This is a genomic window from Pseudomonas sp. MUP55 (assembly GCF_034043515.1).
Classification (GTDB): Bacteria; Pseudomonadota; Gammaproteobacteria; order Pseudomonadales; family Pseudomonadaceae; genus Aquipseudomonas.
The window spans coordinates 5,540,085-5,948,019 of sequence record NZ_CP138214.1; the positions used below are offsets into that span (position 1 = coordinate 5,540,085).

The following is a 407,935-nucleotide window of genomic DNA, read 5'->3' on the forward strand; positions in this document are numbered from 1 at the left end:
CACGATGAGCGCCTGACCACCTTTGAAGCCAAGGGTGAGCGCCGTGACCGTGGCGGACAGAAAGGCAGCTACCGCGACAACCCGGTGGACGCCATCGCCGCCGCCCTGTTGTTGCAGGGCTGGCTGGATGAAAACACCGCTTTATTTGAATCCTGACCCGCCGCGATCCTGTGGGAGCGGGCTTGCCCGCGAAGAACGTTAACGATACCGCGTGAAGGCTGGATGAACGCGGTGCCCATGAGTTTTTCGCGAGCAAGCTCGCTCCTACACACTTAATAAGGAGCCACCATGAGCTTGCCCAATCCCGCCGAACTGATCAGCCAGATGGCGACACGCCTCAAGGCGCACCTGGAACACCGTGGCATCCGCGCACCGCGCTTTATCGGCATCCGCACCGGCGGTGTGTGGGTAGCCCAGGCACTGCTGCAAGAGCTGGGAAGCGATACGCCCCTGGGCACGCTGGATGTGTCCTTCTACCGTGACGATTTCAGCCAGAACGGCCTGCATCCGCAAGTGCGTCCCTCGGAGCTGCCGTTCGAGATCGAGGGCCAGCACCTGGTGCTGATCGACGACGTACTGATGAGCGGGCGCACCATCCGCGCGGCCATGAATGAGCTGTTCGACTACGGTCGCCCGGCCAGTATTACCCTGGTGTGCCTGCTCGACCTGGATGCTGGCGAATTGCCGATCAGCCCGGATGTGGTCGGTGCAACACTGTCTTTGGAAGCCCACCAGCGGGTAAAATTGTCCGGTCCCACGCCGCTCGAACTCGAACTGCAAGACCTTGCCCTTTAAACCGCCTTGTAAAGAGTCCCCGCGATGACGCCTCTAGATGCCAAGCGCCCGCTGCAGCTCAATGCTCAGGGCCAGTTGCAACACTTTCTGTCCCTCGATGGTTTGCCCCGCGAACTGCTCACCGAAATTCTCGACACCGCCGACTCGTTCCTCGAAGTCGGTGGCCGGGCGGTGAAGAAAGTCCCGCTGCTGCGCGGCAAGACCATCTGCAACGTGTTCTTCGAGAACTCCACGCGCACCCGCACCACCTTTGAACTGGCGGCCCAGCGGCTGTCGGCCGACGTGATCACGCTGAACGTGTCCACCTCCTCGGCCAGCAAAGGCGAGACCCTGCTCGACACCCTGCGCAACCTGGAGGCCATGGCCGCCGACATGTTCGTGGTACGCCACGGCGACTCCGGCGCCGCGCATTTCATTGCCGAACATGTTTGCCCGAACGTGGCGATCATCAACGGCGGCGATGGCCGCCACGCCCACCCGACCCAGGGCATGCTCGACATGCTCACCATCCGTCGGCACAAGGGCAGCTTTGAAAACCTCTCGGTGGCCATCGTCGGCGACATCCTGCACTCGCGGGTCGCGCGCTCGAACATGCTGGCCCTCAAGACCCTCGGCTGCCCGGACATTCGCGTGATCGCACCGAAAACCCTGCTGCCCATCGGTATCGAGCAGTACGGCGTGAAAGTCTTCACCGACATGGCCGAAGGCCTCAAGGGTGTCGACGTGGTGATCATGCTGCGCCTGCAACGCGAGCGCATGGCCGGTGGCCTGCTGCCGAGCGAGGGCGAGTTCTATCGCCTGTTCGGCCTGACCACCGCACGCCTGGCCGGCGCCAAGCCGGATGCCATCGTGATGCACCCCGGCCCGATCAACCGCGGGGTGGAAATCGAGTCGGCGGTGGCCGACGGTCCGCAGTCGGTGATTCTCAACCAGGTGACCTACGGCATCGCCATCCGCATGGCCGTGCTGTCCATGGCCATGAGCGGGCAAACCGCGCAACGTCAATTCGAGCAGGAGAACGCCCAGTGAAGCTCAGCATTCTCGGCGCCCGAGTCATCGATCCGGCCAGCGGCCTGGATCACGTTACCGACCTTCACGTGGACGCCGGCAAGATCATCGCCATTGGTGCCGCGCCCGCAGGCTTCAACGCCGTTGAGAGTATCGACGCCAAAGGCCTGATCGCCGCGCCTGGGCTGGTGGACCTCAACGTCGCCTTGCGCGAGCCGGGCTACAGCCGCAAGGGCAACATCACCAGCGAAACCCGCGCCGCCGCCGCCGGTGGCGTGACCAGCCTGTGCTGCCCGCCGAACACCAAGCCGATCCTGGACACCTCGGCGGTCACCGAATTGATCCTGGACCGCGCCCGTGAAGCGGGTAATTGCAAAGTGTTCCCTGTCGGCGCGCTGAGCAAAGGCCTGGACGGCGAGCAACTGGCCGAACTGATCGCCTTGCGCGATGCCGGTTGCGTAGCGTTCAGCAACGGCCTGGAAAGCTTTCGCAGCACCCGTACCTTGTGCCGCGCCCTGGAATACGCGGCCACCTTCGACCTGACGGTGATCTTTCATTCTCAGGACCGCGACCTGGCTGAAGGTGGCTTGGCCCATGAAGGCGCAGTGGCCAGCTTCCTCGGCTTGCCGGGCATCCCGGAAACCGCGGAAACCGTGGCCCTGGCCCGTGACCTGTTGCTGGTGGAACAAAGCGGCGTACGCGCGCACTTCAGCCAGCTGACCAGCGCCCGCGGCGTCGCCCTGATCGCCCAGGCCCAGGCCCGCGGTTTGCCGGTGACGGCAGACGTGGCGCTGTATCAGTTGATCCTGACCGATGAGGCGCTGATCGACTTCTCCAGCCTGTACCACGTGCAACCACCACTGCGCACCCTGGCTGATCGCGAAGGTCTGCGTGCAGCGGTGAAATCGGGCGTGGTCTCGGCGATTTCCAGCCACCACCAGCCCCACGAGCGCGATGCCAAGCTGGCGCCGTTCGGTGCCACCGAGCCAGGCATCAGCAGCGTCGAACTGCTGCTGCCGCTGGCGATGACATTGGTGGAAGATGGCTTGCTGGACCTGCCGACGCTGTTGGCACGCCTGAGCACCGGCCCGGCCGAGGCACTGCGCCTGCCGGCGGGTAAGCTGGCGGTAGGTTCGGCGGCGGACCTGGTGCTGTTTGACCCGGCCAGTTCCACGGTGGCTGGCGAGCACTGGCTGTCCAAGGGCGAGAACTGCCCGTTCATCGGCCACAGCCTGCCGGCTACGGTGCGCTACACGCTGATGGATGGGCGCATCAGCTACCAGGCGTGAAGCCGATCTGAAGCGAACACAAAAAATGTGGGAGGGGGCTTGCCCCCGATTGCGGTGGGACAGTCAGCTCATCTGTAGCTGACCCACTGCTATCGGGGGCAAGCCCCCTCCCACATTTTGATCTTCACCAGACTTAAAGATCAGCGTCCAGCATTACGCTCGGCATTGCGTATCGAAATCTGGCTGTTCAGCGTCCAGAAGTCATACAGCACCCCAATCAGGAACAAGCCACCGGTCAGCAGGTAGATCAGGCCGGTGATCCATTTGCCCTGGTACATCCGGTGCACACCGAACACGCCCAGAAATGCCAACAGGATCCAGGCCACGTTGTATTCGATGGGCCCGGCGGTAAAACGCAGGTCGGCTTCACGGTCCATGGCCGGGATCAGGAACAGGTCAATCAGCCAGCCAATACCCAGCAGGCCAAAGGTGAAAAACCAGATCGTTCCGGTCACCGGTTTGCCGTAATAAAAGCGATGGGCTCCGGTAAAACCGAAAATCCACAGCAGGTAACCGATCACCTTGCTGTGGGTATCTTGATGCGAACCAACCTGTTGATAGGTGTTCATGAAGTACCTCTTTTCACTCGATAGATAAATTTGTTCATTTTTTTTGTGACTTTTTTACGGGCGCCCGACGCACGGTAAATGTTATCTTCCCCGCCTCAAAGCCTTATACCGCCTGGCTTGTGTAGGACAATTGCGGCGAATCGTCGCGTTTTTCCTGAATTTGACCCCCAGGTTCAGTCGACAAACGGCCTGGGAACGTCACAAAAACCTGTTATAAAGTTGCGCGCAAACCCATAAGAGCCACGCCTAATGCGACCATTTTTCAAGACATGGCTAACCATTTGCCTATTAATGCCACTGGCCGCCCACGCCACCAATCGTGAGCAACGTCTTCCAAACGTTAACGGTTTCACCCCTAAAGTTCATAGCACGCCCAGCACCGCAAAATCGGTAAAGCCGACCGTCAGCCGCCCGACTCAACTGAGCAAGGCCCACGGCAAAACGCTTTCCACCCAGCTGGCCGTCAATACCAAGCAAAGCAGCAACGTCCTCAGCCGCGCCGTCAACGTGCTCGGTACTCCTTATCGTTGGGGCGGCAGCAGCCCAAGTAAAGGGTTCGACTGCAGCGGTTTGGTGAAATATGCCTTCAACGACGTCAAGGCAGTGGATTTGCCACGCACGTCCAACGCCATGGCGGCCGGCCACGGCTTGAAAGTTGATCGCAAAGACTTGAAGCCAGGCGACTTGCTGTTCTTCAAGCTCAAGAGCCGCCAGGTCAACCACGTTGCCATTTACCTGGGCAACGACCGCTTTATCCACGCGCCGCGTCGCGGCAAGTCGGTGAGCATCGACACGCTGAAAAAGCCGTTCTGGGACAAGAACTATGTGATCGCCAAGCGGGTGCTGCCAAAAGAGCAGAACAACAACCTGCGGATCGTGCAGCGCTGATTCCAAGCTGAAATGCAGTCAATGTGGGAGGGGGCTTGCCCCCGATGGCAGAGTGTCAGTCAACAGATTTGTTGGCTGATTTACCGCTATCGGGGGCAAGCCCCCTCCCACATTTGGTTTCATTGTTTGCTGAATCTCATATGTCTGCCGGCACCCTCGCCTTCCCCCGCGCCTCCTCTGCGCTGATAAGCCTCTCACTCACCAACGCCTTCAAGCTCATATCCAGCGTCTTCATGCCCAACGCCCCGCCGGTCTGGATGGCCGAGACCATCTGCGCCACCTTGTCTTCGCGGATCAGATTGCGAATGGCCGGCGTCGCCAGCATGATTTCGTGAGCCGCTACGCGTCCGCCGCCGGTCTTCTTCACCAACACCTGAGAGACCACCGCCTGCAGGGACTCCGCCAGCATCGAGCGGACCATGGCCTTTTCCACCGCCGGGAACACGTCCACCAGCCTGTCTACCGTCTTTGCCGCCGAGGTGGTATGCAAGGTGCCAAATACCAGGTGCCCGGTCTCAGCGGCCGTCAGCGCCAGGCGAATGGTTTCCAGGTCACGCAGTTCACCCACCAGAATCACATCCGGGTCTTCGCGTAATGCCGAGCGCAGGGCCACCGAGAAGCTGTGGGTATCGCGATGCACCTGGCGCTGGTTGATCAACGCCAGCTTCGGCCTGTGGATAAATTCGATGGGGTCTTCCAGCGTGAGGATGTGCTGACGACGATGGCGATTCAGATAATCGATCATCGCCGCCAACGTGGTGGACTTGCCAGAGCCGGTGGGGCCCGTCACCAGCACCAGGCCACGCGGCAACTGCGCGATACGCTGGAACACCTCGCCCAGGCCGAGGCTTTCCAGGCTCTGAACGTCCTTGGGAATCGTGCGAAACACCGCGCCTACACCACGCTCCTGCTGGAACACATTGACGCGAAAGCGCGCGACGCCGGGCAGCTCGAAGGCGAAATCCGTTTCAAGAGATGTTTCGAAATCCTTTTGTTGGTATTGGTTGAGCAAAGGGCTCAATAAATCCGCTACCTGGGACCCTGCCAGTACCGGGCTTTCCAGCGGCCAGACCTCGCCGTCGATGCGCAGCATCGGTGCCAGGCCGGCCGACAGATGCAGGTCGGAGGCGCCGCGGCGCACGCTGGCGGTCAGTAATTCAGTGATATCCATAGGGCTTTCCATTTCCAGTAGAATGCCGCGGACTCCATATCCACGGGCGCAACTTGAATGTCGACGATAGCAGACAACATCGGCCTGGTTAGCCAGCGCATCCGCGCCGCCGCCGACGCCGTGCAGCGTGACGCAAGCGGCATCCACCTGCTGGCCGTGAGCAAGACCAAACCGGCGCAAGCCGTGCGCGAAGCCTTTGCCGCCGGCTTGCATGACTTTGGCGAAAACTACCTGCAGGAAGCCCTGGGCAAACAGGCCGAATTAACCGACCTGCCCTTGAGTTGGCACTTCATCGGCCCCATTCAATCGAACAAGACTCGCGCCATTGCCGAGAACTTCGCTTGGGTGCATTCCGTGGACCGCCTGAAAATCGCACAACGCCTGTCCGAACAACGCCCTGCCGACCTGCCGGCGCTGAATATCTGCATCCAGGTCAACGTCAGTGGCGAAGCCAGCAAGTCCGGCTGTACGCCCGCCGACCTGCCGGCCCTGGCCAACGCCATCAGCGCCCTGCCGCGCCTGAAGCTGCGCGGTTTGATGGCGATTCCCGAGCCCACTGAAGATCGCGCGGCGCAGGATGCGGCGTTCGCCACAGTGCGCGAGTTGCAAGCCAGCCTGAACCTGCCACTGGACACACTTTCCATGGGCATGAGCCACGATCTTGAGTCGGCCATCGCTCAAGGCGCCACCTGGGTGCGGATCGGTACCGCACTGTTTGGCGCCCGCGACTACAGCCAGCCGTGAAATGGCTGACGTTCATTTAGCTAAGGACCTGTCATGAAAGACACGCGTATTGCCTTTATCGGCGCCGGTAACATGGCGGCCAGCCTGATCGGCGGCCTGCGGGCCAAGGGCCTGGAAGCCACGCAGATTCGCGCCAGCGACCCTGGCGCCGAAACCCGCGCCCGCGTCAGCGCCGAACACGGCATCGAGACTTTTGCCGACAACGCCGAGGCCATCCAGGGCGTCGACGTGATCGTACTTGCGGTCAAGCCCCAGGCCATGAAGGCGGTGTGCGAGAGCCTGCGCCCGAGCCTGCAGGCCCATCAACTGGTGGTGTCCATCGCCGCCGGCATCACCTGCGCCAGCATGAACAACTGGCTCGGCGCCCAGCCGATCGTGCGCTGCATGCCCAATACCCCGTCCTTGCTGCGCCAGGGCGTGAGCGGTTTGTACGCCACCGCCAAAGTCAGCGCCGCACAGCGTGAGCAGGCTCAGCAATTGTTATCCGCCGTGGGCATCGCCCTGTGGCTGGAGCAAGAGCAGCAACTGGACGCGGTCACCGCCGTGTCCGGCAGCGGCCCGGCGTACTTTTTCCTGTTGATCGAAGCCATGACCGCCGCCGGCGTGAAGCTGGGCCTGCCTGCCGACGTTGCCGAACAACTGGCCGAACAAACCGCCCTGGGTGCCGCGAAGATGGCGGTGTCCAGCGATGTGGATGCGGCCGAGCTGCGCCGTCGCGTGACGTCTCCGGGCGGTACCACCCAAGCGGCCATCGAATCGTTCCAGGCCGGCGGCTTCGAAGCCCTGGTGGAAAAAGCACTGGGTGCTGCGGCACATCGTTCGGCCGAGATGGCCGAACAGCTGGGTAAATAGTCGTCCCTTACCAAGGTAATCAAACATGCTCGGAATCAATGACGCTGCCGTTTTCATCATCCAGACCCTGGGCAGCCTGTACCTGCTGATCGTGCTGATGCGCTTTATCCTGCAACTGGTGCGGGCGAACTTCTACAACCCACTGTGCCAGTTCGTGGTCAAGGCCACCCAACCGCTGCTCAAGCCGCTGCGGCGGGTGATCCCGAGCCTGTTCGGGCTGGACATGTCGTCGTTGGTGCTGGCACTGCTGCTGCAAATGCTGCTGTTTGTGGTGATCCTGATGCTCAACGGCTACCAGGCCTTCACGGTGCTGTTGTTGCCATGGGCGCTGATTGGCATTTTCTCGCTGTTCTTGAAGATCATTTTCTGGTCGATGATCATCAGCGTGATCCTGTCGTGGGTCGCCCCCGGCAGCCGCAGCCCGGGCGCCGAGTTGGTCTACCAGATCACTGAACCGGTGCTGGCGCCGTTCCGTCGCCTGATCCCCAACCTGGGCGGCCTGGATATTTCGCCAATCTTCGCGTTTATCGCGATCCAACTGATCCAGAGCTGGGTGATCCCGCGCCTGGCGTTCTATGCGTTCATGCCCAAGGAGCTGTTCGGCCTGATCTGACAATACGCTGGAAAATGTGGGAGGGGGCTTGCTCCCGATAGCAGTGGATCAGTCAGCTTATTTATAACTGACCCACCGCAATCGGGGGCAAGCCCCCTCCCACATTTTACATCTGTGTATTGAATTGAATGTGCACAGACCATTGCTTGCCGCTCGGTCCCCCGCTCTTTAGACTTACGCCTCATTTAAACGAGAGCAGGGTCGATGCCAACTGCCTTCCCCCCCGATTCCGTTGGACTGGTCGTGCCCCAAGTGGCGCACTTCAGCGAACCGCTGGCCCTGGCCTGCGGCCGTTCGCTGCCTGCCTACGACCTGATCTACGAAACCTACGGCCAACTGAACGCCACCGCGAGCAACGCCGTGCTGATTTGCCACGCCTTGTCCGGCCACCATCACGCGGCAGGCTTCCACAGCGTTGACGAACGCAAGCCCGGCTGGTGGGACAGCTGCATCGGCCCCGGCAAGCCCATCGACACCAATAAATTCTTTGTGGTCAGCCTGAACAACCTCGGCGGCTGCAACGGTTCCACCGGCCCCAGCAGCCTCAACCCGGAAACCGGCAAGCCGTTCGGCGCCGACTTCCCGGTGTTGACCGTGGAAGACTGGGTGCACAGCCAGGCGCGCCTCGCCGACCGGCTGGGCATCGACCAATGGGCGGCGGTGATCGGTGGCAGCCTGGGCGGCATGCAGGCCCTGCAATGGACCATCACCTACCCGGACCGCGTGCGCCACTGCCTGGCCATCGCCTCGGCGCCCAAGTTGTCTGCGCAAAACATTGCCTTCAACGAAGTGGCGCGCCAAGCCATCCTCACCGACCCCGAGTTCCACGGCGGTTCGTTCCAGGAAGCCGGCGTGATCCCCAAGCGTGGCCTGATGCTGGCGCGGATGGTCGGGCACATCACCTACCTGTCCGATGACTCCATGGGCGAAAAATTCGGCCGTGGCCTCAAGAGCGAGAAGCTCAACTACGACTTCCACAGCGTCGAGTTCCAGGTCGAAAGCTACCTGCGTTATCAGGGCGAGGAATTCTCGGGGCGTTTCGACGCCAACACCTACCTGCTGATGACCAAGGCGCTGGACTACTTCGACCCGGCGGCGAACCACGACGACGACCTGGCAAAAACTTTCGAACACGCCACAGCCAAGTTCTGCGTGATGTCGTTCACCACCGACTGGCGTTTCTCCCCGGCGCGCTCGCGTGAGCTGGTGGACGCCCTGATGGCTGCGCGCAAAGACGTCTGCTACCTGGAGATCGATGCACCGCAAGGCCACGATGCCTTCCTGATTCCGATTCCCCGTTATCTGCAGGCGTTCAGTAACTACATGAACCGTATAGCACTGTGAGAACGCCATGAGAGCCGACCTGGAAATCATCCAAGACTGGATCCCCGCCGGCAGCCGCGTGCTCGACCTGGGCTGCGGCGATGGCGAGCTGCTGAGCTGGCTGCGCGACAACAAGCAAGTCACCGGCTACGGCCTGGAAAACGACCCGGACAACATCGCTCAGTGCGTGGCCAAGGGCATCAACGTGATCGAGCAGGACCTGGACAAGGGCCTGGGCAACTTTGCCAGCAACAGCTTCGACATCGTGGTGATGACCCAGGCCCTGCAAGCGGTGCACTACCCGGACCGTATCCTCGACGAAATGCTGCGCGTCGGCCGCCAGTGCATCATCACCTTCCCCAACTTCGGTCACTGGCGCTGCCGCTGGTACCTGGCCACCAAGGGCCGCATGCCGGTGTCGGACTTCCTGCCGTACACCTGGTACAACACGCCGAACATCCACTTCTGCACCTTCGAAGACTTCGAAGCCCTGTGTGGCGAGCGGGAGGCCAAGGTGATCAACCGCCTTGCCGTCGATCAACAGCACCGCCACGGCTGGGCGAGTAAGCTATGGCCCAACCTGTTGGGCGAAATCGGCATCTACCGGGTCAGCAGTCCTGGCCTGATCGACCACAAGATTGCCGTCTAATTATTTTCACGAGGGACGCTCATGAGTCGTTTGGCTATTTTTCTATTGACCGCCTGCCTGGGCGCCGGCGCCGTGGCCGCCGACGCTATCGACGCTAACCGCAAGAAAGACTTCGGCGATATCACCGTCCACTACAACACCTTCACCTCAAGCTTCCTGTCTCCGGAAACCGCCCAGAACGTCGGCGTGGTGCGCAGCAAGGAGAAGGGTTTGATCAATGTGACCGTGATCAAGGGCGTGACCCCCGTCACGGCCCAAGTGACCGGTACCATCAAGGACCTGGGCGGCAAAAGCAAGATCCTGACGTTCAAGCAAATCGAAGAGAAAGGCGGGGTCAGCTACCTCGCGCCCTACTCCGTGACCCAGCGCGAATACAAGACGTTTACCATCAACGTTGAAACCGGCGGCAAGGCCCATGGTTTCCAATTCAACCAAGAACTGTTTCCGGCCGAATGATGAACCTGACTCAACTCGTACTGGCCAGCCATAACGCCGGCAAACTCAAAGAACTGCAGGCCATGCTCGGTGACGCCGTGCAACTGCGCTCGATCGGTGAGTTCAGCCAGGTCGAGCCGGAAGAAACCGGCCTGTCATTCGTCGAGAATGCCATCCTCAAGGCACGCAACGCCGCACGCCTCTCCGGCCTGCCGGCCTTGGCGGATGACTCGGGCCTGGCGGTGGACTACCTCGGTGGCGCACCCGGCATCTATTCGGCGCGCTACGCCGACGGCAAGGGCGATGCGGCCAACAACGCCAAGCTGCTGGACGCGCTCAAGGGCGTACCGGACGCGATGCGCGGTGCGCAGTTCGTCTGCGTGCTGGCGTTGGTGCGTCACGCTGACGACCCGCTGCCGATCCTTTGCGAAGGCTTGTGGCACGGGCGCATCCTGCATGCCGCCAGCGGTGAGCACGGCTTTGGCTACGATCCACTGTTCTGGGTGCCGGAGCGCAACGTCTCCAGCGCCGAACTGAGCCCGGCCGACAAGAACCAGATCAGCCACCGCGCCCGTGCAATGGATTTGCTGCGCCAACGCCTGAGCCTGAAATGACCCACGACACCCAGGCGCTGCCACTGATCCACGGTGGCGCGCAAACCCCTCGGGCGGCGCTGCCTGTGCTGCCGCCCCTGGCGCTGTACATCCATATCCCCTGGTGCGTGCGCAAGTGCCCTTACTGCGACTTCAACTCCCACACCGCCAGCAACGTGTTGCCGGAAGAAGAGTATGTGGACGCATTGCTGGCGGACCTGGACCTGGACCTGCATGCCGTCTATGGCCGCAAGCTGAGCTCGATCTTCTTTGGCGGCGGCACCCCGAGCCTGTTCAGCGCTGCGGCACTGGGGCGCCTGCTCAAAGGCGTGCAAGCGCGCATCCCGTTTGCCGACGATATCGAAATCACCCTGGAAGCCAATCCCGGTACCTTTGAGCAAGAGAAGTTCGTGGCGTATCGCGCGCTGGGGATCAATCGCCTGTCCATCGGCATCCAGAGCTTCCAGCAGGCAAAGCTCGAAGCCCTGGGCCGCATCCACAACGGCGATGAAGCCATACGCGCCGCGGATATGGCGCGTCAGGCCGGGTTCGACAATTTCAACCTGGACCTGATGCACGGCTTGCCCGATCAATCCCTGGACGACGCGCTGGCCGACCTGCGCCAAGCCATCGCACTCAAGCCGACGCACTTGTCCTGGTACCAGCTGACACTGGAACCCAACACCGTGTTCTGGAACCAGCCACCCGCGCTGCCGGAAGACGACACCCTGTGGGACATCCAGGAAGCCGGCCAGGCGCTGCTCGCCGAGCACGGTTACGCGCAATATGAAGTTTCGGCCTATGCCCAACCGGGTCGCCCGGCGCGGCATAACCTCAATTACTGGAGCTTCGGCGACTTCATCGGTATCGGCGCGGGCGCCCACGGCAAGCTCAGCCATCCGGACGGGCGCATCGTACGCACCTGGAAAACCCGCGCACCGAAGGACTACCTCAACCCGGCCAAAAGCTTTCAGGCCGGAGCGAAAGAGCTGACCAATGAAGAGCTGCCGTTCGAGTTCCTGATGAACGCCCTGCGCCTCACTGAAGGCGTTGAGGCCAGGCTCTACACAGAGCGTACCGGCCTTGAGCTGGCGAGCCTCGAAGAAGGCCGCCGCGAGGCAGAACAAAGCGGCTTAATGCAGGTCGAACCGTCACGCCTGGCGGCGACCGACCGCGGGCAACTCTTTCTCAATGACCTGCTGCAGACGTTTTTGAGCTGATCGCTCTTAAGGAAATCGAATGGATTTGGTACTCGACCTGCTCGCCACCGTGTCCCGCTGGAGCCGCAGCAACCTGTCGGAAATCTCCCTGGCCCTGGTCGGCTGTTTGCTGGTGCTGTTCGGCGCCGACATCAAGGGCTGGGTCGAAGCACGCCTGGGCAGCATCGCAGGCGCCCTGCGCGTCCCGTTGATGGCCCTGCTGTGCATGATCGGCAGCGGCGCAGCGCTGATCTACGCCACGCCGTGGATTGTGCGCGGGCTGAGTCAGTTCAATAACTACAGCCTGGCACCGGTGCTGGTGGTGGTGCTGGTGTTGATTGGCGTCGTCGCCGACCGCCGTTGACCTCAAACCCAACACAAAACCAATGTGGGAGGGGGCTTGCCCCCGATAGCAGGGTGTCAAACACCACATGTTTGACTGACCCAGCGCTATCGGGGGCAAGCCCCCTCCCACATTTTTACTGCATTTCAACGCTGCAGGCGGGTTAGGCCAGCTTTTCGAACTTCAAATCCCAGACCCCATGCCCCAACCGCTCGCCGCGGCGTTCGAACTTGGTGATCGGACGCTCTGCCGGGCGTGGCACGCATTTGCCGTCTTCGGCCAGGTTGCGGTAGCCAGGCGCGACATTCATCACTTCCAGCATGTATTCGGCGTACGGTTCCCAGTCGGTGGCCATGTGCAGGATGCCGCCAACCTTGAGCTTGCTGCGCACCAGCTCCGCGAAGGAGGCCTGGACGATGCGGCGCTTGTGGTGACGAGCCTTGTGCCATGGGTCGGGGAAAAACAGCATCAGGCGGTCGAGGCTGTTGTCGGCGATGCAGCGGTTGAGCACTTCAATCGCGTCGCAGTCGTACACCCGCAGGTTGGTCAGGCCCTGGGTCAGCACGCCGTTAAGCAGCGCACCGACACCTGGACGGTGCACTTCCACACCGATGAAATCCTGGTCCGGCGCGGCTGCCGCCATTTCCAGCAGGGAATGCCCCATGCCGAAGCCGATTTCCAGGGAACGCGGGGCCGAACGACCGAACACCTGGTCGTAGTCCACTGGGGCGTCGGCCAGGGGCAACACGAACAGTGGCGTGCCCTGCTCCAGGCCCTTTTGCTGGCCTTCGGTCATGCGACCGGCGCGCATCACGAAGCTCTTGATGCGGCGGTGCTTGGACTCGTCGCCCGCTTCCAGGGTGTTCGGCGTTTCGTTTGATTCAGTCATCAATAGCTCTTACTTGATCAGGCCATCCAGCGGCGAAGAGGCGCTGGCATAGAGTTTTTTCGGCATGCGCCCGGCAAGGTAGGCCAGGCGGCCCGCGACGATCGCGTGTTGCATGGCTTGGGCCATCATGATCGGTTGCTGGGCATGGGCGATGGCCGAATTCATCAGCACCGCGTCGCAGCCCAGTTCCATGGCGATGGTTGCGTCGGAGGCCGTGCCCACGCCCGCATCCACCAGCACCGGGATCTTGGCTTCTTCAAGGATGATCTGCAGGTTGTAGGGGTTGCAGATACCCAGGCCGGAGCCGATCAGACCCGCCAGCGGCATCACCGCGATGCAGCCGATTTCCGCCAGCTGGCGGGCGATGATCGGGTCATCGCTGGTGTAGACCATCACGTCAAAGCCTTCCTTGACCAGGGTCTCGGCGGCCTTGAGGGTTTCAATCACGTTGGGGAACAGGGTTTTCTGGTCGGCCAGCACTTCCAGCTTCACCAGGTTGTGGCCGTCGAGCAGCTCACGGGCCAGGCGGCAGGTGCGCACCGCTTCGATGGCGTCATAGCAGCCGGCGGTGTTCGGCAGGAAGGTGTAGCGGTCCGGCGACAGCACTTCGAGCAGGTTCGGCTCGCCCTCGATCTGACCGAGGTTGGTGCGACGTACAGCGAAGGTCACGATTTCGGCGCCCGAGGCTTCGATGGCCAGACGGGTTTCTTCCATGTCGCGGTACTTGCCGGTGCCGACCAGCAGACGGGACTGGTAGGTACGACCGGCCAGGACGAAAGGCTTGTCGCTACGAACGATGCTCATGGGAAATCCTCGTAATGGGGTGAGGTTCTGCAGAATGCGTTACGGCTGGAGCGGCTAGCCACCGCCGATGGCGTGGACCACTTCGACCTGGTCACCTTCGCTGAGCGTGGTGCTCTGGTGCAGACTGCGCGGGACGATATCCAGGTTGAGTTCCACTGCGACGCGACGCCCGGTGAGGTCCAGGCGGGTCAGCAGGGCCGCGACGGTTTCACCGTCAGGCAATTCAAAGGGGTCGCCGTTCAACTGAATGCGCATGCCGCAGGCCGCCATCGTTTTTAGGGGCCGGCATTCTAACGCGATTGATACCTGAAGGTCAGCTTCAAGCGTCAAGCGGTCAGTTGCAGGCGCCAGGCGAGCAAGCCGAGGAAAAACCAGCCCAACAGGAACGCCAGGCCGCCGAACGGGGTGATGATCCCAAGCTTGCTGATGCCGGTCAGGGTCAACAAATACAGGCTACCGGAGAACAACAATATCCCGACTACAAACGAAATGCCCGCCCAGGTGACCAGTCGTCCGGGAATGTGCGCAGCCAGCAGCGCCACGCCAAACAACGCCAGGGCGTGCACCAGCTGATAAGTCACGCCGGTGTGGAAGATTGTCAGGTATTCGGCGCTCAGGCGGTTCTTCAGGCCGTGGGCGGCGAAGGCGCCTAGGGCAACGCCGGTGAAACCGAAAAAGGCAGCCAGCATCAGAAAGCTACGCAGCATGAGGAACTCCAGTCAGACTCATCGAGCAGGGTCTGTATAATGGCCCGCTCAACGGGTTCGGCCAAGCCATCTCTATGCTGCGTGTCCTCTTCAAACGCTTTCTCAACGTCGTCAAATGGTTCGCCATCGGCAGTGTGCTGCTGGTGTTGCTGTTTCGTGTCGTGCCGCCGCCGTTCACTGCGCTGATGGTTGAGCGCAAGGTCGAATCCTGGATCGACGGCGAGCCTATCGACCTGCAACGCAGCTGGGTGCCGTGGGACGAGATCTCCGATGACCTCAAATTGGCGGTGATGGCCGGTGAAGACCAGCGCTTCCCGCAGCACTGGGGTTTTGACTTTGGTGCGATCCAGGCAGCGATCGTGCATAACGAGCGCGGCGGTTCAATTCGGGGCGCCAGCACGTTGAGCCAGCAAGTGTCCAAGAACCTGTTCCTGTGGGCCGGCCGCAGTTACCTGCGCAAGGGCCTGGAGGCCTGGTTTACCGGGTTGATCGAAGTGTTGTGGCCCAAGCAGCGCATTCTTGAGGTGTACCTCAACAGCGTGGAATGGGATGAGGGTGTGTTCGGGGCAGAGGCGGCGGCGCGGCACCATTTCGGAGTCAGTGCCAAGGGGCTGTCGCGCCAGCAAGCCAGCTACCTGGCGGCCGTGTTGCCCAATCCACGGGTGTGGAGTGCCAGTCATCCGACAGCGTATGTGGCGCGGCGCGCAGCGTGGATTCGCCAGCAGATGAGTCAGTTGGGTGGCGAGGGTTACCTGGTCGAGTTGAACAACTCCCGCAAGGCCCCCTGGTCCGACTGACACAACACGAAAACAAATGTGGGAGGGGGCTTGCTCCCGATAGCAGGGTATCAGTCGACATCTAAGTGACTGTTCCACTGCAATCGGGAGCAAGCCCCCTCCCACATTTTGACCCAGTGCTGCCAGTAGCTTTAGGCAGCGATCGACAACTTCAGCTTGTTCATCGCGCTTTTCTCAAGCTGACGAATCCGCTCGGCCGACACGTTGTACTTCTGCGCCAGGTCGTGCAGCGTGGCTTTTTCTTCTGCCAGCCAGCGCTGGTAGAGAATGTCACGGCTGCGGTCGTCCAGCACTTCCAGCGCTTCGTGCAGGTTGTGGTTGGAGTTGTCGCTCCAGTCCGCATCCTCCAGTTGACGCGCCGGGTCGTACCGGTGGTCTTCCAGGTAGTTGGCCGGCGATTGGAAAGCGCTGTCGTCGTCTGCTTCGGCAGCCGGGTCGAAAGCCATGTCATGGCCGGTCAGGCGGCTTTCCATCTCGCGCACTTCACGGGGCTCCACACCGAGGCTTTCGGCCACGCGGTGGACTTCCTCGTTGTTCAGCCACGCCAGACGTTTCTTCTGGCTGCGCAGGTTGAAGAACAGCTTGCGCTGGGCCTTGGTGGTCGCGACTTTCACGATGCGCCAGTTGCGCAGGATGAACTCGTGAATTTCCGCCTTGATCCAGTGCACAGCGAACGACACCAGGCGCACACCCATTTCCGGGTTGAAGCGCTTGACTGCCTTCATCAGGCCGACGTTGCCTTCCTGAATCAGGTCCGCCTGGGCCAGACCGTAGCCGCTATAGCTACGGGCGATATGTACGACAAAACGCAGGTGGGCGAGCACCATCTGCCGAGCCGCCCCCAAATCCTGCTCATAGTAGAGACTCTCGGCCAGTTCACGCTCCTGCTCGGGCGTCAGCAATGGAATGCTGTTGACCGTGTGCACATAGGCTTCCAGGTTCGCACCCGGGACCAAGGCATAAGCAGGTTGCAAAGAAGTGGTCATACGAAAAAACCTCCGACTCACATAACTCGTGCAGTTCAGCACTGCGAAAATTGACCGGGAACCGTAGGACAAGTTCCCTAAACCACTGATACGGTCAATACAAACGAAACCACATTACCCTGACATTAACTACTTCGGTGCCAGCTCACGTAAATGCCGTGCGACCGCAATCCACGCACCGATATACCCCAACAAGACGGCGCCGAGCAAGAGGCTCAGACCATCCGCGACGGGCACGCCGGCCAGGGCGAAATCGCTGCCGTACAAACCGGCAAGCCCGATAACCGCGTCGTTCAGCCAATCAAGGCCGAACGCCAGCACGCCCCAGGATAAAACCCCGGCACCAAAGCCATAAAGCGCGCCCATGTACAGAAAAGGACGACGCACATAGCTGTCCGTGCCGCCGACCAGTTTAATCACTTCTATCTCGGTGCGACGGTTTTCAATATGAAGACGAATGGTATTACCTATCACCAAAAGTAATGCAGACACCAGCAACACTGTCAAACCGAATACAAACCGGTCGCCCAGCTTGAGGATCGCGGCCAGGCGCTCTACCCAGACTAGATCAAGTTGAGCCTGTTGCACCTTCGGCATCTCTGCGAGTTTTTGTCGCAGGGCTTCCAGGGCCGGCTTGTCCACCTCATTGGGGGTCACCAGCACCACGCCTGGCAGCGGGTTCTGCGGCAGCTCCTTGAGCGCCTCACCCAGGCCGGATTGGTGCTGGAACTCTTCAAGGGCCTGATCGCGGCTGATGTATTCAGCATCCGCCACGCCGGGCAGATTCTTGATGTCGTCGCGCAGCCCTTCGCCGTCCTTGGTGCTGGCGTCAAGGTTGAGGTACAGCGAAATCTGCGCCGCGCGCTGCCAGGAACCGCCCAGGCGCTCCACATTATTGAGCAGCAACGACAAACCCATCGGCAGGCTCAGCGCCACGGCCATCACCAGGCAGGTGAAAAAGCTGCCGATCGGCTGCTTGCCCAGGCGGCGCAGGCTGTCGAGCAGGCTGGCGCGATGGCTTTCGATCCAGGCACGCAACAGCGTGCCGAAGTCCGGGCCGTCGTCTTCGTCGTGCTTTTTCTTTTTCGGTTGCGGGTCGGCCGGTTTCGGCGCCACGCGTTCGGATACTTTAGGGCTGCGTGTTGCACTCATACGCCAGCCTCCCCGTCACCAATCAGACGACCGCGTTGCAGGGTCAGCATGCGATGGCGCATGCGCGCAATCAGCGCCAGGTCGTGACTGGCGATCAACACGCTGGTGCCCAGCCGGTTGATGTCTTCGAACACCCCCATGATCTCGGCCGCCAGACGCGGGTCGAGGTTACCGGTGGGCTCATCCGCCAGCAGCAAGGCCGGGCGGTGGACGATGGCACGAGCGATACCGACGCGCTGTTGCTGGCCGGTGGACAGGTCGCCGGGGTACAGGTCGGTCTTGTCCGACAGCGCCACGCGCTCCAGGGCCGAATCCACCCGCTTGACGATTTCGGCCTTGGACAGCCCGAGAATCTGCAGGGGCAAGGCAATGTTGTTGAACACCGTGCGATCGAACAGCAACTGGTGGTTCTGGAACACCACGCCGATCTGACGGCGCAGGAACGGGATCTGCGCGTTGCTGATGGTGGCCAGGTCCTGGCCCGCCAGCAGCAGCTTGCCGGTGGTCGGGCGTTCCATGGCCAGCAACAGGCGCAACAAGGTGCTTTTACCGGCGCCGGAGTGGCCGGTGACGAACAAGAACTCGCCGCGCCGTACTCGAAAGCTCAGCTCATGCAAGCCCACATGCCCGTTGGCGTAGCGTTTACCGACCTGTTCGAATCGAATCATGAACGCTCCCGCTCGGCAAACAGTGCCTGTACAAAGGGTTCGGCTTCAAAGGTGCGCAGGTCGTCGATGCCTTCACCGACGCCGATATAACGAATCGGCAGCCCGAACTGCTTGGCCAGGGCGAAAATCACACCGCCCTTGGCCGTGCCGTCGAGCTTAGTCAATGCCAGGCCGGTCAGTTGTACCGTCTGGTTGAATTGCTTGGCCTGGCTGATGGCGTTCTGCCCGGTGCTGGCGTCCAGCACCAGCAGCACTTCATGGGGAGCGTCGGCGTCGAGCTTGCCGATCACGCGGCGGACTTTCTTCAGCTCTTCCATCAAATTGTCTTTGGTGTGCAGGCGACCGGCGGTATCGGCGATCAGCACATCGATGTTACGGGCCTTGGCAGCCTGCACGGCGTCGAAGATCACCGAAGCGGAGTCGGCACCGGTGTGCTGGGCGATCACCGGGATCTTGTTGCGCTCGCCCCACACTTGCAGTTGCTCGACGGCAGCGGCACGGAAGGTGTCGCCGGCGGCCAGCATGACTTTCTTGCCTTCGGACTGCAGCTTTTTCGCCAGCTTGCCGATGGTGGTGGTCTTGCCGGCGCCATTGACGCCGACGACCAGGATCACGAACGGTTTTTTCGGGGTGATCACCAGCGGCGCTTCAACGGGCTTGAGCATGGCGGCCAGCTCGGCCTGCAAGGACTTGTACAGCGCGTCGGCGTCGGTCAGCTGCTTGCGGGCGACCTTCTGGGTCAGGCTCTGGATGATCACGGCGGTGGCTTCGACGCCCACGTCTGCGGTGAGCAGGCGGGTTTCGATGTCTTCAAGCAGCTCGTCATCGATGGTTTTCTTGCCCAGGAACAGGCTGGCCATGCCTTCGCCGATACTGGCGCTGGTTTTGCTCAGACCTTGCTTGAGGCGGGCGAAAAAGCCGGTTTTGCTGGTTTCAGCGGCCGGTTCTTCGACGACGACAGGCGCCGCAACCACGGCCGCCACAGGTGCTTCATGGACTGGTGGCGCCTGGACGACGGCCTCGACGGGCTCAATCACAACGGGAATCGGCGGCGTTACGTGCTCAACCTGCACATCCTCAACCAGCGCCACCAGCTCTTCAGCCACCGGCAGTTCCGGCCACGGCTTGTGCTCTGGCTCTGGCTCTGGCTCGACAGCAGGCTGCAGCACCGGCTCGGCCATCGGCAGCACCGTCGGCGCCGGTGTTTCGGCGACCGGTTCGGCTTCTACTATAGGCTCGGGGATGGATTCAGGTTGGACCTGCGGCTGTTCGACGACGGTTTCCTGCGGCTTTTTGCGCAGCCATCCGAACAGGCCTTTTTTCTCGCCAGCCGCAGCTGGGGTCTTCTTGTCGTCGTTGGAACCAAACATGGAGACGGCTATCTCAAGGTAGCGACGCGCCAAGGGGCACATCGGTAAATAAAATTCGATGCGTAACAGACTGTTTTTTAGCCAGCTCGTTCATGCGCAACATTTTGTAAGGCCAAAATAGGGCCTTAACAAGACAGCCACAGTGGCCGTCCCTAGGTCGGATCAGTATCCTAGCACCTCCTCGCCCGCCGACGCTAAGACCAAGCGGGCAGTCCAACAGGTTTAAAAACGAATGAATGCTCTAGCCCGCCGCGCCGCAGGCCTGCTGTTCGGTACAGTTTGTCTGCCTCTTTCAGCCCTGGCTGCCGATCCACAACCCACCCATGAGTTCACGCTGGACAACGGCCTCAAGGTTGTCGTGCGTGAAGATCATCGCGCGCCCGTGGTGGTTTCCCAGGTCTGGTACAAGGTGGGTTCGAGCTACGAAACCCCGGGCCAGACCGGTTTGTCCCATGCCCTGGAACACATGATGTTCAAGGGCAGCGCCAAGGTCGGCCCCGGCGAAGCCTCGTTGATCCTGCGCGACCTGGGCGCCGAAGAAAATGCCTTCACCAGTGACGACTACACCGCGTACTACCAGGTGCTGGCCCGCGATCGCCTGGGCGTGGCCTTTGAGCTTGAAGCCGACCGCATGGCCAACCTGCGCCTGCCGGCCGATGAGTTCAGCCGCGAAATCGAGGTGATCAAGGAAGAGCGCCGCCTGCGCACCGACGACAACCCGATGTCCAAGGCCTACGAGCGCTTCAAGGCCATGGCCTTCCCGGCCAGCGGCTACCACACGCCAACCATCGGCTGGATGGCCGACCTGGAACGCATGAAGGTCGAGGAACTGCGCCACTGGTACCAGGCCTGGTACGTGCCGAACAACGCAACCCTGGTGGTGGTCGGCGATGTCACCCCAGACGAGGTGAAGACCCTGGCCCAGCGCTACTTCGGCCCGATCCCCAAGCGCGACGTACCGCCCGCCAAGGTCCCGATGGAGCTGGCCGAGCCCGGCGAGCGTCTGCTGACCCTGCACGTGCAAACCCAGCTGCCCAGCGTGTTCCTGGGCTTTAACGTGCCCGGCCTGGCCACGGCCGAGGACAAGCGCTCGGTACAGGCCCTGCGCCTGATCTCGGCCTTGCTCGACGGCGGTTACAGCGCGCGCATCTCCGAGCAGTTGGAGCGTGGTGAAGAACTGGTCTCGGCCGCTTCCACCGATTACGACGCCTATACCCGCGGCGACACCCTGTTCATGCTGACTGCCACGCCCAACCAGCAGAAGAAAAAGACCGTCGCCCAAGCCGAAGCCGGCCTGTGGCGCCTGCTGGAAGAGCTCAAAGCCAAGCCGCCAACCGCCGAAGAACTGGAACGCATCCGTGCCCAAGTGATTGCCGGCGTGGTCTACCAGCGTGACTCCATCACCAGCCAGGCCACATCCATCGGCTCGCTGGAAACCGTCGGTCTGCCCTGGAAGCTGATGGACACTGAGCTTGCCGACCTGCAAAGCGTGACCCCGGAAGACATCCAGAAGGCTGCGCGCACCTATTTCACCCGCGAACGTCTGAGCGTCGCCCATGTTTTGCCTGAGGAGACCGCTCATGAGTGACCGCAAAAGCAATCGCCTGATTCTGCCCGGCCTGATCGCCGTGACCCTGATCGCAGCCAGCGCCGTGTACCTGTTGCGCCCAAGCGAGTCGGTCGCCAGCCAGGCCCTGGACAAGGCCCAATCAGCCAGCAAACTGCAATCGTTGGCGGAGCTGGACGGCAAGGCCCCCACCAACCGCAAGCTGGATGTGCAAACCTGGACCACCGCCGAAGGCGCCAAGGTGCTGTTCGTCGAAGCCCATGAGCTGCCGATGTTCGACGTACGCATCCTGTTCGCCGCCGGCAGCAGCCAGGACGGCAACGTACCGGGCCTGGCCTTGATGACCAACGCCATGCTCAACGAAGGCGTGCCGGGCAAGGACGTCAGCCAGATCGCCAGTGGTTTTGAAGGCCTGGGGGCCGATTTTGGCAATGGCGCCTACCGCGATATGGCGCTGGTGTCCCTGCGCAGCCTGAGCGACAGCGACAAACGCGATGCCGCACTTGCACTGTTCGATGACGTGATCGGCAAGCCGACATTCCCGGCCGACTCACTGGCACGCATCAAGAACCAGATCCTGGCCGGCTTCGAATACCAGAAGCAGAACCCCGCCAAGCTGGCGAGCATCGAGTTGTTCAAGCGCCTGTACGGCGACCACCCCTATGCCCACCCAAGCGAAGGCACGCCTGAAAGCGTTCCGGCCATTACCGTGCAACAGATGCAGGCGTTCCACGCCAAGGCTTACGCAGCCGGCAATGCCGTGATCGCGGTGGTGGGCGACCTGACCCGCGCCGAGGCCGAAGCCATGACCGCCAAGGTCTCCGCCGCGCTACCCAAGGGCCCGGCCCTGGCGAAGATTGCCCAGCCAACCGAGCCAAAGGCCGGCCTGAGCCGCATTGAGTTTCCTTCCAAGCAGACTCACCTGCTGTTCGCGCAGTTGGGCATCGATCGTGCCGACCCGGACTACGCGGCACTGTCTCTGGGCAACCAGATTCTGGGCGGTGGCGGCTTCGGTACGCGGCTGATGAGTGAAGTGCGTGAAAAGCGCGGCCTCACCTATGGCGTGTACTCCGGTTTCTCGCCGATGCAGGTGCGTGGCCCGTTCATGATCAACCTGCAGACCCGCGCCGAAATGAGCGGCGGCACGCTGCGCCTGGTCGAGGACGTCGTGGCCGACTACCTCAAGACCGGCCCTACCCAGAAAGAGCTGGATGACGCCAAGCGCGAACTGGCCGGCAGCTTCCCGCTGTCCACCGCCAGCAACGCCGATATCGTCGGGCAACTGGGCGCCATGGGTTTCTATAACCTGCCGCTGAGCTATCTGGAAGATTTCATGAAACAATCCCAGGCCCTGACCGTAGAGCAGGTCAAGGCGGCCATGAACAAACACTTGAGCGCCGACAAAATGGTCATCGTGACCGCCGGCCCGACGATTGCGCAAAAGCCACTACCGCCCCCCACTGATAAACCCGCCGAGCAGCCGCTCGGGGTTCCGGAGCATTAATGGCCAGTTCATCTCGCCCGAAAAAACCTGTCCACAACGTACATAACGGTGTGGGCCAACTGCGCATCATTGGCGGTGAATGGGGCAGCCGCAAGCTGAGCTTCCCCGATGTCGTGGGCCTGCGCCCGACGCCGGATCGCGTGCGCGAAACCTTGTTCAACTGGCTGGCGCCGTACATCGGTGGCGCCAAGGTGCTCGACCCGTTTGCGGGCAGTGGCGCGTTGTTCCTGGAGGCGCTGTCCCGTGGCGCCTCCCAGGCGCAGGCCCTGGACGCGAGTAACGTGGCGGTGTCCAGCCTCAAGGAACACCTGGGCACGCTGCGTTGCACCAACGGCCAGGTGCAGACCGCCGACGCCTTGCGCTACCTGGAAACCCAGGCAGCCAGCGAATACGACGTGGTGTTCCTCGACCCGCCGTTCAACCAGAACCTGCTGCCAACCGTGTGCGCCCTGCTGGAAGAACGCCAATGGCTGGCACCGGATGCGTGGATCTACACTGAAAGCGAGACGGCGCCATCCACCCTCGGCCTGCCGGGGAGCTGGCGCTTGCACCGTGAGCAGAAGTCCGGGCGGGTCTATTACGCGTTGTGGCACCGCACCCTGTAGGAGCGAGCTTGCTCGCGAAGGCGACAGGGGCTACCTGATAGCGCTGCGTTATCGTTAACGTTTTTCGCGAGCAAGCTCGCTCCTACTGGAGCCAGGGAGCGATTATTCATGACTGCACCTGTGGACCGCTTCAAACCCGCCTTTGGCCTGGGCAACCCCCATCTGCAAACGCTGTGGGGGCCGCTATGGCGCCCCACCACTCATATCGAGCGTCAACGCGAACGCCTGTGGCTGGAAGACGGCGATTTTCTGGACCTCGACTGGCATGGTCCCCATGACGCGCAAGCGCCTCTGGTGCTGGTGCTGCATGGGCTGACCGGTTCATCCAACTCGCCCTACGTGGCCGGCCTGCAAAAAGTCCTTGCCGCGCAAGGCTGGGCCAGCGTGGCATTGAACTGGCGCGGTTGTTCGGGCGAGCCGAACCTGTTGGCCCGCAGCTATCACTCAGGGGCCAGCGAAGATCTGGCCGAAACGATTGCCCATCTGCGTGCCAAGCGGCCGTTGGCGCCGCTGTATGCGGTGGGTTATTCACTGGGCGGCAACGTGTTGCTCAAGCACCTGGGGGAAACCGGTGCAGCCTCCGGGCTGCACGGTGCGGCGGCGGTGTCGGTACCGTTTCGCCTGGATCAATGCGCGGACCGGATCGGCCTGGGCTTTTCGCGGATCTATCAGAAGCACTTCATGCGCGAGATGCTGGCCTATATCCGCATCAAGCAGCGCCAATTTTTGCAGGACGGCCGGCAAGACGGGCTCAACACCCTGCAAGCGTTAGGCTCACTGGAGAAGATGCGCACATTCTGGGACTTCGACGGCCGAGTCACCGCGCCGCTGCACGGTTTCCTCAGTGCCGAGGATTACTACCGCCGTGCCTCGAGTCGCTATTACCTGGGCGCGATTCGCACGCCAACCCTGATTATCCAGGCGGCGGATGACCCGTTCGTGTTTGCCCATAGCCTGCCCGAAGCCAGTGAGTTATCAGACTGTACCGAGTTCGAGCTGACGGCCAAGGGCGGGCATGTCGGGTTTGTCGATGGCTCACTGAAGCGCCCCGGCTACTACCTGGAGCGGCGCATCCCCCAGTGGCTACTGGCACAACACGGCTAAAAAAGTGGGAGGGGGCTTGCCCCCGATTGCAGTGGGTCAGCTAAAGATAAGCCGACTGATCCACCGCTATCGGGGGCAAGCCCCCTCCCGCATTTTGATTGGGTTCACAGGCCGATGGCTCAGTCGCCTGTGGCCACTTCCCGCTTGGGATCGGTAATCCACTCACTCCACGAGCCCGCATACAACTTGCCCAGCGGGTACCCCGCCAGGCTCAACGCAAACAGGTTATGGCACGCCGTCACACCCGAACCGCAATACGCCACCAGCTCATCCGGCGACCGCCCTTGCAGTTGCGCCGCAAACCGCTGCTTAAGCTGTTCAGCCGGCAAAAAACGACCATCGCTGCCCAGGTTTTCATTGAACGCCGCGCACTGCGCACCGGGGATATGCCCGGCGATTGGATCGATTGGTTCCACATCGCCGCGAAAGCGCGCCTGGGCGCGAGCGTCGATCAAGGTCATGCCCGGTCCGCCCAGGCGCTTGTGCAACTGCTCGGCGTCCAGCACCAGACGCTCATCCGGCGTACCGGCAAACGTGCCGGGCTCGACCACCGGCGCATCCAGGCTCAACGGAAAACCCGCCGCATGCCAGGCTTTGAGGCCGCCATCCAGAATGAACACGCCGTCGCGTTTGCCGAGCCAGGCCAGCAGCCACCACGCCCGAGCCGCATAGGCCCCGGGACCATCGTCATACAGCACCACATCGGTGTCTGCGCTGATGCCCCACGCCTGCAACTGCTCAACCAGTGCATCCGCTGCCGGCAGCGGGTGACGGCCCGTCGTGCCCTTGATCACCGGGCCGCTGAGATGGCGTTCCAGGTCGGCATATTGCGCCCCTTCGATATGCCCTTCGGCATAGCTGCACAGCCCGTAGTCCGGGTCTTCCAAAGCAAAGCGGCAATCGAGAATCACCAGCCCGGCCGCTTTCTGACGCTCGGCTAATGACTGGGGGGTGATCAGTTGGGCAAGCGGCATGACTGACTCCTGTGAACGTAAAGGGGAAAGGTCTTACTTCACTTCATCCAGTGCCTGGTTCAACGGCACGTAAAACTCTTTGAACAACGCATCCACCGCCGCTTTTGCCTGAGGCGTGACAAACCCCGCCTCCAGCACCAGCACCTGATACACGCCACGCTTTATGGCTTCGGCGCTCAAATGGGTGGAGTTTTCATTGGTGGTGCACAGAAAACGCACCCACGAGGTGAGGATGATCCAGGCATTGAGGGTCAGGGCCTCGGTTTGCACCGGGTCCATGCTGAGAATGCCGGCATCGACAAAGCCCTGGTAAATCGCCCCGCCCTGGGTCAGGCAGCGCTGGGAGAAGCGCCGGTAGCCAGTGGCCAGCTCCGGGTCGCTTTCCAACAAGTGCTCAAGGTCGCGGTGCAGGAAGCGGTAGCGCCACATGCCGGCCAGTACGGCCTGCAGGTAAAAGCGCTTGTCTGCGACGACCATCGCTCGCCCTTGAGGCGGGCGCAGGAAATTGTCCACCAGCGCTTCGTATTCGCGGAACAGCACGGCAATAATCGCCTGCTTGTTGGGGAAGTGGTAGTACAGGTTGCCCGGGGAAATTTCCATGTGGGCGGCAATATGGTTGGTGCTGACACTGCGCTCACCCTGCTGGTTAAAAAGCTCCAGGCTGGTTTGCACAATGCGCTCGCTGGTCTTTACTCGTGGTGCCATAGGGATCAGCTTCCAAACACGGGATGGGTCATCTTACGGCCTATCCGGGCCCGGATAAATCTGGTTGTTACTGCAATGTTATTTGACAATTTAGAGTAATGACTCTAAAAATCCAGGCAGACCTACAACAACCGGGATCGCGCCATGTCTGCCAACGTTGCTTACCTGCAAGAATCCCAGGCGCTGGACCAGCTCCAGGACCTGTTCGAAGCGCAACGTCGCGCCTATGCCGCCAACCCGATGCCGCCGTCCGCGCAACGCCAGCAATGGCTCAAGGCATTGCGTGATCTGCTCAGCGCTGAACGCCAGGCACTGATCAACGCCATCAGTCAGGACTTCAGCCATCGCAGCGCGGACGAGACCCTGTTCGCCGAACTGATGCCCAGCCTGCATGGCATTGATTACGCCAGCAAACACCTCAAAGGCTGGATGAAGCCTTCCCGGCGCGCTGTCGGCATTGCCTTTCAGCCCGCGTCAGCCAAAGTCATTTATCAACCGCTGGGTGTCGTCGGCGTGATCGTGCCGTGGAACTACCCACTGTACCTGGCCATCGGCCCGCTGGTCGGGGCCCTGGCCGCCGGCAACCGAGTGATGCTCAAGCTCAGTGAGTCCACGCCGGCCACCGGTGAACTGCTCAAGGCACTGCTGGCGACGATCTTTCCCGAGGATCTGGTGTGTGTGGTGCTCGGCGAAGCCGACGTCGGCATGGCGTTTTCCAGGTTGCGTTTCGATCATCTGCTGTTCACCGGGGCCACCAGCATCGGCAAGCATGTGATGCGGGCGGCCGCTGAACATCTCACGCCGGTCACCCTGGAGCTGGGCGGCAAATCGCCGGCCATTGTCTCGGTCGACGTGCCGCTCAAGGACGCCGCCGAGCGCATCGCCTTCGGCAAGTCCCTGAACGCCGGGCAAACCTGCGTGGCACCCGACTATGTGCTGGTGCCGGAAGACCGTGTGGCCGGTTTTGTCGAGGCGTACTCCAACGCCATTCGCGGGTTCTATCCGACCTTGGCCGACAACCCGGACTACACCGCCATCATCAACGAGCGCCAACTGGCCAGGCTCAATGCCTACGCCAAGGACGCCACCGACAAGGGCGCCACCCTGATTCCCTTGTACGACCAGGGCCAGGCACGGCGGATGGCCCACAGCCTGCTGCTGAATGTGAACGACGACATGACGGTCATGCAGGATGAGATCTTTGGTCCGCTGTTACCCATCGTGCCCTATCGCGGCATCGACCAGGCGTTTGCCTACATCAACCAGCGCCCTCGCCCACTGGCCCTGTATTACTTCGGTTACAACAAAAGTGAACAGAACCGCGTGCTGCACGAGACCCACTCCGGCGGCGTGTGCCTGAACGACACCCTGTTGCATGTGGCCCAGGACGACATGCCGTTTGGCGGCATTGGCCCCTCCGGCATGGGCCACTACCACGGTCACGAAGGTTTCCTGACCTTCAGCAAGGCCAAGGGGGTGCTGGTCAAACAGCGCCTGAACGCGGCGAAGCTGATCTACCCGCCCTACGGAAAATCCATCCAGACGCTGATCCAGAAGCTGTTTATCCGCTGATAACGCCACCCTTGGGACAATAAGAACAATGAACCCCAGCCTGACTGATCCACCCGCGCTGTCGCGGCGCGGCGTCTTGAAAATCGGCCTGTGCGCCAGCGCCTTCCTGGCGACCGCCGGGCTCGGCGCCAGCCTCAGCGGTTGCTCCAGCAGCACGCCGGCCAACGGCTTTACGCTGTTGCGCAGCAGTGACTTGCCATTCCTGCGCGCAGTTATCCCCGTACTGCTGGAAGGCGCCGCCAGCGCCCAGGCCGTGAGCGCCGGGATTGAAGACACCCTGAAAAAGCTCGACTACAGCCTGCAGCACCTGTCGCCGGAGATGTTCAAGCTTACCCAGCAATTGTTCGATGTGCTCGGCATGGGCATTACCCGAGGCCCATTGACCGGTATCTGGGGCAGCTGGGAAAACGCCAGCAGCGAGCAGATCCGCAACTTCCTGCACCGCTGGGAGAACAGCTACCTGAACCTGCTGCGCATGGGCCAGGGCTCGCTGCTCAAGCTGGTGATCATGGCCTGGTACTTCCGGGCCGAGTCCTGGGCTCATTGCGGCTACCCCGGCCCGCCGAAGATCTGATTTGCATCCCCGACAATAAAAACAAGAGACGAACCTGATGCCCGTACCCGATCTGTTCCGCGATGGCCTGGCCCGTGGCTGGAAAACCCACAACGGCGCCGCCCTCGACAACGACCTGACCCTGGAAGCCGACGTGGCCATCATCGGCAGCGGCGCCGGTGGCGGCACCACGGCAGAAATCCTCAGCGCCGCTGGCTACAAGGTGCTGCTGATCGAAGAAGGCCCGCTCAAGACCAGCAGTGACTTCAAGCTGCTGGAAGACGAAGCCTATGCCAGCCTGTACCAGGAAGGCATCGGGCGCATGAGCAAGGACGGCGCGATTACCATCCTGCAGGGCCGGGCAGTGGGCGGCACCACGCTGATCAACTGGACCTCCAGCTTCCGCACGCCGGACGCCACCCTCGCCCACTGGGCCAGTGAATACGCGGTGAAGGGCCATAGCAGCGCCGAAATGGCGCCGTGGTTCGAGAGCATGGAACAGCGCCTGGGCATCGCGCCATGGGCCCTGCCGCCCAATGCCAACAACGATGTGATCCGCAAAGGCTGCGAAAAGCTCGGCTACAGCTGGCACGTGATCCCGCGCAATGTGCGCGGTTGCTTCAACCTGGGCTATTGCGGCATGGGCTGCCCGGTCAACGCCAAGCAATCGATGCTGGTAACCACCATCCCCTCCACCCTGGAAAAAGGCGGCGAACTGCTCTACCTGGCCCGTGCCGAGCGCCTCAAGTACAGCGGCGACACGATCAGCAGCCTGGAATGCGTGGCCATGGATGAGCGCTGCGTGGCGCCTACCGGGCGCAAGATCACCGTGAAGGCCAGGCATTACGTACTCGCGGGCGGCGGCATCAACAGCCCGGCACTGCTGATGCGCTCGGACGCACCGGACCCGCATTCACGCCTGGGCAAGCGCACCTTCCTGCATTTGGTGAATTTCTCCGCGGGGTTGTTCGACGAGGTCATCAACCCGTTCTACGGGGCGCCGCAGTCGATCTATTCCGACCACTTCCAGTGGCTGGACGGCACCACCGGTAAAATGTCCTACAAGCTCGAAGCGCCGCCCTTGCATCCAGGGCTGGCAAGCACCCTGTTTGGCGGCTACGGCGCGCAGAACGCCCTGGACATGAGCCGATTGCCCCATACCCACGCCATGCTCGCGCTGTTGCGCGACGGTTTTCACCCCGACAGCCCTGGCGGCGCCGTGGAATTGCGCGGTGACGGTACGCCGGTGCTCGACTACCAGGTTTCGCCCTACGCCTGGGACGGCCTGCGCCGGGCCTTTCACAGCATGGCCGAGATCCAGTTCGCGGCGGGCGCCAAATCGGTCAAGCCGCTGCATCACGACGCCCGGTACGTGAACAGCCTGGCAGAGGCACGTAGCGTGATTGACGGTTTGAACCTCGAGTTGCACCGAACCACCCTGGGCAGCGCCCATGTGATGGGCGGTTGCGCGATGGGTGAAGACCCGAAAAACGCGGTGGCCGACAGCCTCGGTCGCCATCACCAACTGCGTAACCTGTCGATCCATGACGGCTCGCTGTTTCCCACCAGCATTGGGGCAAACCCCCAGTTGTCGGTGTATGGATTGACCGCCCAACTGGCGTCAGCCTTGTGCGAACGTCTGAAAACAGCGTGAAAAAGCGTTCGATTCACGGCATCTATCTACATAAGTCGACTTGGCCGACCGGGATGGCTGCGATACCATCCTGTTCCCCAACGGACTCCGCCAGGACGACGCGATGAACCGAGTGTTGTACCCAGGAACCTTCGACCCGATTACCAAAGGCCATGGCGATCTGGTCGAACGCGCCTCTCGCCTGTTCGACCACGTGATCATCGCGGTTGCCGCCAGCCCGAAGAAAAACCCGCTGTTCCCGCTGGAACAACGCGTGGAACTGGCGCGTGAGGTCACCAAGCACCTGCCTAACGTGGAAGTGGTGGGCTTTTCGACACTGCTGGCGCACTTTGCCAAGGAGCAGAACGCCAATGTGTTCCTGCGTGGCCTGCGCGCGGTGTCGGATTTCGAATACGAATTCCAGCTGGCCAACATGAACCGCCAACTGGCGCCGGACGTGGAAAGCCTGTTCCTCACGCCGTCGGAACGTTATTCGTTCATTTCTTCGACGTTGGTCCGAGAAATCGCGGCTTTAGGCGGAGATATCACCAAGTTCGTGCATCCAGCCGTTGCCGACGCACTGACGCTTCGCTTCAAGAAGTAAGACCGCTTGATCGGCGCCCGCTCGCACTGCGGGCGCCAATGCGGCACAATTGCGCGCATTAGTTTCCAGATGCCTTGGCTGACAGCCCTGGCAGGAGTTTTCATGTCCCTGATCATCACCGACGATTGCATCAATTGCGACGTCTGCGAACCCGAGTGCCCGAACGCTGCGATTTCCCAGGGTGAAGAGATCTACGTGATCGACCCCAACCTGTGCACCCAGTGTGTCGGCCACTACGACGAACCCCAGTGTCAGCAGGTGTGCCCGGTGGATTGCATTCCGCTGGATGAAGCCCATCCTGAGACGCAAGCGCAGTTGATGGAGAAGTACCGGAAGATTACCGGGAAAGCCTGAGCTTCTTTAGTGCCTGTAAGGGCCTCATCGGGGGCAAGCCCCCTCCCACATTGAAATGCGTTCCAAGTGTGGGAGGGGGCTTGCCCCCGATGGCGCTATCAGCCATTACACAGCAATCAGCTCTGGCACCTGGGGCAAAACACACTCGCCCGCTGCCCCAGCACCACATTGCGCAACTCGGTCCCGCACACCTTGCACGCCTGGCCCCCACGGCCGTAGACGAACAGTTCCTGCTGGAAATACCCCGGCTGCCCGTCACCACCAATAAAGTCGCGCAACGTGGTACCGCCGCGCTCGATGGCAGCCGCCAGCACGCGCTTGATCTCGACCGACAGCTTCAAATAACGCGCACGGGAGATGCCGCCGGCCGCACGACGCGGATCGATCCCCGCCGCAAACAGCGCTTCCGTCGCATAGATATTGCCCACGCCCACCACCACCGCGTTGTCCATGATGAACGGCTTGACCGCCATCGACCGGCCCCGTGACAGTTGAAACAGCCGCTCGCCATCGAACAGCTCGGTCAACGGCTCCGGCCCCAGGCGAATCAGCAGCTCGTGGTTGTGCGGGTCCTGGCTCCAGAGCATCGCGCCAAAACGCCGAGGGTCGGTGTAGCGCAGGGCAAGACCGGACTCAAGCTCGATATCCACGTGCTCATGCTTGGCCGCCGGCATGCCGACTTCCACCAGGCGCAGGTTGCCCGACATGCCCAGGTGGCTGATCAAGGTGCCCACTTCGGCGTTGATCAACAGGTACTTGGCGCGCCGCTCCACCAGCACGATGCGCTGCCCGGACAGGCGCACATCGAGGTCTTCCGGGATTGGCCAGCGCAGGCGGCGCTCACGCACCACCACACGGCTGACGCGCTGGCCCTCCAGGTGCGGGGCAATCCCGCGCCGGGTGGTTTCGACTTCTGGTAACTCAGGCATGTGTACCTCGGGAAGAAAGGCTCAGTGCGCGCCCAATTCGCGGATCGACAACTTCATGCTTTCGAAGTCGTAGTCCGACAGGCCCACGTAATCCAGCACCAGGTGGCCGATCGCATCCCATTCACGGTCGATGCTCTGGTTGCCCAGCACCCGATAGGACGAACAGATGTGCTCGGCCATTTTGAGGATCGCCAGCAGGTTTTTAAGCACCGGGTTGCGCGACGTCTCATCGCTGAAAATCGCCAGGGCGTTGTGGTGATTGGCGATGGCGTCGGTCACATGCTCCGGCAGGCGCCAGGACTTGGCGGTGTAGTAGCCCACCACCGCATGGTTGGTGTTGAACGCGTTGTTCTCGGTGTCGACCACCCGGCAATCCGCGCCGGCATTGGCGTAGGCCTGCTCCAGGACCGTCATGTAATTCGGGAACCGCTTGAGCATCAGCGGTACGCCACAATCATGGAACAGGCCCAGGGCATAGGCTTCGTCAACTGCCTGGGAGCCGGTGCGCTTGGCCAGGGTGAGGCAGGTCATGGCCACATCCTGGGCGGTGTCCCAAAAGCGGTTGAGCGTGACGATGGTGTCGTCGCTCATCTCGCCCTTGATCGACAACGCATTGATCAGGTTGATCACCGAGCGGCTGCCCAGCAGGTTCACCGCACGCTGGATCGAGGCGATCTTGTTGCTCAGGCCGTAATACGGCGAGTTGACGATTTTCAGCAACGCACCGGACAAGCCCGGGTCCTGGGCGATCAGCCGGGCGATCACCTCCAGGTCCGGGTCGGGCATGTACTGCTCCATCTGCAAATCCACCATGATTTGCGGCTGGGGCGGCACGCTGATGCCTTGCAGGACCTGCTGAATCTGTTCGGCGGAAAGCTCTTGGGACATAAGTACACACTCTGGGCTAGGCGGGAATTCTACCCCTTATGCAGACGTGCCCGACACCCACAAACCGAACTGAAACCGGATCACATATGGGCATTCGGTTAATGCGACACCGTGGCGAGGGAGCTTGCTCCCGCTGGACTGCGCAGCAGTCCCATTGTTTGGGGCCGCTTCGCGGCCCAGCGGGAGCAAGCTCCCTCGCCACGGGTTACTTTCGCCTGCTTCTTAACTGGCTGGCGTCAGGGCTCGCCCCCTCCCACATGTCCGGCGGTGCCGCCAAGTAGTACGCAACACGGTATACTCCCGCTCTTTTTTCCGGAGCGACGTCATGTCCCTGCCAAGCCTGCGTCTCAAAGCCAACGCCGATCGTCGTTTGCGCAACGGCCACCTGTGGGTCTACAGCAACGAAATCGACGTGGCCGCCACCCCACTCCACGGCTTCCAGGCAGGTGACCAGGCTATCCTGGAAGCGGCCGGCGGCAAGACCCTGGGCATCGTGGCCATGAGCCCGAACAACCTGATCTGCGCCCGCCTGCTGTCGCGCGACATCAAGTTGCCGCTGGACAAATCGCTGCTGGTGCACCGCCTCAACGTGGCCCTGTCCCTGCGCGATCGCCTGTTCGACAAGCCCTTCTACCGCCTGGTCTACGGCGATTCCGACCTGCTGCCGGGCCTGGTGGTCGACCGTTTCGGCGACATCCTCGTCGTGCAGATCGCCTCGGCAACCATGGAAGCCCATAAGGAAGACGTGATCGCCGCGCTGACCCAAGTGCTCAAGCCGAGCGGCATCCTGTTCAAGAACGACTCCGCCGCGCGCGACGCCGAAGGCCTCAACCGCTACGTCGAAACCGTATTCGGCCTGGTGCCGGAGTGGGTGGCGCTGGAAGAAAACGGTGTGAAATTCGAAGCCCCGGTGATCCAGGGCCAGAAAACCGGCTGGTTCTACGACCACCGCATGAACCGCGCCCGCCTGGCGCCGTATGCCAAGGGCAAGCGCGTCCTCGACCTGTACAGCTACATCGGCGGCTGGGGCGTACAAGCCGCCGCATTCGGCGCCAGTGAAGTGTTCTGCGTCGACGCCTCCGCCTTCGCCCTCGATGGCGTCGAGCGCAACGCTGCGCTGAACGGCGTCGCCGAGAAAATGACCTGCATCGAAGGCGATGTGTTCGAAGCGCTCAAGGAACTCAAGGCCAGCGAAGAACGCTTCGACGTAATCGTCGCCGACCCACCGGCCTTCATCAAACGCAAGAAAGACATGAAGAACGGCGAAGGCGCCTACCGCCGCCTGAACGAGCAAGCCATGCGCCTGCTCAGCAAGGACGGCATCCTGGTCAGCGCCTCGTGCTCCATGCACCTGCCCGAAGACGACCTGCAAAACATCCTCCTGACCAGCGCCCGCCACTTGGACCGCAACATCCAGATGCTCGAACGCGGCGGCCAGGGCCCGGACCACCCGGTGCACCCGGCGATCGTCGAGACGCGGTATATAAAGAGCATTACGTGCCGGTTGTTGCCCAATAGCTAAGACTGGAACCTCCCCATGTAGGAGCGAGCTTGCTCGCGAAAAACCAGCAGGCGACACGGGCTGCCTGATAGCACTGCGTTATCGTTGACGTTTTTCGCGAGCAAGCTCGCTCCTACAGGGACGACGATCACAACCAAATGGCGTCCCATAGCGGGTATTGGCCAATGTGCTCGACCAAACCTGCACGCAAGGGATTGGCCACGATATAGCGGGCCATTGCCTTCAAGTCCTCTTCCCGACGTAGCGCCCGGTCGAAATAGCCTTTCTGCCAAAGCGTCCCGTAAGAGCATCTCGCACTGTTGATCGCGCGGGCACTTCGCGACTTGGTGATTCGCATCAGTCTGGGCAAGTCGCCATTGTGCAACTCCACCAGCCAGTGGAAATGGTCAGGCATGACCACCCAAGCCAGCGAAGTCGCCTCACCCTCTTCCTGAGCTTTTCTGAATTCGCTGACAAGCAGACGACCAATGCGCCAGTTCTGAAAAATTGACTGCCGTTGATGGGTAACCGCGGTAATCAGGTAGATACGACCCGATTCTGAATAGCGCCCAGTGCGCAGCCGATGAGCATTTTGCTGGGTGGACATTCCTTCGTCCTCTTCTGTGATTGGAAGAGAAACGGTAGGAGCCGAAGCGTCGACTAGCCTGTAAACAATAGTTCTGAATATGTCTTACCCCTGTAGGAGCGAGCTTGCTCGCGAAAAACCAACAGGCGATGCGCGCTGCCTGATAGCGCTGCGTTATCGTTGACGTTTTTCGCGAGCAAGCTCGCTCCTACAGGAAGACGGTGTAGAATCAGCCCTATTCATCGCCAGTCATCCCCGGCGGGTTTATGAGCTCGAGGCCCAAGCAAGCGGCGATCCCGCGACGCGAGTGGCAACTTCCGGACACACGGCCATTTTCTGAGTGCTCCAGTCGTCAATAGAAGCTCACTCCCTTTAGTACTTGATTAGCCGCCCGGAGTGCTCCAATGCCTGATTACCGCTCGAAAACATCCACCCACGGCCGCAACATGGCCGGCGCGCGCGCACTGTGGCGTGCCACGGGGATGAAAGATGACGACTTCAAGAAGCCGATCATCGCGATTGCCAACTCCTTCACCCAGTTCGTACCCGGCCACGTCCACCTCAAGGACCTGGGCCAGCTGGTCGCTCGCGAGATCGAACGCGCTGGCGGCGTGGCAAAGGAATTCAACACCATCGCCGTTGATGACGGCATCGCCATGGGCCATGACGGCATGCTGTATTCCCTGCCGAGCCGCGAGATCATCGCCGACTCCGTGGAATACATGGTCAACGCCCACTGCGCCGACGCTATCGTGTGCATTTCCAACTGCGACAAGATCACCCCCGGCATGCTGATGGCCGCCCTGCGCCTGAACATTCCGGTGATTTTCGTTTCCGGCGGCCCGATGGAAGCCGGCAAGACCAAGCTGGCCTCCCACGGCCTCGACCTGGTCGACGCCATGGTCATCGCCGCCGACTCCAGCGCTTCTGACGAGAAGGTCGCGGAATACGAGCGCAGCGCCTGCCCGACCTGCGGTTCGTGCTCCGGTATGTTCACCGCCAACTCGATGAACTGCCTGGTCGAAGCCCTGGGCCTGGCCTTGCCGGGCAACGGCTCGACGCTGGCCACCCACAGCGACCGCGAGCAGCTGTTCCTGCAGGCCGGCCGCACCATCGTCGAGCTGTGCAAGCGTTACTACGGCGAGAACGATGAGTCGGTGTTGCCGCGCAACATCGCCAACTTCAAGGCGTTCGAGAACGCCATGACCCTGGACATCGCCATGGGCGGTTCCACCAACACCATCCTGCACTTGCTGGCTGCCGCCCAGGAAGCCGAGATCGATTTCGACCTGCGCGACATCGACCGCCTGTCCCGTCACGTGCCGCAACTGTGCAAGGTCGCGCCAAACATCCAGAAGTACCACATGGAAGATGTGCACCGCGCCGGCGGTATCTTCTCGATCCTCGGTTCCCTGGCCCGTGGCGGCCTGCTGCACACCGACCTGCCGACCGTGCACAGCACGTCCATCGCCGAAGGCATCGCCAAGTGGGACATCACCCAGACTGACGACGAAGCCGTGCACACCTTCTTCAAGGCAGGCCCGGCCGGCATCCCGACGCAGACTGCGTTCAGCCAGTCGACCCGTTGGGACACTCTGGACGACGACCGTGAAAACGGCTGCATCCGCAGCGTCGAGCACGCCTATTCGCAAGAAGGCGGCCTGGCCGTGCTGTACGGCAACATCGCCCTCGACGGTTGCGTGGTGAAGACTGCCGGTGTGGACGAGTCCATCCACGTCTTCGAAGGCCGCGCCAAGATCTACGAGAGCCAGGACAGCTCGGTACGCGGCATCCTGGCTGACGAAGTCAAGGAAGGCGACATCGTGATCATCCGCTACGAAGGCCCCAAAGGCGGCCCGGGTATGCAAGAGATGCTCTACCCGACGTCGTACCTCAAATCCAAGGGCCTGGGCAAAGCCTGCGCCTTGCTCACCGACGGCCGTTTCTCCGGCGGCACCTCGGGCCTGTCCATCGGCCACGCTTCGCCGGAAGCCGCTGCCGGTGGCGCGATTGGCCTGGTGCAGGATGGCGACAAGGTGCTGATCGACATCCCGAACCGCTCGATCAACCTGTTGATCAGCGATGAAGAACTGGCCGCGCGCCGGGTCGAGCAGGACAAGAAAGGCTGGAAGCCGGTAGAGAAGCGTCCACGTAAAGTGACGACTGCGCTGAAAGCCTACGCCTTGCTGGCCACCAGCGCCGACAAGGGCGCCGTTCGCAACAAGGCAATGCTCGACGGCCTGTAAGCCCCACGCATAAAAATGCCCCGCACTTGGCGGGGCATTTTTTTGCCCGAGATAACCCCAGGAATAATGAAGATCCAATGTGGGAGGGGGCTTGCCCCCGATATCGGTGTGTCAGCAAAAATGAGCTGACTGAACAACCGCTATCGGGGGCAAGCCCCCTCCCACATTTACCGGCATACACCCGTGATTGATCGTTCCTACGCTCTGCGTGGGAATGCCTCTTGGGACGCTCCGCGTCCCGCCACCGCTGCACGTTTCGGCAATTGCGCACGGGTGACGCAGAGCGTCACGGGCTAGATTCACACGCGGGAGCGTGGGAGCGATCGTATAGATGAGCTGACTGAACAACCGCCATCGGGGGCAAGCCCCCTCCCACATTTTTTAACCGAATTCAGCCTGTTACTGGATTTCATCCGGCTTGACGATCACCCAGTTCTTGTCCGCCGTTACCGGCAAGCCTTCCTTGGCCTGCGCCGCCGCGTGCTTGGCCATCATGCCGTTGAGCTGGGTCATGTATTTGTCTTTGCGGTTGATCCACAGGTGGATGCCGCCCTTGGCCACGTCCACATCGTGAAACAGCATGTAGCCATCGCTGGTCGGGGTGTCACCGCCGACGATCACCGGCTTTTTCCATTCGTCGATGTAGGTGAGGATCGCCGCGTGCTTGCCGGCCATCCAAGTGGCGGGGGTCCAAAGGTAAGGCGTAAGTTCCAGGCCGAGGTTGGCCTTCTCGTCATATTTGCCGGCGGCGATCTGTTTGCGCGCGGTGGTCAGCTCGCCGGTTTTGCGGTCCTTGAGCAACGTACTCACGCCGATGACGTTCTCGGGTTTGACGTTGTAGCCATACTTCGGATCGGCGGCAACCATGCGCACCAGTTCCTCCGAGGCGGCCGTCATCACATACACCTCGATGCCGTTTTCCATCAACTTGTTGTACAGCTCGGCTTGGCCGGTGAAGACTTTTGGTGGCTGCACTTCGGACTGTTTCACCGTGTCGCCTTCAAAATAGCTGACCGGAACGGGTTTGCCCGAAGCCATCAGCTCGTCGACCTGGACCTTGAGCTCCTTGAGGGTGAAACCGGAAAACACCTGGGCCACCCACGGGTAGCACACCATGTCGTCCACTTCGCAGAGGCGATAGTAGTAGCTGAACAGGCTTTCCTTGTGCTCGGCGGTGTCTTTGAACGGCATCAGCTTGAGCGAAGGGTCGAGGCTGTCGCGGGTGATCAGGCCCTTGTTTTCCATGTACGGCAGCAAGGATTCTTCAAGGTCGTAGCGGTAGCTGGTGTTGTCCATGTCGAACACCGCGAAATTGCCCTTGTTGGCGTTCGCGGCGATCATCTCATTCAGTTGCTTGGCGGCCGGCGCCGGCCAGTGTTTCAACTCGGTGGCGGCAAACGCCTGGCTGGCAAGTCCCAGGCACAGAGCGGCGGCAAGCAGTTTCGGCGCGAGCTTCATAAGCGTTTACTTCCTGAGTGAAAGACACCGACGCTAACAAATCTGTGTGACAGTCCCCGCGTTGAGCGCGACGGCCTGCATCCTGATTCCGCCACAGCCATACGCCAGAGCGTCAAACCCTTATTCCAAAAACGACAGTCACCATTCCATATTGGTATTAAATCAATATATTTCAAGCTGTTAGGCTTCCCGGTTCACAGTCGCAGGCTCACGCGATTGGCTGCCTTCTCAACGGAGCTTCAATGAATCTTCCACTGATTCTCAACTTACTGGTGTTCGTGGCCCTGCTGCTGGGCCTGGCACAAACCGGCCGTACCCACTGGAGCCTCGCCAAGAAGGTGTTGTTCGCTTTGGTGCTGGGCGTGGTGTTCGGCGTGGTGCTGCACGCTATCTACGGTGCCGGCCACCCGGTGCTCAAGGCCTCCATCGGCTGGTTCGACCTGGTCGGCAACGGTTATGTGCAGTTGCTGCAAATGATCGTGATCCCGCTGGTGTTCGCCTCGATCCTCAGTGCCGTGGCGCGTCTGCACAATGCCTCGTCCCTGGGCAAGATCAGCTTCCTGACCATCGGCACCCTGCTGTTTACCACCGCGATTGCCGCGCTGATCGGTATCGGCCTGACCAACCTGTTCGGCCTCACCGCCGAAGGCCTGGTGGCCGGCACCCAGGAAATGGCGCGCCTGCAAGTCATCCAGAACGACTACGCGGGCAAGGTCGCCGACCTGAATATCCCACAGTTGCTGCTGTCGTTCGTGCCGGCCAACCCGTTCGCCGACCTGGCTCGGGCCAAACCGACGTCGATCATCAGCGTGGTAATTTTTGCTGCGTTCCTGGGGGTTGCCGCCTTGCAACTGCTCAAGGATGACGTGGAAAAAGGCCAGAAAGTGCTCAACGCCATCGACACCCTGCAAGCCTGGGTGATGCGCCTGGTGCGCCTGGTCATGAAGCTGACCCCGTACGGCGTACTGGCGTTGATGACCAAGGTGGTCGCCAGTTCCAACCTGCAGGACATCATCAAGCTCGGCAGCTTCGTGGTGGTGTCGTACCTGGCACTGGGCCTGATGTTCGTGGTGCACGGCCTGCTGCTGTCGCTGGCCGGCATCAACCCGCTGCGCTTCTTCCGCAAGGTGTGGCCAGTGCTGACATTTGCCTTCACCAGCCGCTCCAGCGCCGCCTCGATTCCTTTGAGCATCGAAGCGCAGACCCGCCGCCTGGGCATCCCGCAGTCCATCGCCGGTTTTGCCGCTTCGTTCGGTGCGACCATCGGCCAGAACGGCTGTGCCGGGCTCTATCCTGCGATGTTGGCGGTGATGGTTGCGCCGACCGTCGGCATCAACCCGCTGGACCCGCTGTGGATCGCGACACTGGTAGCGATTGTGACCCTGAGTTCGGCCGGTGTGGCAGGCGTGGGGGGTGGGGCCACCTTCGCCGCACTGATCGTGCTGCCGGCCATGGGGCTGCCGGTGTCGCTGGTGGCGCTGCTGATTTCCGTGGAGCCGCTGATTGATATGGGCCGCACGGCATTGAACGTGAATGGTTCGATGACGGCGGGGGCGATTACCAGCCAGATCATGGGGCAGACGGATAAAGCGTTGCTCGAGGCCGATGAGCATGGGCAGCTGGTCAGCTGAGCTGCAAGTTATCAGCCTCAAGCTGCAAGAAAGAGCACCGCGCTTTTACTTGCAGCTTGTAGCTTAAAACTAGTAGCTGCTCCTCTCCCAGACTTCAAAGTTGTAAGCCGGTTTATCCCCTTCGGCTGGGTTCTCCACATTCGACACCAACTTCCATTGGTTCGCATCAAACGCCGGAAACCATGCATCCCCTTCCGGGCTCAACGCCACCCGCGTCAGATACAGCCGATCCGCATGCTCTAGCCCCTGCGCATACAACTGCGCGCCGCCGATCAGCATCAGCTCATCGACGCCCTGCTCCAGCGCCCACGCCTCGGCGCGTTCGACCGCAGCCTCCAGTGACGCAAATACTTGCGCACCTTCAAGCACCAGGTCGGTTTGACGGCTGACCACGATGTTCAGGCGCCCCGGCAACGGTCGGCCCAGGGAATCCCAGGTCTTGCGCCCCATGATGATCGGCTTGCCGAGGGTGGTGGCCTTGAAATATTTGAAATCCCCCGGCAAGTGCCAGGGCATGCTGTTGTCGACGCCGATCACACGGTTTTCACCGAGGGCTGCGATCAGGCTTAAAGGGAGAGTCTTTTTCATGGCCACGAGAATACCAGAGCTGCGAGTCAGCGGTTATGCTCCAACCTCACGAACACAACAGGATGGCGCGTGACTGCACTGAACCCGCTGCACACACTTTGGCTGACCGAAACCGTGCGCCTGCGCGAAGAACACGCCGGCCCCCTGGAAGACCTCGAAGCCAATCGCCTGGCCCGTGCGGCCGGTGGCGACCTGCCAACACGCATCGCACAGCGTGCCCTGCACCTGGCCGAACGCGATGGCCTGACCGGCGCCCTCAGCCGCTGGCTGCAAGGCGCGCGCCTGGCCGTGGTGCTGCTGGCGATCGTCGCGGTGGTCAGCGGCGCCGGCCTGGCGTTTGCCGCGCTGGGCAATGGCCTGGCCCCGGTGAATGTGTTCTGGGCCCTGGGCAGTCTGCTCGGTCTGAACCTGATCCTGCTGCTCAGTTGGGCCCTGGGCCTGGTGTTTGCCGGCGAACACGGTGCCAGCCTCGGTCGACTGTGGCTGTGGCTCAGCGAAAAACTCGCGCGCGATGCCAAGGCCGCGCAGCTGGCACCGGCCCTGCTGCTGTTGCTGCAACGCCAGAAACTCAACCGCTGGGCCGTCGGTGTGCTGGTCCACAGCCTGTGGTTGCTGGCGTTGCTCAGCGCCCTGCTGGTTCTGCTGATGCTGCTCGCCACCCGGCGTTACGGCTTTGTGTGGGAAACCACCATCCTCGGTGCGGACACCTTCATCGCTGTCACCCAGGCCCTCGGCACCCTGCCCGCCCTGCTCGGTTTCAGTGTACCGACGGTGGAGATGATCCGCGCCAGCGGCGACTCCGCGCTGAATATCGAAAGCGCCCGCCAGGCCTGGGCTGCGTGGCTGGTGGGGGTGTTGCTGGTGTACGGCCTGCTGCCGCGGCTGATACTCGCGCTGCTGTGCCTGTGGCGCTGGAAACGCGGGCGCGCGGCCTTGCGCCTGGACCTCAACCTGCCCGGCTATGCCCAATTGCGCGAGCGCCTGATGCCGAGCAGCGAACGGTTGGGGGTCAACGATGCGGCGCCGGAACAATTGCACCAGGTGGCTGGCGGCATCAGTGAACTGCAAAGCGACGGCGCACTGCTGGTGGCCATCGAACTGGACGACCAGCGTCCTTGGCCACCCAAACTGCCCGGCACGGTCAAGGATGCCGGCATCCTCGACAGCCGCGAGTCGCGCAACAAACTGCTGGAGCAGCTCACGCGTTTTCCGCCCTCGCGCCTGGCCATTGCCTGCGACCCGCGGCGCTCGCCCGACCGTGGCAGCCTGGCGCTGATCGCCGAGCTGGCGCGCAGTGCGGCGGCGACGCGGGTGTGGCTGCTGCAAGCGCCGCCCGGCCAGGCGCTGGACGCCGAACGCCTGGGCGACTGGCACAGCGCGCTGCAGCAGCTTGAGCTGCCCTTCGCCGACTGTGCACTGTTGAACTGGCTGGAGAGCGGTCATGACTAAGCCCCTCAAGCTCGCCGTGGTCGGCCATACCAATGTGGGCAAGACCTCATTGCTGCGCACCCTGACCCGCGATGTCGGTTTTGGCGAAGTGTCCCATCGCCCCAGCACCACGCGGCATGTCGAAGGGGCGCGTTTGTCGGTGGACGGCGAAGCCTTGCTGGAGCTGTACGACACCCCCGGCCTGGAAGATGCCATCGCCCTGCTCGATTACCTGGAACGCCTGGACCGCCCCGGCGAACGCCTGGATGGCCCGGCACGCCTGACGCGCTTTCTGGAAGGCAGCGAGGCGCGCCAACGCTTCGAGCAGGAAGCCAAGGTGCTGCGCCAACTGCTGGCCTCGGATGCCGGCCTGTACGTGATCGATGCCCGCGAGCCGGTGCTGGCCAAGTACCGCGACGAGCTGCAAGTGCTGGCCAGCTGCGGCAAGCCCTTGCTGCCGGTGCTCAATTTCGTCAGCAGCAGCGACCACCGCGAACCCGACTGGCGCGAGGCCCTGGCTCGCCTCGGCCTGCATGCGCTGGTGCGTTTTGACAGCGTGGCGCCGCCGGAAGATGGCGAACGTCGCTTGTATGAAAGCCTGGCCCTGTTGCTGGAAAACGCGCGGCCGCAGCTGGAGCGGCTGATCCTCGATCAGCAAGCCCAACGCCAGGCCCGCCAGCAGAGCGCTGCGCGTTTGATCGCCGAACTGTTGATCGACTGTGCCGCCTGCCGACGCAGCGTGGTGACCGAGGATGAGCCACAGGCCATCAGCGACTTGCGCAAGGCCGTGCGCCAGCGCGAACAAAAGTGCGTGGAAGCCCTGCTCAGGCTGTTCGGCTTCCGCCCCCAGGACGCCGCCGCCAGCGATTTGCCGCTGCTGGACGGCCGCTGGGGCGACGACCTGTTCAACCCCGAAACCCTCAAGCAACTCGGGGTGCGCGTGGGTGGCGGGATCGCTGCGGGCGCGGCGGCCGGGGCCGGTGTCGACCTGCTGGTCGGCGGCCTGACCCTGGGCGCTGCCGCGCTGGCCGGCGCGATCGCCGGCGGTGCCCTGCAAACCGCGCGCAGCTATGGCAGCCGCCTGATGGGCAAGATCAAAGGTCAGCGCGAACTGACCGTGGACGACAGCGTGCTGCGCCTGCTCGCCCTGCGCCAACGCCAGTTGCTCAAGGCCTTGAACCTGCGCGGGCATGCGGCGATGCACAGCATCAAGGTCGACACGCCCCAGGACAAGACCTGGCGCGAAGGCAAACTGCCAGACGCGCTGAACAAGGCGCGTGCCTATCCGCAATGGTCGTCCCTCAACCCGCACCCCAAGTTGAGCCAAGCCGAGCGCCAGGAGCAAGTCGAGGCGCTGGCTCAGCGCCTGGACGACGCCTGATCGGCCAGTAGCTGCAGGGCCTTGGCCTTGAGCATTTCAAGGTCGAGCAACGACACGTGCAGGTCTTTGGCCTGCTCATCCCAGTGACGCAGGCGCAGGCTGATGTCACAAAGCGGGTGCTGCTCGAAGGCCTGCGCCTCCTGCGCGCTCATCACGCCCCCCTGGTACTCCAGCGTACGTCGGCTGGCCTCGCTCAACCGGGCGTAATAGTCCGGCTGGGCGAAGGTGAGGTAACGCTTGGCCTGCACGTGGTACTCCACCAACGTCGCCATGCGTTCGCCAAAGCCGGCACGACGCAGGTAATCGGCGCCCAGCCGCTCGTGACTGACCACGCCATAACCGCCCATGTTCGCTTCGCCCTGGCCACACAGGTGGCCGATATCGTGGAAAAACGCCGCCAACACCACTTCATCGTAAAAGCCTTCGGCCATCGCCTGCTGCGCGGCCTGGGACATGTGCTCGATCTGCGACACCGGCTCGCCGATGTAATCCGCCGTGCCATGCCGCTCGTACAGGCCGAACACCTCGGCCACCACCCGCTCGCGACTCATGACGCCGGCCCCCATAATGCCGTGATGTTTCCCTCGGCCATCGCCGGCCCCACGCTCATGCCCACGCCGGTGTGCATCAGCGCAATACTCATCCCCGCAGCCACCTGCACAAACGAAAACGGCCCGGGCCCACGTGAGCCATACACGCCCTGCCAACGCTCGACCACCTGGATCTGGCAGCTCAGGGTCTGCTCGGCCAGGTGGATCAGCCAGTCGTCGACCTGCTCGGCATTGAATGGCGAGGCATCGCTGCCGTAGTCGTGGGAGTCGCCGATGATCAAGTCGCCGTGGGGCGTAGGGCTGATCAGCAGGTGAATGCCGTGGGCATGCAGGTGCGGTGCTTCGCGCAGGATCTGCGCCTGTACCGGTGCGGCTTGCGGCAGGTCGGCAAACGCGCCGTAGTGCACGCAACTCAGACCCGTCAGCAACGCGTGTTGCAGGTTCAGCGCCCGTGCGGGCCGCGCACGCAGCATCTGCAGGCGGCAGATCTGCGGGTTGAGCGGGGCAATCGATTCGGCCAGCAGGGTCTGGTAGTCGTGTCCGGAGCAGACGAGGATCTGCTCAGCGCGAAAGCTGCCCGCCGTGCTGTGCAACCGGCCTGGTTCGACGTCGCGCACCAGGGTGGAAAAATGAAACTCCACGCCCAGATCCTGGGCCAGGTAATTGATCAGCGCCGGGATCGCTTCTCGCGAATACAGTTGCTGATCGTCCTTGCCATGCAGCGCGGCACGGTGATGGCGGAACTGGCCGCCGTACAGGTCGTTCAAGGCTGCGCCTTGCAGCAGCTCGACGTTGTAGCCGTGCTCGCGGGCACGCCCGGCGCAGAAGGCTTCGAGCAGGTGCTCTTCGGCTTCGGTACGGGCGAACAGGTAGGAGCCATTGCGCTTGAGCTCAAGGCCGGCGACCTGCGCCCAGTGCCCCCAGATATCGCGGCTTTGCCGTGCCAGGTCGAGCATCGGCCCCGGCGGTTGCCCGGTGACCAGCGCCTGGCCGAAGTTGCGCACCGAGGCGCCCAGCGGGGTGGCGCTGCGCTCGAAGACCTTGACCTTCAGCCCGCGCCTGGCGGCGGCGTAGGCGTGGGAGAGGCCGAGGATGCCCGCGCCGATGATCAGCAGATCGGTGTGGTGTGTCATTTGGTGATGTCCTGTTTTCGAGGCCTTATCGGGGCAAGCCCCCTCCCACATTTGACTGTGTTCGCTATCAAATTGTGGGAGGGGGCTTGCCCCCGATAAGGCCATCAGCACTAACGAAAAGCCTACTGACCCGCCACCTTCTCCGACTTGCCGTCATAGCGCTTGCGCCATTCAGTCAGGATGCTGTCGCGGTTCTTCGACGCCCAGGCAAAGTCGTTCTTGATCAGCCGTTGCTCATAATCGGCGGGCAATTCGGTCTGCGGCTTGGCAATCCCTGGCTGGGCCAGCACTGCGAAGTTGTCCTTGTACAGTTCTATCGCCGCCGGGCTGGCGGAGAAGTCCGCAAGTTTTCTGGCGGCATCAGCGTGGCTTGTGCCCTTGATCACCGCCGTGGCTTCGATGTCCCAGCCCAGGCCTTCCTTGGGCAGGATGATGTCCAGCGGAGCCCCTTGGCGCTTCAACTGTACGGCTGGATATTCAAACGAAATACCAATCGGAAACTCCCCGGACGCCGCCAGCTTGCACGGCTTGGAGCCGGAGTGAACGTACTGCCCGATGTTCTGGTGCAGGTCGTCCATGTACTGCCAGCCCTGTTTCTCGCCAAAGGTTTGCAACCAGGCGCTCACGTCCAGAAAGCCGGTGCCCGAGGACGCCGGGTTGGGCATGACGATCTTGCCTTTGTACTCGGGCTTGGTCAGGTCCTGCCAACTCACCGGTTTGCTCAGGCCCTGTTTCTCGGCTTCGACGGTGTTGAAGCAAATGGTCGCGGCCCACACGTCCATGCCGACCCAGGCCGGTGGGTTGGCGGCGTCGCGGTAGTTCTTGCCGATTTTGTCCAGGTCTTTCGGGGCATAGCTGTCGAGCATGCCTTGTTGATCGAGAATCGCCAGGCTGGAGGCGGCCAGGCCCCACACCACATCGGCCTGCGGGCGGTCTTTTTCGGCCAGCAGCTTGGCGGTGATGATGCCGGTAGAGTCGCGCACCCACTTGATTTCGACGTCCGGGTTGGCCTGCTCGAAGGCCTTTTTGTAGGTTTTCAATTGCTCGGCTTCGAGGGCCGTGTACACAGTCAGTTCGGTTTTGGCGAAGGCATTCAGGCTGAATGCAGTGAGTACGGCAGCGACCAGCGCCAGTGGCTTGAACATCGAATACCTCCTTTGAAGAGTCATTGCCCGGGCGCGGTCTGGCGCCAGGCTTGGGAGCGGCGCAAGGCGCCACGTGAAGCCCACGCCAGCAACAGCGAGACGCTGCCTGAGGTGAACAGAATCAGGGTCGACATGGCCGCCGCGCCGCCCACATTGCCGGCGTCGTCCATGTTCAACACGGCGACGGCGGCGAGGATGGTGTCGGGGCTGTAGAGGAAGATCGCGGCGGAGACGGTGGTCATGGCCGACATGAACAGGTACCGCAGGATGTCCAGCAGCGCGGGCAGGCAGATCGGCACCGTCACTTTCAAATAATGGCGGTAGAGCGGCGCCTTGAGAGACAACGCGGCGGCTTCGAACTCGACGTCCAGCTGGCGCAGCGCGGTGGTGGCGGTCATTTGCGCAGTGGTCAAATAATGCGCAATGGTGCACACCACCAATAGCGCCATGCTGCCGTAGAACACGTGCAGCGGGTTGCCGCTGAGGTTGAAAAAGAACACGTAGCCCAGGCCCAACACCAGGCCCGGTACGGCCATCGGCACAAAACTGAGCAGGCGCAGGGCCAGGTTCAGGCCCTGTTGACCCCTGGTTTTCTCCATCAGGTAGGCGCCGGTGAAGATCAGCACACTGCCAATAAGCGCCGTGCACAGCGCCAGGGTCAGGCTGTTGCGGTAGGCCAGCCAGCCGCCGCCGGCGGTGTCTTCGAACTGGTAGTGGCTCAACGACAGCGACAGGTTGTAGGGCCAGAATTTGACCAGCGAGGAGTACACCGCCATGCCGAACACCAACAGCAGTGCCGCGCAGATCAGCAGCACGACCGCCAGGTAGCAGCCGTCCCTTGAACGCGACGGCAGCGGCTGGAACACCTGGGCGCGACCGCTCATGGCATCACCCTGACGGCGCCGCAACCATGCATCCACGCCAAAGCTGAACAGCGCCGGCAACAGCAGCACCATGCCGATCAAGGCGCCACGGCCGAACTGTTGCTGGCCGACCACCGCCTTGTAGGCCTCCAGGGCCAGCACCTGATAGTCCCCACCGACCACCACGGGCACGCCGAAGTCGGTGATGGTCAGGGTAAACACCAGGCAAAACGCGGCGAACACCGCCTGGCGCGTGGCCGGCCAGGTGATGCTGCGAAACGCCCGGGCGGGGCTGGCGCCCATGCTGGAGGCGGCGTCGAACAAGCGCGCATCCGCCAGCGACAAGGCAGACAGCAGAATCATCAAGGCATGTGGGAAGGTGTAAATCACTTCGCCCAGCACAATGCCCCAGAAGCCGTAGATATTGTCCGAGAGCAGGCCGCGCAACAGCCCCTGGTTGCCGAACAGGTACACCAGCGCGATGCCCGGCAACATCGAAGGTGCCATCAACGGCAGCAGCGACACGCCGCGCCAGATCACCTTGCCCGCAATCAAAGTGCGCTGCAGCGCGTATGCAAACAGGTAGGCCAGCGGTACGACGATGACCGCAACGCTCAAGGAAACTTTCAGGCTGTTGCCCAGCAACCAGTGGAAGTTGGCACTGGTCAGCAGTTCCCGTGCGGCTACCAGGCCGCCGCCCTGCCCGGCTTCGCTGCTGAAGCCGCGCCAGAAAATCGCCAGCAGCGGCAGCAGCACCGCCACGACCAACAGGCCCAGCCAGAGTACTTTGCCGCCGACCACGAACAGGCGGTCGCCCATTTCAGCTCGGGAGGGAGTGCGCGGTAGCGTCAATGCGCTGTCCACCGCCATCTCAGGCAAACACCTGCAAGCTGCGCGGCGGCAAAGCCACCAGAATGTCCTGGGCGCCCAGGCGCGGCATGGCTTCCGGTGCCAGCTCGGCCAGCAGCGGGTGGCCCGGCAACTGTTCCAGCTCGAAACTCATGCGGCAGCGGTTGCCCAGAAAGGTGATCTCGCGGACTTTGGCCGGGAACAGGTTTTCCTCATGCACCGGCGGGTTCACGCTGATCGCTTCCGGGCGGCAGAACAGGCGACCGGAGGTGGCTTGGCCGGCGTCGTCAGCCAGGCGCAGGTTCATGCCGCCGACCTGGGCATGGCTGGCGCTGTTACGGCTGAACGGCAGCCAGTTGCCCTGGCCGACGAACTCGGCCACGAACGGTGTGGCCGGGCGATCATAGATTTCCTGCGGCGTGGCGTACTGCTCCACCTTGCCGTTGTTCATCACCGCGATGCGGTCGGCCATCAACATGGCCTCGTCCTGGTTGTGGGTGACCATCAGCGTGGTGATGCCCAGGCGGCGTTGGAGGTGGCGCAACTCGGTACACAGGTGCTCGCGAACCCGCGCGTCGAGGGCCGACATGGGTTCATCGAGCAGCAATAACGACGGCGCAGGCGCCAGGGCCCGCGCCAGGGCGACACGTTGTTGCTGGCCACCGGAGAGTTGGCCGGGGTATTTCTTTTCGCTGCCGAGCAGGCCCACCAGTTCGAGCATTTGCCCGACGCGCGTGCGCACTTCATCACGACCGCAGCCGGTGAGGCCGTAGCCGATGTTCGCTTCAACGGTCAGGTTGGGAAACAGCGCGTAGGACTGGAACAAAATGCCGTAGTCCCGCGCCTGGGGTGGCAGCGTGGAAACATCGCGCTCACCCAGGTAAAGCTCGCCGCTGTCCTGGCGCTCAAGGCCGGCGATGCAGCGCAGCAAGGTGGTCTTGCCGCAACCGGACGGGCCCAGCAGACACACCAGTTCGCCGGCGGCGACGTCCAGGGACACGTTGTCCAACGCGGTAAAGGCGCCGAAGCGTTTCTGGATACCGCGCACCTTCATCGGCGCGCCGGGCTGGGTCAGGGCTGTGTTCATGCTAGGCACCTCATCGAACGGATGAAGGCCATGCTAGGGAGGGAATGCGTCGCGGATGTGGCAGGAAGGCAAAAGGAGGTGATAGTAGTATTGGTATTTTTTGTAGGAGCGAGCTTGCTCGCGAAGAACTTGAGAACAACGCGGGCTGCCTGATAGCGCTGCGTTATCGTTGGAGTTTTTCGCGAGCAAGCTCGCTCCTACAACGGTGACATTTCCTGAGCCAGGCCAAGGAAAGCCGCCGGCAAGCGTGCGGCTTTTCGCTCCTTGAGGCAGTACAGGTACTCGGGAATCTGCGGCGCGTTCTCCAGGGTCAGCACCCGCAATTGCGGATCATGGGGCACCTCCTGGCGCGCAATGATGCTGATGCCGATATTGCGCAGCACCGCCTCGCGGATCGACTCGCGACTGCCAATCTCCAGCAGCGGCCCATAACTGACGCCCGCGCCCTGCAGCATCTCTTCCGTCAGCCGGCGGGTGGTGGAGCCCGCTTCACGCATCAACAGCGTGTGCCCGGCCAGCGCCGTCAACGGCACATGGTCGAGCTTGGCCAGCGGATGGTTGCGATGCACCGCCAGCACCAAAGGGTCAGTGCCCAGTACGCGGCGGACCAGACGGGCGTCTTCCAGCAATTGCGACGAGGCGGCGACGTCGACGCGGTAGTCGTCCAGCGCTTCGAGCACCTGCTGGGAATTGCCGATTTCCACCGACACCTCCACCTGCGGCAGGCGTTCGCGAAAGGCTTTGACCAGATCCAGAATGTAATAAGGCGCGGTGGCGGCAATCCGCAAGGCGCCCTGGACCTGCCCGTTGTTGCGCAGGAAAAACTCGATATCCGCTTCCTGCTGCAACAGCGCCTTGACCATCGGCAACAGCCGCGCGCCTTCATCGCTGACAGTCAGACGGCGACCGCCACGGTAGAACAGTTCAACGCCGTATTGGCTTTCCAGGTTGCGGATCTGGGTGGTGACCGTAGGCTGGCTCAGGCCGAGTTTCTTCGCCGCCTGGGTAATGCTGCCCAGGCGAGCAACCATGAAAAACGCCTTCAGCTCAGCACTCAGCACGCCACCCTCTCATCGTCTATTTGCGCAACAGGCGCAGGCCATTGAACACCACCAGCAGGCTGACGCCCATGTCGGCGAACACCGCCATCCACATGGTCGCCATGCCAAGGAAGGTGACCGCCAGGAAGATGGCCTTGATCACCAGCGCCAGGGCGATGTTCTGCTTGAGGATACTCGACGTTTGCCTGGAGAGCCGAATGAATGCCGGAATCTTGCGCAGGTCATCGTCCATCAGCGCCACGTCGGCGGTTTCGATGGCGGTGTCGGTGCCTGCCGCGGCCATGGCAAAACCGATTTCGGCGCGAGCCAGGGCCGGGGCGTCATTGATGCCGTCGCCGACCATGCCAACGCGATGGCCTTGGCCGTAGAGCGCCTCAATGGCTTGCAGTTTATCGGTGGGCAGCAAGTCACCCTGGGCCTGGTCGATACCGACCTGAGCGGCAATCGCCTGGGCGGTGTGGGTGTTGTCGCCGGTAAGCATCAGAGTCTTGATGCCCAGGTCGTGCAGTTGCTGGATGGCTTCGCGACTGCTGTCCTTGACGGTGTCGGCCACCGCGAACAGTGCCAGCGGACCCGACTTGTCCAGCAGCAACACCACCGACTTGCCCTGTTTTTCCAGGGCGAAGAGTTTTTCTTCCAGCGCAGGCGAGCACAGCCCGAGGTCTTCCACCAGACGGTGGTTGCCCAGGTGGTAGGTTTCGCCGTTTATTTCACCGCGCACACCACGACCGGCCAACGCCGCGAAGTTATCCACAACGTGGGGCGGCAGGTTTTTATCCGCCGCCGCGTTGGCGATTGCCAGGGAAACCGGGTGGTCGGAGCGGCCCGCCAAACTCGCCGCCAGGGCCGGCGCGCTGTCCTGCACGGTGGCGAACAGAGGCAAGTAGTCGGTTTGCACCGGCTTGCCGTGGGTGATGGTGCCGGTCTTGTCCAGGGCGAGGTAGTCCAGCTTGTAACCGCCCTCCAGGTACACGCCGCCCTTGATCAGAATGCCTTTGCGCGCCGCCGCCGCGAGGCCGCTGACAATGGTCACCGGGGTGGAAATCACCAGGGCGCACGGGCAGGCCACCACCAGCAACACCAGGGCGCGATAGATCCAGTCGAACCAGACCCCCGCCATGAACAACGGCGGTATAAGCGCCACGCCCAGGGCAAACAGAAACACAGCGGGCGTGTAGACCTTGGAGAAGCTGTCGACAAAACGCTGGGTCGGTGCCCGGGCGCCCTGGGCCTGTTCTACCGCATGAATGATCCGCGCCAGGGTGGAATTGTCGGCCGCTGCGGTCACCTTGTATTCCAGGGAACCGGCCTGATTGATCGTACCGGCGAAGACTTTATCGCCCACGGTCTTTTCGATGGGCAGGCTTTCACCGGTGATCGGCGCCTGGTCGATGGTGGATTGCCCGGCGGTGACTTCGCCGTCCAGGCCGATGCGCTCGCCGGGCTTTACCCGCACGATGGCGTCAAGATCAATGCTTTTGACTTCCTGTTCCAACCAGGAGCCATCGGCCTGCCGCACCGTGGCCTGTTCCGGGGTCATTTGCATCAGGCCGCTGATGGCATTGCGCGCCCGGTCCAGGGACTTGGCCTCGATCAGCTCAGCCACGGTAAACAGGAACATCACCATCGCCGCTTCCGGCCATTGGCCAATCAGCACGGCGCCAGTCACCGCGATGCTCATCAGCGCGTTGATGTTCAGGTTCAGGTTTTTCAGGGCAATCCAGCCCTTTTTGTAGGTGGTGAGGCCACCGCTGAGGATCGACACCAGCGCCACCAGGGCAATCACCCAGGTCGGTGCCACGCCGCTGAAATGCAGGACTTCGGCGCCCAACGCACCCACGCCCGACACGGCCAGCGGCCACCAATGCTTCTTGGCGGGGGGCGCGGCGGCAGGGGCGCCTTCTTCGATGGGGTCGGCCTGCATGCCGATGGATTTGATCGCCTCGATGATCGGCGCCGTGCTCGGCAAGTCATGGGTGACGCCGAGGATGCGGTTGATCAGGTTGAATTCCAGCTGCTGCACACCGGCGAGCTTGCCCAGCTTGTTCTGGATCAGCGTCTGTTCGGTGGGGCAATCCATCGCTTCGATGCGAAAGGTGCTCAGGCGCGAACCGGCGGTGGGGGCCTCGCTCAGCTTTACCGTTGCCGGCGCCGGGGTGCCGGAGCAGCAGGCGCCGCCGTGGTCATGCACCGGTTTGAGCTTGTGCTCGCCGTGATCGTGGTCGTGCTTATGCGGGGTGTGGAGGGAATCGCTCATGGTGTCGCGTCCGAAGAAGTGCCTGTTGCCAAGTAAAGACCCTGTAGCCACTATAGGGTCAAGCACCCATTTGGAGATTGCTGCGATGAAGATCGGCGAACTGGCCAAACTGACCGACTGCCCCGTGGAAACCATCCGCTATTACGAGAAGGAAGGCCTGCTGCCACCCCCGGCGCGCACCGATGGCAACTACCGGGTGTACACCCAGGCGCACACCGAGCGGCTGATCTTTATCCGCAACTGCCGCAGCCTGGACATGACCCTGGAAGAAATCCGCAGCCTGCTCAGCCTGCGTGACAGCCCCCAGGACCAATGCGAAAGCGTGAATGCGTTGATCGACGAGCATATCCACCACGTGAAAGCGCGCATCGATGGGCTGCTGGAGTTGCAGGCGCAATTGCTGGACTTGCGCCAGCGCTGTGGCGGTGGGGAGCAGTGCGGGATCTTGCAGCGGCTGGAAGTCAGCGGAAGTGTGCAGGCCAGCGAGGCGCAGCCCTCACACGTAGGCAGAAGCCACGGGCATTAGACTCAAGTAAACGCGGACCCAATGTGGGAGGGGGCTTGCCCCCGATAGCGGTGGATCAGCCAGCATTTCCATGACTGACACACCGTAATCGGGGGGGCAAGCCCCCTCCCACATTTCTTGGCTCAGGGAAGCCTGTCAGATCGCAACGTCGGCCTTGATGCTTGGGTCTGCGTCGTAGCCCACGATTTCGAAGTCTTCGAACTTGTAGTCGTAAATCGACGCCGGCTTGCGCTTGATCACCAGCTCCGGCAGCTTCTTCGGCGTGCGCGCCAGCTGGGTCTGGATCTGTTCCATGTGATTGCTGTAGGCGTGGGTGTCGCCGGTGGTGACGATGATCTCGTGAGGGATCAGGTCGCACTGCTGCGCCAGCATATGGGTGAGCAACGCCAGGGCGGCGGTGTTGTAGGGCAGGCCGAGGAACACATCGGAGCTGCGGATGTATAGCTGCATCGACAGATGGCCATCGTGCACGAAGGCCTGATACAGCAGGTGGCACGGTGGCAAGGCCTGCTTGCCGTTGCGCGCGTTTTCCTGGGGGCTCTTGGTCTCGTCCGGCAGGTATTCGACGTTCCAGCCGTGGAACAGGATGCGGCGGCTGTTGGGGTTGGTCTTCAACGTCTCGACCATGTAGTCGATCTGGTTGATCTTGCCGCCGTCCTTGGTCGGCCAGGCGGTCCACTGTTCGCCGTACACCGGGCCCAGGTCGCCGTCTTCGGTGGCCCATTCATCCCAGATGCGCACGCCATTTTCGTTGAGCCACTTGATGTTGGTGTTGCCGCTCAACATCCAGATCAGCTCGTTGGCGATGCTTTTGAAATGCAGCTTCTTGGTGGTCAGCAGCGGGAAGCCGTCGGCCAGGTTATGCCGATACTGGCGGGCGAACACGGCCTTGGTGCCGGTGCCGGTACGATCGCCCTTGGTCAGGCCATTGGTCACGACGTCGTGCAGGAGTTCGAGGTATTGCTTCATGTGATTACCCGTATCGTTGAAGCCAAGACCTCCTGGTCTTGGCATTCGAATTTAAAGCGTGGCGTTCTTCAGCGGTTGCGGACGGTTATATGCCCACCACAACAGGCCCAGGCCCGCCAGGATCATCGGGATGCTGAGGACCTGCCCCATGGTCAGCCAGCCCCACGCCAGGTAGCCCAACTGCGCATCCGGCACCCGCACGAACTCGACGATGAAGCGGAAGATCCCGTAGAACAGCGCGAACATCCCGGACACCGCCATGGTCGGCCGTGGTTTGCGCGAGAACAGATAAAGGATGAGGAACAATGCCACACCTTCCAGGGCGAACTGGTACAGCTGCGACGGATGGCGCGGCAGCTGCGCCGGGTCGCTGAACGGCGGGAACACCATGGCCCACGGCACGTCGGTGGGCTTGCCCCACAATTCGGCGTTGATGAAGTTACCGATGCGCCCGGCGCCCAGGCCGATGGGCACGAACGGGGCGACGAAGTCCATCAACTGGAAGAACGACTTGCCGTTGCGCCGGCCGAACCACCAGGCGGCGATCATCACGCCGACAAAGCCGCCGTGGAACGCCATGCCGCCCTTCCACACCTCGAAGATCAGCGTCGGGTTGGCGATATACGCCGGCAGATCGTAAAACAGCACATACCCCAGGCGCCCGCCGACGATCACCCCCATCGACATCCAGAACACCATGTCGGAGAGCTTCTCCTTGGTCCAGGTCGGGTCGAAACGGTTCAGGCGCCGGGAAGCCAGCAGCCAGGCACCGCCGATGCCGATCAGGTACATCAACCCGTACCAATGGATTTTCAGCGGACCGATGGCCAGGGCCACCGGGTCGATCTGCGGGTAAGGCAGCATTGCGACTCCTCGTTAAACATTTAGTCATGACGCACCGGACCATGCCGATGCGCGATTAAGCCTGCGTTACAGCTGCGAGATCAAATTAAGAAGTTCACATACACACCAAACAGCCCGGCATGTTAACGGATGGAAGGTGCGCGGCCCAACTTCGTTGCGATGGAACGCCTGCGGTTCTATGGGTAGAGTGAGGAAAACACACAAGGGATCACCCGATGTGCCTGATTGTTTTCGCCTGGCGGCCGGGCCATGCCCAATCGCTGATCGTCGCGGCCAACCGCGATGAGTTCTACGCCCGGCCCAGCCTGCCGCTGGCTCAGTGGCCGGATGCACCGCAGGTCTACGCGGGCCGCGATCAGGAAGCGGGCGGCACCTGGCTTGGGGTGAACGCCGATGGACGCTTTGCCGCGCTGACCAACATCCGCGACCCGCACCAGCCACCGTCACGCAAATCCCGTGGCGAGCTGGTGGCGCGTTTTCTCAGTGGTTCGCTGCCGATTGACGAGTACTTGGCGGACGTTAACGGACGTTCGATTGAATATGCCGGGTTTAACCTGTTAGTGGGCACGCCGGATCAGCTCTGGCATTACAACGCCAATGAGACCGAGCCGACGCGATTGAAGCCGGGGGTCTATGGCTTGTCCAATGCCGGGCTGGATACGCCGTGGCCCAAGTTGGTCAAGGCCAGGACGGCGCTGAGCGAGATGCTGCACGATCCGCAGCCAGAGGCCTTGCTGGGGATTTTGAGCGATGCGCAGACCGCACCGTTCGCTGAACTGCCGGACACTGGCGTCGGCCTGGCGACGGAGAGTTTGCTGTCGAGTGTGTTTATCGCCAGCCCCAGTTACGGAACACGGGCGAGCACGGCGCTGATCGTGAATGCCGACGGCACGCGGCGGATGGTGGAGCGCAGTTTCGGCCCTCAGGGTGGCCGCTTGGGCGAGGTTGAACTCAATCTCTAAACACAACGAAAATCAAATGTGGGAGGGGGCAAGCCCCCGATTTCGGTGTATCAGTACCAGATAATCTGACTGACACACTGCTATCGGGGGCAAGCCCCCTCCCACATTTTTGATCAGTGCATGTTTCTAAAGTTTTTTGGCGGAAGCCGGGTTGATCATCCGCGTCAGCCCCAGGTTCTTCAACGCCAATTGCAGCGAGCTGTGGATAACTTGCGGGTTGTCGATGGTCATCAGTTCGGCCAGCAGATCCTTGGCCATGCTCAATTCAACCTGGCGCAGCATCCACTTCACTTTAGGCAGGTTGGTGGCGTTCATCGACAGGCTGTCAAAGCCCATCGCCATCAACAGCACCGCTGCCGCCGGGTCCCCGGCCATTTCACCGCAGATACTCACCGGCTTGCCCTCGGCATGGGCGTCGCGCACCACGTGCTGCAGCGCTTGCAGCACCGCCGGGTGCAGGTAGTCGTAAAGGTCGGCCACCCGTGGGTTGTTGCGGTCCACGGCCAGCAGGTATTGGGTCAGGTCGTTGGAGCCTACCGACAGGAAGTCCACCTGGCGCGCCAGTTCCTTGGCCTGGTACACCGCCGCCGGGATTTCGATCATCACGCCAATCGGCGGCATCGGCACGTCGGCGCCTTCGTCGCGCACTTCGCCCCAGGCACGGTGGATCAAGTGCAGGGCTTCTTCCAGCTCATGGGTGCCGGAGATCATCGGCAGCAGGATGCGCAGGTTGTTCAGGCCTTCGCTGGCCTTGAGCATGGCGCGGGTCTGCACCAGGAAAATTTCTGGATGGTCGAGGGTGACACGAATGCCGCGCCAGCCGAGGAAGGGGTTGTCTTCCTTGATCGGGAAATACGACAGTGACTTGTCGCCGCCGATATCCAGGCTGCGCATGGTCACCGGCAACGGGTGGAAGGCCTGCAGTTGCTCGCGATAAATCGCCAGCTGCTCCTTCTCACTCGGGAAACGCTGGTTGATCATGAACGGCACTTCGGTGCGGTACAGCCCTACCCCTTCGGCGCCGCGCTGTTGCGCACGGGCCACATCGGCCAGCAGGCCGGTGTTCACCAGCAACGGCACGCGGTGACCATCGAGGGTTACGCACGGCAGTTCGCGCAACGAGTCGAGGCCCAGCGCCAGTTGCTTCTCTTCCTCAACCACTTCGGCGTACTGCTTGCGCAGTAACTCGCTGGGGTTGGTAAAGACTTCGCCGCGATGGCCATCGACAATCATGTCGATGCCGTCCACCTTGGAATACGGCAGGTCCACCAGGCCCATCACCGTCGGAATGCCCATGGCCCGAGCCAGGATCGCCACGTGGGAGTTACCCGAACCCAATACCGAGACCAGGCCCACCAACTTGCCCTCAGGCACTTCGCCGAGCATGGTGGCGGTCAGTTCTTCGCTGATCAGGATGGTGTTGTCGGGGTAGACCAGGTTGGTGCTGCGGTCTTCCTGCAGGTAGGCCAGCAGACGGCGACCGAGGTCACGCACATCCGAGGCACGCTCGCGCAGGTAGGCGTCGTCCATCATCTCGAAACGGTTGACGTGATCGGTGACCACCTGGCGCAGCGCGCCCTGGGCCCACTGGCCGGTCTTGATCACGGTTTTGACTTCGTTACCGAGGGACGCGTCGTCCAGCATCATCTGGTAGACGTCGAACAGCGCACGCTCTTCGGGGCGCAACTGGGTGGCCAGCTTGGTCGACAGGTTGCGCATGTCGGCGCGCACGCCTTCCAGGGCGGTCTTGAACAGTTTGATTTCAGCGTCGATGTCATCGACGCTCTTGTCCGGCACCACATCGAGGTCGGCCGGTGGCAGCATGACCACGGCGGTACCGACGGCGGCACCCGGCGAACCCGGCACGCCGACGAACTTGGCTTCCTGGATGCCCTTGCCCTGGCGGCCCAGGCCGCGAATCGAACCCGTGGCTTCGGCGTGGGCGATAACCCCGGCGAGCTGCGCGCTCATGGTCACCAGGAAGGCTTCTTCGCCTTCGTCGAACTGGCGGCGCTCTTTCTGCTGGATGACCAATACGCCGACGACGCGGCGGTGGTGAATGATCGGTGCGCCGAGAAACGAGGCGTAACGCTCTTCGCCGGTTTCGGCAAAGTAGCGATAACGCGGGTGATCGGCCGCGTTTTCAAGGTTCAGGGGTTCTTCACGCGTCCCCACCAGGCCCACCAGACCTTCATTGGGCGCCATGCTGACCTTGCCGATGGAGCGCTTGTTCAAGCCCTCGGTGGCCATCAGCACAAAACGGTTGGTCTCGGGGTCCAGCAGGTAAACCGAGCAGACCTGGCTGCCCATGGCTTCCTTGACGCGCAACACAATAATCCCCAACGCCGCCTTGAGATCCTTGGCGGAGTTAACTTCCTGGACGATCTTGCGCAGCGTATTGAGCATGGCTCGGGGTCGAACTCCGTCGTCAGTCGCGCGCTAAAAGGCGCGGGGCAAGCTCTTTGAGAGCGCGACGATAAACCTCGCGCTTGAATGTCACCACCTGGCCCAACGGATACCAATAACTGACCCAGCGCCAGCCATCGAACTCCGGTTTACCGGTCAAATCCATCCGCACCCGCTGCTCGTTGGAGATCAGGCGCAGGAGAAACCATTTCTGCTTCTGGCCGATACACAGCGGTTGGCTGTGGGTTCGCACCAGGCGTTGCGGCAAACGATAGCGCAACCAGCCACGGGTACAGGCCAGAATTTGCACATCTTCGCGCTCAAGGCCGACTTCTTCGTTCAACTCACGGTACAAGGCGTCTTCAGGGGTTTCGTCGGGGTTGATCCCACCTTGAGGAAACTGCCAGGCATCTTGGTTGATTCGGCGAGCCCATAGCACCTGTCCGGCATCATTCGTAAGAATGATCCCGACATTAGGACGGAAACCATCGGGGTCGATCACGGCAACAACCTCGCAAACGCATGTCGCCGCATTGTTCCACAAAGCTTCATCCAGCGGCAACGAGGCTTCTTACCTTATGTGCACTCTTGTGAAAAGACCGTATTCTGGACGCCTTTTTACAGACTTTTCAGCGAGTAACTGCAATGCGCCTGGCTTTATTCGACTTGGACAACACCCTCCTCGGCGGTGACAGCGATCACGCCTGGGGCGATTACCTGTGTGAACGCGGGATTCTCGACCCGATCGCCTACAAGGCGCGCAACGACGAGTTCTACCAGGACTACCTGGCCGGCAAGCTGGACAACGCTGCGTACCTGAACTTCAGCCTGGAAATCCTCGGCCGTACCGAGATGGCTCAACTGGAGGAGTGGCACAACGACTTCATGCGCGACTGCATCGACCCGTTAATGCTGCCCCTGGCTGCCCAATTGCTGGCCAAGCACCGCGCCGCCGGCGACAAGCTGGTGATCATCACCGCCACTAACCGTTTCGTCACCGCGCCGATTGCCGCACGCCTGGGCGTCGAAACCCTGATCGCCACCGAATGCGAGATGGAAAATGGCCGCTATACCGGGCGCAGCACCGATGTGCCGTGCTTCCGTGAAGGCAAGGTGACGCGGCTGAAGCGCTGGCTGGAAGAGACTGGGCATAGCCTGGAAGACAGCTACTTTTATAGCGACTCGATGAATGACTTGCCGCTGCTGGAGCAGGTGACTCACCCGGTGGCGGTGGATCCGGACCCGAATCTGCGGGCTGAAGCCGAGAAGCGTGGCTGGCCGGTGATTACGCTGCGCGGCTGATAAAGCTATCGGGGGCAAGCCCCCTCCCACACTTGAATATATTCACGCATCAAAATGTGGGAGGGGGCTTGCCCCCGATGCAGCCGACGCAGACTCAAGCCTTACATAGGCTTGGCCACCATCAGATAGAAAATCGCCATAAACGCCAGAAACGCCGGCCAGCCCAGGCCAAACCACCAGCGCATATAGGTGGCGGCCTTGAGCGGCATCGCCGTGCCTTCGCGCAACGCCTGCTCCGCCATCTTGTGCACACGAATCTGCAACCACACCACCGGCAGCCAGCAGACGCCCGCCAGCACATACAAGCCGAACGTCCATTGCAGCCAACTCTGCTGCAACGACCAACCCGCCAAGTGCATCAAGCCGAGCCCGCTCAGTGGCTGGAAGACTGCCGTGGTGGCGGTAAACACCCAGTCGGCGAAGACCAGGTGCTTGAACGTCACGGCGATCACTTCCACTCTGCCGCTGCGCCAGGCGCGCAAGGCGTAGTAAGCCGAGCCGGCGCCCAGCCCGAACAGGATGGTCGATGAAAGAATATGCAGGGTTTTCAGCAGCAGGTAAGCGCTCATCGGCGAAGCTCATTCCCAGTGGGTTCAGTCCAAAGAAGCCATAACGTAGCCACCATCAGCACCAGGTTCTTGGCGACGGCGGCGTAGGGGTCAAACCAGTAGTGGGGCAGAACGAAGCTGATGACTACGGTGTAGCCGGCCATCAACAACAGTTGCAGTATCAGGGTTTGGCGCCGCCAGCGCCTGACCAGCAGCCCGACACCCAACAGGCCATCGCACAGCGCCCCGCCGATCACCGCCAGCGTCGCCCAGGCGCCGTGCACGCCGGCCTGCGCCAGGATGCGCAAGCCCCATTCGAATCCCGGCCCCAGGCACACCGCCGCGGTGCCCAGCCAAATCAGCACCAGCACCGCCAGCATCAGTGGGCGGATCGAGCGCTGGCTGCTGACGGCCGCTGTGGGCCAGCCCTGCAGACGCGAGGCCAGCGGCGCAGCCGAATAACCGCAGACCGACGCCAGCACGTCGGGGTCGGCCAGGTTGTCACGTTGCGCCAGGGCGATGCTCTGCTTGTTCAGTGCGCGCCAACCCAGGCGCTCACCGACCCAGCCGCTCAGGCTCAGCAAGGGGGCCTGGATATATCGACCCGGCGCCCAGCCCTGGGCCGCGCGCAAGTGATCGATGACCTGGCTCAGCCGCATCGGTTCAGGCCCCACCACGGGAACGACCATCGACTCGACGGGCCACGTGCGCAGCAGCGCCAGCACGGCACCGACCAGGTCATCGATATGCACCGGTTGCAGTTGGGCCTTGAGGTCCAGCAAAGGGATCAGCGGCCAGGGCGAAAGCCCGGCGAGCCAGGTACTGCTGGCGCCGCCCTCACCGACCACCAGGGAAGGTCGCAGCACCACTGCGCTGACGCCCAGGCTCAGCAGATAGTCGTCAGCCGCGCCTTTGCTGGCGAGAAAGGGCACATCGGCCTGCGCTGAAGCGCCAAGGGCGGAAACCTGCAGGACCCGGCCCCCGCGCCGGGCGGCCAGGTCAAACAGCGCGCAAGTGCCTTGGTCCTGCACCCGGCTCAACTCGGCCGCGTCCACGCTCAGCAGGCCAGCTGCATTGATCAGTAAATCAACCGATGGAGGAAAGTCGAACGCTTGCGGGTCTGCCGCCAGCCGGTTCAAATCCAGCGAGCGCCATTCCACGCCCGGCCAGTCCTGACCTCGAGGTTCACGACACGTGGCCACCACTCGGTGCCCCGCCTGCTGCAAAGCCAGCAACAGGTGACGCCCCACAAACCCGGTGGCGCCGACCAGAAGAATGTTCATGAAGCTCCTTTTTAAACGGGTTTAGCTCCCATCAACCCAGCAATCGCGACAAACCCCACCAGGCTGACCACCGCCAGCACCAGGGTGAAATTCACGCTACCGCCCTCGCCCTTGCGCAGCCGATTGAGCCGCGCCACCAGCCAGAACCAGGCCAACGCCGCGACGGTGTAGAGAATACTGGAGCCCAGAATCCAGGTCTGCCCCAGCGGCCAGCCCACCAGGTGCACCATCCACCAACCGGTAAACGGCATGCTCACCAGGCAAACCCCCATCAGCAGCCAAACGAATGCCCACGGGCGTTGCACGGTTACCGCAGGGCCGGTGCTGCGCTTGCGCCAGGCCAGTACCGCCAGGCCGAGGCCGCTGAGCAGCAGCAACACCGTGGCGATGACGTGGATGACTTTGAGGGTGGTCAGCGTTTCCATGATTTCGATTCCTTGAAGGCCGCTCAGTCAGCGTAGTCGCTCAACCGAGGAACAACTGGTAGGCCGGGTTTTCGCTTTCATCCCAATACGGGTAGCCGATCTCGGCCAGCGCAGCCGGAACCAGGTGGCGCTCGTCCGCCGGCACTTGCAGGCCAGCGACCACACGACCGTCGGCTGCACCGTGGTTGCGGTAGTGGAACATCGAGATATTCCAGCGCCCGCCCAGCTTGTTGAGGAAGTTGAACAGTGCCCCCGGCCGCTCCGGGAATTCAAATCGAAACACCAGCTCGTCGCTGACCTTGGCCGCATGCCCACCCACCATATGGCGGATGTGCAACTTGGCCAGTTCGTTTTCGGTCAGGTCCAGCACCGGGAAGCCTTGGTCGGTGAGGCTGGCGATCAACGCACTGCGCGGGTCGTTTTCCGGGTGGGTCTGCACACCGACGAAAATGTGCGCTTCGCTGCCGGTGTGATAGCGGTAGTTGAACTCGGTGATCTGGCGCTTGCCCACCGCCTCGCAGAACGCCTTGAAGCTGCCCGGCTTCTCGGGAATGGTCACGGCGATGATGGCTTCGCGGCCCTCGCCCAGCTCGGCACGTTCGGCCACGTGGCGCAGGCGGTCGAAGTTGACGTTGGCGCCGGAGTCGATGGCCACGAAGGTCTGGCCGCTGACGCCACGGGTCTCGACGTACTTCTTGATCCCGGCCACGCCCAATGCGCCGGCCGGCTCGGTGATCGAGCGCGTGTCGTCGTAGATATCCTTGATCGCCGCACAGATTTCATCGGTGCTGACGGTGATCACTTCGTCCACATAGTCCTTGCAGATCTCGAAGGTGTAATGGCCGATCTGCGCCACCGCCACGCCATCGGCGAAGATGCCGACGGTTGGCAGCACCACGCGCTCACCCGCCGCCATCGCGGCCTGCAGGCAGTTGGAGTCGTCCGGCTCGACGCCGATGATCTTGGTCTCCGGGCGCAGGTATTTCACATACGCTGCAATACCGGCGATCAGCCCGCCGCCGCCCACCGGTACGAAGATCGCGTCCAGGGGCCCAGGGTGCTGGCGCAGAATCTCCATCGCCACAGTGCCCTGCCCGGCAATGGTGTGCGGATCATCGTAGGGGTGAATGTAGACGTAGCCTTTTTCATCGACCAGCTTCAGCGAGTAGGCCAGGGCTTCCGGGAAGGAATCACCGTGCAGCACCACTTTGCCGCCACGCGAACGCACGCCTTCGACCTTGATCTCCGGGGTGGTCTTGGGCATCACGATCGTTGCCTTGACCCCCAGCACCTTGGCCGCCAGGGCCAGGCCCTGGGCATGGTTGCCCGCCGAGGCGGTGACCACGCCACGCGCGCGTTCCTCGGCGCTGAGCTGGGTCAGCTTGTTGTAGGCGCCGCGAATCTTGAACGAGAACACGGGCTGCAAGTCTTCGCGCTTGAGCCAAATCTGGTTGCCCAGCCGCTCGGAAAGCTGGCGGGCAGTCTGCAGGGGTGTCTCTACGGCGATGTCGTAAACGCGCGAGGTGAGGATCTTTTTGACGTAGTGTTCAAGCATCGGCAGGCATCTACTTCAGGGGCTGGGCAGGACCAAGGAGTCTAACCCGGCTTTTGGCCGGGAGACCACACGAATCCCAAGGTTTGTTGGGGTATACTCGCCGCCCTCGATAACTCCCCGCCCGTTCCGGAGCCCGCATGACCCAGGATCAACTCAAACAGGCAGTGGCCCAGGCCGCTGTCGATTTAATCCTTCCCAAACTCGACGACAAGAGCGTCGTCGGCGTCGGCACCGGCTCCACCGCCAACTGCTTCATCGATGCACTGGCCCTGCACAAGGGCGCGTTCGATGGCGCGGTAGCCAGCTCCGAAGCGACCGCCGCACGCCTTAAAGGCCATGGCATTCCGGTGTACGAGCTCAACACCGTGAGCGACCTGGAGTTCTACATCGACGGCGCGGACGAAAGCGACGAGCACCTGAACCTGATCAAGGGCGGCGGCGCAGCCCTGACCCGCGAGAAGATCGTCGCGGCCGTGGCCAAGACCTTCATCTGCATTGCCGACGCCAGCAAGCTGGTGCCCGTGCTCGGTGCGTTCCCGCTGCCGGTGGAAGTGATCCCGATGGCCCGCAGCCACGTGGCCCGCGAGCTGGTGAAACTGGGCGGCGACCCGGTGTACCGCGAAGGCGTGTTGACCGATAACGGCAACATCATCCTGGATGTGTACAACATGCAGATCACCAACCCGGTGGAACTGGAAACCCGGATCAACGCCATCGTCGGCGTGGTCACCAACGGGCTGTTCGCCGCGCGTCCAGCGGACGTGTTGCTGTTGGGCACCTCGGAAGGCGTAAAAACCCTCAAAGCTTAACAACACCGCAATTCAAATGTGGGAGGGGGCTTGCCCCCGATGGCGGAGTGTCAGCCACACATCAGTTGGCTGACCCACTGCTATCGGGGGCAAGCCCCCTCCCACATTGACCGCACTCGACTCTGAATTCGTGTAACAAAAGCGCTACTTTTCGCAGCACTCCTCGCCAAAACCGTGCGCTCTGTCACGGCCCGCCTGGTATCCAATCCGTTACAAATTACAACCAGGCGACCCACGCGTTTAACAATGCGCCAATTCGCAGCCGCCCACGGAATGAGGCGCGCATTGTGCAAAGCGTGTGGGCTTGCACCAACCATCACCTCAAGGAAGACCTTGTGATAAAGCCCCTAGCCTTCGCGATCAGCGTCGCCGGCACTTTGCTGTCCACGCACCTTCAGGCCTACGACTTCGGCCAGCACGCCAATACCACCCTGGAAAAACTGATCAACGACTACCCCGGCCGTTATCGCGGCACCGCCAATTTCGCCGGGGCAGCCGACTGGATGCAGAGCCAGATGGGCACTGCCTACAGCATCAGTCGCCAAAACTTCACCTGGAACAACGGCAGTCGCGCCTCGCAAAACGTGGTGGCCTACGCCGCCGGGACTAAACCGCAGTACGTGGTGATCGGCGCACACTTCGACACCTACTTCGGCCGCCCTGCCCTGCAAGGCCTGGACGACAACGGTTCCGGCGCCAGCGTGCTCACCGAGGTGGCGAAGAACCTGGGCGGGTTGCAACTGGAAAATGGCCTTCAAGTGGTCGGCTTCGGTGCGGAGGAAGAGGGCTTGCGCGGTTCCAAGGCCTTCGTCGACGCCCTGAGCGCAAGCCAGCGCGCCAATATGCTTGCGATGATCAACCTCGACAGCCTGATCACCGGCGACATGATGTATGCCCACGCCGGCCAGAACAGTGCAACCAACCCCAGCCTGGCGGCGTTGCGCGAGCACACCTTCCAGATTGCGCGGGAACTGAATATCCCGCTGTTCACCAACCCCGGCCTGGACCCGCAGTACCCCAAGGGCACCGGTTGCTGCAGCGATGGCGAACCGTTCGAACCGCTGAACATTCCGATCCTGTACATCGAGGCCACCAATTGGGAGCTGGGCGACCTGGACGGTTACACCCAGACCAACAACCCGAAAATCCCCGGCGGCTCGACCTGGCACGACCCGAACGAAGACAACAAAGCCGTGCTCACCGATGCCTTCGGCCAGGCGCGCATCGACCAGCGCCTGCGCGACTATTCGCGCCTGCTCAGCCGCCTGGTGCTGGAGCTGACCAACGCCGACTTGATGGCCTCGACCGCCTCGGGCGGCGCGGTCGCGCGCAACATGCAGGACAACCTGCAGCGCCAGCACCAGGCCAATGTGCGCCTGCACGACCGCCGCTGGCTGACCTTGCAGTCGGCCAGCCGCGACGTGGGCAGCTTCGATGGCGAGATCGGCGTGGATGGCGAATACAACCCGGACAGCGGCTTCGACCGCGCGCCCAGCCCAGAGGCTCGGCAGCTGGGCCTGCATGCGCTGGGCGACTACCAGCTCAGTTCAGCCCTTAACATCGGCGCCAGCCTGAGCTACCGCAACGGCCGCGACGCGTTGGAGCACCGCGGCAAGCTCGACAGCGACACCTGGCAGGCCGCCGCCTACGCCCTGCTCAATGACGGTGGCCCGAGCTGGCTGGCCGGCGACCTGAGCGTCGGCCATACGCGCTTTGATTCCAAACGCAACCTGCTGATCCAGGCCAACGGCGGGCCGGTGCTGCTCGACCAGCAACTGACCGGCAAGACGGACGCCTTGTCCTTGGGCGCACGGGTGCTGGGCGGCTATGACTTCGATTTCGGCGCCCTCCAGAGCGGACCCTTTGCCGGGCTGGATTACAGCCACTACCGCATCGATCAGTTCCACGAAAAGCAAAACCTGCGCACCGCGCTGGACTACGAAGAACAGTCGTTCGATTCCCTGGAAGCCAGCCTGGGCTGGCGCGTGCGTGGTGCGCTCGCCCTGCCTTACGGCCTGAGCCTGATGCCTTACGGAACTATCGCGTGGGTCAAGGAACTGGCCGATGGGCGTCTGGACGACCTGCAACTGACCGCCCGCGCCGATGGCCAGGCCCGCACCGCCAAACTGGGCTCAGTCGACAAAAGTTTTGGCCGCGCGCAGCTCGGCAGCCAACTGGCGATTACCCCGCAACTGGGGGTGTACGCCGAGGTCAACGGTCGGCTCGGCCATGCCCAGGGCAGCCAGACCGGCTATTCGCTGGGCGTGCAGTGGATGTTTTGATCAGGGCTTCTTGAACACGTAGAACAGGTTTGGCTCACTGACGAGGTACAAAGTGCCCTCGTCATCCATGGCGATCCCTTCGGCCTGGGGCACACGTTTTTTCAGGCCATGGCGCCCGTTGAGCAGCGAAAGACTGCTCAACGGGCGACCGTCGATATCCAGTTCCAGCACCAGAAACGACTCATCCGACAGTGCCAGCAAATGGCCGCTGCGCTCGTCGTATTGCAGGCTCGACAGGTCGCGTACAAACAACCCGGCATCGCGCTTGGGGTTGTTGATCACGTGCACCGAGTAGGTTTTTTCCGCTTTGAAATGGGGGAAGCCGTGGACCTCATAAATCACCATCGGGTCGCGTTCCTTGGCGACAAACAGGCGCTTGCCCACCGAGTCATAAGCCAGGCCTTCGAAGCCCTTGTTGCTGCCGATGTGCACGCCCAGGGTCATCTGCTCTGCATCGGCGGCGTCGAGAAACTGCGTGTCGTCGTCCACGTGCACTTTGATCAGCCGCTGTTGGCGCTCGTCGCTGATGACGTAAATGTTATCGCTGATGAACTCAACCGCCTCGGCATCGCCAAAACCCACCAGCGGAATGCGCCGCAGAATCTTGCCTTGCAGGGACAGCTCGACCAGCTCGGCGTTTTTGTTGGTGACGGTAAACAGGCTTTTGCGCACCGGATCGAAAGTCAGGGCCGACACATCGTCGTCCAGCCCCTCGATCACCTGACCTTCCAGGACGACGCGGTAATCGGCCAGGCCTATGCCGCGTTCAGCCGCCGGCTGGTGCCACACCTGCCAGTTGAACCAGGCGCGTTCGAACAGACGGAACTGCTGCGCAACGATCACGGCAGCAACCAGCGCCATGCAAAGCAGGATTAAAAAAGCAGGTTTGGGACGGGCAAGTCGACGCATCGTGGCGGGCTCAGAGAAAAACTGGCGAATAGATATCAAGGTCGCCTGAATTTAAGCTTAAACGCACCGGGCTGTCTGGTGGATACCGTGTTTTTGAGAAAAGTCTGACGTATTACCTGCGTTATTTCTGCTTTTCAAACCGATAGAACAGGTTCGGCTCACTGACGATATACAGCGTACCGCTCTCGTCCATGGTCACGCCTTCGGCACGCGGGATGGTGTCCTTGAGGCCGTTGAAACCGCCCAGCAAGGTCATGAAGCTGACTTGCTCACCCGTCTCATCCAGTTCCAGTAACAAGTGGGAGTCCGCCGACAGCACCAGCATATGCCCGGTACGCGGGTCGATGGCCAGGGCAGACAGGTTGCGCACATCCAGCTCGGTGCTGGCCCGTTTCTGCTTGTTGCCGGTCAGCGCCTGGCTGCCGTCGCTCTTCCAGGTAAACAGGGCCGGCGGGCGCTCTTCGCCCAGCACCAGCTGCTGGTTGCGCTTGTCCCAGGTGATCGCTTCAAAGGCCTTGTTCTGGTCTTTGGACGGGCCCAGGTCATAGCTGGGGAAATCAGCCTTGTTCAACGCGGTGGTGCTGGCGTCGACCTTGACGATGGTCAGGCTGTGTTCGCGCTCATCGACCACGGCCATCAAGCCATTTTCCATCACCGTCAGGCCTTCCGGATTGTTCCAGCCATTGAGCGGCATCTTGCGCAGCACGTCGCCTTGCAGGCTCAACTCCACCAGGAAGGGGTTCTTGCCCATTACAGAAAACAGGGTTTTGGTGTGGGGGTTGTAGGACAGGTCCGAGGCCTCATCCTTTTCCATGCCCGGCAGCAGCTTGGCATCGATGACCGCGTGATAGTCCGGCAGCCACACACTGTCCCGGCGTTCGGCCGGGCTTTCGAAACGCTCCAGCACCCACAACACACCGCGGTCATCCCAGTGCATGGCCCAGGCGATGCCATACAGGATGGCACCGGCCAGAAACACCCAGGAATACCAGCGCATGGTCAAGCGAGAACGAAGCGTAGGTTTGGAAGTGGGCAGAGGCACGGCCATTGAGGGCTTTTTCCGGAAGTCAGCTGTAGGGAATAGCACAGGCCCCAAAGGCCTGCGTGCGAGAAGCTGGAATTATGCGGATAGCGTGTGAAAAAAATGCAAAACCAAAAATGTACACAGAATCCATGTGGGAGGGGGCTTGCCCCGATTGCAGTGTGTCAGCCAGTGTATGTTTAGCTGACTCACCGCTATCGGGGGCAAGCCCCCTCCCACATTTTTTACAGCATGTATGCAGACCGTCAGCGAACAACGCTCTCGAAGCGATTCACGCCCGACAATTCCAGCACCAGCTCATCACCGACATTCAGCGGCCCTACGCCAGCCGGCGTGCCGGTGAGGATCACGTCACCCGCCTGCAGCGAGAAGCAACCGGCCATGTGCTGGATCATCGGCACGATCGGGTTGAGCATCTGCGCGCTGTTGCCGTCCTGACGGACTTCGCCGTTGATGGTCAGGCGAATGCCGATGTCGGTCACGTCCGCGAAGGTGCTGCCGACCACGAAAGGCGCGATCACCGCAGCGCCGTCGAACGACTTGGCGATCTCCCACGGCAGGCCCTTGGCTTTCAACTCGGCCTGTTTTTCGCGCAGGGTCAGGTCCAGGGCCGGCGCGAAGCCGGAGATGGCGTCCAACACTTCTTCACGACTTGGCTTGTTCGACAACGGCTTGCCGATCAACACGGCGATTTCCGCTTCGTAATGCACCGAACCGCGCTCGACAGGAATGCTGAAACCGCCCTCCAGCGGCACCACGCAACTGCCCGGCTTGATGAACAGCAACGGCTCGGTCGGCACCGGGTTGTCCAGTTCCTTGGCGTGTTCGGCGTAGTTACGCCCGATGCACACCACTTTACCCACTGGAAAGTGGATGTTGGTGCCGTCGACATACTTGTGCTGGTAGCTCATGGAACGACTCCTTAAAAAGCGTCCTTAAACAGCGAAGATCTTGCCTGGGTTCATGATCCCGTTCGGGTCGAACACCGCTTTCACGGCCTTCATGTATTCGATTTCAACCGGCGAGCGGCTGTAGGTCAGGTAATCGCGCTTGGTCATGCCCACGCCGTGTTCGGCGGAGATCGAGCCGTTGTATTTGGCCACGGTCTCGAACACCCACTTGTTCACGGTGGCGCACTTGGCGAAGAACTCGTCCTTGCTCAGGGTTTCCGGCTTGAGGATGTTCAGGTGCAGGTTACCGTCGCCAATGTGGCCGAACCAGACGATTTCGAAATCCGGGTAATGCTCGCCGACGATCGCGTCAATCTCGCTCAGGAAGGCCGGCACTTTGGAAACTGTTACCGAAATATCGTTCTTGTACGGGGTCCAGTGGGAAATCGTCTCGGAGATGTACTCGCGCAGCTTCCACAGGTTGTGCAGCTGGGTCTCGCTCTGGCTCATCACGCCGTCCAGCACCCAGCCTTGCTCGACGCAGTGCTCAAAGGTTTCCAGAGCGTGGTTGGCGACTTCCTCGGTGGTGGCTTCGAATTCCAGCAGTGCGTAGAACGGGCAGTCGGTTTCGAACGGCGCCGGTACATCGCCACGTCCGAGGACTTTGGCCAGAGCCTTGTCGGAAAAGAACTCGAAAGCAGTCAGGTCCAGCTTGCTCTGGAAGGCGTGCAGCACCGGCATGATCGAATCGAAGTCGGTGGTGCCGAGCACCATGGCGGTCAGGTTTTTCGGCGCACGGTCCAGGCGCATGGTGGCTTCCACCACAAAGCCCAGGGTGCCTTCGGCGCCGATGAACAGTTGACGCATGTCGTAGCCGGTGGCGTTCTTGATCAGGTCGCGGTTCAGTTCCAGCACATCGCCCTTGCCGGTAACAACCTTCATCCCGGCCACCCAGTTACGGGTCATGCCGTAGCGAATCACCTTGATCCCGCCGGCATTGGTGCCGATATTGCCGCCAATCTGGCTGGAACCGGACGATGCGAAATCCACCGGGTAGTACAACCCGTTTTCTTCGGCGACGTTCTGCAATTGCTTGGTGACCACACCCGGCTGGCACACCGCGGTGCGGTCGGTGAGGTTCACGTCGAGGATCTGGTTCATATAGTCGAACGACACCACCACTTCGCCATTTGCCGCCACCGCCGCCGCCGACAGGCCTGTGCGACCACCGGATGGCACCAGCGCCACCTTGTGTGTATTGGCCCAACGGACGATGGCCTGCACCTGCTCGGTGGTCTTGGGGAAGACGATGGCGGTGGGCGCCGGAGCGAAGTGCTTGGTCCAATCCTTGCCGTAAGTCTCCAGGGAGTCGGCGTCGGTCAGCACTTTGCCGGGCTCAACCAGGGTCTTCAGCTCATCAATCAGGGCAGGATGGGTCATCGACAGAACTCTCGAACAATTCATGGTCATCCTGAGAACGCTTCACGTCGCAGGAATAGGTGTTTAGCGGGGCGCGTATGCTAGCATACCGCCCCCGCAGGACAGAGCCCAAGGGCGTTTCTGCGGTGACGGCTTTCCTGCCGTCCGGGTCAGCTTGCGCTGCTCGACTCCCTGCCAATTTTCTCCGGGATACAGGTTTACGCAGATGAGCAAGACTTCTCTCGATAAGAGCAAGATCAAGTTCCTTCTTCTGGAAGGCGTCCACCCATCGGCTGTCGACGTTCTGAAAGCCGCCGGGTACACCAGCATTGAGTACATCACCAGTTCTCTGCCGGAAGCCCAGCTCAAGGAAAAGATCGCCGACGCGCACTTTATCGGCATTCGCTCCCGCACTCAGCTGACCGAAGAGATCTTCGACCACGCCAAGAAACTCGTGGCGGTCGGCTGTTTCTGCATCGGCACCAACCAGGTCGACCTCAACGCAGCGCGCGAGCGCGGCATCGCGGTGTTCAACGCACCGTACTCCAACACCCGTTCCGTCGCGGAGCTGGTGCTGGCCGAGGCCATCCTGCTGTTGCGCGGTATCCCGGAGAAGAACGCGTCCTGTCACCGTGGCGGCTGGATCAAGAGCGCAGCCAATTCCTTCGAAATCCGTGGCAAGAAGCTGGGTATCGTCGGTTACGGTTCGATCGGCACGCAGCTGTCGGTACTGGCTGAAGGCCTGGGGATGCAGGTGTTCTTCTACGACACCCTGACCAAGCTGCCATTGGGCAACGCCACGCAAGTGGCCAGCCTGACCGAGCTGCTGGGCATGTCCGACATCGTCACCCTGCACGTTCCGGAAACCGCTGAGACCCAATGGATGATCGGCGAGAAGGAAATCCGCGCCATCAAGAAGGGCGGGATCCTGATCAACGCCGCGCGCGGCACCGTGGTCGAGCTGGACGCCCTGGCCGACGCGATCAAGGACAAGCACCTGATCGGCGCCGCCATCGACGTGTTCCCGGTAGAGCCGCGCTCCAACGACGACATCTTCGAAAGCCCGCTGCGCGGCCTGGACAACGTGATCCTCACCCCGCACATCGGCGGCTCCACCGCTGAAGCCCAGGCCAACATTGGCCTGGAAGTGTCGGAAAAGCTGGTCAAGTACAGCGACAACGGTACCTCGGTATCGTCGGTGAACTTCCCGGAAGTGGCCCTGCCGGCTCACCCTGGCAAGCACCGTCTGCTGCACATCCACCAGAACATTCCGGGTGTGATGATGGAGATCAACAAGGTCTTCGCGGAAAACGGCATCAACATCTCCGGTCAGTTCCTGCAGACCAACGAGAAGGTCGGCTACGTGGTGATCGACGTCGACGCCGAGTACTCGGACCTGGCGCAAGAGAAGCTGCAGCACATCAACGGCACTATCCGTAGCCGGGTGTTGTTTTAAGAGCAGTTGTAAGCGGCAAGTTGCAAGCGGCAAGATAAAAGCTGTCACTTGCAGCTTGTAACTTGAAGCTTGCAGCAAAAAAAACGGGAGCCCCGCAAGGGACTCCCGTTTTTTTATTTCACATTAACCGTGATGACTTTCGAGGCTACAGTCGGGTCGAACTGCATGTGCAGCTTGTCGCCAGCCACCAGTTGCAAGGTGTGCTTGCCAGGCGTCAGGGTCAATTCGGTTTCGGTCTGGGCCTTGCCGTAGTGGATGACGGTGTCGGTGGCCGGGATCGGCAGTTTTGCATCCGGCAAGTCTTTCTGGTCGATCAGCAGGTGGTGGTGGCCGGTGCCCGCCGTCTGGTCGGTGGCCGGGGCCAGTTTCAGGCCTTCCATGCCGAATTTCACGGTGAAGGTCTTGTCGACGGTCGCGCCATCTTTAGGCGAGACGATAAATACTTTCGCGCCTTCAGGTGGAGCGCTGCGCGGGATGCCATCGGCGGCTGTGGCCAACATCGAAGCACCCAGCATCAAGGAGGCCAGGGTTGCACGGGACAAAAGGGCTTTCATTCGCTTCTCCAGTTTTTTGTGAAATCTGTAGGGTTCTGACAACTTCGCGACAAATTGCTGTCCAAGGCACTCGACACCATAGCAAAGCAATGCTGAACGGCGTCTCGCCGGTACGAATTCTTTAGGAGTGACCATGCGCTTTTCGCCTGGGCTGTTACTGTTGCTTCCCCTACTAAGCTCGCTGGCTCACGCCGAGCTGATCGATGACGTTAACGATCGCGGTGAGCTGCGCATTGCCCTTGAAGCCAACACCCCGCCCTACAATTTCAAGGAAGGCGAGAAACTCACCGGCTTTGAAGTCGAGCTGGGTGAACTGCTGGCCAAGGAAATGGATGTGCGTTCCTCGTTTATCACCACCGATGACGCCGACCTGCTGCCTGGCGTGGCGACCGGCAAATATGACGTGGCGATTAACCATATCGCTATGACTGCCGAGCTTAAGGATGAGTTCGATGTCAGCGCGGCTTATCACCAGAAGCCTGAGCTGGTGATTCCGTTCCAGAAGGGCAACCCGGCATTCAAGACGAGCCTGGACAGTGCGTTGAAGCGGGTGAAGGATGATGGCCGCTTGAAGGCGTTGGAACAGAAGTGGCTCGAAAAAAGCACACCGCAGTGACCCCATGTGGGAGGGGGCTTGCCCCCATAACAGTGTGTCAGTCAGCTGATTTGTGGCTGACACACCGCTATCGGGGGCAAGCCCCCTCCCACATTTAAAACGGCTCGTTGCCACGTCGGCGGAACCAGCCGGTCAGGGACAGGCGCTCACGCGTGGCCGGCAGGACTTCGTGGGGCACTTCGCCCGAGAGGAACACCACCAGGCTACCGCCGGCGGGCACCACGTCGTGTTCGAGGCCGCCCTTGAGGTACATGCGCAACTGGCCACCGTGTTCGGGCAGCCAGGCGTCGTTCAGATAGATCACGGCCGAGACCATGCGCCGGTCATCGTCGCGAAAACGATCCACATGCCTGAGGTAGAACGCTCCGGGCGGGTACATCGCGAAGTGGCTTTCGAAATCTTCCAGGCCGAGAAACAGGCCACGGTTCATGGCCAGGCGCAGGCTGTCCATCACCGCCATGTAGGTGTCGCAAACGGCGGCATCGCCCTCTTCCAGCCATTGGATGTGGTCGCCGCGAATCCCCTCGCGAATTTCCTGGGCCGGCCCGCGCCCCACCGCTGCCGGTGCCAGTTCACCTTGCGCCGCACGTTTACGGCACTCAGCCGCCAGCTCCAGGGTCAGAGCCTGGGGCAGGAAGGCATTCTGCTGCGACCAGCCTTTTTCGGCCAAGTCGTCGACAATGCGTTGCAGCAGCGGGTGATCGAGGGGTATTTGCATGGCGCGCATAGTATCCATACGCCTGTGAATCCGACAGCGCCGTCGAGCGTCTGAATACACTTTAGTCAGGTGACTGATAGGACTTCTCGACAAATCCTACGCCCGACACGGACAATAGTGGCCGACTGACAGGAGTCCTTATGCGTCGTTTGTTTTTTTCCTTGCTGATGTTCTGCGTTTTGCCCGCCTGGGCAGACGGCCATGATCAGTTGTACAAGGTCGCTGGCTGGGCCGAACAACGTGCGCATTTCAATGACGCCCTCGCCGCCGCTCAACAGCGCTACCGCAACAGCCTGCCGCCGGCGGTGTACCAGGCGCTGGTGGACAACAGCAGCAAACGCTTCGCGGCCCAGGCCATGGACCAGCGTGCCGAGGCCCAACTGCGCAAGCACCTGGCAGACCCGAAACCGGCCCTGGCTTTTTTCCAGTCGCCCCTGGGGCGCAAGATTGTCGCCGCCGAATTGCTCGCCACCCGTCGCGACCAGTTGGCGAAAAACGCTCAGGGCCTGCCGAAACTTCAAGCCGACGCCACCCGCAGCCTGATCATCGGCCACCTGGCCCAGGCCCTGCCCGCACGCGAAGCCGGCGCCGAAGTCAGCCTGGCGATTGCCGGCGTGGCGGCCGACAGCTTGAGCCAGATGATCCCGGGCCTGTTGGGCGGCGGTCAGGCCCAGGGCATGTTGAATGGCCAGCGTGAGCGGCTGATGCAGCAGATCGACAAAGACCTGAATAACACGCTGCTGTACGTCTATCGGGATTTGTCTGACCCGGAGCTGGAAGAATTCGCAACGTTTGCCGAATCGCCCGAGGGTAAGGCGTATTACCAGGCGGCGCTCGCCGCCATCCGCGCAGGGCTGGCTGTAGGCCAAAGCACCTCGAGCCTGGCGCAGTAGAACATGTGGGAGGGGGCTTGCTCCCGATGGCGGTGTGTCAGCTACACATAAGTTGACTGGCACACCGCCATCGGGAGCAAGCCCCCTCCCACATTGGATTGCGTTACTACAGTTGGTCCGTGAGAAAACTGAAATATTCTTCGCGAATCTCCGGAATTTCGTTCGCCAGGTGATGCCGCCCACGCTTGAGCATCAACACCTCGGGCTGATCGAACTTGCTGCGCAGCACCTGCAAGTTATGCTGCCAATCCACCGTCATATCCTCTTCGCCCTGCACGATCACCGGTCGCCGTGAGCTAGCCGGCGCCGCTTCGATGCGCTTGATCCAGCGCGCCAGGGCGCCTACCCAGGCGGTGGGCAACTGGCGCGGTTGCAGCGGGTCGGCTTCGAGAAAAGGTTTGAAGGCCGGGTCGTTGGAGTTGTCGCTGAACCGTCGCGCAATGCCTTTGACGAAAGGGCGCAGCAGGTAATAGCTGAGCTGGGACCAGCCCCAGGCCCGCGGACGTACCAGCGGCGACAGCAGAAAGGTCTTGCCCTGGGCCGGGCTCTGGGCGCCGTGATTGAGCAGGTGGTCCACCACAATGGCCCCGCCCGTGCTTTGCCCGAACAGGTGCCAGGGCTGCGGCAGTTGCAGCGCCTGGGCCTCGACAAACAACGCCTGCACGACATCCTGGTACACCGCAAACTCATCAATGCTGGCGCGCGCGCCGCTGGACAAGCCATGACCCGGCAGGTCGCAGGCGATCACCACAAAGCCTTGGTCCAACGCCCATTCCACTACGTGGCGGTACAGCCCCATATGGTCGTAGAAACCGTGGAACATGAACATCGTTGCCACGGGCACGGGCGGCCACCACACCTGGGCCACCACCTCGAACCCGTCCACCTCCAAGCGCCCCAGACGGCTCACGGCCGGCACCTTGCGTGCGCCCAGGTCGAGGCCGTAGAAACGTTGATAGACCCTCGCCTCGGCTGACAAAGGCTGCGCATCCACCAGCGGCCGCAAGCTCTCGCGCAGATGATCAGGGTCAAAGGTGACGGGCATAAAGGCTTCCAGACTGACGGTGAAGATGAATATCGAGCTGCGATATTCATCTGTCAGGACAAGCATGGCAAGCTACGCGACCCGCGAGGATACATCTGAATGCGACAGCCCTACCGCACCACCTTGTTCGCCAGCCTGGTGCTGATTATCTGCGCCGGCGTGCTGTGGGCCGCGTATGACTGGTTCCAAGGCCGTTACCTGCGGGCCTTCAGCGAGCACACGGCGGTGTTCTCCGGCGACGCGCTGCAACTGCCCGCCGCACTGCGCGGCCCCGGCCCGATTCGCCTGGTGCACTTCTGGGACCCGGCCTGCCCGTGCAATGTCGGCAACCAGCAACACCTGGGCGAGCTGATCGAGCAATACGCGCCGCAAGGTGTGGAGTTCTATGCCCTGCAAAAAGCCGGCAGCCACGGCGTGCTGCCGGACAACCTGGGCCAGATGAAAACCCTCGACGCCCTGCCCGGCGCCGATCAGGTACCGGCAAGCCCCGCCGTGGGCATTTGGGACCGTACCGGCAAGCTGGCGTATTTCGGCCCCTACAGCGAAGGGTTGACCTGCAATGCCAGCAACAGCTTTATCGAGCCCATCCTCAAGGCCCTGCAAGCCGGGCGCGAAGTGAATGCCACCCACACCCTGGCGGTGGGCTGCTATTGTTCGTGGCCTAAGCAACCGTAGTCCGTCCATCTGGTTAAGGAAAGTCGATGAAGCGTGTGTTGCAGGCTCTCGTGGTGCTGGTTGTGTTGGTCGCCCTCGGCGCCGGCTGGTACGTCTACAGCAAACAACCGACCCGCCAGGGCACGGTCACGCTGGCGCACCTGCAGGGCTCGGTCACGGTGCGCTACGACGATCGGGGCGTGCCGCATATCCGTGCCGGCAACGAGGCCGACCTGTACCGCGCCCTGGGCTATGTGCACGCCCAGGACCGGCTGTTCCAGATGGAGATCATGCGCCGCCTGGCCCGTGGCGAACTGGCCGAGGTGCTGGGGCCCAAGCTGCTGGAGACCGATAAGCTGTTTCGCAGCCTGCAGATCCGCGAGCGCGCCTTGAGCTACGTTGAGCACATGGACCCCGAGTCGGCCTCCTCGAAGGCCCTGCAAGCCTATCTGGACGGGATCAACCAGTATCAGGCCAGCCACGCCAGCCCGATGGAGTTCGACGTGCTGGGCATCCCCAGGCGCCCGTTCACCGCCGAGGACTCCATCAGCGTCGCCGGGTATATGGCCTACAGCTTTGCCGCGGCCTTTCGTACCGAACCCCTGCTGACTTACGTACGCGATCAGTTGGGCGGCGACTACCTCAAGGTCTTCGACCTCGACTGGCAACCCAAAGGCGCCCTCAACCTGGCGGCCGGCGACTGGAAGACCCTGGGCGCCCTCGCCAACCTGACTGAGCAAGCCCTGGCTGATAACGGCCTGCCGCAATTCGAAGGCAGCAATGCCTGGGCCATCAGCGGCAACCGCACCCAGAGCGGCAAGCCATTGCTGGCGGGCGACCCGCATATTCGCTTCTCGGTGCCGTCGGTGTGGTACGAAGCGCAGCTCTCGGCGCCTGGCTTTGAGTTGTATGGCTACCACAACGCGCTGGTGCCGGTGGCCTTCCTGGGGCACAACCTGGACTTCGGCTGGAGCCTGACCATGTTCCAGAACGACGACCTGGACCTGATCGCCGAGAAGGTCAACCCGGCCAACCCCAACCAAGTCTGGTATCACGGCCAGTGGGTCGACATGAGCAGCAGCGAGCAGCAGATTCAGGTCAAGGGGCAGGCCCCGGTCACCCTCACCCTGCGCCGCTCGCCCCACGGCCCGATCGTCAATGACGTACTCGGTGAAAACGCCGGCACCACGCCCATCGCCATGTGGTGGGCGTTCCTCGACAGCGAAAACCCGATCCTCGAAGGTTTCTACCAGCTCAACCGGGCCGATTCCCTGGCCAAGGCACGTGCTGCGGCGTCCAGGGTCTCGGCGCCGGGGCTGAACATCGTGTGGGCCAATGCCAAGGGTGATATCGGCTGGTGGGCGGCGGCGCAGTTGCCGATACGCCCGGCCGGCGTCAACCCGGCGTTCATCCTCGACGGCAGCACCGCCCAGGCCGACAAGCTGGGCTTTTACCCTTTCAGCGCCAACCCCCAGGAAGAAAACCCGGCGCGCGGCTACGTGGTATCGGCCAATGCGCAACCCGCCTCGCCCACCGGCATGGAGATCCCCGGTTATTACAACCTGGCCGACCGTGGCCAGCAGTTGAACGCGCAGTTGAGCGACAACAGCATGAAGTGGAACGTGAACAACAGCCAGGCCCTGCAACTGGGCACCACCACCGCCTTTGGCCCGCGCCTGCTGGCGCCGCTGTTGCCAGTGTTGCGTGAGGTGGTCACAGACCCGGCGCAGCTCAAGCTGGTGGAGCAATTGGCAAACTGGAAAGGCGACTACCCGCTGGACTCCACCAGCGCCACGCTGTTCAACCAGTTGCTGTTCAACCTCGCTGACGCGACCTTCCACCCGAAACTGGGCGACGCCCTGTTCAAGACCCTGCTCGGCACCCGCGTGATCGACGCAGCCCTGCCACGCCTGGCGGCCTCGCCGGATTCGCCGTGGTGGAACGGCACGCGAGCGGCCACCGTCAAGCTGGCCTGGGACAACAGCCTGGCGCATCTGAAAGCGACCTTCGGCGATGACCCGTCCCAATGGCAGTGGGGCAAAGCGCACACCCTGACCCACGGCCACCCGCTGGGCATGCAGAAGCCGCTGGACAGGCTATTCAACGTGGGGCCCTTCGCCGCACCGGGCAGCCACGAAGTGCCGAACAACCAGACCGCCATGATCGGCCCGGCTCCCTGGCCGGTGACCTATGGCCCCTCGACCCGTCGCCTGATCGACTTCGCCGACGCGGCGCACGCCCTGACCATCAACCCGGTGGGGCAAAGCGGCGTGCCGTTCGATACGCACTACAGTGACCAGGCGCAAACCTATATCGAAGGCGGCTACGAGCAGGCGCATTTCAGCGAAGAGGAAATCACGGCCAATACCCGTGGCACCTTGAAACTGTTGCCGGCCAGATAGCTATGTTCCACTGGTCAATATGTGGGAGGGGGCTTGCCCCCGATTGCGATGGGTCAGCGACACATGAGTTGACTGACACACTGCTATCGGGGGCAAGCCCCCTCCCACATTCAGTTATCGCTACACGGGCGCTGCAAAATTGAGCCTGAACTGCTGCGGCGTCACGCCCAGCCGACGGTTGAACACACTGCGCATGTGCTGAGCGTCGCGAAACCCGCACTGGTAGGCCACCGTCTTGAGCGGCGCGTGCGTGCTTTCGAGCATGACCCGCGCCGCGTCCACCCGCGCCCTCTCTACAAATTCAGCAGGCGTAACCCGCGCCTCACGGGCAAACACCCGGGAAAAATTGCGCGCGCTCATGTTCGCCGCCCTGGCCAGGTCGGCAATGCCCAGGTCCCCGGTCAGGTTCGCCAGTACATACAACTGCACCTGCGCCACCGCTGAGGTGGTTTCGGCATGGGGCGTGAGAAACGGGCTGAACTGCGACTGCCCGCCCGAGCGCTGGGTGAACACCACCAGGCGCTTGGCCACGCTCAACGCCACTTCCGGGCCGTGGTCCTGGGCCAGCAGGTAGAGCGACAGGTCGATCCCCGCCGTGACCCCGCCCGAGGTGTAGAGGTTGCCGTCCTGCACATACAGACGGTCGGCTTCGACACGGGTCGAGGGGCACAACCGGGCCAGGTCGGCGGCGTCACCCCAATGGGTGGTGACGGTTTTACCGTCGAGCAGACCGGCGCGGGCCAGCATGAAGGCGCCATTGCAGATCGAGCCGAAGCGCTGTGCCCGGGCGGCGGCGGCGCGCAGCCAGTCATCGAACGCCGGGCCGAAATCCTCGAACGGCAACTGCGGGCCGCCGGCGACCAGTAACAGGTCATAGGCATGCAGGGCCTGGCTGTAATGCGTGTGAGCCTGTAACGACAAACCGTTGGAGCACGCCATGCTGCCGTGAGCAAAGCCGATAACCTCCAGTTGATAGTGGTCTTCGGGCGCAAGGAAACGGTTCGCCTCGCAGAACACATCCATAGGCCCGGTCACGTCCAGCGACTGGACGCCGGGGAAGATCAGGATCGCAACGGTTTTGCCCATGAACACACCTTTAACTGGAAAACACAGAACCCTGTGGGAGGGGGCTTGCTCCCGATAGCGGCGGGTCAGTCACCTATGCACTGACTGACACTCCCTCATCGGGAGCAAGCCCCCTCCCACATTTGGATTTTCACAGGTTTGGAGAATGATATCGCCCGCTACACCCTAGCCGATTTTGCCTTGGCACGATGTGTCGGCACATTGGCCGGGATCGCTCTCTCGCCGCGATGGCCCCTTGGCGAGGGTGCGACCAGACTGGATGCTTTCCAGAGGAGAGCCACCATGAGCACCACCATCGCCGGCATCAAGATCCCCGACAGCGCCCTGGCCAGGGCCACCACGGAATATATCCGCGACATTGAGTCTGACCTGCTCTACCACCATTCCCGCCGCGTATTTCTGTTCGGTGCGTTGAGCGGTGAACGCAAGCAGTTGGCGTACAACCCCGAGTTGCTGTACGTCGGCGCGATGTTCCACGACCTGGGCCTGGTGCAGGGCCACCGCAGCGACAACGAACGCTTCGAAGTGGACGGCGCCAACGCGGCGGCGGCCTTTCTCAAGCCGTATGGGCTCAGTGATGACGATATCGAACAGGTGTGGTTGTCCATTGCCCTGCACACCACGCCGGGCGTGCCGCAGCATCTGCGCCCGACCGTGGCGCTGGTGACCGCAGGGGTGGAAATGGACGTGCTGGGCATGGACTACGCCGCCTTCAGCAGCGTGCAGCGCGAGGCGGTGGTGCATGCGCATCCACGGGGCGAGGGGTTCAAGGAATGCATCATCTGCGCCTTCGCCGACGGCTTGCGCCATCGTCCGCAGACCACGTTTGGCAAGTGAAGACCGATGTGCTGGTGGATCAGGAGCCGGGGTTCAAGCCGATGAATTTTGTGGAGGTGATTCGTAAATCGCCCTGGGCTTGAAACCCAATGATCGTTCACACGCTCTGCGTGGGAATGCAGGCCAGGACGCTCCGCGTCCGCTTCTAAAAGCGTGACGCAGAGCGTCACAGGAGGCGTTCCCACGCGGAGCGTGGGAACGATCAGGCCCCCTCCCACATTTGGAGCTCACCCGGCTTCAGACCGGCGCAGGCGCCCGGCGCTTGTCCGGCTGCTGCCAGCCATCGGCAGCGGCTTCTTCGATGGCTTGCTGAATGGCCTTCTTGCGATGCTCCTCGGCCCGACGGCTGAAGAACCACACCAGGAAGGTCACCAGGGACACCGCCAGCAGAATCAGGCTGGCCACCGCGTTGATCTCAGGTTTAACCCCAAGACGCACGGCGGAGAACACTTCCATCGGCAAGGTGGTCGAGCCCGGCCCGGACACGAAGCTGGCCAGTACCAGGTCATCCAGCGACAGCGCGAAGGACATCATGCCGCCCGCCGCCAGGGAGGGCGCGATCATCGGGATGGTGATCAGGAAGAACACCTTCCACGGCCGCGCTCCCAGGTCCATCGCCGCTTCTTCGATCGACAGGTCCAGCTCACGCAAGCGTGCCGACACCACCACCGCCACGTACGCCGCGCAGAAGGTGGTATGGGCGATCCAGATGGTGACAATGCCACGCTCCTGGGGCCAACCGATCATCTGCGCCATGGCCACGAACAGCAGCAACAGCGACAGACCGGTGATCACTTCCGGCATCACCAACGGCGCCGTGACCAGGCCGCCGAACAGGGTGCGTCCCTTGAACTGGCTGATGCGCGTGAGCACGAATGCCGCCAGCGTACCCAGTGCTACTGCGGCCACCGCCGTGTAGCAGGCGATTTCCAGGGAACGCGCCACCGAGCCCATCAACTGGGTGTTGTCCAGCAGACCCACGTACCACTTGATCGACCAACCGCCCCACACCGTCACCAGTTTGGATTCGTTGAACGAGTAGATCACCAGAATCAGCATCGGCAGGTAGATGAACAGCAACCCCACCACCAGCATGAAGCTTGAAAATCTGAAGCGCTTCATATCTTGCCCTCCAACTCTTTGGCTTGGCTGCGGTTGAACAGGATGATCGGCACGATCAGGATCGCCAGCATCACCACGGCCAATGCAGAGGCCACCGGCCAGTCACGGTTGTTGAAGAATTCCTGCCACAGCACCTTGCCGATCATCAGGGTTTCCGGGCCGCCGAGCAGTTCAGGAATCACGAACTCGCCCACCACCGGGATAAACACCAGCATGCAGCCGGCGATGATGCCGTTCTTGGACAGCGGCACGGTGATCTTCCAGAAGCTGTTGAAGGTGCTCGAACCCAGGTCCGATGCCGCTTCCAGCAGGCTCTGATCATGCTTCACCAGGTTGGCGTACAGCGGCAGGATCATGAACGGCAGGTACGAATAGACCACGCCGATATACACCGCGATGTTGGTGTTGAGGATCTGCAGCGGTTCGTTGATCAGCCCCATGGACATCAGGAAGCCGTTGAGCAAGCCGTTGTTGCTGAGGATGCCCATCCACGCATAGACGCGGATCAGGATCGCGGTCCAGGTCGGCATCATGATCAGCAGCACCAGCACCGTCTGCATTTCCTTGCGCGCGGTGGCGATGGCGTAGGCCATCGGGTAGCCGATCACCAGGCACAGCAGCGTGCTGAAAAAGGCCATCTTCAGCGAGCCCAGGTACGCGGCGATGTAGAGCTCATCGCCCGCCAGCAGGCTGTAGTTGGCCAGGTTGAGCACCACTTGCAGCTTCTGCTCAACGTAGGTGTAGATCTCGGTGTAGGGCGGGATCGCCACATCGGCTTCGGCAAAGCTGATTTTCAATACGATGAAAAACGGCAATGCGAAAAACAGGAACAGCCACAGGAAGGGAATCCCGATGACCACCTGCTTGCCACTGGGCACGATGCGATCCAAGCGCCGCTTGAATTTCTTCATGTTCATGAGCGAAGTACCACGCCGCTGTCGTCTTCCCACCATACGTACACCTGGTCACCCCAGGTTGGGCGCTGGCCACGGCGTTCGGCGTTGGCCACGAAGGACTGTACCAGCTTGCCGCTCGGCAGCTCCACGTAGAACACCGAGTGGCCGCCCAGGTAGGCAATGTCGTGCACCTTGCCGCTGGACCAGTTGTGCTCGCAGGTCGGCATTTGCGTGGTGACCAGCAGTTTTTCCGGGCGGATGGCGTAGGTCACCGACTTGTCTTCCACCGCGGTCGCGATGCCGTAGCCCACGTAGATATCGCGGTCCAGGTCCGGACACTTGAGCACGGCGTGGCCTTCGGCGTCGTCCACCACTTGGGTGTCGAAGATGTTGACGTTGCCGATGAACTCGCACACCAGGCGGCTGGTAGGCGTTTCGTAGATGTCGATCGGGCTGCCGATCTGGGCGATCCAGCCCAAGTGCATGATCGCGATGCGCTCGGCCATGGTCATGGCCTCTTCCTGGTCGTGGGTCACCATCACACAGGTCACGCCGACACGTTCGATGATCTCCACCAGCTCCAGCTGCATCTGCGAGCGCAGCTTCTTGTCGAGGGCGCCCATCGGTTCATCGAGCAGCAGCAGTTTCGGACGCTTGGCCAGGGAGCGGGCCAATGCCACACGCTGGCGCTGACCACCGGACAGCTGGTGCGGCTTGCGCTTGGCGTACTGGCTCATCTGCACCAGCTTGAGCATCTCAGCCACGCGGGCGTCGACTTCCGCCTTGGGAATCTTGTCCTGCTGCAGGCCGAAGGCGATGTTCTGCGCCACGGTCATGTGCGGGAACAAGGCGTAGGACTGAAACATCATGTTGATCGGCCGCTCATAGGGCGGCATGTCGGTGATGTCCACCCCATCGAGGTAGATGCGACCTTCAGTCGGGCGTTCGAAGCCTGCGAGCATGCGCAGCAGGGTGGACTTGCCCGAACCCGAACCGCCGAGCAAGGCGAAGATCTCGCCTTTCTTGATTTCCAGGGACACATCGTCCACCGCAATCGTCTCGTCGAACTTCTTCGTGACCCGGTCGATTTTGACCAGCACCTTCTTCGGTGTCTGGTCGCCCTCGAGGGCTTTCTTATAGGCGCCGGAGGCAACTGCCATTTACGAAACTCCCAAAAAAAAAAGAGTGCAGCCCACCCGGTGCAGGCGGACTTTGGATAGTTTGAGCCTTACTTGCCCGTCTTGACCTTGGTCCAGCTACGGGTCATTAAACGTTGCACCTTCGGGGGTAGCTCGAAGTTGACGAAGGTCCGATCGAGAACCGCCTGCGGTGGGTAAACCGCTGCGTCGGTGCGTATCGATTGCTCCATCAGTTTGTCCGCCCCGGGGTTAGGGTTGGCATAACCGACGTAATCACTGACCTGAGCGATCACTTCAGGTTGCAGCAAATAGTTGATGAAGGCGTGCGCCTGCTTGACGTTGGTGGCGTCCTTGGGGATCGCCAGCACGTCAAACCACAGGTTGCCGCCTTCCTTGGGAATCGCGTAGGCGATGTTCACGCCCTTGCCCGCCTCGCTTGCGCGGGCCTTGGCCTGGAACACATCACCGGAGAACCCGGCCGCCACGCAGATATTGCCGTTGGCCAGGTCCGAGATGTACTTGGAGGAATGGAAGTAGGTCACGTAGGGGCGAACCTTGAGCAGCTTTTCCTCGGCCTTCTTGTAGTCGGCCTCGTTGGTGCTGTTAGGGTCCAGGCCCATATAGTTGAGCACCGCCGGCAGCATTTCATCGGCCGAGTCCATGAACGAAACACCGCAGGTGGCGAGCTTCTTCATGTTTTCCGGTTCGAACAGCACCGCCCACGAGTCGATCTTGTCGACGCCCAGCACTTCTTTCACTTTGTCGACGTTGTAACCGATGCCATTGGTGCCCCACAGGTACGGCACAGCGTAGGCATTGCCCGGATCATTTTTCTCCAGGCGCTTGAGCAGTGCCGGGTCGAGGTTGGCGTAGTTGCTCAGCAGCGACTTATCCAGCTTCTGGAACGCCCCGGCTTTGATCTGCTTGCCCAAAAAGTGGTTGGACGGCACTACCACGTCGTAGCCGGTACGCCCGGCGAGCAGCTTGCCTTCCAGGGTTTCGTTGGAATCGAACACGTCATACACGGGCTTGATGCCGGTGGCCTTTTCGAAGTTGGCCAGGGTGTCGGGACCGATGTAGTCCGACCAGTTATAAACATGCACGGTGGATGCGGCCTGCACGCTGACAGTCAGCGTGATACCTGCACCTACCAGCAAGGCTTTGCGAAATAAAGAAATTGGCAAGTGGAGGTCCTCTTAAATAGTTGGGCCCAAAGTTGTTGCCCGGCAACAAAACCGGCGCGCAACTTACCCTCGATAAACCGATCCGGCAAAACTTTCTTCGATCTAATTTGTGGGAGGGGGCTTGCCCCCGATGGCGGTGTGTCAACTTGCACAGGTGTTTCTGACGCAACGCCATCGGGGGCAAGCCCCCTCCCACAGGTTTTAAGGCTTATTTACCGGACTTGATCTTGGTCCAGCTGCGCGTCATTTCACGCTGGGTTGCCGCCGGCAAGTCGGCAATCGCGTAGAGCTTGGCCTGCACTTCGGCCGACGGGTAGATGCCCGGGTCGCTGGTGATGTCTTTGTCGACCAGCGCAGTGGCTTTCTCGTTGCCGTTCGGGAAACGCACACTGTTGGTGATCGATGCCATCACTTCCGGCTTGAGCAGGTAGTTCATGAAGGTGTAGGCGGCCTCGACGTTTTCAGCGTCTTTCGGAATGGCGACCATGTCGAAGAAGCTGCCTGCGCCTTCTTTCGGAATGTCGTAGGCCACTTTGACTTTGCCACCGGCTTCAGCCGCGCGGGACTTGGCCTGCTGGATGTCACCCGAGTAACCCACGGCTACGCAGATGTTGCCGTTGGCCAGGTCAGAGATGTACTTGGACGAGTGGAAGTAGCCAATCGAAGGACGGATTTTCAGGAACAGGTCTTCGGCCTGCTTGAGGTCGGCCTTCTTCTGGGTGTCGGTCGGCAGGCCCAGGTAATGCAGCGCGATCGGCAGCATTTCGGTCGGTGAGTCGAGGAAGCTCACGCCGCAGCTTTTGAGTTTGGCGATGTTTTCAGGCTTGAGCAGCACGTCCCAGGACTCGATCTTGTCCACGCCCAGCGCGGCCTTGACCTTCTCCGGGTTGTAGCCGATGCCAATCGAGCCCCACATGTACGGGAACGCGTGCTTGTTGTCCGGGTCGCTGACCGACACGGCTTTAAGCAGGGATTTGTTCAGGTTGCTGTAGTTAGGCAGCTTGGAGGTGTCCAGCTCCTGGTAGACGCCGGCCTTGATCTGCTTGGCGAGAAAGTTGTTCGACGGCACGACGATGTCGTAGCCGGACTTGCCTGCCAGCAACTTGGCTTCCAGGGTTTCGTTGCTGTCGAACACGTCGTACACCACTTTGATGCCCGACTCTTTTTCAAAGTTGGCGATGGTGTCCGGTGCAATGTAGTCGGACCAGTTGTAGACGTGCAGCACTTTATCGTCGGCCTGGGCCGCGCCCGCCATTGCGCCCATCAGGGACAAGGCGAGGAGGGTCTTGCCAGCGTTCTTCAAACCTAATGCCTTCATTTAGTGATGCTCCGATTTTTCTTTTTTGGGCCGCAAGTTGTAGGTGTTTCGGGCCCAGCCAAAGGGCAACAAAACAGGACGACAGTCTGGCAAGTTCGGGGGCCCGCTTTCAACCGGCCCCCACATTTATCTACACAGTCGCAGCCACCGAAAGCCGCTGCGCACTGAGCCTAGCACTTAGCCCTGCAATGCCGCCAAGGTCAGGTCCAGGCACTGGCGGGCCTTGGACACCAGTTCGTCGATTTCTGCCTGGCTGATCACCAGCGGCGGTGAAATGATCATGGTGTCGCCCACGGCGCGCATGATCAGGCCATTCTCGAAGCAGAACGTGCGGCAGATCATGCCGGCGCCCTTCCCTTCGTAACGCTTGCGCGTGGCCTTGTCCTGCACCAGCTCGATCGCACCGAGCATGCCCACACCGCGTACTTCGCCCACCAGCGGATGGTCCGCCAGTTCCCGCAGACGTTTCTGCAAATACGGTGCCGTTTCGTCGTGTACACGGTTAACGATTTTTTCTTCGCGCAGGATGCGGATGTTTTCCAGGGCCACCGCTGCTGCCACCGGGTGCCCGGAGTAGGTGAAGCCGTGGTTGAAATCGCCGCCTTCGTTGAGCACAGCCACCACATCGTCATGCACGATCAGGCCGCCCATGGGCACGTAGCCCGAGGTCAGGCCCTTGGCGATGGTCATCATGTGTGGTTTGAGGTCGTAGAAGTCGCTGCCGAACCACTCGCCGGTGCGGCCGAAACCGCAGATCACTTCGTCGGCGACAAACAGGATGTCGTACTTGGCGAGGATTTCCTTGATGCGCGGCCAGTAGCTGTCGGGCGGCACGATCACACCGCCAGCGCCCTGGATCGGCTCGGCAATAAAGGCACCGACGTTGTCCACGCCCAGTTCCAGGATCTTCTCTTCCAGCTGGTTGGCGGCCCAGACACCGAATTCTTCGGGGCTCATGTCGCCGCCTTCGCCAAACCAGTAAGGCTGGGCGATGTGGGTGATGCCTGGAATCGGCAAATCGCCCTGCTCATGCATATAGGTCATGCCGCCCAGGCTGGCGCCGGCCACGGTGGAGCCGTGGTAGCCATTCTTGCGGCTGATGATGGTTTTCTTGTTGGGCTGGCCTTTGATCGCCCAGTAGTGGCGGACCATGCGCAACATGGTGTCGTTGCCTTCGGAGCCGGAACCGGTGAAGAACACATGGTTCATGCCAGCGGGTGCGACGTCGGAAATGACTTTGGCCAGTTCGAGTACCGGCGGGTGAGCGGTCTGGAAGAACAGGTTGTAGTACGGCAGTTCTTTCATCTGCCTGGCGGCGGCGTCAGCCAGTTCGTCGCGACCGTAACCGATCGCCACGCACCAAAGGCCAGCCATGCCGTCGAGGATCTTGTTGCCTTCGCTGTCCCACAGGTAAACGCCGTGGGCTTTGGTGATGATCCTTGGGCCTTTCTCTTTCAATTGCTTGAAATCGCTGAACGGCGCCAGGTGGTGATCATTGCTCAAGGCTTGCCATTCACGGGTTTGCGGGTTGTTGCTGGACATACCGATCTCCTAGACTTTTTCAGTGAGGGCGCGCCGTGTGAACGACGCGCCCGGCGCATCAGACGGCGAAGAGCAGGAATTCCCGCTCCCACGAACTGATCACGCGCTTGAAGTTTTCATGCTCGGCCCGCTTGACCGCGACATAGCCTGTGATGAATTTCTGCCCCAGGTATTTCTCGATGGTCTTGCTGTTTTCCATGCGTTCCAGCGCGTCCTCGATGGTCAACGGCAGGCGCAGATTGCGTCGCTCGTAGCCACGGCCCACCACGGGGGCGCTCGGGTTATGGCCTTCGACCATGCCGATGTAGCCACACAGCAGGCTGGCGGCAATCGCCAGGTACGGGTTGGCATCGGCGCCCGGCAAGCGGTTTTCCACGCGGCGGTTCTGCGGGCCGGCATCCGGTACGCGCAGGCCCACGGTGCGGTTTTCTTCGCCCCACTCCACGTTCACCGGCGCCGAGGTGTCGGGCAGGAAGCGGCGGAATGAATTCACGTTGGGGGCGAATAAAGGCAGCAATTCGGGGATGAATTTCTGCAGGCCGCCAATGTGGTTGAGGAACAGCTGGCTCATGGTCCCGTCTTCATTGGAGAAGACGTTCTTGCCGGTGGCGATGTCGATGATGCTCTGGTGCAGGTGCATCGCACTGCCGGGCTCACCGGTCATCGGCTTGGCCATGAAGGTGGCGGCCACGTTGTGCTTGAGCGCGGCCTCACGCATGGTGCGCTTGAACACCAGGATCTGGTCGGCCAGGGACAGTGCATCGCCGTGACGGAAATTGATTTCCATCTGTGCGGTGCCGTCTTCGTGGATCAGCGTGTCGAGGTCCAGCTCCTGCAGTTCGCACCAGTCGTAGACGTCTTCGAACAGTGGGTCGAATTCGTTGGCAGCTTCTATAGAGAAGGACTGGCGACCGGTCTCAGGGCGGCCGGAGCGGCCAATCGGCGGTTGCAGCGGGAAGTCCGGGTCTTCGCAGCGCTTGGTCAGGTAGAACTCCATCTCCGGCGCCACGATGGGCTGCCAGCCGCGGTCGGCGTAGAGCTTGAGGACTTTCTTGAGCACGTTGCGCGGCGACAGCTCGATCGGGTTGCCTTGCTTGTCGTAGGTGTCGTGGATCACTTGGGCGGTCGGCTCGATGGCCCAGGGCACCAGAAACACCGCGTTCTGGTCGGGGCGGCAGATCATGTCGATGTCGGCCGGGTCGAGCAATTCGTAATAGATGTCGTCTTCGACATAGTCGCCGGTTACGGTCTGCAGCAGCACGCTTTCGGGCAGGCGCATGCCTTTTTCGGCGATGAACTTGTTGGTCGGCGAGATCTTGCCCCGGGTGATGCCGGTGAGGTCGCCAATCATGCATTCGACTTCTGTGATCTTGTGGTCTTTCAACCAATCGGTGAGCTGGTCGAGGTTGTTACTCATAAATGCCTCTGGGCTGGGTTTCCTGGCATCCATTAAAAAGCCAGGCGTTGGTTGACGCAGCATCCGCGTCGTTTGTTCACTCAGGGTAGGAGCTTACCTGCCATTTGCCCAAGGGTTGCATTCCTCACGCCAAACTTGTGCAGAATCATGAGCAGCACCCTGCATCGGCGCGGCGCAGCTGCACATTCGAGACAAACGGAGGGGGAAAAAGAAGGGCGGCCCAAGCGTCAAGAATATTGGCCGGTTTGCAGGCATGCACGCTGCAAGGAGAAACGGATGACACAGCCTGACAGAAGCAGGCCAAGACGCCGGATGGCGGCAGGCGAGACATGAAGCACCCCGGTATTATTGCTGTTATGGGTTTGAATCGAGCTTAGCCTTGTTCATTTTTTTACACAACACCCCCGTAAAAAATACAACACGGCCCGCTCAAGCCTGCAGGTCCCAAGACCCTCAAACCCAAAAAACCGCCCCAAAAAGCCCCAAAAAAGGCGCCGTGGCGCTTTTTTAGGGCAAAAAAGGCCTCGCTTGACTTCGGCATGCCGTTCGGGTTGACTGAAACCAGAAAAGATCAATGATTGATATTTTTAACAACAAAGGTGTTGCATCATGTCGGTACCCCCGCGTGCCGTTCAGCTTAACGAAGCGAACGCGTTCCTTAAGGATCATCCTGAGGTTCTGTACGTAGACCTTCTAATTGCGGATATGAATGGTGTGGTGCGCGGCAAGCGCATCGAACGCACCAGCCTCCACAAGGTTTACGAGAAGGGCATTAACCTGCCTGCCTCTTTATTTGCCCTGGATATCAACGGCTCTACGGTGGAAAGCACCGGCCTGGGCCTGGATATCGGTGATGCTGACCGAATCTGCTATCCAATCCCCGACACCCTGTGCAATGAGCCCTGGCAAAAGCGCCCAACCGCGCAATTGCTGATGACCATGCACGAACTGGAAGGTGAGCCGTTCTTCGCCGATCCTCGCGAAGTGCTACGGCAAGTGGTGAGCAAGTTCGACGACCTCGGCCTGACCATCTGCGCTGCCTTCGAGCTTGAGTTCTACCTGATCGACCAGGAGAACGTGAACGGCCGGCCGCAACCGCCCCGCTCGCCGATTTCAGGCAAGCGCCCGCATTCGACACAGGTCTACCTGATCGACGACCTCGACGAATACGTCGACTGCCTCCAGGACATTCTGGAAGGTGCCAAAGAGCAAGGCATCCCGGCCGACGCCATCGTCAAGGAAAGTGCCCCGGCGCAGTTCGAAGTGAACCTGCACCACGTCGCCGACCCGATCAAGGCATGCGATTACGCGGTACTGCTCAAGCGCCTGATCAAGAACATCGCCTACGACCATGAGATGGATACCACCTTCATGGCCAAGCCTTACCCAGGCCAGGCAGGCAACGGTTTGCACGTACACATCTCCATTCTGGACAAGGACGGCAAGAACATCTTTGCCAGCGAGGATCCCGAGCAGAACGCCGCATTGCGTCATGCGATCGGCGGTGTGCTCGAGACCCTGCCCGCCCAAATGGCGTTCCTGTGCCCCAACGTCAACTCCTACCGTCGTTTCGGCGCACAGTTCTACGTGCCGAACTCGCCGTGCTGGGGCCTGGACAACCGCACCGTGGCGATTCGCGTACCGACCGGCTCGTCCGATGCGGTGCGTATCGAACACCGCGTGGCCGGTGCCGACGCCAACCCTTACCTGCTGATGGCTTCGGTCCTGGCGGGTGTGCACCACGGTCTGACCAACAAGATCGAACCGGGTGCGCCAGTGGAAGGCAACAGCTACGAGCAGAACGAACAGAGCCTGCCGAACAACCTGCGCGATGCCCTGCGCGAGTTGGACGACAGCGAGGTGATGGCCAAGTACATCGATCCTAAATACATCGATATCTTCGTCGCCTGTAAGGAAAGTGAGCTGGAGGAGTTCGAACACTCCATCTCCGACCTTGAGTACAACTGGTACCTGCATACCGTTTAAGCGGTTGCTGCAAAAAAGAACGCCGCAGAGCTTATGGCCTGCGGCGTTTTTTATGGCTTTTCCGGTACACCGGGTTGGCCTCATCGGGGGCAAGCCCCCTCCCACATTTGACTGCATTCCAAAGTCGGAACTCGGTCAAGTGTGGGAGGGGGCTTGCCCCCGATGGCGTCTGGGCAGACAACACACCTTCCTGCTCATACAATGCCCGCTGCCCTGTAGGAGACTTCCATGCCACCCCGCCCCGCCGCCCCTCGCAAACCACGTGCCCGCAGCCAGGCCCGGATCGACGCGATCCTGGACGCTGCCCGTGCCTTGCTGGCGACCGAAGGCGTGGCCGGTTTGTCGATTTACAGCGTGGCCGAACGCGCGCAGATTCCGCCATCGTCGGTGTACCATTTTTTCGCCAGCGTGCCGGCGTTGCTGCAAGCCTTGACGGCTGATGTGCACGCGGCCTTTCGTGCGGCCATACAGGCGCCCATCGCGCATGATTCACTCCAGACGTGGCGCGACCTGTCCTGCATCGTCGAGCAGCGCATGCTCAGCATCTACAGCAACGACGCCGCTGCCCGCCAGTTGATCCTGGCCCAGCATGGGCTGACCGAAGTCACCCAGGCGGATCGCCAGCATGACCTGGAACTGGGAGTGCTGATGCTGGAGGTGTTCAACCGCCACTTCGACGTGCCCAGCCTGCCGAACGATGTGGATGTATTTGCCCTGGCACTGGAACTGAGCGACCGCGTGTACGCGCGTTCGGTGCATCAGCATGGGCAGATTACGCCGCGTATGGCGCAGGAAGGGATGCGGGTGTTTGATGCGTATGTGGGGCTTTATTTGCCTGCTTATCTGCCCAGGCGTTGCCTATGATCGTTCCCACGTTCTGCGTGGAAATGCATCTCCGGACGCTCCGCGTCCGGCCTTGAAAGCGTGACGCAGAGCGTCACAAGAGGGCTTTCCCACGCGGAGCGTGGGAACGATCAGTTACCTGGCCGAGCGGTGAGACTTTTGGTGGTTGGGCCGGCCTCATCGGGGGGCAAGCCCCCTCCCACACTTTGAATGTATTCACAGATCCAAAGGTGGGAGGTGGCTTGCCCCCGATGACGGCCTCAAGAGCGACGTCCATTACAACTTGGCAATCGACACCTCAGTCGACTTCACAAAAGCAATCACTTCACTGCCAATCACCAGTTCCAGCTCTTTGACCGAGCGCGTGGTGATCACTGAAGTGACGATGCCCGAGGCGGTCTGCACGTCGATTTCCGACAACACGTCGCCCACCACGATTTCCTTGATGGTGCCTTTGAACTGGTTACGCACGTTGATGGCTTTGATAGTCATACGATTTCTCCTCGAGTCGAAATAGCGGCAAGTGGTCAGCTACAAGCTGCAAGTAAAAGCACGGGCTTTTCGCTTGCAGCTTCAAGCTTGAAGCCTGCCGCTGCTTTATTGTGCCCAACGCAATTGCGTCGGCAGCGGTGAAACAGGTTCGGGTTCCGGCGGTGAGCCGGGCAGCGACAGCACACGGTTGAGCACTTCGGCTTCCAGCGCAGCCAGGCGATGTGAGCCACGAGCGCGGGGGCGTGGCAGGTCGACACTGAGGTCCAGGCCGATTTCGCCGTCTTCGATCAGGATGACGCGATCGGCAATCGCCACGGCTTCACTGACGTCATGGGTGACCAGCAGCACGGTAAAGCCGTGTTTCTGCCAAAGGTTTTCGATCAGTTGCTGCATCTCGATCCGTGTCAGGGCATCCAGCGCACCCAGCGGTTCGTCAAGCAACAGCAGACGCGGCTGGTGAATCAAGGCGCGGGCCAGGGCGACGCGTTGCTTCTGGCCACCGGACAACGCCGCCGGCCACTCATCGGCGCGCTCGGCCAGGCCGACGGCCTCCAAAGCCTCCAAGGCCTTGGGACGCCAGTTGCCCTTGAGGCCCAGGCCGACGTTGTCGATGATCTTTTTCCACGGCAGCAGGCGCGCTTCCTGGAACATCAGCCGCGTGTCTTCGATCGCCTCATGCAGCGGCGCGGAGCCTGCCAGCAGCTCGCCGCCGCTGGCTTTGTCCAGACCCGCCAACAAGCGCAGCAAGGTACTTTTGCCACAGCCGCTGCGGCCGACCACGGCCACGAACTGCCCGGCCGGGATATGCAAATCGATTTCCTTGAGCACTTCGCGAGCGCCGAAGGACTTGCGCAACTTGCGCACCGCCAGGGGGATGCCCTTGAGCAGGCGCGGGGGTTGTTGAGCCGTCATGCCGCACCTCCCTTATTCACTTGATATGCCGGGTGCCAGCGCAGCCACACCCGCTCCAGGCCGCGCGCCGCCAGGTCGGCCAGCTTGCCGAGGATCGCGTACATCACGATGGCCAGCACCACCACGTCGGTTTGCAGGAACTCGCGGGCATTCATCGCCAGGTAACCGATGCCGGAGCTGGCCGAGATGGTTTCCGCCACGATCAGCGTCAACCACATGAAGCCCAGGGCAAAGCGCACGCCCACCAGGATCGACGGCAATGCGCCCGGCAGGATCACTTGCCAGAACAGGCTGAAGCCGGACAACCCGTAGCTGCGCGACATTTCCACCAGTGCCGGGTCGACGTTGCGGATGCCGTGGTAGGTGTTCAGATAAATCGGGAACAACGTGCCCAGGGCCACCAGGAAAATTTTCGCGGTCTCGTCAATCCCGAACCACAGGATCACCAGGGGAATCAGCGCCAGGTGCGGCACGTTGCGGATCATCTGTACCGAGCTGTCCAGCAAACGCTCGCCCCACTTCGACAGGCCGGTGATAAAGCCCAGCGCCAGGCCGATGCTGCCACCGATCACAAAGCCCAGGCCCGCGCGCCAGCCACTGATCGCCAGGTGCGTCCAGATTTCGCCGCTGCGGATCAGGTTGATGCCGGCCTCGATGACCGCGCTGGGCGCCGGCAGAATACGCGTCGACAACCAACCTGCCGTCACCGACAGCTGCCACACCGCCAGCAATAGGATCGGCAGCACCCAGGGCGCCACGCGATGACTGAATTTTTCCAGGTTCATAGCGCCGCCTCAGCTCTGCGATGCAGCTTTGGGAAGAATGTCGTTGGCCACCATCTCGCCGAATGGGCTGACGTAGCCGGCGCCTTTGGGCAGCTCAGGACGTTCGATATCCAGGTGAGGGAACAGCAACTCGGCAACCCGATACGACTCTTCCAGGTGTGGGTAACCCGAGAAGATAAAGGTGTCGATGCCCAGGTCCGCGTATTCCTTGACCCGCGCCGCAACCGTTGGGCCATCGCCCACCAGTGCAGTCCCCGCGCCGCCGCGCACCAGGCCGACCCCGGCCCACAGGTTGGGGCTGACTTCCAGGTTGTCGCGGCTGCCGCCATGCAAGGCCGCCATGCGCTGCTGGCCCACCGAATCGAAGCGCGCCAGGGACGCCTGGGCGCGAGCGATGGTGTCGTCGTCCAGGTGGGAGATGAGTTTATCGGCGGCCTTCCAGGCCTCCTCGTTGGTTTCACGCACGATCACATGCAGGCGAATGCCGAAGCGCAGGGTGCGTCCGAGCTTGGCGGCCTTGGCCCGCACCTGTTCGATTTTTTCCGCCACCGCGGCCGGTGGTTCGCCCCAGGTCAGCACCATTTCCACCTGCTCGGCCGCCAGGTCCTGGGCAGCTTCGGAGGAACCGCCGAAGTACAGCGGCGGGCGCGGCTGCTGGACCGGCGGGTAGAGCAACTTGGCGCCTTTGACGCTGATGTGCTCGCCGTCGTAATCCACGGTCTCGCCTTCGAGCACGCGACGCCAGATGCGGGTGAATTCCACCGACGCCTGATAGCGTTCTTCATGGCTCAGAAACAAGCCGTCGCCGGCCAGTTCTTCCGGGTCACCGCCGGTCACCAGGTTGAACAGCGCGCGGCCACCGGAGAGGCGGTCCAGGGTCGCCGCCTGGCGCGCGGCCACCGTCGGGGAAATGATCCCGGGGCGCAGCGCGACTAGGAATTTCAAACGCTGGGTCACGGGAATCAGCGAGGCGGCCACCAACCAGGAGTCTTCGCAGGAGCGCCCGGTAGGGATCAACACCCCACCGAAGCCCAGACGATCAGCAGCCTGGGCCACTTGTTGCAGGTAACCGTGATCGACGGCGCGAGCGCCTTCGGCGGTGCCAAGGTAATGGCCGTCGCCGTGGGTAGGCAGGAACCAGAAAATATTGAGGCTCATGGAGTTGTCTCCTGAAGAAGTCGGATTACGGCGCTTTGGCAACAGCGGCGGGTGGGGTCCAGATCACGTCCTTGATACTCAAGGGCTTGGGAATCAATTTGAGCTGGTAGAAGCTGTCGGCGATTTTCTGCTGGGCAGCGACCACTTCAGGCGTCAGGAACAGCGCGCCGTAGCCCTGGCGTTTCACCGAGGTCAGGGTGATGTCCGCCGGCAGGCCGAGCAGCGGCGCGACCTGGTCAGTCACTTCCTGCGGGTTGGCCTTGGACCATTCGCCCACGGCGCGCACTTCCTCCACCAGCGCCTTGATCACTTCGGGGTGCTGTTCGGCGTAGGGCTTGGTGGCCAGGTAGAACTGATGGTTGTCGGCGATGCCGGTGCCGTCACGCAGGGTGCGCGCTTGCAGTTGTTTCTCGGCGGCGGCCTGGTACGGGTCCCAGATCACCCAGGCGTCCACACTGCCGCGCTCGAAAGCGGCGCGGGCATCGGCGGGCGGCAGGAACACGGTTTTCACGTCGGTGTAGGCTAGGCCGGCATCTTCCAGCGCACGCACCAGCAGGTAGTGCACGTTGGAGCCTTTGTTCAGCACGATTTTCTTGCCCTTGAGCTCGGCCACCGATTTGATCGTCGAATCCTTCGGCACCAGGATCGCTTCACTGGTCGGCGCGGGCGGCTCATACGCCACGTACAGCAAGTCGGCACCGGCGGCCTGGGCAAACACCGGTGGAGTTTCACCGGTGACGCCAAAATCGATGGAGCCGACGTTCAGGCCCTCCAGCAATTGCGGGCCACCGGGGAATTCAGTCCATTGCACCTGCACGCCCTGGGCAGCCAGGCGTTTTTCCAGGGTGCCCTTGGCCTTGAGCAGCACCAGCGTGCCGTATTTCTGATAACCGATGCGCAGGGTCTCGGCGGCGTGGGCTTGAACGATGGCGCCGAAGGACACAGCCGCAGCAAACAGTGCGACCAGACCGCGACGCAAAATGACAGTGCGCATGGCGCTCTCTCCAAATATGCGATTAGGGTTTTGGCTGCACCTGCTTGGCCGTTGGCGGCTGAGTAAGGTGAGTGTTTCCAGATGTCGGGTAAGGCTTAAATGCTCCAGCGAGCACTCAACAAGCGTTCATTCAATACGTGCGGGTCCAGCGGTTTCGGGCGGCGGGCCATGGCGCTGTAGAACTGCTCCAGGGCTTCGTGCAAACGCTGTTCAAGCACCGGCACCAATTGCGCCTGGGCACTGCCTTCGCCATAGGCGATCTGGCTGTCTTCGGCAAAAATCCCATGCAGTAATTCCTGCGCCTTCAACGCCGACAACACCGGTTTGAGGGCGTAATCCACCGCCAGCATGTGGGCGATGCTACCGCCGGTGGCCATCGGCAAGACCACCTTGTGGGCCAGGGCGCGCTCGGGCAGCAGGTCGAGGACCGTCTTCAAGGCACCGGAGAACGACGCCTTGTACACCGGCGTGGCGATCACCAGGCCATCGGCATTCGCCACTTGCTGCAACAAATCGATGACCTTGGGGCTGTCGAAGCGCGCATGCAGCAGGTCCTCGGCCGGAAAGTCGCGGATCTGGTAACTCACCACTTCCACGCCCTGGGCCTGCAGCCATTGACGGGTTTTCTCCAGCAAGACCCCGGAACGGGAACGCTGACTGGGGCTGCCTCCAAGTGTTACGACCAGCATGCAAGTATTCCTTGAGCAAGTGTCGGCGGTTCGCTGTGTAACGATGACGCCAAGATGGAACAGACCTTAGCAGCAGATTTATATATCTTTAAATCTTATTTATTCATTTGTTTATTCTTTAAATGCATATGCGAATGATGAATCGTCAGACGAAAAAAAAGGCCGTAAAAACGGCCTGAAAACCCCTGCTTGTGTGCTTGAAATGCGCTCAACCTGTGGGAGGGGGCTTGCCCCCGATAGCGGTGGGTCAGAAAAGTATTTGGTACTGACGCACCGCCATCGGGAGCAAGCCCCCTCCCACATGAGTACTGTGTTAACGATTGGGTTGTGGCGTAAGCCGCAGGTATGGCTTCACTGCCCGATAGCCCTTCGGAAAGCGTTTCTTGATCTCGTCCTCATCCTTGAGCGACGGCACGATTACCACTTCATCGCCGTCCTGCCAGTTGGCCGGGGTGGCGACCTTATGGTTGTCGGTCAGTTGCAGCGAGTCGATCACCCGCAGGATTTCATGGAAGTTACGCCCGGTACTGGCCGGGTAGGTGATGGTCAGACGGATCTTCTTGTTCGGGTCGATCACGAACAAGGAGCGCACGGTGAGGGTGTCACTGGCGTTCGGGTGGATCAGGTCGTAGAGGTCCGACACCTTGCGATCGGCATCGGCCAGGATCGGGAAATTGACGACAGTATTCTGGGTTTCGTTGATGTCTTCGATCCACTTGTGGTGCGAGTCCACGGGGTCAACCGACAAGGCGATGGCCTTGACGCCACGCTGGGCGAACTCGTCCTTGAGCTTGGCGGTAAAGCCCAGCTCTGTGGTGCACACCGGGGTGAAGTCCGCCGGATGGGAAAACAGCACACCCCAGCTATCGCCCAGCCATTCGTGGAAACGAATCTTGCCGGCGCTGGAATCCTGTTCGAAGTCGGGGGCGATGTCGCCCAGTCTTAGGCTCATGGTGTGGCTCCTGATGAGTGCTTATGGAGCCCACTGTGCATGGATCGTGGATAATTTAAAAAGAATAAATATCGATTTATCTAGACGATAAAGGAATATTAAAAATCTGTTCATTGGACTTGGGGACGAGCGAGGATCAACATCGTTTTCAAGGTTCGAGAAGGCCTTGAGACGCTGTAAAAAAGAGGGTTCAGGAAGGGCTTGCGGGGGTTGAGCCCGACTTGAAAAGCAACACACCTTGCCCGGCATTGCGCCGGGCAAGGTTTTAAGCAGTTACTTGAACGCGTAGGTGTAGCTGACGATTACACGGTTTTCGTCCTGATCGCGCGCGGCAGCGACATCGTTGCGCCACATTGCGTTTTTCCAGGCAACACCGACGTTTTTGAACACGCCCTCTGGAACAACGTAAGCAACAGTAATGTCACGTTCCCACTCGGACTGGCCGGTGAACTCGGCACGGCTGCCGTTGACGGTGTCGATGTCGGTACCTTTGAGGTACACAACACCAGCGGTCAGGCCAGGCACGCCAACCTTGGCGAAGTCGTAGGAGTAGCGAGCTTGCCAGGTACGTTCGCCAGCACGGGCGAACTTGGCGATTTGCATGTCAGTGGTCAGGTAAGCCGACGAGCCGTCACCCTGGTTCAACCAAGGGAAATCGCTGCTGCCGTTGCTCACCTGGTAACCACCACCGAAGGTGTGACCGGCGACGGTGTAGAGGAACAGACCGCTGTACAGGTTGTTGTCAACCTTGCCACGACCGGAGTTCACACCGCTGTAGTTGCCCGAGGAGAAGTAAGCGGACTCGTGGCCGTTCTTACCGTCATCGGAGCTGTTGAAGTAACGCAGGTCGGATTTCAGTACGCCAGGACCGATGGCCCAGTTATGGGTCAGGCCCAGGAAGTGCTGCTTGTAGAAGTCTTCCAGGTTGCCGTAGTAGTACTGGGCAGTCAGGTCTTTGGTGATCTTGTAGTCACCACCGGCGTAGTAGAACTTGTTGCTGTCACGCCAGTTTGCGCCACGGGAGTTGGCACCAGAGATCGACAGGTTGTCGACGTTGCTGGAGTTACGGCCCTTGGCTTTTTCGATCTGACCGGCAACCAGCGTCAGGTCTTTGTTGAGATCGTTACTGGTGATCTGGCCACCCTGGAAGGTCTGCGGCAGCAGACGACCATCGTTGGTCACGATAACCGGCAGCTTGGGCTGCAAGGTACCCAGCTTCAGTTCAGTCTGGGAGATCTTGGCTTTGGCAGTCAGGCCCAGGCTCGAGTAGTTATCAACGGCTTCGCCATTGGACTTGCTCGGGAACACGGTGCCGCCGTAGGAGCTGGCCGTGGCGCCGTTGGTGCCGCCGCCGGAATCCAGGCGAACACCCAGCAGGCCGATAGCGTCCAGACCGAAACCTACGGTGCCTTGGGTGTAACCGGAGATGAAGCGCAGGTCAAAGCCCTGGCCCCATTCTTCTTGCTTGTTTTGTACACCGGCGCGCTTGTTGGCTGCAGTACCTGCGGCCGAATCGCGGTTGTCGGTGTTGATGTAGAAGTTACGCAGACCCAGCGTTACCTTACTGTCATCGATGAAACCGGCAGCGCCTGCTTGCTGGGCGATTGCGCCCAACGCTACAGCCACAGCCAAGGTGGACTTCTTCATGTACCGCTCCTCTCATTTCTAATTTTTGTATTTCTTTGGTCTTGGGTCTGACGCCCTCGATCCACAGATGCGCGATTAGCGCCAGATAGTGACTACCAAGTCAATCGTAACCTTGTATGTCTACTACCTTCGTCTAACCGCAGTCGATTTGGTCCCTGCAGGGTAATGAGTTTTTCATACACCCAAAAAGAATTGTTTCATTCTTTTTCATACCATTCAGGAATAAGCGCATTCACAAAACCGGCTGGCCTGGTTAGACGAACCGTTCCATAAGCTAATTCCTAAAGGGTATTTATTGCTGCTTTTTTAGATCGATTAGTGTTGACGTTCGGTTGCATACGTCACTCACGATCAAAAAGGCGACGCCATCATGGCCAAACGCACATCCTCCCGTCAATTTGTTACAGTTTTTGTATCGGTATTACTTTCTTTTGGTGTCAACGCAGCCGACCTGACTGTCGGCTACCAGACCGGCATCGACCCCAGCAAAGTCCCCCAGGCCGACGGCCTTTACGAAAAAGCCATCGGCGAGAAAATCGATTGGCGCCGGTTCAACAGTGGCCCGGAAGTGGTCACGGCCATCGCATCCGGCGATGTGCAAATCGGTAACCTCGGCTCCAGCCCGCTCGCGGCGGCCGCTTCACGCAACCTACCGATTGTGGCTTTTATCGTATCGGCACAAATCAACGCTTCTGAAGCCCTGGTGGTGCGTAACGGCAGCGGTATCGAAAAACCCGCCGACCTGATCGGCAAGACCATCGCCACGCCGTTCGTCTCCACCTCTCATTACAGCCTGCTGGGCGCACTCAAGCATTGGGGGCTGGACACCAAGCAAGTCAAAGTCGTGAACCTGCAACCGGCTGAAATCGCAGCCGCGTGGAAACGTGGCGATATCGACGGCGCGTTCGTGTGGTCACCGGCCCTCGGCGAAATCCGCAAGACCGGCAAAACCCTGACAGACGCGGCGCAGGTGGGTCAGTGGGGTGCGCCCACCTTCGAGGTGTGGGTGGCGCGCAAGGATTTCGCGGAAAAACATCCTGACGTAGTGGCCAGGTTTGCCAAGGTGACACTGGACGCTTTTGCCGACTACGCCGCCCATAAGGACAGCTGGACGGTGGATTCAGAACCGGTCCAGAAAATCGCCAAATTGACAGGCGCAAACGCCACCGACATTCCCGAATTGCTGGCTGGCAGTACTTTCCCCGACGCACAGGCGCAACAGAGCGAAGCGCTGCTCAAGGGTGGCACCGCGAAGGCGATTGGGGAGACGGCGAAGTTCCTGAAGGAGCAAGGCAAGGTCGAAACGGTGCTGTCGGACTATTCGGCTTTCGTGACTGACAAATTCATCAAAGACTGAATGCAGTTAAATGTGGGAGGGGGCTTGCCCCCGATTGCGGTTTGTCAGCGACTTGTTAGTTAACTGACCCACTGCTATCGGGGGCAAGCCCCCTCCCACATTTGAATGCGTGTGGATTGGGGACTATAAGGACTTCTCGAAAATCTTCGAGTTGCGCTGATAGTTGTACAGCGACGCCCGCGCCGACGGCAGGCGGTCCACGCTGCTGGGCACAAAGCCGCGCTCACGGAACCAGTGGGCGGTGCGGGTGGTGAGGACGAACAAGGTCTTCAAGCCCTGGGCCCGGGCACGGGTTTGGATACGCTCAAGCAACACATCGCCACGGGCACCATGGCGGTATTCCGGGTTCACCGCCAGACACGCCAACTCACCCGCATCCGAATCGGCGATTTGATACAACGCCGCACAGGCGATGATCATGCCTTCACGTTCCACCACGCTGAACTGCTCGATCTCACGCTCGAGCACTTCGCGGGAGCGACGCACCAGGATGCCCTGCTCTTCCAGCGGGCTGATCAGGTCGAGCAAACCGCCGACGTCTTCAATCGCCGCTTCGCGCACCAGTTCGAATTGCTCCTGGGCGACCAGCGTACCGCCGCCGTCGCGGGTGAACAGTTCGGTGAGCAAGGCGCCGTCTTCGGCGTAGCTCACAATATGGCTGCGCCCTACGCCACCACGGCAGGCTTGGGCCGCGGCATCGAGCAGCTCCGCCTGATAGTTGCTGCCCAGGCGCTGCAGGTGCGCCGGTACTTGTTGCGGACGCAACTCACGCACCAGTCGACCGTTCTCATCGATCAGGCCCAGGTCGGCGCCGAACAGCAGCAATTTGTCGGCACCCAGGTCGATGGCGGCACGGGTGGCGACGTCTTCGCAGGCCAGGTTGAAAATCTCACCGGTGGGCGAATACCCCAATGGCGACAGCAAGACGATGGAGCGCTCGTCCAGCAAACGGTTGATGCCCTTGCGGTCGACCCGGCGTACTTCGCCGGTGTGGTGATAGTCCACGCCTTCGAGCACACCGATTGGCCGCGCGGTCACCAGGTTGCCGCTGGCCACCCGCAGACGCGAGCCCTGCATGGGCGACGAGGCCATGTCCATGGACAGGCGCGCTTCGATGGCGATACGCAAGTGCCCCACCGCATCGATCACACACTCAAGTGTCGCCGCATCGGTAATGCGCAAGCCTTCGTGATAAGCCGGGGTCAGGCCGCGGGCTTCAAGGCGTGCTTCAATTTGCGGACGCGAGCCGTGCACCAGCACCAGCCGCACCCCCAGGCTGTGCAGCAGCACCAGGTCGTGAACGATATTGCCGAAGTTGGGGTGTTCCACACCATCGCCGGGCAGCATGACCACAAAGGTGCAGTCGCGGTGAGCGTTGATGTAGGGCGAAGCGTGACGAAGCCAATTAACGTATTCGGGCATAACACCTGGGCCTGTAATAAAAAGCAGCCAAAAAAGGATCAATCGTGAAAGCGCACAGCGGGCTGATGGTTATCGTCGGAACAGGCTTGGCGACACGCTCACTCTCCTTTGTATGTACGAACAGGCAGGGGTTAATTTATGCAGGTTTCAGGCAGTAATGTTCGATCAGTTCCCGCAATAGACGCACTGTAGGCGCCAAGCGTGACATTTCGAGGTATTCGCCCGGCTGGTGCGCACACGCGATATCGCCAGGGCCGAGCACCAGGGTTTCACAACCAAGGCGCTGAAGATAAGGCGCTTCGGTGCCGAACGCCACTGCTTCGGCACGATGGCCGGTCAAACGTTCCGCCACCCGCACCAACTCGGCGTCTTCGGGTTGCTCGAAGGGCGGTACTTCCGGAAACAGCGGTGCGTAATCGATCTTGACCTTGTGCCGCTCGGCCAGCGGTTCGAGTTTTTGCCGAATGGCGGCGCGCAGCACCTCGGGGTCCATGTCCGGCAAAGGCCGCAGGTCAAACTCCAGGGAGCATTGGCCGCAGATGCGGTTGGGGTTGTCGCCGCCGTGGATGCAGCCAAAATTCAGGGTCGGCTGTGGCACGCTGAATTGCGGGTTGCGGTATTCGCGCTGCCAGGCAAGGCGCAGGCCGCGAAGTTCGCCGATGGCGTCGTGCATGGCTTCCAGGGCGCTATGGCCCAGGCTTGGGTCCGACGAATGGCCGCTGCGGCCAAGGATGTCGATGCGTTCCATCATCACGCCTTTGTGCAGCCGGATCGGCTTGAGCCCGGTGGGTTCACCAATCACCGCCGCCCGGCCCAACGGCCGCCCTGCTTCGGCCAATGCGCGAGCGCCGGACATGGAGCTTTCTTCATCGCAGGTGGCGAGGATGAGCAACGGTTGCTTGAACGGTTGGTCGAGCAGCGGCAGCACCGCTTCTATCGCCAGCGCAAAAAAACCTTTCATGTCGCAACTGCCCAATCCTACCCAGCGGCCGTCGACTTCCGTCAGCTTGAGCGGATCGGTTTTCCACAGCGCCGCGTCGTAGGGCACCGTGTCGCTATGGCCAGCCAGCACCAGGCCACCAGGGCCACTGCCGAAACTTGCCAACAGGTTGAACTTGCCGGGGCTGACCTGCTGGATGTCGATGGTGAAGCCCAGGTCGCCCAGCCAGGTGGCGAGCAGGTCGATCACCGGGCGGTTGGTCTGGTCGAGGGACGCTTGAGTGCAACTGACCGACGGCGCGGCAATCAGCGCGGCGAACTGCTCTTTCATGGACGGTAACGGCATGCGCGGTCTCCAACTTCCCGGATGAACCCCACTATAGAGCCATCTGCACGACACAATAAACCGTTGCGGCGCGTTGCCGGGCTCAGTCCTGTACACTGCACGACCTTGGCAGCCACACTTTTCCCCGGCTGCGCTCCCGATCCTGGATTTTCCGGCCATGCAGAAAGAAACCGAAATCAAGCTACGCGTCAGCCGCGAAACACTCGCCGCGCTGCGTGAGCACCCGCTACTGAAAAAACGCAACAAAAGTGGCTGGGAACGCCGTGAGTTGATGAACCAGTACTTCGACACCCCCGAACGCGACCTGGCCCAGGCCAAGGTGGCCCTGCGCTTGCGCAAGGACGGTGACGACATCATCCAGACCCTCAAGACCCGCGGCCAGAGCGTCGCCGGCTTGTCGGAACGTAACGAATACAACTGGGAACTGCCCAAAGCCAAGCTCGACGTGAAGAAACTCGACGGCGAGTGCTGGCCCGAGCAACTGGCGGAACTGGACAAGAAGACCCTCAAGCCGATCTTTACTACCGACTTCGTGCGCGAACGCGCCGAAATCGCCTGGGGTCGCGGCAAGGCCAAAGTGGTGATCGAAGCCGCCCTGGACCTGGGCCATGTGGTGGTCGGCAAGCAGAAAGAAGAAATCTGCGAGCTGGAACTGGAACTGCGCGAAGGCGAACCGGCCGCTCTGCTGGAACTGGCCGCCGAGCTGGCTGCGACCCTGGCGCTGATGCCGTGCGATATCAGCAAGGCTGAACGTGGCTATCGCCTGCATGACGCCAGCAGCTATTCCTTGAGCCTGCCGGCACCGCAGGTCCACGCCGAAATGCCGTTGGACGATGCCTTCGCCGCGATCATGTGGCACCTGCTGGGCAGCAGCCAGCGCCTGGCCGAACAATATCGTTTCAGTGGCCACTGGCGCCTGCTGCAGGACTGGGTCGAGACCCTTGGCGAGCTGCGCGCCCTGATCGGCAGCCTCGGCCAGGCCGCACCGCGTCAGTCCACGAGCGAATTGCGCAGTGCCCTGGATGCGTTGCTGGAAGACTGGCGTCCGCTGGTCCAGGCCGGTGACGACGATGAAGACATTCGCAAAGCCGCACCTGAACAGTTCGTTGAAGAACTGCAGGACGTGCGCTGGGGCCTGTTCTCCCTGAACACCTCACGCTGGCTGTTGGCCCGCGCCTGGACCGCCGAGCGCAACGTGCGTGGCAACCGTCAGGGTGGCGCGCAGATCACCAACTGGCTGCCGCGCCTGCTGGCCGACGACGCCGTCGCCCTGCAACTGCAGCGCTACCAGCAACAGCCGGAAGACCTGGCCGAGCAACTGCCGCGTATCGAGCGCATCCAGGCCTGGCTGCACCATGCGCGTCACGTGGTCGATATCCCGGAACTGGACCGTCTGTACGGTGAACTGAACAAGTTGGCGCATCTGGCTAACCAGCCGATTACCGATGAGTCGCTGGATGCGCGGATGCATCAGGCGATTGCGGTTTATCAGAATCGTGCCTGGAAGATGCTTCTGCGCCTGTAAGATCGCCATCGGGGACAAGCCCCCTCCCACCTATAACTGCATTCCAAAGTTGGAACTCGGTCAACTGTGGGAGGGGGCTTGCCCCCGATGAGGCCGGACCTGCTAGCGCAACACTGGCAGGCTGGTGGTAGATTTGATCTCAGACAACGCCACAATCGAATTGACCTCCTGAATCCCCGGCACCATCGACAACTTGTCGAAGAAAAACCGCTCGTACGCCTCGATGTCTGACGCAACAATGCGCAACAGAAAGTCCACTGCCCCCATCAGCACATAACACTCCAACACTTCCGGAAAACCCCGAATCGCTTCGGTGAACTCGGTGAAGTTGGACCGCCCGTGGGCGTTGAGTTTGACCTCGGCGAAAATCTGCGTGTTGAGACCGATTTTCTTGCGGTCCAGCAACGTGACTTGGCCACGGATCACACCCTCCTCCTTGAGCCGCTGAATACGCCGCCAGCACGGTGACTGCGAGAGGCCGACCTGCTCGGCAATCTGTGCGCTGGAGAGCGAAGCGTCCTCCTGCAGCAGGGCCAGGATGCGGCGGTCGTATACGTCCAGCTCGCTGTGCATATAAAAACCTCTTTACCCGGATAAGTTGAATTGTATGATTCGATTATTCGCTATATGAGCTGATTTTAGATAAGAAATCTCGGGTCACGAATGTAAAAATTTCTCCAGTCAAATCTGGAGAATCAGCATGCACGCCGTCGAAACCGTTCACTGCGTTGCCCGCGTCGATGCGTGGGCCGTCGATAGCCTTCACTGCGAGATGCAGTATCAGATCATTGCGCAGGCGGAACCGGACGTGCTGTGCCGGGTGCTGAATTACTTCGCGCTGCAATTTCTGACGCCCAAACAAGTCAGCGTGAACAGGGAAGACGACCTGTTTTGCATCGATATCTTGATTGATGGCCTGAGCTGCCACCGCGCCCAGGTGATCGGTGAAAAATTTCGAAACCTGATCAGCGTGTGCTCCGTGGAGTTGTCGCTGGTAGATAGCGTGCGGCCTCAAGCCGTGGCGGCGGCGTCCAGGTAAAAGCCTGCAACACAGGCGCAAGGAGGATTCTCAGAGGCTGGCTAGGCTGGGATAACACCCGACGCTACCAGGAAACCCTCATGTCCGCTGTCCTGCAAGATCGCCCTCTGGAACTGCATCCGTTGCTGCCTGCATTGGTCGAGCAGCAACTGATTACAGCAGAGACGGCGCGACGGTTGTCGTCTGCGCCGAACAGCGCCCAACATCCCCTGGAGCGTATCGCCGCTGAAGGCCCGTGCCTGGAAACCTTGACCCAGTGGCTGGCCCGCCAGGTCGATCAGCCGTATCTACGCATCGATCCGCTGAAGATCGACGTCGCGACGGTGGTGCCGTTGATGTCTCACGCCTTCGCCCAGCGCCATGCCATCCTTGCAGTGGCCGTGGACGCCCGCAGCGTTACGGTGGCCAGTGCCCAGCCCCATGTCACTGGCTGGGAAGCCGGGCTTTCCCAGGTGCTCAAACGCTCGATCAAGCGTGTGGTGGCCAACCCCCAGGCCATCCAGCGCTGTATCAACGAGTTTTATCGGCTGGCCAAGTCAGTCAGCGGTGCGGATCAGAAAATGGCGGCGCCCGGTAATGTCGAACTGCTCAGCCTCGGCGCCGGCGACAAGGAGCCGGACGCCAATGACGCGCATATCGTCAATATCGTCGACTGGCTCTTGCAGTACGCCTTCGGTCAACGGGCCAGCGATATCCATATCGAACCTTGCCGGGAACAGGGCCGTGTGCGCTTTCGCATCGATGGGCTGCTGCATGACGTCTATCAATTTCCGCCGCAGGTCACCACCGCCGTGGTCAGCCGCCTCAAAAGCCTTGGCCGAATGAACGTGGCCGAGAAACGCAAACCCCAGGACGGCCGCATCAAGACCAGAACCCCGGCGGGCGCCGAAGTGGAGTTGCGCCTTTCGACCTTGCCCACCGCCTTTGGCGAGAAGCTGGTCATGCGTATTTTTGATCCTCAGGTGCTGCTCAAGGATTTCGACGAGCTGGGTTTGTCTGGCGACGATCAACAGCGCTGGCAGGCCATGACCCGGCAGGCCAACGGCATCATTCTGGTCACTGGCCCCACCGGCTCGGGCAAGACCAGCACGCTCTATACCACCCTCAAGCAACTGGCAACCCGCGAGGTCAACCTGTGCACGGTGGAAGACCCGATCGAAATGGTCGAGCCGGCCTTCAACCAGATGCAGGTGCAGCACAACATCGACCTGACCTTCGCCAGCGGTATCCGCGCGTTGCTGCGTCAGGACCCGGACATCATCATGATCGGCGAGATTCGTGACCAGGAAACCGCCGAAATGGCGATCCAGGCCGCGCTGACCGGGCACCTGGTGCTGTCGACCCTGCACACCAACGATGCGCCGAGCGCGATCAGCCGCTTGCAGGAGCTGGGTATCGCGCATTATTTGATCAAGGCGACTCTGATTGGCGTCATGGCACAACGCTTGGTGCGCGTGCTGTGTCCCCATTGCAAGCGCGCCGTGGCGCAAGCCTGCGAAGCCGTCGGCTGCGTGGAGTGCCGCGACAGTGGCTATCGAGGCAGAGCCGGGCTCTACGAAATCATGCGCCTGGACGAAACCCTCAAGGCGCTGATCACCCCCGGCGCGGACGTGCAGGCCTTGCGTCATGCGGCCCTTGGGCAAGGCATGCACAGCCTGCGGATGGCCGGCCTGCAAAAGGTGAAGGCCGGGCTGACGACAATGGCCGAAGTACTCAGGGTTACCCCTGGGGATTCAGAAACAAATCCTTTGTCTGTTGAGCACTGAAACCGTTCTTATCCGTGACGAGGCCGTTACAATCAGCCGAACCTCGTATCACTGACATCACCAGATAGGGAATCGCTATGCAGATCGGAACCGTACTGCTTCTTTTCGTGGGGTTGGCCATTGCCATCCTGTTCATGGGCTTCAAAGTAGTGCCCCAGGGCTACCAGTGGACAGTCGAGCGTTTCGGCCGCTATACCAACACCCTCAAGCCCGGTCTCAATATCATCATCCCGGTCATGGACCGCATCGGCCGCAAGATCAACGTGATGGAAAGCGTGCTGGATATCCCCCCTCAGGAAGTGATCACCGCTGACAACGCCACCGTGCAAATCGACGCTGTGTGCTTCTTCCAGGTGGTCAACACTGCCCAGGCCGCGTACGAGGTGAACAACCTCGAGCATGCCATCCGCAACTTGCTGCAAACCAATATCCGTACGGTACTCGGCTCCATGGAGCTGGATGCCATGCTCAGCCAGCGCGACGGTATCAACGAAAAACTGCTGCGCACCGTCGACGAAGCCACGGCGCCGTGGGGCATCAAGATCACCCGTATCGAAATCAAGGACATCAGCCCGCCCGCCGACCTGATGGCGGCCATGTCCGGGCAGATGAAAGCCGAGCGGATCAAGCGTGCCCAGATCCTGGAGGCCGAAGGCCTGCGAGCCTCGGCGATCCTCACCGCCGAAGGCAAGAAGCAGGCGCAGATCCTCGAGGCCGAGGGTAGCCGCCAGGCCGCCTTCCTTGAATCCGAAGCACGTGAGCGTCAGGCCGAGGCTGAAGCCCGCGCAACCCAGGTGGTGTCGCAAGCCATCGCATCGGGCAACGTGCAGGCAGTGAATTACTTCGTCGCGCAGAAATACATCGATGCGTTGGGCAAGCTCGCGTCAGCGAACAACAGCAAAGTGATCCTGATGCCGCTGGAGGCCAGCCAGGTGATTGGTGCCGTGGGCGGTATCGGTGAGATCGTCAAAGCGACTTTCGACAGCAAGAAAGGCTGAGGTCGCCGACATGTGGGATTTCCTTCAGCATCTATCGTTCTGGGACTGGTTGGCGCTGGGCACCGTGTTGTTGATTCTCGAGGTGTTCGGCGCTGGCGGTTACCTGTTGTGGATGGGTATCGCCGCAGCTGCCGTAGGGGTGATCAAGTTTATCGTCCCGCCCCTCGGGCTGGAGTGGCAACTGCTCTTGTTCGCCTTGTTGTCGATACTGACGGCGGTGTATTGGTGGAAACGCCAACGCAGCAGCACCAAGGCCAGCGACCAGCCCGGCCTGAACGAGCGCGGTTCAGAGCTGATCGGGCGCACCTTCGTGGTGCATCAGGCGATTGTGGACGGCCGAGGCAAGGTTAAAGTCGGCGATGGCGTATGGATGGTCACCGGTACCGATGCGCCTGTAGGCGCTCAAGTACGCGTGATTGGCCAGGATGGGGTGGTTTTAAAGGTTGAAACTGTTTAGTCAGTGATGGAACTGGATCAGGTTATCTACAATCAAAACGTACAGATAACCCACCGGAGTCACCCATCATGCGTCTTAAATATGCTGTCGCAACCCTCGCTGTGCTTTCCCTCCCTGTCGGCTCAGCCATGGCCGACAGCTTCTGGCGTAATGTCATCTCGTCGGGTGCCACCACCGGCTCGACGTACCTGACCTTCAAGGACCACAAGCTGGTCGTCGCCGCCCAGGACGATGCAGGCAGCTTCGTTGCCAGCGACGGCGGCATCCGCGGCCCATACCTGGAAGCCGCCATGCAGAAAGTCCGCGCCGACAACCCTGGTCTCCAGGCGACCGACATGGAATTGGCCAACGCGATCCTGGCAAAAAACGCCATTGCTGCCGAGTAAGATCGCTAGGTAAACGCTCAATAAAAAATGCCAGTCAGTGTTGCTGACTGGCATTTTTTTCATGCTGAATTCATTTGTCGACGGACATCACCCTGACAGCTCCTGTTTCCTACAGCCCACGTTAATGATCGAGCGCTAAAACCAGACTATTCCTGTTGGGCAGCCTGACCCGGAGCAACAAGCTATCAGCTCCGTTCATAGCCCACCGGTAAACCAATGATTACGCGAAAACTGTCTTCTGCCCTTCTGCTTGCCACATTCGCGGCACCTTTTGCCCAGGCAGACGGCTGGTATGGTTCGGCAAAACTCAACAGTGCCCGCCAGAACCTGTCCAGCGCGCTGCTGACCAGCCCTCGTGTCACCGACCGAGTCGAAGCCCCCGACAGCAGCAAAACCTTTACCGGCTCATTCGCCGTGGGCTACGCCTTTGCCGATGGCTGGCGCCTGGAAGGTGAATACACCACGCGCAGTAGCGCGACATTTGACTCCTACTGGGCGCCATTCAACGCCAACGTCAACCGCCTTGAGGTCGACAGCCAGCGCTTGATGCTCAACGGTTACAAAAACATCCCGATCAACGAGTGGCTGTCGTTCTACGGTATGGCGGGAGTGGGCATGGCGAAGATTGATGCCGAGGGCTTTCAGAGCAACCCCTCACGCCAGTTCGCCAGCAATACCCAATACAACTTCGCCTACAGCGTAGGCTTGGGACTGGACGCCAAGGTCAGCGAAAAGCTCACGCTGGGCACGGGCTGGCGTTATGTGGACATGGGCAAAGTCGAAACGGGTTACAACACTTTCGCCAACCGGATAAACGCCCGCGACGAGCAACTCAAAGGCCAACTCAAGGAGCAGAATGTGTTTCTCGAAGCCCGCCTGGCCTTCTGACACCGCAGGCAATGCCGCTGACACAGCGGCATTTTTTTGCCCGCAACATGACGTTTCGTTCACGCATGACAGGCTATATTCAGTCACACCGTGCAACCATGCGGTACTGAGTTCTCTTATCTGAAACGGATGCCTTCTTCGTCATGAGCCAACAGCCCTTCCTGCCGTTCTCCAAACCTACCATTGATGAAGCCACCATCTCGGCAGTCGGCGATGTGCTGCGCTCGGGCTGGATCACCAGCGGACCGAAGGTGCAGGCGTTCGAAGCGCAGTTGTCGGAATACTTTGGCGGCCGCCCGGTACGCACCTTCAACTCCGGCACCTGCACCATGGAGATTGCCCTGCGTATCGCCGGTATCGGGCCTGGAGATGAAGTCATCACCACGCCGATTTCCTGGGTTGCCACGGCGAACGTCATCCTCGAAGTGGGCGCCACCCCGGTGTTCGCCGATATCGACCCGGTGACCCGCAACATCGACCTGGCCCAGGTTGAAGCAGCGATTACTCCGCGCACCAAGGCGATCATCCCGGTCTACCTGGCCGGCTTGCCCCTGGACATGCCGATGCTTTATGCACTGGCCAACAAGTACAACCTGCGCATCGTCGAGGATGCCGCCCAGGCCCTGGGGTCCAGCTGGGACGGCGAACGCATCGGCGCTACCGGCGACTTCGTATCGTTCAGCTTCCAGGCCAACAAGAACATCACCTCATCGGAAGGCGGCTGCCTGGTGCTTAACAACGCCGAAGAAGCCCGCCTGGCCGAGAAATACCGCTTGCAGGGCGTTACCCGCAGCGGATTTGATGGCCTGGATGTGGACGTGTTGGGTGGCAAATTCAACATGACCGATATCGCGGCCACCATCGGCCTGGGTCAATTTGCCCACATCGAGAAGATCACTGCCCATCGCAAGAACCTGGCAAGGCACTACTTCGAATGCTTCGGCACTGATTTTGAACAACAGTACGGCGCCCAACTGCCGCCGGCGGACTTCGAGAACAGCAACTGGCACTTGTTCCAACTGGTATTGCCGGAGCGTCTGGACGGCTTGCCGGCCCGCGCCACCTTTATGGAGCAGATGCAGGCCCACGGCGTCGGCATTGGCTATCACTACCCGCCGATCCACCTGCTGAGCCTGTATCGGGCACAGGGGTTCAAGGACGGCATGTTCCCGGTTGCGGAGAAAGTGGGGCGTTTGATCGTGTCGTTGCCGATGTTTACGGCGATGACAGAGGCGGATGTAGAGCGAGCCGTGGCGGCGGTAAAAGCAGTATTGAAAGCAGACTGATCACCTGATGTGGGAGGGGGCTTGCCCCCGATGGCGGAGTGTCAGCCAATGCATCTTTGACTGAACCACCGCTGTCGGGAGCAAGCCCCCCTCCCACATGGGCCTTGCGTTTACTCGCCGATAGCGGCTTTGTAGCCGGCAGCGTCGAGCAGATTTTCCAGATCAGCCGGATTGTTTGGCTTGAGCTTGAAGATCCAGGCGCCGTACGGGTCAGAGTTCAACAGCTCCGGTTCACCGCTCAATGCCTCATTAACTTCGATCACTTCGCCAGCAACCGGCGAGTAGATATCCGAGGCGGCTTTCACCGATTCGACCACACCCGCTTGATCAGCGGCTAAAAGCACTTTGCCGACCTCAGCCAGTTCAACAAACACCACATCGCCCAAGGCTTCCTGTGCATGGTCGGAGATCCCGACAGTCACGGTGCCGTCGGCTTCCAGACGGGCCCACTCGTGACTTTTGGCAAAACGCAGGTCGGCAGGGATATTGCTCATAGTCTGTGTCCTCAAGAAGAAATGTCAGCGGCCTTTGGCCTGCCGGAAAATTTGTTAGATCAAGGTTTTGCCATGGCGCACGAAGGTCGGCTTGACCACTCGGACCGGGTACCACTTGCCGCGGATTTCCACTTCAGCCCGGTCGGCAGTCGCCGTCGGCACGCGCGCCAGTGCAATGGATTTGCTAAGCGTAGGAGAGAAACTACCACTGGTGATCTCCCCTTCGCCAACATTGGCGATACGAACCACCTGGTGAGCGCGCAAAACCCCACGCTCTTCCAGGACCAGACCTACCAGTTTGAACTGCACACCGGCGGCTTTTTCCGCTTCCAGCGCGGCGCGGCCGATGAAATTCCTGGTTGCCGGCTCCCAGGCGATGCTCCAGGCCATGTTGGCGGCCAGGGGGGACACCTGCTGGTGGATGTCCTGGCCATACAGGTTCATGCCGGCTTCCAGGCGCAAGGTATCGCGGGCACCCAGGCCAATGGGGGAAATACCGGCGCCCACCAGGTCGTTGAAAAACCCCGGCGCCTGGTCGGCAGGCAGGACAATTTCCAACCCGTCTTCGCCGGTGTAACCGGTGCGGGCGATAAACCAGTCGCCGTCGGCCTGGCCTTCGAACGGTTCGAGCTGATGAATCAGGGTGCCACGGGACTGGGTCACCAGCTCGGCGATCTTCTGCCGCGCGTGAGGGCCTTGAATGGCGAGCATGGCCAGCTCGGAGCGCTCCTGGAGCTGCACGGAATAGTGGCCCAGTTGCGCCTGCATCCAGGCCATGTCCTGGTCACGGGTGGCGGCGTTGACCACCAGCCGGTAACCGGTTTCGGTACGGTAGACGATCATGTCGTCCACCACCCCGCCCTGCTCATTGAGCATGGCGCTGTACAACGCACGGCCGCAGCCGTGCAGTCGATCGACATCATTGGCCAGCAGGTGCTGGAGCCATTCCTTGGCCTGAAGGCCGCTGACATCGATCACGGTCATATGAGATACATCGAACACCCCGCAGTCGCGTCGCACCTGATGGTGTTCCTCAACCTGCGAGCCGTAATGCAAAGGCATATCCCAACCGCCAAAATCGACCATTTTCGCGCCGAGGGCGAGATGCAGGTCGTACAGAGGCGTACGCTGTCCCATGGGTTTCTCCTTCCGGGCTTGGCGAAGGTGTGCAGAGCCACCGCTAGTGCCGCACGCCTTGAATGACAAGGCCTGCAGACACCTGTGGCAACCCGCCTCGAAAGACGCGGCACACCGAATGCCGCGCATTGTAGCCGCAAGCTGTAGGACTGGCACCTAACCGATTTGTCGTGCGGAGCGTCGGATCAGTCCGATGACCGGCAACAACCCGACCAGCACCAGGGTCAGCGCCGGCAGCGAGGCCCGCGCCCATTCTCCTTCACTGGTCATTTCGAAGATCCGTACCGCCAGGGTGTCCCAGCCAAACGGGCGCATCAGCAAGGTGGCGGGCATTTCCTTGAGCACATCGACGAACACCAGCAGTGCCGCGCTCAGGGTTCCGGGCAGCAACAGCGGCAGATACACCTTGCAAAACAGTCGGGGTCCACTCACGCCCAGACTTCGTGCGGCCTCGGGCAACGATGGGCGAATACGCGCCAGGCTGTTTTCCAGAGGGCCGTAGGCCACCGCCAGAAAGCGCACCAGATACGCCAGCACCAGCGCCGACAGGCTGCCCAGCAGCAACGGTTTGCCCGCGCCGCCCAGCCAGCCCGACAGTGGCACCACCAGCTCACGGTCCAGATAGCTGAAGGCCAACATGATCGACACCGCCAGCACCGAGCCGGGCAAGGCATAACCGACATTGGCCAGGCTGATGCCGGAACGAATCGCCCGCGTCGGGGCCAGGCGGTTGGCGAAAGCCAGCACCAGCGCCACGCTGACCGTTATCAGCGCCGCGATGCCGCCCAGGTACAGGGTGTGCACGATCAGGCCGGTGTAGCGCTCATCCAGATCGAACCGGCCGCGCTGCCAGAACCAGGCCACCAGTTGCAGCATCGGGATTACAAACGCGCAGGCAAACACCACGCCACACCAGGCACTGGCCGCAGCCGCCTTGAGCCCATGCAGGTGATACAACGCCTTGCTTCGCGGGCGCTCGTTGCCGGGCCGGCTCGCTCCGCGGGCGCGCCGCTCGCCATACAGCACCAGCATCACCACCAGCAGCAACAGGCTGGCCAGTTGCGCCGCACTGGACAGGCTGAAAAAGCCGTACCAGGTCTTGTAGATGGCGGTGGTGAATGTGTCGAAATTGAACACCGAGACCGCGCCAAAATCCGCCAGGGTTTCCATCAAGGCCAAGGCGACGCCGGCACCAATCGCCGGGCGAGCCATCGGCAGCGCCACGCGCCAGAACGCTTGCCAGGGCGACTGGCCGAGCACCCGTGCCGCTTCCATCAAACCCTTGCCCTGGGCCAGGAATGCCGAGCGCGCCAGCAGGTAGACATAGGGATAGAACACCAGCACCAATACGATGATCACCCCGCTGGTGGAACGCACACGCGGCAGGCGCAGCCCGTTACCGAACCACTCGCGCAGCAGGGTTTGCACGGGGCCCGCGAAATCCAGCAACCCCACGAACACGAAGGCCAGCACATAGGCCGGAATCGCAAAGGGCAGCATCAGCGCCCAATCCAGCCAGCGGCGCCCCGGGAATTCGCACAGGCTGGTCAGCCAGGCCAGGCTCACGCCCAGCAACGTCACGCCAAGACCGACGCCGAGCACCAACGTCAAGGTGTTACCCAACAAGCGGGGCATCTGGGTGTCCCACAGGTGGGACCAGATCTGCTGGTCGATGCTTTGCCAGGACAGCAACAGCACGCTCAGCGGCAGCAGCACCAGGGCGGCGACGCTGAAGACTGGCAGGTACCAGCGGCGTTGGGCGGGATGGGCCAAGAGCAAATTCCCTGGGAAAGGACTATCTGAAAGCAGACATAAAACACTGTGGGAGGGGGCTCGCCCCCAATGAGGGAGTATCAGTCACTATTGATTAGACTGACACTCCGCCATCGGGGGCAAGCCCCCTCCCACATTTTGATCTGCGGCGATTTACAGGATCAGTTCCAGCCGGCGCGGTCCATCAAGCGGATAGCCTCGGCCTGGCGCTTGCCCGCCACTTCCACCGGCAAGGTATCGGCCACGAATTTACCCCAGCTCGCCACTTCCGCCGACGGCGGTACCGCCGGGTTGGCTGGGAACTCCTGGTTTACATCGGCGAAGATTTTCTGCGCTTCGGGCGTGGTCATCCACTCCACCAAAGCCTTGGCCGCCTCTGGGTGTGGCGCGTGTTTGGTCAAGCCGATGCCCGACAGGTTCACATGCACACCACGGTCGCCCTGGTTCGGCCAGAACAGCTGCACCGCCAGGTCCGGCTTCTGCTTGTGCAGGCGACCGTAGTAGTAGGTGTTGACGATGCCCACATCGCATTGCCCGGCATTGATCGCCTCCAGCACCGCGATATCGTCGGAGAACACATCGGTGGACAGGTTATTCACCCAGCCCTTGACGATTTCTTCAGTCTTGCTCGCCCCATGGGTTTCGATCAGCGTGGCGGTGAGTGACTGGTTGTAGACCTTTTTCGCCGTGCGCAGGCACAGGCGGCCTTCCCACTGTTTGTCGGCCAGGGCTTCGTAGGTGGTCAGGTCGCCCGGTTTTACGCGGTCGGTGGAATAGGCGATGGTGCGCGCACGCAGGCTCAAGCCGGTCCAGGCGTGGGCTGAAGAGCGGTATTGCAGCGGAATGTTCTTGTTGATCACCTCGGAGGTGAACGGTTGCAGGATGCCCATCTGCTCGGCCTGCCAGAGGTTGCCGGCATCGACGGTGAGCAGCAGGTCGGCGGTGGCGTTTTCGCCCTCGGCCTTGATGCGCTGCATCAGCGGGGCTTCCTTGTCGGTGATGAATTTGACCTGCACACCGGTTTTCTGGGTGTAGGCGTCGAACACCGGTTTGATCAGTTCATCGATGCGCGAGGAGTAGACCACCACTTCGTCGGCGGCCTGCACGGTGGTGCTGCCGATCAGGGTGAGTGCCAGGGCAGTCAGGAGGCGCTTGGGTGCCAACATGGGTGCGGTCGCTCATTTGCAAAAAGAGGGCAAATGATAAGGACTCACATTTGGTAACGCTTGGTGGAGGCGTTACCAGATGTTGCACGGTTTGAGGTATGTGTGAGGGCTGGCGACCTCATCGGGGGCAAGCCCCCTCCCACAGGAGACCGCATTTCAATTTACAGTTTGGCGAGGTCCGGAAGGTCGCCGGTCAAGCCCAGGGCCTGACGCACAAACACCGCCTTGGCTTCCGGGATCTGATCGACGATCTTCAGCCCGGCATTGCGCAACCAGCGCAACGGCAGTTGATCGGCCTGGAACAGGCGCTCGAAGCCCTCCATGGCCGCCATCAGCGCCAGGTTATGCGGCATGCGCCGACGCTCGTAGCGGCTCAGCACCTTCACATCCGCCAGACGCTCGCCACGTTCGTTGGCCGCCAGCAGCACTTCGGCCAGCACCGCAGCATCCAGAAACCCCAGATTCACGCCCTGCCCCGCCAAGGGGTGGATGACGTGGGCTGCATCGCCAATCAGCGCAAGGCCCTCGGCCACATAGCGTTTGGCGTGGCGCTGACGCAACGGCACGCAGACGCGCGGGTCGGCGCTGATCACGTTGCCCAGACGCCCTTCAAAGGCACGCTCCAGTTCCCCACAGAAGCGCTCGTCATCCAGCGCCATCAGGCGCTCGGACTCCGCCGGCGTGGTCGACCAGACGATCGAGCACCAATCCTCATGCCCATCCCGCACCAGCGGCAGAAACGCCAGCGGGCCGGTGTCGGTAAAGCGTTGCCACGCCGTGCGCTGGTGCGGCTGGCTGCTGCGCACGCTGGTCACGATGGCGTTGTGCAGGTAATCCCACTCACGGGTGGGGGTGCCGGTCAGGCGGCGCACCGCGGAGTTGGCGCCGTCGGCGGCGACTACCAGCGGCGCGCGCAGCTTGCGGCCGTCGGCCAGGGTCAGCAGCCAGTCGTCACCGGAGCGACGCATCTGTTCCAGGCGCGCATTGGCCAACAGCCCCAGGTCGCAATCATGCAGACGGTCCAGCAAGGCATCCTGGACCACGCGGTTCTCGACGATATGCCCCAATACCTCGGCATGCACGCTGGCCGCCGAGAAGTGGATCTGCCCGGTGCCGCTGCCGTCCCACACTTGCATCTGGCCATACGGGCTGGCGCGACGCTGGACGATGCCGTCCCACACACCAAGGCGTTGCAGAATGCGCTGGCTGGCGGAGGACAACGCACTCACCCGCGGTTCAAAGGCCGCTGCCGGCTCGAACGGCTTGACGCTCAGCGGGCTGCCGTCAAGCAGCAATACCTGCAGGCCACTGCCTTGCAACGCCAGCGCCAGGGCGCTTCCGACCATTCCGGCCCCGACGATCAGCACATCTGCGCGCATGTCCATAGTCAAGCCTGTCTCGCTGGCGGCTTGCGCCGCACGTAAAGGGTTTTGTCGACTCGCGCCACCAGGGTGCCGGAGCCGTCATGAATCTGGACCTTGAGGCGAGGCAAATATTTCTCGCCATCGGCGGTCTGTCGGCGCACCTCGTCGAGCAAGGTGTCGTCGATGGAAAATTCGGCATACACCGGGCCTTTGCCCGGCGAGATGAAGTCGATGCTGGCGGCCTTGTCCCACACAATGTAGTCGCGGCCCAGGTTCTCCATCAGCATCAGCATGTAGAACGGGTCGACCATCGAATACAGGCTGCCGCCGAACTGCGTGCCCACATAATTGCGGTTATACCAGCCCAGGCCCATGCGTACTTTGACGTGACGAAAGTCAGCGCTCATCTGCTGCACGCTGACACCGGCGCCCAGATACGGCGGATAAAGCGTCATCACCCAACGCAACAGCCGCGCCTTGCCCAGCCGCTCGATCAGCCATTTACGCATCGGAGCGCGTGCCCAGGCCCATGGCCTGGCGGGCGAACCAGCGTTTGGCCGGCGGCAGCAGATCCAGGCCGAGCAGGCCCATGTTGCGCCCCAGCGCAACCAACGGTTGCCCGCTGCCAAACAGGCGCGTGACCTGGTCGGAGAAACCCACGGTCAATTGCTGGTCCAGGCGCTGGCGCTCGCGATAGCGTTGCAGCGTTGCCAGGTCTCCGGGCACTTGCGGCCCGGCCAGCAAGGCTTCGGCCAGGGCGCTGGCATCGCGCAGGGACAGGTTGAAGCCCTGCCCGGCAATCGGGTGCAGGCTGTGCGCCGCATTGCCCAGCACCACCAGGTGCGAGCGCACTTGTTCTTCGGCTTCCACCAGGGTCAGCGGATAAAGATGCCGCGCGCCCACTTGTTTCAGGGTGCCCAGGCGATAGCCGAACACCTCCTGCAATTGGCTCAGGAAACTGCGCTCATCGAGGTTGGCCAGACGCTGGGCGTCCATGCCGATGCGGGTCCAGACCAGCGCGCAGCGGTTGTCGGGCAGCGGCAGCAGGGCCATCGGGCCGTCATCGGTAAAACGCTCGAACGCTTCGCCATTGTGGGCTTCGCTCGGGGTGATATTGGCGATCAACGCGCTCTGATTGTAAGGCCGGGTTTTCACGCCGATGCCAAGCTGCTCGCGCAGACCGGAGCGACCGCCATCGGCCAACACCGCCAGGTCGCACTCCAGCACGGTTTCGTCATTGAGGGTCAGGCGATAGCCGCCTTCCAGCGGCTCCATGCGTGTGACCTCCGCCGGGCAGCGCCAGCTCACCACGTCCTTGTCCAGGCCTTGCCACAGGCACTGGCCGAGCCAGGCGTTTTCCACCACGTAACCCAGGGCCGGCACGCCTTCTTCCAGGGCCGACAAGCGCGCGGTGGAGAAACGTCCGCGGTCCGACACATGAATCTGCTTGATCGGCTCGGCGCGCTGGGAAATCGCTTGCCACAGGCCCAGGCGCTGATAAATCTGGCGGGCGCCGAAGGACAACGCTGAAGACCGCGCATCGTAGCTCGGCTGGTAGCTGTCACCCGGAGCGAAGGGCTCGATCAGGGCGATGGTCCACCCGCGCGCCTTGGCCCCGGCCTGCAACGCCAGTGCCAGGCTGGCGCCCACCAGGCCGCCGCCGATGATCGCCAGGTTGACCCGGCTCATCGGGCAGCCGCCATCAGCGCTTCGATCTCGGCCACCGTCTTGGGCACCGCGCCGGTCAGGATTTCACAGCCTTGCTTGGTCACTATCACGTCGTCCTCGATGCGTACGCCAATGCCACGCCACTTCTTCGCTACGTTCTGGTTGTCCGGTGAAATATAGATTCCCGGCTCTACGGTCAAGGCCATGCCGACTTCCAGCACGCGCCATTCACCGCCTACTTTGTACTCGCCCACATCATGCACATCCATGCCGAGCCAGTGACCGGCGCGGTGCATGTAGAAGGCGCGATAGGCTTCACTGGCGATCAGCTCGTCAACGTCGCCTTGCAGCAGCCCCAGCTTGACCAGCCCGGCCGTGATGACCTGCACGGTCGCCTCATGCGCCTGGTTCCAGTGCTTGTTCGGCGCGATCTGCTGGAAGGCAGCTTCCTGGGAGGCCAGCACAATTTCGTAGATCGCCTTTTGCTCGGGCGAGAACTTACCGTTGACCGGCCAGGTACGCGTGATGTCACTGGCGTAGCAGTCGATCTCGCAACCGGCATCGATAAGCACCAGGTCGCCGTCCTTGAGCAACGCGTCATTCTGCTGGTAATGCAGGATGCAGGTATTACGCCCGGCGGCAACGATGGAGCCATAGGCCGGCATTTTCGCGCCGCCCTTGCGGAACTCGTAATCCAGCTCGGCCTCCAGGCTGAACTCATGCAGGCCGGCACGGCTGGCCTGCATCGCCCGCACATGGGCCGCGCAGGAAATTCGCGCCGCCTCGCGCATCACCTTCACTTCCGCCGCCGATTTATACAGGCGCATGTCGTGAAGCAAATGATCCAGGGCAACGAATTCGTTCGGCGGCTGGGCGCCCAGGTGCGCCTTGGAGCGGATCACGTTGATCCACTCCATCAGATGCCGGTCGAACTCGGCATTGCTGCCCATGGCCGAATACACCCGGTCACGGCCTTCGATCAGGCCGGGCAGGATGTCGTCGATATCGGTGATGGGAAACGCATCGTCCGCCCCGAAATCACGAATCGCGCCTTCAGTGCCGGCGCGCAGGCCATCCCACAATTCGCGCTCGGCGTTGCGCTCGCGGCAGAACAGCACGTACTCGCCATGCTGGCGACCGGGCATCAGCACGATCACCGCCTGCGGTTCGGGGAATCCGCTCAGGTACTGGAAGTCGCTGTCCTGGCGGTAGACATGCTCCACGTCGCGATTGCGGATCGCCACGGCGGCGGCGGGCAGGATAGCGATGCTGTTGGGTTCCATCTGCGCCATGAGCGCCTTGCGGCGACGGGTGTATTCCGCTTTGGGGATATGGATCATGGGCAGATGGGTTTCCTCTCTTAGTGCAGCGACGGCTTGGGTGCCGCCGGTTCAGCGGACTTGCGGGTCTCGGTGAACAGCAACAATGGCGCGACGCGCAGGTATTCCATGACTTCCATGTAGTCGCCCTCGCCGTCCTCGGACTCTTCCAGGGCATCTTGCACCTGGGAGATGGCTGCCAGGTCCTGCAGCACTTCCTTGGCATCGGTGCTCAGTTCCAGGCCACCGGCGTTCACGCCGAAACCATGGAGGAAACCCTGGCACCATTGGCCCAGTGCAGCGGCGCGTTCGGCCAGCGGCACATCGTCGGTCGGCAGCAGCAGGACCACGGTGACGTCATCACCGGTCAGCTCGCCCTTGACCATCTCTTGCAGGCCGATCAGCGCATTGCGCACGTTATCTTCAGGTTCCTTTTCGAGCAGCTCGGCCACATCGGCCAGCCAGTTGTCGGCGTCGAAGCCGACACCGGTGCAGCTGCGGCCCAACAGCACGCCGTGCAGTTCGGCAGGCGAGCAAGGATGACCGCTGGTGCTCAGCAGTTTGGAAAAAGCATCGTACGGGGAGTTCTGAATGGGCATGGTGAGCTAGGCGCCAGACGGCGCAATGTCTAGAATGGAGCGCTGTATCCTAGCACCGGCAGACGTACCAAGACTATCGAGGGCGTCAGATCGTTTATCCTGCAGTTGCCATTCATCAGACAAATCCAGTGGAACCCAATGGAAGACACCGACCTGCAAGCGCTGATGGCCAGACTCGAACTGCTAATTGATCGGGTCGAGCAACTTAAGAGTCAAAACGGACTCCTACAAGCTCAGGAAAAGACCTGGCGCGAGGAACGCGCTCACCTCATTGAAAAAAACGAAATCGCCCGGCGTAAGGTCGAATCGATGATTTCGCGCCTGAAGGCCCTGGAGCAAGACTCATGAGTTCAAGCAATAGCGTTACCGTGCAGATCCTAGACAAAGAATATTCGATCATCTGCCCCCAGGAAGAGCGCAGCAACCTGGTGAGCGCTGCCCGCTACCTGGACGGCAAGATGCGCGAGATCCGCAGCAGCGGCAAAGTGATCGGCGCCGACCGCATCGCCGTGATGGCCGCGCTGAACATTACCCACGACCTGCTTCATAAGCAGGAGCGCCCTGATGTGCAGGCCAGCGGTTCGACCCGCGAGCAAGTGCGCGACCTACTCGAACGCGTTGATCTGGCACTCTCCACCGATTCAGAAGCACCCAAGGGCTGATTGCCGAATCTGTTTAAGGTATACTCGCCTCACTCCCTGGCGTGTTTGCCAGTCGGCGATGTCCCGGAGCCGATTCGCACTACCCTGGAAGTTGCACGTTGGGCTGGTGTGCATGTCCGCTAGACGGAAAGCCTTAAAGCCTACTGCTTCTTCCACCTTGAACTTTCGGGTTCAAGGGCTTAGTCGACAGCGGCTCTGCCGGGGAGCCTGAATTCCCAAACTCAATGCCAGTCCCAGGACTGGCATTGTTTTATGAGCCGAAAAGCCATGAACGAACCTGCGCCACTATCACGTCCGCAACTTCGACGCATGTTGCGCAAGGCCCGCCGCGCACTCACCCCCAGCGAGCAGCGCCAGGCCGCTTTGGGGCTATATCGACAACTGGCACAGCACCCGCTGTTTCGCCGGGCCAAACATATTTCTTTATATCTACCGACGGACGGTGAAATCGATCCGCGTCTGCTGCTGCGCGCTGCTCAGCGCCAGGGCAAGGCCACTTACCTGCCCGTACTGAGTGCGTGGCCGCGAACCAAGATGGTGTTCCAGCGCGTGCGGCCTGGGGATAAGTTGCTGCCCAACCGCTTTCGCATTCTTGAGCCACGGCCCAATGCCCAACGCCAACGCAAGGTGTGGGCGCTGGACCTGGTGCTGCTGCCGCTGGTGGGGTTCGATAATGAGGGCGGGCGATTGGGCATGGGTGGCGGATTCTATGACCGCAGCCTGGCCTACCTGGCCCGGCGCAAAAGCTGGCGCAAGCCGACGCTGCTTGGGCTGGCCCATGAGTGTCAGCAAGTGGATCGCTTGGCGCAGGCGAGTTGGGACGTGCCGCTGGCGGGCACTGTCACCGATAAGCATTGGTATGTCGCAGAAGCGCCGCTGGAACCAGCGACGCCTTGAAGTCGTGTTAACGCTTGAATTGCTGTTGCACAGGCGAGAGCTCAACCGGTGCATCGGTCTTGTTCGACCACAGGCTCTGGGCATACCCGGTGGTCACGACGCCCAGACCAAACAAAATAACCAATATCCATAGTAAATCCGGTTTACGTTGCATCGATTGCCCCCCTTCAGGCACCTCGTACACGATGACAACAACGTTCCAAAGTAGTCCGTTGCAGCTGCGCCAAGCTTAAAAGCCGGCATTCTGCGGTAACGTGAACCAACACGCAAACCTTGGCGCCAACCGACTGTCGGTTTGTCACGGCATTGCCCGACAACTTGCCCAATACCCTTTTCAGGAGCCCGAAAATGGCCTACTGGCTGATGAAATCCGAGCCTGACGAACTGTCCATCCATGATCTGGAAAAGCTCGGCAAAGCGCGCTGGGACGGGGTGCGCAATTACCAGGCGCGTAATTTCCTGCGCGCCATGGCGGTGGGCGATGAATTTTTCTTTTACCACTCCAGCTGCCCGGAACCGGGCATTGCCGGCACCGGCACAATCATCGAGGCCGCCTATCCGGACCCGACCGCGCTTGAGCCGGACAGCCACTATTTCGACGCCAAGGCCACCCTTGAGAAAAACCCGTGGAGCGCAATCGACGTCGCGCATGGGCAGACTTTTGCAAAGGTGTTGGGACTGGGCTACCTGAAGCAGCAGACCGCGCTGGCCGAACTGCCCTTGGTGCAAAAAGGCAGCCGGCTCTCGGTGATGCCGGTCACTGCCGAGCAATGGGCGGCGGTCATGGGTTTGTGTTGAGGCGTTACTGGATGATCAGGTTGTTGAACAGCAGGTCTTCCACCACCGGCTTGCCGGTCTCATCGTTCATGACTTGCTGGGTTTGCTTCAACGCTTCCTGACGCAGCTTTTCCTTACCTTCTACGCTGCTCATGGTTTCGTTGGTCTGCTGGGTAAACAGCGCCACCAGTTGGTTGCGAATCAACGCATCGTTGGCTTTGACCGCTGCGGCGGCTTCGGTACCGGTCACGCGCAGGGCGATGTCGGCCTTGAATACCTTGAGCTTGGCCGTGCCATCAAGCCCGTAGTTGCCCACGAACGGCGGGGTAAGGCTGATATAGCTGACTTTCGGCGCCTCGCCCTCTTTGGCTTCTTCGGCCTGGGCTGCCATCGGCAAGGTCAGGGCAAGCATCAACAGGATCCACGCTTTCACAGTTCATTCCTCGAATTCGGTTGCCGGGTAGCATAACGCTAGCAAGGCTGAGCACAAGCTTATGGGGGCTTATCAGGCGCGGGCATGCTCATTGACCCACGGGTGTACCCTCCTACACTTATCGGCCACGACGCCAAAAGGAATAGTCCGATGAAAGCTGTGCTGTGCAAAGCCTTCGGTCCTGCCGAAACTCTGGTGCTGGAAGAGATCGCCAGCCCCACGATCAAGAAGAACGAAGTCCTGCTGGACGTGCACGCGGCCGGGGTGAATTTCCCGGACACCCTGATCATCGAAGGCAAATACCAGTTCAAGCCGCCCTTTCCGTTTTCACCGGGTGGCGAAGCGGCGGGCGTGGTAAGCGAGGTGGGGGAGAAGGTCAGCCACTTGAAAGTCGGCGATCGCGTGATGGCCCTCACCGGCTGGGGCAGCTTTGCCGAGCAGGTCGCGGTGCCGGGCTACAACGTGCTGCCGATCCCGCCCAGCATGGACTTCAACACCGCCGCCGCCTTCAGCATGACCTACGGCACCTCGATGCACGCGCTGAAACAGCGCGCCCACCTGCAACCCGGCGAAACCCTGTTGGTACTCGGCGCCTCCGGTGGCGTGGGCCTGGCCGCCGTGGAAATCGGCAAGGCCATGGGCGCCCGGGTGATCGCCGCCGCCAGCAGCGCCGACAAACTGGCGGTGGCCAAGGCGGCCGGCGCCGATGAGCTGATCAACTACAGCGAAGCCAGCCTCAAGGACGAGGTCAAGCGCCTGACCGACGGCAACGGCGCCGACGTGATCTACGACCCGGTGGGTGGTGACCTGTTCGACCAAGCCATCCGTTCGATCGCCTGGAACGGCCGCCTGCTGGTGGTGGGCTTCGCCAGCGGGCGCATTCCGGAACTGCCGGTGAACCTGGCACTGCTCAAGGGCGCGGCAGTGGTGGGCGTGTTCTGGGGTTCGTTTGCCCAGCGTCAGCCGCAGGACAATGCGGCGAACTTTCAGCAGCTGTTCACTTGGTACGGTGAGGGCAAGCTCAAGCCGTTGGTGTCGCAGGTGTATGCGTTGGAACAGGCCGCCCAGGCAATCAATGACCTGGGGCAGCGCAAGGCGGTGGGCAAGGTGGTCGTCCAGACCCGCTGACCGGTATGAAATGCATTCAAATGTGGGAGGGGGCTTGCTCCCGATGGCGTTGTGTCAGTCACCTGATGTATCAACTGACCCACCGCTATCGGGAGCAAGCCCCCTCCCACAAGTGGATCTCCCGTGTCTGCAGAATCCATTTACGACCACAACTTATCTATTAGCGACATGTTCATAAGAGAACATGCAATTGCTCCGTTTTCCTGTGTTTGCAGATAAGAGGCGATGCTATTTTCGGTAACGAAACTGTAACATTCGCATCCGCAGTCAAAACAAGAAATTTGGAGCTCTTGAATGTTTGCTTTCTTTCGACCTGCCGCACACCAGGCGCCCCTGCCTGAAGAAAAAATAGACAGTACCTACCGACGGCTGCGCTGGCAGATCTTCGCCGGTATTTTCTTCGGTTACGCCGGCTACTACCTGCTGCGCAAAAACTTCTCCCTGGCCATGCCCTACCTGATCGACGAGGGTTACACCCGCGGTGAGCTGGGCCTGGCGATGTCGGCCATCGCGATCGCCTACGGCCTGTCCAAGTTCCTCATGGGCCTGGTGTCCGACCGCTCCAACCCGCGCTACTTCCTGCCCTTCGGCCTGCTGGTTTCAGCCGGGGTCATGTTCATTTTCGGTTTCGCACCCTGGGCAACGTCCAGCGTGACCATGATGTTCATTTTGCTGTTCATCAACGGTTGGGCCCAGGGCATGGGCTGGCCGCCAAGTGGGCGGACCATGGTGCACTGGTGGTCGCAGAAGGAACGCGGCGGCGTAGTGTCGGTATGGAACGTGGCGCATAACGTCGGCGGCGGCCTGATCGGCCCGCTGTTCCTGCTGGGCATGGCCTGGTTCAACGACTGGCATGCGGCCTTTTATGTACCGGCGACCGTGGCGTTGCTGGTGGCGGCGTTTGCCTTCATCACCATGCGTGACACCCCGCAGTCGGTAGGCCTGCCGCCTATCGAGAAGTACAAGAACGACTACCCGGAAGGCTACGACGCCAGCCACGAAGACGAATTCAGCGCCAAGGAAATCTTCGTCAAGTACGTACTGCGCAACAAAATGCTGTGGTACATCGCGTTCGCCAACGTGTTCGTCTACCTGCTGCGCTACGGCGTACTGGACTGGGCGCCGACCTACCTGAAAGAAGCCAAGCATTTCACGGTGGACAAGTCGTCCTGGGCGTATTTCTTTTACGAGTGGGCAGGTATCCCGGGCACGCTGCTGTGCGGCTGGATGTCGGACAAGATCTTCCGTGGCAATCGCGGCCTGACCGGCATCGTGTTCATGGCGCTGGTAACCGTGGCGACCCTGGTTTACTGGCTCAACCCGCCGGGAAATCCAATGGTCGACATGATCGCGCTGTTCTCCATCGGCTTTTTGATCTATGGCCCGGTGATGCTGATCGGCCTGCAGGCGCTGGAACTGGCACCGAAGAAAGCCGCCGGCACGGCTGCGGGCTTCACCGGCCTGTTCGGCTACCTGGGCGGTTCGGTGGCGGCGAGTGCGGCGATGGGCTACACCGTGGACCACTTCGGTTGGGACGGTGGTTTCGTGCTGCTGATCGGCGCGTGCATCCTGGCGATTGCGTTCCTGATCCCAACGCTGTGGCACACCAACAGCGTCAGCTCGGCGCGCTAACCGCCTGAGCAATCCTTTGCACAACGCTTGAGCCGCGCCTCCAGGTTTTTATCTGGCATGGCGTGGCTACGCAGGGCGTTCACGGTCTGCTCGACATAATCGCGAGTGGTGCCGTAACGCCCGCAAGCGCTTTGCAGCACATGATTGAGCACGATATCAGGCAAGTTGCCGGCATAGCTGGGCAAGTGCCGTTCCAGCACAAACCCCAATGCCTGTACCTGACTGCCATCCTCCAGCCGGCAACTGAGCCAGTGCGGTCGATAGGACGGGTACGGCATCTCGCGTTGCCATAACGCATAAAGCGAAGCCTCCAGCTGATCCTCCGGCAAGCGGTAAGCAAACCCGCTGCACGACCCGCCGCGATCCAGCCCGAACACCAGGCCCGGCAACTCCGGCGTACCGCGGTGCTCGTGGGACCACAGGTACAGGCCCCGGTGATAGCCATGGACCCGTGCGCGCACCCGCTCGGTGGAGGAGCATTCAGGACGCCAGATCAGCGAACCATACGCAAATAGCCAGACCGGCCCACCCTTGTGCCGACCCATAGTGGCCTGCATCGAGCTCATCAATTGTTCGTGAGTGAGTTGCGGCCCCAGATCGAGCCGCGGAGGGTAAGCCAACTGCAAAAGATCGGTTTCGATGGCGGTCATGGCGAAAAGCGGTGCGCCTCCTGTGTGTTACCAGTTGTAAGCAACTTTACCGTAATAAAACGCGCCGCTGTAACCGTACGGCGAAAAAGTGCTATAGGCCAGATTGCCGCCGCTGCTGGCGTAGGCATTGACCTTCTCGGGGTATTTGTCGGTGACGTTGTCGCCGCCCAAGGTGAAGGTCCAGTTCTTCAGTTTGTAATCCGCCGACAGGTCCAGCACCCAGGCTGCCTTGAAGGTCTGGTCGTTGACCTTGTCCGCCTGGTAGCTGGTGAACTCACCATAGCGCACCAGGTTGCTGTGCAGCGCCCACTGGCCGAAGGTGAAATCGTTGCCCAGGCTCAGCTTGTGCTGGGGCGTGGTGTCACCGAGCAAACCAATGCGCTCGCGACGGTCCACCCGCACCAGGTTGGCACCCAGACTGTCGAGGACCGCCGGATTGGCCTTCACGTCGGTGACTTTGGTGTGGTTGTAGTTGTAGCCCACGGTGCTGTTCCAGCGAATACCGTTATCGAACTGATAGCGATAGTTGGCCACCAGGTCGACACCGTCGGTGCTGGTGTCGGTGGCATTGGTGAAGTAACGCGCGGTGGTGTAGTTGATATTGCCGACCCCGTTGGCTTGCAGGTAGGCAACCGTCGCCGGGTTGAGCGAGAGGTTGGACGAGAGGCTGATGCGGTCGCGTATGTCGATGCGATACACATCCAGCGTCACCGTCAGGTCGTCGGCAGGCTCCAGCACCAGGCCAAGGCTGTAGTTGCGCGACTTTTCGGCCTTGAGGTCTTCGGCGCCGAGCAGTCGCGCCACCTGGCTGTTGGCAGGGAACGTGCCGGCCTCCTGGATCGTATTGCCGATCAACTGCGACGAGGTATAGGCGAAATTCTGCTGGGCCAGGGACGGCGCGCGAAAGCCGTTGGAAATACTGCCGCGCAACGCCACTTGCGGGGTGAAGTCGTAACGGGCCGACAGCGAACCGCTGAGGTTGGAGCCAAAATCACTGTAGTCCTCATGCCGCACCGCAGCCGAGGCGCTGAGTTTTTCGGTGAAGTTGGTTTCCAGGTCCAGATACTGCGCCCAGTTGTGCCGGGTGCTGGTGCCGGCATCGGCATCGCGAAAGCCACCGAGGCCCGAGCTGCCGGTCTGGTAGTAGGACGCGGGCTCCCCTGCTTCGATTTCATAACCTTGATGCAGGTATTCACCGCCAAACGCCACGGAAACCGGGTATGGCAGCAACCCCAGGTCAAACTCACGGGACAGGTCCAGGCTGACTTGCTTCTGATCGTTGCTCAAGGTGCCATTGTTGAATTTGCGCGGCGTGCTCAGGCCCAGGGACGTATTGATGGTTTCAGTGCCCAGCTCATACTGGTTCTTGCCGTAGTTGGCCGACAAATCGTAATGCCAGTCGTAAGCCAGCAGACCGCGCAAGCCGACCACCAGGGACGTGTCTTCCAGGTTGCCCTTGATCAGCGGCAGGTAGCCGTTGGGGTTGAGCGCCGCAATGTTGTTGGACGCATTGCTCGCTCGATAGAACGCCGCCGTCTCGCCGCGTCGCTTGCTGTAGCCGCCGAAGGTGTAGAACTCGGCCGCATCGTTGAAGGCATATTCAGAGTTGAACTGGAACTTGCCTTCGTTGGTGGCCGGCTCGCCCTGACGGAACACACGCTGACCGTAGGTGGTGGAGCCGACGCTGCCGGGGCGGTAATCATTGCCCGCGCGATTGGTGTAATCGTTGTCGGCGCCTTCGCCCGAGAGGTTGATAAAGCCGTTGTCGCCCAAGGCCAGGCCGGTGTTGCCACTGATATTGCGCTGGATTCCGTCACCCTTCTTGTACTCACCGAACTTGGTGGAGACCGAGCCGCCATGATCGGTGTGCTTGAGAATCACGTTGATCACCCCAGCGATCGCGTCTGAGCCATAACGAGCAGAGGCGCCATCACGCAACACTTCGATGTGGTCGACCGCCGACAGCGGGATTGCATTCAAGTCTGCCGGTGCCGAACCGCGGCCCACCGCTCCGCCGAGATTGACGAAGGCACTGGTGTGACGGCGCTTGCCGTTGACCAGCACCAGCACCTGGTCCGGCGACAGGCCGCGCAACTGCGCCGGGCGCACCAGTTCGGCGCCATCGACCAGGCTTGGCCGGGGAAAGTTGATCGATGGAATCAGGCGCGCCAACACGGCGCCCAACTCGTCGGAGCCGGTGCTGCGCAGGGTTTCGCCGGAGATCACGTCGATAGGCGACAACGAAGCGCTGGCAGTGCGCTCCTGGGCGCGGGTACCGGTGACGATCACCGTGTCGAGCCTGGGCGCTTCGGCGGCAGGCGTTTCGTCTGCCAGGACGGGATTGAAGCCCACAGCGGTCAGCAAATTGGCCGACAAAATCGCTGAGTACAGCGCGTGTTTCTTGTAACTCCCCATACCACTCCCCTTGAATCAGGAATCAGAACTTCACTGCTCTGAATTCGTACGATCGATCCGGCTGGCGGGCGGTGGCGGTCAGTGTGTTGGTGACTGAAAGAAGATCGGTAGTCCGTTGAGATATAGCTTAATGATATTTATCTAACAAATTAAATACCTTTAAAGAATAAGCGAAAGCATAAGCAAGCAAGCTCTGCCGTCAGGATTGAGGGCAACAATCCCGCTACTTTCAGCCCCGGTTCAGCCTGGGAATTCGCCAAACCGTCAAAATGGCGCGTACAGAACGACCACTTAGCCGCCCTTCTAACCGACTATCGAGGTCGCACCCCATGAAGAAATTCCGATTGCCTGGCCTGTTGTTCCTCGCCCAGGCCACCACGGCACTGGCTGGCGAAACGCTGGCTGTCGAGGACGAAAAAGGCTTCTGGTACGCCCAGACCAGCGTCTACACCCGGCACTTCGCGCCTGACCCGGAGCACAACAACAACCAGGACCTGATCGGCCTGGAGCACAACGAAGCCTCGGGTTTTGTGTACGGCGGGGCGACGTTTCGCAATTCGTTCCGCCAGCGTTCGTACTATGCCTATGCAGGTAAGCGCTATGACATGGCCGAGTACCCGGTGTACCTGAAGGTCACGGGCGGGGCGATCCAGGGTTATCGCGGCAAGTATCGCGATAAGATCCCGCTGAACCGTTATGGCGTGGCGCCGGTGATCATCCCCTCGGTAGGCACGCATTACGGGCCGGTGGCGGCGGAAGTGGTGCTGCTGGGGTTCAATGCGGCGATGGTGACGACGGGGTTACGGTTCTGAGCGGGCGCGGGTCAATGCGCGGGGGGTTGCTCACACATGCGTTTCGTCAGTCGACCTATGTGTAAACCGATCCATTGCAATCGCGGGCAAACCCACTCCCACAATTGATCGGCGTTTAACCCTGATGTTTTTGCTCTGCTCAGGGCCGGGGGGCGTAGGCAAATACGTCAGCGCGCATCTGGTGCGCATCCATCCCGGCGTCGACCAATGCGTCCAGCGTGCCGTAGATCATCGCCGGTGAGCCGCTGGCGTAAACATGCACGGCCGTCAGGTCGGCAATGTCTTCGCACACAGCTTCATGCAGTAACCCGCAACGCCCTTCCCAACCGCACAAGTCGCTCACAACCTTGTGCAGGAACAGGTTGGGCAGTTGCTGCCACTGTTCCCAGTGTTCGATCTCGTAGAAGTCTTCCGGACGACGCACGCCCCAATACAGGTGCACAGGGTGCTTGAAACCGGAAGCCCGGCAATGCTCGATCAGGCTGTGCATCTGGGCCATGCCGGTGCCGGCGGCGATCAGTACCAGCGGCCCGTCCGGCAACTCGGCCAGGTGGGTGTCACCGAACGGCAGTTCAATACGCGCCATTTGATTGCGCTGGAGCTGGTCCAGCAGGTTGCGTGCGCTGTCTTCACGGGCCAGCACGTGCAGTTCCAGCTCACGCCCGGAGTGAGGCGCCGACGCCAGGGAAAACGCCGACTTCTCGCCGTTCTCCCGCTCGATCATCAGGTATTGCCCGGCGTGATAACGCACCGCCTTGCCCGCCGGGGCTCGCAGGCGCACGCGCCACACATCGCCACCGACTTCCACGCATTCGCTCAATTGGCACGACAACTTGCGCAACGGCAACTCTCCCGGCGCCAGCACGCCATCCCACAACACAATGCAATCTTCCAGCGGCTCGGCGATACAGGTAAAGAACTCACCGTGATCACGCACCTCACCGGCCTGCTGCACCCGGCCCTCCACCAGCAGCGCCGCGCACACGTGGCATACGCCGTTGCGACAGGCCTGAGGGCACTCGTAGCCGAGGCGACGTGCGCCGTCGAGGATTCGTTCGCCAGGGTCCAGCTCCAGTACAGCGCCGGAAGGTTGCAGGGTTACACGCATCAATCTATTCCCAATTCTTTCCAGATTGCATCGACGCGAGCCGTCACTGCGTCATCCTTGACGATTACCCGGCCCCACTCACGGGTGGTTTCGCCCGGCCATTTGTGCGTGGCATCCAGGCCCATTTTTGACCCGAGGCCCGACACCGGCGAGGCGAAATCGAGGTAGTCGATCGGCGTATTGTCGATCATTACCGTGTCGCGCTTGGGGTCCATACGCGTGGTAATGGCCCAGATCACGTCGTTCCAGTCGCGAGCGTTGATGTCGTCGTCGGTGACAATAACGAACTTGGTGTACATGAATTGTCGTAAAAACGACCACACACCCAGCATTACCCGCTTGGCATGGCCGGGATACGACTTTTTCATGGTGACGATGGCCATGCGGTACGAGCAACCTTCCGGCGGCAGGTAGAAGTCGGTGATTTCCGGGAACTGCTTTTGCAGGATCGGCACGAACACTTCGTTCAGCGCCACGCCGAGGATGGCAGGCTCATCCGGTGGCCGGCCGGTGTAGGTGCTGTGGTAGATCGGTTTGATCCGGTGGGTGATGCGCTCAACGGTGAACACCGGAAAACTGTCGACTTCGTTGTAATAACCGGTGTGGTCGCCGTAAGGCCCTTCATCGGCCATTTCGCCGGGGTGAATCACGCCTTCGAGGATGATTTCGGAGGTGGCTGGCACCTGCAGGTCGTTACCGCGGCATTTCACCAGTTCGGTGCGATTGCCGCGCAGCAGGCCGGCAAAGGCGTATTCGGACAGGCTGTCGGGCACCGGCGTCACGGCGCCCAGGATGGTGGCCGGGTCGGCGCCCAGCGCCACGGAAACCGGGAACGGCTTACCCGGGTGCTTTTCGCACCACTCACGAAAGTCCAGGGCGCCGCCACGGTGGCTCAGCCAGCGCATGATCACTTTATTGCGACCGATCACTTGCTGACGGTAGATGCCCAGGTTCTGGCGATCCTTGTTCGGGCCTTTGGTGACGGTCAGGCCCCAGGTAATCAGCGGGCCGACATCGCCGGGCCAGCAGGTCTGCACCGGGAGCATGGCCAGGTCGACATCATCGCCTTCGATGACCACTTCCTGACACACCGCGTCCTTGACCACCTTGGGCGCCATGGCAATGATCTTGCGAAAGATCGGCAGCTTCGACCAGGCGTCCTTCAAGCCTTTGGGCGGCTCGGGCTCCTTGAGGAAAGCCAGCAGCTTGCCGATCTCGCGCAACTCGCTGACCGACTCGGCGCCCATGCCAAAGGCGACGCGCTCGGGCGTGCCGAACAGGTTGCCGAGCACCGGGATGTCATAGCCGGTCGGGTTCTCGAACAGCAGCGCCGGGCCCTTGTTGCGCAGGGTACGGTCGCAAATCTCAGTCATTTCCAGTACCGGTGAAATCGGCATCTGGATACGTTTCAACTCTCCGCGCTGCTCAAGTTGCTGCACGAAATCCCGAAGATCCTTGAATTTCATTAACCATGCCACCCGTAAAATAGGCGTACATCCTACCTGCTCCGGAGGCGGCTGGCAGCTTAATTGGCGGTCAATCCTCTTGATTGCAACGAACTGAACAACGGCTCCAGGAAGGCCTCGATATGCCGCGCGCCCACGTCGGAAAGGTGATTATCGTCGGTGTACAGCGCCCGGCCATTGAGTTCCACCCGGCACAGCCCGTCGGTGCCACACAGCAAGGGCGCGGGATCCAGCACCCTGACACCGCTGTCGGCAGCCGCAAGCTCGTCGAACAACTGGGTGATAAAGGCCTGGCGCTTCACATGCTCGGCCACGGCGAGCCCTTCGCCGTCCACCGGTCGGTTCATCATCGCCAGGCGACTGAGGCGGTAAGGCACGATGATTTCCTGCAGCGGCACTTCCTTGACCAACCAGACCTTATGCCCGGCAGCGCGCAGCGCCTGGATACGCTCGCGCAGGCCCTGGGCAAAGCGCTGCTCAGCCACCGCGCGCACATACTTGCCGGTGCTCGGATCCTTGAGCGCATGCTCCTTGTCACCGGACATTTGCCCATAGACATACAGACTCCAACGCGCCGCCAGCACCACATCGCTGAATTTCTTCTCGGCCATCGCCTTCTCCACGCGATGGTTGAAATGCGCGCAGCGGGTGATGTTCTCCAGGCCATCCAACGGGATGCAGCCCGCGAAACTGGCTTCAACCAGGCTGATGTCGTGGCGATCAGCGCCTTCCTTGAGTGCGGGAATCAGCGCGGTGGCATGGCTGTCGCCCCATACCAGCGCCGAGACGGACTGGGTTTGCGGACCGAAATGGCAGAACAACCGTTCATCGGGCGTGTCTTTGTCAGCCATGCACGCCAGCAGCTCCGGGCTCCACTTCTTCGCCTGGGCGAAGCGCAGCGCCTGTTCGGACAAACGCGAAGGCACACCGTCGAACTCGCGTATCGCAAGGCCCGTAAAGCCCAGCCCCAGAATGCCGACCATGGCTGCCGCCAGAATCGTCTTGCGGGTGGCCAGCAAGCGTTTTTCCCGGAACGGCGTTTCCACGAAGCGCCATGACAGATAGCCCAGCACCAGCGAAAGCAGCATCAGCCCGCCCAGCTCCAGGGCGCTCAGGCCATCCACCGCCGCGTACTTGGCGTACACGAACACCGGCCAGTGCCAGAGGTACCAGGAATAGGAAATCAGCCCGATGCCGACCATTACCCGCGTGCTCAACAGGCGCGCGACCCAGGTGTGTTGCTGGCCGTCGGCCCAGATCAGGCCGACGACACCCAGCACAGGCAACAGCGCGGTTGCGCCGGGGAACGGTGTTTTCGCGTCGTAACCCAATACGGCGATCAGAATCAGCCCCAGGGAAGCCAGGCTGATCCCTTGCGCCAGGGCAGGAGAGGCGCGCCACTCATATTTGGGCAGCACCGCCAGCATCGCGCCGGCCAGCAATTCCCAAGCCCGCAGGTGCAGGAGGAAAAAGGCTTTCTGCGGCTCATGCTGAACCGCCCAGACACTCATGCCAAACGAGCCCAGCAACACCGCGAACAGCGCCAGGCGCCAATGCTTCAGGCGACTTGAGAGCAACGTGAGCAGCAGCGGGAAAAAGATGTAGAACTGCTCTTCCACCGCCAGTGACCAGGTATGCAGCAGGGGCTTGATGTCCGAAGATGCATCGAAGTAGCCATGCTGGCGCGAGAACAGCAGATTGGAAGTGAAGGTCACCTGATAGTGTGCAGACCGCCCCAGCTCTTCGTAGTCCTTGGGCGCCAACAGAAACCAGCCCACCGCCAATGTCGCCGCAATCATGACAAATAGCGCCGGCAGAATGCGCCGTGCGCGTCGGGCCCAGAAGTCGATGAAACTGAAGCGCCCGGCCTGACGCTCGCGCCAGATAATGGAAGTGATCAGAAAGCCGGAAATGACGAAGAACACATCAACGCCAACGAAACCGCCGGTGATGCCAGGTACGCCGAAGTGAAACAACACGACTGAAAGGACAGCGATGGCACGCAGTCCGTCGATGTCTCTGCGGTAAGCAAGAGTGGTCATAAGAATTGTGGTCAGTCAGTGACGAAAGGAGTGAGCGTAGTCGCGAGTACAATTTTTGTTACTTAACGGACACTTATGCCACAAAACACAATGAATCTCGACGCAAAAAAAATGGCGCCCCATTCGGGGCGCCATTTTTCGGACCTGAAACGCCGTATTACTTGCGTTTCATCGACAGGAAGAACTCGTCGTTGGTCTTGGTGGTTTTCAGCTTGTCGATCAGGAACTCGATGGCGGCTACTTCGTCCATCGGGTGCAGCAGCTTGCGCAGGATCCACATGCGCTGCAGTTCGTCGTCGGCAGTCAGCAACTCTTCGCGGCGGGTGCCGGAGCGGTTGATGTTGATGGCCGGGAACACACGCTTTTCAGCGATACGACGGTCCAGGGGCAATTCCATGTTGCCGGTACCCTTGAACTCTTCGTAGATCACTTCGTCCATCTTCGAGCCGGTTTCAACCAGCGCGGTGGCGATAATGGTCAGCGAGCCGCCTTCTTCGATGTTGCGCGCGGCGCCGAAGAAACGCTTTGGTTTCTCCAGGGCGTGGGCATCGACACCACCGGTCAGTACCTTGCCGGAACTCGGGATCACGGTGTTGTAGGCACGGGCCAGACGGGTGATGGAGTCGAGCAGGATCACCACGTCTTTCTTGTGCTCGACCAGGCGCTTGGCCTTCTCGATCACCATTTCAGCAACCTGCACGTGGCGGGTTGGCGGCTCATCGAACGTCGAGGCAACCACTTCGCCACGCACGGTGCGCTGCATTTCGGTCACTTCTTCCGGACGCTCATCGATCAACAGCACGATCAGGTGAACTTCCGGGTTGTTACGTGCGATGTTCGCTGCAATGTTCTGCAGCATGATCGTTTTACCGGCTTTCGGCGGCGCGACGATCAGGCCGCGCTGGCCTTTACCGATAGGCGCGCACAGGTCGATCACACGACCGGTCAAGTCTTCGGTGGAACCGTTACCGGCTTCCATCTTCATGCGCACGGTCGGGAACAGCGGGGTCAGGTTCTCGAAGAGAATCTTGTTCTTCGCGTTCTCCGGACGATCGAAGTTGATCGTATCGACCTTGAGCAGGGCGAAGTAACGCTCGCCTTCCTTCGGAGGGCGGATCTTGCCAACGATGGTGTCGCCGGTGCGCAAGTTGAAGCGACGGATCTGGCTCGGCGAGACGTAGATATCGTCTGGGCCGGCGAGATAGGAAGCGTCTGCGGAGCGGAGGAAGCCGAAGCCGTCCTGGAGAATCTCCAGCACGCCATCACCGGAGATTTCCTCGCCGCTTTTCGCGTGCTTCTTGAGCAGGGAGAAAATCACGTCCTGCTTGCGCGAACGGGCCATATTTTCTATGCCCATTTCTTCGGCCAGTTGGAGCAGGTCGGTAATCGGCTTTTGCTTGAGTTCAGTCAGATTCATATAGGAATGACGTAATCATTTATGGAGGGGGGAAATTAAGCTTTTGGCTTAATGAGGCCGCGCCGCAGAGAAGGCGACAGGATCGCGTACTAATCGAAAAGGAATGCGTCGGCGACGGCTTGCAGGGGGCAGTGGAGAAACCAGTGCGGGGCCGAATGTACCACCTGAGTTTCGGAGCGTCTAGCCCTGTTTTACCAAAAAGCCCCGAGATTTTCGGGGCTTTTTTGGCGACGCTTAGATGTTGGCGTCGAGGAAAGCTTGCAGCTGGGACTTCGACAGCGCGCCGACTTTAGTGGCTTCGACGTTACCGTTCTTGAACAGCATCAACGTTGGGATACCACGCACGCCGTGCTTGGCCGGGGTTTCCTGGTTTTCGTCGATGTTCAGCTTGGCAATGGTCAATTTGCCTTCGTACGTGGTTGCAATGTCGTCCAGAACCGGAGCGATCATTTTGCAAGGGCCGCACCATTCAGCCCAGTAGTCAACCAGCACTGGGCCCTGGGCCTTAAGTACATCTGCCTCGAAGGACGCGTCGGTGACGTGCTTGATAAGATCGCTGCTCATGGATGTCTCCGGATTGTAAGCAAAAAAAACGTGACCCATCATAGCCGCCCTTCCCCCGTTCAGGAAGCTGCCTCTGATTGAGTCTTGCTATGGTGACGCATGAGTCTGAGTATCGCCTGCTCAAGGCTAGACGGGTGTGACGAAGGCAATGCCCGTGCGCAACGCGGCATTACGTACATGTTCCTGCATGGTTTTCTGCGCTGGCCCACTGGTGCGTCGGGCCAGAGCGCGCAGGATCCTGCGATGTTCCTGCCAGGTTTCCATGGCGCGTTCCGGCCGGATGAACGGTAGCTTCTGGCTTTCCAGGAATACCTCGGCGCTGGCGCTCAGAATGCTCACCATCGCCTGATTGCCACTGGCCAGCAGGATGCGCTGGTGAAACTCGAAGTCCAGCCGGGCGGCGGCGTCAAAGTCACCGGCTTTGAGGACCTTGCGCATCGCCTCCACATTGTCTTGCAGGCTGTCGAGCTCATCAATGCTCAATGTGACCGCCGCCAAACCTGCAGCGAAGCCTTCAAGGGCGTAACGCAGCTGAAAAATGTCCAGCGGCGTGGCCTGCGCCGCAAACGGCCAGGCGAGTTCGGACGGCGGCTGCGGCGCCTGCACGAACACCCCCTTGCCTGGCTGCACACTGACCACACCCAAGGCGCTCAAGGACGACAACGCCTCGCGCAACGAGGTCCGGCTCACCCCCAACTGCAGCGCCAGATCGCGCTGAGAAGGCAATGCATCGCCCGGCCCGAAGCCCTGTTCCTTGATCAGTTTGCGGATGGCCTGCAGGGCCGCTTCCGGTACGGCTTGGGCGATGGAATTCATGGAAAACTCAAGGTTGCAATCAACTGAGCGGCTAGTTGTAAAGCTATTCACGCCCGTCGGCAAGCCGCGCCCCAAAGGGGCTCGCGGGTTTTTACGACGCTCGAAAAGGGTGCGAAAAGCCTCGCAACTGTTCAGACCAGTCAGACCATCTCGCCTCAACGGGTCCGCGCCTTGCAGACCATTCCAAGCGGGCTGGCATGGGCTGTGCACTGAGCAAACTCAGAAAATTCCTTCGCCCTTCTCGGAGAATTGCCATGACCAAGCGCTACAGCGCCCTGCTCACTGCCCTGTTTGCCAGCCTGATGCTGAGCCAGGCACCGGCCCAGGCCAACGGTCTGGACGATATCGTCGCCCGTGGCACCCTCAAGGTTGCCGTGCCCCAGGACTTCCCGCCGTTCGGGTCGGTGGGCCCGGACATGCAACCCCGCGGCCTGGACATCGACACCGCCAGGCTGCTGGCCGACCAGCTCAAGGTCAAGCTGGCGCTGACCCCGGTCAACAGCACCAACCGCATCCCGTTCCTCACCACCGGCAAGGTCGACCTGGTGATCTCAAGCCTGGGCAAGAACCCTGAGCGCGAAAAAGTCATCGACTTCTCCAAGGCCTACGCGCCGTTCTACCTCGCCGTGTTCGGCCCACCTGACGCGGCGATCCACACCATCGACGACCTCAAGGGCAAGACCATCAGCGTGACCCGTGGCGCCATCGAGGACATCGAGCTGACGGCGGTCGCGCCCAAGGAGGCGACCATCAAGCGCTTTGAAGACAACAACTCGACCATCGCCGCCTACCTGGCTGGCCAGGTCGACCTGATCGCCAGCGGCAACGTCGTGATGGTGGCGATCAGCGAGCGCAACCCGAAGCGCGTACCGGCGCTGAAAGTGAAGCTCAAGGACTCGCCGGTCTACGTGGGTGTGAACAAGAACGAACCGGCGTTGCTGGAGAAGGTTAACCAGATACTGGTCGCGGCGAAGGCCGATGGCAGCCTGGAAAAGAACGCCATGCAGTGGCTCAAAGAGCCGCTACCGGCTGATCTGTGACGCGACGGAGCTGACTGATGGCGTATCAATTCGACTTTGTACCGGTATTGGCCAACACCGACCTGCTGTTGCGCGGCGCGCTGTTTACCCTTGAGCTGACCGCTATCGGCGCGATTCTGGGAGTGGCCCTGGGCACCGTCGGCGCGCTAGTGCGGGCGTGGAAGATCCAGCCGTTTGCCTGGTGCTTTGGCGTGTACGTCGAGCTGATCCGCAACACGCCATTTCTGGTGCAGCTGTTCTTCATCTTCTTCGGCCTGCCGTCGCTGGGCTTGAAAATCACGGAGTGGCAAGCCGCCGTGCTGGCAATGGTGATCAACCTGGGTGCCTATTCCACCGAGATCATCCGTGCCGGCATCCAGGCCATACCGCGCGGGCAACTGGAAGCCTCAGCGGCCTTGGCAATGACGCGCTTCGAAGCGTTTCGCCACGTGGTACTGCTGCCGGCACTGGGTAAGGTGTGGCCGGCCCTGAGCAGTCAGATCATCATCGTGATGCTGGGCTCGGCCGTCTGTTCGCAGATCGCCACCGAGGAGCTGAGCTTTGCCGCCAACTTCATTCAGTCGCGCAATTTCCGCGCCTTTGAAACCTATGCCCTGACCACACTCGTGTACCTATGCATGGCGCTGATGATTCGCCAGTTGCTCAACTGGATCGGCCGCCGCTACGTGATGAGGAACAGCCGATGAGTGATTTTTCCTTGTGGGACATCGTGCGCAACCTGCTCAGCGGCCTGCAATGGACGCTGTTGTTGTCGCTGGTGGCGTTTGTCGGCGGCGGTGTGATCGGCCTGCTGGTGATGGCGATGCGTATCAGCCATAAGGCATTCCCGCGCAACATTGCCCGCACCTATATCGAACTGTTTCAGGGCACGCCTTTGCTGATGCAACTGTTCCTGGTGTTTTTCGGTGTTGCATTGCTCGGGGTAGATATTTCGCCCTGGCTGGCGGCGGCCATTGCCCTGACCCTGTTTACCAGCGCCTACCTGGCCGAGATCTGGCGCGGCTGCGTTGATTCCATTGCCCATGGGCAGTGGGAGGCATCGGCCAGCCTGGCGCTCAATCCCCTTGAACAACTGCGCTACGTGATACTGCCCCAAGCGCTGCGCATCGCCGTGGCACCGACCGTGGGGTTTTCGGTGCAGGTGGTCAAATGCACCGCCGTCACCTCGATCATCGGCTTTACCGAGCTGACCAAGACCGGCGGCATGCTCGCCAACGCCACCTTCGAACCCTTCATGGTGTACGGCCTGGTAGCCCTCGGTTACTTCCTGCTCTGCTACCCCTTGTCCCTCAGTGCGCGCTACTTGGAAAGGAGACTGCATGCCTCTGCTTAGAATTTCCGCCCTGCATAAATATTACGGCGATCACCACGTACTCAAGGGCATCGACCTGACCGTTGAAGAAGGCCAGGTGGTGGCGATCATCGGCCGCAGTGGCTCGGGTAAATCTACCTTGCTGCGCACCCTCAATGGCTTGGAATCGATCAACGACGGCGTGATCGAAGTCGACGGCGAATACCTCGACGCCGCCCGCGCCGACCTGCGCAGCCTGCGGCAGAAGGTCGGGATGGTGTTCCAGCAGTTCAACCTGTTCCCGCACCTCACTGTGGGCGAGAACGTCATGCTCGCCCCGCAAGTGGTCCAGAAGGTGCCCAAGGCCAAGGCGGCGCAGTTGGCCAAACAGATGCTGGAGCGGGTCGGCCTGGGGGAAAAATTCGACGCTTTCCCGGACCGGCTGTCCGGCGGCCAGCAGCAGCGTGTCGCCATTGCCCGTGCCCTGGCCATGTCACCCAAGGTGCTGCTGTGCGACGAAATCACCTCGGCCCTGGACCCGGAGCTGGTCAACGAAGTGCTCAGCGTGGTGCGCCAACTGGCCAAGGATGGCATGACGCTGATCATGGTGACCCATGAAATGCGCTTTGCCCGCGAAGTCGGTGACAAGCTGGTGTTCATGCACCAGGGCAAGGTGCATGAAGTGGGCGACCCCAAGGTCGTGTTTGCCAACCCGCAGACGCCCGAACTCGCCAACTTCATCGGTTCTGTGGAACAGCCGGGCTGACCAGTTCAAAACTGCCTTGCCCCTCCCATACCGTCTGGCTGCGTACCTGCAGGGCGTCGGCGGGCAGGTCGACGTCAATGTCGACCTGGGCCGTCAAACGCTGGCCTGTCACCGGCATCCCTGCAGCGCGTGCCGCCAGGATCTGCCCGGGTAGCAGCTGCCCACCCGCGCCACCACTGGGCTGGCTCCCGCCTGCCCACTCGACGACACGCCCATCAAGCCGGGCATGCCTGAGGCTAAGACGTAACCGCCCCTGCTGACCGAAGCGGAACGCTTGCCCATCGGCAGGACCAACAAACCGTAACGCTATCGCCGACGGTTCGACGCACAACACGTTGAGCAGCAGCGTGCGCGTAGCGAGCCTCACCGTAGCGCTTTCGACCAGCGCCTCCCTGCGAATCACACCGTAGTCGATACGCGGCTGACTGACGGACAATCGGCAGTTTTCGGCTCGCGCCCCTTGCGCCAACAGCACCGTACAGCAAAAGGCACAGCCGATACTTTTAAGCCTACCGACCATGGCACACCGCCGCTGTCGTTTCGTAGAACGTGTCATGGTCAGGCTGCCCCTCAGGTGAAATGTTCAGCAGGCAACTGGCAGAGTCCGGTAATGAAACCCTCAGGTCTTGCATGTCGTTCGCGTCGTTGAGAAAGATCATGCCCTCGCCGACTACGCTGGTCAGAAAACGATCGCCCTTGCCGAATACCGCTGCCCCCTGAGGCAATGGCCGACCTTGATCATCGCTGGCGTTGATCAGCATGCGGCGCACTTTCACCACATCGAATGTCACGGCGTTGACAGAACCACGACCTGCGGTGAGCACTCGGGTGCCGTTCTTCAAATCAACGCGTTTTGGCAAGGACCGGGTTTGTACTTCGATATGGCTGTTGGTGTAGGCAGGCAAGCCTGGAAGCACCGCCTGCCCGGTAAAGTCGGTCCACACCGGGCCTTGCGGCTTGTCGATCCTTGCAGAGGCAACGTCTCCCACCGACGCGATACCAAACGTGTCTTGCACCGCGTAAGGCGAGAAGGTAACGCCTCCTTCGTGAGCAACCACGCCACCCTGCAATTGACCGGTATAACGGGTGCCCGACGGGTCGCGACTCACACCTAGACCGACGCGGGTGTAACGCGGCGTGAGGTCTACCTGACCGCGCATCGACTGCTGCTTCGCACTGAGGTCGCGCTCGACGCCGACTTCATAGTTCACATACTCATTGACCCGTTCAGTGAGCGCCGTACCGGTCCGGGACTGCCCCCCACGGCGGCTGACGTAGCTGTTCACGCGACGATCACCGCCCAGGGGCACGCTGACCTGCAACCGCAAGGACAGGTCACCGTCGAGGTTGGTGTCGCGCCGGGTTCTATTCTGCGTGGCATCTCGGCGCGCCTGGGTGCTGCCTATCTGCGAATCGGCAATCAACGCCACATCGGCATAGCGCAACGACTTGTTCCATGACGCGAATACGTGCTCGCTCGACTGCCCATCAAATTGGGCGCTGCGGGAGTAGCTCAGGGAAAACGCCCCCAGGGTCGGGTCGACCCATGTCACACCCGCCGTGTACTGGTTCTTGAAGCGCGACTCCAACACGTCGGTCGGGGTCAAGCGACTGACCTCGGTCACCTCGCGATAACTGCGGGTCTGGCGGGTTGCGCTGAGGCTGAGGTCGATGTTGGCGGACACCGGACTGTTCACCGACACGCTGCTGCGTGCACCGGAAACCCCCTCACGGCTGTCGCGGGAAAGGTTATGGCGAGCGCCCACCGACACGCGCTGGAAGAACACACTGCTCAACGTGCCACCTGCCGACCAGTACTCGTCGGTGCTCAGCAAGCCGAAACCGCCGGATGAGTCTCGGCCCAGGCCCCAGGTCCCGCTGCCCATGGCGACGATGGGCGACGGCCCCTCCCCGTGCGTCTCTTCACGTACCTTGCCAAGGGAAAAATAATACCCGGGCGCCGCCGGCGCGGCCCCGGCGAACGACGCCGCTGGCACCACAAAGCTGCGTCGGGTCCCGCGTACATCGATCACACTGACCTCAAGGTCGCTCGCGCCGTTGATCAGCGGCAGACCGCTCAGCCGGAACGGCCCTTCGGGCACCAGCGTGCTGTGGATCAACACGCCGGACTGACGCACCTCGATCCGCGATTGGCTCTGCGCCAGGCCTTCCACCACGGCATTGTTGCTGCCGGCCGGCAGGCGCGACTGACCGTCGGGCGAAAACTGCACGCCCGATAGCTGGATGCCGCCAAACAGCGGGTTGTTGCTGGAAAGCTGGCCGGCCTGGAAAGTCGATTGCAATGCAGCGATATCACGCTGCGCATAGGCATACAGGTGTTCGTTGCGTGTCACCCCGTTATCGGAAACATGGATTTGGCGACTGCGAACAATCCAATCACCCAGGTTGAAACCCGCTTCGGTGTAGGCCGATACGAACCGGTTGTTACCGTCGCGCGAGTGGCTGTCGAAACCTTGCACGTCATAGTTGAACAATGCCGCTGCGCCACCCCGGGCGAACGCCCCGGACTCCCACTGCGGCTCGCGCAATGACGAGGTGGGCACCACCAACGCCACTTCATCGTTGCTTGGGCGCAGCCGCACCATAGTCGTGGGGAAAGCGCCCAGAAAGTCATGGCATGCCTGGTCGGCAGTGGCGCCTTTGCGCAGGATACCCGCAGGCTTTACCAAGCCGGCTTTTTCCAGCAATGCCGGGGTAAAGCACAATTGCCCATGGGCATCGAACTGCGCATCCACCAGCCCGAGCGGGTTACCGTTGACCTTCAGCCCCACCACCTGGGTGCCCTCGCGAAAGCGCGCCGCGGTGCGAAAATAGTCTGAAACCTTCGGATCAATCCCGTGGGTGCTCAATGCCGCCAGGTCAAAGCCCTCGCCCAGCTCCAATGCAGGGACAACGCCAGGCAGACTCCACAGTGTCGCGACGCCCATGAGCAGCGTTGGCCGCCGGTTCCGAAAGAACGCCCCGGTTCGGTGACTCGACAAATTTGTCATGGGTCGATCAACCCCCGTCGGCATTGATCGGCGCCCGGTAGTTTTCTACCGAAAAGCCGTAGATCGTGGCTGGCTGAATCTCGATGCCAGTCAATCCTTCCAGGGAGCCGTCAACCTTCACCGCCAGGGCTTCGCCCGGCAAAATGTAGCTTCGCGGCAGCGTGGCTGTGGTTCCCTGTGGCAGTAACCGCACCTGCGGGGCCATGCGCACCACATAAGCGCTGTCGTTATGCACCGTCAGACGTTGCCCTGCGCGTTGCCACTTCAGCAGCTCCCAAGGCGTGTGATGGATCGGCAGGCCCTGGGGATGCAGGATCAGCGGCAAATTCTGACGCAAGGTGATACCAATGGTCGCACCGCCCGCAGTTCGCGCCTGGGGGATGCCCTCGAAGGACACGCGCTTGAGTCGCTGCGTCTTCAACGGGGCCTTCAACGTGCTGATAAAACGCACCAGTTGCGTTTCGCCGCCCTCCACTCGCGCAATGGGCGGCGTCACGATCAGGAGCGGTTCCACATCCTCCGGTATATTTTCTATGACTGAATGCAGCAACGCTGGCGCCGCGTCGGTGTTCTTGATGTTTATCGTCGCTTCGCCCTGTTCTTCATTCAGTACTATAACCGTGGTTTCCGGCAACATGCCGTCAGCCACCGCAACACCGGCAAGACACAGAAGTAACACTGGATATAAAAAACGCATACTTTTTATGACTGGAAGACTAAGCATTCCATGTTCCCCACAACCTTGAAATTGACCGTTAAATGCCGAGCGCCCATATAAAACAGCCGACCGGAAATACAAGACTTCTCGATCGGCTGTCGCTATGTCGCTTAGATGTAACTCAACTCAAGTGTTGCGCGCCCATCAAGGGTAACGTCGCGGCTCAGGTCCAGATCCTGGCCTCTATTGATAACAGCGCGCACGGCGATCGTACCGGTCAACTGAGAGATCGAGGCAGGGGTAGCGGCCGTGCCACTGCGCCAGGAATACTGGTTAGGCGATTGTGCGACTTTGCCATCACTGTTCTGCCAGGCGCCGGTGCTGACTCGCATGATCGGAGACAGTGTTGCGGTCGGCGAACGCAGGTCCCTGAGCGTAACGGCGAAGCCACCTGTCTTACGGCCGCCGACAGCCCCCAGCCCATAGTTATGCGCCTCGGTGTAGCCAGCCCCGAGTGCGTTGAGGATGCCCGGCACCTTGCTGCCGGCCTGCAAGTCGACAAATTTGAGCCCGAACTTGCCCGGCGTGGTGCCACAGCTGATGGTGATCGGCGTGGTTTTTTCGGTCAGCGGGTTGAACGCCGTCTGGGACAGTTGGCCCGAAGGGATGTCGCCGTAGTTGATAATGCCACCGCCGCTCATGCTGAGGTTACAGGCAGCGGGCTTGATGACCCCCCTGACGATCAGTTCGGCACTGGTGGCAGCATAAGCGCCAATATTGGCAGCAAGGCAAGCGAGACCCAGGGTTAATCCAACAATTTTTTTCATATTCGACCTGTCACTTGAAAGTTATCAGGTGCTCTCTATGTTCGTCTTGGCGGTTCCATCGCCAAACGGATTATCTTCCTGGATGTCCACAACGACATATAAATAACACCAAGGCAAAATTGCCGAGTGACAGTGTGTCGCCTTGGCGCTTCATTAAAGAATCAGACAACGCTTGGGTTAATGCGAGAACTGTAAAACTTGCTGGTCATTTAAAGCCAATTTAAAAGTAGGTTAAAACGAAATAACCAATGACATAACCAGACGCGCCTTGTAGGGAAAATCAAGACACGGCTTTACAACGAAACGAAGTTAAAACTCCTACAAAAAAAATTACTACTCGTTAATTACCATGAGGCACCATCCTACCTATCTCACAAGTTCTCCCCACAGACAGCCTGAGAAAAATTACCGAAGCACAACGCGTTGGCTCCCGCGGTCGATCGTGGCACGATGGCAAGGTTATCGACCGAGACCCCAAACCATGCCGCAATCCCAAGCCAAGAATCTGTCCCTGATCGCTGCCATCGACCTGGGCTCCAACAGCTTTCACATGGTCGTGGCCAAGGCCCAGAACGGTGAAATCCGCATCCTTGAGCGGCTCGGCGAGAAAGTGCAACTGGCTGCCGGGATCAACGACGAGCGTCAGCTCAACGAAGAATCCATGCAGCGCGGGCTCGACTGCCTCAAACGCTTTGCGCAACTGATCAACGGCATGCCCCCTGGCGCTGTGCGAATAGTGGGCACCAACGCATTGCGTGAAGCGCGTAACCGCAACGAATTCATCCATCGCGCCGAAGAAATCCTCGGGCATCCGGTGGAGGTTATTTCCGGTCGCGAAGAGGCACGCCTGATCTATCTCGGGGTTTCCCATACGCTGGCCGACACCCCGGGCAAACGCCTGGTGGCGGACATCGGCGGTGGCAGCACCGAATTCATCATCGGCCAGCGTTTCGAACCCCTGCTGCGCGAAAGCCTGCAGATGGGCTGCGTCAGCTACACCCAGCGTTATTTCAAGGACGGCAAGATCACGCCGGCGCGCTACGCCCAGGCCTACACGGCGGCGCGGCTGGAGATCATGAGTATCGAACACGCCCTGCACCGCCTGAGCTGGGATGAAGCCATCGGCTCTTCCGGCACTATCCGGGCCATCGGCCTGGCGCTCAAGGCCGGCGGCCACGGCACCGGCGAGGTGAATGCCGAAGGCCTGGCGTGGCTCAAGCGCAAGCTGTTCAAGCTGGGGGATGCCGAAAAAATCGACTTCGACGGCATCAAGCCTGACCGCCGCGCCATCTTCCCAGCCGGCCTGGCCATTCTTGAAGCTATCTTCGATGCCCTCGAGCTGCAACGCATGGACCATTGCGACGGCGCCCTGCGCGAAGGTGTGCTCTACGACCTGCTTGGCCGTCACCACCATGAAGACGTGCGTGAGCGCACCCTCAGTTCGTTGATGGAGCGTTACCACGTAGACCTGGAGCAAGCGGCGCGCGTCGAGCGCAAAGCCCTGCACGCCTTCGACCAGGTGGCCGACGACTGGGACCTGCAAAATGGCGTATGGCGCGAACTGCTGGGCTGGGCCGCCAAGGTGCACGAAGTGGGCCTGGACATCGCCCACTACCATTACCACAAGCATGGCGCCTACCTGATCGAGCACTCGGACCTGGCCGGGTTCTCACGCGAAGATCAGCAGATGCTGGCGTTGCTGGTGCGCGGCCACCGTCGCAATATCCCCAAGGACAAGTTCGCCGAGTTCGGCAAGGACGGCATCAAGCTGATTCGCCTGTGCGCGTTGTTGCGCTTTGCCATCCTGTTCCACCACATCCGCGGCACCCAGGAAATGCCCCAGGTGAAACTGCGCGCCGACGGCGACAGCCTGGAAGTGATGTTCCCCAAAGGCTGGCTGGACGAAAACCAGCTGACCCAGGCGGACTTCGCCCAGGAAGCGGAGTGGCTGACGCGGGTGGGGTTCAGCCTGAACGTGCGCTGACGCCCAGCGCAAAACAAGTGTGGGAGGGGGCTTGCTCCCGATCGCGGTGTGTCAGTCAGTTGATACGTTGACTGAGTTACCGCCATCGGGGGCAAGCCCCCTCCCACATTTTTTGACCGCGCGGACTGTTAGTTCACCGTCAGGATCGGGCTGCCCAGCTTCTCCAGCAGCGTCGCCTGCGCACTGCGCGGGTTCTGGTTGCCGGTTGGGGTGTTGCGCACGTACCGACCGTCCGACTGCAGGCTCCAGCTGTGGGTGTTGTCGGTCAGGTAGCTTTCCAGCTCCTTCTTGACTCGCATGATCAGCTTCTTGCCCTCGACCGGGAAGCAGGTCTCCACACGCTTGTCGAGGTTGCGCTCCATCCAGTCGGCGCTGGAGAGGAACATCTGCTCCTCGCCACCGTTAAGGAAATAGAACACCCGCGTGTGCTCAAGGAACCGGCCGATGATCGAGCGCACATGGATGTTATGCGAGACGCCGACAATGCCCGGGCGCAGGCAGCACATGCCACGTACCACCAGGTCGATGCGCACCCCTGACTGGCTGGCCTTGTACAGCGCGCGGATGATCTTCGGATCGGTCAGCGAGTTGAATTTGGCAATGATGTGGGCCGGCTTGCCATCGAGGGCGAACTGGGTCTCGCGGGCAATCATGTCGAGCATGCCCTTCTTCAGCGTGAACGGCGCGTGCAGCAGCTTCTTCATGCGCAAGGTCTTGCCCATGCCGATGAGCTGGCTGAATAACTTGCCGACGTCTTCGCACAAGGCGTCGTCGGAGGTCAGCAGGCTGTAGTCGGTGTAGAGCTTAGCGTTACCGGCGTGGTAGTTGCCGGTGCCCAGGTGCGCGTAACGCACGATCTCACCGGCTTCGCGGCGCAGGATCAACATCATCTTGGCGTGGGTCTTGAAGCCGACCACGCCGTAGATCACCACCGCACCCGCTGCTTGCAGGCGGCTGGCCAGTTGCAGGTTGGACTCCTCATCGAAACGCGCCCGCAGCTCGATGACCGCGGTGACTTCCTTGCCGTTACGCGCAGCGTCGACCAGGGCATCGACGATTTCCGAGTTGGCGCCGGAACGATACAGCGTCTGGCGCACGGCCAGGACATGCGGGTCCTTCGCGGCCTGGCGCAACAGGTCGACCACCGGGGTGAACGACTCGAAGGGGTGCAACAGCAGAATGTCCTGCTTGCTCACCACGCTGAAGATGTTCTCGCTGTTTTGCAGCAGTTTCGGGATTTGCGGGGTGAACGGCTTGTATTGCAGCTCCGGGTGGCTGTCCAGGCCAGTGATGCTGAACAGACGCGTCAGGTTGACCGGGCCATTGACCTGGTACAACTCGGACTCGGCCAAGTTGAACTGCTTGAGCAGGTAGTCCGACAAGTGTTTCGGGCAGGTGTCGGCCACTTCCAGGCGCACTGCATCGCCGTAGCGCCGCGAGAACAGCTCGCCGCGCAGGGCACGGGCCAGGTCTTCGACGTCTTCGGAGTCCAACGCCAGGTCGGCGTTACGCGTCAGGCGGAACTGGTAACAGCCCTTGACCTTCATGCCCTGGAACAGGTCATCGGCGTGCGCATGGATCATCGACGAAAGGAATACATAGTTATCGCCAGCCCCCCCTACCTCTTCGGGTACCTTGATGATCCTTGGCAACAGGCGCGGCGCCGGGATGATCGCCAGGCCAGAGTCGCGGCCGAAGGCGTCGATGCCTTCGAGCTCCACGATGAAGTTGAGGCTCTTGTTCACCAGCAACGGGAACGGGTGCGTCGGGTCGAGGCCGATCGGGGTGATGATCGGTGAAATCTCGTCACGGAAATAACGGCGCACCCAGGTCTTGATCTTGGTGGTCCAGTGACGGCGACGGATGAAGCGGACCTGATGTTTTTCCAGTTCCGGCAGCAGGATGTCGTTGAGGATGGCGTACTGGCGGTCCACATGGCCGTGTACCAGCTCACTGATGCGCGCCAGGGCCTGGTGCGGTTGCAGGCCATCGGCACCGGCTTGTTCACGGGCGAAGGTGATTTGCTTCTTGAGCCCTGCGACACGGATCTCGAAGAACTCGTCGAGGTTGCTCGAGAAGATCAGCAGAAATTTGAGCCGCTCCAGCAACGGGTAGGACTCATCCAGCGCCTGCTCCAGCACGCGGATGTTGAATTGCAGTTGGGACAGCTCGCGGTGGATGTACAGGCTGCTGTCATCCAGGTTGGTGACCACGGCCACCGGCGCCGGGGCCGGCGCTTCGGCGGCCACCACAGGCGGAGCAGGCTCCAGCTCCGGCGGGGTCTCGGCGATTTGTTCAACCACCGGATGAGCGTCTTTTACGGCAACTTCTTTAAGTCCTTCGGTATTCATCGAGTGTTCCTGTGAGGGCTATTGTTGCTCTCTAAGCAATTGGGCAGCGCGGGCGGCGAAGTAGGTCAGAATGCCATCAGCGCCGGCACGTTTAAAGGCTGTCAGGGATTCGAGGATCACCCCTTCACTCAACCAACCATTCTGGATTGCGGCCATGTGCATGGCGTATTCACCGCTGACCTGATAGACAAAGGTCGGCACTTTGAATTCCTCTTTGACCCGGTAAAGGATGTCCAGGTAAGGCATCCCGGGCTTGACCATCACCATGTCGGCGCCTTCGGCCAGGTCGGCCGCCACTTCGTGCAGGGCTTCATGACTGTTGGCCGGGTCCATCTGGTACGAAGCCTTGTTGGCCTTGCCCAGGTTGAGCGCCGAACCCACTGCATCGCGGAATGGGCCGTAATAGGCGCTGGCGTACTTGGCCGAGTAAGCCATGATTCGCACATTGACATGCCCGGCCAGCTCAAGGGCTTCGCGAATCGCCTGGATGCGACCGTCCATCATGTCCGACGGCGCCACCACCTGGGCACCTGCCGCCGCGTGGGACAAGGCCTGCTTGACCAGCGCATCGACGGTAATGTCGTTCTCGACATAGCCGGCCTGGTCAAGAATGCCATCCTGGCCGTGTGTGGTGAACGGGTCCAGGGCCACGTCGGTGATCACCCCAAGCTCCGGGAAACGCTCGCGCAAGGCCCGGGTGGCGCGCTGGGCGATGCCTTGCGGGTTCCAGGCTTCGGCGGCGTCGAGGGACTTGAGCTCACTGGGCGTTACCGGAAACAGCGCCAGCGCCGGGATTCCCAGTTCAACCCAGTGGGCGGCCTCTTCCAGCAGCAAATCGATGCTCAAGCGCTCCACCCCTGGCATCGATGCCACCGCTTCCCGGCGATTTTCACCGTCCAGCACGAACACCGGCAGGATCAGATCATTCGTTGTCAGCACATTTTCACGTACCAGACGGCGAGAAAAATCATCACGACGGTTACGACGCAGACGAGTGGCGGGGAATAGCCGATTGGCGGGGGTAAAGCTCACGACAGACTCCTGAGCCCGCGTTTACGGGCGAGCGGTGCAGTTATAAGCGGCCATTATGACGAAGGAATGACAGTTGTGCTTATCGATGCGACCTGTAGTCGCATTCATCAGTTATGTAGGAATTGTTCACTTCGTGACACATCTCGATACTTTCATGAATCTTCGTGAAGGCGTAGGCTGCGCGTTCATTTCGCCAGCACCCTAGACCATGCTTCAACAATTTCTGCATGACTTCGGCTACTTTGCCCTCTTCCTCGGCACATTCTTCGAAGGCGAGACGATCCTCGTACTCGCAGGCTTCCTGGCGTTCCGTGGATACATGGATATCAACCTGGTGGTGGTCGTTGCCTTCTTTGGCAGCTACGCCGGCGACCAGCTTTGGTATTACATGGGGCGCAAACACGGCCGCAAGTTGCTGGCACGCAAGCCGCGCTGGCAATTGATGGGCGACAAGGCGCTGGAACATATCCGCAAGCATCCGGATATCTGGGTACTGAGCTTTCGCTTCGTCTACGGTTTGCGCACGGTGATGCCCGTGGCAATCGGCCTGTCCGGCTACCCTCCCCTGCGCTATTTGATCCTTAACGGTATCGGTGCGGCGATATGGGCGGCTGCGCTGGGGGCTGCGGCCTATCATTTCGGCGCGGTCCTGGAAGGTATGCTTGGCAGCGTCAAGAAATACGAGCTGTGGGTGCTGGGTGCCTTGCTGGTGCTGGGTTTTGGCCTGTGGCTGCGGCGCCGCTTCAAGAATGCCCGCATCGCCCGCGAGGCATGTGCGGCCAAGGCTCGGCTCGCTGCCGAACCCGCCCCGGTCGAAACACCTAAGACGCCAAGCGAGTAAACCGGCCTCTGCAGCAGTAAAGGCCGATCACACTGAGCAAGCTGTAGCTCACCAGGGCCAGCCACCCAAGATGGCTGGCGGGCCACAGCCCGACCCACGGGGCCAGCCCTACCAAAGGCACATTCAGCCCCAGGCGCACGCATTCCGCCTTCAGCGCCCACGGGCGATTCTCCAGCGCGACCCCCAGCGTGAACAGCCCCAGCGCCATCGCCCCCCAGCCGAGGATCAGCGCCGCCGTCGGCAGACGCTCGCCGAAGTTCATCAAATAGCTGCCAAACCCTACATAAACCGCAAACTGCAAAGCGACGTAAACCTGTTGGCGCGTACCCAGCGGCACTTCGAATTTGCGGAACTGGGTCAAGTCCGGCTTGGCCATCGGGTACTTGGCTTTCACGTCTGCAGGGCGCCAGCCCGTGCGCATGAACCAGATGCGCAGCTTGTCCCAAAGGCTTTCAGTACGGCGGGCATCGTTCCACAGCTGCGCATAAAACTGCAGGTTCGCCCACAGCGGATTCCAACTGGCCAGCGGGGTGGTCACACCGAAGACCACCGGCTCGTTGTCGTCCTCTTCCTGGAACGTGCCGAATAGCCGATCCCAAAAAATGAACACCCCGCCGTAGTTGCGATCCATGTAGAGGGCGTTCTGTGCGTGGTGGGCCCGATGATTGGAAGGTGTGACGAAAAACCATTCGAACCAGCCGAGCTTGGGCACGTGACGGGTATGCACCCAGAATTGATACAACAGGTTGAGCGACGCCACGCTGATGAACACCACCAATGGCACACCGAGCACGGCCAGCGGCAGGTAGAAGATCCAGCTCAGCAGGAAGCCGGTGCTGGTCTGACGCAACGCAGTGGTGAGGTTGTAGTCCTCGCTCTGGTGGTGCACTGAATGCGCGGCCCAGAGGATATTGCGCTCATGACCCAGACGATGCAGCCAGTAGTAGCAGAAGTCGTAGAACACAAACGCCAATAGCCATGTCCACACGCTCTGGGGCGACAACTCGATCAGCGCCAGGTGCTTGAGGGCGAACGCATAAGTCAGCAGGCCCACACCTTTGGTCAGCAAACCCGTGGTAGTGGACAGCACGCCGGTGCTGAGGCTGTTGATCGCATCAGCCACTCGATAGTTGCGCGCACCGCGCCAACGATCGGCCAGCAGCTCAACCACGATCAAGGCAATGAAAAACGGCACTGCGTAAGGCACGAAGTCCATGGGCTAGTCCGGTCTATTTTTGTTACATCAGATTAGGTGCACTTGCGTGAGATCCCATTGGCAACAGGTTACAAATTAGTAGACATTTAACGCCATGAATCAGGAGAAATGCCCATGAGCAAAAAGATTGCAGTGATCCTTTCCGGCTGTGGCGTGTACGACGGTGCAGAAATCCATGAAAGCGTGATCACCCTGCTGCGCCTGGACCAGCGCGGCGCGCAGGTTGAGTGCTTTGCGCCGGATATTGCGCAGTTGCATGTGATCAACCACCTCACCGGCGAAGAAATGCCCGAATCGCGCAATGTGTTGGTGGAGTCAGCGCGCATCGCCCGCGGCGCGGTGAAGGATATTCGTGAGGCCAACGTTGCAGACTTCGATGCGCTGATCGTGCCGGGCGGGTTTGGCGCGGCGAAGAACCTGTCCAACTTCGCCGTGGAAGGCGCTGGCTGCAGCGTCAACCCACAGGTCCTGGAATTGGCGGAAGCCTTTGCCGCAGCCGGCAAGCCCGTGGGGCTGATCTGCATATCCCCTGCCCTGGCCGCAAAAATCTACGGCCCTGGGGTCACCTGCACCATCGGCAACGATACCGACACCGCAGCGGCCTTGAATAAAATGGGCGCTACCCACCAGGAGTGTACGGTGGAGGAAATCGTCGAGGACAAGGCGCGCAAGTTGGTGAGCACACCGGCGTATATGCTGGGTAAGAACATCAGTGAGGTGGCGTCGGGCATCAACAAGCTCGTGGACCGGGTGTTGGAGCTGACCCACGAGGACGACTAACGTCCTCTTTCTGTAGGAGCGAGCTTGCTGGCGAAAAACCTGAGAACGCCGAGTTCATCCGAAGTGCCCGCGTCATCGCTGACGTTCTTCGCGAGTAAGCTCGCTCCTACATGGGCTTCATCAAACGGGTAAGCAGGCGGTCCAGCGCGTTGGCAAACGCCTGCTTGTCCTTCTCGCTGTGCGGCGGCGGCCCGCCGCCCATCTGGCCTTGCTCGCGCAAGTCGGTGAACAGGTTGCGCACCGCCAGCCGCTCACTCATGTTCGCCGGGCTGAACTCTTTGCCGCGCGGGTCGAGGGCCGTAACGCCCTTCTTGACCAGCCGGTCGGCCAAAGGCACATCGCTGCAGATCACCAGTTCGCCGGGCACGGCGTGCTCCACCAGATAGTCATCCGCCGCATCGGGGCCGCTGGGCACCACGATCAGCTTCACACAGGCAAAGCCGGGCTTGATCTGGCTCTGGCCCGCCACCAGCACCACTTCAAATTGGCGCTTGAGGGCGAATTTAACCACCTGATCCTTGGCGGCCCGAGGGCAGGCGTCCGCGTCGATCCAGACCCGCATGCCTACGCCGCCACTCGCTGCTTCTCGGCCAAGCGACTGCGCCCATACAGCACCACAATCGCCAGGATCGCCACGGCCTGCGCACTCAACGAATACGCATCGGCGTGAATACCCAGCCAGTCGAAGTCAAAGAACGCCACCGGCCGCGTGCCGAAGATGCCCGCCTCTTGCAGCGCCTTGACGCCATGCCCGGCGAAGACCACCGACAGCGCACACAGCAGCGCAGCGTTGATGCCGAAGAACAGCGCCAGCGGCAATTTGGCCGAACCGCGCAGAATCACCCAGGCCAGGCCCACCAGCAGCACCAAGGCGGTGGCACCACCGGCCAGCACTGCGTTGTGCCCGGCCGGCCCGGCTTGCAGCCAGAGGGTTTCGTAGAACAGGATCACTTCGAACAGCTCGCGGTACACCGAGAAGAAGGCCAGCAGCGCAAAACCAAAGCGCCCGCCACCGCCCACCAGGCTGCTCTTGATGTAGTCCTGCCAGGCTGCGGCGTGACGTCGATCGTGCATCCACACACCGAGCCACAGCACCATCACGCTGGCAAACAGCGCCGTGCAGCCTTCAAGCAGTTCACGCTGGGCACCGCTGACGTCAATCACGTACGCCGCCAGCGCCCAGGTGGCCAAGCCCGCCAACAGCGCCAGGCCCCAGCCGGCGTTGACGCTGCGCACTGCCGATTGCTGGCCAGTGTTACGCAGGAAGGCCAGGATAGCGGCCAGTACCAGGATCGCCTCCAGGCCTTCGCGCAGCAGGATCAACAAGCCGGAGATGTAGCTCAACGACCAGCTCAGGCCATCGCCGCCAAGCAACCCGGCGGACTCGCCAAGCTTGCCCTTGGCGGCGTCCAGGCGCTGCTGTACTTGTTCGATCGGCAGGCCGTCCTGCAACGACTGCCGGTAGGCCATCAGCGCCTTCTCGGTGTCTTTGCGCACATTGGCGTCGACGTTATCCAGCGAGCTTTCCACCAGCTCGAAGCCTTCCAGATAAGCGGCTACAGACAGGTCATAGGCTTGTTCGTGGTCGCCGTTGCGGAACGCGGCCAGGCTTTTGTCCAGGGTGGCGGCGGTGTAATCAAGCAACTGCGCCGGGCCACGCTTGACCTGCGGCGGTTGCGCGCGCTGGGCGCGGAAAGTCGCGGCCGCCGCCGGGCCGTCTGCGGCCAGCACTTCGTTGGGCGTCTGGCGTGCCAGGTCAGCCAGGTTGAAGGCGTGTTCGCTTTTGGCAGCAGCAGGGTCAGCCGTGAAACTTGCGATGTAGGTAGCGAGGTCCCAGCGCTGGCGGTCATCCAACTGGTCGGCAAAGGACGGCATGTCAGTGCCTTCGACACCCAGGCCCAGGGTGTTGTAGATCGCATAGAGGCTCAGGCGATCCAGACGCGCGGCATCGCGCAGGTTGGCCGGCGGCGGGGTCATGCCCATGCCCGCAGGGCCATCGCCGCCGCCCGCCGTGCCGTGGCACACGGAGCAGTGCTGGGCATACAGCGGCGCACCGCGCGTGGGATCGGGGGTGATCGCCGGCGCCTGGCTGACTTCATACGCCACCGCCAGCTTGGCGCCCAGCTGACGGGCCTGATGGGCGACGCTTGCGCCGTCTGCATGGGCGGTGACTGCGGCGAGCAACTCAGCGACGCCCTTGATCAACTCGGCGCGCTCGGGCTTTTCCGGCAGCTGCGCAACCAACCCCTGCAACACACCGAGAAATTCCACCTGTTCGCGAAATTCCGATTCGTCCACCACCTTGCCCGCCTCCACTGTGGGTGGGTAGTCGGCACCAATATAGTCCAGCAAATGCAGAGCCTGGGGCGCGCCTTCGGCCGTTGCGGCCAACAGATTAAAGCTGCACGACATCAACGCCGGCAGCATCAGCCAGGCGAGAAAACGCAAGGAGGCAGTCATGAATGAATCTCAAGTGGAAATACGAAGTAACACTATTGTTGAGCTTTAACGGATTTGACTCAAGGTGTTATTTCGTCACGCCACAAAACCAATGTGGGAGGGGGCTTGCTCCCGATAGCAGGGTATCAGTCAGCTCATCTCTAGCTGAACCACCGCTATCGGGAGCAAGCCCCCTCCCACATTTTGATCCGGTTTCGTCAATTACGCCGTGGCGCGGTGCAGGCTGGCGAGGAACCCGGCAGCACCGACGAACAACCCGGCAAACGTGCGGTTGACACGCTTCTGCTGTTTGGGCGAGCGCAACAGGCGCAGGACTTTCGAGGCCAACCCCGTGTAACCGGCCATCACGATCATATCGACGCTGATCATCGTCGCCCCGATGATCAAGTACTGGATCGCCAACGGCGCCTGTGGATTTACGAACTGCGGCAGCACCGCGAGCATGAACACCAACGCCTTGGGGTTGCTGGCGTTGACCAGGAAACCGCGAAACATCATTGCCATCGGCTTGCCGATCGGACGTATTGCGGCTTCATCGGTCATGTCCATAGGCAAGGCGCGCCATTGCTTGACGGCCAGGTATATCAGGTACGCCACACCAAACCATTTGATCGCATAGAACGCGGTTGACGATGCCGCCAGGATCGCACCCAGGCCGCCCGCCACCACCGCAATCTGCATCGCCAGACCCAGTTGCAGGCCAATGGCGTTCCAGTAACCGCGCACAAAACCATACTGCAGCCCGCTGGACATCGAGGCGATGGCGCCGGCACCGGGGGAAAGGGAGATGATCCAACTGGCCAGGAAAAAGGCCAGCCACGTGTCGAGTGCCATTGCACACCTCAGCAAGGAGTTTTTGGTTGTGCCTTAAGCTAACGCCGCGGACCTGAGGCTGGCTATAAATTTTTACAGGATGTGATTTCTAACGGTCGCCAGGGAATACATGCGTACCGGGCCAACGTCGAACCGAACGCTGGAAGAACAGGCTGTTGGGCACTTGCACCATCGCGCTGTCGGTGCCGGCTTCCTGCACCTCGATCAGCGTGGTGTAGAGCAGATTGATCGCCACGACGCGCCCTTTCACACCGGGTTTGTCGACAGTGTCCACCAGCTCCACGATGTCACCCAGGCGAAATGGCCCCACGGTGAAGATCAAAATGGCGCACAACAAATTGGACAAGACGGACCACATGGCGAAGAACGCCACCGCCGCCACCGCCACAAACCCTGACAGCGCCGTCCACAGCACCGTGGCCGATACGCCCAGGCGACCCAACACGAAGATCAGCGCGCTGCCCATGATCAGCCAGCGCAGACCACCGCGCAGCGGCATCAGCAATTGTGGCGGGAACGGATAGCGCTCACCCAGACGGGTCAGCCCTTTGGCGACAAAACGCTGGGCAAGGTAGCCGGCCAGCAGGATCAGCAGGATTTGCACGCCGATCCACACAGGCTCGATCCATTGCGCCGGCAAGGGCAGTTGCAACGCTTCCATCAGGACAGCGCCTCCAGCTCCGCTTGCAGGGTTTCAAGCAGCTCGAGGGCCTCCATCCAGGCTTCCTCCAGTTGCCCTTCACGCACCTTGAGCTTGGCCTGCTCGGCCAGCAAGTCGCGCAGTTCATCCTTGCGCGCCGCCTCATACACGGCGCTGTCGCCCAGGCTGGTTTCGATCTTGGCCAGGCGCTCATGCACCTTGCCCAGCTCGGCCTCCAGCTTGTCGGCTTCGCGCTTGTGCGGCGCCAACTGCTGACGCAGTGCGGCGGCGGCCTGGCGCTGGGCCTTCTTGTCGGTCTTGTCCGGGTTGACCGGCGTGTTGCTGACCGGCGCATTGCGCAGGCGGTAGTCGGTCAGCCAGCGCGCATAGTCGTCCAGGTCGCCGTCGAACTCTTCAACCTTGCCGTCGGCCACCAGCAGGAAGTTATCGGTGGTGCTTTTGAGCAGGTGGCGATCGTGAGACACCACCAGTACCGCGCCACTGAATTCCTGCAGGGCCATGGTCAGCGCCAGGCGCATTTCCAGGTCCAGGTGGTTGGTCGGTTCGTCGAGCAGCAGCAGGTTCGGGCGGTCCCAGGCGATCAGGGCCAGGGCCAGGCGTGCCTTTTCACCACCGGAAAAATTCAGCACCGGCTCATCGATACGTGCGCCACGGAAGTCGAAACCACCGAGAAAATCACGCAGGGTCTGTTCGCGCTCGGTGGGTGCCAGGCGTTGCAGGTGCAGCAGCGGGCTGGCCTTGGAGTCCAGCGAGTCCAGCTGATGCTGGGCGAAGTAGCCCACCACGGTGTTCTCGCCGCGGGTCAGGCGACCGGCCAAGGGTTCCAGTTCACCGGAGAGGTTCTTGATCAGCGTCGACTTGCCCGCGCCGTTAGGACCCAGCAAACCGATCCGCGCGCCGGGTGTGAGCTGCAGCCTCACCTTCTCCAGGATGGTCTTGTCGCCGTAACCCAGGCGGGCGTCCGACAGATCGAGCAAGGGGCTGGAGATCTTCACCGACTCACGGAACACGAAGTCGAACGGCGAATCGACATGGGCCGCTGACAGCTCTTCCATGCGCTCCAGCGCCTTGATCCGGCTCTGGGCCTGACGAGCCTTGGTGGCCTGGGCCTTGAACCGGGCGATGTAGCTTTCCATGTGCGCGCGCTGCGCCTGCTGCTTCTCAAATGCCTGTTGCTGCTGGGCCAGGCGTTCGGCACGGGCGCGCTCGAAGGCGGTGTAACCGCCACGATAGAGCGTGATTTTCTTCTGCTCGACATGGGCGATGTTGTCGACCACGGCGTCGAGGAAATCCCGGTCGTGGGAAATCAGCAACAGGGTGCCCTGATAATTCTTGAGGAAGTCTTCCAGCCACAGAATCGCATCGAGATCCAGGTGGTTGGTCGGTTCGTCGAGCAGCAACAAGTCGGAAGGGCACATCAGCGCCTGCGCCAGGTTCAGGCGCATGCGCCAGCCACCGGAGAAGTCGGCGACCGGGCGGTCCATCTGTTCGTTGGTAAAGCCCAGGCCGGCGAGCATCTTGCGAGCGCGGGCGTCAGCGGTGTAGCCGTCGGCGCTGTCCAGCTCAGAATGCAGGCGGGCTTGGGCGGCGCCGTCCTGGGCTTGTTCAGCGGCGGCGAGGTCGTGCTGTACCTGGCGCAGGCGCAGGTCGCCATCGAGCACGTAGTCGATCGCAATGCGGTCCAGGGTGTCGATCTCCTGGCGCATATGGGCGATGCGCCAGTCGGCCGGCAGCAGGCAGTCGCCCGAATCCGGGGTCAGCTCACCCAGCAACAGGGCGAACAACGTGGATTTGCCGGCGCCATTGGCACCGATCAGGCCGGCTTTGTGACCGGCGTGCAGGGTCAGCTCGGCATCTTCAAGAAGACGTTGCGGGCCACGCTGTAATGTTAGGCTTTGAAGTCGGATCATAATGGCGGCGGAGTCTACCAGCTTCGTTGGCCGCTGGCTTGGGTGTGAATATGTGCGCTGACCTGTGGAGCTTTGCCCTCTCGACTTATGCCCGCCCCGGTGTGGAGGCGGCTTGCCTGCGGTTGCAGGAGCAAGGAGCGGATGTGTGCCTGTTACTGTGTGGCGCGTGGCTGGAGCAACGTGGTGTGGCGCGGTTACCTGAACGCGTTGTGGCGCTGCAACAGCTTGCGCGGCCGTGGCGCATGGACGTGGTTGAACCCTTGCGCGAGATACGCAGGCAATGGCGGGTGATCGCACAGCAGGATGTGCAACTGGCGGCGTTACGCGAACAGCTCAAAACAATGGAGCTGCAAGCCGAGCGAACCTTGCTGACACGCCTGGAAGCGCTGGCTCAGACCTGGCCGACCAACGAGGTAACGGGACAATACGAATGGCTTGAAGGCCTGACGAGCGAAACCGTCGACCTTGACCACGACGCGCTGCAGCAGCTGCGCGTCGTGGTCACCCGCACTTAGGAAGCGCTGGTTGGGGTGACGCTTGGCGCTACCGGTGCAGAAGTGCTGCTGGCCGGTGCGGTTGGAGCGGAGGATGCAGTCGCGGTAGCGACAGGTGCTGCGGGAGTGGCTGGCTTTGCAGGTGCTGGTTTTGCGGCGGCTGGCTTGGCGGCTGGTTTTGCAGCAGCAGGTTTGGCAGCTGGCTTGGCGGCCGGTTTCGCGGCAGCAGGTTTGGCAGCTGGCTTGGCGGCCGGTTTTGCAGCAGCAGTTTTAGCTGCTGGCTTGGCGGCTGGTTTTGCGGCAGCGGTTTTTGCAGCTGGCTTGGCGGCCGGTTTTGCAGCAGCAGTTTTTGCAGCTGGCTTGGCGGCTGGTTTTGCAGCAGCGGTTTTTGCAGCTGGCTTGGCGGCCGGTTTTGCAGCAGCGGTTTTAGCTGCTGGCTTGGCGGCTGGTTTTGCAGCAGCGGTTTTTGCAGCTGGCTTGGCGGCTGGTTTTGCAGCAGCGGTTTTTGCAGCTGACTTGGCGGCTGGTTTTGCGGCTGGTTTTGCGGCAGCGGTTTTTGCAGCTGGCTTGGCGGCTGGTTTTGCAGCAGCCGTTTTAGCTGCTGGCTTGGCGGCTGGTTTCGCAGCAGCCGTTTTTGCAGCTGGCTTGGCGGCTGGTTTTGCAGCGGCCGTTTTAGCAGCTGGCTTGGCGGCGGCTTTAGCCGGCGCCTTCGCTGCAACAGCTTTGCTCGCTGGCTTCTTGGCTGCGACGACTTTTGCCGGAGTACGAGCACCCAGCGCCTTGGCTACGGCTTCCTTCACACGACCAACACCCTGGGCCAGTTTCAGGCTTTCCTGAGCGTCTTTTTTGAGCTGGGAGATGTAGCTGCGGGTTTCAGCCTGGCGGTCCTTGAGAGCGTCCAGCAGGTCCTCAAGTTCTTTGACAGCGTCTTTGGCTTTGGCTTGTGCCTTGGCCTTGCCGGCAGTGGCGGCATCTTGCAATTTGGTACGGGATTTATGCAGCTTTTCTTGCGCTTTGCCGCGTTGTTTTTCGAGTTTGGCGAGCAGTTTTTCTGCATCGGCCAAGGCCTGGGAACAAGCGCTTTCCAGATGTTCGAGCAAGCTGCCCGACAATTGTTGGAGTAAGTGCAACGGGGTATTTACAGGCTTCTGTTTGGCCGACATGGTTTACCTCCTGGCTGACGTGGGTGCGGCTCATACTAGCCCTCTGCTCTTACCGCCGCTAGCGCATGTTGACAGTATCGATTGCGTTGCGTTGCAACGTACGAAAATTCTTATCCATATAACAGAAAACTACCCCACTGCTCAGCCACTCACGCTGGCATAATCCGTCGCACTTTCGGCGGGAGGCCCCCCATGTCGCGTTACCTTTTCCTAGTGCTCGGACTGGCGATTTTCGGCGCCGAGGCGAGCGAACCCTCTCCGCCAAAAACAGCTGGCCAGGATCAGCATGACCTCGCCTACAGCCTGGGCGCCAGCCTCGGTGAGCGCCTGCGTCAGGAAGTCCCGGACCTGCAGATCCAGGCCCTGATCGACGGACTCAAACAAGCCTACCAAGGCAAACCATTGGCGCTCGATAACACACGCATCGAACAGATTCTTGCACAGCACGAAGCACAGAACGCCACCGACACCCAGGCACCGCAGAGTGAAAAAGCGCTCGCCGCCGAACAGCAATTTTTATCCAGGGAAAAAGCGGCAAAGGGAGTACGCGAATTGGCGGACGGTATCCTGCTCACCGAGTTGACGCCGGGCACTGGCAACAAGCCGCTGGCAAATGATGAGGTGCAGGTCAAATACGTAGGGCAATTGCCCGACGGAACCGTTTTCGATAAAAGCACGCAGCCGCAATGGTTTCGCCTGGACAGTGTGATAAGCGGCTGGGCCAGTGCATTGCAACAGATGCCCGTCGGTGCGAAATGGCGCCTGGTGATCCCTTCGGCGCAGGCTTACGGCGCGGACGGCGCAGGCGAATTGATTCCACCCTACACGCCCTTGGTCTTCGAAATCGAATTGCTTGGGACTCGCCACTGATCCCATAAAAAACGGTGCGACATGCGCACCGTTTTTTAATCGTGTTTCAACGCTTCATACCTGAGTTGCAGGCTCTTCTTTATGAGCGTTGTGCAGCACCTCAATCAGGCAATCTTCCAGTTCAAAGCGCTCATGCAACAGTGCGCCCAGCTCCTTGAATTTTTCAGCAACACACTTCCCCGCATCACACAGGTCAGTGAACGCCAGCAGCTTTTCGGTGATGACATCGATGCGCGGGTAAAGGGTCTCCGCCAACTTCAGGCCTCGCTTGTCATCGAAAGCCTCTGCCTCTTTGGTCAGTTGCTCATAGACACCGAAATGACCTGCGGACACGTAGTCCACCAGCACCCCGCAGAAGTCTTGCAGCGGCTCGCGCTTCTCAGCCAGTGCCTCGGGCTTGGCACCGAGAGCATCAAAGGCCCGAACCAGTTCGTGACGTGCTTTCAACCAGCTGTCGATCAGCTTGTGCACCCCACCCCAGCGTTCCTGAGCATTCTGACAACTTTCCAGCATGATGATCTCTCTTCCCTATAGGGGACGCTGCTGCCCTGCGCCTGCGTAACATTTCAAGGTTAAAGCGGCAGCGGGCCAGGCCACGTCTGACAAGCGGTTTCGTTAACGCGTGCGGGCCAGATTATGCCCGCATCACTATGGCTTCAAGGTACGCACGAGAGAAAGTTCATACAAGCGTTTAATCCCGTCCGACAACATGAAGCGTATTTTCCTCGCTTCGCGATAGGTAACGTCGGCCCAGTAACAACCGACAAAGCGGCATGCCCCCCAGAATCAGAACCGCCACGAAAAAAAGCAGGCTCCACTCCGGAAGGCTGAGGTCAAACAACGTCCAATTGATTTCGACGCAATCCACAGTCCCCTTGAAAGCCGACCGCACAGCCTGCCAGAACGACAGGTTTTCAATCATGTATTCAAGGCTGGGCCAGCAGTTCGGTATCTGGTCTGAAGGAGCGTTCTGCAGCAGCACTTGGCGCCCGGCGGTGACCGCGCCAAACAGCGCACACCCCATGCTCGCCAGCCCGTACAGGCACGCGCCGGAGCGGGCAGGGTTGTGTAGGGCGGCGATCAGGTTGATCAGTACAAAGGCGGCGAGAACCAGCCGTTGTACCTGGCACAGAAAACATGGCTGTAACAGTGCGCCATATTCCAGGTAGAAAGACACGCCCAACGTCAGCGCACCGGCCATGAACGCCAGGAAAAACAAGGAGCGTAAGGGGGCCAAAGACATTGTTTATCCGCAACGCAAGAGATAGGTCGCTACGGTAGAGGAAAGGCCCGACCGCTTTCAATACGCCTTGGAGCAGACAATTCCGCGAACGCGCAGGGAGATCCCACCTACACGCTGGGGAAATCGCCCTTCAAGACGTAAGAATTGATGACGGACCCGCTTAAGCCGAGCGTTTACAGAGGGTTGAAGGATTGGGTTGGAGATTCTTCTGAGCCAATCCTTTCGCCCTTTCCTACCTCAAGCTTGCGCGGGGGCTGGCAACGGTGCGGCCAGCAGACGATTGTCGAGTAACCCCAAGCCTTCCTGGAACAGCTGGTTGCTGCGCTCGGTATCACCCAACTGAGCCAGCAAACGGGCCAATTCAGCACAGGCCTCGGGATTGCGCTGCACCCGCAGGCTGCCTTCCAGATAATCCCGTGCCTTGCCCCACAGGCTGTTCTGCAGGCACAGACGACCCAAGGTCAGCAACAGGCTGGCGTCGCCTGGATGATCCTTGAGCCACCCCTCGGCAAACTTCAACTGACGGGCCGGGTCGCTGCCGCGCAGCAGGCCGTAGAGCCGAATAAGATGGCTGTCATAGCTGCGCTTGATCGCGCCGCGCAGTGCTTCCTCGGCCTTGGCATCAGCGCCCAGTCGACGCAGTTGGTCAGCATAAGCCAACACCAGCTGTGGCTCCTGGCGCTGGGCGGAAGTCAGTTGCTCCCAGGCACGCTCAAGGGACCGCAAGCCGGCCTCGCCCTGCTCTTCACGTTGTGCGGCCAGGCCAAGGTTTTCTCCCCACGCCCGGCGCTCCAGCTCAGCCAGCTCACTGGCCGGCAGCACCTTGTCCTTGCGCAGCTCAGGCATCAGGCGAATCACCGATGACCAGTCGCCACGTTGCTGGTGCAGTCGCTGCAGCTGTCGCAGCACCTGGGCATTGTGAGGATGGCGCTCATGCATCGCCTGCAGGGTGACCAGTGCGCCTTCCGTATCGCCACGGTCCATCTGCAACTGCGCGTGGCTCAAGGCAACGGCCAGTTCCGCCTGGGGCTGGCGCGCCAGAGCACGCTCCAGCAAAGCATCCGACTCTTCGTAACGGCCCAGCTCATTGGCCGCGCGTGCCGCGCCAAGGTAGTACAGCAGTGGTTGGCGCTCTGCTTCAGCGGCACGGTGCAGGTGGCGCTCGGCACTGGCCCAGCGGCCTTCGGCGAGGTCCATCTGGCCTTGCTCGATTGCGATCTGCACCCGTCGGCTGCGATTGCGCCGCGACCAGGGGTTGACCACGCCGCCAGAGGCAGTGACCAGACTCAGCAGGACGCGGATCAGGTAGATCCCAAGGCCGATGGCAAACACGGCCACCAATGTGGCCCACAAGCTCGACTCGTAATGCAGCAGATGGGGATAGGTAATCAGCACGTAGCCAGTGTGTTTCGAAATGCCCACGGCCAGTGCCAGGGCAATCGCGATTGCCAGTACCAGGATCACATAGAAACGCTTCATCGGCTCTACTCCTGGGTCGCAGGCTTGGCAGCCGAAGCCTTGGCTTCGTCGGCAGACAAATGACGACGCTCAAGGTACGCCTGCACAGCCGCAAGGCTCGCGGCCAGGTCGGGTGTTACCACCGACACGGCTTTAGGCTCAAGCTCGGCGATACGCGCCAGCATCGCCTTGCTCTGTGGGTTGTCCTGATTGAAGTTATCTTGCAAGACGCTGCGCGCTTCACCCAGCGAACGGCTATACACCGCCGATTCACCATTGAGCGCTGCCCACTGTGCTTGCTCCAGCGCCAGGCTCAAGGCCAGACGCACCTGGTTCAACCCTTGGCCCGCCAGCAGCGGACGAATGTTGTCATCGGGGTTGAAGTCGATACGGAAATAACGCGATATCTGCTCCCACCATTGGCTCAACTGGTTACCCGTGTCGCTGGTAGGGCGTCCCTGGGAAGCCGGCTCCGTGAGTTGATATTCCGGGGCAATGGCCGCCAGTTGCACCACCTGGTCGCGCAACGCTGCCAACTGCAGGTACAACCCGGTGCGGTCCGGCTGTTCGGTGCTGCGCAACGCCGCGAGGCTCTTGGCCAGTTGCTCGCGCGCCGCGAATGCGCCTGGGTCGCTCTGCTCACGAAGAATCTCGTCGGCACCCTGGACGAGCGACTGGGCGCTGTTGATGTCCTGCAAGGCGGATAAACGCAGACTGGCCAGACGAATCAGATGCTCGGCTTCAGCCAGGCGCCAGTCCTTGCGGCTGGCGCCCAGCACGGTTTCCAGACGCTGACTCAGGCGTTGCTGATCGCCCTGCAACTGGGCGACCAGGCGTCGGCGCTCTTCCAGCTCATCGGCGCCTGGCAACTGCGCAAGGCGGGCAGCCAACTGCTGCTGGGCCTGCTTGAGGCCCTGGGATTGGTCATCCAGGGTCTGTACCTGGCCCAGTTGCTGCTGGCTGCTGGCTTGCAGGGCCCGGACCTGCCAGATCCCCCAGCCGCCGGCGGCAACGCCCGCAGCACCCAGCAGCAAAGCGACGACGGCAAGGCCATTGCCACGGCGTGGCGCGGCGACCGGCGTTCCGACCGGCGCATCAAGCGCGGGCTGAGCTTCATCTTTAGGCAAGGCTGTTTCGCTCACGTATCCGTCCTTTGCGTATCAGAGAGTGGGAACGGGATTGCTCCCTAACGCCACTAACAAAGCCGCGGCACTCGCGCCGCGACAATCCACAACTTTTTCTGCGCCCGCGGCTCGCGCCATTTCATAGACGCGCGGGCTGGGCACGAACAACGGCAGCTGTGCCACCTCAGGCCAATCGGAGCCGGCCAAGGCCTGCAAGTGTAGAAAACCTTGCCCACTGCTGACCACCAGGCCGTTCAAGCGTTCCAACTCGATGCGCCGGGCCAGTGCGCCCGTGTCATGGGCCGGCAGCAAACGGCGATACAACTCCAGATAGTCGACACTAACACCAAGCTCGCGCAAACGCTGCGCAAGCAACCCCCGCCCTCCCTCGCCGCGCACGATCAGCACCCTGGCGCCGGGCCGTGCGACAGCCTCGCGCAATGCCGGCAACTCAAGCAATGCCTCGCTGTCGTCACCCGCTGGCGGATAGTGCACGTCCAGGCCATGATCGGCCAGTATCTGTGCCGTGGCGGCGCCGACACTGAACCACGGCATTCGGGGCAAGGGCGCGATCAATTGTTGCAAGGCAAGACGCGCCGCAGGCTTGCTCACCACGATCACCGCGCAATAGCGCTGCAGCGCCGCAAAGGTCGCCTGCTGTTCAGGCGTGACCGGTAACGCTTCAATCTCCAGCAAGGGCAACGTGCTGCTGAAAACACCAGCCTCGGCCAATGTCGCCGCCAAAGCTGTCGATTCCTCGGCAGGCCGTGTCAGCAGCAAGCGCCAATGGCTCACTGCGGGCCGGCCTCGCCGTAGATTTTTTGCAGAATGGCGCCGGCGCCCTTGTCCAACAGTTCCTCGGCGACCTGAATGCCCAAGGCCGTGGCCTCACGTTGCGGGCCGCGCACTTCGGCGGTCAGCAGCGTGCCGCCGTCCGGGTCCCCGACCAGACCACGCAACCACAGGTTTTCACCTTCGAGCACGGCATAGCAGGCGATCGGTACCTGGCAGCCACCGTTGAGGTGTTTGTTCAGGGCGCGCTCGGCCGTGACGCGAACTTCGGTGTCCGCGTGATCAAGCGGCTTGAGCAGTGCGTGAATTTCGCTGTCGGCGGTACGGCATTCAATCCCCACTGCGCCCTGCCCTCCGGCAGGCAAGCTGTCCTCGACACTGATTGCGCTGGTGATGCGATCTTCGAAGCCCAGACGGATCAGGCCGGCAGCCGCGAGGATGATCGCGTCGTATTCGCCCGCATCCAGCTTGGCCAGGCGCGTGTTGACGTTGCCCCGCAGAAAGCGGATCTGCAGGTCGGGGCGACGGGTCAGCAGTTGGGCCTGACGACGCAGGCTGGAGGTTCCCACGATGCTGCCCAGGGGTAATTCATCCAGGGACGCGTAGGTGTTTGAAACGAAGGCATCGCGCGGGTCTTCGCGCTCGCAGATGCAAAAGAGGCCCAAACCTTCAGGGAAGTCCATGGGCACGTCTTTCATCGAATGCACAGCGATGTCGGCTTCATGCTCCAGCAGTGCGGTTTCAAGCTCCTTGACGAACAGACCCTTGCCGCCAATTTTAGACAGCGGCGAGTCCAGCAGCTTGTCGCCGCGACTGACCATGGGCACCAGGGACACCCGCAGACCAGGGTGGGCCTGTTCAAGGCGTGATTTGACGTATTCGGCCTGCCATAAGGCCAGGGCGCTTTTACGGGTGGCGATGCGGATTTCGCGAGAAGACATGGATCAATCCGTACTGAATAGATACGGCAGATAATAACAGCTCAGGCAAATACGCTTTGATTTGTATCAGCAAGTGCGGGGCCTCCCTGGCCGCGTCGCACCGGGATAAGGACTGCAGGACTCGCCACAGCCCCTTGGCTAAAGCTGTTGCATCATCTTGCGCACGCCAGCGACATGGCGCCGACTGACGATCAAGGCATCACCATTGAGCCCCTTCAGAAAGAGCTGAAAGTGCCCCAGAGGCGTGCGTTGCAAGCGCTCGATTCGCTCGCGGGCCACCAGCGCATTGCGATGGATACGCACGAAAAGGTCGCCGAACTCATCTTCAAGGGCTTTGAGCGGCTCATCGAGCAGCACTTCGCCCGCTTCGTGACGCAAGGTCACGTATTTGTGGTCGGCGATAAAGTAGACCACCTGAGCGAGGGGAATCAGTTCGATGCCCTTGCGGGTCCGTGCACTGATATGGCTGCGGGGGCCGTTTCCACTTTGGGCGGCAGGCTGGGTCAAGGCGGCAAGCTGAACGCGGCTGGGTCGCTCGGCCTTCTTCAACGCCTTGAGCAGGCTTTCGGTCGCCACCGGCTTGACGAGGAAACTGACACCGCTGTCTTCCAGCGTCTGTGCAGAAAACTCTTCCTGGGCCGCGCATAACACCACGGCGGGTGGAGACTCGCGCTCACTCAAGCGGGCCGCGACTTGCAGGCCATCGAGGCCCGGCATACGGATATCGAGCAACACCACATCCGGCTTGAGGCTGTCGATCAACGTCAACGCCTCCTCACCGCTGGTGGCACTCGGCTCAAGGACTGTATAACCCTCGAGTTCACTGACCAGACGGCTCAGTCGCTCGCGGGCTTGGGGTTCGTCATCAACGATCAGGACATTCATATTGCGCTGGATTCCTGCGTGAGTCTCGCACAAGGATAACGTAGACAGGTGCGGTGACTTGCGTCACAGCGATCCACGCTAAGACTAGTGCGAGCGGCAAAAAGTGCCCCGAGAGCGGCACCCAAATTTACCCGGACCTGTTCAATAGCGCCCAAAACCTGCTGCCTTAGCGCATCGTTGTAGGGTTTGCTGATACACAATCCGAATACCCCCCTTTTTTAATGGATAGTCTGGGCTCTGACCGCATCACCCGACTTTGGTGCATTCACACACTATCAGTCCAACTGTAGACGCTCGCCGAGACGATATTGCTCAATCGTCAAATATCGTTTCAATAAGTACCTGTTGCCAGTCTCGTCCTGGATGCGGTCGGCGGCAAGGCACTTAGCCATCCTTTGCACAAAAAAATTGCCGCCCACCCACAGCATCGCGTCCGCGGACAACCCTGTTATTATCGCCGGCACACCTTCACGCCTCTTTTAAGCAGATCACGAGCGAATCCATGAGCACCGACAAGACCAACCAGTCCTGGGGCGGCCGCTTCAGTGAACCCGTCGACGCCTTCGTCGCGCGCTTCACCGCCTCCGTCACCTTCGACCAGCGCCTGTACCGCCACGACATCATGGGCTCCATCGCCCATGCCACGATGCTGGCCAAGGTCGGCGTACTGACCGACGCCGAGCGCGACAGCATCATCGATGGCCTGACCACCATCCGTGGCGAAATCGAAGCCGGTACCTTCGACTGGCGCGTCGACCTGGAAGACGTGCACATGAACATCGAGGCTCGCCTCACTGATCGCATCGGTGTAACTGGCAAGAAGCTGCACACCGGTCGCAGCCGTAACGACCAGGTGGCCACCGATATCCGCCTGTGGCTGCGCGATGAAATCGACCTGATCCTGGCTGAAATCACCCGCCTGCAGAAAGGTTTGCTGGAACAGGCCGAGCGTGAATCGGACACCATCATGCCCGGCTTCACCCACCTGCAGACCGCTCAGCCCGTAACCTTCGGCCACCATCTGCTGGCCTGGTTCGAAATGCTCAGCCGCGATTACGAGCGCCTGGTGGACTGTCGCAAGCGCGCCAACCGCATGCCGTTGGGCAGCGCCGCGCTGGCGGGCACCACGTACCCGATCGACCGTGAGTACACCGCGCAGCTGCTGGGTTTCGACGCTGTCGGCGGCAACTCTCTGGACGGCGTGTCGGACCGTGATTTCGCCATCGAATTCTGCGCCGCCGCGAGCATCGCGATGATGCACCTGTCGCGTTTCTCCGAAGAGCTGGTGCTGTGGACCAGCGCGCAGTTCCAGTTCATCGACCTGCCGGACCGGTTCTGCACCGGCAGCTCGATCATGCCGCAAAAGAAGAACCCCGACGTGCCCGAGCTGGTGCGTGGCAAGAGCGGCCGCGTATTCGGCGCATTGATGGGCCTGCTGACCCTGATGAAAGGCCAGCCGCTGGCCTACAACAAGGACAACCAGGAAGACAAGGAGCCGCTGTTCGACGCCGCCGACACCCTGCGCGACTCACTGCGTGCGTTTGCCGACATGATCCCGGCGATCAAGCCCAAGCACGCGATCATGCGTGAAGCAGCCTTGCGGGGTTTCTCCACCGCGACCGACCTGGCCGACTACCTGGTGCGTCGTGGCCTGCCCTTTCGTGACTGCCATGAGATCGTTGGCCATGCCGTGAAATACGGCGTGGACACCGGCAAGGACCTGGCTGAAATGAGCCTGGAAGAACTGCGCCAGTTCAGCGACCAGATCGAGCAGGACGTGTTCGCCGTACTGACCCTGGAAGGCTCGGTGAATGCCCGCAACCACGTCGGCGGCACTGCGCCGGCGCAGGTCAAGGCAGCGGTCGCACGTGGTCAGGCCCTGCTGGCCAGCCGCTGAATAAGATGTGGGAGGGGGCCTGCCCCCCGATGGCAGAGTGTCAGGCAATACATGCGCTGGCTGACTCACCGCTATCGGGGGCAAGCCCCCTCCCACATTGGATTACTTTTTGGCTGCAATCATTGCCATAAAACCCGGCATCGCCGCCAGCCTGTCCGCCTCTACCTTTTGCGCATTGGGCATTGCATTCAAACGCTCCAGCAACGCCTTCGCCTTCGGCAACTCAGCCAACAGGTCCAGCCCAAACAGCTTCTCGCCCACCCCCACGGCCAGGTTCAAGCTGTACATGAAATACAGATCGGCAATCGTGAAGCCCTCCCCCGCCACGTAAGGCGCGAACTTACCGTGCCGACCTAGCGTACCGACGCCAAGCAACAGTTCAGCTCGGGATTTCTCCTTGATCGCCTCCGGCACCGTCATGCCAAAAAAGGCTTCGGCGAAGCACGCCCGCGCGGGCAACTCGATATACAGCTCGATCTCGCGGCACAACGCCAGCACCTGAGCACGTTGAAACGGGTCGGCAGGAAGCAGCGCAGGCCCTTGCTGAGTCTGCTCGATATAATCGAGGATCACGCTGGTTTCGTTGATAAAGCCTTGCTTGACGCCGAGCACCGGCACTTTGCCTCGCGGGCTCACTGCCAGGGTTTCAGGCGTTTGTCCTGCGTAAAAAGGTACCTCTTGGAAAGGCACTCCTTTCTCCATCAGCGCCAGCTTGACCATGTTGTAGTAGTTACTGACAGCAAAACCGTAGAGCTTGAGCATTGCGGGTGCCTCCAGGCCAGGTGTGGGGTTGGCTGCAAGCGTTATAGACGCTCAGGCGTGGCCTGACCAGCAGCATCACTTGTCTGAATGGAGTTAGACTGGCGCCCTTTCCTTGAGGAGCCTGCCATGAGCGAGCCGACCGATATCGACAACGACGAAGAAGAATTCACCGAAAACACGCTGATCGAAGCGATTGAAAACCAGATCGAAAGCGACAACCCGCCAGCGGCCAAGGCGACCTTCAACAAACTGACGCTGGTCGGTTATGAGCGCGACGAGATCCTGAATCTCATGGCCCATGTGCTGGCCTTCGAAATCGATGCAATGCTCGATGAAGACCGAGCCTTTGATACCCAGTGGTATGAAACCGCGCTGCGAGCACTGCCTGAGTTGCCGCCGGAAAAAGAATAACCCTCGGGCGCGCAGCAACACGCTGGACAGTTCGGCAAAGTACGTTCACCTTATGGCCTGCTAGCCTCTAATAAATTTAGAAAGTCTGGAGTCCTTATGTCGTATACCCCTGAGTTGGTTGCCGAACTGGAAATCCTTGTACTCTTCCCCCTGGACAGCACCCAGGAAGGTCTGAAAGTCCATCAGACCGCTGCTCCCACTGCCATCGCCGCCGCCAAGCGCCTCCATGCCAAAGGCCTTATCGACCAACCGGACGGAGGCTACCTGACCAGCCTTGGCCGGGACGCCGCCGAGCAAGCCCAGACCCTGCTGACTATCTTGACCACCGCGTCGACCAAAGAAGCCGCCTGATACCTGATGCCGCCCATGGAGTCCGCCCCGCTGCGGATTCCGAGGGCGTTGCTGCGCCATTCACAAAAATCCAACGCCAACACCATTTCCCGCTAAACCTCCTACGCTACTGCCTGTAAACTCCTACACGGCCGCCCACGTCGGGCCCTGCGAGCCACCGAGTTCGACATGACCCGCACCCATGAAATCCGCCCCGACCTGGACGAAGGCATCGACCGTAAGGTGCTGACCCAGTTGCGCGCGCGTTTCATGGCCCTCAATGAAGGCCGCATGGCCCGGGCCGTCGAAGGGCTGACCCCGCGCCAGCAAAGCGTGCTGACCTTGTTGCCGCTGTTTTTCCATGTGAACCACCCATTGCTGCCAGGCTATGTTTCCAGCGGCACGCCGGCCGGGCTGTCGAATTTCGAACCCGACGCCCAGGCCCTGGCTGAGGCCCAGCGCCTGACACGTTCGTTCTCCTACAAGCCGCGCCACGGCAACCCGCCCCGCCCGATCCACGGTTTGTTCCTGATGGGCAGCCTGGGTACGCTGGCCCAGGCGGATCAAAGCGACATGGACGTATGGGTGTGCCACGCTCCCGACCTGAATGAAAACGAGCTGGTCGAGCTGCGCAAAAAGTGTCAATTGCTGGAAACCTGGGCCCAGACCATGGGAGCCGAGGCACATTTTTTCCTGATCGAACCGACGCGCTTTGTACTCGGCGAACGGGACACACAACTGAGCTCCGACGATTGCGGGACCACTCAGCACTATTTGCTGCTCGACGAGTTCTACCGCACCGCTATCTGGCTGGCCGGACGCACGCCGATCTGGTGGCTGGTGCCGGTGTATGAAGAAAGCCGCTATGCCGAGTTCACCCACACGCTGATTTCCAAACGCTTCATTCGCGCTGACGAAACCCTCGATCTTGGCCATCTGGCACACATTCCCCCGGGGGAATTCATCGGCGCCGGCCTGTGGCAACTGTTCAAAGGCATCGAGTCGCCTTATAAATCGGTGCTCAAGCTGTTGCTGACCGAGGTCTACGCCAGCGAGCACCCCAACGTGCATTGCCTGAGCCTGCGCTTCAAGCGCGCAGTGTTCGCCAATCAGATGGACCTGGATGAGCTGGACCCTTACATCGTGGTCTACCGCCGCATCGAGGAATACCTCAAGGCCCGCAATGAACCGGAGCGCCTGGAACTGGTGCGGCGCAGCCTGTACCTGAAGGTCAACCGCAAGCTCAGCGCCGGCCAACGCACCGCCAGCTGGCAACGCCTGCTGCTCGAACGCCTGGCCCAGGAGTGGGGATGGGACCAGCGCCAACTGGCCCTGCTGGACAGCCGCAGTCAATGGAAGGTGCGCCAGGTCGCCTCCGAGCGCCGTGCCCTGGTCAACGAGCTGAACTACAGCTATCGCTTCCTCACCCAGTTCGCCCGCGCGGAACAAACCGTCAGCCTGATCAACAAGCGTGACCTCAATGTGCTGGGCCGTCGCTTGTACGCAGCCTTTGAACGCAAGGCCGGCAAGGTCGAGTTCATCAACCCCGGTATCGCTCCGGACCTGGCCGAAGACACCCTGACCCTGGTGCACTCACCCAACCGCAAGGAACCTGGCCAGCATCACTGGGGCCTGTATAACGGCAACCTCACAGCCCTGGAATGGGAGCATTTCGCGCCGATCAAACGCAGCCGCGACCTGCTGGAAATGCTCACCTGGTGCCATCGCAACGGTGTGATCGACAGCAGTACGCGCCTGGCGCTGCATCCAGGCGCCAGCGACATGACCGAATTCGAGCTGTTCAACCTGTTGGGCAGCCTGCAACAGACCATCGCCCTGCCCTTGGCCAGCGTGGATGAAGTTCGCTTGTTGCGTTCGGCGGTGCCGGAAGAAGTGCTGTTGCTGGTCAACGTCGGGGTTGATCCACTCAAGCATCACCGCGACCTGAATATCCTGATGACCACCGAACGCACCGACTCCCTGAGTTATGCCGGTGTACGCGAAAACCTGGTGCTGACCCTGGACCAAGTCACGCTCAATAGCTGGAACGAGGTGATGGTCAGCCGCTACGACGGCCCCCACGCGCTGCTCGACTGCCTGCGCGATTACCTCAACCAACTACCCTCGGACCATCTGCCACGGTTGCGGGTGCGCTGCTTCTGTCACAACCGGGCGCAGTTCATTGCCCAGCGCGTGGAAGAGGTATTCGACACCGCACAGAACCTGCTGCTCGGCCAAAGCAATCACCGCTACCTGCTCCAGGTGCAGCAGCACTATCACGTCGTGGAACTGACTCCCGGGCAAGCCACGCATGTGGCGCTGCCGACCCAGGACGCATTGATCGCCTACCTCAGCGAAGAGCTGGCCAGCTACAGCCCGCTGCATCTGGACGCCATGGCGCTGGAAGACCATGACCTGGCACTTGTGCTGCCCATGGGGCTGGCCGACTGCATACAGGTATTCTACCGAGCCAATGAAGGCTTCGCCGAGCTGTATGTGCTCGACGAATTCAATGCGCTCTGGCAGCAACGCCTGCCGTTCCATGATGAACAAAGCCTGTTCGCACCGCTGCAGCGCTTCCTGCTTTCGATCATCTATCGCCGCGAAGCGCTGGCACCGCTGGACACACAACAGCCGTTGGGCGAAGTACAAACCCTGTACTACCAACTCTTGCCATCGGGCAGTGCTCGCGCGCGCGTTGTGGAGCCAAGGCCGGCGCCGCAGAACCCAGCCAACAAGCCGTTTTATGACGTGCAGGCGATTATCGGCAAGGCGGCGCCTGGCAAGGTGAGCATCACGCTGTACTGCAATCAGCGCGAGTTTTCCGAACTGGAGTTTGGCGACCAGCTGTTTGCGGTGGTCGCCAGGGAGATCGTCGGGCAACGTCGGGAGCCCGAGCGTTACCGCTGCTACATTACCGATCTGGATTTGTCGGGCCTGCTGGGCGACGTGCAAAGCCCGAGCAATCTGTACCTGCGCTACAAGACCGAGCTGGAGCTCGCGCTCAATCAAGCGCTGAGCCAGATTTAAAGCGGGAAGGGACCGCCGTCTTTGGGCTGGCCTTCAACACTCAACAGCTCGAGCTTGAGGGTCTTGCCGCCCGGTGCCGGCCAGTCGATGTGCTGGCCCACTTGCAGGCCCAGCAAAGCGCTGCCGACCGGCGCCAAAATCGAGATTTTACCTTCGTCGGCATTCGCATCCTTGGGATAGACCAGGGTCAGGTGATAGTCCTTACCCTTGCCTTGCTCACGGCAATGCACGCTGGAGTTCATGGTCACGACACCTGCGGGCACTTCATCGTGAGCAACCACCTCTTCGGCGCGGTCGAGTTCGGCCTGCAACGCTTCGACGCCAGGATAATCGTCGCCCAAGCGGTCGATCAGTTGTTCCAGACGCTGCACGTCAAGACGGGTGAGAATGATGGACGGTGCGGTGGTCATGATTCAGGCAGACTCCTTTTTCCTGCACAAAAAAGCAAAACCCCGCCAGAAAAAGGCGGGGTTTTCACGGACCTCGATGAGTTGAGGTGTATCCGGACACTACCACAGCGTCACAAATAAACAAGACAGCCTCAGGCGTGGGCCCGGCGCTGCTCGGCCTCGGCGCAGATCACTCGACGCCGCGCATCGTCGGCAGAGCGCCATTCACGGATGTCTTCGACGTGACGGAAGCAGCCGAGGCAGACTTTTTGCTCGTCAAGGCGACACAAACTGATACAAGGTGACGGCACTGCAGGGCTGACATTGCTGAACAGCGGCTTGGCCGGGCGTACGGGTGCAGGCTGGGTCACGGTCAAATCTCGTCAAAATCCAGGTCGGCGCCGGTATATTCGTGGACGAGGCGCGCAAGCATTTCTCCCAGCAACTCTTCACTCTTGTCGCACTGCCATTTGCCGCTTTCTTCGTCGTAGTCGAAGTGAACCCCACCGGAGCGCGCCGCCAACCAGAGCTGACGCAGCGGTTCCTGACGGCTGAAGATCAACTGCTGGCCGCTCTCGAACTTGACCGTCAGCACGCCGGCCGAGTTTTCCAGGTCCACGTCCAGGTCGCTGTCGTCGAAAATATCTTCCAGCTTCTCCTGGGCGGCATCCACCAGGTCGTGAAAACGGGCTTCGGTCAAACTCATTGTGGCAACCTCAAAAGTGTCTGGTTCTGCTCAAGCGCCGCACGATACGGACGCGCCCTGCCGATTGCAAAGGATACCGATTTCATCACAGATGGCGGTACGAAATATCCCCAGCTAGCGTAGCCCGCTTCCCGACTATCTCGGCAAACCCCCGCCGGACGGGTATTCCAGCGCATAGGCAAGCTGCCGGGTGGTCGGTATACTCGGGCGCAATTAATGCATATTCAAGGATTTCGCCATGAAGCGCCTGATCTCTTCCCTTGCTGCGCTCGTCGCGGTCGCTTGCCTCGTTAGTGCCTGTGGTCAAAAAGGCCCGCTGTACCTGCCCGACGACAGCAAAGACCCGAATGAACAGGCGCAGTCGTCGCAAAAGCCATCCAAAGCGCACAAGCACGACACTTACTAAGGGATCCTCATGGACGCTTTTAACTACCGGGACGGCGAGCTGTTCGCGGAAGGCGTGGCGCTGTCCGCAATTGCCGAGCGCTTTGGCACCCCGACCTACGTGTATTCGCGTGCACACATCGAAGCGCAATACCGCTCGTTCACCGACCCGCTGGAAGGCGTGCCGCACCTGGTGTGCTACGCGGTTAAAGCCAACTCCAACCTGGGTGTGCTCAATGTCCTGGCGCGCCTTGGCGCCGGTTTCGACATTGTGTCCCGTGGTGAACTCGAACGTGTATTGGCCGCCGGTGGCCAGGCCGACAAGATCGTGTTCTCCGGCGTCGGCAAGAGCCGCGAAGACATGCGCCGCGCCCTGGAAGTAGGCGTGCACTGCTTCAACATCGAGTCCACCGACGAGCTGGAACGCCTGCAGGTCGTGGCCGCCGAGATGGGCGTTCGCGCGCCGATCTCCCTGCGCGTCAACCCGGACGTCGACGCCGGTACTCACCCGTACATTTCCACCGGTCTCAAAGAGAACAAGTTCGGCATCGCTATCGCCGACGCCGAAGACGTGTACATCCGCGCCGCCCAATTGCCCAACCTGGACGTACTGGGCGTCGATTGCCATATCGGCTCGCAACTGACCACCCTGCCGCCTTTCTTGGATGCGCTCGACCGCCTGCTGGCGCTGATCGACCGCCTCGGCGACTGCGGCATCTACCTGCACCACATCGATCTGGGTGGCGGTGTAGGCGTACGTTATCGCGACGAAGAGCCGCCGTTGATCGCCGACTACATCAAGGCCGTGCGCGAGCGTATCGAAGGTCGCGACCTGACGCTGATGTTCGAGCCGGGCCGCTACATCGTGGCCAATGCCGGTGTGCTGCTGACCCAGGTCGAGTATCTCAAGCACACCGAGCACAAGGACTTCGCCATTGTCGACGCGGCAATGAACGACCTGATCCGCCCGGCGCTGTACCAGGCCTGGATGAACGTCACCGCCGTGGCACCGCGCGACAGCGAAACACGCGCGTATGACATCGTCGGTCCGATTTGTGAGACCGGTGACTTCCTGGCCAAGGATCGTCAATTGGCTCTGGAGGAAGGCGACCTGCTGGCCGTGCATTCGGCCGGTGCCTATGGGTTTGTCATGAGTTCCAACTACAACACTCGCGGCCGTGCGGCCGAGGTGCTGGTGGACGGTGATCAAGCGTTTGAAGTGCGTCGCCGCGAGACGGTAGCCGAGTTGTATGCTGGCGAAAGCCTGCTGCCGGAGTAAGCCATGCTGCTGCGTTTTACCAAGATGCACGGACTGGGCAATGACTTCATGGTCCTCGACCTGGTCAGCCAGCACGCGCACATCCTGCCCAAGCACGCCAAACAATGGGGCGATCGGCATACCGGTGTCGGCTTCGACCAACTGCTGCTGGTGGAAGCGCCGACCAACCCGGAGGTGGACTTCCGTTATCGGATTTTCAATTCCGATGGCTCCGAAGTGGAACAGTGCGGCAACGGCGCCCGCTGCTTTGCGCGCTTTGTGCTGGACAAGCGCTTGACCGCCAAGCGCCAGATTCGCGTCGAGACCAAGGGCGGCGTGATCGAACTGGATGTACGCAGTGACGGCCAGATCAGCGTCAACATGGGCGCGCCACGCCTGGTGCCGGCGGACATTCCGTTCCAGGCGCCGGAGCAGGCCCTCAGTTACGCACTGGATGTCGACGGCAGCACCGTGGATATCGCCGCGGTGTCGATGGGCAACCCCCATGCGGTGCTGCGGGTCAATGACATCAACAACGCGCCGGTGCACGAACTGGGGCCGAAGATCGAACATCACCCGCGCTTTCCAGCGCGGGTCAACGTGGGCTTCCTGCAGGTGATCGACCGCTCCCGCGCGCAATTGCGCGTGTGGGAGCGCGGCGCCGGCGAAACCCAGGCCTGCGGCACCGGTGCTTGCGCCGCTGCCGTGGCCGCGATCAGCCAGGGGTGGATGGATTCGCCACTGCTGATCGACCTGCCCGGTGGGCGCTTGTCCATCGAATGGGCAGGCCCAGGCCATCCGGTGATAATGACCGGGCCGGCCTCGCGTGTATACGAAGGACAGGTCCGTCTATGAGTGAGCCAAGCCAATGACCGATAAGCCTCAAGTACCCGCACACCTCACCCCAAGTGAAAGCCTGGAGGCCGCTGCAGTCGCGGCGTACCTCGAGGCTCATCCGGACTTCTTCGTCGAGCACGATGAATTGCTTCCGGCATTGCGCATCCCTCACCAGCGTGGCGATACCGTGTCGCTGGTGGAACGGCAGATGAAAATCCTGCGTGAGCGCAATATCGAAATGCGCCATCGGCTTTCGCACCTGATGGACGTGGCGCGCGACAACGATCGCCTGTTCGACAAGACCCGTCGCCTGATCCTGACCCTGATGGACGCCGCCAGCCTGGAAGAAACGGTGATGGCAGTGGAAGACAGCCTGCGCCAGGACTTCCAGGTGCCATTTGTCAGCCTGATCCTGTTCAGCGACAACCCGATGCCAGTGGGTCGCTGGGTCAGTGGCAGCGAAGCGCAGACCGCCATCGGTGGCCTGCTGTCGGAAGGCAAGACCATCAGCGGCACCCTGCGCGAGCACGAACTGGACTTCCTGTTTGGTGCCGAACAGCGCAAACAGATCGGCTCGACTGCCGTAGTAGCCCTAAGCCACCAAGGCCTGCACGGCGTGCTGGCCATTGCCAGCCGCGACCCTTCGCACTACAAGAGCTCGGTGGGCACGCTGTTTCTGACCTACATCGCCGAAGTGCTGGGCCGCGTCCTGCCACGCTACACCACTGCCCTGCGCGCGGTGCGCTAGCCATGGAACGGCAACTGGACGCTTACTGCGCTCACCTGCGCAACGAGCGCCAGGTGTCGCCTCATACCCTGGAGGCCTACCGAAGGGACCTGAACAAGGTGCTGGCCTATTGCGAAAAACAGCAGGTTGCCAGCTGGAAGGCGCTGGATATCCAGACTCTGCGCAGCCTGGTCGCTCGGCTGAATCAGCAAGGTCAGTCCTCGCGCAGCCTGTCGCGTCTGCTGTCGGCGGTGCGCGGCCTCTATCACTACCTGAACCGCGAAGGCCTGTGCGATCACGACCCGGCCAACGGCCTGTCACCACCCAAAGGCGAGCGACGCCTGCCCAAGACCCTGGACACCGACCGCGCCCTGCAACTGCTGGACGGTGCGGTCGAGGATGACTTTCTGGCGCATCGCGACCAGGCGATCCTCGAACTGTTCTATTCCTCGGGCCTGCGCCTGTCAGAGCTGACCGGCCTGAACCTCGACCAGCTCGACCTGGCGGACGGACTGGTGCAGGTGCTGGGTAAGGGCAGCAAGACGCGCGTACTGCCGGTCGGCCGCAAAGCCCGTGAAGCCTTGCAATTGTGGTTGCCATTGCGCGCACTGGCCAACCCGCAAGACGACGCCGTATTTATCAGCCAGCAAGGTCGGCGCCTGGGGCCACGAGCCATTCAGTTGCGGGTAAAGGCCGCGGGCGAACGTGAACTGGGGCAAAACCTGCACCCGCATATGCTCCGGCACTCCTTCGCCAGCCATATGCTGGAGTCGTCCCAAGACCTGCGCGCGGTACAGGAACTGCTCGGCCACTCCGATATCAAGACCACGCAAATCTATACCCACCTCGACTTCCAACACCTGGCAACGGTGTACGACAGCGCCCATCCACGGGCCAAACGCATCAAGGGCGACGACTCATGAGCATCAAGCTGATCACCTTCGACCTGGACGACACGCTCTGGGACAACGTACCCGTCATCATCAGCGCCGAAGCGTCAATGCGCGAATGGTTGGCGCTCAACGCCTCCAAGGTGGGCGATTTACCTCTGGAACATTTCGCCAGCCTGCGCCAGCAAGTGCTGCAGCGTCACCCTGAACTCAAACACCGCATCAGCCTCCTGCGCCACCGCGTATTGCTGCAGGCCTTCGAAGAGGCCGGCTACCCACAGCCTGAAGCTTCAGAGATGGCCGACGTGTGTTTTGAGGCGTTCATACATGCGCGGCACCAACTGAGCGTATTCCCCGAAGCCGAGCCGATGCTCAAGGCGCTGCGCCAGCACTTTCTGCTCGGGGTCATCACCAATGGCAATGCCGACGTGCAACGCGTGGGCCTGGCGGACTACTTCCACTTTGCCCTGCGCGCCGAAGATATCGGTATCGCCAAGCCGGATGCGCGCTTGTTCCAGGAGGCATTGCAGCGCGGCGGTGTGGAGGCCGGGGCGGCGGTGCATGTTGGTGATCATCCAGGCGATGACATTGCTGGTGCGCAGCAGGCAGGGCTGCGGGCCGTTTGGTTCAACCCGACGGGCAAGGTGTGGGAGGCAGACAAGCGCCCCGACGCAGAAATTCGCAGCCTGACAGAGCTACCGCCATTGCTCCGCAGCTGGCAGTAACACGCCACAGATCCAATTGTGGGAGGGGGCTTGCCCCCGATAGCGGTGTACCAGTCACCAGATGTACTGACTGACCCATCGCAATCGGGGGCAAGCCCCCTCCCACATTGAATCGCCACAGGCTCATAAATCCGCAGGTATGAAAAAACCCGCAGCGACGGCGGGTTTTTTCTTACAAGCAGTCAGCTGACCTCAGATAGGACGGCTGCCGTACTTGTTGTCAGGCTTCTTCGGTGGGTCAGCAACCACATTGGGCTCGACTTCGACCACTTTGCCGCCCTTGGCGAGGAATTCTTCCATCGCACGGGCCAACGCATCGCGCTCCTTGTTCTTGGCTTCGACGCTGGGCAGCTCGTCTACCGAGACGGCAGCCTTGGCCTTGCCTTTGGCTTTGGGCGCGGCATCATCGCCAGCACTGTCATCAAGGTCTTCAGCAACGTCATCAGCCGCCGCTTCAAGACTCTCTTCAGTGTCGTCTTCGTCACCTACTTCGAGGTCGTCGTTTTCCAGATCATCGTCGCTCATGTTCTACCTCATGACTTGCGAAAAGCAGATTAGTTATAGCCCAGCTTCACCCTCTGTCGAGGTCGCCGGAAAAAATCAACGTCCACTGGATCACCAGTGGCTTATGCCTCTTCACCGTGCAAGGTGGCGAGGACTTTACGAGCACCGCCATGATCACGGTGCTCGCCCAGATAAACACCTTGCCAGGTCCCCATCGCCAAGCGGCCGGCCTTCACCGGCAAACTCAGCTGGCAGCCCAGGAGACTGGCCTTGAAGTGCGCCGGCAGATCATCCGGACCTTCGTCGTTGTGTTCGAACCCTGCATGGCCCTGCGGCACCAGTCTGTTGAAGAAACGCTCGAAGTCACGGCGAACCGCCGGATCGGCATTCTCGTTGACCGTCAACGAGGCCGAGGTGTGCTGCAGCCACAGATGCAACAGGCCCACGCGACAGGCCTTCAATTCAGGCAAGCCGGCAAGCAACTCGTCGGTCACCAGGTGAAAGCCCCGGGGCTTGGCCCGCAGGGTAATCAGGGTCTGTTGCCACATACAGTTCTCCGCCCATCGGCGCGCATTCTAGCGCGCTCTGGAAAAAAACAAAGTGCCGAATACGCCTACATGCCTGTAAGACATTCGCACCCTCAAAAGTGCGGTGTGGATCCCATCACAAAGTCGACGAAAAACCCATACCACTTATAGCCAAAGACAAACGCCAGGCAAAAAAATGCCCGGCAAGCCGGGCATCTTTTTTTTCGCGTACTTACAAGTTGTAGCCGCGCTCGTTGTGTTGCGCCAGGTCGAGGCCGACCGCCTCTTCCTCTTCGGTGACACGCAGGCCCATGACCATGTCCAGCACCTTGAGGATCACGTAGGTGACGATCGCCGTGTAGATCACGGTGAAGCCAACACCTTTGCACTGGATCCATACCTGGGCGGCGATGTCGGTGGTAGCAGCGTTGAAGCCACCCATCGATGGGGCCGCGAACACGCCAGTCAGAATCGCGCCGAGGATACCGCCGATACCGTGCACGCCGAAGGCGTCCAGGGAGTCGTCATAGCCCAGCTTGCGCTTGAGGGTTGTGGCGCAGAAGAAGCACACCACGCCCGCCGCCAGGCCGATGACCAGAGCGCCCATCGGGCCGACGGTGCCAGCAGCCGGAGTGATGGCGACAAGGCCGGCCACCACACCCGAGGCGATGCCCAGGGCGCTCGGCTTACCGTGAGCGATCCACTCGGCGAACATCCAGCCCAGCGCAGCAGCAGCAGTGGCAATCTGGGTAACCAGCATTGCCATGCCGGCCGTACCGTTGGCCGCCGCAGCCGAACCGGCGTTGAAGCCGAACCAACCGATCCACAGCATCGCCGCGCCGATCAAGGTGTAACCCAGGTTATGCGGTGCCATCGGGGTGGTCGGGAAGCCTTTACGCTTGCCGAGTACCAGACACGCCACCAGGCCAGCCACACCGGCGTTGATGTGCACCACGGTGCCACCGGCGAAGTCCAGCACGCCCCAGTCCCACATAAGGCCGCCGTTGCCGCTCCAGACCATGTGCGCAATCGGCGCATAGACCAGGGTGAACCAGATGCCCATGAAAATCAGCATCGCGGAGAATTTCATGCGCTCGGCGAAAGCACCGACGATCAGCGCCGGGGTGATGATGGCGAACGTCATCTGGAAGGTGATGAACACCGCTTCCGGGAACAGCGCCGCAGGCCCGGTGATGCTGGCCGGCGTGACGCCCGCCAGGAACGCCTTGCCCATGCCGCCGAAGAAGGAGTTGAAGTTGACTACGCCCTGCTCCATACCGGTGGTATCGAACGCAATGCTGTAACCGTAGACGACCCAGAGGATGCTGATCAGGCCAGTGATGGCGAAGCACTGCATCATCACCGACAGAATATTCTTGGAACGGACCATGCCGCCATAGAACAGCGCCAGGCCAGGAATAGTCATGAACAGCACCAGTGCGGTGGCGGTCAGCATCCAGGCAGTGTCGCCGGAGTTGAGGACTGGAGCCGCCACTTCATCTGCCGCCATTGCAAGGCTTGGCATTACGATGGACAACAGGGCTCCGAGCCCTGCGAATTTACGCAGAGTCATAGTGTTTTTCTCCTGGGGCGTTGGGGTTTGGCGGCTTAGATTGCGTCGGTATCGGTTTCGCCGGTACGGATGCGAATAGCCTGTTCCAGATTGACCACGAAGATCTTGCCGTCACCGATCTTGCCAGTGTTGGCGGCCTTGGTTATCGCCTCGATAACCCGGTCAAGATCCTTGTCGTCAATGGCGACATCAATCTTCACCTTAGGCAGGAAATCAACCACGTATTCCGCACCGCGATACAGCTCGGTATGACCCTTCTGCCGACCGAAGCCCTTGACCTCAGTAACGGTAATGCCCTGCACGCCGATCTCGGACAGTGACTCGCGTACGTCGTCCAACTTGAACGGCTTGATGATGGCAGTGACTAGCTTCATGAAAACTCTCTCCCGAATTGGTGGACTTGCCCCAGGAAAACAAACCCGTCTCAAGTCTAAGCGCAGTGCCTGGCTTTGTAACGCATCGTCGCCTCGGCATTTACCGTGGCGACGCCAGCGAACACTGGTGACGAAAAACTGTACCCCTGATCCATCGGCGCACTGCATTCGTCACAGCGACTGCATCAGTGCATGGGTCATGTTCGTCTAAGCAGAAACCTTGCCAGCTCCGTAAAAAGCACTGAAATCAGTCCGTTGCCCGCTCACGCCCACCCGCCGGGCGTTCCGGCAGTGGCCAAGCGCATCAAAACAGTGCGCGACCGTCCATCCCGATGCGCGAAAAGCGTGCGCGTCAGGCCATGGAAAGACTATAGAGGCTGCGTGATACACTGCCTGCCAACTGTTTTCCGGAATATTTCCCATGCTCGCGCCCAAAGACTTCCTTGATGCCCTGAGCGGCCAGGCTTCTCGCCTGTTCAGCGGTGACACCCCGCTGCCTCGCAATGAAATCGAAAGCCAGTTCAAGGCCCTGCTGCAAAGCGGCTTCAGCAAGCTCGACTTGGTGAGCCGTGAAGAATTCGACAGCCAGATGGTGGTACTGGCCCGCACGCGTGCGCGGCTTGAGAGCCTGGAGGCGAAAGTCGCAGAACTGGAAGCTCGGATGACGCCAGCCTCTGCTCAATAACCGCGATGAGTGATGGGGGTTACCCCTCAGCGTTAAAAACGGCAGAAGCGCGAAGTCACCTGTGGCGAGGGAGCTTGCTCCCGCTGGACTGCGCAGCAGTCCGATTGTCTGAGCAGTCCGATTGTCTGGGGCCGCTTCGCGACCCAGCGGGAGCAAGCTCCCTCGCCACAGGTACGGTGTTCGCCTTAACTGCCTGGTATTAGAGTTTTCCCCCATAGTGTTGTCTGGATACGTTCTGTAAAACCTCCCCCGCTTTGCTTTTCCCACCCTCGTCTACCCTTGAATAACCCGCAGGAAGCGGCCTCCCATTCAAGGATCGAGCATGTCCCTCGCCATCGTCCACAGCCGCGCCCAGATCGGCGTTGAAGCCCCCGTCGTCACGGTTGAAGTGCATATGGCCAATGGCTTGCCATCCCTGACCCTGGTGGGTTTGCCGGAAACCGCAGTAAAGGAAAGCAAGGACCGCGTTCGCAGCGCCATTCTCAACTCGGCCCTGCAATATCCGGCGCGTCGCATCACGCTCAACCTCGCGCCCGCCGACCTGCCCAAGGACGGCGGGCGTTTTGATCTGGCGATAGCCCTGGGGATCCTCGCGGCCAGCGTGCAGGTGCCCGCATTGATGCTTGATGATGTCGAGTGTCTGGGCGAGTTGGCGCTGTCCGGCGAGGTGCGTGCGGTCAAAGGTGTGTTGCCGGCCGCCCTGGCGGCGCGCAAGGCCGGTCGCACCTTGATAGTGCCCAGGGCGAACGCCGAGGAAGCGTGCCTGGCATCAGGGCTGAAGGTGATTGCTGTGGATCATCTGCTGCAGGTAGTGGCGCATTTGAACGGGCACGTGCCGATCGAGCCCTACACGTCAGACGGCTTGCTGTACTTGAACAAACCTTACCCGGACCTCAGTGAAGTACAGGGCCAACTGGCCGCCAAGCGTGCCTTGCTGATTGCCGCAGCGGGGGCACACAACCTGTTGTTCAGCGGGCCGCCCGGTACCGGCAAAACCTTGCTCGCCAGCCGCCTGCCGGGGTTGCTGCCACCGCTCAGCGAGCAGGAAGCGCTGGAGGTTGCGGCGATTCAATCCGTGGTCAGCCTGGCACCGTTGAGCCATTGGCCGCACCGGCCGTTCCGCCAGCCGCACCACTCGGCCTCAGGCCCGGCGCTGGTCGGCGGAGGATCGAAGCCGCAGCCGGGGGAAATCACCCTGGCTCACCACGGCGTGCTGTTTCTGGACGAGCTGCCAGAGTTCGACCGCAAAGTGCTGGAGGTGCTGCGCGAGCCCCTCGAGTCGGGACATATTGTGATTTCCCGCGCGCGGGACCGGGTGAGTTTTCCGGCGCGCTTCCAACTGGTCGCGGCGATGAACCCCTGCCCTTGCGGTTATATGGGCGACCCCAGCGGCCGTTGCCGTTGCACGCCGGAACAGATTCAACGCTATCGCAACAAGCTCTCGGGGCCACTGCTGGACCGGATCGATCTACACCTGACGGTAGCGCGCGAAGCCACGGCACTGAGCCCGGCCCAACAGACCGGCGACAACACCGCGCAAACCGCAGCCCTGGTGGCCGACGCGCGAGAGCGCCAGCAACAGCGCCAGGGTTGCGCCAACGCGTTCCTCGATCTGCCGGGGCTGCGCGAGTACTGCACGCTGACGAAGGCCGATGAAAGCTGGCTGGAAAACGCATGCGAGCGACTGACGCTGTCGTTGCGGGCGGCTCATCGGCTGCTCAAGGTGGCGCGCACTTTGGCCGACCTCGAACAAACGGAAGACATCGCTCGCCACCATCTGCAAGAAGCCTTGCAGTACCGTCCGGCGGTGATCAATTGAGCCTTTCGCCTTTGTGTTCGGAACGCCCTGGCTCAGCGGAACCGATCCACTTCATGTCGCAAGCCCGCCGCCAAGGTCTCCAGCTCCTTGGCGGTGATTGCCAGGTTCGACACCACTTCACGCTGCTCGCTGTTAGCCAGCGCAATACTCTGCAGGTTGCTGCTGAGCAAGGTCGCGGTGCTGCTCTGCTCTTGTGTGGCGGTAGTGATCGCGGCGAACTGCTGGCCGGCCGAGCGGCTTTGCTCGTCGATGCGCGCCAGCGCCGAAGCCACGTCGGCATTGCGCGACAGGCCTTCCTGCATCAGCACATTGCCGTGTTCCATGGTGCTGATGGCATTGCCGGTTTCCTGCTGGATGCTCTGGATCATGCCGGAAATTTCATCGGTGGCCTGGCGAGTGCGCGAAGCCAGGTTGCGCACTTCGTCGGCAACCACGGCAAAGCCACGGCCCTGCTCACCGGCGCGGGCAGCTTCGATGGCCGCATTCAGCGCCAGCAGGTTGGTCTGTTCCGCAATCGACGTAATCACCCCGACGATGCCGCCGATTTCCTGGGAACGCTGGCCCAGGGTGTTGATCACCGTAGCGGTGCTGTTCAGGGCGGAGGCGATATGCTCCAGGGACGACGACGCGTCTTGCATCGAGGCACGGCCGATGCGGGTCTGCTGGGCATTTTCCTGGGCCAGACGCTCGGTGTTGCCCATGTTGTCGGCGATATTCAGCGAAGTGGCGCTGAATTCTTCCACCGCGCCCGCCATGCTGGTGATCTCGCCGGACTGCTGCTCCATGCCTTCATAGGCACCGCCAGACAAACCCGACAACGCCTGGGCACGGCTGTTGACCTCTTCAGCGGCCTTGCGGATATGCGAAACCATGGTCGACAGCGCTTCGCCCATCTGGTTGAAGCTACGGGCCAGTTGGCCGATTTCGTCATGGCTGGAGACGTTGAGGCGCGCGCTCAGGTCGCCCGCACCCAGCGCTTCTGCCTGGCGTACCAGGTCACTCAACGGCGCGAGCTTGCTGCGCAACAGCCACACCGTGGCGCCCACCGCCAGCAGCATTGCCAGCACGCTGCCGATCACCAGGCGCAGGCCGACGTCCCAGGTCACAGCACGAATTTCAGCCTTGGGCATGCTCGCTACGACCGCCCAGGGGCCACCCTCGAACGGTACCGAGACGCTGTAGAAATCTTCGTTCTTATCGCTCCAGAAACGGCCTTCACCCGGCTTCTTCGCCAAGTCGAGCATCACTGGAATGGCTTGATCCAGGGCTTGTACACCGGCCGGCGGCACCAGCCAATGCTTCTGCTCGTCCAGCAGCGAAAGGGAGCCGGTCTGGCCGATACGGAAGCGCTTGAGGTTATCGAACTGGGCTTTCTGCTCGTCGGTGTAGTCGAAACCGATGAACAACACTGCGATGACTTTGCCGCTGGCGTCACGCACCGGGCTGTACTGCGTCATATAGGAGCGATCGAACAACACGGCCCGACCGATGTAGGCTTGCCCGTTGAACACACGCTGGTAGGCCGGGCCCTGGCGATCAAGCACGGTGCCAATGGCGCGGTTGCCGTCCTGCTTGGTCAGGGACGTGCTGATGCGGATAAAGTCATCGCCGCTGCGCACGAATACCGTGGCCACGCCGCCGGACATGTCCTTGAATTCGTCCACTTCACTGAAGTTGTTGTTCAGCACCTGATTGCCCAGGTAGAGGCTGGGGGTCTGCACACCGGCCACAGCGACTGGCTGGTCTGCACGCACGCTCAAGCCTGCGCCGAAGCGCTTTTCAAACAGCCCGCTCAAACGCTGGGTGCTCTCGCGCAAGGTGCTGTGAAAGGTGTTGAGTTGGTCGGCGAGCAGGCGCGCCTCGCTGGCCAGGTGTTCCTCGCGTGTGGCGAGGTTGGCAGTGTCGAGGGAGCGTAAGGCAAAAACGGTACTGCCGCTGATGACGACAGCCAGAATCACGGCCAATGCGAGGCCTAACTGGGAAGCGATCCGAGCGCGAGGTTGAGACATGACAGCTCCTGAGCCGAGGCCAGGATCATCCTGATCTCTTAGCGCTGCTCGGCGAATTATCTAATGGGAAACGATTGTGCACGAGGGTTCCAACACCTTACTTCGGCGCAGTTCTGCAATACTTGAGCAATTCACAAGGGCATCACGCAAACGATTGCACTGCACACACCAAACCCTTCATTCGAAGCGCTCCACAGCAGGCAAAACCATCGCTTGCACCTCGCCTTGAAGAAATTCCGCCAGGCGCCGCAAGCGCTCGCCACCGGGGCGGGTTTTCGGCCACACCAGGTAGTAACTTTCGCCACTGGCGACGGCGGTTGGCCAAGGCAGGCTCAAGCGTTTCTGAGCGACGTCCTCGGCGACCATCAGCAAGTCGCCCATGGACACGCCATAACCCCGCGCGGCAGCGATCATGCCCAACTCAAGCGTGTCGAACACCTGCCCACCCTTGAGCGAAACCCGCGACGCCAGCCCCATGCGCTCCAGCCAGTAACGCCAGTCGCGACGGTCCGGGGTCGGATGCAGTAGCTCAGCCGTCGCCAACCGCGCCACATCCCAGGGGCCGTCATCCAGCAGGTTGGGCGCCCCCACCGGAATGAGCATTTCGGCAAACAGGTAACTGGCCTCCCAGTCCGCCGGAAAGTGCCCGTTGCTGAGCAACACCGCGCAATCGAACGGCTCCTGGTTGAAGTCCACCTCATCGATGCTCATCCACGCGCTGGTGAGTTGCACCTCATTGCCGGGTTGCAAGGCCCGAAAGCGACTCAACCGTGCCAGCAGCCAGCGCATGGTCAGGGTGGAAGGCGCCTTCATGCGCAGAATGTCATCTTCGGCATTCAGGGTATGGCAGGCACGCTCCAGGGCGGCGAAACCTTCGCGCACGCCGGGTAACAGCAAGCGCGCCGCTTCGGTGAGCTGCAAGGTGCGGCCGCTGCGCTGGAAAAGACGGCAGGCGAAATGCTCTTCGAGGGTACGAATATGCCGGCTGACCGCACTTTGGGTAATCGACAGCTCCTGCGCCGCGCGGGTAAAGGAATGGTGGCGTGAAGCGGCTTCAAATGCGCGCAAGGCGTAAAGCGGAGGAAGACGACGAGACATTCTTAAAGCTCCGACGGTGCTATCAGCAGACCCTACCAGAACAGACCAGGCATGAGTTTTAATCATGCTGATGATCGCATTTATCCTTTTGTGCAATACGCGCAAAGCGCCGAGAATCGACCCTTTCCCCCCTTCTGACTTTTTGAGAGTGATGATCATGCAGCATCCGGCACGTACCGAACTCTGGGCCATTCTGCGGCTGTCGGGGCCGTTGATTGCCTCACAGTTGGCGCACATGCTGATGGTGCTGACCGACACCCTGATGATGGCCCGCCTCAGCCCCGAAGCCCTGGCCGGCGGTGGCCTGGGCGCGGCGAGCTATTCGTTCGTGGCGATTTTCTGCATCGGTGTGATTGCGGCAGTGGGGACCCTGGTGGCTATCCGTCACGGTGCCGGCGATATCGAAGGCGCCACCCGCCTGACCCAGGCCGGGTTGTGGCTCGCCTGGTTGATGGCCCTGGCGGCGGCGCTGCTGCTGTGGAACCTCAAGCCGTTGCTGCTGATATTCGGCCAGACCGAAACAAACGTGCAGGCCGCCGGGCAATTCCTTACTCTCCTGCCCTTCGCCCTGCCCGGCTACCTCAGCTTCATGGCGCTGCGCGGCTTCACCAGCGCCATCGGCAAAGCCACCCCGGTGATGGTGATCAGCCTGTGCGGCACGGTGGTCAACTACCTGCTCAACCATGCGCTGATCGAAGGCATGTTCGGCCTGCCCAAGCTCGGGTTGATGGGCATTGGCCTGGTCACGGCGATCGTGGCTAACGGCATGGCGCTGGCGCTGATGTGGTACATCCGCAGCAACCGGACCTACGCCGCGTATCCATTGAGTACAGGCCTGCTGCGCCTCAATACCCAATATTTGCGCGAGCTGTGGCGCCTGGGCCTGCCGATTGGCGGCACCTACGCGGTAGAGGTCGGGCTATTTGCGTTTGCGGCACTGTGCATGGGCACCATGGGCAGCACGCAGTTGGCCGCGCACCAGATCGCCCTGCAAATCGTCTCGGTGGCGTTCATGGTCCCCGCGGGGATGTCCTACGCAGTCACCATGCGTATCGGCCAGCATTATGGCGCCGGACAGTTATTGAAGGCGCGCCTGGCCGGGCGGGTCGGCATGGGGTTTGGCGCCCTGGTCATGCTGGGATTTGCCGTGGTGTTCTGGCTGTTTTCCGACCCGCTGATCGGGCTGTTCCTGGACCATGACGACCCGGCCTTTCACGAAGTGATCGTACTTGCCGTCAGCCTGCTGGCCGTCGCGGCCTGGTTCGAGCTGTTCGACGGCGTGCAGACCATTGCCATGGGCTGCATCCGGGGCCTCAAGGACGCCAAGACCACGTTCCTGGTAGGGCTCGGTTGCTACTGGCTGATCGGCGCGCCATCGGCCTGGTTGATGGCGTTCACCCTGGGCTGGGGACCGACCGGCGTGTGGTGGGGCCTGGCGCTGGGCCTTGCTTGTGCTGCGGTGAGCCTGACCTGGGCGTTCGAAGCGAAAATGAAACGCATGATCCGGCGAGAGCCGCAAACACACACTGCTTTCGAGGCCGCACAGACGCACTAAGGCCCTACTCGATTACAAATGTGGGAGGGGGCTTGCCCCCGATGGCGGTTGTCAGTCACAGGATGTGTTGACTGATACACCGCTATCGGGAGCGAGCCCCCTCCCACATTTTGGATTGGGTTTACAAGGCTGGCATGTTTAGCTCAACAACGCCTGCTGGCTCTGACCAAACGTCAGATACTCCACCAACTCGGCCAGTGGCAACGGTTTACTGATCAAGTAACCCTGGGCTTGATCGCAACCAAACAGTCTCAAAAGCTCAAGCTGCTCGGCGGTCTCCACGCCTTCGGCCACCACTTCCAGGTTGAGGTTGTGGGCCAGGTTGATCATGGCGTGCACCAGCTTGCGATTCTCTTCGCGCTCTTCCATGCCGCCAACGAAGCTCTTGTCGATCTTCAACAAGGCGATCGGCAGACTGTTGAGGTGCACGAACGATGAGAAACCGGTGCCGAAGTCATCCAGGGAAAAACGCACGCCGAGGCGGCCGAGGGCGTCCATGGTCTGTTTGACCAGGTCGCTGCGACGCATCACGGCGGTTTCGGTCAACTCGAACTCCAGCCATTGCGCTTCCACGCCGCGCTCGGCAATCAGCCGGCTGAGGGTCGAGAGCAATTGGCTGTCCTGAAACTGGCGAAACGACAGGTTGACCGCCATGTGCAAGGCCGGCAGGCCGCGTTCGCGCAGGTCTTGCATGTCGCGCAGGGCCCGGGAAATCACCCAGTAGCCCAACGGCACGATCAGGCCGCTCTGCTCGGCCAAGGGTACGAATTCGCTCGGTGGCAGCAGGCCACGCTCGCCGTGACGCCAGCGCACCAGGGCTTCCAGGCCGACGATATGCCCGTCATCCAGGTCCAGGCGCGGCTGGTAATGCAGCTCCAGCTCATCGCGGCGCAGGGCACGGCGCAATTCGCTTTCCAGGTCGGCCAGGCTGCGCGCGTTGCGGTTGATGCGTTCGTTGAAGATATGAAAGGTACAGCCCTGGGTACTTTTGGCCTGCTGCATGGCGATATGAGCGTGCCACATCAACGGATCGGCCCCGGCCCGCGCGCGGGCATGCGCCACCCCCAGGCTGCAGCCGATCAGCAGGCTTTCGCCGTCCACCCAGTACGGCTCGGCCATCACCTGGGTGATGCGCTCGGCCATCCACTCGGCGCGCTGGGGCGCACGGCGGGTGTCGATCAGCAGCGCGAACTCATCGCTGCCCAGCCGCGCCAGTTGATCACCGGCTTCCAGCTGGCTCTTGAGCCGTGATACCACCTGCAGGATCAAGCGGTCGCCGGCCTGGTGACCGAGGGCATCGTTGGCGTGACGGAAGTTGTCGAGGTCCAGATGCCCGAGGGCCAGGCCGCGGCCTTCGTTATCCGCCAGCCGCGCCGCCAGCAAGGTCTGGAAACCCTGGCGGTTGGCAATACCGGTGAGCGGATCCTGTTCGGCCAAGCGCTGCAACGTAGTCTCCAGCACGCCGCGCTCGCGCACGTGGCGCAGGCAACGGCGCAGGGTATCGGCATCCAGCGCGCAATGGATCAGCCAATCGCTGACACCCAGCGGTGCAACCAGCGGTTCCTGCTCCAGCAGCAATACACACGGCAAGCTGCAACGGCCGGGACCGGGTTGCAGATTGGGCGTGGTCAACAGCACCGCACCGTGGTCGTCGTCGAACAGACGACTCACCGAGTCCCAATTGGGCGCACTGATCAGCACAGCCCCATCGCCCATCGGCGCCAGGCACTCGCGCAACAACGCTGCCCACTCAGGCTCATCGGCCAACAGCAGCAAACGCAAGGGTTCGACAGGCGTAGACAAGCTAGCTCCCTAGACTCTGCAAGAATTCGTTGGCGGCGGGCATTATGACGTGCGGCCTGACAATGACAAATGCATGACAAATGATAGGTGTTATCAAACACGCAAACTGTGAAAAATAGTCGCGATACCCCCCACATCCTGCGGCAAAGTAGCAAAACCGGCAAATTTAGATCGAGTGGTACGTCACACCGTCGTTCTAAGGCAGCAGAATCTTGCCAGCCTGTTAAAATGCCCGCCCTTTTGAACAACGACTCCCCGAACTCTGTATGTCCCGACTCAATCCCCGGCAGCAAGAAGCCGTGAACTACGTCGGCGGCCCTCTATTGGTGCTCGCCGGTGCTGGCTCCGGCAAGACCAGCGTGATTACCCGCAAGATCGCGCACCTGATCCAGAACTGCGGGATCCGCGCCCAGTACATCGTCGCCATGACCTTTACCAACAAGGCGGCGCGGGAAATGAAAGAGCGCGTCGGCACCCTGCTCAAGGGTGGCGAAGGCCGTGGCCTCACTGTGTGTACCTTCCACAACCTTGGGCTGAACATCATCCGCAAGGAACATGTACGGCTGGGCTACAAGCCGGGTTTCTCGATCTTCGACGAGACCGACGTCAAGGCCCTGATGACCGACATCATGCAGAAGGAATACGCGGGCGACGACGGCGTCGACGAGATCAAGAACATGATCGGCGCCTGGAAAAACGACCTGATCCTGCCCGCCGAAGCGCTCGAAGCCGCGCGCAACCCCAAGGAACAGACCGCCGCCATCGTCTACACCCACTACCAGCGCACGCTCAAGGCGTTCAACGCGGTGGACTTCGACGACCTGATCCTGCTGCCGGTCAAACTGTTCCAGGAACACAAGGACATCCTGGAAAAGTGGCAGAACAAGGTGCGCTACCTGCTGGTGGACGAATACCAGGACACCAACGCCAGCCAATACCTGCTGGTGAAGCTGCTGATCGGTACGCGCAACCAATTCACCGTGGTGGGCGACGACGACCAGTCGATCTACGCCTGGCGCGGTGCCCGCCCGGAAAACCTGATGCTGCTCAAGGACGACTACCCGTCCCTGAAAGTGGTGATGCTGGAGCAGAACTACCGCTCCACCAGCCGTATCCTGCGCTGTGCCAACGTGCTGATCTCCAACAACCCCCACGAGTTTGAAAAACAACTGTGGAGCGAGATGGGCCATGGCGACGAAATTCGCGTGATCCGCTGCCGCAACGAAGACGCCGAAGCCGAGCGCGTGGCTGTGGAAATCCTCAGCCTGCACCTGCGCACCGACCGGCCTTACAGCGATTTTGCGATCCTGTATCGCGGCAACTACCAGGCCAAGCTGATCGAGCTGAAACTGCAGCACCACCAGGTGCCGTATCGCCTGTCAGGCGGCAACAGCTTTTTCGGGCGCCAGGAAGTGAAAGACCTGATGGCCTACTTCCGCTTGATCGTAAACCCGGATGACGACAACGCCTTCCTGCGGGTGATCAACGTCCCACGCCGGGAAATCGGTTCGACGACCCTGGAAAAACTCGGCAACTACGCCACCGAACGCAAGATCTCGATGTACGCCGCCACCGACGAAATCGGCCTGGGCGAACACCTGGACACGCGCTTCACCGACCGCCTGTCGCGCTTCAAGCGCTTCATGGACAAGGTGCGCGAACAGTGCGCCGGCGAAGACCCGATCAGCGCGCTGCGCAGCATGGTCATGGACATCGACTATGAAAACTGGCTGCGCACCAACAGTTCCAGCGACAAGGCCGCGGACTACCGCATGGGCAACGTCTGGTTCCTGATCGAAGCTCTGAAGAACACCCTGGAAAAAGACGAAGACGGTGAAATGACCGTCGAGGACGCCATCGGCAAACTGGTGCTGCGCGACATGCTCGAACGCCAGCAGGAAGAGGAAGATGGCGCCGAAGGCGTGCAGATGATGACCCTGCATGCGTCCAAGGGACTGGAGTTTCCCTACGTGTTCATCATGGGCATGGAAGAGGAAATACTCCCGCATCGCTCCAGCATCGAAGCCGACACCATCGAGGAAGAACGGCGCCTGGCCTACGTGGGCATTACCCGTGCGCGTCAGACCCTGGCCTTCACCTTTGCCGCCAAGCGCAAGCAATACGGCGAAATCATCGATTGTGCCCCCAGCCGGTTCCTGGATGAGCTGCCGCCGGATGACCTGGCCTGGGAAGGCAATGACGACACACCGACCGAGGTAAAGGCCGTTCGCGGCAACAGCGCCTTGGCCGATATACGCGCGATGTTAAAGCGCTAGAATCGACTACTTTTTAATCTACTTTCGGCGCCTGCTGCGCCACCAGAGGAAGCTTTCCGTGGAAGCACTGCACAAGAAAATTCGCGAAGAAGGCATCGTGCTTTCCGATCAGGTACTCAAGGTTGACGCCTTTTTGAACCACCAGATCGATCCGGCGCTGATGAAACTGATCGGCGACGAATTCGCCGCGCTGTTCAAAGACTCGGGCATTACCAAGATCGTCACCATCGAGGCCTCCGGCATCGCCCCGGCAATCATGACCGGCCTGAACCTTGGCGTGCCAGTGATCTTCGCACGCAAGCAGCAGTCCCTGACGCTGACCGAAAACCTGCTGTCGGCGACGGTGTACTCCTTCACCAAGAAAACCGAAAGCACCGTGGCGATTTCCCCGCGCCACCTGACCAGCAGCGACCGCGTGCTGGTCATCGATGACTTCCTGGCCAACGGCAAGGCGTCCCAGGCGCTGATTTCGATCATCAAGCAAGCGGGTGCGACCGTGGCCGGCCTGGGCATCGTTATCGAGAAGTCGTTCCAGGGTGGCCGTGCGGAGCTGGATGCGCAGGGTTACCGGGTTGAATCGCTGGCGCGGGTGAAGTCGCTGGCGGGTGGCGTCGTTACCTTTATCTGAACCAACGCAGCTCAAAATGTGGGAGGGGGCTTGCCCCCGATTGCGGTGTATCAGTCACCAACTGGTTGGCTGACCCACAGCTATCGGGGGCAAGCCCCCTCCCACATTTTGTCTTATGTTGACTTTTAGTGTGCGGTGGCCTGTAGGCCGGCCAGTAACAGGCGCTGATACAGGTCATCCTTGAATCCCTGCGGCTTATCCAGCCCCATCCGCCTCAGATGCTCGGGAAACGCTTCCGGCTCCGGTGCATCCAGCGCCGCCTTGCCCAGCTCCAGCATCTCGGTCAGTTTGAATTTGCTTTTGAGCCAGTTCAGCGCGCGTAACAGATCCCGCTCCTGCTCCGTGAAATCACTGCCCAGCGGGTACTCCGGGAACAGGCGCCGATGCTTGGCTTGAATCGCCTGGAGCCGTTGCGGTGTATTGTCGGCAAAACGCGGCGCCAGCTTGAAATCCTTGGGTAACTTGCCAGCCTTTTGTGCCTGTTCGATCAAGTCATCCTGGAAACGGGAGTCGGTGATATTGAGCAACGCCTCGATCACCTTGGCATCGGTCTGACCGCGCAAATCGGCAATTCCGTACTCGGTGATGATGATATCCCGCAGGTGCCGGGGAATGGTGCAATGGCCATACTCCCAGACGATATTCGAACTGACCTCCCCCGCCGACTCGCGCCAGCTGCGCAGGATCAGGATCGAACGCGCGCCCTCCAGCGCATGGCCTTGGGCAACGAAGTTGTACTGCCCGCCCACGCCGCTGAGTACGCGGCCATCTTCCAACTGGTCGGCCACACCGGCACCGAGCAAGCTGACCATGATCGCGCTGTTGATAAACCGCGCATCCTGGCGCTGCAAACGCTTGAGCTCTTCCTGGCCGTACAGCTCGTTGATATAGCTGATGCCGGTCATGTTGAATTCCAGCCGCTTGGCGTGGCTCATCTCCTGCAGGCGCTGGTAGAAACTGCGCGGGCCGAGGAAGAATCCGCCATGGACCGAGATGCCATCGGGCTGCGCGGCATCGTCGAGCAGCCCGGCATTGGCCTGCTGCTGGGTCGCCACGTCCGGGTACACTTTGCGCCGGATGATCCCGGCATCGGCCAGTACCAGCAGGCCGTTGACGAACATTTCGCTGCAACCGTAAAGGCCACGGGCGAACGGCTCAACGCCGCCCTCACGGCTGATCAGGGGCGCCCACTGATACACATCCAGGTCGGTCAGCAGCAATCGATAGGCTTCGTTATCAGCCTGGCGCGCCAGCAACGCGGCAGTCAGCGCATCGCCCATGGAGCCGATGCCGATCTGCAAGGTGCCTCCGTCGCGCACAAGGGTGCTGGCATGCAGGCCGATAAAGTGGTCCTGGAACCCCACCGGCATGTTTGGCGTGGAGAACAACGTGGTGCTGTCTTTCTCATCGAGCAGGTAGTCGAAGGCGTCCATGCCCAACTCGGCATCGCCGGGCATGTAGGGCAAGTCGCTGTGGACCTGGCCGACGATCAGGATGGTCTCACCCGCCGCGCGCCGCTTGGCGATCATTGGCAGCAGGTCGAGGGTGATGTCCGGGTTGCAGCTCAGGCTCAGGCGGTCGGGATGCTCGGCGCTGCTGGCAACCAGTTGCGCTACCAGGTTCAGGCCGGCGGCGTTGATGTCCCGGGCGGCATGGCTGTAGTTACTGCTGACGTAATCCTGCTGGGCCGCGGCGCTGTGGAGCAGGCTGCCGGGCTGCATGAAGAACTGCTGCACGCGGATATTCTTCGGCAGGCTGTCCTTGTGCAGGTCGGCGAGAAAATCCAGCTCGGGGTAGTCGCCAAACACGCGCTCGATAAAGGGTTCGAGAAAGCGCTTCTGCAAACCGTCGCCCAGGGTGGGCCGGCCCAGACTCAGCGCGGTGTAGATCGTCAGCTCCCGCTCAGGCAACTGGGCGATGCGCCGGTACAGCGCATTGACGAACAGGTTGGGCTTGCCCAGCCCCAGCGGCATGCCCATGTGGATATGCGCCGGCAAGCGGGCCAGTACGTCGTCAACTGCTTGCTCGATTGAACACAACTGCACCATCCGACTGCTCCCGAACATTCCATGAATTGGGGTTGGACCGAGCTTGCCGGGTCTTTGCTGCATTGACCAGTGTCGAAAGATAATCCCGGGCACAAAAAAGCCGCTCGTAAGCGGCTTTTTTGGCGAAGATCGGTGGGTTAAAGCCCTGACATTTTCTTGATAGCACCCTTCAGATCGTCATCCGAGCAATCCGCGCAGGTGCCCTTGGGCGGCATGGCGTTGATGCCGGTGATCGCCTTGGCCAGGATACCGTCAAGGCCACCCTGATGATCGGCACGCTCTTTCCACGCGGCGGTATCGCCGATTTTCGGCGCACCCAGCAAGCCTGTGCCGTGGCAAGCATTACAGTGCTTGGTGATGATTTCATCCGGGGTTCTGGCACCGCCGCCGCCCGCTGCGACAGCGACCTCCATGCCTTTGCATTCCTGGCCCTGGACGCAGACCTGGCCCACAGGCTCCAGGCGCTTGGCGATGTCATCATTGGTCGCAGCTTGAGCGCTGACAGCCCATAGGGCCAGTACGGTTGCTGGTGCAGCCAGCATTTTCATAATTAGGTTCACGCGTTCACCCTCAATGGTGGCTATTCACGCCTGCGGCCACGGTTTCGCAGGCGGCGAAAGTATAGCGGTTAGCCCGACCGGCCGAAACAACCCTATTAAATAAAGGGAGATTCGACCTCACGGTGTACAGCTGCGCGAACCCCTGCAACGCTGGCAGGGCGCCTCTTTTCTAGAAGTTCGCGGGTGTGGCTGCGCTGATTAGTCGCGCCGGCACGTCGAACGGATTGCGAAAACGATGGGGCTTACTACTTTCAAAGTAGTAGCTATCGCCAGCCTCAAGCACAAAAGTTTCAAGACCGACCACCAGTTCCAGGCGCCCTTCCACCAGAATCCCGGTTTCTTCGCCTTCATGGGTCAGCATTTCTTCGCCCGTGTCGGCGCCTGGCGGGTAGATTTCGTTGAGAAACGCGATGGCCCGGCTGGGGTGCGCTCGGCCAACCAGCTTCATGGTGACGGCACCGTCGGAAATGTCGATCAGCTCATTGGCTTTATAGACGATCTGCGTCGGTATTTCCTGGAGGATCTCTTCGGAAAAGAACTCGACCATGGACATGGGAATGCCACCCAGCACCTTGCGCAGGGAACTGATCGAGGGGCTGACGCTGTTTTTCTCGATCATCGAAATGGTGCTGTTGGTGACGCCCGCGCGCTTGGCAAGCTCGCGCTGGGAAAGGCCTTTGAGTTTACGGATGGATTGCAGTCGTTCGCCGACGTCCAATGCAGGAGCCTCCTAGGATTCAGGCTTTGTTGTAATTGAGCGTTATCATGGCGACAGCGTTCAGTATTTACAACACTTGGGCCTAAATCCCGAGCGGCGGCATTCGTAGCGGGCGATCAAGCCCCGCAATAGAGCCTTGGCACTCGGCGCAGGTTGCAGAAGATCTGGTAAGGGATGGTCTGCGCTGCGGTCGCGACGTCGCTGGCGAGGATATTCTTGCCCCACAACTCCACCGTGGAACCCAACCCCGCCTGGGGCACATCCGTCAGGTCGACACACAGCATGTCCATGGACACCCGGCCCAGTAACTGGCTGCGCTGGCCGGCGACCAGCACCGGTGTGCCAGTGGGGGCGTGACGCGGGTAGCCATCGGCATACCCCATGGCCACCACGCCGATGCGCATCGGCTTGGGCGTGACGAACCTGGCACCGTAGCCTACTGGCTCACCCGCCGGCAGTTCGCGGACGCAGATGATCCTGGACTCCAGGGTCATCACCGGCTGCAAACGTGCAGCGATGGCCTGGTCTTCACCAAAGGGCGTAGCGCCGTAGAGCATGATGCCTGGGCGCACCCAGTCGCTGGTCACACTCGGCCAACCCAATACGGCCGGTGAATTGCGCAGGCTGACTTCCGCTGCCAAGCCCTGACGAGCCGCTTCGAACACTGCCACTTGTTCGGTGCTGCTCACGCAATCGAGCTCGTCGGCGCGGGCGAAATGGCTCATCAACACGATCTTCGCGACTTTGCCGCTGGCCAGCAGGCGCTTGTAAGCGTCCTGGTAATCCTTGGGATGCAGGCCGACACGGTGCATGCCCGAGTCCAGCTTGAGCCAGATGGTCAACGGCTTGCTCAGCGCGGTCTGCTCGATAGCCTCCAGTTGCCACAGCGAATGCACCACGCACCACAGATCCTGCTCGATGATCAGCGGCAGTTCGTCGGCTTCGAAAAAGCCTTCCAGCAGCAGCACCGGCGCACGTATCCCGGCGGCGCGCAGCTCCAGAGCCTCTTCGATGCACGCCACCGCGAACCCATCGGCCTGGGCTTCCAGCGCCTGGGCAACAGGTACCGCGCCATGGCCGTAGGCATCCGCCTTGATCACGGCCAAGGCTTTGGCCCCGGTGACTTCGCGGGCCAATTGGTAGTTGTGGCGCAGGGCTTGGAGGTCGATCAGGGCACGGGCAGGACGCATGGCGGCAGGCTTCTAGGCGGCAGAGTGAAGAAAAACCGGCGCCGACCAACAACATCGGCGCCGGGAGAGGGATGCTTATTTAAGGCAGCGCGGCCACGACGGACAGCTCTACCAGGATTTGCGGTTCACACAGTTTGGCTTCAACCGTGGCGCGAGCCGGCGCGACGCCCTTGGCAGCCACGTATCCCACACCGCATTCATGCCGGCGAAGTCGGCATCGATGTCTTTCAAATAGATCGTCACCGACAGCAAACGGGTCTTGTCGGTGCCGGCCAGGTCCAGCAAACGCTCGATGTTGACCAGGGTTTCGCGGGTCTGCTGCTCGATGCCGGCACTCATGTCGTCGCCGACCTGGCCTGCCAAATACACGGTACCGCTGTGAACAACGATCTGGCTCATGCGCTCATTGGTGAGCTGGCGCTGGATTGACATGTCGTGCGGACTCCTGGTGATTGCCATAACGGGAAATAGCGAGGCCTTCGGCGCTGATCTGCGGGGTTTTCTTCGCCATCAGGTCGGCCAGCAAGCGACCGGAGCCGCAGGCCATGGTCCAGCCGAGGGTGCCATGGCCGGTATTCAGGAACAGGTTCTTGAATGGGGTGCCGCCGACAATCGGTGTGCCATCGGGTGTGGTCGGGCGCAGACCGGTCCAGAAACTGGCCTGGGCCAGATCGCCGCCTTGAGGATAAAGGTCGTTGACGATCATCTCCAGGGTTTCACGCCGCCGCGGGTTAAGCGACAGGTCAAAACCAGCGATCTCAGCCATGCCGCCGACGCGAATGCGGTTGTCGAAACGGGTGATCGCCACTTTGTAGGTTTCGTCCAGGATGGTCGAGGTCGGCGCCATCGCCGGGTTGGTGATCGGCACGGTCAGCGAGTAGCCCTTGAGGGGGTACACCGGCGCCTTGATCCCCAGCGGCTTGAGCAGCTTGGGCGAATAACTGCCGAGGGCCAGCACATAACGGTCGGCGGTTTCCAACTGGCCGTCGATCCACACGCCGTTGATGCGGTCGCCTGCGTAATCGAGGCGCTGGATGTCCTGTTCGAAACGGAACTCCACGCCCAACTGCTTGCACATCTCCACCAGGCGGGTGGTGAACATTTGGCAGTCGCCGGTCTGGTCGTTGGGCAGGCGCAGGGCGCCGGCAAGAATATCGGTGACGCTGGCCAGGGCCGGTTCAACCCGGGCGATGCCGGCACGGTCCAGCAGTTCGAACGGCACGCCGGACTCCTGCAACACGGCAATGTCCTTGGCCGCGCCATCGAGCTGGGCCTGGGTGCGGAACAGTTGGGTGGTGCCCAGGCTGCGCCCTTCGTAGGCGATCCCGGTTTCAGCGCGCAGTTCGTCCAGGCAGTCACGGCTGTACTCGGACAGGCGGACCATGCGCTCCTTGTTCACCGCATACCGGCTCGCGGTGCAGTTGCGCAGCATCTGCGCCATCCACAGGTACTGGTCGATATCGGCGGTGGCTTTGATCGCCAGCGGCGCATGACGTTGCAGCAGCCATTTGATCGCCTTGAGCGGCACGCCCGGCGCGGCCCATGGCGACGCGTAGCCTGGGGATACCTGGCCGGCGTTGGCGAAACTGGTCTCCATGGCGGCGGCCGGTTGCCGGTCGACCACCACGACGTCAAAGCCGGCCCGAGCCAAATAGTAGGCACTGGTCACGCCAATGACGCCGCTACCCAAGACCAGAACGCGCATTTTTATATCCTCATCGCGGCCAAGCCGCTGACGTGTGTTATTCGAGCAATGATGAGCGCAGTGTAAAAAACAATCGCCAGTGCATTTCACTATATAAATGCCTATATTTGGCGACAATTCTCGGCACAAATGCTTTTTACAGAGGCGTATCCCCTATGCGTACCAACACCCAGACCAAGCGGGAGCTGGACAAGATCGACCGCAATATCCTGCGCATCCTGCAAACCGATGGGCGCATTTCGTTCACTGAGCTGGGAGAGAAGGTCGGGCTGTCGACGACGCCGTGTACCGAGCGGGTGCGCCGCCTGGAGCGCGAAGGGATCATCATGGGCTACAACGCGCGGCTCAACCCCCAGCATTTGAAAGGAAGTTTGCTGGTATTTGTCGAGATCAGCCTGGATTACAAGTCCGGCGACACGTTTGAAGAGTTCCGCCGCGCCGTGCTCAAACTGCCCCACGTGCTGGAATGTCACCTGGTGTCGGGGGACTTCGACTATCTGGTCAAAGCACGGATTTCCGAGATGGCCTCTTACCGAAAATTACTCGGCGACATCCTGCTCAAGTTGCCCCATGTGCGCGAATCCAAGAGCTATATCGTGATGGAAGAAGTGAAGGAAAGCCTGAACCTGCCAATCCCCGATTAACCTGACACAACTCAATCAAATGTGGGGGGGGCAAGCCCGCTCCCACACTGACCCAGTACATCCGCTACACCAGTACTTGTCGGGTACTCGCCATATACGCGTGAATCTGCTTTTCAACCCGAGGGTGTATCAACTCCACCGGCCGCCGACCGTTGGGGCATGGCAGGGTCGTAGTGGTGCCAAACAGCCTGCAGATCAGCGGACGCTCATCGTAAACCGTGCAGCCGTCAGGCCCCAGGTGCACGCAGTTCAGCTCGTCCATGGCGGCTTCCTGCTCGGCAGCCGTCTTGCGTGGCAGGCGCGACATTTCCTCAGGCGAAGTGGTCACCGGCCCACAGCAGTCGTGGCAACCAGGGACACACTCGAACGAAGGAATCTGCCTGCGCAAAGCGCTGACTTTCTGACTGTTGCAACTCATCCAAATCCACACCCAACCGCGACTAGACGCGGATTCTGCCGTAAAACGCCCCGCGCAGACAGCTTCGCCCGACCGCTGTATCCTGCGTCAAATTTTCCAAACAGGGAGCTCCCCATGACCGCCAGCGCCCGCCACACCGCGTCCTACTACGCTGCCAGCAGCGTGCCGCACCCCGATTACCCGGCGTTGACCGGTGAGGTGCGCGCCGATGTCTGCGTGATTGGCGGCGGCTATTCCGGGCTCAACACCGCCCTGGAGCTGGCCGAGCGCGGGTTCAGCGTGGTGCTGCTGGAGGCGCGCAAGATCGGCTGGGGCGCCAGCGGGCGTAACGGCGGGCAGCTGATTCGCGGCGTTGGCCATGGCCTTGACCAGTTCGCCAAGGTGATCGGCACCGACGGCGTGCGCCAGATGAAGCTGATGGGCCTGGAAGCCGTGGAGATCGTGCGCGAACGTGTCGAACGCTTCCAGATCGCCTGCGACCTGACCTGGGGTTACTGCGACCTGGCCAACAAAGCCCGCGACCTTGAGGGCCTCGCCGAAGACGCCGAAGAGCTGCGCAGCCTGGGTTATCGCCATCCAGTCCGCCTGCTGCAAGCCAGCGAGATGGGCAGCGTGATCGGCTCCGACCGCTATGTAGGCGGGATGATCGACATGGGTTCCGGGCATCTGCACCCGCTGAACCTCGCCCTGGGTGAAGCCGGCGCCGCGCAGCAGTTGGGCGTGAAGTTGTTCGAGCAGTCTGAAGTGACGCGCATCGACTACGGCTCGCAGGTCAAGGTGCACACCGCCCAGGGCCAGGTGCTCGCCAACACCCTGGTACTGGCCTGCAACGCGTACATCAACGGCCTCAATCCACACCTGAGCGGCAAGATACTGCCCGCGGGCAGCTACATCATCGCCACCGAACCCCTGAGTGAAGCGCAAGCTGCCAACCTGCTGCCGCAGAACATGGCGGTGTGCGACCAGCGGGTAACGGTGGACTATTTTCGCCTATCCGCCGACCGCCGCCTGTTGTTCGGCGGCGCCTGCCATTATTCCGGGCGCGACCCGAAAGACATCGGCGCCTATATGCGGCCAAAGATGCTGCAGGTGTTCCCGCAGTTGGCCAACGTGAAGATCGGCTACCAATGGGGCGGCATGATCGGCATCGGCGCCAATCGGTTGCCGCAGATCGGACGCCTGGCGGATCACACCAATGTGTATTACGCCCAGGCCTACGCCGGTCATGGCCTGAACGCCACGCACCTGGCCGGCAGGTTGCTGGCCGAAGCCATCAGCGGCCAGCAGCAAGGGCGCTTCGACCTGTTCGCCCAAGTGCCGCACATCACCTTCCCTGGCGGTAAACACCTGCGCTCGCCGCTGCTGGCCCTGGGGATGCTCTGGCACCGCCTCAAGGAGCTGGTCTGATCAATCGCGCCAGAATGGCTTCAAGCCTTCGTGGCGCGCCTGTTCTGCCGTGAGGCCTACGTCGAGCAATTGCTCCCGAGTCAGCGTGAGCAAGGCCTTGCGCGTATGGCGGCGGCGCCGGAACAGGCTCCAGCGGGTTTCGCCAGGCATGGACAACGTCCGCTCCTGGGCGGCTTCCAGTTCCTGGCTGTGTAATGCCAGCCGCACATCGCTCATGCCGTTCATCTTGTTATCCCTCGTTAGCTTGCTGCCTTGAGTGACTAGAATGAACGGCCGCGCAAAACCAATACAGATTCAACCTACCTTTATTAAATCCATACAGATACTGCCTATGAACGGCTGAATCCTGTATTTTCTGCCTATCTGTATTGGTCCCCTGGGAGTGACCGCCGTGACCCTCTACGTCAACCTCGCCGAATTGCTGGGCACCCGCATCGAACAAGGCTTCTATCGCCCCGGCGACCGCCTGCCTTCCGTGCGGGCATTGAGCGTGGAACATGGGGTCAGCCTGAGCACCGTGCAGCAAGCCTATCGGTTGCTGGAAGACAACGGCCTGGCGATGCCCAAGCCCAAGTCCGGCTATTTTGTGCCGGTGGGCCGTGAACTGCCGGCGCTACCCGAGGTGGGTCGCCCCGCCCAGCGGCCGGTGGAAATTTCCCAGTGGGATCAGGTGCTGGAGTTGATTCGCGCGGTGCCGCGCAAGGACGTCATACAGCTGGGCCGTGGCATGCCGGATGTATTGTCGCCCACCATCAAGCCACTGCTGCGCAGCCTGGCCCGTATCAGCCGCCGCCAGGATCTGCCGGGGCTGTATTACGACACCATCCTTGGCTGTATGGAGTTGCGCGAGCAAATTGCGCGACTGTCATTGGATTCCGGTTGCCAACTGGCTGCCGACGACATCGTCATCACCACCGGCTGCCACGAGGCCCTTTCCACCAGCATTCGCGCCATTTGTGAACCCGGCGATATCGTTGCGGTGGACTCGCCAAGTTTCCACGGTGCCATGCAGACCCTCAAGGGTCTGGGCATGAAAGCCCTGGAGATCCCCACCGACCCGATCACCGGCATCAGCCTTGAAGCATTGGAACTGGCGCTGGAGCAGTGGCCGATCAAAGTCATCCAGCTCACCCCGAACTGCAACAACCCATTGGGTTACATCATGCCGGAGGCGCGCAAACGCGCACTGCTGACGTTGGCCCAGCGCTTTGACGTGGCGATCATCGAAGACGATGTGTATGGCGAACTGGCCTACAGCTACCCGCGCCCGCGCACCATCAAATCCTTCGACGAAGACGGCCGGGTGCTGCTGTGCAGCTCGTTCTCCAAGACCCTGGCGCCTGGCCTGCGCATTGGCTGGGTTGCGCCGGGGCGCTACCTGGACCGAGTGCTGCACATGAAATACATCAGCACGGGCTCTACGGCCACGCAGCCGCAGATCGCGATAGCGGAATTTCTCAAGGGCGGCTATTTCGAACCTCATTTGCGCAGGATGCGTACCCAATACCAGCGCAATCGCGACCTGATGCTCGACTGGGTCAGCCGCTACTTCCCTGCCGGCACGCGCGCCAGCCGGCCCCAAGGCAGTTTCATGCTGTGGGTGGAATTGCCGGAAGGCTTCGACACCCTCCAGCTCAACCGTGCACTGATGGAACAAGGCGTACAGGTGGCGGTAGGCAGCATTTTTTCTGCCTCCGGCAAGTACCGTAACTGCCTGCGCATGAACTACGCTGCCAAACCGACGCCGCAGATCGAAGAGGCGGTGCGCAAGGTTGGTGCCGCTGCGCGCAAAATGCTGGAAGAATCGGCGGACTGACCTTTTCCGAGCAATTGCCGTCATATGCCGACAACCGCCCTGACCTGGATGCCGCTTCCTTGATGATTCAACGGCTTTTACCGTTTTTCCTGCTGGGAGCGCTGGCACTGGGTGGTTGCGCGACGGCGCACACACCGCGCGAACCCAGTGACGCGCTGCCGGCGGCACAGTCTTCCTTTGGCCGCTCGATCCAGGCCCAGGCGGCACCGTATCAGGGCCGCTCGGGCTTTCGTTTGCTGCCCAACAGCAGCGAAGCCTTCGTGGCCCGTGCCGAGTTGATCCGCAACGCCCAGACCAGCCTCGACCTTCAGTACTACATCGTGCATGACGGCATCAGCACGCGCATGCTCGTGGATGAACTGCTCAAGGCCGCCGACCGTGGCGTGCGCGTGCGCATTTTGCTCGACGACACCACCAGCGACGGGCTCGACCAGATCATCGCCACCCTCGCCGCTCATCCCAAGATCGACATCCGCCTGTTCAACCCGCTGCACCTGGGGCGCAGCACGGGCGTAACGCGCGCCATGGGCCGCCTGTTCAACCTGTCGCTGCAACACCGGCGCATGCACAACAAGCTGTGGCTGGCCGACAACAGCGTGGCGATCGTGGGTGGCCGCAACCTGGGGGATGAATACTTCGATGCCGAACCTAACCTGAATTTCACCGATATCGACATGCTCAGCGTCGGGCCGGTGGCTGAGCAGTTGGGTCACAGCTTCGATCAGTACTGGAACAGCGCGCTGAGCAAGCCTATCGATGAGTTTGTCTCAAGCATGCCGTCCAAGGTCGACCTCGCGGTGGCGCGTGGGCGCCTTGAGGCCTCGCTGGCTCAATCGCGCCAGCAGAACCACGCCCTGTATAACCGCCTGCGTACCTACCAGACCCAGCCGCGCATGGACATCTGGCGGCGCGAGTTGATCTGGGCCTGGAACCAGGCGTTGTGGGACGCCCCGAGCAAGGTGCTGGCCAAGGCCGACCCGGACCCGCAATTGCTGCTCACCACCCAACTGGCGCCGGAGCTGCAGGGGGTCAGCCATGAGCTGATCATGATTTCGGCGTACTTCGTTCCGGGGCCGCCGGGGCTGGTTTACCTGACGGGCCGCGCCGATGCGGGCGTGTCGGTGAGCCTGTTGACCAATTCCCTCGAGGCCACTGATGTACCGGCCGTGCACGGCGGCTATGCGCCCTATCGCAAGGCGCTGCTGGAGCATGGCGTGAAACTCTATGAGCTGCGTCGCCAACCGGGCGACCCCAGTGCAAACAGCGGCCCGCACCTGTTTCGTCGAGGCAGTTTCCGCGGTTCCGACTCCAGCCTGCACAGCAAGGCGATGATTTTCGATCGGGAAAAGTCGTTTATCGGCTCGTTCAATTTCGATCCACGCTCGGTGCTGTGGAACACCGAAGTCGGCGTGCTGGTGGACAGCCCGGAACTGGCGGAACACGTGCGCAACCTGGCGCTGCAAGGCATGGCGCCAGCGTTGAGCTACGAGGCGAAACTGCAGGACGGGCAGATCGTGTGGGTGACCGAAGATAACGGCCAATTGCACACCCTGACCCAGGAGCCGGGCACTTGGTGGCGCCGGTTCAACGCATGGTTCGCCACCTCGGTGGGCCTGGAACGCATGCTTTGAAAAAACGCAGGGCAGCTCAGACCGGTTGCGCTGCGCCAAACGCACCCTGGCGCAATAGCAACAGCACCAGCCCCAAGGCCCCGGCCGCCATCAGTAGTGGCAGCGCGTGCCCACTGATCCATTGGCTGCCTGCCCCCGCCAGCAACGGGCCAATCAGGCAACCGACACCCCACAGCTGCGCGATGTGAGCGTTGGCGCGCACCAAGGCGTCGTCGCGGTAGCGCTCGCCGATCAGGATCAGCGACAAGGTAAACAACCCGCCCGCGCTGGCGCCGAACAGCACCCATAAAGACCAGATCAGTGGTGTGTGCATCAATAGCGGAATCGCCAGGCTTGAGGCCAGCAACAGCAACGCGCAGCCGAGAAACAAGGTGCGCCGAGGCAGGTAATCCGCCAGTGCGCCGATGGGCAATTGCAGCAGCGCATCACCGACCACCACCGTACTGACCATCGCCAGAGCGATTTCGGCGGTGAAGCCTTGTTGCAGGCAATACACCGGCAGCAACGTCAGGATCATCGCTTCGAACGCAGCGAACAGCGCAACCGCCCAGGCAATGGCCGGCAGGCTCAGGCAGAAACGCCAGAGGTCGGCAAAGGTCACGCTGAACGATTCGGCGCTGGGCGCGCCGGAGCGGCCAAGCAAGGCCAGCGGAGCCACCAGAAGCAGGCCAACGCCCACCCAGAAACCGTAATCGTGGTCGGTGCCGATCACACCCAGCAACAAAGGGCCTGATAGCTGGCTCAGGGCATAAGTGCAGCCGTACAACGCCACCAGTCGGCCACGCCACTGCTCCACCACCAACTGGTTGATCCAGCTTTCCCCCAGGATAAACACGATGGTCAGGATCACCCCAATCATCAGCCGCAGCACCAGCCACACCGGATAACTGGGCAGGATCGCGAGCAAGCCGATGGACAGCGCACCGGCCCATAGACACAGGCGCATCAGGTTGGCGGTACCAAGCCAGGAGGCCATGCGGCTGGAAACCTTGGCGCCCAGCAGCACGCCGAACGCAGGCATCGCAGCCATCACGCCAATGGCGAAACTGCCATAACCCCAGCCTTCCAGACGCAGCGACACCAACGGCATGCTCACACCCAGCGCCAGCCCGACGCTGAGTACCGAGGCCAGCACGGCAAAATAGGTCGCCCAACGCATGTCCACGCTCCTGTGGATAATTTTCAGGGTTGTAAACGAACTGTAGGAGCGAGCTTGCTCGCGAAGAACTCAAAGACACCGCGTTCAACCAGACAGCACGCTTTATCGTTGGCGTTTTTCGCGAGCAAGCTCGCTCCTACAGGGGGCCTGCGGTGTAACGTAACTTAGAGCTTGATCCAGGTCGCTTTCAGCTCGGTGTATTTGTCGAACGCATGCAGCGATTTATCGCGACCGTTACCCGACTGCTTGAAGCCACCGAACGGAGCGGTCATGTCGCCGCCATCGTACTGGTTGACCCACACACTGCCCGCACGCAGGGCCTTGGCTGTCAGGTGTGCCTTGGAGATATCCGCCGTCCACACCGCCGCAGCCAGGCCATATTGGGTGTCGTTGGCTATGGCGATGGCTTCTTCGGCGCTGTCGAAGGTGATCACCGACAGGACCGGCCCGAAGATCTCTTCCTGGGCAATCTTCATGGCGTTGGTCACACCGTCGAAGATGGTCGGCTCAACGTAGGTGCCACCGGTTTCTTCCAGGGTACGCTTGCCACCGGCAACCAGCGTGGCGCCGTCGGCATGGCCCGCTTCGATGTAGGACAGCACATTGTTCATCTGCTGGGTGTCCACCAGCGCACCCACATTGGTGGCCGGGTCCAGCGGGTTACCCGGCTTCCAGCCCTTGAGCGCCTCGATCACCAGCGGCAGGAACGTGTCCTTGATTGAACGCTCCACCAGCAGGCGCGATCCGGCGGTGCAGACTTCGCCCTGGTTAAAGGCGATGGCACTGGCGGCAGATTCGGCGGCGGCTTGCAGGTTCGGCGCATCGGCGAACACGATGTTGGGGCTCTTGCCGCCGGCTTCCAGCCACACACGCTTCATGTTCGACTCGCCGGAACGGATCAACAGTTGCTTGGCGATTTTGGTGGAGCCGGTAAACACCAGGGTGTCCACGTCCATGTGCACCGCCAACGCGTTACCCACGGTATGCCCGTAGCCTGGGAGTACGTTGAACACGCCTTTGGGAATGCCGGCTTCAACGGCCAGGGCGGCGATGCGGATGGCGGTCAGCGGGGATTTTTCGGACGGCTTTAGAATCACCGAGTTACCGGTCGACAGCGCCGGGCCGAGCTTCCAGCAGGCCATCATCAGCGGGAAGTTCCACGGTACGATCGCACCGACCACGCCAACCGGCTCACGGGTCACCAGACCCAGTTGGTCATGGGGCGTGGCCGCCACTTCATCGTAAATCTTGTCGATTGCCTCACCGCTCCAGCTCAGCGCTTGCGCCGCGCCAGGTACGTCGATGTTCAGCGAGTCACTGATCGGCTTGCCCATGTCCAGGGTTTCAAGCAGGGCCAGCTCTTCGGCATTGGCCTTGAGCAGCGCGGCGAAACGGATCATGACGGACTTGCGCTTGGCCGGCGCCAGGCGCGACCACACGCCGGAATTGAACACGGCACGGGCGTTTTCCACGGCGCGCTGGGCGTCGGCGGCGTCACAGCTGGCTACGCTGGCAAGCAGACGGCCATCGACCGGGCTGATGCATTCGAAGGTGTCACCGGACGCGGCGGCGGTGTATTCGCCATTGATGTAGGCGCGGCCTTCGATCTTCAGGTCCTTGGCGCGTTGTTCCCAGTCAGCATGGGTCAGGGTGGTCATGCAAGTGTCCTCCTCTTATTGGATACAAGCGCCGGGGAGATTAGTCCCGACGCCTCCACGAATTCTTGCCTGGCCAGCCTGATGTTCGGCTCAAGGCAGCTGCCACCCTAAACCAGCGGCTGGGGATGTTTCAATATATTTGACATAACGCCTTCAAACACCCTTGCGATGTTCATTTTAATAAACATAGACTTTGGGCTCTCCAACCGCAGGCCAGACGGGACAAGCACATGAGCATCCAGGACATCGTCGATTTCAGCCAAGCCAACACCGCCCCCGACCGCTATCGCCCTGCCGCCGAAAAAATCCTCAAGGGTGACCCCGAACAGACGATCTACAACCACTACAACAGCCCATGCGGACAAATGAACGCGGGCGTCTGGGAAGGCGAAGTCGGGCAGTGGAAAGTCAATTACACCGAGCATGAGTACTGCGAGATCGTGCAGGGGGTCTCCGTACTGCGCGATGCCGAGGGGAATGCCAAAACCTTGCGCGCTGGCGACCGCTTCGTGATCCCCGCAGGCTTCAGCGGCACCTGGGAAGTGCTGGAAGCGTGCCGCAAGATCTACGTGGTGTTTGAACAGAAAGCCTGATCGGTGAACAGCGGTGCGGCGTTGCCACGCAGAGCGTGGGAACGATCATCACAGGCAAAAAAAAGCCCGTATCGTGAGATACGGGCTTTTTTTCACAAGGAAGGAAATCAATTACTTGATTTTGCCTTCTTTGTAGATCACGTGCTTGCGAACGCGCGGGTCGAACATTTTCTTTTCGAGCTTGTCCGGGGTAGTACGCTTGTTCTTGTCGGTAGTGTAGAAGTGACCAGTACCGGCGCTAGAGATCATTCGAATCAATTCACGCATGATAGAGCTCCTTAGATCTTGCCGGCGGCGCGGATTTCGGCCAGCACGACAGTGATGCCACGCTTGTCGATGATACGCATGCCTTTGGCAGATACACGCAGGCGAACAAAACGTTTCTCTTCTTCAACCCAGAAGCGGTGATGCTGCAGGTTCGGCAGGAAACGACGACGGGTTTTGTTATTTGCGTGGGAAATGTTATTCCCAGTCACCGGACCCTTACCGGTAACTTGACAGACTCTCGACATGCCTCAGCCCTCTAAAACCACATGCCCAACCCGGCATGGGTTGGCCGCTTAATCTCTCAGTCATTTGGCGCCAGGCGCCGCGTTTCTTTAGGGTCTTACCGGCTACACCTACAAGCGAAGGAACCGGGCCCCTAGAAAAGAGCGCTGCTTTATACCAGAAAGACCCAGGTGCAACAACAGCGAGTGTGTTTTTACCTGGGTAAATCTCGGCCATTGGCGCCTGAACCGTTGCCAGGAGGGGCCGCTACAACAGCCGACCGCTCGTCGCACAGAATGATTTTCAGCGCTCGCAAGTACTCGGACCTGCAGGATGAAACGCGCTGAAGCGCCATCAAAACAGCATTTGAGCCAAAAGCACAGGCAAAAATAGGCTAGTCATTTAACCAACAGGCCACTACGGTAGGCCTTTTCCAGACTGCACTCGCAGATGGGCCTTCGATCTGCACAGGAAACCGAATATGCGCCTCGCTGCCCTACCGCTATTGCTAGCCCCCCTCTTTATCGCGCCGATGGCCGTTGCCGCCACCAACCTGAGCGTTTGCACCGAGGCCAGCCCCGAAGGGTTCGACGTGGTGCAGTACAACTCCTTGACCACCACCAACGCCTCGGCGGATGTGCTGATGAACCGTCTGGTGGACTACGACGCAAGCGCCGGAAAACTGGTCCCGAGCCTGGCCGAGAGCTGGGAGGTCTCGCCAGATGGCCTGACATACACGTTCAAGTTGCACCCGAACGTGAAATTCCATCGCACCGAATATTTCACCCCGAGCCGCACCCTGACGGCCGAAGATGTGCGCTTCAGCTTCGAACGCATGCTCGACCCAGCCAACCCGTGGCACAAGATCGCCCAGAGCGGCTTTCCGCATGCGCAATCGCTGCAATTGCCCACGCTGATCAAGAAGATCGACGCCCTCGACCCGCTGACCGTGCGTTTTACCCTTGACCACGCCGACTCCACGTTTCTTGCCGCGCTGAGCATGGGCTTTGCCTCGATCTACCCGGCTGAATATGCCGACAAACTGCTCAAGGCCGGCACGCCGGAAAAACTCAACAGCCAGCCCATCGGCACCGGACCGTTCGTTTTCGTACGTTTCCAGAAGGATGCGGTGGTGCGCTACAAGGCCAACCCGGACTACTTCGCCGGCAAACCGGCGGTGGATAACCTGATCTTCGCCATTACGCCGGATGCCAACGTGCGCCTGCAGAAACTGCACCGCGACGAATGCCAGATCGCCCTGTCGCCCAAACCGCTGGACGTGGGCGAAGCGGAAAAAGACCCGGCCCTGAAGGTGGAAAAAACCGCCGCCTTCATGACCGCCTTCGTCGCCATCAACAGCCAGCACCCGCCACTGGACAAGCCCGAAGTCCGCCAGGCGATCAACCTGGCCTTTGACAAGGGCAGTTACCTCAAAGCGGTATTCGAAGGCACCGCTGAAGCGGCCAACGGCGTTTACCCACCCAATACCTGGAGCTATGCCAAGGACTTGACCGGTTATCCACAGGACCTGGCCAAAGCCAAGGCACTGCTGAACCGCGCCGGCCTCAAGGACGGCTTCAAAACCACTATCTGGACCCGCCCTACCGGCAGCCTGCTCAACCCCAACCCGAATCTTGGCGCTCAGCTGTTGCAAGCGGATCTGGCCAAGGTTGGCATCCAGGCCGAGATCCGCGTAATCGAATGGGGCGAGTTGATTCGTCGCGCCAAAGCCGGCGAGCACGACCTGCTCTTCATGGGCTGGGCCGGTGACAACGGCGACCCGGATAACTTCCTGACTCCGCAATTCTCCTGCGCGGCAGTCAAGTCCGGCACCAACTTCGCCCGTTACTGCGACCCGGCACTGGACAAGCTGATCAGCGCCGGCAAAACCACCAGCGAACAGGGCGTACGCAGCAAGCTCTACCAGCAGGCCCAGGCGCAGATCCAGCAGCAGGCCCTGTGGTTGCCCTTGGCCCACCCCACTGCGTTTGCCCTGACACGCAAGAATGTAGAGGGTTACCAAGTGAGCCCGTTTGGCCGCCAGGATTATTCCAAGGTCAGCGTCAAGCCTTAAGCTGCAAGCTGCAAGCTGCAAGCCCACTTGCGGCTTGCAGCTTCAAACTTGCAGCTGCCTTCTACATCCATCCATATTCCGCCATCGACAACGGATCACCATCGCCCACGATGATGTGATCCAGCACCCGTACGTCCACCATTTCCAGGGCCTTTTGCAAGACCTTGGTCAGTTTTCGATCAGCAGCGCTTGGGTCCGCGCTGCCCGAGGGATGGTTGTGGCACAGGATCAAGGCCGCCGCGTTGTAGGCCAGCGCACGCTTGACCACTTGCCGGGGATAGACCAGAGCGGCATCGATGGTGCCCTCGGACAGCGCCTCGAAACCCAGCACCCGATGTTTGGAGTCGAGAAACAGGCAACCAAACACCTCATGTGACTCATGACGCAGCAGCGCCTTGAGGTATTCGCGCACGGCCAGGGGACTTTCCAGCACCGAATCGTTGCGCAGGCGCTCGGCCATGTGGCGCCGCGACATTTCCAGCACCGCCTGCAATTGGGCAAACTTCGCCGGCCCCAGGCCCAACTGCTGATTGAACCGCACCTGGCTGGCCTCCAGCAGCGGGCGCAGGCCACCGAATTGCGCCAGCAGATGGCGCGCCAGGTCCACGGCGCTCCTGCCGGACACCCCGGTGCGCAGGAAGATTGCCAGCAATTCGGCATCGGACAGACTGGCCGCCCCCCACTCCAACAGCTTCTCTCGCGGCCGCTCGGCAGCAGGCCAATCGCGAATACTCATCCCACCTCCTCTCCATGATGTACGCCGTATGCGCCGCTGTTGCCGGGCGGTCGCTGTGTTATCGTAGGCCCTCTTTTTTGCATGCGATTTCACCTGGGGAGGGGTCATCGCAGGCGTCACTGAACTGGCTTCACTGAACTGGAAAGGCAAACCAATGCAGCGTCTGTATCGGAAACGCATCGTTCTCGGCGTCGGCGGCGGCATTGCCGCCTACAAGAGCGCAGAGCTGGTTCGCAGGCTCCTCGACCAAGGCGCCGAAGTGCGCGTGGTCATGACCCGTGGTGGCAGTGAGTTCATCACCCCGCTGACCATGCAGGCCTTGTCCGGCCACCCGGTTCACCTGGACCTGCTGGACCCGGCGGCCGAAGCCGCCATGGGCCATATCGAACTGGCCAAATGGGCCGACCTGGTGCTGATCGCGCCGGCCACCGCCGACCTGATCGCGCGCCTGGCCCAGGGCATCGCCGATGACCTGCTGACCACCCTGGTACTGGCCACCGACGCCACCGTCGCCATCGCCCCGGCGATGAACCAGGCCATGTGGCGCGACCCGGCCACCCAGGCCAACACCCAGCTCCTGCAAAGCCGTGGCCTCAAGGTCTTCGGCCCGGCGTCCGGCAGCCAGGCCTGCGGCGACGTCGGCATGGGCCGCATGCTCGAAGCCACCGACCTGGCGTTGTGTGCCGCCGAGTGCTTCCAGCACCTGGCCCTGACCGGCAAACACGTGCTGATCACCGCAGGCCCGACCCAGGAAAACATCGACCCGGTGCGCTACATCACCAACCATAGCTCAGGAAAAATGGGCTTTGCCCTGGCTGAAGCCGCGGTTGAGGCAGGCGCGCGTGTCACCCTGATCACAGGCCCGGTGCATTTGCCAACGCCTGATCGTGTGACGCGAATCGACGTAGTCAGCGCCCGGGACATGCTCGCGGCCTGTGAGGCTGCCATTCCGTGCGACCTGTTCATCGCCTCGGCAGCGGTTGCGGACTACCGACCGGAAGTCGTTGCGCCGCAAAAGCTCAAGAAAGACCCTACAAGCGGCGATGGCCTGCTCCTGCAAATGGTGCGCAACCCGGACATCCTGGCCACCATCGCCACGCGTCCGGACCGTCCGTTCAGCGTCGGCTTCGCCGCCGAGACCGAACATTTGCTGGACTACGCCGCACGCAAATTGAAAGACAAAAACCTCGACCTGATCGTTGCCAATGATGTCGCCAACCCGAGCATCGGCTTCAACAGCGAGGAAAACGCCTGCAGCGTGATCGACCGCGAGCTGCACGCCACCCTTTTCGCCCAGACCAGCAAGGGCAAGATCGCCCGCCAACTGATCTCTTTTATCGCCCAACGGCTGAACCAGGTTTAATGTCCATGCACGCTTTGCAAGCCAAGATCCTCGACCCCCGCATCGGTAGCGAATTCCCGCTTCCGGCCTACGCCACCCCAGGCTCCGCCGGCCTGGACCTGCGCGCCATGCTCAAGCAAGACACCGTGCTTGAGCCAGGCCAGACGATCCTGATCCCCACCGGCCTGTCGATCTACGTCGGCGACCCGGGCCTCGCAGCGCTGATCCTGCCCCGCTCCGGCCTGGGTCATAAACACGGCATCGTGCTGGGCAATCTGGTGGGCCTGATCGACTCCGACTACCAGGGCGAGTTGATGGTGTCGTGCTGGAACCGTGGCCAGACCGCATTCAACATTGCGGTCGGCGAGCGTATCGCCCAACTGGTGCTGGTGCCGGTGGTACAGGCGCATTTCGAACTGGTGCAGGAATTCGACGAAACCCAGCGCGGCGCAGGCGGTTTCGGGCATTCCGGCAGCCACTGACTAAGCTGAACCTGGCCGGACGCAATTGTTCGGCCAGACGCCACCGCCCGGCTTTTCAGGATGAAGAATGCGCGAACGGGATCAGCAAGATTTCTACAATGAAATCAAATGGTTATGCAGGTCCGGACACGGCGCAGACGCGCCGATGGCACTTTTACACCACGAACTCTCTGCCGAAAACGCCGTCATACCCTTCAGTTTGAGCCTGCCGGCCAGCCACACCAGGCCAGCCTTGCCCCCTTTCAGATGGAGTTCCCCCCGCGATGAGTACCGCAGCCCGCGTAGCCCCGACTTTTCCCGACAGCATCTTTCGCGCCTATGACATTCGTGGCGTGGTGCCCAAGACCCTGACCGCCGAAACCGCCTACTGGATCGGCCGCGCCATCGGCTCGCAGAGCCTGGCCCAGGGCGAGCCAAATGTTTCGGTAGGCCGCGATGGCCGCCTGTCCGGCCCGGAGCTGGTGGAGCAGTTGATCCAGGGCCTGGCGGACAGCGGCTGCCATGTCAGCGACGTCGGCCTGGTGCCTACGCCTGCGCTGTATTACGCCGCCAACGTGCTGGCCGGCAAGTCGGGCGTGATGCTTACCGGCAGCCACAACCCGTCGGACTACAACGGGTTCAAGATCGTCATCGCCGGCGATACCCTCGCCAACGAACAGATCCAGGCCCTGCACACGCGCCTGAAAACCAACGACCTGACCAGCGGCACCGGCAGCATCACCAAAGTCGACATCCTGCAGCGCTACTCCGACGAGATCACCCGTGACGTCAAGCTCGCCCGCCGCCTGAAAGTGGTGGTCGATTGCGGCAACGGTGCGGCCGGCGTGATCGCTCCGCAACTGCTCGAAGCGCTGAACTGCGAAGTGATCCCGCTGTTCTGCGACGTCGACGGCAACTTCCCCAACCATCACCCGGACCCGGGCAAGCCTGAAAACCTGGTGGACCTGATCGCCAAGGTCAAGGAAGTGGGCGCAGACGTAGGCCTGGCCTTCGACGGCGACGGCGACCGCGTAGGTGTGGTGACCGAAACCGGTGAGATCGTGTACCCGGACCGCCTGTTGATGCTGTTCGCCCGTGACGTGGTTGCGCGCAATGCCAATGCTGAAATCATCTTCGACGTTAAATGCACCCGTCGCCTCACGCCCCTGATCAAGGAATACGGCGGCCGCCCGCTGATGTGGAAGACCGGTCACTCGTTGATCAAAAAGAAAATGAAGGAAACCGGCGCCCTGCTGGCCGGTGAAATGAGCGGTCACGTTTTCTTCAAGGAGCGCTGGTTCGGTTTTGACGATGGCATTTACAGCGCGGCGCGGCTGCTGGAGATCCTCAGCAAGGAAAAATCCACGGCGCAAGAGCTGTTTCAGACCTTCCCGAACGATATTTCTACGCCAGAGATCAATATCCATGTGACCGAGGAGAGCAAATTCAGCATCATTGACGCACTGCACGATGCGCAATGGGGCGAAGGCGCCAGCCTGACCACCATTGATGGTGTGCGAGTCGATTACGCCAAAGGCTGGGGCCTGGTGCGCGCATCCAACACCACACCGGTGCTGGTGCTGCGCTTCGAGGCGGATACCGAGGCTGAGTTGCAGCGCATCAAGGACGTCTTCCACGTCCAGTTGAAACGTGTTGCCCCTGATCTCCAATTACCGTTCTGATTTTTTACCGGAGCCCTGAATGACCCTCGAACGCGAAGCCGCTGCCAACACCGCCAAGGTCCTGTCCGAAGCGTTGCCCTACATTCGACGCTATGTCGGCAAGACGCTGGTGATCAAGTACGGCGGCAATGCCATGGAGAGCGACGAGCTGAAAACCGGCTTTGCCCGCGACATCGTGCTGATGAAGGCCGTGGGGATCAACCCGGTGGTCGTCCACGGCGGCGGGCCGCAAATCGGCGATCTGCTCAAGCGTTTGTCGATCGAGAGTCACTTCATCGATGGCATGCGCGTCACTGACGCGCAGACCATGGATGTGGTGGAGATGGTGCTCGGTGGCCAGGTCAACAAGGACATCGTCAACCTGATCAACCGCCACGGCGGCAGCGCCATTGGCCTGACCGGCAAGGACGCGGAACTGATCCGCGCGAAAAAACTGACCGTGACCCGTCAGACGCCGGAAATGACCCAACCGGAAATCATCGACATCGGCCAGGTGGGCGAAGTGATCGGCATCAACACCGATCTGCTCAACCTGCTGGTCAAGGGTGATTTCATCCCGGTGATCGCGCCAATCGGCGTGGGCGCCAACGGTGAGTCCTACAACATCAACGCCGACCTGGTGGCCGGCAAAGTGGCTGAAGCGCTGAAGGCTGAAAAGCTGATGCTGCTGACCAACATTGCCGGTTTGATGGACAAGGAAGGCCAGGTGCTGACCGGCCTGACTACTCAGCAGGTGGACGAGCTGATTGCCGACGGCACCATCTACGGCGGCATGCTGCCCAAGATCCGTTGTGCGCTGGAAGCGGTTCAAGGCGGCGTCGGCAGCTCGCTGATTCTGGATGGCCGTGTGCCGAATGCGATCCTGCTGGAAATCTTCACCGACACCGGTGTGGGCACGCTGATCAGTAACCGCAAGCGTCCTTAAGCAGCAGAAAACAAAAGGCCCTGCTCAATCAGATTGAGCGGGGCTTTTTTGTGTGGGTGAATTAGCTTGAGCCTGCGGCGCTCCAAATGTGGGAGGGGGCTTGCCCCCGATAGCGGTGGCTCAGTGCTGGATACCTACTGACACACCGCAATCGGGGGCAAGCCCCCTCCCACATGGTCTGACACGCATGAAGATTGGTGTCAGACGCCAAATTGCTCGCGGTACGCACGCACCGCCGGCAAGTGCTGCTTGAGCTGAGGATCATCTTCCAGGAACTGCAGCACCTGGTTCAACGACACGATGCTCACCACCGGAATGCCGAAGTCGCGCTCCACTTCCTGGATCGCCGACAACTCACCGTTGCCGCGCTCCTGGCGGTTCAGCGCAATCAGCACACCTGCCGCCTTGGCGCCGTCCTGGGAGGCGATGATCTGCATCACTTCACGGATGGCGGTGCCGGCGGTGATCACGTCGTCGATGATCAGCACATCGCCCGTCAGCGGCGCGCCCACCAGGCTGCCACCTTCGCCGTGAGCCTTGGCTTCCTTGCGGTTGAAGCACCACGGCAGGTCCTGCCCGTGGTGCTCCGCCAGGGCCACCGCTGTCGCTGCGGCCAGGGGAATGCCCTTGTAGGCCGGGCCAAACAGAACGTCGAAGGAAATACCGCTCTCAACAATGGCCGCGGCGTAGAAACGCCCCAGCTGGGCCAGGGCCGAACCCGAGTTGAACAAGCCTGCATTGAAGAAATACGGGCTGGTACGCCCGGACTTGAGGGTGAACTCACCGAAGCGCAAAACCCCGCGATCGATGGCAAAACGAATGAAATCGCGTTGATACGCCTGCATGAAAAAAGCCTCAGATACCACGGATTTAGCTAATTAGGTAGACGGCGTGTATCATACACGCACGCGATTTTTGGGGCCATTTATGCGGATCATCAGTGTGAACGTTAATGGTATTCAGGCTGCAGTCGAGCGTGGTTTGCTCAGTTGGCTGCAAGCTCAGAATGCCGACGTCATCTGCCTGCAGGACACCCGCGCCTCCGCCTTTGAACTGGACGACCCAGCCTTCCAACTGGATGGCTACTTCCTTTATGCCTGCGATGCCGAAGTGCCCACCCAAGGTGGCGTGGCTTTGTACTCGCGGTTGCAACCCAAGGCGGTCATCAGCGGCCTCGGCTTCGAGACAGCCGACCGCTACGGGCGCTACCTGCAAGCCGATTTCGACAAGGTCAGCATCGCGACCTTGCTGCTTCCTTCGGGGCAGAACGGCGATGAAGACTTGAACCAGAAATTCAAGTTAATGGACGATTTCGCCCGTTATCTGGATAAACAGCGACGCAAACGTCGCGAGTACATTTATTGTGGCTCGCTGTACGTGGCGCAACAGAAGCTGGATATCAAGAACTGGCGCGACAGCCAGCAATCACCAGGCTTCCTGGCGCCGGAACGGGCCTGGATGGACGAGATTGTGGGCAACATGGGCTATGTCGATGCCCTGCGTGAAGTCAGCCGCGAAGGCGACCAGTACAGCTGGTGGCCGGATAACGAACAGGCCGAGATGCTCAACCTGGGTTGGCGTTTCGACTACCAGCTGCTGACCCCGGGCCTGCGCCGGTTCGTGCGCAGTGCACGCCTGCCGCGCCAGCCGCGCTTCTCGCAGCACGCGCCGCTGATCGTGGACTACGACTGGACCTTGACCATCTGAGGTCTTTTTCCAGGCACAAAAAAACCGACAGCGATGTCGGTTTTTTTGTGGGTGGCTATTATTTGACCAGGCGCCAGGTCAGAGGATAGCGATAGGCGATCCCCTTGTTGGCCTTGATACTGCCGATGATGGTCAGCACCACCGTGGCAATCGCCAGGGCAATCATCAGGAAGAAACCAATCACTGCGAAGGCCAGCACGATGCAAACGATCCAGGCGATGGCGACGGTGATCTGGAAATTCAGCGCTTCCTTGCCCTGATCGTCGATAAACGCATCCTGCTCCTTCTTCATCTGCCACAGGATCAGTGGCCCTACAACGCTGCCGAAGGGGAACACGAACCCCAGAAACGCCGCGAGATGGCACAACATCGCCGCCTGCCGCACTTCGTAGGAAGGCGCAGGCACCGGCATTTGGCTGTTGTCATTCATGGCGTTTCTCCTTGAGACCGGCTCAGTCAGCCAGTGCGGCGTTTTGCAGTTCGAAAATTTCATTCATGCCTTTCTGGGCCAGGGCCAGCATGGCGTTCAGCTCGGCCGGCTGGAATGGCGCGCCTTCGGCGGTGCCCTGCACTTCGATGAAACCACCGGTGCTGGTCATGACCACATTCAGGTCGGTCTCGGCGGCCGAGTCTTCCAGGTAATCCAGGTCCAGCACAGGCTCGCCCTGGTACATACCGACCGAGACGGCGGCGATCATCTGCTTGAGCGGGTCACCGCCCTTGAGGCCGCCACGCTTCTTGATCACCTTGAGTGCATCAACCAGGGCCACCATGGCGCCAGTGATCGACGCGGTGCGGGTGCCGCCATCGGCCTGGATCACGTCGCAATCGACGTACAGGGTCACGTCACCCAGCTTGGACATGTCCAGGGCGGCGCGCAGCGAGCGGCCGATCAGGCGCTGGATTTCCAGGGTACGCCCGCCTTGCTTGCCACGGCTGGCTTCACGCTGGTTACGCTCGCCCGTGGCGCGCGGCAGCATGCCGTATTCGGCGGTCAACCAACCCTGGCCCTGGCCCTTGAGGAACCGCGGCACGCCATTCTCGACGCTGACGGTGCAGATCACCTTGGTATCGCCAAACTCGACCAGTACGGATCCCTCGGCGTGTTTGGTGTAGTTGCGGGTGATGCGGATCGAGCGGAGCTGATCGGCGGCGCGACCACTTGGACGTTTCATAGGGGATACCTGTACTGAGGACAAAAACTGCCGAGCATTATAGAGCCGCCAGCCGATTCGGGGCACTTCTTAAAATCCGCTTACGAATACGCGGTCTATCGCCCATTGTTTGGGCGCACCCGCGCCACTGCGCTACACTCCTGCGCCTTCGCAGCCTGTCGGCTCCCATTTCATCATCATCCCGTATTTGCGGGACTGCATTGCGAGGTACCTCCATGGTGCACAGCATGACCGCCTTCGCCCGCGTCGAAAAAGCCGGCGCCCAAGGCACCCTCAGCTGGGAATTGCGCTCGGTCAACAGCCGATACCTGGAGCCACACCTGCGCCTGCCCGAGTCTTTTCGCGACCTCGAAGGCGCCGTGCGTGAAGCGCTGCGCCAGGGCATTTCCCGCGGCAAGCTGGAATGCACCCTGCGCTTCACCGAAGAAACCACCGGCAAACCATTACAGGTCGACCGCGACCGCGCCGCGCAACTGGTCGCCGCCGCCGAAACCATTGCCGGCCTGATCAAGCAGCCCGCCGCGCTGAACCCCCTGGAAGTGCTCGCCTGGCCCGGCGTGCTGGTGGCCGATGCCACCGACCCGCAGGCCTTGAACGCCGAAGCGCTGGCCCTCTTCACCCAAGGCTTGCACGAACTCAAGGCCGGCCGCGAGCGCGAGGGCGCCGAACTGGCCCGCCTGATCAACGAACGCCTGACGTCCATCGAAGCAGACGTCGTGACCCTGCGCGAACTCGTACCGCAGATGCTCGCCACCCAGCGCCAGAAGGTGCTGGACCGCTTCGCCGACATGAAGGCCGACCTCGATCCCGTGCGCCTTGAGCAGGAAATGGTGCTGCTGGCGCAAAAGAGTGACGTCGCCGAAGAACTCGACCGCCTGAGCACCCACATCCTCGAAGTGCGCCGCGTGCTCAAGTCCGGCGGTGCCGCCGGTCGGCGCCTGGACTTCCTGATGCAGGAACTCAACCGCGAAGCCAATACACTGGGCTCCAAAGCATTCGATCCGCGCAGCACCACCGCTGCGGTCAACCTCAAAGTGTTGATCGAGCAGATGCGCGAACAAGTACAGAATATTGAGTAAGGCAACCTCCATGACCCACAGCACCGGCACCCTTTACATCATTTCCGCCCCCTCGGGCGCGGGCAAGAGCAGCCTGGTCAAGGCCCTGACCGACGCTGACGAACAGATCCGCATCTCGGTGTCCCACACCACGCGTGCCATGCGCCCGGGTGAAGTGGACGGCGTGCACTATCACTTCGTCGAGCGTACCGAGTTCGTCAAAATGATCGAGCACGGTGACTTCCTGGAGCGCGCCGAAGTGTTCGGCAACCTCTACGGCACCTCCCAAAGCCACCTGCAGCAGACGCTGGATGAAGGCCATGACCTGATTCTGGAAATCGACTGGCAGGGCGCTGAACAAGTACGCCAACTGATGCCCAAGGCGCGCTCGATCTTCATCCTGCCGCCTTCGCTTGAAGCCTTGCATCAGCGCCTGACCAACCGTGGCCAGGACAGCGATGAGATCATCGAAGGCCGCATGCGTGAAGCCGTCAGCGAAATGAGCCACTACGTCGACTACGACTACCTGATCATCAACGACGATTTTGCCCACGCACTGGATGATTTGAAGGCGATTTTCCGCGCCAACCAGTTGCAGCAAAAGCGCCAACAGCAGCGTTTCGGCAAATTACTCGCCGAACTGCTTGGCTGATTGGCCCTTCCCAAAACCGCCGCAAGGGCTTTACATTGGCACTTGTAGCGGTTTTGCGAGGGCCTGTGAAAAATCAGCGCTTCCCTTAACGCTGGTGATTTTTTAAACTGCTCAGTCCGCTCGCCCAACCGGGCAGCGCGCATCTTGCATTCGCTCCGAGGAATACCATGGCCCGCGTAACCGTTGAAGACTGCCTAGAACACGTGGATAACCGCTTTGAGCTGGTCATGCTCTCTACCAAGCGTGCCCGTCAACTGGCCACTGGCGGCAAAGAGCCCCTGGTCCAGTGGGAAAACGACAAGCCTACCGTTGTAGCCCTGCGTGAAATCGCAGAAGGCCTGATGAGCTACGAGTTCATCGCCAACGCTGAAATCGTTGAAGACGAACCGCTGTTTGCAGCGTTCGAGGACGAGTCCAACGAGGCCGTCTAAGCCTATGCCTGGTCGACGTAGCACGGCGCGGGGTCACAGCCTTCGGCAGGAGTTCATACTTTGCCGAGCATAGACGCCCTCGCCGATCGCTTATCGGCCTACCTCGGCCCCGACCAGGTCAACCTGGTCCGCCGAGCGTATTTCTACGCCGAACAGGCTCACGACGGCCAACGCCGCCGTAGCGGTGAGGCGTATGTCACCCATCCTCTTGCGGTGGCCAATATCCTGGCCGACATGCACATGGACCATCAGAGCCTGATGGCCGCGATGCTGCATGACGTGATCGAAGACACCGGCATCGCCAAGGAAGCGCTCAGCGCGCAGTTTGGCGAAACCGTGGCCGAACTGGTCGACGGGGTCAGCAAACTGACCCAGATGAACTTCGAGACCAAGGCCGAAGCCCAGGCGGAAAACTTCCAGAAGATGGCCATGGCCATGGCCCGCGATATCCGCGTGATCCTGGTCAAGCTGGCCGACCGGCTGCACAACATGCGCACGCTGGAAGTGCTCTCCGGCGAAAAGCGCCGGCGAATCGCCAAGGAAACCCTGGAAATCTACGCGCCCATCGCCAACCGGCTGGGCATGCACGCCATTCGTATCGAATTCGAAGACCTGGGCTTCAAGGCCATGCACCCGATGCGCTCGGCGCGCATCTACCAGGCGGTCAAGCGCGCCCGGGGCAACCGCAAGGAAATCGTCAACAAGATCGAAGAGTCCCTGAGCCATTGCCTGGCGGTCGACGAGATCGAAGGCGAAGTCAGCGGACGGCAGAAACACATCTACGGCATCTACAAGAAGATGCGCGGCAAGCGTCGGGCCTTCAACGAGATCATGGACGTGTATGCGTTCCGGATCATCGTCGACAAGGTCGACACCTGCTACCGCGTGCTGGGCGCTGTACATAATTTGTACAAACCCCTGCCGGGGCGCTTCAAGGACTACATCGCGATTCCCAAGGCCAACGGCTACCAGTCGCTGCATACCACGCTGTTCGGTATGCACGGTGTGCCGATCGAGATCCAGATCCGCACCCGCGAAATGGAAGAGATGGCCAACAACGGCATCGCGGCGCACTGGCTGTACAAGTCCAGCGGCGACGAGCAGCCAAAAGGCACCCATGCCCGTGCCCGCCAGTGGGTCAAGGGCGTGCTGGAAATGCAGCAACGTGCCGGCAACTCCCTGGAATTCATTGAAAGCGTGAAGATCGACCTGTTCCCGGACGAGGTCTACGTGTTCACGCCCAAGGGCCGGATCATGGAGCTGCCCAAAGGCTCCACGGCGGTGGACTTTGCCTACGCGGTGCACACCGATGTGGGCAACAGCTGCATCGCCTGCCGCATCAACCGACGCCTGGCCCCGCTGTCGGAGCCACTGCAAAGCGGCTCCACGGTGGAGATCGTCAGTGCGCCGGGCGCGCGGCCAAATCCGGCCTGGCTCAACTTCGTGGTCACCGGCAAGGCGCGTACGCATATCCGCCACGCCCTGAAGCTGCAGCGTCGTTCCGAATCCATCAGCCTGGGCGAACGCCTGCTGAACAAGGTACTCAACGGGTTCGACAGTGCCCTGGACAAGATCCCGCAGGAGCGCGTGAACGCGATGCTCCACGAGTATCGCCAGGAAACCATCGAAGACCTGCTCGAAGATATCGGCCTGGGCAACCGCATGGCCTACGTGGTTGCGCGTCGCCTGCTCGGCGAAGGCGAACAGCTGCCAAGCCCCGAAGGCCCGCTGGCGATTCGCGGCACCGAGGGCCTGGTGCTCAGCTATGCCAAATGCTGCACACCGATTCCGGGCGACCCGATTGTCGGCCACCTCTCGGCGGGCAAAGGCATGGTGGTGCACCTGGACAACTGCCGCAATATCACCGAAATCCGCCACAACCCGGAAAAATGCATCCAGCTTTCGTGGGCCAAGGATGTCACCGGCGAATTCAATGTCGAGCTGCGCGTGGAGCTCGAGCACCAACGCGGCTTGATCGCCTTGCTGGCCAGCAGCGTCAACGCGGCCGACGGCAATATCGAGAAAATCAGCATGGACGAACGCGATGGGCGCATCAGCGTGGTCCAGCTGGTGGTCAGCGTGCACGACCGCGTGCACCTGGCCCGCGTGATCAAGAAACTGCGTGCACTGACCGGGGTGATCCGCATCACCCGCATGCGCGCGTAGTTCTTCAAGTAAGCCATCGCCTATTACAAGGAGTCATTCATGACCAAGACAGTAATCACCAGCGACAAAGCCCCGGCCGCCATCGGCACTTATTCCCAGGCGATCAAGGCGGGCAACACCGTCTACATGTCCGGCCAGATCCCGCTGGACCCAAAGACGATGGAACTGGTGGAAGGCTTCGAAGCACAGACCGTACAGGTGTTCGAAAACCTCAAGTCCGTGGCTGAGGCGGCTGGCGGTTCGTTCAAGGACATCGTCAAGCTGAACATCTTCCTCACCGACCTGAGCCACTTCGCCAAGGTCAACGAGATCATGGGCAAGTACTTCGAACAGCCCTACCCAGCCCGCGCCGCCATTGGCGTTGCCGCCCTGCCAAAGGGCGCGCAGGTTGAAATGGACGCGATTCTGGTCATTGAGTAAAACACCCGGCGCAGCCTCAACCGCTGCGCCGACTTCGTTTCAGAAGGATTTAGTCATGCGCAAAGCGCTTGTAGCCTCTTCGTTGTTCGCCCTGCTGCTCGGCGGCTGTGCCAGCAACCCTGCCGATCTGGATGTGAGCGGTACCTGGATCAACCAGGCCGCCATTGATGCGGCAGCCAAGGGCGGCCCTTTGCGTGAAGCCTTGCAGACCTTCGGCCCGAACCTGGAATGGGAGGTCAACACCAAGGCCTTGCAGGCCCGCTACTACAACGGTTTTGAAGTCGCGGAAGGCAAGCTGCTGAGCGAAAAGCCCGGCGCCTGGAGCGTGGATTTCTACGGCAGCTCCGCCACCGAGCTCAAGCGTAAGGGCAAGAAGCTGCTGCAGTTGGCCAACGACAATGAGCCTGAGCAGATGTTCGCCCGTGCGCAGGAACCGGCTCCAGAGGGCGCACCCCTGGGCGCCAACTTCGAGCGAGCGCTCTACGCCGCCTACATGGGCGGAGACTGGAAGATCACCGACGGCGTCGGCAATGGCGCCACCGTACAGTTTCAAGCCAACGGCAAAGTCGCCGGCCTGCCTGGCGCCGACCAGTATTCCCTGTGCCTGGCCGGGGATTGCGCCTCCATGAGCGGCGGTTACGACAGCCTCTGGCTACAGGAAAATGGCGTGGGCAACCCGTGGATCTTCGCGCGCAAAGGCAAGCAGCTGGAAATTTTCCAGGCAATCAACACCGCGCAGGCTGATGAAGTGCCTTCCTTCACGCCTGGTCAGCGCCAGTGGTTGCTTGAAAAGCAATAACCCCTGCGACACAGGTCCAAATGTGGGAGGGGGCAAGCCCCCTCCCAAATTTTGTCTGTCGCTCAACCTTTCAAAATGGCTGCATAACCTTCACGGTAGGTCGGATACGTCGGCTTCCACCCCAGCGCCTTGATGCGCGCATTGCTGCACTGCTTGCTGCCCGCACGCCGCACACTGGCGTCCTCGGACCACTCTGTCACGCCCAGATACCCGCGCAACCAGCGCACCACCTCAGCCAACGGCGCAGGCGCGTCATCGACACCGATATAAACCTTGTCCAGGGAACCGCCTTGCTCCACATGGCGCAGCAAAAACGCCAGCAAGCCCGCCGCGTCATCCGCGTGAATGCGGTTGCCATATAAAGGCGGGTCAATCGCCACGCGGTAACCCTGGCGCACCTGGGTCAGCAGCCACTCACGGCCCGGGCCGTAAATACCGGTCAAGCGCACAATGCTCGCCGGGATGCCACTGTTGAGCGCGACCTGCTCGGCTTCGAGCATGACCTGGCCGGAATACCCCTTCGCCTGGGTTTCAGAGGTTTCGTCGACCCATTCGCCGTTCTGCTGGCCATATACGCTGCTGCTGGACACAAACAACAGATGCTTGGGTTCCTGGCCATAATCCTGCAGCCACTCCAGCACATGCTTCAAACCCTGCACGTAGGCCGCACGATAGCCGGCCTCATCGTGGTCGGTCGCCGCAGCGCAATACACCAGGTAATCCACGCCGCCAATCGGCCAAGTCTCGGGGCAGTCCTTATTGAACAGGTCGCCAGCGATGCCAATCACGCCGTCAGGAAGGCGTGAAATATCGCGGCGCAGGCCATGAACCTCCCATCCTGCGGCCAGCAATTGGCTAGCCAGCCGACTACCCACATCGCCGCAACCGGCAATCACAACAGAAGGCGCAGACATCATAAAACTCCATTCTCAAAGGCGCAGATTAGCCGCGCGAGAGGATCAACGGCCAGTAAAAAGCGAAATAAAGTAACAGTGCCACTTTAGTTAACAAGAATTACTTGCAATAATAACCACCCATTTGTCCTCGACCCTCAAGGGTCTGGCAGGACGATCACCCATTATTTTCTCTCAGGTCCGGCCAGCATGACACGTCATACAAAACCCGCTTCGCCAACCAAGCCTCACAGCCCATCCCGCGCCTGGCGTGCGATTGCTGCGATGCTGTTCAGCGTACTGCTGGCGCCGACCGCCGCGTTCGCTGACGCCACCGCACCGGCCGCGCCCGCCGCTGCCGAACAGAATGTCACTGCCCCCTCCGCCGCGCCAGCCGCCACCGACCCGGCCCAGGCTGCAGCCCCTGCCGACCAAAACGGCGTCGTGCTGGAAGAAGACAACACCCTCGGCATGGCACACGACCTGTCCCCGTGGGGCATGTACCAGAACGCCGACGTGGTGGTGAAAGCCGTGATGATCGGCCTGGCCATCGCCTCGATCATCACCTGGACCATCTGGATCGCCAAAGGCTTCGAGCTGCTGGGCGCCAAGCGTCGTCTGCGTACTGAAATCGTCCACCTGAAAAAGGCCACCACCCTCAAGGAAGCGAGTGAAACCGCGACCAAGAAGGGCACCCTGGCCAACCTGCTGGTGCATGACGCTCTTGAAGAAATGCGCCTGTCGGCCAACACCCGCGAAAAAGAAGGCATCAAGGAACGTGTGAGCTTTCGCCTGGAGCGCCTGGTGGCGGCTTGCGGTCGCAACATGAGCAGTGGCACCGGCGTGCTGGCGACCATCGGCTCCACCGCTCCCTTCGTCGGCCTGTTCGGTACCGTGTGGGGCATCATGAACAGCTTCATCGGCATCGCCAAAACCCAGACCACCAACCTCGCCGTAGTAGCTCCCGGCATCGCCGAAGCCCTGCTGGCTACCGCCCTGGGCCTGGTTGCCGCGATTCCTGCGGTGGTGATCTACAACGTCTTCGCCCGTTCGATCGCCGGCTACAAGGCCCAGGTGTCGGACGCGTCGGCAGAAGTCCTGCTGCTGGTCAGCCGCGACCTCGATCACCTGCCTACCGAGCGCAGCTCGCAACCGCACATGGTGAAAGTGGGGTAATCGGCCATGGGCCTGCATTTGAATCAAGGCGACGATGAACTCGTCGAGAACCACGAAATCAACGTCACGCCGTTTATCGACGTGATGCTGGTGCTGCTGATCATCTTCATGGTGGCGGCACCGTTGGCCACCGTGGACATCAAGGTTGACCTTCCCGCATCCAGCGCCAAGCCGGCGCCGCGGCCGGAGAAGCCGATTTTCCTCAGCGTCAAGGCGGACCAACGCCTGTTCCTGGGCGAAGAAGAAGTCAAGGCTGAAACCCTGGGGCCGGTGCTCGACGCCAAGACCCAAGGCAAGAAAGACACGACGATCTTCTTCCAGGCCGACAAGGGCGTGGACTACGGCGACTTGATGAGCGTGATGGATGCCCTGCGGGCAGCCGGCTACCTCAAGGTAGGCCTGGTCGGACTCGAGACGGCAGCCAAGAAATGATCACGACGCGCCACAAACTGACGCGGTATGGCACCAGCCTCGCAGTCGTGCTGGGCGTGCATGCCGTCGCGATCATCATCGCCCTTCAATGGTCCGCGCCGCAGGCAATCCCGTTGCCGCCGGCCGCGATGGTCATCGACCTGGCACCGCTGCCGGCGCCACCGCCGCCTCCGGCACCGCCCAAGGTCGTGGCATCACCACCGCCACCGGTCGAAGAGCTGCCTTTGCCGAAACTGGCCGAGGCGCCCAAGCCGACGATCCAGGTGCCCAAGCCGGTCAAGCCCAAGCCCAAGCCGCAACCGCCCAAACCGGTGGAGAAGAAGCCCGATCCGCCCAAGGAAAAACCTTCCGAGGAGCCGCCGAGCGACACACCACCGAGCAACGCACCTGCGCAAAAATCCGCCCAGCCTGCTCCCGGTCCATCGGCGCAACAGCTGGCTGCCCAGGCCTCCTGGCAAAGCACCCTGCTGGCACACCTGCAGAAGTACAAGAAGTACCCGCCGAGCGCCCAGCAGCGTGGCAAGGAAGGCATGAACCGCTTGCGCTTCGTGGTCGATGGCGAAGGCAACGTGCTGTCTTACGAACTGGAAGGCCGCTCCGGCAACGCCGACCTGGATCGTGCGACGCTGGAGATGATCCGCAAGGCGCAACCCTTGCCCAAGCCACCCGCCGACCTGTTGAAAAACGGCAGCGTGGAGCTTGTCGCACCGTTCGTTTACAACATCGACAAGCGTCGCCGCTAGCCGGGCAATGTGGGAGGGGCCCGTCCCCTCCCACATACACCTGCGGCGAATAAGCAAAATTACCGACACTCCCCGCTCAATCCCTAACAAAGTTCTGATAACGTGCGTCTATCGATTGCAGCCGGTATGCTTGGCCCGCAACCTCATGGACGCCCGCTATGACTCTTACAGAATTACGCTACATCGTGACCCTCGCCCAAGAACAGCACTTCGGCCACGCGGCCGAGCGTTGCCACGTCAGCCAGCCGACGCTGTCGGTGGGCGTGAAAAAGCTTGAAGACGAACTCGGTGTGCTGATTTTCGAGCGCAGCAAGAGCGCCGTGCGCCTCACCCCCGTGGGCGAAGGCATCGTTGCCCAGGCTCAGAAGGTACTGGAACAAGCGCAGAGCATTCGCGAACTGGCCCAGGCCGGCAAGAACCAGCTGACCGCGCCGCTCAAGGTGGGCGCCATCTACACCGTCGGGCCCTACCTGTTCCCACACCTGATCCCGCAACTGCACCGCGTTGCGCCGCAGATGCCGCTGTATATCGAAGAAAACTTCACCCACGTGCTGCGCGACAAACTGCGCAACGGTGAGCTGGATGCGATCATCATCGCCCTGCCGTTCAACGAGGCGGACGTACTGACCCTGCCGCTCTACGACGAACCGTTCTACGTACTGATGCCGGCCTCGCACCCGTGGACCAAGAAGGACACCATCGATGCCGGCCTGCTCAATGACAAGAGCCTGCTGCTGCTCGGCGAAGGCCACTGCTTCCGCGATCAGGTGCTGGAAGCCTGCCCGACCCTGACCAAGGGCAACGACGGCGCCAAGCACACCACGGTGGAATCCAGTTCCCTGGAGACCATTCGCCATATGGTCGCGTCCGGCCTGGGTATTTCGATCCTGCCGTTGTCGGCGGTAGACAGCCATCACTACGCCCCTGGCGTGATTGAAGTGCGCCCACTCACGCCACCGGTGCCCTTCCGCACCGTGGCCATCGCCTGGCGCGCCAGCTTTCCGCGGCCAAAAGCGATTGAGATACTCGCCGACTCGATACGCCTGTGCTCGGTGGCCAAACCGCCTGCTGCGAGCTAAGTAACGGTATGACAGAGCTGTCGCAGGTGTCGGTGACCGCACTCAAGGGTGTCGGTGAGGCCATGGCCGAGAAACTGGCCAAGGTCGGCCTGGAAAACCTTCAGGACGTGCTGTTCCACCTGCCGCTGCGCTACCAGGATCGCACCCGCGTCGTGCCCATCGGCCAGTTGCGACCCGGCCAGGACGCGGTGATCGAAGGCACCGTCAGCGGCGCCGACGTGGTGATGGGCAAGCGCCGCAGCCTGGTGGTGCGCCTGCAGGACGGCACCGGTGGCCTGAGCCTGCGCTTTTACCATTTCAGCAATGCGCAGAAAGAAGGCCTCAAGCGCGGCACCCGCGTGCGCTGCTACGGCGAAGCCCGCCCTGGCGCCTCGGGCCTGGAAATCTACCACCCCGAGTACCGCGCCATTACCGGCGACGAACCGCCACCGGTGGACACCACCCTCACGCCGATCTACCCGCTGACCGAAGGCCTTACCCAGCAGCGCCTGCGCCAGTTGTGCATGCAAACCCTGACGATGCTCGGCCCGCAGAGCTTGCCCGACTGGCTGCCACTGGAGCTGGCGCGGGACTATCAGCTGGCGCCGCTGGCGGATGCGATACGCTACCTGCATCACCCGCCTGCCGATGCCGATGTCGACGAACTCGCCCTCGGTCATCACTGGGCGCAGCATCGCCTGGCGTTCGAAGAATTGCTCACCCATCAACTGTCCCAGCAGCGCCTGCGCGAAAGCATGCGCTCGCTGCGCGCACCCGCCATGCCCAAAGCCACGCGTTTGCCCGCGCAGTACCTGGCCAACCTGGGGTTCGCACCCACCGGCGCCCAGCAGCGTGTCGGCAACGAAATCGCCTACGACCTCAGCCAGCAGGAACCGATGCTGCGCCTGATCCAGGGCGATGTGGGCGCGGGCAAGACCGTGGTCGCCGCCCTCGCCGCCTTGCAGGCTCTGGAAGCCGGTTATCAGGTAGCGCTGATGGCGCCGACGGAAATTCTCGCGGAACAGCACTTCATCACCTTCAAGCGCTGGCTCGAACCGCTGGGGCTGGAAGTGGCGTGGCTGGCCGGCAAGCTCAAGGGCAAGAACCGTGCGGCCGCGCTGGAGCAGATCGCCGCCGGTGCGCCCATGGTGGTGGGCACCCACGCGTTGTTCCAGGATGAAGTGCAGTTCAAGAACCTCGCGCTGGTGATCATTGATGAACAGCACCGCTTCGGCGTGCAACAGCGCCTGGCCCTGCGCCAGAAAGGCGTTGGCGGGCGCATGAACCCGCATCAGTTGATCATGACCGCCACCCCCATCCCGCGCACGCTGGCAATGAGCGCCTACGCCGACCTCGACACCTCGATCCTCGACGAACTGCCCCCCGGCCGTACCCCGGTCAACACCGTACTGGTCACCGACACGCGACGCGTCGAAGTGATCGAACGTGTGCGCGGCGCCTGCGCCGAAGGCCGCCAGGCTTACTGGGTGTGTACGCTGATCGAAGAGTCCGAAGAGCTGACCTGCCAGGCCGCCGAAACCACCTATGAAGACCTCACCAGTGCACTCGGCGAGCTCAAGGTCGGGCTGATCCACGGCCGTATGAAACCTGCGGAAAAAGCCGCGGTGATGGCCGAATTCAAGGCCGGCAACCTGCAACTGCTGGTGGCCACCACGGTGATCGAAGTCGGCGTGGACGTGCCCAACGCCAGCCTGATGATCATTGAAAACCCCGAACGCCTGGGCCTGGCCCAACTGCACCAATTGCGCGGTCGCGTCGGTCGGGGCAGCGCCGCCAGCCATTGCGTGCTGCTGTATCACCCGCCGCTGTCGCAGATTGGCCGCCAACGGCTGGGCATCATGCGCGAAACCAACGACGGCTTTGTCATCGCCGAAAAGGACCTGGAGCTGCGCGGCCCGGGGGAAATGCTCGGCACTCGTCAAACCGGTTTGCTGCAATTCAAGGTCGCCGACCTGATGCGCGACGCCGACCTGTTGCCCGCTGTGCGCGATGCGGCGCAAGCGCTGCTGGAGCGCTGGCCGGAGCATGTCAGCCCATTGCTCAACCGCTGGCTGCGACACGGGCAGCAATATGGCCAAGTGTGACGCCGGACTCACTTATCCGACCTACACCTGTATCAAGCTGGTTATACTCCAATGAATGTAAGAAATTGGATCCGGCCATGTCAGAAGTTGCCCTCGCTACAGTCCCACTGACCGCCCCACCGGTCATTCGGGCACTGCTCGCAAAGCTCGCCATTCCCTACACGGAAGTCATCGAACAGACTGGCCTGAACCCTGCGCGAAAGGTCCAGGCGGTACTGCTCGAAGATGCCGTTGGCGCGCTCATGGTGCTGTTCCCCCAGAGCCAGTTGCTCGACCTCAACCGCCTCACCGAGCTGACCGGTCGCCGCCTCACGGCCGTGTCCCCGGAGCGCGTCGAGCGCATGCTGAGCAAACATGACCTGAGCCTGCTGCCGGGCCTGCCGCCACTCACCAGCTCGCCCTGCCTGTACGAAGGCAGTCTGCTCAACGAGCCGAGTCTATGGGTGCATTCGGGCGAAGCCGGGTTGCTGCTGGAGATCGCCAGCGAGCACTTCAAGACCCTGCTGACCAAGGCCAGTGCCGCGCAGTTCGGCGAGCCGCTGAGCAACATTCGCCCCAACCTCGACCGCCCCAATGATGACCGTGAGGAAATCACCCAGGCGATGCAGGCATTCACCGCTCGCCGAATCCAGCAACGCCTGGAAGCGACCATCGAAATCCCGCCGCTGGCCGACACCGCGCAGAAGATCATCAAACTGCGCGTCGACCCCAACGCGACCATCGACGACATCACCGGCGTGGTGGAAACCGACCCGGCCCTCGCCGCCCAAGTGGTGAGCTGGGCAGCGTCGCCCTACTACGCGTCGCCGGGCAAGATCCGCTCGGTGGAAGACGCCATCGTGCGCGTGCTGGGCTTCGATCTGGTGATCAACCTGGCACTGGGCCTGGCTCTGGGCAAAACCCTGAGCCTGCCCAAGGACCGCCCGCACCAGTCCACGCCGTACTGGCACCAGTCGATCTACACCGCCGCCGTGATCGAAGGCCTGACCCGCGCCATCCCCCGCGCCCAGCGCCCGGAAGCCGGCCTGACCTACCTCGCAGGCCTGCTGCACAACTTTGGCTACCTGCTGCTGGCCCACGTGTTCCCGCCGCACTTCTCGCTGATCTGCCGCCACCTGGAGGTCAATCCGCACCTGTGCCACAGCTACGTGGAACAACACCTGCTGGGTATCAGCCGCGAGCAGATCGGCGCCTGGCTGATGCGCTACTGGGACATGCCGGACGAACTGTCCACCGCCCTGCGCTTCCAGCACGACCCGACCTATGACGGGCAGTACGCCGAGTACCCGAACCTGGTGTGCCTGGCCGTGCGCCTGTTGCGCAGCCGAGGCATCGGTTCCGGGCCGGATGAAACCATCCCGGATGCGCTGCTCGATCGCCTGGGCTTGAGCCGTGAAAAGGCTGAGGAAGTGGTAGGCAAGGTGCTGGATGCAGAGGTGCTGTTGCGCGAGCTGGCGTCCCAGTTCACTCAGCCCTGACAGCAGCTGCAAGCTTCAAGTAGTCAGCTTCAAGCTCGCAGCTTGTAGCTCATCGCTTGGAGCTGCGTTTGCGCTTCAAATACTTGGTCAACCCCTGAAACCAGATCACCAGCGCCGGGTTGCCCTTGATCTGGATCGACTTGTCCTGAATTCCCGTCATGAACGCCAGTTGCTTGTTCCTGGCCTGCATCGTGGCGAAGCCGTAGGCGGCATCCTTGAACGCAATCGCGAACGCCGGCGCTGGGTGTACACCCGAGCGGCTGGTGATGCGCTGGTCTTTGACGATGAAGTGACGGGCAACCTTGCCGTCGAGGGTCTGCAACTGAAAGGCCAGGTCTTTGTCACCTAGCTGCTGCTGGAAGGCGGGGTTGGTGCGGCTGGCTTTGCCCATCATCAGGCCCAGCACCCACAGGAGAAGACGAAATTTCATAGATGCACAGCCTCAGAAAAATGAACGGCCGGCGCAGTTTAGCGATTCGGATATGGAACACCAACACTGTTTCGTATAAGCGACGACCCCACCTTCACATCAAGCGCTAATGACTGACAAGTCACAATTAAACCCTTCACTCCTGCTCAAATATCAAGCCCGGCTCGAACATTTCGCCATAAACCTTATTCCAAACTCGTATTGCAAACTGTCAACAATCACAGTGATGTGCTATGTGCCGCAATGATTAAAGTGACCTCGGAAGTATCAATCACTCACCCCAGAGTCATCCATGATTAAGAGGGCTTTGATATGCAAAAAACTACAGCTTCGCCGAAGTTCCTGCACGGACATCATAACGCTACGAAAACCAAAGGCTCGCTGAGTATCGCCATAGGCATGATCCCCCTTCCCCCGTTCGAGAAGTTCAGTGCGACTGAAAATATACTCATGCGATACAACGAGGATTATCTTGAAGTAAGGGCGTATGTCGATGACTACCCTCACTTGAGTTTCTGGATTTTAATTCACACTGACGATCTATACGACGCACAAACACTACCGGTACAACCTGATGGGATTCCCGGAACAGCTTATGCCGGCTTTATGGCCAATGAGTTATACAACGGTAATCAAGGACAACTTGTATATTGCTACGATGAAGCAACGCAAGTACTGGAAGGTACGTTGCACTTTGACGCTTCGCCTTACCGGTTTACCGGTGGCAAATTCCGCATCAAGGGCCTGAACCCCCCTGTGAGATAAATGTGTCGGTGCATATAAAAAACGCCAGTCGGTTAGCCCGACTGGCGTTTCATGTTGCTACGACAAAAGCTTGATTAAACGTTAGGGCAAGGCACCGGTGCCCAGTCGGCCAGGTTCGGATCGCGGCAGGTGCCTTCGATCTGAGTCTTGCCGGCAGTGACGACCTGCTTGCTTTCAGCTTGCTTGGCCTGGACGGTCTGGATGCTCCGCTCGGTGGTCACCGCTTCTTTCGGCACGGTCGGGAGGACTTGCTTCTTGGCCGGCTTGACGGCTTTCTTGCCTTTGGCCGGAGCGACCACTGGCGTGGTGTCGGCGGTGGCCACGGTGACGACGTCGCTACGCTGCACGCCAACCTGCTGCAGGTCTTTCTCATAGGCCTCGGTGTAGTTGTTCAGGTCTTCGCTGGCTTTGCCGTTGACCGCAACGATCAGGTCATTGGATTCCTTGAGGCCCGCAACGATTTCCGCCAGGCGCTTGCGGCCTTCGGTGTCGTTGACGGTCTTGGCCTTGCGGTCTGCCACCAGCTTGGTGAATGCGCTCTGGTAGCACTGCTGCGATGCCTTGGCGTAGGCGGTGCTGCGGTCGATGTCCGACGCGCTTTTGTTGAAGTCGGTGGAGTAGGAAGCGATGCGCTGGTTGTCATCGCTGATCTGCTTCTGACGCTCGGTGTAGTAGCCCGCTGCGCCACCCGCCAGGGCGCCGCCCGCTGCACCGATCGCGGCGTTACGGCCGCGCTTTTCCTTGTCGCCGGTCAGGGCGCCCAGCAGTGCACCACCGGCTGCGCCGATGGCGGCACCGGTCACGACCGACTTGGTCATGTTCGAGTCGGTAGCGCGCAGGTGCTGCACGGGCTCGTAGCAGTTGGGGTAGTACTCAACCTTGGTGCTCGACGCGACCTTGGACGCAGGCGACGTAGCGCAACCGGTCAACACGGTGCTGAAACCGGCCGCGATCAGCAGCAGGTGACGCTTGGAAACCGACTTACGGGAAAAAAGCATAGGTGTGATCTCGATTAAGTTTGACTTGCCCAGCACGGCCCACCGCCGCCTGAGTCCCTTCCAAGCTCGCTAGACAGCCAACGATCAAGACCGCTGACCGCTCGCTGCGAGCAATTCCTTCAAGATCGTTGCCGGGTCGGCCCGCTGTTGCTTGCGGTAGTTGCCGACATGGCGAACGAACAGTGTCGCGCGCGTCACCAGGCTCTTGCCGAGCACTGGCTTGCGATCCAACTCTTCCTTGATTCGTTGAAACTGTGCCTGGATCACCGCATCGGTGTAGCGCGTGCCGGTGGCCAGGTTGTCGATGTAGATCGCCACGGCGCCGTCCAGCGCACTGCGCCCGTTGGCAATGGCCATGTCGAACAACTGCGCGCTGGCCTGGTCCTTGTTGTCCACGGCCTGCTGGCGACTCTTCTGCAGGTTGGCCAGGCGGATGTTGTAGTTGCTGATGGTCTCGGCCACCAGCGCGGCGGACTGGATCAGGTTGCCCGCCGCTTCTTCGCGCTGCTGGGCGATCAGCGAAACGTTGCGCTTGAGCTCTTCGTTGACCAAGCCCAGTTCGGCTTGCAGCTTGGGGTCGACGCTGGCCGCGATGATGCTGTCCAGGCGCTTGGTCGGGTCCTGGGCGTCGTCGATGGCGTCGGTCAGCGACGCCAGGCGGCCTTCTTTCTGCCACTGCGCAAACAGCTCCTTGTAGCGTGAGCGCGGCGCCGACAGCGCGCCAATCGCGACGCGAAAGCCGGTGGTCTCGTTGCTTTGCTCGGTGCCATCGGCGGCAAACAGCGGGTACTCGCGGCGCATGCCGGTGAATAACGTGCCTTCGCCCTCCAGGTAGTTGCCGCCCTTGACCACGAAGCCGCCATAGGTGCCCTGGCGGCGCCCGGCATGAACGAGTTGGAAGGATTCCTGAACCATTTCCGCAGCGTTGCCGATCACGTCGAACATACCAATCGGGTTGGGCAGCTTGGTGCCGATGGGCATCAGCCGCGCGGCCTGGCCGGTGCCGCCGGCGACCTGGTTGAACACCGCGTAATCGCTCAGTGGCCCGTCGCTTTCACTGCCCTCGACGCGGCGTGGAAACAGGCGCCCTTCCAGGTCCTGGCGACTCACCACCTGGCCACCACGGGCGGCGAATTCCCATTCCACCTCGGTGGGCAAGCGCACAAAACCCAAGCCGCCGTCTTCGGCCGAGGCGCCGCGACCACTGACCGGCAGCAACTCGCGGTGGTATTTCATCAGCCAGGCGCTGTACACCGCCGAAAAACGCTCGGCCTCAAAGCGTGACAGTTTCACTTTCGGCAAGCGCCCGGCCATGCCGGTGGGCGCATCACAGGCCGGCGCCGGCTCGCCGCTGGCCAGCGACTGGGCCTGGGACATCACCTGGGCGTACTGGCGGGCGGTCACTTCGTACTTGCCGATGAAATACAGCATGGGCTTGAGCGGGGTCTTGGCGTCCGCCTTCGGCATCAGCGGCGCGATCACGCTGCTCCAGTCCTTGGGCAGGTCCTTGAGGGTGAACTGGCCGTTGATGAAGTCACGCCGGTAACCGGAGATGAACGACTGCTGATAGCCCGCCTCGCCTTCGGCAAAGGGATAGCCGAGGTTGACCTCACGGTCGTCCAGGGTGCCCTGGGCCAGCACATAGGCGTAGCGGAACACCATGTTGCCTTCGCACGGCAGCGGCAGGCTCACGTCGTCCGGCAACGGCTTGGGGTTGTCCAGCTTGTCGCTTGCCTCATCGGCCCAGGCCAGCGAGGCCAGGCTCAGCGCCACACAGGCGCCCACTAACTTAAACATCTCTGATTCCTTCAGAAGCCTGAATACGCGCCACTCGCCAACCGCCACAGGCCGCCGCCACGGCGCTGACGCCGAGGACAGCCGCCAGAGCCAGGCCGTAGTGACGCGCCAAAAGATGGCTGGCATGTTCGCCCGGCACCTGCACGAATAGCTTATTCACAGCGGTTTCGGCCAGGCCATACAGCCCGGCACTGAGCACGGCGGCAACACTCGCGCTGTACAGCGCCTGCATCACCACGAACACCAACAGCGCGGCCGTGGAAAAGCCCAACAGGCGCAACACCGACAACTCCCGACGCTTGCGCGCCACCGCAGCCAGCGCCCCGGCGAACGTCGCCGCAAACGCACCGGCCGACGCCAACCCGCAGATGATCCAGAATACGATCGACAGGTTGCGACTCAACGACTGCACCTGGGCGATGGTTTGCGCCTGGGTCGACACCAGCACCTGCTGCCCGGCGAAGTACAGGCGCAGCGGTTCCACGTCGGTGAGCGTGCGCGCATACAAGCGAAACGCCGGATACACCCGCTGCTCGCCCACCCCGACCGCTTCACCTTCCCACTGCAGCGCCGGCACCGCGCGGCCATCGCGATAATCCTCCACCGCCTCCAGCAACGCCAAGTCAGCAAACAGCCCGTCACGGGCAAAGGCCTCCAGCGGCAATACCGCCAGCACCTGCACCCGCGTGCGCTGCGCCTCGACGCGCCCTGCCAGTTGCCGCGCAAAGCGGGTCTCCAGCCAGTCGCCGGGCCGCGCCGCAAGCTTCTCGGCGGCGGTATGGCTGAGCACGATCTGGTCCAGGCCCTTGGGCATCGGCAAGCCAGCCAGCAACGGGTCGCCCGGCGCGGTGGGCAGCATTTCCAATACCAACGCGCCCACCTGCGCGGTCGCCGCGATCTGCCGCGTACGCGGTATGGCGAACGCCACATCGCTGCGCTGGCCCAGTTGCTCGACCCAGGCGCTGCTGAATCGACCACCGCCCAACGGAATGATTTCACGGGTAGCCGGGTCGGTCTCCAAGCGTTCGGTCAAACTGCTAACCAGTCCAAATTTCAGCCCAAATAACACCAGCAATGGCGCGATAACGGCCACCAGCGCCAGCACCGAGCAGGCCGACAGCCACGCATCGTTGCGGTAGTCCTGCCAGGCGAGCGACGCAACCAGGCCGATGCGCATCAGCACACCTCCCCGAGCGTCGCGGTGACGCCGCCATCCGCATCGCGACGGCAGCCGATGCGGCGCACCTGCAAGCCACTGGCGCGAGCCAGGGGTTCATCATGCGTGGCAATCACGCAGGCGGCGCGGTGTTCGCGAGCCTGGGCCAGCAGGGTCTGCATCACGCGCTCGGCATTGAGCGGGTCCAGGGACGCGGTCGGCTCGTCGGCCAGCACCAGTTGCGGTGCGTGGGCCAGGGCGCGGGCGCAGCTCACGCGTTGGCGCTGGCCCACCGACAAGGCGGCCGGAGGCTTGTTCAACTGGTCGCTGATTTCCAATAGCGCAGCCAGGCGCGCCACGCTGCCGTCGTCCTTCAAGCCCAGCAATTGGCGGGACAAGGCAATGTTGCCGCGCACATCGAGAAACCCCAGCAGCCCGCCGGTTTGCAGCACATAGCCCAGATGCCGGCTGCGCAACCTTGCCAGGGCGCTTTGCCCATCCGCGCGCCAGAGCGCGCCGATATCGACCTGGTTGAACTCGAACTGCCCGCTCCGATCCGGCGCCAACACCAGCGCCAGCATATCCAGCAAGGTGCTCTTGCCGCAGCCGCTGGGCCCGACAATCGCCAGTTGCTCACCGGCACGCAGCTGCAGCGTCGGAATCACCAGGCTGTAGCGCTGGCTGCCGACGCCCCGGCTCTTGTGCACCGCGTTCAGGCTCAGCATCACGGCAACGTCGACAACGGCACGCGGTACAACGCATCGCCCGGTTCGGCATCGCCGAAACGCACCCAGTTGGCCACGTCATTGTGGAAGGTTTCGTAGAGGCGGATTTTCGAATCCAGCTCGTCGATGAAGTCTTCCTGCTCGGCCACGCTCAACGACAACCACAGGTCCTGGGTCATGTTCAGCGACTTGCTGCGATACGGCAGGCCCTCCAGGTATTCGCCCAGCAGACCGCCGTCGGCCAGGTTGCCGCCCTTGCGCAGGGCTTGCGGGTCGCGGCTCATGTACGCCGAGGCGCTGGCGATTTCCTGGAAGAAATCCTTGGGCGAGCTTTGGGTTTTGCGCGCCGCGTCGACGATCAGTTTCAGCGACTGCTGCAGGTCGTTCAGTTGCAGCTTGGTCAGCATCACGCACACCTGGAACGCCGGCAACGCCGGGTTGGTCAGGTCGCGGTCGGCGGTCCAGGCGCTGACCAGTTGCGGCGCCTGGCTCGCGGTTTTGCGGCCAAGAAAATCCATGTGCATCGCATAACCGACCGCTGCGGACTTATCCGCCAGGCTCGGCGCGGCACTGAGCAGCGGCACCGGCTGCGGCGTGTTGCTGCGCACCTGATGCACGAGGTTGGCGAACACCGTGCCGATCTCGTCGACCCGCTCACCCAGCTTGCGCACGTCGCCACCGGGCACCGGTGTGTACAGGTCGCCGATCTGCGGGTTGGCGTCGGCGGTCAGGGTCCGGTACTGACTTTCGGCGCCGGCATGGGTTTTCTTGCCGGCGTCGGTGCGCAGATGCAACGCGTAGATCTTGATCTGCTTGCCCAGCGCTGCCTGGCGCACCTCGGCTTCGTTCATCTGGGTGGCGGCGAACGGGTCGTTCTTGCGCAACGCCCCGGCATCGGAGACCAGCAGGATGATGCGTCCGCCGTAGCCGGACCAATCCATGCCGTCCACTGCCTGCATCACCCCGGCAAACGCGTCTTCGTTGAACGAATGGCTGGACACCGTCGACGCCTTGACCTGCCGCGCCATGTCCAGGAAGCGTTGCGGGTCGCGGCCTTGGTCGAGGGTGATCAGGGTCTTGGCCACGTATTCCAGGCCGGGGGTTTTCTTGATGCTGTTGCGAAAGCCCACCAGCCCGAAGCTGACGCTGTCCAGTTCACCGCGCTCGGCGATACGGGTTTGCAGTTCGTGCACCACGTCGCGCACCTGGTCGATATACGGCTGCATCGACACGGTGGTGTCCACCACCAACACCACCGCCGTGCGGAAGGCGTCGGCATTGGCGCCAGCCACCGCGGCCGCCGGCTTGGCAATGGCGCTGCTGCCAGGGTCGATGGAGGCAACATTGAGCAACTGCACGGGCTGGCCGTTTTCGTCGAAGCTCTCTTTGGCGTCGAAGATCGGCAACAGGTAGAACTGGTTCTGCGGCACCGCGCTGGCGGTGGGTTCCAGGGCCAGGACTTGCTGATTGTCTTCGCGGTTGTTCTGCGCCTTGGCCAACACGCTTTTCGCCGCCGCGGGGTCGGCCAGCAGTTTTTCCACCTCAGCGGGCTGGCGCAGGAACATCACCGGCGCCCGGCCTGAGCGCTCGGTGAACTTGAGCACCAGGCTCTGCTTCCAGTCACTGACTTGCGAGGCCGGCAGCCAACCGTCACTGCGACCATCGGTGGCCGCGCCGACCCGCATCCAAGGGCTGCCATCGACCTCCTTGCGCTGGTACACGTAGAGCACGGAAAACGCCGGCAAGGCTTTGCCCGGTGCACTGCCCGCTTCATTGGAAAGCTTCGCGCCGGGCTTGCTCAGCACACGCTGGAACAGGGTCTTCTTGCCGGCCATCAGCAGCGGACGCTGGCCGCCATCCGCAACCGCAACCGCCGCCGCCGGTGGCTTGGCTTCAGGCACCACGGCAACAGGCGCCTTGACCGGCTCCTCGGTGCCGCTCAACCACCAATAACTGGCGCCACCGATGGCCAGGGCGACCGCCACGGCAACCGCCGCCAGCGCCAATACCGGCCCGCGGCGCTGCTCGCTGTGTTGCATCGGCGCCACCACCGGCTGACGTACCGGTTGCGGCTTGCCCGTCGGTATTTCAATCGACTCCGGCGTGATTCCCGCCAGGTCAAAACTGAGTGGAATCGGCAGCGGCCGCACCAGGGTGGCCTCTGGCGACTGCGCCGGCAGTTGATCCAGTGCCAGCAGTAACGCCGCCGCATCCGGATAACGCTCTGCCGGGTCCTTGGCCAGCAACTTGCGCAGCACACCCTGGTAACGACCGTGGTGCACCGGCAGCTCCGGCAAGGGCTCGGTCAGGTGGGCCAATGCGGTGGAGAGCGCATCGGTGCCGCTGTAAGGCAGCTTGCCCACCAGGATTTCGTAGAGCACCACGCCCAGCGCATACAGGTCGGCGCGACCGTCGATCTCCTGGCCGCGTGCCTGTTCCGGGCTCATGTAGCTCGGCGTGCCCACGGCAAAACCGGCCTGGGTGAACTGGGTGCGGTCGTCCAGGGACTTGGCGATGCCGAAGTCCGACAACACCGCCGTGCCGTCGGCGCGGAACAGAATGTTCGCCGGTTTCACGTCGCGGTGCACCAGGCCCTGGGCGTGGGCATAACCGAGCGCCGAGGCAATCTGGCGGATCAGCGTCACGCCCTGCTCCGGGGTCAGGCCGGCAGCGATGCGTTCCTTGAGCGTGCCGTTGGGCAGGTATTCCATGGCCATGTAATACAGCTCACCGACATTGCCGATGTCATGGATGGTCACCGTGTGCGGGTGCGACAAGCGCGCCAGGGTCTTGCCCTCGCGCAGGAAGCGTTCGCAGAAGCTCGGGTCGGCCGCCAGCGCCGCCGCCATCACCTTGAGTGCCACCTTGCGCTCCAGCGAACGCTGGGTGGCCAGGTACACATTGGCCATGGCGCCTTCGCCGATTTCGCCTTCGATGTCATAGCCGGGGATGACGATGTTCATGGCGACACCTTCACGACGATGGTGGTGATGTTGTCCGGCGCGCCGCGATTGAGCCCCAGGTGCACCAGGCTGCGTACGATTTCATCGGGCGCGTCATGGCCGAGCACTTCACGGATTTCGTGGTCTTCGACGGTTTTGGTCAGGCCGTCGCTGCACAGCAGGTAGCTGTCGCCGGGGGCGATCAACAGGTCGACCGAGGCCACGTCCAGTTGCGCTTCCACGCCCACCGCGCGGGTCACGATGTTGGCGCGCGGATGCACACGGGCGTCGGCTTCGCTGAGCAGGCCGCTGTCTTGCAGGTCCTGCACGTAGCTGTGGTCGCGGGAAATGCTGTGCAGCTCACCGTCGCGCAGGCGGTACAGGCGACTGTCTCCGGCCCACAGGCACACCCCGCGCAAGCCACGCGCCGCCAGCACCACGACGGTGCTGCCCATCATGGTCACGCCACGGTTGGCGGTTTCTTCACGCACCGCCGCATTGATGCGGATCAGGTCGTTGCGCAAGGCGGCCGCGTATTCCTCAAGGGAGCGCCCCATCGGCACGTTGCGCAGGCTGTCGACGATCAGGCTGCTGACATAATCCCCCGCCGCGTGCCCACCCATGCCATCGGCCACCACCCACAGGCGGTTTTGCGGCAGGTCCAGACACGCGTCTTCATTGACCTGGCGCACCATGCCCACATGGCTTTTGCTCGCGGATACATACGTCGCGCCCATCTACATCACACCTTCTTGTCCGAGCAAAAACTGCGCAAAATCGTTGGCGGCAGGCAAGCCCTGACACCGTAATAAACCGGGGGAAATACGCTGCGACCCTCGTCCCCACCAAAGGCTGGCACCTTCGCAGGCCTGTTCGGCAAGCGCCGTCATGCGCCCGTGGGGCACGGTGGCGGCCACGCGTTGCAGGCCGGCAAAACGGCTGTCGACCGCACGCGGCTCCGTCGCTGGCAGGCCGAGGTGGTCCAGGCCAGCGTTGAAGGCTTCAAACGTGGCGCCGGTGTCCAGGGTGCCGAGCAGCAGCTCCTCGGCCTGCTCGAACCAGGCGTCAGGCCCGCCCACCAGGGAGGCGGGGTTGGTGTCGTGATCGAGCACCACCACCACCGCCAGCGGAAAATAGCGCCCCACCCGGTCGATGCTTGGCATCAGCACACCCGTCGCCGCGTCCGGCCCGCACACGCCTGGCGCGAGTACAAAGCGCCACAGCGGGCTGACCAGATAAGCGTTGAGCCAGTCGCCGCCCAGGCTGTTCTGGCTGGCGAGCAAACCCGCCGCCAGCCAGCTGTCCCAGGGGCCGATAAAACTCTGGGGCAAGGCGCGGCTGACAAAATCACCGCGACTGGCCAACTTGCCGTAGAAACCCAGCGTCGTCATAGCCGCTCCGGCAGGCTGAAGCCGCTGAGCACCCGGCTCTTGAACGGATTGAAGGCGCTGTTGGCGCGCAGCTCGTAGGCGATGCTTGCACCGTCGACCCGCAGGCGCAGGTTGAAGCGGTCCGGCGAGTTGCCGGCGGTAAGGTCCGACTGCTCCAGCAGGCGGAACCAGGCCCACGGGCCGTCAAGCGTCACGCCGGAGCGTCCGCTGGCCGACGGCGGCATGATCGACAGCCGCACCACGCCGATGCTGCCGGGGTTCGGCCATTGCATCGCCACCGGGCGGCTCGGGCCGTGGTCGTAGCTCAGTTGCTGGCCGTCGAGGTCGAGCAGGAACTGGGTGATGGTCGGGTCCATCGACACCGGCTTGAGTTCGAAGCGCACGATGGGTTGTGTGCCGCCGGACCTGAAGAACGCGTCCCGAATCGTCGCCGCACGCTGGAAGGTTTGCAGCACGCCTGGCGCAATGCCGAGCTTCTGCGCCGCGCCCGGCTGCCAGCGCCAGGTCTGGGCCGAGGTGTCTACGTAGGGCTGCAGGTACTTGCGAAAGTAGTTATCCATCACCCCGCCGACGCCGAAAAACTGGCCGAAATCATCCAGGGTCGCGTCCCGCGCACTGCCCGGCGACATCGGGTAACGGCCGGCCAGTGACTGGCGATACACGTTGACCACTTCACTGACCCAGGCCGCGTTCAACTGGTTACGCACCCCGCCCATCATGCTGTTGGTGGTGGAATTGACCACCGACTTGACCATGCCCTGCACCAGCGGCGGCTGGCGTTCGGCATTCAGGCTGACCCGCGTGGCCGCAGCCGCCGCCTGGTTCTTCGCCTCGCCCAGCAAGGCATCACCGCTGGCACCGACCATGGCACTGACCTGCACATACAGCGCGTTCATGTCCGACAGCAGGCCGTCGATGGCAGCCGGTTCGCCTTCGTTCTTACTGACGATGCTGTTGAGCTCCGCAAAGTGCGCGGTAACCGGGTCATCCGCAGCCGCGGGCGCGCTGGCGCTCGGCTGCTCCTGGCCGAGCAGGCTGCCCAGGCGTTCCTTGAGCTTGTCGACGCCGCCCTCCACCGGCACGCCTTTGGCCGCCAATTGGCGCTCTTCGGCTTGCAGGTCGGTTTCCTTGGCCACCGCCACCAGCAGCTTTTTCAATGGCGAGGTCGGCCCCGAGATCACCCGCAGCACATCGGCCGCCTGGGCCACGCTGGTGATCGGCACAAAGTCGATGTCTGCCAGCAACGCATCCCACTGGCGCTGGTAATCCTGGAAGTACAGGCGGCGCACATCGGCAGCCAGGCTCACCACGTTCTGCTGGTCGGCCTGTTCCTGGCCGAGCACCCATTGCTCTTCAGCCAGGGTGCCGGTCTGGTTCAGGCTGCTCAGCAAAAACCCCTGGCGATAACCCTTGGCGGTGAAAAACCCGCTCAGCGGTTCGCCCAACGGCTTGCCGCTCTTGCGGCTGAACACCAGCGCGGCGTCACGGCCGGCGGCTTCATTGAGGCGAAAGTCCGGGATGCCTTCGGGCAGTTTCTGACGCTTGACCCGGTCATACACGCGCTGGGCCACCGGTAGCTGTTGCAGTTGGCGGCGCAGGTCATCGATCAGGCGTGGATCGAGGCGCGCATTCGGTGGGTGGCGGTCAAACAATGCCTGCAAATGCCCGGTCAACGCCTGGCGCTGATCGGCCGGCAGGTCGCGTGGCAGGTTGCGGTCCCAGTCGAGGGCGATCCAGGCCTTGATGAAGTCCGGGTCGTAATGCTCGCTGTCGGCCAGCATCAGGTAGGCCTTTAAGCCTTCGTAGAGAAAATCCGAATTGCCGCCGCCGTGCAGTTGCTCTTCGATGCGCGTGACCAGGCGCGGCGCGAAGACCGCGATCAGCAACTTGCGATAAACGCTCGCCGACTCGGCTTCGAGCATGTCGCCCTGGTAAAGCCCCAGCCCTTCGGACCAGTTGGGCGAATCCCCCGCCAGGTGCTTCACCGCGTTGAGCAACGGCAGCACGGCCAACACGTCACGCTGCGCCGGGCTCAGGGTTTGCACGGCCTGGCCCAGGGGCGCGACCTTTTGATCGACCTGGGCGATATACGCCTGGTTGGCGCGATAACTCACCCACCACAGGCCGCTGACCACCACCACCACGGCCACGGTAGCGGCCAGTACACCTCGGGCGATCCACTTGCGACGGCGCTCGACTTTCGGGTTTACCCCCACCAGGCCACGCTCGGCAAAGGCCACGGCAGTGAACAGTTTTTCGATGAAGTAACTGCGCCCAGTGCCGCTCTGGCGCGCCAGGTGCTGACGGTCCAGGTTCATGCTCTGGGCCATGGCGCCGATCAGGCGATCAATCGGACTGCCTTCCTGGGTGCCGCTGGTGAAATACACGCCGCGCAACAGCACGCGCTCTTCGAAGGCGTTGGGTTTGAACACGCCCTCGAGGAAGCTCTGCAGGCAATCTTTCAACGCACCGAACTGCTGCGGGAAACCGTAGATCAAGTCGCGGCGCGCCGGGTCACGTTCCTGTTGCAGGCGTTCCACCAGGCGCTCGTTGAGGCGTTGCTCCAGGCCGGCGAATTCGCTTTGCAGGTGCGCCAGCGGGCTGTCGCTGTGTTTGCCGTCATCCAGGGCGAAGGTCATGCCCCACACCTGGGCGCGCTCTTCCTTGCTCAGGTTGTCGAAGAACTCCATGAAGCCCGGCACCAGGTCGAGCTTGGTCAGCATCAGGTAGATCGGAAAGCGCACGCCCAACTGGGTGTACAGCTCCTGAATACGCAGACGGATCGCAGCGGCATGGGCGGCGCGTTCGGCGTCGGTGCCGAGCAGCAGGTCCGACAGGCTGATGGCAATGAAGGCCCCGTCGATCGGGCGGCGCGAACGCTGCTTTTTCAACAGGTCGAGAAAGCCCAGCCAGGCGGCTTTATCCACCGTGGAGTTGCTGTCCTGGGTGGTGTAGCGCCCAGCGGTGTCGAGCAACACGGCTTGATCGGTAAACCACCAGTCGCAGTTACGCGTGCCGCCGACGCCGCGCACCGCACCGGCGCCCAACTGCGCGGCCAATGGGAAGTGCAGCCCGGAATTGACCAGCGCAGTGGTCTTGCCCGAACCCGGCGGCCCGATGATCACGTACCACGGCAGTTCGTAGAGGTTGCGGCGCTCGTCGCCCCCCAGCTTGGCCTTTTTCAGCAGTGCCAGGGCTTCGTCCATGCGCTGACGCAGGGTGCCGAGCTCTTCGGCGGTGGCGACGCTGTTGGGATCGGCCGGGGTTTCGGCGGCCAGGCTGCGCATGACTTCGGCGGCCTGACGGCGCGCCTGGATGATGCGCAGCACGCGGTAGGCGATCCACAGCGCGAACACCAGGATGATCAGCGCCCAGCGGCGCCCTTCGGGTGCCAGCATGTCGAGCAACGGCCCGACGAACCAGATGATCAAGCTCAGGGCGATCAACCCCAGCACGGGGATCACCCAGCGAATCATGAAACTGAAAAACGCCTTCACTCGACGCCCTCCGCCAATACGGTGATTTCAACCCGACGATTGCGGGCACGGCCTTCGGCAGTACTGTTGGTCGCCAACGGCTCGGTGTCGCTGCGGCCCTCGGCGCTGAAGCGCTCGGCCTGCCCGGTCTTGGCGGCGAGGATGTCCAGTACCGACTTGGCCCGTGCTTCGGACAGCGCCCAGTTCGACGGGAAGCGCAGCGTGGCAATCGGGCGATTGTCACTGTGGCCGGTTACCCGGACCTGGCCCTTGACCTTGCGGATGGCGTCGGCGATGCGCAGCATCAGCGGCTGGTAGTCATCGACGATGCTGGAGCTGGCGGACGCAAACAGTTCGTCACCCCGAATGGTCACGACAGAGCGGTCGACCTTGTCCTCCACCGCGACGCGGCCGGCCTTGATGTCTTCGGCCAGGAACCCGGCCAGGCGTGGCCGCTCGATGACTTTTGGCTGCGCCACCGGACGGTCGATGGCCTGCACCGGGATCTCGCCCAGGGCATGGATATTCTTGAACACCGGTTCGGCATCCGACGCCAGCTTCATGCGCAAGCCAAACAGCAACGCCAAAAGCAGCGCCAGGCCGATCGCCACGGCGATCCACGGCGGTATGAACTGCGCCAGGCGATCGCGCGCCACGGTGACGCCGCGCCAATGCGGCGACAGCTCGCGCTCGTGCTCGCCACGAGCGTTGCGAATCGCCGCCGCGGTACGCTCGCGCAAGGCTTCCAGCTGGCTGCGCCCGTCGGTCATCACCCGGTAGCGCCCTTCGAAACCCAGGCACATGCACAGGTACAGCAGCTCCAGCAGGTACAGACGTTCCCGCGGGCTTTGCAGGCAGTGGTCAAGTAACTGGAAGACCTTCTCGCCGCCCCAGGCCTCGTTGTGCACGGTGATCAGCAAGCTCTGCTTGCCCCAATCACTGGTGCTGCCCCACGGCGTGCTCAACACGGCTTCATCGAGGGCGGTGCACAGCGCGTAACGGGCCAGCAGCACTTCGTTGCGCGCCACACCGGCGGCTTCGGCGCGCTCTTCGAATTGGCGCAGATAGGCGAGCAATTGTGCGCGCAGGCTGGCCGGCGCCGGGTGCGCGATGGTGTTGCGCAACCGCGTCAGCAAGGCCAGCAGCGGGCCGGCGGCGCTTTCCAGCGGGTTGAGGCCCTGGCTCTTGCCGGTGAGCATCGGTGCGGCCGGCATCGACAAAGGTGCCGGCTCCGCACGCGCAGGTTCCGGCGCACGGCCGCCGGGGCGCGGCATGAACTGAGTGCGGTCATCATCATTGGGATGCATCGCGGATTATCCTCGGATCGCCCAGAAGGCCAGGTTCAAGCCCGGGAACTGCCCGGCGATGTGGAAGGCGAAACCGCCTGAATTGCTCAGCTGCTGCCAGTGCTCGCTGCCCCGGTCCAGCTCGTAATAGGTACTGCCGGCGTGGTACGGCAATTGGCGTGGCGCCACCGGCAGCGGCAGCAGGCCGATGCCCGGCAACTGCAGGTTGACCATGTCGCGGATATGCTCCACCGAACCGACCTTGCTCTGCTGGCCGAAGCGCGCACGCAGGGTTTCGCCAGGCACATCGGCACGCACCACCAGAATGAAGCTGGCGCTGTCGAGCAGGGTCTTGTCGGCCAGCATCGCCACGTGGATGCCGTAAGCCTTCTCCACAATCGGGATCGGCGTGGCCTTGCTGTCGATCAACATCGACAGCGCCTCGCGCAACGCGGCCATCACCGGGGCGAAGCTCAGGGCCAGGTCGTCGTGCTGGTACTGCGGGTATTCCTGGGGGCGTCGGCCTGAGGTGGAAAACGTCGAAAACTCACCGGCCAGGCTGACCAGCTCGCTGAAGAAGCGCTCCGGGTGCAGCGGGCTCAACTGGCTGAAATGCTGAAGCAGCGGCTGCGCGCGGTTGACCAGTTGCAGCAGCATGAAGTCGGCGATTTCCGACGCGCCACCGGCACCCGACGCCACCACACGGCCGGCCAGGGCTTCGCCACGCTGGTGCAGCAGGCCGAGCAGTTCGCTGCGAAATGCGCTCAGCGGTTTGCTCGCGGCCACGTCCAGCACCGGTGGGATGTAGCTGTCATCCAGCACCAGTGCGCGGTCGGCACGCTTTTCCTTGATGCGCACCAGGCCAATGGCGGCGTAGTCGCTGATGCCGTCCTGGGCCGTCAGCAAACGCAACGCCCGCGAGCCCACGGCCACCGGCGCGCGGTTTTCGAAGGGTGCGTTGTCGTCGCGCACTTCACGCACCTGGCTGACGTAACGCGCCGCTTCCAGGGCTTCGCCTGCGTCCACGGTGTCACGCGCGCCTGCTCGCTTGAGCGGCAGGGCCAGGTAGACCAGGCCATCGCGCAGGTTGTCGTCGGTATTCAGCGGGCTCGGTGCCAGGTCGTCGTGAGGGATATTGAACGGCGTGCCGTCAGGCAACAGGCCCCGCGCCGACACGATTGCCAGTTTGCCCTGGGCGAGCAGGCCCTGGTCGATCAGCAGCTCGGAGAACCCCCAGGCGCCCGCGGACAAAGGCCGGCTGCGGGCGTCGATCAGGTTTTCCAGGTAACGGTCATGCTGCTGGAAGTGCTGCGTTCCGATGAACATGCCTTCCGACCAGACCACGCGATTGTTCCAGGACATGGGGGCTCCGATTGCTTGTTATTGGGCTGGGCTGGAGGGAGTGGCCACGACGTCTGCGCGCACGGCGCGCACATCGAGGCTGATCTGATATTCGGTGTATTGGCGAGGCGGCACGTCGATGACCGTGCGCCATTGCGCCCGGTCCAGTTCGCGATAGCCCACCAGCAGGCCGATCTGACGCGTGGACGGGTCGAGATCGCGCTGGATGCTCAATTGCTGGCCGGGCTGGATCACCACTTCGTCCTGGTCGAGCAGGTCCAGGCCAAGCGTGGATTGCGCCCGATCCGCCAGGGCGAAGTAATCGGAGCGCGCAAACGTGGCGGCATTTTTCAGCTCGAAAATGCGCACCCGTACCGGGGCAGCCTGGCCGCTGGCACCGGGGTTGAGCCCGGCAATCGCATGAAAGTGCAACTCGACGGCGGCCGTGTCCGCTTCCGCCTCGGCGGCAGCTTGGGGTTTGACCGCGTCTTTGGCACACGCCGTCAGCAGCAGCGCGGTGGCGGCTGCGAGTAAAAACCTGGGAATCATCCTGCGTCCTCAATGACGTGCTTAGCTATCCGTTTTGTCCATCACTGCAACGCGGTTCAGCGTCGCTGTCGTGCGCTGTGCTCTTCGTAGGCCCGGCTGAACTCGCGGCCGAACAGGTCCTGGAAATCGTCCTGGGCCTCGCGGGAAATATTGTTATAGAGCTCGGTGAACTGCTGCCAGTACTGAGCCTGGCGCGAGCCGTTGAAAATGCTCGAGAGGCCACCGGGCTTGCCCATGCGTTCTTCCAGCTGCGCCGGTTCAAAGCGCAGGAGCAAATGCTTGATCGCCGCTTCCACGCCGGCCATCACCGCCAATTGGTGAGCGCGCAAGTCGTCGAAACTGTCACGTACCGCGACATCAGGCGCCATAAACGCCTGGTTGCCGTGACGCAGCAACAGCAGTAACGCTTCGTCGGCATTCGGGGCAAATTTCAACGGATTGTTTTCGGCGGGGCGGATCATGGTTTGCTGCATGCGGAACTCGCCCTTGAGGCTGGCGCGGGCACGCAATACGTCGATCAACCCCTCCACCATCAGCCGGTAGCTGCGGCCGATGCTTTCCATCTGGGCGCAGGCATCGGCCTTGTCCAGGCGCAACTGATCAAGGCCCGCCCCACGCAGGAAGGCTTGCAGCAGGTCGGGTTGCTGCTGGGCATCGCCGACGGGGAGCGCAACCGGCTCGACCACAGGTGGCGGCGCAATAACCGGTGCCGGTGGCGGCGCAACGCTGGCGACCGGCGCAGGTACCTCGCCCAGCAGGTCCCAGTCTTCGGGAATCACCGAGCCTTGCACCACCGGTGTTTCTGCGACCGGCACGGCAACCGGCGCTGGCGGGCGGAAGTCGTGTTGTTCGGACGGCACATGGTCCGCCACGGTCGGCGGTGGCACGGCAGTGGGGCTGAGGAAGTCGAACAGGTCCGGCAGGGTTTCCATCGACGAGGCACCCTGAAATTGCGGCGCGATCATCGGGGTCGGCGCGGGCGTGCTGGCTACCGCGCCCATCAGCGCTTCAAAGCTGTTCGGCGAATCACCGGCAAACGGCTGGCCGTCGAGGGCCTGCACGTTGAAGTCGATGCGCGCCTGGATTTCGTAATCGCCGATACGGATCAGCTCGCCATCCTGCAGCGGCTCGCTGTTACCCCGGCGCAAACGGACACCGGCGTTAACCAACTCCACACCGTTGGTGCTGTTATCGGTTAAGTAGTAACGGCCATCTTTGTATTGAATAACGCAATGTTGAGAGGAGACGAGACGCTCGGGGTCGGGCAAAACCCAGTCATTTTCCGAACTGCGGCCGATGGCCATCGAGCCCTGGTTCATGGACTTTTCGGAGCACTGCCCAGGGGTAATCTTGTGATAACTAGTGATAGTCAAACACAGCGACATCTTGCCTCCTTGCTGATACATCGCGCGCGGAACATCCGGGGCTACGCGTGCCCGGGTATCTCCGCCAGGTCGTGGAAACGACCGCCTGAATCTGTATTTGCCAGCATGATCGCTGATCTTATCCGGCTTGCATGACAAAAATCCTCTACGACGGGCGCCGTTCGACCCACCAGTCGCGCAGGTTGTTAAACACCGCACATCTGTCACAGAGGGCGAATAGCTTACCTTGACAAGGCCTAAGTACTACACCAAAAATGCACAACTTCTTGAACATCAGTGATGGCACAGTAGTGGCACTCTGAAAGTATGACCAAGAAAACATGCAAAGTTCACCGCGCAACTAAAGCATGCAGCGCCCGGCATCTAACGGGCTGATAGGGAGATCGAATTCAGTGGATGTGCCGTTGCTGCTCACCGCCGTGTCCGCGTCCTCGCCCTGTGGCGAAGACATGGAATATGACGCGCAATTTCTGCAATTGGAACGTGATGCCAAGGGCCAACCCGAGCGCAGCATGGGCGATTCGATCCTGCCCGCTGAGCCGCCTGAATGGCGCAGCATCCAGCAGCAGAGCCTGGACTTGCTCCAGCGCAGCAAAGACCTGCGCATCACCCATTTCCTGCTGCAAAGCTCGCTCGCCCTGCAAGGCGTGGCCGGGCTGGCCGAAACCCTGACACTGATCGACGCGTTACTGCGCCAGTACTGGGCCGACCTGCACCCGCGCCTGGATGCCGATGACGACAACGACCCCACCGTGCGTATCAACGCGCTGTCCGGCCTGACGAGCGACACGACGATTCGCCTGCTGCGCGAAAGTATCCTCACGCGCTCGCGCACCTTCGGCCCCGTGAGCCTGCGCGCCGCATTGAACGCCAGCGGCCTGCTGAGTTTCCCCGACGAACAATTGGGTGCCCAGCAACTCAACGCGGCGTTCCTCGACAGCGATCCGCAACAGCTGCAAGCCACCCGCGACGCCTTGAGCGCTGCGCGCGCCGCCTGCGAAGCCATCGAACAACAGGTCAACGAGCAGGTCGGTTCCGCCCAGGGCGTGGACCTCAGCGCGTTGAAACAGCCGCTCAAACAGGCCCTGCAACTGCTCAATCAAGCCGTACCCGGCAGCGACAGCAGCAGCGAACCCGAGGCTGTCAGTGAAGACAGTGCCCCCTCGGTGGATTACGCCGCCGCACCCTCAGCACCGCGCCCTGTCGGCGATATCGCAAGCCGCGATGACGTGCTGCGCAGCCTCGACAAAATCCTTGCGTATTACACCCGGCACGAGCCTTCGAGCCCGCTGCCGGTGCTGTTGAACCGCGCGAAGAATCTGGTGCATGCCGACTTCGCGGCCATCGTGCGCAATCTGATTCCCGACGGCATGTCCCAATTTGAAAACCTGCGCGGCCCAGACAGCGAGTAAGCCGCCGGACCGTGCAGTAACAACACCGTCGCTCAAGCGACCAGGAGCAGCAACGTGGCGAAGCAAAGTTCTCAGAAATTCATCGCGCGCAACCGTGCGCCTCGAGTGCAGATCGAGTACGACGTCGAGCTCTACGGCGCCGAGAAAAAGGTCCAGCTGCCCTTCGTCATGGGTGTGATGGCCGACCTCGCCGGCAAGCCTGCCGAGCCGCTGGCACCCGTGGCCGACCGCAAGTTCCTTGAAGTGGACGTCGACAACTTCGACTCCCGCCTCAAGGCCATGCAGCCACGCGTGGCGTTCCACGTACCCAATGAGCTGACAGGCGAAGGCAACCTGAGCCTGGACATCACCTTCGAAAGCATGGACGACTTCAGCCCGGCCGCCGTGGCGCGCAAGGTCGATTCGTTGAACCAGTTGCTCGAAGCCCGCACCCAGTTGGCCAACCTGCTGACCTACATGGACGGCAAGACCGGCGCTGAAGAAATCATCATGAAGGCGATCAAGGACCCGGCGCTGCTCCAGGCACTTGCCAGTGCGCCTAAGCCTGCAGGGGACCAGTAATCATGACTGACAATACCGCCCGCGAAGGCAGCCAGATCCTGGGTGCCACCGAAGAAGCCAGCGAGTTTGCCAACCTGCTGCTGCAGGAATTCAAACCCAAGACCGAGCGCGCCCGCGAAGCCGTGGAAACCGCGGTGCGCACCCTGGCCGAACAGGCCCTGGCGCAAACCGACCTGGTGTCCAACGACGCGATCAAGTCGATCGAATCGATCATCGCCGCCATCGACGCCAAGCTCACCGCCCAGGTCAACCAGATCATCCACCACCAGGATTTCCAGCAGCTGGAAAGCGCCTGGCGTGGCCTGCACTACCTGGTCAACAACACCGAGAGCGATGAGCAGCTGAAGATTCGCGTGCTCAACATCTCCAAGCCGGACCTGCACAAGACCCTGAAGAAATTCAAGGGCACGGCGTGGGACCAGAGCCCGATCTTCAAGAAGATGTACGAAGAAGAATACGGCCAGTTCGGCGGCGAACCCTACGGCTGCCTGGTGGGCGACTACTACTTCGACCAGTCGCCTCCCGACGTGGAACTGCTGGGCGAGCTGTCGAAAGTCTGCGCCGCCATGCACTCTCCGTTCATCGCAGCCGCGTCGCCGACCGTGATGGGCATGGGCTCGTGGCAGGAACTGTCGAACCCGCGCGACCTGACCAAGATCTTCACCACCCCGGAATACGCCGGCTGGCGCTCGCTGCGTGAATCGGAAGACTCGCGCTACATCGGCCTGACCATGCCGCGCTTCCTGGCGCGCCTGCCGTACGGCGCCAAGACCGACCCGGTGGAAGCCTTCGCCTTCGAAGAAAACACCGACGGCGCCGACAGCTCCAAGTACACCTGGGCCAACGCCGCCTACGCAATGGCGGTGAACATCAACCGTTCGTTCAAGCACTACGGCTGGTGCTCACGCATCCGTGGCATCGAGTCCGGCGGTGAAGTGGAAAACCTGCCGGCCCACACGTTCCCTACCGATGACGGTGGCGTGGACATGAAGTGCCCGACCGAAATCGCCATCAGCGACCGCCGTGAAGCGGAACTGGCGAAGAACGGTTTCATGCCGCTGCTGCACAAGAAAAACACCGACTTCGCCGCGTTCATCGGCGCCCAGTCGCTGCAGAAACCGGCCGAATACGACGACCCGGACGCCACCGCCAACGCCAACCTGGCCGCGCGCCTGCCGTACCTGTTCGCCACCTGCCGTTTCGCGCACTACTTGAAGTGCATCGTGCGCGACAAGATCGGTTCCTTCAAAGAGAAGGACGAAATGCAGCGCTGGTTGCAGGACTGGATCCTCAACTACGTCGACGGTGATCCGGCGCACTCCACCGAAACCACCAAGGCCCAGCATCCACTGGCAGCCGCCGAAGTGATCGTGGAAGAAGTGGAAGGCAACCCGGGTTACTACAACTCCAAGTTCTACCTGCGCCCGCACTACCAGCTCGAAGGGCTGACGGTGTCGTTGCGCCTGGTGTCGAAGCTGCCGTCTGCAAAAAGCGCTTAAGTAATTCGCTCTTCTGTGGGAGGGGGCTTGCCCCCGATGGCATCACCTCGGTCTGATTGACAGACCGAGTTGCCTGCATCGGGGGCAAGTCCCCTCCCACACAAAAACACAAGATGCGTTACCACGCAGAGCGTGGGAACGATCACCAAATTCAGTGGCCCACGCCACACAGGGAGAAAACATGGCTGTTGATATTTTCATCAAGATCGGCGACATCAAGGGCGAGTCCATGGACAAGGCCCACAAGGACGAAATCGACGTGTTGAACTGGAGCTGGGGCATGGCCCAGTCCGGCAACATGCACGTTGGCGGTGGCGGCGGCGCGGGCAAGGTGAATATCCAGGACCTGTCGCTGACCAAGTACGTCGACAAGGCTTCGCCGAACCTGATGATGCACTGCGCCAGCGGCAAGCACATCGACAAGGTCAAGCTGACCGTGCGCAAGGCCGGTGGCGAAAGCCAGGTCGAGTACATGGTGATCAACCTGGAAGAAGTCCTGGTGACCTCCCTGAGCACCGGCGGTTCGGGCACCGATGACCGCCTGACCGAGAACGTCACCCTGAACTTCGCCCAAGTGATGGTCGACTACCAGCCGCAGAAAGCCGACGGCACCAAAGACGGCGGCGCGATCAAGTTTGGCTGGAACATCCGTTCCAACACCAAGCGCTGATACGCCTCTCTCTCGCTCCGTCTTAGCAGCTGAGGAGCGAAGCGAGAATGTGGGAGGGGGCTTGCTCCCGATTACGGTCGGCCAGTTGATAAAGTCGATACTGGTCCACCGCCATCGGGAGCAAGCCCCCTCCCACAGCCTCGCTTCGCTCGGTAGCGGCTGCGGGGTTTTCTTATTTCAATATTGTCCGTGGAGCTGCTTTGGTGGTAACTGAAATCGCTTCCCGCGACCGTCTGCAACCGTCCTTGCTGGACCGGTTGACCGACGATGACCCAACCAATCCCAAGGAAAGCGCCGACAAACGCGTGCTGTCCCTGACCCAATTGAAAGCCTCGGTATTGCGTGACCTGGCGTGGCTGCTCAACACCACGTCGTTGCTCGATGCCGATGCCACGTTGCACACACCGGCCGGCACCTCGGTGGTCAATTACGGCCTGCCGGCGCTGGCGGGCAACAGTGTTTCCAGCGTCGACATCAAAGCCCTGGAAGCCCTGATCTACCAGGCCATCGCGACCTTCGAACCGCGCATCCTGCGCCACACGCTGCGCGTCAAGGCCCGCGTCGGCCAGGGTGAAATGAACCACAACGCCTTGAGTTTCGAGATCGAAGGCGACCTGTGGGCCCAGCCGGTACCGTTGCGCCTGCTGCTGCAAACTGACCTGGACCTTGAGTCCGGCCATGTGCGCGTGGTGAACGCAGACCAACGGAGGCGCCCATGAACCCGCGCCTGCTGGAGCTGTACAACCAGGAACTGCACCATGTGCGCGAAAGCGCCGCCGAGTTCGCCAAGGAATACCCGAAGATCGCCAGTCGGCTGACCCTGTCCGGTATGGACTGCGCCGACCCGTACGTCGAACGCCTGCTCGAAGGTTTTGCCTACCTCACCGCCCGCGTGCAGTTGAAGCTCGACGCCGAGTACCCGACCTTCACCCACAATCTGCTGGAAATCGCCTACCCGCATTACCTGGCGCCCACCCCGTCGATGACGGTGGTGCAACTGCAGACCGACCCCGACGAAGGCTCCCTGGCCAGCGGCTTCCCCCTGCCCCGCGACACGGTGCTGCGCGCCGCCCTGGGCCGTGAAACCCAGACCTGCTGCGAGTACCGCACCGCGCACCCGGTGACGCTGTGGCCACTGCAGGTAAGCAATGCCGAGTACTTCGGCAACCCTGCCGCCGTGCTCGGGCGCCTGGCCGCCAGCGAGCCGAAGGCCAAAGCGGGTTTGCGCCTGACCCTGCGCACCGGCGCCGAATTGCCGTTCAACAGCCTCGACCTGGATAACCTGCCGCTCTACCTCAGCGGCGCCGATGAGCAACCGTTCCGCCTCTACGAACAATTGCTGGGCAACGCCTGCGCGGTATTCGCGCGCAAGCCGGGGGGCGACTGGGTTGAGCGCTTGCCTCAGGACGCGTTGCGCTCCCGCGGTTTTGACGATGCCGACGCGGCCATGCCGGTGGTCGCGCGGGCCTTCCAGGGCTATCGGTTGCTGCAGGAATACTTCGCCCTGCCCCACCGGTTCCTGTTCGTCGAATTCGCCGAACTGAGTCGTGCGGTCAAGCGCTGCGACGGCCAGGAGCTGGAACTGATCGTGCTGTTCGACCGCCACGAGCCGAGCCTGGAAGGCAGTGTCGGCGCGGCGCAGTTCCTGCCGTTCTGCACGCCGGCGATCAACCTGTTCCCCAAGCGCGTGGACCGCATCCACCTGTCCGACCGGGTCAACGAACACCATGTGATCGCCGACCGCACACGACCGATGGATTTCGAGATTCACTCGTTGAGCGGCATCACCGGCCATGGCACCGGGCCGGAGCAGCCGTTCCTGCCGTTTTACGCCGTGCGTGATCCCTCTCGCTATGGGCGCGACCAGGCGTATTACACCGTGCGCCGCGAACCGCGCGTGCTGTCCAGCGACCAGCGCCGTAACGGCCCGCGCTCCACTTACGTGGGCAGCGAAACCTTCGTCAGCCTGGTGGACAGCCGCCAAGCGCCATACCGCCATGATCTGCGCCAGTTGGGCGTCACAGCGCTGTGCACCAACCGCGACCTGCCACTGTTCATGAGCGTGGGCAACGGCAAGACCGACTTCACCCTGGCCGACAGCGCCCCGGTGCTCTCGGTGCGCTGCGTCGCAGGCCCCAGCCGCCCGCGCGCCAGCCATGCCCACGACGCCAAGGCCTGGCGCCTGATCAGCCAGTTGTCACTCAATTACCTGTCGCTGAGCGAACAGGGCCAGGGCGCGGGCGCCTTGCGTGAACTGTTGCGCCTGTATGGCGACAGCAACGACGCCGCCCTGCAATTGCAGATCGAAGGCCTGCGTGAAGTCAGCAGCAAAGCGGTGACCCGACGCCTGCCGATGCCCGGCCCGATTGTGTTTGGCCGCGGCCTGGAAATTACCCTGGAGTTCGATGAAAACGCGTTTCGCGGCACCGGCGTGTTCCTGCTCGGTGCGGTGCTGGAACGCTTCCTGGCACGCTACGTGTCGATCAACAGTTTTACCGAGACGGTGATCCGTACCACCGAACGCGGCGAGATCATGCGATGGAAAGCCAAGCCCGGACGACGTCCGACCCTGTGAGTACCCTGGACGCGATGCACCAGGAGCCCTGGGAATATGACTTCTTCCAGGCGCTGCGGCGTATCGAGTGCGAATCGCCGGACCTGCCGCGCCTGGGCCACTCCCTGCGCCTGGCCGATGACCCGCTGCGCCTGGGGCAACAGGCCGATTGCACCTTCGCCCCGGCCACACTGGCCTCGGTCGACCCCGGTGGCGAGGGTAAACCGGCGCGTCTGGAGCAGTTCTTCTTCGGCCTCGGCGGCCCCAACGGCCCGCTGCCGCTGCATATCACCGAGTACGTGCGCGAGCGCCAGCGCAATAACGCCGACAGCACCAGCAAGCAGTTCCTGGATGTGTTTCACCATCGCCTGCTGACCCTGTTCTACCGTGCCTGGGCCGAGGCGCGGCCGACGGTCAGCCATGACCGCCCGGACGATGACTACTGGTCCGCACGCCTCGCCGCCTTGAGCGGTCGCGGCATGCCGAGCCTGCTCAACCAGGGGCTTATCCCGGATACGGCGAAGCTGCATTACAGCGGCCACTTGTCGGCGCAAACCCGTTATCCGGATGGCTTGAAGGCCATCCTCAGCGAATACTTCGGCTTGCCGGTGGCGATCGAAGAATACGTCGGCCAATGGCTGGAATTGCCCGAACGCAGCCGCGTCGGCGTGAGCGCCAACCGGCTGGGCGTGGACTTTTGCCTGGGCAGCCATGTATGGGACCGCCAGCACAAATTCCGTATCCGCCTGGGCCCGCTGAAACTCGACGACTACATGGGCATGCTGCCCGGCCAGCAGCCGTTCAACGAACTGGTGGCCTGGGTCGCCGAGTACCTGGGCCATGAACTGGACTGGGACCTGAACCTGGTTCTGCAACAACCCGAAGTTCCGGCGCTGCAACTCAACGGCCAGTTCCGCCTGGGCTTCAACACCTGGCTCGGCCAACCTGCGCATGACGCCAACGACCTAATCCTGGCGCGGCATTACGCCGATCACGCCACCACCTCAAGGAATCCAGAGCATGGGTGAAATCAGTCGCGCCGCACTGTTCGGCAAACTCAACAGCGTGGCCTACAAGGCCATCGAAGCCGCCACCGTGTTCTGCAAATTGCGGGGCAACCCGTATGTGGAACTGGCCCACTGGTTTCACCAGTTGCTGCAACTGCAGGACTCGGACCTGCACCGCATCATCCGCCAGTTCAATGTGGAACCGGCGCGCCTGGCCCGTGACCTCACCGAAGCCCTGGACCGCCTGCCCCGCGGCTCCACATCGATCACCGACCTGTCATCCCACGTGGAAGAAGCCGTGGAACGCGGTTGGGTGTACGGCAGCCTGATGTTCGGCGAGAGCCAGGTGCGTACCGGCTACCTGGTGCTGGGCATCCTCAAAACGCCAAGCCTGCGCCATGCGTTACTCGGCTTGTCGTCCGAGTTCGACAAGATCAAGCCCGAGGCCCTGAGCGAGCGCTTTGATGAATACGTGGGCGACTCGCCCGAGAACGCCCTCAGCGCCAGCGACGGGTTCAATGCCGGAGTGCCCGGCGAAGCCAGCGGCGCCATGGCCCCCAGCGCGATGGGCAAGCAGGAAGCCCTCAAGCGATTTACCGTCGACCTGACCGAACAGGCGCGCAGCGGCAAGCTCGACCCTGTCGTGGGGCGTGATGAAGAGATTCGCCAACTGGTGGATATCCTCATGCGTCGTCGCCAGAACAACCCGATCCTCACCGGCGAAGCCGGGGTGGGCAAGACGGCCGTGGTCGAAGGCTTTGCCCTGCGCATCGTCGCCGGCGATGTACCGCCTTCGCTCAAGGACGTGGAACTGCGCAGCCTCGACGTGGGCCTGCTGCAAGCCGGCGCGAGCATGAAAGGCGAGTTCGAACAGCGCCTGCGCCAGGTCATCGAAGACGTGCAGGCCTCGCCCAAGCCGATCATCCTGTTTATCGACGAAGCCCACACCCTGGTCGGCGCCGGCGGCGCGGCGGGCACGGGCGACGCGGCCAACCTGCTCAAGCCTGCCCTGGCTCGTGGCACCTTGCGTACCGTGGCCGCGACGACCTGGGCCGAGTACAAGAAGCACATCGAAAAAGACCCGGCCCTGACCCGCCGCTTCCAGGTGGTGCAAGTCGCCGAGCCGTCGGAAGACAAGGCGCTGCTGATGATGCGCGGCGTGGCCTCGACCATGGAGAAACACCATCAGGTGCAGGTGCTCGATGAAGCGCTGGAAGCTTCGGTGAAGCTGTCCCACCGCTACATTCCGGCGCGCCAGTTACCGGACAAATCCGTGAGCCTGCTGGACACCGCCTGCGCCCGCGTCGCGATCAGCCTGCACGCAGTGCCGGCCGAAGTCGACGACAGCCGCCGCCGTATCGAAGCGCTGGAAACCGAGCTGCAGATCATCGCCCGTGAACATGCGATCGGCATTGCCATTGGTGCGCGCCAAACCAACAGCGAAGCCTTGTTGAGCACCGAGCGTGAGCGTCTGGCCAGCCTGGAAAGCCGTTGGGCCGAAGAGAAAGCCCTAGTGGATGAGCTGCTCGCCACCCGCGCGACGCTGCGTGAAAAGGTCGGCGAAGTCGACAGCGGCAACGATGAACTGCGTGCCCAGTTGGTGGACCTGCAACAACGCCTCAGCGCCCTGCAAGGCGAAACCCCGTTGATCCTGCCTACTGTGGATTACCAGGCCGTGGCGTCGGTCGTCGCGGACTGGACCGGTATCCCGGTGGGCCGCATGGCGCGCAACGAACTGGAAACGGTGCTCAACCTCGACCAGCACCTGAAAAAACGCATCATCGGCCAGGACCATGCCCTGCAGATGATCGCCAAGCGCATCCAGACGTCGCGCGCCGGCCTCGACAACCCGAGCAAACCGATTGGCGTATTCATGCTCGCCGGCACCTCGGGTGTGGGCAAGACCGAGACTGCCCTGGCCCTGGCCGAAGCCATGTATGGCGGCGAGCAGAACGTGATCACCATCAACATGAGCGAATTCCAGGAAGCCCATACCGTGTCGACCCTCAAGGGCGCGCCACCGGGCTATATCGGTTATGGCGAAGGCGGCGTGCTGACCGAAGCGGTGCGGCGCAAGCCCTACAGCGTGGTACTGCTGGACGAGGTGGAAAAAGCCCACCCGGACGTGCATGAAATCTTCTTCCAGGTATTCGACAAAGGCGTGATGGAAGACGGCGAAGGCCGCGTGATCGACTTCAAGAACACGCTGATCCTGCTGACCACCAACGCCGGCACCGAGCTGATTTCCCAAGTATGCAAGGACCCGGCGAACATCCCCGAGCCCGAGGAAATCGCCAAGGCCCTGCGCCAGCCACTGCTGGAGATCTTCCCACCCGCGCTGCTCGGCCGTCTGGTGACGATCCCGTACTACCCGCTGAGCGACGAGATGCTCAAGGCGATCACCCGCCTGCAGCTGGGCCGCATCAAGAAGCGCGTGGAAAATACCCACAAGGTCGCCTTCGACTACGACGACGCGGTGGTCGATCTGATCGTCTCGCGTTGCACCGAGACCGAAAGCGGCGGGCGCATGATCGACACCATCCTCACCAACAGCCTGCTGCCGGACATGAGCCGTGAATTCCTCACGCGCATGCTCGAAGGCAAGGCGCTGGCGGGGGTGCGCGTCAGCAGTCGGGATAACGAATTGCACTATCAGTTCAACGATTGACCTGACGGGATGCTGCTCAAAATGTGGGAAGGGGCTTGCCCCCGATGGCGGTGGGTCAGCCAGAAATTTGTAACCTGATACACCGCTATCGGGGGCAAGCCCCCTCCCACAGTGGATTCGGTTTCTTCAGTTATTAAGATGTCTACGGGACTACCGATGCTATTCAACCAAGCCTCACGCCTGGCCAAGATCACCAGCCCACTCGGGCCGGATGTGCTGCTGCTCAATGAAATGGGCGGCGGTGAAGAGCTGGGCAGGCTGTTCAACTATGAGCTGCAACTGACGTCCCTGGACGCCAACATCGACCTCAACCAGCTGCTGGGCAAGCCGATGAGCGTGGGACTGCAACTGGCGGACGGCGGCGAGCGGCACTTCCATGGCATCGTCGCGCGCTGCAGCCAGAACATCGACCAGGGCCAGTTCGCCAGTTACCAGGTGACCCTGCGCCCCTGGCTGTGGCTGCTCAGCCGCACCTCCGATTGCCGGATTTTCCAGAACCTGAGCATCCCGCAGATCATCAAGCAGGTGTTTCGTGACCTCGGTTTTTCCGACTTTGAAGACGCCCTGAGCCGGCCGTATCGCGAGTGGGAATACTGCGTGCAGTACCGCGAGACCAGCTTCGATTTCGTCAGCCGCTTGATGGAACAGGAAGGCATCTACTACTTCTTCCGTCACGAACAGGACCGCCATGTGCTGGTGCTGGCCGACGCCTACGGTGCCCACACCACCGTGCCCGGCTATGGGTCGATCCCGTATTACCCCAAGGACGAGCAGCAGCGCGAACGCGACCACATGCACAACTGGCACCTGGCGCAGGAAGTGCAGCCGGGTTCGCTGGAGCTCAACGACTACGACTTCCAGCGTCCCAGCGCCAGCATTGACGTGCGCTCGGCGATGCCGCGCCCGCACACCGCCGGTGACTACCCGCTGTACGACTACCCGGGCACCTACGTGCAAAGCGCCGACGGCGAACACTACGCGCGCACCCGCATCGAAGCCCTGCAAACCCTGCACGAACAGATCGAGTTCGCCGGCAATGCCCGTGGCCTGGGTTCGGGCCACCTGTTCAGCCTCACCGGCTTCAGCCGCAAGGATCAGAACCGCGAATACCTGATCGTTGGCTGTCGCTATTACATCGTGCAGGAAAGCCTGGAAAGCGGCGGCGGCGCAGGCGGAGCGCAGTTCGAAAGCAGCCTGACCTGCATCGACGCCCAGCAAAGCTTCCGCCCGCTGGCCAGCACCCACCGGCCCATCGTCAAAGGTCCGCAGACCGCCCTGGTGGTGGGCCCCAAAGGCGAAGAAATCTGGACCGACCAGTACGGCCGCGTGAAGGTGCACTTCTACTGGGACCGCCACGACCAGTCCAACGAGAACAGCTCCTGCTGGATTCGCGTGTCGCAATCCTGGGCCGGCAAGAACTGGGGCTCGATGCAGATTCCACGGATCGGCCAGGAAGTGATCGTCAGCTTCCTCGAAGGCGACCCGGACCGACCGATCATCACCGGGCGGGTATACAACGCCGAGCAGACCGTGCCTTACGACCTGCCGGAAAACGCCACCCAGAGCGGCATGAAAAGCCGCTCCAGCAAAGGCGGCACACCGGCCAACTTCAATGAAATCCGCATGGAGGACAAGAAGGGGCTGGAGCAGTTGTATATCCATGCCGAGCGTAATCAGGACATCGTGGTGGAGGTGGACGAGAGCCATTCGGTGGGGCATGACCGTAACAAGAGTATCGGGCATAACGAGACGGTGACCATCGGCAATAACCGTCTGCGCATCGTCAAGCAGGAAGACATCCTCTCGGTGGGCCAGCGCAAGACCGACAGCATCAGCCAGAGCTACGTGATCGAAGTGGGCGAGAACCTGCGCCTGGTCTGTGGCGAAAGCATCCTGGAGCTGAACGCCAGCGGGCAGATCAACCTGACCGGCGTACAGATCAGTTTCTACGCCAGCGGCGATGCCGAGTTCAATACCGGCGGTGTCCTGCACCTGAACAACGGTGGCGGCGCGGGCGCCACGCCTGATGGCCAGGGCGTCAAAGCCAGCATCGACGCCAACATCAAAGCCGCGTTCCCCACGCCTAAAAGCTCCTGACGAGACCTGCTTCCATGACGTATCGAATCAATGAATTCCAGTTCCAGTTACCTGCCGGCGAGCTGCAGGATGCGACGATCAATATCCTCAAGTTTCCCGAACTGGGCACCTCGCTGATCGTCAGCCGCAGCCTGCTCGCCGAGGGCGAAACCCTGCACAGCAACTTCAACGACCAACTCCAGCGCCTGGAAAAACAGGTGCAGGACCTGCGCTATCAACCCGGCGTCGATGTGCGCCTGGGTGCGAATCAAGAGGTGGAAGGCATCGAGCTGCGCAGCCAGTTCAACAAGGGTAATGACAAGGTGTTCCAGTATCAGTTGGCGTTGGTGATTCCGGGCACGCGCAAGATGCTTGCGCTGAGTTATGTGAAGGCGGATGCGCTGGGTGATGCCGAAGCGGCGCATTGGGCATTGATCAAGAATTCCCTGTCGTTCGACGCTGTTTCCTGATGAGCGGCCTGCATGTCTGACGCGTTATGGGCGGCCCGAATGGGCGATGCGCTGGCCCACACTTCGATGATGGCCGACATTCTCGGCGGCGTGCTGGAGGTGGCGGCGAATATCGCGATTACTGCTGTAGCAACTGCCGCAGTGGTCGCGGCCACCGGCATTACCGTCGCCACCGGTGGGCTGGGCTGCTTCCTGTTGGGCGCGGTGGTGGGCACGATTGTCGGCCTGGCCATGAGCAAGACGGGGGCGGACAAAGGGCTGACCAAATTATGCGATGCCTTCAGTAACGCCCTGTTCCCCCCCACGGTGCAGGCCAACATTCTCACCGGCTCCACCGACACGCTCACCAACAACATTCCCGCCGCCCGCGCCGCTGGGGCGATCAGCTCCCACGTTGCACCAGCGGGTACCGAGCTTGAAGCCCCCGAGCCGGAACCCGAAGCCAGCTACCTGGACATGGCCGAAAGTTTCTTCTCGCAGATGTGGCGCCCGACCGTCGCCACGCCTGCGCCCGGCGCCGTGCCCAAGCCATTGGACGTGGTCGTGTGCATGAAGCATCCGCCGATGCCGCCGCAGTTTCTGGCCGAGGGCTCGGACAAGGTCACGATCAACGGCCAGCCGGCGGTGCGCAGCGGTGATCGCAGCACGTGTGACGCGACCGTGGTGTCATCGGGGCTGATTTCCTCCAATGTGACCGTCGGCGGCGGCACAGTGGTGGTGCGCGAGATTCGCAGCGGCAAGACGCCGGGGGTGGGGCTTGCGGTCACCGCGCTGCTGATGCTCAAGGGCGGCAAGGGCAAGTTCTTCAGCAAGCTGCCGTGCATGCTGATCGGTGGGGCCACCTCGATGGCCGTCAGCAGTGCGATGGGCGCGTTGGCCAATGCGGCAACGGGCTCGTCGAACCCGGTGCATGCCGCGACTGGCGCCAAAGTGCTGGGCGGCGATGAAGAGCTGGATTTTGCACTGCCCGGCATCCTGCCGATTGACTGGCAACGCTTCTACAGCAGTCGTGACGAGCGACAAGGCGGGCTGTTCAGCACCGGGTGGAGTGTGGCCTACGAGGTGTGTGTCAACGTCCTGCCGCATGCCGACGGCGGCGAAACGCTGGTCTACACCGACGAACAGGGTCGGCCGATCGACATGGGTAGCATTCCTCTGGGCGGTGCGGTGTTCAGCGCCGGTGAAGGCCTCGCCGTAAGGCGCCACCTCAATGGGCAGTTGCTGATCGAAAGCGATGATGGCTTGTATCGCTTGTTCGAACCTACGCCGGCCAATACGACGTTGCTGCGGCTAATCCAATTAGGCGACCGCAACGACAACCGTATTCATATCGACTACGACGAGCACGGGCGCCTGATACGCCTGCGCGATACGTTCGATCTGGTGCAAGTCGAGTTGATCCGCGATCAAGGCAATCTGGTGCGGCTCGAGCGTCTGTACCCCGATCAGCGCCGCGAAGCACTGGTCAGCTATGACTACGACACCGCCGGCAACCTGGCGCTGGTGCGCGATCCCACTGGCCAGGTGCAGCGGCGCTTCAGCTACGATGCCGGCGGGCGCATGGTGGAGCACCAGTTGCCCGCCGGATTGCGCTGCTTCTACGAATGGGCCTTGGTTGAAGACGTGGAATGGCGCGTGGCTAGGCACTGGACCGAGGAAGGCGACGCCTACCAGTTCGACTATGACTTGCAGGCCGGTATCACGCAGATTACCGATGGTTTGCAACGCGTCAGCACCCGCCACTGGAACTCCCAGCACCAGATCATTCGCTACAGCGATAACCTCGAGCAAACTTGGCTGTTTGAGTGGAATGACGAACGCCAACTACTCAGCGCGACCGACCCATTGGGTGGCCGCTACGCATACAGCTACGACGAGTCCGGGAATCTTGTCGGCGAAACCGATCCCCTGGGCCGCAGTGATTCGACCTTGTGGCTGGAGCATTGGGCTTTACCAGTCTCAGGCACGGACAGCGAGGGCAACACGTGGCACTTGCGTTATGATCAGCGAGGTAACTGCATTGCTGAAACGGACCCGCTGGGCCACGTTACGCAGTATCGCTATGACGATTGCGGGCAGTTGGTGGAGATCATCGACGCAGCCGGAAAAAGCAAAAGGATGCGCTGGAATCCATTCGGCCAACTCATTGAGCATATTGACTGCTCAGGTTACCCGACCCGTTTCAAGTATGACGAAAGAGGCTATTTGCAGACAGTCGCCGATGCATTGGGCGAACGCACAACCTTTGTTTACGATGCACGGGGCCTGGTGCTAAGTACTCAGTTACCTGATGGACGCATCGAGCACTTTCAGCGCGACATCAGCGGTCAATTGATCGCGCATACCGACTTCTCCGGGCACTCTACCTACTACCAACGCAATCGCCAGGGGCAGGTCAGCCAGCGGCTTGATACGCACGGACGCCAAGTCAACTTTGAATACGACAGCTATGGTCGCCTTAAAACCCTGTCCAACGAAAACGGTGAGCGGTACCTTTTCGCCTGGGACGCCAACGACCGCGTGGCTGAACAGCAGGACCTGGACGGTAGCGTGCGCCGCTATCACTACGACGCACTCAACAACATCAAGCGGATGGAAGCTATTCCCGCCCCACTGGGCAGCGGGATGGCATCAGTACCTGTAACACCCGAAGCACCTGTCGTGCATTGCTTTGAGCGCGACGCCGTTGGCCGCCTGCGGGTCAAGGTCACGGATGATGGACGAACGGAATACACCTACGACTCGCTGGATCAACTCAAGGCCGTCACATTTACCGACAATGCCGGCAGGCAACAAGCGGTCAACTTCGACTACGACAGCGTTGGTCAACTGATCGAAGAGAAAAGCGCGACTGGCATCCTGCACCATTCCTATGACGAGCTCGGTAACCTGAGCCAGACTTGCCTGCCTGACGGGCGCTGGCTCAACCGCTTGCATTACGGCAGTGGGCACCTCCATCAAATAAATCTCGATGGCCAGGTTATCAGCGACTTTGAGCGCGACCGCCTGCACCGCGAAGTACTGCGTACCCAGGGGCACCTCAGCACCCGTCATCACTATGACCGTTGTGGGCGATTGCGCTCCCGTGAACGAGGCCAGATCACCCGGGCGTCGGCACTTCATGCAACGGTACAAAAGCAATTCGAGTATGACCCCAGCGACAATCTGATTGGCAAGCTTGAGCAAACGTCGAGCGGCCAACGCAGGCAACTGCTGCACTACGATGCAACCGACCGGGTGGTCGCCAGCCAAGACAATCTCGTTGGCCAACGCGAAACCTATTCCTATGATGCAGCTGCAAACCTTCTCGATGGTCCGCAACCCGGTGCAGGGCTGGTTCAGCACAACAAGCTCCTGACGTATCAGGACAAACGTTATCGTTACGACGGTTTCGGTCGAATGATCGAAAAACGCAGCGCAAATCGCGGCATCCAACGCTTTGCCTATGACGCCGAACATCGCTTGATTGAGGTCCACAATGAGCACGGCGGGCAGAGGTCTGTCGTAAGAATGACCTATGACCCTTTAGGACGAAGAACTGCCAAGACGATCTACGACGGGAACGGCTATTTGTTGAGCGAGACCCGCTTCATGTGGGATGGACTGCGCCTGCTGCAAGAACACAAGTACGCCCAGACCAGCCTTTACATATACGCGGACGATAGTCACGAACCTCTCGCTCGCGTTGATGGCAGCGGCATCCAGCAGAAAGTCCGCTACTACCACAATGACCTCAACGGCCTGCCCGAACTGCTCTCGGAAGCTGAAGGTCAGACCGTCTGGCAAGCCAGCTATCAAATTTGGGGAAACACGGTTCAAGAAATCCGAGAACCTTACTACATCGAAGAACAAAACCTGAGGTTTCAGGGCCAGTACCTGGACCGTGAAACCGGCTTGCATCACAACATATTCCGTTTCTACGATCCGGATATTGGCCGCTTCACCACTCCAGACCCTATAGGCCTCGCAGGGGGGCTGAACCTTTACCTGTATTCAACCAATCCACTGACCTGGATCGACCCCTACGGCTTAAATCCTGAGGATTTGGTACGTTACAAACCCAAGACATCCGTCACACCCAAAGCGGGTGGCCGCGGTACAGCAATCAATAGGGCATGGGGCGAAGAGCGGGATCTGGTGTTACGCGGTGGCGGCTCACGAAACTGGACGGATGAAGAACGCAAGCTTATCAAGGATACGAAGAGCAACGCTCGCTTGAACTCCAAGATGTCCAAAGCGGGTTACACCGGCCACCATATCAATAGCGTCGAAGGTAACGGCGCCTTGGGCAAGGCCTGGAAGGGTGACCCGAGGAACATTGTTTTCTTGCAAAACTCGAAGCACCCAAGTGGTGTGGACGAACATTTGAACAGCCCCCAAGGGCACCGAAAGAACTATGCCAATTCAGGCAAAGGCCGATTGATCGACCGTCTTAGAACCCCTGGCAGAAAAACCGGCTGTGGTAAATAATTTCCCATTGGAGAAGAACATGAGCGCCCTCGACAACGCATTTAAAGAACTGCGCCGCGTCCACAAAAAATTCGATATCGAAGGCCGCTTCGAAAAGCGCAGTCAAGCCAATGAAAAATGGCCGCAGACGTTGCCGCGCTCGGCAGAGACCGATTATTTCTACGATAACTGCGAGCCAGTTGATGTTGAAGTTGAAACCGGTTTGACGCCGATATGCTTCTTCAATTTGAGCACTTTGGAAGACGGCCAAGTTGGCTATAAATGGGCTGGCGACTCGAACAAGACCCAGATAAACGGGAATTGGCCCGCCCAGTATCTGGTTTTCATGGACGATATTGGCGGCGGTAAACCGGTTATCGCCGTCACGGATACTCCCGGCACTTCGGTGTGGGCGAGCTACGATGTCGTCAAGCCGTTCAAGATTGCCGACTCTCTGGCTGATTTCCTCTTGGCGTTCGCCAAAACTATCGAAATTGTTCATGGAAAATTCGACATCTTTGACATTTACAACGATGACGACGAGCTTTCCGCCAAATTTGTAAAATTGTTGACCAAAGAAGTCAGCCCGTTGCTGGGCGAGGAGAACTTCGAACGCTTCTTCGATTACTTCTACGGCTAAGCAGGTTCTACCAAAGGAAGGGTTCTGATCACGCCACTTATCGACAACGTGCGACCTCTCCACTGCCTTGAGGATCCGCGACTGATCAAGCGCCTTCGAACAGCTTCGGTGAGGCCGACATCCTCGGCGGTGTGCTGGAGGTGGCGGCAAACGTGGCTATTACTGCGCTGGCGACAGCAGCGGTGGCAGCAGCGGAGCGATTCAAAAGAACCCGCACATGGCGAAATCGTTACCACCTGAGGTAATCGAACACGTGAAGCCCGGCAAGTATGGAGGTCATAAAGACACCAGCCCACCCGGTCAGTCGTGGCATCATAACGCTCAGGATCCCACGAAAATCGAACTGGTCCCCAGGCCACAACACAGAGCTAAAGGGCCTGTTCAAGCGAGTCTGCACCCTGATCAAAAGGGTGGTTTCAAAAAGCTTGGTGGAAAATGCACTTGCCCCCTATGAGGAAGTGATATGAAATTAATCTCTATTCGCGATGTTCTGACTTCGCCTGAGAACAACCCGCACGGTTGGTTCTACCTACCTCCAGACTCCGCACAGTGGAGCCCTGAGACCTCAGGCGTGTTCTCACTCGACAGTTCGGATTTCCCACCTGACTCAGACGACTATTTGCCAAAACAGGCGAAAGAGGATGGTTGGATTGCGACGCTGGAGACTTCAGCAATCGAGGACGTAGTCGACAACGCCAAAGACCAGTTGCCAGCGCCGAGTGCAGGGGATCTGTTCAACGCGTTCGTTTACTATTTCGAAAATGACGCGTTCATCGAATATTAAGTCAAACTCTCCTCACCGGCTCACCGGCCTGCGTTTTTTTGCCGGTGCGGGCGCCGCTGTGGCGTTGCAGGATAGCGCCGAAGCCGACCAGGGTGAACGCTTCCTTGCGGTGAAAGGCACGGGTGATTTCTTCGAGGAAGGCATTGAGTACGCGGTTGGCCTGTTCTTTGAGAAAAAGTGAGCGCGGAAAGGGAGAAGGAACGCCTAACCGAGGTTCAGCGTTCAACACGCCAGGCACAGGAACTTAGCCTTGTCAGACGCACTTTGGGCCGCCCGAATGGGCGATGCGCTGGCCCACACTTCGATGATGGCCGACATTCTCGGCGGCGTGCTGGAGGTGGCGGCGAATATCGCGATTACTGCTGTAGCAACTGCCGCAGTGGTCGCGGCCACCGGCATTACCGTCGCCACCGGTGGGCTGGGCTGCTTCCTGTTGGGCGCGGTGGTGGGCACGATTGTCGGCCTGGCCATGAGCAAGACGGGGGCGGACAAAGGGCTGACCAAATTATGCGATGCCTTCAGTAACGCCCTGTTCCCCCCCACGGTGCAGGCCAACATTCTCACCGGCTCCACCGACACGCTCACCAACAACATTCCCGCCGCCCGCGCCGCTGGGGCGATCAGCTCCCACGTTGCACCAGCGGGTACCGAGCTTGAACCCCCCGAGCCGGAACCCGAAGCCAGCTACCTGGACATGGCCGAAAGTTTCTTCTCGCAGATGTGGCGCCCGACCGTCGCCACGCCTGCGCCCGGCGCCGTGCCCAAGCCATTGGACGTGGTCGTGTGCATGAAGCACCCGCCGATGCCGCCGCAGTTTCTGGCCGAGGGCTCGGACAAGGTCACGATCAACGGTCAGCCGGCGGTGCGCAGCGGTGATCGCAGCACGTGTGATGCGACCGTGGTGTCTTCCGGGTTGATTTCCTCCAATGTGACCATCGGCGGCGGCACAGTGGTGGTGCGCGAGATTCGCAGCGGCAAGACGCCGGGGGTCGGGCTTGCGGTCACGGCGCTGCTGATGCTCAAGGGCGGCAAGGGCAAGTTCTTCAGCAAGCTGCCGTGCATGCTGATCGGTGGGGCCACCTCGATGGCCGTCAGCAGTGCGATGGGCGCGTTGGCCAATGCGGCAACGGGCTCTTCTAACCCGGTGCATGCCGCGACTGGCGCCAAAGTGCTGGGCGACGATGAAGAGCTGGATTTTGCACTGCCCGGCATCTTGCCGATTGACTGGCAACGCTTCTACAACAGCCGTGACGAGCGCACCGGCAGCCTGTTCGGCGCGGGCTGGAGCGTGCCGTATGAGGTGTGCGTCGAGGTCCGTCCTCATCCCGAAGGCGGCGAAACGCTGGTGTACACCGACGAGCAGGGGCGCCCTATCGACATGGGTTCCATCCCCCTGGGCGGTGCAGTGTTCAGCGCCGGTGAAGGCCTTGCCGTACGGCGGCACCTCAACGGGCAGTTGTTGATCGAAAGTGATGACGGCCTGTATCGCTTGTTTGAACCCACGCCGACCCATGCTGCGCTGTTGCGCCTGGTTCAGCTGGGTGATCGCAACGACAACCGTATTCATGTCGACTATGACCCAGCCGGGCGCCTGCTGCGGCTGCGCGATACGTTCGACCTGGTGCAGGTTGAGCTGATCCGCGACCTCGATGCCTTGACCCGGATCGAACGCCTGTACCCCGACCAACGCCGCGAAGTGCTGGTCAGCTATGAGTATGACGTGGCCGGTCAGTTGGCTGTGGTTCGCGATGCCACCGGGCAGGTTCAACGGCGCTTCACCTACGATGCCGGACGCCGGATGGTGGAGCATCAGTTACCCACTGGATTGCGCTGCTTCTATGAGTGGGCTCTGGTAGAGGGCCTGGAATGGCGAGTCGTGCGTCACTGGACCGACGAGGGCGACACGTACCAGTTCGACTATGACCTGCAGGCCGGCCTCACCCGCATCACCGACGGTTTGCAGCGTGTCAGTACGCGCCTGTGGAACACCCAGCACCAGATCATTCGCTACAGCGACAACCTTGGCCAAACCTGGCTGTTCGACTGGGATGACGAACGCCAATTGCTCAGCGCCATCAACCCATTGGGAGGCCGCTACGAATACAGCTACGACGAGTCCGGCAACCTTATCGGTGAAACCGACCCGCTGGGCCGCAGCGACTCCACCCTGTGGCTGGAGCATTGGGCGCTACCGCTGGTGGAAACCGACGCCGCCGGCAACAGTTGGCAGTATCGCTACGACCAACGCGGCAACTGCATTGCCGAAACCGATCCGCTGGGGCATAGCACCCGTTACGTTTATGACACCCACGGCCAGGTCGTGGAAATCATCGACGCCACCGGCAAGAGCAAGAAGCTGCGCTGGAACCCGTTCGGGCAATTGGTTGAACATATCGACTGCTCAGGTTATCCGACACGGTTCAGCTACGACGAACGCGGCTTCTTGCAGGCCATCACCGACGCCCTCGGCGAGCGCACTCAATTTCGCTATGACGCCCAGGGCCGCTTGCTCAGCAGCCAGTTGCCGGACGGTCGTACCGAACAGTTCCAACGCGACATCAACGGCCAACTGCTGGGTTACACCGACCCTGCCGGGCACACCACGCTCTACCAGCACAACCGGCGTGGCCAGGTCAGCCAGCGCACCGACGCCCATGGCCGACAGGTGCAGTTTGGCTATGACAGCTACGGGCGCCTGCAAGCGCTGGTCAACGAGAACGGCGAACGTTATCGGTTTGCCTGGGATGCCGGGGATCGGTTGGCTGAGCAGCAAGACCTTGATGGCAGTGCCAAACGCTACGATTACGACCGGCTGGACAACATCACCACCGTGACCGCCATCCCGGCACCGTTTGGCAATGGACTGGCGATTGTTCCCGAAACACCGCCCGCGCCCATCGTGCATAGGCTGGCGCGCGATGCGGTCGGCCGACTGATTACTAAAACCACCGACGATGGTCGTACCGACTACAGCTACGACGAAGTCGATCAGCTGACGGCCGTCACCTTCACCGACCTGCAAGGCAATACCCAAGCCCTGGGGTTCAGTTACGACCCGCTCGGCCAGTTGCTTGCCGAACAGAGCTCGGCGGGCAGCCTGCAACACCACTACGACGAACTCGGCAACCTGATCCAGACCCAATTGCCGGATGGCCGCTGGCTCAATCGCCTGTACTACGGCAGCGGCCACCTGCACCAGATCAACCTTGATGGCCAAGTGATCAGCGACTTCGAACGCGACCGCCTGCACCGCGAAGTCCTGCGTACTCAAGGCCAACTCAGCACCCGCAGCGAGTACGACCGCAGCGGCCGACTGCGCTCACGCCAGCGCCGCCTGGCAAGTCAGCCCTCGCTGATGCCAGCCGCCGCGCAAAAGCAGTTCGAGTACGACCCCGCCGACAACCTGATCGGCAAACTCGACCAACAACCCGCCGCACAGCACCGCCAGCTGCTGCACTACGACGCCACCGGCCGCATCATCGCCAGCCAGGACAGCCTGCATGGCCAGCGCGAAACCTTCGCCTACGACGCCGCCGCCAACCTGCTCGACGGCCCGCAGGCCGGTGCCGGGTTGGTGGTGCACAACAAGCTGCTGACGTATCAGGACAAGCGTTATCGCTATGACGCGTTTGGGCGGATGATTGAAAAACGCAGCGCTAAACGGGGTGTGCAGCGGTTTGCGTATGACGCTGAAAGCCGACTGATTGAAGTGCGTAATGACGATGGCAGCGTGGTCAGGATGGCTTATGACGCGCTGGGACGCAGGGTTGAGAAAACCGAGCATGGCAGCGATGGTTATCCGCTGGGGGAAACACGGTTTACCTGGGATGGCTTACGGCTGTTGCAGGAGCATAAACACAGCCAGACCAGCCTTTATGTGTATCAGGACGAAGGCTACGAGCCATTGGCCCGCGTCGACGGAAGCGGACCGCTGCAGAAAATTCGTTATTACCACAATGATCTGAACGGGCTGCCGGAACAGTTGACCGAAGCAGACGGACACTACGTCTGGCGGGCGACCTATCGGGTGTGGGGTAATACGCTGGAAGAGGTGCGCGAGCCTTATTACCTAGAGGAACAAAATCTACGGTTTCAGGGACAGTACCTGGACCGGGAGACGGGGCTGCATTACAACCTGTTCCGATATTACGATCCAGACATAGGTCGTTTTACTACCCCGGACCCCATAGATCTGGAGGGCGGGCTCAATCTGTACCAATATTCGCCTAACCCTTTTACCTGGATTGATCCGTGGGGTCTCAAAACCTGCTATCACAAGAGAACAAAGGGTGAAATCAAAAAAATCCGTGCTAACTTTGGCAAGAAAGGCGGAGCTAAAGAGAAGTACCTGAAGAAGATGGCAAAAGACCCAAGCTCAGTTCAAAAATACGGTCAGGCGGGGGTTGATAGAATGAAAAAAGGCCAAGTTCCAGAGGGTTTTGACGTACACCACAAAAAGCCGATATTCCGAGGCGGTAATAATCGCCAAAGTAACTTGGTACTCATGGACAAGGGTTACCATAAAGCGAATAGCAAAGCCCTACATTGGTATCCAGAGGGGGAGAATCCATATGGACTCAATTAAAGACGCATGCTGTCAGGTCTGTCACAAAACTTTTGGACTTGATGCACAACAGTTGAAGCTTGTCGAACCGATGGTAGCGAAGGGCCAACGCTTCATCATGATCGAATGTCCGAAGTGTGGTTCCTCGACTCAATACGTTAAAGCTGAGGACCCTGTCGCAACCTCCCATCCCGCTCAAAACTATCGATGCCCAGTTACTCAATGCATAGGCTGGGTCGATCTGATAGATGAGAAGGCTCGGCCTTTCTGGGGTTGCGGAGAATGCGGGAGTGTCTGGTACGAAGAGAAAAATCTACAAAAAGAAATTACAGGCATTGTTGCACTGCATCCTTACAGAGCGCGGAGTTACAAACAACAGAACGGAAAGTGGATTCCGGGGGATCTAAATTCAGAGCCTGATGATTACGAGGAGATGGTTGGTAAAGAACCAACTGACGAGCATGATGGGCTGGTCAGGGGATAACAGCCGCTACCAAATAACATAGACCGAAGCAGCTGTCTTACAAAAAAAATGGGCACCCAACCCAGTTGGCGTGCCCATTTTTTATACCCGCCCGCCTCCCTTCAGGCGGTACCACCTTTTACGGGTTGACGCTGTCTTTGAGCGACTTGCCCGGTTTGAACGCTACGGTGTCGCTCGCCTTGATCTTCGCCTGCATCCTTGCCAGCCAGGACAGCCTGCATAGCTAGCGCGAAACCTTCCCCTACGACGCCGCCGCCAACCTGCTCGACGGCCCGCAGGCTGGTGCCGGGTTGGTGGTGCACACCAAGCTGCTGACGTATCACGATAAGCGTTATCGGTACGACGCCTTTGGCCGGATGATTGAAAAACGCAGCGCTAAACGGGGTGTGCAGCGGTTTTCGTATGACGCTGAAAGCCGATTGATTGAAGTGCGTAATGACGACGGCCGCGTGGTCAGGATGGCCTAAACCCAAAATCTTGCTTATAAACGCATGATGGCGGCACCGACGAAAGGCAATATGCAGGTATGGGAAAGATTTAAATAGGAAAGTATTTCAAACGCCGAGGAAAACTACATCCGGGTAACAAATGTAGACACTGACATAAGGATTACTTTATGCGAGTCGCTACGACATCGGACTCACCGAGCTGGACCAAAGTCTTTGAGATCACCGACGGGTTAAATGGCTCGAGCGAGACGCTCGAAAAAAGTATCCCACGCTCGACTGGGAACTGGCGGTCTGTATGCGATGCCTGCCGAAGGCCCTAGAACGTAAGACATTTTGCCGTTACTACGCCAAAGACAAAATGTTCGGTCTCGATATTGCCATGAATGAGGAAAATTTTATTCCGCATAAAAAAGATATGGTCGCTCAGCGCAAATTATTAGTGCGGCGTTTATTACTTTTTTATTGAGAGCATTAAAAAATACGAGAAAAAACTGCCTAATCTCCAGCCGGTTTCAGCGGCGCTGATCGCGGACGTACAGAAATGGTGCGCCCAACATGGGTGGACGGTCTGAGATCGAACCATTTGCCAAGATCGCATCGCAGGCCACAGATCAACCTTCAAACGTTGACGCTGTGGCCTGAGATTATTGATTGGCACTACCGAAGTTTCACTCTTCGTCTTCTACAATTGCGGTCCTCGACGCTATCAACACCTTGGTCATCTTGTTCATGTAAGCGTAACGCCCTTCAATATCTTTCATACGTGACTCATCAGTCGGCGCTTGCGACGAGTCGAGTGCAACATAAGGTTTGTAAACAATCCCGTAGCGTTCTCCAATGGATTCCATCTGTTCTTCTATGGCGTCCATTCTTTTCTCAAGTGCCGTAAGCCTTGAAGGAGTGTCAGTGGGCGCACTCGGGTCTTTACCCACAGCCTTCGCGTTTTTCCCTTCGTTGATGGAAAGAATATTGTTGACCATCAGCTCGGTTTTTATTTCGGCGCCTTCAAGACGCGCGTCCAATTTTTGCTGTTGCGTCGCGGACGGGTCTACCGTAGTGACAGTGCCATCCGCGTTCTTTTTTTCTGCACCCGGCATTTCAGCTTGCGCATCAATTCTGTCCGCGATGGCTTTAGAGCCTACATGCTCTGCCACACTGAAGGGCAATTGAATCAATGTACCTACGGATGCACTTAATAAGGAGTTGCGCACGCTGGACGCCAGTTGACTGGATAATGGCGTGAACGCATTTGCGTTGTGTAAGTTGCCAATGGATTGCGAGTTATTGACGGCGCCCTGCACACCCTTTGACCCACCTGTTGGTTTTGGGGACTTGGGTGCCACCGAAGGCTTCGCTGGTTCTGCCGGCTTAGATGGCACCGGGGGCTTCGCTGGTTCTGCCGGCTTCGATGGCACCGGGGACTTCGCTGGTTTTTCCATGCTAGGTGGCAGGGGCATGGGGTCCTTGGGGGCCTTTGGAGGCTTGCGGGGCTTAAACCTAAAGCCTGCGCGCTTATATCTGGCCTGATTCTCTTGATCACTTGCGGCGGGGTATCGGGACAAGCGACCATCTTCGTTATTCAGGCTCTGTTCAACGTGCGAACGGTCTGGAGCTGCCACATGATTGCCTGAAACTGCTGAAGTGGTAACACCTGGTTTTTTTGACTGAACCGTTGGAACAAGTAGCGGAATATATGACTGGTCGGACACTTTCATAAATAGACCTCTAAGTAATTATTAGAGAGGGCTCCCTGCAACCTCGAAACCTAAGTGACGCTTCGCACAAATAAGTTCCAAAACTATAACTACTTAGACAATAAAAACATTCGCAAACGCACATCACAACTTGCGCAGCAAGTTCCTAAAATACATAAAATGAAACCATACAACAGCTCAACAACTTTTCTTCTTCCCACAGAAAATGGGCACCCAACCCCGTCGGCGTGCCCATTTCTCCTACCGCCCCGCCCCCTTTCGAGACGGTACTGCCGGTTACTCGTTAACGGTATCTTTCAGCGACTTGCCTGGCTTGAACGCAACAGTGTTGCTGGCCTTGATTTTCACCGGCTCACCGGTCTGTGGGTTTTTGCCGGTGCGGGCGCCGCGGTGGCGTTGCAGGAAGGTGCCGAAGCCAACCAGGGTGACGCTGTCCTTGCGGTGCAGGGCGCCGGTGATTTCTTCGAGAACGGCGTTGAGTACGCGGTTGGCCTGTTCTTTGGTGAGATCGGCTTTTTCCGCGATGGCGGCGGCGAGATCTGGTTTACGCATGTGTGAAGCCTCTTTGACGGTTTTTTGTTGTTATGTCCGTGCTGCTCTCTGGTGGAGCAGCGCCAAGGCGCCGCAGGCTCTACTCTGCGGCAGACGGGAGTGAGGATGGCATGCCCTCGCACGCTCCGCCAGTGTCGCCGCGACCTTTCTAAGGGTAAGAAGGGGCTTATTCCGACAGAACGACCGGCATTTACGCCAGCAGCGGCGGAAGTTCCTTGTTCAATGCCAGTTTTTCCATGACCGCGGTGCCGGTCAGTGCGTAGCCCAGCAGGCGGCCGCTGGCGTCGCGGCACAGGGCCTTGATATCGGCGCCCTCGCCTTCGACGCTCCACACGCCTTCGCTGCCGCGTGGCGGTGGCGAGACCACCAGCGGACAGATTGGGGTTTTCACGGTAATCGGCATCGGCCCGTAGCTGACGGCCGTGGCGTTGCCAGCCAGGGTCTGGGCCAAGGCGCGGGCGCAGCTCATGAGCGGCATCACGTACAGCAGGTTCAAGCCGTCGACTTCGGCGCAGTCGCCCAAAGCGTAGATATTGGCGTGAGAGGTCTTGAGGTGACGGTCCACCATGATGCCGCGGTTGACTTGCAGGCCGGCTGCCGCTGCCAGGTCTATGCGCGGGCGCAGGCCGATGGCGGAAACCACCAGGTCGCAATGAATCACTTCACCGTCGGACAGATGGGCTTCGAGGCCGTCAGCACTGCGCTGTAGACGGTTGAGCACCGGCCCCAGGTGGAAACGCGCGCCAATCCCTTGCAGCCCGGCTTGCACCGCAGCCGCAGCCGACGGGTGCAGCAGGGTCGGCATGACTTGCTCACACGGCGCGACCAGGTCGACCTCATAACCACCCAGGATCAGGTCGTTGGCAAATTCGCAGCCGATCAGGCCGGCGCCCAGCACCAGCACGCGGCGTTTGCCGGCAGCCGCGGCGCGGAAGCGGGCGTAGTCTTCGAGATCGTTGATCGGGAAAATCAGTTCGGCGCCATCGCCTTCGACCGGCACGCGGACGGTCTCTGCGCCCCACGCCAGGATCAGGTCGCGGTAGACCACCGATTCCTCGCCGATCCACAGGCGCTTGTGGCCTGGGTCGATGCCGCTGATGCGCGTGTGGGTGCGCACTTGCGCCTTGAGTTGCTCGGCCATGGCGCCAGGTTCAGCCATGCTCAGGCCATCGGCTTCCTTGTTCTTGCCAAAACCGGTGGAGAGCATGGGCTTGGAGTAGGAGCGCCCATCATCTGCGGTGATCAGCAGCAATGGAGTGTCGCTGTCGAGCTTGCGAAACTCCCGGGCTACGTTGTAACCGGCCAATCCTGTGCCGATGATCACGACAGGTGAGTTCATTCCTTTCTCCTTGTAGTACGTTTCGTAAACTTCAAATTAGCCGATTTCGATCATTTCGAAATCCATCTTGCCCACGCCGCAGTCTGGGCACAGCCAGTCTTCGGGGACATCTTCCCAACGGGTGCCGGGCACAATTCCGTCATCCGGCCAGCCATCCGCTTCGTTGTAGATCAGGCCACAGACGATACATTGCCACTTCTTCATTACGTGCTTCCTCAGGGTCCAGGCATCTTGGCCGACGGTCGATAACCTGCGCTGCCGCTCGGCTCAGGGCGTTTTGTACTGATCGCAGCCGGCAGATGCAAGCACGATCGGCGTAAACGGCCGGTTCAGCCCGGCAAAAATTCAGGACGCCATGGTAAGCTCGCCGCCTCTTTTGCTGCCAAAATTGACTCGCCGTGCCGCACTCAATCGCCCCTTCCGCTGCTTGCCAATGGCTGTCCCAGAGCCGTCTAAGCCCAATGCCTGCGCCCTTGACCCTCGATTGGCTGTTCGATGAGGGCTCGCTGACGCGCAGGCTGACCGGGCTGTCCAACGACATCTTCAGCGTGACGCCACTGCTCGAAGGCTGGCAGCCGTTGCGCGACGATGAATGTGCGGCGCTGGACCTGCCTCGAGCGAGCATTGGCTGGGTGCGCGAGGTGTATCTGCGCGGGCATGACCAGCCTTGGGTATTTGCCCGCAGTGTCGCGTCACGCAGCGCCTTGCAGGGCGATGGCTTGCACATGGACGAACTGGGCAGCCGGTCGCTGGGCGAGTTGTTGTTCTGCGACCGCGCCTTTACCCGCCAGCCCATCGAGGTGTGCCATTACCCAGGGCAATGGCTGCCCGCGGCGGACCAGGCCGACGGGCTGTGGGCGCGCCGCTCGCGCTTTGATCGCGGATCGTTGAGCGTGCTGGTGGCGGAAGTCTTCCTGCCGAGTTTCTGGCATGCGCTGCATGACCATCCGGAGAACCGCTGATGTACCAACGTGTGCTCAAATCCTTGAATCGCCTGAACCCCAGGGCCTGGGATTTCATTCAACTGACGCGCATGGACAAGCCTATCGGCATCTACCTGCTGCTGTGGCCGACGCTATGGGCGCTGTGGATCGCCGGCAAGGGCTCGCCGTCGCTGCTCAATATCGTGATTTTCGTGCTGGGCGTGGTGCTGACCCGCGCCGGTGGCTGCGTGATCAATGACTGGGCCGACCGCAAGGTCGACGGCCATGTGAAGCGCACCGAGCAGCGTCCGCTGGTCAGCGGCAAGATCAGTTCGAAAGAGGCGCTGGTGTTTTTCGCGCTGCTGATGGGCATCAGCTTCCTGCTGGTGCTGCTGACCAACGCCAGCACCATCCTGCTGTCACTTGGCGGGCTGGCGCTGGCGGCGAGTTACCCGTTCATGAAGCGCTACACCTACTACCCGCAGGTGGTGTTGGGCGCGGCGTTTTCGTGGGGCATGCCGATGGCGTTCACTGCCGAGACCGGCCATCTGCCGGCCGAGGCGTGGCTGCTGTACATCGCCAACCTGTTATGGACGGTGGGTTACGACACCTATTACGCGATGACCGACCGCGACGACGACCTGAAAATCGGGGTGAAATCCACCGCGATCCTGTTCGGTGATGCTGACCGGGTAATCATCCTCACGCTGCAGGGCCTGGCGCTGGTGTGTCTGTTGCTGGCGGGGGCCCGGTTCGAGCTGGGCGGCTGGTTCCACCTCGGGTTGCTGGCGGCAGCGGGCTGTTTTGCCTGGGAGTTCTGGTATACCCGCGACAGGGACCGCATGAAGTGCTTCAAGGCGTTTTTACATAACCATTGGGCGGGGTTGGCGATTTTCGTGGGGATTGTGGCTGACTACGCGTGGCGATGAGAGGCTTGCGGCGACTGTTCTGACGCTATCGGGGGCAAGCCCCCTCCCACATTTGAAAGCGTTCGCAGATCAAGTGTGGGAGGGGGCTTGCCCCCGATGGTTTCAGCAGCGCCGAGCAATCAAGGCTTGATGATGTGCCAAACCCCACCCTTGCCATCACCGGTCTTGTCCCCTGCCTTCTCGTCATCCTTGTAGGTGTAGACCGGCTTGCCGTCGTAGGCCCACTGGCTGGTCTGGTCGTCGCGGGTGATTACCGTCCATTTACCCTCTGACTTGTCAGTAGACTCAGCTTGCAACGGCGGCCAATTGGTCGCGCACTGGTCTTTGCACACGGACTTGCCGTCGGCATCCTTGTCAAAGGTGTAGAGGGTCAAGCCCTTGTGATCGACCAGCATCCCGTCTTTCGTCATCGCAGGTTCTGCGGCAAAGGCCAGGCCCGGCAGCGTCAACGCGGCCGTTACCAGCAGGGCTTTCCAGGAAATCGTGCTGTGAGTCATCGGAACCTTCCTTTTGTGGTTGTCAGGATTCGGACCCAAAGGTTAGTCCAGAGTGCCGTGATTTGCCCAAGCGACTAAATTACTGTCACACGACTGCAATAATTCCGTTATCTAATGCGGCGCAAGACAGTTAAATGACAAGAGGATTTTGAGCATGGTTGGCAGGAGCATTCTGATTGTTGACGACGAAGCGCCCATTCGCGAGATGATCGCCGTTGCGTTGGAAATGGCCGGCTACGACTGCCTGGAGGCGGAGAATTCCCAGCAGGCCCATGCCATCATCGTCGACCGCAAGCCGGACCTGATCCTGCTCGACTGGATGCTGCCCGGCACCTCCGGGATCGAGCTGGCTCGGCGTCTCAAGCGTGACGAGCTGACCGGGGATATCCCGATCATCATGCTCACCGCCAAGGGCGAAGAGGACAACAAGATCCAGGGCCTGGAAGTCGGCGCCGATGACTACATCACCAAGCCTTTTTCCCCGCGCGAACTGGTAGCGCGCCTCAAAGCCGTATTGCGCCGGGCCGGCCCGACCGATGGCGAAGCCCCCATCGAAGTCGACGGCCTGATTCTGGACCCGATCAGCCACCGCGTGACCATCGACGGCAAGCCCGCCGAAATGGGCCCGACCGAATACCGCCTGCTGCAGTTCTTCATGACCCACCAGGAACGCGCCTACACCCGCGGCCAACTGCTGGACCAGGTGTGGGGCGGCAATGTGTACGTGGAGGAGCGCACCGTGGACGTGCATATCCGCCGCCTGCGCAAAGCCTTGGGCGATGCCTATGAGAATCTGGTACAAACCGTGCGCGGCACGGGCTATCGGTTTTCAACCAAAGGTTGAGCTACAAGCAATTAGCCACACGCCGCAAGTTCAAAGCGGGACTGCTTTAGCTTGGAGCTTGCAGCTTGAAACTTGAAACTTGAAACTGCTCCGAAGGACGCACCTTGAACCAAAACTGGCATGGCACCCTGATACGCCACATGCTCCTGCTGGTCACCGGTTGCCTGCTGGTCGGGCTGATCAGCGGTTATTACGGCTGGAGCCTGGCCATCGGCATCGCGCTGTACCTGGGCTGGACCCTCAAACAGTTGCTGCGTTTGCATGAATGGCTGCGCCAGCACCAACCCGACGAAGCACCACCCGACGGCTACGGCCTGTGGGGCGAGGTGTTCGACAGCATCTATCACCTGCAGCGCCGCGACCAACGGGTACGCGGGCGCCTGCAAGCGGTGATCGACCGGGTGCAAGAGTCGACTGCTGCGCTCAAGGACGCAGTGATCATGCTCGACAGCGACGGCAACCTGGAATGGTGGAACCGCGCCGCCGAGACCCTGCTGGGCCTCAAGACGCCCCAGGACAGCGGCCAGCCGGTGACCAACCTGGTACGCCACCCGCGCTTCAAGGAATACTTCGAGCAGGACAATTACGAAGAAGCCCTGGAAATCCCCTCGCCCACCAACGACCGCGTGCGTATCCAGCTGTACCTGACGCGCTACGGCAACAACGAACACTTGATGCTGGTGCGCGACGTGACCCGTATCCATCAGCTGGAACAAATGCGCAAGGACTTCGTCGCCAACGTCTCCCACGAACTGCGCACGCCATTGACGGTGATCTGCGGCTATCTGGAGACGCTGCTGGACAATGTCGAGGAGATCAACCCGCGCTGGAGCCGCGCCCTGCAGCAAATGCAGCAGCAAGGCTCACGCATGCAAACCCTGCTCAACGACCTGTTGCTGCTGGCCAAGCTGGAGGCCACTGATTATCCGTCGGATAACCACCCCGTGGCCGTACAAAGCCTGCTGCAGACCATCAAGAACGATGCCCAGGCCCTGTCCGGCGAACGCGGCCAGCAGATCACCCTGGAAGCCGACCCGCTGGTGTTGCTCAAGGGCAGCGAGGGCGAGTTGCGCAGTGCGTTCTCCAACCTGGTGTTCAACGCGGTGAAGTACACCCAGGACAAGGGCAATATCCGTATTCGCTGGTGGGCCGATGGCCATGGCGCGCACCTGAGCGTGCAGGACTCCGGCATTGGCATCGACGCCAAGCACCTGCCGCGCTTGACCGAACGCTTCTACCGCGTCGATTCCAGCCGCAACTCCAACACCGGCGGCACCGGGCTGGGCCTGGCGATCGTCAAGCACGTGCTGCTGCGCCATCGCGCCCGCCTGGAGATCAGCAGCGTGCTGGGGCATGGCAGCACCTTTACCTGCCACTTTCCGCCGGCGCAGGTGACCCGTTCCCGGGCGATTGGCACAGACGAATAACCCGCAGACACTACAAAACTAATGTGGGAGGGGGCTTGCCCCCGATAGCGGTGTATCAGTATCAGATGTGCTGGCTGACACACTGCTATCGGGGGCAAGCCCCCTCCCACATTGGATTTGTATGCTGCAAGAGAACAGGTTCCAGGCCCCACCCGGCAGTGAGTACTAGGCAAGCGCCCCGTCAGCCGCTACATTGGCCGACTTGTGCCTGCCTTTCAGGCCCACCTGTCCCCTATTGAACACACGGAACCTGCAAAACCCCATCATGGACCCTTCCCCTGGTATCACCCTCGCGACACTCTTTGCCGATTTCGGCATGATTCTTTTTGCACTGGTCCTGGTACTGCTCAACGGTTTCTTCGTTGCGGCGGAATTTGCCATGGTCAAATTGCGCTCGACCCGAGTCGAAGCCATTGCCCACACCAACGGCTGGCGCGGGCAGATCCTGCGCACCGTGCACAGCCAGCTCGACGCTTACCTGTCGGCCTGCCAGCTGGGTATCACCCTCGCCTCGCTGGGCCTGGGCTGGGTCGGTGAGCCGGCCTTTGCGCATATCCTCGAGCCGTTGCTGGGCGCCGTGGGCGTCGAGTCGCCGGAAGTGATCAAGGGCGTGTCGTTCTTTGCCGCCTTCTTCGTGATTTCCTACCTGCACATTGTGGTCGGCGAGCTGGCACCCAAATCCTGGGCCATTCGCAAACCCGAATTGCTGTCGCTGTGGACCGCCGTGCCGCTGTACCTGTTCTACTGGGCGATGTACCCGGCCATCTACCTGCTCAACGCCAGCGCCAACGCCATCCTGCGCATCGCCGGCCAAGGCGAGCCTGGCCCGCATCACGAACACCATTACAGCCGCGAAGAGCTCAAGCTGATCCTGCACTCCAGCCGTGGCCAGGACCCCAGCGACCAAGGCATGCGCGTGCTCGCCTCCGCCGTGGAAATGGGCGAACTGGAAGTGGTGGACTGGGCCAACTCCCGCGAAGACCTGGTCACCCTGGACTTCAACGCCCCGCTCAAGGAAATCCTCGCGCAGTTCCGTCGCCACAAGTTCAGCCGCTACCCAGTGTACGACGCGCAGCGCAACGAGTTCGTGGGCCTGCTGCACATCAAGGACCTGCTGCTGGAACTGGCGGCCCTGGACCATATCCCCGAGTCGTTCAACCTGGCCGAACTGACCCGCCCGCTGGAGCGCGTGTCGCGCCACATGCCGTTGTCGCAGTTGCTGGAGCAGTTTCGTAAAGGCGGCGCGCACTTCGCCCTGGTAGAGGAAGCCGACGGCAAGATCATCGGCTACCTGACCATGGAAGACGTGTTGGAAGTGCTGGTGGGCGATATCCAGGACGAACACCGCAAGGCCGAACGCGGCATTCTCGCCTACCAGCCGGGCAAGCTGCTGGTGCGTGGCGACACCCCGCTGTTCAAGGTAGAACGCCTGCTCGGCATCGACCTGGACCACATCGAAGCCGAAACCCTGGCCGGCCTGATCTACGACACCCTCAAACGGGTGCCGGAAGAGGAAGAAGTGCTGGAGGTTGAAGGCTTGCGGATCATCATCAAGAAGATGAAAGGGCCGAAGATCGTCCTGGCCAAGGTGCTGATGCTGGACTGACAGCAGGCATGCGGTCTCAATGTGGGAGGGGGCTTGCCCCCTCCCACATTGGTCAGGCGGTGCTCTCTAGATTACGCGCCCGGCACGAAATGCTTCTGCGCCGTACCGCGCGCGATCAGGCGGGAGATGTAGTCCAGCTTTTGCGCATCCTGGTCGATAAAGCGGAAGGTCAGCTGCAGCCAGTCGCTGTCGGGCTTGGGCTCGTAGGCGACGATTGCATGCAGGTAGCCATTGAGACGCGCCACTTCAGCGTTCTCGCCTTGTTCAAGGTCGAGCACGGCGCTTTCCAGCACCTGAGGCAGTACATCCCCACGCCGCACCACCAACAACGCTTCCTTGATGCTCAGCGCCTTGATCACGCATTGCTGGGTGCCGCTGGACAGGCGCAACTGACCCTGACCACGACCGCCGGCAGGCGCAGCGGACGCAGCAGCGGCGACCGGCGCGCTGTTGAGCAGGCCTTTGCTCGGGGCTGCCGCCACTGGCGCCGCTGCAGGCTTGACCGCTTCAGGCTTGCCACCGGTCAGCGCGCTCAGGGAGTCGTTGCCGAAGGCCGAGTTCATCTTGGTCGGCGCGCTGGCGATCAACGCGTCGAGGCGGCCGATCTTGTGCAGGGCCTGCTTGACCTTGTTCAGCAACTGTTCGTTGGTGAACGGTTTGCTGACGTAACCGGACACACCGGCCTGGATCGCCTGCACCACGTTTTCCTTGTCGCCACGGCTGGTCACCATCACGAACGGCATGGCCTTCAGATGGGCTTGCTCACGACACCAGGTCAACAGCTCAATCCCGGACATCTCCGGCATTTCCCAGTCGCACAGCACCAGGTCGAAGGTCTCGCGCATCAGAATGGATTGCGCCTTCTTGCCGTTCACCGCATCTTCGATCTTGATCCCGGGGAAGTAATTGCGCAGGCACTTCTTCACCAGGTCGCGAATAAACGAGGCGTCATCCACCACCAACACACTGACTTTACTCATCGACCCTTCATCCTATAAAACCTTGGCTGGCAGTACGCCTGACTGATGGCATTTTGCCAAAACTCTGCAGTCACGTTAGGACTTATTTCGCCCTACCCGCAATAAAATTCGGCTCGCCCACAAACGAAAACGCCCGGCCAATGGCCGGGCGTTAATTTCTCGGGCAACCTTACTTATCGTCAGATTCGCCCGGAACATTAGGGATAAGATCAGCGTTGCCTTCAACTTCGGCTTTCATGCGCTTGAGGCCCATGTGTCGCACGTCCGTGCCGCGCACCAGGTAAATCACCAATTCCGAGATATTGCGCGCGTGGTCGCCGATACGCTCCAGCGAGCGCAGTACCCAGATAATGCTCAAGACCCGCGAGATAGAGCGTGGGTCTTCCATCATGTAGGTGGCCAGCTCACGCAAGGCGGTCTTGTACTCGCGGTCGATGACTTTGTCGTACTGGGCCACTGACAGCGCCAGGTCCGCATCGAAACGCGCAAAGGCGTCGAGGGCATCGCGCACCATGTTGCGCACCTGGTCGCCGATATGACGTACTTCCACGTAGCCACGCGGCGCTTCGCCTTCTTCGCACAACTGGATGGCGCGGCGGGCGATCTTGGTGGCTTCGTCGCCGATACGCTCCAGGTCGATCACCGATTTAGAGATGCTGATGATCAAACGCAGGTCGGAGGCCGCCGGCTGGCGACGGGCCAGGATGCGCAGGCACTCTTCATCGATGTTGCGTTCCATCTGGTTGATCTGGTCGTCGATCTCACGCACTTGCTGGGCCAGGCCCGAGTCGGCCTCGATCAGCGCGGTGACCGCATCGTTGACTTGCTTCTCCACCAGGCCGCCCATCGCCAGGAGGTGGCTGCGCACTTCCTCAAGCTCGGCGTTGAACTGCGCGGAGATGTGGTGGGTAAGGCCTTCTTTGCTAATCATGGGTTTGCTCCGCAAACGCTGTAAGCCGCAAGCTACAAGCTGCAAGCTGATTTGTGTCGTTGATCAAACTGCTTTTACTTGCCGCTTGAACCTTGCGGCTTGCAGCTGGGGCTAGCCATAACGACCGGTGATGTAGTCTTCGGTCTGCTTCTTCGCCGGATTGGTGAACAGGGTGTCGGTGTCGCCAAACTCCACCAGCTTGCCCATGTACATGAACGCGGTGTAGTCGGAAACCCGCGCCGCCTGCTGCATGTTGTGGGTGACGATGACGATGGTGAACTTGGACTTGAGCTCGTAGATCAGTTCTTCGACTTTCAGCGTCGAGATCGGGTCGAGGGCCGAGCACGGTTCGTCGAGCAGCAAGACTTCCGGTTCCACGGCAATGGTGCGCGCGATCACCAGGCGCTGCTGCTGACCGCCGGACAAGCCCAGGGCGGACTCGTGCAGGCGATCCTTGACCTCATCCCACAGCGCGGCACCCTTGAGCGCCCACTCCACGGCTTCGTCGAGGATGCGCTTTTTGTTGATGCCCTGGATGCGCAGGCCATAGACCACGTTTTCATAGATGGTCTTGGGGAACGGGTTGGGCTTCTGGAACACCATGCCCACACGGCGACGCAGCTCGGCCACGTCTTCGCCCTTGCGGTAGATGTTGGTGCCGTAGAGGTTGATGGCGCCTTCCACACGGCAACCGTCCACCAGGTCGTTCATGCGATTGAAGGTGCGCAGCAGCGTGGACTTGCCGCAGCCCGACGGGCCGATGAAGGCGGTCACGCGCTGCTTGGGGATGTTCATGCTGACGTCGAACAGCGCCTGCTTTTCACCGTAGTAGAGGCTCAGGCCCGGCACTTCGATGGCCACGGTTTCCTGGGCCAGGCTCAGGCTCTGCTTGTCGCGACCCAGGGCAGACATGTTGATGCCGTGGGATTGGGTATCGTGTTGCATGGTCTCACTCCGTTCGTAGCTGCAAGCTTCTAGCTGCAAGCTGCAAGATTTGAGCAAAAGCGGCTTGCAGCTTGCCGCTTGTGGCTAATGGCTTTAGCTGTCCAACGCCTTGTACTTCTCGCGCAGATGGTTACGTATCCACACCGCCGACAGGTTGAGCGTGGCGATCACCAGTACCAGCAGCAGCGCGGTGGCGTATACCAGCGGGCGCGCCGCTTCGACGTTGGGGCTCTGGAAACCGACATCGTAGATATGGAAGCCCAGGTGCATGATCTTCTGGTCAAGGTGCAGGTACGGGTAGTTGCCGTCCAGCGGCAGCGACGGGGCCAGCTTGACCACGCCGACCAGCATCAGCGGCGCCACTTCACCGGCGGCACGGGCCACCGCGAGGATCATGCCGGTCATCATCGCTGGGCTGGCCATCGGCAGCACGATCTTCCACAGCGTTTCCGCCTTGGTCGCGCCCAACGCCAGTGAGCCTTCGCGCACGGTGCGAGGAATCCGCGCCAGGCCTTCTTCGGTCGCCACGATCACCACCGGCACCGCCAGCAGCGCCAGCGTCAGCGAGGCCCAGAGCAGGCCCGGGGTGCCGAAGGTCGGCGCCGGCAAGGCTTCGGCGAAGAACAGCCGGTCCACCGAACCGCCCAGTACATACACGAAGAAGCCCAGGCCAAACACGCCGTAAACGATGGCCGGTACGCCCGCCAGGTTGTTCACCGCTATTCGGATAATCCGCGTCAGGGCGTTCTGCTTGGCGTATTCACGCAAGTACACCGCCGCCAGCACGCCAAACGGCGTCACGATCATCGCCATGATCAACGTCATCATCACGGTGCCGAAGATCGCCGGGAAGATCCCGCCTTCGGTGTTGGCTTCCCGCGGGTCGTCGCTCAAGAACTCCCAGACCTTGCTGAAGTAGAAGCCGATCTTGGTCAGGGTGCCCATGGCGTTCGGCTGGTAGGCGTGCACCACCTTGCCGATGCCGATTTCGATTTCCTTGCCATTGCCGTCGCGGGCGGTCAGCGCGTCGCGGTTGAACTGGGCATGCAGGTCGGCCAGCCGCGCTTCGATGTCCTGGTAGCGGGCGTTCAGTTCGGCGCGGTCGGCGTCCATGTCGGCTTGGGCGGCAGCGTCGAGCTTGCCTTCCAGTTCCAGCTTGCGACCGTGCAGGCGGATGCGCTCCAGCCCGGCGTTGATCGCACCGATATCGGTTTTTTCCAGGCTCTTGAGCTGGGCGGCGAGCTTGTTGACGCGATCCACGCGAGCCTGCAGCTCCGGCCACGCGGCCTCGCCTTCGGCGATGATCTTGCCGTCCTGCTTGACGTTGACCAGGGTGCCGTAAAAGTTGCCCCACTCACGCCGCTCGATGGCCATCAACTGCACCGGCTTGGTCTGGTCCTTCAACCATTCGCCGACGATCCAGGTGAAGTCATTGCCGTTCAAGTCGCGGTTGCCGACCTTGATCAGCTCGCGGGTCATGAACTCCGGGCCCTCATCGGGCACCGGCAGGCCAGCGCTTTTCAGGCGCTCGCGGGGGACTTCTTCCTTCTGCACCACTTCGCCGATGACGATATGGTTGGCCTGGCCCGGTACGTTGTAGTTGGCCTGGATCAGGTCAGCCGGCCAGAAGTGGCCCAGGCCGCGCACTGCAATCACGGCCAGCAAGCCAATGGTCATGATGACCGCGATGGACACCGCGCCACCGCTGATCCAGACGCCGGGGGCGCCGCTCTTGAACCATCCATTCAGGGAGTTCTGTTTCACAGACTTCTACCTTTCTTAAAGCGACGAGTATTTCTTGCGCAGACGCTGACGAATCAGCTCGGCGAGGGTGTTCATGATGAACGTGAACAGCAGCAGCACCAGCGCCGAGAGGAACAGCACGCGGTAATGACTGCCGCCCACCTCCGACTCGGGCATTTCCACCGCGACGTTAGCCGCCAGGGTGCGCAGGCCTTCGAACAGGTTCATCTCCATCACCGGCGTGTTACCCGTGGCCATCAGCACGATCATGGTCTCGCCCACGGCGCGGCCCATGCCGATCATCAGCGCGGAGAAGATGCCCGGGCTGGCGGTCAGGATCACAACGCGGGTCATGGTCTGCCAGGGCGTGGCGCCCAGGGCCAGGGAACCCAGGGTCAGGCCGCGCGGCACACTGAACACGGCGTCTTCGGCGATGGAGTAGATGTTCGGGATCACCGCGAAACCCATGGCCAGGCCGACGACCAGAGCGTTGCGCTGGTCGTAGGTGATGCCCAGGTCGTGGGAGATCCACATGCGCATGTCGCCGCCGAAGAACCAGGTTTCCAGGTACGGGCTCATGTACAGCGAGAGCCAGCCCACGAACAGGATCACCGGAATCAGGATCGCGCTTTCCCAGCCATCGGGAACGCGCAGGCGGATCGACTCAGGCAGGCGGCTGAACACAAAACCGGCCACCAGGATGCCAATCGGCAGCAGCATCAGCAGGCTGAAGATCCCCGGCAGATGCCCTTCGACATAGGGCGCCAGGAACAGGCCCGCGAAGAAGCCGAGGATCACCGTCGGCATGGCTTCCATCAGTTCGATCACCGGCTTGACCTTGCGGCGCAGGCTCGGGGCCATGAAGTAAGCGGTGTAGATCGCGGCAGCGACAGCCAGTGGCGCGGCGAGCAGCATGGCGTAGAACGCAGCTTTGAGCGTACCGAAGGTCAGCGGCGCCAGGCTCATCTTGGGTTCGAAGTCGGTGTTGGCGGCGGTCGATTGCCAGACGTACTTAGGCTCGTCGTAGTTCTCGTACCAGACCTTGCTCCACAGCGCGCTCCAGGACACTTCCGGGTGCGGGTTGTCGAGCAGCAACGGCTGCAGCTTGCCACCGGCCTCGACAATCACGCGGTTGGCCCGTGGCGACAGGCCGAACACGCCTTGGCCGTCGACCACCGGGTCAACCAGCAAGGTGCGGTGCGCGGTGCTGTGGAACACGCCGAACTGGCCGGAAGCGTCGAGGGCAGTGAAGCCTTTGCGACGTTCCTCAGCGGTGATTTCCACAATCGGCGCGGTGCCCATCTGGAAGGTACGGATTTGCTTGAGGCGCTGCTCGCCGTCCGGGTCGCGGGCCATGAACCACTGGGCCAGGCCACCCTTGGAGTTACCGACGATCAGCGAGATGCCGCCCACCAGCTGAGTGCTGGCGGTGACTTCGGCGTTGCCGTCTTCAAGCAGTTTGTAGCGACCGTTGAGGCTCTTGTCGCGCAGGCTGAACACATCGGCCAGGGCGCGACCGTTGATCACATACAGCCATTGCTGGCGCGGGTCGATGAAGATCGCCTTCACCGGTTCGGTCATTTGCGGCAGTTCGACACGCTTCTGCTCGCTGGTGACTTCGCCGGTCATCATGTTTTCTTCGCGGCTCAGGGTCAGCACATTCAAGTGCGCACCGGCCGAGCCGGCCACCACCAGGGATGTATCGGTGGCATTGAGCGCAACGTGTTCCAACGGGCGGCCGGCTTCATCCAACGCGATCGGCGTTTCGCCGTAAGGGTATTCGATCGCCGGGCTGATGGTTTTCTTGCCGTCCGGGTAGGACACCTTGTAGGTGTGACGGAACACCATGGACTGGCCGTTGGACAAGCCCAGGATCACCAGCGGGCTGCCCGGCTGGTCTTCACCGATGGACACCACCTGGGTACCGGCCGGCAGTGGCAGGTCGACGCGCTTGAGTTCAGCGCCAGTGTCGACTTCAAAAAACAGCGCCTGGCCCTTGTCGGAAACGCGCATGGCGACCTGGTTCTGTTCTTCAAGCGAGATCAATAACGGCTTGCCGGCGTCCTGCATCCAGGCGGGCGTCAGCGCCTCTTCCTTGGTCAGCGAGGCGCCCTGGAACAGCGGCGCGACGACATAGGCGAGGAAGAAGAAAATCAGGGTAATGGCGGCCAGCACGGCGAGGCCGCCGACCAGCACATACCAACGGGTGAAGCGATCCTTGAGCGCGCGAATGCGGCGCTTGCGTTGCAGCTCAGGCGTATTGAAATCAATGCGCTTGGGAGGGGAAGTCGTCGTCATGGTGGAATTGGCCAGATCATTCATGCGCACACCCTAGCGATCCTGTATGACAGAAAGATGACAATGCAGTGACGCAAGAAATCCGCCGCGTAGCAAAGCTGGCAGCGGACAAAAAAATGAGGGGTGCAGGGAGCTCGTGTGGGCGCCAATTGGCGTGTTCCCACAGGGCTCGCTGCTACACCAGGCTTAGTTGCCTTCTTTCAAACCCAGGTCAGCCAGGGCCTTGGCGGCAACTTTGGCTGGCAGTGGGATGTAGCCGTCCTTGACCACAACTTCCTGGCCCTGCTTAGACAGCACCAGTTTCACGAACTCGGCTTCCAGCGGGGCCAGAGGCTTGTTCGGGGCTTTGTTGACATACACGTAGAGGAAACGCGACAGCGGGTACTTGCCGTTCAGGGCGTTTTCTTCGGTGTCTTCGATGAAGTCAGTGCTGCCTTTCTTGGCCAATGGCACAGTCTTCACGCTGGCGGTCTTGTAACCGATGCCCGAGTAACCGATGCCGTTCAGCGAGGAGCTGATGGACTGCACGACCGACGCCGAGCCCGGCTGTTCGTTCACGTTAGGCTTGTAGTCGCCTTTGCACAGGGCTTCTTCCTTGAAGTAGCCGTAGGTGCCGGATACCGAGTTACGACCGAACAGTTGCACTGGCTTGTTGGCCAGGTCGCCGGTCACGCCCAGGTCGCCCCAGGTTTTCACGTCGGCTTTGCTGCCGCACAGGCGCGTCGAGGAGAAGATCGCGTCGACCTGTTCCATGGTCAGGTGCTGGATCGGGTTGTCCTTGTGCACGAACACCGCCAGGGCATCCACGGCAACCGGGATAGCGGTTGGCTTGTAACCGTACTTCTGCTCGAAGGCCGCCAGTTCCGTGTCCTTCATCTTGCGGCTCATCGGGCCCAGGTTGGAGGTGCCTTCAGTCAGCGCAGGTGGCGCGGTGGCGGAGCCGGCAGCTTGAATCTGGATGTTGACGTTCGGGTATTCCTTTTTGTAACCCTCGGCCCACAGGGTCATCAGGTTGGCCAGGGTATCGGAACCGACGCTGGACAAGTTGCCCGACACACCAGTGGTCTTCACGTAAGCCGGGATAGCCGGGTCAACACCAGCAGCCACCGCGTTGGCAGTTGCAACGCCAGCAGCGACAAACGTCATTGCCGCCATCAAACGCTTCAGTTTCATGCCTTACTCCTAGCAGATAGGGATAGTTGGATCGGGGCCAAGTATCGGTAGGCCGTGTGAACACTCTATGTCTGGAATGTGACAATTAGATGAAAGGCCAGCATGGGCAGCGAAGGCTTATGAGCAGGGGAAGGCTTGCAAACGCGGGGGTGACACGCAGGAATACGGTAATTCAGAAACACACTGTAATCATTGCTTAAGCACATTCGTTGTGGCGAGGGAGCTTGCTCCCGCTGGACTGCGCAGCAGGCCCATTTTTCAGGGCCGCTGCGCGCCCCAGCGGGAGCAAGCTCCCTCGCCACGAACGGATCTGTTTACCGACCGCGTTTCCACAGGTAGCCACCGACCACCATGCCCATCACGCAAAGCACGGCAACATAGTAGGCCGGCCCCATCGGGCTCTCCTTCATCAGCAGCGACACCGCCAGCGGCGTCAGTCCGCCGAACACGGCGTAGGCCACGTTGTAGGAAAACGACAAGCCACTGAAGCGCACCACCGGCGGGAATGCCTTGACCATCACGTACGGCACCACACCGATGGTGCCGACAAACAGGCCGGTCAGGGCGTACAGCGGGAACAGCCAGTCCGGATGGGCCATCAGACTGTGATACAGCGTCCAGGACGTCGCCAGCAGCAATGCGCAACCGGTGATGAGCACCCGGCCGGCACCGAAGCGGTCAGCCAGTGCGCCGGAGGCGATGCACCCCAGGCTCAGGGTGACGATGGCCAGGCTGTTGGCCTGCAACGCAACGGTGGGGCTGAAGTGGTAGACGGTCTGCAGCACGGTCGGGGTCATCAGGATGACCACCACGACGCCGGCCGACAGCAGCCAGGTCAGCAGCATCGACAACACGATGGCGCCACGGTGATCACGCAGTACTGCACGCAACGGCAGCTCGGCGGCCAGGGTCTTGCGCTGCTGCATTTCGGCGAAGATCGGCGTTTCATGCAGCCAGCGGCGCAGGTACACAGACAGCAAACCGAACACACCGCCCAGCAGGAACGGAATCCGCCAGGCGAAATCCGACACCTGCTCCGGGCTGTAGATCGAGTTGATAGCGGTGGCCACCAGCGAACCCAGCAGGATGCCGGCGGTGAGGCCGCTGGTCAGGGTGCCGCAGGCATAGCCGATATGGCGTGGCGGTACGTGTTCGGAAACAAATACCCAGGCGCCGGGCACCTCGCCGCCAATCGCCGCGCCCTGGATGATGCGCATCAGCAGCAGCAAAAGCGGCGCCCACAGGCCGATCTGCGCGTAAGTCGGCAGCAGGCCCATGATCAGGGTCGGCACGGCCATCATGAAGATGCTCAGGGTGAACATTTTCTTGCGGCCCAGCAGGTCGCCGAAGTGCGCCATGATGATGCCGCCCAGCGGGCGCGCCAGATAGCCGGCAGCGAAAATGCCGAACGTCTGCATCATGCGCAGCCATTCGGGCATGTCGACGGGGAAGAACAGTTTCCCGACCACGGTGGCGAAAAACACGAAAATAATGAAGTCGTAGAATTCCAGCGCCCCGCCCAAGGCAGACAGCGACAGGGTCTTGTAGTCGTTGCGGGTCAGCGGGCGCGACGGTTGCGCGCTGCTTGCGGGCACGGAGGACATGGCAAGGCTTCTCTTATAGTAATCATCGTAAAGGACTGCACGCCCGTGACTTGCGGCGGGTTTGGCAAGATAGCAAATCGTTTGAAAAAGCACAGCGCCATGAGCACAGTTGCGCGCAAAAGCCCAGATACAGCCTCTATTTACCGACCAAATGAGCCTCAGGTGGTCGTCGTCGCGCCAGCGTCCCGATATACTCGCCCGTGCAAGCGCAAGAACCCCAAGCTTGAGGGGCTGCTGTGCCAAAACGCTGTTGGGCGCCATCCAGCCGATTTGGCAGAGTTTCCCTTTAGTTCGCCTTACGAGAAACGCATCGAGCGGTGTATGTTGGTGCTGAAACGTTTTTCCAGAAGACGGCTATCCACTTGAAATACCCATGAAGCGTTACGGGTCAGAGGCACCCTCGGCATGATCGAACTCGAACAAGAAGATCCAATCCCGCAAGGCGATCTCGCCCTGCAAATCACCGCGCTTCCGCGTGAAACCAACGGCTTTGGCGATATATTCGGTGGCTGGCTGGTCGCGCAGATGGACCTGGCCGGCACGGCCATGGCCAGCAAGGTTGCAGGCGGGCGTGTGGCCACCGTGGCCATTGATCGCATGGCCTTCCTGGTACCGGTCGCGGTGGGCGCGCAGTTGTCCTTCTATACCCAGGCCCTGGAAATCGGCCGCAGCTCGATCCAGATGATGGTCGAAGTGTGGAGCGACGACCCGCTGTCCAGCGAATGGCGCAAGGTGACCGAGGCGGTATTCGTGTTCGTCGCCATCGATGGCAGCGGCCGCACGCGCTCGGTTCCGTCGCGCGCGCGTTAAACATCGCGACGTTTTGACGGTCAATTGCCCCATTGCCTGCCATTGAGAGTGCTTTGTTATGCCGACGCCCCACGTTGAAACCGTGAAAATCGACGAGCTGGACTGCTGGCGCATCCGCCACAACGGCGCCGAATTGATGCTGGCCCAACAAGGCGCGCATATCTTCAGTTACCAGCGCGACGGCGAGCAGCCGCTGATCTGGCCGAACCCTGAAGCTGTATTCAAACAAGGCAAAGGCATCCGTACCGGCGTACCGATTTGCTGGCCATGGTTTGGGGTATTCGACCGCAACCCGCACAGTGTCCAGGCGATGCGTCAGAGCGATCAACCGGCCGGGGCTCATGGTTTTGTGCGTACGGCGCTGTGGGACTTGGCCGCGACCGCACTCGAAGGCCAAGCGTTGCGCGTTGACCTGGTATTGCCGGTACCGCCGGGTGGTTTCCCTGGATGGCCTCATCAAGTCGAACTGAAACTGAGTCTGCTCCTGGACGATCAGCTGCACATCCGCTTGACCAGCCATAACCATGGCACTGACACCGTAACGCTCAGCCAGGCACTGCACACCTACTTCGCCGTCAGCGATGTGCGTAACGTGCAGGTCGAAGGGCTGGACGGGTCGGCTTATATCGACACGGCCGACGGCTGGGCCGAGAAGACCCAATCCGGCCCTCTGCATTTCACTGCCGAGACCGATCGCATCTACCTGGATACGCCGGCTCAGCTGAGCATTGTCGATCAAGACTGGCAGCGCCGCATCCAGCTCACTGCAGAGGGCTCCAAATCCACCGTGATCTGGAACCCCTGGACCGAACGCGCCAAGGCTTTCGACGACATGGCCGACGATGGCTGGCAGGGAATGCTGTGCATCGAGACGGCGAATGTGCTGGATGATGTAGTGGTGTTGGCGCCGGGTGAAAGCCACACGCTGAAGGTCAGTATCGCTGCCATACCCTCCTGAACTTGATGGCTGGCCTCCTTGATTCGTTCAAGCAGCCAGCCTCAAGGTGTTGGCCCTAGTGATGAGTGCGGGTCAGGCATGCTGACCCGTTGGTACGTTGGGTTACGACATACTTATGTAAGACCTCATACTTAAGCAGCCTCGTTATGGTGCCCAAACCGCATCCATGGCAGGCATCAACATGACCCCCTCTCCCCACGAAGTCGCGCTGCAAACACCCTCCGACATCGCCCAACTCGCATCCCAGTGGAACGACACGCTCAGTGAGACCGTTCGTGAGCAGCCCTCAATGGCCTTTTGCGCAGATAAGCTGGTGTTGGAAACATTTACCGAATTGTTTGACCGGCATGCAACGCTGCATATCTACCTGAAGAACCCAGAGGACTCGTTGGCCGGTCCGCCCACTGAAATGGACAGGGCGTTGATAACACTGGTGAACGACGCTCTCCACACCTGTCGGATTCCGGCGTATTACACGCTGCGCAGCGACCTCTATCGCTATAAAAACAATGCGTTTACCCGACTTGATGACGCTAGCCATATAGCGATCAGAACCCTGATAGGCAAATTGCTGGGGCCTGAGTCCTATCTGAACCAACTCAACCGGTTCTGGGACTCCAATCACAGCGCAACCCAGCAACCTCGTCGAAGCCTTATAGCGCAAGCCGTCGCGCTTTTGATCCAGTGCGAGGCGTCATTGCGATTCGAAACGGCTTCACTCGAGCCCGCCAGCGTCGCACTGGTCCGGCAACTGAGTTCAGACCCGCCGCCAGAAACGCTGAATGTCTTTGATCTCAGCCTACAAGACCCAACGCACACTGATGCAATGGCGTTGGTCGGTGCATTCGCCATAAGCACCTGGCCACCGGACGAACAGCGCACACCCAACCCCACGGTGCTCTACCTGCCAGGCCAACGCCTGGCCGAGTTCACCAGCCCGACAGAACTGGAGACGGATCTGGTGAATCTCTTAAACACGGCGCATAAGCGTCAACGTCTAATGGCCTGCATTGCTCATCGTCAACATTCGGCGTTTGAACGTTTGACGCCCAGGACGCGTGTCAACCTGATGCCTGTCACTGCGGTTGAGCATTTCTTCAACCGTCAGGTCAACCTGCTAATTGACAAGCAAAGCCAGGATATAGAGCACCACTGGGCCGTTAGCCGTAACACACCAGTGGACGTAATCAAGACAATCGACCAGGCGGTCGATCTTGCACCGCTGCTGAACTTCAACGAGGCCATCAAGCGATACGCCCGCAAACTCTTGGCCCTCAGCGCAAAGCGCAGAAAGGCGGCCTCCGCTGTTCAGCAACGGTTGATACAGCTCAACACCGACCGCTCAAAGGATTTCACTGGCTTGCTGGCACAGTTGAAAACCCTTCAAACACAGGCTGCACCACAGCCACTGGCACACCAGTTCTTCACACCTCATTACCAATCACCGCTGTACAACGCCTGCGTACGGGCAGTGGACGTGTTGAAGAAACTCAAGGATGACACGGACTTCGCAGCCTGGCTGAGTAAGCGGTCGAACGAAACCCAGGGCGACTGGTCGTTCTGGGACACGCTCGGGCAGCTCGTCAGTACCCTGCCGGCTGTTGTGGATTCGCCGCTGACCCGCTTTACCATTCAAGGCTTGCTACTCCCCCTGAGCGAGGTACCAGCGTACTGGCACCATGACGTCCAAGTGCTGATAGCGGCGCGGCGCGACGTGGGTGATGGTATTCGAGAAGACGGTACGGTTCGGCTTGATCTGGCACTCAAGTTCTATGGTGTCCACATCGCCGTCGACAGCCTGCCCTCACTCGTCATTGAGCGGCTGCAAGAGCGCGCCGCCACGCTATCGCTGGATATGGATGAAGGCAGGCTGCCTTTTGATGACGTCATCGACAAGCAAGGAGATGCCAACCTGCAAAGTCGCCTTTCTCAACGTCAATTGCCCGGTAACCGTTCGATATTCACGCAACTGACCGAATACTTTTTGACGCCAGAGCGCGAAGCAAAGGCGTTAAGGACACCGACAGTGGTGCTCGAAGAATGGCTCAATACCCGGCAATGCCTGGAGTTTGGCAAACAGCTGGTCAACGCACTGGGCTGGTATACCACCGAAGATGAAACACCACCGGTAAAAGTGCTGCGCGACTTGGTCTGGCGCACACTTTGGCTACATCTTGAGCGCCCGACGGACAATGCTCGATCGACCGTCGCGGGAAAAGAAATAGCGACGCCACTGCACTGGGGCCGCCGCTATAGCTATATACGCCAACAAATCGAGAATTCCCTGGCCCAGAACCACCAACTCACCCCCGGCGGTGTGCAAATGGTCATGCGCCTGCTGCAGCAGGCTTCTGCTGCGGAAATCTGGGTGAAAGACATTCCCGACGACCTGCATTACGCCAGCTCCATCACCTGGGTGAATTTCAAGGCTGGCGTGATACTTGCGCAAGCCATAGCACCCGACGCTGCGCAACACATGACCTTCCAGCAATTGCTCGGGTTAGTGGCGACAACAAGCCAGGCAGCGACACCCGAACAACAACTGGTCCTCTCGTTGGCCAGATTGGGGCCCACGCTGGAATGGGCCACAGCCAACGGTGTACTGACGACTGAAAAAACCGAGTTCCTGCCTGAAGAAATTCAATTGGCCGTGGAAGCCTTGGAGCAGCAAGAACGCGACATCATCCAGGCAACCGAAACACTGTCCAAAGCACCACCCGGCCGTTGGCGCTTCACCACGGATGATGAATTCAACCGGGGGTTCAGTGATTACCTGAGCGGTGTCAAAGCCGCCTACCCAACCTTGATCCGAGCCTTGCTGCCCAACCTTCCGGTAGCTGATCGTCGCGCCATCGAAAACGGCCAGGTAACGCTGTATGCCCTGCGTCAGGAGCTTCGCGACCTGCAGGTCGGACAAGAAACCCCGCAGAACACCGCTGCCGCCAGAGGGCGCCAGGGCTTCATCATTCAGGCCCAAGTGGAGCAGAGCACAAGCTATTATGAGGTGTTCCCTCGGGCCGCAATCATCCGCGCGCGTCCAGATATTCAAACGCTGAAGATCGATGGCGATGTTGTTGTAAGAAACACAGGCAGCACAAGCCGTCCGAGCAAAGGAACCTTTCGACTGGCGACGTCCATGCCGTTCGACTGGCAAGCGTATCAACACGGCCACCGCCCTCGGGACGGCGTGTCCAGCCTGGTGATCGCCGAGCAGATCGGTCACGTTTTACCCGCCACGGCACCGACCCCTTCAGAGTCCATGCGGGCCGCACGCTCATGGTCTTCAGTACGCAGTCAACAGTTGGCGGCTATCGTTGCCGATGAGCTATTTCACACGGATGAATCCCAGCTCAAATCGGCCGCTCTGCGCAACACTTCCATGTACGAGGTGGTGAAGGAAACGATTGATGACTTTCTCTTCTACGCCAAAATGCTGGTGCCTTTTTGGGGCGGTGTCGAGGACATCGCCTCGGGAGATCCGCAACGCGTGGAGCGCGCAGGGTTGTCGTTGTTCACCGACCTGATCTCCTTCGCCGCTCCCATCGGTAAATACATCGGCGGTTCGGGACGCTTACTTGCACAGGCCGGAAAAATCAGTTTTCAGGCAGCGTTGCCGAGGTTCGCAACACTCACCAAAACGTTTGTGCTGGGCGCTCTTAAAGAGTTAAACCCGCTGGAAGCTGTGCCAGCTCTGCTCAAGCTCGGCGGCTTAAGTCTATTGCGGCTCAGCGTTGCCACCATGCGCCAGGTGGACGCTGGCCTGGAGCTGTTCAGGAAAGCGCTTAACAAACCAACCCTTGTACCCACTGGCCGGACGCTAGGATCGGTAGACCCACAAATCTGGAAACCCCTTCAAACGCAGGACAGTCTGTTTACCGTAGCAGGCATCGACCACGTTCCCATGCGCAGTGTCGGCACCGATCTGTTGCCTGAGTATCGCCTGATCGATCCACTGACCAATACTGTGTTCGGCCCCCGGTATATCCCATTGGGCGATGGGGGTCTGCAACGCATGCCTGATCTTGACGACTACATTGCGCCAGTCACGTATGAGCAAACCCTGGAATTCAGCCGTCGGGCCAACGGCGTCTATGATGGAAAGAATCAGCAGAGCTATGTGCGTGCCCGCGGCCAATGGTACGCCATCGAAACCCGCTACAGCCTCACCGGCGACACTGAGTTCCATATCGTTCACCCCCGCGACAAAACACGCCCTGCTCACCGTATTGTCGATAGCGAGAGGGGTTGGACGCCCGTGGGCGAAGGCGGACATGCGGGCGGAAAAAGGCTCGAAGAGCTTAAAAAAGCCAAGGCGAAACAGGCTGAACATTTGGAACAGACGCAACAGAAGTTGAATAGCGCCACAGCCCTGCTGGATCAGGCCACTCAATCCTCCGAATTCAACACGAGAAACCTGATATTTGATAAATCTTTGCTGCACAAAGAGGCCGCCAACGAACTGGGCCTGATACACACAACGCACATGGACTCGCCAATATTCAACCCGGCACATTTCAATACCACACCAGACTTCGGCAGGGCGCGGCTGATCAAAGGCATTGAAGTGGCTGACAACCTCAGCCCGCGTTACGCGGCAGTCGTTGATAACCTGGAAGGCTATTTGGAGGCTCAGCAAAAAACTATTGAACGGCTGACAGGGCCTGGTCTGCCCCTGAATCAGAGCGACCTCACCGCTGGAACGTTGAAGTCCTTTCTAGACGCTAAACGAAGAGCCGTTAACACCGTCATTGAACAGACCAAGGTACTGAAGTCGTTACTGGACGATGAACTGGAAAGGATGTTGGGCCACTTGGAAACACTTCCGGTGGAAAAAGCGGGGCCATCACCCGGACCATCACAACCTGGCACGTCGCAAGTACCGCCCATCAAACCCCCGCCATCGGCCGGTCCAAAACCTGTTCCAAAAGATCGCATTTCCATACAGATCGCCGGCGACCAGCCCCGCAGCATCAGAACCGTACTCGCCAAGCCCAGAGCCGGGAACAGCGATGTCGCAGACGTCGTTGACAGCCAGGGTCAGCGCATCGACACCTATTACAACCCCGGCGAGGACAAGCTCTGGATCAAATCCTCCATCCAAATCAAAGAGCCCGGTACGACTGCCACTCCCAACCAGACGAATATCACCAGGGAGCTCAAAGCCGCCGCCGAAAAAATGCAGGACGCGATCAAGGAATATGATGACCTTATCGTGTTTTATAGAAACAAACCGTCTGGCGAACCTGCGGGTGCCGAAGCGCTTATCAGGTCCGGCGCGATCAAACTCAACCAGGGAGCCGATGACCTTGAGGCCGCCTGCAGCGCCGTCACCGACGAGGCAACCCGGCAACGTCTAGTTGCGCAAGTTCGCCATTTCAGGGAGAACGCTGCGCGCATTAACACAATGGCGAAACTGGTGCGTCGGGAGCTGATTTCCAAACAAGCCCCCACTGGTAATGCTCTGGAGTTCCTGCAAAGCCAACCAGGCATCCTGCGCATTCGCAAAACCCTTGACCGATTGGCAGGCACTCGGCAGATACCAAAGCCTGGCACCAGCCGTTGGGTAAAAGTCCCGGACTTCCTGGACGAGTTCGAAATTAAAATCGCAGACACCGTGTGGGCTTACGGTCACATGCACTTTGAACAAGCCTCCCACACCGTCCCCGCCAAAATCTATCTCAAACCACCGGGACAGCGAGCGCTGTACGCAAACGCTCAGACCAGCGCCGCTCGCGAAGGCCGCCGCTTGGATATCCACCGCGCAGAGATCGATTGGCCACAGGCCCGGCGGGTGTTTTACCCAGAGTTGGCAGGATGACTCAAGGCGTATGTCTGCGCACGGATGCGGGTAGAAAATGGGTTAAAGGTCGGACTCTTTCACCACCCTCACCTTCCCCGCATCCAGCGCATACGCTGCATCGGCCAGGTCATTGTTGACCTTCTCCACCTTCAACGTGCCGGTGACCCACAGCGGCGTGTAGATATCATCCAGCTTCAACCCCTTGGGATAACGCACCAGCACCAACTGGTTGGGCGGCGGTGGCGGCACATGGATGCAGGCGCCTGGGTAGGGCACCAGGAAAAACAGCGTGCTGCGGCCCTTGGCGTCGGTTTCCAGCGGCACCGGATAGCCGCCGATGCGGATGCTCCTGCCGTTCATGGCTGCCACGGTCTTGGTGGAGTACATCACCGCCGGCAAGCCTTTGCTCTGCTTCAGGCCGCCTTTGTCGGTAAAGGTGCCTTGGGCTTCGGGGGAGTTGTGATCGATCTCGGGCATGGCCTCGAGGGCTTTCTGATCCGACAGTGGCATCAGCTCGAGCCAGTCGGTTTCCGGCAGTTCGCCAGCGTGGGCCAGGCCTGAGCCCAGCAAGAGGAGAGTCAATAAAAGACGGCGCATGCTAAGGCTCGGCAAGTTCAAGTGGCGAGCATTCTAGCCCTCTGCGCCTGCGCAGCGCAGAGGACTTTGTCGGCTGATTACTTCTTTTTGATCAGGCCGTAGATCACCAGCAGCACAATGGCACCGACCAGCGCACCGATGAAGCCTGCGCCTTGACCGGCCTGGTAGATACCCAGGGCCTGGCCACCGTAGGTCGCAGCCAGGGAGCCGGCGATACCCAGCAGGATGGTCATGATCCAGCCCATGCTGTCGTCGCCGGGCTTGAGGAAACGCGCCAGCAGGCCGACGATCAAGCCGATAAAGATGGTTCCGATGATACCCATGGCATTTCCCTCTGATTGGTGTGAGTCATGCCAAAGCCTAGTCAGACTTTGGCATCCTGCAATCAGAGGGACATGGGGCCTCAATGGTTCCCGCGGCGATCAGGCTTATTGCTCGGCGATCAGGGCTTCGACCTTGAGGATCTGTGCCTGAAGCGTCGCGCGATCCTTGCAACGCAGGTTGGCGTGACCCACCTTGCGCCCGGCCTTGAAGGCCTTGCCGTAGTGATGCACATGGCAATCGTCGATCGCCATTACCCGCTCAACCGGCGGCACCACACCGATGAAGTTGAGCATGGCGCTCTCGCCAACCTTGGCCGTGGAGCCCAGCGGCAAGCCCGCCACCGCCCGCAGGTGGTTTTCGAACTGACTGCACTCGGCGCCTTCAGTGGTCCAGTGCCCGGAGTTGTGTACGCGCGGGGCGATTTCGTTGGCCTTGAGGCCGCCATCGACTTCAAAGAACTCGAACGCCATCACGCCGACGTAATCGAGCTGCTTGAGCACGCGGCTGGAATAGTCTTCGGCCAGCGCCTGAAGCGGGTGATCGGTACTGGCCACGGAGAGCTTGAGGATGCCATTGACGTGGGTGTTGTGCACCAACGGATAGAAGCGGGTTTCGCCATCGCGGGCACGCACGGCAATCAGCGAGACTTCGCCGGTGAACGGCACAAAGCCTTCGAGCAGGCAGGCGACGCTGCCGAGTTCGGCGAAGGTACCCGCCACATCGGCAGCGGTACGCAGCACTTTCTGGCCCTTGCCGTCATAGCCCAGGGTGCGGGTTTTCAGCACGGCCGGCAGGCCGATGCTGGCGACGGCGGCGTCAAGGTCCGCCTGGGACTGGATATCGGCGAAGGCCGGCGTCGGGATGCCCAGGTCCTTGAACATGCTCTTTTCGAACCAGCGATCGCGGGCGATGCGCAGGGCTTCGGCACTCGGGTACACCGGTACGAACTGCGACAGGAAAGCCACGGTTTCAGCCGGGACGCTTTCGAATTCGAAGGTCACCAGGTCGACTTCGTCGGCCAATTGGCGCAGGTGGTCCGGGTCGCTGTAGTCAGCGCGCAGGTGTTCACCCAAAGCCGCCGCGCAAGCGTCCGGCGCGGGGTCCAGAAAAGCGAAATTCATACCCAGCGGGGTTCCCGCCAGCGCCAGCATGCGGCCCAACTGGCCGCCACCGATTACACCGATTTTCATCGTCAACAACCTCAGGCGATACGTGGGTCTGGATTGTCCAGCACGCTGTCTGTCTGCTCAGCACGGAATTTTTTCAGCACCGCATGGAACTGCGGATGCTTGGCGCCCAGGATGCTGGCGGACAGCAATGCGGCGTTGATCGCGCCGGCCTTGCCGATCGCCAGGGTCGCCACCGGAATGCCGGCCGGCATCTGCACGATGGACAACAGCGAATCCACGCCCGAGAGCATTGAAGACTGCACCGGCACACCCAGCACCGGCAGGTGAGTCTTGGCCGCGCACATGCCCGGCAAATGCGCCGCGCCGCCGGCACCGGCGATGATCACCTCGATGCCACGGGATTCTGCTTCATCGGCATACTGGAACAGCAGGTCCGGGGTGCGGTGGGCGGAGACCACCTTCACTTCGTACGGAATGCCGAGTTTTTCCAGCATATCGGCGGTGTGGCTAAGGGTGGACCAATCGGACTTGGAGCCCATGATCACGCCAACCAATGCACTCATCGTCGTGCCTCTTCTCTCTGGGCGCCCGCAGGCGCGTCAAAAAACAACAAGCCACGCAGGAAATCCGGCGTGGCTTGGTGTACGAATTTAGGCCGGTTGGACCGGCCGAAGGCCGCGCAGTATACCGTAATAATCCAGATAAACAGCCCCTTGGATGACCATCTGTCTTGAGACGTGGAAAAGGCGTTTACTGACCCAGAAGTCAGCCAAGTTAATACACCGCCTGCACTGCATCCGCATCGGGTTTTATTGGCCACTCTATTATCCCGACATATCAAAATTCGTTAAAAACCAATTTACATATATTCATAAACATCTTTTGCGTTTTCAGTTTCTGATAGCCGCTCTAATCTTCAGTTTCATCAAGGAGATTCCCATGCGCGCAATCAATCCCTCACCCGTATCGCCAGCGACACTTCCCATCCCCCCAGGGTCGGAAAATACGCCATCCATAACCCTCAATCCCAGCGGCAACCCGGTCATTCTTTCCCGTCGCCGTGCCGACCTCAGTCGCATGGAAGAACCTGGCTTCGCTCCCACACCACCCCCACTGACCTTGGACATTGAGGAGCATACGGTAGTCCTTGCACCTAGGAGAGCAGATCGCAGGCACCAGAACGAAGATGACGAATCCCTTGAAGACCAGCCGACGCCCCGGCTGCAGAACACACCCAGCGTGGCAGAAGCAGGCGATGGGACTGATCCGAAAAAGCCGCTCGTCATAAACGTATACATACATGACGACCTCTATCAGGAACATCAACCTTATTCATTCTATGGGGATTATTTCAGTTGGCTGGAAAAGGAACTTGAGTTCATTACAAGCCGTGATGTCATCATTGAAATGAAAGATAAAAGACAGGCACCGGAACTCACCAACTACGATTACAAACACAGCGACTTCAACGTCGCCAACCAGGGCTGGGAAAAAAGAGTGAAAGAACACCTCGGCGAAAACCAGAGCAGTGCCCAAGCCGGCCCGCCCCCGAAACACTTGCTATTTACCGAGAGCACCATAACCGATGGTGTGGTTGATTCTATTGAGGGCGTGGCCCTTTACAAAGGTGACTACGGCATAGCATCTAACAATTTCTATACCACACCCGCCCATGAAATCGGTCACATGCTGGGCGCAACCCATGAAGATAGCGAAGTGGTTTACAAGGATGGCTGGTGGTTCGATACGAACATGAAAAGTGATCTTTTTTCAGCGCTCAGGGGCAACAGCTACACTTTCAGCGATGCGAACAGGGAAAATATTCGCCGGTGGAGTGAGCGTTTCCCGTAACGGTCGGATCGTGTGCGGGCCGCGCACACCAGGCCAAGTCAGGCGGAAGGGTTTACCGCTGCACCTTCCAGCTTGCGCCACAACAAGCGCACGTTCGCCTTGCGCACCAGTGCGCAGCGATACAGCCGAATCTCCAGCGGCACGTGCCACTGCGGTCCGCCACACACCACCAACTCGCCCCGCGCCAGTTCCGCCCGCACGCTCAACTGTGGTACCCACGCAATGCCCAGCCCTTCCAGCGCCATGCTCTTGAGGCTGTCGGCCATGGCCGTTTCGTACACGGTGGTGAAGCGCAAGGCGCGCTGACGCAGCAAGAGGTTCACCGAACGCCCCAGGAACGCCCCCGCACTGTAGGCCAGCAACGGCACGCTGCCCTCGCCTTCCAGGTCGAACAGCGGCTTGCCGTCGGCATCGGCGGCGCACACCGGGAGCATTTCGGTGTTGCCCAGGTGCAGCGAAGGGAAAATCTCGGCGTCCATCTGCATCGCCGCGTCCGGGTCGTAGAACGCCAGCATCAGGTCGCAGCCGCCTTCGCGCAGGGCATGCACGGCGTCACCCACGTTGGTGGCGACCAGCCGCGTGGCGATGTTCAGGCCCTCGTTGCGCAGCTGTGCGATCCAGCGCGGGAAGAAGCCCAGCGCCAGCGAGTGAGCGGCCGCCACCTGCATGACCTCGCCCTGCCCGCCTTCCAGATGATGCAAATGGCGCAATACTTCGCCGAGCTGTTCAACCACCGTGCGTGCGGTGACCAGGAACAACTGACCCGCCGCCGTCAGCTCCACCGGCGTGCGCGAGCGATTGACCAAGGTCAGCCCCAGCGCCGCTTCCAGGCTGCGAATACGTCGGCTGAACGCCGGCTGCGTGACAAAGCGCCGCTCCGCCGCCTGGGAAAAACTGCGCGTCGCCGCCAGGGCGCTGAAGTCTTCCAGCCATTTGCTTTCAAGGTTCATCACTGCCTCCCACGCCGAATGCACCATTTTGGCACACACGCCCGTCATGGTAACCGGGTCACATCAACATTATGCCGTTTGTGCATAGGCCAGTGTTTAACAGCATTGGCCCAAAAACTTCCACAAGCCTAGCATTCGCAGCGTTCCGGCCAGTTCCGGGTCCATATCGAGATGATTTCCGTCATGTCCTCCGCTGCATCGTTCCGCACAGAAAAAGACCTGCTTGGCGTACTCGAAGTACCGGCTCAAGCGTATTACGGCATCCAGACCCTGCGAGCGGTGAACAACTTCCGCCTCTCGGGCGTTCCGATTTCGCATTACCCGAAATTGGTGGTCGGCCTGGCAATGGTCAAGCAAGCCGCTGCTGATGCCAACCGCGAGTTGGGCCAGCTCAGCGAAGCCAAGCACGCTGCTATCAGCGAAGCCTGTGCCCGCCTGATCCGCGGCGATTTCCACGAAGAGTTCGTGGTGGACATGATTCAAGGCGGCGCCGGCACTTCAACCAACATGAATGCCAACGAAGTCATCGCCAACATCGCGTTGGAGGCCATGGGCCACAACAAGGGCGAATACCAGTACCTGCACCCCAACAACGACGTGAACATGGCGCAGTCGACCAACGACGCCTACCCGACCGCGATCCGTTTGGGTCTGCTGCTGGGCCATGACGCGCTGCTGGCCAGCCTCGACAGCCTGATCCAGGCATTCGCCGCCAAAGGCGTCGAGTTCGGGCATGTACTGAAAATGGGCCGCACCCAATTGCAAGATGCCGTGCCGATGACCCTCGGCCAGGAATTTCGCGCCTTCGCCACCACCCTCGGTGAAGACCTGGCCCGCCTGAAAACGCTGGCGCCGGAACTGTTGACCGAAGTGAACCTGGGCGGCACCGCCATCGGCACCGGCATCAATGCCGACCCGCGCTACCAGGCCCTGGCCGTGCAGCGTCTGGCCCTGATCAGCGGCCAGCCGCTGGTACCGGCTGCCGACCTGATCGAAGCCACCTCCGACATGGGCGCCTTCGTGCTGTTCTCCGGCATGCTCAAGCGTACCGCGGTGAAGCTGTCGAAGATCTGCAACGACCTGCGCCTGCTGTCCAGCGGCCCACGCACCGGCATCAACGAGATCAACCTGCCGGCACGCCAGCCAGGCAGCTCGATCATGCCCGGCAAGGTCAACCCGGTAATTCCCGAAGCAGTTAACCAGGTCGCGTTCCAGGTCATCGGCAACGACCTGGCCCTGACCATGGCAGCCGAAGGCGGCCAGCTGCAACTGAACGTGATGGAGCCGCTGATCGCTTTCAAGATCTTCGACTCGATCCGCCTGCTGCAACGCGCCATGGACATGTTGCGCGAACATTGCATCGTCGGCATCACCGCCAACGAAGCGCGCTGCCGCGAACTGGTGGAGCACTCCATCGGCCTGGTTACCGCGCTGAACCCTTACATCGGCTATGAAAACGCCACCCGCATCGCGCGCATCGCGCTTGAAAGCGGCCGCGGCGTGCTGGAACTGGTGCGTGAGGAAGGCTTGCTCGACGACGCCATGCTCGATGACATCCTGCGCCCCGAAAACATGATCGCTCCACGTTTGGTCCCGTTGAAGGCCTAAGCGTTTGTTGCACCGCTCACCAGGTTGAGGGACTAGACACCTCTCACCTTTTGAGGGCCTGAAGGCTCGTTCTTCAGGCCCTTTTTTTACCTGTAGGAGCGAGCTTGCTCGCGAAAAACTACTGGGCACCGCGTTCATCAGGAGGAACACATCACCGTTCAAGACCTTCGCGAGCAAGCTCGCTCCTACAAACCTTTAATCAGCCCGAGCAGACGGATCACGTTCGCCTAGGTATAGTGCCGCCCCTCTCGCGTCTGCGGCCGTCGGTAACGAGGCCCGGGAACCACGCGAAACCGCATGAATAACAACACCCGCAAAAGGATCGGGGTCGAAACGTTGTGCACTGCCTGGTGCCATACGACGCGTCGGACCGTCCTGCGTTTGCCATTAGAAAAATCAGCGAGGAACACTCCATGCTCGAAGTCATCAACGACTTCCTCTCAGGGAAAGTACTGATCGTGCTCATTGTCGGGCTCGGCGGTTATTTCACGATTCGCTCGCGTTTCGTGCAATTGCGTCACTTTTTCCACATGTTCTCGGTGTTTAAAGACAGCCTCAAGAGCAGCTCCGGCCAACTCAGTTCGTTCCAGGCGCTGATGCTCAGCCTGGCGGGCCGCGTCGGCGCCGGTAACATCGCAGGCGTCGGCATTGCCGTGACCCTGGGTGGCCCGGGTGCCGTGTTCTGGATGTGGGTCACTGCGCTGGTGGGCATGTCTTCGAGCTTCATCGAATGCTCCCTCGGCCAGTTGTACAAGCGTACCGATGCCGAAGGCACCTACCGTGGCGGCCCGGCGTATTACATCCAGCACGGCCTGCACAAGCGCTGGCTGGGCATGGTCATGGCGTTCCTGCTGCTGGTGACCTTCGGCTTTGCCTTCAACGGCCTGCAAGCCCACGCAGTGACGCACTCGCTCAATAACGCCTTCGGCCTCGACACCACCTACACCGGCCTTGCGCTGGCCGTGTTGCTGGGCCTGGTGTTCATCGGCGGGATCAAGCGTATCGCCTCGATCGCCGACCTGCTGGTACCGGTCAAGACCCTGGTCTACATCGCAGTGACCCTGTACGTGATCGTGCTGCAGTTCGACCATGTTCCGGCCATGCTCGCAACCATCGTCAAGAGCGCGTTCGGCCTCGACCAGGCCTTCGGTGGCCTGGTGGGCAGCGCGATCATCATGGGCGTCAAACGCGGCGTGTTCGCCAACGAAGCCGGCCTTGGCAGTGCGCCTAACGTGGCAGCCGTGGCGTCGGTGGAACACCCGATCGCCCAAGGCGTGGTGCAGGCGTTCAGCGTGTTCCTCGACACCTTCGTGATCTGCACCTGCACCGCCTTGCTGATCCTGCTCTCCGGTTTCTACACCCCAGGCTTTGAAGGCGACGGCATTGCCCTGACCCAGAACTCCCTGGCGGCGGTGGTCGGTGACTGGGGCCGCATGTTTATCTCGGTGGCCCTGGCGTTGTTCGTGTTTACCTCGATCATGTACAACTACTACCTGGGCGAGAGCAACCTGCGCTTTTTGGTCGGCAACAACCGCAAGGTGCTGATGGGCTACCGCGCACTGGTGCTGGTGCTGATTTTCTGGGGTTCCATCGAGAACCTGAGCACCGTGTTCGCCTTCGCCGACATCACCATGACCCTGCTGGCGTTCGTCAACCTGTTCGCCCTGGCGTTCCTGTTCAAGATCGCCATGCGCATCCTGAATGACTACGACAACCAGCGCGCCGCAGGCATCAAGACCCCGGTATTCGACTCCAGCCAGTTCCCTGACCTGGACCTGGACCGCAAGGCCTGGCCGGCGAATCCGGTAAAGCCGGACCCTGCCGTGCAGGTTGCTGCTGAACTCGAAGCCCAAGCGCAACGCTAAGCAGATGACACGCCGCGAGGCCTTGGGCATGCTCAGGGCCTCGCGGCGTTTTTCGTTCAGGAGAATCAAATGACCCAACCCGCCCAGAACGTCATGGTGCTCTACACCGGCGGCACCATCGGCATGCAGGCCAGCGCCAACGGCCTGGCGCCCGCTTCGGGTTTTCAAGCGCGGATGAGCGACTACCTCGCCAGCCAACCACAACTGCGCGTGCCAGCGTGGCGCTTTCGCGAAATGGCGCCGCTGATCGACAGCGCCAACATGACCCCGGCTTACTGGCAACGCTTGCGTGTGGCGGTGGTCGGAGCGGTCGAGGCCGGCTGCGATGCGGTGCTGATCCTGCACGGTACCGACACCCTGGCCTACAGCGCTGCCGCCATGAGCTTTCAGCTGCTGGGCGTGCCGGCGCCAGTCGTGTTTACCGGCTCGATGCTGCCGGCCGGCGTACCGGACAGCGACGCCTGGGAAAACCTGAGCGGCGCCCTCGTGGCACTCGGTGAGGGCTTGTCGACAGGTGTGCACCTGTACTTCCACGGTGAACTGCTGGCGCCGACCCGTTGCGCAAAGATCCGCAGCTTCGGCCGCAAGCCTTTCGCCAACCTGCAACGCCAGGGCGGCGTGGCCCGTGCCGAATCGGTGCCGGACGCGCTGGATTATCGCCAGAACAAGGCGCCAGCCTGCATCGGCGTGCTGCCGCTGGTGCCGGGCATCACGCCCGCGCAACTCGACGGCTTGCTCGGCAGCGGCATTCAGGCGCTGGTGCTTGAGTGTTTCGGCAGCGGCACCGGGCCGAGCGACAACCCCGAGTTTCTCGCCAGTCTCGAACGGGCACGGGATGCCGGCATTGTGGTGGTGGCCGTCACCCAGTGCCATGAAGGCGGCGTGGAGCTGGACGTGTACGAAGCGGGCAGTCGCCTGCGCAGCGCAGGGGTTGTCTCGGGTGCGGGCATGACCCGGGAAACCGCGCTGGGCAAACTCAACGCGCTGGTCGGCGCAGGTCTTGCGGCGGACGTGATCCGCCAGCTGCTGGCCGTCAACCTGTGTGGCGAACTGGACTGACGCCGGCGCATACATAAGCACCGCCCCTCCTGATGAAGCGCTTTCTAGCATGGTGACGCCCGAGGCATGACCCCGGGTTGTTTCCCTCGCCGCGCCCATCAGGATCCACCATGACTTCGACTACCGCAGTAAAAACCACCCGCGATCCTACGGTCGCTCTGCTGAACCAGCTGTCCCTTGGCCCCTCGTTTCGCGAAGTCGCGGCCGTCCTGTTGCGTGAGCAACTGCAAGTGCGTTATCCCAACGTGGACATCGACCCAGGCATCGCCATGATCGGCACGCCCCAACGCGACATCGTCGGGGACCGAATTGTCACCAAAGCCGTCGAGTACGGGACACTGGCCGGTATCCTGGCCAGGCAGGCGGTGCTGGCCATCCCGGCCCTGTATATCGAGGGTGAACACTTCCTCACCCAGCAGCCCATCACCGAACCACCTGTGCATTTACCGGTGCGCGTCGATGAGATTGCCAGCATCATCAACCATCTGGCGCCAGTGATGCTGCGAGGCTATCAGGCCCTGCAGCTGGAGTTCTGGAATCAGCCCAACGGCCACACCGGCCCGCATTGGCGTGGGCTGTCCAACATCCTGCGCGACGCCTGGAACGTGGACACGATCCCTGGCTGGAGCCATGACGATTGCGTCATGGCACGCAAGCTGTTCCGCGCGGCCGACCTGAAGGATCGCCGTCTCAACGACAGCCACGACACCCACGCGTACGTGCTGGATATCGATGAGGTCGGTGACGACGACACCAAAACCCACGTCATTGACACCATCGTCGCGGTGCTGATCGGCAAACAGAACGGCAGCGAAGTCGTGCTCACCTACTCACCGCTCCAGGGCTACGACCGATATACCTCCCGCGAGCAATTCGACCAGGCTGTACCCGCACTGCTGGCTCCTTCCGTCGAGCGCAGGAAACTCCAGTGGCGCCTGTTCGAGCCCGAGGGGAACTTTTTCGATTGGCAAGCCTGCGAGTTGATTTCGATGCAGATCGAAGCCATCGGCACCCTCGATTTCTCGGATATCCGAGGCACCCAGGCGCCGCTGCCCACTCGTCCACGCGGCGAGACCACAGGTGAGTCACCCAACATGGCCTGGCTTGAACAGGCGTTGCCCGACTGGCTGCAAAAAGCCAGCGCTGCTGACCTCGACGCCTATTCCCGGCACCTCAAAGACCTTTCCGCACTGCACAGCCTCAACGCCGGCAAGTCCTACCAGGACGGCATCGCCACCATTGAACAGTTCGCCCTCGACAAGCTGAAGACCGAAATGCTCTATGACGGTCACACCAATGCCGTCAGCCTGGCGCTCGACACCTACGAGATAGAGGTACGGAGCCAAGTGATCTGGGGCACCTTCACGGTGCCGGGTCAGGTCGAAACCACTACCTTCAGCCTGGCGCAATTGGCGCTGCAAAACCTGATTGCCCTGCCCCTGGGCAACAAGATCCTGCGTCAACGCAACGGCCGCACCATTCCCGACTGGCTGACAGTCAGCTATGTGGAAGAGCTGATTACCCGCATCGATATCGGCAGTACCTACCCTGCCCTGGTCAAGAGCACACTGCTTGGCGACCAACAGGAGTCAGCCCGGCGCCAGCAACTGTACGCCAGCCACCTGCGCATTCAGCTGCCATTGCTGGCGCTGCAGCTCAAGATACGCAACGAGGCCGGCCTGGATGAGCGCGGCTACCGGTATGTCGCTGCAGTAATGGCGCGAGAGGAAAACGATCGGCAAGTCGAGGGGCAAGCCATTGTGATCCGGCCGTTGGCGTTCGTCCCCAAGCGCCGCACCGACGCGTCCATGGATGTGGTGGCCAATATGTTTGTCATCGGTCCCCGGGACATGAGCGCCGGTCCCTGCCTGCTGTACCGCCCCCTGCTCGACCAGCCGCTGGCACAATACCCTTCGCCGGCGAACCTGCTGTATTCGATCCAGCAGTCCGCGAGCCTGCGGGACTCGGTGCTGGCCTGGCTGCCCGATGGCGCACGTGATGACTATGCCCGTTACGTATTCCCGGGGACGCTGCCATCGCCCTGGGCGGTCGTCGAATTTCTGGTGGACCCAGGCAAACTGCTGACCTTGAGCGGGCCCATGTCGCTGGGTGAGGGCACCTTGACTGGGGACCCGTTCGAGGCCTTGTTCAAGGCCAACGCCAATGCACTGGTAACGCTGGCGGACCGCCAGTCCGTGTCGAACGCCGAAGCGCGGTGGGCGACGCTCAAGCACGCCGGCTGGCTGATCTTCAATGCGGCCCTGCCGTTTCTTGGCAGTGCCATCGGCGCCGGGGCGTGGATCTGGCAATTGATGGATCAACTGCAAGCACTCGTTGAAGCCCAGGATCACGCCGACACCCAGGCCACCTGGGAACGCCTCGCTGACCTGCTGATGAATCTGGGTCTGGCCATGGCGCTGCACAGCCTCACCCGCAGCACATCACGCGGCCCGGCAGAGAAGAAGACCGAGCCAGAGCAGGTCTCGCCGCCCGAGGCCATCCCTCCCAAAGCGCCGCCGGTAGTGAGCAAGGTGGCCGACATCCGCGATGGGCAATGGCCCCTCGATCACGCTCTATCCTTGCATACCAGCGGTGCATTGAATCAGGCCCCGACGCGCCTTGGCGCCGTGCTGGACAGGTTCAAGCTCAGCAAACCGGCCGACCTGGGTGAGCCCATCAGTGAGGCCGGCCCCTACAGGGACCTCTACCCGGCCGACGGGAAATACTACGCCCCGGTGGGCACGCGCTGGTTCGAGGTGAAGGTGGACGATAATGACAGCGTCATCATTGTCGACCCGCATCAACCCCGACGTACCGGGCCACCGTTGGTTGCCAATCGCCAGGGCAGCTGGTTCGTCGATACCCGCCTGCGCCTGCGCGGCGGCGGCCCCAAGAGCCTGGCCCGTAAGGCGCAGACGCTCGCGCAACAGCGCGCCGAGACATTGCGCAAGCAGCTGAGCGAATTCGAGAAGGCCAAAAAGACCGCACAGGGCGAGCTGCAGAAAGCCCGCCAGCAGATGGACGAGGCCGCTTCAACCTCCGCCCAAGCGCGGCGACAGGACTACCTGCAAACCCTGGAAAGCCAACGCCAGGACTATGAAACCGCGCTGCAGCGTCTCAAGGAACTGCACATCCATGCGCCGACTCCTGACTATGCGCCAAGGGCCATCGGCTACGTCAAAGCCCAACTGGACCTCGAGGCGGCCAGTCTTCGAGAAGCCCAGGCCGAATTCAGCCCCGTGTACAAGGAGTTTCTGAGGCATATCGAGCAAGAGGCCGCTTCGCCCCAGGAGCGACAGGTTGAAACAGCCCAGAAGATAACGGACCTCACCCCGAGCATCATCCAGCACCTGGACTACATCGACACTCGCTTCAGCCAATTGCGTAAGCTGTCCATCGAGGGGTTGGAGCTGATCCGGAGCACCAGGCGCCTGCTGCCCGCCTACACCAGCGATATGCTCAAGGCATTGAACGTCACAGTCGCCCGCGACTTGTGCCTGGATCCGCGAACCATCGCCACCACGCCGATGGCCTGGGCGACGATCGACAGTATCGTCGACCACGCGGTGCTGGCGATCCAATGCTTGCAGGACACCCTGGAAGAACGCAGCGAATCCCGCCTGGACGAACGGATCGACAGCCTGATCAGCCTGATCGAGCAGTTCAAGCTCGTAGACGAGCGCCTGCAGGATTTTCCCGAGGAGTTCAGTGACGAAGCGCTTAGCGCGCCGATTGAGCGCCTGCGCCAGCAAATCGAGGCGTACAACAAACAGAGCAGCCACCACCTGGCCCTGCTCACGGCCGAACGCACTATGCTGCGAACCCGTGCGACGCCACCGCCAACCCCGCCGCGACCGAAGAAGATATTCATCAATACCCGCTACTACGGGGTCCTGATCGGGGAGCAGCGCCTGACACCGATTGGCCTGGAAACCGACCTGGTGGATATCCGCTCACCCTTGACGGAAAAAATCGTCGCCACCTTCCACGAGAAAACCCCCGGCGTGTGGATTGAACACCTGCCCAGCACCTCAACGTCCGCCCCCGTCGTCGATTTGCAGACGAGCATCAATGCCGGCCAGACGCTTATCGACCAGTTGCCCGCCTTCGAGCTGCGTGCCACGGCCCAGGCCAACAAGCCATCGCGCAGCGCCATCGGTGTGGAGCAGATGTTTCATCAACATGCCAGGCGGCTGGAACAGGCCAGTGCTGATATTGACGAGGCGCTCACCGCCGGCAACGCCACCGAAAGCAACATGCCGTCTGCCGCCACGGTCAACAAGGCACTCAATGACGAAGTCAGTAGCCTCAATCGACAGGCCAAGGAGCATCGACTAAGAATCAGCAAACTCAGCCCTCCCACAATGACAGCTCTGGAGTGGCTGATGCGCAACGGGCAATTCACGATAAAGAAAACCGTCAACCGTCGCCGCATCAAAGGCCAAACCCCTGACTATCTGGATGAATACGCCATCAGTGAGCGCGGCTCCCACGAAGTCCTCTGGTATGCGCATTTTCACTACAGCACCCACTGGACGCCGAATAAATCATTCATCAGCGCTCGCCTGAAAACTGTAGCGGAACAGCGGCTGGGGGCGGCGGCTGACTCCGTCAAGGGCCTGGATGAGACACAAAGGGTGGCCTTCTACAGCAGCGAGATCAGTCTGGCGCAAGCCCAGCGGGTGTTTTTCCCATAAGCTGATCTGGACGGGCAACGGCACACAACTTGCTGCCTGGCCTGGGTCTCTGTCGTGGAAATTGCCATGCTCCATTCACACCTGACCACCCTCAATGCCGTGTCCCTGATCCTCACCACCTTCGAGGCCCAGGGGCTGGTCGGCGAAAACCTGCTGGCGGGCAGCGGCATCTGCGCGGCGGACCTTAGCCGCGCCGACACCCGTATCACGACCCATCAGGAGATGCAGGTGTGCGCCAATGCCGTGGCCTTGCGCCAGGACATCGGCCTGGAACTGGGCCGGCGCATGCATGTTTCGTCCTACGGTTTGCTCGGCTATGCGCTGCTCACCAGTGCCACCTTTGGTGACGCTTTGCGCCTGGCGCTGCGTTATCCGGCGCTGCTGGGAACACTTTTCGAGCTGAGCCTTGAGGAAGATGGCGAACGGATCTGGTTCACCGCCAGCGATTATCGGGAGAATCCGGCACTGGCGGGGTTCAATGTCGAGTTTTGCCTGGTGTCGCTGAAAGTCATCTGCGACGACCTTTTAGGGTGCGCGCTGCCGTTGCTCGGCGCGCGTTTCGAACACGCCGCGCCCGACTATTGGCGGCGCTATGCCGACCCCTTCGATTGCCCGCTGCAATTCAACGGGCGCAGCAACGCCTTCGCGTTCGACAAGCACTGGCTCGACCGCCCCTTGCCCCTGGCCGACCCGGTCACCCACCGCGCCATGGCCGAGCGCTGCCGCAAACAGAACCTGGAGTTCACCGGCCGCCAGGCATGGCTGGGCCGGGTGCGCCAGTTGCTCGCCGCGCAACTGCATGCCGCACCGGGCCTGGAAGGGTTGGCCGAGCAAATGAACTGTTCGGCGCGCACCTTGCGCCGCCACCTGCATGACCTAGGCTGCAGCTACCAGGAAATGCTCGACGAACTGCGCTTCGACCGGGCCAAACAGTTGCTCGGGCAAGACGGGCTGGCGATTCACCGGATAGCCGAGCAACTGGGCTTCAGCGAAACCGCAAGCTTTCGCCACGCCTTCGTGCGCTGGAGCGGCGTGACGCCGAGTCAGTTCCGCGCCTGATGAGCGAATAATGGACAGACTCTTTGGCCATATCGATCCCCTTTTGGCCGCTGCGACCGTTCTCCCGCGCCGCGTCTGCCTCGACACTGCAAGGCATTCATGAGCCTGCGGAGAACACTGATGCTGACAATCTATTCGCACGATCACCACCTGCACCACGGCCGTTGTGAGCTGATGGACGGGCGACTGATGCCCTGCTTCGAAATGCCGTCGCGCGCAGACCACGTGCTGCAACGGGTCAACGATCGCGCACTGGGTCCGGTGCAGCCGCCTCGCGACTTTGGCCTGGGGCCGCTGGAACGCGTCCACAGCTCGGACTACCTGGCGTTCTTCAAGGGTGCCTGGGAGCGCTGGACCGCCTTCGGTGAGGACGGCGACCTGCTGCCCTACACCTGGCCCGCCCGCACCTTGCGCCAGATCCTGCCCACCAGTCTGCACGGCCAGCTGGGCTACTACAGCTTCGACGGCGGCGCGCCGATCACCGCCGGCACCTGGCAGGCCGCCTACAGTGCCGCGCAAGTGGCGCTGACCGCTCAAGCGGCGATCCAGCATGGCGCCCACAGTGCCTTTGCGCTGTGCCGGCCACCGGGGCATCACGCCGCCAGCGACTTGATGGGCGGCTATTGCTACCTCAACAACGCCGCCATCGCTGCACAGGCGTTTCTCGACCAGGGCCAGCGCAAGGTCGCGATCCTCGATGTCGACTATCACCACGGTAACGGCACCCAGTCGATTTTCTACGCGCGCAGCGATGTGCTGTTCACGTCGATCCATGGCCATCCGGAAGCGGAGTTTCCGTTCTTTCTCGGCTATGCCGATGAGCCCGGCGAGGGAGATGGCCAAGGGTTCAATTTCAACTACCCACTGCCCGCCGGCTCCGGCTGGGACACCTGGAGCGCCGCGCTGGAAGAGGCCTGCCAAGAAATCCACAGCTATGGCGCCGACGTCATCGTGGTGTCGCTGGGCGTCGACACGTTCAAAGACGACCCGATCTCGCAGTTCAAGCTCGACAGCCCGGATTACCTGGCCATGGGCCGCCGCATCGCACGCCTGGGCAAGCCCACGCTGTTCGTGATGGAAGGCGGCTACGCGGTGGAAGAAATCGGCATCAATGCCGTCAACGTACTCGAAGGCTTCGAACAAGAGGTAGCGGCCCAATGAAAGCGCTCACATCCCTGGCCTTGTGCACGGCCCTGCTGGCCGGTGCCGTGCAGGCCGAAGAAAAAACCCTGAAGGTCTACAACTGGTTCGACTACATCACGCCCAAGGCGCTTGAGGATTTCAAGGCGCAGAACCCGGCCATCAAACTGGTCTACGACATCTTCGACACCAACGAAGCCCTGGAAGCCAAGCTGCTGACCGGCAACGCCGGCTATGACGTTGTGGTGCCGTCCAACGTGTTCCTCGCCAAGCAAATCGAGGCTGGCGTCTTCCAACCGCTGGATCGCAGCCAACTGCCCAATTGGAACCACCTCGATCCCAAATTGATGAAGCTGATCGAAGCCAACGATCCCGGCAATAAATTCGCCGTGCCTTACATGTACGGCACCATTCTCATTGGCTTCAACCCGGCCAAGGTCAAGGCCGCGCTGGGCGACAATGCGCCCGTGGACAGCTGGGACCTGATCTTCAAGGAAGAGAACATCAGCAAGCTCAAGCAGTGCGGCGTGGCGCTATTGGACTCGCCCTCGGAAATCCTGCCGCTGGCCCTGCAGCACCTGGGCCTGGACCCCAACAGCAGCAACCCCAAGGACTACGCCAAGGCCGAAGCGTTGCTGATGAAGATCCGTCCATACATCACCTATTTCCATTCGTCCAAGTACATGGCCGATATCGCCAACGGTGACATCTGTGTGGCGGTGGGCTATTCGGGCAGTTTCTCCCAGGCTGCCAACCGGGCCAAGGAAGCCAAGAATGGCGTGACCGTCGACATGCGCCTGCCCAAGGAAGGCGCGCCGATCTGGTTCGATATGCTCGCCATCCCTAAAGGCGCGCAGAATCCGCAGGACGCCTACACCTTTATCAACTACCTGCTGCAACCCCAGGTGATCGCCCCCATCAGCGACTTTGTCGGCTACCCCAACCCGAACAAAGACGCGACCGAACACGTGGACCCGGCGATTCGCAACAACCCGAACCTGTACCCCACCGACGCAGCCATGGCCACGCTCTACACCCTCAACCCCCTCGGCCGGGAAGCGGAGCGGGCCAGGACGCGGGCGTGGAGCAAGATCAAATCGGGACGCTGAGACGCAGCGCTCAGTCCGCCCAGGCCTGGCGTAGACGCGCCAACGCTTGAGCGATAGCCGCAGGCGGCACGGCGGCGAAGCCCAACACCAGGCCTGCCTGGGCGTCCGTCGGGCCGGTGGGGCCGGGCAACCAGTAGCGGCTCAGGGCGTTGACCTCAACGCCCACCGCCTCAGCCTTGGCCACCAAGGCCTGCTCGCGCTCGAGGCTGTCGACCTTGACCATCAAATGCAGCCCCGCCGTCATTGCCGGCAAGCTCCCAAGGCCAGCTACGTTCTGCGGCCAGCCCGCCAGCACCGCGTCCCGGCGAGTCGATGCCGCGCGGCGCATGCGCCGGATATGCCGCTGGAAATGCCCGGCCGCCATGAACTCGGCCATTACCGCCTGGGTGCTGATCTCCGAATGCCGCACATCCACTGCCCGCCGCTGGGCAAAGGCCTGCATCAGGCCCGCTGGCAGCACCAGGTAACCCAGACGCAGGGCCGGGAACACCACCTTGCCGAACGTGCCCACATACAGCACGCGCCCACTGCGGTCCAACGCGGCCAAAGGGGACAACGGCGCGCCGCTGTAGCGGTACTCGCCATCGTAATCATCTTCGACGATCCACCCATCGTTACGCTCGGCCCACGCCAGCAGCTCCAGGCGCCGAGCCAGGCTCATCACCACTCCGGTCGGGTATTGGTGGGATGGCGTGACATAGGCCAGGCGGCAGCCCTTCAATTGGGACAGCGCATCGCAATCGAGGCCCTCGGCATTCACCGACACGCCCTGCAGGTTTGCCCCGGCGATGGCGAAGGCGTGTCCGGCTGCGCGATAACCTGGGTCTTCAACCGCCACGTCGTCGCCCGGCTCCACCAACAGCTGTGCACAAAGGCTGATGGCCTGCTGCGCGCCACTGGTGATCACAATTTGCTCAGCGCCGCACTGCAAGCCCCGGGCGCTGCGCAAGTAAGCAGCGATCAACCCGCGCAGACGCCAGTCACCGGCCGGGTCGCCGTAACAGAGGTGCTGCAGGTCTGGCCGGCGCCAGAATGCCGCATTCAGCTTGGCCCACAGCGCAAAGGGAAACAGATCGAAGGCCGGCACGCCCACCCTGAACGCCCGTGGCGGGCCGCTGGGAGGAGTGGACAAATGGTGCTGGTCCAGGCGCTCCAGCGCCGAGCTGTGGATAACTTTACCGTTTGAAAAGCCGGCTGAGTCTGGCGATTTTGTGGATAAACCTGGGGATAAGCCTGTTGATAAGCCTGTGGATGGTTTTGTGGATAATTTTCCTCCACGTGCCGGGTTCTGCGGCAAGTGCGCAACGTAAGTGCCGTCACCTACGCGCGCTTCGATAAACCCCTCGGCGTACAGTTGGTCATAGGCCCGCACCACGCTGTTGCGGGAAATCGCCAGGGCGGCGGCCAGGTCGCGACTGGCGGGCAACCGCGTGCCACCGACCAGTCGCCCGTCCAGCACACGCTCGCGCAATGCCTGGTACAGCTGGCGTGTCAGTCCCTGGCGGCGATCCAGTTCAATGCCGGCGGGGTTGAAAGACAGCGGTGGTTCTATCGGCGACATGAACATTGGACCTATGAAATTGACCCTAGATGGCTCTTACATCGGGCCATTAGCCTGCCTAGGATGCTGGCATTCGCCAAGGAAAATATTCATGTACACACCCAGCGCCTTTGCCCTCGACGATTTGCCCGAACTGCAGCAGCTGATCCAGCACACTCGCCTGGCGCAGCTGGTGACCATGGGTGATCAGGGCTTGCAAGCCAGCCACCTGCCCCTGCTGCTCAACCCGGACGAAGGCCCGAACGGCACGCTCTACGGGCACCTGGCCAAGGCCAATCGGCAGTGGCAGGACTTGCGCAACGGCAGCGATGCCCTGGTGATCTTCGCGGGCGCCGAGGCCTATATCAGCCCGACGTACTACCCGACCAAGGCCGAGCACGGCAAAGTGGTGCCGACCTGGAACTACCTGGCGGTGCACGCCTACGGCAAGGCCGAGGTGTTCACCGACGCCGAGCGCCTGCTTGGGGTGGTCAGTGCGCTGACCGATCGCCATGAACACGGTCGCGACCGGCCGTGGAAAGTCAGTGACGCGCCGGCCGACTATATTGACGGCATGCTCAAGGCCATCGTCGGTTTTGCATTGCCTATCGATCGCTTGATCGGCAAACGCAAGCTCAGCCAGAACCGCAGCCCGGCCGACATCGCTGGCGTACGCAATGGTCTGGCCACCAGCGCGGATGTTCGTGACCAGACCCTCGCCCGTTTTATTCCCCAAGGAGCCCCAGAATGAGCCCGATCGATATCCGCCCCGTCAGCGCCGCCGACCACACCGCATGGTTGCCGCTGTGGCAAGCGTACCTGACGTTCTACAACACCCAATTGCCGGACGCGGTCAGCCAAAGCACGTGGCAACGCCTGATCGATGCCAGCGAGCCGACCCATTCCGCCTTGGCCTGGCAGGACGGCAAGGCGGTGGGCATGGTCAACTTCATCTACCATCGCTCCAACTGGAGCATCGAGAACTCCTGCTACTTGCAGGACCTGCTGGTGGACCCGGCCCAACGCGGTACCGGTGTCGGTCGTAAACTGATCGAATTCGTCTACGCCACCGCCAAGGCAGACGGTTGCGGCAAAGTGCACTGGCTGACCCATGAAACCAACGCCACCGCGATCCAACTCTATGAGCGCATCGCCGAACGCCCAGGTTTCATTCAATTTCGCAAAGCCCTTTAAGGAGCGCAGCATGACCACCTCCCTCGCTGATTGGAACGGCGTTCCGGCGCCCACGGCTCAAGTGCTCGAAGGGCGCTTTATCCGCCTGGTGAAACTCGATCCCACGCGCGACGCCGATCAACTGTGGCAGGCCCTGGCAGGTCCCGGCGCCGACCCTAAATTGTGGGACTACCTGCCTTACGGCCCGTTTGCCGATCGCGCCGCATTCGGTGCCTGGCTGAACAGACACGCCGCCAACACCGACCCGTATTTGTTCAGTGTGGTCGACCGCGCCAACGATCAGGTGCAGGGCATCCTCAGTTTGATGTCCATCGTCCCAGCCCAGGGCCGTATCGAGATCGGCCATGTCACCTTTGGCGCGCCGATGCAGCGCTCGCCGAAAAGCACCGAGGCGGTCTACCTGCTGGCCAAATATGCGTTCGACCTGGGCTACCGCCGCCTGGAGTGGAAGTGCAACAACGACAATGCCCGCTCTCGCTACGCCGCCGAGCGCCTGGGTTTCAGTTTTGAGGGGGTGTTCCGTCAGCACATGGTGGTCAAGGGCCAGAACCGCGATACGGCGTGGTTCTCAATGCTGGATTCGGAATGGCCGGCGATTGATGCAGGGTTTGAACAGTGGCTATCGGACGCTAACCAGACCGGCTCCGGACAGCTGAAAACCCTGGCCGAGTGCAGACATTGAAACGCTGACAGGGAGGGACGTGCGCGATGCCGCTGTAGGAGCGAGCTTGCTCGCGAAAAAAAGCCCAGGCAACACGTTCACTCTGGATAAAACGTGAGGCCCGGGTTCTTCGCGAGCAAGCTCGCTCCTACATAAAGCCTTAGCTGACTGGGATCAGGTGTTTGGCCAGCACCGCGATATGCTCCGGCCCGATCCCGCAGCAGCCGCCCAGGTGGCTGGCACCGCGGGCCTGCCAATCGGCCGCCCAGTGCAGATAGCCGGGCGGGTCGAGGTCGTCGCGCAGCGGGTCGAGGCCATCGTTGGCCGTGGCTTCCTTGGGCTGCGGCGGGAACGCGTTGGCGTAGGCACCGATCTGGATCGCCACGCCAAGGCGCTCGAAGGTCTGGCGAGCAGCGTCAATCGCCGCGCCGATCACTTCGGGCTGGCTGCAGTTGAACAGCAGTACCTCAACCCCCAACTGCGCCGCCGCTTCGGCCGCGTCCGCCACCGGTTCGCCTGAGCGCAGGCGTGGCACTTCGTCCGTGTCCTCATCCTTCAAGGTAAAAGACAGCCAAAGCGGTTTGCCGTCCTCCGGCAGCCCAGCCTTAATCGCTCGCGCCTCGGCGATGGAGCTCTGGGTTTCCGCCAGCCACAGGTCGACATGGGGTGCCAGGCCGTTCACCAGCGGCGTCAGCAATTCACTCACTCGCCCAGCCTCGAACAGATCCGGCCGATAGGAACCGAACAGCGGCGGCAATGAACCGGCCACCCGTACTGCTTGGCCAGAAGCCTCTACCGCACGGCGGGCCAATTCTCCGGCGAGGGCCGCCAGGGCCTGGCCTTCGGCGGCGAACCGCGCCTCACCGATATGAAAGGGCACAACGGCGTAGCTGTTACTCGTGATCACGTTGGCGCCGCTCTGGATATAGGCCGCGTGCACCGCCTCCACCGCCTGCGGTGCTTCGCTCAACGCCAGCGCCGACCACTCAGGCTGCCGGAACGGCGCGCCACGGCGTTGCAGCTCACGGCCCATGCCGCCATCGAGAATTACTGTACGGTGTGCGCTCATATAGCTTTTACTCATATGCTTATGAAAATAACTCACTATGAGAGTCGTTCTTATAACTATTTAATACGCACCAACCGGTTCATAACAACTCTTTTTTATTCAGGTGTCTGCTTTGAAACTTAAACCGCTATTGGCCCTGGGCCTGACGATGCTCGCTGCCTCCACCCAGGCCTTCGGCGGTGCGACCCTGGACCGGATCGAGCAAAAGAAAGAGCTGGTGGGTGTGCTGATGGAAAGCTATCCGCCGTTTTCGTTTCTCAACGAGCAAAACCAGCTCGACGGCTTTGACGTCGATGTGGCCAAGGCCGTCGCGCAGAAACTGGGCGTGAAGCTTCGTCTGGAAACCCCTTCCTGGGACGTGATCGCCGCGGGCCGTTGGAGCGGGCGCTACGACATCTGTATCTGCTCCATGACCCCAAGCAAGGCCCGCGCCGAAGTGTTTGATTTCCCGGTGCAGTACTACGCCTCGCCTGCGGTGATCGTGGTCAACGCCAAGGATGACCGCATCCACGGCGCCAAGGACCTGAGCGGCAAGAAAGTCGGCTTGACCAGCGCGTCGAGCTACGAGAGCTACCTGAACAAGAACCTGGTGATCGAAGGCGCCGAAGACACGCAACTGCAGTACCCGTTCGAGGACGTGCAGATTGCCCCGTACGACACCGACAACGTGGCCTTCCAGGACCTGGGCCTGGGCGCCGGCGTGCGCCTGGATGCGATCCTCACCAACCTGGTCACCGCGCAGCCGCGCCTGACCGCCGACAAGCGTTTCAAGCTGGCCGGCGAGCCGCTCTACTCGGAGCCCAACTCGGTCGCCATCGAGAAAGGCGACCCTCAGTGGGACAGCAAAGTGCGTGAGGTCTTCGCCCAGCTCAAACAGGACGGCACCTTGAGCAAGCTGTCGCAAAAATGGATCGGCGCCGACATCAGCCAATGACAGCGTTCCCGACCCCACCCCAACCACCGGTAACCGCGTCACGGCTGCGGCGGCTGTTGGGCTTTCGTACACGGTTGTACCTGACCTGGGCCGCACTGTTCTGCCTGTTCGCCAGCTTCTTTCTGAGCTTTGACCTGAAGTTCTCGATCATCCTCGACAAGCTGCCCAACCTGGTCGGGGTGCACCTGGCGCCGAACGGCTTTATGCAAGGCGCGGCGCTGACGCTGTTTTTGTGCGTGTGCTCGATCGGGGTGTCGTCGGTGCTGGGGTTTGTCACCGCATTGGGGCGCTTGTCGAAAAGCGCGGTGGCCTTCGGCATCGCCACGTTCTACGCGTCGTTCTTTCGCGGTACGCCGCTGCTGATCCAGATCCTGCTGATTTACCTGGGCCTGCCGCAACTGGGCCTGGTACCCGGCGCAATCGTCGCCGGGATCATCGCGCTGTCGCTCAATTACGGCGCGTACCTGAGCGAAATCTTCCGCGCCGGCATCCTCGGCGTGCCCCATGGCCAACGGGAAGCCGCACTGGCGCTGGGCATGCGCGACAGCGCGATTTTCTGGCACGTCACCCTGCCCCAGGCGATGCGCACCATCGTCCCGCCGGCCACCAACCAGTTCATCTCGATGCTCAAGGACTCCTCGCTGATCTCGGTGATGGGCGTGTGGGAAGTGATGTTCCTCGCGCAATCCTATGGCCGCTCAAGCTACCGCTACATCGAAATGCTCACCACCGCCGCGATCATCTACTGGGTGATGTCTCTTGGCCTGGAACTGATCCAGGCACGCATGGAGCGCCATTACGGCAAGGGCTATGTACGGCGCGGTTGAGCCTTAGTGAACATTGCGCCGAACCTGGAACGGGTTTCCATGAAAGACAGACCCGCCAGCACGAGCCTCGTTTTTTATCGCGCCGCAGTAGAGACATGTCCCGCATAGCAGTGACCCGCGACCTGACAGTTATCGCGAGGTCATCTCGCTAAATTTTCCGCCTCGTCAATCTGAGGTTGGAATCCCATGCCAGTTCTACAAAAAACACGCGTGATGGCGGTCGCCCTGCTCGTTGCGCTCGCCAGTATTCAACATGTGCACGCTCGGGGGGATATGCCGCCCGAACAACCCCCAACCAGGTTCAAGCCCTACTACCCACCACTCCCAGGGTTTGAGCTGGACCTGAACGATTATGCCCCGCCAGCCCCCATTCCCGTCCCGACCCATTTCTATCTGGCATCCGGGGCCACTTCCTACAACGGCCTGCAGTTCGCCCAAGGCATCGACACCCAGCTGGCGGCGCTGCGCGACTCTGGTGGCTTGACCATCGAGCAAAAAAACCAGCTGCGTGAACTTCAATTGCTTTTGGCCAGCCAGCCCGCCGGCGAACTCGGCACCGCCCTGGAGCAACTGGCCGGCAGCCAGAACGCCAACCTGGCTGCTGCCACGCAAAAGAGCAGCGGGCAGGTCAGCGCCGGCTTGCTGTCGGCGCTGCGTGGAATGCCAGACCAGGAGCAAGGTCGTTTCTGGGTCCAGGGCTTGGGGCACAGCAGCCACCTCGAAGGGCTGGAGGGCAGCCAGAATATGAAACAAGGCCTGCGCGGCTTACTGATCGGCGTCGACTGGTCGCTGGACTCGGCCTGGCGGATGGGTGTGGTAGGCGGCCGCTCTTCAAGCACTCAGAACGCGAGACGCTTTCAGGCCACGGTGGACAGCTGGCATCTGGGCGGCTATGCAGTGCGCCAGGATGGCCCGCTGGCCTTGCGGCTGGGCGTGATCCACAGTCGTCATGATGGCAATAACCAGCGCAACATCGACATCGCCTTTCTTGACTACCAGCAGCATCTCAAGGGACGTTACAGCGCCCAGAGCCAGAACGCATTTGCCGAAGCGGGCTATAAGCTTGGCAATGACACCTTCAACGCCGAGCCGTTTGCCAGCGTCGGTTACCAGCGTTATCAGCGTGACGGTTTCAGGGAAACCGGTGGCGAGGCAGCGCTGAATGTCGGTGCGCAAACCCAGGAGAATTTCAACAGCACCCTGGGGGTGCGCCTGGCGACGGTGCATCGCTTCGATAATCAGATGAGCCTGACGCCGCACTTGAGCGCCCAATGGAAACACCTCTATGGCGACGTGAGCAGCCGCGTTCATCAGTCCTCGCGCCTGATCGGCCTGGACGGCACGGAAGGTATGAACAGCCGGTTCGCTATCCGTGGCGCAGCACTGGACCGTGACAGCCTTGGGCTGAGCGCCGGTCTGGATCTGGCGCTGTCGTCCCAACACACCCTGGGCCTCACCTATACCGGGGAAGCCGGCAGCAGCAGCCGCAGCCAGGGTTTGACAGGCCATTGGCGGATGGAATTCTGATGCCAACCTGCTGAAGTCCGCGAGGCAGCCGGCCTGTTCGCAAATCCCAGGCAAAAAAAAGGAGGGCACCTGCCCCCCCGAGGATTAAGCGGTAATGTCGAAGGCTGAATCAGCCTTCGATTTCAATCAGGATTTCGCCAGGGTTCACCCGGTCGCCCTTGGCCACGTGCACGGCGCTTACCTTGCCGGCAATCGAGGCCTGCACTTCGGTTTCCATCTTCATGGCTTCGGTGATCAGCACGGCCTGGCCGGCCTTGACCACGTCGCCTTCCTTGACCAGCACGTCGACGATATTGCCCGGCATCGCCGTGCTGACATGGCCCGGCTCGGTGGCGTGCTTGCGCTTGCTGCCGCCGCTGCTGACAAACTCGTTGAGCGGTTCGAACACCACTTCTTCGGGCATGCCGTCGATGGACAGGTAGAAGTGACGCTTGCCTTCGGCTTTCACACCGACACCGGTGATGTCGACGCGGTAGCTTTCACCGTGCACATCGATGACGAATTCGGTCGGCACGCCTTCGCCACCGGCACGGGCCACGCCACCGGCTTCCGGGATCGGCAGCAGCACTTCGGGCGCCAGGGTGCCAGCGTCGCGCTCTTCGAGGAACTTGCGGCCGATGTCCGGGAACATGGCGTAGGTCAGCACGTCTTCTTCGGACTTGGCCAACGCACCGATTTCACCGCGCAGCTTGGTCATTTCCGGCTTGAGCAGGTCGGCCGGGCGCACGTCGATCACCTCTTCGCTGCCGATGGCCTGGCGCCGCAGTTTTTCATTCACCACGCCCGGCGCCTTGCCGTAGCCGCCTTGCAGGTAGAGCTTCACTTCGTTGGTGATGGTCTTGTAGCGCTCACCGGCCAGCACGTTGAAAAACGCCTGGGTGCCGACGATCTGCGAGGTTGGGGTGACCAGCGGTGGAAAGCCCAGGTCTTCGCGCACGCGGGGGATTTCGGCGAGCACTTCGCTCATGCGGTTCAGAGCACCCTGCTCTTTCAACTGGTTGGCCAGATTGGAAATCATCCCGCCGGGCACCTGGTTGACTTGCACGCGGGTGTCGACGGCGGTGAATTCGCTTTCGAACTGGTGGTATTTCTTACGCACGGCGTAGAAGTACAGGCCGATTTCCTGCAGCAGCTCCAGGTCCAGGCCGGTGTCGAATTCGCTGCCCTTGAGGGCGGCAACCATCGACTCGGTGCCCGGGTGGCTGGTGCCCCAGGCGAAGCTGGAGATGGCGGTGTCGATGTGGTCGGCGCCGTTTTCGATGGCCTTGAGTTGGCACATCGCGGCCAGCCCGGCGGTGTCGTGGGAGTGGATGAAAATCGGCAGGCTCTGCTCGGCTTTCAGGGCCTTGACCAGCTCGCCGGTGGCATAGGGCGTCAGCAGGCCGGCCATGTCCTTGATCGCGATGGAGTCGCAGCCCATGGATTCCAGCTGCTTGGCCTGGGCCACAAAGGCCTCGACGGTGTGCACCGGGCTGGTGGTGTAGGCGATGGTGCCCTGGGCGTGTTTGCCGGCAGCCTTGACCGCTTCGATGGCCACGCGCAGGTTACGCACGTCGTTCATGGCATCGAAGATGCGGAACACATCGATACCGTTGACGGCAGCCTTGGCGACAAACGCTTTGACCACGTCGTCGCTGTAGTGGCGATAGCCCAGCAGGTTCTGGCCGCGCAGCAGCATTTGCAGACGGGTGTTGGGCAACGCGGCGCGCAATTTGCGCAGGCGCTCCCACGGGTCTTCTTTCAGGAAGCGCACGCAGGCGTCGAACGTCGCACCGCCCCACACTTCCAGGGACCAGTAGCCGACTTTGTCGAGCTTGTCGCAGATCGGCAGCATGTCGTCAGTGCGCATGCGGGTCGCCAGCAACGATTGGTGAGCGTCGCGCAGGATGGTGTCAGTAACGAAGATCTTTTTAGTCATTGGTATCTCCTCATAGCGGCAAGTTTCAAGCTACAAGCTGCAAGAAAAAGCCACTCTGCTTTTACTTGTAGCTTGCCGCTTGCAACTTGCCGCTGTTTATTCATAAACCCGCATGGGCGGCGATGGCGGCGGCGATGGCCAGGGCCAGCTCTTCGGGTTTGCGCTTGATCGAGTAGTTGGTCAGCTCAGGGTGGCTTTCCACAAAGCTTGTATTGAACTGGCCGCTGCGGAATTCCGGGTTGCGCAGGATTTCCTGGTAGTAGGCGGCGGTGGTCTTCACGCCCTGCAGGCGCATGTCGTCCAGGGCACGCAGGCCGCGGTCCATGGCTTCTTCCCAGGTCAACGCCCACACCACCAGTTTCAGGCACATGGAGTCGTAGAACGGTGGGATGGTGTAGCCGGTGTAGATCGCCGTGTCGGTGCGCACGCCGGGGCCGCCGGGGGCGTAGTAACGAGTGATCTTGCCGAAACTTGGCAGGAAGTTGTTCTTCGGGTCTTCGGCGTTGATACGAAACTGCAACGCGAAGCCACGGTGCTGGATGTCTTCCTGCTTGACCGACAGTGGAAGGCCCGAGGCGATGCGGATCTGCTCGCGCACGATGTCGATCCCGGTGATTTCTTCGGTGATGGTGTGTTCCACCTGCACCCGGGTGTTCATCTCCATGAAGTACACCTCGCCCTCGGCGAGCAAAAACTCCACGGTACCGGCGTTCTCGTAGCCCACAGCCTTGGCCGCGCGCACCGACAGGTCACCGATGTAGGCGCGCTGTTCCGGGGTGAGCTGGGGGCTTGGCGCGATTTCGATGAGTTTCTGGTTGCGACGCTGGATCGAGCAGTCGCGCTCGAACAGGTGCACCACGTTGCCAAAGCTGTCCCCGAGGATCTGCGCTTCGATGTGCTTGGGGTTGACGATGCATTTTTCCAGGAACACTTCCGCCGAACCGAAAGCCTTGGTGGCTTCGGAAATCACGCGGGGAAAGGCCTGCTCGAGTTCTTCGCGGCTGTTGCAACGACGAATACCGCGACCGCCGCCACCGGACGTGGCCTTGAGCATCACCGGGTAACCGATACGGTCGCCTTCGGTGAGGGCTTCGTGGATGTCGGCGACGTTGCCTTCGGTGCCCGGCGTGACCGGCACGCCGGCCTTGATCATGCTGCGACGGGCCTCGGTCTTGTCGCCCATGCGGCGAATCACTTCCGCCGACGGGCCAATGAACTTGACCCCACGTTCGGCGCAGATGTCCGCCAATTCGGCGTTTTCCGACAGGAAGCCGTAACCGGGATGCAGGGCATCACAACCGGTTTCCACGGCCAGGTTCACCAGCTTGCGCGGGTTCAGGTAACCGGCCAGGGGCTCGGCACCGATGCTATGGGCTTCGTCGGCACGCTTGACGTGCAACGCGTGGCGGTCGGCGTCCGAGTAAACCGCGACCGAGCGAATGCCCATCTCGGCGCAGGCACGCACGATTCGTACGGCAATTTCACCACGGTTGGCGATCAGGATCTTTTTTATCACTTGGAAATTCCCTTGAGCCGATTGCTGCGTTCTTCGACCCCCTGTAGCCGGGTCGGCGCGTGACCAAATGTTTCATGACAGTCGCGAGACACACACTATGCGCACGGGAGGATTAACAAAAATCAATAATTATTGGGTTGTGTATAAGTAAAGACTTATAGTTGGCCGGACGAATACCGGCACGAAGGGTTATCTAATGCGTAAGTCATTGATGCGTATGACATTGCGTCAGTTGCAGATCTTCAATGAAGTGTGTGATTTGCGCTCCTACAGCCGCGCAGCCGAGGAAATGTCCCTCACTCAGCCCGCCGTCAGCCTGCAAATTCGCCAACTCGAAGAGCTGCTCGGGCAGCCGTTGTTCGACTATGTCGGCAAAAAGCTCTACATGACCGAGGCTGCCGAAGCCTTGCAGCGGGCCAGCCGGGATATTTTCGGGCGTCTGGAAAACCTCGATATGCAGCTGTCGGACATGCAGGGCTCACTGCAAGGCCAGTTGAAGCTGGCGGTGGAGTCCAGCGCCAAATACTTCGTGCCGCACTTGTTCGCCGCCTTCAAGCGCCAGCACCCGGAGGTGCAATTGCACCTGACCGTGGTTAACCGCGCCCAGGTGATCCGTCGGCTTTCGGACAACCGCGACGACCTGGTGATCATGTCCATGGTGCCTCAGGACATGGGCCTGGAATTTCTGCCATTCCTGAACAACCCGATTGTCGCTGTGGCACTGCCGGACCATCCGTTGAGCCTGCAAGGGGCGCTGCGCCTGCAGGATCTGGAACCTTACACACTGCTGATCCGCGAACCCGGATCCGGCACGCGGCTGGCCTGCGAAGAGTACTTCAAGGAAAAACGCGTGCACTTCACCCAGACGGTGGAAGTGGCCTCGGCCGAGGCGCAGCGTGAGTGCGTGGTGGCAGGGTTGGGCGTGGCGCTGCTGACGCGCCACGCCCTGAACCTGGAACTGGCCACCGGCGGGCTCAAGGAGCTGCCGGTGGAAGAGCTGCCGCTGTACCGCAGTTGGTGCCTGGTGCAAGCCAAAGCCAAGCGGCTGTCACCGGTGGCCCATGCGTTCCTGGGCTTTATCCGCAGCGAACGGGTGCAGATCAGCGCGCTGGCTGAGCGCTTCGCTGGGCAGCCAAGGGTGCCTGCCAGTGCAGTTCCGGGTAGTCACTGATGCTCTGCTGCAGCTGACGCTGGTCGCAGCGGTCTTCGATTGCGCGACGGAACGCCATGCGGCGCTGGTCTTCCTGCTGACGACGGGTCTTTACGGTGCTGTTGCTGTCTTCGTAGGGCCGGGCCATTTGGAGTCTCCCAATGCGAGTACGGGGAGTACAGGATGGCCGCGAGGGATGACGGGGCGATGACAGTGGGATGAAGATTCTGGACACACAAAAGATGCAAATGTGGGAGGGGGCTTGCTCCCGATGGCGGAGTGTCAGTCACCAGATTTATTGACTGGCCTATAGCTATCGGGAGCAAGCCCCCTCCCACATTTAGATCTGTGTACAGTTCAGTCGTCGAGGGCTTTGACGGATTTTGGCGAGAGACGAAGGCTGCGCAAACTGCGCTTCACGCTCTTGAGGTGGTTGACCAGGCTTGGCCCACGGGCCATGGCAACGCCCATCGCCAGTACGTCGATCACCACCAGGTGTGCAATGCGCGAGGTCAGCGGCGTGTAGATTTCGGTGTCTTCGTGTACGTCGATCGCCAGGTTCACCGTGGACAATTCCGCCAACGGCGTCTGGCTTGGGCACAGGGTGATCAGCGAAGCGCCGCTTTCACGCACCAGGTTGGCCGTGATGAGCAGGTCTTTGGAGCGACCGGACTGGGAAATACAGATGGCCACGTCGGTGGGCTTCAAGGTCACCGCCGACATCGCCTGCATGTGCGGATCGCTGTAGGCCGCAGCGGTGAGCAGCAGGCGGAAGAATTTATGCTGAGCGTCAGCCGCTACTGCGCCGGAAGCACCAAAGCCATAGAACTCGACGCGCTGGGCCTGAGACATCGCGGTCACGGCCTTTTGCAACTCAACCGGGTCGAGCTTCTCGCGCACTTCCATGAGGGTATGCAAGGTGGTGTCGAAGATTTTCAGGCTGTAATCGGCGACCGAGTCGTCTTCATGGATCGCAAACTGGCCGAAGCTCGCACCAGCGGCCAGGCTTTGCGCCAACTTGAGTTTCAAGTCCTGGAACCCGGAGCAACCGATGGCGCGGCAGAAACGCACGATGGTCGGCTCGCTGATACCCACGCTGTGGGCCAGGTCGGCCATGGAACTGTGCATCACAGCCGCAGGGTCAAGCAGCACGTGATCGGCAACCTTGAGTTCCGATTTGCGTAACAGGTGGCGCGACTGGGCGATATGTTGCAACAGGTTCAAAGGGCAGGACTCTTGTTATTGGCAGACGCCAGGGATGTAGCAAGCTTGTAGTTATACTACAAGAAATGACTTTTTGCCTGCTGGATACGCAACTGAATCGACTCGACCCCGCCATTTTCTGGTGAATCCCAGGATGTAGCGACTGTGCGCATTTTTCTCTTAGATCCTTAAAAAAGACCCAGGCTCACTTCGACGCCACCCGGCCGCGGCGTCATCATCCAGGCACTACATAACTAGCGCATCCGCCATGACCGATTTTGAGAACCTGATTGCGCCGGGCTTGCGAGCCCGAAAACTCTCAATCCTGAAAGGTGAATTACATGAGCAGCGATGTGCGCACTGAGCAACAAGTCTGGGAGATACAGGAAGAAGCCAGGGGCCACTGGCAGGTCAATACCTCTAACGGGTTCATCACCATCAAAGGTGAAGTCAGCGTTGGCAATCTCTCGGCCACGCCGATCTTGATGGTGGCCCTGCAGCCTCTTATCGGTGACACACTTCAACTTCGTCTGGAAATACTCGAATCTCCTGGAGCCACCTTACCGATGGTGACTACAAAGAAGGTGGTTTTCAAACTGCACGATTGCCCTGGCATTTCCAGAATTACCATTGGCGGAACACTGATTGCCGTTTCCCGTGCGGCAGAGAACGTCCCACAATAAACATAACGTTTGTTACGCGAAATTAGCGGTCATTGCGCATGACCGCTTTTCCTTTAAAAAGACAAACCTGCCGCATTTTTGCGCAGTAACTCCACCAGCGCCGGCGCCTCCACCGGCCGGCTGATCAGATAGCCCTGCACCTCGTCGCAACCCTCGGCCCGCAGGAAATCCAGCTGCTGCTGGTCTTCCACGCCTTCGGCCACTACTTTGAGCGCCAGACCGTGGGCCATGGCAATGATCGCTCGGGTGATGGCGGCATCCTCACGGCCCTGGCCGAGGCCACGGATAAAGGTCTGGTCGATCTTCACGTAGTCCACCGGAATACGTTTGAGGTAGCTGAGGGATGAATAGCCGGTGCCAAAATCGTCGATGGCCAGCTTCACGCCCAGGTCGCGTAACTGCCGGAAGGTGACGATGATGTGCTCGACGCTGTCGAGCAGCTGGCTTTCGGTCAGTTCCAACTCGAGGTATTGCGGGTCCAGCCCGGTCTCGTCCAATACCTGGCGTACCAGGCTGACCAGCTTGCCCTGGCGCAACTGATGCACCGACAGGTTCACCGACACCCGAATCGGCTCCAACCCCTGACGCTGCCATTCACAGGCCTGCCAGCACGCCTGGCGCAACACCAACTCCCCCAGCGGCACGATCAGACCGGTTTCTTCGGCCAGACCGATAAAGTCCCCCGGCGGCACCAGGCCCCACTGCGGATGATCCCAACGCACCAATGCTTCGACTGCATTGAGTTTGCCGCTGGCCAGGCATAATTTGGGTTGGTAGAACACCGTGAGCTGGCGCTCGTCGATGGCTTTGCGCAGGTGGTTTTCCAGCTGCAAGCGCTCCAGGGTGCTGGCTTGCAGGCTGTCGGTGTAGAACTGGAAATTATTCCCGCCCAGGTGCTTGGCGTGCTGCATCGCCATATTCGATTGGCTGACCAGCGCGGAAATTTCCCGCGCATTGTCCGGCAGCAGGCTGACGCCCATGGACGCGCTCACCACCAGTTCATGCCCCTCCACCGTCACCGGCACGCGCAGTTTTGCCAGCAGCCGAGTTGCCACGCGCGCCAGGCTCGACAAGTTGCCGTAGGCGTCGAACAGTACAGCGAATTCATCACCGGACAGCCGCGCAATGGTGTCGGCCTCCGGCAGTGCGTTGATCAGGCGCCGCGCCATTTTCTGCAGCAACTGGTCGGCCACCTCATGCCCAAGGCTGTCGTTGAGCAGTTTGAAACGGTCCAGGTTGATGTGCAGCAGCGCCAGGCTGCGCCCACCCTGGCGCACGCGCTGATGGGCTTCGCGCAGACGTTCGCGAAACAGCGAACGGTTGGCCAGGCCCGTCAGCTCGTCGTAATGGGTGAGGTAGCGCATGCGCTCTTCGGACTCGCGTCGCGCGGACAGATCGGCGAAAAAGCCGACAATATGGCTGACATGGCCACGAACATCGCGCACCACGTTCAGTTGCAGCCACTGCGGGTACAGCTCGCCGTTCTTGCGCGTTTCCACCAGTTCACCCTGCCAGGTGCCGTGGCTGAGCAACGCCTGGTGAATCACCGGAAAGTGGCGCCGGGCATCGCGACTGCAGGGCAGCTCCACCACGTTGCGGCCGAGCATGTCGTCGCTGGCAAACCCGGTGACACGGCTGAACGCCTGGTTGACGGCGATCAGCACGTAGTTAGGGTCGAGAATCACGATGCCTTCGCTGGCCGCCTCGAATACCGTCGAGGCCAGCCGTTGCTGTTCTTCCAGGGCCTTGCTGGCACTGATGTCGCGGCGTGTGCCGAGCATGCGGATAACCCGCCCGTTGGACGAATGCTCTACCGCACGCCCGCGGTCCTCGATCCACACCCAGTGCCCGTCACCATGGCGTATCCGGTATTCCACCTGATAGTCCTCGCTGCGGCCTTTGAGATGCTCCACCAGCGCATGCTTGAGCAGTGGCAAGTCGTCTGGGTGCAGGCGCGGCTTGAGGTGCCTGAGCATCGCGGTGACATATTCGGGCTCCAGGCCGAACAGTTCCTTGAGCTGGGTGTGGTGCACCTCATCGGTTTGCAGGTTCCAGTCCCACAGGCCCAATTCACTGGCCTGCAGCGCCATGGCCAGGCGCGCCTCGCTTTTGTTCAGGGCGAGGCTGGCGGCGTCCAGCTCCTGGCTGCGCAGCGTCACACGGTCTTGCAGACCGACCTGGGCTTCACGCAATTCCTGTTCAACCTGACGGCGCTGCTCGACTTCGCGCATCAGTTCCTGATTCAACTGCTCGCTGCGTTGCTGCGCCTGCTGCAGATGCTCGATCAAGGCCTGGTTCTGGAAACGTCGCAGCAGCGCGCGCTGGATCAGGCGGTTGACCTGCCACGCGACCACACTCAAGGACGCCAGCAGGATCAGACCGAGTACGCCCCAACCCTGCTGCTGGGAGGTGCCGTTCCAGAACAGATAAATGATCGCCGGCAACAGGCACGGCAAGGCGAAGGACAGAAAGGCCCAAAGGCTGACGGCATACGCCACGCTGGCCGACAACGTCGCCGCGCCGATCAGGCCGAACACCCAGGCTTGTTGCATAAAGCTGTCGGTGGGTACCAAGGCAATGGCGGCGATCGACAGGGTCAAGCCGCTGACCGCCGAACCGAGCATGAACATGCGACGCCACACGGGCTGGGCCTGACGGCTGGGCATCGCCGAATCAAAGGCCGCCACCTGGATGACTCGCATCGCCACCAGCGCCAGCAACCAGACCAGCCAGATGCTGTCGAGCAGGTATTGCTTGGGGTTCCACAACAGCCAGGCGCAGACCAGGCCATTGACCAGCATCAACAGGGTCGGCAGCAACGAGCCCTGATACAGCAGGCGTGTGCGCTCGACCGCTATCTGGGTGGCGTAATGTTTGCGGATAACCTGCGCTGGCGCCGCCGAAGGGCCGAACAGGTCAGTGTTAAAGGTCATAGGCAGTGTTCTTATAATGGTGAGCCCGAAACGTCGACGGAGCATACACAAGCAAGCGCTCGGACCAAACCGCTCCCGGTCATAAAAAACCCCCGTCAGCTGAGCGCAAAGCGCTGTGCCAGACGGCTTGAACGAGACGCCACGCGGGCTCTGGCGCATGACTAACCGGTCATCCGCGCTCAGCGCAATGTTTGCCGCCCAGTGGTTTTATGTCGACCACCCGGCATTGGGATTTGCCCGTCTTCCCCCGGCACCCTAGAATGCGCCGATGCGCGATGATCTCTCCCTTTTGCTGAACTCCCTCAACGATGCCCAACGCCAGGCCGTAGCGGCCCCCGTTGGCCGTCAGTTGGTCCTGGCCGGTGCTGGCTCCGGTAAAACCCGAGTGCTGGTGCACCGTATCGCCTGGTTGATCCAGGTCGAGAACGCGTCCCCCCATTCCATCCTGTCGGTGACCTTCACCAACAAGGCGGCTGCCGAGATGCGCCATCGCATCGAGCAGTTGATGGGCATCAGCCCGGCCGGCATGTGGGTGGGCACCTTCCACGGCCTGGCGCACCGCCTGTTGCGAGCACATTGGCAGGAAGCGGGGCTGAGCCAGACGTTCCAGATCCTCGACAGCGACGATCAGCAACGTCTGGTCAAACGAGTGATACGCGAGTTGGGGCTGGATGAACAGCGCTGGCCGGCACGCCAGGCCCAGTGGTTCATCAACGGCCAGAAAGACGAAGGCCTGCGCCCGCAACATATCCAGGCCAGCGGTGACCTGTTCCTGGCCACCATGCGCAGCATCTACGAAGCCTACGAGGCGGCCTGCCTGCGCGCCGGCGTGATCGACTTCTCCGAGCTGCTGTTGCGCGCCCTCGACCTGTGGCGCGACAACCCCGGCTTGCTGGCCCATTACCAGAAGCGCTTCCGGCACATTCTGGTGGACGAGTTCCAGGACACCAACGCCGTGCAGTACGCCTGGTTGCGCCTGCTGGCCAAGGGTGGCGACAGCCTGATGGTGGTGGGCGACGACGACCAGTCGATCTATGGCTGGCGCGGCGCGAAAATCGAGAACATCTACCAGTACTCCGAAGACTTCCCGGACGCGCAAACCATTCGCCTCGAGCAGAACTACCGCTCCACCGCGGGTATTCTGAAGGCCGCCAACGCCTTGATCGCCAACAACACCGGGCGCCTGGGCAAAGAGCTGTGGACCGACGGCGGCGAAGGCGAAGCGATCAACCTGTACGCTGCGTTCAACGAGCACGATGAAGCGCGCTACGTGGTGGAAACCATCGAAAGCGCGCTGAAAACCGGCCTGGCACGCAGCGATATCGCCATTCTTTACCGCTCCAACGCCCAATCGCGGGTGTTGGAAGAAGCCTTGTTGCGCGAGCGCATCCCTTATCGCATCTACGGCGGCCAGCGCTTCTTCGAGCGTGCGGAAATCAAGAACGCCATGGCCTACCTGCGCTTGCTGGAAGGTCGCGGCAACGATGCGGCGCTGGAGCGGGTCATTAATGTCCCGGCCCGTGGCATCGGGGAAAAAACTGTCGAGGCCATTCGCGAGCACGCCCGCCATGCCGATGTGTCGATGTGGGAGGCCATGCGCCTGCTTATCGCCAATAAAGGCCTGACGGGCCGTGCGGCCGGTGCATTGGGCGTGTTTGTCGAATTGATCGAGAACCTTGCGGCCAAATGCGCGGAAATGCCCCTGCATTTGATGACCCAGACCGTGATCGAACAGTCCGGCCTGATCGCCTACCACGAGGCGGAGAAAGGCGAGAAAGGCCAGGCCCGGGTAGAAAACCTTGAGGAACTGGTCAGCGCCGCCCGCGCCTTCGAGAACACCGATGAAGATGAAGAGCTGACCCCGCTCGCCGCCTTCCTTGGCCATGCGTCGCTGGAGGCCGGCGATACCCAGGCTGACGAGCATGAAGACAGCATTCAGCTGATGACCTTGCACAGTGCCAAGGGCCTGGAATTCCCCTATGTGTTCCTGGTGGGCATGGAAGAAGGCCTGTTCCCCCACAAGATGAGCCTGGAAGAACCTGGCCGCCTTGAGGAAGAACGCCGCCTGGCTTACGTGGGCATTACCCGGGCCATGCAGAACCTGGTGATGACTTACGCTGAGACCCGACGCCTGTACGGCAGCGAAACCTACAACAAGGTGTCGCGCTTCGTACGTGAGGTGCCGAAGGGACTGATCCAGGAAGTGCGCCTGTCCAACAGCGTCAGCCGCCCGTTCGGCGGTGGTCAGCAGCAGAACTCCAGCACCCTGTTTGCCGGTTCCGAGATCCCGGAAACCGCGTTCAGCCTGGGCCAGCAGGTCCGCCATGCCATCTTCGGGGAAGGCGTGATCCTCAACTTCGAAGGCGCCGGTGCCCAGGCACGGGTGCAGGTCAACTTTGCCGAGGGCAGCAAGTGGCTGATGATGGGCTATGCGAAGCTTGAGGCGGTCTGAAACGACGGTAGGTGGCGAGGGAGCTTGCTCCCGCTGGGCTGCGCAGCAGCTGCAAAAACGGGCGCGCTGCGCACGCCAGCGGGAGCAAGCTCCCTCGCCACGTCAAGCCACCCCATGAAACACCGCGTAACATGAAGATTATAAGCTCACCCTTGTTTTAGACGAGCGCGGGCCAATATCTGTAATACGTCCTACAGACCGTTCTGAATCGGTCCTACGCAAAAGCCCGAAACATTATGCCGCTAGCCACTGTCACGACACCTGTGCAACATGGCGCGCGTGCAATCCACAAATGGGAATTCCCTTTATGAAACGTTTTCTTAGCATCGCCATGGCGTTGTGCATCGGCTTGACGATGAGCCTCGACGCCAACGCCAAACGCTTCGGTGGCGGCAAGAGCATGGGCTCGGCACCGACTCACCAAACCAGCCAGATGGCTCCATCCGCCGGTGCCGGCGGTGCTGCAGCTACCGCAGGCGCAGCCGGTGCCGCGGGCGCTGCTGCCAAGGCCGGCGGTGCTTCGCGCTGGTTGGGCCCGCTGGCCGGCATCGCCGCCGGTGGCCTGCTCGCGTCCATGTTCATGGGCGGCGGCTTCCAGGGCATGCAGATCTTCGACATCCTGATCCTGGCGGTTATCGCCTTTGTGATCTTCCGCTTCATCGCCGCCCGTCGCCGCAAGCAGCAGGAGCACCTGGCTCCGGCCGGCGCGCCGATGCAGCGCGAAGTGTTCGAGCAAAAGCCAGCCATGGGTTCGATCTTCGGCGGTTCGGCAGCCCCTGCCGCCGCCCGTCCGGTGATCAACGCACCGGCCTGGTTCAACGAAGAGCGTTTCGTGGAAGCGGCCCGCAACCACTTCCAGTCCCTGCAGCAGCATTGGGACGCCAACGAAATGGACAAGATCGCCGAGTTCGTGACCCCGCAACTGCTGGACTTCCTCAAGCGCGAACGCGCCGACCTGGGTGACGGTTTCCAGTCGACCTATATCGACGACCTGCGCGTACAGCTGGAAGGTGTGGATGATCGCGCCGACAAGACCATCGCCACCCTGACCTTCAGCGGCGTGTCGAAGACCTCGCGTTTCGACCAGGGCGAAGTGTTCAGCGAAAGCTGGAACATGGAGCGCGCCCAGGGCGACAACCAGCCATGGCTGGTCGCCGGTATCCGCCAGAACGGCTGAGACCTGAACGCCTGAACAAGCGGTAACGAAAACCCCGGACATGTCCGGGGTTTTCTATTTCACGGTTGCACTTATAGCGAGCTACTGTATAAAACGCCCCTATAAACCGCGCCATCTAGCAAGAGGATCCCGGCCGTGGAAGAAATCATCGAACAACTGCGTGAAGCCAACGAACCGGTTCCGGTTCCTTTGGAGCTACCTGACGAAGACCAACTGGTGGAAATCGAGGAACAACTGTTCATCGATATTCCGTTTGTGTTCCGCGAATTCCTGCTGACCGTCAGCGACGTGGTCTACGGCAGCCTTGAGCCGGTGACTGTCACCGACCCGCAATCGCACACCTACCTGCCGGACGTTGCCGCCAATGCCTGGGATGCCGGTGTAGACCGCAGCCTGATCCCGATCTGCCAGGACGGCGATGACTACTACTGCGTCGAAGAAGACGGCACCGTGGTGTTGTGGTGCGCCGAGGAAGAGCTGGTCCAGGAAGAAACCTGGGAATCGGTATGGCACTGGGCACGGGACGTCTGGCTGGAAAGCTGAGGCCTTTGCAGGCGTCGAGCTTGCTCGCGAGAAACCTGAGGGCGCCACGGGGTGTCAGGTTTCCCGCGTAATCGTTAACGATCTTTGCGAGCAAGCTCGCGCCTACTGCGTATCCTTGTGGTTATCCAGGGTTTCCAGCAGGGCAACCTGCATCCGCGTATGCACGCGGATGAACCAGCGCCAGAGCAACGCCGCCACCGCCGCAGCGACCACAGCGATGAGCACCAGCAACTTGTTGGTCGGTAAGATACTGGCCGACAAGGCTGCCAACAGCAGGAAGATCACCAACAGCGACAGAATGGGGATCAGCTCGGCGATCACCCGTCGCACGCGGTGGGTATGCCGTCCCGCCATTTCCGGCTTCACGCTCATCTCGGCCAACAGCATCGACAACGCCTTGAGCTTGCGATACGCCGCAATCAGAAACGGCAGCGACAACAGCAACGCCCCGCCCCAAATCAACGCTTTCTGCCAGCTTTGATCGCTGATCCAGCCTTCCAGATACCCTCCGATGCGCGCCGCGAAAAAGCTTCCCGCGAAGAAGATGGCGATCACCAGTGCCAGGTTCACCCCCACTTGCAGAAGGATCTTGCGGATCATCGCCGCCAGCATGGCGCCTTCGCCTTGAGGCTGGATACTGCGCAGCCACTCGCCATACATACCGAATACCCGGCTCATGCGCTGGGGCATCACAGCGGCAATTTTCAGTGACAGCGGGTCGGCACCACGGATCAGGTAGGGGGTGAGCAAGGTCGTGATTGCCGAAACGGCTACCGCCACCGGATACAGAAAATCGCTGGTGACCTGCAGGGTCATCCCCAGCGCCGCGATGATGAAAGAGAATTCGCCAATCTGTGACAGCCCCATGCCCACCCGCAGCGACGTGCGGCCATCGTTGCCGGCGATAAACGCGCCGAGCCCGCAAGACAGCATCTTGCCCAGCACCACGGCCACGGTAATCACCGCAATTGGCCAGGCGTACTGCAGCAGGATCTGCGGGTCGATCATCAGCCCAATGGCCACAAAGAAGATCGCACTGAACATGTCGCGAACCGGTTCGATCAGGCGCTCGATCTTAATCAGTTGGCGCGATTCGGCCATGATCGCGCCGATCAGGAACGCCCCCAGCACCATGCTGTATTCAAGCTTGACCACCAGCAGGCAGAAACCGAAACACAGGCCCAGCACGGTGATCAGCAACATCTCGTTGCTTTCGAACCTGGCGACATAAGCCAGCAGGCGCGGTACCAGCAAAATGCCAATCACCAGGGCGACAATCATGAACAGCGACAGCTTGCCCACGGTGGAAAACACCTCGCCGGAACTGACCGTGCCGCTGACGGCAATGCTCGACAGCAAGGCAATGATGCCGATCCCCAGGATGTCCTCGACGATCAGCACGCCGAATATCAGCTGGGCGAAACGCTGGTTCTTCATCTTCAGGTCATTGAGCGCCTTGACGATGATGGTGGTGGAGGAGATCGCCAGGATCGCGCCAAGGAACAGCGAATCCATGGTGTTCCAGTCGAACCACTGGCCAATCTCGTAGCCGATCCAGATCATCAGGATGATTTCCAGGAACGCCGCGATAAACGCCGTGGCGCCGACCTTGAACAGCTTGCGCAGGCTGAATTCCAGGCCCAGGCAGAACATCAGGAAGATCACCCCCAGCTCAGCCAGGGTCTTGATCGTGTCTTCATCATGAATCAGGCCGAACGGCGGCGTGTGGGGGCCGATGATGAAGCCCGCGACGATATAGCCCAGCACCACCGGCTGCTTGAGGCGATGGAACAGAATGGTGACCACCCCCGCCACCAGCATGATCACGGCCAAATCCTGGATAAAGCTGATGGCGTGCATGGCGAGGGGCTCCTTGAAATAGCTGGCGCTTTTCTCACTTCCTGCGTGCGCTAGCGCTGAAAGAAAAGTCTGCCGTGATCGTGAGAAATGCCCCGAGATGGGCTTTTGAAGGTTAACACCGCGACTTCCGCCGGAAAGCCGGTGCAATATATGGAAACAGATCGGCCCAAGCGTGACGGCAAGCCGCCCGCCGGCGTCCCGTTAAGGATGGCGCTGCAAAGACCCCAGCACCCGCAGAGGTGCCCTACCCCAACCAATGCCTACAACCCGTGAGTGTGCTATGGAACCCGGAAACGCCCAGCTGTCGATGACGGTATTGATGACCCCTGACATGGCCAACTTCTCAGGCAATGTCCATGGCGGCACGCTGCTCAAGTACCTCGACGAAGTGGCGTACGCATGCGCCAGCCGTTATGCCGGCCGCTATGTGGTCACGCTGTCGGTGGACCAGGTGATTTTCCGCGAGCCGATCCATGTCGGCGAGTTGGTGACCTTTCTCGCGTCGGTCAACTACACCGGCAACACCTCGATGGAAGTAGGCATCAAGGTAGTAACCGAGAACATTCGTGAACGCTCGGTGCGTCATACCAACAGTTGCTTTTTCACCATGGTGGCGGTGGACGACCAGCGCAAACCGGCCGCCGTACCGCCCTTGCAGCCGCAGAACAGCGAAGACAAGCGCCGCTTCGTGCAGGCCCAGCAGCGTCGGCAGATTCGACAGGAGCTGGAAAAGCGCTACCAGGAAATCAAGGCCGACGCGCCCTGATTCAAATTCTGCAAACCCAGTCAAATGTGGGAGGGGGCTTGCCCCCGATTGCGATTTATCAGCCGCCATTTCTTTGGCTGAAACACCGCTATCGGGGGCAAGCCCCCTCCCACATTGGGTTTTGTGTAGTTACAGGCTGATCGGCGTGGCTTCGAAACGCACGCGGGGGTGGGCGATACGATCCTGCGCCCGCACCAGCTCCAGTTCGTAACTGGCGCAGGCCTGGGTTTCCAGCAGCACTTCGTGCACCGCCGCTGCAGTGAACTCGAAAGCGGCCACCAGGCTATCGCCCAATAGCACCCGCGCCAGGAACAACCCCGACGTCAGGTCGCCCACGCCCACCGGCTGGCGCGGGAATGCCAGCAGCGGTCGACGCAAATGCCAGCTGCCATCGGCCGTCACCAGCAACATCTCGAAGCCGTCCGGCAATTTGCCCGGGTAATCCAGATGCTTGACCAGCACCGCCTTCGGCCCGCGCGTCAGCAAGGCCTTGGCCATCGCCAGGCAATCGAGCAGCGATTGCGGTTTGCGCCCGGCAAAGCTGTCCAGTTCCAGCTGGTTAGGGCACAGGAAATCGGCCACGGCCGCCGCCTCGTTGAGCAGGAAATCACTGACTTCCTGCGGCACGATGCAGCCCTTTTCCGGATGGCCCATCACCGGGTCGCACAGGTACATGACCTTGGGGTTGAGCGCCTTGATGCGCGCCACACCGCTTAGAATTGCACGCCCCTGGTCCGCACTGCCGAGGTAGCCCGACAGCACCGCATCGCAGTTACCCAGCTCGCCGATCGCCGCGATCCCTTCCACCAGTGCCGGAATTTGCTGCGGGGCCAGCACTTCGCCCGCCCAGTGACCATACTGTGTGTGGTTGGAGAACTGCACCGTGTTGAGCGGCCATACATTCACCCCGACCCGCTGCATGGGGAACACGGCGGCGCTGTTTCCGGCGTGGCCAAAGACCACATGAGACTGGATCGCAAGCAGATGGGGTGTACGTTTCATGCAGGAGATTTCCATAAAGCCGTTGAAATTCTGGCCGCGCAGTATGCGACTAAACGCAGCCTGTACGACAGACCGGCGACACAGTTAAGCTGCGCTCACTTTGTTGGAGTTCATGGAATGCTGACCCTGGGAAACATCTTCGTCTTGATGCTGCTGGCGACCGGCGCGGCTTGGGTCTGGCATAACCATGGCCTGCGCGAGCGGGCGCTGGAGCGGGTCAAGCAGCACTGCGCCAAGCTCGACATCGAACTGCTCGACGGCGCGGTGGCCTTGAAACGCATCGGTTTCGTGAAAGATGCCAAGGGTCGGCGACGGTTGGCCCGCGTCTACAATTTCGAGTTCACCGTGACGGGCGAGGCTCGCCACAGCGGGACCATCACCCAGTTTGGCGCCCACAGCGCGCAGATTGAACTGGCGCCCTACCCGTTCGAAGCCAAGGAGCCGCTGCCCAGCGCCGAGGTCATCGAACTGAGCCAGTGGCGCCAGGACCACGCTACCAAGAACCGTCAGTAACGGCAGGCCGCCAGTGCGGTCTGCAATGCCGCCACGTCCTGAGGCACGCTGAAGATCAGCTCGATACGAGAATCACGTCGCCATTCGCTGGGCTGCCAGACCGGCAGGCTGTTATCCACAGCGTTGGCGGACACCCAGGCATCGCGGCTGTGGATAACCAGTTTGGCGCGACGCCAGTGCAGACTTTTCAGCCACTGGTTCAAGCGCTGCTGGTCAAATTGCTGGCTCGGATGCCAGCGCCAACCGATGCTCCAGCCGCCCTCCTGAGCCTGGCTCAGGCAGATGGGCAGTGTGGGGTCGTTCCACACCGTCGGCATTGGCGCCGAACCATTGGGCACCGCAAAGTTATCCACAACCCCGCCCGCCTGAGCTTTCAAGCCAGGTAGCTGTTCAATGGGCAACTGCGCCTGGCGCGTCCAATACAGTGCGTAACCCGATAGCTGCTGCTCGATGGCCTGGCGTTGCAGCGCATCCAGCGCCTCATCCTTGTTCAATACCAGCAGGCCGGCACTGGCCAGCGCCTCCTGCTGTGCTTGCGGCAAGGGTTTGCCCGCTGCCAGACCCTGGGCGTCCAGCACCAGCACGCACGGCTGAACCGCCAGCACGCCTTGCCATGGCGCTTGACCCAATTGTTTAAGTAACTGCGCCGGATGGCCCAAGCCCGACGGCTCGATAAACAGCCGATCCGGCCTGGCCTTGCGCAATAACCGGCCCAGGCCCACCTGAAACGGCGCGCCGTTCACACAACACAGGCAGCCACCCGCCACTTCGCCCAGGGCAATGCCATCGTCATCTTGAGTGAGCAAGGCAGCGTCCAGGCCGATCTGGCCGAACTCGTTGATCAGCACCGCCCAGCGCTCGTTGGCCGGGCGTTGGGAAAGCAAGTGTTTGATCAGGCTGGTCTTGCCGGCGCCCAGGGGCCCGGCAATCACGTGAGTGGGAATGTTCTGCAGCATGGGTGGCATCATTCAGACCGTCTGGAATGCTTGATCCTACGCGTTTATGCCAGCCAATCCAGCGTGAGGATCAAGCGACGTTCATTCGCTTTCAGTGCCGGCGAGCGATGAATGAGGCCATGGTTTTCATTTCCGTGCCATTTTGTACCCTTGAGCAGCGCCACTTCACCACACAGGATCTGCTCGATGCGCTCGTTGGGTTCTGCGTCAGGCTGGCTCAACCGGCAGCGGTCCATGACGCCTTCGCGCAGCCACTGGCTGCCGACGCCGGCATAGGTGGTGATCAGCCGCACAGGTACATGGTCGACATGAAAGCGCGGGCACATGGCCTTGTCCAGCAGGCGCAAACGCAAGCCGATGCGCTTGGCGCCAAGCAGGCAGGCAAACGCGCTGACCAGCCAGGACACGTCGGCGATAAAGCCATCATAGCCTTCCAGATCGCGGCAACCGGAGGCCAGACCGTGCAGGTTCGGCGCGCTGTCTTCGCTGTCCAACTCGATGACCAACGCTTCGGCCAACGGCTCGTCGAGCGCTACCATCAGGGCGCCGAACTCGGCGATGTGCACCGGCAATTGGCGCTGCCACAGCGCCAGGTTCACGCCGTCGTCGAGGATGTCAGACAACGCCAGCGGGCTTTCGCCACGGGTCTGGCGAATCACCGGGCGCAGGGGAGTAACCGGGGCCAGCATCAGGCGGCTGCCTCTTCATACCAGGGGCCAAAGGGGTCGACCCATTGGCGCCAACCGTCGACACCCAAGGCCATTTCCGCGTCAGTGAGCAGGCACTGGTCCAGTTCGGCGCGCATCTTGGCGAAGTCGATGTTCTGCCCGATAAACACCAGTTCCTGACGGCAATCACCGGTGCTCAGTTGCCAGTTCTCCATGATCGCCGCGACGCTTTCCTGGTCTTGCGGCCACTCGTCTTTGGGCACGAAGCGCCACCAGCGCCCGGCAAAACCATGACGCATCAAACCACCGGCCTGAGACCAGCTGCCGGCATCCTGATGTTTGCTGGCCAGCCAGAAGAAGCCTTTGGAACGCAACAGCTTGCCGTTCACCCAGGGGCGGTCGATGAAGTCAAAAAACCGCTGCGGGTGAAAGGGACGGCGCGCACGGTAAGCGGTAGAGGCAATGCCATATTCTTCGGACTCCGGCACGTGTTCGCCGCGCATCTCCTGCAGCCAGCCCGGGGCCTGGGCGGCGCGGTCGAAATCAAAGCGCCCGGTATTGAGGATCTTGTCCAGCGGCACCTGGCCCATGACCATCGGGATGATCTGCGCCTGGGCGTTGAGGCGCTCAAGGATTGCCATCAGCTCTTCGCGCTCGTGGCTGCTGATCAGGTCGATCTTGCTGATCAGGATCACGTCGGCAAATTCGATCTGTTCGATCAACAGGTCGGTGATCGAGCGTTCATCCTCTTCGCCCAGGGTCTGCCCACGTGAGGCCAGGCTTTCTGCGGCCTGGTAGTCGAGCAGGAAATTCACGCCGTCGACCACCGTAACCATGGTGTCCAGGCGCGCAATGTCCGCCAGGCTCTGCTCGTTTTCATCGCGAAAGGTGAAGGTTTCGGCCACCGGCAGCGGTTCGGAGATGCCGGTGGATTCGATCAGCAGGTAATCGAACCGACCTTCCCTGGCGAGCTTGCCGACCTCTTCGAGCAAATCCTCGCGCAAGGTGCAGCAGATGCAGCCGTTGCTCATCTCCACCAGTTTTTCTTCGGCGCGATTGAGCGTGACGTCGCGCTGGACCTCACTGCCGTCGATGTTGATTTCGCTCATATCGTTGACGATCACCGCGACCCGCAGGTTTTCGCGGTTGCGCAGCACATAGTTGAGCAGCGTGCTTTTACCGGCGCCGAGAAAGCCGGACAACACGGTAACGGGTAGACGATTGGGCATCAGGTCGATCTCATCTGGCTGCCCGGTCGAGCCAGGCTTTGTTTTATGTTATAGTATAACAATACAAACAAGCCAACCCCTCTTGTTCCTGGCGACGAAGGGCGCAATGCTTGATCACCTTCCTGCCCTGAGAAACCCGATGAAACGCCTTTGCTACGTCCTGTTATTGGCAGCGGCAGGACCTGCCTGTGCGCAAACCCCAAGCCTGTTGGCCCACTGCACGCGCAGCGCCAACCTGCTGGCCTGCGTGGACCCGCTGGGCAATGCCTATAGCGTGGCGACCGTGGGCAGCACCACGTATCTGCGTGGGTTCGAGGTGGTCGGCAAACGCTACTGGGCACAGACCAACAGCCGTTATGGGCAACTGACGTTCTTTACCGGGTTGGCGTCGGATGGTGAGGCGTGGGTCGGCTACACCCGGCGCGTAGGCTGGACCACCCTCAACCGGTTCTCCAGTTCAGGCGGAGCCAGCGCCACGTTCACCTGCAGCCGAATCACCGGCTGTTAGACCTGGCCGTTCTTCTGCTCCTGCACCCAGGCCATGTAGCTGTTCATCGGCGGGTTCTTCTCGAAGTATTTTTTCAGCCCGTCGAACAAGCCATCCGCCACCGCCTGTTGATGACGCGCCGTCACCAACCGCTGGGCGTCCTGGCTGTTGGAGATAAACCCGGTCTCGACCAGGATCGACGGCACGTCCGGCGATTTGAGCACTGCGAAGCCGGCCTGTTCCACGCGTTTCTGATGCAGGCTGGTGATGTTTTGCAGGCTGCCCAATACCGAGCTGCCCAGTTGCAGGCTCGAGGCGATGGTGGCGTTCATCGACATGTCGAGAATCACCCCCGCGAGCATTGGGTCCTTGTCCTTCAGGTTGAGCAACGTCGTGGCGCCCAGCAGATCCGCGCCGTTTTCACGCTGCGCCATGAAACGTGCGGTCGCGGAAGTAGCGCCGCCCTCGGACAACGCATACACCGAGGCACCCGACGCGGTGAGCCTGGGGGCGGCGTCGGCATGTACCGAGATGAACATGTCGGCTTTGTGCTGGCGGGCGATGTCCACGCGCTTGCGTAACGGCACGAAGAAGTCATCGTTGCGCACCAGTTTTACGTCGAAGCCTTTTTCGCGCTTCAACCGCTTGGCCAGCAATTGAGCAATCGACAGCACCACGTCTTTTTCTCGCTGGCCCTTGGAGCCGATGGCGCCGGGGTCTTTGCCGCCGTGGCCTGGGTCGACCACTACAATGATGTCGCGCTTGGGGTGGGCCTTGTCCACCGGCGCGATCAATGGCGCAGGCTCGGCGGCGATCTGACGAGGCGCGCGCGTGGCGCTGCTCAGGTCAAGCACCAGGCGATGGCCCTGACCGTCCTGGGGCGGCAACAGGAAGCTGTTGAGCTGCATCGGCGCAGCCAGGTCCAGCACGATGCGGGTGTCGTTCTTGCCGAAATGACCGGAACGAATCGAGGTAATCCCGCTGTTCTTCAGCACCAACTGGGAGAAGTCGCCACTGAGCCCCGCGCCGCTCAGGTCGATGATCACGCGTTCCGGGGCGGCCAGTGAAAAGGTCTTGTATTGCACCGGGCCGCTGAGATCGAACACCAGCCGCAGCTTATCGTCCGAACGCCACAGCCGCGCATTGCGAATCTGCGTGGCGTACGCCCCCAGCGGCAAGGCGAACAAGGGGCTGACCAGCAGCAGGTTGAGGAGTTGACGTCTGTGCATGACCTATACCGCAAATAAGGGAGCGTCCCTGCTCGACGTGACTGAAGAAAGGCTGGAGCAGAAATTTCATCGTGAAAGAGATTGTTATACTATAACATGTCGAATTATTTCCAACGATGGACCTGCTTATGAATGCGCTGACTCTGCCGGATATCGCCGCGCAGGCTTCACGCCAGGCCTTGCCACTGGATTGGGTAGGCATGTGCGGCATTGCCCTGCCTGTCTTGCTCGATGGCCAACGTCTGCCCGCCACCGCCGATGCCGGCGTAAGCCTGGACGATGGCGCGGCCCGTGGCATTCATATGTCACGCCTGTACCTGGCCCTGGAAATGTTCGATCAGCAACCGCTTACGCCTGCACTTCTGCGTAATGTACTGCAGCGGTTTCTCGACACACATGAAGATTTATCTAACAACGCCTATCTGCGTATTCACACCGACCTGCTGTTGAAACGGCCTGCCCTGGTCAGCGCTTTGGACGGTTGGAAGCGTTACCCGGTGAGTATCGAGGCGCGTCTGGAAAACCAGATGTTCCACGTGGAACTAAAAATTGACGTTATTTATTCCTCAACCTGCCCTTGCTCCGCTGCCCTTGCCAGGCAGTTGATTCAGCAGCAGTTTCTCGCCGACTTCGCTAACAAACCGTTGCAGCATGCCGAGGTACTGACCTGGCTCGGCAGCGCCGACGGCATCGTTGCCACGCCCCACAGCCAGCGCAGCAGTGCGCAGTTACACGTGCAGATTCAAGGTGACGAACTGCCAATACTTGAACTGATCAACGATGCCGAAGCCGCGCTCGGCACAGCCGTGCAAACCGCGGTGAAACGTGCGGACGAACAAGCCTTCGCCCTGGCCAACGGGCAGAACCTGATGTTCTGCGAAGACGCCGCGCGCCGCCTGAACCTCGCCTTGAAACGCTCGGATGCGGTCAACGCCTTCCACCTCAAAGTGATCCACGCCGAAAGCCTGCACGCGCACGATGCCGTGGCTGAAAGCCGCTGGACGAGACCTGCCACATGATCACCTGCAACGCGTTGCGCTGGGGCGCTCCGGGCCAACCGCTCACTCCTGCCATGGATTTCACCCTGGAAAAAGGCAGCCTCACCGGCGTCATCGGCCCCAACGGCTGCGGCAAGAGCAGCCTGCTTAAAGTCATCGCCGGCCTGCAAAAGCCGCTGGCTGGGAAAGTCAGCGTCGATGTGCCACGCCGCGGCGGCCTGGCGTTCCTCCCCCAGCAACAACACTTGGATCGACAGTTTCCCATCAGCCTGCAAGAACTGGTCGCCGCCGGCTTCTGGGGCACCCGGCTCACACCGCAGCAACGCAGCGAACGCCTGCACGCCGTGCTGGAAGACTGGTGCCTCGGCGGCCTGGAGCAGCGCCCGCTGATGGCCCTGTCCGGCGGCCAACTGCAACGCGCCCTGCTCGCGCGTATGAGCTTGGCCGACTCACCGATCCTGTTGCTCGACGAACCTCACGCGGCGCTCGACGAAGAAGGTCAGGCATTGTGCTGGAAACACATTCACGCCTGGCATGACGAAGGCCGCACACTGATGGTGGTCTGCCACGACCTGGCGTCGGTGCGCCATCACGCCCCACACGTGCTGCACATCAAAAGCACGGGCTGCGCCCTGGGCCTGAGCAAAGAGCTGATCCGCCCCCAACCGCAATTGCAGGTGGCCTGATGCACTTCGCCGCGCACTTGTGGATGCCCTTTGTCGATTTCGTCTTCATGCGCCGCGCGCTGATCGGTGGCCTGGTACTCGCCTGCAGCACCGCGCCGCTGGGTGTGTTTTTGATCCTGCGACGCATGAGCCTGATTGGTGATGCCGTGGCCCACGGCATTCTGCCTGGCGCCGCCCTGGGCTTCTGGTTCGCCGGGTTGAGCCTGCCGGCGCTGACCATCGGCGGCCTGGGGGCGGGGCTGAGCATGGCCGGGCTGTCCGCCTGGATCACCCGCCGCACCGGCCTGCGTGAAGACGCCAGCCTCGCCGCCATCTACCCCATCTCCCTCGCCGCCGGCGTGTTGATCCTCGGCATCGCCGGCAAGCGTCTGGACCTGTTGCACCTGCTGTTCGGCTCCGCCCTGGCGGTGGATGAAACCACCCTCACCGGCATGCTCTGGGTCACCGGTTTCAGCCTGATCGCCATGGCGCTGATTTACAAACCGCTGCTGCTCGACACCCTCGACCCGCTGTTCCTGCAAACGGTCAGCCGCCTCGGCCCGCTGGCCCACGGGTTGTTCCTGACGCTGGTGGTGCTGAACCTGGTCATCGGCTTCCAGGCCATCGGCGCCTTGATGGTGGTGGGCTTGATGATGCTGCCGGCCATCGCTTCGCGCTTCTGGAGCCGGCGCCTGCCGGTGTTGATCGCGGTATCGGCAGTGCTGGGATGCCTGTCGGTGTGGCTGGGTTTGTTGCTGTCGTTCTATTACTCACTGCCCAGCGGCCCGGCCATCGTGCTGGTGGCGGGCGGCGGGTATTTGCTGTCCGTGGTCTTCGGTCCGGTGCACGGCTTGCTGCGCCGCCCGCCCTTGCTTACATCCCAATGAGGTGTCTCCCGATGCGCGCTCTACTCGTGCTGTTCAGTCTGCTGTTGCCGCTGTCGATGGCCCAGGCTGCCGATAAGCTCCAGGTGGTTACCAGCTTCAGTATTCTCGATGACATCACCCACCAGATCGGTGGCGACCACATCCAGATCAGCAACATGGTCGGCCCGGACGCCGACGCCCACACCTACGAACCCACCCCCGACGACGCCAAGGCGTTGCTCAAGGCAAAGCTCATCATCAAGAACGGTCTGGGCTTCGAGCCCTGGCTGGACCGCCTGGTGACCAGCACTGAAACCAAGGCCACGGTGGTCACTGCCAGCAAAGGCGTGATCTCCCACACCATGGACGAGGACGGCGAAACCATCCCTGACCCCCACGCCTGGCACAACCTGGCCAACGCCGAGATCTACGTCAACAACATCACCAAAGCGCTGGTCACCGCCGACCCGGCCAACCAGGCGGATTACCTGCGCAACAGCCAGGCCTACCTCAAGCAAATCCACCGCGTGCTGGCCGAAGCCAAGACCAAGTTCGGCGCACTGCCCGCAGGCAACCGCCGTATCGTGACCTCCCATGACGCCTTCGGTTACCTGGGCCAGGCCTATGGCATTCAGTTCCTGGCGCCTCAGGGCCTGTCCACCGAGCGTGAGCCGTCAGCCGCCGAAGTGGCCGCGCTGATCACGCAAATCCGCAAGGACAAGGTCAAGGCCGTGTTCATGGAGAACATCAAGGACTCGCGCCTGCTCAAGCAAATCGCCGACGAAAGCGGCGCGCAGATTGGCGGCACGCTCTACTCCGACGCCCTCGCCGCCGAAGGCCCGGCCAGCACCTTTATTGGGCTGTTCGAATACAACCTCAACACCCTGTGCGCGAGCTTAGGCAAACCATGATCCGCAAGAACCCTTCGGGCGATCTGCCGGTGATCGCCGAATCGGCCTACGTCGACAAAACCGCGATCATCTGCGGCAAGGTGATCATCGGCGAGAACGTATTTGTGGGCCCCTACGCCGTGATCCGCGCCGATGAAGTCAACGCCAGCGGTGCCATGGACCCGATCACCATCGGTGCCAATTCCAATATCCAGGACGGTGTGGTGATCCACTCCAAGTCCGGCGCCGCCGTGACCATCGGCGAGTTCACCTCCATCGCCCACCGCTCCATCGTCCACGGGCCCTGCACCGTGGGCGACCGCGTGTTTATCGGTTTCAACAGCGTGCTGTTCAACTGCGCGGTGGGCGACGGCTCGGTGGTGCGGCACAACTCGGTCGTGGACGGGCGCGACCTGCCCGCCGCCTTCTACGTGCCCTCCACCACGCGCATCGGGCCCACCACCGACTTGTCGCAGTTCGCGCCGGTGAGCGTCAGCGCCTCGGAGTTTTCCGAAGACGTGGCCCGCACCAATGTCGACCTGGTGCGCGGTTACAAAGCCCTGCAAAACGAGTTCTGAAGCATGAGCCGCCTATTGATTCGCAACGCCAAACTGGTCAATGAAGGCCGGGAATTCGACGCTGATGTGCTGGTGGTCAGTGGCCGCATCGAGAAGATTGCCGGCAGCATCGAACACGCAAACGAACCGGTAGAGATAGACGCCCAAGGTCAATGGTTGTTGCCTGGGATGATCGATGACCAAGTGCACTTTCGCGAACCCGGTGCGCCGGACAAAGGCAGCTTCTACAGCGAGTCCCGCGCAGCGGTGGCCGGTGGCATCACCAGCTTCATGGACATGCCCAACACCCACCCGGCCACGCTGAGCCTGGACGCCCTGGCCGATAAAAAGCGCCGCGCCGCGTTGCACTCGGTGGCCAACTACGGCTTTCACTTTGGCGTGAGTCACGCCAACCTGGACACTGTCGCGGCACTCGATCCTCGTGAAGTGGCGGGCGTAAAAGTGTTCATGGGCGCCTCCACCGGCAATATGCTGGTGGACGATCCGCAGACGCTGGAGCGCCTGTTTGCCGAGGTGCCAACGATCCTGCTGGCTCACTGCGAACACACGCCGAGCATCCAGGCCAACGAACTGCGCCTGCGTGAACGCTTCGGCGAGCGCATCCCTGCCGTGGCCCATGCGCTGATCCGCGATGCCCAGGCGTGCTATCGCTCCTCATCGCTGGCCGTGGCATTGGCCAAGCGCCATGGCACGCGCTTGCACGTGTTGCACCTGACCAGCGCGCGGGAGTTGGCCCTGTTCGAAGACAAGCCGCTGACGCAAAAGCACATCACCGCCGAAGTCTGCCTGCACCACCTGCTGTTCGATGACCGCGACTACCAGCGCCTTGGCCACCAGATCAAATGCAATCCGGCGATCAAGACCCGCGCCGACCGCGACGCGCTGCGCCTGGCTTTATTGAGTGATCGTCTGGATGTGATTGGCAGTGACCATGCGCCGCATACCTGGGCACAAAAGCAGTTGGACTATCGCCAGGCGCCGGCCGGTCTGCCCTTGGTGCAACATGCGTTGCCGGCGTTGCTGGAACTGGTGGCAGACGGGCTGCTGCCGCTGACCACGCTGGTGGCCAAAACCAGTCATCGCGTCGCCGACCTGTTTGCGATTCCGGACAGAGGTTATCTACGCGAGGGGTATTGGGCCGACCTGGTGCTGATCAAGCCCGAGCCTGCCGGCAAACCCGTGAGCAGCCAACCGATCCTGGCCCGTTGCGGCTGGACGCCTTTTGCCGAGCGCAGCTTTCGCCACAGCGTCAGCACTACCCTGGTGACGGGCCACCTGGCGTGGCACAACGGCCAGGTGGTCGACAGCTGCCAGGGCCTGCCCCTGCACTTCTTGCGTTAAGCGCGGGGCTTGACGGTACCGCAGTCGTTACCCAGCCACTGCGCGTGGGTGTCCAGGCTGCCCTTTTGCTGGATGCCGGTGGCATTGAAGGTGCCGTTGACAGTGGTGGTGAATTCCTTCTGGCTCTGGAAGGTCGCCACGCCCGTGCCTTGGGCTTTCGGGCAGCTGAAGCGGAATTTCCACTGGTTGCCGGTCTTGTCGGTCACTTCCTGTTTGCAACCCGATTGCGGGTCAGTCAGGGGAATGGAATCGGAGGCGACCTGGGCTGGCGTGAGGCACACCTGCACGCCTTTACCGGCCATGGTGATGCCCTGTTTTTCCAGCATGGCGCGCTGTTCAGGGGTCATCTGTTGCTTGAGCTGACCCAGGATCAGCGACAAGTCCGGCAGGTCCTGGTTGTCGACTTTCATATTGCTCGTAGTCAGTTCCCACAAGCCCGGCGCCAACATCTGCGCGTGTGCCGCCAGCGGCAGCGACAAACCAACAACCATGGACAAACAGAGCAGACGAGCATTCATCGGGTAACTCCTGGGCAATAGTGGGCGTTAGACGCCGCAAAGCCGCCAGTGTTGCACGGCAAATAAAATAGCGACATTCAGGGTGGAACATGGTCTGTTACGCATTGGACTGCCCGGAGTAATGTCGTTCATGGATTTTTTTGGCCCGCACCTGCTCGCCTACTTCATTGCCACGCTGCATTTTCTCGGGAGCCTCGCCGCCATCCATGCGGTACTGACCGTCAGAACCGCCCAAGGCTCGATTGCCTGGGCGCTGTCGCTGATGTTCATGCCTTATCTCACGCTGATTCCCTACCTGATTTTTGGTCGCAGCACCTTCGATGCCTACATCCAGGCGCGGCGCCAGGCCAACCAGGAAATGCACAGGGCCATCGCCGAATTGAACTGGCGCCCGTGGGTCGAGGAAGCGCTGGCCGCGCGCAACTCCAGTGCCTACGCCTCGTTGCGCGCCATGCCCAAACTGGGCCGCATGCCGTGCCTTGCCAATAACCAGGTGCAGTTGCTGATCAATGGCGATGCCACCTTCAGCGCCATCTTCGAAGCCATCGGCAACGCGGAAACCGCCGTGCTGTTCCAGTTTTTCATCATTCACGACGATGACCTCGGCCGCCAACTGCACCGGTTGCTCAGCGCAAAAGCGGCCGAAGGCGTGGACATCTACGTGCTCTACGACCGCATCGGCAGCCACGCCCTGCCCCATCACTACGTGCAATCGCTGCGCGACGCCGGGGTCAAGGTCAAAGCCTTCGCCACCCGCAGCGGCTGGTTGAACCGCTTCCAGGTCAACTTCCGCAACCACCGCAAGATCGTGGTGGTGGACGGCATTACCGGGTTCGTTGGCGGGCATAACGTGGGTGATGAGTACCTGGGCAAGAAACCGCCGTTGGCGCCGTGGCGCGATACACACGTACAGGTCACCGGCCCGGTGGTCGCGTGCTTGCAGGAGTCGTTCGCCGAGGATTGGTTCTGGGCTGCGCGGGAACTGCCGCCGCTGATCCTGCCGGACGCTTACCCGGAAGACGGCGTGCTCTGCCAATTGCTCGCCAGCGGCCCGGCGGACCCGTATGAAACCTGCTCGCTGTTTTTTGTCGAGGCCATTCACGCCGCGACCGAACGCGTGTGGATCACCAGCCCGTATTTCATCCCCGACGAAGCGGTGTTTGCCGCCCTGCGCCTGGCCGTGCTGCGCGGCGTGGACGTGCGTGTTCTGCTGCCCTCGCGACCGGACCACCGCATCGTGTATGCCGCCTCCAGCCTCTATGCCATCGAAGCGGTACGCGCCGGCGTGCGGGTGTTCCGCTACACGCCCGGGTTTGTGCACCAAAAAGTGGTGTTGGTGGACAGCGAAATCAGCGCCATCGGCAGCGCCAACATGGACAACCGTTCATTCCGGCTGAATTTTGAAGTGATGTTGCTGACGGTCGACGAGGCCTTCGCCAAGCAGGTGGAGCAGATGCTGCTGGACGACTTCGCCCTGGCCCATGAAGTGAGCCAGGAAGAAAGCCGCGAAACCCGGCGCCTGCAGCAGCTGGGCATGCGCGTGGCGCGCTTGATCTCACCGATTCTCTAACAGACGGCAAGCCCTTGCTTCACTGTAGGAGCGAGCTTGCTCGCGAAAAACGTCCAGGCAACGCGTTCATCCTGAATAAACTCGCAACCCAGAGTTCTTCGCGAGCAAGCTCGCTCCTACAAAAAGCAGGGCGAGCCTCCTCTCTCATCAAGCGGTTTCAGCGGTACAGATCTTCCCGCGTCCACGGCAGTTCATGGCTGCCATCAGCATGGGGTTTCACTGCCAGGATCTGGTGCAGGTTGATCCAGCCCCGTGCAAACGCGTAGGCGCAACCCGCCAGGTACAGGCGCCAGATACGCAAGGCATGCTCCGGCACCATTTTCGCCGCGGCTTCGAGGTTGTCCTCCAGCCGCTCGCTCCAATGGTCCAGCGTACGGGCGTAGTGCAGCCGCAAGCTTTCGACATCCACCACTTCCAGCCCGACTTCGCTGATTTCGGCGGTCATCATCGCCAGGTGCGGCAGCTCGCCGTTGGGGAAGACATAGCGCTCGATAAAGTCCCCGGCGCCACGCCCCACTGCACGCCCGTCGGTGTGTTTGGCGGTGATGCCATGGTTCATCACCAGGCCGCCTTCACGCACGGCGCCGTACAGAATCTGACAGTATTGCGCCAGGTTGGCGTGGCCGACGTGTTCAAACATGCCCACGCTCACCACTTTGTCGAAACGACCGTCCTGAGGCAGGTCGCGGTAGTCGAGCAGTTGCAGCTCGACCTGGTCCTCCAGGCCCTCGGCCTTGACCCGCTCATTGGCCAGCGCCAGTTGTTCCTTGCTCAAGGTAATGCCGAACACCTTGACCCCGAATTCCCGCGCGGCAAACCGTGCAAGGCCGCCCCAGCCACAGCCCACGTCGAGCAGATACTCGCCCGGCTGCAGCCGCAACTTGCGACACAGATGGCGAAATTTGTCTTGTTGGGCCTGGTCGATGGACTCGCTGCCGGTTTCGAAATAACCGCAGGAATACGCCATGTCCTGGTCCAGCCACAGCTGGTAGAACTCGTTGGACAGGTCGTAATGGTAGGAAATGGCCGCCGCGTCGGTCGCCTTGTCGTGGATCGAGCGCACCGGAGGCGGCCCGTCTTCGTCGTCGACCAGGGCATGACTGAGTTCGTCACACACCCTGATCACCTCGGCGATAGAGCCTTCCAGCTCCAGCTTGCCCTCGACGAAGGCTTCGCCCAGTGAGTCGAGCGTGGGATGGGTCAGTTGTGTGACGACCGCAGGGTCCTTCACCACGATGGTCACACTGGGCTCGGGGCCCAGGTTGAATTCATGGCCGTCCCAGAGTCGAAGACGCAGCGGTAGCTGAAGATTCTGTAAGGCCGGTGGAAGTTGCGCGAGCATGAGTGGTCCCCCCTTGTTTCAGACGTCTGCTGTGAGGGTAGATCATCCAAAATAAAGTAGGAAGCTATCGGTTAAACAGCCGCCCGCTAAGAAGCCCGACGCTCGAGCAACCCGTCCTGGACCCACTGTTTCAACCACGTGGCCGCTTGCAGTGGTGCACCCTCTCCATAAGTGACTGCCAACTCGATGCACAGTTCTGAAAAGTTCCAGCCGGTGGCGACCATACCCGCCAGCGCACGGGCTTGAGCAGGCTCCAGAGTGCGGTATCGGCAAAGGTTCTGATGGCGCCACACCAGGCAGACCTGTGCAGGTTCCAGCGCCTGGCTGCCGGGAAAGTTCGACTCATCCTTGTGGGCCCGCCAGATATTCACCGTATTGAACCGGCACACCAGGTGCTGGACGGAAGGCACCAGCGATACGCGTAAACCCGGCCAGTCTTCATGCGCCAGTTGTGCCATGTGATCGAAGCTCAACGGTTCGCCCGCAGGCGCGTCGAATGCCAGGGTGAACGCCCACTCCAACTGCGCCAGTTCCGCCAGCGGCGCACTTTGTTCGGCCACCAGATACTCAAGGATAAAGGCGGCGAAGCGCTCGCCCAGCCAGCGCAGGCTGTAATGCTGCGAGGGATAACGACGAATGTAGGCCTGGCTCAGCGCGGCAAATTCCTCGTCCCCCAGCCAGTACCGGATGGCGCCGAAGTCATGCCGTAACACTTCCTGCAGTCGGGACAGGTAGGCGTTGTGATAAATCGCCAGACCCGTGTCCACATCCAGCGTGGGGCCGCCGAGCAAGGTGTCGGTAAAGCCACTGTTGGCGGCGCAGTTTTCCGATAAAAGGTGCGCCTCGAAGGCCAGTTGCCAGTCGATCAGACGCATGACGCCCTCCTGGCCAAAGCCGTCGCCCCCAGTGCCCGCGCCTTGCCCAATTCGCTCAGCAGCTCTTCGAAGGGTGGAAAGTGATCGTCGCGTTCCAACAGCGTCGACACCGGCCCCAGATGTTCCAGCGTGCGCTGATAAAGCGCCCACACCGGATCGCACACCGGGTGATCGTGGGTATCGACCACATAATCGCCATAGTCCATATGCCCCGCCAGATGCAGCTGGCGGATGCTCTCAGGCGGCAGGTTTTGAATAAACGTCCAGGCATCAAAGCCATGATTGCGCGAGCTGACGTACACGTTGTTCACGTCCAGCAGCAATTGGCATCCGGTCAAATGCGCCAGGGCATTGAGAAATGCCCACTCGGTGAGCTCATCGTTCCTGGAGCGCACGTAGCTGGAGACGTTTTCCAGCACCAGCGGGCGTTGCAACACGTCTTGCACCTGCCGCACGCGAGCGGCCACGTGGTACAGGCTTTCTTCGGTGTACGGCAGGGGCAGCAGGTCATGCAACTGATGTGCGCTGCCACGGCTCCAGCACAGGTGATCGGAAACCCACGCCGGCTGGATGCGCTCGGCAAGCTGTTGGATCTGTTTGAGGTAGTCGGTATCGATGGCATGGGGGCCGCCGATCGACAAGGACACGCCGTGCATCACCAGGGGGTAGCGTTCGGCTATTGCGTCCAGGTAGTACAAGGCTTTGCCGCCCTGCACCAGGTAGTTTTCGGAGATCACTTCGAACCAATCCACCGCAGGGGATTGCGCGAGGATCTGCTCGTAGTATTCGTTGCGTAGTCCCAGGCCGTAACCCAGGAAGGGAAAAGAACGGGCCATCATGCGCTCCTGGAAAGTGTCCGCAGCGGCGCAAGGTCCGCTGCGGTTGCACTCGCGGGTCGGTTACTCGCCGACTTTGCCACCGGCCTTGTCGCACTCAGCCTGGGTCATGGATTTGAAGCCGTGGCCCTTGCACACCGCTTGGCCTTTGCAGGCGTTTTCAGCGGTCTTGCAATCGTTCATGCCTTTGCAGGAGGTGACGCCGTAGCAATGAACCGGCGCGTCGGCGGCCTGTACCTGGGTGGCGACGCCGGCGAACATGGAAGCGGCAGCGATAGCCAGGGCAGCACCGGAAACGGCGTTTTTGATATTCATGGTGTAGTCCTCAACGGTCAGTGGTGGTGTCGGTCTGAACGGATTGCCCAGTCTCGACACACCACTAGAGTGAGGTGCCCTTTTAGCGTTACAGCCCTGTACAAAGATTTGTGAAAATTATTCGTCAAGCTTCAACAGCGGCTCCTGAAAGCGCAGCAACCGCCCGGCGTTACCCAGGACCAGCAAGGTACTGAGGTTGTGCAACACCGCAGCGATCATGGCGCCGGCCGCGCCCAGCCAGCCGAAGGCGGCGAACACCACGATAGCCAGCGTCCAGCCCAGGCCGATGATCACGTTGACCTGCAAGGTGTGCCGGCACTGGCGACTCAAGCGCACGCAGGTACCCAGGCGGCGCAGGTCGCTGCCGATCAGCACCACGTCTGCCGAGGCCAGGGCGATATCGGCGCCGCCCGCCCCCATCGCCACGCCGACCACCCCGGCTTTGAGCGCCAGGGAGTCGTTGATCCCGTCGCCCACCACCATCGGCCGGAAGCCGCTGCCGATCTCCCCCAGCACACGGTTGAGTTTGTCTTCCGGCAACGCCTGGGCCTGGACCTCCGCGATGCCCACGTTCACGGCCAGGCTGTCGGCCACGCTCTGACGGTCGCCGGTGAGCAGCAGTTGGCGGCCCAGCCCCAGGTCGCGCAACTCCTGCAGGGCCTGGCGAGCTTCCGGTTTGACGCTATCGGCCAACAGCAGCCAGGCCAGGAATTGTCCGTTCAGCGCCAGCCCGGCAATCGGGCCGTCGTGATGCGGGACCGCGGCGGTGACAATACCCAGTTGCTCGAACAGTTCGGGGCGACCCAACGCCGCCTCGCCCTGTTCAGTGTGCGCCACCACACCCAACCCCTGGCGCTCGCGGATATCGGTCAGCGCCACCCGCTGTTCCTGTGTCGCCAGCCCCGCCAGCGCACGGCTGACCGGGTGGCTGCTGGCCGAACCGAGGCTGGCCGCAAGGTTAAGCAAAGCCTGGCGATCGGTCGATGCGGCTTCGATGGACTGCAAGCGCAAGGTGCCGAAGGTCAAGGTACCGGTCTTGTCGACCACCAGTGAGGTGAGGTCCGCCAGCTCTTCCAGAAACGCCGAGCTGCGAATCAGAATCCCATGCCGTGCCGCCACCGCGATCCCGGCAATCGCCGTGGCCGGTGCCGACAACACCAACGCACACGGGCACGCCGCCACCAGCACCGCAAGCATCGCCTGGGCGTCGTTGGTGACAAACCAGGTGACCGCCGCCAGCAACAGCACCAGCACCATGTAGCTGCCGGCATAGCGCTCCAGCAACCGGGTGATCGGCGGTTTGGAACGCTCGGCGTTCTGCATCAGCGCGATCACCTTGCCCAGGGTCGACTCATTGCCCGTGCGCGTCACTTCAAGGCGCAGCAGGCCGTCCAGGTTGATCGCACCGCCAAACACCTGGACGCCCGCGCTGGCTTCCAGCGGCACCGATTCACCGGTGATGGGCGCCGTGTCCAGACTGGCCTGGCCCGACAGCACCACGCCGTCGGCAGGCACGCGGTCGCCGGCGCGCACCTCGACCACATCGCCGGTGTTCAGCGTACTGTTGTCCACTTCCACAATGCTGCCGTCGGCCTGCACCAGGCGCGCGTGGCTGCGCGTGAGCTTGCCCAGCGCATGGATCGCTTCCTGGGAGCCGATCACGCTGCGCTCTTCGAGCACGTGCCCGAAAATCATGATGATCGGCAGCAACGCGGCGGTGAGCAGATCGCCCGTGGCCCAGGCGCCAATCATCGCCAGCGCGATCAACTGGTCAGTGATGCCATGCAGGCTCGGGTAGCGCAGGCTGTACCAGGCAGAGCGCATGACCGGCACGGCCACCAACAGCGAGGCCACACCGAGCAGCAGTTGGCTGACCCCGCCCTGGTCCGCCGCCAGCCAGCGCCACACCAGGCCCAATAGCAGTAAACCCAGGGCCAGCATGGCCAGAGTCAGTTGCCGGGCAGCGCTGCGCTGCTCGGCGGAAGTCAGCATGGGTGCGCTCATTGCTCGGCTCCCTGAATGATCAAACGGGAGTCGTCTTTCGGATCGACCGTGGTCACCGAACCGGCCTGGCCCAGAATCTTCGGCAGTCGCTCACGGTACAGGCGCAGCAGCAAGCCGGGGTCGTTGACTTGCGCCAGACTGGCGACGGTGGCGGTTTGCGCCTGGGCATTGGCCAGACGCTCGCTGGCCTGGGCATGGGCGACCTGCACCTGGCGGTCAGCCTCCTGGTTGGCGGTTTGGGTGAGTTTTTCCGCATCGGTACGTGCGTTGGCCACCGCTTTGTCGGCTTGCTGGCTGGCGGTAAGTACCGCATTGAAGGCATTCACCGCCGGGCCCGGCAGGCTCGACTGCACGTCGACCCGCGTCACTTCGATGCCCAGCCCCAACCCGCTGGCGGTCAGCTGCGCCAAGCGCTGGTTGATACCTTGCACCAGGTCGCCGCGCAGACGTTCGCGGCGCTCGGCGGCGCCGTTGTCAGTGCCGATCAGCTCGGGGCGCGCCACCAGGATGGTGTCCAGGTCTCGCGCCGCCGTCAGTGCAACGGCACTGCGGGTCACCAGGCGGTCCAGCGCGGGCAGCACATGCTCGCCCTGCAATACAAAGGCATAGGGCTCGGTGACCTTGTAGAACACGCGAACATCCAGCTGCACGATGCCGGCATCGCCGGTCAGCAAATAGCCGGAACCGGCCAGCGTGTCGCTCAAGGGTGTGGCGAAACTGGCGACACGATCAGCCTGTACCGCCGCGTCTGAACGCAACAGGTTTTCTACCCGACGCTCGATCACCCGGTCTGCCGCTGGCAGCAACACCACCTGTTCGAACGGTTGCGGCCAGGCCAGCAGCAACCCGGCATTCTGGATGCGGTCCAGGACGCCGAAGTGCAGCACCATGGCGCGGTTCTGCGGGTCGATCTGGCGCACATTGGAAAACGCCCAGGCCAACGCCGCCAACACGGTGACCGCGTACAGCGCCAGGAAGGTCAGGCGCCCGGCCTGGATCCATGGGCTGTCCGGGCTGTCACGCTCGCTCATGGTTGAACATCCTTGGGCCCATCCACCAGCGCGCGAAACGGTGCGGCATCGGTACGCAGGATGATCTTGGTGCCGGGCGTCACCACCGTGCCCAGGGTATCCAAGGAGCGCAGCAGGTTGTACAGCTGCGGATTACCCGCGTAGGCACGTCCGTAAATCTGCGCCGCTTCAACCCGTGATTGCGCTTCTATATCAGCGGCTTTCACCGTGGCATCGGCTTGCACGATGCGTGCGTCACGTTCGGCCGCCGAGCGGATCTGCGCCGCCTCGCGCTTGCCCACGGCGGTGCGTTCGGTGGCGATGGTTTCACGTTCGGCCCGCATGCGGTCGACCGTGGCGGTGAGGGTCACCGAGGGCAATGTCAGCCGTTCGATACCCACCTGGGCCACCCGTACGCCATAGGTGGCGAGCAATTGCTGGTCGATCTGCTGGCGCAGTTGAGCTTCGAAATCGGCGATGCGCACCTGGCTGGCGTCGGTATTGATCAGGCTGGACAGGTCGAAACTGGCCGCCGTGGTTTCCAGCGCCGAGCCGACGAAGGTGCGGATCTGCCGCGCCGCTTCATCCGGCTGGTTCTGCACCGCGCGCATGAAGCGCTGCACATTGTCGGTATCGCCTTGCACCTGCCACGCCACGTAGGCCTGCACGATGATCCGCAGGCCATCGCGTGTGCCCACGTCCTGCAAACCGCTGGAGGTGGTGCGCAGGCGCAGGTCAACCGGGATCGCCGCTTCAAACGGCGCCGGCCAGCGCCAGCCCAGGCCCGGTTCCAGCAGCACCCGCACCGGGTTGCCGAAGCGGGTAATCACCGTGGCCTCGCCGGAGCGCACTTGCACCAGGCTCGCCGCCGCGATGGCAAACAGCACGAGCACTACTGCCCAGGCCATTCGCCGCCAGGGAAAAGGGCTTTCGACCTGTTCGTCACCATGATGGTGATGGTGACCGTGATGATGGTGATGACCGTGATCGTGAGAATGAGCGCTCAACAGACAGACTCCTTATTGAACGGCTTTACGCGGCACCGAGGGATCGGCCGGCAAGGTAAAAGATCGCAGATCGATCGTCGGCGCGCTGTCGGCGCCCAGGCGATGATCCAGAATAAGCAATTTGGCGTGGGCCAGGCCCTGGCTGAGTTGGCCCAGGTACTGCTCCAGCACGAAGGCGCGGCCCGCTGCGGCATAGGCTTTTTGTTCGGCAACGAACCGCAGGTTGGCCGCTTGGGCACCGGCATTCACTTCGCGAGCGGTGGCCTGGGCCTGGTCGCGGGCCGTGCTGGCTTGCAGCAACGCCTGGTTGGTCTGCTCGCTGGCCGCGCCGCGCTCGCGAGCGATCAACGCCTGGGCGCCGATCTGCGCAGCTTGCACGCCGTGGTAGGCATTGGCGGCGCCGGCCGGTGGGTGGATCGCTTCGACGACCGTGGCAAGAATTTCCACACCGCTGTCGAGTTTTTGCAGGTCCGCTTCCACGCTGCGACCAATTTCATCGGCAAGGCTGGTGCGCTGTTCGCCGAGCAGTTCATCGAGGGTGCGCGAGGCAAAGTCGTGCACCAGAATCCGACTGGCGGTGCTGCGGATCAGGGTCGGCACATCGGCGCTGTTGTAGGTGGCAGCCAGCGCGGCGTGGTCCGTCAGGCCGATGCGGTAGACGAAGCGCACGTCCATATTGACGATCTGGAAGCTCTGCTTGTCGCCGCTGCTGCTGGCGATGACCTGGGATTTGTCATTCACGTGGCTGGCGTCCCACAGACGGTTGGCGATCGACGGCGCCGGGCCTTCGGCACTGGCCAGCTCGGTTGCGGCACCTTCGCTGACGCTGGTTGCCAACTCATGCACCACGCCATTCTCTACGTTCAGCACGCGGCCCAGCGGCCAGGGCAACCCGGCGTGCAGGCCCGGGCCGAACACTTCGACCGGTTTGCCGAAACGTTCATAAATCCCACGGCCCTGCAGCGGGACTTCATGCACGCCGGTCAACGCCCAGCCCACCGCGAGCACCACCAGCAGCACCGGCAGGAACGCACGGCGCATGTAGGTAAATGCCCAGATCTGGCGCAGGTCGATGCCGAAGCGGTTGTGCAGCTCATGCTGCAAGGCCTGCAAGGGTTGCGGCGGCCAACGCAGCAGGCCGGCGACAAAACTCTGCGCCATCAGGCGTGGTTCAACACGCGGCTGGCGTGGGCTGAACAGTGACAACACGCCACGCAGCAGAAACTCCAGCGCCACCAGCGCGGGCAACAGACCGATGAGTGTCGCCAACCGCAGCGGCCACACCGATTGGGCGCCGGCAAACAACAGGCACACCGCACTGATCACCAGGCAAATGATCGCCACTCGGCTCAACTGTGCCAGCTGCGAGGCTTCCGGCCACTGCGCGGCCGTCTCCTGGGCCATGCGCCGCTCGAACACCAGCAACCCGAACGCCAGCGCCAACCCCAGCGCCGCGCCGATGCTGGCGGATTGACCGACGGCCGCAGCAGGGAGCGCCAGGTTCCAGAATTCGATGATGCTGACCAGCGCCAGCAATGACCAACCGCACAGCCACAACACCGGCGCGCCGATCTGCTTGCCGAAGCGCTCCGCCAGACGCGCGTAGCGGCCCGTGTCGGCCACCGGCACTTCAACCACCGGTTCTTCCAACGCCTGGGCACGCCAATCGGCCACCCACCACGCCGATTGCAACCCGGCGATCAGAACGAGCAAGGCCGACGAGCCATTGATCAACACCACCGGCCAGATCGAGACCGGTGCAAACAGCGCCACAAAGAGCGCCAGCACCCAACCGGTGATGGCCAGGGCCGTCAGGCTGATGCCGGCTTGCCTCAGTCGGCGGGCATGGAACAGCCCCTGCTGAAAACGCGGCAGGCCTTCAACCGAAGCGCCGTCAGCTTCTAGATCCACTTGCATCCACTCAACGCCCGCTTATACATAATTCGTTACGATATAACACGGGGCGTGAAATTTTTGTTCGCTTTTGGCTACAGCGTTGGTCCCCTGTGGGAGGGGGCTTGCCCCCGATAGCGGTGGGTCAGCCAGCACCTTTATCAACTGACCCTGCGCCATCGAGGGCAAGCCCCCTCCCACATTGTCTGCCGGCGCTTCCTGAATTGTGACTAACCCCCATAAACACGAGACATCACTGGTGCACGCCAGAATTAATCGGCACACTCCAGAACAGTTTTTCGTGGCTCCACGGACAAGGAAGCGTCACCCTTCATGATCTCCATCTATCAACTCAAACCGCGCTTTCAAAACCTGCTGCGACCCCTCGTGCAGCGCCTCTATGACAACGGCACCACCGCCAACCAGATCACCGTGCTGGCCGGCGTGATTTCCGTGCTGGTAGGCCTGCTGATCGCCGGCTTCGCTCAGCACCTGTGGCTGTTTGCGCTGATCCCGCTGTGGATGATCGCGCGCATGGCCCTCAATGCCATCGACGGCATGCTCGCGCGGGAATTCGGCCAGCAATCACGTCTGGGCGCCTACCTCAATGAACTGTGCGATGTGATCGCCGACAGCGCGCTGATTCTGCCGTTTGCGCTGATCCCCGGCGTGAGTCTGGCGCCCGTACTGTTGGTGACGCTGCTGGCGGTGTTCAGCGAGTACGCCGGCGTGCTGGGGCCGATGGTGGGTGCATCGCGCCGCTACGACGGGCCGATGGGCAAAAGCGATCGGGCGTTCGTGCTCGGCGTGCTGGCCACCGGCGTGGCGCTGGGCTGGCTCGGTGCCGGGTGGGTCGACACGGTGATGTGGCTGGTCGCCGCGCTGCTGGCGTACACCCTGGTCAACCGGGTGCGTCAGGGCCTCAAGGAACACTCAGAAACCTCACCGATTGCATAAGGATCCTTGCGATGCGCGAACAGCAACAGCACACCTTCAGCACCCACGACGGTGTCGAGCTTTTTTACCGGCACTGGCCGGCCACGACAGGCGCCGGGCCGCGCAAGGCTGTTGTGTTGTTCCACAGAGGTCATGAGCACTCAGGGCGTATCGCACACCTGGTGGATGAGCTGGGTCTGCCCGACTTTGACTTTTTCGCCTGGGACGCCCGTGGCCACGGCCAATCCCCGGGCGAGCGCGGCGACAGCCCCAGCTTTGCAACCAGCGCCCGCGACGTGCAGACCTTCCACGACCACATAGGCGCCACCTACGCTATCGCAGAGGACAATATTGCCGTGGTCGCCCAAAGCGTCGGCGCTGTGATCGCGGCCACCTGGGTACATGACTACGCACCGAAGATCCGCGCCCTGGTGCTCGCCTCCCCAGCCTTCAAGGTCAAGCTGTACGTGCCTTTCGCCCGCCCGGGCCTGGCACTGATGCGCAGGTTTCGCGGCAATTTTTTCGTCAACAGCTACGTCAAGGCCAAGTTCCTCAGCCATGACCCGGAGCGCGTGGCGTCCTACGACAGCGATCCGCTGATCACCAAAGCCATCTCGGTAAATGTGCTGCTGGGCCTGTACGAAGCGGCGGACCGAGTGGTCGCCGACGCCCAGGCGATTCAGGTGCCGACGCAATTGCTGATCTCCGGCTCCGACTTCGTGGTGCACCGTAAACCCCAGCAGCAGTTCTTTGACCGACTCGGCAGCCTGAAAAAAGAGCTGCATATCCTCCCCGGTTTCTTTCACGACACCCTCGGCGAACGTGACCGCGTGGTGGCCGTCAACAGCGCCAGGCGCTTTATCCTGCAGAACTTCGAGCAGCCGCTGGACCGCGCCTCGCTGCTGGACGCCGACAAACTGGGCGCCACCTGCGCCGAATCCGAAGCCCTCGCCGCACCGCTGCCGCGCAATTCCCTGCGTGACCTGTATTGGCGGATGACCCGCGCCAGCATGGGCCTGGGCAAGAACCTGTCGGAGGGGGTGAAACTGGGCTTCGACACCGGTTTCGATTCCGGCAGCACCCTGGATTACGTGTACCGCAATACGCCCACCGGCAAAGGCGCGCTGGGGCGGATGATCGACACCAACTACCTCAACTCGATTGGCTGGCGCGGTATTCGTCAGCGCAAGCTGAACGTCGAAGAACTGCTGCGCCTGGCCATGGCCACGTTGCGCGCGGACGAGCGCGAAGTGCGTATCGTGGATATTGCGGCCGGCCATGGCCGTTACATCCTGGAGGCGTTGCAGGGTGTGTCGCCGCTGCCGGAATCGATCCTGCTGCGCGACTACAGCGACATCAACGTGCGCGACGGTGGTGCCCTGATCCGTGAAAAGGGTCTGGGCGATATTGCCCAGTTCGTCAAAGGCGATGCATTTGACCGGGATAACCTGGCAGCGCTGGAGCCGAAACCGACGCTGGCAGTGGTGTCCGGTCTCTATGAATTGTTTGCCGATAACGCCATGGTCGGCGGTTCGTTGGCGGGCCTGGCCGAAGCGGTGGAGCCCGGCGGTTATCTGGTCTATACCGGCCAACCGTGGCACCCGCAGCTGGAACTGATCGCCCGCGCCTTGACCAGCCACCGCCAGGGCCAGGCCTGGGTGATGCGTCGGCGCAGCCAGGCGGAAATGGACCAGTTGGTGGAAGCGGCGGGCTTTCGCAAGATCACCCAGCGTGTGGATGAATGGGGCATTTTCACGGTGTCCCTGGCGCAGAAGATCTGAGCATGCGCGAACCCGGCCTGTTCAAACCCGCGCTGCTGTGGCTGCTGCTGTTGGCGCCGCTGTTTTTCAGCACCTACGGCCTCGCCACCTGGGTGACCAACCAGCGCAGCGATGTGGGCACGCTGGCGTTCGGCTGGGAAACCCATATGCCGTTCTGGGCCTGGACCATCGTGCCCTATTGGTCCATCGACCTGCTCTACGGCTTTTCCCTGTTGCTGCCGAGCACCCGCCACGAACTCAAGCAACACGCCCTGCGCCTGCTGACGGCCCAAGTGATTGCCGTCAGTTGCTTCCTGATCTGGCCGCTGCGCTTCACCTTCGAACGGCCGGAGCTGGATGGTGTGTTCGGCTGGTTGTTCGCCGTGCTGGCCGGCTTCGACAAGCCGTTCAACCAGGCGCCTTCCCTGCATATCGCGCTGCTGGTGATCCTGTGGGTCATGTACCAGCGCCATACCCAGGGCTTCTGGCGCTGGGTGGTACACGGCTGGTTTGCGCTGATCGGTGTTTCGGTACTCACCACTTATCAACATCACTTTGTCGACTTACCCACAGGCGCCCTCGCAGGTTGGTTGTGTGTGTGGCTGTGGCCGGTGGAACATGCCAGCCCGCTGCTCAGTGCGCGACTGACGCGGGACCGCAAACGCGGCTGGCTGGGCGCACGCTACGGCCTTGGCGCGCTGGCGTTGGTGTTGCTGGCGCTGACTCTGGGCGGCTGGGGGTTATGGCTGCTATGGCCGGCGGTGTCCCTCGCGCTGGTAGCAGCCAATTACTGGCTGCTTGGCGCCGAGGGCTTTCAGAAACGCGACGATGGCCAGCTGACGCCGGCAGCGCGCTGGCTGTATGCACCCTACCTGGCCGCCGCCTGGATCAATTCGCGGCTGTGGACGCGGCGCCATCCACAGCCCGACCTGATTGTGGATAACGTCTGGCTAGGGCGAATTCCTGCGCAGGGCGAGCAGCAGCCTTTCAAGGCCATCGTCGACCTCTGCGCCGAATTACCGATTCATCCACAGGGCCGTGCCTATCAGTGCATGCCGGTGCTGGACTTGATTGCGCCAACCGCCGCCGAATGCCGACAAGCCGCCGAAGCCATCGAACGCTTGCGCTCGAATGGCCCGCTGCTGGTGTGCTGCGCCCTGGGCTACTCGCGCAGCGCCACGGCGATTGCGGCCTGGCTGTTGCACACTGGGCGCGCGACGACGGTGGATCAGGCGCTGGCTATTATTCGTACAGCGCGGGCCCGTGTGGTCCTGCATCCCGCACACCGTATAGCTTTGGAGGGTTTGCCCCATGCCCGCTGATATGGAACTGCAAGTGGTCGCCAGCCTGCTGCGCCGTGGACGTTCCCTGGACCAGTTATCCACAGGGCTGACACTAGTGGGTGTGCTGTTCGGTCTTATCCAGTTGTTGATGCCGAGTGTTTCAATCATCTGCCTGTTGCTTGCCTTGTGGATGATCATCCTCGGGCTTTTGCAGAAATACTGGGCGCTGCGTGTTGCGTTCGACGCCGACTTGTTCGCCCTGCTGGCCCGCGACACCGGCCGCACGGCCGACCTCGACCAAGCCCTGCAAACCCTTGGCCTGCAATCGGCCAAGCGCGCCGGCAGGCAGTGGACCGAACGCCGTCGTGGTGCACTTAAACTGCTGCGCAAGCAAGCCTGGTTGCTCGGCGCCCAAGCGCTGCTGACCCTGGGCGTGATCCTTGCCAGCCCTTGGCTACCTTTCGCCGGATAAGGAATTCCCATGTTCGAACCCGTGGTCGCCACGCTGATTACCTCCATGGCCCGCACCGTCACCGGCGCCCGCAGCCTGTGGCTGGGTTGCGCTCCCGTGCCGGTGCAACGCATCTACTTCGCCAATCACAGCAGCCACGGCGACTTTGTGCTGGTGTGGGCCTCATTGCCGCAGAACCTGCGCAAATTCACTCGCCCCGTGGCCGGCAGCGATTACTGGAACAAGAGCGCACTGCGCCGCTACATCATCAATCGCGTGTTCAACGGCGTGCTGATTGACCGTGAGCGCAAGGAGCCTGTGGATAACCCCCTGCAGCCGATGCTGGCCGCGCTGGAAGGCGGCGACTCGCTGATCATCTTTCCCGAAGGGACGCGCAATCTGGAGGATGGCTTGCTGCCGTTCAAAAGCGGCCTGTACCACTTGGCAAAAAGTTACCCACAGGCCGAGCTGATCCCGGTGTGGATAGCCAACCTCAACCGTGTCATGCCCAAAGGCCGCGTCCTGCCATTGCCTTTGTTATGCACCACCAGCTTCGGCGCTCCACTGCACCTGGAAGAAGGCGAAGACAAAACCGCGTTCCTTGCCCGCACCCGCGACGCCCTGCTCGCCCTCGCCCCGGAGCATTCCTGAGATGGATAGCCAAACCTTGATGTTATTCGGCGGGATCGGCGCGATTCTGGTGACCGCCTCACTGATCGGCCTGATCCTAAAGCTGCGAACCCGTGGCACACCCAATGCAGTGATCGACAACCTCAACGCCCGCATCAACGCCTGGTGGGTGATGGTGGTGGTGATCGGTATCGCCTTCTGGCTTGGCACCGGCGCGGTGATCCTGCTGTTCTATGCCGTGTCGTTCTATGCCTTGCGCGAATTCCTCACCCTCACGCCGACCCGGCGCAGCGACTACCCGGCCCTGGTAGCAGCGTTCTACCTTGCCCTGCCTCTGCAGTACGTGCTGATCTACGCCGACTGGTACGGGCTGTTCTCGATCTTCATCCCGGTCTACGTGTTCCTGCTGCTGCCGATACTCGCCTCGCTGGGCGGCGACAGCACCCACTTCCTGGAGCGCGCATCGAAGGTGCAATGGGGGCTGATGATCGCGGTGTTCTGCGTGTCGTTCGTCCCGGCGCTACTGACCCTGGACATCCCGGGCTATGAGGGCCGCAACCTGCTGCTGATCGCCTACCTGGTGATCGTGGTGCAGCTGTCGGACGTGCTGCAGTACGTGTGCGGCAAGCTGTTCGGCAAACACAAGATCGCGCCCAACCTCTCGCCGTCCAAAACCGTGGAAGGTTTTGTCGGCGGGATCCTGTTGTCGTCCCTGATCGGTGCAGCGTTGTGGTGGACCACACCGTTCAACCCCTGGCAGTCGTTCTTGATCGCGCTGTTGATCAACCTGCTGGGGTTTGCCGGTGGCATCGTGATGTCGGCGATCAAGCGCGATCGCGGCGTAAAGGACTGGGGGCATATGATCGAAGGCCACGGCGGCATGCTGGATCGACTGGATTCAGTGTGCTTCGCGGCACCGATCTTCTTCCACCTCGTGCGTTACTGGTGGACCTGAGTCCCAGCCCTCAAGCCCAACAAAGAACAAAATGTGGGAGGGGGCTTGCCCCCGATGGCAGAGTGTCAGTCACCGGATGGGTTGGCTGATACACCGCTATCGGGGGCAAGCCCCCTCCCACCTTGGTTTTGTGGTGCCTTCAAGTTTAGGCAAGTCGGAAAACCGCTGCTTCTTGATCACCTAATCACTTGAAACACAGTTCATAAACCGTGCTTTCACGCTTGGCCTATTGCGGCTGGGTTCGGTTGATCTCAGGATTCAGCCAGCCCCCTCATGGAGTCGAATCATGTTCGCTGGTTTCCAGAAACAACAGCGCCAGGTCAATGGCCTGAACATCAGCTACCGCATCGGTGGCACCGGTCCGGCGCTGTTGCTTTTGCACGGCCACCCTCAGACCCACGTCATCTGGCACAAGGTCGCCGAACGGTTGGCTGCTGAATTTACCGTGGTCGCCGCTGACTTGCGTGGCTATGGCGATAGCGGCAGGCCGGTTGCCGATGCGCAGCATTCAAATTATTCAAAGCGTGAGATGGCGCTCGATAGTGTTGAGTTGATGAAGTCGCTGGGCTTTGAGCAGTTCAGCGTGCTTGCCCATGATCGCGGGGCGAGAGTGGCGCACCGCCTGGCCCTCGACCATCCCCGCGCGGTCAAGCAAATCGTGCTGCTGGATATCGCCCCTACCCTGTCGATGTATACACAAACGAACGAAGCCTTCGCCCGTGCCTACTGGCACTGGTTTTTCCTCATCCGGCCGGCGCCGTTGCCGGAGAGCCTTATCGAGGCCAACCCCGAGCTCTATCTGCGCAGTGTGATGGGCAGCCGCAGCGCTGGCCTGCAGCCCTTCACCGCAGAAGCATTCGGCGAGTACCTGCGATGCCTGCAACTGCCCGGCAGCGCACGGGGCATTTGCGAGGATTACCGCGCCTCGGCCGGTATCGATCTGGAACATGATCGCGTGGATATCAACGCCGGCAATCAGCTAACGCAGCCGCTGTTGGTGCTATGGGGCGCCGAAGGCACCGTGGGGCGCTGTTTCGATCCATTAACGGAATGGCAGCAGGTAGCGACTGATGTACGCGGCAAAGCCTTACCTTGCGGCCATTACATCGCTGAGCAAGTGCCAGAACTATTGCTTGAAGAAGTGCTGAGCTTTTTCGCAAGACCGATGTAGCCAAGCCACTGGAAAAACCGCCTCGCAGGCACAGCCAGTGCCTTCGAGCGCTTTTGCTCGCCCGAAAAAAGCCTGGAGATAATAACAATGACAATAAGAAAACTGCTGGGAACGCTCTATGTACAGGTGATTATCGCCATCGCCCTGGGCATTGCCGTTGGTCATTACTGGCCCCAGGTGGGGGTCGACCTCAAACCCCTGGGTGACGGTTTTATCAAACTCATCAAAATGATCATCGGCCCGATCATTTTTTGTACGGTGGTATCGGGTATCACCAGCATGCACGACGTCAAGCAGGTGGGTCGCGTCGGCGGCAAGGCGCTGCTGTATTTTGAGGTGGTGTCCACCGTAGCGTTGATGATCGGGCTGCTCGCTGCGCATCTGATACGCCCTGGCGCGGGGTTCAATATCGATGTAAACAGCCTCGACAGCTCGGCGATTGCCGGCTTTGTGGGGCAGGCCGAACATGGCGAAGGCATTGTCGGCTTTTTACTTCATGTGATCCCTACGACCTTCTTCAACGCCTTTGCGCAGGGCGAAATACTGCCGGTACTGTTCGTTTCGATCCTCTTCGGTGTGGCGTTGGTCATTGTTGGCGAGAAAGCGCGTCCGCTGGTGAACGTGATTCACCAGGCCAGTGAGGTGTTCTTTCGTATTGTCGGCATGATCAGTCGCGTTGCGCCCATTGGTGCCTTCGGCGCTATTGCGTTCACCATCGGCAAATACGGGTTGGGCGCACTGCTGCCGCTGCTGAAACTGGTGGGCACTTTTTACATCGCAGGCCTGTTCTTTGTGGTGGTTGTACTGGGCAGCATCGCTCGCTGTGCCGGGGTAAATATCTTCAAGCTGCTGGGCTACATCAAGGCTGAACTACTGATCGTGCTGGGCACCAGTTCCTCGGAATCGGCGCTGCCGCAGATCATTCAGAAACTGGAAAGCCTGGGCGCTTCCAAGGGCGTCGTGGGCATCGTGGTGCCCACCGGGTATACGTTCAACCTGGACGGCACCAACATTTACATGACGCTCGCCGTGCTGTTTCTGGCTCAGGCCACCAACACCGATTTGAGCCTGGAGCAGCAGCTCACCTTGTTGGCGGTGGCGATGCTGACGTCCAAAGGCGCAGGGGCGGTGGTCGGTGCGGGCTTCGTAGCGCTAGCTGCCAGCCTGGCCGTAGTGCCTACCGTGCCAGTGGCTGCCATGGTGCTGATTCTGGGCGTTGACCGCTTCATGGCTGAGTGCCGCTCACTGACCAACATCATTGGCAACGCGGTAGCGGCGCTGGTGATCGCCGCTTGGGAAGGAGAACTGGACCGGCGCCTGCTCGCGCCAGTGGCGACAAAGCGCAGCGTGCCCGCTGCGCTGAATCAGCCGGAGCACGCCGCCGCCGACTAAGCGCATGAGTGGGCGCATGAATGGGCGCAACAACCGTCCTTCCAGGCGATGTTATCCTCGCGGCTCACGCCGCCACGTAGCTCTTTTGATGATCTACAAGAAAGACTCCATGCCCCTTCCCGAAGACCTGCGGGTGTTCCTGACCGTGATCCGCAAGGCCAGCTTTGCCGCGGCCGCCGATGAGCTTGGCTTGTCGGCGGCTTACGTCAGCAAGCGTATCCAGATCCTCGAAAATACCCTGGCGACACGTTTGCTGCACCGTACCAGCCGACGTGTCACGCTGACCGACGATGGCGAGCGGGTAAAGGACTGGGCGGCGCGCATTCTGGAGGACTTCCAGCATCTGGCCGATGAGTTGGTCGATGCCCATGACAGCCCCCGTGGCCGACTGCATATCTGCAGCAGCTTCGGCTTCGGCCGCAATCACGTGGCGCCTGCCCTGGCGTTGCTGGCTGATCGTTACCCCGAGCTGGAAATCCGCCTGGACCTGTTCGATCGGGTGGTGGATATCGTCAGCGAAGGGTTCGACCTGGAAATTCGTGTCGGCGACGACATCCCCGGCCAGCACATCGGCCGTCAACTGGTCAGCAACCGCCGCATCTTGTGCGCCGCCCCCAGCTACCTGGAACGCCACGGGACACCCGCGCAGCTGAGTGACCTGGAGCACCATGAATGCCTGGTCTTGAAGGAGCGCGACAACGCCTTCGGCGTCTGGGTATTGGAGCGCGACGGCAAGCAGGAGAGCGTGCGGGTGGGAGGGCCGTTGTCATCCAACAGCGGCGAGATCGTCTTGCAGTGGGCGTTGCACGGGCGGGGGGTGCTGCTGCGTTCGCTGTGGGATGCCAAACCGTTGCTCGAACAGGGCGAGCTGGTTCAGGTTCTGCATGACTATGGGCAAAGCGCCAACGTGTGGGCCGTCTACCCCACGCGTCTTGCTCACTCGGGAAAGCTGCGGGCCTGTGTCGAATTTCTGCAGGCGCATTTTGCGGGGTTGTCGATTTGAGCCAAGCAAGGCGCACAGGATTGTGCGCCAGCCAGCGCGGCTATCGGGACAGCCGTCTGGTCACGACAGCCATGGGTTAGCGGCCAGATGGTCGCGCTCGAACTCTCGAATTTCATCGCTGCGCTGCAAGGTACTGCCAATGGCATCCAGGCCGAGTAACAGCGCGGTTTTGCGCAGGGTATCGATCTGGAAGGGAACCACTTCGCCGCCGTGCAGCACGATGGTTTGTTCGTTCAGGTCGATTGAAATCTCAGCCGTCTGTGGCTGCCCGACGATGTCGCCGATGCGCTGCACGGTGGCGGCTTCAAGGCTGATCAGCAGCACGCCGTTACGCTGGCAGTTGTCATAAAAAATACCGGCGAAGCTGCTGCCGATCAGCGCGCGCATGCCCCTTTGCTTGAGGCCCCAAACCGCATGCTCGCGACTGGAACCGCAGCCAAAGTTGGGGCCCACCACCAAAAAGCATGCGCTCTGCCAGGGGGGCATATTGAGCACAAAGGCAGGGTCTGGCTGCCCTGAGGGCAAAAAGCGCACGTCATGAAACAGCCCCTGTTCCAGGCCATTGCGGTCAATGCCTTTGAGGAACTGCTTGGGCATGATCACGTCGGTGTCGATATTGGCCGCCAACATCGGCGCCGCTGGGCCGGTGACGTGGGTAAAGGAATGGTTGCTCATACGCGCTCCCCGATTTGCCGAACATCCGTCAGATGCCCGCTTATTGCAGCGGCTGCCACCATTGCCGGACTCATCAGGTGTGTACGGGCTCCGGCGCCCTGGCGGCCTTCGAAATTGCGGTTGGTGCTGGAGGCGCAACGGTCTCCCGGCGCGAGCACGTCGTCGTTCATGGCCAGGCACATGGAACAGCCCGATTGACGCCATTCGAACCCCGCGTTCCGAAAAATAGCGGCCAAGCCCTCAGCCTCGGCCTGATCGCGAACTTCGGTGGAGCCCGGCACGACCATCGCACGCACGTGCGGGGCGACGCGCCTGCCGCCGATTACGCGGGCGGCATCGCGCAGGTCTTCGATACGGGCGTTGGTGCACGAGCCGATGAACGCATGGCTGATCACCACTTCATTTAACGGCTCGCCCGCCTTGAGCCCCATGTAAGTCAGGGCACGTTGCATGTCCCGGCGCAGAATCAGGTCGCTGACCTGCAGCGGGTCTGGAACCCGCCCGTTAATGGCGACGACCTGATCAGGGCTCGTGCCCCATGTGACCATCGGCAGCAGCCTGCTGACGTCCAGCGTAACCTCATGATCGAACACGGCACCCTCGTCGCTGTGCAAGTTGCGCCACACGGCCACTGCTCGGCGCCATTGCTCGCCTTTGGGCGCGCGCGGCTTACCCTCGAGGTAGTCGAACACCTTCTGGTCCGGCGCCATGAACGCGCCACGCGCGCCAGCTTCAACAGCCATGTTGCACATGGTCATGCGTGCCTCGACGCTCAGGGCATCAATGGTTGAACCGACAAATTCGATAGCGAAACCCGTGGCCCCGGAGGCGCCGATTTGGCCGATCAGGGCCATGATGACGTCCTTGGATGTCAGGCCCGGCGACAACGCGCCCACGACCCTGACCCGCATGGTTCTCAGGCGTTTGTAGACCAGGGTTTGCGAGGCCAGCAGGTGCTCGATTTCCGACGTGCCGATGCCAAACCCGAAGGCACCGAGGGCGCCATACGTGGTGGTGTGACTGTCACCCGCCGCAATCACCATCCCCGGAAGGATGAACCCCTGTTCGGGCGCGATAACGTGCTCGATACCCTGACGCTTATCCAGGATATCCAACAGTTCGATACCGAAATCCTGGCAATTGCGCGACAGGTAGGAGACTTGCCGCGCGCCCCCCGCATCGGGCATCACGGCGGTACGTTCAGGCGCGGTGGGGTTCACGTGATCAACGACCGCCAACGCCGTTCCAGGACGCCATACCGGGCGCCCGGCTTCACGCAGACCGCTGAACGCCTGCGGGCTGGTGTATTCGTTGACGACCTGACGATCGATGTACAACAGGACATGGCCCTGCTCGTCCAGCGAGCAGACCGTGTGCGAATCGATGTGCTTTTGATAGAGGGTTTTGGGGCTGCTCATTAAGCGTTCTCACTCACGGGGACACCTTCGACAGGATAGGGACCGGGGAGTGGTCATCAAGAGCAGCTCTGGAATACATGGCTCTACAGTTCGTGTATCACCGACGGGCCGATGACGCGAACGGCAACCGGAGAAATGCCTCAGCGCTTCCATCGAAGATGGTTGAATCGTGAGTCGCTGAAGAGCCAGTCATCGTTGTTATAGCGATGTTGCCAAATGTCGCCGACGGCGTCTTTGTAGCGACCGGCCCCCTCCTTGTTTAGCTCTTTCAGGATTTAAGCAAAGTCTGAAACCGGTGCTCCTACCTCCACGTCCCTTTCTTTCGCAGGACATTTCCGAGAGAATCCCGAGCGCTTGTGTCCCGCTTTTGCGATGGTTAGTCTGCGTCCGTCACTACTAATTCAGTGACCGGGTTTAGCAGCTCGAACGTTAACATTGGGCGCACAAGCGCCATCACAAGCATGGCGTTTTTTTCTGCCAACGCTTTATGGTGGCTGTGCGCAGGGCACCTTCGGGTGCGTCGGATTCCCAATGTTCCGGCCTGCTAACCTGCGTACAGCTGCCACCCATTGTTTAGCAGCGATGTCTGGCAGCTCCAATTAATTACATTGGAGTTACCATAATGAGCAAAGTAAGGCCTGATCCACCGTACCCGTTTTTCATCACCCATCCCGAACTCAGCTTCGAGGATGCCTTGGCCTACGCCTCCGATTTACTTCACTGCGCCGAGCAGTTACTCGATTCCCGGCAGGCAGCCGGTTATCTGGTTGAAATGGCCAAGGTGATGGTAGACCGCTCGCTGGACTGCATTGCTTCAGCAGACGTGAGCGCATAGCGTCGTAGGAGCGCGCTTGCTGGCGAGGGACGTAACGCGCAGAGATTGGTGCCAGGTGGCGTTCTCAGGTTTTTCGCGAGCAAGCTCGCTCCTACAGTAAATTCGGTGCAGCCTAACCCTGAACTACGGGCTCTTTAAGCAGTGATCTCGACGTAGTTAGACGCTCCGCCTCCTGTCGTACCCGACAACCAGCCCCAAACAAAACTCAACGTCGTGCGCCCGGCGCCATCAACGCCAACCGTGCCACGTGACCAGCCAGCAAGCAGTTCTCCCTCTAGGGTCAGGCACTGGTACAGGAGCTCGAAGGTATCTGGGCCGGTCACTCGTCCGACTTGCGTGCCCAGGCAAATCCGGCCCCCCTGATAAGTGCTCGAAATCGCGTCATCTTCGACTCGGTAGTGAAATACGGTACCGGTGCCGGACAGCCCCTGAGCGTTGTCGGCGACCACAAACCGGCGATTGTGCAGACGTGCGTAGACACTAGGATTTTGCATCAGTCGGCATCCTTGAATTGAGCGAATTCAAAACGTAAAAAAAGGGGCTGTTGAAAACAGCCCCTTTTTGGGTGCGTCAGTAAGGCTTACTCCACCGTCACCGACTTCGCCAGGTTGCGCGGCTGGTCGACGTCGGTGCCTTTAAGCACGGCAACGTAGTACGACAGCAACTGCAGCGGAATGGTGTAGAGGATCGGCGACAGGGTGTCGTGGATGTGCGGCATGTTGATCACGTGAGTACCTTCACCGTTGGTCATGCCGGCCTTTTCGTCGGCAAACACGATCAACTGGCCGCCCCGGGCGCGTACTTCCTGCAGGTTGGATTTGAGCTTTTCCAGCAGCTCGTTGTTCGGCGCCACGGTGACCACTGGCATGTCGTCATCCACCAGGGCCAACGGGCCGTGTTTCAGCTCGCCGGCCGGGTAGGCTTCGGCGTGGATGTACGAGATTTCCTTGAGTTTCAGCGAACCTTCCATTGCCACCGGGTACTGCGCGCCACGGCCAAGGAACAGGGTGTGGTTTTTGTCGGCAAACAGCTCGGCGACTTTTTCCACGGTGCTGTCCATGGCCAGGGCTTCACCCAGGCGGGTCGGCAGGCGGCGCAGCTCTTCCACCAGGGTGGCTTCGACGCCTTCGGCCAGGGTGCCGCGCACTTGGCCAAGGGACAAGGTCAGCAGCAACAGGCCGACAAGCTGGGTGGTGAAGGCTTTGGTCGAGGCTACACCGATTTCACGGCCGGCCTGGGTCAGCAGGGTCAGGTCGGACTCGCGCACCAGGGAGCTGATGCTCACGTTGCAGATCGCCAGGCTGCCGAGGAAGCCCAGCTCCTTGGCGTTACGCAAAGCAGCCAGGGTGTCGGCGGTTTCGCCGGACTGGGAGATGGTCACGAACAGGGTGTCGGGCTGCACCACCACCTTGCGGTAGCGGAATTCGCTGGCGACTTCGACCTGGCACGGGATGCCGGCCAGTTCTTCCAGCCAGTAACGCGCAACCATGCCGGCGTGGTAGCTGGTGCCGCAGGCGACGATTTGCACGTTGCGCACTTTAGCGAAGAGCTCGGCGGCTTGTGGGCCGAAGGCGTTGACCAACACCTGGTTCTGGCTCAGGCGACCTTCCAGGGTGCGCTGCACCACGGACGGCTGCTCGTGGATTTCCTTGAGCATGAAGTGGCGGAACTCGCCTTTGTCGGCGGCTTCGGCGCCGTCGCGGTATTGCACGGCTTCGCGCTCGACGGACTGACCGTTCACGTCCCAGATCTGTACGCTTTCACGGCGGATGTCGGCAATGTCGCCTTCTTCCAGGTACATGAAGCGGTCGGTGACCTGGCGCAGGGCGAGTTGGTCGGAGGCGAGGAAGTTTTCCCCCAGGCCAAGGCCGATCACCAACGGGCTGCCACTGCGCGCGGCAACCAGGCGGTCAGGTTGGCTGGCGCTGATCACAGCCAGACCGTAGGCACCGTGCAGTTCCTTGACCGTGGCTTTGAGGGCGGTGGTCAGGTCGCTATGGTCCTTGAGCTTGTGGTTGAGCAGGTGGGCGATGACTTCGGTGTCGGTGTCCGAGGTGAATACATAACCCAGGCCCTTGAGTTGCTCACGCAGCACTTCGTGGTTTTCGATGATGCCGTTGTGCACCACCGCCAGGTCGCCCGAGAAATGCGGGTGAGCGTTACGCTCGCACGGTGCGCCATGGGTGGCCCAACGGGTGTGGGCGATGCCCAGGCGGCCAACCAGCGGCTCGCCGGCCAGGGCCTGGTCCAACTCGCTGACTTTGCCCGGACGACGCGTACGCTCCAGCTTGCCGGCGTTGGTGAAGACGGCCACACCGGCGCTGTCGTAGCCACGGTATTCCAGGCGCTTGAGGCCTTCGATCAGGATGGCGGTTACATTACGTTCGGCGACTGCGCCAACAATTCCACACATGGTATTTCTCCTAGATGATTGCCGCGCATATCAGCGTAATGCCGCGGGCTTGGATCTGGTCGCGGGCCTCGAGCGGCAGGCGATCATCGGTGATAAGGGTATGGACGCTGCTCCAAGGCAGTTCCAGGTTTGGAATCTTGCGGCCGATCTTGTCGGATTCGACCATCACTACCACTTCGCGGGCGACCTCGGCCATGACACGGCTCAGGCCCAACAACTCGTTGAAGGTGGTGGTACCGCGCTGCAAATCGATGCCGTCGGCGCCGATGAACAGTTGATCAAAGTCATAGGAACGCAGCACCTGCTCGGCGACCTGGCCCTGGAACGAATCCGAATGCGGGTCCCAGGTGCCGCCGGTCATCAGCAGCACCGGCTCATGCTCCAGTTCGCTCAGGGCACGGGCCACGTTCAGGGAATTGGTCATGACCACCAGGCCGGGCTGGTGGCCCAGCTCAGGAATCATTGCGGCGGTGGTGCTGCCGCTGTCGATGATGATGCGCGCGTGCTCACGCAGGCGAACCACGGCCGCACGGGCGATGGCGCGCTTGTAGGCCGAGACCGGTTGTGCCGCATCGCCCACCAGTTCCTGCGGCATGGTGATCGCGCCACCGTAGCGGCGCAGGAGCAAGCCGTTACTTTCGAGCGCGGCCAAGTCCTTGCGGATGGTGACTTCCGATGTTTCGAAACGCTTGGCCAGTTCGTCCACGCTGACTTCGCCCTGTTCATTGAGCAAGGTCAGGATGTTGTGGCGACGCTGAGGGGTATTTCGTTTCGACATGGTGACGGTAAGTTTCGTTTCGAAAGATAACGAAGGCAATCAAAACCTATTGGCGAAAGATCGTCAAGCGGTACACCTCATTTTTTAAGCTGTACACAAACAAATGTGGGAGGGGGCTTGCTCCCGATGGCGGAAGATCAGTCAATTTTTACGTCGACTGGATCACCGCTATCAGGGGCAAGCCCCCTCCCACATTTGGATACCACGTTTTTTGAAACTGTGGATAACTTAGGTCTTTTTGATTTTGACTGGGCGTTTCCAGCCGTCGATGTTGCGTTGGCGGGCGCGGGCGACGCCGAGTTGCAAGTTATCCACATCTTGGTTGATGGTAGAACCAGCAGCCGTGGTGGCGCCATCACCGACGTTCACTGGGGCAACCAGCGAATTATTGGAACCGATGAATACGTCTTCACCCAATACCGTCTTGTGCTTATTGGCACCATCGTAGTTACAGGTGATCGTGCCGGCGCCAATGTTGGTGCGAGCACCAATCACCGCATCGCCCAGGTAGGTGAGATGCCCAGCTTTGGCGCCTTCGCCCAGGCGAGCATTTTTCAGTTCCACGAAGTTACCTACATGGGCCTTGGCTTCTAGCACAGTGCCCGGACGCAGCCGCGCAAACGGACCCGCATCGCTGCCCCCGCCCATTACCGCGCCATCGATGTGACTGTTGGCCTTGACCACCACGCCTTTGCGCAGCGTGCTGTCCTTGATCACGCAATTGGGACCAATCACCACGTCGTCTTCGATGATTACTCGGCCTTCCAGGATCACGTTGATGTCGATCAGCACATCGCGGCCCACGGTCACCTCACCACGCACATCGAAACGCGCCGGGTCGCGCAAGGTCACGCCTTGGGCCATCAGGCGGCGGCCTTCACGCAGCTGATAGTGACGCTCCAGTTCGGCCAGTTGCTTACGGTCGTTGGCGCCCTGCACTTCCATCGGGTCGTGGGGCTGTTCAGTGGCAACCACGAGGCCGTCACTGACCGCCATCTCGATGACATCAGTGAGGTAGTACTCGCCTTGGGCGTTGTTGTTGGACAGGCGGCTCATCCAGTCGGCCAGGCGATCGGCAGGCACCGCGAGGATACCGGTGTTGCCTTCGGTGATGGCGCGCTGGGCTTCGCTGGCGTCCTTGTGCTCGACGATAGCCGCTACCTTGCCCTCGGCGTCACGCACGATGCGCCCGTAGCCGGTGGGGTCGTCCAGCTCGACGGTGAGCAGGCCCATCTGGTCAGGCACCACGTGCTTGAGCAGGCGTTGCAGGGTTTCCACTTCGATCAGAGGCACGTCGCCGTAAAGGATCAGCACGGTGTCAGCGGTAATGAACGGCACCGCTTGGGCAGTGGCGTGGCCGGTGCCCAGTTGCTTGTCCTGCAAGACGAAATTCAAGTCGTCTGCGGCCAGACGCTCGCGTACCACATCGGCACCGTGCCCGATGACGACGTGAATGCGCTGTGGGTCCAACTGCCGGGCACTGTGGATAACATGACCCAGCATGGAATTGCCTGCGACCGGGTGCAGCACCTTGGGCAGGGCTGAGCGCATGCGGGTGCCCTGGCCTGCGGCGAGAATTACGATTTCAAGAGACATGAATGGCTACCAATCCTGGGCGGTCCGACTTCAGACCAAAGAAGTGTTTTGCAAAAAAAGAAAAAGGGTAGCCGAGGCTACCCTTTTTAATCAATCACGCGTGAAGCGCAACGGCCAGGCCGCTTACTTCTTGCGGATCTGCTGGAGCGTCCGCAGCTGGGCTGCGGCTTCGGCCAGACGGACTGCAGCAGCGCTGTAGTCGAAGTCTGCGCCTTTTTCGTTCAGCGCCTTCTCGGCAGCCTTTACGGCTTCCTGAGCGGAGGCTTCATCCAGGTCGCCAGCACGTTGCACGGTGTCGGCAAGTACCTTGACCATGTTCGGCTGAACCTCGAGGAAACCACCGGAGATGTAAAACACCTCCTTTTCCCCGCCTTGCTTGGTCAGAGTGATCGGACCTGGCTTCAAGCTGGTGATCAACGGCGCGTGGCCCATGGCAATACCCAGGTCACCGAGTTCGCCGTGTGCAATCACCATTTCTACCAGACCGGAGAAGATTTCCCCTTCCGCGCTGACGATATCGCAATGGACTGTCATAGCCATCTGATTGCCTCAACCTGATGAGCGCCCGTTTCCGGGCGCCAGGATTACAGTTTCTTGGCTTTCTCGATCGCTTCTTCGATGCCGCCGACCATGTAGAACGCTTGTTCTGGCAGGTGGTCGTAGTCACCGTTGAGGATGCCTTTGAAGCCAGCAATGGTGTCTTTCAGGGAAACGTATTTACCCGAGGCACCGGTGAAGACTTCAGCCACGAAGAACGGCTGCGACAAGAAACGCTGGATCTTACGAGCACGGTTTACCAACTGCTTGTCGGCTTCCGACAGCTCGTCCATACCCAGGATCGCAATGATGTCCTTCAGTTCTTTGTAGCGCTGCAGCACGTACTGAACGCCGCGAGCGGTGTCGTAGTGCTCCTGGCCGATCACGTTCGGGTCCAGTTGGCGCGAAGTCGAGTCGAGTGGATCGACCGCTGGGTAGATACCCAGGGAAGCGATGTCACGGGACAGAACGACGGTGGCGTCCAAGTGGGCGAAGGTGGTAGCTGGCGACGGGTCGGTCAAGTCATCCGCAGGTACGTATACCGCTTGGATCGAGGTGATCGAACCTTCCTTGGTCGAAGTGATACGTTCTTGCAGAACGCCCATCTCTTCAGCCAGGGTCGGCTGGTAACCTACTGCAGAAGGCATACGGCCCAGCAGTGCGGATACTTCAGTACCGGCCAGGGTGTAACGGTAGATGTTGTCGACGAACAGCAGAACGTCGTTACCTTCGTCACGGAACTTCTCGGCCATGGTCAGGCCGGTCAGTGCTACGCGCAGACGGTTTCCCGGCGGCTCGTTCATCTGACCGTAAACCAGTGCCACTTTGTCCAGAACGTTGGAGTCCTTCATCTCGTGGTAGAAGTCGTTACCCTCACGAGTACGCTCACCCACACCGGCGAACACGGAATAACCGCTGTGCTCGATGGCGATGTTACGGATCAGTTCCATCATGTTTACGGTCTTGCCTACACCGGCACCACCGAACAGACCGACTTTACCGCCCTTGGCGAACGGGCAAACCAGGTCGATAACCTTGATGCCGGTTTCCAGCAGGTCGTTGCCGCCCGCTTGCTCGGCGAACGAAGGCGCTGCGCGGTGAATGCCCCAGCGTTCTTCGGTGGCGATCGGGCCAGCTTCGTCGATCGGGTTGCCCAGTACGTCCATGATCCGGCCCAGGGTCGCTTTACCGACCGGTACGGAGATGGCTGCGCCAGTGTCGACAACGTCCAGACCGCGCTTCAAGCCTTCGGTGGAACCCATCGCAATGGTACGAACTACGCCGTCGCCCAGCTGCTGCTGAACTTCCAGAGTAGTTTCCGCGCCTTGTACTTTCAGCGCGTTGTAGATGCTCGGTACGCTGTCGCGTGGGAATTCCACGTCGATAACGGCGCCGATGATTTGAACGATACGTCCGCTACTCATAGCTGGATCCTCTGAATATTTGAACCGTTAAACCGCGGCAGCGCCGCCGACGATTTCCGAGATCTCTTGGGTGATCGCAGCCTGACGCGCCTTGTTGTAGATCAGCTGCAAATCGCTGATCAGATCACCGGCGTTATCGGTAGCGTTTTTCATCGCGATCATCCGCGCCGCTTGTTCAGCTGCGTTGTTCTCGACCACCGCTTGGTACACCTGCGACTCCACGTAGCGCACCATCAAGCCGTCAAGCAGCTCTTTGGCGTCTGGTTCGTAGAGGTAGTCCCAGTGGTGCTTGAGTTCCTGATCCGGAGTCGCCACCAGTGGGATCAATTGCTCCACGGTTGGCTGCTGGGTCATGGTGTTGATGAACTTGTTGGATACCACGGACAGGCGGTCAATCCGGCCCTCCAGGTACGCATCCAGCATCACCTTCACACTGCCGATCAAATCATTGATCGACGGCTCTTCACCCAGGTGGCTGATAGCTGCAACGACGTTACCGCCGAAGTTACGGAAAAAGGCCGCACCCTTGCTACCAACAACACACAGATCGATCTCGACGCCCTTTTCGCGGTTTACCGCCATGTCCTTGACCAGGGCCTTGAACAGGTTGGTATTCAGACCACCGCACAACCCACGGTCACTGCTCACTACCACATAACCCACACGCTTGACTTCGCGGTCGATCATGAACGGGTGGCGGTATTCCGGGTTGGCGTTGGCCAGATGCCCAATTACCTGGCGGATACGCTCCGCATAAGGACGGCTAGCAGCCATGCGCATTTGTGCCTTGCGCATTTTGCTGACCGCCACTTTTTCCATGGCGCTGGTAATCTTTTGCGTGCTTTTGATGCTCGCAATCTTACTGCGAATCTCTTTTGCGCCTGCCATGTAACACCTATCAGGTTAGCAAGCGGGAGCCTTGCGGCTCCCGCTGCGGCTTACCAGGTTTGGGTGGCCTTGAACTTCTCGATACCGGCTTTCATGCCAGCGTCGATATCGTCATTGAAGTCACCCTTCACGTTGATCTTCGCCATCAATTCGGCGTGATCGCGGTTGAAGTAAGCAATCAGCGCTTGTTCAAAGCTGCCGACCTTGGCGATTTCAACGTCGGTCAGGAACCCACGCTCAGCGGCATACAGCGACAACGCCATGTCAGCGATCGACATTGGGGCGTATTGCTTCTGCTTCATCAGCTCGGTAACGCGCTGACCATGCTCAAGTTGCTTGCGGGTCGCTTCGTCCAGGTCAGAAGCGAACTGGGCGAATGCCGCCAGTTCACGGTACTGAGCCAGAGCGGTACGGATACCACCGGAGAGCTTCTTGATGATCTTGGTCTGAGCGGCACCACCCACACGGGATACCGAAACACCGGCGTTCACTGCAGGGCGGATGCCCGAGTTGAACATGGCCGATTCCAGGAAGATCTGACCGTCGGTGATCGAGATCACGTTGGTCGGAACGAACGCGGAAACGTCGCCAGCCTGGGTTTCGATGATCGGCAGTGCGGTCAGGGAACCGGTTTTGCCGGTCACTGCGCCGTTGGTGAACTTCTCTACGTACTCTTCGGAAACGCGGGATGCGCGCTCCAGCAGACGGGAGTGGAGATAGAACACGTCGCCTGGGTAGGCTTCACGGCCTGGTGGACGGCGCAGCAGCAGGGAAATCTGGCGGTAAGCCACTGCTTGCTTGGACAGATCGTCATAAACGATCAGCGCGTCTTCACCGCGGTCGCGGAAGAATTCACCCATGGTGCAACCGGAGTACGGTGCCAGGAATTGCAGCGCAGGAGATTCCGAAGCACTGGCAGCCACGATGATCGTGTTGGCCAGGGCGCCGTTTTCTTCCAGCTTGCGAACCACGTTGGCGATGGTCGATTGCTTCTGACCGATGGCTACGTAGACGCAGAAAATGCCGCTGTTCTTCTGGTTGATGATCGCGTCGATCGCCAGAGCGGTTTTACCGATCTGACGGTCACCGATGATCAGCTCACGCTGGCCACGGCCGACCGGGATCATGGCATCGACAGCCTTGTAGCCAGTCTGTACAGGCTGGTCTACCGACTTACGCCAGATCACGCCTGGAGCAACTTTCTCGACCGCGTCGGTCTCGGTGTTGCCCAGTGGACCTTTGCCGTCAACAGGGTTACCCAGTGCGTCGACTACGCGACCCAGCAGTTCCTTACCCACCGGAACTTCCAGGATGCGGCCTGTGCACTTGGCGCTCATGCCTTCAGCCAGACTGGTGTACGCGCCCAATACAACGGCACCTACGGAGTCTTGCTCCAGGTTGAGGGCCATACCGTAGACGCCGCCCGGAAACTCGATCATCTCGCCGTACATAACGTCGGCCAGACCGTGAATCCGCACGATGCCGTCAGATACGCTGACGACAGTGCCTTCGTTACGGGCTTGGGAGGTCACATCGAGCTTGTCGATGCGGCCCTTGATAATTTCACTTATTTCGGAAGGATTGAGTTGCTGCATTGCTCTGCTGCCCCTTCAAACTCAAGATTTCAATGCTTCGGCAAGTTTCGCGATTTTGCCGCGAATCGAGCCATCGATAACCAGGTCGCCGGCACGGATAACGACACCACCAATCAGGGATGCGTCCTCCGAAGCTTGCAGGCGCACTTCCCGATTGAGTCGTGCACTGAGAACCTTGGCGAGTTTGTCTTGCTGTTCTTGGTTCAATGCAAAAGCACTGGTCACTTCAACGTCTACCGACTTCTCTGCTTCGGCCTTGTAAAGGTCGAACAGAGCGGCAATCTCCGGCAACAGCGGGAGACGGTCGTTTTCGGCAATGACGTGGATGAAGTTCTGCACTTTCACATCAAACTTGTCGCCGCACACTTCAATAAAAGTGGCGGCCTTGTCTGCGCTCGTCAGGCGCGGGGCCTTGAGCACGCGCTGCATGGTGTCGTCTTGCGACACTGCTGCAGCCAGGCCGAGCATGGCTGACCAAGAGGCCAGTTGCTGGTGGGCCTGGGCGTGCTCGAAGGCTGCCTTAGCGTAAGGTCGAGCCAACGTGGTCAGTTCTGCCATGATCGCCCTCGCTTAAATTTCAGCAGCCAGTTTGTTAACCAGCTCCGCGTGCGCGTTTTGATCGATTGTGGCACCGAGGATCTTCTCAGCACCGCCGACCGCCAGAGCACCCAGTTGGGCACGCAGCGCGTCTTTGACGCCGTTCAGTTCCTGTTCGATCTCGGCATGAGCCGAAGCCTTCACACGGTCAGCTTCGACGCGGGCTTTTTCAACAGCCTCTTCGACGATCTGGTTACCGCGCTTCTTGGCTTGCTCAATGATCTCAGCTGCCTGTGCCTTAGCTTCGCGCAGTTGATGACCCACTTTCTCTTGGGCCAACTCCAGGTCGCGAGCTGCACGGCTGGCAGCGTCCAAACCATCCGCGATCTTCTTCTGACGTTCGTGCAAAGCCGCGATGACCGGAGGCCACACGAACTTCATGCAAAACACTACAAAAATGAAGAACGCAACGGATTGGCCAATCAGGGTTGCATTAATGTTCACGCCAACACCTCGCTCATTCGTTGTCCATCACCCTAATCACTCGAAAAGTCGAGTGATTAGCCAGCGAGTTGACCAACGAAGGGGTTCGCGAAGGTGAAGAACAGGGCGATACCAACGCCGATCATGGTTACGGCGTCGAGCAGGCCGGCAACGATGAACATTTTAACTTGCAGCATTGGAACCATTTCTGGCTGACGCGCTGCGCCTTCCAGGAATTTGCCGCCCAGCAGGCCGAAACCAATGGCAGTACCCAGGGCGCCCAGGCCGATCAACAGTGCAACAGCGATAGCGGTTAGACCAACTACAGTTTCCATCTTTCCTCCCGACTTTTACGTCGTATGGTTTAGGTTTTTTAGATTTTAAAGCGGTAAAACAAATCGTTTCATAGCCCTGAAGGGCCACCTTCCCGTTTCACCGGGAAGGACATCAGACTAGTCGAGACTGGTCTTAATGGTTCTCTTCGTGCGCCATCGACAGGTAGACGATGGTCAGCATCATGAAGATGAAGGCCTGCAGGGTGATGATCAGGATGTGGAACACAGCCCACGCCCACTGCAGAACGATGCCCAGGCCGCTAAGCCAGAGCAGACCGCTGCCGAACATCACAGCGATCAGAATGAACACCAGCTCGCCGGCATACATGTTGCCGAACAGTCGCAAGGCCAGGGAAATCGGCTTGGCAACCAGGGTTACGAATTCCAGCAGGAAGTTCACCGGGATCAGCAGGGCTTGAACGAAGATGTTCTTGCTGCCGAACGGGTGCAGGGTCAGTTCGCCAATGAAACCGCCGATGCCCTTGACCTTGATGCTGTAGAAAATGATCAACGCAAATACCGACAGGGCCATGCCCAGGGTAGCGTTCGGGTCAGTGGTCGATACGGCACGGAATGGAATGTGCGGATCGCCAGAGATCGCCATGGCCAGCTGAGGAATCCAGTCAACCGGGATCAGGTCGACGGCGTTCATCAGGAACACCCAGACGAAGATGGTCAGTGCCAGCGGTGCGATCACCGGGCTGCGGCCATGGAAGCTGTCTTTGACGCTGCCATCGACGAATTCGACCAATACTTCAACGAAGTTCTGCAAAGCACCTGGCTGACCGGAAGTCGCCTTCTTTGCCGCCATGCGGAAAATCAGGACAAAGATCAGGCCCAATGCGACCGACCAACCCAGAGTATCCAGGTGGAAAGCCCAGAAGCCCATTTCCTTGGCTTCTGCTGCGGTGTGGGCGAAGCCCCAGCCGCCGTTGGGAAGCTGACCGAAGGTCAGGTTCTGCAAGTGGTGCTGGATATAGCCCGAAGCGGTTGTTTCTGCCATGGTTGCCTCAAACGCCCTAAGGTTTCGAAAGTCTTGTTTTCATTAGCAGGGGAGCGAACCAGCTGACCAGTTGGGTCAACACGAAGACGCCGAATACAGCCAGCGGCGCCAATGGCTTCACACCTGCAAAGGTCAGTGCGAACAGCACTGCCGTCAAAATCAGTTTCCCCGCCTCGCCGGCATAAAAGGACCGGACGATAGCCTGGGCTGCTCGGGCGCCGGAAAACCGAAAGGCCCTGTGAGCAAAATACATATTGGGTAGCAAGGCTATCAGGCCTCCGCAGAGTCCGGAATATCCGGCTACGACTCCATGCCAGTACCAAAGCGCCAATGCGGCGATCAGCAGAATGACAAGTTGAGCCAATAAAACCGGAAAAACGGCCAAGCGATGGAACGGCAACGTGTTTGGCGTGCGGGTTTCCATCACTCTTGCTCCTCAATGGTCGGCTGCCGGAAATCAATAACTTGGCATACTTTGTGCCGACAAAATGCGCGCAGAGTATAGGGGCGGTTCTGCCCCTATTCAACTGCCGGGTAGTGATTTCCGATCACGCGCTACATGAGTAAATGTTTCAGCGAATGTTTCAACGGATATGGGCAAGGACGCCTTGAAGCTCGTCGAGGGAGTTATAGCCGATGACCAATTGCCCTTTGCCTTTCTTGCCATGGCGGATTTGCACCGCAGAGCCTAGGCGCTCGGCCAGGCGCTGCTCCAGGCGAGCGATATCCGGATCAGCTTTGGCGGTTTCGACCGGTGCAGGTTTGCCACTCAACCATTGGCGAACCAAGGCCTCGGTCTGACGAACGGTAAGCCCGCGTGCGACAACGTGTCGCGCCCCTTCAACCTGTTGATTTTCCGGCAAACCGAGCAAAGCGCGGGCGTGACCCATCTCCAGGTCGCCGTGGGACAACATGGTCTTGATGACTTCCGGCAGCGCGATCAAGCGCAGCAAGTTGGACACGGTCACGCGGGATTTGCCCACCGCATCGGCCACTTGTTGCTGGGTCAACTGGAATTCGTGCTGCAACCGTTGCAACGCGATCGCTTCTTCGATCGGGTTGAGGTCTTCACGTTGGATGTTTTCGATCAGCGCCATGGCAATCGCGGTTTCATCCGGCACATCGCGCACCATCGCCGGGATGGTTTCCTTGCCGGCTTGCTGACTGGCGCGCCAGCGGCGTTCGCCAGCGATGATTTCAAAGCGGCCGCTGCCGATCGGGCGTACCACGATCGGTTGCATGACGCCCTGGGCCTTGATCGAGTTGGCCAGCTCTTCCAGCGCCTGCGGGTCCATGTCCCGGCGCGGCTGGTATTTGCCGCGCTGGATCAGGTCCAGGGGCAAGTGCTGCAGCTCACGTTCATCGGCCTGCACCGCTTGCTCTTCCAGCGAAGTGACGGTCGGACCACTCAGGAGTGCATCCAGTCCACGTCCGAGACCTCGTTTTTTGACGGCCATGGGGATTCCTTAAGTTGGCTGGGCTGCAGCGGTGCGTGAATTGCGACGTTGGCGACGCACCATCTCGCCGGCCAGCGCCAGGTAGGCAATGGCGCCACGGGATGACTTGTCGTAGGCCAGCGCCGGCATGCCATAGCTTGGCGCTTCGGCCAGGCGAATGTTGCGTGGAATCACCGTGTCGTAGAGCTGGTCGCCGAAGTGTTCCTTGAGCTGCGCCGACACATCGTTCATCAGGCTCAGACGTGGATCGAACATGGTCCTGAGCAAACCTTCGATCTGCAGCTTCGGGTTGAGCAGTTCGGCGATACGCTTGATGTTATCCACAAGGTCGCTCAAGCCTTCGAGCGCGTAGTACTCGCACTGCATGGGGATAATCACCCCATCGGCGGCCACCAGGGCGTTGAGCGTCAGCATCGACAATGACGGCGGGCAGTCGATCAGGATGTAGTCGTAGTTCTCACGGATCGGCGCCAAGGCGCTGCGCAGACGGCTTTCTTTCATCTGCATTTCCAGCAACACCACTTCCGCCGCGGTCAGGTCGCGGTTGGCCGGCAGCAGTTGATAACCGCCGTGTTCGGAATAGTGCATGGCCTGGGCCAGGTCGCACTCACCGATCAGCAAGTCGTAGACCGAGTTTTCCAGGCCGTGTTTATCCACACCGCTACCCATGGTGGCGTTGCCCTGTGGATCGAGATCGATCAACAGCACCCGGCGCTTGGTCGCGACCAGGGATGCTGCGAGGTTGATGCAGGTGGTGGTTTTGCCCACGCCACCTTTCTGGTTCGCAATCGCGAATACCTTAGCCATTCTTGCTTGTGTTCCCAATCATGCCGTGCGGCGCAGTATCAGCAGATGGCGTTGGCCTTGGCAACCGGGTACGGCCAAGGCGTGTTCGCTATCGAGGTGGAAGTCTGCCGGCAATGCTAACAGCTCGTCGCTTGGATGGACGCCCTTCATTGCCAGCCAGCGGGTGTCGCGATCGCCCAGGTGGCGTGTCCAGTTGCTGAAATTCTCCATGCTGCTGAACGCCCGGGAAACAATTCCGTTGAAGGGCTGCTCAGGCGTAAAGGATTCAACGCGACTGTGGATAACGTGCAGGTTGTCCAGCTTGAGTTCAAGTTTGACCTGGGTCAGGAAGCGGGTTTTCTTGCCGTTGCTGTCCAGGCAAGTGACCTGCGACTCCGGGAAAAGGATGGCGAGCGGAATGCCAGGCATGCCGCCGCCACTGCCGACGTCCAGCCAGCGACCGTTCTCGATAAACGGCATCACGCTCAAACTGTCGAGCAAATGCCGCGAGACCATTTCGTCCGGATCGCGCACTGCCGTCAGGTTGTAGGCCTTGTTCCACTTGATCAACAGGGCCAGATAGCCCATCAGCAAGGCGTGCTGGGCTTCGGTCAGGTCGACGCCCAACTGGCGTGCACCTGTGGATAACTCTTCGGCGTGTTGCGAGGTGACCAACGAACTCAAGCGCTTTGCTCCAACTGACGGCCCGCGCCGCGTTTTTTCAAATGAATCATCAACAGCGAAATTGCTGCCGGAGTGACACCCGGTATACGCGAAGCCTGGCCTAGCGTTTCCGGCCGAGTTATCCCCAGCTTGCTTTGAATTTCCTTGGACAGCCCGGAAATCCCGGTGTAGTCGATATCCACAGGCAGCTTGGTATCTTCGCTGGCGCGCAGGCGAGCGATCTCGTCCTGCTGACGGTCGATGTAACCGGCGTACTTGGTCTTGATTTCGACCTGCTCGGCGACTTGCGGATCTTCTGCGCCGCCACCGGTCACTTCGACCAAGCCGGCGTAGTCAATTTCCGGACGGGAGAGCAGGTTCAGCAGATTGTATTCGTGAGTCAGCGGCGTGCCGAATTTTTCGGCGATCGCATCACCCTGTTCCGTGCCAGGGCGGACCCAGGTGCTTTTCAGCCGCTGCTCTTCGAGCGTGATGCTTTCGCGTTTTTTGCAGAAGGCCGCCCAGCGCGCGTCATCGACCAACCCCAGCTCGCGACCTTTTTCGGTCAAGCGCAGATCGGCGTTGTCTTCGCGCAGGATCAGACGGTATTCCGCCCTGGACGTGAACATCCGGTACGGTTCCTGGGTGCCCAGGGTGATCAGGTCGTCGACCAATACGCCGATGTACGCCTCATCGCGACGCGGGCACCAGCTGTCTTTGCCCTGTGCACGCAATGCCGCGTTGGTTCCGGCCAGCAAACCCTGGGCGCCGGCTTCTTCGTAACCGGTGGTGCCGTTGATTTGCCCGGCGAAGAACAGGCCACCGATCACTTTGGTTTCCAAGCTGTACTTCAGGTCACGCGGGTCGAAGTAGTCGTACTCGATGGCGTAGCCAGGGCGAACGATATGCGCATTTTCCATGCCGCGAATCGACTGAACGATCTGGATTTGCACATCGAACGGCAGGGAAGTGGAAATCCCGTTCGGGTACAGCTCATGGGTAGTCAAACCTTCCGGCTCGATGAAGACCTGATGGCTTTCCTTGTCGGCAAAGCGATGGATCTTGTCTTCAATCGACGGGCAATAACGCGGGCCGATGCCTTCGATTACCCCGGAGTACATCGGCGAACGGTCGAGGTTCGCGGCGATGATTTCGTGAGTGCGGGCATTGGTATGGGTGATCCAGCAACTGACCTGTTTCGGATGCTGTTCCTTGGAACCCATGAACGACATGACCGGGATCGGTGTATCGCCGGCTTGTTCGGTCATTACCGAGAAATCCACAGAACGCCCGTCAATTCGCGGCGGGGTTCCGGTTTTCAAGCGGCCGACACGCAGTGGCAACTCACGCAGCCTTTTTGCCAAGGCAATCGAGGGCGGATCACCGGCGCGACCACCGGAGTAGTTCTGCATGCCGATGTGGATAAGTCCGCCGAGAAAGGTACCGGTGGTCAACACCACAGATTCTGCGAAGAAACGCAGACCCATTTGCGTGACAACACCGCGCACCTGGTCGTGCTCGACAATCAGGTCGTCCGCTGCCTGTTGAAATATCCACAGGTTCGGCTGGTTTTCCAGGGTTTCGCGCACCGCGGCCTTGTACAGGATGCGGTCAGCTTGTGCCCGAGTGGCGCGTACGGCCGGGCCTTTACGGCTGTTGAGCACACGAAATTGAATACCACCTTTGTCGGTAGCCATGGCCATCACGCCGCCAAGGGCATCGATTTCCTTGACCAGATGGCTTTTGCCGATACCACCGATGGCAGGGTTGCAACTCATGGCACCGAGGGTTTCCACGTTATGCGTGAGCAACAGGGTTTTTACGCCCATGCGTGCTGACGCCAGTGCTGCCTCGGTACCGGCATGACCGCCGCCGATGACGATCACTTCAAAACGGGAAGGGAAATCCACCACGCACCTCGTGCCTGCTTATGTAGGTAATCAGGAATTGTTTGTTGAAAGAGTTTTAGAGCTTTGGCGGCAAGTATAGGGACTTAGCCCTTCCTAAAGAACCCTTTGCACAAAATTTAACCAGCTGTGGATGAATCACGGACAATAGAAATTAAAAGAGAGAAATTTATTAAATCTTTGTTTTTATGTTTATTTATACTGAGCATCATTTCTGTGGATAGATTGCTACAGGCCTTTATATACGTAGTGTACAGAGATTCAAAAGTCTGTGGCCAGGTAGCAATGAGAGGCTTGGATAAGTGCCTTAAGCCTGTGGATTAAAACGATGGTTATCCACAGAGCGGGTTTTGCTCAGGTTTCAGGCATGGTTATCAACCGGGCACAAGGGCGGTTACTCACAGGGCTTAACCTGGGAAAAAAGCTGAATCGAGGCCCAACGAACGACGGAATCGATGCTGATTCGTCCTCAAGACATCTATTGTGGGAATACACGTGGGCAGTTAATAATAGCGATTATCATTAACTCACTTATCGCGCCTATGTCTCCTCCATCCCACACGGCAGCTGTGCAGCGCATCTACGAGCAACACCATTCGTGGTTGCAAGGGTGGCTCAAAGGCAAATTGCATGACGCCTGCGATGCGGCCGATGTAGCCCACGATACGTTCGTGCGTATTCTGGGTGGACGGGACGCCGTGCAGATTCTCGAACCAAGGGATTACCTGGCGACTATCGCCAGAGGTCTGGTGATTGATCGCTATCGCCGGCATGCCATCGAGCAGGCTTACAAACAAACCCTGGCTGAGCGTCCTGAAGCCACTGCCATCAGTGAAGAGGAAAAGGCGATCATCATTGAAACGCTGGTGGCTGTGGATAAGGCGCTGTCTGGTTTGGGTGAACGAGCACGCCGGATCTTCATGCTGTCGCAAATCGAAGGCCTGACTTATCAACAGATCGCCGATCAATTGCAGGTGTCGTTGACCACAGTGAAGAAACACATGATCCGCGCTCTTACCGAGTGTTCACTGATCATGGCCGGTTTGTAATGCCAGCACCCGACCGCAAGACATTCGAGGCGGCTGCCAGTTGGTACGTGCAGTTCCAGGCACAATCGCCGACGCCCGCCGAGCGGCTGGCGTGGCAACAATGGCTCAATGGAGACCCTTCCCATCAGGCTGCCTGGAACCAGCTTGAGCAGCTTCAGCGTAGCCTTGGCGCCTTGCCCCAGGACGTCACACGCCGCGCGTTGACCGCCACGCAGCAACGCCGGCAAGTCCTCAAATGGATGCTGGTACTCGGCGGCACCGGGTATCTGGGCTGGAATGTGCAACAACATACATCCCTGGGGAACGTATGGGCTGACTACCGAACGCCTGTGGGTAAACGTCGACACATCGAGCTGGTCGATGGCACTCAGGTCTATCTCAACACTAATACGGCCATTGATGTGATATTCGACTCTCGCCAACGTTTGATCCGCCTTCGCGAGGGCGAGGTACTTATCCACAGCGGCAAGCGCGGTGGGCAAACACCCTTGTATGTGGAGACTCGCCATGGTCGGGTGGAAGCATTGGGCACCCGGTTTACGGTGCGTCAGTTCGCGGATTCCACTCGGGTAGGCGTTCTGGAAGACCGGGTCAGGCTGTCTCCAATTGATCAGCCGGACCACAACCGAACCCTTGGCGCCGGCCAAGGCGCGGATTTTGATCGACGCCACATAAGCGTGACCCAGCGTTATGGCGGAACACAGGCGGCCTGGGTCGACGGCCAATTGGTTGTGCTCGATGCCAGGCTGGGCGACGTCATCGATGAATTGGCGCGCTATCGGCCGGGCTTGCTGCAGTGTGACCAAGCCTCAGCTCGCCTGCGTGTTTCCGGCGCGTTCCGGCTGGATTCCACCGATGCGGTATTGGCCAACCTGCAAGCAACCCTGCCGATCCAGGTGAACTATTTCACGCGCTATTGGGTGTCAGTCAAACGAATCGGCTGAGTGGGAAAAATTACCCACAGGGGGTTATCTTTTTTTGGCCTGGTTCGGCCCTGCTGATAATCACGACGCTATCTTCAGGGCTTACCCACCTATGTGCCTTCCCCCCAAGCTACGCCAGCGACTCTCCTGCCATGCCATCAGCTACGCATTGCTGCTCACCACCACGGGCGGCGCGTTGTTGTCCCCCACTGCCATGGCTGCCAGCGCGACGCAACACTACGCTATCGCTGCCGGCCCACTGGATAGAGCGCTAAGCCAGTTTGCCGCCAGGGCCAACGTGATTCTGTCCTTCTCGCCCCAGCAGACTTCGCGCCTGACCACGCCCGGTTTGGACGGCGATTATTCGGTGGACCAAGGTTTCGTGCTGTTGCTGCGAGACTCCGGTTTGCAAGCAGTTGCCCAGGCGCCCGGCAGCTATGGATTGCAAGCGGTGCCCACAGGGCAGCTCACCCTTGCACCGACAACTGTGAGTGGCTATCAACAGGATGGATTCAGTCAGGACAGTGTTGGGGACGTAGGCTACAAGGCGCAGAACAGCCGCATTGGCACCAAGACCAGCACGCCACTGTCAGAGACGCCTCGTTCGGTATCGGTGGTGACCGGGCAGCGTATCAAGGACCAGAAATCCCAGACACTGACTGAAGTACTGGGCTATGTACCCGGCATTTTCGCGCCGCCTTTTGCCGCCGGCGACGGGCTGGCAGGCGATCTGTTTTTCATTCGAGGCTTCAACGCTACGGACTACGGCTACGGTCTGCTCAGAGACGGACTGCGCGTGCAAGGCAACCGGTACGACACCACCAGTGAGCCTTATGGCCTGGAGCGCGTCGAAGTGTTCCGCGGTCCGTCTTCGCTGCTCTACGGTGAAAACGCCCCGGGCGGTTTGGTCAATCTGGTCAGCAAACACCCAACCGCCAATCCACAGGGCGAGGTGCAATTGGGGTATGGCTCAAACAACCGCCGCCAGGTGGGTGTGGATATCTCCGGGCCGCTCAATGACAGCGACAATATCCTTGGCCGCCTGGTGATGCTTGGCCGCAAATCCGATACCCAGACCGACCACGTACCGGATGATCGCGTTTACATCGCGCCTTCTCTCACGCTCAATTTCGACGACTACAACACCCTGACCCTGTTGGCCAACTACCAGAAGGACCACACCAACCTGGAGCTCGGTCTGCCAGCTGCAGGCACGCTGCTCAGCAATCCCAACGGTAAACTGTCCAAGCACACCATGCTCGGCGATCCGGATTGGAATACTTTCGAGCGCGAATCCTGGAGCACCGGCTACGAGTTCAGCCACAGCTTCAACGACGATTGGCAGTTGCGCCAAAATTCGCGATACATGCAGTCACGCGTCAACCGCCATGAGACCTGGCCGAGCGCGCTGAATAACCGGGGCTTTGGTACCCAACTGAACATGACTGCCTACGATCGCTACAACAAGTCGATGGTCTATTCGCTGGATAACCAGCTCGAAGGCAAATTCCAGGTTGGCGGCCTGGAAAACACGGTGCTGTTCGGCGCCAGCTACGACCGTACCTCGTTCAGCCAGGACTGGGATGCCGGCTCCGCCGGTACCATCAATGTGTATAACCCGGTGTACCTGCGGGACCCGCTCACGCCAATCGCCGTGCAGAACACCTTGCTTGAGCAGCAGATGAAAGGCGTTTACGCCCAGATCCAGAGCAAGTACGACCACTGGCTGTTCCTGCTCGGTGGCCGACAGGACTGGGTCGACAGCGATTTTCGCGACAAGGTGAACAAGGCCAGCGACATCAGCACCGACGACCGCAAATTCACCTACCAGGGCGGCGTGATGTACCAGTTCGACAACGGCGTGACGCCGTATGTCAGCTATTCCACCGCGTTCGTCCCCGTACAGCAGATCTCCAACGCCGGTTCGCCGTTGAAGCCGATCACCAGCAGCCAATATGAAGTGGGTGTGAAGTACGAGCCAATCGGTTGGGACACGGCCATGACGCTGTCGGTGTACGACTTGCGCAAACAGGACGATACCTACCTGGACGCCACCACCAACAGCTATCGCCAGGTAGGTGAGAGTCGGGCCAAAGGCGTGGAAGTGGAAGTCAACAGCAACCTTACGCCGAACCTGAATGTGACGGCGGCTTACACCTACACCGACGCACGCATTACCAAGGATTCTGCCACCTCCCTGGTAGAAGGCCACCAGATGACCGGCGTTCCCCGCAACCAGGCTTCCGTGTGGAGCAAGTATCGCTTCCTTGACGGTCAACTCAAGGGACTGTCCGTAGGCGGCGGCGTGCGCTATTTCGACAGCACCTTCTCCTACACCGCACCTACGCTGTACGGGAAGTTGGACGCCGGCAGTGTCACGTTGGTAGACGCGTCGGTGGGCTATCAGATCGACCCGCACTGGTCGGTGGATGTGAACGCCAAGAACCTGTTCGACAAGGAATATGTGTCCGGTTGCAACGATGCGGGGCGCTGCTATTGGGGTGACAGCCGTACCTTGCTGGGTACGGTGTCGTACAACTGGTAACCAAGAGCCTGGCTATTTACCGATACAGAAGCTGGAAAAGATTCGCCCCAGCAAGTCATCGGAGCTGAAGGCACCGGTAATCTCGCCCAACAGCTGCTGCGCCTGGCGCAAGTCTTCGGCCAGCAGCTCCCCTGCGCCCGCCAGGGTCAGCTGTGCCCGCCCGTGCTCCAGCGCTGCGCTGGCGTGGCGAAGCGCCTCCAGATGCCTGCGACGCGCACTGAAGCTGCTTTCAGAGGTTTGCTCATAACCCATGCAGGCCTTGAGATGGTCACGTAGCAACTCCAGGCCATCCCCTGCCGATTTGGCACTGAGGCTGATAGTCACGTGGCCATCCTCGCTGGTTTCCATGGCGATGGCTTCACCTGTCAGGTCGGCCTTGTTACGGATCAAGGTGACTTTGGCCGGGTCTGGCCGATGTTCAAGGAATTCCGGCCACAACGCGAAAGGATCCACAGCCTCGGGGGCAGTTGCGTCCACCACCAACAACACTCGATCTGCTTCGCCGATGGCTTTGAGCGCGCGTTCCACGCCGATCTTCTCCACCTGGTCGTCGGTATCGCGCAACCCGGCTGTGTCCACCACGTGCAACGGCATGCCATCGATGTGGATATGTTCGCGCAGAATATCGCGGGTGGTACCGGCAATTTCAGTAACGATCGCCGCTTCGCGCCCCGCCAAAGCATTAAGCAGGCTGGATTTACCGGCGTTGGGACGTCCGGCAATCACCACGGTCATGCCATCGCGCAACAATGCGCCCTGCCCGGCTTCTCGCAGCACTGTGGATAACTCCTCACGGACTTTATCCAGCATTGCCAGGACGTGGCCATCGGCCAAAAAGTCGATTTCCTCTTCCGGGAAGTCAATGGCCGCCTCGACGTAGATGCGCAGGCTGATCAACTGCTCGGTCAGGTTATGCACACGCAGGGAAAAAGCCCCCTGCAACGAGCGCAATGCGTTGCGCGCAGCTTGTGCAGAACTGGCTTCGATCAGGTCGGCAATCGCCTCGGCCTGGGCCAGGTCAAGTTTGTCGTTGAGGAATGCCCGCTCGCTGAACTCTCCCGGCCGGGCCAGGCGGCAGCCCAACTGCAGGCAACGCTGCAGCAGCATATCCAATACCACCGGACCACCATGCCCCTGCAGTTCCAGCACATCTTCGCCAGTGAAAGAGTTGGGGCCCGGGAAGTACAGGGCCAGGCCCTCATCCAGCACACTGTCATCCGCGTCCAGAAACGCGCCGTAATGGGCAAACCGGGGTTTGAGTTCACGCCCGCTGATCGCCTTGGCGGCCACACTTGCGAGCGGCCCGGAAATTCGAACGATACCCACGCCACCACGACCTTGAGCGGTGGCGACAGCAGCGATGGTTTCACGAGGAGCGCTCATCAGCAGGTTCCAGAATTAAAGTGTCGGAAAGCAAAACGCCCCACTAGGGGGCGTCTTGAGTGGTTATCCACAGAGTAAATTACGCCTCGGCTTTTTTGGTAGCCGCTTCGATTTTACGTGTGATGTACCACTGTTGGGAGATCGACAACACGTTGTTGACTACCCAGTACAGCACCAGACCCGCAGGGAACCACAGGAAGAAGAAGGTGAAGATGATGGGCATCATTTTCATCACCTTGGCCTGCATCGGATCCGGCGGAGTCGGGTTCAGGCGCTGCTGGATAAACATAGTCGCGCCCATGATGATCGGCAGGATAAAGAACGGGTCTTTGATCGACAGGTCAGTTATCCACAGCATGAACGGCGCCTGGCGCATTTCCACGCTTTCCAGGAGTACCCAGTAAAGCGACAGGAACACCGGCATCTGCACCAGAATCGGCAAGCAACCACCCAACGGGTTGATCTTCTCTTTCTTGTACAGCTCCATCATGGCCTGCGACATTTTCTGCCGGTCGTCACCATGTTGCTCTTTCAGCGCAGCCAGTTTCGGCGCGACGGCACGCATGCGCGCCATCGACTTGTAGCTGGCGGCCGACAGCGGGAAGAAGATCCCCTTGATCAGCATGGTCAGGAAGATGATCGAGAAGCCCCAGTTACCCACAATGCTGTGGATATGTTGCAGCAGCCAGAAAATCGGCTGGGCAATGAACCACAGGAAGCCGTAATCCACAGTCAATTCCAGACCTGGGGACAACTCTTTCAGTACAGCCTGGCTTTTCGGGCCGGCGTACAGGGTAGCGCTGGTTTCAGCCTTGGCACCTGGTGCGACGGTCAACGCCGGGCCAGTAAAGCCAATGATGTAGTTGCCTTGGCTGTCCTTGCGGGTTTGAACCAGGTTCGCGTCACCCTTGTTCGGGATCCATGCGGTCACGAAGTAGTGCTGCAGCCAGGCGACCCAGCCACCTTGAACGGTTTCCTTCAGCGCGCCCTTGTCGATGTCTTTCATCGACACTTTTTTGTACGGTTCGCTACTTGTCCACAGGGCGGCGCCCAGGTAAGTCGCGGTGCCGGTGGCAGTGCTGGAGGAAGGATCAGAGCTGGCGTCACGCTTGAGCTGGGCAAACAGGTTGCCGCTCCAGGCTTTGTCGCTGGTGTTGTCGATCAGGTAAGTGACCTTCAGATCGTACAAACCACGAGTGAAGCTGAAACGCTTGATGTAATTGACGCCGTCGAGGCTGAATTTCAGGTCGACGTTCAACTGGTTCTGGCCGTCAGCCAGTTGATAAGACTTCTGCTCGGTCGAATAAATCGGACGACCGGTAGCACGTGCATCCGGGCCATTGGTGCCGGTCAGCCCGCTTTGTGCCAGATAAGTACGTTCACCGCCGTTATCGAACAGCTGGAACGGAACATCCGGGTGGTCTTGGCGACGTGGATAAAGCGGCAGCTTCAGCTGTGCGATATCACCACCCTGTGGGTCGATAGCCAGGTCGAGCACATCCGTTTTGACGTGGATGAGGTCTTTGTTGGTGACCACTGGCGTTTCTAACGGGGCACTTGTCTCGCCATTCGCGCTGGGAACATCGGCACTCGCGGACGCATTGTTACCCAGCGGGGTGTCCGGAATAGCCGGCGCAGCCTGATTGGCAGCAACATTCTGAGTCGGCAGGGCAGCCTGGCCGTAGTCTTGGTTCCATTTCAGGACCATGACGTAGGACACGATTGCCAGGGCGACGATCAGGATCGTGCGTTTAATATCCATGATTACTCGGCCATCGAAGAAGAACGGGAGGTAGGGATAGGCGGAACCGGGTCATAACCACCGGGATTCCACGGATGACAGCGACCTAAACGACGAAAGGTCAGCCAGCCACCGCGCAGAAGACCATGATTTTCTATGGCCTCTAACGCGTAGCAGGAACAACTGGGGTAGAAACGACAGTGGCTGGCCATCAGAGGACTAATGGCATAGCGATAAAACTGGATCGGAACGAGGGCCAGTTTACGCATCGCTACTGTCTACCCCTACAGTTTCGGTGCTGACTGCTGGTGCTGGTTTGTGGGTACGCGCCAGACGTTTCCAGAGCTTGCCGAAATGCTGAATCAATTCGGGGTTTTCTACATCCCCCAAGCCTTTGCGCGCGACGATAACAATATCCCAACCAACCAGAGTCTCCTGGTGGAGGCGAAACGATTCGCGCATCAGACGCTTGAGGCGATTGCGCTCAACGGAGAGCTTTACGCTCTTCTTGCCGATCACCAACCCGAGACGGGGGTGATCAAGATCGTTGTTACGCGCAAGGAGCAGGAGATTTTTCCCCGGAACCTTGCCGGTGGGGGAGTCAAAGACTGCCTTGAAGTGCCGGGGGGTTAGCAGACGCTTTTCCCGACTGAAGTCCTGACTCACCACCAGTACCGGATTATCAAACTGCCAGACGCGCACGACCTTTGGCGCGGCGACGCGACAGGACAGCACGGCCGTTCTTGGTAGCCATGCGAGCACGGAAGCCGTGAGTACGGGCGCGTTTGATGGTGCTTGGTTGGAAAGTACGTTTCATGGCGTTGTTACCTGGTTCGTCCACAACGGGCCGGAATGGCCCCCGTTTTAAGAGACCGGCGATTCTAGAGAAAGCAAGCCTCTAGGTCAATTTCCAACCAGCTTTTCCTTCAATTAGATCACTTGAGGCCACGCCGCCTCTTTTTCCCTGCTTGCCGTTCGTGAGCAATGCCATAGATATAAAAATAAAGAAGGAAGGTATTTAAAGCTTTTCTGTAAAGCTTATAAAAGCTAGAGAGCCATTCATCTGTGGATAACTGCCTTCAGGCCATATTCTGCAAGCTGTACAGAGAATGACAACACGGGGGAGAAACGGTGTTCTGCCTGTGCTGCGCTATCGGATAAGCTGTGTGTGGAATGGGTTGTTATCCACAGGCCAGTTACCCACAGACTTTCGCACCCACTTGTGCAACGAGCTCAGGTGCGGTTATCCACAGAGCTTATCCACTGACCGCTGGTCGACTTTTTTAGGGTTAAGACGTTGATTTTGGCTGGCCTGTGAGCAACCTACATGTGGATAAGTGGGCGGCTGATCGCTACAATGGCGGCTGTTTTTGCCTCACCGGCTTTCAACTT

369 protein-coding genes, 1 other RNA gene and 7 pseudogenes (1 of these 377 running past the window's edge) are annotated in these 407,935 nt (G+C 61.1%); 173 read left to right on the forward strand and 204 right to left on the reverse strand.

The features are described from left to right. The 4 genes from ruvX to SC318_RS25060 all read left to right on the forward strand — a co-directional run. On the forward strand, positions 1–156 hold the end of the coding sequence (gene ruvX, locus SC318_RS25045; RefSeq protein WP_003195067.1) for a Holliday junction resolvase RuvX. Its footprint begins 282 nt before the window's first position; only the last 156 of its 438 coding nucleotides appear in the window; its start codon lies beyond the left edge, outside the window; the stop codon is at positions 154–156. A 132-nt stretch (positions 157–288) separates the two neighbouring features. Next, positions 289–795 (forward strand): bifunctional pyr operon transcriptional regulator/uracil phosphoribosyltransferase PyrR, encoded by a 507-nt coding sequence (gene pyrR / locus SC318_RS25050; RefSeq protein ID WP_320428855.1) that lies wholly within the window; start codon positions 289–291, stop codon positions 793–795. A 24-nt stretch (positions 796–819) separates the two neighbouring features. Further along, complete coding sequence (locus tag SC318_RS25055) at positions 820–1,824, forward strand: aspartate carbamoyltransferase catalytic subunit (protein ID WP_320428856.1); 1,005 nt, start codon at positions 820–822, stop codon at positions 1,822–1,824. Continuing rightward, positions 1,821–3,092, forward strand: a complete 1,272-nt coding sequence (locus SC318_RS25060) for a dihydroorotase (protein WP_320428857.1) — start codon at positions 1,821–1,823, stop codon at positions 3,090–3,092. The genes SC318_RS25055 and SC318_RS25060 overlap by 4 nt, the downstream gene beginning before the upstream one ends. Before the next feature lie 140 nt (positions 3,093–3,232). On the opposite strand, the gene SC318_RS25065 is transcribed toward SC318_RS25060, so the two are convergent. Further along, complete coding sequence (locus SC318_RS25065; protein WP_320428858.1) at positions 3,233–3,661, reverse strand: NINE protein; 429 nt, start codon at positions 3,659–3,661, stop codon at positions 3,233–3,235. A 249-nt stretch (positions 3,662–3,910) separates the two neighbouring features. On the opposite strand from SC318_RS25065, the gene SC318_RS25070 reads away from it, so the two are divergent. Further along, positions 3,911–4,549: a C40 family peptidase gene (locus SC318_RS25070; RefSeq protein WP_306490727.1), complete on the forward strand. Its 639-nt coding sequence runs from the start codon at positions 3,911–3,913 to the stop codon at positions 4,547–4,549. 136 nt (positions 4,550–4,685) lie between these two features. Here SC318_RS25070 and SC318_RS25075 read toward each other — a convergent pair whose 3' ends face one another. Then, the gene (locus SC318_RS25075) at positions 4,686–5,720 is read right to left on the reverse strand and encodes a type IV pilus twitching motility protein PilT (RefSeq protein ID WP_320428859.1); all 1,035 of its coding nucleotides are present in this window, start codon (positions 5,718–5,720) and stop codon (positions 4,686–4,688) included. A gap of 57 nt (positions 5,721–5,777) precedes the next feature. On the opposite strand from SC318_RS25075, the gene SC318_RS25080 reads away from it, so the two are divergent. From SC318_RS25080 to SC318_RS25120, 9 genes are all read left to right on the forward strand, one after another. Beyond that, on the forward strand, positions 5,778–6,464 hold the full coding sequence (locus SC318_RS25080; protein ID WP_124388597.1) for a YggS family pyridoxal phosphate-dependent enzyme: 687 nt from the start codon (positions 5,778–5,780) through the stop codon (positions 6,462–6,464). 33 nt (positions 6,465–6,497) lie between these two features. After that, the gene (gene proC / locus SC318_RS25085; protein WP_320428860.1) at positions 6,498–7,316 is read left to right on the forward strand and encodes a pyrroline-5-carboxylate reductase; all 819 of its coding nucleotides are present in this window, start codon (positions 6,498–6,500) and stop codon (positions 7,314–7,316) included. A 25-nt stretch (positions 7,317–7,341) separates the two neighbouring features. After that, positions 7,342–7,929, forward strand: a complete 588-nt coding sequence (locus SC318_RS25090; protein ID WP_320428861.1) for a YggT family protein — start codon at positions 7,342–7,344, stop codon at positions 7,927–7,929. A gap of 204 nt (positions 7,930–8,133) precedes the next feature. Then, positions 8,134–9,273 (forward strand): homoserine O-succinyltransferase MetX, encoded by a 1,140-nt coding sequence (metX, locus tag SC318_RS25095; protein WP_320428862.1) that lies wholly within the window; start codon positions 8,134–8,136, stop codon positions 9,271–9,273. Positions 9,274–9,280: 7 nt separating this feature from the next. Then, positions 9,281–9,901, forward strand: a complete 621-nt coding sequence (metW, locus tag SC318_RS25100; RefSeq protein ID WP_306490731.1) for a methionine biosynthesis protein MetW — start codon at positions 9,281–9,283, stop codon at positions 9,899–9,901. A gap of 21 nt (positions 9,902–9,922) precedes the next feature. Beyond that, positions 9,923–10,357: a DUF4426 domain-containing protein gene (locus SC318_RS25105; protein WP_320428863.1), complete on the forward strand. Its 435-nt coding sequence runs from the start codon at positions 9,923–9,925 to the stop codon at positions 10,355–10,357. Beyond that, the gene (rdgB, locus tag SC318_RS25110; protein WP_320428864.1) at positions 10,354–10,950 is read left to right on the forward strand and encodes an RdgB/HAM1 family non-canonical purine NTP pyrophosphatase; all 597 of its coding nucleotides are present in this window, start codon (positions 10,354–10,356) and stop codon (positions 10,948–10,950) included. The genes SC318_RS25105 and rdgB overlap by 4 nt, the downstream gene beginning before the upstream one ends. Then, a complete protein-coding gene (hemW, locus tag SC318_RS25115) occupies positions 10,947–12,149 on the forward strand; it encodes a radical SAM family heme chaperone HemW (protein WP_320428865.1) in 1,203 nt (400 codons plus the stop codon). Before rdgB ends, hemW begins: the two co-directional genes overlap by 4 nt. A 19-nt stretch (positions 12,150–12,168) precedes the next feature. Further along, positions 12,169–12,492, forward strand: a complete 324-nt coding sequence (locus SC318_RS25120; protein ID WP_003176691.1) for a DUF3392 domain-containing protein — start codon at positions 12,169–12,171, stop codon at positions 12,490–12,492. Positions 12,493–12,634: 142 nt separating this feature from the next. Here SC318_RS25120 and trmB read toward each other — a convergent pair whose 3' ends face one another. From trmB to SC318_RS25140, 4 genes are all read right to left on the reverse strand, one after another. Beyond that, positions 12,635–13,360, reverse strand: coding sequence for a tRNA (guanosine(46)-N7)-methyltransferase TrmB (gene trmB / locus SC318_RS25125; protein WP_058426548.1), 726 nt, complete (start codon positions 13,358–13,360; stop codon positions 12,635–12,637). Positions 13,361–13,369: 9 nt separating this feature from the next. Further along, positions 13,370–14,164, reverse strand: coding sequence for a thiazole synthase (locus SC318_RS25130; RefSeq protein ID WP_181282511.1), 795 nt, complete (start codon positions 14,162–14,164; stop codon positions 13,370–13,372). Positions 14,165–14,218: 54 nt separating this feature from the next. Continuing rightward, positions 14,219–14,419 (reverse strand): sulfur carrier protein ThiS, encoded by a 201-nt coding sequence (gene thiS / locus SC318_RS25135; RefSeq protein ID WP_320428866.1) that lies wholly within the window; start codon positions 14,417–14,419, stop codon positions 14,219–14,221. 71 nt (positions 14,420–14,490) lie between these two features. Next, the gene (locus SC318_RS25140; RefSeq protein ID WP_320428867.1) at positions 14,491–14,871 is read right to left on the reverse strand and encodes a DUF423 domain-containing protein; all 381 of its coding nucleotides are present in this window, start codon (positions 14,869–14,871) and stop codon (positions 14,491–14,493) included. 74 nt (positions 14,872–14,945) lie between these two features. Here SC318_RS25140 and mtgA point away from each other — a divergent pair, with 74 nt between their 5' ends. Continuing rightward, positions 14,946–15,668, forward strand: coding sequence for a monofunctional biosynthetic peptidoglycan transglycosylase (gene mtgA / locus SC318_RS25145; RefSeq protein ID WP_320428868.1), 723 nt, complete (start codon positions 14,946–14,948; stop codon positions 15,666–15,668). Positions 15,669–15,799: 131 nt separating this feature from the next. On the opposite strand, the gene rpoH is transcribed toward mtgA, so the two are convergent. The 4 genes from rpoH to ftsY all read right to left on the reverse strand — a co-directional run bounded on the left by rpoH (position 15,800) and on the right by ftsY (position 19,844). Next, complete coding sequence (rpoH, locus tag SC318_RS25150) at positions 15,800–16,654, reverse strand: RNA polymerase sigma factor RpoH (protein WP_003176698.1); 855 nt, start codon at positions 16,652–16,654, stop codon at positions 15,800–15,802. 129 nt (positions 16,655–16,783) lie between these two features. After that, on the reverse strand, positions 16,784–17,806 hold the full coding sequence (gene ftsX, locus SC318_RS25155; RefSeq protein ID WP_320428869.1) for a permease-like cell division protein FtsX: 1,023 nt from the start codon (positions 17,804–17,806) through the stop codon (positions 16,784–16,786). Next, a complete protein-coding gene (gene ftsE / locus SC318_RS25160; protein ID WP_003213784.1) occupies positions 17,803–18,474 on the reverse strand; it encodes a cell division ATP-binding protein FtsE in 672 nt (223 codons plus the stop codon). The genes ftsX and ftsE overlap by 4 nt, the downstream gene beginning before the upstream one ends. Then, a complete protein-coding gene (gene ftsY, locus SC318_RS25165; protein WP_320428870.1) occupies positions 18,471–19,844 on the reverse strand; it encodes a signal recognition particle-docking protein FtsY in 1,374 nt (457 codons plus the stop codon). Before ftsY ends, ftsE begins: the two co-directional genes overlap by 4 nt. 232 nt (positions 19,845–20,076) lie before the next feature. On the opposite strand from ftsY, the gene SC318_RS25170 reads away from it, so the two are divergent. From SC318_RS25170 to SC318_RS25185, 4 genes are all read left to right on the forward strand, one after another. Continuing rightward, positions 20,077–21,432 (forward strand): M16 family metallopeptidase, encoded by a 1,356-nt coding sequence (locus SC318_RS25170; RefSeq protein ID WP_320428871.1) that lies wholly within the window; start codon positions 20,077–20,079, stop codon positions 21,430–21,432. Then, complete coding sequence (locus tag SC318_RS25175; RefSeq protein ID WP_320428872.1) at positions 21,425–22,915, forward strand: M16 family metallopeptidase; 1,491 nt, start codon at positions 21,425–21,427, stop codon at positions 22,913–22,915. Before SC318_RS25170 ends, SC318_RS25175 begins: the two co-directional genes overlap by 8 nt. Further along, entirely contained in the window at positions 22,915–23,520 is a 606-nt protein-coding gene (rsmD, locus tag SC318_RS25180) for a 16S rRNA (guanine(966)-N(2))-methyltransferase RsmD (protein ID WP_306490742.1), read from the forward strand. Before SC318_RS25175 ends, rsmD begins: the two co-directional genes overlap by 1 nt. Before the next feature lie 108 nt (positions 23,521–23,628). Further along, positions 23,629–24,624 carry a hydrolase gene (locus SC318_RS25185; protein WP_320428873.1) on the forward strand — a complete coding sequence of 332 codons (996 nt, stop codon included), beginning with the start codon at positions 23,629–23,631 and terminating at the stop codon, positions 24,622–24,624. A gap of 119 nt (positions 24,625–24,743) precedes the next feature. Here the strand turns inward: SC318_RS25185 and SC318_RS25190 are convergent, their stop codons facing one another. Both SC318_RS25190 and SC318_RS25195 read right to left on the reverse strand, forming a co-directional pair. Further along, a complete protein-coding gene (locus SC318_RS25190) occupies positions 24,744–25,598 on the reverse strand; it encodes a sulfurtransferase (protein ID WP_320428874.1) in 855 nt (284 codons plus the stop codon). A 33-nt stretch (positions 25,599–25,631) separates the two neighbouring features. Beyond that, positions 25,632–26,303 (reverse strand): TetR/AcrR family transcriptional regulator, encoded by a 672-nt coding sequence (locus SC318_RS25195; protein WP_306490745.1) that lies wholly within the window; start codon positions 26,301–26,303, stop codon positions 25,632–25,634. Between the two features lie 132 nt (positions 26,304–26,435). On the opposite strand from SC318_RS25195, the pseudogene SC318_RS25200 reads away from it, so the two are divergent. From SC318_RS25200 to SC318_RS25220, 5 genes and pseudogenes are all read left to right on the forward strand, one after another. Continuing rightward, positions 26,436–27,875: pseudogene (locus SC318_RS25200) on the forward strand (coniferyl aldehyde dehydrogenase); the annotation flags it as partial. A gap of 28 nt (positions 27,876–27,903) precedes the next feature. Next, entirely contained in the window at positions 27,904–28,449 is a 546-nt protein-coding gene (locus tag SC318_RS25205) for a twin-arginine translocation pathway signal protein (RefSeq protein ID WP_320428875.1), read from the forward strand. A gap of 37 nt (positions 28,450–28,486) precedes the next feature. After that, complete coding sequence (locus SC318_RS25210; RefSeq protein ID WP_320428876.1) at positions 28,487–30,082, forward strand: GMC family oxidoreductase; 1,596 nt, start codon at positions 28,487–28,489, stop codon at positions 30,080–30,082. Positions 30,083–30,185: 103 nt separating this feature from the next. After that, complete coding sequence (gene coaD, locus SC318_RS25215) at positions 30,186–30,665, forward strand: pantetheine-phosphate adenylyltransferase (RefSeq protein WP_003176711.1); 480 nt, start codon at positions 30,186–30,188, stop codon at positions 30,663–30,665. Between the two features lie 102 nt (positions 30,666–30,767). Then, positions 30,768–31,019: a YfhL family 4Fe-4S dicluster ferredoxin gene (locus SC318_RS25220; RefSeq protein ID WP_124388620.1), complete on the forward strand. Its 252-nt coding sequence runs from the start codon at positions 30,768–30,770 to the stop codon at positions 31,017–31,019. A 116-nt stretch (positions 31,020–31,135) separates the two neighbouring features. Here SC318_RS25220 and mutM read toward each other — a convergent pair whose 3' ends face one another. Then, the gene (gene mutM, locus SC318_RS25225) at positions 31,136–31,948 is read right to left on the reverse strand and encodes a bifunctional DNA-formamidopyrimidine glycosylase/DNA-(apurinic or apyrimidinic site) lyase (protein ID WP_124388621.1); all 813 of its coding nucleotides are present in this window, start codon (positions 31,946–31,948) and stop codon (positions 31,136–31,138) included. Positions 31,949–31,969: 21 nt separating this feature from the next. After that, entirely contained in the window at positions 31,970–32,782 is an 813-nt protein-coding gene (locus SC318_RS25230; RefSeq protein ID WP_320431289.1) for an HDOD domain-containing protein, read from the reverse strand. Positions 32,783–33,161: 379 nt separating this feature from the next. On the opposite strand from SC318_RS25230, the gene SC318_RS25235 reads away from it, so the two are divergent. Then, positions 33,162–34,358: a class I SAM-dependent rRNA methyltransferase gene (locus SC318_RS25235; RefSeq protein ID WP_015886370.1), complete on the forward strand. Its 1,197-nt coding sequence runs from the start codon at positions 33,162–33,164 to the stop codon at positions 34,356–34,358. A 127-nt stretch (positions 34,359–34,485) separates the two neighbouring features. Here SC318_RS25235 and SC318_RS25240 read toward each other — a convergent pair whose 3' ends face one another. Beyond that, entirely contained in the window at positions 34,486–34,944 is a 459-nt protein-coding gene (locus SC318_RS25240; RefSeq protein ID WP_320428877.1) for an REP-associated tyrosine transposase, read from the reverse strand. Positions 34,945–35,327: 383 nt separating this feature from the next. Between SC318_RS25240 and ilvD the strand changes: the two genes are divergently transcribed. Then, the gene (gene ilvD / locus SC318_RS25245) at positions 35,328–37,169 is read left to right on the forward strand and encodes a dihydroxy-acid dehydratase (protein ID WP_124388624.1); all 1,842 of its coding nucleotides are present in this window, start codon (positions 35,328–35,330) and stop codon (positions 37,167–37,169) included. A gap of 399 nt (positions 37,170–37,568) precedes the next feature. On the opposite strand, the gene SC318_RS25250 is transcribed toward ilvD, so the two are convergent. Further along, positions 37,569–38,627, reverse strand: a complete 1,059-nt coding sequence (locus tag SC318_RS25250; RefSeq protein WP_124388625.1) for a phosphorylcholine phosphatase PcpP — start codon at positions 38,625–38,627, stop codon at positions 37,569–37,571. Positions 38,628–38,869: 242 nt separating this feature from the next. Between SC318_RS25250 and SC318_RS25255 the strand changes: the two genes are divergently transcribed. Beyond that, positions 38,870–40,258 carry an L-cystine transporter gene (locus SC318_RS25255; RefSeq protein WP_320428878.1) on the forward strand — a complete coding sequence of 463 codons (1,389 nt, stop codon included), beginning with the start codon at positions 38,870–38,872 and terminating at the stop codon, positions 40,256–40,258. A gap of 69 nt (positions 40,259–40,327) precedes the next feature. On the opposite strand, the gene SC318_RS25260 is transcribed toward SC318_RS25255, so the two are convergent. Continuing rightward, on the reverse strand, positions 40,328–40,846 hold the full coding sequence (locus tag SC318_RS25260; protein ID WP_320428879.1) for a dihydrofolate reductase: 519 nt from the start codon (positions 40,844–40,846) through the stop codon (positions 40,328–40,330). Positions 40,847–40,915: 69 nt separating this feature from the next. On the opposite strand from SC318_RS25260, the gene SC318_RS25265 reads away from it, so the two are divergent. Together SC318_RS25265 and SC318_RS25270 are read left to right on the forward strand one after the other, a co-directional pair. Beyond that, positions 40,916–42,295, forward strand: coding sequence for a DUF2868 domain-containing protein (locus tag SC318_RS25265; protein WP_320428880.1), 1,380 nt, complete (start codon positions 40,916–40,918; stop codon positions 42,293–42,295). Next, entirely contained in the window at positions 42,288–43,655 is a 1,368-nt protein-coding gene (locus SC318_RS25270) for a DUF3482 domain-containing protein (protein ID WP_320428881.1), read from the forward strand. Before SC318_RS25265 ends, SC318_RS25270 begins: the two co-directional genes overlap by 8 nt. Here the strand turns inward: SC318_RS25270 and SC318_RS25275 are convergent. From SC318_RS25275 to SC318_RS25305, 7 genes are all read right to left on the reverse strand, one after another. Then, positions 43,634–44,206, reverse strand: a complete 573-nt coding sequence (locus SC318_RS25275) for a phosphonate degradation HD-domain oxygenase (protein WP_320428882.1) — start codon at positions 44,204–44,206, stop codon at positions 43,634–43,636. The two genes, SC318_RS25270 and SC318_RS25275, sit on opposite strands and share 22 nt — an antisense overlap. Further along, entirely contained in the window at positions 44,203–45,339 is a 1,137-nt protein-coding gene (locus SC318_RS25280) for a TIGR03364 family FAD-dependent oxidoreductase (protein WP_320428883.1), read from the reverse strand. The genes SC318_RS25275 and SC318_RS25280 overlap by 4 nt, the downstream gene beginning before the upstream one ends. Before the next feature lie 122 nt (positions 45,340–45,461). Continuing rightward, positions 45,462–46,484 carry a putative 2-aminoethylphosphonate ABC transporter substrate-binding protein gene (locus SC318_RS25285; RefSeq protein WP_320428884.1) on the reverse strand — a complete coding sequence of 341 codons (1,023 nt, stop codon included), beginning with the start codon at positions 46,482–46,484 and terminating at the stop codon, positions 45,462–45,464. Between the two features lie 20 nt (positions 46,485–46,504). Next, a complete protein-coding gene (locus SC318_RS25290; RefSeq protein WP_320428885.1) occupies positions 46,505–48,217 on the reverse strand; it encodes a putative 2-aminoethylphosphonate ABC transporter permease subunit in 1,713 nt (570 codons plus the stop codon). A gap of 1 nt (position 48,218) precedes the next feature. Then, the gene (locus SC318_RS25295) at positions 48,219–49,283 is read right to left on the reverse strand and encodes a putative 2-aminoethylphosphonate ABC transporter ATP-binding protein (protein WP_320428886.1); all 1,065 of its coding nucleotides are present in this window, start codon (positions 49,281–49,283) and stop codon (positions 48,219–48,221) included. A gap of 197 nt (positions 49,284–49,480) precedes the next feature. Beyond that, positions 49,481–50,344 carry a LysR family transcriptional regulator gene (locus SC318_RS25300; RefSeq protein WP_306490761.1) on the reverse strand — a complete coding sequence of 288 codons (864 nt, stop codon included), beginning with the start codon at positions 50,342–50,344 and terminating at the stop codon, positions 49,481–49,483. Positions 50,345–50,360: 16 nt separating this feature from the next. After that, the gene (locus tag SC318_RS25305; protein WP_320428887.1) at positions 50,361–52,601 is read right to left on the reverse strand and encodes a heavy metal translocating P-type ATPase; all 2,241 of its coding nucleotides are present in this window, start codon (positions 52,599–52,601) and stop codon (positions 50,361–50,363) included. Positions 52,602–52,686: 85 nt separating this feature from the next. Between SC318_RS25305 and cadR the strand changes: the two genes are divergently transcribed. Continuing rightward, a complete protein-coding gene (gene cadR, locus SC318_RS25310) occupies positions 52,687–53,127 on the forward strand; it encodes a Cd(II)/Pb(II)-responsive transcriptional regulator (protein WP_320428888.1) in 441 nt (146 codons plus the stop codon). Positions 53,128–53,262: 135 nt separating this feature from the next. Here cadR and SC318_RS25315 read toward each other — a convergent pair whose 3' ends face one another. Both SC318_RS25315 and lgt read right to left on the reverse strand, forming a co-directional pair. Continuing rightward, positions 53,263–54,096, reverse strand: a complete 834-nt coding sequence (locus tag SC318_RS25315; protein ID WP_124364845.1) for a thymidylate synthase — start codon at positions 54,094–54,096, stop codon at positions 53,263–53,265. A gap of 51 nt (positions 54,097–54,147) precedes the next feature. Next, a complete protein-coding gene (gene lgt, locus SC318_RS25320; RefSeq protein ID WP_306490764.1) occupies positions 54,148–54,960 on the reverse strand; it encodes a prolipoprotein diacylglyceryl transferase in 813 nt (270 codons plus the stop codon). Between the two features lie 215 nt (positions 54,961–55,175). Here lgt and SC318_RS25325 point away from each other — a divergent pair, with 215 nt between their 5' ends. Further along, positions 55,176–55,922, forward strand: coding sequence for an NRDE family protein (locus tag SC318_RS25325; protein ID WP_320428889.1), 747 nt, complete (start codon positions 55,176–55,178; stop codon positions 55,920–55,922). Between the two features lie 126 nt (positions 55,923–56,048). Here the strand turns inward: SC318_RS25325 and ptsP are convergent, their stop codons facing one another. Both ptsP and SC318_RS25335 read right to left on the reverse strand, forming a co-directional pair. After that, positions 56,049–58,328 (reverse strand): phosphoenolpyruvate--protein phosphotransferase, encoded by a 2,280-nt coding sequence (ptsP, locus tag SC318_RS25330; protein ID WP_320428890.1) that lies wholly within the window; start codon positions 58,326–58,328, stop codon positions 56,049–56,051. Between the two features lie 22 nt (positions 58,329–58,350). Then, positions 58,351–58,830: an RNA pyrophosphohydrolase gene (locus SC318_RS25335; RefSeq protein WP_003176750.1), complete on the reverse strand. Its 480-nt coding sequence runs from the start codon at positions 58,828–58,830 to the stop codon at positions 58,351–58,353. A gap of 143 nt (positions 58,831–58,973) precedes the next feature. Between SC318_RS25335 and SC318_RS25340 the strand changes: the two genes are divergently transcribed. After that, on the forward strand, positions 58,974–59,630 hold the full coding sequence (locus tag SC318_RS25340) for a histidinol-phosphatase (RefSeq protein ID WP_320428891.1): 657 nt from the start codon (positions 58,974–58,976) through the stop codon (positions 59,628–59,630). A 101-nt stretch (positions 59,631–59,731) separates the two neighbouring features. Here SC318_RS25340 and SC318_RS25345 read toward each other — a convergent pair whose 3' ends face one another. Genes SC318_RS25345 through ilvA form a run of 4 tightly spaced genes read right to left on the reverse strand, consistent with a single transcriptional unit; the run spans position 59,732 to position 63,441 of the window. After that, positions 59,732–60,199 (reverse strand): DUF2269 family protein, encoded by a 468-nt coding sequence (locus SC318_RS25345; RefSeq protein WP_320428892.1) that lies wholly within the window; start codon positions 60,197–60,199, stop codon positions 59,732–59,734. Continuing rightward, positions 60,196–61,461 (reverse strand): SDR family oxidoreductase, encoded by a 1,266-nt coding sequence (locus SC318_RS25350; RefSeq protein WP_320428893.1) that lies wholly within the window; start codon positions 61,459–61,461, stop codon positions 60,196–60,198. Before SC318_RS25350 ends, SC318_RS25345 begins: the two co-directional genes overlap by 4 nt. Before the next feature lie 11 nt (positions 61,462–61,472). Next, positions 61,473–61,886: a DUF2269 family protein gene (locus SC318_RS25355; protein WP_306490767.1), complete on the reverse strand. Its 414-nt coding sequence runs from the start codon at positions 61,884–61,886 to the stop codon at positions 61,473–61,475. A 40-nt stretch (positions 61,887–61,926) separates the two neighbouring features. Beyond that, entirely contained in the window at positions 61,927–63,441 is a 1,515-nt protein-coding gene (gene ilvA, locus SC318_RS25360; protein WP_320428894.1) for a threonine ammonia-lyase, biosynthetic, read from the reverse strand. 137 nt (positions 63,442–63,578) lie between these two features. Between ilvA and rpiA the strand changes: the two genes are divergently transcribed. Together rpiA and SC318_RS25370 are read left to right on the forward strand one after the other, a co-directional pair. Further along, on the forward strand, positions 63,579–64,250 hold the full coding sequence (gene rpiA, locus SC318_RS25365) for a ribose-5-phosphate isomerase RpiA (RefSeq protein WP_320428895.1): 672 nt from the start codon (positions 63,579–63,581) through the stop codon (positions 64,248–64,250). Positions 64,251–64,585: 335 nt separating this feature from the next. Next, positions 64,586–66,532 (forward strand): autotransporter domain-containing protein, encoded by a 1,947-nt coding sequence (locus tag SC318_RS25370; RefSeq protein ID WP_320428896.1) that lies wholly within the window; start codon positions 64,586–64,588, stop codon positions 66,530–66,532. On the opposite strand, the gene SC318_RS25375 is transcribed toward SC318_RS25370, so the two are convergent. The 4 genes from SC318_RS25375 to SC318_RS25390 form a co-directional block, all read right to left on the reverse strand. Then, a complete protein-coding gene (locus SC318_RS25375; RefSeq protein WP_320428897.1) occupies positions 66,533–67,441 on the reverse strand; it encodes an SdiA-regulated domain-containing protein in 909 nt (302 codons plus the stop codon). A gap of 121 nt (positions 67,442–67,562) precedes the next feature. Further along, a complete protein-coding gene (locus SC318_RS25380; RefSeq protein WP_320428898.1) occupies positions 67,563–68,489 on the reverse strand; it encodes an SdiA-regulated domain-containing protein in 927 nt (308 codons plus the stop codon). A 239-nt stretch (positions 68,490–68,728) separates the two neighbouring features. After that, positions 68,729–69,394 carry a fumarylacetoacetate hydrolase family protein gene (locus tag SC318_RS25385; protein ID WP_320428899.1) on the reverse strand — a complete coding sequence of 222 codons (666 nt, stop codon included), beginning with the start codon at positions 69,392–69,394 and terminating at the stop codon, positions 68,729–68,731. Between the two features lie 24 nt (positions 69,395–69,418). After that, the gene (locus SC318_RS25390; RefSeq protein WP_306490774.1) at positions 69,419–70,813 is read right to left on the reverse strand and encodes a D-2-hydroxyglutarate dehydrogenase; all 1,395 of its coding nucleotides are present in this window, start codon (positions 70,811–70,813) and stop codon (positions 69,419–69,421) included. Positions 70,814–71,018: 205 nt separating this feature from the next. Between SC318_RS25390 and serA the strand changes: the two genes are divergently transcribed. Next, the gene (gene serA / locus SC318_RS25395) at positions 71,019–72,248 is read left to right on the forward strand and encodes a phosphoglycerate dehydrogenase (protein WP_003195214.1); all 1,230 of its coding nucleotides are present in this window, start codon (positions 71,019–71,021) and stop codon (positions 72,246–72,248) included. Positions 72,249–72,361: 113 nt separating this feature from the next. On the opposite strand, the gene SC318_RS25400 is transcribed toward serA, so the two are convergent. Then, positions 72,362–72,802, reverse strand: a complete 441-nt coding sequence (locus tag SC318_RS25400) for a DUF4399 domain-containing protein (protein WP_306490775.1) — start codon at positions 72,800–72,802, stop codon at positions 72,362–72,364. A 133-nt stretch (positions 72,803–72,935) separates the two neighbouring features. Between SC318_RS25400 and SC318_RS25405 the strand changes: the two genes are divergently transcribed. After that, a complete protein-coding gene (locus SC318_RS25405; RefSeq protein WP_320428900.1) occupies positions 72,936–73,418 on the forward strand; it encodes a transporter substrate-binding domain-containing protein in 483 nt (160 codons plus the stop codon). Between the two features lie 94 nt (positions 73,419–73,512). Here SC318_RS25405 and SC318_RS25410 read toward each other — a convergent pair whose 3' ends face one another. Then, a complete protein-coding gene (locus SC318_RS25410; protein WP_320431290.1) occupies positions 73,513–74,145 on the reverse strand; it encodes a 2OG-Fe(II) oxygenase in 633 nt (210 codons plus the stop codon). A gap of 131 nt (positions 74,146–74,276) precedes the next feature. Here SC318_RS25410 and SC318_RS25415 point away from each other — a divergent pair, with 131 nt between their 5' ends. Further along, positions 74,277–75,029: a DUF2059 domain-containing protein gene (locus tag SC318_RS25415; RefSeq protein WP_306490777.1), complete on the forward strand. Its 753-nt coding sequence runs from the start codon at positions 74,277–74,279 to the stop codon at positions 75,027–75,029. A gap of 106 nt (positions 75,030–75,135) precedes the next feature. Here SC318_RS25415 and SC318_RS25420 read toward each other — a convergent pair whose 3' ends face one another. Continuing rightward, the gene (locus SC318_RS25420) at positions 75,136–76,074 is read right to left on the reverse strand and encodes a phospholipase BipL (RefSeq protein ID WP_320431291.1); all 939 of its coding nucleotides are present in this window, start codon (positions 76,072–76,074) and stop codon (positions 75,136–75,138) included. Between the two features lie 99 nt (positions 76,075–76,173). Between SC318_RS25420 and SC318_RS25425 the strand changes: the two genes are divergently transcribed. Beyond that, a complete protein-coding gene (locus SC318_RS25425; protein WP_320428901.1) occupies positions 76,174–76,749 on the forward strand; it encodes a DUF6436 domain-containing protein in 576 nt (191 codons plus the stop codon). Positions 76,750–76,775: 26 nt separating this feature from the next. After that, positions 76,776–79,130, forward strand: coding sequence for a penicillin acylase family protein (locus SC318_RS25430; protein WP_320428902.1), 2,355 nt, complete (start codon positions 76,776–76,778; stop codon positions 79,128–79,130). Positions 79,131–79,250: 120 nt separating this feature from the next. Here the strand turns inward: SC318_RS25430 and SC318_RS25435 are convergent, their stop codons facing one another. Further along, positions 79,251–80,216 carry a GlxA family transcriptional regulator gene (locus SC318_RS25435; RefSeq protein ID WP_320428903.1) on the reverse strand — a complete coding sequence of 322 codons (966 nt, stop codon included), beginning with the start codon at positions 80,214–80,216 and terminating at the stop codon, positions 79,251–79,253. A 282-nt stretch (positions 80,217–80,498) separates the two neighbouring features. On the opposite strand from SC318_RS25435, the pseudogene SC318_RS25440 reads away from it, so the two are divergent. Next, positions 80,499–81,136: pseudogene (locus SC318_RS25440) on the forward strand (HD domain-containing protein). Between the two features lie 154 nt (positions 81,137–81,290). Here the strand turns inward: SC318_RS25440 and SC318_RS25445 are convergent. The 7 genes from SC318_RS25445 to SC318_RS25475 form a co-directional block, all read right to left on the reverse strand. Continuing rightward, on the reverse strand, positions 81,291–82,175 hold the full coding sequence (locus SC318_RS25445) for an ABC transporter permease subunit (RefSeq protein WP_057723417.1): 885 nt from the start codon (positions 82,173–82,175) through the stop codon (positions 81,291–81,293). Beyond that, positions 82,172–83,092 carry an ABC transporter permease subunit gene (locus SC318_RS25450; RefSeq protein WP_413817579.1) on the reverse strand — a complete coding sequence of 307 codons (921 nt, stop codon included), beginning with the start codon at positions 83,090–83,092 and terminating at the stop codon, positions 82,172–82,174. The genes SC318_RS25445 and SC318_RS25450 overlap by 4 nt, the downstream gene beginning before the upstream one ends. Then, entirely contained in the window at positions 83,089–84,231 is a 1,143-nt protein-coding gene (locus SC318_RS25455) for an ABC transporter ATP-binding protein (RefSeq protein WP_065893882.1), read from the reverse strand. Before SC318_RS25455 ends, SC318_RS25450 begins: the two co-directional genes overlap by 4 nt. A 68-nt stretch (positions 84,232–84,299) precedes the next feature. Further along, complete coding sequence (locus SC318_RS25460; protein ID WP_320428904.1) at positions 84,300–85,394, reverse strand: polyamine ABC transporter substrate-binding protein; 1,095 nt, start codon at positions 85,392–85,394, stop codon at positions 84,300–84,302. 208 nt (positions 85,395–85,602) lie between these two features. Next, positions 85,603–86,697 carry a polyamine ABC transporter substrate-binding protein gene (locus SC318_RS25465; RefSeq protein WP_320431293.1) on the reverse strand — a complete coding sequence of 365 codons (1,095 nt, stop codon included), beginning with the start codon at positions 86,695–86,697 and terminating at the stop codon, positions 85,603–85,605. Positions 86,698–86,889: 192 nt separating this feature from the next. After that, entirely contained in the window at positions 86,890–88,254 is a 1,365-nt protein-coding gene (locus tag SC318_RS25470; RefSeq protein ID WP_320428905.1) for an aspartate aminotransferase family protein, read from the reverse strand. Between the two features lie 58 nt (positions 88,255–88,312). Then, positions 88,313–89,671 carry a glutamine synthetase family protein gene (locus tag SC318_RS25475; protein WP_057014226.1) on the reverse strand — a complete coding sequence of 453 codons (1,359 nt, stop codon included), beginning with the start codon at positions 89,669–89,671 and terminating at the stop codon, positions 88,313–88,315. A 609-nt stretch (positions 89,672–90,280) separates the two neighbouring features. On the opposite strand from SC318_RS25475, the gene SC318_RS25480 reads away from it, so the two are divergent. Together SC318_RS25480 and SC318_RS25485 are read left to right on the forward strand one after the other, a co-directional pair. Further along, entirely contained in the window at positions 90,281–91,657 is a 1,377-nt protein-coding gene (locus SC318_RS25480; RefSeq protein WP_003213894.1) for a glutamine synthetase family protein, read from the forward strand. Between the two features lie 228 nt (positions 91,658–91,885). Beyond that, positions 91,886–92,521: a TetR/AcrR family transcriptional regulator gene (locus SC318_RS25485; protein WP_320428906.1), complete on the forward strand. Its 636-nt coding sequence runs from the start codon at positions 91,886–91,888 to the stop codon at positions 92,519–92,521. Positions 92,522–92,776: 255 nt separating this feature from the next. Here SC318_RS25485 and SC318_RS25490 read toward each other — a convergent pair whose 3' ends face one another. The 8 genes from SC318_RS25490 to SC318_RS25525 form a co-directional block, all read right to left on the reverse strand. Continuing rightward, positions 92,777–92,992 (reverse strand): TOBE domain-containing protein, encoded by a 216-nt coding sequence (locus tag SC318_RS25490; protein WP_003176783.1) that lies wholly within the window; start codon positions 92,990–92,992, stop codon positions 92,777–92,779. 105 nt (positions 92,993–93,097) lie between these two features. Then, the gene (gene ssuB, locus SC318_RS25495; protein ID WP_306490785.1) at positions 93,098–93,904 is read right to left on the reverse strand and encodes an aliphatic sulfonates ABC transporter ATP-binding protein; all 807 of its coding nucleotides are present in this window, start codon (positions 93,902–93,904) and stop codon (positions 93,098–93,100) included. Next, the gene (ssuC, locus tag SC318_RS25500; RefSeq protein ID WP_124388663.1) at positions 93,901–94,689 is read right to left on the reverse strand and encodes an aliphatic sulfonate ABC transporter permease SsuC; all 789 of its coding nucleotides are present in this window, start codon (positions 94,687–94,689) and stop codon (positions 93,901–93,903) included. The genes ssuB and ssuC overlap by 4 nt, the downstream gene beginning before the upstream one ends. A 9-nt stretch (positions 94,690–94,698) precedes the next feature. Continuing rightward, positions 94,699–95,847: an FMNH2-dependent alkanesulfonate monooxygenase gene (gene ssuD / locus SC318_RS25505; protein ID WP_124388664.1), complete on the reverse strand. Its 1,149-nt coding sequence runs from the start codon at positions 95,845–95,847 to the stop codon at positions 94,699–94,701. Between the two features lie 25 nt (positions 95,848–95,872). Continuing rightward, positions 95,873–96,841, reverse strand: coding sequence for a sulfonate ABC transporter substrate-binding protein (locus SC318_RS25510; protein ID WP_124388665.1), 969 nt, complete (start codon positions 96,839–96,841; stop codon positions 95,873–95,875). A 95-nt stretch (positions 96,842–96,936) separates the two neighbouring features. After that, complete coding sequence (ssuE, locus tag SC318_RS25515) at positions 96,937–97,530, reverse strand: NADPH-dependent FMN reductase (protein WP_306490786.1); 594 nt, start codon at positions 97,528–97,530, stop codon at positions 96,937–96,939. Positions 97,531–97,843: 313 nt separating this feature from the next. Beyond that, the gene (locus tag SC318_RS25520; protein ID WP_078050628.1) at positions 97,844–98,482 is read right to left on the reverse strand and encodes a peroxiredoxin; all 639 of its coding nucleotides are present in this window, start codon (positions 98,480–98,482) and stop codon (positions 97,844–97,846) included. A gap of 273 nt (positions 98,483–98,755) precedes the next feature. Beyond that, the gene (locus tag SC318_RS25525; RefSeq protein ID WP_320428907.1) at positions 98,756–100,129 is read right to left on the reverse strand and encodes an OprD family porin; all 1,374 of its coding nucleotides are present in this window, start codon (positions 100,127–100,129) and stop codon (positions 98,756–98,758) included. A 370-nt stretch (positions 100,130–100,499) separates the two neighbouring features. On the opposite strand from SC318_RS25525, the gene tauA reads away from it, so the two are divergent. After that, positions 100,500–101,486, forward strand: a complete 987-nt coding sequence (gene tauA / locus SC318_RS25530; protein WP_320428908.1) for a taurine ABC transporter substrate-binding protein — start codon at positions 100,500–100,502, stop codon at positions 101,484–101,486. Between the two features lie 123 nt (positions 101,487–101,609). Here the strand turns inward: tauA and argA are convergent, their stop codons facing one another. Together argA and argE are read right to left on the reverse strand one after the other, a co-directional pair. Next, entirely contained in the window at positions 101,610–102,908 is a 1,299-nt protein-coding gene (gene argA / locus SC318_RS25535) for an amino-acid N-acetyltransferase (RefSeq protein ID WP_320428909.1), read from the reverse strand. Between the two features lie 136 nt (positions 102,909–103,044). Next, positions 103,045–104,193, reverse strand: a complete 1,149-nt coding sequence (argE, locus tag SC318_RS25540) for an acetylornithine deacetylase (protein ID WP_320428910.1) — start codon at positions 104,191–104,193, stop codon at positions 103,045–103,047. 157 nt (positions 104,194–104,350) lie between these two features. Here argE and SC318_RS25545 point away from each other — a divergent pair, with 157 nt between their 5' ends. After that, a complete protein-coding gene (locus SC318_RS25545; protein WP_320428911.1) occupies positions 104,351–105,718 on the forward strand; it encodes a CYTH domain-containing protein in 1,368 nt (455 codons plus the stop codon). 102 nt (positions 105,719–105,820) lie between these two features. On the opposite strand, the gene SC318_RS25550 is transcribed toward SC318_RS25545, so the two are convergent. After that, on the reverse strand, positions 105,821–106,291 hold the full coding sequence (locus SC318_RS25550) for an Lrp/AsnC family transcriptional regulator (RefSeq protein ID WP_043046970.1): 471 nt from the start codon (positions 106,289–106,291) through the stop codon (positions 105,821–105,823). Positions 106,292–106,418: 127 nt separating this feature from the next. On the opposite strand from SC318_RS25550, the gene SC318_RS25555 reads away from it, so the two are divergent. The 7 genes from SC318_RS25555 (at position 106,419) to SC318_RS25585 (ending at position 112,538) form a co-directional block, all read left to right on the forward strand. Continuing rightward, positions 106,419–106,757: an ACT-like domain-containing protein gene (locus tag SC318_RS25555; RefSeq protein ID WP_320428912.1), complete on the forward strand. Its 339-nt coding sequence runs from the start codon at positions 106,419–106,421 to the stop codon at positions 106,755–106,757. An 80-nt stretch (positions 106,758–106,837) separates the two neighbouring features. Continuing rightward, positions 106,838–108,523, forward strand: coding sequence for a GspE/PulE family protein (locus SC318_RS25560; protein ID WP_320428913.1), 1,686 nt, complete (start codon positions 106,838–106,840; stop codon positions 108,521–108,523). Between the two features lie 77 nt (positions 108,524–108,600). After that, positions 108,601–109,521, forward strand: a complete 921-nt coding sequence (locus SC318_RS25565) for an SPFH domain-containing protein (protein ID WP_320428914.1) — start codon at positions 108,601–108,603, stop codon at positions 109,519–109,521. A gap of 10 nt (positions 109,522–109,531) precedes the next feature. Continuing rightward, entirely contained in the window at positions 109,532–109,978 is a 447-nt protein-coding gene (locus SC318_RS25570; protein ID WP_320428915.1) for an NfeD family protein, read from the forward strand. Between the two features lie 68 nt (positions 109,979–110,046). Continuing rightward, the gene (locus SC318_RS25575; protein WP_027608386.1) at positions 110,047–110,364 is read left to right on the forward strand and encodes a DUF2388 domain-containing protein; all 318 of its coding nucleotides are present in this window, start codon (positions 110,047–110,049) and stop codon (positions 110,362–110,364) included. A gap of 216 nt (positions 110,365–110,580) precedes the next feature. Continuing rightward, the gene (locus tag SC318_RS25580; RefSeq protein WP_320428916.1) at positions 110,581–111,252 is read left to right on the forward strand and encodes an outer membrane protein; all 672 of its coding nucleotides are present in this window, start codon (positions 110,581–110,583) and stop codon (positions 111,250–111,252) included. Positions 111,253–111,395: 143 nt separating this feature from the next. Beyond that, positions 111,396–112,538, forward strand: coding sequence for a DegT/DnrJ/EryC1/StrS family aminotransferase (locus SC318_RS25585; protein WP_320428917.1), 1,143 nt, complete (start codon positions 111,396–111,398; stop codon positions 112,536–112,538). A gap of 110 nt (positions 112,539–112,648) precedes the next feature. On the opposite strand, the gene gcvH is transcribed toward SC318_RS25585, so the two are convergent. The 9 genes from gcvH to SC318_RS25630 form a co-directional block, all read right to left on the reverse strand. Continuing rightward, the gene (gene gcvH / locus SC318_RS25590; protein ID WP_320428918.1) at positions 112,649–113,032 is read right to left on the reverse strand and encodes a glycine cleavage system protein GcvH; all 384 of its coding nucleotides are present in this window, start codon (positions 113,030–113,032) and stop codon (positions 112,649–112,651) included. A gap of 54 nt (positions 113,033–113,086) precedes the next feature. Beyond that, positions 113,087–114,169, reverse strand: a complete 1,083-nt coding sequence (gcvT, locus tag SC318_RS25595; protein ID WP_320428919.1) for a glycine cleavage system aminomethyltransferase GcvT — start codon at positions 114,167–114,169, stop codon at positions 113,087–113,089. Between the two features lie 156 nt (positions 114,170–114,325). Then, entirely contained in the window at positions 114,326–115,942 is a 1,617-nt protein-coding gene (locus SC318_RS25600) for an ABC transporter permease (RefSeq protein WP_320428920.1), read from the reverse strand. Between the two features lie 161 nt (positions 115,943–116,103). After that, the gene (locus SC318_RS25605) at positions 116,104–117,108 is read right to left on the reverse strand and encodes an extracellular solute-binding protein (protein ID WP_320428921.1); all 1,005 of its coding nucleotides are present in this window, start codon (positions 117,106–117,108) and stop codon (positions 116,104–116,106) included. Between the two features lie 161 nt (positions 117,109–117,269). Next, the gene (locus tag SC318_RS25610) at positions 117,270–118,487 is read right to left on the reverse strand and encodes a 2-octaprenyl-3-methyl-6-methoxy-1,4-benzoquinol hydroxylase (protein ID WP_320431294.1); all 1,218 of its coding nucleotides are present in this window, start codon (positions 118,485–118,487) and stop codon (positions 117,270–117,272) included. A gap of 8 nt (positions 118,488–118,495) precedes the next feature. After that, positions 118,496–118,981 carry a DUF4442 domain-containing protein gene (locus SC318_RS25615; RefSeq protein ID WP_320428922.1) on the reverse strand — a complete coding sequence of 162 codons (486 nt, stop codon included), beginning with the start codon at positions 118,979–118,981 and terminating at the stop codon, positions 118,496–118,498. After that, the gene (gene ubiH, locus SC318_RS25620; protein ID WP_320428923.1) at positions 118,974–120,161 is read right to left on the reverse strand and encodes a 2-octaprenyl-6-methoxyphenyl hydroxylase; all 1,188 of its coding nucleotides are present in this window, start codon (positions 120,159–120,161) and stop codon (positions 118,974–118,976) included. The genes SC318_RS25615 and ubiH overlap by 8 nt, the downstream gene beginning before the upstream one ends. Further along, positions 120,158–121,480, reverse strand: a complete 1,323-nt coding sequence (pepP, locus tag SC318_RS25625) for a Xaa-Pro aminopeptidase (RefSeq protein WP_320428924.1) — start codon at positions 121,478–121,480, stop codon at positions 120,158–120,160. Before pepP ends, ubiH begins: the two co-directional genes overlap by 4 nt. 20 nt (positions 121,481–121,500) lie before the next feature. Beyond that, positions 121,501–122,058, reverse strand: coding sequence for a YecA/YgfB family protein (locus SC318_RS25630; RefSeq protein ID WP_320428925.1), 558 nt, complete (start codon positions 122,056–122,058; stop codon positions 121,501–121,503). Between the two features lie 138 nt (positions 122,059–122,196). On the opposite strand from SC318_RS25630, the gene SC318_RS25635 reads away from it, so the two are divergent. The 4 genes from SC318_RS25635 (at position 122,197) to SC318_RS25650 (ending at position 123,617) form a co-directional block, all read left to right on the forward strand. Further along, positions 122,197–122,406 carry a TIGR02449 family protein gene (locus SC318_RS25635; protein WP_306490806.1) on the forward strand — a complete coding sequence of 70 codons (210 nt, stop codon included), beginning with the start codon at positions 122,197–122,199 and terminating at the stop codon, positions 122,404–122,406. Then, positions 122,403–122,720 carry a cell division protein ZapA gene (locus SC318_RS25640; protein WP_306490807.1) on the forward strand — a complete coding sequence of 106 codons (318 nt, stop codon included), beginning with the start codon at positions 122,403–122,405 and terminating at the stop codon, positions 122,718–122,720. Before SC318_RS25635 ends, SC318_RS25640 begins: the two co-directional genes overlap by 4 nt. 30 nt (positions 122,721–122,750) lie before the next feature. Continuing rightward, a non-coding RNA gene (gene ssrS / locus SC318_RS25645) (6S RNA) lies at positions 122,751–122,929 on the forward strand. A 58-nt stretch (positions 122,930–122,987) separates the two neighbouring features. After that, positions 122,988–123,617: a 5-formyltetrahydrofolate cyclo-ligase gene (locus tag SC318_RS25650; protein WP_320431295.1), complete on the forward strand. Its 630-nt coding sequence runs from the start codon at positions 122,988–122,990 to the stop codon at positions 123,615–123,617. Positions 123,618–123,624: 7 nt separating this feature from the next. Here the strand turns inward: SC318_RS25650 and SC318_RS25655 are convergent, their stop codons facing one another. Beyond that, positions 123,625–123,771 carry a hypothetical protein gene (locus tag SC318_RS25655; protein ID WP_015886446.1) on the reverse strand — a complete coding sequence of 49 codons (147 nt, stop codon included), beginning with the start codon at positions 123,769–123,771 and terminating at the stop codon, positions 123,625–123,627. A gap of 194 nt (positions 123,772–123,965) precedes the next feature. On the opposite strand from SC318_RS25655, the gene SC318_RS25660 reads away from it, so the two are divergent. After that, the gene (locus tag SC318_RS25660; RefSeq protein ID WP_320428926.1) at positions 123,966–124,415 is read left to right on the forward strand and encodes an EVE domain-containing protein; all 450 of its coding nucleotides are present in this window, start codon (positions 123,966–123,968) and stop codon (positions 124,413–124,415) included. Between the two features lie 4 nt (positions 124,416–124,419). Here SC318_RS25660 and SC318_RS25665 read toward each other — a convergent pair whose 3' ends face one another. Then, a complete protein-coding gene (locus tag SC318_RS25665; RefSeq protein WP_124388687.1) occupies positions 124,420–124,827 on the reverse strand; it encodes a flagellar basal body-associated protein FliL in 408 nt (135 codons plus the stop codon). Between the two features lie 150 nt (positions 124,828–124,977). On the opposite strand from SC318_RS25665, the gene SC318_RS25670 reads away from it, so the two are divergent. Both SC318_RS25670 and glpT read left to right on the forward strand, forming a co-directional pair. After that, the gene (locus SC318_RS25670) at positions 124,978–125,955 is read left to right on the forward strand and encodes an NADPH:quinone oxidoreductase family protein (RefSeq protein ID WP_320428927.1); all 978 of its coding nucleotides are present in this window, start codon (positions 124,978–124,980) and stop codon (positions 125,953–125,955) included. A 294-nt stretch (positions 125,956–126,249) separates the two neighbouring features. Beyond that, on the forward strand, positions 126,250–127,587 hold the full coding sequence (gene glpT / locus SC318_RS25675; RefSeq protein ID WP_016978960.1) for a glycerol-3-phosphate transporter: 1,338 nt from the start codon (positions 126,250–126,252) through the stop codon (positions 127,585–127,587). On the opposite strand, the gene SC318_RS25680 is transcribed toward glpT, so the two are convergent. Together SC318_RS25680 and SC318_RS25685 are read right to left on the reverse strand one after the other, a co-directional pair. After that, a complete protein-coding gene (locus SC318_RS25680; RefSeq protein ID WP_124388689.1) occupies positions 127,584–128,237 on the reverse strand; it encodes a gamma-glutamylcyclotransferase in 654 nt (217 codons plus the stop codon). The genes glpT and SC318_RS25680 overlap by 4 nt on opposite strands. Before the next feature lie 27 nt (positions 128,238–128,264). Further along, on the reverse strand, positions 128,265–130,652 hold the full coding sequence (locus SC318_RS25685) for a TonB-dependent receptor plug domain-containing protein (protein WP_320428928.1): 2,388 nt from the start codon (positions 130,650–130,652) through the stop codon (positions 128,265–128,267). A gap of 329 nt (positions 130,653–130,981) precedes the next feature. Between SC318_RS25685 and SC318_RS25690 the strand changes: the two genes are divergently transcribed. After that, complete coding sequence (locus tag SC318_RS25690; RefSeq protein ID WP_320428929.1) at positions 130,982–131,464, forward strand: sn-glycerol-3-phosphate transporter; 483 nt, start codon at positions 130,982–130,984, stop codon at positions 131,462–131,464. A 139-nt stretch (positions 131,465–131,603) separates the two neighbouring features. On the opposite strand, the gene SC318_RS25695 is transcribed toward SC318_RS25690, so the two are convergent. From SC318_RS25695 to SC318_RS25720, 6 genes are all read right to left on the reverse strand, one after another. Beyond that, positions 131,604–132,572 (reverse strand): CDP-6-deoxy-delta-3,4-glucoseen reductase, encoded by a 969-nt coding sequence (locus SC318_RS25695; protein WP_320428930.1) that lies wholly within the window; start codon positions 132,570–132,572, stop codon positions 131,604–131,606. Beyond that, positions 132,572–134,038 (reverse strand): 4-hydroxy-3-polyprenylbenzoate decarboxylase, encoded by a 1,467-nt coding sequence (gene ubiD, locus SC318_RS25700; RefSeq protein ID WP_320428931.1) that lies wholly within the window; start codon positions 134,036–134,038, stop codon positions 132,572–132,574. The genes SC318_RS25695 and ubiD overlap by 1 nt, the downstream gene beginning before the upstream one ends. 59 nt (positions 134,039–134,097) lie before the next feature. Next, positions 134,098–136,080 carry an acyltransferase family protein gene (locus tag SC318_RS25705; protein WP_320428932.1) on the reverse strand — a complete coding sequence of 661 codons (1,983 nt, stop codon included), beginning with the start codon at positions 136,078–136,080 and terminating at the stop codon, positions 134,098–134,100. Positions 136,081–136,237: 157 nt separating this feature from the next. After that, positions 136,238–137,497 (reverse strand): transcription termination factor Rho, encoded by a 1,260-nt coding sequence (rho, locus tag SC318_RS25710; RefSeq protein WP_003176825.1) that lies wholly within the window; start codon positions 137,495–137,497, stop codon positions 136,238–136,240. 234 nt (positions 137,498–137,731) lie between these two features. Then, on the reverse strand, positions 137,732–138,061 hold the full coding sequence (gene trxA, locus SC318_RS25715; RefSeq protein ID WP_320428935.1) for a thioredoxin TrxA: 330 nt from the start codon (positions 138,059–138,061) through the stop codon (positions 137,732–137,734). A gap of 126 nt (positions 138,062–138,187) precedes the next feature. After that, positions 138,188–138,877, reverse strand: coding sequence for a FadR/GntR family transcriptional regulator (locus SC318_RS25720; RefSeq protein WP_320428936.1), 690 nt, complete (start codon positions 138,875–138,877; stop codon positions 138,188–138,190). A gap of 254 nt (positions 138,878–139,131) precedes the next feature. On the opposite strand from SC318_RS25720, the gene SC318_RS25725 reads away from it, so the two are divergent. From SC318_RS25725 to SC318_RS25740, 4 genes are read left to right on the forward strand one after another with little or no spacing between them, the layout of a single operon-like run. Further along, a complete protein-coding gene (locus tag SC318_RS25725) occupies positions 139,132–139,917 on the forward strand; it encodes a transporter substrate-binding domain-containing protein (RefSeq protein ID WP_320428937.1) in 786 nt (261 codons plus the stop codon). A gap of 17 nt (positions 139,918–139,934) precedes the next feature. Further along, a complete protein-coding gene (locus tag SC318_RS25730) occupies positions 139,935–140,603 on the forward strand; it encodes an amino acid ABC transporter permease (protein ID WP_320428938.1) in 669 nt (222 codons plus the stop codon). After that, positions 140,600–141,250, forward strand: coding sequence for an amino acid ABC transporter permease (locus SC318_RS25735; protein ID WP_320428939.1), 651 nt, complete (start codon positions 140,600–140,602; stop codon positions 141,248–141,250). Before SC318_RS25730 ends, SC318_RS25735 begins: the two co-directional genes overlap by 4 nt. Next, entirely contained in the window at positions 141,237–141,974 is a 738-nt protein-coding gene (locus tag SC318_RS25740; RefSeq protein WP_065887006.1) for an amino acid ABC transporter ATP-binding protein, read from the forward strand. The genes SC318_RS25735 and SC318_RS25740 overlap by 14 nt, the downstream gene beginning before the upstream one ends. Here the strand turns inward: SC318_RS25740 and SC318_RS25745 are convergent. The 4 genes from SC318_RS25745 to SC318_RS25760 all read right to left on the reverse strand — a co-directional run bounded on the left by SC318_RS25745 (position 141,946) and on the right by SC318_RS25760 (position 146,470). Next, positions 141,946–142,494 carry a DUF1120 domain-containing protein gene (locus SC318_RS25745; protein WP_320428940.1) on the reverse strand — a complete coding sequence of 183 codons (549 nt, stop codon included), beginning with the start codon at positions 142,492–142,494 and terminating at the stop codon, positions 141,946–141,948. The genes SC318_RS25740 and SC318_RS25745 overlap by 29 nt on opposite strands. Beyond that, the gene (locus SC318_RS25750) at positions 142,484–144,985 is read right to left on the reverse strand and encodes a fimbria/pilus outer membrane usher protein (RefSeq protein ID WP_413817580.1); all 2,502 of its coding nucleotides are present in this window, start codon (positions 144,983–144,985) and stop codon (positions 142,484–142,486) included. Before SC318_RS25750 ends, SC318_RS25745 begins: the two co-directional genes overlap by 11 nt. 7 nt (positions 144,986–144,992) lie before the next feature. Continuing rightward, complete coding sequence (locus tag SC318_RS25755; protein WP_413817652.1) at positions 144,993–145,709, reverse strand: fimbria/pilus chaperone family protein; 717 nt, start codon at positions 145,707–145,709, stop codon at positions 144,993–144,995. A gap of 104 nt (positions 145,710–145,813) precedes the next feature. Beyond that, positions 145,814–146,470 carry a DUF1120 domain-containing protein gene (locus SC318_RS25760; protein ID WP_320428942.1) on the reverse strand — a complete coding sequence of 219 codons (657 nt, stop codon included), beginning with the start codon at positions 146,468–146,470 and terminating at the stop codon, positions 145,814–145,816. Between the two features lie 481 nt (positions 146,471–146,951). Here SC318_RS25760 and ppx point away from each other — a divergent pair, with 481 nt between their 5' ends. Then, the gene (ppx, locus tag SC318_RS25765; protein ID WP_306490824.1) at positions 146,952–148,454 is read left to right on the forward strand and encodes an exopolyphosphatase; all 1,503 of its coding nucleotides are present in this window, start codon (positions 146,952–146,954) and stop codon (positions 148,452–148,454) included. A 128-nt stretch (positions 148,455–148,582) separates the two neighbouring features. Here ppx and ppk1 read toward each other — a convergent pair whose 3' ends face one another. Both ppk1 and hemB read right to left on the reverse strand, forming a co-directional pair. Then, positions 148,583–150,805, reverse strand: a complete 2,223-nt coding sequence (ppk1, locus tag SC318_RS25770) for a polyphosphate kinase 1 (RefSeq protein ID WP_306490825.1) — start codon at positions 150,803–150,805, stop codon at positions 148,583–148,585. A gap of 18 nt (positions 150,806–150,823) precedes the next feature. Next, positions 150,824–151,837 (reverse strand): porphobilinogen synthase, encoded by a 1,014-nt coding sequence (gene hemB / locus SC318_RS25775; RefSeq protein ID WP_320428943.1) that lies wholly within the window; start codon positions 151,835–151,837, stop codon positions 150,824–150,826. Between the two features lie 208 nt (positions 151,838–152,045). Here hemB and SC318_RS25780 point away from each other — a divergent pair, with 208 nt between their 5' ends. Next, entirely contained in the window at positions 152,046–152,678 is a 633-nt protein-coding gene (locus SC318_RS25780) for a DedA family protein (protein ID WP_306490827.1), read from the forward strand. On the opposite strand, the gene SC318_RS25785 is transcribed toward SC318_RS25780, so the two are convergent. Next, positions 152,659–153,894, reverse strand: coding sequence for a sterol desaturase family protein (locus SC318_RS25785; RefSeq protein ID WP_320428944.1), 1,236 nt, complete (start codon positions 153,892–153,894; stop codon positions 152,659–152,661). The genes SC318_RS25780 and SC318_RS25785 overlap by 20 nt on opposite strands. Before the next feature lie 114 nt (positions 153,895–154,008). On the opposite strand from SC318_RS25785, the gene elbB reads away from it, so the two are divergent. Then, positions 154,009–154,674 (forward strand): isoprenoid biosynthesis glyoxalase ElbB, encoded by a 666-nt coding sequence (gene elbB, locus SC318_RS25790; protein WP_320428945.1) that lies wholly within the window; start codon positions 154,009–154,011, stop codon positions 154,672–154,674. 106 nt (positions 154,675–154,780) lie between these two features. Here the strand turns inward: elbB and SC318_RS25795 are convergent, their stop codons facing one another. The 5 genes from SC318_RS25795 to SC318_RS25815 form a co-directional block, all read right to left on the reverse strand. Beyond that, positions 154,781–155,236 (reverse strand): YaiI/YqxD family protein, encoded by a 456-nt coding sequence (locus SC318_RS25795; RefSeq protein ID WP_320428946.1) that lies wholly within the window; start codon positions 155,234–155,236, stop codon positions 154,781–154,783. A gap of 2 nt (positions 155,237–155,238) precedes the next feature. Then, on the reverse strand, positions 155,239–157,134 hold the full coding sequence (locus SC318_RS25800; protein WP_320428947.1) for an FTR1 family protein: 1,896 nt from the start codon (positions 157,132–157,134) through the stop codon (positions 155,239–155,241). 201 nt (positions 157,135–157,335) lie between these two features. Next, positions 157,336–157,968 (reverse strand): LysE family transporter, encoded by a 633-nt coding sequence (locus tag SC318_RS25805; RefSeq protein WP_306490832.1) that lies wholly within the window; start codon positions 157,966–157,968, stop codon positions 157,336–157,338. Between the two features lie 88 nt (positions 157,969–158,056). Then, positions 158,057–158,629: a mechanosensitive ion channel family protein gene (locus tag SC318_RS25810; protein WP_057723361.1), complete on the reverse strand. Its 573-nt coding sequence runs from the start codon at positions 158,627–158,629 to the stop codon at positions 158,057–158,059. Continuing rightward, a complete protein-coding gene (locus SC318_RS25815) occupies positions 158,629–160,539 on the reverse strand; it encodes an ATP-binding cassette domain-containing protein (RefSeq protein ID WP_320428948.1) in 1,911 nt (636 codons plus the stop codon). Before SC318_RS25815 ends, SC318_RS25810 begins: the two co-directional genes overlap by 1 nt. Before the next feature lie 50 nt (positions 160,540–160,589). On the opposite strand from SC318_RS25815, the gene SC318_RS25820 reads away from it, so the two are divergent. Further along, on the forward strand, positions 160,590–161,054 hold the full coding sequence (locus SC318_RS25820) for a TIGR02444 family protein (protein ID WP_320428949.1): 465 nt from the start codon (positions 160,590–160,592) through the stop codon (positions 161,052–161,054). Here SC318_RS25820 and SC318_RS25825 read toward each other — a convergent pair. Then, complete coding sequence (locus SC318_RS25825) at positions 161,051–162,196, reverse strand: AlgP family protein (protein WP_320428950.1); 1,146 nt, start codon at positions 162,194–162,196, stop codon at positions 161,051–161,053. The genes SC318_RS25820 and SC318_RS25825 overlap by 4 nt on opposite strands. 192 nt (positions 162,197–162,388) lie before the next feature. Here SC318_RS25825 and SC318_RS25830 point away from each other — a divergent pair, with 192 nt between their 5' ends. Beyond that, positions 162,389–163,066 (forward strand): FKBP-type peptidyl-prolyl cis-trans isomerase, encoded by a 678-nt coding sequence (locus SC318_RS25830; RefSeq protein ID WP_320428951.1) that lies wholly within the window; start codon positions 162,389–162,391, stop codon positions 163,064–163,066. Positions 163,067–163,120: 54 nt separating this feature from the next. Here the strand turns inward: SC318_RS25830 and rsd are convergent, their stop codons facing one another. The 7 genes from rsd to SC318_RS25865 all read right to left on the reverse strand — a co-directional run bounded on the left by rsd (position 163,121) and on the right by SC318_RS25865 (position 169,509). Then, positions 163,121–163,579, reverse strand: coding sequence for a sigma D regulator (gene rsd, locus SC318_RS25835; protein ID WP_320428952.1), 459 nt, complete (start codon positions 163,577–163,579; stop codon positions 163,121–163,123). Between the two features lie 178 nt (positions 163,580–163,757). Further along, on the reverse strand, positions 163,758–164,309 hold the full coding sequence (locus SC318_RS25840; RefSeq protein ID WP_320428953.1) for a disulfide bond formation protein B: 552 nt from the start codon (positions 164,307–164,309) through the stop codon (positions 163,758–163,760). Positions 164,310–164,546: 237 nt separating this feature from the next. Next, positions 164,547–165,788, reverse strand: coding sequence for a heme biosynthesis protein HemY (locus SC318_RS25845; protein ID WP_320428954.1), 1,242 nt, complete (start codon positions 165,786–165,788; stop codon positions 164,547–164,549). A 5-nt stretch (positions 165,789–165,793) separates the two neighbouring features. Beyond that, on the reverse strand, positions 165,794–166,909 hold the full coding sequence (locus SC318_RS25850; protein WP_320428955.1) for a uroporphyrinogen-III C-methyltransferase: 1,116 nt from the start codon (positions 166,907–166,909) through the stop codon (positions 165,794–165,796). Between the two features lie 18 nt (positions 166,910–166,927). Next, positions 166,928–167,686, reverse strand: coding sequence for a uroporphyrinogen-III synthase (locus tag SC318_RS25855; protein ID WP_320428956.1), 759 nt, complete (start codon positions 167,684–167,686; stop codon positions 166,928–166,930). After that, positions 167,683–168,624: a hydroxymethylbilane synthase gene (hemC, locus tag SC318_RS25860; RefSeq protein WP_320428957.1), complete on the reverse strand. Its 942-nt coding sequence runs from the start codon at positions 168,622–168,624 to the stop codon at positions 167,683–167,685. Before hemC ends, SC318_RS25855 begins: the two co-directional genes overlap by 4 nt. 138 nt (positions 168,625–168,762) lie before the next feature. Further along, positions 168,763–169,509 (reverse strand): LytR/AlgR family response regulator transcription factor, encoded by a 747-nt coding sequence (locus SC318_RS25865; RefSeq protein ID WP_320428958.1) that lies wholly within the window; start codon positions 169,507–169,509, stop codon positions 168,763–168,765. A gap of 502 nt (positions 169,510–170,011) precedes the next feature. On the opposite strand from SC318_RS25865, the gene argH reads away from it, so the two are divergent. After that, positions 170,012–171,406, forward strand: a complete 1,395-nt coding sequence (gene argH, locus SC318_RS25870) for an argininosuccinate lyase (protein ID WP_073636689.1) — start codon at positions 170,012–170,014, stop codon at positions 171,404–171,406. Between the two features lie 102 nt (positions 171,407–171,508). Here argH and SC318_RS25875 read toward each other — a convergent pair whose 3' ends face one another. Then, entirely contained in the window at positions 171,509–172,168 is a 660-nt protein-coding gene (locus SC318_RS25875) for a glutathione S-transferase family protein (protein ID WP_320428959.1), read from the reverse strand. A 126-nt stretch (positions 172,169–172,294) separates the two neighbouring features. Here SC318_RS25875 and SC318_RS25880 point away from each other — a divergent pair, with 126 nt between their 5' ends. The 3 genes from SC318_RS25880 to SC318_RS25890 all read left to right on the forward strand — a co-directional run bounded on the left by SC318_RS25880 (position 172,295) and on the right by SC318_RS25890 (position 175,939). Then, complete coding sequence (locus tag SC318_RS25880) at positions 172,295–172,579, forward strand: hypothetical protein (protein ID WP_306490846.1); 285 nt, start codon at positions 172,295–172,297, stop codon at positions 172,577–172,579. A gap of 96 nt (positions 172,580–172,675) precedes the next feature. After that, positions 172,676–172,930 (forward strand): TIGR02647 family protein, encoded by a 255-nt coding sequence (locus SC318_RS25885; protein ID WP_306490847.1) that lies wholly within the window; start codon positions 172,676–172,678, stop codon positions 172,928–172,930. A 168-nt stretch (positions 172,931–173,098) separates the two neighbouring features. After that, positions 173,099–175,939 carry a class I adenylate cyclase gene (locus SC318_RS25890; RefSeq protein ID WP_320428960.1) on the forward strand — a complete coding sequence of 947 codons (2,841 nt, stop codon included), beginning with the start codon at positions 173,099–173,101 and terminating at the stop codon, positions 175,937–175,939. Here SC318_RS25890 and rnk read toward each other — a convergent pair. The 3 genes from rnk to cyaY all read right to left on the reverse strand — a co-directional run bounded on the left by rnk (position 175,936) and on the right by cyaY (position 177,034). Continuing rightward, positions 175,936–176,349: a nucleoside diphosphate kinase regulator gene (gene rnk / locus SC318_RS25895; protein ID WP_320428961.1), complete on the reverse strand. Its 414-nt coding sequence runs from the start codon at positions 176,347–176,349 to the stop codon at positions 175,936–175,938. The genes SC318_RS25890 and rnk overlap by 4 nt on opposite strands. A 131-nt stretch (positions 176,350–176,480) precedes the next feature. Further along, positions 176,481–176,699 (reverse strand): DUF1289 domain-containing protein, encoded by a 219-nt coding sequence (locus SC318_RS25900; protein WP_320428962.1) that lies wholly within the window; start codon positions 176,697–176,699, stop codon positions 176,481–176,483. 2 nt (positions 176,700–176,701) lie between these two features. After that, a complete protein-coding gene (cyaY, locus tag SC318_RS25905; RefSeq protein WP_306490850.1) occupies positions 176,702–177,034 on the reverse strand; it encodes an iron donor protein CyaY in 333 nt (110 codons plus the stop codon). Between the two features lie 238 nt (positions 177,035–177,272). On the opposite strand from cyaY, the gene lptM reads away from it, so the two are divergent. Genes lptM through SC318_RS25935 form a run of 6 tightly spaced genes read left to right on the forward strand, consistent with a single transcriptional unit; the run spans position 177,273 to position 181,855 of the window. Continuing rightward, positions 177,273–177,440 (forward strand): LPS translocon maturation chaperone LptM, encoded by a 168-nt coding sequence (lptM, locus tag SC318_RS25910; RefSeq protein WP_003195417.1) that lies wholly within the window; start codon positions 177,273–177,275, stop codon positions 177,438–177,440. A 9-nt stretch (positions 177,441–177,449) separates the two neighbouring features. Beyond that, positions 177,450–178,697 carry a diaminopimelate decarboxylase gene (lysA, locus tag SC318_RS25915; RefSeq protein WP_320428963.1) on the forward strand — a complete coding sequence of 416 codons (1,248 nt, stop codon included), beginning with the start codon at positions 177,450–177,452 and terminating at the stop codon, positions 178,695–178,697. Positions 178,698–178,700: 3 nt separating this feature from the next. Further along, on the forward strand, positions 178,701–179,531 hold the full coding sequence (dapF, locus tag SC318_RS25920; protein WP_320428964.1) for a diaminopimelate epimerase: 831 nt from the start codon (positions 178,701–178,703) through the stop codon (positions 179,529–179,531). 13 nt (positions 179,532–179,544) lie between these two features. Continuing rightward, on the forward strand, positions 179,545–180,261 hold the full coding sequence (locus tag SC318_RS25925) for a DUF484 family protein (protein WP_320428965.1): 717 nt from the start codon (positions 179,545–179,547) through the stop codon (positions 180,259–180,261). A gap of 2 nt (positions 180,262–180,263) precedes the next feature. After that, complete coding sequence (xerC, locus tag SC318_RS25930; RefSeq protein ID WP_320428966.1) at positions 180,264–181,163, forward strand: tyrosine recombinase XerC; 900 nt, start codon at positions 180,264–180,266, stop codon at positions 181,161–181,163. Beyond that, positions 181,160–181,855 carry an HAD family hydrolase gene (locus SC318_RS25935; RefSeq protein WP_320428967.1) on the forward strand — a complete coding sequence of 232 codons (696 nt, stop codon included), beginning with the start codon at positions 181,160–181,162 and terminating at the stop codon, positions 181,853–181,855. Before xerC ends, SC318_RS25935 begins: the two co-directional genes overlap by 4 nt. A gap of 192 nt (positions 181,856–182,047) precedes the next feature. On the opposite strand, the gene sutA is transcribed toward SC318_RS25935, so the two are convergent. The 4 genes from sutA to glnK form a co-directional block, all read right to left on the reverse strand. Further along, entirely contained in the window at positions 182,048–182,380 is a 333-nt protein-coding gene (gene sutA / locus SC318_RS25940) for a dormancy-specific transcriptional regulator SutA (protein ID WP_320428968.1), read from the reverse strand. 101 nt (positions 182,381–182,481) lie between these two features. Next, positions 182,482–182,907, reverse strand: coding sequence for a secondary thiamine-phosphate synthase enzyme YjbQ (locus tag SC318_RS25945; RefSeq protein WP_306490857.1), 426 nt, complete (start codon positions 182,905–182,907; stop codon positions 182,482–182,484). Positions 182,908–183,118: 211 nt separating this feature from the next. Continuing rightward, complete coding sequence (locus SC318_RS25950) at positions 183,119–184,459, reverse strand: ammonium transporter (RefSeq protein WP_320428969.1); 1,341 nt, start codon at positions 184,457–184,459, stop codon at positions 183,119–183,121. A gap of 35 nt (positions 184,460–184,494) precedes the next feature. Then, positions 184,495–184,833, reverse strand: a complete 339-nt coding sequence (gene glnK, locus SC318_RS25955) for a P-II family nitrogen regulator (protein WP_002555808.1) — start codon at positions 184,831–184,833, stop codon at positions 184,495–184,497. 421 nt (positions 184,834–185,254) lie between these two features. Between glnK and SC318_RS25960 the strand changes: the two genes are divergently transcribed. Continuing rightward, complete coding sequence (locus SC318_RS25960) at positions 185,255–185,518, forward strand: accessory factor UbiK family protein (protein ID WP_320428999.1); 264 nt, start codon at positions 185,255–185,257, stop codon at positions 185,516–185,518. A 322-nt stretch (positions 185,519–185,840) separates the two neighbouring features. Beyond that, on the forward strand, positions 185,841–187,337 hold the full coding sequence (locus tag SC318_RS25965) for a YifB family Mg chelatase-like AAA ATPase (protein ID WP_320429000.1): 1,497 nt from the start codon (positions 185,841–185,843) through the stop codon (positions 187,335–187,337). Between the two features lie 32 nt (positions 187,338–187,369). Here SC318_RS25965 and SC318_RS25970 read toward each other — a convergent pair whose 3' ends face one another. Then, entirely contained in the window at positions 187,370–189,346 is a 1,977-nt protein-coding gene (locus SC318_RS25970; RefSeq protein WP_320429001.1) for a methyl-accepting chemotaxis protein, read from the reverse strand. A gap of 177 nt (positions 189,347–189,523) precedes the next feature. Continuing rightward, positions 189,524–190,444 (reverse strand): LysR substrate-binding domain-containing protein, encoded by a 921-nt coding sequence (locus SC318_RS25975; RefSeq protein ID WP_320429002.1) that lies wholly within the window; start codon positions 190,442–190,444, stop codon positions 189,524–189,526. A gap of 151 nt (positions 190,445–190,595) precedes the next feature. Here SC318_RS25975 and SC318_RS25980 point away from each other — a divergent pair, with 151 nt between their 5' ends. Further along, complete coding sequence (locus SC318_RS25980; RefSeq protein ID WP_320429003.1) at positions 190,596–191,999, forward strand: NorM family multidrug efflux MATE transporter; 1,404 nt, start codon at positions 190,596–190,598, stop codon at positions 191,997–191,999. Positions 192,000–192,137: 138 nt separating this feature from the next. Here SC318_RS25980 and SC318_RS25985 read toward each other — a convergent pair whose 3' ends face one another. After that, positions 192,138–193,802 (reverse strand): putative bifunctional diguanylate cyclase/phosphodiesterase, encoded by a 1,665-nt coding sequence (locus SC318_RS25985; RefSeq protein WP_306490863.1) that lies wholly within the window; start codon positions 193,800–193,802, stop codon positions 192,138–192,140. A 266-nt stretch (positions 193,803–194,068) separates the two neighbouring features. On the opposite strand from SC318_RS25985, the gene rep reads away from it, so the two are divergent. Together rep and SC318_RS25995 are read left to right on the forward strand one after the other, a co-directional pair. Further along, on the forward strand, positions 194,069–196,078 hold the full coding sequence (gene rep / locus SC318_RS25990) for a DNA helicase Rep (RefSeq protein WP_320429004.1): 2,010 nt from the start codon (positions 194,069–194,071) through the stop codon (positions 196,076–196,078). Between the two features lie 58 nt (positions 196,079–196,136). Continuing rightward, the gene (locus SC318_RS25995; protein ID WP_003176890.1) at positions 196,137–196,706 is read left to right on the forward strand and encodes a xanthine phosphoribosyltransferase; all 570 of its coding nucleotides are present in this window, start codon (positions 196,137–196,139) and stop codon (positions 196,704–196,706) included. 125 nt (positions 196,707–196,831) lie between these two features. On the opposite strand, the gene SC318_RS26000 is transcribed toward SC318_RS25995, so the two are convergent. The 6 genes and pseudogenes from SC318_RS26000 to dadA all read right to left on the reverse strand — a co-directional run bounded on the left by SC318_RS26000 (position 196,832) and on the right by dadA (position 202,927). Beyond that, complete coding sequence (locus SC318_RS26000; RefSeq protein WP_320429005.1) at positions 196,832–198,754, reverse strand: acetyl-CoA hydrolase/transferase C-terminal domain-containing protein; 1,923 nt, start codon at positions 198,752–198,754, stop codon at positions 196,832–196,834. 137 nt (positions 198,755–198,891) lie between these two features. Then, the gene (locus SC318_RS26005; protein ID WP_320431297.1) at positions 198,892–199,302 is read right to left on the reverse strand and encodes a c-type cytochrome; all 411 of its coding nucleotides are present in this window, start codon (positions 199,300–199,302) and stop codon (positions 198,892–198,894) included. Between the two features lie 181 nt (positions 199,303–199,483). Further along, positions 199,484–200,032 (reverse strand): type II toxin-antitoxin system RelB family anti-toxin, encoded by a 549-nt coding sequence (locus SC318_RS26010; protein ID WP_065879259.1) that lies wholly within the window; start codon positions 200,030–200,032, stop codon positions 199,484–199,486. A 116-nt stretch (positions 200,033–200,148) separates the two neighbouring features. Further along, positions 200,149–201,222, reverse strand: a complete 1,074-nt coding sequence (alr, locus tag SC318_RS26015) for an alanine racemase (protein ID WP_320429006.1) — start codon at positions 201,220–201,222, stop codon at positions 200,149–200,151. Positions 201,223–201,301: 79 nt separating this feature from the next. After that, positions 201,302–201,654: pseudogene (locus SC318_RS26020) on the reverse strand (RidA family protein). Then, positions 201,626–202,927, reverse strand: a complete 1,302-nt coding sequence (dadA, locus tag SC318_RS26025) for a D-amino acid dehydrogenase (RefSeq protein WP_306490868.1) — start codon at positions 202,925–202,927, stop codon at positions 201,626–201,628. The pseudogene SC318_RS26020 and the gene dadA overlap by 29 nt, the downstream one beginning before the upstream one ends. A gap of 155 nt (positions 202,928–203,082) precedes the next feature. On the opposite strand from dadA, the gene SC318_RS26030 reads away from it, so the two are divergent. Beyond that, positions 203,083–203,571, forward strand: a complete 489-nt coding sequence (locus tag SC318_RS26030) for an Lrp/AsnC ligand binding domain-containing protein (protein ID WP_003176896.1) — start codon at positions 203,083–203,085, stop codon at positions 203,569–203,571. Positions 203,572–203,635: 64 nt separating this feature from the next. On the opposite strand, the gene SC318_RS26035 is transcribed toward SC318_RS26030, so the two are convergent. Further along, the gene (locus tag SC318_RS26035) at positions 203,636–203,989 is read right to left on the reverse strand and encodes a YkgJ family cysteine cluster protein (protein WP_320429007.1); all 354 of its coding nucleotides are present in this window, start codon (positions 203,987–203,989) and stop codon (positions 203,636–203,638) included. A gap of 114 nt (positions 203,990–204,103) precedes the next feature. Between SC318_RS26035 and SC318_RS26040 the strand changes: the two genes are divergently transcribed. After that, complete coding sequence (locus SC318_RS26040) at positions 204,104–205,396, forward strand: NAD(P)/FAD-dependent oxidoreductase (protein WP_320429008.1); 1,293 nt, start codon at positions 204,104–204,106, stop codon at positions 205,394–205,396. Here the strand turns inward: SC318_RS26040 and SC318_RS26045 are convergent, their stop codons facing one another. Continuing rightward, positions 205,397–205,621, reverse strand: coding sequence for a DUF1127 domain-containing protein (locus SC318_RS26045; RefSeq protein ID WP_320429009.1), 225 nt, complete (start codon positions 205,619–205,621; stop codon positions 205,397–205,399). Between the two features lie 166 nt (positions 205,622–205,787). Between SC318_RS26045 and SC318_RS26050 the strand changes: the two genes are divergently transcribed. Both SC318_RS26050 and SC318_RS26055 read left to right on the forward strand, forming a co-directional pair. After that, on the forward strand, positions 205,788–207,212 hold the full coding sequence (locus tag SC318_RS26050; RefSeq protein ID WP_320429010.1) for an aminotransferase-like domain-containing protein: 1,425 nt from the start codon (positions 205,788–205,790) through the stop codon (positions 207,210–207,212). Between the two features lie 62 nt (positions 207,213–207,274). Beyond that, positions 207,275–208,843 carry a phospholipase D family protein gene (locus SC318_RS26055; protein ID WP_320429011.1) on the forward strand — a complete coding sequence of 523 codons (1,569 nt, stop codon included), beginning with the start codon at positions 207,275–207,277 and terminating at the stop codon, positions 208,841–208,843. Between the two features lie 16 nt (positions 208,844–208,859). Here SC318_RS26055 and SC318_RS26060 read toward each other — a convergent pair whose 3' ends face one another. Next, positions 208,860–210,002 (reverse strand): MFS transporter, encoded by a 1,143-nt coding sequence (locus SC318_RS26060; protein ID WP_320429012.1) that lies wholly within the window; start codon positions 210,000–210,002, stop codon positions 208,860–208,862. A gap of 164 nt (positions 210,003–210,166) precedes the next feature. Further along, a complete protein-coding gene (locus tag SC318_RS26065) occupies positions 210,167–211,660 on the reverse strand; it encodes an aldehyde dehydrogenase (protein WP_320429013.1) in 1,494 nt (497 codons plus the stop codon). A 230-nt stretch (positions 211,661–211,890) separates the two neighbouring features. Here SC318_RS26065 and SC318_RS26070 point away from each other — a divergent pair, with 230 nt between their 5' ends. Continuing rightward, the gene (locus tag SC318_RS26070) at positions 211,891–212,253 is read left to right on the forward strand and encodes a cupin domain-containing protein (RefSeq protein ID WP_320429014.1); all 363 of its coding nucleotides are present in this window, start codon (positions 211,891–211,893) and stop codon (positions 212,251–212,253) included. A 111-nt stretch (positions 212,254–212,364) separates the two neighbouring features. Here SC318_RS26070 and rpmG read toward each other — a convergent pair whose 3' ends face one another. Both rpmG and rpmB read right to left on the reverse strand, forming a co-directional pair. Then, positions 212,365–212,520 carry a 50S ribosomal protein L33 gene (rpmG, locus tag SC318_RS26075; RefSeq protein WP_003176906.1) on the reverse strand — a complete coding sequence of 52 codons (156 nt, stop codon included), beginning with the start codon at positions 212,518–212,520 and terminating at the stop codon, positions 212,365–212,367. Between the two features lie 11 nt (positions 212,521–212,531). Further along, the gene (gene rpmB / locus SC318_RS26080; RefSeq protein WP_003176907.1) at positions 212,532–212,765 is read right to left on the reverse strand and encodes a 50S ribosomal protein L28; all 234 of its coding nucleotides are present in this window, start codon (positions 212,763–212,765) and stop codon (positions 212,532–212,534) included. 458 nt (positions 212,766–213,223) lie between these two features. Between rpmB and SC318_RS26085 the strand changes: the two genes are divergently transcribed. Beyond that, complete coding sequence (locus SC318_RS26085) at positions 213,224–214,816, forward strand: ABC transporter substrate-binding protein (RefSeq protein WP_320429015.1); 1,593 nt, start codon at positions 213,224–213,226, stop codon at positions 214,814–214,816. Between the two features lie 61 nt (positions 214,817–214,877). Here SC318_RS26085 and radC read toward each other — a convergent pair whose 3' ends face one another. After that, complete coding sequence (radC, locus tag SC318_RS26090; protein ID WP_320429016.1) at positions 214,878–215,552, reverse strand: RadC family protein; 675 nt, start codon at positions 215,550–215,552, stop codon at positions 214,878–214,880. A 154-nt stretch (positions 215,553–215,706) separates the two neighbouring features. On the opposite strand from radC, the gene coaBC reads away from it, so the two are divergent. The 4 genes and pseudogenes from coaBC (at position 215,707) to argB (ending at position 219,962) form a co-directional block, all read left to right on the forward strand. Next, complete coding sequence (gene coaBC, locus SC318_RS26095) at positions 215,707–216,915, forward strand: bifunctional phosphopantothenoylcysteine decarboxylase/phosphopantothenate--cysteine ligase CoaBC (protein WP_015886530.1); 1,209 nt, start codon at positions 215,707–215,709, stop codon at positions 216,913–216,915. Between the two features lie 5 nt (positions 216,916–216,920). After that, on the forward strand, positions 216,921–217,376 hold the full coding sequence (dut, locus tag SC318_RS26100; RefSeq protein ID WP_124388758.1) for a dUTP diphosphatase: 456 nt from the start codon (positions 216,921–216,923) through the stop codon (positions 217,374–217,376). A gap of 257 nt (positions 217,377–217,633) precedes the next feature. Beyond that, positions 217,634–219,037: pseudogene (locus SC318_RS26105) on the forward strand (phosphomannomutase/phosphoglucomutase); the annotation flags it as partial. Positions 219,038–219,056: 19 nt separating this feature from the next. Further along, the gene (gene argB, locus SC318_RS26110) at positions 219,057–219,962 is read left to right on the forward strand and encodes an acetylglutamate kinase (RefSeq protein ID WP_065893973.1); all 906 of its coding nucleotides are present in this window, start codon (positions 219,057–219,059) and stop codon (positions 219,960–219,962) included. Positions 219,963–220,162: 200 nt separating this feature from the next. Here argB and pyrE read toward each other — a convergent pair whose 3' ends face one another. After that, positions 220,163–220,807, reverse strand: a complete 645-nt coding sequence (gene pyrE / locus SC318_RS26115; protein ID WP_003195489.1) for an orotate phosphoribosyltransferase — start codon at positions 220,805–220,807, stop codon at positions 220,163–220,165. A gap of 82 nt (positions 220,808–220,889) precedes the next feature. Between pyrE and SC318_RS26120 the strand changes: the two genes are divergently transcribed. Beyond that, positions 220,890–221,669 (forward strand): catabolite repression control protein Crc, encoded by a 780-nt coding sequence (locus SC318_RS26120; protein WP_003195493.1) that lies wholly within the window; start codon positions 220,890–220,892, stop codon positions 221,667–221,669. Positions 221,670–221,727: 58 nt separating this feature from the next. Here the strand turns inward: SC318_RS26120 and SC318_RS26125 are convergent, their stop codons facing one another. Next, positions 221,728–222,099 (reverse strand): DUF4870 domain-containing protein, encoded by a 372-nt coding sequence (locus SC318_RS26125; protein WP_320429017.1) that lies wholly within the window; start codon positions 222,097–222,099, stop codon positions 221,728–221,730. A gap of 22 nt (positions 222,100–222,121) precedes the next feature. Further along, the gene (gene rph, locus SC318_RS26130; RefSeq protein WP_017526812.1) at positions 222,122–222,844 is read right to left on the reverse strand and encodes a ribonuclease PH; all 723 of its coding nucleotides are present in this window, start codon (positions 222,842–222,844) and stop codon (positions 222,122–222,124) included. Positions 222,845–223,059: 215 nt separating this feature from the next. On the opposite strand from rph, the gene SC318_RS26135 reads away from it, so the two are divergent. The 6 genes from SC318_RS26135 (at position 223,060) to SC318_RS26160 (ending at position 228,370) form a co-directional block, all read left to right on the forward strand. Continuing rightward, positions 223,060–223,923: a YicC/YloC family endoribonuclease gene (locus tag SC318_RS26135; protein WP_124388764.1), complete on the forward strand. Its 864-nt coding sequence runs from the start codon at positions 223,060–223,062 to the stop codon at positions 223,921–223,923. A gap of 10 nt (positions 223,924–223,933) precedes the next feature. Next, positions 223,934–224,554 carry a guanylate kinase gene (gene gmk / locus SC318_RS26140; protein ID WP_103734154.1) on the forward strand — a complete coding sequence of 207 codons (621 nt, stop codon included), beginning with the start codon at positions 223,934–223,936 and terminating at the stop codon, positions 224,552–224,554. A 167-nt stretch (positions 224,555–224,721) separates the two neighbouring features. Next, complete coding sequence (gene rpoZ / locus SC318_RS26145) at positions 224,722–224,985, forward strand: DNA-directed RNA polymerase subunit omega (protein ID WP_003176920.1); 264 nt, start codon at positions 224,722–224,724, stop codon at positions 224,983–224,985. Positions 224,986–225,045: 60 nt separating this feature from the next. Next, a complete protein-coding gene (spoT, locus tag SC318_RS26150; protein ID WP_306490879.1) occupies positions 225,046–227,151 on the forward strand; it encodes a bifunctional GTP diphosphokinase/guanosine-3',5'-bis pyrophosphate 3'-pyrophosphohydrolase in 2,106 nt (701 codons plus the stop codon). A 39-nt stretch (positions 227,152–227,190) separates the two neighbouring features. Further along, positions 227,191–227,571: a deaminase RidA gene (locus SC318_RS26155; RefSeq protein WP_003176922.1), complete on the forward strand. Its 381-nt coding sequence runs from the start codon at positions 227,191–227,193 to the stop codon at positions 227,569–227,571. A 55-nt stretch (positions 227,572–227,626) separates the two neighbouring features. Continuing rightward, positions 227,627–228,370 carry a hypothetical protein gene (locus SC318_RS26160; RefSeq protein ID WP_320429018.1) on the forward strand — a complete coding sequence of 248 codons (744 nt, stop codon included), beginning with the start codon at positions 227,627–227,629 and terminating at the stop codon, positions 228,368–228,370. A 62-nt stretch (positions 228,371–228,432) separates the two neighbouring features. Here SC318_RS26160 and SC318_RS26165 read toward each other — a convergent pair whose 3' ends face one another. Next, complete coding sequence (locus SC318_RS26165) at positions 228,433–229,284, reverse strand: SDR family oxidoreductase (protein ID WP_320429019.1); 852 nt, start codon at positions 229,282–229,284, stop codon at positions 228,433–228,435. Between the two features lie 189 nt (positions 229,285–229,473). Here SC318_RS26165 and exbB point away from each other — a divergent pair, with 189 nt between their 5' ends. The 6 genes from exbB to SC318_RS26195 all read left to right on the forward strand — a co-directional run bounded on the left by exbB (position 229,474) and on the right by SC318_RS26195 (position 236,255). After that, positions 229,474–230,439, forward strand: a complete 966-nt coding sequence (exbB, locus tag SC318_RS26170; protein WP_320429020.1) for a tonB-system energizer ExbB — start codon at positions 229,474–229,476, stop codon at positions 230,437–230,439. 6 nt (positions 230,440–230,445) lie between these two features. Beyond that, positions 230,446–230,871 (forward strand): TonB system transport protein ExbD, encoded by a 426-nt coding sequence (exbD, locus tag SC318_RS26175; protein ID WP_003195519.1) that lies wholly within the window; start codon positions 230,446–230,448, stop codon positions 230,869–230,871. Beyond that, a complete protein-coding gene (locus SC318_RS26180) occupies positions 230,868–231,614 on the forward strand; it encodes an energy transducer TonB family protein (protein WP_320429021.1) in 747 nt (248 codons plus the stop codon). Before exbD ends, SC318_RS26180 begins: the two co-directional genes overlap by 4 nt. Positions 231,615–231,772: 158 nt before the next feature. Continuing rightward, positions 231,773–232,693, forward strand: a complete 921-nt coding sequence (locus SC318_RS26185; protein WP_124388772.1) for a hydrogen peroxide-inducible genes activator — start codon at positions 231,773–231,775, stop codon at positions 232,691–232,693. An 8-nt stretch (positions 232,694–232,701) separates the two neighbouring features. After that, complete coding sequence (gene recG, locus SC318_RS26190; RefSeq protein ID WP_320429022.1) at positions 232,702–234,777, forward strand: ATP-dependent DNA helicase RecG; 2,076 nt, start codon at positions 232,702–232,704, stop codon at positions 234,775–234,777. A 77-nt stretch (positions 234,778–234,854) separates the two neighbouring features. Further along, positions 234,855–236,255, forward strand: a complete 1,401-nt coding sequence (locus SC318_RS26195; protein WP_320429023.1) for an aminoacyl-tRNA deacylase and HDOD domain-containing protein — start codon at positions 234,855–234,857, stop codon at positions 236,253–236,255. A gap of 49 nt (positions 236,256–236,304) precedes the next feature. Here the strand turns inward: SC318_RS26195 and SC318_RS26200 are convergent, their stop codons facing one another. Continuing rightward, the gene (locus tag SC318_RS26200; RefSeq protein ID WP_320429024.1) at positions 236,305–236,685 is read right to left on the reverse strand and encodes a helicase; all 381 of its coding nucleotides are present in this window, start codon (positions 236,683–236,685) and stop codon (positions 236,305–236,307) included. Positions 236,686–236,997: 312 nt separating this feature from the next. On the opposite strand from SC318_RS26200, the gene SC318_RS26205 reads away from it, so the two are divergent. Then, positions 236,998–237,450: a hypothetical protein gene (locus tag SC318_RS26205; protein ID WP_320429025.1), complete on the forward strand. Its 453-nt coding sequence runs from the start codon at positions 236,998–237,000 to the stop codon at positions 237,448–237,450. 74 nt (positions 237,451–237,524) lie between these two features. Here SC318_RS26205 and tagQ read toward each other — a convergent pair whose 3' ends face one another. The 12 genes from tagQ to tagH all read right to left on the reverse strand — a co-directional run bounded on the left by tagQ (position 237,525) and on the right by tagH (position 254,496). Continuing rightward, on the reverse strand, positions 237,525–238,448 hold the full coding sequence (gene tagQ, locus SC318_RS26210; RefSeq protein ID WP_320429026.1) for a type VI secretion system-associated lipoprotein TagQ: 924 nt from the start codon (positions 238,446–238,448) through the stop codon (positions 237,525–237,527). 84 nt (positions 238,449–238,532) lie between these two features. Continuing rightward, a complete protein-coding gene (locus SC318_RS26215; protein ID WP_320429027.1) occupies positions 238,533–240,245 on the reverse strand; it encodes a formylglycine-generating enzyme family protein in 1,713 nt (570 codons plus the stop codon). After that, the gene (locus tag SC318_RS26220) at positions 240,238–241,422 is read right to left on the reverse strand and encodes an ABC transporter permease family protein (protein WP_320429028.1); all 1,185 of its coding nucleotides are present in this window, start codon (positions 241,420–241,422) and stop codon (positions 240,238–240,240) included. The genes SC318_RS26215 and SC318_RS26220 overlap by 8 nt, the downstream gene beginning before the upstream one ends. Beyond that, positions 241,422–242,126, reverse strand: a complete 705-nt coding sequence (locus tag SC318_RS26225) for an ABC transporter ATP-binding protein (RefSeq protein ID WP_320429029.1) — start codon at positions 242,124–242,126, stop codon at positions 241,422–241,424. The genes SC318_RS26220 and SC318_RS26225 overlap by 1 nt, the downstream gene beginning before the upstream one ends. After that, positions 242,126–245,089 (reverse strand): serine/threonine-protein kinase, encoded by a 2,964-nt coding sequence (locus SC318_RS26230; RefSeq protein WP_320429030.1) that lies wholly within the window; start codon positions 245,087–245,089, stop codon positions 242,126–242,128. Before SC318_RS26230 ends, SC318_RS26225 begins: the two co-directional genes overlap by 1 nt. Then, complete coding sequence (locus SC318_RS26235; protein ID WP_320429031.1) at positions 245,086–245,805, reverse strand: PP2C family protein-serine/threonine phosphatase; 720 nt, start codon at positions 245,803–245,805, stop codon at positions 245,086–245,088. Before SC318_RS26235 ends, SC318_RS26230 begins: the two co-directional genes overlap by 4 nt. Next, on the reverse strand, positions 245,806–246,459 hold the full coding sequence (gene tagF, locus SC318_RS26240) for a type VI secretion system-associated protein TagF (RefSeq protein WP_320429032.1): 654 nt from the start codon (positions 246,457–246,459) through the stop codon (positions 245,806–245,808). It lies immediately after the preceding gene. Further along, a complete protein-coding gene (gene tssM / locus SC318_RS26245) occupies positions 246,456–249,956 on the reverse strand; it encodes a type VI secretion system membrane subunit TssM (protein WP_320429033.1) in 3,501 nt (1,166 codons plus the stop codon). Before tssM ends, tagF begins: the two co-directional genes overlap by 4 nt. Then, entirely contained in the window at positions 249,953–251,242 is a 1,290-nt protein-coding gene (locus tag SC318_RS26250; protein ID WP_320429034.1) for a DotU family type VI secretion system protein, read from the reverse strand. Before SC318_RS26250 ends, tssM begins: the two co-directional genes overlap by 4 nt. Positions 251,243–251,248: 6 nt before the next feature. Beyond that, on the reverse strand, positions 251,249–252,583 hold the full coding sequence (tssK, locus tag SC318_RS26255; RefSeq protein WP_320429035.1) for a type VI secretion system baseplate subunit TssK: 1,335 nt from the start codon (positions 252,581–252,583) through the stop codon (positions 251,249–251,251). An 18-nt stretch (positions 252,584–252,601) separates the two neighbouring features. Next, positions 252,602–253,111, reverse strand: a complete 510-nt coding sequence (gene tssJ / locus SC318_RS26260) for a type VI secretion system lipoprotein TssJ (RefSeq protein ID WP_320429036.1) — start codon at positions 253,109–253,111, stop codon at positions 252,602–252,604. A 56-nt stretch (positions 253,112–253,167) separates the two neighbouring features. Then, a complete protein-coding gene (tagH, locus tag SC318_RS26265) occupies positions 253,168–254,496 on the reverse strand; it encodes a type VI secretion system-associated FHA domain protein TagH (RefSeq protein WP_320429037.1) in 1,329 nt (442 codons plus the stop codon). A 392-nt stretch (positions 254,497–254,888) separates the two neighbouring features. On the opposite strand from tagH, the gene tssA reads away from it, so the two are divergent. The 13 genes from tssA (at position 254,889) to SC318_RS26330 (ending at position 273,286) form a co-directional block, all read left to right on the forward strand. Next, a complete protein-coding gene (gene tssA, locus SC318_RS26270) occupies positions 254,889–255,908 on the forward strand; it encodes a type VI secretion system protein TssA (RefSeq protein WP_320429038.1) in 1,020 nt (339 codons plus the stop codon). A gap of 54 nt (positions 255,909–255,962) precedes the next feature. Further along, on the forward strand, positions 255,963–256,469 hold the full coding sequence (gene tssB, locus SC318_RS26275) for a type VI secretion system contractile sheath small subunit (RefSeq protein ID WP_010207547.1): 507 nt from the start codon (positions 255,963–255,965) through the stop codon (positions 256,467–256,469). A 2-nt stretch (positions 256,470–256,471) separates the two neighbouring features. After that, the gene (gene tssC, locus SC318_RS26280; RefSeq protein ID WP_010207548.1) at positions 256,472–257,968 is read left to right on the forward strand and encodes a type VI secretion system contractile sheath large subunit; all 1,497 of its coding nucleotides are present in this window, start codon (positions 256,472–256,474) and stop codon (positions 257,966–257,968) included. A 181-nt stretch (positions 257,969–258,149) separates the two neighbouring features. Then, positions 258,150–258,638 carry an Hcp family type VI secretion system effector gene (locus SC318_RS26285; protein WP_005792512.1) on the forward strand — a complete coding sequence of 163 codons (489 nt, stop codon included), beginning with the start codon at positions 258,150–258,152 and terminating at the stop codon, positions 258,636–258,638. Between the two features lie 203 nt (positions 258,639–258,841). Next, positions 258,842–259,357 (forward strand): type VI secretion system baseplate subunit TssE, encoded by a 516-nt coding sequence (gene tssE, locus SC318_RS26290; RefSeq protein ID WP_042945974.1) that lies wholly within the window; start codon positions 258,842–258,844, stop codon positions 259,355–259,357. Next, complete coding sequence (tssF, locus tag SC318_RS26295) at positions 259,354–261,213, forward strand: type VI secretion system baseplate subunit TssF (RefSeq protein ID WP_320429039.1); 1,860 nt, start codon at positions 259,354–259,356, stop codon at positions 261,211–261,213. Before tssE ends, tssF begins: the two co-directional genes overlap by 4 nt. After that, positions 261,177–262,220 carry a type VI secretion system baseplate subunit TssG gene (gene tssG, locus SC318_RS26300; RefSeq protein ID WP_320429040.1) on the forward strand — a complete coding sequence of 348 codons (1,044 nt, stop codon included), beginning with the start codon at positions 261,177–261,179 and terminating at the stop codon, positions 262,218–262,220. Before tssF ends, tssG begins: the two co-directional genes overlap by 37 nt. Beyond that, a complete protein-coding gene (tssH, locus tag SC318_RS26305) occupies positions 262,213–264,867 on the forward strand; it encodes a type VI secretion system ATPase TssH (protein ID WP_320429041.1) in 2,655 nt (884 codons plus the stop codon). The genes tssG and tssH overlap by 8 nt, the downstream gene beginning before the upstream one ends. Before the next feature lie 156 nt (positions 264,868–265,023). Next, positions 265,024–266,964 (forward strand): type VI secretion system Vgr family protein, encoded by a 1,941-nt coding sequence (locus SC318_RS26310; RefSeq protein ID WP_320429042.1) that lies wholly within the window; start codon positions 265,024–265,026, stop codon positions 266,962–266,964. A gap of 14 nt (positions 266,965–266,978) precedes the next feature. After that, positions 266,979–267,413, forward strand: coding sequence for a DcrB-related protein (locus SC318_RS26315; protein ID WP_320429043.1), 435 nt, complete (start codon positions 266,979–266,981; stop codon positions 267,411–267,413). Between the two features lie 12 nt (positions 267,414–267,425). Beyond that, the gene (locus SC318_RS26320) at positions 267,426–271,883 is read left to right on the forward strand and encodes an RHS repeat-associated core domain-containing protein (RefSeq protein ID WP_320429044.1); all 4,458 of its coding nucleotides are present in this window, start codon (positions 267,426–267,428) and stop codon (positions 271,881–271,883) included. 19 nt (positions 271,884–271,902) lie between these two features. After that, a complete protein-coding gene (locus SC318_RS26325; protein ID WP_320429045.1) occupies positions 271,903–272,502 on the forward strand; it encodes a hypothetical protein in 600 nt (199 codons plus the stop codon). Between the two features lie 463 nt (positions 272,503–272,965). Beyond that, the gene (locus SC318_RS26330; protein WP_320429046.1) at positions 272,966–273,286 is read left to right on the forward strand and encodes a DUF7716 domain-containing protein; all 321 of its coding nucleotides are present in this window, start codon (positions 272,966–272,968) and stop codon (positions 273,284–273,286) included. Between the two features lies 1 nt (position 273,287). Here SC318_RS26330 and SC318_RS26335 read toward each other — a convergent pair whose 3' ends face one another. Further along, positions 273,288–273,512, reverse strand: coding sequence for an HU family DNA-binding protein (locus SC318_RS26335; RefSeq protein ID WP_320429047.1), 225 nt, complete (start codon positions 273,510–273,512; stop codon positions 273,288–273,290). Between the two features lie 24 nt (positions 273,513–273,536). Between SC318_RS26335 and SC318_RS26340 the strand changes: the two genes are divergently transcribed. Together SC318_RS26340 and SC318_RS26345 are read left to right on the forward strand one after the other, a co-directional pair. Beyond that, positions 273,537–277,871 (forward strand): RHS repeat-associated core domain-containing protein, encoded by a 4,335-nt coding sequence (locus SC318_RS26340; protein ID WP_320429048.1) that lies wholly within the window; start codon positions 273,537–273,539, stop codon positions 277,869–277,871. Continuing rightward, positions 277,858–278,334 (forward strand): hypothetical protein, encoded by a 477-nt coding sequence (locus tag SC318_RS26345; RefSeq protein ID WP_320429049.1) that lies wholly within the window; start codon positions 277,858–277,860, stop codon positions 278,332–278,334. The genes SC318_RS26340 and SC318_RS26345 overlap by 14 nt, the downstream gene beginning before the upstream one ends. A gap of 118 nt (positions 278,335–278,452) precedes the next feature. On the opposite strand, the pseudogene SC318_RS26350 reads toward SC318_RS26345, so the two are convergent. After that, a pseudogene (locus tag SC318_RS26350) lies at positions 278,453–278,521 on the reverse strand (integration host factor); the annotation flags it as partial. Positions 278,522–278,528: 7 nt separating this feature from the next. Here SC318_RS26350 and SC318_RS27160 point away from each other — a divergent pair. After that, a pseudogene (locus SC318_RS27160) lies at positions 278,529–278,795 on the forward strand (hypothetical protein); the annotation flags it as partial. A 656-nt stretch (positions 278,796–279,451) separates the two neighbouring features. On the opposite strand, the gene SC318_RS26360 reads toward SC318_RS27160, so the two are convergent. The 4 genes from SC318_RS26360 to SC318_RS26375 all read right to left on the reverse strand — a co-directional run bounded on the left by SC318_RS26360 (position 279,452) and on the right by SC318_RS26375 (position 282,593). Continuing rightward, complete coding sequence (locus SC318_RS26360; RefSeq protein WP_320429051.1) at positions 279,452–280,498, reverse strand: hypothetical protein; 1,047 nt, start codon at positions 280,496–280,498, stop codon at positions 279,452–279,454. 276 nt (positions 280,499–280,774) lie between these two features. Next, positions 280,775–281,050, reverse strand: coding sequence for an HU family DNA-binding protein (locus SC318_RS26365; protein WP_320429052.1), 276 nt, complete (start codon positions 281,048–281,050; stop codon positions 280,775–280,777). A 190-nt stretch (positions 281,051–281,240) separates the two neighbouring features. Continuing rightward, on the reverse strand, positions 281,241–282,389 hold the full coding sequence (locus SC318_RS26370; RefSeq protein ID WP_320429053.1) for an NAD(P)/FAD-dependent oxidoreductase: 1,149 nt from the start codon (positions 282,387–282,389) through the stop codon (positions 281,241–281,243). A gap of 36 nt (positions 282,390–282,425) precedes the next feature. Beyond that, positions 282,426–282,593, reverse strand: a complete 168-nt coding sequence (locus SC318_RS26375; protein WP_065953270.1) for a rubredoxin — start codon at positions 282,591–282,593, stop codon at positions 282,426–282,428. Positions 282,594–282,787: 194 nt separating this feature from the next. Here SC318_RS26375 and SC318_RS26380 point away from each other — a divergent pair, with 194 nt between their 5' ends. After that, the gene (locus SC318_RS26380) at positions 282,788–283,351 is read left to right on the forward strand and encodes a chorismate lyase (RefSeq protein ID WP_320429054.1); all 564 of its coding nucleotides are present in this window, start codon (positions 282,788–282,790) and stop codon (positions 283,349–283,351) included. Continuing rightward, on the forward strand, positions 283,351–284,241 hold the full coding sequence (ubiA, locus tag SC318_RS26385; protein ID WP_320429055.1) for a 4-hydroxybenzoate octaprenyltransferase: 891 nt from the start codon (positions 283,351–283,353) through the stop codon (positions 284,239–284,241). The genes SC318_RS26380 and ubiA overlap by 1 nt, the downstream gene beginning before the upstream one ends. Before the next feature lie 119 nt (positions 284,242–284,360). Here the strand turns inward: ubiA and SC318_RS26390 are convergent, their stop codons facing one another. Next, complete coding sequence (locus tag SC318_RS26390) at positions 284,361–284,738, reverse strand: COG4315 family predicted lipoprotein (RefSeq protein ID WP_320429056.1); 378 nt, start codon at positions 284,736–284,738, stop codon at positions 284,361–284,363. Between the two features lie 154 nt (positions 284,739–284,892). Between SC318_RS26390 and phoB the strand changes: the two genes are divergently transcribed. From phoB to SC318_RS26405, 3 genes are all read left to right on the forward strand, one after another. Then, the gene (gene phoB, locus SC318_RS26395; RefSeq protein WP_003195617.1) at positions 284,893–285,582 is read left to right on the forward strand and encodes a phosphate regulon transcriptional regulator PhoB; all 690 of its coding nucleotides are present in this window, start codon (positions 284,893–284,895) and stop codon (positions 285,580–285,582) included. A gap of 140 nt (positions 285,583–285,722) precedes the next feature. Next, positions 285,723–287,009, forward strand: a complete 1,287-nt coding sequence (phoR, locus tag SC318_RS26400; RefSeq protein ID WP_320431298.1) for a phosphate regulon sensor histidine kinase PhoR — start codon at positions 285,723–285,725, stop codon at positions 287,007–287,009. 265 nt (positions 287,010–287,274) lie between these two features. Beyond that, positions 287,275–288,615, forward strand: a complete 1,341-nt coding sequence (locus SC318_RS26405; RefSeq protein WP_320429057.1) for a hemolysin family protein — start codon at positions 287,275–287,277, stop codon at positions 288,613–288,615. Between the two features lie 71 nt (positions 288,616–288,686). Here the strand turns inward: SC318_RS26405 and SC318_RS26410 are convergent, their stop codons facing one another. The 7 genes from SC318_RS26410 to SC318_RS26440 all read right to left on the reverse strand — a co-directional run bounded on the left by SC318_RS26410 (position 288,687) and on the right by SC318_RS26440 (position 298,289). Further along, positions 288,687–289,595, reverse strand: a complete 909-nt coding sequence (locus tag SC318_RS26410; RefSeq protein ID WP_320429058.1) for a response regulator — start codon at positions 289,593–289,595, stop codon at positions 288,687–288,689. Between the two features lie 169 nt (positions 289,596–289,764). After that, the gene (gene phoU / locus SC318_RS26415) at positions 289,765–290,526 is read right to left on the reverse strand and encodes a phosphate signaling complex protein PhoU (protein ID WP_065953276.1); all 762 of its coding nucleotides are present in this window, start codon (positions 290,524–290,526) and stop codon (positions 289,765–289,767) included. Between the two features lie 111 nt (positions 290,527–290,637). After that, the gene (gene pstB, locus SC318_RS26420) at positions 290,638–291,471 is read right to left on the reverse strand and encodes a phosphate ABC transporter ATP-binding protein PstB (protein ID WP_320429059.1); all 834 of its coding nucleotides are present in this window, start codon (positions 291,469–291,471) and stop codon (positions 290,638–290,640) included. A 93-nt stretch (positions 291,472–291,564) separates the two neighbouring features. After that, positions 291,565–293,235 (reverse strand): phosphate ABC transporter permease PstA, encoded by a 1,671-nt coding sequence (gene pstA / locus SC318_RS26425; protein WP_306490911.1) that lies wholly within the window; start codon positions 293,233–293,235, stop codon positions 291,565–291,567. A gap of 15 nt (positions 293,236–293,250) precedes the next feature. Further along, entirely contained in the window at positions 293,251–295,284 is a 2,034-nt protein-coding gene (locus SC318_RS26430; protein WP_320431299.1) for an ABC transporter permease subunit, read from the reverse strand. Positions 295,285–295,698: 414 nt separating this feature from the next. Beyond that, positions 295,699–296,685 (reverse strand): phosphate ABC transporter substrate-binding protein PstS, encoded by a 987-nt coding sequence (locus tag SC318_RS26435; protein ID WP_306490912.1) that lies wholly within the window; start codon positions 296,683–296,685, stop codon positions 295,699–295,701. A gap of 314 nt (positions 296,686–296,999) precedes the next feature. Next, positions 297,000–298,289: an MFS transporter gene (locus tag SC318_RS26440; RefSeq protein ID WP_320429060.1), complete on the reverse strand. Its 1,290-nt coding sequence runs from the start codon at positions 298,287–298,289 to the stop codon at positions 297,000–297,002. A 405-nt stretch (positions 298,290–298,694) separates the two neighbouring features. Between SC318_RS26440 and SC318_RS26445 the strand changes: the two genes are divergently transcribed. From SC318_RS26445 to SC318_RS26455, 3 genes are all read left to right on the forward strand, one after another. Next, positions 298,695–299,099, forward strand: a complete 405-nt coding sequence (locus SC318_RS26445) for an acyl-CoA thioesterase (RefSeq protein WP_003176975.1) — start codon at positions 298,695–298,697, stop codon at positions 299,097–299,099. Between the two features lie 58 nt (positions 299,100–299,157). Beyond that, positions 299,158–300,057 carry a D-hexose-6-phosphate mutarotase gene (locus SC318_RS26450; RefSeq protein WP_320429061.1) on the forward strand — a complete coding sequence of 300 codons (900 nt, stop codon included), beginning with the start codon at positions 299,158–299,160 and terminating at the stop codon, positions 300,055–300,057. Positions 300,058–300,223: 166 nt separating this feature from the next. After that, complete coding sequence (locus SC318_RS26455) at positions 300,224–305,875, forward strand: hypothetical protein (protein ID WP_320429062.1); 5,652 nt, start codon at positions 300,224–300,226, stop codon at positions 305,873–305,875. A 42-nt stretch (positions 305,876–305,917) separates the two neighbouring features. Here the strand turns inward: SC318_RS26455 and SC318_RS26460 are convergent, their stop codons facing one another. The 4 genes from SC318_RS26460 to purE form a co-directional block, all read right to left on the reverse strand. Next, positions 305,918–306,454, reverse strand: coding sequence for a DUF3299 domain-containing protein (locus SC318_RS26460; RefSeq protein WP_320429063.1), 537 nt, complete (start codon positions 306,452–306,454; stop codon positions 305,918–305,920). 77 nt (positions 306,455–306,531) lie between these two features. After that, positions 306,532–306,777, reverse strand: a complete 246-nt coding sequence (locus SC318_RS26465) for a GlsB/YeaQ/YmgE family stress response membrane protein (RefSeq protein ID WP_005792540.1) — start codon at positions 306,775–306,777, stop codon at positions 306,532–306,534. 105 nt (positions 306,778–306,882) lie between these two features. Continuing rightward, on the reverse strand, positions 306,883–307,968 hold the full coding sequence (locus SC318_RS26470) for a 5-(carboxyamino)imidazole ribonucleotide synthase (protein WP_124368859.1): 1,086 nt from the start codon (positions 307,966–307,968) through the stop codon (positions 306,883–306,885). Between the two features lie 11 nt (positions 307,969–307,979). After that, entirely contained in the window at positions 307,980–308,471 is a 492-nt protein-coding gene (purE, locus tag SC318_RS26475) for a 5-(carboxyamino)imidazole ribonucleotide mutase (protein WP_003195648.1), read from the reverse strand. Positions 308,472–308,847: 376 nt separating this feature from the next. Here purE and SC318_RS26480 point away from each other — a divergent pair, with 376 nt between their 5' ends. Beyond that, positions 308,848–309,759, forward strand: a complete 912-nt coding sequence (locus SC318_RS26480) for a zinc metalloprotease (protein WP_320429064.1) — start codon at positions 308,848–308,850, stop codon at positions 309,757–309,759. Positions 309,760–309,797: 38 nt separating this feature from the next. On the opposite strand, the gene SC318_RS26485 is transcribed toward SC318_RS26480, so the two are convergent. Continuing rightward, entirely contained in the window at positions 309,798–310,709 is a 912-nt protein-coding gene (locus SC318_RS26485; RefSeq protein WP_320429065.1) for a LysR substrate-binding domain-containing protein, read from the reverse strand. 183 nt (positions 310,710–310,892) lie between these two features. Here SC318_RS26485 and aspA point away from each other — a divergent pair, with 183 nt between their 5' ends. The 7 genes from aspA to SC318_RS26520 all read left to right on the forward strand — a co-directional run bounded on the left by aspA (position 310,893) and on the right by SC318_RS26520 (position 323,246). Then, complete coding sequence (aspA, locus tag SC318_RS26490; protein ID WP_017135792.1) at positions 310,893–312,317, forward strand: aspartate ammonia-lyase; 1,425 nt, start codon at positions 310,893–310,895, stop codon at positions 312,315–312,317. Positions 312,318–312,730: 413 nt separating this feature from the next. Further along, the gene (locus SC318_RS26495; RefSeq protein ID WP_320429066.1) at positions 312,731–314,182 is read left to right on the forward strand and encodes an alanine/glycine:cation symporter family protein; all 1,452 of its coding nucleotides are present in this window, start codon (positions 312,731–312,733) and stop codon (positions 314,180–314,182) included. A 69-nt stretch (positions 314,183–314,251) separates the two neighbouring features. Then, positions 314,252–315,241, forward strand: coding sequence for an asparaginase (locus tag SC318_RS26500; RefSeq protein ID WP_320429067.1), 990 nt, complete (start codon positions 314,252–314,254; stop codon positions 315,239–315,241). A gap of 110 nt (positions 315,242–315,351) precedes the next feature. Beyond that, positions 315,352–319,938, forward strand: coding sequence for a hypothetical protein (locus SC318_RS26505; protein WP_320429068.1), 4,587 nt, complete (start codon positions 315,352–315,354; stop codon positions 319,936–319,938). Positions 319,939–320,004: 66 nt separating this feature from the next. After that, complete coding sequence (locus SC318_RS26510; protein ID WP_320429069.1) at positions 320,005–320,997, forward strand: AraC family transcriptional regulator; 993 nt, start codon at positions 320,005–320,007, stop codon at positions 320,995–320,997. 120 nt (positions 320,998–321,117) lie between these two features. Continuing rightward, positions 321,118–322,158, forward strand: coding sequence for a histone deacetylase family protein (locus SC318_RS26515; RefSeq protein ID WP_320429070.1), 1,041 nt, complete (start codon positions 321,118–321,120; stop codon positions 322,156–322,158). Then, positions 322,155–323,246 carry a polyamine ABC transporter substrate-binding protein gene (locus SC318_RS26520; RefSeq protein WP_320429071.1) on the forward strand — a complete coding sequence of 364 codons (1,092 nt, stop codon included), beginning with the start codon at positions 322,155–322,157 and terminating at the stop codon, positions 323,244–323,246. Before SC318_RS26515 ends, SC318_RS26520 begins: the two co-directional genes overlap by 4 nt. 10 nt (positions 323,247–323,256) lie before the next feature. Here SC318_RS26520 and SC318_RS26525 read toward each other — a convergent pair whose 3' ends face one another. Then, positions 323,257–324,807, reverse strand: coding sequence for a MocR-like pyridoxine biosynthesis transcription factor PdxR (locus SC318_RS26525; protein ID WP_320429072.1), 1,551 nt, complete (start codon positions 324,805–324,807; stop codon positions 323,257–323,259). 91 nt (positions 324,808–324,898) lie between these two features. Here SC318_RS26525 and SC318_RS26530 point away from each other — a divergent pair, with 91 nt between their 5' ends. Genes SC318_RS26530 through SC318_RS26540 form a run of 3 tightly spaced genes read left to right on the forward strand, consistent with a single transcriptional unit; the run spans position 324,899 to position 326,662 of the window. Next, entirely contained in the window at positions 324,899–325,537 is a 639-nt protein-coding gene (locus tag SC318_RS26530) for an FMN-binding negative transcriptional regulator (protein WP_320429073.1), read from the forward strand. Then, positions 325,534–325,980, forward strand: coding sequence for a GNAT family N-acetyltransferase (locus tag SC318_RS26535; protein ID WP_320429074.1), 447 nt, complete (start codon positions 325,534–325,536; stop codon positions 325,978–325,980). Before SC318_RS26530 ends, SC318_RS26535 begins: the two co-directional genes overlap by 4 nt. Positions 325,981–325,990: 10 nt before the next feature. Beyond that, entirely contained in the window at positions 325,991–326,662 is a 672-nt protein-coding gene (locus tag SC318_RS26540) for a GNAT family N-acetyltransferase (RefSeq protein ID WP_320429075.1), read from the forward strand. A 139-nt stretch (positions 326,663–326,801) separates the two neighbouring features. Here the strand turns inward: SC318_RS26540 and SC318_RS26545 are convergent, their stop codons facing one another. Continuing rightward, a complete protein-coding gene (locus SC318_RS26545; protein ID WP_320429076.1) occupies positions 326,802–327,710 on the reverse strand; it encodes a homocysteine S-methyltransferase family protein in 909 nt (302 codons plus the stop codon). A gap of 112 nt (positions 327,711–327,822) precedes the next feature. On the opposite strand from SC318_RS26545, the gene SC318_RS26550 reads away from it, so the two are divergent. The 3 genes from SC318_RS26550 (at position 327,823) to SC318_RS26560 (ending at position 330,998) form a co-directional block, all read left to right on the forward strand. Further along, on the forward strand, positions 327,823–328,644 hold the full coding sequence (locus tag SC318_RS26550) for an ABC transporter substrate-binding protein (RefSeq protein ID WP_320429077.1): 822 nt from the start codon (positions 327,823–327,825) through the stop codon (positions 328,642–328,644). Next, the gene (locus tag SC318_RS26555; protein WP_320429078.1) at positions 328,641–329,471 is read left to right on the forward strand and encodes an amino acid ABC transporter permease; all 831 of its coding nucleotides are present in this window, start codon (positions 328,641–328,643) and stop codon (positions 329,469–329,471) included. The genes SC318_RS26550 and SC318_RS26555 overlap by 4 nt, the downstream gene beginning before the upstream one ends. A gap of 186 nt (positions 329,472–329,657) precedes the next feature. Continuing rightward, the gene (locus SC318_RS26560; protein WP_320429079.1) at positions 329,658–330,998 is read left to right on the forward strand and encodes an autotransporter outer membrane beta-barrel domain-containing protein; all 1,341 of its coding nucleotides are present in this window, start codon (positions 329,658–329,660) and stop codon (positions 330,996–330,998) included. Positions 330,999–331,107: 109 nt separating this feature from the next. Here SC318_RS26560 and oadA read toward each other — a convergent pair whose 3' ends face one another. Further along, positions 331,108–332,916: a sodium-extruding oxaloacetate decarboxylase subunit alpha gene (gene oadA, locus SC318_RS26565; protein WP_320429080.1), complete on the reverse strand. Its 1,809-nt coding sequence runs from the start codon at positions 332,914–332,916 to the stop codon at positions 331,108–331,110. Positions 332,917–333,016: 100 nt separating this feature from the next. Beyond that, entirely contained in the window at positions 333,017–334,432 is a 1,416-nt protein-coding gene (locus tag SC318_RS26570; RefSeq protein ID WP_320429081.1) for an acetyl-CoA carboxylase biotin carboxylase subunit, read from the reverse strand. Between the two features lie 196 nt (positions 334,433–334,628). On the opposite strand from SC318_RS26570, the gene SC318_RS26575 reads away from it, so the two are divergent. Beyond that, on the forward strand, positions 334,629–335,603 hold the full coding sequence (locus SC318_RS26575) for a LysR family transcriptional regulator (protein ID WP_320429082.1): 975 nt from the start codon (positions 334,629–334,631) through the stop codon (positions 335,601–335,603). Here SC318_RS26575 and SC318_RS26580 read toward each other — a convergent pair. Beyond that, entirely contained in the window at positions 335,533–335,730 is a 198-nt protein-coding gene (locus SC318_RS26580; RefSeq protein WP_124388828.1) for a PA3496 family putative envelope integrity protein, read from the reverse strand. The two genes, SC318_RS26575 and SC318_RS26580, sit on opposite strands and share 71 nt — an antisense overlap. Positions 335,731–335,939: 209 nt before the next feature. After that, complete coding sequence (gene hexR, locus SC318_RS26585; RefSeq protein WP_003177007.1) at positions 335,940–336,806, reverse strand: transcriptional regulator HexR; 867 nt, start codon at positions 336,804–336,806, stop codon at positions 335,940–335,942. A gap of 320 nt (positions 336,807–337,126) precedes the next feature. On the opposite strand from hexR, the gene SC318_RS26590 reads away from it, so the two are divergent. Next, positions 337,127–337,468 (forward strand): hypothetical protein, encoded by a 342-nt coding sequence (locus SC318_RS26590; RefSeq protein ID WP_320429083.1) that lies wholly within the window; start codon positions 337,127–337,129, stop codon positions 337,466–337,468. A 53-nt stretch (positions 337,469–337,521) separates the two neighbouring features. Here the strand turns inward: SC318_RS26590 and SC318_RS26595 are convergent, their stop codons facing one another. Then, positions 337,522–340,401, reverse strand: a complete 2,880-nt coding sequence (locus SC318_RS26595; protein ID WP_320429084.1) for an EAL domain-containing protein — start codon at positions 340,399–340,401, stop codon at positions 337,522–337,524. 268 nt (positions 340,402–340,669) lie between these two features. Here SC318_RS26595 and uvrD point away from each other — a divergent pair, with 268 nt between their 5' ends. From uvrD to SC318_RS26610, 3 genes are all read left to right on the forward strand, one after another. After that, entirely contained in the window at positions 340,670–342,853 is a 2,184-nt protein-coding gene (gene uvrD / locus SC318_RS26600) for a DNA helicase II (RefSeq protein WP_320429085.1), read from the forward strand. A gap of 307 nt (positions 342,854–343,160) precedes the next feature. Continuing rightward, complete coding sequence (locus SC318_RS26605; protein ID WP_124388831.1) at positions 343,161–344,030, forward strand: Tim44 domain-containing protein; 870 nt, start codon at positions 343,161–343,163, stop codon at positions 344,028–344,030. Between the two features lie 135 nt (positions 344,031–344,165). Next, the gene (locus SC318_RS26610) at positions 344,166–344,573 is read left to right on the forward strand and encodes an SMI1/KNR4 family protein (protein WP_320429086.1); all 408 of its coding nucleotides are present in this window, start codon (positions 344,166–344,168) and stop codon (positions 344,571–344,573) included. Between the two features lie 16 nt (positions 344,574–344,589). On the opposite strand, the pseudogene SC318_RS26615 reads toward SC318_RS26610, so the two are convergent. Further along, a pseudogene (locus tag SC318_RS26615) lies at positions 344,590–344,667 on the reverse strand (outer membrane lipoprotein carrier protein LolA); the annotation flags it as partial. Between the two features lie 8 nt (positions 344,668–344,675). Further along, positions 344,676–346,433 carry a cation:proton antiporter gene (locus SC318_RS26620; protein ID WP_320429087.1) on the reverse strand — a complete coding sequence of 586 codons (1,758 nt, stop codon included), beginning with the start codon at positions 346,431–346,433 and terminating at the stop codon, positions 344,676–344,678. Between the two features lie 280 nt (positions 346,434–346,713). Between SC318_RS26620 and SC318_RS26625 the strand changes: the two genes are divergently transcribed. Further along, positions 346,714–347,199, forward strand: coding sequence for an acyl-CoA thioesterase (locus tag SC318_RS26625; RefSeq protein ID WP_053258732.1), 486 nt, complete (start codon positions 346,714–346,716; stop codon positions 347,197–347,199). Positions 347,200–347,328: 129 nt separating this feature from the next. Here the strand turns inward: SC318_RS26625 and pdxY are convergent, their stop codons facing one another. Continuing rightward, the gene (gene pdxY / locus SC318_RS26630; RefSeq protein ID WP_306490939.1) at positions 347,329–348,201 is read right to left on the reverse strand and encodes a pyridoxal kinase PdxY; all 873 of its coding nucleotides are present in this window, start codon (positions 348,199–348,201) and stop codon (positions 347,329–347,331) included. A gap of 117 nt (positions 348,202–348,318) precedes the next feature. On the opposite strand from pdxY, the gene SC318_RS26635 reads away from it, so the two are divergent. After that, entirely contained in the window at positions 348,319–348,714 is a 396-nt protein-coding gene (locus SC318_RS26635; protein ID WP_124388834.1) for a DUF3301 domain-containing protein, read from the forward strand. Here SC318_RS26635 and SC318_RS26640 read toward each other — a convergent pair. The 3 genes from SC318_RS26640 to zigA are packed head-to-tail and all read right to left on the reverse strand — an operon-like array spanning position 348,708 to position 351,567. After that, positions 348,708–349,670: a CobW family GTP-binding protein gene (locus SC318_RS26640; protein ID WP_320429088.1), complete on the reverse strand. Its 963-nt coding sequence runs from the start codon at positions 349,668–349,670 to the stop codon at positions 348,708–348,710. The two genes, SC318_RS26635 and SC318_RS26640, sit on opposite strands and share 7 nt — an antisense overlap. Before the next feature lie 44 nt (positions 349,671–349,714). Continuing rightward, positions 349,715–350,359: a DUF1826 domain-containing protein gene (locus tag SC318_RS26645; RefSeq protein ID WP_320429089.1), complete on the reverse strand. Its 645-nt coding sequence runs from the start codon at positions 350,357–350,359 to the stop codon at positions 349,715–349,717. Continuing rightward, entirely contained in the window at positions 350,359–351,567 is a 1,209-nt protein-coding gene (zigA, locus tag SC318_RS26650) for a zinc metallochaperone GTPase ZigA (RefSeq protein WP_320429090.1), read from the reverse strand. The genes SC318_RS26645 and zigA overlap by 1 nt, the downstream gene beginning before the upstream one ends. Positions 351,568–351,706: 139 nt before the next feature. Here zigA and SC318_RS26655 point away from each other — a divergent pair, with 139 nt between their 5' ends. Next, positions 351,707–352,075, forward strand: a complete 369-nt coding sequence (locus SC318_RS26655; RefSeq protein ID WP_320429091.1) for a glutamine synthetase — start codon at positions 351,707–351,709, stop codon at positions 352,073–352,075. Here SC318_RS26655 and SC318_RS26660 read toward each other — a convergent pair. Beyond that, positions 352,072–353,283: an N-acetylmuramoyl-L-alanine amidase gene (locus SC318_RS26660; RefSeq protein ID WP_320429092.1), complete on the reverse strand. Its 1,212-nt coding sequence runs from the start codon at positions 353,281–353,283 to the stop codon at positions 352,072–352,074. The genes SC318_RS26655 and SC318_RS26660 overlap by 4 nt on opposite strands. 128 nt (positions 353,284–353,411) lie before the next feature. On the opposite strand from SC318_RS26660, the gene folE2 reads away from it, so the two are divergent. Genes folE2 through SC318_RS26690 form a run of 6 tightly spaced genes read left to right on the forward strand, consistent with a single transcriptional unit; the run spans position 353,412 to position 358,621 of the window. Beyond that, positions 353,412–354,302, forward strand: coding sequence for a GTP cyclohydrolase FolE2 (folE2, locus tag SC318_RS26665; RefSeq protein ID WP_320429093.1), 891 nt, complete (start codon positions 353,412–353,414; stop codon positions 354,300–354,302). Then, positions 354,299–354,967 carry a metal ABC transporter ATP-binding protein gene (locus tag SC318_RS26670; protein WP_320429094.1) on the forward strand — a complete coding sequence of 223 codons (669 nt, stop codon included), beginning with the start codon at positions 354,299–354,301 and terminating at the stop codon, positions 354,965–354,967. Before folE2 ends, SC318_RS26670 begins: the two co-directional genes overlap by 4 nt. Next, positions 354,967–355,833 (forward strand): metal ABC transporter permease, encoded by an 867-nt coding sequence (locus SC318_RS26675; RefSeq protein WP_300633454.1) that lies wholly within the window; start codon positions 354,967–354,969, stop codon positions 355,831–355,833. The genes SC318_RS26670 and SC318_RS26675 overlap by 1 nt, the downstream gene beginning before the upstream one ends. 11 nt (positions 355,834–355,844) lie before the next feature. Further along, on the forward strand, positions 355,845–356,723 hold the full coding sequence (locus SC318_RS26680) for a metal ABC transporter substrate-binding protein (RefSeq protein WP_320429095.1): 879 nt from the start codon (positions 355,845–355,847) through the stop codon (positions 356,721–356,723). Further along, positions 356,720–357,280, forward strand: coding sequence for a gamma carbonic anhydrase family protein (locus SC318_RS26685; protein ID WP_306490949.1), 561 nt, complete (start codon positions 356,720–356,722; stop codon positions 357,278–357,280). The genes SC318_RS26680 and SC318_RS26685 overlap by 4 nt, the downstream gene beginning before the upstream one ends. A gap of 3 nt (positions 357,281–357,283) precedes the next feature. After that, a complete protein-coding gene (locus tag SC318_RS26690) occupies positions 357,284–358,621 on the forward strand; it encodes a dihydroorotase (protein ID WP_320429096.1) in 1,338 nt (445 codons plus the stop codon). Here the strand turns inward: SC318_RS26690 and SC318_RS26695 are convergent. Next, on the reverse strand, positions 358,618–359,139 hold the full coding sequence (locus SC318_RS26695; protein WP_320429097.1) for a DUF3617 domain-containing protein: 522 nt from the start codon (positions 359,137–359,139) through the stop codon (positions 358,618–358,620). The genes SC318_RS26690 and SC318_RS26695 overlap by 4 nt on opposite strands. Before the next feature lie 130 nt (positions 359,140–359,269). Here SC318_RS26695 and cls point away from each other — a divergent pair, with 130 nt between their 5' ends. After that, positions 359,270–360,709 carry a cardiolipin synthase gene (cls, locus tag SC318_RS26700; RefSeq protein ID WP_320429098.1) on the forward strand — a complete coding sequence of 480 codons (1,440 nt, stop codon included), beginning with the start codon at positions 359,270–359,272 and terminating at the stop codon, positions 360,707–360,709. Between the two features lie 157 nt (positions 360,710–360,866). Here the strand turns inward: cls and cfaB are convergent, their stop codons facing one another. From cfaB to SC318_RS26740, 8 genes are all read right to left on the reverse strand, one after another. Beyond that, positions 360,867–362,051, reverse strand: a complete 1,185-nt coding sequence (cfaB, locus tag SC318_RS26705; protein WP_320429099.1) for a C17 cyclopropane fatty acid synthase CfaB — start codon at positions 362,049–362,051, stop codon at positions 360,867–360,869. Between the two features lie 86 nt (positions 362,052–362,137). Further along, entirely contained in the window at positions 362,138–362,926 is a 789-nt protein-coding gene (locus SC318_RS26710) for an HvfC/BufC family peptide modification chaperone (RefSeq protein WP_320429100.1), read from the reverse strand. Continuing rightward, a complete protein-coding gene (locus SC318_RS26715; RefSeq protein ID WP_320429101.1) occupies positions 362,917–363,762 on the reverse strand; it encodes an MNIO family bufferin maturase in 846 nt (281 codons plus the stop codon). The genes SC318_RS26710 and SC318_RS26715 overlap by 10 nt, the downstream gene beginning before the upstream one ends. Positions 363,763–363,825: 63 nt before the next feature. Further along, positions 363,826–364,077, reverse strand: a complete 252-nt coding sequence (locus tag SC318_RS26720) for a BufA2 family periplasmic bufferin-type metallophore (RefSeq protein ID WP_320429102.1) — start codon at positions 364,075–364,077, stop codon at positions 363,826–363,828. A gap of 117 nt (positions 364,078–364,194) precedes the next feature. Next, entirely contained in the window at positions 364,195–366,081 is a 1,887-nt protein-coding gene (locus SC318_RS26725) for a cation-translocating P-type ATPase (protein WP_320429103.1), read from the reverse strand. Beyond that, positions 366,078–367,112: a protease modulator HflK gene (locus SC318_RS26730; protein WP_320429104.1), complete on the reverse strand. Its 1,035-nt coding sequence runs from the start codon at positions 367,110–367,112 to the stop codon at positions 366,078–366,080. The genes SC318_RS26725 and SC318_RS26730 overlap by 4 nt, the downstream gene beginning before the upstream one ends. Continuing rightward, positions 367,109–368,101: a protease modulator HflC gene (gene hflC, locus SC318_RS26735; protein ID WP_164485633.1), complete on the reverse strand. Its 993-nt coding sequence runs from the start codon at positions 368,099–368,101 to the stop codon at positions 367,109–367,111. The genes SC318_RS26730 and hflC overlap by 4 nt, the downstream gene beginning before the upstream one ends. 9 nt (positions 368,102–368,110) lie before the next feature. Beyond that, the gene (locus tag SC318_RS26740; protein WP_320429105.1) at positions 368,111–370,015 is read right to left on the reverse strand and encodes a protease modulator HflK; all 1,905 of its coding nucleotides are present in this window, start codon (positions 370,013–370,015) and stop codon (positions 368,111–368,113) included. Positions 370,016–370,324: 309 nt separating this feature from the next. On the opposite strand from SC318_RS26740, the gene SC318_RS26745 reads away from it, so the two are divergent. From SC318_RS26745 to SC318_RS26785, 9 genes are all read left to right on the forward strand, one after another. Continuing rightward, a complete protein-coding gene (locus SC318_RS26745) occupies positions 370,325–370,948 on the forward strand; it encodes a CDP-alcohol phosphatidyltransferase family protein (protein WP_320429106.1) in 624 nt (207 codons plus the stop codon). 11 nt (positions 370,949–370,959) lie between these two features. Next, a complete protein-coding gene (locus SC318_RS26750) occupies positions 370,960–372,708 on the forward strand; it encodes a bifunctional alpha/beta hydrolase/class I SAM-dependent methyltransferase (RefSeq protein WP_320429107.1) in 1,749 nt (582 codons plus the stop codon). 2 nt (positions 372,709–372,710) lie between these two features. Then, on the forward strand, positions 372,711–374,009 hold the full coding sequence (locus SC318_RS26755; RefSeq protein ID WP_320429108.1) for a phosphatase PAP2/dual specificity phosphatase family protein: 1,299 nt from the start codon (positions 372,711–372,713) through the stop codon (positions 374,007–374,009). Next, a complete protein-coding gene (locus tag SC318_RS26760) occupies positions 373,999–374,442 on the forward strand; it encodes a hypothetical protein (protein WP_320429109.1) in 444 nt (147 codons plus the stop codon). Before SC318_RS26755 ends, SC318_RS26760 begins: the two co-directional genes overlap by 11 nt. Positions 374,443–374,451: 9 nt before the next feature. After that, positions 374,452–375,072 (forward strand): lysophospholipid acyltransferase family protein, encoded by a 621-nt coding sequence (locus SC318_RS26765; protein WP_306490962.1) that lies wholly within the window; start codon positions 374,452–374,454, stop codon positions 375,070–375,072. A 1-nt stretch (position 375,073) separates the two neighbouring features. Beyond that, on the forward strand, positions 375,074–376,006 hold the full coding sequence (locus SC318_RS26770) for a phosphatidate cytidylyltransferase (RefSeq protein ID WP_300633419.1): 933 nt from the start codon (positions 375,074–375,076) through the stop codon (positions 376,004–376,006). A 286-nt stretch (positions 376,007–376,292) separates the two neighbouring features. Next, a complete protein-coding gene (locus SC318_RS26775) occupies positions 376,293–377,177 on the forward strand; it encodes an alpha/beta fold hydrolase (protein ID WP_320429110.1) in 885 nt (294 codons plus the stop codon). An 87-nt stretch (positions 377,178–377,264) separates the two neighbouring features. Then, positions 377,265–378,569: a dicarboxylate/amino acid:cation symporter gene (locus SC318_RS26780; RefSeq protein WP_320429111.1), complete on the forward strand. Its 1,305-nt coding sequence runs from the start codon at positions 377,265–377,267 to the stop codon at positions 378,567–378,569. An 88-nt stretch (positions 378,570–378,657) separates the two neighbouring features. Then, complete coding sequence (locus SC318_RS26785) at positions 378,658–379,572, forward strand: LysR substrate-binding domain-containing protein (protein WP_320429112.1); 915 nt, start codon at positions 378,658–378,660, stop codon at positions 379,570–379,572. A 60-nt stretch (positions 379,573–379,632) separates the two neighbouring features. Here SC318_RS26785 and leuD read toward each other — a convergent pair whose 3' ends face one another. Continuing rightward, the gene (gene leuD, locus SC318_RS26790; RefSeq protein ID WP_320429113.1) at positions 379,633–380,247 is read right to left on the reverse strand and encodes a 3-isopropylmalate dehydratase small subunit; all 615 of its coding nucleotides are present in this window, start codon (positions 380,245–380,247) and stop codon (positions 379,633–379,635) included. Further along, positions 380,244–381,665 carry a 3-isopropylmalate dehydratase large subunit gene (gene leuC / locus SC318_RS26795; protein WP_320429114.1) on the reverse strand — a complete coding sequence of 474 codons (1,422 nt, stop codon included), beginning with the start codon at positions 381,663–381,665 and terminating at the stop codon, positions 380,244–380,246. The genes leuD and leuC overlap by 4 nt, the downstream gene beginning before the upstream one ends. 622 nt (positions 381,666–382,287) lie before the next feature. Here leuC and SC318_RS26800 point away from each other — a divergent pair. Then, positions 382,288–382,500 carry a DUF3077 domain-containing protein gene (locus tag SC318_RS26800; protein WP_320429115.1) on the forward strand — a complete coding sequence of 71 codons (213 nt, stop codon included), beginning with the start codon at positions 382,288–382,290 and terminating at the stop codon, positions 382,498–382,500. 134 nt (positions 382,501–382,634) lie between these two features. Here SC318_RS26800 and SC318_RS26805 read toward each other — a convergent pair whose 3' ends face one another. From SC318_RS26805 to mnmG, 17 genes are all read right to left on the reverse strand, one after another. After that, complete coding sequence (locus SC318_RS26805) at positions 382,635–382,994, reverse strand: avidin-fold protein (protein WP_320429116.1); 360 nt, start codon at positions 382,992–382,994, stop codon at positions 382,635–382,637. A gap of 86 nt (positions 382,995–383,080) precedes the next feature. Then, positions 383,081–384,913: a glutamine--fructose-6-phosphate transaminase (isomerizing) gene (glmS, locus tag SC318_RS26810; RefSeq protein ID WP_306490974.1), complete on the reverse strand. Its 1,833-nt coding sequence runs from the start codon at positions 384,911–384,913 to the stop codon at positions 383,081–383,083. A 10-nt stretch (positions 384,914–384,923) separates the two neighbouring features. Then, complete coding sequence (locus SC318_RS26815) at positions 384,924–385,691, reverse strand: DeoR/GlpR family DNA-binding transcription regulator (protein WP_306490975.1); 768 nt, start codon at positions 385,689–385,691, stop codon at positions 384,924–384,926. 228 nt (positions 385,692–385,919) lie between these two features. Next, positions 385,920–387,287, reverse strand: a complete 1,368-nt coding sequence (gene glmU, locus SC318_RS26820) for a bifunctional UDP-N-acetylglucosamine diphosphorylase/glucosamine-1-phosphate N-acetyltransferase GlmU (RefSeq protein WP_320429117.1) — start codon at positions 387,285–387,287, stop codon at positions 385,920–385,922. A gap of 123 nt (positions 387,288–387,410) precedes the next feature. Next, complete coding sequence (locus tag SC318_RS26825; RefSeq protein WP_003177061.1) at positions 387,411–387,827, reverse strand: F0F1 ATP synthase subunit epsilon; 417 nt, start codon at positions 387,825–387,827, stop codon at positions 387,411–387,413. A gap of 44 nt (positions 387,828–387,871) precedes the next feature. Further along, positions 387,872–389,248, reverse strand: a complete 1,377-nt coding sequence (gene atpD, locus SC318_RS26830) for a F0F1 ATP synthase subunit beta (protein ID WP_003195827.1) — start codon at positions 389,246–389,248, stop codon at positions 387,872–387,874. A 27-nt stretch (positions 389,249–389,275) separates the two neighbouring features. Continuing rightward, a complete protein-coding gene (gene atpG / locus SC318_RS26835; RefSeq protein ID WP_010207685.1) occupies positions 389,276–390,136 on the reverse strand; it encodes a F0F1 ATP synthase subunit gamma in 861 nt (286 codons plus the stop codon). Positions 390,137–390,186: 50 nt separating this feature from the next. Continuing rightward, on the reverse strand, positions 390,187–391,731 hold the full coding sequence (atpA, locus tag SC318_RS26840) for a F0F1 ATP synthase subunit alpha (protein ID WP_003177064.1): 1,545 nt from the start codon (positions 391,729–391,731) through the stop codon (positions 390,187–390,189). A 21-nt stretch (positions 391,732–391,752) separates the two neighbouring features. Beyond that, positions 391,753–392,289: a F0F1 ATP synthase subunit delta gene (locus SC318_RS26845; protein ID WP_003195833.1), complete on the reverse strand. Its 537-nt coding sequence runs from the start codon at positions 392,287–392,289 to the stop codon at positions 391,753–391,755. A 12-nt stretch (positions 392,290–392,301) separates the two neighbouring features. After that, entirely contained in the window at positions 392,302–392,772 is a 471-nt protein-coding gene (locus SC318_RS26850) for a F0F1 ATP synthase subunit B (RefSeq protein ID WP_003177066.1), read from the reverse strand. Positions 392,773–392,828: 56 nt separating this feature from the next. After that, positions 392,829–393,086, reverse strand: coding sequence for a F0F1 ATP synthase subunit C (gene atpE / locus SC318_RS26855; protein ID WP_002555987.1), 258 nt, complete (start codon positions 393,084–393,086; stop codon positions 392,829–392,831). Between the two features lie 133 nt (positions 393,087–393,219). Continuing rightward, positions 393,220–394,089: a F0F1 ATP synthase subunit A gene (gene atpB, locus SC318_RS26860; protein ID WP_124388887.1), complete on the reverse strand. Its 870-nt coding sequence runs from the start codon at positions 394,087–394,089 to the stop codon at positions 393,220–393,222. Positions 394,090–394,105: 16 nt separating this feature from the next. After that, complete coding sequence (locus tag SC318_RS26865) at positions 394,106–394,513, reverse strand: F0F1 ATP synthase subunit I (RefSeq protein WP_043048220.1); 408 nt, start codon at positions 394,511–394,513, stop codon at positions 394,106–394,108. A 160-nt stretch (positions 394,514–394,673) separates the two neighbouring features. Continuing rightward, entirely contained in the window at positions 394,674–395,546 is an 873-nt protein-coding gene (locus tag SC318_RS26870) for a ParB/RepB/Spo0J family partition protein (RefSeq protein ID WP_320429122.1), read from the reverse strand. 9 nt (positions 395,547–395,555) lie between these two features. Beyond that, entirely contained in the window at positions 395,556–396,353 is a 798-nt protein-coding gene (locus tag SC318_RS26875; protein ID WP_124388889.1) for a ParA family protein, read from the reverse strand. 18 nt (positions 396,354–396,371) lie between these two features. Further along, positions 396,372–397,016: a 16S rRNA (guanine(527)-N(7))-methyltransferase RsmG gene (gene rsmG, locus SC318_RS26880; protein WP_306490978.1), complete on the reverse strand. Its 645-nt coding sequence runs from the start codon at positions 397,014–397,016 to the stop codon at positions 396,372–396,374. Next, the gene (mnmG, locus tag SC318_RS26885) at positions 397,013–398,905 is read right to left on the reverse strand and encodes a tRNA uridine-5-carboxymethylaminomethyl(34) synthesis enzyme MnmG (RefSeq protein WP_320429123.1); all 1,893 of its coding nucleotides are present in this window, start codon (positions 398,903–398,905) and stop codon (positions 397,013–397,015) included. Before mnmG ends, rsmG begins: the two co-directional genes overlap by 4 nt. Before the next feature lie 539 nt (positions 398,906–399,444). Here mnmG and SC318_RS26890 point away from each other — a divergent pair. From SC318_RS26890 to SC318_RS26900, 3 genes are all read left to right on the forward strand, one after another. After that, entirely contained in the window at positions 399,445–399,951 is a 507-nt protein-coding gene (locus SC318_RS26890; RefSeq protein WP_320431300.1) for a sigma-70 family RNA polymerase sigma factor, read from the forward strand. After that, the gene (locus SC318_RS26895) at positions 399,951–400,895 is read left to right on the forward strand and encodes a FecR domain-containing protein (protein WP_320429124.1); all 945 of its coding nucleotides are present in this window, start codon (positions 399,951–399,953) and stop codon (positions 400,893–400,895) included. The genes SC318_RS26890 and SC318_RS26895 overlap by 1 nt, the downstream gene beginning before the upstream one ends. A 91-nt stretch (positions 400,896–400,986) precedes the next feature. Then, a complete protein-coding gene (locus SC318_RS26900; RefSeq protein ID WP_320429125.1) occupies positions 400,987–403,419 on the forward strand; it encodes a TonB-dependent siderophore receptor in 2,433 nt (810 codons plus the stop codon). A gap of 12 nt (positions 403,420–403,431) precedes the next feature. Here the strand turns inward: SC318_RS26900 and mnmE are convergent, their stop codons facing one another. The 5 genes from mnmE to rpmH all read right to left on the reverse strand — a co-directional run bounded on the left by mnmE (position 403,432) and on the right by rpmH (position 407,360). Next, complete coding sequence (mnmE, locus tag SC318_RS26905) at positions 403,432–404,802, reverse strand: tRNA uridine-5-carboxymethylaminomethyl(34) synthesis GTPase MnmE (RefSeq protein ID WP_320429127.1); 1,371 nt, start codon at positions 404,800–404,802, stop codon at positions 403,432–403,434. Between the two features lie 79 nt (positions 404,803–404,881). Then, entirely contained in the window at positions 404,882–406,564 is a 1,683-nt protein-coding gene (gene yidC, locus SC318_RS26910) for a membrane protein insertase YidC (protein WP_320429128.1), read from the reverse strand. Positions 406,565–406,566: 2 nt separating this feature from the next. Beyond that, on the reverse strand, positions 406,567–406,812 hold the full coding sequence (gene yidD / locus SC318_RS26915) for a membrane protein insertion efficiency factor YidD (RefSeq protein WP_010207715.1): 246 nt from the start codon (positions 406,810–406,812) through the stop codon (positions 406,567–406,569). Next, positions 406,805–407,212 (reverse strand): ribonuclease P protein component, encoded by a 408-nt coding sequence (gene rnpA, locus SC318_RS26920; protein WP_413817653.1) that lies wholly within the window; start codon positions 407,210–407,212, stop codon positions 406,805–406,807. Before rnpA ends, yidD begins: the two co-directional genes overlap by 8 nt. A 13-nt stretch (positions 407,213–407,225) precedes the next feature. After that, complete coding sequence (gene rpmH, locus SC318_RS26925; RefSeq protein WP_003213577.1) at positions 407,226–407,360, reverse strand: 50S ribosomal protein L34; 135 nt, start codon at positions 407,358–407,360, stop codon at positions 407,226–407,228. Positions 407,361–407,935 lie beyond the last annotated feature (575 nt).

Coding starts and splice junctions, on each gene's coding strand:
- SC318_RS25070 (WP_306490727.1), top strand. CDS start 3,911: ATGCGACCATTTTTCAAGACATGGCTAACCATTTGCCTATTAATGCCA.
- gcvH (WP_320428918.1), bottom strand. CDS start 113,032: ATGAGCAATATCCCTGCCGACCTGCGTTTTGCCAAAAGTCACGAGTGG.
- SC318_RS26455 (WP_320429062.1), top strand. CDS start 300,224: ATGGCAGGCATCAACATGACCCCCTCTCCCCACGAAGTCGCGCTGCAA.
- SC318_RS26800 (WP_320429115.1), top strand. CDS start 382,288: ATGAGCAAAGTAAGGCCTGATCCACCGTACCCGTTTTTCATCACCCAT.
- rdgB (WP_320428864.1), top strand. CDS start 10,354: ATGATGAACCTGACTCAACTCGTACTGGCCAGCCATAACGCCGGCAAA.
- SC318_RS25455 (WP_065893882.1), bottom strand. CDS start 84,231: ATGGCAGTTGCCTCCGGCGCCTATAAGAAAGCCCTCGAGGGCGACCAG.
- SC318_RS26785 (WP_320429112.1), top strand. CDS start 378,658: ATGATCTACAAGAAAGACTCCATGCCCCTTCCCGAAGACCTGCGGGTG.
- SC318_RS25630 (WP_320428925.1), bottom strand. CDS start 122,058: ATGCCCATTCAGAACTCCCCGTACGATGCTTTTTCCAAACTGCTGAGC.
- SC318_RS26205 (WP_320429025.1), top strand. CDS start 236,998: ATGCAAAAAACTACAGCTTCGCCGAAGTTCCTGCACGGACATCATAAC.
- tagF (WP_320429032.1), bottom strand. CDS start 246,459: ATGACGACGCTGGGTTTCTACGGCAAGTTGGCCAGTCGCGGTGATTTT.
- SC318_RS25475 (WP_057014226.1), bottom strand. CDS start 89,671: ATGAGTAACAACCTCGACCAGCTCACCGATTGGTTGAAAGACCACAAG.
- leuC (WP_320429114.1), bottom strand. CDS start 381,665: ATGAGCAGCCCCAAAACCCTCTATCAAAAGCACATCGATTCGCACACG.
- rpmH (WP_003213577.1), bottom strand. CDS start 407,360: ATGAAACGTACTTTCCAACCAAGCACCATCAAACGCGCCCGTACTCAC.
- SC318_RS26365 (WP_320429052.1), bottom strand. CDS start 281,050: ATGCGTAAACCAGATCTCGCCGCCGCCATCGCGGAAAAAGCCGATCTC.
- SC318_RS25425 (WP_320428901.1), top strand. CDS start 76,174: ATGCGACAGCCCTACCGCACCACCTTGTTCGCCAGCCTGGTGCTGATT.
- argB (WP_065893973.1), top strand. CDS start 219,057: ATGACCCTCGAACGCGAAGCCGCTGCCAACACCGCCAAGGTCCTGTCC.
- SC318_RS26590 (WP_320429083.1), top strand. CDS start 337,127: ATGAGCAGCGATGTGCGCACTGAGCAACAAGTCTGGGAGATACAGGAA.
- SC318_RS26045 (WP_320429009.1), bottom strand. CDS start 205,621: ATGAACGGCATGAGCGATGTGCGGCTGGCATTACACAGCCAGGAACTG.
- pyrE (WP_003195489.1), bottom strand. CDS start 220,807: ATGCAGGCGTATCAACGCGATTTCATTCGTTTTGCCATCGATCGCGGG.
- SC318_RS25405 (WP_320428900.1), top strand. CDS start 72,936: ATGCGCTTTTCGCCTGGGCTGTTACTGTTGCTTCCCCTACTAAGCTCG.
- SC318_RS25450 (WP_413817579.1), bottom strand. CDS start 83,092: ATGAACATGAAGAAATTCAAGCGGCGCTTGGATCGCATCGTGCCCAGT.
- atpD (WP_003195827.1), bottom strand. CDS start 389,248: ATGAGTAGCGGACGTATCGTTCAAATCATCGGCGCCGTTATCGACGTG.
- SC318_RS26250 (WP_320429034.1), bottom strand. CDS start 251,242: ATGCATCCCAATGATGATGACCGCACTCAGTTCATGCCGCGCCCCGGC.
- SC318_RS26440 (WP_320429060.1), bottom strand. CDS start 298,289: ATGTCCTCCGTGCCCGCAAGCAGCGCGCAACCGTCGCGCCCGCTGACC.
- SC318_RS26085 (WP_320429015.1), top strand. CDS start 213,224: ATGCGCCTCGCTGCCCTACCGCTATTGCTAGCCCCCCTCTTTATCGCG.
- SC318_RS25615 (WP_320428922.1), bottom strand. CDS start 118,981: ATGCGTAAATGGCTGATCGAGCGGCTGGGCAAGGCGCGGCTGTTGCGT.
- SC318_RS26545 (WP_320429076.1), bottom strand. CDS start 327,710: ATGAGCGCACACCGTACAGTAATTCTCGATGGCGGCATGGGCCGTGAG.
- SC318_RS25815 (WP_320428948.1), bottom strand. CDS start 160,539: ATGATCCGACTTCAAAGCCTAACATTACAGCGTGGCCCGCAACGTCTT.
- SC318_RS26195 (WP_320429023.1), top strand. CDS start 234,855: ATGTCAGAAGTTGCCCTCGCTACAGTCCCACTGACCGCCCCACCGGTC.
- SC318_RS26445 (WP_003176975.1), top strand. CDS start 298,695: ATGATCGAACTCGAACAAGAAGATCCAATCCCGCAAGGCGATCTCGCC.
- pdxY (WP_306490939.1), bottom strand. CDS start 348,201: ATGAAACGTACACCCCATCTGCTTGCGATCCAGTCTCATGTGGTCTTT.
- SC318_RS25270 (WP_320428881.1), top strand. CDS start 42,288: ATGACTAAGCCCCTCAAGCTCGCCGTGGTCGGCCATACCAATGTGGGC.
- SC318_RS26235 (WP_320429031.1), bottom strand. CDS start 245,805: ATGGGCGCGACGTATGTATCCGCGAGCAAAAGCCATGTGGGCATGGTG.
- SC318_RS26070 (WP_320429014.1), top strand. CDS start 211,891: ATGAGCATCCAGGACATCGTCGATTTCAGCCAAGCCAACACCGCCCCC.
- zigA (WP_320429090.1), bottom strand. CDS start 351,567: ATGCCCAATCGTCTACCCGTTACCGTGTTGTCCGGCTTTCTCGGCGCC.
- rpoZ (WP_003176920.1), top strand. CDS start 224,722: ATGGCCCGCGTAACCGTTGAAGACTGCCTAGAACACGTGGATAACCGC.
- SC318_RS26500 (WP_320429067.1), top strand. CDS start 314,252: ATGACCCAACCCGCCCAGAACGTCATGGTGCTCTACACCGGCGGCACC.
- SC318_RS25580 (WP_320428916.1), top strand. CDS start 110,581: ATGATTACGCGAAAACTGTCTTCTGCCCTTCTGCTTGCCACATTCGCG.
- SC318_RS26200 (WP_320429024.1), bottom strand. CDS start 236,685: ATGAAATTTCGTCTTCTCCTGTGGGTGCTGGGCCTGATGATGGGCAAA.
- SC318_RS26480 (WP_320429064.1), top strand. CDS start 308,848: ATGCGCGCAATCAATCCCTCACCCGTATCGCCAGCGACACTTCCCATC.
- glmS (WP_306490974.1), bottom strand. CDS start 384,913: ATGTGTGGAATTGTTGGCGCAGTCGCCGAACGTAATGTAACCGCCATC.
- SC318_RS26135 (WP_124388764.1), top strand. CDS start 223,060: ATGGTGCACAGCATGACCGCCTTCGCCCGCGTCGAAAAAGCCGGCGCC.
- SC318_RS25555 (WP_320428912.1), top strand. CDS start 106,419: ATGCACGCCGTCGAAACCGTTCACTGCGTTGCCCGCGTCGATGCGTGG.
- leuD (WP_320429113.1), bottom strand. CDS start 380,247: ATGAGCAACCATTCCTTTACCCACGTCACCGGCCCAGCGGCGCCGATG.
- SC318_RS25185 (WP_320428873.1), top strand. CDS start 23,629: ATGACTGCACCTGTGGACCGCTTCAAACCCGCCTTTGGCCTGGGCAAC.
- SC318_RS25740 (WP_065887006.1), top strand. CDS start 141,237: ATGCCTCTGCTTAGAATTTCCGCCCTGCATAAATATTACGGCGATCAC.
- SC318_RS26685 (WP_306490949.1), top strand. CDS start 356,720: ATGATCCGCAAGAACCCTTCGGGCGATCTGCCGGTGATCGCCGAATCG.
- SC318_RS25605 (WP_320428921.1), bottom strand. CDS start 117,108: ATGTTGGCACCCAAGCGCCTCCTGACTGCCCTGGCACTCACCCTGATC.
- SC318_RS26535 (WP_320429074.1), top strand. CDS start 325,534: ATGAGCCCGATCGATATCCGCCCCGTCAGCGCCGCCGACCACACCGCA.
- SC318_RS26040 (WP_320429008.1), top strand. CDS start 204,104: ATGACCGCCAGCGCCCGCCACACCGCGTCCTACTACGCTGCCAGCAGC.
- SC318_RS25385 (WP_320428899.1), bottom strand. CDS start 69,394: ATGAGCTACCAGCACAAGTATGTCGACGGCACCAACATCCACTTTCCA.
- ftsY (WP_320428870.1), bottom strand. CDS start 19,844: ATGTTTGGTTCCAACGACGACAAGAAGACCCCAGCTGCGGCTGGCGAG.
- SC318_RS26890 (WP_320431300.1), top strand. CDS start 399,445: ATGTCTCCTCCATCCCACACGGCAGCTGTGCAGCGCATCTACGAGCAA.
- SC318_RS25305 (WP_320428887.1), bottom strand. CDS start 52,601: ATGAGCGATTCCCTCCACACCCCGCATAAGCACGACCACGATCACGGC.
- SC318_RS25745 (WP_320428940.1), bottom strand. CDS start 142,494: ATGGTCGGTAGGCTTAAAAGTATCGGCTGTGCCTTTTGCTGTACGGTG.
- SC318_RS26725 (WP_320429103.1), bottom strand. CDS start 366,081: ATGAGCGCACCCATGCTGACTTCCGCCGAGCAGCGCAGCGCTGCCCGG.
- ssuB (WP_306490785.1), bottom strand. CDS start 93,904: ATGACGGCTCAACAACCCCCGCGCCTGCTCAAGGGCATCCCCCTGGCG.
- atpG (WP_010207685.1), bottom strand. CDS start 390,136: ATGGCAGGCGCAAAAGAGATTCGCAGTAAGATTGCGAGCATCAAAAGC.
- SC318_RS26720 (WP_320429102.1), bottom strand. CDS start 364,077: ATGAATATCAAAAACGCCGTTTCCGGTGCTGCCCTGGCTATCGCTGCC.
- SC318_RS25285 (WP_320428884.1), bottom strand. CDS start 46,484: ATGTTCAAGCCACTGGCGCTGGTCGCTGCCGTACTCACTGCATTCAGC.
- rpmB (WP_003176907.1), bottom strand. CDS start 212,765: ATGTCGAGAGTCTGTCAAGTTACCGGTAAGGGTCCGGTGACTGGGAAT.
- pstB (WP_320429059.1), bottom strand. CDS start 291,471: ATGCAACACGATACCCAATCCCACGGCATCAACATGTCTGCCCTGGGT.
- pepP (WP_320428924.1), bottom strand. CDS start 121,480: ATGATCCATATCCCCAAAGCGGAATACACCCGTCGCCGCAAGGCGCTC.
- SC318_RS26755 (WP_320429108.1), top strand. CDS start 372,711: ATGCGCGAACCCGGCCTGTTCAAACCCGCGCTGCTGTGGCTGCTGCTG.
- dut (WP_124388758.1), top strand. CDS start 216,921: ATGCACGCTTTGCAAGCCAAGATCCTCGACCCCCGCATCGGTAGCGAA.
- thiS (WP_320428866.1), bottom strand. CDS start 14,419: ATGCGCATTCAGTTGAACGGCGACCCCTTTGAATTGCCTGACGGTGAA.
- SC318_RS25445 (WP_057723417.1), bottom strand. CDS start 82,175: ATGAAGCGCTTCAGATTTTCAAGCTTCATGCTGGTGGTGGGGTTGCTG.
- lysA (WP_320428963.1), top strand. CDS start 177,450: ATGGACGCTTTTAACTACCGGGACGGCGAGCTGTTCGCGGAAGGCGTG.
- SC318_RS26730 (WP_320429104.1), bottom strand. CDS start 367,112: ATGAGCGAGCGTGACAGCCCGGACAGCCCATGGATCCAGGCCGGGCGC.
- SC318_RS26640 (WP_320429088.1), bottom strand. CDS start 349,670: ATGCTGCAGAACATTCCCACTCACGTGATTGCCGGGCCCCTGGGCGCC.
- SC318_RS26030 (WP_003176896.1), top strand. CDS start 203,083: ATGCGTACCAACACCCAGACCAAGCGGGAGCTGGACAAGATCGACCGC.
- SC318_RS25470 (WP_320428905.1), bottom strand. CDS start 88,254: ATGTCCAGCAACAACCCGCAAACCCGTGAATGGCAAGCCTTGAGCAAT.
- SC318_RS26760 (WP_320429109.1), top strand. CDS start 373,999: ATGCCCGCTGATATGGAACTGCAAGTGGTCGCCAGCCTGCTGCGCCGT.
- SC318_RS26435 (WP_306490912.1), bottom strand. CDS start 296,685: ATGAAACTGAAGCGTTTGATGGCGGCAATGACGTTTGTCGCTGCTGGC.
- SC318_RS25490 (WP_003176783.1), bottom strand. CDS start 92,992: ATGACTATCAAAGCCATCAACGTGCGTAACCAGTTCAAAGGCACCATC.
- SC318_RS25380 (WP_320428898.1), bottom strand. CDS start 68,489: ATGGCCGTGCCTCTGCCCACTTCCAAACCTACGCTTCGTTCTCGCTTG.
- SC318_RS25885 (WP_306490847.1), top strand. CDS start 172,676: ATGTCGTATACCCCTGAGTTGGTTGCCGAACTGGAAATCCTTGTACTC.
- hemC (WP_320428957.1), bottom strand. CDS start 168,624: ATGTCTTCTCGCGAAATCCGCATCGCCACCCGTAAAAGCGCCCTGGCC.
- SC318_RS25795 (WP_320428946.1), bottom strand. CDS start 155,236: ATGCGGGTCTGGATCGACGCGGACGCCTGCCCTCGGGCCGCCAAGGAT.
- SC318_RS26065 (WP_320429013.1), bottom strand. CDS start 211,660: ATGACCACCCTGACCCATGCTGACTGGGAACAACGCGCCAAGGACCTG.
- argA (WP_320428909.1), bottom strand. CDS start 102,908: ATGCCCGAATACGTTAATTGGCTTCGTCACGCTTCGCCCTACATCAAC.
- SC318_RS26675 (WP_300633454.1), top strand. CDS start 354,967: ATGCACTTCGCCGCGCACTTGTGGATGCCCTTTGTCGATTTCGTCTTC.
- SC318_RS25550 (WP_043046970.1), bottom strand. CDS start 106,291: ATGCACAGCGAGCTGGACGTATACGACCGCCGCATCCTGGCCCTGCTG.
- serA (WP_003195214.1), top strand. CDS start 71,019: ATGAGCAAGACTTCTCTCGATAAGAGCAAGATCAAGTTCCTTCTTCTG.
- SC318_RS26345 (WP_320429049.1), top strand. CDS start 277,858: ATGGACTCAATTAAAGACGCATGCTGTCAGGTCTGTCACAAAACTTTT.
- SC318_RS26560 (WP_320429079.1), top strand. CDS start 329,658: ATGCCAGTTCTACAAAAAACACGCGTGATGGCGGTCGCCCTGCTCGTT.
- SC318_RS26780 (WP_320429111.1), top strand. CDS start 377,265: ATGACAATAAGAAAACTGCTGGGAACGCTCTATGTACAGGTGATTATC.
- SC318_RS26580 (WP_124388828.1), bottom strand. CDS start 335,730: ATGGCCCGGCCCTACGAAGACAGCAACAGCACCGTAAAGACCCGTCGT.
- SC318_RS26575 (WP_320429082.1), top strand. CDS start 334,629: ATGCGTAAGTCATTGATGCGTATGACATTGCGTCAGTTGCAGATCTTC.
- SC318_RS25375 (WP_320428897.1), bottom strand. CDS start 67,441: ATGCGTCGACTTGCCCGTCCCAAACCTGCTTTTTTAATCCTGCTTTGC.
- SC318_RS26495 (WP_320429066.1), top strand. CDS start 312,731: ATGCTCGAAGTCATCAACGACTTCCTCTCAGGGAAAGTACTGATCGTG.
- recG (WP_320429022.1), top strand. CDS start 232,702: ATGACAGAGCTGTCGCAGGTGTCGGTGACCGCACTCAAGGGTGTCGGT.
- argE (WP_320428910.1), bottom strand. CDS start 104,193: ATGCCGTTACCGTCCATGAAAGAGCAGTTCGCCGCGCTGATTGCCGCG.
- SC318_RS25090 (WP_320428861.1), top strand. CDS start 7,342: ATGCTCGGAATCAATGACGCTGCCGTTTTCATCATCCAGACCCTGGGC.
- SC318_RS26815 (WP_306490975.1), bottom strand. CDS start 385,691: ATGTCGAAACGAAATACCCCTCAGCGTCGCCACAACATCCTGACCTTG.
- SC318_RS25750 (WP_413817580.1), bottom strand. CDS start 144,985: ATGACAAATTTGTCGAGTCACCGAACCGGGGCGTTCTTTCGGAACCGG.
- glpT (WP_016978960.1), top strand. CDS start 126,250: ATGTTTGCTTTCTTTCGACCTGCCGCACACCAGGCGCCCCTGCCTGAA.
- ilvD (WP_124388624.1), top strand. CDS start 35,328: ATGCCTGATTACCGCTCGAAAACATCCACCCACGGCCGCAACATGGCC.
- SC318_RS25280 (WP_320428883.1), bottom strand. CDS start 45,339: ATGACACACCACACCGATCTGCTGATCATCGGCGCGGGCATCCTCGGC.
- cadR (WP_320428888.1), top strand. CDS start 52,687: ATGAAGATCGGCGAACTGGCCAAACTGACCGACTGCCCCGTGGAAACC.
- SC318_RS25695 (WP_320428930.1), bottom strand. CDS start 132,572: ATGCGTGTAACCCTGCAACCTTCCGGCGCTGTACTGGAGCTGGACCCT.
- SC318_RS26515 (WP_320429070.1), top strand. CDS start 321,118: ATGCTGACAATCTATTCGCACGATCACCACCTGCACCACGGCCGTTGT.
- SC318_RS26750 (WP_320429107.1), top strand. CDS start 370,960: ATGCGCGAACAGCAACAGCACACCTTCAGCACCCACGACGGTGTCGAG.
- coaBC (WP_015886530.1), top strand. CDS start 215,707: ATGCAGCGTCTGTATCGGAAACGCATCGTTCTCGGCGTCGGCGGCGGC.
- cls (WP_320429098.1), top strand. CDS start 359,270: ATGGATTTTTTTGGCCCGCACCTGCTCGCCTACTTCATTGCCACGCTG.
- SC318_RS25175 (WP_320428872.1), top strand. CDS start 21,425: ATGAGTGACCGCAAAAGCAATCGCCTGATTCTGCCCGGCCTGATCGCC.
- SC318_RS26740 (WP_320429105.1), bottom strand. CDS start 370,015: ATGCAAGTGGATCTAGAAGCTGACGGCGCTTCGGTTGAAGGCCTGCCG.
- ilvA (WP_320428894.1), bottom strand. CDS start 63,441: ATGCTTGAACACTACGTCAAAAAGATCCTCACCTCGCGCGTTTACGAC.
- SC318_RS26635 (WP_124388834.1), top strand. CDS start 348,319: ATGCTGACCCTGGGAAACATCTTCGTCTTGATGCTGCTGGCGACCGGC.
- rpiA (WP_320428895.1), top strand. CDS start 63,579: ATGACCCAGGATCAACTCAAACAGGCAGTGGCCCAGGCCGCTGTCGAT.
- dadA (WP_306490868.1), bottom strand. CDS start 202,927: ATGCGCGTTCTGGTCTTGGGTAGCGGCGTCATTGGCGTGACCAGTGCC.
- SC318_RS26165 (WP_320429019.1), bottom strand. CDS start 229,284: ATGTCTGCGCCTTCTGTTGTGATTGCCGGTTGCGGCGATGTGGGTAGT.
- SC318_RS25570 (WP_320428915.1), top strand. CDS start 109,532: ATGTGGGATTTCCTTCAGCATCTATCGTTCTGGGACTGGTTGGCGCTG.
- tagQ (WP_320429026.1), bottom strand. CDS start 238,448: ATGCTTTTTTCCCGTAAGTCGGTTTCCAAGCGTCACCTGCTGCTGATC.
- rpoH (WP_003176698.1), bottom strand. CDS start 16,654: ATGACCACTTCTTTGCAACCTGCTTATGCCTTGGTCCCGGGTGCGAAC.
- aspA (WP_017135792.1), top strand. CDS start 310,893: ATGTCCTCCGCTGCATCGTTCCGCACAGAAAAAGACCTGCTTGGCGTA.
- rsd (WP_320428952.1), bottom strand. CDS start 163,579: ATGCTGGAAAGTTGTCAGAATGCTCAGGAACGCTGGGGTGGGGTGCAC.
- oadA (WP_320429080.1), bottom strand. CDS start 332,916: ATGACTAAAAAGATCTTCGTTACTGACACCATCCTGCGCGACGCTCAC.
- SC318_RS25640 (WP_306490807.1), top strand. CDS start 122,403: ATGAGTTCAAGCAATAGCGTTACCGTGCAGATCCTAGACAAAGAATAT.
- ppk1 (WP_306490825.1), bottom strand. CDS start 150,805: ATGAATACCGAAGGACTTAAAGAAGTTGCCGTAAAAGACGCTCATCCG.
- SC318_RS26845 (WP_003195833.1), bottom strand. CDS start 392,289: ATGGCAGAACTGACCACGTTGGCTCGACCTTACGCTAAGGCAGCCTTC.
- yidC (WP_320429128.1), bottom strand. CDS start 406,564: ATGGATATTAAACGCACGATCCTGATCGTCGCCCTGGCAATCGTGTCC.
- SC318_RS26505 (WP_320429068.1), top strand. CDS start 315,352: ATGACTTCGACTACCGCAGTAAAAACCACCCGCGATCCTACGGTCGCT.
- SC318_RS25810 (WP_057723361.1), bottom strand. CDS start 158,629: ATGGAAGCGTTGCAACTGCCCTTGCCGGCGCAATGGATCGAGCCTGTG.
- SC318_RS25355 (WP_306490767.1), bottom strand. CDS start 61,886: ATGGAAACGCTGACCACCCTCAAAGTCATCCACGTCATCGCCACGGTG.
- SC318_RS25785 (WP_320428944.1), bottom strand. CDS start 153,894: ATGGACTTCGTGCCTTACGCAGTGCCGTTTTTCATTGCCTTGATCGTG.
- gcvT (WP_320428919.1), bottom strand. CDS start 114,169: ATGGGACAGCGTACGCCTCTGTACGACCTGCATCTCGCCCTCGGCGCG.
- SC318_RS26555 (WP_320429078.1), top strand. CDS start 328,641: ATGACAGCGTTCCCGACCCCACCCCAACCACCGGTAACCGCGTCACGG.
- trxA (WP_320428935.1), bottom strand. CDS start 138,061: ATGAGCAGCGATCTTATCAAGCACGTCACCGACGCGTCCTTCGAGGCA.
- SC318_RS25065 (WP_320428858.1), bottom strand. CDS start 3,661: ATGAACACCTATCAACAGGTTGGTTCGCATCAAGATACCCACAGCAAG.
- SC318_RS25415 (WP_306490777.1), top strand. CDS start 74,277: ATGCGTCGTTTGTTTTTTTCCTTGCTGATGTTCTGCGTTTTGCCCGCC.
- pyrR (WP_320428855.1), top strand. CDS start 289: ATGAGCTTGCCCAATCCCGCCGAACTGATCAGCCAGATGGCGACACGC.
- SC318_RS26775 (WP_320429110.1), top strand. CDS start 376,293: ATGTTCGCTGGTTTCCAGAAACAACAGCGCCAGGTCAATGGCCTGAAC.
- SC318_RS26625 (WP_053258732.1), top strand. CDS start 346,714: ATGGAACCCGGAAACGCCCAGCTGTCGATGACGGTATTGATGACCCCT.
- SC318_RS25435 (WP_320428903.1), bottom strand. CDS start 80,216: ATGGGCAAAACCGTTGCGATCCTGATCTTCCCCGGCGTCCAGTCGCTG.
- SC318_RS25945 (WP_306490857.1), bottom strand. CDS start 182,907: ATGTGGCAACAGACCCTGATTACCCTGCGGGCCAAGCCCCGGGGCTTT.
- SC318_RS25075 (WP_320428859.1), bottom strand. CDS start 5,720: ATGGATATCACTGAATTACTGACCGCCAGCGTGCGCCGCGGCGCCTCC.
- SC318_RS25950 (WP_320428969.1), bottom strand. CDS start 184,459: ATGACTCTGCGTAAATTCGCAGGGCTCGGAGCCCTGTTGTCCATCGTA.
- coaD (WP_003176711.1), top strand. CDS start 30,186: ATGAACCGAGTGTTGTACCCAGGAACCTTCGACCCGATTACCAAAGGC.
- SC318_RS25120 (WP_003176691.1), top strand. CDS start 12,169: ATGGATTTGGTACTCGACCTGCTCGCCACCGTGTCCCGCTGGAGCCGC.
- SC318_RS26055 (WP_320429011.1), top strand. CDS start 207,275: ATGATTCAACGGCTTTTACCGTTTTTCCTGCTGGGAGCGCTGGCACTG.
- SC318_RS25965 (WP_320429000.1), top strand. CDS start 185,841: ATGTCCCTCGCCATCGTCCACAGCCGCGCCCAGATCGGCGTTGAAGCC.
- SC318_RS25980 (WP_320429003.1), top strand. CDS start 190,596: ATGATCATGCAGCATCCGGCACGTACCGAACTCTGGGCCATTCTGCGG.
- SC318_RS26430 (WP_320431299.1), bottom strand. CDS start 295,284: ATGCAGGACGCCGGCAAGCCGTTATTGATCTCGCTTGAAGAACAGAAC.
- SC318_RS26220 (WP_320429028.1), bottom strand. CDS start 241,422: ATGCGCATCGGCCTGGTTGCGTCGCTCGCCTGGCAGGACTACCGCAAC.
- rep (WP_320429004.1), top strand. CDS start 194,069: ATGTCCCGACTCAATCCCCGGCAGCAAGAAGCCGTGAACTACGTCGGC.
- tagH (WP_320429037.1), bottom strand. CDS start 254,496: ATGTCGCTGTGTTTGACTATCACTAGTTATCACAAGATTACCCCTGGG.
- atpE (WP_002555987.1), bottom strand. CDS start 393,086: ATGGAAACTGTAGTTGGTCTAACCGCTATCGCTGTTGCACTGTTGATC.
- SC318_RS25210 (WP_320428876.1), top strand. CDS start 28,487: ATGCCCGTACCCGATCTGTTCCGCGATGGCCTGGCCCGTGGCTGGAAA.
- SC318_RS25975 (WP_320429002.1), bottom strand. CDS start 190,444: ATGTCTCGTCGTCTTCCTCCGCTTTACGCCTTGCGCGCATTTGAAGCC.
- phoU (WP_065953276.1), bottom strand. CDS start 290,526: ATGATTAGCAAAGAAGGCCTTACCCACCACATCTCCGCGCAGTTCAAC.
- SC318_RS25925 (WP_320428965.1), top strand. CDS start 179,545: ATGACCGATAAGCCTCAAGTACCCGCACACCTCACCCCAAGTGAAAGC.
- SC318_RS26410 (WP_320429058.1), bottom strand. CDS start 289,595: ATGAGTAAAGTCAGTGTGTTGGTGGTGGATGACGCCTCGTTTATTCGC.
- SC318_RS26540 (WP_320429075.1), top strand. CDS start 325,991: ATGACCACCTCCCTCGCTGATTGGAACGGCGTTCCGGCGCCCACGGCT.
- SC318_RS25295 (WP_320428886.1), bottom strand. CDS start 49,283: ATGAACACAGCCCTGACCCAGCCCGGCGCGCCGATGAAGGTGCGCGGT.
- SC318_RS26125 (WP_320429017.1), bottom strand. CDS start 222,099: ATGAATGACAACAGCCAAATGCCGGTGCCTGCGCCTTCCTACGAAGTG.
- SC318_RS26000 (WP_320429005.1), bottom strand. CDS start 198,754: ATGGTGCAGTTGTGTTCAATCGAGCAAGCAGTTGACGACGTACTGGCC.
- exbD (WP_003195519.1), top strand. CDS start 230,446: ATGGGCCTGCATTTGAATCAAGGCGACGATGAACTCGTCGAGAACCAC.
- SC318_RS26875 (WP_124388889.1), bottom strand. CDS start 396,353: ATGGCTAAGGTATTCGCGATTGCGAACCAGAAAGGTGGCGTGGGCAAA.
- SC318_RS25800 (WP_320428947.1), bottom strand. CDS start 157,134: ATGACTGCCTCCTTGCGTTTTCTCGCCTGGCTGATGCTGCCGGCGTTG.
- SC318_RS26360 (WP_320429051.1), bottom strand. CDS start 280,498: ATGAAAGTGTCCGACCAGTCATATATTCCGCTACTTGTTCCAACGGTT.
- SC318_RS26155 (WP_003176922.1), top strand. CDS start 227,191: ATGACCAAGACAGTAATCACCAGCGACAAAGCCCCGGCCGCCATCGGC.
- SC318_RS26485 (WP_320429065.1), bottom strand. CDS start 310,709: ATGAACCTTGAAAGCAAATGGCTGGAAGACTTCAGCGCCCTGGCGGCG.
- SC318_RS26035 (WP_320429007.1), bottom strand. CDS start 203,989: ATGAGTTGCAACAGTCAGAAAGTCAGCGCTTTGCGCAGGCAGATTCCT.
- SC318_RS26120 (WP_003195493.1), top strand. CDS start 220,890: ATGCGGATCATCAGTGTGAACGTTAATGGTATTCAGGCTGCAGTCGAG.
- SC318_RS25720 (WP_320428936.1), bottom strand. CDS start 138,877: ATGAATTCCATCGCCCAAGCCGTACCGGAAGCGGCCCTGCAGGCCATC.
- SC318_RS26465 (WP_005792540.1), bottom strand. CDS start 306,777: ATGGGTATCATCGGAACCATCTTTATCGGCTTGATCGTCGGCCTGCTG.
- ftsX (WP_320428869.1), bottom strand. CDS start 17,806: ATGAGTGCAACACGCAGCCCTAAAGTATCCGAACGCGTGGCGCCGAAA.
- ubiA (WP_320429055.1), top strand. CDS start 283,351: ATGTACCAACGTGTGCTCAAATCCTTGAATCGCCTGAACCCCAGGGCC.
- SC318_RS25350 (WP_320428893.1), bottom strand. CDS start 61,461: ATGAACATTCTTCTGGTCGGCGCCACCGGGTTTGTGGGGCGTCACCTG.
- SC318_RS26865 (WP_043048220.1), bottom strand. CDS start 394,513: ATGGAAACCCGCACGCCAAACACGTTGCCGTTCCATCGCTTGGCCGTT.
- lptM (WP_003195417.1), top strand. CDS start 177,273: ATGAAGCGCCTGATCTCTTCCCTTGCTGCGCTCGTCGCGGTCGCTTGC.
- SC318_RS25880 (WP_306490846.1), top strand. CDS start 172,295: ATGAGCGAGCCGACCGATATCGACAACGACGAAGAAGAATTCACCGAA.
- SC318_RS25685 (WP_320428928.1), bottom strand. CDS start 130,652: ATGGGGAGTTACAAGAAACACGCGCTGTACTCAGCGATTTTGTCGGCC.
- SC318_RS26805 (WP_320429116.1), bottom strand. CDS start 382,994: ATGCAAAATCCTAGTGTCTACGCACGTCTGCACAATCGCCGGTTTGTG.
- SC318_RS25760 (WP_320428942.1), bottom strand. CDS start 146,470: ATGAAAAAAATTGTTGGATTAACCCTGGGTCTCGCTTGCCTTGCTGCC.
- hemW (WP_320428865.1), top strand. CDS start 10,947: ATGACCCACGACACCCAGGCGCTGCCACTGATCCACGGTGGCGCGCAA.
- SC318_RS26405 (WP_320429057.1), top strand. CDS start 287,275: ATGGACCCTTCCCCTGGTATCACCCTCGCGACACTCTTTGCCGATTTC.
- xerC (WP_320428966.1), top strand. CDS start 180,264: ATGGAACGGCAACTGGACGCTTACTGCGCTCACCTGCGCAACGAGCGC.
- rph (WP_017526812.1), bottom strand. CDS start 222,844: ATGAAACGTCCAAGTGGTCGCGCCGCCGATCAGCTCCGCTCGATCCGC.
- tssF (WP_320429039.1), top strand. CDS start 259,354: ATGAACCCGCGCCTGCTGGAGCTGTACAACCAGGAACTGCACCATGTG.
- gmk (WP_103734154.1), top strand. CDS start 223,934: ATGACCCACAGCACCGGCACCCTTTACATCATTTCCGCCCCCTCGGGC.
- SC318_RS25560 (WP_320428913.1), top strand. CDS start 106,838: ATGTCCGCTGTCCTGCAAGATCGCCCTCTGGAACTGCATCCGTTGCTG.
- SC318_RS25510 (WP_124388665.1), bottom strand. CDS start 96,841: ATGCGCACTGTCATTTTGCGTCGCGGTCTGGTCGCACTGTTTGCTGCG.
- SC318_RS25565 (WP_320428914.1), top strand. CDS start 108,601: ATGCAGATCGGAACCGTACTGCTTCTTTTCGTGGGGTTGGCCATTGCC.
- SC318_RS26655 (WP_320429091.1), top strand. CDS start 351,707: ATGAAACGCCTTTGCTACGTCCTGTTATTGGCAGCGGCAGGACCTGCC.
- SC318_RS26530 (WP_320429073.1), top strand. CDS start 324,899: ATGTACACACCCAGCGCCTTTGCCCTCGACGATTTGCCCGAACTGCAG.
- rpmG (WP_003176906.1), bottom strand. CDS start 212,520: ATGCGTGAATTGATTCGAATGATCTCTAGCGCCGGTACTGGTCACTTC.
- SC318_RS26215 (WP_320429027.1), bottom strand. CDS start 240,245: ATGTTTAAGTTAGTGGGCGCCTGTGTGGCGCTGAGCCTGGCCTCGCTG.
- SC318_RS26510 (WP_320429069.1), top strand. CDS start 320,005: ATGCTCCATTCACACCTGACCACCCTCAATGCCGTGTCCCTGATCCTC.
- atpA (WP_003177064.1), bottom strand. CDS start 391,731: ATGCAGCAACTCAATCCTTCCGAAATAAGTGAAATTATCAAGGGCCGC.
- SC318_RS25840 (WP_320428953.1), bottom strand. CDS start 164,309: ATGTCTTTGGCCCCCTTACGCTCCTTGTTTTTCCTGGCGTTCATGGCC.
- SC318_RS25935 (WP_320428967.1), top strand. CDS start 181,160: ATGAGCATCAAGCTGATCACCTTCGACCTGGACGACACGCTCTGGGAC.
- proC (WP_320428860.1), top strand. CDS start 6,498: ATGAAAGACACGCGTATTGCCTTTATCGGCGCCGGTAACATGGCGGCC.
- SC318_RS25545 (WP_320428911.1), top strand. CDS start 104,351: ATGCAGAAAGAAACCGAAATCAAGCTACGCGTCAGCCGCGAAACACTC.
- SC318_RS25190 (WP_320428874.1), bottom strand. CDS start 25,598: ATGCCGCTTGCCCAACTGATCACCCCCCAGTCATTAGCCGAGCGTCAG.
- SC318_RS25105 (WP_320428863.1), top strand. CDS start 9,923: ATGAGTCGTTTGGCTATTTTTCTATTGACCGCCTGCCTGGGCGCCGGC.
- SC318_RS25820 (WP_320428949.1), top strand. CDS start 160,590: ATGTGCGCTGACCTGTGGAGCTTTGCCCTCTCGACTTATGCCCGCCCC.
- SC318_RS26605 (WP_124388831.1), top strand. CDS start 343,161: ATGAAACGTTTTCTTAGCATCGCCATGGCGTTGTGCATCGGCTTGACG.
- glnK (WP_002555808.1), bottom strand. CDS start 184,833: ATGAAGCTAGTCACTGCCATCATCAAGCCGTTCAAGTTGGACGACGTA.
- SC318_RS26715 (WP_320429101.1), bottom strand. CDS start 363,762: ATGGCCCGTTCTTTTCCCTTCCTGGGTTACGGCCTGGGACTACGCAAC.
- SC318_RS25340 (WP_320428891.1), top strand. CDS start 58,974: ATGCGCCTGGCTTTATTCGACTTGGACAACACCCTCCTCGGCGGTGAC.
- SC318_RS25345 (WP_320428892.1), bottom strand. CDS start 60,199: ATGAGCGCTTACCTGCTGCTGAAAACCCTGCATATTCTTTCATCGACC.
- SC318_RS25780 (WP_306490827.1), top strand. CDS start 152,046: ATGCTTCAACAATTTCTGCATGACTTCGGCTACTTTGCCCTCTTCCTC.
- SC318_RS25890 (WP_320428960.1), top strand. CDS start 173,099: ATGACCCGCACCCATGAAATCCGCCCCGACCTGGACGAAGGCATCGAC.
- tssJ (WP_320429036.1), bottom strand. CDS start 253,111: ATGATTCCCAGGTTTTTACTCGCAGCCGCCACCGCGCTGCTGCTGACG.
- SC318_RS25080 (WP_124388597.1), top strand. CDS start 5,778: ATGTCGACGATAGCAGACAACATCGGCCTGGTTAGCCAGCGCATCCGC.
- SC318_RS25255 (WP_320428878.1), top strand. CDS start 38,870: ATGAATCTTCCACTGATTCTCAACTTACTGGTGTTCGTGGCCCTGCTG.
- rho (WP_003176825.1), bottom strand. CDS start 137,497: ATGAATCTGACTGAACTCAAGCAAAAGCCGATTACCGACCTGCTCCAA.
- SC318_RS25610 (WP_320431294.1), bottom strand. CDS start 118,487: ATGCGCGCAGATGTGCTGATCGTCGGGGCCGGAATGGTCGGAAGCGCC.
- yidD (WP_010207715.1), bottom strand. CDS start 406,812: ATGCGTAAACTGGCCCTCGTTCCGATCCAGTTTTATCGCTATGCCATT.
- SC318_RS25325 (WP_320428889.1), top strand. CDS start 55,176: ATGTGCCTGATTGTTTTCGCCTGGCGGCCGGGCCATGCCCAATCGCTG.
- SC318_RS26450 (WP_320429061.1), top strand. CDS start 299,158: ATGCCGACGCCCCACGTTGAAACCGTGAAAATCGACGAGCTGGACTGC.
- SC318_RS25485 (WP_320428906.1), top strand. CDS start 91,886: ATGCCACCCCGCCCCGCCGCCCCTCGCAAACCACGTGCCCGCAGCCAG.
- SC318_RS26660 (WP_320429092.1), bottom strand. CDS start 353,283: ATGCACAGACGTCAACTCCTCAACCTGCTGCTGGTCAGCCCCTTGTTC.
- SC318_RS25480 (WP_003213894.1), top strand. CDS start 90,281: ATGTCGGTACCCCCGCGTGCCGTTCAGCTTAACGAAGCGAACGCGTTC.
- SC318_RS26900 (WP_320429125.1), top strand. CDS start 400,987: ATGTGCCTTCCCCCCAAGCTACGCCAGCGACTCTCCTGCCATGCCATC.
- SC318_RS26620 (WP_320429087.1), bottom strand. CDS start 346,433: ATGCACGCCATCAGCTTTATCCAGGATTTGGCCGTGATCATGCTGGTG.
- SC318_RS25755 (WP_413817652.1), bottom strand. CDS start 145,709: ATGCTTAGTCTTCCAGTCATAAAAAGTATGCGTTTTTTATATCCAGTG.
- SC318_RS25650 (WP_320431295.1), top strand. CDS start 122,988: ATGAACGAACCTGCGCCACTATCACGTCCGCAACTTCGACGCATGTTG.
- ssuC (WP_124388663.1), bottom strand. CDS start 94,689: ATGAACCTGGAAAAATTCAGTCATCGCGTGGCGCCCTGGGTGCTGCCG.
- SC318_RS25660 (WP_320428926.1), top strand. CDS start 123,966: ATGGCCTACTGGCTGATGAAATCCGAGCCTGACGAACTGTCCATCCAT.
- tssH (WP_320429041.1), top strand. CDS start 262,213: ATGGGTGAAATCAGTCGCGCCGCACTGTTCGGCAAACTCAACAGCGTG.
- alr (WP_320429006.1), bottom strand. CDS start 201,222: ATGCGTCCTGCCCGTGCCCTGATCGACCTCCAAGCCCTGCGCCACAAC.
- tssK (WP_320429035.1), bottom strand. CDS start 252,583: ATGTCCTGGAACAATCGCGTGGTCTGGTCGGAAGGCATGTTCATCGGA.
- ssuD (WP_124388664.1), bottom strand. CDS start 95,847: ATGAGCCTCAATATTTTCTGGTTCCTGCCTACCCACGGCGACGGCCAT.
- SC318_RS25705 (WP_320428932.1), bottom strand. CDS start 136,080: ATGACCACTCTTGCTTACCGCAGAGACATCGACGGACTGCGTGCCATC.
- tssC (WP_010207548.1), top strand. CDS start 256,472: ATGACTGACAATACCGCCCGCGAAGGCAGCCAGATCCTGGGTGCCACC.
- SC318_RS26895 (WP_320429124.1), top strand. CDS start 399,951: ATGCCAGCACCCGACCGCAAGACATTCGAGGCGGCTGCCAGTTGGTAC.
- ppx (WP_306490824.1), top strand. CDS start 146,952: ATGCCGCAATCCCAAGCCAAGAATCTGTCCCTGATCGCTGCCATCGAC.
- SC318_RS25825 (WP_320428950.1), bottom strand. CDS start 162,196: ATGTCGGCCAAACAGAAGCCTGTAAATACCCCGTTGCACTTACTCCAA.
- SC318_RS25865 (WP_320428958.1), bottom strand. CDS start 169,509: ATGAATGTCCTGATCGTTGATGACGAACCCCAAGCCCGCGAGCGACTG.
- phoR (WP_320431298.1), top strand. CDS start 285,723: ATGCTCCTGCTGGTCACCGGTTGCCTGCTGGTCGGGCTGATCAGCGGT.
- SC318_RS25690 (WP_320428929.1), top strand. CDS start 130,982: ATGAAGAAATTCCGATTGCCTGGCCTGTTGTTCCTCGCCCAGGCCACC.
- SC318_RS26320 (WP_320429044.1), top strand. CDS start 267,426: ATGTCTGACGCGTTATGGGCGGCCCGAATGGGCGATGCGCTGGCCCAC.
- SC318_RS25845 (WP_320428954.1), bottom strand. CDS start 165,788: ATGAAGCGTTTCTATGTGATCCTGGTACTGGCAATCGCGATTGCCCTG.
- trmB (WP_058426548.1), bottom strand. CDS start 13,360: ATGACTGAATCAAACGAAACGCCGAACACCCTGGAAGCGGGCGACGAG.
- phoB (WP_003195617.1), top strand. CDS start 284,893: ATGGTTGGCAGGAGCATTCTGATTGTTGACGACGAAGCGCCCATTCGC.
- SC318_RS26180 (WP_320429021.1), top strand. CDS start 230,868: ATGATCACGACGCGCCACAAACTGACGCGGTATGGCACCAGCCTCGCA.
- elbB (WP_320428945.1), top strand. CDS start 154,009: ATGAGCAAAAAGATTGCAGTGATCCTTTCCGGCTGTGGCGTGTACGAC.
- SC318_RS25430 (WP_320428902.1), top strand. CDS start 76,776: ATGAAGCGTGTGTTGCAGGCTCTCGTGGTGCTGGTTGTGTTGGTCGCC.
- metX (WP_320428862.1), top strand. CDS start 8,134: ATGCCAACTGCCTTCCCCCCCGATTCCGTTGGACTGGTCGTGCCCCAA.
- SC318_RS26370 (WP_320429053.1), bottom strand. CDS start 282,389: ATGAACTCACCTGTCGTGATCATCGGCACAGGATTGGCCGGTTACAAC.
- SC318_RS26670 (WP_320429094.1), top strand. CDS start 354,299: ATGATCACCTGCAACGCGTTGCGCTGGGGCGCTCCGGGCCAACCGCTC.
- ftsE (WP_003213784.1), bottom strand. CDS start 18,474: ATGATTCGATTCGAACAGGTCGGTAAACGCTACGCCAACGGGCATGTG.
- SC318_RS26160 (WP_320429018.1), top strand. CDS start 227,627: ATGCGCAAAGCGCTTGTAGCCTCTTCGTTGTTCGCCCTGCTGCTCGGC.
- exbB (WP_320429020.1), top strand. CDS start 229,474: ATGACACGTCATACAAAACCCGCTTCGCCAACCAAGCCTCACAGCCCA.
- SC318_RS25130 (WP_181282511.1), bottom strand. CDS start 14,164: ATGAGCATCGTTCGTAGCGACAAGCCTTTCGTCCTGGCCGGTCGTACC.
- SC318_RS25260 (WP_320428879.1), bottom strand. CDS start 40,846: ATGAAAAAGACTCTCCCTTTAAGCCTGATCGCAGCCCTCGGTGAAAAC.
- lgt (WP_306490764.1), bottom strand. CDS start 54,960: ATGCTGCCTTACCCGCAGATCGACCCGGTGGCCCTGGCCATCGGTCCG.
- SC318_RS25390 (WP_306490774.1), bottom strand. CDS start 70,813: ATGACCCATCCTGCCCTGATTGATGAGCTGAAGACCCTGGTTGAGCCC.
- SC318_RS25520 (WP_078050628.1), bottom strand. CDS start 98,482: ATGAGCCTAAGACTGGGCGACATCGCCCCCGACTTCGAACAGGATTCC.
- SC318_RS25875 (WP_320428959.1), bottom strand. CDS start 172,168: ATGCTCAAGCTCTACGGTTTTGCTGTCAGTAACTACTACAACATGGTC.
- SC318_RS25575 (WP_027608386.1), top strand. CDS start 110,047: ATGCGTCTTAAATATGCTGTCGCAACCCTCGCTGTGCTTTCCCTCCCT.
- ssuE (WP_306490786.1), bottom strand. CDS start 97,530: ATGCTGGTCGTAACACTTGGAGGCAGCCCCAGTCAGCGTTCCCGTTCC.
- mnmE (WP_320429127.1), bottom strand. CDS start 404,802: ATGAGCGCTCCTCGTGAAACCATCGCTGCTGTCGCCACCGCTCAAGGT.
- SC318_RS26315 (WP_320429043.1), top strand. CDS start 266,979: ATGACGTATCGAATCAATGAATTCCAGTTCCAGTTACCTGCCGGCGAG.
- SC318_RS25830 (WP_320428951.1), top strand. CDS start 162,389: ATGTCGCGTTACCTTTTCCTAGTGCTCGGACTGGCGATTTTCGGCGCC.
- SC318_RS26690 (WP_320429096.1), top strand. CDS start 357,284: ATGAGCCGCCTATTGATTCGCAACGCCAAACTGGTCAATGAAGGCCGG.
- SC318_RS25205 (WP_320428875.1), top strand. CDS start 27,904: ATGAACCCCAGCCTGACTGATCCACCCGCGCTGTCGCGGCGCGGCGTC.
- SC318_RS26375 (WP_065953270.1), bottom strand. CDS start 282,593: ATGAAGAAGTGGCAATGTATCGTCTGTGGCCTGATCTACAACGAAGCG.
- SC318_RS25195 (WP_306490745.1), bottom strand. CDS start 26,303: ATGGCACCACGAGTAAAGACCAGCGAGCGCATTGTGCAAACCAGCCTG.
- tssG (WP_320429040.1), top strand. CDS start 261,177: ATGGAAAGCCAAGCCCGGACGACGTCCGACCCTGTGAGTACCCTGGAC.
- SC318_RS26230 (WP_320429030.1), bottom strand. CDS start 245,089: ATGAACATCGTCATCCCCGGCTATGACATCGAAGGCGAAATCGGCGAA.
- SC318_RS25655 (WP_015886446.1), bottom strand. CDS start 123,771: ATGCAACGTAAACCGGATTTACTATGGATATTGGTTATTTTGTTTGGT.
- SC318_RS26870 (WP_320429122.1), bottom strand. CDS start 395,546: ATGGCCGTCAAAAAACGAGGTCTCGGACGTGGACTGGATGCACTCCTG.
- SC318_RS26390 (WP_320429056.1), bottom strand. CDS start 284,738: ATGACTCACAGCACGATTTCCTGGAAAGCCCTGCTGGTAACGGCCGCG.
- SC318_RS25525 (WP_320428907.1), bottom strand. CDS start 100,129: ATGAAGAAGTCCACCTTGGCTGTGGCTGTAGCGTTGGGCGCAATCGCC.
- SC318_RS25805 (WP_306490832.1), bottom strand. CDS start 157,968: ATGGCACTCGACACGTGGCTGGCCTTTTTCCTGGCCAGTTGGATCATC.
- SC318_RS25725 (WP_320428937.1), top strand. CDS start 139,132: ATGACCAAGCGCTACAGCGCCCTGCTCACTGCCCTGTTTGCCAGCCTG.
- SC318_RS25670 (WP_320428927.1), top strand. CDS start 124,978: ATGAAAGCTGTGCTGTGCAAAGCCTTCGGTCCTGCCGAAACTCTGGTG.
- SC318_RS26460 (WP_320429063.1), bottom strand. CDS start 306,454: ATGCGCCGTCTTTTATTGACTCTCCTCTTGCTGGGCTCAGGCCTGGCC.
- SC318_RS26325 (WP_320429045.1), top strand. CDS start 271,903: ATGAGCGCCCTCGACAACGCATTTAAAGAACTGCGCCGCGTCCACAAA.
- SC318_RS26695 (WP_320429097.1), bottom strand. CDS start 359,139: ATGAATGCTCGTCTGCTCTGTTTGTCCATGGTTGTTGGTTTGTCGCTG.
- SC318_RS25970 (WP_320429001.1), bottom strand. CDS start 189,346: ATGTCTCAACCTCGCGCTCGGATCGCTTCCCAGTTAGGCCTCGCATTG.
- SC318_RS25315 (WP_124364845.1), bottom strand. CDS start 54,096: ATGAAGCAATACCTCGAACTCCTGCACGACGTCGTGACCAATGGCCTG.
- glmU (WP_320429117.1), bottom strand. CDS start 387,287: ATGTCTCTTGAAATCGTAATTCTCGCCGCAGGCCAGGGCACCCGCATG.
- SC318_RS26330 (WP_320429046.1), top strand. CDS start 272,966: ATGAAATTAATCTCTATTCGCGATGTTCTGACTTCGCCTGAGAACAAC.
- SC318_RS25735 (WP_320428939.1), top strand. CDS start 140,600: ATGAGTGATTTTTCCTTGTGGGACATCGTGCGCAACCTGCTCAGCGGC.
- SC318_RS26645 (WP_320429089.1), bottom strand. CDS start 350,359: ATGCTGGCCCCGGTTACTCCCCTGCGCCCGGTGATTCGCCAGACCCGT.
- SC318_RS25220 (WP_124388620.1), top strand. CDS start 30,768: ATGTCCCTGATCATCACCGACGATTGCATCAATTGCGACGTCTGCGAA.
- uvrD (WP_320429085.1), top strand. CDS start 340,670: ATGCGCGATGATCTCTCCCTTTTGCTGAACTCCCTCAACGATGCCCAA.
- SC318_RS26745 (WP_320429106.1), top strand. CDS start 370,325: ATGATCTCCATCTATCAACTCAAACCGCGCTTTCAAAACCTGCTGCGA.
- SC318_RS25170 (WP_320428871.1), top strand. CDS start 20,077: ATGAATGCTCTAGCCCGCCGCGCCGCAGGCCTGCTGTTCGGTACAGTT.
- SC318_RS26225 (WP_320429029.1), bottom strand. CDS start 242,126: ATGCTGAGCCTGAACGCGGTGCACAAGAGCCGGGGCGTCGGCAGCCAG.
- SC318_RS25275 (WP_320428882.1), bottom strand. CDS start 44,206: ATGAGTCGCGAGCGGGTGGTGGCCGAGGTGTTCGGCCTGTACGAGCGG.
- cyaY (WP_306490850.1), bottom strand. CDS start 177,034: ATGAGTTTGACCGAAGCCCGTTTTCACGACCTGGTGGATGCCGCCCAG.
- SC318_RS25680 (WP_124388689.1), bottom strand. CDS start 128,237: ATGACCGCCATCGAAACCGATCTTTTGCAGTTGGCTTACCCTCCGCGG.
- SC318_RS25290 (WP_320428885.1), bottom strand. CDS start 48,217: ATGGCGGTGGACAGCGCATTGACGCTACCGCGCACTCCCTCCCGAGCT.
- ubiD (WP_320428931.1), bottom strand. CDS start 134,038: ATGAAATTCAAGGATCTTCGGGATTTCGTGCAGCAACTTGAGCAGCGC.
- SC318_RS26525 (WP_320429072.1), bottom strand. CDS start 324,807: ATGTCGCCGATAGAACCACCGCTGTCTTTCAACCCCGCCGGCATTGAA.
- dapF (WP_320428964.1), top strand. CDS start 178,701: ATGCTGCTGCGTTTTACCAAGATGCACGGACTGGGCAATGACTTCATG.
- SC318_RS25400 (WP_306490775.1), bottom strand. CDS start 72,802: ATGAAAGCCCTTTTGTCCCGTGCAACCCTGGCCTCCTTGATGCTGGGT.
- metW (WP_306490731.1), top strand. CDS start 9,281: ATGAGAGCCGACCTGGAAATCATCCAAGACTGGATCCCCGCCGGCAGC.
- mtgA (WP_320428868.1), top strand. CDS start 14,946: ATGCTGCGTGTCCTCTTCAAACGCTTTCTCAACGTCGTCAAATGGTTC.
- argH (WP_073636689.1), top strand. CDS start 170,012: ATGAGCACCGACAAGACCAACCAGTCCTGGGGCGGCCGCTTCAGTGAA.
- SC318_RS25585 (WP_320428917.1), top strand. CDS start 111,396: ATGAGCCAACAGCCCTTCCTGCCGTTCTCCAAACCTACCATTGATGAA.
- mutM (WP_124388621.1), bottom strand. CDS start 31,948: ATGCCTGAGTTACCAGAAGTCGAAACCACCCGGCGCGGGATTGCCCCG.
- SC318_RS25635 (WP_306490806.1), top strand. CDS start 122,197: ATGGAAGACACCGACCTGCAAGCGCTGATGGCCAGACTCGAACTGCTA.
- purE (WP_003195648.1), bottom strand. CDS start 308,471: ATGAGTGCATTGGTTGGCGTGATCATGGGCTCCAAGTCCGATTGGTCC.
- SC318_RS26520 (WP_320429071.1), top strand. CDS start 322,155: ATGAAAGCGCTCACATCCCTGGCCTTGTGCACGGCCCTGCTGGCCGGT.
- SC318_RS25235 (WP_015886370.1), top strand. CDS start 33,162: ATGTCCCTGCCAAGCCTGCGTCTCAAAGCCAACGCCGATCGTCGTTTG.
- SC318_RS26595 (WP_320429084.1), bottom strand. CDS start 340,401: ATGACCTTTAACACTGACCTGTTCGGCCCTTCGGCGGCGCCAGCGCAG.
- radC (WP_320429016.1), bottom strand. CDS start 215,552: ATGAGTATTCGCGATTGGCCTGCTGCCGAGCGGCCGCGAGAGAAGCTG.
- sutA (WP_320428968.1), bottom strand. CDS start 182,380: ATGAGCGACGATGATCTGGAAAACGACGACCTCGAAGTAGGTGACGAA.
- rsmD (WP_306490742.1), top strand. CDS start 22,915: ATGGCCAGTTCATCTCGCCCGAAAAAACCTGTCCACAACGTACATAAC.
- SC318_RS26185 (WP_124388772.1), top strand. CDS start 231,773: ATGACTCTTACAGAATTACGCTACATCGTGACCCTCGCCCAAGAACAG.
- SC318_RS25250 (WP_124388625.1), bottom strand. CDS start 38,627: ATGAAGCTCGCGCCGAAACTGCTTGCCGCCGCTCTGTGCCTGGGACTT.
- SC318_RS25420 (WP_320431291.1), bottom strand. CDS start 76,074: ATGCCCGTCACCTTTGACCCTGATCATCTGCGCGAGAGCTTGCGGCCG.
- SC318_RS25960 (WP_320428999.1), top strand. CDS start 185,255: ATGCTCGCGCCCAAAGACTTCCTTGATGCCCTGAGCGGCCAGGCTTCT.
- SC318_RS26710 (WP_320429100.1), bottom strand. CDS start 362,926: ATGCGTCTGATCGACTGGCAACTGGCCTTCGAGGCGCACCTTTTATCG.
- SC318_RS26060 (WP_320429012.1), bottom strand. CDS start 210,002: ATGCGTTGGGCGACCTATTTTGCCGTGCTGGCCTCGGTACTCAGCGTC.
- SC318_RS25730 (WP_320428938.1), top strand. CDS start 139,935: ATGGCGTATCAATTCGACTTTGTACCGGTATTGGCCAACACCGACCTG.
- SC318_RS26005 (WP_320431297.1), bottom strand. CDS start 199,302: ATGAAAATGCTGGCTGCACCAGCAACCGTACTGGCCCTATGGGCTGTC.
- SC318_RS26770 (WP_300633419.1), top strand. CDS start 375,074: ATGGATAGCCAAACCTTGATGTTATTCGGCGGGATCGGCGCGATTCTG.
- tauA (WP_320428908.1), top strand. CDS start 100,500: ATGGCCAAACGCACATCCTCCCGTCAATTTGTTACAGTTTTTGTATCG.
- SC318_RS26470 (WP_124368859.1), bottom strand. CDS start 307,968: ATGAAAATCGGTGTAATCGGTGGCGGCCAGTTGGGCCGCATGCTGGCG.
- SC318_RS26310 (WP_320429042.1), top strand. CDS start 265,024: ATGCTATTCAACCAAGCCTCACGCCTGGCCAAGATCACCAGCCCACTC.
- SC318_RS26765 (WP_306490962.1), top strand. CDS start 374,452: ATGTTCGAACCCGTGGTCGCCACGCTGATTACCTCCATGGCCCGCACC.
- folE2 (WP_320429093.1), top strand. CDS start 353,412: ATGAATGCGCTGACTCTGCCGGATATCGCCGCGCAGGCTTCACGCCAG.
- SC318_RS25055 (WP_320428856.1), top strand. CDS start 820: ATGACGCCTCTAGATGCCAAGCGCCCGCTGCAGCTCAATGCTCAGGGC.
- SC318_RS25410 (WP_320431290.1), bottom strand. CDS start 74,145: ATGCGCGCCATGCAAATACCCCTCGATCACCCGCTGCTGCAACGCATT.
- SC318_RS26825 (WP_003177061.1), bottom strand. CDS start 387,827: ATGGCTATGACAGTCCATTGCGATATCGTCAGCGCGGAAGGGGAAATC.
- cfaB (WP_320429099.1), bottom strand. CDS start 362,051: ATGCTCGCGCAACTTCCACCGGCCTTACAGAATCTTCAGCTACCGCTG.
- ubiH (WP_320428923.1), bottom strand. CDS start 120,161: ATGAGCCGGGTCAACCTGGCGATCATCGGCGGCGGCCTGGTGGGCGCC.
- rnk (WP_320428961.1), bottom strand. CDS start 176,349: ATGACCACCGCACCGTCCATCATTCTCACCCGTCTTGACGTGCAGCGT.
- SC318_RS26680 (WP_320429095.1), top strand. CDS start 355,845: ATGCGCGCTCTACTCGTGCTGTTCAGTCTGCTGTTGCCGCTGTCGATG.
- SC318_RS26285 (WP_005792512.1), top strand. CDS start 258,150: ATGGCTGTTGATATTTTCATCAAGATCGGCGACATCAAGGGCGAGTCC.
- atpB (WP_124388887.1), bottom strand. CDS start 394,089: ATGGCAGAAACAACCGCTTCGGGCTATATCCAGCACCACTTGCAGAAC.
- ptsP (WP_320428890.1), bottom strand. CDS start 58,328: ATGCTCAATACGCTGCGCAAGATCGTCCAGGAAGTTAACTCCGCCAAG.
- SC318_RS25140 (WP_320428867.1), bottom strand. CDS start 14,871: ATGCTGCGTAGCTTTCTGATGCTGGCTGCCTTTTTCGGTTTCACCGGC.
- SC318_RS25240 (WP_320428877.1), bottom strand. CDS start 34,944: ATGTCCACCCAGCAAAATGCTCATCGGCTGCGCACTGGGCGCTATTCA.